Annotated in this window: 342 protein-coding genes, 1 tRNA gene, 3 rRNA genes, 13 pseudogenes and 1 riboswitch (2 of these 360 only partly in view); of the genes and pseudogenes, 242 read left to right on the plus strand and 117 right to left on the minus strand. The window is 71.1% G+C overall.

The features are described from left to right. The 9 genes from TPA0908_RS31815 to TPA0908_RS18750 form a co-directional block, all read left to right on the plus strand. Window positions 1-2,163: the 3' portion of a hypothetical protein gene (locus TPA0908_RS31815; RefSeq protein WP_281939698.1), read on the plus strand. The gene continues 87 nt to the left of window position 1, outside the view; only the last 2,163 of its 2,250 coding nucleotides appear in the window; its start codon lies off the left edge, out of view; its stop codon occupies window positions 2,161-2,163. A 158-nt stretch (window positions 2,164-2,321) separates the two neighbouring features. After that, window positions 2,322-2,783, plus strand: a complete 462-nt coding sequence (locus TPA0908_RS18715) for a DUF948 domain-containing protein (RefSeq protein WP_107160180.1) — start codon at window positions 2,322-2,324, stop codon at window positions 2,781-2,783. 31 nt (window positions 2,784-2,814) lie between these two features. Next, window positions 2,815-3,120, plus strand: coding sequence for a hypothetical protein (locus tag TPA0908_RS18720; protein ID WP_107160014.1), 306 nt, complete (start codon window positions 2,815-2,817; stop codon window positions 3,118-3,120). Further along, window positions 3,117-5,798, plus strand: coding sequence for an alanine--tRNA ligase (alaS, locus tag TPA0908_RS18725; RefSeq protein ID WP_281939702.1), 2,682 nt, complete (start codon window positions 3,117-3,119; stop codon window positions 5,796-5,798). The genes TPA0908_RS18720 and alaS overlap by 4 nt, the downstream gene beginning before the upstream one ends. Before the next feature lie 190 nt (window positions 5,799-5,988). Next, window positions 5,989-6,462 (plus strand): Holliday junction resolvase RuvX, encoded by a 474-nt coding sequence (gene ruvX / locus TPA0908_RS18730; RefSeq protein ID WP_281939704.1) that lies wholly within the window; start codon window positions 5,989-5,991, stop codon window positions 6,460-6,462. Next, window positions 6,446-7,645 (plus strand): endolytic transglycosylase MltG, encoded by a 1,200-nt coding sequence (mltG, locus tag TPA0908_RS18735; protein ID WP_281939706.1) that lies wholly within the window; start codon window positions 6,446-6,448, stop codon window positions 7,643-7,645. The genes ruvX and mltG overlap by 17 nt, the downstream gene beginning before the upstream one ends. Continuing rightward, window positions 7,645-8,457 (plus strand): shikimate dehydrogenase, encoded by an 813-nt coding sequence (locus TPA0908_RS18740; protein ID WP_281939708.1) that lies wholly within the window; start codon window positions 7,645-7,647, stop codon window positions 8,455-8,457. Before mltG ends, TPA0908_RS18740 begins: the two co-directional genes overlap by 1 nt. 250 nt (window positions 8,458-8,707) lie before the next feature. Next, window positions 8,708-9,886 carry a chorismate synthase gene (gene aroC, locus TPA0908_RS18745; protein WP_281939711.1) on the plus strand — a complete coding sequence of 393 codons (1,179 nt, stop codon included), beginning with the start codon at window positions 8,708-8,710 and terminating at the stop codon, window positions 9,884-9,886. Further along, on the plus strand, window positions 9,883-10,392 hold the full coding sequence (locus TPA0908_RS18750; RefSeq protein WP_281939713.1) for a shikimate kinase: 510 nt from the start codon (window positions 9,883-9,885) through the stop codon (window positions 10,390-10,392). Before aroC ends, TPA0908_RS18750 begins: the two co-directional genes overlap by 4 nt. Here TPA0908_RS18750 and TPA0908_RS18755 read toward each other — a convergent pair. Next, the gene (locus TPA0908_RS18755; RefSeq protein ID WP_281939715.1) at window positions 10,382-11,182 is read right to left on the minus strand and encodes a cytochrome c oxidase assembly protein; all 801 of its coding nucleotides are present in this window, start codon (window positions 11,180-11,182) and stop codon (window positions 10,382-10,384) included. The two genes, TPA0908_RS18750 and TPA0908_RS18755, sit on opposite strands and share 11 nt — an antisense overlap. Beyond that, window positions 11,161-11,661, minus strand: a complete 501-nt coding sequence (locus TPA0908_RS18760) for a DUF2243 domain-containing protein (protein ID WP_281939717.1) — start codon at window positions 11,659-11,661, stop codon at window positions 11,161-11,163. Before TPA0908_RS18760 ends, TPA0908_RS18755 begins: the two co-directional genes overlap by 22 nt. 92 nt (window positions 11,662-11,753) lie before the next feature. Here TPA0908_RS18760 and aroB point away from each other — a divergent pair, with 92 nt between their 5' ends. The 4 genes from aroB to nusB are packed head-to-tail and all read left to right on the plus strand — an operon-like array spanning window position 11,754 to window position 14,309. Then, a complete protein-coding gene (gene aroB, locus TPA0908_RS18765) occupies window positions 11,754-12,830 on the plus strand; it encodes a 3-dehydroquinate synthase (protein ID WP_281939718.1) in 1,077 nt (358 codons plus the stop codon). Further along, the gene (gene aroQ, locus TPA0908_RS18770; protein WP_281939720.1) at window positions 12,827-13,273 is read left to right on the plus strand and encodes a type II 3-dehydroquinate dehydratase; all 447 of its coding nucleotides are present in this window, start codon (window positions 12,827-12,829) and stop codon (window positions 13,271-13,273) included. Before aroB ends, aroQ begins: the two co-directional genes overlap by 4 nt. Before the next feature lie 44 nt (window positions 13,274-13,317). Further along, window positions 13,318-13,875 (plus strand): elongation factor P, encoded by a 558-nt coding sequence (gene efp, locus TPA0908_RS18775; protein WP_281939722.1) that lies wholly within the window; start codon window positions 13,318-13,320, stop codon window positions 13,873-13,875. A 23-nt stretch (window positions 13,876-13,898) separates the two neighbouring features. After that, entirely contained in the window at window positions 13,899-14,309 is a 411-nt protein-coding gene (gene nusB, locus TPA0908_RS18780; RefSeq protein WP_199199890.1) for a transcription antitermination factor NusB, read from the plus strand. Window positions 14,310-14,374: 65 nt separating this feature from the next. On the opposite strand, the gene bldD is transcribed toward nusB, so the two are convergent. Beyond that, on the minus strand, window positions 14,375-14,863 hold the full coding sequence (bldD, locus tag TPA0908_RS18785) for a transcriptional regulator BldD (protein WP_013285505.1): 489 nt from the start codon (window positions 14,861-14,863) through the stop codon (window positions 14,375-14,377). Window positions 14,864-15,149: 286 nt separating this feature from the next. Between bldD and pyrR the strand changes: the two genes are divergently transcribed. From pyrR to TPA0908_RS18885, 20 genes are all read left to right on the plus strand, one after another. Continuing rightward, window positions 15,150-15,734: a bifunctional pyr operon transcriptional regulator/uracil phosphoribosyltransferase PyrR gene (gene pyrR / locus TPA0908_RS18790; protein WP_281939725.1), complete on the plus strand. Its 585-nt coding sequence runs from the start codon at window positions 15,150-15,152 to the stop codon at window positions 15,732-15,734. A 55-nt stretch (window positions 15,735-15,789) separates the two neighbouring features. Beyond that, on the plus strand, window positions 15,790-16,716 hold the full coding sequence (locus tag TPA0908_RS18795; protein WP_281939726.1) for an aspartate carbamoyltransferase catalytic subunit: 927 nt from the start codon (window positions 15,790-15,792) through the stop codon (window positions 16,714-16,716). Next, the gene (locus TPA0908_RS18800; protein ID WP_281939727.1) at window positions 16,713-17,990 is read left to right on the plus strand and encodes a dihydroorotase; all 1,278 of its coding nucleotides are present in this window, start codon (window positions 16,713-16,715) and stop codon (window positions 17,988-17,990) included. The genes TPA0908_RS18795 and TPA0908_RS18800 overlap by 4 nt, the downstream gene beginning before the upstream one ends. A gap of 3 nt (window positions 17,991-17,993) precedes the next feature. Beyond that, window positions 17,994-19,136, plus strand: a complete 1,143-nt coding sequence (carA, locus tag TPA0908_RS18805; protein WP_281942612.1) for a glutamine-hydrolyzing carbamoyl-phosphate synthase small subunit — start codon at window positions 17,994-17,996, stop codon at window positions 19,134-19,136. Then, window positions 19,129-22,476 (plus strand): carbamoyl-phosphate synthase large subunit, encoded by a 3,348-nt coding sequence (gene carB, locus TPA0908_RS18810; protein ID WP_281939729.1) that lies wholly within the window; start codon window positions 19,129-19,131, stop codon window positions 22,474-22,476. Before carA ends, carB begins: the two co-directional genes overlap by 8 nt. A 94-nt stretch (window positions 22,477-22,570) precedes the next feature. Then, window positions 22,571-23,587, plus strand: coding sequence for a quinone-dependent dihydroorotate dehydrogenase (locus TPA0908_RS18815; RefSeq protein ID WP_281939731.1), 1,017 nt, complete (start codon window positions 22,571-22,573; stop codon window positions 23,585-23,587). 93 nt (window positions 23,588-23,680) lie between these two features. Continuing rightward, entirely contained in the window at window positions 23,681-24,955 is a 1,275-nt protein-coding gene (locus TPA0908_RS18820; protein ID WP_281939733.1) for an adenosylmethionine--8-amino-7-oxononanoate transaminase, read from the plus strand. Window positions 24,956-25,171: 216 nt separating this feature from the next. After that, a complete protein-coding gene (pyrF, locus tag TPA0908_RS18825; RefSeq protein ID WP_281939735.1) occupies window positions 25,172-26,038 on the plus strand; it encodes an orotidine-5'-phosphate decarboxylase in 867 nt (288 codons plus the stop codon). 147 nt (window positions 26,039-26,185) lie between these two features. Next, window positions 26,186-26,503 (plus strand): integration host factor, actinobacterial type, encoded by a 318-nt coding sequence (gene mihF, locus TPA0908_RS18830; protein WP_013285515.1) that lies wholly within the window; start codon window positions 26,186-26,188, stop codon window positions 26,501-26,503. A 25-nt stretch (window positions 26,504-26,528) separates the two neighbouring features. Beyond that, window positions 26,529-27,062 carry a nucleoside/nucleotide kinase family protein gene (locus tag TPA0908_RS18835; RefSeq protein WP_281939738.1) on the plus strand — a complete coding sequence of 178 codons (534 nt, stop codon included), beginning with the start codon at window positions 26,529-26,531 and terminating at the stop codon, window positions 27,060-27,062. A 39-nt stretch (window positions 27,063-27,101) separates the two neighbouring features. Continuing rightward, the gene (gene rpoZ, locus TPA0908_RS18840) at window positions 27,102-27,368 is read left to right on the plus strand and encodes a DNA-directed RNA polymerase subunit omega (RefSeq protein WP_025617742.1); all 267 of its coding nucleotides are present in this window, start codon (window positions 27,102-27,104) and stop codon (window positions 27,366-27,368) included. Between the two features lie 14 nt (window positions 27,369-27,382). Next, window positions 27,383-28,591 carry a bifunctional phosphopantothenoylcysteine decarboxylase/phosphopantothenate--cysteine ligase CoaBC gene (gene coaBC, locus TPA0908_RS18845; protein WP_281939742.1) on the plus strand — a complete coding sequence of 403 codons (1,209 nt, stop codon included), beginning with the start codon at window positions 27,383-27,385 and terminating at the stop codon, window positions 28,589-28,591. Window positions 28,592-28,671: 80 nt separating this feature from the next. Continuing rightward, entirely contained in the window at window positions 28,672-29,877 is a 1,206-nt protein-coding gene (gene metK, locus TPA0908_RS18850; RefSeq protein ID WP_281939744.1) for a methionine adenosyltransferase, read from the plus strand. A gap of 59 nt (window positions 29,878-29,936) precedes the next feature. Continuing rightward, window positions 29,937-31,973, plus strand: a complete 2,037-nt coding sequence (locus TPA0908_RS18855) for a primosomal protein N' (protein ID WP_281939746.1) — start codon at window positions 29,937-29,939, stop codon at window positions 31,971-31,973. 229 nt (window positions 31,974-32,202) lie between these two features. Then, complete coding sequence (locus TPA0908_RS18860) at window positions 32,203-33,186, plus strand: AAA family ATPase (protein WP_281939748.1); 984 nt, start codon at window positions 32,203-32,205, stop codon at window positions 33,184-33,186. 98 nt (window positions 33,187-33,284) lie between these two features. Beyond that, window positions 33,285-34,529: a cytochrome P450 gene (locus TPA0908_RS18865; protein WP_374709249.1), complete on the plus strand. Its 1,245-nt coding sequence runs from the start codon at window positions 33,285-33,287 to the stop codon at window positions 34,527-34,529. 42 nt (window positions 34,530-34,571) lie between these two features. Next, entirely contained in the window at window positions 34,572-35,132 is a 561-nt protein-coding gene (def, locus tag TPA0908_RS18870) for a peptide deformylase (protein WP_107160071.1), read from the plus strand. Window positions 35,133-35,137: 5 nt separating this feature from the next. Further along, the gene (fmt, locus tag TPA0908_RS18875; protein WP_281942614.1) at window positions 35,138-36,064 is read left to right on the plus strand and encodes a methionyl-tRNA formyltransferase; all 927 of its coding nucleotides are present in this window, start codon (window positions 35,138-35,140) and stop codon (window positions 36,062-36,064) included. Window positions 36,065-36,246: 182 nt separating this feature from the next. Next, a complete protein-coding gene (locus tag TPA0908_RS18880; RefSeq protein ID WP_281939752.1) occupies window positions 36,247-37,752 on the plus strand; it encodes an RsmB/NOP family class I SAM-dependent RNA methyltransferase in 1,506 nt (501 codons plus the stop codon). 143 nt (window positions 37,753-37,895) lie between these two features. After that, entirely contained in the window at window positions 37,896-39,647 is a 1,752-nt protein-coding gene (locus tag TPA0908_RS18885) for a M28 family metallopeptidase (protein ID WP_281939754.1), read from the plus strand. Between the two features lie 42 nt (window positions 39,648-39,689). Here TPA0908_RS18885 and TPA0908_RS18890 read toward each other — a convergent pair whose 3' ends face one another. Beyond that, window positions 39,690-40,580: a septum formation family protein gene (locus tag TPA0908_RS18890; RefSeq protein WP_281939756.1), complete on the minus strand. Its 891-nt coding sequence runs from the start codon at window positions 40,578-40,580 to the stop codon at window positions 39,690-39,692. A gap of 121 nt (window positions 40,581-40,701) precedes the next feature. After that, on the minus strand, window positions 40,702-41,589 hold the full coding sequence (locus TPA0908_RS18895) for a septum formation family protein (RefSeq protein WP_281939758.1): 888 nt from the start codon (window positions 41,587-41,589) through the stop codon (window positions 40,702-40,704). A gap of 260 nt (window positions 41,590-41,849) precedes the next feature. Here TPA0908_RS18895 and rpe point away from each other — a divergent pair, with 260 nt between their 5' ends. The 7 genes from rpe (at window position 41,850) to ribH (ending at window position 48,026) form a co-directional block, all read left to right on the plus strand. Next, window positions 41,850-42,530 (plus strand): ribulose-phosphate 3-epimerase, encoded by a 681-nt coding sequence (rpe, locus tag TPA0908_RS18900; RefSeq protein WP_107160083.1) that lies wholly within the window; start codon window positions 41,850-41,852, stop codon window positions 42,528-42,530. A 1-nt stretch (window position 42,531) separates the two neighbouring features. Continuing rightward, window positions 42,532-43,488, plus strand: a complete 957-nt coding sequence (locus tag TPA0908_RS18905; protein ID WP_281939761.1) for a GGDEF domain-containing response regulator — start codon at window positions 42,532-42,534, stop codon at window positions 43,486-43,488. Between the two features lie 80 nt (window positions 43,489-43,568). Next, a riboswitch (FMN riboswitch) is annotated at window positions 43,569-43,742 on the plus strand. A 171-nt stretch (window positions 43,743-43,913) separates the two neighbouring features. Beyond that, the gene (ribD, locus tag TPA0908_RS18910) at window positions 43,914-44,975 is read left to right on the plus strand and encodes a bifunctional diaminohydroxyphosphoribosylaminopyrimidine deaminase/5-amino-6-(5-phosphoribosylamino)uracil reductase RibD (protein WP_281939762.1); all 1,062 of its coding nucleotides are present in this window, start codon (window positions 43,914-43,916) and stop codon (window positions 44,973-44,975) included. Window position 44,976: 1 nt separating this feature from the next. After that, on the plus strand, window positions 44,977-45,573 hold the full coding sequence (locus tag TPA0908_RS18915; protein WP_281939764.1) for a riboflavin synthase: 597 nt from the start codon (window positions 44,977-44,979) through the stop codon (window positions 45,571-45,573). After that, a complete protein-coding gene (gene pnuC, locus TPA0908_RS18920) occupies window positions 45,570-46,262 on the plus strand; it encodes a nicotinamide riboside transporter PnuC (protein WP_281939766.1) in 693 nt (230 codons plus the stop codon). Before TPA0908_RS18915 ends, pnuC begins: the two co-directional genes overlap by 4 nt. Continuing rightward, a complete protein-coding gene (locus TPA0908_RS18925) occupies window positions 46,259-47,524 on the plus strand; it encodes a bifunctional 3,4-dihydroxy-2-butanone-4-phosphate synthase/GTP cyclohydrolase II (RefSeq protein WP_281939768.1) in 1,266 nt (421 codons plus the stop codon). The genes pnuC and TPA0908_RS18925 overlap by 4 nt, the downstream gene beginning before the upstream one ends. 4 nt (window positions 47,525-47,528) lie before the next feature. Continuing rightward, on the plus strand, window positions 47,529-48,026 hold the full coding sequence (gene ribH, locus TPA0908_RS18930; protein WP_281939770.1) for a 6,7-dimethyl-8-ribityllumazine synthase: 498 nt from the start codon (window positions 47,529-47,531) through the stop codon (window positions 48,024-48,026). Window positions 48,027-48,337: 311 nt separating this feature from the next. Here ribH and TPA0908_RS18935 read toward each other — a convergent pair whose 3' ends face one another. Next, window positions 48,338-48,463: a hypothetical protein gene (locus tag TPA0908_RS18935; protein WP_281939772.1), complete on the minus strand. Its 126-nt coding sequence runs from the start codon at window positions 48,461-48,463 to the stop codon at window positions 48,338-48,340. A gap of 27 nt (window positions 48,464-48,490) precedes the next feature. On the opposite strand from TPA0908_RS18935, the gene TPA0908_RS18940 reads away from it, so the two are divergent. The 10 genes from TPA0908_RS18940 (at window position 48,491) to pheT (ending at window position 57,458) form a co-directional block, all read left to right on the plus strand. Then, on the plus strand, window positions 48,491-48,754 hold the full coding sequence (locus TPA0908_RS18940) for a phosphoribosyl-ATP diphosphatase (RefSeq protein ID WP_043324932.1): 264 nt from the start codon (window positions 48,491-48,493) through the stop codon (window positions 48,752-48,754). A gap of 43 nt (window positions 48,755-48,797) precedes the next feature. After that, window positions 48,798-49,643, plus strand: coding sequence for an ATP phosphoribosyltransferase (gene hisG, locus TPA0908_RS18945; RefSeq protein WP_281939776.1), 846 nt, complete (start codon window positions 48,798-48,800; stop codon window positions 49,641-49,643). Continuing rightward, a complete protein-coding gene (locus TPA0908_RS18950; protein WP_281939778.1) occupies window positions 49,640-50,602 on the plus strand; it encodes a DMT family transporter in 963 nt (320 codons plus the stop codon). The genes hisG and TPA0908_RS18950 overlap by 4 nt, the downstream gene beginning before the upstream one ends. Next, window positions 50,599-51,072, plus strand: coding sequence for a PH domain-containing protein (locus TPA0908_RS18955; protein ID WP_199199889.1), 474 nt, complete (start codon window positions 50,599-50,601; stop codon window positions 51,070-51,072). The genes TPA0908_RS18950 and TPA0908_RS18955 overlap by 4 nt, the downstream gene beginning before the upstream one ends. A 326-nt stretch (window positions 51,073-51,398) precedes the next feature. Then, entirely contained in the window at window positions 51,399-52,049 is a 651-nt protein-coding gene (gene infC, locus TPA0908_RS18960; protein ID WP_091263828.1) for a translation initiation factor IF-3, read from the plus strand. Window positions 52,050-52,067: 18 nt separating this feature from the next. Then, window positions 52,068-52,262, plus strand: a complete 195-nt coding sequence (gene rpmI / locus TPA0908_RS18965) for a 50S ribosomal protein L35 (RefSeq protein ID WP_107160101.1) — start codon at window positions 52,068-52,070, stop codon at window positions 52,260-52,262. A gap of 32 nt (window positions 52,263-52,294) precedes the next feature. Further along, a complete protein-coding gene (gene rplT / locus TPA0908_RS18970) occupies window positions 52,295-52,687 on the plus strand; it encodes a 50S ribosomal protein L20 (protein ID WP_222957518.1) in 393 nt (130 codons plus the stop codon). Between the two features lie 61 nt (window positions 52,688-52,748). Beyond that, window positions 52,749-53,648: a TrmH family RNA methyltransferase gene (locus TPA0908_RS18975; RefSeq protein ID WP_281939786.1), complete on the plus strand. Its 900-nt coding sequence runs from the start codon at window positions 52,749-52,751 to the stop codon at window positions 53,646-53,648. Window positions 53,649-53,820: 172 nt separating this feature from the next. Next, window positions 53,821-54,882 carry a phenylalanine--tRNA ligase subunit alpha gene (gene pheS, locus TPA0908_RS18980; RefSeq protein ID WP_281939787.1) on the plus strand — a complete coding sequence of 354 codons (1,062 nt, stop codon included), beginning with the start codon at window positions 53,821-53,823 and terminating at the stop codon, window positions 54,880-54,882. A 26-nt stretch (window positions 54,883-54,908) separates the two neighbouring features. Continuing rightward, window positions 54,909-57,458: a phenylalanine--tRNA ligase subunit beta gene (gene pheT, locus TPA0908_RS18985; RefSeq protein WP_281939788.1), complete on the plus strand. Its 2,550-nt coding sequence runs from the start codon at window positions 54,909-54,911 to the stop codon at window positions 57,456-57,458. A gap of 74 nt (window positions 57,459-57,532) precedes the next feature. Here the strand turns inward: pheT and TPA0908_RS18990 are convergent, their stop codons facing one another. Further along, window positions 57,533-59,353, minus strand: a complete 1,821-nt coding sequence (locus TPA0908_RS18990) for a beta-1,3-glucanase family protein (RefSeq protein ID WP_281939790.1) — start codon at window positions 59,351-59,353, stop codon at window positions 57,533-57,535. 206 nt (window positions 59,354-59,559) lie between these two features. Between TPA0908_RS18990 and argC the strand changes: the two genes are divergently transcribed. From argC to argH, 8 genes are read left to right on the plus strand one after another with little or no spacing between them, the layout of a single operon-like run. Then, window positions 59,560-60,561, plus strand: a complete 1,002-nt coding sequence (gene argC / locus TPA0908_RS18995; protein WP_281939792.1) for an N-acetyl-gamma-glutamyl-phosphate reductase — start codon at window positions 59,560-59,562, stop codon at window positions 60,559-60,561. Window positions 60,562-60,616: 55 nt separating this feature from the next. Beyond that, complete coding sequence (gene argJ, locus TPA0908_RS19000) at window positions 60,617-61,786, plus strand: bifunctional glutamate N-acetyltransferase/amino-acid acetyltransferase ArgJ (RefSeq protein WP_281939794.1); 1,170 nt, start codon at window positions 60,617-60,619, stop codon at window positions 61,784-61,786. Further along, window positions 61,783-62,721: an acetylglutamate kinase gene (gene argB / locus TPA0908_RS19005; protein WP_281939796.1), complete on the plus strand. Its 939-nt coding sequence runs from the start codon at window positions 61,783-61,785 to the stop codon at window positions 62,719-62,721. Before argJ ends, argB begins: the two co-directional genes overlap by 4 nt. Then, window positions 62,718-63,983 carry an acetylornithine transaminase gene (locus TPA0908_RS19010; protein ID WP_281939798.1) on the plus strand — a complete coding sequence of 422 codons (1,266 nt, stop codon included), beginning with the start codon at window positions 62,718-62,720 and terminating at the stop codon, window positions 63,981-63,983. The genes argB and TPA0908_RS19010 overlap by 4 nt, the downstream gene beginning before the upstream one ends. Then, a complete protein-coding gene (argF, locus tag TPA0908_RS19015; protein ID WP_281939800.1) occupies window positions 63,980-64,906 on the plus strand; it encodes an ornithine carbamoyltransferase in 927 nt (308 codons plus the stop codon). The genes TPA0908_RS19010 and argF overlap by 4 nt, the downstream gene beginning before the upstream one ends. Continuing rightward, window positions 64,903-65,418 carry an arginine repressor gene (locus tag TPA0908_RS19020; RefSeq protein ID WP_281939801.1) on the plus strand — a complete coding sequence of 172 codons (516 nt, stop codon included), beginning with the start codon at window positions 64,903-64,905 and terminating at the stop codon, window positions 65,416-65,418. Before argF ends, TPA0908_RS19020 begins: the two co-directional genes overlap by 4 nt. After that, window positions 65,415-66,626 (plus strand): argininosuccinate synthase, encoded by a 1,212-nt coding sequence (locus TPA0908_RS19025; protein ID WP_281939802.1) that lies wholly within the window; start codon window positions 65,415-65,417, stop codon window positions 66,624-66,626. Before TPA0908_RS19020 ends, TPA0908_RS19025 begins: the two co-directional genes overlap by 4 nt. Before the next feature lie 8 nt (window positions 66,627-66,634). After that, a complete protein-coding gene (gene argH / locus TPA0908_RS19030; protein WP_281942616.1) occupies window positions 66,635-68,098 on the plus strand; it encodes an argininosuccinate lyase in 1,464 nt (487 codons plus the stop codon). Between the two features lie 40 nt (window positions 68,099-68,138). Here the strand turns inward: argH and TPA0908_RS19035 are convergent, their stop codons facing one another. From TPA0908_RS19035 to TPA0908_RS19055, 5 genes are all read right to left on the minus strand, one after another. Further along, window positions 68,139-68,492 (minus strand): MmcQ/YjbR family DNA-binding protein, encoded by a 354-nt coding sequence (locus tag TPA0908_RS19035; RefSeq protein WP_281939804.1) that lies wholly within the window; start codon window positions 68,490-68,492, stop codon window positions 68,139-68,141. Window positions 68,493-68,555: 63 nt separating this feature from the next. Then, window positions 68,556-68,990: a DNA-binding protein gene (locus TPA0908_RS19040; protein ID WP_233220091.1), complete on the minus strand. Its 435-nt coding sequence runs from the start codon at window positions 68,988-68,990 to the stop codon at window positions 68,556-68,558. Between the two features lie 254 nt (window positions 68,991-69,244). Further along, entirely contained in the window at window positions 69,245-69,862 is a 618-nt protein-coding gene (locus TPA0908_RS19045; protein WP_281939806.1) for a DNA-3-methyladenine glycosylase, read from the minus strand. Window positions 69,863-69,929: 67 nt separating this feature from the next. Then, window positions 69,930-70,124, minus strand: a complete 195-nt coding sequence (locus TPA0908_RS19050; protein ID WP_281939807.1) for a type II toxin-antitoxin system HicA family toxin — start codon at window positions 70,122-70,124, stop codon at window positions 69,930-69,932. Continuing rightward, the gene (locus tag TPA0908_RS19055) at window positions 70,121-70,333 is read right to left on the minus strand and encodes a type II toxin-antitoxin system HicB family antitoxin (protein ID WP_281939808.1); all 213 of its coding nucleotides are present in this window, start codon (window positions 70,331-70,333) and stop codon (window positions 70,121-70,123) included. Before TPA0908_RS19055 ends, TPA0908_RS19050 begins: the two co-directional genes overlap by 4 nt. Window positions 70,334-70,506: 173 nt before the next feature. On the opposite strand from TPA0908_RS19055, the gene TPA0908_RS19060 reads away from it, so the two are divergent. Both TPA0908_RS19060 and TPA0908_RS19065 read left to right on the plus strand, forming a co-directional pair. After that, window positions 70,507-71,607 carry an LLM class flavin-dependent oxidoreductase gene (locus TPA0908_RS19060; RefSeq protein ID WP_281939809.1) on the plus strand — a complete coding sequence of 367 codons (1,101 nt, stop codon included), beginning with the start codon at window positions 70,507-70,509 and terminating at the stop codon, window positions 71,605-71,607. Further along, complete coding sequence (locus TPA0908_RS19065; RefSeq protein ID WP_281939810.1) at window positions 71,604-72,230, plus strand: CE1759 family FMN reductase; 627 nt, start codon at window positions 71,604-71,606, stop codon at window positions 72,228-72,230. Before TPA0908_RS19060 ends, TPA0908_RS19065 begins: the two co-directional genes overlap by 4 nt. 15 nt (window positions 72,231-72,245) lie before the next feature. Here the strand turns inward: TPA0908_RS19065 and TPA0908_RS19070 are convergent, their stop codons facing one another. Beyond that, a complete protein-coding gene (locus tag TPA0908_RS19070; protein WP_281939811.1) occupies window positions 72,246-73,130 on the minus strand; it encodes a universal stress protein in 885 nt (294 codons plus the stop codon). A gap of 112 nt (window positions 73,131-73,242) precedes the next feature. Next, window positions 73,243-73,509, minus strand: coding sequence for a universal stress protein (locus tag TPA0908_RS19075; protein WP_281939812.1), 267 nt, complete (start codon window positions 73,507-73,509; stop codon window positions 73,243-73,245). 155 nt (window positions 73,510-73,664) lie between these two features. Here TPA0908_RS19075 and TPA0908_RS19080 point away from each other — a divergent pair, with 155 nt between their 5' ends. Beyond that, window positions 73,665-74,135, plus strand: coding sequence for a cyclic nucleotide-binding domain-containing protein (locus TPA0908_RS19080; protein ID WP_281939813.1), 471 nt, complete (start codon window positions 73,665-73,667; stop codon window positions 74,133-74,135). A gap of 505 nt (window positions 74,136-74,640) precedes the next feature. Here the strand turns inward: TPA0908_RS19080 and TPA0908_RS19085 are convergent. Beyond that, a pseudogene (locus TPA0908_RS19085) lies at window positions 74,641-74,937 on the minus strand (PEP/pyruvate-binding domain-containing protein); the annotation flags it as partial. A gap of 135 nt (window positions 74,938-75,072) precedes the next feature. Between TPA0908_RS19085 and TPA0908_RS19090 the strand changes: the two are divergent. Further along, window positions 75,073-75,576, plus strand: a complete 504-nt coding sequence (locus tag TPA0908_RS19090; RefSeq protein ID WP_281939814.1) for a GNAT family N-acetyltransferase — start codon at window positions 75,073-75,075, stop codon at window positions 75,574-75,576. 10 nt (window positions 75,577-75,586) lie between these two features. Beyond that, window positions 75,587-76,213: a hypothetical protein gene (locus tag TPA0908_RS19095; protein ID WP_281939815.1), complete on the plus strand. Its 627-nt coding sequence runs from the start codon at window positions 75,587-75,589 to the stop codon at window positions 76,211-76,213. A 6-nt stretch (window positions 76,214-76,219) separates the two neighbouring features. Here the strand turns inward: TPA0908_RS19095 and TPA0908_RS19100 are convergent, their stop codons facing one another. After that, complete coding sequence (locus TPA0908_RS19100) at window positions 76,220-77,758, minus strand: FAD-dependent monooxygenase (RefSeq protein ID WP_308447837.1); 1,539 nt, start codon at window positions 77,756-77,758, stop codon at window positions 76,220-76,222. Window positions 77,759-77,838: 80 nt separating this feature from the next. Beyond that, window positions 77,839-78,453 (minus strand): acyl-CoA-like ligand-binding transcription factor, encoded by a 615-nt coding sequence (locus TPA0908_RS19105; protein WP_281939817.1) that lies wholly within the window; start codon window positions 78,451-78,453, stop codon window positions 77,839-77,841. A 186-nt stretch (window positions 78,454-78,639) separates the two neighbouring features. Between TPA0908_RS19105 and TPA0908_RS19110 the strand changes: the two genes are divergently transcribed. Continuing rightward, window positions 78,640-80,007, plus strand: coding sequence for a hemolysin family protein (locus TPA0908_RS19110; RefSeq protein WP_281939818.1), 1,368 nt, complete (start codon window positions 78,640-78,642; stop codon window positions 80,005-80,007). Window positions 80,008-80,077: 70 nt separating this feature from the next. Here TPA0908_RS19110 and TPA0908_RS19115 read toward each other — a convergent pair whose 3' ends face one another. From TPA0908_RS19115 to TPA0908_RS19130, 4 genes are all read right to left on the minus strand, one after another. Next, complete coding sequence (locus TPA0908_RS19115) at window positions 80,078-80,395, minus strand: PRC-barrel domain containing protein (protein ID WP_281939819.1); 318 nt, start codon at window positions 80,393-80,395, stop codon at window positions 80,078-80,080. Further along, window positions 80,382-80,762 (minus strand): hypothetical protein, encoded by a 381-nt coding sequence (locus TPA0908_RS19120; RefSeq protein ID WP_281939820.1) that lies wholly within the window; start codon window positions 80,760-80,762, stop codon window positions 80,382-80,384. Before TPA0908_RS19120 ends, TPA0908_RS19115 begins: the two co-directional genes overlap by 14 nt. Further along, complete coding sequence (locus TPA0908_RS19125) at window positions 80,759-81,985, minus strand: NRAMP family divalent metal transporter (RefSeq protein ID WP_281939821.1); 1,227 nt, start codon at window positions 81,983-81,985, stop codon at window positions 80,759-80,761. The genes TPA0908_RS19120 and TPA0908_RS19125 overlap by 4 nt, the downstream gene beginning before the upstream one ends. An 83-nt stretch (window positions 81,986-82,068) precedes the next feature. After that, window positions 82,069-82,458 (minus strand): PaaI family thioesterase, encoded by a 390-nt coding sequence (locus tag TPA0908_RS19130; protein WP_281939822.1) that lies wholly within the window; start codon window positions 82,456-82,458, stop codon window positions 82,069-82,071. A gap of 102 nt (window positions 82,459-82,560) precedes the next feature. On the opposite strand from TPA0908_RS19130, the gene tyrS reads away from it, so the two are divergent. From tyrS to TPA0908_RS19165, 7 genes are all read left to right on the plus strand, one after another. Then, the gene (gene tyrS / locus TPA0908_RS19135) at window positions 82,561-83,844 is read left to right on the plus strand and encodes a tyrosine--tRNA ligase (protein WP_281942618.1); all 1,284 of its coding nucleotides are present in this window, start codon (window positions 82,561-82,563) and stop codon (window positions 83,842-83,844) included. A gap of 605 nt (window positions 83,845-84,449) precedes the next feature. Beyond that, window positions 84,450-85,964 (plus strand): 16S ribosomal RNA (locus TPA0908_RS19140). 374 nt (window positions 85,965-86,338) lie between these two features. Next, window positions 86,339-89,447 (plus strand): 23S ribosomal RNA (locus TPA0908_RS19145). A 79-nt stretch (window positions 89,448-89,526) separates the two neighbouring features. Continuing rightward, a 5S ribosomal RNA gene (rrf, locus tag TPA0908_RS19150) occupies window positions 89,527-89,643 on the plus strand. Together the 16S, 23S and 5S rRNA genes form the textbook arrangement of a ribosomal RNA operon. Before the next feature lie 146 nt (window positions 89,644-89,789). Beyond that, a complete protein-coding gene (locus TPA0908_RS19155; RefSeq protein ID WP_281939823.1) occupies window positions 89,790-91,481 on the plus strand; it encodes a hypothetical protein in 1,692 nt (563 codons plus the stop codon). Beyond that, entirely contained in the window at window positions 91,436-92,482 is a 1,047-nt protein-coding gene (locus tag TPA0908_RS19160; protein ID WP_374709250.1) for a tetratricopeptide repeat protein, read from the plus strand. The genes TPA0908_RS19155 and TPA0908_RS19160 overlap by 46 nt, the downstream gene beginning before the upstream one ends. A gap of 35 nt (window positions 92,483-92,517) precedes the next feature. After that, entirely contained in the window at window positions 92,518-93,564 is a 1,047-nt protein-coding gene (locus TPA0908_RS19165; protein ID WP_281942619.1) for an HAD-IIA family hydrolase, read from the plus strand. 50 nt (window positions 93,565-93,614) lie between these two features. Here the strand turns inward: TPA0908_RS19165 and TPA0908_RS19170 are convergent, their stop codons facing one another. Then, window positions 93,615-93,950 carry an SCP2 sterol-binding domain-containing protein gene (locus tag TPA0908_RS19170; protein WP_281939827.1) on the minus strand — a complete coding sequence of 112 codons (336 nt, stop codon included), beginning with the start codon at window positions 93,948-93,950 and terminating at the stop codon, window positions 93,615-93,617. Window positions 93,951-94,062: 112 nt separating this feature from the next. On the opposite strand from TPA0908_RS19170, the gene TPA0908_RS19175 reads away from it, so the two are divergent. The 13 genes from TPA0908_RS19175 to TPA0908_RS19235 all read left to right on the plus strand — a co-directional run bounded on the left by TPA0908_RS19175 (window position 94,063) and on the right by TPA0908_RS19235 (window position 109,621). Beyond that, window positions 94,063-94,671, plus strand: a complete 609-nt coding sequence (locus TPA0908_RS19175; RefSeq protein ID WP_281939829.1) for a phasin family protein — start codon at window positions 94,063-94,065, stop codon at window positions 94,669-94,671. Next, on the plus strand, window positions 94,668-94,898 hold the full coding sequence (locus TPA0908_RS19180; RefSeq protein ID WP_107160780.1) for a hypothetical protein: 231 nt from the start codon (window positions 94,668-94,670) through the stop codon (window positions 94,896-94,898). Before TPA0908_RS19175 ends, TPA0908_RS19180 begins: the two co-directional genes overlap by 4 nt. Window positions 94,899-94,921: 23 nt before the next feature. Beyond that, window positions 94,922-95,770 carry a TlyA family RNA methyltransferase gene (locus tag TPA0908_RS19185; RefSeq protein ID WP_281939832.1) on the plus strand — a complete coding sequence of 283 codons (849 nt, stop codon included), beginning with the start codon at window positions 94,922-94,924 and terminating at the stop codon, window positions 95,768-95,770. Then, the gene (locus tag TPA0908_RS19190) at window positions 95,767-96,651 is read left to right on the plus strand and encodes an NAD kinase (protein ID WP_281939834.1); all 885 of its coding nucleotides are present in this window, start codon (window positions 95,767-95,769) and stop codon (window positions 96,649-96,651) included. The genes TPA0908_RS19185 and TPA0908_RS19190 overlap by 4 nt, the downstream gene beginning before the upstream one ends. Before the next feature lie 468 nt (window positions 96,652-97,119). Further along, a complete protein-coding gene (gene recN / locus TPA0908_RS19195) occupies window positions 97,120-98,877 on the plus strand; it encodes a DNA repair protein RecN (protein WP_281939836.1) in 1,758 nt (585 codons plus the stop codon). A 118-nt stretch (window positions 98,878-98,995) separates the two neighbouring features. Next, the gene (gene steA / locus TPA0908_RS19200) at window positions 98,996-100,174 is read left to right on the plus strand and encodes a putative cytokinetic ring protein SteA (protein WP_281939838.1); all 1,179 of its coding nucleotides are present in this window, start codon (window positions 98,996-98,998) and stop codon (window positions 100,172-100,174) included. A gap of 27 nt (window positions 100,175-100,201) precedes the next feature. Further along, window positions 100,202-101,143, plus strand: a complete 942-nt coding sequence (locus TPA0908_RS19205) for a copper transporter (protein WP_281939840.1) — start codon at window positions 100,202-100,204, stop codon at window positions 101,141-101,143. A 61-nt stretch (window positions 101,144-101,204) separates the two neighbouring features. Then, complete coding sequence (locus TPA0908_RS19210) at window positions 101,205-102,068, plus strand: hypothetical protein (protein WP_107160792.1); 864 nt, start codon at window positions 101,205-101,207, stop codon at window positions 102,066-102,068. A gap of 1 nt (window position 102,069) precedes the next feature. Then, a complete protein-coding gene (murJ, locus tag TPA0908_RS19215; RefSeq protein WP_281939842.1) occupies window positions 102,070-103,758 on the plus strand; it encodes a murein biosynthesis integral membrane protein MurJ in 1,689 nt (562 codons plus the stop codon). Further along, window positions 103,755-104,888 carry a glycosyltransferase family 4 protein gene (locus TPA0908_RS19220; RefSeq protein ID WP_281939843.1) on the plus strand — a complete coding sequence of 378 codons (1,134 nt, stop codon included), beginning with the start codon at window positions 103,755-103,757 and terminating at the stop codon, window positions 104,886-104,888. Before murJ ends, TPA0908_RS19220 begins: the two co-directional genes overlap by 4 nt. Beyond that, window positions 104,888-107,119, plus strand: coding sequence for a hypothetical protein (locus tag TPA0908_RS19225; RefSeq protein ID WP_281939845.1), 2,232 nt, complete (start codon window positions 104,888-104,890; stop codon window positions 107,117-107,119). Before TPA0908_RS19220 ends, TPA0908_RS19225 begins: the two co-directional genes overlap by 1 nt. Window positions 107,120-107,273: 154 nt before the next feature. Further along, on the plus strand, window positions 107,274-109,019 hold the full coding sequence (locus tag TPA0908_RS19230; RefSeq protein WP_281939847.1) for a CTP synthase: 1,746 nt from the start codon (window positions 107,274-107,276) through the stop codon (window positions 109,017-109,019). Beyond that, complete coding sequence (locus tag TPA0908_RS19235) at window positions 109,016-109,621, plus strand: NUDIX domain-containing protein (protein ID WP_281939849.1); 606 nt, start codon at window positions 109,016-109,018, stop codon at window positions 109,619-109,621. Before TPA0908_RS19230 ends, TPA0908_RS19235 begins: the two co-directional genes overlap by 4 nt. Window positions 109,622-109,683: 62 nt before the next feature. On the opposite strand, the gene TPA0908_RS19240 is transcribed toward TPA0908_RS19235, so the two are convergent. Continuing rightward, window positions 109,684-110,055, minus strand: a complete 372-nt coding sequence (locus TPA0908_RS19240; protein ID WP_107160804.1) for a TM2 domain-containing protein — start codon at window positions 110,053-110,055, stop codon at window positions 109,684-109,686. 170 nt (window positions 110,056-110,225) lie between these two features. On the opposite strand from TPA0908_RS19240, the gene ald reads away from it, so the two are divergent. From ald to TPA0908_RS19300, 12 genes are all read left to right on the plus strand, one after another. Further along, window positions 110,226-111,341, plus strand: coding sequence for an alanine dehydrogenase (gene ald, locus TPA0908_RS19245; protein WP_281939851.1), 1,116 nt, complete (start codon window positions 110,226-110,228; stop codon window positions 111,339-111,341). Then, window positions 111,338-112,327: a site-specific tyrosine recombinase XerD gene (locus tag TPA0908_RS19250; protein ID WP_281942621.1), complete on the plus strand. Its 990-nt coding sequence runs from the start codon at window positions 111,338-111,340 to the stop codon at window positions 112,325-112,327. Before ald ends, TPA0908_RS19250 begins: the two co-directional genes overlap by 4 nt. 293 nt (window positions 112,328-112,620) lie before the next feature. Next, window positions 112,621-113,544 carry a ParA family protein gene (locus tag TPA0908_RS19255; RefSeq protein ID WP_091657002.1) on the plus strand — a complete coding sequence of 308 codons (924 nt, stop codon included), beginning with the start codon at window positions 112,621-112,623 and terminating at the stop codon, window positions 113,542-113,544. Between the two features lie 41 nt (window positions 113,545-113,585). Beyond that, on the plus strand, window positions 113,586-114,539 hold the full coding sequence (locus TPA0908_RS19260) for a segregation and condensation protein A (RefSeq protein ID WP_281939856.1): 954 nt from the start codon (window positions 113,586-113,588) through the stop codon (window positions 114,537-114,539). A gap of 25 nt (window positions 114,540-114,564) precedes the next feature. After that, window positions 114,565-115,560: an SMC-Scp complex subunit ScpB gene (gene scpB / locus TPA0908_RS19265; protein ID WP_281939858.1), complete on the plus strand. Its 996-nt coding sequence runs from the start codon at window positions 114,565-114,567 to the stop codon at window positions 115,558-115,560. Next, entirely contained in the window at window positions 115,547-116,317 is a 771-nt protein-coding gene (locus TPA0908_RS19270) for a pseudouridine synthase (protein ID WP_281939860.1), read from the plus strand. Before scpB ends, TPA0908_RS19270 begins: the two co-directional genes overlap by 14 nt. 173 nt (window positions 116,318-116,490) lie before the next feature. Continuing rightward, entirely contained in the window at window positions 116,491-117,171 is a 681-nt protein-coding gene (gene cmk, locus TPA0908_RS19275) for a (d)CMP kinase (RefSeq protein WP_281939862.1), read from the plus strand. A 46-nt stretch (window positions 117,172-117,217) separates the two neighbouring features. Further along, window positions 117,218-118,624 carry a ribosome biogenesis GTPase Der gene (gene der, locus TPA0908_RS19280; protein WP_281939864.1) on the plus strand — a complete coding sequence of 469 codons (1,407 nt, stop codon included), beginning with the start codon at window positions 117,218-117,220 and terminating at the stop codon, window positions 118,622-118,624. Window positions 118,625-118,792: 168 nt separating this feature from the next. Next, window positions 118,793-118,866 (plus strand) — tRNA-Pro (locus TPA0908_RS19285). A 572-nt stretch (window positions 118,867-119,438) separates the two neighbouring features. Continuing rightward, window positions 119,439-120,752 carry a M48 family metallopeptidase gene (locus tag TPA0908_RS19290; RefSeq protein ID WP_281939865.1) on the plus strand — a complete coding sequence of 438 codons (1,314 nt, stop codon included), beginning with the start codon at window positions 119,439-119,441 and terminating at the stop codon, window positions 120,750-120,752. An 838-nt stretch (window positions 120,753-121,590) separates the two neighbouring features. Then, window positions 121,591-130,680, plus strand: coding sequence for an RHS repeat-associated core domain-containing protein (locus tag TPA0908_RS19295; RefSeq protein ID WP_281939866.1), 9,090 nt, complete (start codon window positions 121,591-121,593; stop codon window positions 130,678-130,680). Continuing rightward, on the plus strand, window positions 130,677-131,201 hold the full coding sequence (locus TPA0908_RS19300) for a hypothetical protein (RefSeq protein ID WP_281939868.1): 525 nt from the start codon (window positions 130,677-130,679) through the stop codon (window positions 131,199-131,201). The genes TPA0908_RS19295 and TPA0908_RS19300 overlap by 4 nt, the downstream gene beginning before the upstream one ends. 24 nt (window positions 131,202-131,225) lie before the next feature. Here TPA0908_RS19300 and TPA0908_RS19305 read toward each other — a convergent pair whose 3' ends face one another. Beyond that, window positions 131,226-131,714, minus strand: a complete 489-nt coding sequence (locus TPA0908_RS19305) for a transposase (protein ID WP_281939870.1) — start codon at window positions 131,712-131,714, stop codon at window positions 131,226-131,228. 1,114 nt (window positions 131,715-132,828) lie between these two features. Between TPA0908_RS19305 and TPA0908_RS19310 the strand changes: the two genes are divergently transcribed. From TPA0908_RS19310 to TPA0908_RS19320, 3 genes are all read left to right on the plus strand, one after another. Further along, window positions 132,829-133,593, plus strand: coding sequence for a hypothetical protein (locus TPA0908_RS19310; protein WP_281939872.1), 765 nt, complete (start codon window positions 132,829-132,831; stop codon window positions 133,591-133,593). A gap of 32 nt (window positions 133,594-133,625) precedes the next feature. After that, window positions 133,626-134,597 (plus strand): hypothetical protein, encoded by a 972-nt coding sequence (locus TPA0908_RS19315; RefSeq protein WP_281939874.1) that lies wholly within the window; start codon window positions 133,626-133,628, stop codon window positions 134,595-134,597. A 553-nt stretch (window positions 134,598-135,150) separates the two neighbouring features. Further along, complete coding sequence (locus TPA0908_RS19320) at window positions 135,151-136,275, plus strand: hypothetical protein (RefSeq protein WP_281939875.1); 1,125 nt, start codon at window positions 135,151-135,153, stop codon at window positions 136,273-136,275. A 290-nt stretch (window positions 136,276-136,565) separates the two neighbouring features. On the opposite strand, the gene TPA0908_RS19325 is transcribed toward TPA0908_RS19320, so the two are convergent. Beyond that, window positions 136,566-138,056 (minus strand): nuclease-related domain-containing protein, encoded by a 1,491-nt coding sequence (locus TPA0908_RS19325; RefSeq protein ID WP_281939877.1) that lies wholly within the window; start codon window positions 138,054-138,056, stop codon window positions 136,566-136,568. A gap of 562 nt (window positions 138,057-138,618) precedes the next feature. Between TPA0908_RS19325 and TPA0908_RS19330 the strand changes: the two genes are divergently transcribed. Continuing rightward, entirely contained in the window at window positions 138,619-143,157 is a 4,539-nt protein-coding gene (locus tag TPA0908_RS19330; RefSeq protein ID WP_281939879.1) for a hypothetical protein, read from the plus strand. A 158-nt stretch (window positions 143,158-143,315) separates the two neighbouring features. Here TPA0908_RS19330 and TPA0908_RS19335 read toward each other — a convergent pair whose 3' ends face one another. From TPA0908_RS19335 to TPA0908_RS19350, 4 genes are all read right to left on the minus strand, one after another. Continuing rightward, entirely contained in the window at window positions 143,316-144,758 is a 1,443-nt protein-coding gene (locus TPA0908_RS19335) for a restriction endonuclease (RefSeq protein WP_281939881.1), read from the minus strand. A gap of 589 nt (window positions 144,759-145,347) precedes the next feature. After that, window positions 145,348-147,357, minus strand: a complete 2,010-nt coding sequence (locus TPA0908_RS19340; RefSeq protein ID WP_281939883.1) for a hypothetical protein — start codon at window positions 147,355-147,357, stop codon at window positions 145,348-145,350. Further along, window positions 147,354-148,505: a 5'-methylthioadenosine/S-adenosylhomocysteine nucleosidase family protein gene (locus TPA0908_RS19345; protein ID WP_281939885.1), complete on the minus strand. Its 1,152-nt coding sequence runs from the start codon at window positions 148,503-148,505 to the stop codon at window positions 147,354-147,356. Before TPA0908_RS19345 ends, TPA0908_RS19340 begins: the two co-directional genes overlap by 4 nt. Beyond that, a complete protein-coding gene (locus TPA0908_RS19350; RefSeq protein WP_281939887.1) occupies window positions 148,502-149,233 on the minus strand; it encodes an NUDIX hydrolase in 732 nt (243 codons plus the stop codon). Before TPA0908_RS19350 ends, TPA0908_RS19345 begins: the two co-directional genes overlap by 4 nt. Window positions 149,234-149,390: 157 nt before the next feature. Here TPA0908_RS19350 and TPA0908_RS19355 point away from each other — a divergent pair. Further along, a pseudogene (locus tag TPA0908_RS19355) lies at window positions 149,391-150,189 on the plus strand (IS5 family transposase). A 1,177-nt stretch (window positions 150,190-151,366) separates the two neighbouring features. Here the strand turns inward: TPA0908_RS19355 and TPA0908_RS19360 are convergent. The 3 genes from TPA0908_RS19360 to TPA0908_RS19370 form a co-directional block, all read right to left on the minus strand. Next, the gene (locus tag TPA0908_RS19360; protein ID WP_281939889.1) at window positions 151,367-151,657 is read right to left on the minus strand and encodes a hypothetical protein; all 291 of its coding nucleotides are present in this window, start codon (window positions 151,655-151,657) and stop codon (window positions 151,367-151,369) included. Beyond that, window positions 151,654-151,974, minus strand: a complete 321-nt coding sequence (locus TPA0908_RS19365) for a hypothetical protein (RefSeq protein WP_281939890.1) — start codon at window positions 151,972-151,974, stop codon at window positions 151,654-151,656. Before TPA0908_RS19365 ends, TPA0908_RS19360 begins: the two co-directional genes overlap by 4 nt. A gap of 558 nt (window positions 151,975-152,532) precedes the next feature. Further along, on the minus strand, window positions 152,533-153,558 hold the full coding sequence (locus TPA0908_RS19370) for a family 43 glycosylhydrolase (RefSeq protein WP_281939892.1): 1,026 nt from the start codon (window positions 153,556-153,558) through the stop codon (window positions 152,533-152,535). 220 nt (window positions 153,559-153,778) lie between these two features. Between TPA0908_RS19370 and TPA0908_RS19375 the strand changes: the two genes are divergently transcribed. Next, window positions 153,779-154,654 carry an endonuclease/exonuclease/phosphatase family protein gene (locus TPA0908_RS19375; protein ID WP_281939894.1) on the plus strand — a complete coding sequence of 292 codons (876 nt, stop codon included), beginning with the start codon at window positions 153,779-153,781 and terminating at the stop codon, window positions 154,652-154,654. Window positions 154,655-154,930: 276 nt separating this feature from the next. Here the strand turns inward: TPA0908_RS19375 and TPA0908_RS31820 are convergent. Continuing rightward, a pseudogene (locus TPA0908_RS31820) lies at window positions 154,931-155,113 on the minus strand (tyrosine-type recombinase/integrase); the annotation flags it as partial. Window positions 155,114-155,241: 128 nt separating this feature from the next. Between TPA0908_RS31820 and TPA0908_RS19380 the strand changes: the two are divergent. From TPA0908_RS19380 to TPA0908_RS19390, 3 genes and pseudogenes are all read left to right on the plus strand, one after another. Then, window positions 155,242-155,862, plus strand: a pseudogene (locus tag TPA0908_RS19380) (IS3 family transposase); the annotation flags it as partial. Between the two features lie 5 nt (window positions 155,863-155,867). Further along, window positions 155,868-156,113: a hypothetical protein gene (locus TPA0908_RS19385; protein WP_281939896.1), complete on the plus strand. Its 246-nt coding sequence runs from the start codon at window positions 155,868-155,870 to the stop codon at window positions 156,111-156,113. A 272-nt stretch (window positions 156,114-156,385) separates the two neighbouring features. Continuing rightward, window positions 156,386-156,763 carry a hypothetical protein gene (locus tag TPA0908_RS19390; protein WP_281939897.1) on the plus strand — a complete coding sequence of 126 codons (378 nt, stop codon included), beginning with the start codon at window positions 156,386-156,388 and terminating at the stop codon, window positions 156,761-156,763. Between the two features lie 185 nt (window positions 156,764-156,948). Here the strand turns inward: TPA0908_RS19390 and TPA0908_RS19395 are convergent, their stop codons facing one another. The 6 genes from TPA0908_RS19395 to TPA0908_RS19420 form a co-directional block, all read right to left on the minus strand. Then, window positions 156,949-157,938, minus strand: a complete 990-nt coding sequence (locus TPA0908_RS19395) for a LysR family transcriptional regulator (protein WP_281939899.1) — start codon at window positions 157,936-157,938, stop codon at window positions 156,949-156,951. A gap of 364 nt (window positions 157,939-158,302) precedes the next feature. Further along, the gene (locus TPA0908_RS19400; RefSeq protein WP_281939901.1) at window positions 158,303-159,271 is read right to left on the minus strand and encodes a LysR family transcriptional regulator; all 969 of its coding nucleotides are present in this window, start codon (window positions 159,269-159,271) and stop codon (window positions 158,303-158,305) included. Window positions 159,272-159,515: 244 nt separating this feature from the next. Continuing rightward, window positions 159,516-161,681 carry a peptidase domain-containing ABC transporter gene (locus TPA0908_RS19405; protein WP_281939903.1) on the minus strand — a complete coding sequence of 722 codons (2,166 nt, stop codon included), beginning with the start codon at window positions 161,679-161,681 and terminating at the stop codon, window positions 159,516-159,518. Beyond that, window positions 161,678-164,950, minus strand: a complete 3,273-nt coding sequence (locus TPA0908_RS19410) for a type 2 lanthipeptide synthetase LanM family protein (RefSeq protein ID WP_281939905.1) — start codon at window positions 164,948-164,950, stop codon at window positions 161,678-161,680. The genes TPA0908_RS19405 and TPA0908_RS19410 overlap by 4 nt, the downstream gene beginning before the upstream one ends. Window positions 164,951-165,090: 140 nt before the next feature. Further along, window positions 165,091-165,342, minus strand: a complete 252-nt coding sequence (locus tag TPA0908_RS19415; protein WP_281939907.1) for a mersacidin/lichenicidin family type 2 lantibiotic — start codon at window positions 165,340-165,342, stop codon at window positions 165,091-165,093. Window positions 165,343-165,530: 188 nt separating this feature from the next. Continuing rightward, window positions 165,531-166,301, minus strand: coding sequence for a helix-turn-helix domain-containing protein (locus TPA0908_RS19420; RefSeq protein ID WP_281939908.1), 771 nt, complete (start codon window positions 166,299-166,301; stop codon window positions 165,531-165,533). 348 nt (window positions 166,302-166,649) lie between these two features. Here TPA0908_RS19420 and TPA0908_RS19425 point away from each other — a divergent pair, with 348 nt between their 5' ends. The 3 genes from TPA0908_RS19425 (at window position 166,650) to TPA0908_RS19435 (ending at window position 168,546) form a co-directional block, all read left to right on the plus strand. Then, window positions 166,650-167,096, plus strand: a complete 447-nt coding sequence (locus TPA0908_RS19425) for a hypothetical protein (protein ID WP_281939909.1) — start codon at window positions 166,650-166,652, stop codon at window positions 167,094-167,096. Between the two features lie 35 nt (window positions 167,097-167,131). Then, window positions 167,132-167,485, plus strand: a complete 354-nt coding sequence (locus tag TPA0908_RS19430) for a hypothetical protein (protein ID WP_281939911.1) — start codon at window positions 167,132-167,134, stop codon at window positions 167,483-167,485. 140 nt (window positions 167,486-167,625) lie between these two features. Next, window positions 167,626-168,546, plus strand: coding sequence for a LysR family transcriptional regulator (locus TPA0908_RS19435; RefSeq protein WP_281939912.1), 921 nt, complete (start codon window positions 167,626-167,628; stop codon window positions 168,544-168,546). 547 nt (window positions 168,547-169,093) lie between these two features. Here TPA0908_RS19435 and TPA0908_RS19440 read toward each other — a convergent pair. Next, complete coding sequence (locus TPA0908_RS19440; protein ID WP_281939914.1) at window positions 169,094-169,315, minus strand: hypothetical protein; 222 nt, start codon at window positions 169,313-169,315, stop codon at window positions 169,094-169,096. 800 nt (window positions 169,316-170,115) lie between these two features. On the opposite strand from TPA0908_RS19440, the gene TPA0908_RS19445 reads away from it, so the two are divergent. The 15 genes and pseudogenes from TPA0908_RS19445 (at window position 170,116) to TPA0908_RS19515 (ending at window position 185,663) form a co-directional block, all read left to right on the plus strand. After that, window positions 170,116-171,276 (plus strand): glycoside hydrolase family 36 protein, encoded by a 1,161-nt coding sequence (locus tag TPA0908_RS19445; RefSeq protein WP_281939916.1) that lies wholly within the window; start codon window positions 170,116-170,118, stop codon window positions 171,274-171,276. Continuing rightward, window positions 171,273-172,436, plus strand: a complete 1,164-nt coding sequence (locus tag TPA0908_RS19450; RefSeq protein ID WP_281939918.1) for an aminotransferase class V-fold PLP-dependent enzyme — start codon at window positions 171,273-171,275, stop codon at window positions 172,434-172,436. Before TPA0908_RS19445 ends, TPA0908_RS19450 begins: the two co-directional genes overlap by 4 nt. Next, window positions 172,433-173,815, plus strand: coding sequence for a glycoside hydrolase family 36 protein (locus TPA0908_RS19455; protein WP_281939920.1), 1,383 nt, complete (start codon window positions 172,433-172,435; stop codon window positions 173,813-173,815). Before TPA0908_RS19450 ends, TPA0908_RS19455 begins: the two co-directional genes overlap by 4 nt. A 51-nt stretch (window positions 173,816-173,866) precedes the next feature. Beyond that, window positions 173,867-175,258 (plus strand): extracellular solute-binding protein, encoded by a 1,392-nt coding sequence (locus TPA0908_RS19460; RefSeq protein ID WP_281939922.1) that lies wholly within the window; start codon window positions 173,867-173,869, stop codon window positions 175,256-175,258. Beyond that, window positions 175,255-176,196 carry a carbohydrate ABC transporter permease gene (locus tag TPA0908_RS19465; protein ID WP_281939924.1) on the plus strand — a complete coding sequence of 314 codons (942 nt, stop codon included), beginning with the start codon at window positions 175,255-175,257 and terminating at the stop codon, window positions 176,194-176,196. The genes TPA0908_RS19460 and TPA0908_RS19465 overlap by 4 nt, the downstream gene beginning before the upstream one ends. After that, entirely contained in the window at window positions 176,189-177,052 is an 864-nt protein-coding gene (locus tag TPA0908_RS19470) for a carbohydrate ABC transporter permease (RefSeq protein WP_281939926.1), read from the plus strand. Before TPA0908_RS19465 ends, TPA0908_RS19470 begins: the two co-directional genes overlap by 8 nt. Further along, window positions 177,049-178,770: an IlvD/Edd family dehydratase gene (locus TPA0908_RS19475; protein ID WP_281939929.1), complete on the plus strand. Its 1,722-nt coding sequence runs from the start codon at window positions 177,049-177,051 to the stop codon at window positions 178,768-178,770. Before TPA0908_RS19470 ends, TPA0908_RS19475 begins: the two co-directional genes overlap by 4 nt. A gap of 7 nt (window positions 178,771-178,777) precedes the next feature. After that, on the plus strand, window positions 178,778-179,701 hold the full coding sequence (locus TPA0908_RS19480; protein WP_281939931.1) for a dihydrodipicolinate synthase family protein: 924 nt from the start codon (window positions 178,778-178,780) through the stop codon (window positions 179,699-179,701). Continuing rightward, window positions 179,698-180,630, plus strand: a complete 933-nt coding sequence (locus tag TPA0908_RS19485; protein WP_281939933.1) for a sugar kinase — start codon at window positions 179,698-179,700, stop codon at window positions 180,628-180,630. The genes TPA0908_RS19480 and TPA0908_RS19485 overlap by 4 nt, the downstream gene beginning before the upstream one ends. Window positions 180,631-180,638: 8 nt before the next feature. Beyond that, a complete protein-coding gene (locus TPA0908_RS19490; protein ID WP_281939935.1) occupies window positions 180,639-181,280 on the plus strand; it encodes a bifunctional 4-hydroxy-2-oxoglutarate aldolase/2-dehydro-3-deoxy-phosphogluconate aldolase in 642 nt (213 codons plus the stop codon). Beyond that, a complete protein-coding gene (locus tag TPA0908_RS19495) occupies window positions 181,273-182,049 on the plus strand; it encodes an SDR family NAD(P)-dependent oxidoreductase (RefSeq protein ID WP_281939936.1) in 777 nt (258 codons plus the stop codon). Before TPA0908_RS19490 ends, TPA0908_RS19495 begins: the two co-directional genes overlap by 8 nt. 88 nt (window positions 182,050-182,137) lie before the next feature. Then, window positions 182,138-182,860, plus strand: coding sequence for a FadR/GntR family transcriptional regulator (locus TPA0908_RS19500; protein ID WP_281939938.1), 723 nt, complete (start codon window positions 182,138-182,140; stop codon window positions 182,858-182,860). Between the two features lie 954 nt (window positions 182,861-183,814). Next, window positions 183,815-184,303, plus strand: a pseudogene (locus TPA0908_RS19505) (ABC transporter permease); the annotation flags it as partial. 192 nt (window positions 184,304-184,495) lie between these two features. Continuing rightward, window positions 184,496-185,062, plus strand: a complete 567-nt coding sequence (locus tag TPA0908_RS19510; protein ID WP_281939940.1) for a hypothetical protein — start codon at window positions 184,496-184,498, stop codon at window positions 185,060-185,062. A 61-nt stretch (window positions 185,063-185,123) separates the two neighbouring features. Beyond that, the gene (locus TPA0908_RS19515) at window positions 185,124-185,663 is read left to right on the plus strand and encodes a hypothetical protein (RefSeq protein WP_281939942.1); all 540 of its coding nucleotides are present in this window, start codon (window positions 185,124-185,126) and stop codon (window positions 185,661-185,663) included. Window positions 185,664-185,975: 312 nt separating this feature from the next. Here TPA0908_RS19515 and TPA0908_RS19520 read toward each other — a convergent pair whose 3' ends face one another. Together TPA0908_RS19520 and TPA0908_RS19525 are read right to left on the minus strand one after the other, a co-directional pair. Next, window positions 185,976-186,545: a TetR/AcrR family transcriptional regulator gene (locus tag TPA0908_RS19520; RefSeq protein ID WP_281939944.1), complete on the minus strand. Its 570-nt coding sequence runs from the start codon at window positions 186,543-186,545 to the stop codon at window positions 185,976-185,978. Next, window positions 186,535-187,035 (minus strand): SRPBCC family protein, encoded by a 501-nt coding sequence (locus TPA0908_RS19525; RefSeq protein WP_281939946.1) that lies wholly within the window; start codon window positions 187,033-187,035, stop codon window positions 186,535-186,537. The genes TPA0908_RS19520 and TPA0908_RS19525 overlap by 11 nt, the downstream gene beginning before the upstream one ends. 307 nt (window positions 187,036-187,342) lie before the next feature. Between TPA0908_RS19525 and TPA0908_RS19530 the strand changes: the two genes are divergently transcribed. The 6 genes from TPA0908_RS19530 to TPA0908_RS19555 all read left to right on the plus strand — a co-directional run bounded on the left by TPA0908_RS19530 (window position 187,343) and on the right by TPA0908_RS19555 (window position 195,484). Further along, window positions 187,343-188,056, plus strand: coding sequence for an MBL fold metallo-hydrolase (locus TPA0908_RS19530; RefSeq protein WP_281942622.1), 714 nt, complete (start codon window positions 187,343-187,345; stop codon window positions 188,054-188,056). A gap of 345 nt (window positions 188,057-188,401) precedes the next feature. Next, on the plus strand, window positions 188,402-188,563 hold the full coding sequence (locus tag TPA0908_RS19535; protein ID WP_281939948.1) for a hypothetical protein: 162 nt from the start codon (window positions 188,402-188,404) through the stop codon (window positions 188,561-188,563). Window positions 188,564-188,647: 84 nt separating this feature from the next. Further along, a complete protein-coding gene (locus TPA0908_RS19540; protein WP_281939950.1) occupies window positions 188,648-189,505 on the plus strand; it encodes a tetratricopeptide repeat protein in 858 nt (285 codons plus the stop codon). 65 nt (window positions 189,506-189,570) lie between these two features. Further along, window positions 189,571-191,217, plus strand: a complete 1,647-nt coding sequence (locus TPA0908_RS19545; RefSeq protein WP_281939952.1) for a PLL family lectin — start codon at window positions 189,571-189,573, stop codon at window positions 191,215-191,217. A 215-nt stretch (window positions 191,218-191,432) separates the two neighbouring features. Continuing rightward, window positions 191,433-193,613 (plus strand): right-handed parallel beta-helix repeat-containing protein, encoded by a 2,181-nt coding sequence (locus TPA0908_RS19550; protein ID WP_281939954.1) that lies wholly within the window; start codon window positions 191,433-191,435, stop codon window positions 193,611-193,613. A gap of 89 nt (window positions 193,614-193,702) precedes the next feature. After that, entirely contained in the window at window positions 193,703-195,484 is a 1,782-nt protein-coding gene (locus tag TPA0908_RS19555; protein WP_281939956.1) for a PLL family lectin, read from the plus strand. Between the two features lie 46 nt (window positions 195,485-195,530). Here the strand turns inward: TPA0908_RS19555 and TPA0908_RS19560 are convergent, their stop codons facing one another. Beyond that, window positions 195,531-198,524 (minus strand): TIGR03767 family metallophosphoesterase, encoded by a 2,994-nt coding sequence (locus tag TPA0908_RS19560; RefSeq protein ID WP_281939958.1) that lies wholly within the window; start codon window positions 198,522-198,524, stop codon window positions 195,531-195,533. 76 nt (window positions 198,525-198,600) lie between these two features. Next, complete coding sequence (locus TPA0908_RS19565; RefSeq protein ID WP_281939960.1) at window positions 198,601-199,035, minus strand: nuclear transport factor 2 family protein; 435 nt, start codon at window positions 199,033-199,035, stop codon at window positions 198,601-198,603. 640 nt (window positions 199,036-199,675) lie between these two features. On the opposite strand from TPA0908_RS19565, the gene TPA0908_RS19570 reads away from it, so the two are divergent. The 6 genes from TPA0908_RS19570 to TPA0908_RS19595 all read left to right on the plus strand — a co-directional run bounded on the left by TPA0908_RS19570 (window position 199,676) and on the right by TPA0908_RS19595 (window position 214,035). Then, window positions 199,676-201,691: an ATP-binding protein gene (locus TPA0908_RS19570; RefSeq protein WP_281939962.1), complete on the plus strand. Its 2,016-nt coding sequence runs from the start codon at window positions 199,676-199,678 to the stop codon at window positions 201,689-201,691. Window positions 201,692-201,979: 288 nt separating this feature from the next. Continuing rightward, window positions 201,980-202,465, plus strand: coding sequence for a hypothetical protein (locus TPA0908_RS19575; protein ID WP_281939964.1), 486 nt, complete (start codon window positions 201,980-201,982; stop codon window positions 202,463-202,465). Window positions 202,466-202,536: 71 nt separating this feature from the next. After that, the gene (locus TPA0908_RS19580; protein WP_281939965.1) at window positions 202,537-203,664 is read left to right on the plus strand and encodes an FKBP-type peptidyl-prolyl cis-trans isomerase; all 1,128 of its coding nucleotides are present in this window, start codon (window positions 202,537-202,539) and stop codon (window positions 203,662-203,664) included. 367 nt (window positions 203,665-204,031) lie between these two features. Continuing rightward, window positions 204,032-207,622, plus strand: coding sequence for a BTAD domain-containing putative transcriptional regulator (locus tag TPA0908_RS19585; RefSeq protein ID WP_281939966.1), 3,591 nt, complete (start codon window positions 204,032-204,034; stop codon window positions 207,620-207,622). Between the two features lie 70 nt (window positions 207,623-207,692). Continuing rightward, window positions 207,693-211,310, plus strand: coding sequence for a BTAD domain-containing putative transcriptional regulator (locus tag TPA0908_RS19590; protein ID WP_281939968.1), 3,618 nt, complete (start codon window positions 207,693-207,695; stop codon window positions 211,308-211,310). Between the two features lie 274 nt (window positions 211,311-211,584). Then, the gene (locus TPA0908_RS19595; RefSeq protein ID WP_281939969.1) at window positions 211,585-214,035 is read left to right on the plus strand and encodes a PLL family lectin; all 2,451 of its coding nucleotides are present in this window, start codon (window positions 211,585-211,587) and stop codon (window positions 214,033-214,035) included. Window positions 214,036-214,162: 127 nt separating this feature from the next. Here TPA0908_RS19595 and TPA0908_RS19600 read toward each other — a convergent pair. The 4 genes and pseudogenes from TPA0908_RS19600 to TPA0908_RS19615 form a co-directional block, all read right to left on the minus strand. Then, window positions 214,163-214,694 (minus strand): annotated as a pseudogene (locus TPA0908_RS19600) (amylo-alpha-1,6-glucosidase); the annotation flags it as partial. A 224-nt stretch (window positions 214,695-214,918) separates the two neighbouring features. Continuing rightward, a complete protein-coding gene (locus TPA0908_RS19605; RefSeq protein ID WP_308447838.1) occupies window positions 214,919-215,557 on the minus strand; it encodes a response regulator transcription factor in 639 nt (212 codons plus the stop codon). Between the two features lie 5 nt (window positions 215,558-215,562). After that, the gene (locus TPA0908_RS19610; RefSeq protein WP_281939973.1) at window positions 215,563-216,345 is read right to left on the minus strand and encodes a sensor histidine kinase; all 783 of its coding nucleotides are present in this window, start codon (window positions 216,343-216,345) and stop codon (window positions 215,563-215,565) included. After that, complete coding sequence (locus TPA0908_RS19615; RefSeq protein ID WP_281939975.1) at window positions 216,255-216,791, minus strand: hypothetical protein; 537 nt, start codon at window positions 216,789-216,791, stop codon at window positions 216,255-216,257. The genes TPA0908_RS19610 and TPA0908_RS19615 overlap by 91 nt, the downstream gene beginning before the upstream one ends. 17 nt (window positions 216,792-216,808) lie before the next feature. On the opposite strand from TPA0908_RS19615, the gene TPA0908_RS19620 reads away from it, so the two are divergent. Together TPA0908_RS19620 and TPA0908_RS19625 are read left to right on the plus strand one after the other, a co-directional pair. Next, complete coding sequence (locus tag TPA0908_RS19620) at window positions 216,809-217,402, plus strand: CDP-alcohol phosphatidyltransferase family protein (protein WP_281939976.1); 594 nt, start codon at window positions 216,809-216,811, stop codon at window positions 217,400-217,402. Further along, window positions 217,399-217,869 (plus strand): SNARE-associated domain-containing protein, encoded by a 471-nt coding sequence (locus TPA0908_RS19625; protein ID WP_281939978.1) that lies wholly within the window; start codon window positions 217,399-217,401, stop codon window positions 217,867-217,869. The genes TPA0908_RS19620 and TPA0908_RS19625 overlap by 4 nt, the downstream gene beginning before the upstream one ends. Here TPA0908_RS19625 and TPA0908_RS19630 read toward each other — a convergent pair. Next, the gene (locus TPA0908_RS19630; protein ID WP_281939980.1) at window positions 217,866-219,365 is read right to left on the minus strand and encodes an MFS transporter; all 1,500 of its coding nucleotides are present in this window, start codon (window positions 219,363-219,365) and stop codon (window positions 217,866-217,868) included. The two genes, TPA0908_RS19625 and TPA0908_RS19630, sit on opposite strands and share 4 nt — an antisense overlap. Before the next feature lie 477 nt (window positions 219,366-219,842). Here TPA0908_RS19630 and TPA0908_RS19635 point away from each other — a divergent pair, with 477 nt between their 5' ends. Continuing rightward, window positions 219,843-221,297 carry an alpha/beta hydrolase family protein gene (locus TPA0908_RS19635; protein WP_281939982.1) on the plus strand — a complete coding sequence of 485 codons (1,455 nt, stop codon included), beginning with the start codon at window positions 219,843-219,845 and terminating at the stop codon, window positions 221,295-221,297. A 554-nt stretch (window positions 221,298-221,851) separates the two neighbouring features. Here the strand turns inward: TPA0908_RS19635 and TPA0908_RS19640 are convergent. Next, window positions 221,852-222,178, minus strand: coding sequence for a rhodanese-like domain-containing protein (locus TPA0908_RS19640; protein WP_281939984.1), 327 nt, complete (start codon window positions 222,176-222,178; stop codon window positions 221,852-221,854). 38 nt (window positions 222,179-222,216) lie between these two features. Between TPA0908_RS19640 and TPA0908_RS19645 the strand changes: the two genes are divergently transcribed. Continuing rightward, the gene (locus TPA0908_RS19645) at window positions 222,217-222,843 is read left to right on the plus strand and encodes a TetR/AcrR family transcriptional regulator (protein WP_281939986.1); all 627 of its coding nucleotides are present in this window, start codon (window positions 222,217-222,219) and stop codon (window positions 222,841-222,843) included. Between the two features lie 165 nt (window positions 222,844-223,008). Then, entirely contained in the window at window positions 223,009-223,275 is a 267-nt protein-coding gene (locus TPA0908_RS19650) for a type 2 periplasmic-binding domain-containing protein (RefSeq protein ID WP_281939988.1), read from the plus strand. A gap of 191 nt (window positions 223,276-223,466) precedes the next feature. Here the strand turns inward: TPA0908_RS19650 and TPA0908_RS19655 are convergent, their stop codons facing one another. From TPA0908_RS19655 to TPA0908_RS19665, 3 genes are all read right to left on the minus strand, one after another. After that, the gene (locus tag TPA0908_RS19655) at window positions 223,467-223,685 is read right to left on the minus strand and encodes a histone-like nucleoid-structuring protein Lsr2 (RefSeq protein WP_281939990.1); all 219 of its coding nucleotides are present in this window, start codon (window positions 223,683-223,685) and stop codon (window positions 223,467-223,469) included. A gap of 427 nt (window positions 223,686-224,112) precedes the next feature. Next, the gene (locus TPA0908_RS19660) at window positions 224,113-224,643 is read right to left on the minus strand and encodes a hypothetical protein (protein WP_281939992.1); all 531 of its coding nucleotides are present in this window, start codon (window positions 224,641-224,643) and stop codon (window positions 224,113-224,115) included. Between the two features lie 23 nt (window positions 224,644-224,666). Then, window positions 224,667-224,891: a hypothetical protein gene (locus TPA0908_RS19665; protein ID WP_281939993.1), complete on the minus strand. Its 225-nt coding sequence runs from the start codon at window positions 224,889-224,891 to the stop codon at window positions 224,667-224,669. A gap of 47 nt (window positions 224,892-224,938) precedes the next feature. Here TPA0908_RS19665 and TPA0908_RS19670 point away from each other — a divergent pair, with 47 nt between their 5' ends. Next, window positions 224,939-225,403, plus strand: coding sequence for a DUF3237 family protein (locus TPA0908_RS19670; RefSeq protein WP_281939995.1), 465 nt, complete (start codon window positions 224,939-224,941; stop codon window positions 225,401-225,403). Between the two features lie 108 nt (window positions 225,404-225,511). Here TPA0908_RS19670 and TPA0908_RS19675 read toward each other — a convergent pair whose 3' ends face one another. Continuing rightward, window positions 225,512-225,883 carry a hypothetical protein gene (locus tag TPA0908_RS19675; protein WP_281939997.1) on the minus strand — a complete coding sequence of 124 codons (372 nt, stop codon included), beginning with the start codon at window positions 225,881-225,883 and terminating at the stop codon, window positions 225,512-225,514. Window positions 225,884-226,001: 118 nt separating this feature from the next. Between TPA0908_RS19675 and TPA0908_RS19680 the strand changes: the two genes are divergently transcribed. From TPA0908_RS19680 to TPA0908_RS19695, 4 genes are all read left to right on the plus strand, one after another. Further along, complete coding sequence (locus TPA0908_RS19680) at window positions 226,002-228,569, plus strand: ATP-binding protein (protein ID WP_281939999.1); 2,568 nt, start codon at window positions 226,002-226,004, stop codon at window positions 228,567-228,569. 212 nt (window positions 228,570-228,781) lie between these two features. Continuing rightward, complete coding sequence (locus tag TPA0908_RS19685) at window positions 228,782-229,345, plus strand: PEP-utilizing enzyme (RefSeq protein ID WP_281940000.1); 564 nt, start codon at window positions 228,782-228,784, stop codon at window positions 229,343-229,345. A 28-nt stretch (window positions 229,346-229,373) separates the two neighbouring features. Continuing rightward, on the plus strand, window positions 229,374-230,036 hold the full coding sequence (locus tag TPA0908_RS19690; RefSeq protein WP_281940002.1) for a hypothetical protein: 663 nt from the start codon (window positions 229,374-229,376) through the stop codon (window positions 230,034-230,036). 48 nt (window positions 230,037-230,084) lie between these two features. Beyond that, window positions 230,085-230,666: a TetR/AcrR family transcriptional regulator gene (locus tag TPA0908_RS19695; protein WP_281940003.1), complete on the plus strand. Its 582-nt coding sequence runs from the start codon at window positions 230,085-230,087 to the stop codon at window positions 230,664-230,666. Between the two features lie 55 nt (window positions 230,667-230,721). Here the strand turns inward: TPA0908_RS19695 and TPA0908_RS19700 are convergent, their stop codons facing one another. Then, the gene (locus tag TPA0908_RS19700; RefSeq protein ID WP_281940005.1) at window positions 230,722-231,363 is read right to left on the minus strand and encodes a response regulator; all 642 of its coding nucleotides are present in this window, start codon (window positions 231,361-231,363) and stop codon (window positions 230,722-230,724) included. Next, window positions 231,360-232,505, minus strand: a complete 1,146-nt coding sequence (locus TPA0908_RS19705; RefSeq protein ID WP_281940008.1) for a sensor histidine kinase — start codon at window positions 232,503-232,505, stop codon at window positions 231,360-231,362. The genes TPA0908_RS19700 and TPA0908_RS19705 overlap by 4 nt, the downstream gene beginning before the upstream one ends. A 145-nt stretch (window positions 232,506-232,650) precedes the next feature. Between TPA0908_RS19705 and TPA0908_RS19710 the strand changes: the two genes are divergently transcribed. After that, a complete protein-coding gene (locus tag TPA0908_RS19710; RefSeq protein WP_281940010.1) occupies window positions 232,651-233,724 on the plus strand; it encodes a DUF418 domain-containing protein in 1,074 nt (357 codons plus the stop codon). Between the two features lie 419 nt (window positions 233,725-234,143). On the opposite strand, the gene TPA0908_RS19715 is transcribed toward TPA0908_RS19710, so the two are convergent. Then, window positions 234,144-235,601, minus strand: coding sequence for an SDR family oxidoreductase (locus tag TPA0908_RS19715; protein ID WP_281940011.1), 1,458 nt, complete (start codon window positions 235,599-235,601; stop codon window positions 234,144-234,146). Between the two features lie 334 nt (window positions 235,602-235,935). Here TPA0908_RS19715 and TPA0908_RS19720 point away from each other — a divergent pair, with 334 nt between their 5' ends. Further along, window positions 235,936-236,571 (plus strand): TetR/AcrR family transcriptional regulator, encoded by a 636-nt coding sequence (locus TPA0908_RS19720; protein WP_281940013.1) that lies wholly within the window; start codon window positions 235,936-235,938, stop codon window positions 236,569-236,571. A 12-nt stretch (window positions 236,572-236,583) separates the two neighbouring features. On the opposite strand, the gene TPA0908_RS19725 is transcribed toward TPA0908_RS19720, so the two are convergent. Continuing rightward, window positions 236,584-237,732 (minus strand): acyl-CoA dehydrogenase family protein, encoded by a 1,149-nt coding sequence (locus TPA0908_RS19725; protein WP_281940015.1) that lies wholly within the window; start codon window positions 237,730-237,732, stop codon window positions 236,584-236,586. 122 nt (window positions 237,733-237,854) lie between these two features. Between TPA0908_RS19725 and TPA0908_RS19730 the strand changes: the two genes are divergently transcribed. Genes TPA0908_RS19730 through TPA0908_RS19760 form a run of 7 tightly spaced genes read left to right on the plus strand, consistent with a single transcriptional unit; the run spans window position 237,855 to window position 242,476 of the window. Beyond that, window positions 237,855-238,553: a nuclear transport factor 2 family protein gene (locus tag TPA0908_RS19730; protein WP_281940016.1), complete on the plus strand. Its 699-nt coding sequence runs from the start codon at window positions 237,855-237,857 to the stop codon at window positions 238,551-238,553. Beyond that, window positions 238,550-238,825: a nuclear transport factor 2 family protein gene (locus tag TPA0908_RS19735; RefSeq protein WP_281940018.1), complete on the plus strand. Its 276-nt coding sequence runs from the start codon at window positions 238,550-238,552 to the stop codon at window positions 238,823-238,825. The genes TPA0908_RS19730 and TPA0908_RS19735 overlap by 4 nt, the downstream gene beginning before the upstream one ends. Continuing rightward, window positions 238,822-239,571 (plus strand): nitroreductase family protein, encoded by a 750-nt coding sequence (locus tag TPA0908_RS19740; RefSeq protein ID WP_281940020.1) that lies wholly within the window; start codon window positions 238,822-238,824, stop codon window positions 239,569-239,571. Before TPA0908_RS19735 ends, TPA0908_RS19740 begins: the two co-directional genes overlap by 4 nt. After that, a complete protein-coding gene (locus TPA0908_RS19745; RefSeq protein ID WP_281940022.1) occupies window positions 239,568-240,278 on the plus strand; it encodes a nitroreductase family protein in 711 nt (236 codons plus the stop codon). The genes TPA0908_RS19740 and TPA0908_RS19745 overlap by 4 nt, the downstream gene beginning before the upstream one ends. Then, window positions 240,275-241,231 (plus strand): zinc-binding dehydrogenase, encoded by a 957-nt coding sequence (locus TPA0908_RS19750; protein WP_281940024.1) that lies wholly within the window; start codon window positions 240,275-240,277, stop codon window positions 241,229-241,231. The genes TPA0908_RS19745 and TPA0908_RS19750 overlap by 4 nt, the downstream gene beginning before the upstream one ends. Beyond that, window positions 241,228-241,950 carry an enoyl-CoA hydratase/isomerase family protein gene (locus tag TPA0908_RS19755; RefSeq protein ID WP_281940026.1) on the plus strand — a complete coding sequence of 241 codons (723 nt, stop codon included), beginning with the start codon at window positions 241,228-241,230 and terminating at the stop codon, window positions 241,948-241,950. Before TPA0908_RS19750 ends, TPA0908_RS19755 begins: the two co-directional genes overlap by 4 nt. 37 nt (window positions 241,951-241,987) lie before the next feature. Further along, the gene (locus TPA0908_RS19760) at window positions 241,988-242,476 is read left to right on the plus strand and encodes a MaoC family dehydratase (RefSeq protein ID WP_281940028.1); all 489 of its coding nucleotides are present in this window, start codon (window positions 241,988-241,990) and stop codon (window positions 242,474-242,476) included. 22 nt (window positions 242,477-242,498) lie between these two features. Here the strand turns inward: TPA0908_RS19760 and TPA0908_RS19765 are convergent, their stop codons facing one another. The 3 genes from TPA0908_RS19765 to TPA0908_RS19775 are packed head-to-tail and all read right to left on the minus strand — an operon-like array spanning window position 242,499 to window position 244,563. After that, window positions 242,499-243,014 carry a flavin reductase family protein gene (locus tag TPA0908_RS19765; RefSeq protein ID WP_281940030.1) on the minus strand — a complete coding sequence of 172 codons (516 nt, stop codon included), beginning with the start codon at window positions 243,012-243,014 and terminating at the stop codon, window positions 242,499-242,501. Continuing rightward, on the minus strand, window positions 243,011-243,829 hold the full coding sequence (locus tag TPA0908_RS19770; RefSeq protein ID WP_281940032.1) for a VOC family protein: 819 nt from the start codon (window positions 243,827-243,829) through the stop codon (window positions 243,011-243,013). Before TPA0908_RS19770 ends, TPA0908_RS19765 begins: the two co-directional genes overlap by 4 nt. After that, window positions 243,826-244,563 (minus strand): enoyl-CoA hydratase/isomerase family protein, encoded by a 738-nt coding sequence (locus tag TPA0908_RS19775; RefSeq protein WP_281940034.1) that lies wholly within the window; start codon window positions 244,561-244,563, stop codon window positions 243,826-243,828. Before TPA0908_RS19775 ends, TPA0908_RS19770 begins: the two co-directional genes overlap by 4 nt. 191 nt (window positions 244,564-244,754) lie before the next feature. Here TPA0908_RS19775 and TPA0908_RS19780 point away from each other — a divergent pair, with 191 nt between their 5' ends. The 11 genes from TPA0908_RS19780 to TPA0908_RS19830 are packed head-to-tail and all read left to right on the plus strand — an operon-like array spanning window position 244,755 to window position 256,914. Then, the gene (locus TPA0908_RS19780; RefSeq protein ID WP_281940036.1) at window positions 244,755-246,278 is read left to right on the plus strand and encodes an ABC transporter substrate-binding protein; all 1,524 of its coding nucleotides are present in this window, start codon (window positions 244,755-244,757) and stop codon (window positions 246,276-246,278) included. A gap of 2 nt (window positions 246,279-246,280) precedes the next feature. After that, a complete protein-coding gene (locus tag TPA0908_RS19785; protein ID WP_281940037.1) occupies window positions 246,281-247,126 on the plus strand; it encodes an ABC transporter ATP-binding protein in 846 nt (281 codons plus the stop codon). Then, window positions 247,123-248,046, plus strand: a complete 924-nt coding sequence (locus TPA0908_RS19790; RefSeq protein ID WP_281940038.1) for an ABC transporter permease — start codon at window positions 247,123-247,125, stop codon at window positions 248,044-248,046. The genes TPA0908_RS19785 and TPA0908_RS19790 overlap by 4 nt, the downstream gene beginning before the upstream one ends. A gap of 5 nt (window positions 248,047-248,051) precedes the next feature. Then, the gene (locus tag TPA0908_RS19795) at window positions 248,052-248,942 is read left to right on the plus strand and encodes an ABC transporter permease (protein ID WP_281940041.1); all 891 of its coding nucleotides are present in this window, start codon (window positions 248,052-248,054) and stop codon (window positions 248,940-248,942) included. Beyond that, window positions 248,939-249,730 (plus strand): ABC transporter ATP-binding protein, encoded by a 792-nt coding sequence (locus tag TPA0908_RS19800; protein WP_281940043.1) that lies wholly within the window; start codon window positions 248,939-248,941, stop codon window positions 249,728-249,730. Before TPA0908_RS19795 ends, TPA0908_RS19800 begins: the two co-directional genes overlap by 4 nt. 17 nt (window positions 249,731-249,747) lie before the next feature. Next, window positions 249,748-251,166, plus strand: a complete 1,419-nt coding sequence (locus TPA0908_RS19805; protein ID WP_281940044.1) for a zinc ribbon domain-containing protein — start codon at window positions 249,748-249,750, stop codon at window positions 251,164-251,166. Further along, window positions 251,156-252,340, plus strand: a complete 1,185-nt coding sequence (locus TPA0908_RS19810) for an acetyl-CoA acetyltransferase (protein ID WP_281940045.1) — start codon at window positions 251,156-251,158, stop codon at window positions 252,338-252,340. The genes TPA0908_RS19805 and TPA0908_RS19810 overlap by 11 nt, the downstream gene beginning before the upstream one ends. Then, entirely contained in the window at window positions 252,337-253,275 is a 939-nt protein-coding gene (locus tag TPA0908_RS19815) for an SDR family NAD(P)-dependent oxidoreductase (protein ID WP_281940046.1), read from the plus strand. The genes TPA0908_RS19810 and TPA0908_RS19815 overlap by 4 nt, the downstream gene beginning before the upstream one ends. Window positions 253,276-253,289: 14 nt before the next feature. Further along, on the plus strand, window positions 253,290-253,784 hold the full coding sequence (locus TPA0908_RS19820) for a VOC family protein (RefSeq protein ID WP_281940048.1): 495 nt from the start codon (window positions 253,290-253,292) through the stop codon (window positions 253,782-253,784). After that, the gene (locus TPA0908_RS19825; protein WP_281940050.1) at window positions 253,784-255,310 is read left to right on the plus strand and encodes a class I adenylate-forming enzyme family protein; all 1,527 of its coding nucleotides are present in this window, start codon (window positions 253,784-253,786) and stop codon (window positions 255,308-255,310) included. The genes TPA0908_RS19820 and TPA0908_RS19825 overlap by 1 nt, the downstream gene beginning before the upstream one ends. Then, window positions 255,307-256,914, plus strand: a complete 1,608-nt coding sequence (locus tag TPA0908_RS19830) for a class I adenylate-forming enzyme family protein (RefSeq protein WP_281940052.1) — start codon at window positions 255,307-255,309, stop codon at window positions 256,912-256,914. The genes TPA0908_RS19825 and TPA0908_RS19830 overlap by 4 nt, the downstream gene beginning before the upstream one ends. 9 nt (window positions 256,915-256,923) lie before the next feature. On the opposite strand, the gene TPA0908_RS19835 is transcribed toward TPA0908_RS19830, so the two are convergent. Beyond that, a complete protein-coding gene (locus tag TPA0908_RS19835; protein WP_281940053.1) occupies window positions 256,924-257,895 on the minus strand; it encodes an MBL fold metallo-hydrolase in 972 nt (323 codons plus the stop codon). A gap of 80 nt (window positions 257,896-257,975) precedes the next feature. Between TPA0908_RS19835 and TPA0908_RS19840 the strand changes: the two genes are divergently transcribed. The 12 genes from TPA0908_RS19840 to TPA0908_RS19895 all read left to right on the plus strand — a co-directional run bounded on the left by TPA0908_RS19840 (window position 257,976) and on the right by TPA0908_RS19895 (window position 269,704). Beyond that, the gene (locus TPA0908_RS19840) at window positions 257,976-259,523 is read left to right on the plus strand and encodes an AMP-binding protein (protein WP_281940055.1); all 1,548 of its coding nucleotides are present in this window, start codon (window positions 257,976-257,978) and stop codon (window positions 259,521-259,523) included. Between the two features lie 33 nt (window positions 259,524-259,556). Further along, window positions 259,557-260,708, plus strand: a complete 1,152-nt coding sequence (locus TPA0908_RS19845; protein ID WP_281940057.1) for an acyl-CoA dehydrogenase family protein — start codon at window positions 259,557-259,559, stop codon at window positions 260,706-260,708. A gap of 13 nt (window positions 260,709-260,721) precedes the next feature. Beyond that, window positions 260,722-261,753, plus strand: a complete 1,032-nt coding sequence (locus TPA0908_RS19850) for an acyl-CoA dehydrogenase (RefSeq protein ID WP_281940059.1) — start codon at window positions 260,722-260,724, stop codon at window positions 261,751-261,753. Between the two features lie 73 nt (window positions 261,754-261,826). Beyond that, entirely contained in the window at window positions 261,827-262,924 is a 1,098-nt protein-coding gene (locus TPA0908_RS19855) for an LLM class flavin-dependent oxidoreductase (protein WP_281940061.1), read from the plus strand. Next, window positions 262,921-263,928, plus strand: a complete 1,008-nt coding sequence (locus TPA0908_RS19860; RefSeq protein WP_281940063.1) for an LLM class flavin-dependent oxidoreductase — start codon at window positions 262,921-262,923, stop codon at window positions 263,926-263,928. The genes TPA0908_RS19855 and TPA0908_RS19860 overlap by 4 nt, the downstream gene beginning before the upstream one ends. Beyond that, a complete protein-coding gene (locus tag TPA0908_RS19865; RefSeq protein WP_281940065.1) occupies window positions 263,925-265,487 on the plus strand; it encodes a class I adenylate-forming enzyme family protein in 1,563 nt (520 codons plus the stop codon). The genes TPA0908_RS19860 and TPA0908_RS19865 overlap by 4 nt, the downstream gene beginning before the upstream one ends. Continuing rightward, window positions 265,484-266,494, plus strand: coding sequence for an LLM class flavin-dependent oxidoreductase (locus TPA0908_RS19870; protein ID WP_281940067.1), 1,011 nt, complete (start codon window positions 265,484-265,486; stop codon window positions 266,492-266,494). The genes TPA0908_RS19865 and TPA0908_RS19870 overlap by 4 nt, the downstream gene beginning before the upstream one ends. Continuing rightward, window positions 266,491-267,462, plus strand: a complete 972-nt coding sequence (locus TPA0908_RS19875; RefSeq protein WP_281940069.1) for an enoyl-CoA hydratase/isomerase family protein — start codon at window positions 266,491-266,493, stop codon at window positions 267,460-267,462. Before TPA0908_RS19870 ends, TPA0908_RS19875 begins: the two co-directional genes overlap by 4 nt. A 9-nt stretch (window positions 267,463-267,471) precedes the next feature. Further along, window positions 267,472-268,455, plus strand: a complete 984-nt coding sequence (locus TPA0908_RS19880) for an LLM class flavin-dependent oxidoreductase (protein ID WP_281940071.1) — start codon at window positions 267,472-267,474, stop codon at window positions 268,453-268,455. Next, window positions 268,452-268,787, plus strand: coding sequence for a VOC family protein (locus TPA0908_RS19885; protein WP_281940073.1), 336 nt, complete (start codon window positions 268,452-268,454; stop codon window positions 268,785-268,787). The genes TPA0908_RS19880 and TPA0908_RS19885 overlap by 4 nt, the downstream gene beginning before the upstream one ends. A gap of 72 nt (window positions 268,788-268,859) precedes the next feature. Then, window positions 268,860-269,522 (plus strand): NADPH-dependent F420 reductase, encoded by a 663-nt coding sequence (gene npdG, locus TPA0908_RS19890; protein ID WP_281940075.1) that lies wholly within the window; start codon window positions 268,860-268,862, stop codon window positions 269,520-269,522. Window positions 269,523-269,545: 23 nt separating this feature from the next. Continuing rightward, window positions 269,546-269,704: a hypothetical protein gene (locus TPA0908_RS19895; protein WP_281940077.1), complete on the plus strand. Its 159-nt coding sequence runs from the start codon at window positions 269,546-269,548 to the stop codon at window positions 269,702-269,704. A 64-nt stretch (window positions 269,705-269,768) separates the two neighbouring features. Here the strand turns inward: TPA0908_RS19895 and TPA0908_RS19900 are convergent, their stop codons facing one another. Then, on the minus strand, window positions 269,769-269,912 hold the full coding sequence (locus tag TPA0908_RS19900; protein WP_281940078.1) for a hypothetical protein: 144 nt from the start codon (window positions 269,910-269,912) through the stop codon (window positions 269,769-269,771). A gap of 296 nt (window positions 269,913-270,208) precedes the next feature. After that, the gene (locus tag TPA0908_RS19905) at window positions 270,209-270,892 is read right to left on the minus strand and encodes an HAD family hydrolase (protein WP_281940079.1); all 684 of its coding nucleotides are present in this window, start codon (window positions 270,890-270,892) and stop codon (window positions 270,209-270,211) included. 543 nt (window positions 270,893-271,435) lie between these two features. On the opposite strand from TPA0908_RS19905, the gene TPA0908_RS19910 reads away from it, so the two are divergent. The 7 genes from TPA0908_RS19910 (at window position 271,436) to mgtA (ending at window position 278,693) form a co-directional block, all read left to right on the plus strand. After that, window positions 271,436-271,909: a hypothetical protein gene (locus TPA0908_RS19910; RefSeq protein ID WP_281940081.1), complete on the plus strand. Its 474-nt coding sequence runs from the start codon at window positions 271,436-271,438 to the stop codon at window positions 271,907-271,909. A gap of 477 nt (window positions 271,910-272,386) precedes the next feature. Continuing rightward, window positions 272,387-272,689 (plus strand): site-specific integrase, encoded by a 303-nt coding sequence (locus TPA0908_RS19915; protein ID WP_281940083.1) that lies wholly within the window; start codon window positions 272,387-272,389, stop codon window positions 272,687-272,689. Between the two features lie 32 nt (window positions 272,690-272,721). Next, complete coding sequence (locus TPA0908_RS19920) at window positions 272,722-273,873, plus strand: MGDG synthase family glycosyltransferase (protein ID WP_374709252.1); 1,152 nt, start codon at window positions 272,722-272,724, stop codon at window positions 273,871-273,873. A gap of 40 nt (window positions 273,874-273,913) precedes the next feature. After that, entirely contained in the window at window positions 273,914-274,768 is an 855-nt protein-coding gene (locus TPA0908_RS19925) for a DMT family transporter (RefSeq protein WP_281940087.1), read from the plus strand. Between the two features lie 220 nt (window positions 274,769-274,988). Continuing rightward, on the plus strand, window positions 274,989-275,195 hold the full coding sequence (locus TPA0908_RS19930; protein WP_281940089.1) for a hypothetical protein: 207 nt from the start codon (window positions 274,989-274,991) through the stop codon (window positions 275,193-275,195). A gap of 242 nt (window positions 275,196-275,437) precedes the next feature. Beyond that, window positions 275,438-276,052 (plus strand): DedA family protein, encoded by a 615-nt coding sequence (locus tag TPA0908_RS19935; RefSeq protein ID WP_281940091.1) that lies wholly within the window; start codon window positions 275,438-275,440, stop codon window positions 276,050-276,052. Window positions 276,053-276,134: 82 nt separating this feature from the next. Continuing rightward, window positions 276,135-278,693 carry a magnesium-translocating P-type ATPase gene (gene mgtA / locus TPA0908_RS19940; protein WP_281940093.1) on the plus strand — a complete coding sequence of 853 codons (2,559 nt, stop codon included), beginning with the start codon at window positions 276,135-276,137 and terminating at the stop codon, window positions 278,691-278,693. A gap of 360 nt (window positions 278,694-279,053) precedes the next feature. Here the strand turns inward: mgtA and TPA0908_RS19945 are convergent, their stop codons facing one another. Continuing rightward, window positions 279,054-279,365, minus strand: a complete 312-nt coding sequence (locus TPA0908_RS19945; protein WP_281940095.1) for a hypothetical protein — start codon at window positions 279,363-279,365, stop codon at window positions 279,054-279,056. Between the two features lie 4 nt (window positions 279,366-279,369). Continuing rightward, window positions 279,370-279,651: pseudogene (locus TPA0908_RS19950) on the minus strand (ferrous iron transporter B); the annotation flags it as partial. A gap of 227 nt (window positions 279,652-279,878) precedes the next feature. Between TPA0908_RS19950 and TPA0908_RS19955 the strand changes: the two are divergent. The 5 genes from TPA0908_RS19955 (at window position 279,879) to TPA0908_RS19975 (ending at window position 284,080) form a co-directional block, all read left to right on the plus strand. Continuing rightward, window positions 279,879-280,556, plus strand: a complete 678-nt coding sequence (locus tag TPA0908_RS19955; RefSeq protein WP_281942623.1) for a response regulator transcription factor — start codon at window positions 279,879-279,881, stop codon at window positions 280,554-280,556. Window positions 280,557-280,558: 2 nt separating this feature from the next. Further along, complete coding sequence (locus TPA0908_RS19960) at window positions 280,559-281,941, plus strand: sensor histidine kinase (RefSeq protein ID WP_281940099.1); 1,383 nt, start codon at window positions 280,559-280,561, stop codon at window positions 281,939-281,941. A gap of 101 nt (window positions 281,942-282,042) precedes the next feature. After that, complete coding sequence (locus TPA0908_RS19965; RefSeq protein WP_281940100.1) at window positions 282,043-282,582, plus strand: phosphatase PAP2 family protein; 540 nt, start codon at window positions 282,043-282,045, stop codon at window positions 282,580-282,582. 34 nt (window positions 282,583-282,616) lie between these two features. Then, window positions 282,617-283,300: a DedA family protein gene (locus tag TPA0908_RS19970; RefSeq protein WP_281940102.1), complete on the plus strand. Its 684-nt coding sequence runs from the start codon at window positions 282,617-282,619 to the stop codon at window positions 283,298-283,300. Between the two features lie 33 nt (window positions 283,301-283,333). Next, window positions 283,334-284,080, plus strand: a complete 747-nt coding sequence (locus TPA0908_RS19975) for an ABC transporter permease (protein WP_281940104.1) — start codon at window positions 283,334-283,336, stop codon at window positions 284,078-284,080. Here TPA0908_RS19975 and TPA0908_RS19980 read toward each other — a convergent pair. Then, the gene (locus TPA0908_RS19980; RefSeq protein WP_281940107.1) at window positions 284,073-284,324 is read right to left on the minus strand and encodes a DUF2750 domain-containing protein; all 252 of its coding nucleotides are present in this window, start codon (window positions 284,322-284,324) and stop codon (window positions 284,073-284,075) included. The two genes, TPA0908_RS19975 and TPA0908_RS19980, sit on opposite strands and share 8 nt — an antisense overlap. Window positions 284,325-284,705: 381 nt before the next feature. Here TPA0908_RS19980 and TPA0908_RS19985 point away from each other — a divergent pair, with 381 nt between their 5' ends. Further along, window positions 284,706-285,089: a DUF6928 family protein gene (locus TPA0908_RS19985; protein ID WP_281940108.1), complete on the plus strand. Its 384-nt coding sequence runs from the start codon at window positions 284,706-284,708 to the stop codon at window positions 285,087-285,089. Window positions 285,090-285,665: 576 nt separating this feature from the next. On the opposite strand, the gene TPA0908_RS19990 is transcribed toward TPA0908_RS19985, so the two are convergent. The 5 genes from TPA0908_RS19990 to TPA0908_RS20010 all read right to left on the minus strand — a co-directional run bounded on the left by TPA0908_RS19990 (window position 285,666) and on the right by TPA0908_RS20010 (window position 291,230). Continuing rightward, entirely contained in the window at window positions 285,666-288,470 is a 2,805-nt protein-coding gene (locus TPA0908_RS19990) for an AfsR/SARP family transcriptional regulator (RefSeq protein ID WP_281940110.1), read from the minus strand. Window positions 288,471-288,697: 227 nt separating this feature from the next. Next, window positions 288,698-289,651 (minus strand): hypothetical protein, encoded by a 954-nt coding sequence (locus TPA0908_RS19995; protein ID WP_281940111.1) that lies wholly within the window; start codon window positions 289,649-289,651, stop codon window positions 288,698-288,700. Between the two features lie 32 nt (window positions 289,652-289,683). Next, entirely contained in the window at window positions 289,684-290,514 is an 831-nt protein-coding gene (locus tag TPA0908_RS20000; protein ID WP_281940112.1) for a peptidoglycan-binding domain-containing protein, read from the minus strand. Then, window positions 290,511-290,711, minus strand: coding sequence for a hypothetical protein (locus TPA0908_RS20005; RefSeq protein WP_281940113.1), 201 nt, complete (start codon window positions 290,709-290,711; stop codon window positions 290,511-290,513). The genes TPA0908_RS20000 and TPA0908_RS20005 overlap by 4 nt, the downstream gene beginning before the upstream one ends. A gap of 162 nt (window positions 290,712-290,873) precedes the next feature. After that, window positions 290,874-291,230: a hypothetical protein gene (locus TPA0908_RS20010; RefSeq protein ID WP_281940114.1), complete on the minus strand. Its 357-nt coding sequence runs from the start codon at window positions 291,228-291,230 to the stop codon at window positions 290,874-290,876. A 65-nt stretch (window positions 291,231-291,295) separates the two neighbouring features. Here TPA0908_RS20010 and TPA0908_RS20015 point away from each other — a divergent pair. Beyond that, window positions 291,296-291,802: pseudogene (locus tag TPA0908_RS20015) on the plus strand (glycoside hydrolase family 15 protein); the annotation flags it as partial. A gap of 230 nt (window positions 291,803-292,032) precedes the next feature. On the opposite strand, the gene TPA0908_RS20020 reads toward TPA0908_RS20015, so the two are convergent. Further along, window positions 292,033-292,566: a cupin domain-containing protein gene (locus tag TPA0908_RS20020; RefSeq protein ID WP_281940118.1), complete on the minus strand. Its 534-nt coding sequence runs from the start codon at window positions 292,564-292,566 to the stop codon at window positions 292,033-292,035. Between the two features lie 296 nt (window positions 292,567-292,862). On the opposite strand from TPA0908_RS20020, the gene TPA0908_RS20025 reads away from it, so the two are divergent. Continuing rightward, complete coding sequence (locus tag TPA0908_RS20025; protein ID WP_281940120.1) at window positions 292,863-293,810, plus strand: SDR family NAD(P)-dependent oxidoreductase; 948 nt, start codon at window positions 292,863-292,865, stop codon at window positions 293,808-293,810. Window positions 293,811-294,294: 484 nt separating this feature from the next. Here the strand turns inward: TPA0908_RS20025 and TPA0908_RS20030 are convergent, their stop codons facing one another. Together TPA0908_RS20030 and TPA0908_RS20035 are read right to left on the minus strand one after the other, a co-directional pair. Continuing rightward, window positions 294,295-295,221 (minus strand): alpha/beta fold hydrolase, encoded by a 927-nt coding sequence (locus TPA0908_RS20030; protein WP_281940121.1) that lies wholly within the window; start codon window positions 295,219-295,221, stop codon window positions 294,295-294,297. Window positions 295,222-295,615: 394 nt separating this feature from the next. After that, on the minus strand, window positions 295,616-296,530 hold the full coding sequence (locus TPA0908_RS20035; protein WP_281940122.1) for a hypothetical protein: 915 nt from the start codon (window positions 296,528-296,530) through the stop codon (window positions 295,616-295,618). A 1,945-nt stretch (window positions 296,531-298,475) separates the two neighbouring features. Here TPA0908_RS20035 and TPA0908_RS20040 point away from each other — a divergent pair. The 7 genes from TPA0908_RS20040 to TPA0908_RS20070 all read left to right on the plus strand — a co-directional run bounded on the left by TPA0908_RS20040 (window position 298,476) and on the right by TPA0908_RS20070 (window position 304,777). Next, entirely contained in the window at window positions 298,476-298,703 is a 228-nt protein-coding gene (locus TPA0908_RS20040; protein WP_281940123.1) for a hypothetical protein, read from the plus strand. Between the two features lie 39 nt (window positions 298,704-298,742). Further along, on the plus strand, window positions 298,743-299,645 hold the full coding sequence (locus TPA0908_RS20045; protein WP_281940125.1) for an alpha/beta hydrolase family protein: 903 nt from the start codon (window positions 298,743-298,745) through the stop codon (window positions 299,643-299,645). Between the two features lie 198 nt (window positions 299,646-299,843). Then, window positions 299,844-300,629, plus strand: coding sequence for an ABC transporter ATP-binding protein (locus tag TPA0908_RS20050; RefSeq protein WP_281940127.1), 786 nt, complete (start codon window positions 299,844-299,846; stop codon window positions 300,627-300,629). Continuing rightward, window positions 300,626-301,399 carry an ABC transporter ATP-binding protein gene (locus TPA0908_RS20055; RefSeq protein ID WP_281940129.1) on the plus strand — a complete coding sequence of 258 codons (774 nt, stop codon included), beginning with the start codon at window positions 300,626-300,628 and terminating at the stop codon, window positions 301,397-301,399. The genes TPA0908_RS20050 and TPA0908_RS20055 overlap by 4 nt, the downstream gene beginning before the upstream one ends. A 27-nt stretch (window positions 301,400-301,426) precedes the next feature. After that, window positions 301,427-302,305 carry a branched-chain amino acid ABC transporter permease gene (locus tag TPA0908_RS20060; RefSeq protein WP_281940131.1) on the plus strand — a complete coding sequence of 293 codons (879 nt, stop codon included), beginning with the start codon at window positions 301,427-301,429 and terminating at the stop codon, window positions 302,303-302,305. Further along, entirely contained in the window at window positions 302,302-303,405 is a 1,104-nt protein-coding gene (locus tag TPA0908_RS20065) for a branched-chain amino acid ABC transporter permease (protein WP_281940134.1), read from the plus strand. The genes TPA0908_RS20060 and TPA0908_RS20065 overlap by 4 nt, the downstream gene beginning before the upstream one ends. Before the next feature lie 82 nt (window positions 303,406-303,487). Further along, complete coding sequence (locus TPA0908_RS20070) at window positions 303,488-304,777, plus strand: ABC transporter substrate-binding protein (protein WP_281940136.1); 1,290 nt, start codon at window positions 303,488-303,490, stop codon at window positions 304,775-304,777. Between the two features lie 77 nt (window positions 304,778-304,854). On the opposite strand, the gene TPA0908_RS20075 is transcribed toward TPA0908_RS20070, so the two are convergent. Continuing rightward, window positions 304,855-306,075 (minus strand): acetyl-CoA C-acetyltransferase, encoded by a 1,221-nt coding sequence (locus TPA0908_RS20075; protein ID WP_281940138.1) that lies wholly within the window; start codon window positions 306,073-306,075, stop codon window positions 304,855-304,857. Window positions 306,076-306,272: 197 nt separating this feature from the next. Here TPA0908_RS20075 and TPA0908_RS20080 point away from each other — a divergent pair. The 3 genes and pseudogenes from TPA0908_RS20080 to TPA0908_RS20090 form a co-directional block, all read left to right on the plus strand. After that, window positions 306,273-306,809: pseudogene (locus TPA0908_RS20080) on the plus strand (acyl-CoA dehydrogenase family protein); the annotation flags it as partial. Window positions 306,810-306,855: 46 nt separating this feature from the next. Continuing rightward, window positions 306,856-307,464 carry a TetR/AcrR family transcriptional regulator gene (locus tag TPA0908_RS20085; protein ID WP_281940140.1) on the plus strand — a complete coding sequence of 203 codons (609 nt, stop codon included), beginning with the start codon at window positions 306,856-306,858 and terminating at the stop codon, window positions 307,462-307,464. A gap of 48 nt (window positions 307,465-307,512) precedes the next feature. Next, the gene (locus tag TPA0908_RS20090; RefSeq protein ID WP_281940141.1) at window positions 307,513-310,269 is read left to right on the plus strand and encodes a helix-turn-helix transcriptional regulator; all 2,757 of its coding nucleotides are present in this window, start codon (window positions 307,513-307,515) and stop codon (window positions 310,267-310,269) included. 29 nt (window positions 310,270-310,298) lie between these two features. Here TPA0908_RS20090 and TPA0908_RS20095 read toward each other — a convergent pair whose 3' ends face one another. The 3 genes from TPA0908_RS20095 to TPA0908_RS20105 are packed head-to-tail and all read right to left on the minus strand — an operon-like array spanning window position 310,299 to window position 313,498. Then, window positions 310,299-311,372, minus strand: coding sequence for an alcohol dehydrogenase catalytic domain-containing protein (locus TPA0908_RS20095; RefSeq protein WP_281940142.1), 1,074 nt, complete (start codon window positions 311,370-311,372; stop codon window positions 310,299-310,301). Next, on the minus strand, window positions 311,369-312,787 hold the full coding sequence (locus tag TPA0908_RS20100) for an aldehyde dehydrogenase family protein (RefSeq protein ID WP_281940143.1): 1,419 nt from the start codon (window positions 312,785-312,787) through the stop codon (window positions 311,369-311,371). Before TPA0908_RS20100 ends, TPA0908_RS20095 begins: the two co-directional genes overlap by 4 nt. Before the next feature lie 45 nt (window positions 312,788-312,832). After that, window positions 312,833-313,498, minus strand: coding sequence for a TetR/AcrR family transcriptional regulator (locus TPA0908_RS20105; protein WP_281940144.1), 666 nt, complete (start codon window positions 313,496-313,498; stop codon window positions 312,833-312,835). 91 nt (window positions 313,499-313,589) lie between these two features. Between TPA0908_RS20105 and TPA0908_RS20110 the strand changes: the two genes are divergently transcribed. The 6 genes from TPA0908_RS20110 (at window position 313,590) to TPA0908_RS20135 (ending at window position 320,485) form a co-directional block, all read left to right on the plus strand. Continuing rightward, window positions 313,590-314,738, plus strand: a complete 1,149-nt coding sequence (locus TPA0908_RS20110) for an acyl-CoA dehydrogenase family protein (protein WP_281940145.1) — start codon at window positions 313,590-313,592, stop codon at window positions 314,736-314,738. Between the two features lie 15 nt (window positions 314,739-314,753). Beyond that, window positions 314,754-315,512 (plus strand): SDR family NAD(P)-dependent oxidoreductase, encoded by a 759-nt coding sequence (locus tag TPA0908_RS20115; RefSeq protein WP_281940146.1) that lies wholly within the window; start codon window positions 314,754-314,756, stop codon window positions 315,510-315,512. Between the two features lie 32 nt (window positions 315,513-315,544). Beyond that, the gene (locus tag TPA0908_RS20120) at window positions 315,545-316,717 is read left to right on the plus strand and encodes an acyl-CoA dehydrogenase family protein (RefSeq protein ID WP_281940148.1); all 1,173 of its coding nucleotides are present in this window, start codon (window positions 315,545-315,547) and stop codon (window positions 316,715-316,717) included. Next, the gene (locus TPA0908_RS20125; RefSeq protein WP_281940150.1) at window positions 316,714-317,178 is read left to right on the plus strand and encodes a MaoC family dehydratase; all 465 of its coding nucleotides are present in this window, start codon (window positions 316,714-316,716) and stop codon (window positions 317,176-317,178) included. Before TPA0908_RS20120 ends, TPA0908_RS20125 begins: the two co-directional genes overlap by 4 nt. Further along, a complete protein-coding gene (locus tag TPA0908_RS20130) occupies window positions 317,175-318,719 on the plus strand; it encodes a long-chain-fatty-acid--CoA ligase (protein WP_281940152.1) in 1,545 nt (514 codons plus the stop codon). Before TPA0908_RS20125 ends, TPA0908_RS20130 begins: the two co-directional genes overlap by 4 nt. A gap of 131 nt (window positions 318,720-318,850) precedes the next feature. Further along, complete coding sequence (locus TPA0908_RS20135; protein WP_281940154.1) at window positions 318,851-320,485, plus strand: Ig-like domain-containing protein; 1,635 nt, start codon at window positions 318,851-318,853, stop codon at window positions 320,483-320,485. A gap of 244 nt (window positions 320,486-320,729) precedes the next feature. Here the strand turns inward: TPA0908_RS20135 and TPA0908_RS20140 are convergent, their stop codons facing one another. From TPA0908_RS20140 to TPA0908_RS20175, 8 genes are all read right to left on the minus strand, one after another. Continuing rightward, on the minus strand, window positions 320,730-321,557 hold the full coding sequence (locus TPA0908_RS20140; protein ID WP_281940155.1) for an SDR family oxidoreductase: 828 nt from the start codon (window positions 321,555-321,557) through the stop codon (window positions 320,730-320,732). 329 nt (window positions 321,558-321,886) lie between these two features. Beyond that, a complete protein-coding gene (locus tag TPA0908_RS20145; RefSeq protein ID WP_281940156.1) occupies window positions 321,887-323,047 on the minus strand; it encodes a JmjC domain-containing protein in 1,161 nt (386 codons plus the stop codon). Then, window positions 323,044-323,796 carry a class I SAM-dependent methyltransferase gene (locus TPA0908_RS20150; RefSeq protein WP_281940158.1) on the minus strand — a complete coding sequence of 251 codons (753 nt, stop codon included), beginning with the start codon at window positions 323,794-323,796 and terminating at the stop codon, window positions 323,044-323,046. The genes TPA0908_RS20145 and TPA0908_RS20150 overlap by 4 nt, the downstream gene beginning before the upstream one ends. Further along, window positions 323,793-324,782, minus strand: a complete 990-nt coding sequence (locus tag TPA0908_RS20155) for a hypothetical protein (RefSeq protein WP_281940160.1) — start codon at window positions 324,780-324,782, stop codon at window positions 323,793-323,795. Before TPA0908_RS20155 ends, TPA0908_RS20150 begins: the two co-directional genes overlap by 4 nt. Then, entirely contained in the window at window positions 324,783-325,586 is an 804-nt protein-coding gene (locus tag TPA0908_RS20160; protein ID WP_281940162.1) for a DUF5819 family protein, read from the minus strand. A gap of 25 nt (window positions 325,587-325,611) precedes the next feature. Next, the gene (locus TPA0908_RS20165; protein WP_281940164.1) at window positions 325,612-325,881 is read right to left on the minus strand and encodes a hypothetical protein; all 270 of its coding nucleotides are present in this window, start codon (window positions 325,879-325,881) and stop codon (window positions 325,612-325,614) included. Next, entirely contained in the window at window positions 325,878-326,729 is an 852-nt protein-coding gene (locus TPA0908_RS20170) for a JmjC domain-containing protein (protein ID WP_281940165.1), read from the minus strand. Before TPA0908_RS20170 ends, TPA0908_RS20165 begins: the two co-directional genes overlap by 4 nt. A 14-nt stretch (window positions 326,730-326,743) precedes the next feature. Continuing rightward, window positions 326,744-327,928 carry a cupin domain-containing protein gene (locus tag TPA0908_RS20175; protein ID WP_281940166.1) on the minus strand — a complete coding sequence of 395 codons (1,185 nt, stop codon included), beginning with the start codon at window positions 327,926-327,928 and terminating at the stop codon, window positions 326,744-326,746. A gap of 563 nt (window positions 327,929-328,491) precedes the next feature. Between TPA0908_RS20175 and TPA0908_RS20180 the strand changes: the two genes are divergently transcribed. After that, the gene (locus TPA0908_RS20180; protein ID WP_281940168.1) at window positions 328,492-329,178 is read left to right on the plus strand and encodes a helix-turn-helix domain-containing protein; all 687 of its coding nucleotides are present in this window, start codon (window positions 328,492-328,494) and stop codon (window positions 329,176-329,178) included. Here the strand turns inward: TPA0908_RS20180 and TPA0908_RS20185 are convergent. Beyond that, window positions 329,144-330,379 (minus strand): MFS transporter, encoded by a 1,236-nt coding sequence (locus TPA0908_RS20185; RefSeq protein ID WP_281940170.1) that lies wholly within the window; start codon window positions 330,377-330,379, stop codon window positions 329,144-329,146. The genes TPA0908_RS20180 and TPA0908_RS20185 overlap by 35 nt on opposite strands. A gap of 205 nt (window positions 330,380-330,584) precedes the next feature. Between TPA0908_RS20185 and TPA0908_RS20190 the strand changes: the two genes are divergently transcribed. Then, complete coding sequence (locus TPA0908_RS20190; RefSeq protein WP_281940173.1) at window positions 330,585-332,801, plus strand: S9 family peptidase; 2,217 nt, start codon at window positions 330,585-330,587, stop codon at window positions 332,799-332,801. Here the strand turns inward: TPA0908_RS20190 and TPA0908_RS20195 are convergent. The 5 genes from TPA0908_RS20195 to TPA0908_RS20215 form a co-directional block, all read right to left on the minus strand. Further along, window positions 332,766-333,407, minus strand: a complete 642-nt coding sequence (locus TPA0908_RS20195; RefSeq protein WP_281940175.1) for a DUF5825 family protein — start codon at window positions 333,405-333,407, stop codon at window positions 332,766-332,768. The genes TPA0908_RS20190 and TPA0908_RS20195 overlap by 36 nt on opposite strands. Window positions 333,408-333,448: 41 nt before the next feature. After that, complete coding sequence (locus TPA0908_RS20200; RefSeq protein WP_281940177.1) at window positions 333,449-335,374, minus strand: RiPP maturation radical SAM C-methyltransferase; 1,926 nt, start codon at window positions 335,372-335,374, stop codon at window positions 333,449-333,451. Between the two features lie 265 nt (window positions 335,375-335,639). Further along, complete coding sequence (locus TPA0908_RS20205) at window positions 335,640-337,445, minus strand: alpha/beta hydrolase family protein (RefSeq protein ID WP_281940179.1); 1,806 nt, start codon at window positions 337,443-337,445, stop codon at window positions 335,640-335,642. 3 nt (window positions 337,446-337,448) lie between these two features. Further along, window positions 337,449-338,690 (minus strand): MFS transporter, encoded by a 1,242-nt coding sequence (locus tag TPA0908_RS20210; RefSeq protein WP_281940181.1) that lies wholly within the window; start codon window positions 338,688-338,690, stop codon window positions 337,449-337,451. A 546-nt stretch (window positions 338,691-339,236) separates the two neighbouring features. Further along, window positions 339,237-339,650, minus strand: a complete 414-nt coding sequence (locus TPA0908_RS20215; RefSeq protein WP_281940182.1) for a hypothetical protein — start codon at window positions 339,648-339,650, stop codon at window positions 339,237-339,239. 126 nt (window positions 339,651-339,776) lie between these two features. On the opposite strand from TPA0908_RS20215, the pseudogene TPA0908_RS20220 reads away from it, so the two are divergent. Next, a pseudogene (locus TPA0908_RS20220) lies at window positions 339,777-339,949 on the plus strand (IS5/IS1182 family transposase); the annotation flags it as partial. A gap of 149 nt (window positions 339,950-340,098) precedes the next feature. Further along, a complete protein-coding gene (locus TPA0908_RS20225; RefSeq protein ID WP_281940183.1) occupies window positions 340,099-341,328 on the plus strand; it encodes a cytochrome P450 in 1,230 nt (409 codons plus the stop codon). 36 nt (window positions 341,329-341,364) lie between these two features. On the opposite strand, the pseudogene TPA0908_RS20230 reads toward TPA0908_RS20225, so the two are convergent. Continuing rightward, window positions 341,365-341,720, minus strand: a pseudogene (locus TPA0908_RS20230) (SDR family oxidoreductase); the annotation flags it as partial. A gap of 670 nt (window positions 341,721-342,390) precedes the next feature. On the opposite strand from TPA0908_RS20230, the gene TPA0908_RS20235 reads away from it, so the two are divergent. The 8 genes and pseudogenes from TPA0908_RS20235 (at window position 342,391) to TPA0908_RS20270 (ending at window position 411,681) form a co-directional block, all read left to right on the plus strand. Beyond that, window positions 342,391-342,951, plus strand: a complete 561-nt coding sequence (locus TPA0908_RS20235; protein WP_281940185.1) for a hypothetical protein — start codon at window positions 342,391-342,393, stop codon at window positions 342,949-342,951. A 46-nt stretch (window positions 342,952-342,997) separates the two neighbouring features. Further along, complete coding sequence (locus tag TPA0908_RS20240; RefSeq protein ID WP_281940187.1) at window positions 342,998-343,510, plus strand: hypothetical protein; 513 nt, start codon at window positions 342,998-343,000, stop codon at window positions 343,508-343,510. Between the two features lie 578 nt (window positions 343,511-344,088). Then, the gene (locus tag TPA0908_RS20245) at window positions 344,089-344,394 is read left to right on the plus strand and encodes a hypothetical protein (RefSeq protein ID WP_281940189.1); all 306 of its coding nucleotides are present in this window, start codon (window positions 344,089-344,091) and stop codon (window positions 344,392-344,394) included. 1,215 nt (window positions 344,395-345,609) lie between these two features. Further along, window positions 345,610-372,129, plus strand: coding sequence for a type I polyketide synthase (locus tag TPA0908_RS20250; RefSeq protein ID WP_281940191.1), 26,520 nt, complete (start codon window positions 345,610-345,612; stop codon window positions 372,127-372,129). Then, the gene (locus tag TPA0908_RS20255) at window positions 372,126-388,400 is read left to right on the plus strand and encodes a type I polyketide synthase (protein WP_281940193.1); all 16,275 of its coding nucleotides are present in this window, start codon (window positions 372,126-372,128) and stop codon (window positions 388,398-388,400) included. The genes TPA0908_RS20250 and TPA0908_RS20255 overlap by 4 nt, the downstream gene beginning before the upstream one ends. Window positions 388,401-388,438: 38 nt before the next feature. Then, window positions 388,439-409,333: pseudogene (locus TPA0908_RS20260) on the plus strand (type I polyketide synthase); the annotation flags it as partial. 809 nt (window positions 409,334-410,142) lie between these two features. Next, window positions 410,143-410,475, plus strand: a complete 333-nt coding sequence (locus TPA0908_RS20265) for a helix-turn-helix domain-containing protein (RefSeq protein WP_281940197.1) — start codon at window positions 410,143-410,145, stop codon at window positions 410,473-410,475. Window positions 410,476-410,943: 468 nt separating this feature from the next. Next, window positions 410,944-411,681 carry a DUF899 domain-containing protein gene (locus TPA0908_RS20270; RefSeq protein ID WP_281940199.1) on the plus strand — a complete coding sequence of 246 codons (738 nt, stop codon included), beginning with the start codon at window positions 410,944-410,946 and terminating at the stop codon, window positions 411,679-411,681. A 569-nt stretch (window positions 411,682-412,250) separates the two neighbouring features. Here TPA0908_RS20270 and TPA0908_RS20275 read toward each other — a convergent pair. Next, a complete protein-coding gene (locus tag TPA0908_RS20275; protein WP_281940200.1) occupies window positions 412,251-412,640 on the minus strand; it encodes a peptidase inhibitor family I36 protein in 390 nt (129 codons plus the stop codon). A gap of 406 nt (window positions 412,641-413,046) precedes the next feature. On the opposite strand from TPA0908_RS20275, the gene TPA0908_RS20280 reads away from it, so the two are divergent. Then, window positions 413,047-414,075 carry a hypothetical protein gene (locus TPA0908_RS20280; RefSeq protein ID WP_281940202.1) on the plus strand — a complete coding sequence of 343 codons (1,029 nt, stop codon included), beginning with the start codon at window positions 413,047-413,049 and terminating at the stop codon, window positions 414,073-414,075. A gap of 138 nt (window positions 414,076-414,213) precedes the next feature. On the opposite strand, the gene TPA0908_RS20285 is transcribed toward TPA0908_RS20280, so the two are convergent. From TPA0908_RS20285 to TPA0908_RS20295, 3 genes are all read right to left on the minus strand, one after another. After that, window positions 414,214-414,675: a hypothetical protein gene (locus TPA0908_RS20285; protein ID WP_281940204.1), complete on the minus strand. Its 462-nt coding sequence runs from the start codon at window positions 414,673-414,675 to the stop codon at window positions 414,214-414,216. Continuing rightward, on the minus strand, window positions 414,650-415,285 hold the full coding sequence (locus TPA0908_RS20290) for an RNA polymerase sigma factor (RefSeq protein ID WP_281940206.1): 636 nt from the start codon (window positions 415,283-415,285) through the stop codon (window positions 414,650-414,652). Before TPA0908_RS20290 ends, TPA0908_RS20285 begins: the two co-directional genes overlap by 26 nt. Window positions 415,286-415,418: 133 nt before the next feature. Further along, complete coding sequence (locus TPA0908_RS20295) at window positions 415,419-416,729, minus strand: S8 family peptidase (RefSeq protein ID WP_281940208.1); 1,311 nt, start codon at window positions 416,727-416,729, stop codon at window positions 415,419-415,421. Window positions 416,730-416,909: 180 nt separating this feature from the next. Here TPA0908_RS20295 and TPA0908_RS20300 point away from each other — a divergent pair, with 180 nt between their 5' ends. Next, window positions 416,910-419,525 (plus strand): CHAT domain-containing protein, encoded by a 2,616-nt coding sequence (locus tag TPA0908_RS20300; protein ID WP_281940210.1) that lies wholly within the window; start codon window positions 416,910-416,912, stop codon window positions 419,523-419,525. 81 nt (window positions 419,526-419,606) lie between these two features. On the opposite strand, the gene TPA0908_RS20305 is transcribed toward TPA0908_RS20300, so the two are convergent. The 3 genes from TPA0908_RS20305 to TPA0908_RS20315 all read right to left on the minus strand — a co-directional run bounded on the left by TPA0908_RS20305 (window position 419,607) and on the right by TPA0908_RS20315 (window position 422,772). Further along, complete coding sequence (locus TPA0908_RS20305) at window positions 419,607-422,045, minus strand: DUF4132 domain-containing protein (protein ID WP_281940211.1); 2,439 nt, start codon at window positions 422,043-422,045, stop codon at window positions 419,607-419,609. Continuing rightward, window positions 422,038-422,430 (minus strand): hypothetical protein, encoded by a 393-nt coding sequence (locus TPA0908_RS20310; protein ID WP_281940212.1) that lies wholly within the window; start codon window positions 422,428-422,430, stop codon window positions 422,038-422,040. Before TPA0908_RS20310 ends, TPA0908_RS20305 begins: the two co-directional genes overlap by 8 nt. A gap of 87 nt (window positions 422,431-422,517) precedes the next feature. Continuing rightward, window positions 422,518-422,772, minus strand: a complete 255-nt coding sequence (locus TPA0908_RS20315) for a hypothetical protein (RefSeq protein WP_281940213.1) — start codon at window positions 422,770-422,772, stop codon at window positions 422,518-422,520. Between the two features lie 97 nt (window positions 422,773-422,869). Between TPA0908_RS20315 and TPA0908_RS20320 the strand changes: the two genes are divergently transcribed. From TPA0908_RS20320 to TPA0908_RS20335, 4 genes and pseudogenes are all read left to right on the plus strand, one after another. Beyond that, the gene (locus TPA0908_RS20320; protein WP_281940214.1) at window positions 422,870-423,520 is read left to right on the plus strand and encodes a hypothetical protein; all 651 of its coding nucleotides are present in this window, start codon (window positions 422,870-422,872) and stop codon (window positions 423,518-423,520) included. 271 nt (window positions 423,521-423,791) lie between these two features. Then, window positions 423,792-424,229: a hypothetical protein gene (locus tag TPA0908_RS20325; protein ID WP_281940215.1), complete on the plus strand. Its 438-nt coding sequence runs from the start codon at window positions 423,792-423,794 to the stop codon at window positions 424,227-424,229. Window positions 424,230-424,232: 3 nt separating this feature from the next. Continuing rightward, a pseudogene (locus TPA0908_RS20330) lies at window positions 424,233-424,337 on the plus strand (IS5/IS1182 family transposase); the annotation flags it as partial. A gap of 206 nt (window positions 424,338-424,543) precedes the next feature. Beyond that, window positions 424,544-425,386 (plus strand): C1 family peptidase, encoded by an 843-nt coding sequence (locus TPA0908_RS20335; RefSeq protein WP_281940217.1) that lies wholly within the window; start codon window positions 424,544-424,546, stop codon window positions 425,384-425,386. 44 nt (window positions 425,387-425,430) lie between these two features. On the opposite strand, the gene TPA0908_RS20340 is transcribed toward TPA0908_RS20335, so the two are convergent. From TPA0908_RS20340 to TPA0908_RS20365, 6 genes are all read right to left on the minus strand, one after another. Next, the gene (locus TPA0908_RS20340; protein ID WP_281940218.1) at window positions 425,431-425,904 is read right to left on the minus strand and encodes a RidA family protein; all 474 of its coding nucleotides are present in this window, start codon (window positions 425,902-425,904) and stop codon (window positions 425,431-425,433) included. Window positions 425,905-425,915: 11 nt separating this feature from the next. Then, window positions 425,916-426,740: an ABC transporter permease gene (locus tag TPA0908_RS20345; protein ID WP_281940219.1), complete on the minus strand. Its 825-nt coding sequence runs from the start codon at window positions 426,738-426,740 to the stop codon at window positions 425,916-425,918. A 3-nt stretch (window positions 426,741-426,743) separates the two neighbouring features. Further along, on the minus strand, window positions 426,744-427,523 hold the full coding sequence (locus tag TPA0908_RS20350) for an ABC transporter ATP-binding protein (RefSeq protein WP_281940221.1): 780 nt from the start codon (window positions 427,521-427,523) through the stop codon (window positions 426,744-426,746). Continuing rightward, window positions 427,508-428,602, minus strand: a complete 1,095-nt coding sequence (locus TPA0908_RS20355) for an ABC transporter substrate-binding protein (RefSeq protein WP_281940222.1) — start codon at window positions 428,600-428,602, stop codon at window positions 427,508-427,510. The genes TPA0908_RS20350 and TPA0908_RS20355 overlap by 16 nt, the downstream gene beginning before the upstream one ends. 106 nt (window positions 428,603-428,708) lie before the next feature. Beyond that, window positions 428,709-429,677, minus strand: a complete 969-nt coding sequence (locus TPA0908_RS20360) for an LLM class flavin-dependent oxidoreductase (protein ID WP_281940224.1) — start codon at window positions 429,675-429,677, stop codon at window positions 428,709-428,711. Then, window positions 429,670-430,440: an N-acyl homoserine lactonase family protein gene (locus TPA0908_RS20365; protein WP_281940226.1), complete on the minus strand. Its 771-nt coding sequence runs from the start codon at window positions 430,438-430,440 to the stop codon at window positions 429,670-429,672. Before TPA0908_RS20365 ends, TPA0908_RS20360 begins: the two co-directional genes overlap by 8 nt. Window positions 430,441-430,657: 217 nt before the next feature. Between TPA0908_RS20365 and TPA0908_RS20370 the strand changes: the two genes are divergently transcribed. The 6 genes from TPA0908_RS20370 to TPA0908_RS20395 all read left to right on the plus strand — a co-directional run bounded on the left by TPA0908_RS20370 (window position 430,658) and on the right by TPA0908_RS20395 (window position 437,370). Continuing rightward, window positions 430,658-431,875, plus strand: coding sequence for a CaiB/BaiF CoA transferase family protein (locus TPA0908_RS20370; RefSeq protein WP_281940228.1), 1,218 nt, complete (start codon window positions 430,658-430,660; stop codon window positions 431,873-431,875). Then, the gene (locus TPA0908_RS20375; protein ID WP_281940230.1) at window positions 431,872-432,717 is read left to right on the plus strand and encodes a cyclase family protein; all 846 of its coding nucleotides are present in this window, start codon (window positions 431,872-431,874) and stop codon (window positions 432,715-432,717) included. Before TPA0908_RS20370 ends, TPA0908_RS20375 begins: the two co-directional genes overlap by 4 nt. Continuing rightward, window positions 432,714-434,156, plus strand: coding sequence for an MmgE/PrpD family protein (locus tag TPA0908_RS20380; RefSeq protein ID WP_281940232.1), 1,443 nt, complete (start codon window positions 432,714-432,716; stop codon window positions 434,154-434,156). Before TPA0908_RS20375 ends, TPA0908_RS20380 begins: the two co-directional genes overlap by 4 nt. 83 nt (window positions 434,157-434,239) lie before the next feature. After that, window positions 434,240-435,040, plus strand: coding sequence for an IclR family transcriptional regulator (locus TPA0908_RS20385; RefSeq protein WP_281940234.1), 801 nt, complete (start codon window positions 434,240-434,242; stop codon window positions 435,038-435,040). 46 nt (window positions 435,041-435,086) lie between these two features. Further along, complete coding sequence (locus tag TPA0908_RS20390) at window positions 435,087-436,472, plus strand: phenylacetate--CoA ligase family protein (RefSeq protein WP_281940236.1); 1,386 nt, start codon at window positions 435,087-435,089, stop codon at window positions 436,470-436,472. Window positions 436,473-436,512: 40 nt separating this feature from the next. Further along, window positions 436,513-437,370, plus strand: a complete 858-nt coding sequence (locus tag TPA0908_RS20395) for an amidohydrolase family protein (protein WP_281940238.1) — start codon at window positions 436,513-436,515, stop codon at window positions 437,368-437,370. A 24-nt stretch (window positions 437,371-437,394) separates the two neighbouring features. On the opposite strand, the gene TPA0908_RS20400 is transcribed toward TPA0908_RS20395, so the two are convergent. After that, a complete protein-coding gene (locus tag TPA0908_RS20400; protein WP_281940240.1) occupies window positions 437,395-438,570 on the minus strand; it encodes an MFS transporter in 1,176 nt (391 codons plus the stop codon). 172 nt (window positions 438,571-438,742) lie between these two features. Here TPA0908_RS20400 and TPA0908_RS20405 point away from each other — a divergent pair, with 172 nt between their 5' ends. The 5 genes from TPA0908_RS20405 to TPA0908_RS20425 are packed head-to-tail and all read left to right on the plus strand — an operon-like array spanning window position 438,743 to window position 444,655. After that, entirely contained in the window at window positions 438,743-440,344 is a 1,602-nt protein-coding gene (locus TPA0908_RS20405; RefSeq protein ID WP_281940242.1) for an ABC transporter substrate-binding protein, read from the plus strand. A gap of 13 nt (window positions 440,345-440,357) precedes the next feature. After that, window positions 440,358-441,287 (plus strand): ABC transporter permease, encoded by a 930-nt coding sequence (locus tag TPA0908_RS20410; RefSeq protein WP_281940244.1) that lies wholly within the window; start codon window positions 440,358-440,360, stop codon window positions 441,285-441,287. Further along, window positions 441,284-442,198, plus strand: coding sequence for an ABC transporter permease (locus TPA0908_RS20415; protein ID WP_281940246.1), 915 nt, complete (start codon window positions 441,284-441,286; stop codon window positions 442,196-442,198). The genes TPA0908_RS20410 and TPA0908_RS20415 overlap by 4 nt, the downstream gene beginning before the upstream one ends. After that, window positions 442,185-444,092 (plus strand): dipeptide ABC transporter ATP-binding protein, encoded by a 1,908-nt coding sequence (locus TPA0908_RS20420; RefSeq protein WP_281940248.1) that lies wholly within the window; start codon window positions 442,185-442,187, stop codon window positions 444,090-444,092. The genes TPA0908_RS20415 and TPA0908_RS20420 overlap by 14 nt, the downstream gene beginning before the upstream one ends. Continuing rightward, window positions 444,062-444,655: a cysteine hydrolase family protein gene (locus TPA0908_RS20425; protein ID WP_281940249.1), complete on the plus strand. Its 594-nt coding sequence runs from the start codon at window positions 444,062-444,064 to the stop codon at window positions 444,653-444,655. Before TPA0908_RS20420 ends, TPA0908_RS20425 begins: the two co-directional genes overlap by 31 nt. Window positions 444,656-444,731: 76 nt before the next feature. Here TPA0908_RS20425 and TPA0908_RS20430 read toward each other — a convergent pair whose 3' ends face one another. The 3 genes from TPA0908_RS20430 to TPA0908_RS20440 are packed head-to-tail and all read right to left on the minus strand — an operon-like array spanning window position 444,732 to window position 448,355. After that, window positions 444,732-445,715, minus strand: a complete 984-nt coding sequence (locus TPA0908_RS20430; RefSeq protein ID WP_281940252.1) for a D-2-hydroxyacid dehydrogenase — start codon at window positions 445,713-445,715, stop codon at window positions 444,732-444,734. Then, window positions 445,712-446,632: an isocitrate lyase/PEP mutase family protein gene (locus tag TPA0908_RS20435; RefSeq protein ID WP_281940254.1), complete on the minus strand. Its 921-nt coding sequence runs from the start codon at window positions 446,630-446,632 to the stop codon at window positions 445,712-445,714. The genes TPA0908_RS20430 and TPA0908_RS20435 overlap by 4 nt, the downstream gene beginning before the upstream one ends. Window positions 446,633-446,636: 4 nt before the next feature. Continuing rightward, on the minus strand, window positions 446,637-448,355 hold the full coding sequence (locus TPA0908_RS20440) for a thiamine pyrophosphate-binding protein (RefSeq protein ID WP_281940255.1): 1,719 nt from the start codon (window positions 448,353-448,355) through the stop codon (window positions 446,637-446,639). Between the two features lie 97 nt (window positions 448,356-448,452). On the opposite strand from TPA0908_RS20440, the gene TPA0908_RS20445 reads away from it, so the two are divergent. The 5 genes from TPA0908_RS20445 to TPA0908_RS20465 all read left to right on the plus strand — a co-directional run bounded on the left by TPA0908_RS20445 (window position 448,453) and on the right by TPA0908_RS20465 (window position 453,835). Next, window positions 448,453-449,493, plus strand: a complete 1,041-nt coding sequence (locus TPA0908_RS20445) for an amidohydrolase family protein (RefSeq protein WP_281940256.1) — start codon at window positions 448,453-448,455, stop codon at window positions 449,491-449,493. A gap of 118 nt (window positions 449,494-449,611) precedes the next feature. Further along, the gene (locus tag TPA0908_RS20450) at window positions 449,612-450,415 is read left to right on the plus strand and encodes an acetoacetate decarboxylase family protein (protein WP_281940257.1); all 804 of its coding nucleotides are present in this window, start codon (window positions 449,612-449,614) and stop codon (window positions 450,413-450,415) included. Continuing rightward, window positions 450,415-451,389 carry an aminopeptidase gene (locus TPA0908_RS20455; RefSeq protein WP_088643360.1) on the plus strand — a complete coding sequence of 325 codons (975 nt, stop codon included), beginning with the start codon at window positions 450,415-450,417 and terminating at the stop codon, window positions 451,387-451,389. The genes TPA0908_RS20450 and TPA0908_RS20455 overlap by 1 nt, the downstream gene beginning before the upstream one ends. Next, entirely contained in the window at window positions 451,386-452,483 is a 1,098-nt protein-coding gene (locus TPA0908_RS20460) for an amidohydrolase family protein (protein ID WP_281940260.1), read from the plus strand. Before TPA0908_RS20455 ends, TPA0908_RS20460 begins: the two co-directional genes overlap by 4 nt. Next, entirely contained in the window at window positions 452,480-453,835 is a 1,356-nt protein-coding gene (locus TPA0908_RS20465) for an FAD-dependent oxidoreductase (protein ID WP_281940262.1), read from the plus strand. Before TPA0908_RS20460 ends, TPA0908_RS20465 begins: the two co-directional genes overlap by 4 nt. Window positions 453,836-453,898: 63 nt before the next feature. On the opposite strand, the gene TPA0908_RS20470 is transcribed toward TPA0908_RS20465, so the two are convergent. The 6 genes from TPA0908_RS20470 to TPA0908_RS20495 form a co-directional block, all read right to left on the minus strand. Next, window positions 453,899-455,365 carry a dihydroorotase gene (locus TPA0908_RS20470; RefSeq protein ID WP_281940264.1) on the minus strand — a complete coding sequence of 489 codons (1,467 nt, stop codon included), beginning with the start codon at window positions 455,363-455,365 and terminating at the stop codon, window positions 453,899-453,901. An 87-nt stretch (window positions 455,366-455,452) separates the two neighbouring features. Continuing rightward, window positions 455,453-456,301, minus strand: a complete 849-nt coding sequence (locus TPA0908_RS20475; RefSeq protein ID WP_281940265.1) for an HpcH/HpaI aldolase/citrate lyase family protein — start codon at window positions 456,299-456,301, stop codon at window positions 455,453-455,455. Between the two features lie 328 nt (window positions 456,302-456,629). Beyond that, window positions 456,630-457,757 carry a cellulose binding domain-containing protein gene (locus TPA0908_RS20480; protein ID WP_281940267.1) on the minus strand — a complete coding sequence of 376 codons (1,128 nt, stop codon included), beginning with the start codon at window positions 457,755-457,757 and terminating at the stop codon, window positions 456,630-456,632. A 9-nt stretch (window positions 457,758-457,766) separates the two neighbouring features. After that, complete coding sequence (locus TPA0908_RS20485) at window positions 457,767-459,305, minus strand: cellulase family glycosylhydrolase (RefSeq protein WP_281940269.1); 1,539 nt, start codon at window positions 459,303-459,305, stop codon at window positions 457,767-457,769. A gap of 75 nt (window positions 459,306-459,380) precedes the next feature. Next, window positions 459,381-460,241 carry a LacI family DNA-binding transcriptional regulator gene (locus tag TPA0908_RS20490; protein ID WP_281940271.1) on the minus strand — a complete coding sequence of 287 codons (861 nt, stop codon included), beginning with the start codon at window positions 460,239-460,241 and terminating at the stop codon, window positions 459,381-459,383. A 20-nt stretch (window positions 460,242-460,261) separates the two neighbouring features. After that, a protein-coding gene (locus tag TPA0908_RS20495) for an ROK family transcriptional regulator (RefSeq protein WP_281940273.1) crosses the window boundary here: on the minus strand, window positions 460,262-461,373 show its 3' portion. 175 nt of this gene lie beyond the right edge of the window; the window shows 1,112 of its 1,287 coding nt (coding positions 176-1,287); its start codon lies off the right edge, out of view; it ends in the stop codon at window positions 460,262-460,264.

A 461,373-nucleotide genomic window follows, 5' to 3' on the forward strand; every position in this document is an offset into this window, starting at 1 on the left:
CCGGCCGGTCCTCCGGTCGCACCCCCGACCGGCCCGCCGACCGGACGAACCGGACCCGACCGTGCCGCGGCCGAGCAAGGTCCGGCATGGCCGTCCCCCGGGGACGGCGGCGCCTCCCGGACGGCGACGCCTCCCACCCCGCTCGGCCGGCACGGCGTCGAGACGCCCGGCTCCCACGCCGCGGGCCCGGACACCGGAACCCGGCCCGCCGCCACCGGTCGCCGCGCGTCGCCCGACGACCCGGGCGCGGTCCGGCCGGTCTCCGGCGCGGGCCGCCGGGGGCGACCCGACGACGAGCCGACCGGCGCGACGCCGGCCCCCGGCGGTGGACGACGCTCCCGCCACGAGGCGAACCCGCCCGCCGGTGGTCACCGCTCGCCGGAGGGCGCGGTCGACCCCGCCGCCCGACCGGTCTCGGGTGCCGGCCGGCGGGCCGCCGCCGAGCCGGACCGGCCGACCGCCGTGCCCCGCAGCGGGAACGCCCCGGAGCTTCCCGGTGCCACCGCGCCCGTCTCCGGCGCCCCGGCGGAGGGGGCGGGCCCGCCCGCTTCCCGCCGTGCCCCCGCCCGTGGCCGGCGGGCCGCTCCCGACGCTCCCGGTGCCGCCAACGCCGCCGGTCCCGCAGGTGCCGCCGCTCCGCCGGGCCGGGCGCCGCGTCCGGCGGCCGACGAGGCGGGTGAGCCGCGCGCGCAGCGCCCGGAGCGGCCCGCCGACTGGCTGCGCCAGGCCGGCCGTGCGTCGCACACCGACCCCGCCATGCCGGCCGCCCGTCGGCCGGCCGGCACGTCGGTCGACGAACCGGCCGGCGGCCCGGACCGCGCGCCGACCGGCCGCGCCGTGGCCGGGCCGCCCGTTCGACCTGAGCCGGCCGGCCGATCCCAGCCGCCGGGGCCGCCGGTTCGACCCGAGCCGGCCGGCCGATCCCAGCCGCCCGGGGCGCCCGCTCGACCCGAACATCCCGTCCGGTCCGAGCCGCCCGGCCCGGCCCGGGGCGCGGCCCGAGCCGGGGTACCGCCGGTGGCCGGAGAGCGCGGCGCGGCCGGTCCGGTCCGCGCGGGCGTACCGCCGAAGGGGCCGGGCGGTCCCGGCCCGCAGGGCGACCCCGAGCGCACCGGTGGCCTGACGGCGCGGGGAGGCCGTCCGGACGGGCGCGGTCCGGTCCGCCCCGACGACTCCGTCGCGCCGGGCGGCGCGCCCCGTCCGGCGGGAGCGCCCGAGCCACGACCGGCCGGCGGACCGACGGTGGCCCGGGCCGCCGCCGGGGTGGCCCGACCGGCCGGGCCGGACGAGCGGACCGCTGACCGTCCCGCCGGGCGGGCTGTCCCGCCCACCCCGGAACCGGTCCGGGCCGCTGCCGCCGCGCCCGTCGGCGGGGTCCCGGGAGCGCCGGCGGTGGCGCGGGCCGCTGCGGTCGTACCGCCGGGGGAGGCCGCGGGGCCGCGGCCCGGCGCGGGCGACGAGCCCGTGCCGCGACCGGCCGGCCCCGGTGCGGACGGGGCGGAGGCCGGTGGCCTGCGCGGCGCCCGTTCCGAACTGCGTCGACAGATGCGCGAACGGCGCCGGCTACGGATGGGCCTCCTCGCGCTGGTCAGTCTCGTGCTGCTGGGCGCGGTCCCGCTCTACTTCGGGATACGGACGCTCAGCCGGGACCCGGTCTTCGACACGCTCGACGCCCTCGACGTGCCGTCCTGGGCGGCGACGAAGACGGTCGACAACGTCAGCGGCAGCCGCTGGTGCCTCCAGGACTGCCGGCTGCGGGAACGCGCGGTCGAGTCCGACCAGGGGTGGAAGCAGACCGTGGCCGTCTACGAGCAGGCCCTGGCCAACGACGGTTGGCGGCGTTGGAAGGTGGACCGCTGCCCGGAGGAGCAGGTCGAGGGCAGCTACACCTGCTGGCGGCGGGACGAGCTCACGCTCGACCTGTGGGTCCGCGATCCCGCCTGCACGCCGCCGCCGGTGGACGGGGAGCCGGCGCCGTCCGCGCCGCCCGCGCCCGCAGCGGCGACGTGCACCGGCTCGTTGGTGTCGGTGAAGGTGCGCAACGCGATCGACGACGAGCGCACCGGCCCGACGCCGACCACCGATCCGTCACTCACCGGTGAGGATCCGTTCCCCACCCTCACCGACGACCCGCTCGGCGAGCCGACCCCCTCACCGTCGTGAGCCGACTTCCCTCACGGACGGTAGGGTCTGGGGCTGGCGCGCCCGCCCGCGCCCGGTGACCACCGGGCCGGCGGGGTGCGACGTGGGCAGGTTGGGCAGGTACGGTCGCGCGTTCCGGGGCGTCGGGTCCCGGGGCAATGCTTGAGGAGGACATGCGCGTGAGTGGTGGAGAGATCGCTGCGCTGATCGCGGCCGGTGCGTTCCTGATGCTGGTGCTCGTGCTGGCGGTGCCGATCCTGCGGCTGCGGCACACCGTCGACGCGACGACCCGCATGATCGGCGACCTGAACGAGCGCACCGGGCCGCTGCTGGGGGACGTGAACACCACGGTGAAGAACGTCAACGTGGCGCTGGAGCAGGTGCAGACCTCGCTGGACGGGGTGAACCTCCAGCTCGCCAAGGTGGACACCATGACCAGCCACGCGCAGAACGTCACCGCGAACGTGGCGAACCTGGCCACCGTGGTCTCCGCGGCGGCGGCCAACCCGCTGGTGAAGGTGGCCGCGTTCGGTTACGGCGTGCGCAAGGCCGCCTCCGCCCGCCGGCACGCCGAGACCGAGCGCGAGGTGCGCGACACCATCAAGCAGCAGCGTCGGGCCGCCAAGCGCGGCAACCGCTGACCCCACCGGCGTACGCGGGAAGGATGAGAGCATGAGGCGGTTGTTCTGGCTGGGCATCGGGCTGGCCGTGGGCGTCCTGGTGGTGCGTAAGGCCACCCGGACCGCGCAGGCGTACACCCCGGCGGGCATCGCCAACGGGCTGTCCGAGTCCGCCGGTGGCCTGGTCGAGTCGGTGCGCGCCTTCGTGGACGACGTCCGGGTCTCGATGGCCGAGCGCGAGCAGGAGATCCACGAGGCCTTCGCCCGCGGCGAGGCGTACGACGACGAGTTCGCCGAGCTGCGGGAGGACCCGCGGATCGGTGACCGGCAGATTTTCCCGGAGGAGCACCAGCGATGAAGACGGCGGAGATCAAGCGGCGGTTCCTCGCCCACTTCGAGGCGAACGGGCACGCCGTGGTGCCGTCCGCTCCGCTGCCCGCCATCAGCGACCCGAACCTGCTGTTCATCAACGCGGGCATGGTGCAGTTCGTGCCCTACTTCCTCGGGCAGCAGTCCCCGCCGTTCGACCGGGCGGCCAGCGTGCAGAAGTGCATCCGGACGCCGGACATCGACGAGGTCGGCAAGACCAGCCGGCACGGCACGTTCTTCCAGATGAACGGCAACTTCTCGTTCGGTGACTACTTCAAGGACGGGGCGATCCCGCTCGCCTGGGACCTGGCCACCAAGTCGGTCGAGGCGGGCGGCTTCGGGCTGGACCCGGAGCGGATCTGGGCGACGGTCTACCTCGACGACGACGAGGCGTACGACATCTGGCGCGCCACCGGCGTGCCGGCCGAGCGGATCGTGCGCCGCGGCAAGGCCGACAACTTCTGGTCGATGGGCATCCCCGGCCCGTGCGGCCCGTGCTCGGAGCTCTACTACGACCGTGGCCCGGAGTACGGCCGCGAGGGTGGCCCGGAGGTCGACGAGGACCGCTACCTGGAGTTCTGGAACCTCGTCTTCATGCAGTTCGAGCGCGGTCCGGGTGTCGGCAAGGAGGACTTCCCGATCCTCGGCGACCTGCCGGCGAAGAACATCGACACCGGCATGGGCCTGGAGCGGATGGCCTCGCTGTTGCAGGGCGTGGACAACCTCTACGAGATCGACGAGGTCAAGCCGATCCTGGACCGGGCGGCCGAGCTGACCGGCAAGCGGTACGGCGCGCACTCCGGGCACGCGGCCCACCAGTCGCACCCGGACGACGTGCGACTGCGGGTGATCGCCGACCACGTGCGCACCGCGCTGATGCTGATCGGCGACGGCGTCACCCCGTCGAACGAGGGCCGCGGCTACGTGCTGCGCCGGATCATGCGCCGGGCGATCCGCTCGGTGCGGCTGCTGGGCTACCAGGACCGGGCGCTGCCGGAGCTGCTGCCGGTGGCCCGGGACTGCATGGCCCCGTCGTACCCGGAGCTGGCCGAGGAGTTCGGCCGGATCTCCCAGTACGCGTACGCCGAGGAGGACGCGTTCCTCGCCACGCTGCGCGCCGGCACCACCATCCTGGACACCGCGATCGCGGAGACGAAGTCGGCCGGCAAGCCGGCGCTCTCCGGTGACAAGGCGTTCCAGTTGCACGACACGTACGGCTTCCCGATCGACCTGACCCTGGAGATCGCGGCGGAACAGGGCCTCCAGGTGGACGCCGACGGCTTCCGCCGGCTGATGGCCGACCAGCGCAGCCGCGCCAAGGCGGACGCGCAGGCCCGCAAGACCGGGCACACCGACGTGTCGGCGTACCGGTCGGTGCTCGACGGTGGCGGGCCGGTGGAGTTCACCGGCTACACCGAGCTGAACCGGGAGTCCCGGGTGCGCGCGCTGCTGGCCGGCGGCGCCTCGGTGGCCGCCGCGGCCGAGGGGGACACGATCGAGCTGGTGCTCGACACCACCCCGTTCTACGCCGAGGGCGGCGGGCAGCAGCCCGACCAGGGTCTGATCACGGTCGGCGGCGGGCAGGTCGAGGTCTTCGACGTGCAGCAGCCGGTGCCCGGCCTGATCGTGCACCGGGCCCGGGTGGTGCGCGGCGAGGTCCGCGCCGGGGAGACCGGGTACGCGGAGATCGACGCGTCCCGCCGGCGGGCCATCTCCCGTTCGCACACCGCGACGCACCTGGTGCACCAGACCATGCGGAACTTCCTCGGCGAGTCGGCGACCCAGGCGGGTTCGCTGAACGCGCCGGGCCGGCTGCGGTTCGACTTCAACACCCCGACCGGGGTGGCGCCGAGCGTGCTGCACGACGTGGAGCAGCAGGTCAACGAGGTGCTCCTGGCCGACCTGGAGGTGCACGCGTTCGTCACCAGCCAGGAGGAGGCCCGCCGGATCGGCGCGATGGCGTTGTTCGGCGAGAAGTACGGCGAGCGGGTCCGGGTGGTCGAGGTCGGTGACTACGCCCGGGAGCTGTGCGGTGGCACGCACGTGGCCCGCTCGGCCCAGCTCGGCCTGGTCAAGATCCTCTCCGAGGCGTCGGTCGGTTCCGGTGTGCGCCGGATCGAGGCGCTCGTCGGCATGGACGCGTTCGGTTTCCTGGCCCGCGAGCACCTGCTGGTGTCCCGGCTGGCCGAGCTGTTCCGGGTGCCGGGCGAGCAGGTCGCCGACCGGGTGGAGCAGACCGTCACCCAGTTGCGGGACGCGGAGAAGGAGCTGGAGAAGCTCCGCGCCCAGCTCGTGCTCGGCGGGGCGGGCGCGCTCGCGGCGCAGGCGAAGGACGTGCGCGGCGTCGCGTACGTGGGCACCGAGGCGCCCGAGGGCGCGGCGGCCAACGACGTGCGGACCCTCGCGCAGGAGATCCGGGGCAGGATCGACGCGGCCCGCCCGGCGGTGGTCGCGGTGGCGGCCCGGGCGAACGGCAAGGCGTCCCTGGTGGTGGCCGTCAACTCTGCCGCCCGGAGTCGAGGTCTGAGCGCGAAGGACCTGGTCAAGGCCGCGTTCTCCGGTCGGGGCGGCGGCAGCGACGACCTGGCCCAGGGCGGCGGCCTGCCCGCCACGGAGGCGCCGAGCCTGCTGGCCACCGTGGAGAAGGCGATCGCCGACGCGGCATGAGCGAACGCACCGAGCGAAGCGAGGGCCGTGAGCGCATGCCCCGGTGGTACGGCATGAGCGAACGCACCGAGCGAAGCGAGGGCCGTGAGCGCATGCCCGGCCGTGCCGCATGAGCGAACGCACCGATCGATGCCAGGGCGGACCGGATGGTCCGCCCTGGCCCGTACCGGCTGAAGGAGGTGCCCGGCAGATGCCTGAATTCGACCGTGGTGTCCGGTTGGGGGTGGACGTCGGCCAGGTCCGCGTCGGGGTGTCCCGGTCCGACCCGCACGGCATCCTCGCCACCCCGCTTGTCACGCTGGCCCGGGACCTGACCGCCGAACCGGACACGGTGCCCGCCGACATGGCCGCGCTGGTCCGGTTGGCGGCCGAGCACGAGGCGGTCGGGATCGTCGTCGGCCTCCCGGTCAACCTCGCCGGAAAGCACGGGCCGGCGGCGGCGAACGTATCGGCCTATGCCACCCGTTTGGCCGATGTAATGGGGCCGATTCCGGTGACGCTGACGGACGAGAGGATGTCGACCGTCGTCGCAAGTCGTAGGCTGGCCGAGCGGGGCGTCCGGGGAAAGCGTCAACGAGCGGTGGTCGACCAGGCCGCCGCGGTGGAGATTCTGCAGAGCTGGTTGGACGCACAGCGGAGGCGGACGGATGATCGACGATCTTGATCTGGGCTTCGACGAGCAGGACAGGGGGGAGAAGGGCCGGCACCGGCGCGGCGCGGTGCGCCGCCGTCAGGGCAAGTCCGGCGGCAGCCGGGGCAAGACCCTCCTCGCGCTCGCGCTCGCGCTGATCCTGCTCGGCGGCATCGGTGGGGGCGCCTACTACGGCTTCGACCGTATCCAGAACTACTTCGTCACCCCCGACTACGACGGCTCCGGCACCGGCGAGGCGATCGTCGAGATCAAGCAGGGCGCGCTGATCGCCGACATGGCCGACGCGCTGGTGGCCGCCGACGTGGTGAAGAGCACCAAGGCGTTCATCGAGGCCGCCGAGGGGAACGCGCGCAGCAAGAACATCCAGCCCGGCACGTACAAGCTGCGCAAGCAGATGAGCGGCGACGCTGCGGTCACGGCCATGCTGGACCTGAAGAACAAGATCGTCAACGGGCTCACCATCCCCGAGGGGCTGACCGCGAAGACGGTTTACAAGCGGCTCTCCGAGAAGACCGACATCCCGGTCAAGGACTTCGAGACCGCGGCGAAGGACCCGGAGGCGCTGGGCGTGCCGGACTGGTGGTTCAAGCGCTCCGACGGCAAGAAGATCAAGCCCTCGATCGAGGGCTTCCTCTACCCCGACACCTACGAGATTCCGCCGAAGGCCACCGCTGAGACCGTGCTCAAGCTGATGGTGGAGAACTTCCTCACGGTCACCGGCGAGATGAAGTTCGCCGACCGGGTGCAGGCGGAACGCGGCGGGGTCAGCCCGTACGAGGCGCTTGTCGTCGCGTCGCTGGCGCAGGCCGAGGCGGGCAACAAGGACGACCTGGGCAAGGTCGCCCGGGTCGCCTACAACCGGGTCTACGGCGAGTTCCCCTGCAACTGCCTGGAGATGGACGTCACGGTCAACTACTACCTGGAGCTGACCGGCCAGAAGACCAAGGCGTCCAAGGACATGACGCCGGCCGAGCTGGACAATCCGAAGAACCCGTACAACCGCAAGCTGCGTGGTCTGGTGCCCACGCCGATCAACAACCCCGGCAAGCAGGCCCTGGAGGGTGCGATGGCTCCCCCGCCGGGCAAGTGGCTCTTCTTCGTGGCGATCGACAAGGAAGGCCACTCGGCTTTCGCCGAGACCTACGAGGAGCAGCGCCGCAACGAGCAGAAGGCCAAGGAGGCCGGGATCATCTGATGGCCGCCCCACACCGCGCGGCGGTGGTCGGCCGGCCGATCGCCCACTCGCTCTCCCCGGCGATCCACCACGCCGGGTACGCGGCGGCCGGGTTGACCGGCTGGTCGTACACGACGATCGAGGCCGGCGCGGACGAGCTGCCCGGCCTGGTCGCGGGCCTCGGCCCGGAGTGGGCCGGGCTGTCGGTGACCATGCCCGGCAAGGAGGCGGCGCTCGCGCTGGCCGACGAGGTCTCGCCGGTCGCCGCCGCGGTCGGCGCCGCCAACACGCTGGTACGCCGACCCGACGGCACCTGGTACGCGGACAACACCGACGTGACCGGCATGGTCGAGGTGCTCACCGGCGCCGGCTGCGTGACCGGTGCGGTGGTGACCGTGCTCGGCGCCGGCGGCACCGCCCGGGCGGCGATCGCGGCGGCGGCGCGGATCGGGGCCGCCGAGGTGACAGTGGTGGCCCGCCGGCCCGAGGCGGTCGACGAGCTGCGCCCGGTGGCGGCGGCGGCCGGGGTGCCGCTGGCCGGCGCGGAGTGGGACGGCGCGCCCGCGCACGCCCGCGCCGACCTGGTGATCTCCACCGTGCCGAAGGGGGTCGCCGACCCGCTCGCCGACAACTTCGACTGGCGGCCGGAGACGGTGCTGTTCGACGCGTTGTACGACCCGTGGCCGACGCCCCTGGCCGCGGCGGCGCTGGCCGCCGGGTGCCGGGTGATCTCCGGCCTCGATCTGCTGCTGGCCCAGGCGGTCGGCCAGTTCGAGCACTTCACCGGCGTCACCGCCCCCCGTGCCGCGATGCGCGCCGCCCTGGAGCGGTAAGGAGGGGCCCCCGCCTAACGCCCGCGGTAGAGGCGGGGCCCCCGCTTGACAGCTCCGGGGAGAGCGGGAGCGGCGCCTGACCGGCCGGCTGCGACGTGCGGGTGTGCGGCGCGGGGCAGATGCGCGGGCCCGCGCGGGTCCGGCGGCGGCGCGGTGGGGAGTAGCCGGGCGTGCGGCGGGACGAGTCCGGAGGGCGGGACACCGGCGGCACCGCGTCGGGCCGAACCGGGGGCGTGACAGACTGTCCGCTGTGTTGCGCTGGCTGACTGCAGGTGAATCGCACGGACCCGCCCTCGTCGCGCTGATGGAGGGGGTGCCCGCCGGCATCGAGGTGACCACCACCGAGATCGGCGACGAGCTGGCCCGCCGCCGGCTCGGCTACGGCCGGGGTGCCCGGATGGCGTTCGAGCAGGACGAGATCGAGATCATCGGCGGGCTCCGGCACGGCGTGACGCTGGGCAGCCCGGTGGCGATCCGGGTGGGCAACTCCGAGTGGCCCAAGTGGCAGACGGTGATGGCCGCCGACCCGGTCGACCCGGAGGAGCTGGCCGCGCAGGCCCGCAACGCGCCGCTGACCCGCCCCCGGCCCGGCCACGCAGACCTGGCCGGCATGCAGAAGTACGGCCACACCGACGCCCGGCCGATCCTGGAGCGGGCCAGCGCCCGGGAGACCGCCGCCCGGGTCGCCGTGGGCACGGTCGCCAAGGCCCTCGTCCGGCAGGCGCTCGGCGTCGAGATCGTGTCGCACGTGGTGGAGCTGGGGCCGGTGGCGGCGAAGCCGGGCCTGCGCCCGACTCCGGAGGACGCGGCGCGGATCGACGCGGACCCGCTGCGCTGCCTCGACGCCGAGGCGAGCGCCCGGATGGTCGCCGAGGTCGACGCCGCGAAGAAGGACGCCGACACGCTCGGCGGCGTGGTCGAGGTGCTCGCGTACGGCGTGCCGCCGGGCCTGGGCAGTCACGTGCAGTGGGACCGCAAGCTCGACGCCCGGCTGGCCACCGCGCTGATGTCGATCCAGGCGATCAAGGGCGTCGAGATCGGCGACGGGTGGCAGCAGGCGCGTTCCCGTGGCTCGGAGGCGCACGACGAGATCATCCCCAGCGCCACCGGCGTGCGTCGGGTCACCGACCGGGCCGGCGGCCTGGAGGGCGGCATCACCACCGGCGAGCCGCTGCGGGTGAAGGCGGCGATGAAGCCGATCTCGTCGCTGAACCGCGCGCTCGCGACGATCGACGTGACCACCGGCGAGCCGGCCACCGCGATCAACCAGCGCTCCGACGTGTGCGCGGTGCCGGCGGCGGCGGTGGTCGCCGAGACCATGGTGGCGCTCGTGCTGGCCGAGGCCGCGGTGGAGAAGTTCGGCGGCGACTCGGTCGCCGAGATGCGCCGCAACCTGGCGAGCTACCTCGACAGCCTGGTCGTCAGATGAGCACGAGGCCGGTCTGCGTGCTGGTCGGGGCACCCGGCTCCGGCAAGACCACGGTGGGCACGGCGCTCGCCGCCGCGCTCGGCGTCGACTTCCGGGACACCGACACGGACATCGAGCGCCTGGCCGGCAAGCCGATCCCGGAGATCTTCGTCGACGAGGGCGAGGACCACTTCCGTACGCTGGAGCGGGCCGCCGTAGCGGCGGCGCTGGCCTCGCACGCCGGTGTGCTCGCGCTCGGCGGCGGCGCGGTCCTGGCCGAGGAGAACCGGGCCGCGCTGATCGGCCACACGGTGGTGCACCTGTCGGTGGAGTTGTCGGACGCGATCCGGCGGGTCGGGCTGGGCGCCGGCCGGCCACTGTTGGCGTTGAACCCCCGGGCCACCCTCAAGTACCTGCTGGACCAGCGCCGCCCGCTGTACGCCGAGGTGGCGACCGCGACCGTGGTGACCGACGGCCGCGCGCCGGAGGAACTGGCCGCCGAGATCGCCGCCCTGCTCAAGCCCTGACCGGCGCGGCGCCGGGCCGGGTGGCCGGGTGGCGGGCGGGGCGTTCCGGCCGCCAGGTGGCGAGCAACGCGAGCGCGAGGGCGATCTCGGCCAGGTCACCGAGGTAGTACATGAGCGTGGCGCCGGCCCGCAGCTCGGCGCCGGTGGCCGGCACGTCGAGCACGCCGGCGTAGAGCAGTTGGGCGAGCGTGGCGTGGGCGGCGACGCCGGCGCCGAGCACCACGAGGCGTACCGGCACCCGGGGGCGGTGCGGCCCGGGGTCCGGCCCGGCGACGGACCAGGCGAACAGGAAGCCGCTGAGCAGGAAGTGCGCCTGCACCAGCGTGTGCAGCAGCGGGTTGTCCAGCGTCGCCCGGTAGAGCGGGGTGAGGTAGAGCAGCCACAGCCCGCCGGCGGTGAGCAGCAGGCCGGTCACCGGGTGGCCGAGCACCCGCGCGGCCGGGTGCCGCAGCAGGTGGACCAGCCGGCGTGCGGTGCGCCGGTCCAGGGTGCGCAGCAGCAGGGTGACCGGCGCGCCGAGCACCAGCGCCAGCGGCGCCAGCATGCCGATCAGCAGGTGCTGCCACATGTGCCCGACGAGGTCGTCGCCGGGCGCGAGCAGCCCCGCCGCCACGAGCAGCGTGCCCAGCCCGAAGCTGACGGTCCGCCGGTGCGCCCAGCCGGGGCCGCCCGGGTCGCGCAGCCGCAGCGCGGCGGCCAGGTAGGCCCAGAACATGACCGCCGGGAGCAACGCGGTCGCCGGGAAGCCGCCGGCGTGCCCGGCGTGGCTCACCGCGTCCGCGGCGCGCACAGGTCGATCGCGTCGGCCCGCCGCTGGATCGCCCAGCCGACCGCGACCAGGAGTACGCCGAGCGCCAGGAAACCGAGATCCCACCAGGTCTGGTACGGGCCGGTGCGGACGTGGTGGATGCCGAGCAGGTGGTGGTCGACGACGCCCTCCACCAGGTTGAACAGGCCCCAGCCGACGAGCACCCAGCCCCAGAGCATTCCGGAGCGCCAGAGCCGGCCCCGGGAACGGGTCACCCGGGCGTAGAGCAGGGCCAGCCCGGTCAGCACCGCCACCCAGGTGACGACGTGGAACAGGCCGTCCCACAGCGTGTTCATCTGCAGGCCGGGCACGGTGTCGACCGGGTAGTCCCGGATCCCCACCCGGTCGGTCGCGGTGCTGCTGAGCATGTGGTGCCACTGGAGGACCTGGTGCAACGCGATGCCGTCGACGAAGCCACCGAGGCCGACGCCGAGGATCGTGGCGGGAAGACGGATGCTCATTCCGCCGCCCTACCCGGGGCGGGGCCGGACAAACGCCCCACGGAGTGGACAGTCGCCGCGCCGGGGGCGGGCGCTGGACTAGGCTGCCGGCGATGGACGAGGTGACCCGGATCCCGGTCGGCGGCGAACGGCCGTACGACGTGCTGGTGGGACGCGACCTGCTCGACCCGCCGCCCGAGCTGCTGCCCGGCGCGGAGCGGGTGGCCTACCTGTACGCTCCGCCGCTCAAGGCGCTGGCCGAGCGGCTCGCCGAGCGGGCCCGCGCCGACGGTGTCACGCCGCTGCTGGTGGAGGTGCCGGACGCCGAGGCGGGCAAGCACGTCGACGTGGCCGCCGCCTGCTGGGACCGGCTCGGCGCGGCCGGTTTCACCCGGACCGACGCGGTGGTCGGGGTGGGCGGCGGCGCGGTGACCGACCTGGCCGGCTTCGTCGCGGCCAGTTGGCTGCGCGGGGTGCGCTGGGTGCCGGTGGCGACCTCGCTGCTCGGCATGGTCGACGCGGCGGTCGGCGGCAAGACCGGGATCAACACGGCCGCCGGCAAGAACCTGGTCGGCGCGTTCCACCCGCCGGCCGGCGTGCTCTGCGACCTGGCGACGCTGGACGCGCTGCCCCCGGCCGACCTGGCCGCCGGGATGGCCGAGGTGGTCAAGTGCGGCTTCATCGCCGACCCGGTGATCCTCGACCTGGTCGAGCGGGACCCGACGGCAGCGCTGGACCCGGCCGGCCCGGTGGTCCGTGAGCTGGTCGAGCGGGCGGTGCGGGTCAAGGCCGACGTGGTCGGCGGTGACCTGCGCGAGTCCGGGGTCCGCGAGGTGCTCAACTACGGGCACACGCTCGCCCACGCGATCGAGAAGGTGGAAGGGTACCGCTGGCGGCACGGTCACGCGGTCGCCGTCGGGCTGGTCTACGCCGCCACCCTCGCGCGGCTCGCCGGCCGGCTCGACGACGCCACCGCGCGCCGGCACCGGGACGTGCTGACCGCGCTCGACCTGCCCACCGGCTACCGGGCGGACGCCTGGCCGGAGCTGCTCGCCGCGATGCGGGTGGACAAGAAGGCCCGGGGGAGCCGGCTGCGGTTCGTGGTGCTGGACGGCCTGGCCCGCCCGGCCATGCTGGAGGCCCCGCCGGACGAGCTGCTGGCCGCGGCCTACCGGGAGATCAGCTCGTGAGGGCGTACGTGCTCAACGGGCCGAACCTGGGCCGCCTCGGCACCCGCCAGGTCGACGTGTACGGCGTGACCAGCTACGCCGACCTGGTCGCCCTGTGCGAGCGGACCGGGCGGGAGCTGGGGCTGGACGTGGTGGTCCGGCAGACCGACGCCGAGCACGAGCTGCTGGGCTGGCTGCACCAGGCGGCGGACGAGGAGGCGGCGGTGGTGTTGAACCCGGCCGCCTGGTCGCACTATTCGATAGCGGTCCGGGACGCCTGCGCCATGCTGCGTGGCCCGCTGGTCGAGGTGCACATCTCCAACATCCACGCCCGGGAGGAGTTCCGGCACCACTCGGTGGTCTCGGCGGTGGCCACCGGCGTGATCTGCGGCCTGGGCGTGGACGGCTACCGCCTGGCCCTGCACCACCTCGCGCAGCGCGCGAGTCCGATTCGACACAGCTAGTAGACTTGGTGGGTCTGTCCGCCAATTGATGATCAAGGCAGGAAATGGCCACCACCAACGACCTGAAGAACGGCCTGGTACTCAACCTGGACGGCGAGCTGTGGGCCGTCGTCGAGTTCCAGCACGTCAAGCCCGGTAAGGGTGGTGCGTTCGTGCGTACCACGCTGAAGAACGTGCTGTCCGGCAAGGTGGTCGACAAGACCTTCAACGCGGGCACCAAGGTCGAGACCGCCACCGTCGACAAGCGCACCATGCAGTACCTGTACGCCGACGGCGAGGACTACGTCTTCATGGATCTGGAGACGTTCGACCAGATCACCGTGATGGGCGGCACCGTCGGCGAGGCCGCCAACTACCTCCTCCCGGAGGCCGAGGCGACCGTCGCCACCCACGAGGGCGTCCCGCTCTACATCGAGCTGCCGACCTCGGTCGTGCTCGAGGTCACCTACACCGAGCCGGGCCTGCAGGGTGACCGGTCCACCGGCGGCAACAAGCCGGCCACGGTCGAGACCGGCGCCACCGTCCAGGTGCCGCTGTTCATCACCACCGGCGAGAAGATCAAGGTCGACACCCGCGACGGCCGTTACCTCGGCCGAGCCTGATGGCTGAGGGTCCGAAGCAGCAGATGCCGGCGCGCCGCAAGGCGCGCAAGCGGGCGCTGGACGTGCTCTTCGAGGCCGACCTGCGGGACCGGCCGCCGGTCGAGGTGCTCGCCGGCTACCTGGAGCGGATCGAGCAGCCCCGCCCCGACCACCTCGGCTACGCGGTCGGGCTGGTCGAGGGCGTCGCGGCGCACCTCGACCGGATCGACGAGATCATCGCCAGCTACGCCGAGGGGTGGACGCTGGACCGGATGCCGGTGGTCGACCGCAACCTGGCCCGGATCGCCGTGTACGAGTTGCTCTACGTCGACGAGATCGACGACGCGGTGGCGATCAGCGAGGCCGTCGAGCTGGCCCGGCAGATGTCGACCGACGACTCGCCCCGCTTCCTCAACGGCATTCTCGGCCGGATCGCCGAGTACGCCAGCCGCTGAGGCTCCGCACCTGGTGACCACGAAGGGCCCGTGCCGGACGGCACGGGCCCTTCGTGGCGCGTGGCTCAGGAGGCGAAGAACGCCCGCGGGTCGGCGACCAGCACACCGTGCTCGGTGAGCCGCTCGATCAGGCCCGACGGTGAGGCGTCGTAGACGATCGCGAGGGCCCGCAGGTCGTCGGCGCGGATGGAGAGCACCCGGCCGTTGTAGTCGCCGCGCTGCTGCTGGATGGCGCGGGCGTACCGGGCGACGTAGGCCAGGTCCTCGGAGGCCTCGTCGTAGAGCCGCTCCAGGTCCAGCACGATCTTGCTGGTGGGCTCGTGACGCACCCCGCTGCCGTCGGGCAGCAGCTCCGAGACGGGAACGCGGTAGAAGTCGGCCAGCTCCGCCAGGCGGGACACGGTGACGGCGCGGTCGCCGCGCTCGTACGAGCCGACCACCACGGCCTTCCACCGCCCGTTCGACTTCTCCTCCACCCCCTGCAGGGACAGGCCCTGCTGCTGGCGGATGGAGCGCAGGCGGGCGCCCAGCGACTTGGCGTATTCAGAGGGCATTCGGACACTCCCAGTGCTGCTCGGGGTTCTCCCAGCTATCGCTACGGAGCGTGACGGTACGGGGATTGCGACAACTGGTCAAGTGGTGGTGTCGGGGACGTTCGACAGGCCGGTGTGGCTTGTCCGCATTTCGCCGGGCTGACCGGCAGGTCAGGACCGGCGGCAGCGGGGCCGGTGACCGCTGGTAACGTGGCGTGGAGCCCCGGTCCGGGCCCCGCGCGGGCCCGCCGGAGTCGATAGACGTCCTTTAACGACCCGTCCCGTGAGGCGGGGAAGGAGGTCCGCCGTGGCCTACCCACCGGCTGCCCATTCGTCGCCGCCGCGACAACCCTCGGTGAAGGTGATCCTCGCCGCCGCCGACGTCTCGCGGGTGGTCGACCGCATCGCCCACCAGATCCTGGAGAAGACCCAGGGCGCCGCCGACACCGTGCTGCTCGGCATCCCCACCCGGGGTGTGCCCCTGGCCCGCCGCCTCGCGGCCCGGATCAGCACGTTCGAGGACGTGACCGTTCCGGTGGGCGTGCTCGACATCACGCTCTACCGCGACGACCTGCGCCGGCACGCCACCCGCGCGGTCGGCCCGACCGACCTGCCGCCGGGCGGGATCGACGGCCGGCGGGTCGTGCTCGTCGACGACGTGCTCTTCTCCGGCCGTACCGTGCGGGCCGCGCTGGACGCGCTCAGCGACGTCGGCCGCCCGGCCTCCGTGCAACTCGCCGTCCTGGTCGACCGCGGCCACCGCCAACTGCCGATCCGCGCCGACTACGTGGGCAAGAACATCCCCACCGCGTTGGCCGAGAACGTCAAGGTCACCCTCGCCGAGACCGACGGCGCCGACGAGGTACGGCTGTACGGAGGGGATTCCCGGTGAGCGCGAGGAGTGCAGCGGAGCGGAGCCCCGCAGTCGCGAACGAAGGGCCAGTTCGATGATCCGGCACCTGCTCTCCGGCGCCGACCTGGACGCCGACACCGCCACCCTGGTCCTGGACACCGCCGCCGAGATGGCGACCGTGGCCGGCCGGGAGGTCAAGAAGCTGCCCGCGCTGCGCGGGCGCACCGTGGTCAACCTGTTCTACGAGGACTCCACCCGGACCCGGATCTCGTTCGAGGCCGCCGCCAAGCGGCTCAGCGCCGACGTGATCAACTTTTCCGCCAAGGGGTCCAGCGTGGCCAAGGGCGAGAGCCTGAAGGACACCGCGCTCACCCTCCAGGCGATGGGCGCCGACGCGGTGGTGGTCCGGCACCCAGCCTCCGGCGCGCCGCACCGGCTGGCCGACTGGGTGGACGGGTCGGTGGTCAACGCCGGCGACGGCACCCACGAGCACCCCACCCAGGCGCTGCTGGACGCGTACACGATGCGGTCCCGGCTGGGCCGGCTCGCCGGCCTGCACGTGGCGATCGTCGGCGACGTGCTGCACTCCCGGGTGGCCCGCTCCAACGTGCTGCTGCTCACCACGCTCGGCGCCAAGGTCACGCTGGTCGGCCCGCCGACGCTCATCCCGGTCGACATCGCGACCGCGCTCGCCCCCGGCATCGACGTCTCCTACGACCTCGACAGCGTTGCACCCGGTGTGGACGTGGTGATGATGCTGCGGGTGCAGCGGGAGCGGATGAGCGACTCCTACTTCCCGTCGGCCCGCGAGTACGCCCGGCGCTACGGGCTGGACGGGCCGCGCATGCGCCGGCTGCCCGAGCACGCGATCGTCATGCACCCCGGCCCGATGAACCGGGGGATGGAGATCACGCCCGAGGTCGCCGACTCACCCCGCTCCACCATCGTCGAACAGGTCGCCAACGGGGTCTCCGTGCGGATGGCCGTCCTCTACCTGCTGCTCGGAGGGAACAACCGGTGACCGCGTACCTCATCACCAACGTCAGCGTCGTCGGCGGCGAGCCGACCGACCTGCTCATCCGCGACGGCGTGGTGGCCGAGACGGGCCACGGGCTCGCCGCGGACGACGCCACCGTCATCGACGCGACCGGCCTGGTCGCGCTGCCCGGCCTGGTCGACCTGCACACCCACCTGCGCGAACCCGGCCGGGAGGACGCCGAGACGGTCGAGTCCGGCTCCCGGGCGGCGGCGCTCGGCGGCTACACGGCGGTCTGCGCGATGGCCAACACCTCGCCGGTCGCGGACACCGCCGGCGTGGTCGAGCAGGTCTGGCGGCTGGGCCGGGAGGCCGGCCTGGTCGACGTGCAGCCGATCGGCGCGGTCACCGTCGGGCTGGCCGGCGAGCGCCTGGCCGAGCTGGGCGCGATGGCCGACTCCGCGGCCCGGGTGCGGATCTTCTCCGACGACGGGCACTGCGTCGCCGACCCGCGGCTGATGCGTCGCGCGCTGGAGTACGTCAAGGCGTTCGACGGGGTGATCGCCCAGCACGCCGAGGAGCCCCGGCTCACCGAGGGCGCGCAGATGCACGAGGGTGAGGTCTCCACCCGCCTCGGCCTGACCGGATGGCCGGCCGTGGCCGAGGAGGCGATCATCGCCCGGGACGTGCTGCTCGCCGAGCACGTGGGTAGCCGGCTGCACGTCTGCCACGTCTCCACCGCCGGCAGCGTCGAGGTGCTGCGCCAGGCCAAGGCGCGCGGCGTGCGGGTGACCGCCGAGGTGACGCCGCACCACCTGCTGCTGACCGACGAACGTGCGGAGAGCTACGACCCGGTCTTCAAGGTCAACCCGCCGCTGCGCACCGCCGCCGACGTCGCCGCGCTGCGCACCGCGCTGGCCGAGGGCGTGATCGACATCATCGCCACCGACCACGCGCCGCACGCCGTGGAGGACAAGGAGTGCGAGTGGGCGTACGCCCGGCCGGGCATGCTCGGCCTGGAGACCGCGCTCTCCATCGCGCTGGACGTGCTCGGCCCGCGGTGGGACCTGATCGCCGAGCGCATGTCGCGGGTCCCGGCCCGGATCGCCGGGCTGGCCGGACACGGCCTCGACCCGGCCCCCGGCGTGCCGGCCAACCTGACCCTTGTCGACCCGGCGGCCCGGCGCGTGATCGAGCCGGCCGAGCTGGCCAGTCGCAGTCGCAACACCCCGTACGCCCGCATGACGCTGCCGGGTCGCATCGTGGCGACCTTCCTGCGCGGCGAGCCGACGGTCCTGGACGGAAAGGCTGTCAAGTAAATGGTGAAGCGTAGATCGGCGATTCTCGTCCTGGAGGACGGGCGCACGTTCCACGGCGAGGCGTACGGCAGCGTCGGGGAGACGTTCGGCGAGGCGGTCTTCAACACCGGCATGACCGGCTACCAGGAGACGCTCACCGACCCCTCCTACCACCGTCAGGTGGTGGTGCAGACCGCGCCGCACATCGGCAACACCGGCGTCAACGGCTCCGACGACGAGTCCGGCCGGATCTGGGTGGCCGGATACGTGGTGCGCGACCCGGCCCGGATCGGCTCGAACTGGCGCGCCACCGGCGGGCTGGAGGACCGGCTCGCGGCCGAGGGCGTGGTCGGCATCAGCGGGATCGACACCCGGGCGCTCACCCGGCACCTGCGCGAACGCGGCGCGATGCGGGTCGGTGTCTCAAGCGTCGACGACGACCCGGCCGCCCTGCTCGACCGGGTCCGCCGCGCGCCGTCGATGGTCGGCGCGGACCTGTCCGCCGAGGTGACCACCGCCAAGCCGTACGTGGTGGAGGCCGTCGGCGAGCACCGGTTCACGGTGGCCGCGCTGGACCTGGGCATCAAGCGCAACGTGCCGCGCCGGCTCGCCGCCCGCGGCGTCACCACCCACGTGCTGCCGGCCGGCTCGACGATCGAGGACCTGCTCGCCACCGGCGCGGACGCGGTGTTCCTCTCACCCGGCCCGGGTGACCCGGCGACCGCCGACGGGCCGGTGGCGCTGGCCCGCGAGGTGCTCACCCGCCGGATCCCGCTGTTCGGCATCTGCTTCGGCAGCCAGATCCTCGGCCGGGCGCTCGGCTTCGGCACCTACAAGCTGGGGTACGGCCACCGCGGCATCAACCAGCCGGTGCTGGACCGGGCCACCGGCAAGGTCGAGGTGACCAGCCACAACCACGGCTTCGCGGTCCAGGTGCCCGGGGTCTCCTCCGGCGCGGTGGTCCCCGACCAGGTGGTCGACACCGCGTTCGGTGGCGTCCGGGTTTCCCATGTCTGCCTCAATGACAACGTGGTCGAGGGGCTGCGGGCCGAGGACGTGCCCGCCTTCACCGTCCAGTACCACCCGGAGGCGGCGGCCGGCCCGCACGACGCGGACTACCTGTTCGACCGCTTCGCGGAACTCATCGAAGGCGGCAAGCATGCCTAAGCGGACCGACCTGAAGCACGTCCTGGTCATCGGCTCCGGGCCGATCGTGATCGGACAGGCCTGCGAGTTCGACTACTCCGGCACCCAGGCCTGCCGGGTGCTGCGCAGCGAGGGGATCCGGGTCAGCCTGGTCAACTCCAACCCGGCCACGATCATGACGGACCCGGAGTTCGCCGACGCCACGTACGTCGAGCCGATCACCCCGGAGTTCGTCGAGCTGGTCATCGCCAAGGAGCGCCCGGACGCGCTGCTGCCCACGCTGGGCGGGCAGACCGCGCTGAACACCGCGGTCGCGCTGCACGAGGCGGGTGTGCTGGAGAAGTACGGCGTCGAGCTGATCGGCGCCAACATCGACGCCATCAACCGGGGCGAGGACCGCCAGCTGTTCAAGGACATCGTGGCCAAGGCCGGCGTCCGCCTGGGTCTGGACGACCCGTCCACGCTGACCCCGCGCTCGCGGGTCTGCCACTCCATGGACGAGGTCCGCGACACCGTCGCCGACCTGGGCCTGCCGGTGGTCATCCGGCCGTCGTTCACCATGGGCGGTCTCGGCTCCGGGATGGCGCACACCGACGAGGACCTGGCGCGCATCGCCGGGGCGGGCCTGGCGGCCAGCCCGGTGCACGAGGTGCTCATCGAGGAGAGCGTGCTCGGCTGGAAGGAGTACGAGCTCGAACTGATGCGGGACCGGCACGACAACGTGGTGGTGGTCTGCTCGATCGAGAACGTCGACCCGATGGGCGTGCACACCGGCGACAGCGTCACCGTCGCCCCGTCGATGACGCTCACCGACCGGGAGTACCAGCGACTGCGCGACCTCGGCATCGCGGTGCTGCGCGAGGTCGGGGTGGACACCGGCGGCTGCAACATCCAGTTCGCGGTGAACCCGGCAGACGGCCGGATCGTCGTGATCGAGATGAACCCGCGGGTGTCCCGCTCCTCGGCGCTGGCGTCCAAGGCGACCGGCTTCCCGATCGCGAAGATCGCCGCGAAGCTCGCCATCGGCTACACGCTCGACGAGATCCCCAACGACATCACGCTCAAGACGCCGGCCGCGTTCGAGCCGACGCTCGACTACGTGGTGGTGAAGATCCCCCGGTTCGCGTTCGAGAAGTTCCCCGGCGCCGACCCGGAGCTGACCACCACCATGAAGTCGGTGGGCGAGGCGATGAGCCTGGGCCGCAACTTCACCGAGGCGCTGAACAAGGCGATGCGCTCGATGGAAACCAAGGCGGCCGGCTTCTGGACCGTCCCCGACCCGGTGGGCGCCACGAAGGAGAACACCCTCACGGCGCTGCGGATGCCGCACGACGGCCGGCTCTACACCGTCGAGCGGGCGCTGCGCCTCGGCGCGTCGATCGCCGAGGTGGCCGAGGCGTCCGGCGGCATGGACCCGTGGTTCCTGGACCAGATCGCCGCGCTTGTCGAACTGCGCGCCGAGATCGTCGACGCCCCGGTGCTCGACGCCGCGCTGCTGCGTCGCGCCAAGCGCGCCGGCCTGTCCGACCGGCAGCTCGCCGCGCTCCGCCCCGAGCTGGCCGCCGAGGACGGCGTCCGGACGCTGCGCCACCGGCTCGGGATCCGGCCGGTCTACAAGACGGTGGACACCTGCGCGGCCGAGTTCGAGGCGACCACGCCCTACCACTACTCGACGTACGACTCGGAGACCGAGGTGACGCCCTCGGCCCGGCCCAAGGTGCTCATCCTCGGCTCCGGGCCGAACCGGATCGGGCAGGGCATCGAGTTCGACTACTCGTGCGTGCACGCGGTCCAGGCGCTCCGGGGGGTGGACTACGAGACGGTCATGGTCAACTGCAACCCGGAGACCGTGTCCACCGACTACGACACCGCCGACCGGCTCTACTTCGAGCCGTTGACGTTCGAGGACGTGCTGGAGGCGTGGCACGCCGAGGACTCGTCCGGCAAGGCGGCCGGCGGCCCCGGCGTGGTCGGGGTGATCGTGCAGCTCGGCGGCCAGACCCCGCTCGGCCTCGCCCAGCGGCTCAAGGACGCCGGGGTGCCGATCGTGGGCACCTCGCCCGAGTCGATCCACCTGGCCGAGGAGCGGGGCGCGTTCGGCGCGGTGCTGGACCGGGCCGGGCTGCGCGCGCCCGCGCACGGCATGGCCACCTCGTACGACGAGGCGAAGGCGATCGCGGACGAGATCGGGTACCCGGTGCTGGTCCGCCCGTCGTACGTGCTCGGCGGCCGGGGCATGGAGATCGTCTACGACGACGCCACGCTGCGCGACTACATCGGCCGGGCCACCGACATCTCACCGGACCACCCGGTGCTGGTGGACCGTTTCCTAGACGACGCCATCGAGATCGACGTGGACGCGCTCGTCGACGCGGACGGCGACGTCTACCTGGGCGGCGTGATGGAGCACATCGAGGAGGCCGGCATCCACTCCGGCGACTCGTCCTGCGCGCTGCCGCCGATCACGTTGGCCGGCTCGCACCTGACCCAGGTGCGCCGCTACACCGAGGAGATCGCCCGCGGGGTGGGGGTGCGCGGCCTGCTCAACGTCCAGTACGCGTTGCAGGGCGACACGCTCTACGTGCTGGAGGCCAACCCGCGCGCCTCCCGGACCGTGCCGTTCGTGTCGAAGGCGACGGCGGTGCCGCTGGCCAAGGCGGCGGCCCGGATCGCGCTGGGCGCCACGATCGCGCAGTTGCGGGCCGAGGGGATGCTGCCGCCGACCGGGGACGGCGGCACCATGCCGCCGAACGCGCCGATCGCGGTGAAGGAGGCGGTGCTGCCGTTCAAGCGGTTCCGCACGCCGTCCGGCAAGGGCATCGACGTGCTGCTCGGCCCGGAGATGCGGTCCACCGGCGAGGTGATGGGCATCGACACCGGCTTCGGTCAGGCGTTCGCCAAGTCGCAGGCCGCCGCGTACGGGTCGCTGCCCACCGCCGGGAAGATCTTCGTCTCGGTGGCCAACCGGGACAAGCGCGGCATGATCTTCCCGATCAAGCGCCTGGCCGACCTGGGCTTCGAGATCGTCGCCACCACCGGCACGGCCGAGGTGCTGCGCCGGCACGGCATCGCCTGCGAGCAGATCCGCAAGCACTACGAGTCGGGTGAGGGGGAGGACGCGGTCTCGCTGATCCTCGGCGGCGACGTCGCGCTGGTGGTGAACACGCCGCAGGGCTCGGGCGCGAGCGCCCGCTCGGACGGCTACGAGATCCGCAGCGCCGCCGTGACGGCGGACATCCCGTGCGTCACCACGGTTCCGGGCGCGGCGGCGGCGGTGATGGGCATCGAGGCGCGCATCAACGGCGACCTCCAGGTCCGCCCGCTCCAGGACCTGCACGCCGCGCTCCGGGCCGACGAGTGACCACCCCGACACCCGCGTCGATCATGAGGTTGGCGGCGGCGGAGGAGAGCCACATCGCCGCCAACCTCCTGGTCACCGATTCGGAGGGCGAACGGTGATCTTCGAGAAGGTGGTGCGGCCCCGGCTGTTCGCGCTCGGGGGCGGGGACGCGGAGGCGGCGCACGAGTGGACGCTGGCGCGGCTCGCCGCGCTGTCGCGGCGGCCGGCGGCGCTGGCGGCGCTGCGTCGGGCGTACTTCCGGGCCGCGCCGCGCACCGTGTTCGGCGTGCGGTTCCCGAACCCGGTCGGGCTGGCGGCCGGGATGGACAAGAACGGCGTCGCGTTGCCGGCCTGGCCGGCGCTGGGCTTCGGCTTCGTCGAGGTCGGCACCGTGACCGCGCACGCCCAACCGGGCAATCCCCGGCCGCGACTGTTCCGGCTGCGCGACAGCGAGGCCGTGGTCAACCGGATGGGCTTCAACAACGCCGGCGCCGAGGCCCTCGCCGCCCGGCTGGCGGCGTTGCCGCGCCCGCTCGGCGTCCCGTTGGGCATCTCGCTGGGCAAGTCCAAGGTGACCCCGCTGGACGGGGCGGTCGAGGACTACCTCGCCTCCTACCGGGCGCTCAGGGGCCACGGCGACTACTTCGCGGTCAACGTGTCCTCGCCGAACACCCCGGGCCTGCGGTCGTTGCAGGACCGGTCCCACCTGGACGCGCTGCTCGCCGCGCTGGTCGGCGAGAAACCGGTGCTGGTGAAGATCGCCCCGGACCTGACCGAGCCGGCCGTGGCGGAGCTGCTGGAGGTGTGCCTCGATCGGGGCGCGGCCGGCGTCATCGCCACCAACACCACGCTCGGCCGGGACGGGCTCGCCCCGACCGACCGGGCGCGCGGCGCCGAGACCGGCGGCCTGTCCGGCCGCCCGCTGACCGCCCGCGCCCGCGAGGTGGTCGCCTTCGTGCACCGGGAGACCGGTGGACGGCTGCCGGTGATCGGCGTCGGCGGCATCCTCGACCCGGACGACGCGACCCGCATGTTCGACGCCGGAGCCGCCCTGGTGCAGCTCTACACCGGCTTCATCTACCGCGGCCCCGCCCTCACCCGAGCCATCACCACCCGCACCCCCTCCGCGTGATCTTGCATCTCCTGCCCCGGCATAACGCTCATTTCCGGCGCGCCGCGGGCCGAAAGCGCAAGATCGCGGGATGGGGACGAAGGAGGAGAATCCGTGACGCCCGAGGAGATCCTCGCCCTTGACCGGCGGCACGTGTGGCACCCGTACGCGGCGCTGCCGCCGGCCGGCCCGCCGCTCGTGGTGGAGAGCGCGTCGGGGGTGCGGCTGCGGCTGGCCGACGGCCGGGAGCTGGTCGACGGGATGTCGTCGTGGTGGGCGGCCATCCACGGCTACCGCCACCCGGTGCTGGACGCGGCCGTGACCGACCAGCTCGGCCGGATGAGCCACGTGATGTTCGGCGGGCTCACCCACGAGCCCGCGGCACGCCTGGCGCGCACCCTGGTCGAGCTGGCCCCGGACGGCCTGGAGCACGTCTTCCTGGCCGACTCCGGCTCGGTGAGCGTCGAGGTCGCGGTGAAGATGGCCCTCCAGTACCAGCGCGCGGTGGGGCGCCCGGAGCGCCGCCGGCTGGGCACCTGGCGGGGCGGCTACCACGGCGACACGTTCCATCCGATGAGCGTCTGCGACCCGGAGGGCGGCATGCACCACCTCTGGGGCGACGTGCTGCCCCGGCAGGTGTTCGCGCCGCTGCCGCCGGCCGGCTTCGACGCCCCGCCCGACCCGGCGTACGAGGCGGCGCTGGTGGACGCCGTCGAGCGGCACGCCGCCGAGCTGGCCGCGGTGATCGTGGAGCCGGTGGTCCAGGGCGCCGGCGGGATGCGGTTCCACCACCCGCACTACCTGCGGGTGCTGCGCGAGGTGACCCGGGAACACGGCATTCTGCTGATCTTCGACGAGATCGCCACCGGCTTCGGCCGGACCGGGCGGATGTTCGCCGCCGAGCACGCCGGCGTCACGCCCGACGTGCTCTGCGTCGGCAAGGCGCTCACCGGCGGCTACCTGACGCTGGCGGCGGCGCTCTGCACCCCGGCGGTGGCCGGTGCGATCTCGGCCGCCGGCGTGCTGGCGCACGGGCCGACGTTCATGGGCAACCCACTCGCCTGCGCGGTCGCGAACGCCTCACTGGGCCTGCTGCGCGCCGGCGACTGGGCCGGGCGGGTGGCGGGGATCGCCGCCGGGCTGCGGGACGGCCTGGCGCCGTTGCGCGGCACGCCCGGGGTGGCCGACGTGCGGGTGCTCGGCGCGATCGGGGTGGTGCAACTGGACCACGAGGTGGACCTGCCCTCGGCCACCGCCGCGGCGGTGGCCGAGGGGGTGTGGCTGCGCCCGTTCCGCGACCTGGTCTACACCATGCCCCCGTACGTCTGCGACGCCGCGGACGTGGCGAGGATCGCCGCCGGCGTGGCCGCGGCGGTCAAGGCCGGTTGAGCCCCGACCGGGGCTGACAGGGCCGGTTGAGCCCCGACCGGGGCTGACAGGGCCGGTTGAGCCCCGACCGGGGCGGTCAGGGGCCGATTGAGCCGTGACCGGAGGGGTTGGCCGACCGAGCGACCGGTCGGGGCCGGCCGGAGCGAGCTGCCGCGGCGGGAGGGCCGTCGCGGGACACCGAGGCGGCCCGGAGCCGTCGGGAGAGGGAGAGACGCGATGGAGACGTTCGGCGCGCGACTGCACCGGGCCGTGGCGGAGCGGGGACCGCTCTGCGTGGGAATCGATCCGCACCCGGGTCTGCTGGCCGACTGGGGGCTGCCCGACGACGTCGACGGGCTGGAGCGGTTCTGCCGGACCGTGGTGGAGGCGATCGGCGACCGGGTCGCGGTGGTCAAGCCGCAGTCGGCGTTCTTCGAGCGCTTCGGCTCGCGCGGCGTGGCGGTGCTTGAGTCAACTATCCGACAGTTGCGTAATGTGGGCGCGCTCGTTCTCCTCGACGTCAAGCGCGGAGACATCGGCTCGACGGTCCGCGCGTACGCCTCGGCGTACCTCGATCCATCCAGCCCGCTGTATGTCGACGCGATCACCGCGAGCCCCTACCTGGGAGTAGGTTCGCTCGCGCCGATGGTCGAGACGGCCGCCGCGCACGGGGGCGGGGTCTTCGTCCTGGCGCTCACCTCCAATCCGGAGGGGGCTGCCGTGCAGCGCGCGGTGGGGGCCGACGGACGCACCGTCGCGCAGGCCGTCATCGACGAGATTTCCCAGCTCAACCGGGGTGCGGAGCCGCTCGGCAGCTTCGGTCTGGTGGTCGGCGCGACGATCGGCGAGACCGGTCACGACCTCGGCGGGGTGAACGGTCCGCTGCTCGCGCCGGGGCTGGGCGCGCAGGGCGGCACGCCCGCCGGGCTGCGCGCCGTCTTCGGCGCCGCGCTGCCGTCGGTGCTGCCGTCGTACTCCCGGGAGGTGTTGGGCGCGGGGCCGGACCAGGCCGCCCTGCGGGCCGCCGCGGAGCGGGTGCTGGCCGAGTGCCGGGCCGCCCTGACCACCGCCGGACTGACTGACGGCTCGGTCACTTTACGTTGATCATCGCGCGTCCACGTTGCCGAAAGCTCCGTCGACCGCTAGTTTTCCCCGCGCTGGGAACCACGGACCCCTTTGGTTGCCAGCGACACCACGTTTCACAGCTGCGGTGGGGCTCCGCCCGCCGTACTAGGGACCTGAGGAGAACTGGTGCCGCTCCCGTCACTGACCCCCGAGCAGCGCGCTGCCGCGCTGGAGAAGGCTGCGGAGATCCGCAAGGCCCGCGCTGAGCTGAAGGAGCAGCTCAAGCAGGGCAAGACCACCCTCGCCACCGTCCTCGAGCGGGCCGAGTCCGACGACGTCGTGGGCAAGCTGAAGGTTTCGGCCGTGCTCCAGGCGATGCCGGGCATCGGCAAGATCCGGGCCACCCAGATCATGGAGAAGCTCAAGATCGCCGACAGCCGTCGCCTTCGCGGCCTCGGCGAGCAGCAGCGCAAGGCGCTGCTGGGAGAGTTCGCCGCCAACTGAACGGACCACCGTGTAGAAACAAGCGGTGAGCACGGATGACGAGGCGCGCTCGGCGGCTCGGCTCACTGTCCTGTCCGGTCCCTCCGGGGCCGGTCGGGGCAGTGTCGTCGAGCAGGTCCGGGCGCGCCTTGCGTCCGTGCGGGTGCCGGTGGTCGCCACCACCCGGCCCCCGCGACCGGGCGAGCGGGACGGCGTGGACCGGCTCTTCCTCGACCCGGTCGGCTTCGACCGGCTGATCGCCGCCGACGAGCTGCTGGAGTGGTGCCGGATCGGGCCGTACCGCCGGGGGGTGCCCCGGGCACACGTGCGGTCCCCCCTGGCGCAGGGCCGGCCGGTGCTGCTGCCGCTGGACCTGGCCGGCGCGCTCGCCGTCCGCGCCGTCGTGCCGGAGGCCCGGCTGGTGCTGCTCACGCCGCCGGCGTACCGGGCCGACCCGGTCGTGGCGGCCGCGTTCGCACACGCCGTGGCGCACGACCGGACCGAGCGTGCCGCGGCCGAGCTGGTAGGATTGCTCGGTTCGTCATTCCTGGCACCGGCCCGACCGCCACCGCGCGGTTGAGCGACGGCCGCCGCCGAGCGAGACGCAGAGGTCAAATTCGTGGGATCCATCGCCACCAACCCCGAGGGCATCACCAACCCGCCGATCGACGAGCTGCTCGAGAAGACCACCTCGAAGTACGCGCTGGTCATCTTCGCCGCCAAGCGCGCGCGTCAGGTCAACGCCTACTACAGCCAGCTCGGTGAGGGCCTCCTGGAGTACGTCGGCCCGCTGGTGGAGACCACTCCGCAGGAGAAGCCGCTCTCCATCGCCATGCGTGAGATCAACTCGGGCCTGCTCACCGCCGAGCCGACCGACCAGCCGTAACTCCGCCCGCGCCGATGCCCGCCGAGATCGTCCTCGGGGTCGGCGGCGGCATCGCCGCCTACAAGGCGTGTGAGCTGCTCCGGCTCTTCACCGAGTCGGGTCACCGGGTCCGGGTCGTGCCGACCGCGTCGGCGCTCCGCTTCGTCGGGGCGCCGACCTGGGCGGCGCTCTCCGGCCAGCCGGTCGCCGACGACGTCTGGTCCGACGTGCACGAGGTGCCGCACGTGCGCCTCGGGCAGCGCGCCGACCTGGTCGTGGTCGCGCCCGCCACCGCCGACCTGCTCGCCAAGGCCGCCCACGGCCTCGCCGACGACCTGCTCACCAACACGCTGCTGACCGCGCGGTGCCCGGTGCTGCTGGCACCGGCCATGCACACCGAGATGTGGGAGCACCCGGCCACCGTGGCCAACGTGGCCACGCTGCGGTCCCGGGGTGTGCGGGTGATCGAGCCGGCGGTCGGCCGGCTCACCGGTCGGGACACCGGCAAGGGCCGGCTGCCCGACCCGGCGGAGATCTTCGCGGTCGCCCGCCGGGCGCTGGCCCGCGGCGTCGCCGCCCCGGCCGACCTGGCCGGCCGGCACGTGGTGGTCACCGCCGGCGGCACCCGCGAGCCGCTCGACCCGGTCCGGTTCCTGGGCAACCGGTCCTCCGGCAAGCAGGGGTACGCGTTCGCCCGCGCCGCGGTCGCCCGGGGCGCCCGGGTGACGCTGGTCTCGGCCAACGTGGCGCTCGCCGACCCGGCCGGGGTGGACCTGGTGCGGGTCGGCACCACCGAGGAGCTGCGGGCGGCGACGCTGGCCGCCGCCGCCGACGCGGACGCCGTGGTGATGGCCGCCGCGCCGGCCGACTTCCGCCCGGCCAGCTACGCCACCGGCAAGATCAAGAAGTCCGAGGGCGACCCCGCGCCGACCATCGAACTGGTCACCAATCCGGACATCGCCGCCGAGTTGGGCCGGAACCGGCGACCCGGCCAGGTGCTGGTGGTGTTCGCCGCGGAGACCCACGACGCGGAGGCCAACGGCCGGGCCAAGCTGGCCCGCAAGCGCGCCGACCTGATCGTGGTCAATGAGGTCGGCGTCGACAAGGTGTTCGGCGCGGAGACCAACGCCGCCGTCGTGATCGGCGCCGACGGGGCCGTGCACCGGTTCCCCGAGCAGCCCAAGGAGGCCCTGGCCGACGCCGTCTGGGACCTCGTGGCGGTACGCCTGGACGGGCCGTCCTGACCCTTGGGCTCCGCACGTTTGCGAATGACGCCGGACACCCGGCGACTAAACTGTCGCGAGCGACCTTCAAACGTTTTTACATGCTTAGGAGTGCCGTGACACGTCTCTTCACGTCCGAATCGGTCACGGAAGGCCACCCGGACAAGATCGCCGACCAGATCAGCGACGGCATCCTCGACGCGTTGCTCGCACAGGACCCGCACAGCCGGGTCGCGGTGGAGACGCTGATCACCACTGGCCAGGTGCACGTCGCCGGCGAGGTGACCACCAAGGCGTACGCCGACATCCCGACCATCGTGCGGGAAACCATCCTCGGCATCGGCTACGACTCGTCGAAGAAGGGCTTCGACGGCGCGTCCTGCGGCGTGAGCGTCTCCATCGGCGCCCAGTCGCCGGACATCGCCCAGGGCGTGGACAACGCGTTCGAGCTGCGTACCGGCGGCTCGGAGAGCGCGCTCGACGCGCAGGGCGCGGGCGACCAGGGCATGATGTTCGGCTTCGCCTGCTCCGAGACGCCCGAGCTGATGCCGCTGCCGATCGCGCTGGCGCACCGGCTGGCCCGCCGGCTGGCGCAGGTCCGCAAGGACGGCACGATCCCCTACCTGCGGCCGGACGGCAAGACCCAGGTGACCATCGAGTACGACGGGCTGCGGCCGGTCCGCCTGAACACGGTGGTGGTGTCCAGCCAGCACGCGGCGGACATCTCGCTGGAGTCGCTGCTCACGCCGGACGTGCGCGAGCACGTCATCACCCCGGAGCTGGAGGGCCTCGAGCTGGACACCGAGGGGTACCGCCTCCTGGTGAACCCGACCGGGCGGTTCGAGATCGGTGGCCCGATGGGCGACGCCGGGCTGACCGGCCGGAAGATCATCGTGGACACCTACGGCGGCTACGCCCGCCACGGTGGCGGCGCGTTCTCCGGCAAGGACCCGTCGAAGGTCGACCGGTCGGCCGCGTACGCGATGCGGTGGGTGGCCAAGAACGTGGTCGCCGCCGGGCTGGCCGAGCGGTGCGAGGCGCAGGTCGCGTACGCGATCGGCAAGGCGCACCCGGTGAGCCTGTTCGTCGAGACCTTCGGCACCGAGACCGTGCCGGTGGCCGCGATCGAGAAGGCCGTCGCCGAGGTGTTCGACCTGCGCCCGGCCGCCATCATCAGGGACCTTAACCTGCTGCGCCCGATCTACCGGCAGACCGCCGCGTACGGCCACTTCGGCCGGGATCTGGCGGACCTGACCTGGGAGGGCACCGACCGGGCCGCCGACCTCAAGTCGGCCGCGGGAGCCTGACCGCCGACACGCGCCGCGACCGGCGACCCGCTGCGGGGTCGCCGGTCGCTCGCGTCTGCGTGGACGTGCCGCTGCCGCACCTCGACCGCCCGTTCGACTACCTGGTCCCGGATTCGCTGGACGCCGACGCCCGGCCCGGGGTGCGGGTGAAGGTCCGCTTCGCCGGCCAGCTCGTCGACGGCTGGCTGCTGGAGCGCGTCGCCGAGTCCGACCACCCGAAGCTGGCGTACCTGGAGAAGGTCGTCTCCCCGGTGCCGGTGCTCTCCCCGGAGGTGGCCCGGCTGGCGCGGGCGGTCGCCGACCGGTACGCCGGCAGCCTGGCCGACGTGCTCCGGCTCGCCGTGCCGCCCCGACACGCCCGCGCCGAGAAGACCGCGACCGCCGCCGAGGTCGCCGCAGCGCCCGCGACCGGCTCCGCGCCCGAGCCCGCCGCCGAGCCCGTGAGCGGGCCGCCGGTCACCGCCGGGCCCGTGAGCGGGCCGCCGTTCGGGACCGTCGGCGAGGGCGCCGACGCGGCCGTCGCCGGGGGCGCCGGCCTGTCGGTCGACCCGCGCGGCTGGCGGGACTACCCGGCCGGACCGGCGCTGCTGCGCGCGCTCGCCGAGGGCCGGCCGGCCCGCGCGGTCTGGTCGGCGCTGCCGGGGGAGGACTGGGCCGACCGGTACGCGGACGCGGTGGCCGCCACCGTGGCCGGCGGCCGGGGCGCCGTGGTGGTGGTCGCGGACGGCCGGGACCTGGACCGGCTCGACGCCGCCCTGACCGCCGTGCTGGGCCCGGGCCGGCACGTCCGCCTCACCGCCGCCGACGGGCCGGCGCGTCGCTACCGCGCGTTCCTGGCCGCCCGCCGGGGCGAGGCGCCGGTGGTGATCGGCACCCGCGCCGCCATGTTCGCCCCGGTGGACCGGCTCGGCCTGGTGGCGGTCTGGGACGACGGCGACGACCTGCACGCCGAGCCCCGGGCGCCCTACCCGCACGCCCGCGAGGTGCTGCTCACCCGGGCGCACCTCACCGACGCGGGCGCGCTGGTCGGCGGGTACGCGCGGACCGCCGAGGCGCAGTTGCTGGTGGAGACCGGCTGGGCGCGGGAGGTGGTCGCCGACCGGGCCACGGTGCGGGCGCGGATGCCGGCGATGGCGCCCACCGGCGACGACCCGCAGTTGGCCCGGGACCCGGGCGCGGCCTCCGCCCGGCTGCCCAGCCTGGCCTGGACCACCGCTCGGGACGCGCTCCGCGCCGACCTGCCGGTGCTGGTGCAGGTGCCCCGCCGCGGTTACCTGCCCTCGGTCGCCTGCGCCGAGTGCCGGGCCCCGGCCCGCTGCCCGCACTGCGCCGGCCCGCTCGCCCTGCCGTCGGCGCAGGGCACGCCCGCCTGTCGCTGGTGCGGCCGGGTCGCCGCCGCGTACGCCTGCCCGGAGTGCGGTGGGCGGCGGCTGCGCGCCTCGGTCACCGGCGCCCGGCGGACCGCCGAGGAGCTGGGCCGGGCGTTCCCGGGCGTGCCGGTGCGGACCTCCGGACGGGAGGAGGTGCTGGCCACGGTGCCCGGCGGCGCCGGCCTGGTGATCGCCACGCCGGGCGCCGAGCCGGTCGCCGAGGGCGGCTACGGCGCGGTGCTGCTGCTCGACTCGTGGGCGCTGCTCACCCGGGCCGACCTGCGGGCCGGGGAGGAGGCGCTGCGGCGCTGGCTGGCCGGCGCCGCGCTGGCCCGGGCCGGCGCGGCGGGCGGTCGGGTGGTGGTGGTCGCGGACGGCGCGCTGGCGCCGGTGCAGGCGTTGCTGCGGTGGGACGCGGCCTGGTTCGCCGCCCGCGAGCTGGCCGAGCGCCGGGAGTTGGGCTTCCCGCCGGCGGTGCGGATGGCCAGCGTCACCGGCGTGGCCGAGGCGGTGGCCGACCTGCTGGCCGGCGCCCGGCTGCCGGACGGCGCCGAGGTGCTCGGCCCGGTGCCGGCCGAGGAGGGCCGGGAGCGGATGCTGGTCCGTGTCCCGCGGTCCCGGGCGGGCGCGCTGGCCGGCGCGTTGCACGCCGCGGCCGGGCAGCGCAGTGCCCGCAAGGCCGCCGAACCGGTCCGGCTCCAGGTCGACCCGCTGAGCCTGTTCTGAGCGGGCCGCCGGGCGTGACGGAGCGCACCCGGCCCCTCGCGTACGGTCGTGACCTGGGGTTTGTCGCACACCTGGTCCGGCAATTGGATAGCGGGCGGTGATAGCATCGCCCGTCATGCCCAGGCGCGCGGGATTTCCGCGCGGTACGCGGCGCGGCGGCTGCTCCGAGCACGTCGGGCCATACGGATTCGATGTCGTCAGTCAGCCGGTGAGCAGGGGTGGACCAGTCGTGACCGTTCGTCAGTCGATCGTCTTCAACGGTGATCTCGGCAGCGGCAAGAGCACCGTTTCCGTCGAGATCGCCAAGCGGCTGGGGCTGCGCCGGGTCAGCGTCGGCGACCTCTACCGGCAGATGGCGCAGGAGCGACAGATGACCGCGCTCCAGCTCAACCTGCACGCCGAGCTGGACCAGGCGGTCGACGGCTACGTCGACCAGCTCCAGCGGGACATCGCCGCCTCCGGCGAGTCGCTGGTCATGGACTCCCGCCTGGCCTGGCACTTCTTCACCGACGCGCTCAAGGTGCACATGATCACCGAGCCGACCGAGGCGGCCCGGCGGGTGCTGGCCCGCCCGTCCGGCCCGGCGGAGAGCTACACCTCGCTGGAGGAGGCGCGGGCCAAGCTGCGGGAACGCAGCGAGAGCGAGCGCAACCGCTTCATCGTCCGGTACGGCGTCGACAAGGCCCGGCTACGCAACTACGACCTGGTCTGCGACACCACCCGGGCCACGCCGGAGCAGGTGATCGCGCACGTCGTCGACGTGTACGAGGGCCGGCTCGGCGCCGACGTGCTGCGCGCCGGCCAGCCGCTGCTGCTGCTCGACCCGACCCGGGTCTACCCGACCGAGGACGTCGCCACGCTGCGCGGTCTCTGGGACGCGGAGCCGGCCGGCGAGGCGGGCCGGGCCGGCGACGAGGCGGTGGAGCCACTGAGCATCGGCTACACCGGTGAGTACTTCTTCGTGGTCGACGGGCACCGGCGGCTCAGCGCCGCGGTGCGCGGCGGCCTCCCGATGGTCCCGGCCCGGCTGGTCGCCGAGGTCGACGAGCCGGTGGTCGGCGGGCTGAGCGCGGTCGACTTCTTCGCCGCCCAGGCCCGGCCGGCCCTGATCCACGACTGGGAGGACGCGCACGGCATCGCGCTGCCGCTGCCCGAGCACGCGCTGCTGGGCGGCGGCCCGGTGCTGGCCGGGGAGCCGGGCGCCGGCGCCTGACCGGCGGGGTCGCCCGAACCGGGCGAACCGGGGGATGATGGGGTCCTTCGATACCTGGGAGGCCGCCCGTGGATCCTGCCGACGCCCTCGCGCTGCTGATGTCCCCCGCGGGCCGGGTCGATCCCTACCCGACGTACGAACGGCTGCGGGCGCACGGCCCGGTGGTCCAGGCCGGCCCGGTCTTCTACGTGGTGACCGGGTACGCGGAGGCCGACGCGATCCTGCGGGACGCCCGGTTCGGGGTGATGGACGACGCCCTGCGGGACCAGTTCATGCCCGGCTGGCGGGAGAGCCCGGCGGTGCTGTCGATCTCCCGGTCGATGCTGCGCACCAACCCGCCCGACCACAGCCGGATGCGGCGGCTGGCCGCCGGCGCGTTCACCCCGCGGCGGATCGCCGCCATGCGCGGTGTGGTCGAGGCGCAGGCCGACGCGCTGGTCGACGCCATGCTGGCCGCCGGCCGGGGCGGGGCGCCCGTCGACTTCATGGCCGCGTTCGCGTACCCGCTGCCGGTGGGGGTGATCTGCGCGCTGCTCGGCGTGCCGGCGGCGGACCGGCCGCTGTTCCGGCGTTGGGCCACCGACCTGACCGGCGTGCTGGAGCCGGAGATCACCCCGGACGAGTTGGCCGTGGCCGACCGGGGCGCGGCGGAACTGCGCGCCTACTTCACCGACCTGGTCGCGGCCCGCCGCCGGGTCCCCACCGACGACCTGACCACGGCGCTGGTGCAGGCGCACGACGCCGACGGCGAGCGGCTGTCGGGCGACGAGCTGCTGGCCAACCTGATCGTGCTGCTGGTGGCCGGCTTCGAGACCACCACCAACCTGCTCGGCAACGGCCTGGTGGCGCTGCTGGGCCACCCGGCCGCGGCGGCGGCGCTGCGCGAGCACCCGGAGTTCGCCCCCGGTTACGTCGACGAGCTGCTGCGCTACGACTCGCCGGTGCAGCTCACCTCCCGGATGAGCACCGCGTCCTCCCGGCACGGCGGCGTCGACCTGCCGCCGGAGAGCTGGATCATCGTGATGCTCGGCGCGGCGAACCGGGACCCCGGCCGGTTCCCCGAGTCGGCCCGCTTCGACCCGTGGCGCCCGCAGGTCCATCCGCTGTCCTTCGGCGCCGGGCCGCACTACTGCCTCGGCGCGGCGCTGGCCCGGCTGGAGGCGCAGGTGGCGTTCCCGCTGCTGCTGCGCCGGCTGCCCGAGCTGGCGTTGGCCGGCCGGCCCGAACGGCGGGTCCGGCTCACCCTGCGCGGCTTCGCCACGCTGCCGGTCGCGCCGGGGCGGGAGGCGGCCCCGGTCACCGTTGCCGGTCCGCCGCCGGGGGCGGCCGGGCCGACTCCGTAGACTGGGGGCGCACCACCCGTCCCAGACAAGGAGCCCCGCCGCGTGACCGTTCAGCCCATCCGTCTGTTCGGCGATCCGGTGCTGCGCACGCCGGCCGACCCGGTGGTCGACTTCGACGCCGAGCTGCGCAAGCTGGTCGCCGACCTGACCGACACGATGCGTGAGCAGAACGGCGCCGGCCTGGCCGCGCCGCAGCTCGGAGTGAGCCTGCGGGTGTTCACCTTCGACGTCGACGACATGCTCGGCCACCTGGTCAATCCGGTGCTGGAGTTCCCCGACGAGGAGGAGCAGGACGGCCCGGAGGGCTGCCTCTCCATCCCCGGGCTCTACTTCGACACGAAGCGTCGGCAGAACGTGATCGCCAAGGGCTTCAGCGCCCACGGCGACCCGATGCAGATCGTCGGCACCGGCCTGATGGCCCGCTGCGTGCAGCACGAGACCGACCATCTCGACGGGGTGCTCTTCGTCGACCGGCTCGACGCGGCCGGCCGCAAGGAGGCCATGAAGGCGATCCGTCAGGCCGACTGGTACGACCAGGGCGCCCCGCCCACGGTCAAGCTCAGCCCGCACCCCGTCAGCAACCCGTTCGGCCTGGGGCGGTGACCGGGATGCGCCTGGTCTTCGCCGGCACGCCGGCGGTCGCCGTACCGGCCCTGGACGCGATCGCCGCCTCCGGCCACGAGCTGCTCGCCGTGGTCACCCGCCCCGACGCCCCGGCCGGCCGGGGTCGGGGGCTGCACCGCTCGCCGGTCGGCGCGTGGGCCGACGCGCACGGCGTGGAGGTGCTCACCCCGGCCCGGCCGCGCGAGCCGGAGTTCCTCGACCGGCTGCGCGCGCTCGCGCCGGACTGCGTGCCCGTGGTCGCCTACGGCGCGCTGGTGCCGCCGGTGGCGCTGGAGATCCCCCGGCACGGCTGGATCAACCTGCACTTCTCGCTGCTGCCCGCCTGGCGGGGCGCGGCTCCGGTGCAGCACGCCGTGCTGCACGGCGACGAGCTGACCGGGGCCAGCGTGTTCCAACTGGAGGCGGGGCTGGACACCGGGCCGGTCTTCGGCACGGTCACCGACGAGATCCGGCCCGTCGACACGTCCGGCGACCTGCTGGAACGGCTGGCCCGGTCCGGCGCGGGGCTGTTGGTCGCGGTGCTGGACGCGATCGGCGCCGGCACCGCCCGGGCCGAGCCGCAGCCGGCCGACGGGGTGTCACTGGCGCCGAAGCTGACCGTGGACGACGCCCGGGTCCGCTGGACCGACCCGGCGTTCGCGGTGGACCGGCGGGTGCGGGCCTGCACCCCGGCGCCCGGCCCCTGGACCACGTTCCGCGACGACCGGGTCAAGCTCGGTCCGGTCACCCCGCTGGCGAACGGCCCCGAGCTGAAGCCGGGTGAGCTGCTGGTGGAGAAGTCCCAGGTGCTGGTGGGCACCGCGACCGGGCCGGTGCGGCTCGGCGAGGTGCGCGCGGCCGGCAAGAAGGCCATGTCGGCCGGCGACTGGGCGCGCGGCGCCCGGGTCGCCACGGGTGAGGTTTTCGCGTGAGCGCGAGGAGTGAGCCGGTGTTGCGAGCCCCGCAGTCGCGAACGAAGGGTGGCTTCGCGTGAGCGCGAGGAGTGAGCCGGTGTTGCGAGCCCCGCAGTCGCGAACGAAGGGTGGCTTCGCGTGAGCGCGGGGAGTGAGCCGGTGTTGCGAGCCCCGCAGTCGCGAACGAAGGGTGGTTCCGCGTGAGCGGGTCGGAGCGGCCCGTCGAGGGTGAGCGCCCGCGGGGGTACGACCGCGGCGCCGGCGACCGGCCGCGTGGCGCGGGTCGCGGCGGTGACCGGCCGTACCGGGGCGGCGCCGACCGGCGGGGCGGGCAGCGTCCGGTCCGGCCGACCGTGGACCTGCCCCGGCACGTCGCGTACGAGGCGCTGGCAGCGGTGCACCGCGACGACGCGTACGCCAACCTGGTGCTCCCGGCGATGCTGCGCGAGGCGGGGCTGAGCGGGCGGGACGCCGCGTTCGCCACCGAGCTGACCTACGGCACGCTGCGGCACACCGGCACGTTGGACGCGATCGTCACCGACGCGGCCGGCCGGGACGTGCAGCGGATCGACCCGCCGGTGCGGGACGCGCTGCGGCTCGGGGCGTACCAGTTGCTGCACACCCGGGTGCCGGCGCACGCCGCGGTGTCGTCCACGGTGGACCTGGTCCGCATGGTGGGGCCGGGCGCGACCGGGTTCGCCAACGCGGTGCTGCGGGAGATCGCCGGCCGGGACGCCGACGGCTGGGTGGCGAAGCTCGCCCCGGCCGAGGGCGTCGATCCGATCGGTCATCTCGCGCTGGCGTACAGCCATCCGCAGTGGATCGTGCGGTCGTTCGCCGAGGCGCTCGGCGGTGACCTGGGGGAGACCACCCGGCTGCTGATCGAGGACAACGAGCGCCCGCCGGTGCACCTGTGCGCCCGGCCGGGGCGGGCCGACGCGGTGGCGCTGGCCGACGAGGTCGGCGGCGCGCCCGGCGCGTTCTCGCCGTACGCGGTCTACCTGCCCGGCGGCGCGCCGGGTGACCTGGCGGCGGTGGTCGACGGGCGGGCCCACGTGCAGGACGAGGGCTCCCAACTGGTGGCGGACGCCCTGGCGAACGCGCCGGTGGACGGCCCGGACGGCCGTTGGCTGGACCTGTGCGCCGGTCCGGGCGGCAAGTCCGGTCTGCTCGGCGCGCTGGCCGCGCAGCGCGGGGCGCGGCTGACCGCGGTCGAGGTGGCGGAGCACCGGGCCCGGCTGGTCGAGCAGGCGACCCGGGGTCTGCCGGTCACCGTGCTGCACCTCGACGGGCGGGACGTCGGCGGTGACCCGAAGCTGCCGGAGGGGCACTTCGACCGGGTGCTGGTGGACGCGCCGTGCACCGGCCTGGGTGCGTTGCGGCGCCGGCCGGAGTCCCGCTGGCGCCGGCAGCCGGCGGACCTGCCGCCGTTGACCCGGTTGCAGCGCGAGCTGCTCACCGCCGCGCTGCGCGCGGTCCGTCCGGGTGGCGTGGTGGCGTACGTGACCTGTTCGCCGCACGTGGTGGAGACGCACGTGACGGTGACCGAGGCGTCCCGGCGGTGCGGTTTCCCGGTCGACTTCGTGGACGCCCGCCCGCTGCTGCCGGCCGGCATGCCCGGCCTGGGTGACGGCCCGACGGTGCAGCTCTGGCCGCACCGGCACGGCACCGACGCCATGTTCCTGGCGGTGCTCCGCCGCGGCTGACCCCTCGTCGGGTGCATCCCGGGCGGGGGAGGGGGGTGGTGGGATGTGACGGGCCGTTGACTAAGTGATCGATGCATGTAACTGTTCCGATCACCGGTCCTCGGCCGTCACCCCCGCCCGCACGACCCCCACGAGGAGTCTCCATGAGACGCAGTACGCCGACCACGAGCCTCGCGCTCGCCCTCGTCGCGACCCTGACGACGGCGAGCCTGGCCGGCACCGCCTCCGCCTCCGCCGCGCCCGCTCCGGCCGCCCCCGCCCCGGCCGTCGCCGCGCTCGCCGCACCGGACGTCTCGCTGACCAACGTCCAGGCCCACCTCACCCAGCTCAACTCCATCGCCAGCAGCAACGGCGGCAACCGCCGGGCCGGCTCGGCCGGCTACGCCGCCTCGGTCAGCTACGTCAAGGGCAAGCTCCAGGCCGCCGGCTACACGGTCACCGAGCAGACCTGCACCACCTGCACGTACCCGGGCAGCAACCTGATCGCCGAGTGGCCGCAGGGCCCGGCCGACCAGGTCGTCATGTTCGGCGCGCACCTGGACAGCGTCTCCGCCGGCCCCGGCATCAACGACAACGGCTCCGGCTCGGCCACGCTGCTGGAGAACGCGCTGGTGCTGGCCGCGCAGAACCCGACCATGACCAAGCGGGTCCGGTTCGCCTGGTGGAACGGCGAGGAGCAGGGCCTCCAGGGCTCGAAGCACTACGTCAACCAGCTCAGCAGCACCCAGCGGGGCTACATCAAGGGCTACTACAACTTCGACATGGTGGGCTCGCCCAACGGCGGCTACTTCATCAACCGGATCACCTCGGCCACCGCGGCGCCGCTGAAGGCGTACTGGGACTCGTTCGGCATCCAGCCGGAGGAGAACACCGAGGGGCAGGGCCGCTCGGACGACTACTCGTTCGCCAACGCCGGCATCCAGACCTCCGGCTACGCGGCCGGCGCCAGCTACACCAAGACCGCCGCCCAGGCCGCGAAGTGGGGCGGCACCTCCGGCGCGGCGTACGACGGCTGCTACCACCGCTCCTGCGACACCACCAGCAACATCAACACGACGGTGCTCAACCGCAGCGCGGACGGCGTGGCGTACGCGATCTGGGCGCTCGCGGTCGGCGGCGGCACCCCGGCCAACGACTTCTCCGTCGCGGTCAACCCCACCTCCGGCAGCGTCGCCCGGGGCGGCTCCACCACCGCCACCGTCAGCACCGCCACCACCAGCGGCAGCGCCCAGACGGTGGCGTTGTCGGCCAGCGGCGCCCCGAGCGGCGTCACGGTCGGCTTCAGCCCGTCGTCGGTCACCTCCGGCGGCTCCGCCACCATGACGGTCAGCGCCTCGTCCACGGCGACCACCGGCACGTTCACGCTCACCGTCACCGGCACCGGCTCGGCCACCCGCACCGCCACCTACACGATCACGGTGACCGGCGGCAGCGGCGGCTGCACCGCCGGGCAGCTCATCGGCAACAGCAGCTTCGAGTCCGGCACCACGCCGTGGACGACCAGCTCCGGCGTGATCACCAACGACTCCGGCCAGGCGGCCCGGACCGGGTCGTACAAGGCGTGGCTGAACGGGTACGGCTCCTCGCGCACCGACACGCTCTCCCAGTCGGTGACGCTGCCGACCGGCTGCACCAGCTACACGCTGGCGTTCTGGCTGCACATCGACTCGGCCGAGACCACCACCTCGACCGCGTACGACAAGCTGACCGTGCAGGTCGGCTCCACCACGCTGGCGACCTACTCGAACCTGAACAAGGCCACCGGCTACACCCAGCGCAGCTTCAACCTCGCCGGGTACGCCGGCCAGACGGTGACGCTCAAGTGGACCGGCGTCGAGGACGCCTCGCTCCAGACCAGCTTCGTCGTCGACGACGTGACGCTCCAGGTCGGCTGAGCGCGTGGGGCGGGGTGGGCCGACGCCCGCCCCGCCCGCGGCTCAGGTGATCGGCAGTGCCGAACCGCCGGCGCCCCGCACCGAGCGGGTCAGCGTCCGGTCGGAGATCCAGAGGAAGCACTGCACACCCCGGTCGCCGTCGCGCCACTGCTGCTCGTACGGGTGGTAGACGATGGTGCCGGCCCGGTACTGCATCTTCCCGTCGTTCGGCACCTTGGCGTACTTCGCGATCACCCCCCGGCACGCCTTGTGCGCGCGCAGCGAGGTGCGCTGGAACTCGGCGTAGCTGATGTCGGGCGCCTGGTAGATCCCGACGAACTCGGCGTGGTGCTTCGAGGTGCAGGCCACCGGCCGCATGGCCTGCACCTCGTCCTTGCTCAGCCTGGGGTTGAAGCAGCCCAGCGCCAGCGGAGAGCCGGGCTTGAGCGCGCCGCGCAGGCTGCCGGTGCGGGCGGCCACGTTGCCCTCGTCCAGGTCGGTCACCTCGGCGACGTCGCAGCGGTACCAGCGGGCGCCGCCGGACCAGGCCAGCGCGGACGGGAAGACCACGGAGAGTTGCAACCGCCCGGACCGCCAGTCCGCGCCGACGGCCCGGGTGACCTGCCGGGCGCACTCGGCGTGCGCGGAGCGGACGCCGGCCGAGCCGGCGCGCGGCGGCGCGGAGCGACCGGCGTCCGGGCCGCCCAGCGTGCCGACGTGCAGCGTCTCGGCGCGGTGCGAGGCGGCGCAGTCGACCGGCTGGTAGCCGCTGAGGTAGCCGACGTCGGCGACGGTCGGGTGGCAGACGTCGGCCGCGGGCACGAAGCCGACCGGGGCGGCGAAGGCCGGCCACTCGTCGGTGAGGTCGCGGTCCACCCCGGCCGGCGCGCTGCACCCGCCGACCGCCAGCACCGCCACCGCGCCCGCGGCGACCGCCGCCCACCATCGCCGCATCGCGACCGACCTCCCGCCGTCCGGAGCCGCCCGGCCGACCGGTACGCCTCGGCGACGCAGCATACGGCAACCGGGCCGGCGGCCGGTCGCACGAGGCGACCGTCTCCTGGCGGAGCGGCGGTCAGATGACCGGCAGTCCCTCCGGGCCGGCGCCCCGCATGGAACGGGTCAGTTTGCGGTCGTCGCTCCACAGGAAACAGCGCACCCCCCGGTCGCCCTCCTCCCACTCCCGCTGCGACGGCGGGTAGAAGATGGACCCGGCCCGGTACGGCAGCTCGGCATTGTCCGGCACGTTGGCGAACGCGGCGATCAGCGTCATGCAGCGCCGGTGCGCGGACGGCGCGCGCCGGGCGAACTCGGCCCAGCCCATGTCGCGTTCGGAGTAGACGCCGACGAACTCGGCCCGGTGCGGCTCGGTGCACAGCACCGGGGCCATGTAGTTGAGGTTCGCGCCGATCAGCTTCGGGTCGAAGCAGCGGTGCACCAGCGGGTTGTCGCCGACCAGCGCGCCGCGCAGGCTGCCCACCCGGTTGACCGGCCGGGTGTTGTCGATGCTGTCGGTCTCGGCCAGGTCGCAGCGGAACCAGCGCGCGCCGGCCATCCAGGCGGTCGCCGGTGGCAGCGCGATGTTCAGGGTGAGCCGGGCGGCGTGCCAGTCCCCGCCGATCATCTCCCGGGCCCGCTGGTCGCACTCGGCCCGGGCGCCGCGCAGCTCCGGGGAGCCCGGCTCGGGGCGGGCGCCCTCGGCGGCCGAGCCGGTGAACGAGCCGACGTGCACCGCCTCGGCCAGGTGGCTGCCGGCGCAGTCCACCGTCTCGTACGTGGCCGCCTGCACCACGGCGGTGAGCCGCGGCAGGCACGCGTCGGTGGCCGGGACGAACAGTTGGGGCGCCGGCAGCGCCGCCCAGTCGTCGACGAGGTCCCCGTCGGCCCGGTGCGTCGGGGCGCAGCCGGCGAGCACCGCCGTCACGGCGCCGGCCAGCGTGAGGGCGTGGAGCCACCGTCGCATCGTCCGCTCCTTCGCCGGAGAGATGGCAACCGGTCGCCGCGGCCCGTGCGGCGTCCCCCGCGCCCGGGCGTGCAGCATATGTGACCGTCCCTGTAGGAGTTTCGTCATCTTTCAATCGGTCGGCCAGTCACCGGCGACTATTCGTGTCGATTTCCGCCCCGGACGACGGAATTCTGCACCGAAGGTGACGGGAGGGTCACAGTAGGTCCTTCGTGGTGCCGCGCCGCGGCCGGGGATGACCGCGTTCGTACACTGGCCCCGTGACCGTACCGCCGCCCGTCGTCGCGCCCAGCATCCTGGCCGCCGATTTCGCCCGCCTCGCCGACGAGGTCCGCGCCGTGGAGTCCGCCGCCGACTGGCTGCACGTGGACGTCATGGACAACCACTTCGTGCCCAACCTGACCATCGGCCTGCCGGTGGTGCAGAGCCTGCGCGCCGTCACCGAGATCCCGTTCGACGTGCACCTCATGATCGAGGATCCGCGCCGCTGGGCCCCCGGGTACGCCGACGCCGGCGCGTACAACGTCACGTTCCACGCCGAGGCGTGCGACGACCCGGTGGCGTTGGCCAAGGACCTGCGCTCGGCCGGGGCCAAGGCGGGGCTGGCGATCGACCGGGACACCCCGATCGAGCCGTACCTGGACCTGCTGCCCAGCTTCGACACGCTGCTGATCATGACGATCAAGGCCGGCTTCGGCGGCCAGCGGTTCCTGCCGGCGCTGCTGGACAAGGTGCGCGCCGCCCGCCGCCACGTCGACAGCGGCCACCTGGAGCTGCGCATCGAGGTCGACGGCGGCATCGCCGCGGACACCATCGAGCAGGCCGCCGCCGCCGGGGCCGACGCGTTCGTCGCCGGCACCGCGGTCTACGGCGCCGACGACCCGGCCGAGGCGGTACGCCGCCTGCGGGGCCTGGCGGAACGTGCGATGACCGGGGCCTGAGATGGACGCGGCCGGCGACCGACCCGACGTCATCCTGGTCGTCGACGACGACGAGGACATCGCCCGCTTCGTCGAGTTCAACCTGCGCCTGCACGGCTTCGAGGTGCTGCACGCCGCCGACGGCCAGGAGGCGCTGGAGGTGATCGAGCGGCAACGGCCGGACCTGGCCGTGGTCGACCTCATGATGCCCCGGGTGGACGGGCTGGAACTGACCCGCCGGCTGCGCGCCGACCCGATGACCTCGGCCCTGCCGGTGATCATGCTGACCGCCAAGGGCATGACCTCCGACAAGGTCAACGGCCTCAGCGCCGGCGCGGACGACTACCTGGTCAAGCCGTTCGACACCGCCGAGCTGGTCGCCCGGGTCAGCTCCACGCTGCGTCGCAACAAGGAGTTCCGGGAGGTCTCCCCGCTGACCGGCCTGCCCGGCAACAGCCGCATCCGGCGGGAGATCAGCGACCGGGTGCGCAGCGGCGTGGACTACGCCGTCGGTTACGTCGACATCGACCGGTTCAAGAGCGTCAACGACCGGTACGGCTTCGTCCGGGGCGACGAGTTCATCTCCGCGCTGGCCCGCAGCCTGCACCGCGCGGTGGTGTCGATCGGGCTGCCGCCGGCCTTCCTCGGCCACGTCGGCGGCGACGACTTCGTCATCGTCTGCGCCCCGACCCAGGTCCGGCCGCTGACCAGCCGCGCGGTGGTCGACTTCGAGAACGCCGCCGACACGCTCTACGACCCCACCGACGCCCAACGCGGCTTCGTCGAGCTGAAGGACCGGCGGGGCAACATCCGCCGGGCCGCGCTGGTCACGCTCTCCATCGGCGTGTCGCTGTCCGACAGCGGCAAGCGGTTCACCGACCCGCTGGAGGCCATCGCCGTGGCCTCGGAGATGAAGACGGTGGCCAAGAGCCAACCCGGGTCGTACGTCGCGGTCGACCGCCGCCGCGGAGTTACGTGATCGTGCGGTCCTGCTGTGAGGTAGCTCGCGCGGGTGGCGCGCGCCGCCGCGGAACGTGTAAGACTTCCGGAGTACCCACCACGCGCTGGCGGGGCTCGGTGAAATTCCGAACCGGCGGTGATCCACGGTCCGACCGTGGTAAGCCCGCGACCCGGACGGCTTCGGCCGGACGGTGGACCTGGTGAGAATCCGGGGCCGACGGTTGGGGTGCGGCTCGTCCGCTCCCCAGAAAGTCCGGATGGGAGACAGCGCGCGGAACGGGGGAGGCCCTGCCGGCCGCTGAGCACCCTCAGCCGCGCCTGTGGGCTCCCCGGGGTCGGCTGACGCCGTCCCCGGGTTCTCCGCCGCCGCGTGTCCGCGGCCCTCGTGCCGTCGCTCCCCACCCCGCCCGCGCGTGACCGGCGAGCGGAAGGGCAGGGCGGGCCATGGCGAGCGTCTCCGTCGACGAGGCGATGCGTCGCGCCGTCGCGCTGGCCGCCCGCGGCCTCGGCGCCACCAGCCCCAACCCGGTCGTCGGCTGCGTGCTGCTCGATCCCGACGGCGAGGTCGTCGGCGAGGGCTTCCACGCGTACGCCGGCGGACCGCACGCCGAGATCGTCGCGCTGGCGCAGGCCGGCACCCGGGCCCGCGGCGGCACCGCGGTGGTCACGCTGGAACCGTGCGACCACACCGGCCGCACCGGCCCCTGTAGCCACGCGCTCATCGCCGCCGGCGTCACCCGCGTGGTGATCGCCGTGCCCGACCCGAACCCGGTGGCCTCCGGCGGCGCGGCCACGTTGCGCGCCGCCGGGGTCCAGGTCGCGTTCGGGGTACGCGCCGAGGAGGCCGAGGCCGGCAACGTCGCCTGGCTCACCTCGATGCGCCGCGGTTGGCCGTACCTGATCTGGAAGTACGCGGCCACGCTCGACGGGCGCTCCGCCGCCGCCGACGGCACCAGCATGTGGATCACCTCGGAGGCGGCCCGCACCGACGTGCACGCGCTGCGCGGCACCGTCGACGCGGTGCTCGCCGGGGTCGGCACCGTGCTCACCGACGACCCCCGGCTCACCGCCCGCAACCTGCGCGACGGCACGCTCGCCATCCGGCAGCCGCTGCGGGTGGTGGTGGACAGCTCCGGGCGTACCCCGGTCGACGCCCGGGTCCGCGACGGCGCGGCCCGGACCTGGGTGGCCACCGCCGCGGAGGTCGGGGCCGGCCCGGACGGCCGGGTCGACCTGGCGGCGCTCCTGGCCGAGCTGCACCACCGCGGCGTGCGGGCCGCGCTGCTGGAGGGCGGTCCCACGCTGGCCGGCGCGTTCCTCGCCGCCGGCCTGATCGACAAGATCGTCGGCTACGTCGCGCCGAAGCTGCTCGGCGCCGGTCCGACCGCGCTGGGCCACGCCGGCGTGACGTCCATCGCCGACGCCGTCGACCTGGAGATCACCGACGTTACGCAGGTCGGTCCCGACCTGCGGATCACCGCGCTGCCCCGGAAGAGGGAGGCCTGACATGTTCACCGGCATCGTCGAGGAGCTGGGCGAGATCGTCCGGAGCACCGAGACCGGCGACGACTCGGCGCTGGTCGCCATCCGCGGTCCGCTCGTCACCTCGGACGCCCGGCACGGCGACTCCATCGCGGTCAACGGGGTCTGCCTGACCGTGGTCGACGTCGACGGCGGCGTCTTCACCGCCGACGTGATGGGTGAGACGCTGCGCCGCACCGCGCTCGGGGCGCTGCGCCCCGGCGACGCGGTCAACCTGGAACGGGCCGCGGCGCTGAACAGCCGGCTCGGCGGGCACCTCGTACAGGGGCACGTCGACGGCGTCGGCGAGGTCATCGGCCGGGAGCCGGCCGCGCAGTGGGAGACGGTCCGGTTCCGACTGCCCGCCGAGCTGGCCCGCTACGTGGTGGAGAAGGGCTCGATCACCGTCGACGGCGTGTCGCTGACCGTCGCGGAGGTGGGCGACGACTGGTTCTCCGTCGGTCTGATCCCCACCACGCTCAAGCTCACCGTGCTCGGCGGCAAACGGGTCGGTGACCCGGTCAACCTGGAGGTGGACGTGCTGGCCAAGTACGTCGAGCGACTGCTGGGCGGTGCCCGGTGACCGGCCCGCTCGGCTGGCTGCTCGACGCCCAGGTGCACGTCGTCGGCTCGCCGGTGCTGGTCCGGGAGATCGTCGGCAACGTCTTCGGGCTCGTCTCGGCGCTGCTCGGGCTGCGCCGGGTGGTCTGGGCCTGGCCGGTCGGCATGATCGGCAACGGGCTGCTGTTCACCGTGTTCCTCGGCGGCGTCTTCGCCACCCCGCAGGCGCACGACCTCTACGGCCAGGCCGGCCGGCAGGTCTTCTTCTTCGCGGTGAGCGTCTACGGCTGGTGGCGCTGGTCGCGCAACCGCCGGTCCGGCGACGGTGGGGAGCCGGCCGTGGTGCCGCGCTGGGCGACCGGCCGGGAACGGCTGGCCCTGCTCGTCGCCGCCGCCGTGGGCACCGCCGCCGCCTATCCGGTGCTGGCCGCGCTCGGCTCGTGGGGGCCGCTGCCGGACGCCTGGATCCTGGTCGGCAGCCTGCTCGCCACGTACGGCATGGCCCGCGGCTGGGTGGAGTTCTGGCTGGTCTGGATCGCCGTCGACGCGGTCGGCGTGCCGCTGCTGCTACGCGGCGGCTTCTACCCGTCGGCCGCCATGTACCTGGTCTACGGCGCGTTCTGCGCGGCCGGCTTCTACGCCTGGTGGCGCACGTCGCGGACCGCCACGCGGACCCGGATCCCGGCGACGTACTCGGAGGTCGTGGCATGAGCAGCTTCGGTTCGATCGAGCAGGCGGTGGCGGACGTCGCCGCCGGCCGGCCGGTGGTCGTGGTCGACGACGAGGGCCGGGAGAACGAGGGTGACCTGATCTTCGCGGCCGAACTGGCCACCCCGGAGCTTGTCGCGTTCATGGTCCGCCACACCTCGGGCTACGTCTGCGTGCCGTTGACCGAGGCCGAGTGCGACCGGCTGGACCTGCCGCCGATGCACCACACCAACCAGGACCGGCGCGGCACCGCGTACACGGTGACGGTGGACGCCCGCGAGGGCGTCAGCACGGGCATCTCGGCCGCCGACCGGTCGCACACCATCCGGCTGCTCGCCGACGCCGGCACCGACCCGACCGACCTGGCCCGCCCCGGCCACGTGGTGCCGCTGCGCGCCCGCGCGGGCGGGGTGCTGCGCCGGCCCGGGCACACCGAGGCGGCGGTGGACCTGACCCGGCTGGCCGGGTTGCGCCCGGCCGGGGTGCTCTGCGAACTGGTCAACGACGACGGCACCATGATGCGCGTGCCGGACCTGGAGAAGTTCTGCGCCGAGCACGGGCTGACGCTGATCACCATCGCCGACCTGATCGCGTACCGGCGAAGGACCGAGAAGCAGGTGGAGCTGGCCGCCGAGGCGCGGATGCCCACGCCGTACGGCGTCTTCACGGCGCTCGGCTACCGTGCCGAGCACGACCCGGCCGAGCACGTCGCGCTGGTCTTCGGCGACCTCGGCGACGGCCGGGACGTGCTGGTCCGGGTGCACTCCGAGTGCCTCACCGGGGACGTGTTCGGCTCGCTGCGCTGTGACTGCGGCCCGCAGTTGCAGGCCGCGCTGGCCCGGGTCGCCCGGGAGGGCCGCGGGGTGGTGCTCTACGTGCGCGGGCACGAGGGGCGCGGCATCGGCCTGCTGCACAAGCTCCAGGCGTACCAGTTGCAGGACCAGGGGCGCGACACCGTGGACGCGAACCTCGACCTGGGGCTGCCGGCCGACGCGCGGGACTACGGCACCGGCGCGCAGGTCCTCTACGACCTCGGCGTCCGGTCGATGCGGCTGCTGACCAACAACCCGGCCAAGCGGGCCGGCCTGGAGGGGTACGGCCTGACCGTGACCGGCCGGGAGGGGCTGCCCGTGTCGTCGAACCCGGAGAACGTGCGCTACCTGCGCACCAAGCGGGACCGGATGGGCCACCTGTTGGACGGGCTGGACGAGGTGACCGAGGCTCCGATGGGCCGCCCGGTCGCCGGTGACGAGATCGGAGCGTAGGACGATGGCGGGTTTCGGGGAGCCGGGCGTCACCGAGGTGGACGCCGCCGGGCTGACCGTCGGTGTGGTGGCCGCGCGCTGGCACGGCGAGTTGACCGATCACATGGTGGAGCGCGCGGTGGCCGCCGCGCAGGCGTGCGGCGCGCGGGCCGTGGTGGCCCGGGTGGCCGGTTCGGTGGAGCTGCCGGTGGTGGCGCAGGCGATGGCCCGCCGCCACGACGTGGTGGTCGCGCTCGGCGTGGTGGTACGCGGCGCGACCGCCCACTTCGACTACGTCTGCCGGTCGGTCACCGACGGGCTGACCCGGGTGGCGCTGGACGAGGGCAAGCCGGTGGCGCACGGCGTGCTCACGGTGGACACCATCGAGCAGGCCCGGGACCGGGCCGGGCTGCCCGGCTCGGCCGAGGACAAGGGCTGGGCCGCCACCGTGGCCGCGCTGGACGCCGCACTGGCCATCCGGGCCCTGGACGCCGCCGGCGCCCACCGCGTGGGCTTCGCCTGACCGCCTGACCGCCTGACCGCGCTCGTGGCGGGCCGGCGCCCGACATGCGTGCCGCTCAGGCTACGAACTTGATGGCGTGGACGAGTCGCCCGGGGCCGCCTGCGGGCTCGGGCCTTGGACCGGGACCCGGCCCCGCCGCCGGGTGGGCGCTTCGGCCGCTGCCGCTGTTCGCCGCGCCCGGGTGACTCGTCCGTGCCATCAAGTTCGTAGCAGACCATCCGCGACATCCGGCCCGCCACCGAGGCCCTCATGGGCCTGCCCCAGCACTGGCTCCGGCCCGATGTCGTCAGGAGCCGCGAACGCGTCGCCCGTCAGCCGTCCGGTCGGGACCCGGACATCAGCCCGGACGGGCCGGCGGGGTGGGCCACCGTCGGGTCCTGCCGGGCGGCCAGGGGTGAGAGCCAGGCGACGCGGGTGGACCCGGTGGGCACGCTCACCCGGGGCGGCTGGAAGAATCGCGTTTCGTGAAGACGTTCGAGGAGTTGTTCGCCGAGCTGCAGGCCAAGGCCGCCGCCGGCACCCCGGGCTCGGGCACGGTCGACGCGCTCGCCAAGGGCGTGCACTTCATCGGCAAGAAGGTCGTCGAGGAGGCGGCCGAGTCGTGGATGGCGGCCGAGCACGAGGGCCCGGAACGGGCCGCCGAGGAGATCTCCCAGCTGCTCTACCAGGCGCAGGTGCTGATGCTGGCCACCGGCCTGGAGCTGAAGGACGTCTACCGACATCTCTGAGTGCCCGTCCGCTGATCATCCGATCGAACGAAGGAGCACTCCCATGCTGCGTGTCGCCGTACCCAACAAGGGCGCCCTGGCCGAGTCGGCCGCCGGGATGCTGCGCGAGGCGGGCTACCGCCAGCGCACCGACCCGAAGGACCTGGTCTGCCGGGACGAGCCCAACGACATCGAGTTCTTCTACCTGCGCCCCAAGGACATCGCCACCTACGTCGGCTCCGGCGACCTGGACGTCGGCATCACCGGGCGGGACCTGCTGATCGACTCCGGCGCGCCGGCCGAGGAGGTGGTGGACCTCAACTTCGGGCGGGCCACCTTCCGGTTCGCCGCCCGCCCCGACGACGTCGCCTCCGTCCAGCAGCTCGGCGGGCACCGGATCGCCACCGCGTACCCGGGTCTGGTCGAGCGGCACCTGGCCGAGCTGGACGTCAAGGCCGAGGTGATCCGGCTCGACGGGGCGGTGGAGAACGCCATCCGCCTCGGCGTGGCCGACGTGGTCGCCGACGTGGTGGAAACCGGCGCCACGCTGCGTCAGGCCGGCCTGGTGGTCTTCGGCGAGCCGCTGCTGCGGTCCTCGGCGGTGCTGGTGCGGCGGGCCGGCGCGCCCGGCAGCGCCCAGCAGGAGCAGCTCGAACGCCGGCTGCACGGCGTGCTGGTCGCCCGCCGCTACGTGATGCTCGCCTACGACGTGCCGGCCGGGCTGCTCGACCGGGCCAGCTCGCTCACCCCGGGCATCGAGTCGCCGACCGTCTCGCCGCTGCACCGGGAGGGCTGGGTCGCGGTACAGGCGATGGTGCTCCGCGAGGACGTCCACCGGATCATGGACGAGCTGTACGAGTTGGGCGCCCGGGCGATCCTGGTCACCAACATCCACGCCTGCCGCCTGTGAGGCCGCTGCCGCTCCCGGCCGCGCTGGCCGTCGTCGTCCTGGCCGGCGTGGCCTCGGCCGCGCAGGGCGTGGTCAACGCCGAGCTGGGCGCGCGGACCGATGCCCCGGTCCTGGGCGCGGTGGCGAACAACGTGGTCGGCTGCCTGGTCGTGCTGGTCGGGCTGGCGGTGGTGCCGTCGATGCGGACCGGGCTGGCCGCGCTGCGCCGGGCCGGCCTGCCCTGGTGGTCGTACCTGGGCGGGGTGGGCGGCGCGGTGGTCGTGCTGACCGCGCCGGTGGTGGTGCCGGTGCTCGGGGTGGCCGTGTTCACCATCGCCCAGGTGGCCGGCGGCAGCCTCGGCGGCCTGGCCGTCGACCGGGCCGGGCTGGCCGCGGCCGGCCGGCTGCGGCTCACCGCGCCCCGGGTGGCCGGCGCGCTGCTCGGCATCGGCGCGGTGGCGCTCGCGCAGCTCGGCCGGCCGGTGGGTGACCTGGCGATCGGCCTGGTGTTGCTCTCCGTGGTGGGCGGGTTGGCGGTGGCGTTCCAGTCCGCGCTCAACGGGCGGGTCGCGGCCGGGGTCGGGCCGGCCGCCGGGCTCGCGGTCAACTTCGTGGTCAGCACGTCGGTGATCGGCGCGGTGGCGCTGCTGGCCGGCGCGTTCGCCGGCCCGCCGCGCTGGCCGACCGAGTGGTGGCTCTACACGGGCGGCCTGTTCGGCGTCGGCATCGTGCTCGCGCTGCTGGTCGGGGTGCGGGCCGCCGGGGTGCTGCGGACCGGCCTGGCGCTGGTGGCCGGGCAGCTCGGCGGCGCGCTGCTGCTGGACCTGGCGCTGCCCGACGGCCCCGGCGTCCGGCTGCCGGTGCTGGCCGGCGCCGTGCTCACGCTGCTGGCGCTGCTGGTGGCGGGCGTCCGGCGGCGCGGTCCGGCCCGTGTGGCGGCCGAACGCGAGCGCGAGCCGGATGGCAGACTGGTCGGGTGAGCGATTCCGTGGTGACCGTGCGGCCCCGCCGCGTCCGGGTGGTCTGCTGGGCAGCGGCCGTCACGCTGCTGGTGGTGTTCAGCCTCGTCGCGACGTCCCTGACCGGCGCGACCGGCGACGGTTACGGCTCGTTCCAGCGCGGCGACCAGTTCGCCATGATCGGCCTGGGCGTCTTCGGCGCGCTCGGCTTCCTGCTGTTCACCCGTCCCCGCGTGGTCGCCGACGCCAGGGGCGTCCGGGTGCGCAACGTGGTCGGCTCCTACGAGCTGCCGTGGGAGGTGATCCGCGGGGTCCGGTTCGACCGGGGCGCCCCGTGGGCCAGCCTGGAGCTGCACGACGACGACCTGCTGCCGATGGTGGCGCTCCAGGCCGCCGACAAGGAGAGCGCGGTCGAGGCGGTCCGCGCGTTGCGCCGCCTGCACCAGGCGCACCTGGCCACGCTGGCCGCCGGGCAGTCCGCGCCCCGCTGACCTGCGGGCCCGGTTTGGGTGGGCCTGGGTCGAGGGTGTAGTGTTGCGGGGTCGACCAGACTGCCCCCGTCCCTGACGTGCGGGCGGTCGCTGAAGCGGAGCGCCCGCTCCCACCCGAGTCGCCGTCCAGGTGTCCGGGTCCGGTCCCCGGTTTCGGGCACGTCCCGATCCCGGATGCGCGATCCTGTGATCGTGCCGACCGGTCGAGTGGGCCCTGGCATACGCCGGGGCCTTCTGCTATCCGGGTCGGCTCCCGCCCGGGAGCCCGCGGAGTCGGCACCGTAGGACACTCGACTCGAGGAGGCCCCATCAGCGTCGAACCACGCGTGAACGAGCAGATCCGGGCACGTGAGGTCCGACTGGTCGGCCCTGAGGGTGAGCAGGTGGGCATCGTCCCGCTGGAGCGCGCCCTGCAGCTGGCCGCGGACGTCGACCTGGACCTGGTCGAGGTTGCGCCGATGGCGCGCCCGCCGGTGTGCAAGCTCATGGACTTCGGCAAGTTCAAGTACGAGAGCGCACTCAAGGCGCGCGAAGCGCGGCGTAACCAGCAGCAGACCGTCATCAAGGAAATGAAGCTCCGGCCGAAGATCGACCCGCACGACTACGAGACCAAGAAGGGTCACGTGGTGCGGTTCCTCAAGGCGGGCGACAAGGTCAAGGTGACGATCATGTTCCGCGGTCGCGAGCAGAGCCGCCCGGAGCTGGGTTACCGGCTCCTGCGCCGGCTCGAGTCCGAGATCACGGACCTGGGATACGTCGAGGCCGCCCCGAAGCAGGACGGCCGAAACATGATCATGGTTCTCGCTCCGCACCGGGCCGTCAAGGCCTCCGCGGTCGCCGCCACGGCGTCCCGCGGTGGGCCCCGGGACCGGGCCGCGGAGGAGTCGGCAGCCCCGGCAGGTGGCGAGACCCCGGCGGCCGGCGAGACCGCAGCAGCCGGTGAGACCGGCCCGACCGCTGACACCAGCGGCCAGTAACAGGGAGAGACGTTCCACATGCCGAAGATGAAGAGCCACACGGGTACGGGCAAGCGGGTCAAGGTGACCGGCTCGGGCAAGATCGTTGCCCAGCAGGCCGGCCTCCGCCACAAGCTGGAGAAAAAGCCTTCCACCCAGACCCGCCGGCTGACCGGCACCGTCGAGCTGGCCAAGGCCGACGTGAAGCGCATCAAGAAGCTGCTCGGCCGCTGACGCGCGCCACCTGAACCGAAGAAGGAGTTGAGATGGCACGCGTCAAGCGGGCTGTGAACGCCCAGAAGAAGCGTCGTACCCTGCTGGAGACCGCGAGCGGTTACCGCGGTCAGCGCTCCCGGCTCTACCGCAAGGCCAAGGAGCAGGTGCTGCACTCGATGCAGTACTCCTACCGGGACCGCCGCGACCGCAAGGGCGACTTCCGGCAGCTCTGGATCCAGCGGATCAACGCCGGCGCCCGGGCCAACGGCCTGACCTACAACCGGCTGATCCAGGGCATGCGCCTGGCCGGCATCGAGGTCGACCGCAAGATCCTGGCCGACCTGGCCGTCAACGACGCCGCCGCGTTCGCGGCGATCGTCGAGCTGGCCCGCGCCGCCGTGGCGGCCGAGGGCACCGGTGGCGCCGCGGCCCAGGCCGCCTGACCCACCTGTACGCGGCCCCAGGCCGCCTGACCCACCCGTACGGCAGATCGAGGCGTCTCCCATGCAGTCACCGTCGCAGGGGAGACGCCTCGACGCCGTCTCCGGCCCGTTCACCCCGCGTACCCCGAGGGTCGTGGCGGCCCGCCGGCTGCACCGCCGGCGCGACCGCGAGCAGGCCGGCCGCTTCCTCGCCGAGGGGCCGCAGGCCGTCCGCGAGGCGCTCGCCCGCGCCGGCACGGTGGTCGAGCTGTTCGGCACCCCGACCGCGCTGGACCGGCACGCCGACCTCGCCGCCGTCGCCGCCCGCGCCGACGTGCCGGTCTCCGAGGTCACCGACGAGGCACTCGCCGCGCTCAGCGAGACCGTGGCCCCGCAGGGCCTGGTGGCGGTCTGCCGGCACCTCGACGTACCGCTGGCCGAGGCCGTGGCGCGCGGGCCGCGACTGGTCGCGGTGCTCGCCGGGATCCGCGACCCGGGCAACGCCGGGACGGTGCTGCGCACCGCCGACGCGGCCGGCGCGGGCGCGGTGGTCTTCGCCGGCGAGGCGGTCGACCCCTACAACGGCAAGTGCGTGCGGGCGTCCGCCGGCAGCCTGTTCCACGTCGACGTGGTGCGCGACGCCGACCCGCTCGCGGCCGTCGAGGCGCTGCGGGCCGCCGGTCTGACGATCCTGGCCACCACCGGGTACGGCGACAGCGACCTCGACGACCTCGCCGACGCCGGCCGGCTCGCCGCGCCCACCGCGTGGTTGTTCGGCGCGGAGGCGCACGGCCTGCCCGAGGAACTGACCGCGGTCGCCGACGCCCGGGTCCGGGTGCCGCTGCACGGTCGCGCCGAGAGTCTCAACCTGGCTGCGGCGGCGGCCGTCTGCCTGTATTCTTCGGCCAGAGCACTGCGTCGACCGACAGCCGCGGGTGGCACGACAGCCACGCGGCACACCGCAGGGGAGTCCACCTCGTGAGGAACGCGCCACGGCGTTCGTTTAGCCAGCCCGCCGGTGTCGGCGGGCGGCAGGTCTGACCCTCCCCCTGCACGACTCCCACCGGCGGGCTGCGGCGAAGCCGCGCGTCCGTAGACTCGCCTGGCCGCCTGTAGTCGGGCCGGCGCCGCCCTTGAGGGAGTGCCCGTTCACCATGAGTTACCGCAACGATCCGTACGACCCGAAGCAGGTCGCCCTGCTCGACCCGGACGCCCTGGCCGGGGCCGTGGCCGACGCCGAGAAGGCGTTCGCCGCCGCCACCGACCCGGACGCGCTGACCGCGCTGCGCCCGGCGCACCTGGGGGATCGTTCCCCGGTGTCGCTGGCGCGTCGGGAGATCGGCGCGCTGCCGCCGGCCGCGAAGTCCGACGCCGGCAAGCGGGTCAACGAGGCCCGCCGAGCCATCGAGTCCGCGTACGCCGCCCGCCAGGAGGTCCTGGACCGCGAGCAGGCCGAGCGGGTGCTGGTCGAGGAGCGGGTCGACGTGACCCTGCCCCACGACCGCCGGCCGCGCGGCGCCCGCCACCCGCTGACCGTGCTGATGGAGCAGATCAGCGACCTGTTCATCGGCATGGGCTACGAGGTGGCCGAGGGGCCCGAGGTCGAGTTGGAGTGGACCAACTTCGACGCGCTCAACATCCCGGCCGACCACCCGGCGCGCGGGCTGATGGACACGTTCCACATCGCCCCCCAGGGGTCGGGCCTGGTGCTGCGGACCCACACCTCGCCGGTGCAGGCACGCACCATGCTCAGCCGCAAGCCGCCGATCTACGTGGTGGTGCCCGGCCGGGTCTACCGCACCGACGAGCTGGACGCCACCCACGCGCCGGTCTTCCACCAGGTCGAGGGCCTGGTGGTGGACAAGGGCATCACCATGGCGCACCTGCGCGGCACGCTCGACCACTTCGCACGCGCCATGTTCGGCGAGGGCGCCAAGACGCGCTGGCGTCCGCACTACTTCCCGTTCACCGAGCCGTCGGCCGAGTTCGACGTCTGGTTCCCGGAGCACCGGGACGGGCCGCAGTGGGTCGAGTGGGGCGGCTGCGGCATGGTCAACCCGCGGGTGCTGCGCGCCTGCGGGATCGACCCGGAGGTCTACTCCGGATTCGCGTTCGGCATGGGCATCGACCGGACCGTGATGGTCCGGCACGGCGTCAGCGACATGCGGGACATGGCCGAGGGCGACGTGCGGTTCACCCGCGCGTTCGGCGCCTGAGCTACGGGAACGGTGGTAGAGGAATCATGCGAGTTTCAGTCAGTTGGCTGCGGGAGTACGTGGATCTCCCCGCCGACCTGCCCGCCGACGACCTGGAGCAGGCGCTCGTCGACCTCGGCATCGAGGTCGAGTCGATCGTGGACCTGCGGGCGACCGTCACCGGCCCGCTGGTCGTGGGCGAGGTCCTGGAGATCGAGGAGCTGACCGGCTTCAAGAAGCCGATCCGCTTCTGCCGGGTGGACGTCGGCGGCGCGAACGGCACCGGCGAGCCGCAGGAGATCGTCTGCGGGGCGCGCAACTTCGCCCCCGGCGACAAGGTCGTGGTGATCCTGCCGGGCGGCGTGCTGCCGGGCAACTTCGCCATCGGCGCGCGCAAGACGTACGGGCGCAACTCCCACGGGATGATCTGCTCGGCGCTGGAACTGGGCCTGGGCGACGACCACTCCGGCATCATCGTGCTGCCCGCGGACGTCAAGGCCCAGCCCGGCGACGACGCGCGCCCGGTCGTCGGCCTGGACGACGTGGTGGTCGAGATGGAGATCACCCCGGATCGCGGGTACGCGCTCAGCGTCCGCGGCATCGCCCGGGAGCTGTCGCACGCGCTCGGCGTGCCGTTCCGTGACCCGGCCGACGCGCCGGCGACGGGCGGGACCGCCGAGCCGGCGTACCCGGTGGAGGTCCGTGACCCGGTCGGCTGCGACCGGTTCGCGGCCCGGATGGTGCGCGGCGTCGACCCGACCGCGGCCACGCCCGGCTGGATGCGGCAGCGGCTCACCGCGGCCGGCGTGCGCAGCATCTCGCTGCCGGTCGACATCACCAACTACCTGATGCTCGAACTCGGCCAGCCGATGCACGCGTTCGACGCGGACCGGATCACCGGGCCGCTGGTGGTGCGCCGCGCCGAGCCGGGGGAGAAGCTGACCACCCTGGACGGGGTGAGCCGAGCCCTCGTACCCGAGGACATGGTGATCTGCGATGACAGCGGGCCGATCTCGCTGGCCGCGGTGATGGGCGGCGAGACCAGCGAGGTGCTCGCCTCCACCACGAACGTGCTGTTCGAGGCCGCGCACTGGGACCCGGCCATGGTGGGCCGCACCGCCCGGCGGCACAAGCTGTTCAGCGAGGCCGCGAAGCGCTGGGAGCGGGGCGTCGACCCGACGCTGCCGCTCGTCGCGCTGGAGAAGGCGGTCCGGTTGCTCACCGACCTGGCCGGCGGCACGCCCGGCGCGGAGGTGCTCGACCTCGACCACGTCCGCCCGCCGTCGCCGGTGACGCTGCCGGTGGACCTGCCGACCCGCCGGGTGGGTGTGTCGTACCCGGCGGACCGGGTGGTGGAGCTGCTGGAGCAGGTCGGCTGCGCGGTCAGCCGCGGCGCCGACCGGCTCGGCGAGGACCCGGGCACGGTCGGGGTGGCCACCGGCGGGGCCGCCGAGGTGCTGACCGTGACGCCGCCGAGCTGGCGGCCCGACCTGACCGACCCGGCCGACCTGGTGGAGGAGGTGGTCCGCCTCGACGGGTACGACCGGGTGCCGTCCGTGCTGCCCACCGCGCGCCCCGGCCGGGGCCTCACCCCGGCGCAGCAGCGCCGCCGCGCGGTGGCCCGCTCGCTCGCCGAGCGCGGCTGGGTCGAGGTGCTGGCGCAGCCGTTCGTCGCCCCGGAGTTGGCCGACCAGCTCGGCCTGCCGGCCGACGACCCGCGTCGCCCCGCGGTGCGGGTGGCCAATCCGCTGTCCGAGGAGGAGCCGCTGCTGCGCACCACGCTGCTCGGCCCGCTGCTCGGCATCGTCCGGCGCAACGTCGGCCGGGGCCAGCGGGACGTGGCGATCTACGAGATCGGCGCGGTCTTCCGTCCCCGTCCGGGCGTCGGCGCCCCGCCCGCGATGGGCGTGGACCGGCGGCCCACGGACGAGGAGTTCGCCGCCGCCGACGCGGTGGTGCCGGCGCAGCCGCGACACGTCGCGGTGGCGCTCTGCGGCGAGATCGAGCCGGCCGGCTGGTGGGGCGCGGGTCGCGCGGCAAGCTGGGCGGACGCCGTCGAGGCCGGCCGGGCGGTGCTCGCCGCCGCCGGCATCCCGGCCGACCGGGTGACCGTGCGGGCCGGTGAGTACGCCCCCTGGCACCCGGGCCGCTGCGCCGAGCTGCTCGTCGACGACACCGTGGTCGGGCACGCCGGCGAGCTGCACCCGGCCGTGGTGACGGCGCTGGAACTGCCCCGGCGCACCAGTGCCATGGAGCTGGACCTGGACGCGCTGCCCGCCGCGCCGCTGGTGGCCGGCCCGGCCATCTCCACGTTCCCGCCGGCGCTGATCGACGTGGCGCTGGTGGTGGACGAGGCGGTGCCGGCGGCCGAGGTCCGGGCGGCGCTCGTCGAGGGCGCCGGCGCGCTGCTGGAGGACGTCCGGCTCTTCGACGTCTACGCCTCGGCGCAGCTCGGCGCGGGACGGAAGTCGTTGGCGTACAAGCTGACGTTCCGGGCCCCGGACCGGACCCTCGCCGGTGAGGAGGCGGTGGCCGCCCGGGACGCCGCGGTGGCGCTCGCCGCGCAGCGCTTCGGCGCCACCCTCCGCGGCGCCTGACGTGCAAGGAAGGGCCCCCGCTTAACGCCTACGGTAGAGGCGGGGGCCCCTCTCAACACACGCACCACCGCGGCTTAGCCCGCGTACGGCAGCACGATCCGGGAGAGGTCGCCGGTCCCGAGGCTGGTCGAGGCCGCCCCGATGGCGTTCCAGACCTCGACGCGTACGCTGCCCCGCACCAGGTCGCCGGGCGTGCCCGAGGTGGTGCGCACGCCCTGGGCCGGGCGGTAGTGCTCCCAACCGGGCACCGGGTCGGTGGCGAAGTAGTGGTAGGTCTGCACCCAGTCGGCGTCGCCGTCGCCGGTCAGGTCGTACGAGATCCGCACCTGCACGCCGTTGCCGACCGCGGTCCCGGCGTCGACGAACAGGTCGAAGTCGGTGTTGCCGCCCTGGTAGCGGCCGTCGATCCCGCAGGCGGTGAGCACCAGCGCGGCGGTGGGAACGCCGTCGTGGTTGCCGCCGGCCGCCGCCAGCCGTACCGCGTCGGTCTGCCCGGCGCCGGCGGTGAGCGAGCCGTCGGAGCGCACCAGCCGGGCGGGCTGGGCGAGCCGCCCCTCGGGCTGGGCGCACCCCGGCCCGGGCGTCCCGGTCGGGCTCGTCGAGGGCTGCGGACCGGTCGGGCTGGTGGAGGGCTGCGGACCGGTCGGGCTCGTCGAGGGCTGCGGACCGGTCGGTGTCGGGCTCGGGCCCGGGCCGCCGCCCGGACCGAACGGGCTCAGGTCGATGCGCGCGGCGCGCGGGTCGCCGTCGTGCACCAGCGACTCCTGGTTGAGCACGTCGTCGAAGGCGAAGCCGTACGCCTTCCCGTCGACCATGGTGGCGTGCACGATCCGGGAGTAGTGGTTGGTGAGCGTGCCCCGGTAGAAGTCGGCCGGGCCGCCGGAGGGCTGCACGTCGCGGACGCCCAGGGTGGAGCGGTGCAGCGCGGCGCAGAGCGTCCGGGCGATCGGGCCGACCACGAGGTCGTTCGGGGCGGCGAGCGCGCCGTCGCAGTCCCACACGTCGGAACTGGTGGGCCTGGTGAAGCTGGCGACCCGCTGACCCGCGCCGTCGGTGAACGTCATGACGTCGCCGCTGGTGCGTCCGGTGTACCTGATCGCGGGCTGGTCGAGGAAGGGCGTCACGGTCAGCGCCCGGGTGGCGTACGCCTGCCAGGCCGAGGCGATGTACGGGTCGAGGTAGCCGGCGTCGAGAAGGCCGGCGTCGGCGGCCTTGCCGGGGGAGAGCACCCGCAGCACGGTGCCGTCGGCCCTGGTCTGCACCGTGCCGTCCCAGCCGGCCTGGGCGCGGATCGCCGCGACGACCCGGTCGCGGCCGTCGTCGACGAGTCGGCCGGTCTCCCGGGAGGCGCCGTCGGCGCCGGTCACGCCGACCACGTGCGGGACGGCGAACATGTCGACCTGTGAGCTGTTCAGCCAGAGCCCGGCGTCGTTGTAGGTGAACTCGGACCAGTCGAACAGGACGTCCCGGTTGGGGTCGCCGGGGGCCCAGGGCGCGGGCTGGACCAGGCCGTCCGGGGTGAGGCGGAACGTCAGTTTCGCGCCGAACGCGAAGTAGACCCGGCCGGAGATGTTGCGGGGGACCTGGAGCGTGGTGGCGCCGCCGTTGGCCGGGCCGGGGATGGCCACGTCGGGGGCGGGGGTGGGTGGCAGGCCGCCGGCCGGCCAGGGGGTGAACGTGCCGGCAGCGTCGACGTGACCGAGCCGGCCGGAGGTGAGGTCGGTGCCGAGCACGTAGAGCCAGGTGGCGTCGGCTCGGCCGGTGTGGTTGGTGACGGTGAGGGGCAGCAGGTTCGGGCCGGTGGCCCGGGCCAGCGAGGCGGCCGCGACGACCGAGCAGGCGGTGGTGACCAGGAGCGCGAGCAGGGCGCGCAGGATTTTCGTACGGGTGGGCAAGGACGACTCCGAGGGTGGTGGGGGCACGGTGCAGCGGTCGCGCGGCACGGCGGGACGGACCCGTGAGAGCGCTCTCTCAGCATCGGCGTGGAATGGGTGACTGTCAATGTGAAGCACGCCGATGCAGCTTCATGCGTCACACTGCATGACCTTGCAGGCGCCTGCATCGACTGCTAACCTTTCTGCATAGTCATGCGGAGGTTTGTATGGGCATTCGAGTAGCGGTGGCCGGCGCGAGTGGATACGCGGGCGGCGAACTGCTGCGCCTGCTCGCCGGCCACCCCGAGTTCGAGCTGGTCGCCGCCACCGCACACAGTCAGGCCGGCCAGCCCGTCGCCGCCGTACACCCGCAGCTCGCCGGCCTGGACCTGGTGTTCGGGGCGACCGAGGCGGAAACCCTGGCCGACGCGGACCTGGTCTTCCTGGCGTTGCCGCACGGCCAGTCGGCGACGCTCGCCGCGGCGCTGCCCGACGCGGTCATGGTGGTCGACCTCGGCGCCGACCACCGACTGCGCGACGCCGATGCCTGGGCCCGCTACTACGGTGGCGCGCACGCCGGCGCCTGGACCTACGGGCTGCCCGAGCTGCCCGGCCGGCGGGCCGAGATCGCCGCGGCGCGGCGGGTCGCCAGCACCGGCTGCTACGCGGTGGCCACCACGCTGGCGCTGGCCCCGCTGATCGCCGCCGGCGCGGTACGCCCCGACGACGTGGTGGTGGTCGCCGCCTCCGGCACCTCCGGCGCCGGCCGGGCCGCCAAGGCCCACCTGCTCGGCAGCGAGGTGATGGGCGACCTCTCCCCCTACAAGGTGGGCGCCCACCAGCACGTGCCGGAGATCAAGCAGGCCACCGGCGCGACCTCGCTGTCGTTCACGCCGGTGCTGGCCCCGATGCCCCGGGGCATCCTGGCCACCGTCACCGCGGTGCCGGCCGGCGACGCCGACCCCCGCGCGGTGCTGGCCGACGCCTACGCCGACGCGCCCTTCGTGCACCTGCTGCCCGAGGGGGCGTGGCCGCACACCGCCGCCACCGCCGGCGGGAACTCCTGTCACCTCCAGGCGACGGTGGACACCGACTCGGGCCGGGTCGTCGTGGTCAGCGCCATCGACAACCTGGGCAAGGGCGCGGCGGGTCAGGCCGTGCAGAACGCCAACCTGATGGCCGGGCTCCCCGAGGCCACCGGCCTGTCCGCCTACGGAGTCGCCCCGTGAGCGCGAGGAGTGCAGCGAAGCGGAGCCCCGCAGTCGCGAACGAAAGGAAAGCTCGGTGACCGTCACCACCCCCCGCGGCTTCCGCGCCGCCGGTGTCGCCGCCGGCCTCAAGACCTCCGGCGCCGACGTCGCCCTCGTCGTCAACGACGGACCGGACGCCGGCGTCGCCGGAGTCTTCACCGCCAATCGGGTGAAGGCCGCCCCGGTGCTCTGGACCCAGCGGGTCGTGCACGGCGGCGTGGTCCGGGCGGTGGTGCTCAACTCCGGTGGCGCGAACGCCTGCACCGGCCCGGCCGGCTTCCAGGACACCCACGCCACCGCCGAGCACACCGCCGCCGTGCTCACCGGCAGCAGCGCCCGGCTGATCGTCGGCGCCGGCGAGGTCGCGGTCTGCTCCACCGGCCTGATCGGCGAGCGGCTGCCGATGCCGAAGCTGCTGCCCGGCGTCCGAAACGCGGTGCGCGCCCTGTCCCGCGACGGCGGCCGGCCGGCCGCTGAGGCGATCATGACCACCGACACCCGGCCGAAGACCACGGTGGCCCCCGGCAGCGGCTGGACCGTCGGCGGGATGGCCAAGGGCGCCGGCATGCTGGCCCCGGCCATGGCCACCATGCTCTGCGTGCTCACCACCGACGCTGTGGCCGGGCCGGACGTGCTGGACGCCGCGCTGCGGGCCGCCACCCGGGTCACCTTCGACCGGGTCGACTCCGACGGCTGCATGTCCACCAACGACACCGTGCTGCTGCTGGCCAGCGGCGCCTCCGGCATCGAACCCAGCCTCGCCGAGCTGACCGACGCGGTGACCGCCGCCTGCCACGACCTGGCCCGGCAGTTGATCGCCGACGCCGAGGGCGCCACCAAGCAGGTCGCGATCGAGGTGGTCGGCGCGGCGAGCGAGGACGACGCGGTCGAGGTGGGGCGCGGGGTGGCCCGCAACAACCTGGTCAAGACCGCGCTGTTCGGCAACGACCCGAACTGGGGCCGGATCCTCGCCGCCGTCGGCACCACCGCCGCCGCGTTCGAACCGGACGAGGTCGCCGTGGCGGTCAACGGCGTCTGGGTGTGCCGGGGCGGCGCCGCCGCCGAGGACCGGGCCAAGGTGGACCTCGCCGGCCGCGACGTCGCCATCCGCATCGACCTGCACGCCGGCGACGCCGCCGCGACCATCTGGACCAACGACCTGTCGCACGGTTACGTGCACGAGAACTCGGCGTACTCCACATGATGAGTGACAACCTCACCCGCGCCCAGGCCAAGGCCGCCACGCTGATCGAGGCGCTGCCCTGGCTGGCCCGGTTCGCCGGCGCCACCGTGGTGGTCAAGTACGGCGGCCACGCGATGACCGATCCCGAGCTGCGGCGGGCGTTCGCCGCGGACATGGTCTTCCTCCGGTACGCCGGCCTCAAGCCGGTCGTGGTGCACGGCGGCGGCCCGCAGATCTCCGCCATGCTCGACCGGCTCGGCATCGCCAGCGAGTTCCGGGGCGGCCTGCGGGTCACCACCCCGGACGCCATGGACGTGGTGCGGATGGTGCTCGTCGGGCAGGTCGGCCGGGAACTGGTCGGGCTGGTCAACGCGCACGGCCCGTTCGCGGTCGGGCTCTCCGGCGAGGACGGCGGGCTGCTCACGGCGGTGCGCCGACCGGCGTACGTGGACGGGCAACCGGTCGACGTCGGGCAGGTCGGCGACGTGGCGTCGGTGGACGTCTCCGCGGTCACCGACCTGATCGCGGCCGGCCGGATCCCGGTCATCTCCACGGTCGCGCCGGACGTCGACGGGGTGCTGCACAACCTCAACGCGGACACCGCCGCCGCCGCGCTCGCGGTCGCGCTCCAGGCGCGCAAGCTGGTCGTCCTCACCGACGTCGCCGGCCTCTACGCGGACTGGCCGGACACGACGAGCCTGGTCAGCGAGATCACCGCGGACGACCTGGCGACGCTGCTGCCGTCCCTGGAGTCGGGCATGGTGCCGAAGATGGAGGCCTGCCTGCGGGCGGTGCGCGGGGGAGTGCCCGCCGCGCACGTCGTCGACGGGCGGGTCGCCCACTCCACGCTGCTGGAGGTCTTCACCTCGGAAGGGTTCGGAACGATGGTCGTGAGCGCGAGGAGCGAGCTTGCGAGCCCCGCAGTCGCGAACAGGGAAGGCACGGTCGGTTCATGAGCACGCTGGTGCGGCGCTGGGGCGCGACCATGATGGACAACTACGGCACGCCGCCGCTGGCGCTCGTCTCGGGCGCCGGCGCCGTCGTGGTCGACGAGACCGGCCGGGAGTACGTCGACCTGCTCGGCGGCATCGCGGTCAACGCGCTCGGCCACGCCCACCCGGCGGTGGTGGCCGCCGTGTCGAAGCAGGTCGCCACGCTCGGCCACGTGTCGAACCTGTTCGTCGCCGAGCCGCCGGTCGCGCTCGCCGAGCTGCTGCTGGCGCTGGCCGGCCGACCCGGCCGGGTGTTCCTCGCCAACTCCGGCGCGGAGGCGAACGAGGCCGCGTTCAAGCTCTCCCGGCTCACCGGGCGACGGCACGTGGTGGCCACCCACGGCGGTTTCCACGGCCGGACCATGGGCGCGCTGGCGCTCACCGGCCAGCCGGCCAAGGCCGACCCGTTCCGCCCGCTGCCCGGCGACGTCACCCACGTGCCGTACGGCGACGCCGACGCGCTCGCCGAGGCGGTCACCGACGCCACCGCCATGGTGATCGTCGAGCCGATCCAGGGCGAGAACGGCGTGGTCGTGCCGCCGCCCGGCTACCTCACCGCGGCCCGGCGGATCACCGCCGCACACGGCGCGCTGCTGGTGCTCGACGAGGTGCAGACCGGCGTCGGCCGTACCGGGCACTGGTTCGCCCACCAGGCCGAGGGCGTCGAGCCGGACGTGGTCACGCTGGCCAAGGGGCTCGGCGGCGGCCTGCCGCTCGGCGCCTGCCTGGCCTTCGGCCCGGCCGCCGACCTGCTCACCCCCGGCTCGCACGGCACCACGTTCGGCGGCAACCCGGTCAGTTGCGCCGCCGCGCTCGCGGTGATCGCCACGATCGCCAACGAAGGGCTGCTCGACCACGTCACGCGCATCGGTGAGCGGCTGCGGCGCGGCGTCGAGGCGCTCGGGCACCCGCTGGTACGCGAGGTGCGCGGCGCCGGCCTGCTGCTCGGCGTCGTGCTCGACCGGCCGGTGGCCGGCGCGGTGTCGACCGCGCTGCGGGAGGCCGGTTTCCTGGTCAACCCGGTGCAGCCGGGCGTGGTCCGGCTCGCCCCGCCGCTGATCCTCACCGTCGAGCAGGCCGCCGCGTTCCTCGCCGCGCTCCCCGCCGCGCTCGACGCCGCCCCCGCAGACACAACCGTTCCCGCCGGGGCGACCGCGACCGTTCCCGCCGAGGCGGCAACCGTCTCCGCGCCCACCCCCGCAAGCCGCACGGAGGCCCCCGCATGATCCGCCACTTCCTGCGCGACGACGACCTCACGCCGGCCGAGCAGGCCGCCGTGCTGGACCTCGCCGCCCGGATGAAGACCGACCGTTACACCCACCGGCCGTTGGCCGGCCCCCGATCGGTGGCGGTGCTGTTCGACAAGCAGAGCCTGCGCACCCGGATCTCGTTCGACGTCGGCATCGCCGAGCTGGGCGGTCATCCCCTCGTGGTGGACACCCAGGTCACCCACTTCGGCCGGGGCGAGACGCTCGGTGACGCCGGCCGGGTGCTGTCCCGCTACGTCGCCGCGATCGTGCTGCGTACCCACGGCGACGACCGGATCGCCGAGGTCGCGGCGCACGCCGCCGTGCCGGTGGTCAACGCGCTCACCGACACGTTCCACCCCTGCCAGTTGCTGGCCGACCTGCTCACCGTGCGGGAGCGGTTCGGCGCCACCGCCGGCCGGATCCTGGCGTACGTCGGTGACGCGGCGAACAACATGGCCCACTCGTACCTGCTGGCCGGCGCGACCGCCGGGATGCACGTCCGGGTCGCCGGCCCGGCCGGGTTCCAGCCGGACCCGGCGATCGTGGCCCGGGCGGAGAAGATCGCCGCCGGCACCGGCGGCTCGGTCGACGTGCACACCGACCCGGTCGAGGCGGTACGCGGGGCGCACGTGGTCGCCACCGACACCTGGACGTCGATGGGTCAGGAGGCCGACGGGCAGGACCGGGTCACCCCGTTCCGGCCGTACCAGGTGAGCGACGCCCTGCTCGACCACGCCGCGGCGGACGTGATCGTGCTGCACTGTCTGCCCGCCCACCGGGGCGAGGAGATCACCGACGAGGTGCTCGACGGGCCGCGCAGCGCGGTGTTCGACCAGGCGGAGAATCGCCTGCACGCCCAGAAGGCGCTGCTGACCTTTCTCCTGGAGGCATCCACATGACCGCCCCGCTGACCCGCGCCGCCCGCCACGCCCGCATCGTCGAGCTGATCCGCGACGGCGCCGTCCACTCGCAGACCGAGCTGGCCGACCTGCTCGCCGGCGACGGCATCCAGGTCACCCAGGCCACGCTCTCCCGTGACCTGAAGGAGTTGGGCGCGGTGACCGCGCGCGGCGGCGACGGGCGGGGGGTCTACCTGATCCCCGAGGACGGCCACCGGCCGCTGCGCGACGCCGAGGGGGCACCCGCCCGGCTGGTGCGGCTGCTGCGCGAGCTGCTCAACGGCGTCGACGCCAGCGGCAACATCGCCGTGCTGCGCACCCCGCCCGGCGCCGCGCACTACCTGGCCAGCGCGTTGGACCGGGCCGGCCTGTCCGAGATAGTCGGCACCATCGCCGGCGACGACACCATCCTCGTGGTGGCCCGCGAGGCCGACGGCGGCGCCGCGCTGGGCGACCGGCTCGCCGCGTGGGCCCGCCGGGACGAGACCGTGGAAGGGAACACCACACCATGACCGAGCGGGTCGTCCTGGCGTACTCCGGGGGTCTCGACACCTCCGTCGCCATCCCGTACCTGGCCGAGCAGACCGGCGCCGAGGTGATCGCGGTCGCGGTCGACGTCGGCCAGGGCGGCGAGGACATGGACGTCATCCGGCAGCGCGCGCTGGACTGCGGCGCCGCCGAGTCCGAGGTGATCGACGCGCGCGACGAGTTCGCCGCCGACCACTGCCTGCCGGCCGTGCGGGCCAACGCGCTCTACATGGACCGCTACCCGCTGGTCTCCGCGCTGTCCCGGCCGCTGATCGTCAGGCACCTGGTGGCCGCCGCGCGCCGGCACGGCGGCACGATCGTGTCGCACGGCTGCACCGGCAAGGGCAACGACCAGGTCCGGTTCGAGGTCGGCCTACAGGCGCTCGCGCCCGACCTGAAGGTCGTCGCGCCGGCCCGGGACTACGCCTGGACCCGGGACAAGGCGATCGCGTTCGCCGAGGAGAAGGGGCTGCCGATCGACGTCACGGCCCGGTCCCCGTACTCGATCGACCAGAACCTGTGGGGCCGGGCCGTGGAGACCGGCTTCCTGGAGGACATCTGGCACGCGCCGGTCGAGGACCTGTACGCGTACACCGCCGACCCGGCCGAGGACCGCGACGCCGACGAGGTGGTGATCACGTTCGACGCCGGCGTCCCGGTCGCCCTCGACGGCGAGACGGTCACCCCGTACCAGGCGATCCGGGAACTGAACCGCCGCGCGGGAGCGCAGGGCGTGGGGCGGCTCGACATGGTCGAGGACCGGCTGGTCGGCATCAAGAGCCGCGAGGTGTACGAGGCGCCCGGCGCGATCACCCTGATCACCGCGCACCAGGAGCTGGAGGCGGTCACCGTCGAACGGGACCTGGCCCGGTTCAAGCGCGGCGTCGACCAACGCTGGGGCGAGCTGGTCTACGACGGACTCTGGTTCTCCCCGCTCAGGCGGGCGCTGGACGCGTTCGTCGAGGAGACCCAGCGGCACGTCAGCGGCGAGGTGCGGCTGACGTTGCACGGCGGCCGGGCGGTGGTGACCGGCCGGCGCTCCGAGGTCGGCCTCTACGACTTCGGCCTGGCCACCTACGACACCGGCGACACGTTCGACCAGTCGCTCGCGACGGGCTTCGTGCGGCTCTGGGGGCTGCCCAGCGCGATGGCGGCCGCACGGGACGCCCGGTGGGACGGGGCGCGGTCGTGACCACCAGAATGGGAGGGGTGGACGACAAGAGCCTGACCGAGAACAGCGCCGCCGCCAACCGGACGAGCCTCTGGGGAGGCCGGTTCGCCGGCGGACCCGCCGAGGCGCTCGCGCGGCTGTCGGTGAGCGTCCAGTTCGACTGGCGCCTCGCCCCGTACGACATCGCCGGTTCCCGGGCGCACGCCCGGGTCCTCGCGGGCGCCGGGTTGCTCGACCCGGACGAGTTGGGGCGGATGCTGGCCGCGCTGGACGACCTGGAGGCGGCCTGCGCCTCCGGGGCGTTCCGCCCCACAGTGGACGACGAGGACGTGCACACCGCCCTGGAGCGCGGCCTGCTGGAGCGGCTGGGCAGCCTCGGCGGCAAGTTGCGCGCCGGCCGCTCCCGCAACGACCAGGTCGCCACCGACCTGCGGCTCTATCTGCGCGACCACGCCCGCGGGGTGGCCGCCCGGCTGGTCGAGTTGGCCGAGGCGCTGGTCGAGCAGGCGGAGCGGCACGTGGACACCGCCGCGCCCGGCATGACGCACCTCCAGCACGCCCAGCCGGTGACGTTCGGGCACTGGCTGCTCGCCCACGTGCAGCCGCTGCTGCGGGACCTGGACCGGCTGCGCGACTGGGACGAGCGGGCCGCGGTCAGCCCGCTCGGCGCCGGCGCGCTGGCCGGCTCCGGGCTGCCGCTGGACCCGATGGCGGTCGCCAAGGAGCTGGGTTTCCGCACCTCGTTCGCCAACTCGATGGACGCGGTCGGGGACCGGGACTTCGTGGCCGAGTTCCTCTTCGTCACCGCGATGGTCGGCGTGCACCTGTCCCGCCTGGGCGAGGAGGTGGTGCTCTGGACGTCGCAGGAGTTCGGCTGGGTCGAGCTGGACGACTCGTTCGCCACCGGCTCGTCGATCATGCCGCAGAAGAAGAACGCGGACATCGCCGAGCTGGCCCGGGGCAAGTCCGGCCGACTGGTCGGCGGCCTGATGAGCGTGCTCACCATGCTCAAGGGCCTGCCGATGACCTACGACCGGGACATGCAGGAGGACAAGGAGCCGGCGTTCGACGCGGTCGACACGCTGGAGCTGCTGCTGCCCGCGCTGGCCGGGATGATCTCCACGATGACGGTCCGGGTGGACCGGCTCGTGGCCACCGCGCCGTCGGGCTTCTCGCTGGCCACCGAGGTCGCCGACTGGCTGGTCCGCCGGCACGTGCCGTTCCGCGACGCGCACGAGATCACCGGGAGGCTGGTGGCGCTCTGCGCGGCCCGGGACTGCGCGCTGGACGAGGTCTCCGACGCCGACCTGACCGCGGTGAGCGAGCACCTGGACCCCTCGGTGCGCGACGTGCTCTCGGTGCGTTCGGCGCTCGCCGCCCGCACCACCCCCGGCTCCACCGGCCCCGGGCCGGTCGCCGACCAGCTCGCCAGCGCCGCCGACAAGCTGGCCGGCTGGCGCGACTGGGCGGCCGAGCAGGTCGTGCCCCGCTGACTGGGACGCCCCGCGTGGTGGTCCGGCCACCGCGCGGGGCTCAGGCCGTCGGCCGCTCCCGCTTCGGCAGCTTGGCCACCACCGCGTCGTACGATCCGTCGGCCGCCTCGATCAGCTCGTCGTCGGGGATGCCGCCGTCCAGCCGTAACGTGTTCCACCCGGACCGGCCGATGTAGGGCGAGGGCCGGGCGTCGGCCGGGAACCGGTGCAGCCACTCGTCGGCCACCTCCCGGGACGCCCCGCACTTCACCCCGAGCCGGGCCTCACCGTCGGGCGAGCCGAGGAACGCGAAGATCCGGCTGCCCACCTTCACCACCTCGTCGGCCTTCCACGGCCGGTCGAGCCAGGCTCCCGGCTTGGCCAGGCAGTAGGCCAGCATCTCCTCGCGCGTCATCGCGTCCTCCCGTGCCGTCGTCGTCCGGCACAGTCTCGCCCGAAGCTGTGACAGCGGGCGGAATCAGTCGCCGGTGCCGGTGCGGACGGTGAGCCGCTCGTAGCGCTGCCGGGCCGCCTGGGCGCTGCCCAGCCCCAGCCCGAACGCGATCGCCTGCCAGGTCATGCCACGCCCGCGGGCCACCTGCAACAGCCCGGCCTCCAACACGTCCACCTCGGCCCGCACGTGCGGGATCAGGGTCAGCGCGGCCATCAGGTCGGCCTGGTCGACCGGCTCCTCGCCGGCGTCCAGCTCCGCGCCGCCGGCCAGCGCCATCACCAGCGTGGCCGCCTCGTAGGCGTCGGGCACGTCGGGGTGGGCGTAGCGCCGGCGGCGGGCGTTCGTGCCGGCGTGCCGTTCGGCGATCCGCAACAGCGCCGCGTAGTTGCGGTGGGCCCGGGCCTGGGCAGCATCCGGGGCGGTGAACGGGTCGTTGTCCACGGTGACCATACCGTCCATCCCACACCCAAGAATGCTCTGTTGTCAACACCTCGTTGAAAGTCCTTCGTACGCAACATCATGCCCTCCCGGGTTCAGACGCGCCCGGAGCGCCACGGGTTGCGAAAACCGCCCCACCGGTCCCACCGGTCCCACCCGTCCCACCCGGACCGGTCGATCAAGGAGTTCGCGTCGCCCGTGCGGCGTCCCCCGGACACAAACTCCTTGATCAACCGGGGGGTGGGTGGGGTGGGGGCGGGGCGGGGTGGGTGCTGTTACGGGGTCGCCGGTTGGCGGCGGCGTGGGGTGTGCCGGCGGTAGACGCTCACGCTCGGCTCGTCGGCCAGCCAGAACCGCCACGGCAGGTCGTGTGCGGCGGCCACGCCGACCCGGGGGCCGGCGACGATCCGCGCCGGGTCGACCGGGCTCTCCGGCGGGGCCAGCAGCAGCGGGCCGGTGCCGTCGACCGCGTTGGTGCCGTTGGCGTCCCGGCCGAGGCCCAGCGCGGTCACCAGCCGGGCCGGGCCCCGGGCCAGGTCCCGGTCCGAGGCGCGGGGCCGCCGCTCGCGGGCCGTGTCGACGCCGTCGACCACCGCGCCGGCGCGCAGCAGCACGGCCGCCGCCTCGCCGTCGCGACCACAGACGATGTTGGCGCACCAGTGCATGCCGAACACGAAGTACACGTACACCTGCCCGGCCGGGCCGAACATGACCCGGTTGCGCGGGGTCGGCCCCCGGTGGGCGTGCGAGGCCGGATCCTCACCGGTGCCGGCGTACGCCTCCACCTCGGTCAGCCGCACGCGGACGCCGTTCGCCGACACGGTCCAGCCGAGCAGGGTCCGCGCGGTGTCCGCGATGTCCGCGGCCGGCGCGTCGAGCCAGGGGTACGTCATGGCCGGCAAGCGTATCGGCCCTCACCTGCCGCTGGTCAGCCGAGAAGGGCGAGGAACTCCGAGGGCGTCAGCCCGGCCTGGCGAAGGATGGAAGCGAGGGTGCCGCGCTTGACCGTGGCGTGTTGCGGGGGACGACGACGACCAGGCCGGCCGGGTTGCGATAAACCGCGTGGCTGCCCTTGGTGCGGACGTGCTCGAAGCCGGCCCTGCTCAGACCGTTGAGCACCTTGCGCAGCGGCAGGTCCGCCAGGGCTGGGCTCACGCCGCCCGTCCGGCCTGGAAGGACGTCACCAGCGGCGTGGTCTCGATCGCCGGGTTCTCGACCTCCTCCAGGTACGCCTCGACGGCTTCACGAAGGTTGGTCAGTGCCTCATCGACGGTCTCGCCCTGGCTGGCGACCTCGATCTCGAGGCACCGGGCGACGTACCAGTCGTCCTCCTGGTGCACGGCGGCGGTGAACGTGCGGGCCATCGATCTCCTCCAGGAGTGTCCCGGCAGTAGACAAATGCTACGTGGCGCGGGCGGTCGATACGTGACCCGGGCCACGCCGGAGCGCAGGCGCGTCGGAATAGTTGACTCGTCAAATAGGTTGTGCGGGACGATGCCGGGCCGGCCGGTCCGGATCTCACCCCGAGGAGCTGGTCATGCAGTTCGGAATCTTCACCGTCGGTGACGTCACCGTCGACCCGACCACCGGGCGGCTGCCGTCCGAGCGTGACCGGATCAAGGCCATGACCACCATCGCGCTCAAGGCCGAAGAGGTCGGTCTGGACGTCTTCGCCACCGGTGAGCACCACAACCCGCCGTTCGTGCCGTCGTCGCCGACCACCATGCTCGGCTGGATCGCGGCCCGCACCGAGCGGCTGATCCTGTCCACCTCCACCACGCTGATCACCACCAACGACCCGGTCAAGATCGCCGAGGACTACGCGATGCTCCAGCACCTGGCCGACGGCCGGGTGGACCTGATGATGGGTCGCGGCAACACCGGCCCGGTCTACCCGTGGTTCGGGCAGGACATCCGCAACGGCATCCCCCTCGCGATCGAGAACTACGACCTGCTGCACCGGCTGTGGCGCGAGGACGTGGTCGACTGGAAGGGCCGGTTCCGCACCCCGCTCCAGTCGTTCACCTCGACCCCGCGTCCGCTCGACGGCGTACCGCCGTTCGTCTGGCACGGCTCGATCCGCAGCCCGGAGATCGCCGAGCAGGCCGCCTACTACGGCGACGGCTTCTTCGCCAACCACATCTTCTGGCCCAAGGAGCACACCGAGCGGATGGTAGGCCTCTACCGGGAGCGGTTCGCGCACTACGGCCACGGCTCGCCGGACCAGGCGATCGTCGGACTCGGCGGGCAGGTCTTCATGCGCCGCAACTCGCAGGACGCGGTGCGCGAGTTCCGGCCGTACTTCGACAACGCCCCGGTCTACGGGCACGGCCCGTCGCTGGAGGAGTTCACCCGGGAGACGCCGCTGACCGTCGGCAGCCCGCAGCAGGTCATCGACCGCACGCTGGGCTTCCGCGAGTACGTCGGCGACTACCAGCGGCAGCTCTTCCTGATGGACCACGCCGGCCTGCCGCTGAAGACGGTGCTGGAGCAGCTCGACCTGCTGGGCGAGGAGGTCGTCCCGGTGCTGCGCAAGGAGTTCGACTCGATGCGTCCGGTGCACGTGCCGGAGGCGCCCACCCACGCCGCCCTGCTGGCCGCCCGGGACGCCGCGACGAGCCCGGAGGAGGCGCGATGACCCGGCGTACCCTCGCGGTCGTCTCGGCCGGTCTCGGCCAGCCCTCGTCCACCCGCCTGCTCGCCGACCAGCTCGCCGCGGCCGCCCGCGACGACCTGGTCGGCCGGGGGGCCGACGTGGAGCTGCGCCCGGTGGACCTGCGCGAGCACGCCCACGACGTGGTGAACCACCTGCTGACCGGCTTCGCGCCCACCGCCCTGCGCCGCACGCTGGGCGCCGTCGCGGCGGCGGACGGTCTGATCGCCGTCACCCCGATCTTCAACGCGTCCTACAACGGGTTGTTCAAGTCCTTCTTCGACGTGGTGGACCGCGACGCGCTGGCCGGCACGCCGGTGCTGGTCGGGGCGACCGGCGGCACCGCGCGGCACTCGCTCGCGCTGGAGCACGCGGTCCGGCCGATGTTCGCCTACCTGCGGGCGGTGGTGCTGCCGACAGCGGTCTTCGCCGCGCCCGAGGACTGGGCCGGTGACGACGGCGACAGCGCGTTGCGGGCCCGGATCCGGCGCGCCGCAGCCGAGCTGGCCGAGCAGGTGGACCGCCGCCCGGCCGCGTCCGGGCCGGCCGACCCGTTCGCCCTCACCACCGACTTCGCCGACCTGCTCGCCGGCCGCGACCCGTCCTGACCCGGCCGGTCGGCCTCAGTCACCGACCGGCTCCGGACGACGGGCGATCAGCACCGGGCAGTGGGCGTGCTGCACCAGGGCCTGGCTGACCGAGCCGAGCAGCAACCCGGTGAAGCCACCCCGGCCCCGGGAACCGACCACCACCAGCGACGCGTCGGCGCTCGCGTCCCGCAGCGCGGTCTCCGGGGAGGCGGCGACGACGGGGCGTTCGGTCACCCGCAGTTCCGGGTGGGCCACCCGGATCCGAGCGGCAGCGGCGCCGAGCAGCTCGGCCGTCTCGGCCCGCTCCGCGGTGGTCGCCTCGGCCGCGACCTCCGGGGCCGGCGCGCCGCGCTCCGGCGCGCGCACGTGCGTCAGCACCAGCTCCGCGTCCCGGCGGTCGGCTTCGTCCGCGGCGAGTTCGACGGCGTACGCCGCGGACTCGGAGCCGTCCACCCCGACCAGCACCGGACCGCCGACCGGGATCGGCTGCTCCGCCGGCCGCACGACGAGCACCGGACAGTGCCCGTGCTGGGCGAGCTGCGCGCCGACCGAGCCGAGCAGCAGCCCGGCGAAGCCGCCCACCCCCCGGCTGCCCACCACCACCAGTTCCGCCCGGCGGGACTCCTCGACCAGCGTCGCGCCGGGCCCGCCGGCGACCTGGCGCACCTCCACCCGCAGCCCGGGGTGCCGGTCGGCCAGCTCGGCGGCGACCCGTTCGAGCATCTTCTCCGCCTCCGCGGTGGGCGCCGGCACCCCGAGGTCGTACGGGTTGAGCGGCACGCCGTAGCCGAGCGGGTGCAGGTAGCCGTGCACCAGCAGCAGCGGCCGGGCGCGTGCGACGGCGGCCACGGCGGCCTGGTCGGCGGCGGTCAGGCTGGACGGGGACCCGTCCACCCCCGCCACGACGGGTCGGTTCATCGGATGATCCCTCCGGTCGACTCAGGCCATTGTGGCCGTCCCCCGTCCCACGAGCGGGCGCCGCCACGCCCGGCCCGGTCAGGCGGGGGCCCGCCGTCGGTCACCGTGCCGGTCACCGCGAGGTCCGCGCGTCGATCTTGCGGGCCTCCTCGACCGCCTCGGCGACCAGCTTCCCGGCCGCCCGCCGCACCTCGTCGTCGGGGAGCACGACGGCGACCGGGCCGAGCGGGGTACCGACCGGCTGCCAGCGGAACGCGTGCACCACCCGCAACGGCCGGTGCCGCGACGCCGCCTCCCGCGCGGCCAGCCGGACCGCGTCCAGCGCTGACGGGGAACCATCCACGCCCACCACGACGGGGACGCCGGATCTGTCGGTCATCACGTCCTCCTTCGCTCCACCTCCAGCCTGGACCGGGCCGTCGCGGCGGGGCAGAGGCGACCGCCCGCGCGGCGCGGGACCATCGGCCCTGCCGGATCGCGGCGCGGTGGGGTGCAATGGAGTTTCGGCTCCCACCTGTCGATCGTGGAGGCGCGATGACCCCGCTGGAGATGCTCCGCGTGCACCCGTTCCTGGCCGGGCTGCCGGACGAGTGGCTGCCGCCGCTCACCGGCTACGCCCGCCCGGTGGCCTGGCACCCGGGGCACCGGCTGTTCCGGGCCGGGCAGCCGGCCGAGCGGTTCTGGCTGGTCCGGGACGGCCAGGTGGCGCTGGACTTCCCGGTGCCCGGTCGCGGCGACGTGGGGATCGAGACGATCGGCGCGGGCGGGGTGCTCGGCTGGTCCTGGCTGTTCCCGCCCTACCGCTGGCAGTTCGGCGCGGTGGCCACCCGGCGCAGCACGGCGGTGGAGTTCTCCGCCGAGGGGGTACGCCGGCTGATGGGGTCCGACGACACGCTGGGCCGGCAGCTCACCGCCCGGTTCATGAGCGTCGTGGTGGACCGGCTCCAGGCGTCCCGGGTGCGCCTGCTCGACCTGTACGGCTATCCGACGTCCGCGGCGGGCTGACTCACCCCGCGGCGGAGTCGCGCCGGATCACCAGCTCGTCCACCTCGAGCCGACCGATGCGCAGCTCGCGGACCACCGCGCGGCGCACCACCAGCCGGCCGATCACGAGCGCGCCCACCGACACGGCGCCGAGCGCCAGCGCGCCCACCGCCAACGCGCCCACGGCCGTACCGCCGAGGGCCCGCGCCCCGGTCGCCTGGGCGCCGGTGGCCTGCGCGCCGGTGGTCCGCGCGCCGGTCGCGACCAGGTTCCGGAGACGCGAGGTGCGGTGTGCGGTCGACATGCCGCCATCGTAGTGCGGGCCGGGACCGTCGGGCGGCCCCGCGCCACCGGAGGTCAGGTGACGGTGAGCCCGCGCGCGGCGAACTGACCGCGGACCCGGGCCAGCAGCTCCGGGTCCGGCGGCGCGGTGTCGGCGAGCGGGAAGGCGAGGCCCAGCTCGGCGTACTTGTGCGCGCCGCGATGGTGGCGACCATCTCGTCCACCGTGCGCCGCCGGCCGCTGCCGGCATCGAGTACCGGCCGCCGGAGCGGACCGCCAGCAGCAGCGGGCCGCCCGGGTCGCCGAGCCGCCGGTCCAACCGCGCCTCGACCTGACGCAGGTGCGCGTTGATCTCCTCGTACAGCCCGTCCGGCGGCGTGCCGGTGGCCAGGTAGGCGCGGCACGCGTCGGTGGTCACGGTGAACCCGGGCGGCACCGGCAGCCCGAGCCGGGTCATCTCGGCCGGGTTGGCGCCCTTGCCGCCGAGCAGATCGGCCCGGCTCCGGTCACCCTCGATGAAGTCGTAGACGTACTTCCGCATGGTCCGGCCTCCTCGGCTGCGTGGTACCTCCTCCTTGGTATCGGTCCGGCCGGCCGCCCCGGCAGGGCCGGACGGGACCCGGGAGGGGCCGGAGGTCCCGAACGGTGTCGGTGGGTCCGCGTATCCTTCCCGGCCGTGAACCCCGCTGTGGAAATCCGTCCGGTCCGGGACGACGACCTGCCCGCGTTCTTCGCCCACGAGCAGGACGCGCAGGCCAACTGGATGGCCGCGTTCGGTCCGAAGGACCCGGCGGACCGGGCCGCGTTCGACGCGCACTGGGCGCGGATCCGCGCCGACGAGCGCATCGTCAACCGCACGATCGTCGCCGGCGGCGAGGTGGTCGGCCACGTGGCGGCGTTCCCGGTCGACGACCGGACCGAGGTCAGCTACTGGATCAACCCGGAGCGCTGGGGGCGCGGCCACGCCACCGCCGGGCTCACCGCGCTGCTGCGGGAGCTGCCGCAGCGGCCGGTGCGGGCCCGCGCCGCGAAGGACAACGCCGCCTCGCTCGCGGTGCTGCGCAAGTGCGGCTTCGTCGTGGTCGGCGAGGACGCGGGGTACGCTCCCGGCCGCGGCGTCGAGGTCGAGGAGTGGGTGCTGGAGCTGCCCGCCGAGGGGCCTGACCAGCGCGACCACTAGTGTCCCCGGGGTGAACTGGCTGGAACTCGTCGGCTGGGCCGGCTCCGCGCTGCTGGTCTGGTCCCTGCTGCAGACGCGCATCCTGCGGCTGCGCGCGCTCAACCTGGTCGGCTGCCTGATCCTGATCGGCTACAACGCCGCCCTGCACGTGTGGCCGATGGTCGGGCTGAACGTGGTGCTCACCGTGATCAACCTCTGGTACCTGCGCAAGTTGCTGGCCACCCGGCACGACGAGCAGACCTACCAGGTGGTGGAGGTGGGCACCGGCGACGCGTTCCTGGCCCACACGCTGCGGGTGCACGCCACCGACATCGCCCGGTTCAACCCGGCGTTCCGCTGGGACCCGGCCGCCGCCGACCGCTCGGCGTTCCTGGTGGTCCGCGCGGACGAGGTGGTCGGCGTGATGGTGTCGCACGCCGAGGCCGGCGGGGTGGCCCAGATCGACCTGGACTACGTGACCCCGCCGTTCCGCGACTTCACCCCCGGCGAGTTCGTCTACCGGCGCAGCCGGCTGTTCACCGACCGGGGTTTCCGCCGGGTGGTCAGTCCGCCGGGCATGGTCGCCCCCTACTACCACCGGCTCGGTTTCCGCCCGGAGGGCGGCGCGTACGTGCTGGACCTGCCCGCCCCGGCCTGAGCCGGGTCAGGCCGGTGTGCTCGCGTGGTCGCGGGGCCGGCCGAACCAGTGGGTGAGCGCGGCGCGCAGCCCGTCCCGGTCCGGTGCCGCCGCGTCGGAGGCCCAGGCCAGGTAGCAGTCCGGGCGCAGCAGCAGCGCGGTCGAGGCGGTGCCCGTCAGCCGGCCGTCGACCACGTCGACCCGGTCCCGCCACGGCTCGGCGGTCCCGCCCAGCGTGCCGGTGCCGTCGAGCAGCAGCGGGCGCGCGTCCCGGGTCAGCTCGGCCAGCCGCACCGGCCCGGTGTCGCGGTGCACCACCAGGTCCGGCGCCCAGGTGCCGACCGGCGGCCCGTCCGGTCCCCGGTCGTAGCGGATGTCCGCGCCGGCCATCAGCGCGGCCACGTGCCCGGCGTTCTCCGGCCGGGCGAGCAGCTCGCCGACGAGTTCGCGCAGCGCGGTGACCTCGGCGCCCGGCGCGATCAGGGCGGACTGGGCCTGGGTCGACATGGTCACCCGCCGGGCCGCCGGTCGGCGCTCGGCCTCGTACGTGTCGAGCAACCCGTCCGGGGCCCAGCCGTGCAGCCGCGCGGCCAGCTTCCAGCCGAGGTTCACCGCGTCCTGGAGGCCGAGGTTGAGCCCCGGCCCGCCGATCGCGGAGTGGACGTGGGCGGCGTCGCCGAGCAGCAGCACCCGGCCGGCCCGGTAGCGCTCGGCGAGCCGGGTGTTGCCGCCGGCCAGGCGGCGCAGCAGGTGCGGACCGGGCCCGGCCGGCGGGCCGAGCGGCACCTCGACCCCGAGCACCCGGGCCACGCTGGCCCGCATCCCGTCGAGCGTCAGCGGCGCGTCGGCCTCCGGCGCCGCCGGCCACTCGACGGTGCTGACCAGGGGCGCCCGGTCGGGAAACGGCGCCCAGACGATCAGCCCGTGCTCGGTGCGGGTGTGCTGGAACGGCGGCACGACCCCGTACCCGGGCGCGACGAGGCCGCCGGTGGTCGGGTCGACCAGCTCCGGCGGCACGCCCACCTGGGCGGTACGCGAGACGGACCGGTCCGTGGTGACGCCGGGGAAGCCGATCCCGGCCAGCTTCCGCACCGTGCTGCGTCCGCCGTCCGCGCCCACCAGGTAGCGGCAGTCGAGCGTGGTGCCGTCGGCGAGGCCGACCTCCACCGCGTCGGAGCGTTGCCGCAGCGCGGTCACCTCGCACCCGCGGCGGACCGGCACGCCCAGTTCCGCGACCCGTTCGGCGAGCACCCGCTCGACCTGCCGCTGGGGCACCGCCAGCCCGTACATCGGGTTGTCCGCGACGGCGGTCAGGTCCAGCGGCAACGCGCCGAAGACGAACCCGGGCGTCGGTCGTGGCGGCGCGGCGGAGCCGGCGAGGCGCTCGTGCAGGCCGCGCCGGTCGAGCATCCGGACGACTTGGCCGACCAGCCCGTTCGCCCGGTTCTCGGTGGTCGGCGCGGTCAGCCGGTCGCACACCACCGGACGGATCCCGGCCAGCGCCAACTCGACCGCGAGCATGAGCCCATTGGGCCCCGCCCCCACCACAAGCACATCAATCACCACAAACCTCCAAGGATGAAAGGCCGGGCCCCCTGTTAACGCCTGCGGTAGACAAGGGGCCCCTTCTCACGGGGCGGGGTGGGTCAGCGCGGCGGGGGCAGCCCGGCGGCGAGCTGGGCCAGCGCGTCGGAGAGCAGCCGCTCCATCGGCTCGGGGCGCTCGGCGCGCAGGTAGTGCCGCATGGCCGCGCCGACGCCCGCGTTGACCGCGGCGGCCACCAGGTGCGGATAGAGATCGCGGCCGGCGTCGGTGCCGGTGCGCTCCGCGACGACCTCGGCCAGTTCGGCGGCGGCGACCGCGCCGGCCCGCAGCATCTCGCCCTGCAACGCCGGCTCGGCGAGCATCACCCGCAGCCCGGCGACCCACTCCTCGTGGGCGCCCGGTGGTGACTGCTCGACCTCCGGACCGGGCGCCCACGAGGTGAGGAACGCCGCCTCGATCGCGCGCCAGAGCGGCTCGCCGGCCGGCCGGGCGCGGAGCGCGTCCACCACGCGGCGGCTGCGGTCCAGGTGTCGGGCGGAGATCGCCTCGGCCTTGCTGGCGAAATAGTTGTTGAACGTCCGTGGGGACACGCCGGCGGCCTGCGCGATGTCCTCCACCAGCACGGCGTCGTAGCCACGCGTCACGGTCAGGCGGATGGCCGCCCAGCTCAGCGCCGCTCTGGTCGCTGCCTTCTTGCGTTCCCGCAGCCCGCTCACCCACCGACCGTAGCAAAATATGCGTGGCACGCAAATATGCGGGACACGCAAAAATCTGTCCGGTCAGCAGAAGCACAGGATTCAGGCACGAGCCGGCGGGGCACAGAGGGGCCACGCCGACCGGGTCTGCCGGCCGGCGAGTCGGCCATCGGCCGACCCGGATCGGGTCGAGGGAGACAACCGGTCGTGCAGAGCTACTGGAGCCAGTTGGCCCTGGTCGGGGTACTGGTCATCGTCAACGCGGCCTTCGCCGGCAGCGAGATGGCCCTGGTGTCGCTACGGGACAGCCAACTGCAACGGCTGGAGCGCAGCAGCCGCGCCGGCCGCACCCTCGCCCGGCTGGCCAAGGACCCGAACCGGTTCCTCGCCACCATCCAGATCGGGATCACCCTCGCCGGCTTCCTCGCCTCCGCCGCCGCGGCCGTCTCCCTGGCCCGCCCGCTGGTGCCGCTGCTCGGCGCCTTCGGCGACGCCGCCGAGACGGTCGCCATCGTCGCGGTCACCCTGGTGCTCACGTTCGTCACGCTGGTCTTCGGCGAGCTGGCACCCAAGCGCATCGCCATGCAGTCCGCCGAGCGCTGGGCGCTGGTGGTGGCCCGACCGCTGGACGTGCTGGCCAGCCTCACCCGGCCGGCGGTCTGGCTGCTCGGCGCCACCAGCGACATGGTGGTCCGCCTGTTCGGCCTCGACCCGAAGCACGAGCCGGAGGAGATCGGCCCGGACGAACTGCGCGACATCGTGGCCGGCAACCACGGCTTCACCAAGGAGCAGCGCACCATCATCGCCGGCGCGGTGGAGATCGCCGACCGGCAGTTGCGGGCCGTCCTCGTACCCCGGTTGCAGGTCTTCACGCTCGACAGCGGGACCACCGCGGAGGCCGCGCGGCTGGTCCTGGCGGCGACCGGGCACTCCCGGGCGCCGGTGGTCCGGCACGGCGGCCTGGACGACGCGGTCGGCGTCATCCACCTGCGCGACCTGGTCGGCGTCCCCGACGACCGGCCGGTCGACGAGATCGCCCGCCCGCCGATGCTGCTGCCCGACTCGCTGCCCGTGGTCGACGCGCTGCGCCAGTTCAAGGCCGAACGCCAACACATCGCGCTGGTGGTGGACGAACGCGGCGCGGTCGACGGGATCGTGACGCTGGAGGACATCCTCGAAGAGATCGTCGGCGAGATCTACGACGAGACCGACCGCGACCTCCAGGCGGTCCACACCGAGGCGGACGGCACGCTGGTGCTGCCCGGCACCTTCCCGGTGCACGACCTCACCGATCTCGGGGTCGACCTGCCCAACCGGCCCGCCGGCGACTACACCACCATCGCCGGGCTGGTGCTGATCTGCCTCGGGCACATCCCGACCGTGGCGGGGGAGCAGGTCGCCGTGGACGGCTGGGAGCTGACCGTGGCCGGCGTGGACCAGCGCGCCATCGTCGAGGTGCGTCTCCGCCGCCGTCCCCGTCGCGAGCGGAACAACGGCGACGACGCGGACGGCGCCGAGCCGGCCGACGCCGCTGACCCGGCGGACACCCCGGAACTCGACGAGGCACGCCGCTGACGGTCCCGCCGCCCCGCGCCGGTCGCCCGGCGCGGGGATCAGCCCTACCGCGTCCGGCGCAGGGGTCGGCTCAGCGCCGGTCGGCGGGTGGGCCGAACGGGAAGCCGGGCACCGGCGGATGCAGCCGCACCGCGTCGGCCGGCACCTGGTGGGTGCTGCGCCCCACCAGCCGGGCGACCGCCCGCAGCAGCCACGGCCCGGCCGGATGCAGCTCCGGCCCGATCAGCCGACCGGTCACCCGGGTCCACCAGTGACCGGCCACGATCACGTCGGCGATCCGCAGCCGCTCCGGCGGCCAGCCCCCGCGCACCACCACGTCCACCACCCGGCCCAACCGCCGGCCGTGCAGGTCGTACGCGGTGCGCCCGAGCAGCTCACCCGCTCGCACGGTACGCCCCCGGGATCCGCTCGATCAGGTGGCGGCGCAGCCACGACTCCACCGGTGAGGACGGCAGCTCCGCCGCCCGGCAGCGCAGCCGGACCGCGCTGTCCACCCGGTCCACCACCGCCAGCGGCACCCGCAACGGCGGCACCGGCGGATCGTCGGTGAAGCGGTCGGCGACCGCCACCAGCAGCCGCCCGACCCGGCCGCCGATCCGCTCCCCGAGCGCGCCCTGGCCGGTGAGCAGGCTGTCCACGTACGGGTAGCCCGCCCCGTCCACCGCGAACGCGATGTCGTCCACGCGCCCCACCAGCCGGCCCTCGGCGTCGACGATCTGCCGGTCGAGCAGTTGCCTGGCGAGCTGGACCCTCATCGCCCCATCCCCGTCATGATCGCCAGTGGGATCGCCGCCACCGAGGCGGCGACGATGAGCAGCAGGAACACGGCGCCGAGCAGGTTCGCCCACCACCCGTTGACCCGGTCCCCGAGGTAGGTGCGGTCGTTGGCCACCACCAGGATCGGCAGGTAGGTCAGCGGCAGCACCACCGCGCTCAGCACCAGCATGTACTCGGTCAGCCGCACCGGGTCCACGGTCGTCATCAGCATCACCACACCGAGCAGCAGCCCGAGCAGCAGCACGCTGTGGAACCGGGCCGCCTCCCGCGGGCTGACCCGCTTGCCCCACTGCCAGCCGAAGTACTGCGCCGCCGCGTACGCCGCCGACAGGCCGGTCTCCAGCGCCGCGCCGAACGTCACCGCGAAGAACGCCAGCACCGCGGCGACCAGACCGGCGCCGCCGAGCGCGGTCGCCACCGGCCGCGCCACCTGGTCGAGCGAGGTCAGGGACGCATCGGACGGGTGGTAGGCCACCGTCGCCACGGCGATCAGCGACAACGCCAGGAAGCCGCCCACCGGGAAGCCGATCAGCACGTTCGACCGGGCGCGCGCCAGGTCGGCCGGGCTCCACCGTTCCTCCACCCCGCCGGAGGAGAAGAAGAAGACCTCGTACGGGCTGACCGTGGACGCGAACAGCGCCACCGCCACGAACCAGTACAGCGGCCAACCGTGACCGGCCGAGCTGACCCGCCACGCCCCCTGCCCGAGTTCCGCCCAGTCGGTCGGCAACGCCGCCAGCGCGACCGCGAAGACCAGCAGCGCCAGCCCGGCCAGGCCGAAGATCCGCTCCATCAGCTCGAAGCGCATCCGCCACAGCACCAGCCAGACCGCCAGCGCGGCCAGCGGCACCCAGAGCAGGTGGCTGAGCCCGGTGGCCAGCGTGAGCGCCAGCGCCACCCCGCCCAGCTCCGCGGCCAGCGTCACGACCGTGACCAGCCACGTCGCCACCAGGTTGAGCAACGCGACTCGGGGCCCGAGCCGCTCCCGGACCAGGTCGAACACCGCCCGGCCGCTCACCGCCGCGATCCGGCCCGCCATGTCCGCGTACGCGCAGATGCCCACCACCCCGACCAGCAGCACCCAGGCGTGGGCCATGCCGAAGAGCGCACCGGCCTGGCTGGCCGCCACCAGGTCGCCGATGTCGACGAAGCCGCCGATGGCCGAGAGCACGCCCAGCGTGGCGGCGAGCAGCTTCCTCACGTCGGGTCGGGGGCGGCTGGTCTCATCGACGCGACGATATCGGCGTCAGTGCCCCGTTATCGTGGGAATCGGGCAGCCCGACGTCAGTCGGCGGTCAGGTTCTGCAACCGCACCTGCCCGCGGGCGACCAGCCGGGCGTCGCTGTCGGTGATCTCCACCAGCCACAGTTGCTGACTGCGACCCCGGTGCACCGGCGTGCCGACCGCGGTCAGCTCGCCGTCACGGACGGCGCGCAGGAAGTCGGTCTGGTTCGACACCCCGACCACCCGGCCCCGGTCGCCCAGCCAGAGCGAGCCGCCGACGCTGGCCGCCGTCTCCACCACCGAGCAGTAGACCCCGCCGTGCTGGATCCCGTGCGGCTGGTGCAGCTCCGGGCGGACCCGCCAGCGGATCACCACCCGGTCGGCGCTGGCCTCGCCCAACTCAAGCCCCAGCAGGGCCACGTAGCCCCCGGTCAGGTCCGGTGTCTCCACCCTGGTTCCTCCTCGCGCTCGACGGCGCCGCCAGCCTAGTCGGCGCCGCCGTCGGCAAACCCGGTACGGCCCCGGGCCGGGGATGGGGGAGAATTGGTGACCGTGACCGACAGCAACCTCCCGCCGGGGCGGGACTCCCTGACCGAAGACCTGCTGTGGCGGGGCCTGATCCAGGACTCGACCGGCCCCGACGAGCTGCGTGCGCTGCTCGACGGCCCGAGCGCCACGTTCTATGTGGGCTTCGACCCGACCGCCCCCAGCCTGCACGTCGGCAACCTCATGCAGGTCGTCACCGCCCGCCGGCTCCAGCTCGCCGGGCACCGGCCGCTGCTGCTGGTCGGCGGCGCCACCGGTCAGATCGGTGACCCCAAGGAGAGCGCCGAACGGACGCTCAACCCGCCGGAGGTCATCGCCGGCTGGGTCCAGCGCATCCGGGACCAGCTCTCACCGTTCCTCACGTACACCGGCGACAACGCGGCCCGCATGGTCAACAACCTGGAGTGGACCGGCGAGATGTCGGTGGTGGAGTTCCTCCGGGACGTCGGCAAGCACTTCCCGGTGAACAAGATGCTGGCCCGGGAGGTGGTCAAGGCCCGGCTGGAGAGCGGCATCAGCTACACCGAGTTCAGCTACCAGCTCCTCCAGGCCAACGACTTCTTCGAACTGCACCGCCGGCACGGCTGCCAGCTCCAGTACGGCGGCTCGGACCAGTGGGGCAACATCACCGCCGGCGTGGACTACGTCCGCCGGCGCGGCGCCGGACCGGTGCAGGCGTTCACCACCCCGCTGGTCACCAAGTCGGACGGCACCAAGTTCGGCAAGAGCGAGACCGGCGCGGTCTGGCTCGACCCGGAGATGACCAGCCCGTACGCCTTCTACCAGTTCTGGCTCAACGCCGACGACCGCGACGTGTCCCGTTACCTGCGGTACTTCAGCTTCCGGTCCCGGTCGGAGCTGGAGGAGTTGGAGAAGGCCACCGCCGAACGCCCGCAGGCGCGGGCGGCCCAGCGGGCCCTGGCCGAGGAGCTGACCACGCTGGTGCACGGCGAGCGGGAGACGGCCCAGGCGATCGCCGCGAGTCAGGCGCTGTTCGGGCGGGGGGCGCTGGACGAACTCTCGCCGGAGACGCTGCGGGCCGCGCTCGCCGAGGCGGGGCTCGTGCCCGTCGACGAGCTGCCGGACGTCGCCGGCCTGCTCAAGGAGTCGGGCCTGGTCCCGAGCATGAAGGAGGCCCGGCGGGTGATCGCCGAGGGCGGCGCCTACGTCAACAACGTCCGGGTCGCCGAGGTCGACGCGACGGTCTCCGACGCCGACCTGCTGCACGGTCGCTACCTGGTGCTGCGCCGGGGGAAGCGCTCGTTCGCGGGTGTTGAGCTGCGGGGATAGTCAACCGTCGACGATGTGACGGGGGACGCGCCCGGCGGATTTGACGATCAATCCGTCGGGCGCGTAACTTTCTCTCTGCCAGCGCGGAACGGACGAACAGGGCGAAAGACCTGGGAGGCCGGAGCGCAGGACCTGGAAACCGGGTGGTGCCCCGGATCCGCCGGGAGGCGGATTTGGTGAGGCGGAACCGACCGGGTAAGGTTATCGGCCGGCAGGGAAACGGACGGGCCAGCGGGAGACCGCGAACGGCCGTCCTGCCGAATTCCTCGATGCGACCGACGCGAGTCGGCCGAATCGTGGTGCCCGGCAAATGGATGATGCACGACAAACTGGCAAACACCGGTTTGACACGGCGGAAACCACCGGGTAACGTAGTAAAAGTGCCCGGCGCGAGAGCGGCGGGGATGTGAACGAAATGCCCCGGGTCGGGGGCCTCCTGGTGGGGTTTCCGGTGTGGTGTGTGGTTGTTCTTTGAGAACTCAACAGGGTGCTTGATAAGCCAGTGCCAATTGTTTTATACCCCGGACTGGTCAGGCTTTGGTCTGTCTGGTTGGGATTCCTTTGGCAACACTTTTGTTGCCAGGACATTGTGTCCGACAAAGTTTTTGTTGGAGAGTTTGATCCTGGCTCAGGACGAACGCTGGCGGCGTGCTTAACACATGCAAGTCGAGCGGAAAGGCCCTTCGGGGTACTCGAGCGGCGAACGGGTGAGTAACACGTGAGCAACCTGCCCTAGGCTTTGGGATAACCCTCGGAAACGGGGGCTAATACCGAATATGACCTCGCATCGCATGGTGTGTGGTGGAAAGTTTTTCGGCCTGGGATGGGCTCGCGGCCTATCAGCTTGTTGGTGGGGTGATGGCCTACCAAGGCGACGACGGGTAGCCGGCCTGAGAGGGCGACCGGCCACACTGGGACTGAGACACGGCCCAGACTCCTACGGGAGGCAGCAGTGGGGAATATTGCACAATGGGCGGAAGCCTGATGCAGCGACGCCGCGTGAGGGATGACGGCCTTCGGGTTGTAAACCTCTTTCAGCAGGGACGAAGCGTAAGTGACGGTACCTGCAGAAGAAGCGCCGGCCAACTACGTGCCAGCAGCCGCGGTAAGACGTAGGGCGCGAGCGTTGTCCGGATTTATTGGGCGTAAAGAGCTCGTAGGCGGCTTGTCGCGTCGACCGTGAAAACCTGGGGCTCAACCCCAGGCCTGCGGTCGATACGGGCAGGCTAGAGTTCGGTAGGGGAGACTGGAATTCCTGGTGTAGCGGTGAAATGCGCAGATATCAGGAGGAACACCGGTGGCGAAGGCGGGTCTCTGGGCCGATACTGACGCTGAGGAGCGAAAGCGTGGGGAGCGAACAGGATTAGATACCCTGGTAGTCCACGCTGTAAACGTTGGGCGCTAGGTGTGGGGGGCCTCTCCGGTTCCCTGTGCCGCAGCTAACGCATTAAGCGCCCCGCCTGGGGAGTACGGCCGCAAGGCTAAAACTCAAAGGAATTGACGGGGGCCCGCACAAGCGGCGGAGCATGCGGATTAATTCGATGCAACGCGAAGAACCTTACCTGGGTTTGACATGGCCGCAAAACCTCCAGAGATGGGGGGTCCTTCGGGGGCGGTCACAGGTGGTGCATGGCTGTCGTCAGCTCGTGTCGTGAGATGTTGGGTTAAGTCCCGCAACGAGCGCAACCCTCGTTCGATGTTGCCAGCGCGTTATGGCGGGGACTCATCGAAGACTGCCGGGGTCAACTCGGAGGAAGGTGGGGATGACGTCAAGTCATCATGCCCCTTATGTCCAGGGCTTCACGCATGCTACAATGGCCGGTACAATGGGCTGCGATACCGTGAGGTGGAGCGAATCCCAAAAAGCCGGTCTCAGTTCGGATCGGGGTCTGCAACTCGACCCCGTGAAGTCGGAGTCGCTAGTAATCGCAGATCAGCAACGCTGCGGTGAATACGTTCCCGGGCCTTGTACACACCGCCCGTCACGTCACGAAAGTCGGCAACACCCGAAGCCGGTGGCCCAACCCTTGTGGAGGGAGCCGTCGAAGGTGGGGCTGGCGATTGGGACGAAGTCGTAACAAGGTAGCCGTACCGGAAGGTGCGGCTGGATCACCTCCTTTCTAAGGAGCACCATCCAGCGAAAGCTGGTATGGAGCCCGCGACCTGCGAATGTCGGGTCGGGGTGCTCAGATGGCGGAGACACTGGTGAGTTTTTCCTCGGCAACGGCCGGGATTCTTCTAGTACAGCTGCTCTTCGGGGTGGTGGGAACGGAGTCCTGGTGCGGCTGGGGGGAGGCGGAGAGCACCCTGTTGGGTCCTGAAGGAACAACCATGGGTTGTTTTCTTCGGAGCCTTGTGCGGGCGTGAGTCCGTGAAGGTTGCCAGGCATGGCCTGGTCTCGCATACCGCCGGCGGTTGTCGGGTTTGGTGTGGGGCTGTGGGTTGTGGGTTGGTTGTTTGTTGAGAATTGCACAGTGGACGCGAGCATCTTTGTGGTCAAGTTGTCAAGGGCGAACGGTGGATGCCTTGGCACCAGGAGCCGATGAAGGACGTGGGAGGCCGCGATAGGCCTGGGGGAGCTGTCAACCAAGCTGTGATCCCAGGGTGTCCGAATGGGGAAACCCGGCATCAGTCATGTGATGTCACCCGCACCTGAACACATAGGGTGTGTGGGGGGAACGCGGGGAAGTGAAACATCTCAGTACCCGTAGGAAGAGAAAACAAACAGTGATTCCGTGAGTAGTGGCGAGCGAAAGCGGATTGAGGCTAAACCGGATGCGTGTGATACCTGTCAGGGGTTGCGTGTTCGGGGTTGTGGGACCCTGCTCAACAGACTGACATCTGTTGGAGAAGTTACAAAGCTAGTGGTTAGTCGAACAGTCTGGAATGGCTGACCGTAGACGGTGATAGTCCGGTAGGTGAAAGCTGCTGGTCTTCTGTGGGTGTTCCCGAGTAGCGGCGGACTCCTGAAATCTGCCGTGAATCTGCCAGGACCACCTGGTAAGCCTAAATACTTCCTGGTGACCGATAGCGGACAAGTACCGTGAGGGAATGGTGAAAAGTACCCCGGGAGGGGAGTGAAATAGTACCTGAAACCGTTCGCCTACAATCCGTCGGAGCCTTACGGGGTGACGGCGTGCCTTTTGAAGAATGAGCCTGCGAGTTAGTGGCATGTGGCGAGGTTAACCCGTGTGGGGGAGCCGTAGCGAAAGCGAGTCTGAATAGGGCGTATTCAGTCGCATGCTCTAGACCCGAAGCGGAGTGATCTAGCCATGGGCAGGCTGAAGCGCGGGTAAGACCGCGTGGAGGGCCGAACCCACCAACGTTGAAAAGTTGGGGGATGACCTGTGGTTAGGGGTGAAAGGCCAATCAAACTCCGTGATAGCTGGTTCTCCCCGAAATGCATTTAGGTGCAGCGTCGCGTGTTTCTTGCCGGAGGTAGAGCACTGGATGGTCTAGGGGGCCCACAAGCTTACCGAAATCAGCCAAACTCCGAATGCCGGTAAGTGAGAGCGCGGCAGTGAGACTGCGGGGGATAAGCTTCGTAGTCGAGAGGGAAACAGCCCAGATCACCAGCTAAGGCCCCTAAGCGTGTGCTAAGTGGAAAAGGATGTGGGGTCGCATAGACAACCAGGAGGTTGGCTTAGAAGCAGCCACCCTTTAAAGAGTGCGTAATAGCTCACTGGTCAAGTGGTTCCGCGCCGACAATGTAGCGGGGCTCAAGCACACCGCCGAAGCTGTGGCATTCACATTTCAACTTCGCGGCGCCTTGATGTGCCGTGCAGGTGTGTGGATGGGTAGGGGAGCGTCGTGCCGGGGGTGAAGCGACGGGGTGACCCAGTCGTGGACGCGGCACGAGTGAGAATGCAGGCATGAGTAGCGAAAGAAGGGTGAGAAACCCTTCCGCCGGATGACCAAGGGTTCCAGGGCCAGGCTAATCCGCCCTGGGTGAGTCGGGACCTAAGGCGAGGCCGAGAGGCGTAGTCGATGGACAACGGGTTGATATTCCCGTACCCGCGAAAGAGCGTCCCTGATGAACCTCGTTGTGCTAACCACCCGAACCGGAGGAGGTCTTCGGACCGAGTTTGGGGAGCGTGGGAACCTGGCGGGTAGTAGTCAAGCGATGGGGTGACGCAGGAAGGTAGCTGATCCCGGCCGGTGGTTGTGCCGGGGTAAGCGTGTAGGCCGTGCCATAGGCAAATCCGTGGCGCATGTAGGCTGAGACGTGATGCCGAGCCGATTCAGGTGAAGTCAGTGATCCTATGCTGCCGAGAAAAGCCTCTAGCGAGTTCTTAGCGGCCCGTACCCCAAACCGACACAGGTGGTCAGGTAGAGAATACCGAGGCGATCGGGCGAACTGTGGTTAAGGAACTCGGCAAATTGCCCCCGTAACTTAGGGAGAAGGGGGGCCGGAGACGTGAAGCCCCGCGCGGGTGGAGCGTTGTATGGCCGCAGAGAGCAGGGGGAAGCGACTGTTTACTAAAAACACAGGTCCATGCGAAGAAGTAATTCGATGTATATGGACTGACGCCTGCCCGGTGCTGGAACGTTAAGGGGACCTGTTAGCTCTTCGGGGCGAAGCGGAGAACTTAAGCGCCAGTAAACGGCGGTGGTAACTATAACCATCCTAAGGTAGCGAAATTCCTTGTCGGGTAAGTTCCGACCTGCACGAATGGCGTAACGACTTCCCCACTGTCTCAACCACAGGCCCGGCGAAATTGCATTACGAGTAAAGATGCTCGTTACGCGCGGCAGGACGGAAAGACCCCGGGACCTTTACTATAGCTTGACATTGGTATCTGAATTAGCTTGTGTAGGATAGGTGGGAGCCGGTGAAGTCCATACGCCAGTATGGGTGGAGGCAATCTTGAAATACCACTCTGGTTGATTTGGGTATCTAACTTCGGACCGTTATCCGGTTCAGGGACAGTGTCTGGTGGGTAGTTTAACTGGGGCGGTTGCCTCCTAAAGGGTAACGGAGGCGCCCAAAGGTTCCCTCAGCCTGGTTGGCAATCAGGTGTTGAGTGCAAGTGCACAAGGGAGCTTGACTGTGAGACTGACAGGTCGAGCAGGGACGAAAGTCGGGACTAGTGATCCGGCACTGGCATGTGGAAGCGGTGTCGCTCAACGGATAAAAGGTACCCCGGGGATAACAGGCTGATCTTCCCCAAGAGTCCATATCGACGGGATGGTTTGGCACCTCGATGTCGGCTCGTCGCATCCTGGGGCTGTAGCAGGTCCCAAGGGTTGGGCTGTTCGCCCATTAAAGCGGTACGCGAGCTGGGTTTAGAACGTCGTGAGACAGTTCGGTCCCTATCCGCCGTGCGCGTAGGATACTTGAGAAGGGCTGTCCCTAGTACGAGAGGACCGGGACGGACGAACCTCTGGTGTGCCAGTTGTCCCGCCAGGGGCACGGCTGGTTAGCTACGTTCGGAAGGGATAACCGCTGAAAGCATCTAAGCGGGAAGCTCGCTTCAAGATGAGGTATCCCACCCACTTTGTGGGGTAAGGCCCCCAGCTAGACGACTGGGTTGATAGGCCGGAAATGTAAGCCCGGTAACGGGTTCAGTTGACCGGTACTAATAGGCCGAGGACTTGACTACTAAGCTGCTACGCGTCCACTGTGCAACTCTGAACAAACACCGAACCCGTGTGGGTTGTTGGTTGATATGTTCATAGAGTTACGGCGGTCATGGCGGAGGGGAAACGCCCGGTTACATTCCGAACCCGGAAGCTAAGCCCTCCAGCGCCGATGGTACTGCACTCGGGAGGGTGTGGGAGAGTAGGACACCGCCGGACAATCTTCCAGTCGAGGGCCGCCCCATGAGGGTCGGCCCTCGACTGCGTTAGCGTTTCTGGCGGAAACGCCATCAGGAAGGATGCACCTGTGAGCTCTGGACCCCAGGGCGGGGACCGCCCCCGTCGCTACGAGGATCGCGCCGACCGTGGCGAGGGGCGCGGCGACGCCCGCCGCGATGATCGCCCCTCGTACCGGGGCGGTCGCGACGACCGCGCCGGCGGCACCCGTGGTGGTGACCGTCGTGAGGGCGGTTTCCGGCGTGACGACCGTGCCGGTGGTGCGCCGAGCGGCGACCGCCGAGAGGGCGGTTTCCGGGGCGGCGAGCGCTCCGGTGGCTTCCGTGGCGGGGACCGTCGCGAGGGCGGTTTCCGGCGTGACGACCGTGCCGGTGGTGCGCCGAGCGGCGACCGTCGTGAGGGTGGCTTCCGTGGCGGTGAGCGCTCGGGTGGTTTCCGGGGCGGCGACCGTGACGGTGGCTTCCGCGGTGGGGACCGTCGTGAGGGTGGCTTCCGCGGTGGCGACCGTGACGGTGGTTTCCGGGGTGGGGACCGCCGCGAGGGCGGCTTCCGGCGCGATGATCGTTCCGGTGGTGCGCCGAGCGGGGACCGTCGTGACGGTGGTTTCCGGGGTGGGGACCGTCGCGAGGGTGGTTTCCGGGGCGGCGACCGTGACGGTGGCTTCCGCGGTGGGGACCGTCGTGAGGGTGGCTTCCGCGGTGGCGACCGTGACGGTGGTTTCCGGGGCGGGGAGCGCCGCGAGGGCGGTTTCCGCCGTGACGACCGTGCCGGTGGTGCGCCGAGCGGGGACCGTCGTGACGGCGGTTTCCGGGGTGGGGACCGTCGCGAGGGCGGTTTCCGTGGCGGTGAGCGCTCGGGTGGTTTCCGGGGCGGCGACCGTGACGGTGGCTTCCGCGGTGGGGACCGTCGTGAGGGTGGCTTCCGCCGTGACGACCGTGCCGGTGGTGCGCCGAGCGGCGACCGCCGTGACGGCGGCTTCCGAGGCGGCGAGCGTCGCGAGGGTGGCTTCCGAGGCGGTGACCGTGAGGGTGGTTTCCGGGGCGGCGAGCGTCGTGAGGGCGGCTTCCGCCGTGACGATCGTGCCGGCGGTACCTCCGGTGGCGACCGCCGCGAGAGCGGTTTCCGCGGTGGGGACCGTCGCGAGGGTGGCTTCCGTGGTGGTGACCGTGAGGGTGGTTTCCGGGGCGGCGAGCGTCGTGAGGGCGGCTTCCGCCGCGACGACCGTGCCGGCGGACCCACTGGTGACCGTCGTGAGGGTGGCTTCCGTGGCGGCGAGCGCTCGGGTGGCTTCCGTGGCGGTGACCGTGAGGGTGGTTTCCGGGGCGGCGAGCGCTCCGGTGGTTTCCGAGGTGGGGACCGTGACGGTGGTTTCCGGGGCGGGGACCGCCGTGAGGGCGGTTTCCGTCGAGACGACCGTTCCGGTGGTGCGCCGAGCGGCGAGCGTCGTGAGGGTGGCTTCCGCCGCGACGACCGTGCCGGCGGCTTCGGCGGTGGCGAGCGTCGCGAGGGTGGCTTCCGCCGTGACGACCGTGGGGGTGACCGCCGGGAGGGCGGTTACCGCGGTGGGCCTACCGAGCGGGACGGGGAGCGCCGTGGCTACGGCGACCGGCCGGACCGGGACGACCGTCGGCCGGGCAGCTTCGGCCCGCAGCGCGAGCGTCAGGACGAGCGGGGCGAGGGACGTACCGGAGAGGCGCCGGAGCTGCCGGACGACGTGGTCGCGAGCGACCTCGACTCGACCGTACGGGCGGAGCTTCTCTCGCTCGCCAAGCCGGTGGCGGAGACCGTCGCCCGGCACCTGGTCGCGACCGGCCTGCTGATCGACGAGGACCCGACGCTGGCGCTGGCGCACGCGATGGCGGCCCGACGGCTGGCCTCGCGGATCGCCGCGGTGCGTGAGGCGGTCGGGCTGGCCGCGTACCACTCGGGGGAGTGGCAGACGGCCATCGCCGAGCTGCGGACGTACCACCGGATGACCGGCCTGCAGAGCCACCTCGCGGTGCTGGCCGACTGTGAGCGGGCGCTGGGCCGGCCGGAGCGGGCGATCGACCTGTTCCGTGGGGCGGATCAGGCCAAGCTCGACCAGGCCGTCGCCATCGAGCTGCTGATCGTGGCCGCCGGCGCGCGTGGCGACCTGGGCCAGAAGGACGCGGCCGTGGCGATGCTCCAGGTCCGCGAGCTGACCGCCGAGTCGGCCGAGCCGTGGGCGGCCCGGCTGCGCTACGCGTACGCGGACGCGCTGCTCGCGGTGGGTCGGCGCGAGGAGGCGCGCGAGTGGTTCTCCCGCGCCTCCGACATCGACTCCGACGGTGAGACCGACGCCGCCGAGCGGCTGCTGGAGCTCGACGGCGTGGTCATCGAGGGCGACGACGAGGACGACGAGTCGGACGACGGTCCGACCGGCGCCGACTCCTCGGCCACGCACGGCGACTCCGACGACGAGGACGACCTCGACGAGGACGAAGACGAAGACGATGAGGACGTCCTCGACGAGGACGACGACGAAGACGGCGACGACCTCGACGAGGACGAAGAGGACGACGACGAAGACGACGACCTCGACCGGGACGGTGACGAGGACGACGACCTCGACGAGGACGCCGGCCCGAACGGCGACCGCGCCGACACGTCCGGTGCGGGCGACGCGGCTCGGGCCGGGTACCGGGACCGCGACGCCGCCGACCTGAACGACGACGAGCTGACCGACGACGAGGCCGGCTCGCTCGCCGCCACCGACGACGCCCCCGCCGACCAGGCGGAGAACCGGCCGACGGCCGGCGGGCACGCGCCGGGCGGGGACGAGGCGGCGGAGCGCCGGTGAGCGGGCACGCCGGGGACACCGACACCGGTGCCGGGGTGGAGTCGGCTCGTGCCGACCGCGCCGGGGCGGACGGGCGGCTGGTCGACGGGTACGCCCTGGTGGTCTTCGACCTGGACGGGGTCATCTACCTGATCGACCGGCCCATTCCCGGGGCAGTCGAGGCGGTCGGCCGGCTGCGGGCCGAGGGGCGGGCGGTCGCGTACGCGACGAACAACGCCTCGCGCCGGTCCAGCGAGGTGGCCGACCTGCTCACCGGCATGGGTGTGCCGGCCGAGCCGGTGGAGGTGCTGACCTCCGCGGCCGCCACCGCCGAGCTGCTCCGGGACCGGTTGCCGGCCGGCGCGCCGGTGCTGGTGGTCGGCGCGGAGGCGCTACGGGCGGAACTGCGTGCGGTGGGCCTGCGGCCGGTGTCGACGGTCGACGAGGAGCCGGCCGCCGTGGCCCAGGGCTACGGTCCGCAGGTCGGTTGGTCCGAGCTGGCCGAGGCGTCCCTGGCGGTGCGGGCGGGCGCGCCCTGGTACGCCACGAACACCGACCGCACGCTGCCCAGCCCGCGTGGGCCGTTGCCCGGGAACGGCTCCCTGGTGGCGGTGCTGCGTACCGCGCTGGGCCGGGATCCCGACGTGGTGGTGGGAAAGCCGGAACCGGCGCTGTTCGCCACCGCCGCGCGCCGCGCCGGATCCGGGCGCACGCTCGTGGTGGGCGACCGGCTGGACACCGACATCGAGGGGGCCCGCCGGGCCGGGCTGGACAGCCTGCTGGTGCTGACCGGGGTGAGCGACGCGGCCGAGTTGCTGGCGGCGCCCGAGTCGCGCCGGCCGGCGTACGTCTCCTTCGACCTGGCGGGGCTCTTCGACGCGGCGGCCGTGGTGACGGTGCCCGGCCGACCCGGGACCGGCGGCTGGTCGGTGACGGCGACCGACGGGGAGCTGGTTCTCGACGGCGCGGGACGGCCGTTGGACGCGCTCGCGGCGCTCTGCGCGGTGGCCTGGGCGACGGCGACCGACCCGCGGGTGCGGGCCGCGTCCCCGGCGGCGGCGGAGGCGCTCGCCGCGTTCGGGCTCGACCGCGTCGACGGCTGAGCCGGGCGACCGGGGCCCCGCTGCGGGCGAGCGCCCGGCGACGGCGTCGGTCAGAGCAGTTTGCGGAGTTTCATCAGGTCGAACGGGTTCGCCTTGACGGAGACCCGGCGGGACGCCACCGCCGACATGATGTCGAGCTTGCCGTGCACCAGGGCGATCAGGTCGTCGCCGGCGATGCTCAGCGCGATCTTGGCCTTCGGGTCGTCGCCGTCGGTCAGCCCGACCAGCCGGCCGCCTTCCAGCCGACCGTGGAACGCGGTGCCGAGGTCGGTGATCCGGCAGGCCAGGGTGCGGTCGAGATCGATCCTGCCCTGCGCCTCGGCGTGCCGGTCCAGCCGGTCGGCCAGGTCCTGCAACGCCTGGCGGCATTCGTCCACGCTGGCCACATCGTCTCCTCACCATGAGCCATGCCGTTCCCCGGCACCGTACCGCAATGGTTCGTCCCCGGTGCCCGGTAGCGTGGCACCTGCACACCTCGCCCCGTGGAAGGACTCAGGCATGCAGGACGCGTGGCGCGCCTACCTCTCGCTGGCCATGGGCCTGACGGAGGCGCCCCGGAAGAAGGCGCAGGACGCGGTGATGCGCGTCGTCGGTCAGGGCGGCGCGACGGCCGGTCAGCTCCAGTCGCTGGCCGAGGAGTTGGTCGCCACCGGCCTGGCGAACCGGGAGGCGCTGACCAAACTGGTCCGCTTCGAGGTCGACCGGGCGCTGGGCGCGGTCGGGCTGGCCACCGCCGACGAGGTCGCCGAGCTGACCCGGCGCGTGCACGACCTGGAACGGCAGTTGCGCGAGGCGCGCACGCCCGTCGAGCCGACGACCACGTCCACACCGGCTTCGCCCGCACCAGACTCGACCGCATCAGAGCCGACCGCTTCGGCGTCGAGCGGGACCGAGCCGGCCGCGGCCACGCCGACTGCGGCCACGCCTGCCGCGGCCGGGCCGGGCGGGACCACGGCGACCAAGGCGGTCGCGAAGAAGGCGGTGGCCAGGAAGGCGGTCGCGCGCAAGCCCGCGGCCACGGTGGCGCGCACACCGGCCGACGAGTCGCCGGCCGCGTCCGCCCGGCCGGCGCGGAAGGCCACCGGCCGTCGGGCGGACGGCTCGTGAGCGCGCCCTTCCGGCCCGGTCCGCCACCGGGTCCACGGCCCGGTCCGCCCCCGGGGGTACGCTCCGCGCCGGTCGAGGAGGTCGGCGAGGCGCGGCACCCGGCGGTGGACGCCGCGGTGCGCGGCATGGCGAACGCGGAGGCGCTCGCCCCGGCGGACCAGATCGCCCAGTACGAGGCGGCGTACGAGACGCTGCGCGAGACCCTGGCCGGCATCGACCAGGCCTGAGCAGAGGCGGAGAACGGACACCGATGGCTCGTCGTACCCGACTGGACGCCGAACTCGTCCGCCGCGGTCTGGCCCGCTCCCGTGAGCAGGCCGCCGCGCTGGTGGAGGCCGGTCGCGTCCAGTTGCGCGGGGTGCCGGCCCGCAAGCCCGCCGCCATGGTCGACCCGGCCGATCCGCTGCTTGTCACCGGCGAGGACCCGACCGAGGAGTACGTCTCCCGGGGCGGCCACAAGCTGGCCGGCGCGCTGGCCGCGTTCGCGCCGGGCGGGCTGGTGGTGACCGGCCGGCGCTGCCTGGACGCGGGCGCCTCCACCGGCGGCTTCACCGACGTGCTGCTGCGCGCCGGCGCGGCCGAGGTGGTGGCCGTGGACGTCGGCTACGGGCAGCTCGCCTGGCCGCTGCGCACCGACGAGCGGGTCCGGGTCCTCGAGCGCACCAATGTGCGTACCCTCACGCCGGAGACGATCGGCGGTCCGGTCGACCTGACGGTGGCCGACCTGTCGTTCATCTCGCTGCGTCTGGTGCTGCCCGCGCTGGCCGGCTGCACCGGGCCCGACGGCGACCTGGCGCTGATGGTCAAGCCGCAGTTCGAGGTGGGCAGGGAGCGGGTCGGCGCCGGCGGTGTGGTGCGGGACCCGGCGCTGCGTGCCGAGGCGGTGCTCGACGTGGCCGCCGCCGCCGCGCGGCTCGGTCTCGGCCTGGCCGACGTGGCGGCCAGCCCGCTGCCCGGGCCGAGCGGCAACGTCGAGTTCTTCGTATGGTTGCGCCGGGACGCGCCCGCCGCCGATTCCGACCGGGTACGCGCGGTGGTGGCCGCGGGTCCGCAGGGAGCCGCCGCGACGGCGGCCACGAGCGAGGAGGTGTCCGGGTGAGTCGCACCGCGCTGTTGGTGACGCACACCGGCCGTCGACGCAGCACCGAGCATGCCCGGGCGGTCGCCGCCGACCTGATCGCGAACGGGTTCGAGGTCCGGGTGGTGGCCGAGGAGGCCGACGACCTCGATCTGCCGGGCGTGGTGCCGGTGACGGGTCCGGAGGCGGCCGAGGGCGCGGAGATCGTGTTCGCGCTGGGCGGGGACGGCACGTTCCTGCGCGCCGCCGAGTTGGCCCGTCCGGCCAAGGCGCCGCTGCTCGGCATCAACCTCGGCAAGGTCGGCTTCCTGGCCGAGGCGGAGATGAACGACCTGGACGCCGCGGTGCGGGACGTGGTGGCGCGTAACTACACGGTGGACGAGCGGTTGACCCTCGACGTGACCGCCGAGTTCGACGGCGGGCCGACCATCGAGTCGTGGGCGCTCAACGAGATCAGCGTGGAGAAGGGCGAGCGGGCCCAGATGCTGGAGCTGCTCGTCGACGTCGACGGTCGGCCGCTGTCCCGGTACGGGTGCGACGGCGTGGTCTGTGCGACCCCGACCGGCTCCACCGCGTACGCGTTCTCCGGCGGCGGGCCGGTGGTCTGGCCCGAGGTGGAGGCGCTGTTGCTGGTGCCGATCAGCGCGCACGCGTTGTTCAGCCGCCCACTGGTCACGGCGCCGACCTCCACGTTCGTCATCACCGTCGATCCGTTCACCACGCTCGCGGTGCTCTGCTGCGACGGCCGGCGGGTCTACGACCTGCCACCCGGCGCCCGGGTCACGGTGCGTCGGGGCGCGTTGCCGGTGCGCATCGTGCGTCTGCGGGACCGCCCGTTCACCGATCGGCTGGTGGCCAAGTTCGACCTGCCCGTGCAGGGCTGGCGCGGCAACCGCCGCTGATCGACGGCTCAGCTTCGGTGCCCGGCACGCCGCGGCGCGTTACGGTGGGCGGGACGGGCCGCGTCGAGGTGAGTCCGGGCGCGGCGGTGAGGCCCGCCGACTCGGAGGTGGCGTGGCCCGACGGTCGCGGGTTCGGCCAGGGGGTGGTCGGAGCCGCGACGGTCGGGGCGCCGGAGCGCCGTGGCCGGCCGCGGCGGGCGGACCGGCACGTCCGGCCCGGTCGGGTGTCGACCCCGGTCGGGCCGACAGGTCGTTGAGCCGCCGCCGGAGGAAGCGGCGGCGCACGAGCTGGCCGACGCCCGGCGCCCCGACTCCACACCCACCCCCGGCTCCCGAGCGCGCTGTTTCCCGGGAAGAGTGGCTGTCCGCGGCGGACCAGCCACTCTTCCCGGGAAAGCGCAGAGCGACCGTCGCCGGCCACCGTGCCGGCTGGTCAACTGTCACCCGGCGGGGCTACTGTCGGGTGCTGTGCTGGAAGAGCTGCGCATCACCGGACTGGGCGTCATCGAGGACACCACGCTGCCGTTGGCCGGGGGGATGAACGTCATCACCGGCGAGACCGGCGCCGGCAAGACCATGGTGGTGACCGGCCTCGGCCTGCTCTTCGGCGGCCGGGCCGACGCGGGTCGGGTGCGGGCCCAGCCGGGCCGCGCGGTGGTGGAGGGGCGGCTGCGGCTGCGTGGCCGGGTGGCCGAGGCGGTGCACGCGCGGATCATCGACGCCGGCGGCGAGCCCGACGAGGACGGCTCACTGCTGCTCAGCCGCACCGTCACGATCGAGGGGCGCTCGCGAGCCCACCTGGGCGGGCGCAGCATGCCGGTGGCGACGCTCGGCGAGGTCGGCGAGCAGGCGCTGGCGGTGCACGGCCAGTCCGACCAGCTGCGCCTGCTGCGTCCGGCCGAGCAGCGGGCCGCGCTCGACCGGTTCGCCGGCGCCGAGCACGAGAAGCTGCTGGACGCGCTGCGCGAGACGTACGCGCGGTGGCGGGCGGTGGTCGACGACCTGGCCGACCGGCGGCGCAACGCCCGTGAGCGCAACCAGGAGGCCGACCTGCTCCGGCTCGGCCTCGACGAGATCACCCGGGTCGATCCGCAGCCGGGGGAGGACGACGAGCTGAAGGCGGAGGCGCAGCGGCTGGAGCACGCCGAGGGGCTGCGCACCGCGGCGCAGGTGGCGCAGCAGTGCGTGGCCGGCGGTGTGGAGGCGACCGACGACACGCCCGACGTGGCCGTGCTGCTCGGCACCGCCCGCCGCACGCTGGAGGCGCAGGCCGGCACCGACCCGGCGCTCGGTGAGTTGGCGGCCCGGCTGGAGGAGGTCGCCACGCTGGTCACCGACGTGGCCGCCGAGCTGTCCACCTACCTGACCGCGCTGGACGCCGATCCGGCCCGGCTGGAGACGATCTACGAGCGACGGGCCGCGCTGCGCGGGCTCACCCGCAAGTACGCCGACGACGTGGACGGTGTGGTGGCCTGGGCCGAGCGGGCCCGCGTCCGGCTGTCCGAACTGGACACCTCCGACGAGTTGCTGGACGAGTTGGACCGGGAGGCGGCCCGCCTCGCCGGTGAGGTGGCCGACCTCGCCGGTCGGGTCTCCGCCTCCCGGCAGGAGGCCGCCGGTCGCTTCGCCGAGCAGGTCACCGTCGAGCTGGCCGGGCTGGCCATGCCGCATGCCCGGATCGAGGTGGCGGTGCTGCCGCGGGCGGCCGGGCGGTCCGAGCCGAGCCTGCCGGTCAACGGCGTCGAGGCGGGCGTCGGCGCGGACGGCGCCGACGAGGTCGAGCTGCGGCTGTTGGCGCATCCCGGCGCGCCGTCGTTGCCGTTGCAGCGGGGTGCCTCCGGCGGTGAGCTGTCCCGGGTGATGCTCGCCATCGAGGTGGTCTTCGCCGGTTCCGGCGGTCCGCCCACGCTGGTCTTCGACGAGGTCGACGCCGGTGTCGGCGGGCAGGCCGCGGTGGAGATCGGCCGGCGGCTGGCCCGGTTGGCGCGCAGCCACCAGGTGCTCGTGGTGACCCACCTGCCCCAGGTGGCCGCGTTCGCGGACCGGCACCTGGTGGTGGCGAAGGACACCGGGGGCGCGGTGACCACCAGCGGCGTCCGCGTGGTGGAGGACACCGAGCGGGCCCGGGAGCTGGCCCGGATGCTCGCCGGTTTGCCGGACTCCGATCTGGGTATCGCTCACGCCGAGGAACTCCTGGCGGTGGCGGCCAAGGAACGGCGTCCGTGATACCCCGATTGTGAGCGCAAGCACACCGGGGCGCGTCCCGGTGTGCTTCCCTGGGTAGGCGGCCCTGCTCAGGCATGTCGCGACAGCAGAACCTGCCCCACATGCCAGGATGGTCACGATGCGTCTACCCACACTGCGCCGGACCCGGAACGCGGAACCGGGCTCGATCCTCGGCACCGCGCGCCTCGACCGCCGGACGAAACGGCTGGTCGGCCGCCTGCGTCCGGGTGACATCGCGGTCATCGACCACGTCGACCTGGACCGGGTGGCGGCCGACTCGCTCGTCGCGGTCGGCGTGGCCGCGGTGCTGAACGCCAAGCCGTCGGTGTCCGGGCGCTATCCCAACCTCGGCCCCGAGGTGCTGGTCTCGGCCGGCATCCCGCTCCTGGACGACCTCGGCGAGGGCGTCTTCGAGCAGGTCCGCGAGGGCGATCTGGTGCGCATCGAGGGCAACACCGTCTTCGTGGGCACGGAGCCGGTCGCGCACGGCGCGCTCCAGGACGCGGAGACGGTCGGCAAGTCGATGGCCGACGCCCGGGAGGGCCTGTCGGTGCAGTTGGAGGCGTTCGCCGCCAACACGATGGACTACCTCCGGCAGGAACGCGACCTGCTGCTCGACGGCGTCGGCGTGCCGGAGATCCAGACCCAGATGCAGGGCCGGCACTGCCTGATCGTGGTCCGGGGCTACGACTACAAGGCCGACCTGGACGTGCTGCGGCCCTACATCCGCGAGTTCAAGCCGGTGCTGATCGGCGTGGACGGCGGGGCCGACGCGCTGGTCGAGGCCGGCTACACCCCCGACATGATCATCGGCGACATGGACTCGGTCACCGACGACGTGCTGCGCTGCGGCGCCGAGGTGATCGTGCACGCCTACCCGGACGGGCGGGCCCCCGGTCTGGCCCGGGTCAACGGCCTGGGCGTGCCCGCGATCACGTTCCCGGCGGCGGCCACCAGCGAGGACCTGGCCATGCTGCTGGCCGACGAGAAGGGCGCCTCGCTGCTGGTGGCCGTCGGCACCCACGCCACCCTGGTGGAGTTCCTCGACAAGGGCCGCGGCGGCATGGCGTCGACGTTCCTCACCCGCCTGAAGGTGGGCGGCAAGCTGGTCGACGCCAAGGGTGTCAGCCGGCTCTACCGGCAGAGCATCTCCGGGTCCTCGCTGCTGCTGCTGGTCCTCTCGGCGCTCGCCGCGATGGCCTCCGCGGTGGCCGTCTCCACCGTCGGGAAGGCGTATTTGGGCGTGGTCTCCGAATGGTGGGACAATTTCGTGTTCCAGCTCGGCCAGCTCTTCTAGCCCCCCGACGATCAAGAGGCTGCAAGCGTGATCAACTTCCGCTACCACGTGGTGTCCCTGACCGCGGTCTTCCTCGCGCTGGCGATCGGCCTGGTGGTCGGCACAGCCGCCCTCAACGGTCCGGTCGCCGACTCGCTCCGGGAAACCGTCGACGGCCTGCGCAAGGACAACTCGCTGATGCGCCAGTCGGTCAACGACATGCAGAAGCAGCTGAAGACCGAGGAGGACTTCGTCGGCGAGATGGCGCCGCTGGTCCTGACCGGCAAGCTGGCCGGCCGGCGGGTGGTGGTGCTCACGCTGCCCAGCGGCCGGGACCAGACCGAGGGCGTGATCGAGATGCTCCGCACCGCCGGCGCGGACGTCACCGGCCGGATCACCGTGCAGGACAAGTTCGCCAACCCGGACAGCAACAACAACCTGCTGGAGCTGGCCGTCACCGCCGTCCGCCCGAACAGCGCCGCCACCGCCAACCTGCCCGGCAACGGGCACGGCGTGGAGACCTCCAGCGCGTTGCTGGCCAACGTCCTGCTGGAGCGCCCCGCGGGCAGCCCGGCGGTCAGCGAGGCCGACCGGCGCAGCGTGCTCCAGAAGTACGCGGAGGCCGGCTACCTCACCCCGGAGGACCGGATCACCGGCCCCGCCGAGGCGGTGGTGCTGGTCACCGGCCAGCCGTACGTGGACAAGGACTCGGCGAAGAAGGACGAGTCGGTGGTGAAGGTCGCCGAGCAGTTCGACCGGGCCGGCGCGGTCGTGGTCGCCGGCATGGGCTCGACCGGCGGCAACCTGGTGGCCGTGGTCCGTGGCGACCCGGTGCTGTCGCAGACCATCTCCACCGTCGACAACGCCAACACCGTGCAGGGACAGCTGGTCACCAGCCTCGCCCTGGCCGAGCAGCTCACCGGGAAGAAGGCCGGCCAGTACGGCGTGGGCGACAACGCCGCCTCCCGGCTGCCTAAACTGCCCGAGTGATCGCGCCCGGGCCGTCCGGTCCGTGCCGCGCCGCGTGGGAGATCCGGATCGGAGGGGTCGCGTGAGACTGGGTCGGCTGCTGACCGTGGGCGCGGGGGTGCTGGCCGCCCGCTACGCGCTTCGGGAGGTGCGCACGTCACCGAGCGCGCCGGCGCTGGAGCGCACCAACTACCGGGGCCGCACGGTGACCCTGGCCGCCGGCCCGGCCCTGGCCGTGGGCGCCGCCACCGCGGGCGCGCTCGGCGCCGGCAGCGCCCCGGCCGGCGCCGCCGCGCTGCTGGCCGGCGTGGGTGCGGGCGCGGTCGGGCTCTACGACGACGTGGTCGGCGCGCGCCCGGAGCAGAAGGCCGCCAAGGGCTTCGCCGGTCACCTCGCCGCGCTGCGCGAGGGCCGGGTCACCGCCGGGCTGGTCAAGGTCGCCGGGGTGGGCGCCGCCGGGCTCGGCGCCGCGGCGCTGCTCGCCGCCGACCGGCGGGTCGCCGCCCATCCGCGCCGCCAGCGGGCCGGCGCGTTCGGCCGCGGGGTCGACGTGCTGCTCGGCGCCGGCGTGGTGGCCGGCACCGCCAACCTGGTCAACCTGCTCGACCTGCGCCCCGGCCGGGCGTTGAAGTCCGGCCTGCTGCTCGGCGCGCCGCTGTCCACCGGCCCGCACGGCGGCATCGCGGCCGGCGCGGTCGGCGCCGCCGCCGGCCTGCTGCGCGACGACCTGGGTGAGCGGGTGATGGTCGGCGACAGCGGCGCCAACGCGCTCGGCGCGCTGCTCGGCGTGAGCCTCGCCGCGCGTACCGGGCCGCTCGGGCGGGCCGGGGTGCTGGCCGTGCTCGCCGCGCTCACGGCCGCCAGCGAGAAGGTCAGCTTCACCCAGGTCATCCACCGGACCCCGGGGTTGCGGCACCTCGACGAGCTGGGCCGGCTCGCCGACTGACGTGACGAAACCGGCACCCCTCGCCGCCGTCGGCCGTGTCGCCGGGGCGGCTGCCCTCATCGCCGTGCTCACCGTGGTCAGCCGGCTCGTCGGCTTCGGTCGCACCGCGGTGTTCACCTGGACGCTCGCCCCCACCGACCTCGGTGGCGCCTACCTGGTGGCGAACTACGTCCCGAACGTCATCTTCGAGATCGTCGCCGGTGGGGCGCTGGCCAGTCTGGTCGTACCGCTGCTGGCCGGCGCCGTCGCCGCGGGTGACCGGCGGGCGGTGGCCGCCACCACCGGGGCGCTGCTGACCTGGACGCTGAGCCTGCTGGTCCCGCTGGCGGTGCTGGTGGCGCTGCTCGCCGAGCCGCTGACCGGCCTGCTCGGGCACGGCCTGGACCCGGCCCAGCAGGCGGCCGGGGCGCGGATGCTGCGGGTCTTCGCGCCCCAGTTGCCGCTCTACGGCGTCGGCATCGTGCTCACCGGGGTGCTCCAGGCACACCGCCGGTTCGCCTGGCCGGTGCTCGCGCCGCTGCTGTCCAGCGTCACCGTCATCGCGGTCTACCTCGCCTTCACCGCCGCCGAGGGGCGGCGGGCCGGCATCGGCGAGGTGGGCCGCGGCGGGGAACTGCTGCTCTCCGGCGGCACCACGCTCGGCGTGGTGGTGCTCTCGCTGTCCCTGCTGATCCCGCTGCGCCGGCTGCGGCTGCGACCCCGCTGGGGCTACCGCTTCCCGGTCGACGCCCGGGCCCGGGTCGGTGGCCTGGTGGCCGCCGGGGTGGTCACCGTGACCGCCCAGCAGATCGCCCTGGTCGTCACGCTCAACCAGGTCACCTACGGCCGGGTCGCCGACGTCGGGGTCTACAACCTGGCCCAGACCGTCTACTTCCTGCCCTGGTCGGTGCTGGCGGTGCCGCTCGCGGTGGCCGCGTACCCGACGTTGGTGGCGGCCCGGGCCGGCGGCGACGAACGCGCCTACCGGGACACCCTCGCCCCGGCCGCGCGCGGGGTGGTGCTGTTCAGCCTGCTCGGCGCCGCCGCGCTCGCCGGCACCGCGATCCCGGTCGGGCACTTCTTCTTCCCCGACCCGGTGGACGCGCGGACCGCCGCGGCCGGCATCGCCGGCTTCGCCCCCGGCCTGCTCGGCTACGGCCTGTTCGCGGTGCTCACCCGGGCGCTCTACGCGCGCGGCGAGACCCGCTCGGCCACGGTCGCCACCGCGCTCGGCTGGCTGAGTGTGCCCGCCCTGGCGGTCCTGGCCGGCCAGGCGTTGCCGCTGGCCGACCGGGTGCCGGCGGTGACGCTTGCCACTTCCGCCGGCATGCTGCTGCTCGGCGCGCTGCTGGTCGCCGCCGTACGGCGCGCCGCCGGCCCGCAGGCGCTGGCCGGCATCGGCCGGGCCGGCGTGGCCGGGCTGCTGGCCGCCGCGGTCGCCGCGGCGGGCGGGGTGGCCACCGCCCGCTGGCTGGAGCGGCTGGGGGACGGGACCCCGACGACGCTCGCGGCCCTCGCGCAGGGCATGCTGTCCGGGGTCGTGGTGGGCGTCCTGTTCCTCGCCGTCGCCTGGCTGACCGACGCCCGCGACCTGCGGCCGCTGCTCGCGGCCGTGACCCGCCGGCTGCGTCGCCGGCGACCGGCCGGCGACCCGCCGGCGGACCAGCACCCCGGCGAGCGGGGCGACGGAAAGGAGATCGTTTCCTCATGACGGACGCCTCGCCGGCACCGCGCTGGCCCGGGTCGGTCGCGCTGGTGCTCGCCTCCAGCACCGGCGGGGTGGGGCAGCACGTCCGCTCGGTCGCCCGCGGGCTGACCGGGGCCGGCGCGTCGGTGCTGGTCTGCGGACCGGCCGCCACCCAACAGCAGTTCGACTTCACTCAGACAGGCGCCCGGTTCACGCCGGTGGAGATCCCGGCCAGCCCCACCCCCGGGGACGCGCGCGCGGTCGGCGCGCTGCGCCGGGCGCTGGCGGAGACGCCCGTCGACGTGGTGCACGCGCACGGCCTGCGCGCCGGGCTGGTGGCCGCGCTCGCCCGGCCCACCGTCCCGCTGGTGGTCACCTGGCACAACGCGGTGCTCGCCGGCGGGTTGCGCGGCGCGGCGTCCCGGCTGGTGGAGCGCGTCGTCGCCCGTTCCGTACGGGTCGCGCTGGGCGCCTCCGCCGACCTGGTCGAGCGGGCCGCCGCGCTGGGCGCCGCCGACGCCCGGCTGGCGCCGGTCGCCGCGCCGACGCTGCCCCCGCCGGGACGCCGCCGCGCCGCGGTGCGGGCCGAGTTCGGCGTCACCGCCGACCGCCCGCTGATCCTGTCGGTGGGCCGGCTGCACCCGCAGAAGCGGTACGACGTGCTGATCGACGCCGCCGCCCGGTGGCGGACCCGGGTCCCCGCCCCGGTGGTGGTGATCGCCGGCAGCGGACCCGCCTACCTGCCGCTGGCGGCGCGGATCTCGGCCGCCCGGGCACCGGTGACCCTGCTCGGGCACCGCACGGACGTGGCGGACCTGCTGGCCGGCGCCGACCTGGCGGTGGTCACCAGCGACTGGGAGGCCCGCCAACTGTTCGCGCAGGAGGCGCTGCGTGCCGGTGTGCCGCTGGTGGCGACCGCGGTCGGTGGCCTGCCGGAGCTGGTCGGCGACGCGGCGGTGCTGGTCCCGGCCGGCGACGTGGACGCGGTCGACGCGGCGGTGCGGGAACTGCTCGACGACGCGGCCCGCCGCGCCGACCTGGGCCGCCGGGGCGCGGCCCGCGCCGCGACCTGGCCCACCGAGGCGGACACCGTGGCCGCGCTCGCCGACCTGTACGCCGAGCTGACTCCGCAGCATTCCCCGGAGAACCGCTGATGCTGCGCAGACTGACCCCGGTGCTGCTGACTTTGGTGGTGGTGGCCCTGGGCATCACCGCGTTGGCCGCCCGACCGGACGACGGCGGGCCCCGGCGCAGCGCCGACTTCGTGGTGCTGGTCGGCGCGGCGGGCCTGCGCTGGGACGACGTGGATCCGCGGAACACGCCGACGCTGTGGCGGATGGCCGAGCAGGGCGCGATCGGTTCCCTCTCGGTGCGTTCCGCGCACCGCCCCACCTGCCCGGTGGACGGCTGGTTGACGCTCGGCGCGGGCAACTTCGCGGCCTGGAACGGCAGCCGCCCCGGCGGCTGCCCGGCCACCGGGGTGACCGTCGAGCAGCCCGACGGGATCGGCGCGAACCTGCCCGACCAGCCGGGCGTCGTCGCCCACAACCAGGAGAAGCTCGCCTGGGGCGCGGTGCCGGGCGCGCTTGCCGAGTCGGTGCGCTGTTCGGTGGCGGTCGGGCCGGGCGCGGCGGTGGCCGCCGCCCGCCCGTTCGGCCGCGTCGACAGGTACGAGCCGGCGCTGCCCGACGACCCGGCGGAGCTGCTCGGCTCCTGCGTGCTGAGCATCGTCGACGTGGGCACGGTCGACGACGACGACCCGGCCGTCCGGGCCGCGCAGGCGCGCCAGGCCGACGCCCGGCTCGCCCGGGTGCTCGCCGCCCGGCCGCCGCGCTCGCTGGTGCTGGTGGCCGGCGTCTCCGACACCGACACGCCGGCGCGGCTGCACGTCGCCGTCGCGGACGGTCCCGGCTGGGACGGTGGCTGGCTGACGTCGCCGAGCACCGCCCGGGCCGGCTACCTGCAACTGGTCGACCTGGCCCCGACCGCGCTCGCCGCGCTCGGCCGCCCGATGCCGGAGCGGTTGTTCCTCGGCCGGCCCGCGGTGACCGTCGACGATCGGCCGGACGACCTGCCGGAGGCGATCACGGCGCCGGCCGACGCCGACCGGGAGGCGGCGGCCCAACGCCGGGTCGCCGGCTGGTTCTTCACGCTGCTCGCCGCCGCCCAGATGGCTCTCGCGGTGGCGGTGCTGCCGCTGCTGCGGCGGGCCCGCCGCCTCGCCGGGCCGCACGGGCCGGAGCCGGTGTCCCGGCGGGTGGTCGCGGTGGTGGAGCTGCTGCTGGTCGCCGCCGCGTTGGCGGTGCCGGCGGCGCTGCTGGCCGACGCGGTGCCCTGGTGGCGCGGCACCCACGCGGGCTGGTGGTTCGCCTCGGTGACCGCCCTGCTCATCGTCGGCGGCACGGCGCTGGTCCGGTTCGCTCCCGGGCACGACCGCACGCTCGGGCCGCTCGGCGCGGTGGCCGGGCTGGCCACGCTGGTGGTCGGCGTGGACGTGCTGACCGGTTCCCGGCTGCAACTCAACGGCGTGGTGGGTTACTCCGCGCTGGAGGGCGGCCGGTACGCCGGCCTGGGCACGGTCGGTCTGGGCGTGTTCGTCGCCGGGTCGCTGCTCTGCGGGGGCTGGCTGGCCCAGCGGGTCCGCCGTACCTGGCGGCCGACCGTGATGGTGGCCGTGGCCGGCACCGCGGTGGTGATCGTGGGCAGCCCCTACCTGGGCGCGGACTCGATCGGCGCGATCGCGCTCACCGCCGGGGTGAGCGTGGCCGCGGCGATCTGCGGCGGTGGCTGGCTGACCGTCAGCCGCCTCGCCTGGGCCACCATGGCCGGGCTGGCCGTCACCATCGGCTTCGCGCTCGTCGACCTGGGCCGGCCGGCGGCCGAGCGGGGCAGCCTGGGTCGTTTCCTGGCGGCGCTCGGGGACGGCACCGGCGGCCTGACCGTGCACCGGTCCAGCACCTCGAACTTCCAGACGCTTGTGAACAGCCCGCTGACCGTGCTGGCCCTGGCCGGGGCCGCGCTGGTCTGGCTGGCGCTGCTCCAGCCGTGGGGCGGGCTGATGCGGCTGTTCGGCATCTATCCGGCGATCCGGGCGGCGATGGCCGGCACCGGGGTGGCCGCCGGGCTCGGCGGCGTGCTGGGCGGCTCCGCGCTGGACGTGGCCGGCGCGGCCGGCGCGCTGGTGGTGCCGATGGCGGCGTTGGCCGCGCTGCGGGTGCTCGACCACTCCACCGACCGCACGCTGCCGGACAGCGGCCGGCCCGGGGGAGAGGGCGGCGCGGCGTCGTCGGACGGATCCGGTCCGGGTGGCGTGGGCCCGGCGGGTCCGGGGGCGACCGCGGTGGCCACGGCGCCGGGGGCAGCCACCCCCGCACACCGGAGTTGATCACGGGCGACGGGGCCCCACGTGCGCCGACAGCGGGTGCGACGCCGGCTCACGGTCCGGATGGTGTTACCGTGGAATCCCGTGGATCGCGTGATCACTTGTCTGATCGGCACGGCGGTTCGCACGACCGCTACGGACGACACGGGAGCAGGCCTTGGCCCCTTCAGCACGGACGACCAGGCACATTTTCGTCACCGGGGGAGTCGCCTCCTCGCTGGGCAAGGGCCTCACCGCCTCCAGCCTCGGCAACCTGCTGACCGCGCGCGGGCTGCGCGTGGTGATGCAGAAGCTCGACCCGTACCTGAACGTCGATCCCGGCACGATGAACCCGTTCCAGCACGGCGAGGTGTTCATCACCGAGGACGGGGCGGAGACCGACCTCGACGTCGGCCACTACGAGCGGTTCCTCGACCGTGACCTCTCCGGCAAGGCGAACGTCACCACCGGGCAGATCTACTCGGCGGTGATCGCCAAGGAACGGCGCGGGGAATACCTCGGCGACACGGTCCAGGTCATCCCGCACATCACCAACGAGATCAAGGCCCGGATCCTCGGCATGGCCGACCCGGACGCCGACGGTCAGGTCCCCGACGTGGTGATCACCGAGGTCGGCGGCACGGTCGGCGACATCGAGTCGTTGCCGTTCCTGGAGTCGATCCGCCAGATCCGGCACGACCTGGGCCGGGACAACTGCTTCTACCTGCACGTGTCGCTGGTGCCCTACCTGGCGCCGTCGGGCGAGCTGAAGACCAAGCCGACCCAGCACTCGGTGGCGCAACTGCGCAGCATCGGCATCCAGCCCGACGCGCTGGTGCTGCGCTGCGACCGGGAGATCCCGGACAAGGTCAAGGAGAAGCTCTCGCTCTACTGCGACGTGGACCGGGAGGCGGTCACCGCCGCCCCGGACGCGCCGAGCATCTACGACATCCCGAAGGTGCTGCACCGCGAGGGCCTGGACGCGTACGTGGTGCGCCGGCTCGGCCTGTCGTTCCGCGACGTCGACTGGACCCGCTGGGACGACCTGCTGGAGCGGGTGCACCAGCCGCGCCACACCATCACCGTGGCGCTCGTCGGCAAGTACGTCGACCTGCCCGACGCGTACCTGTCGGTGAGCGAGGCGATCCGGGCGGCCGGGTTCGGCCACCGCGCCCGGGTGCAGCTCAAGTGGGTGCCGAGCGACGAGTGCGTCACCCCGGCCGGCGCCGCCGCCGCGCTGGCCGGCGTGGACGGCATCGTGATCCCCGGCGGGTTCGGGGTGCGTGGCATCGAGGGCAAGGTGGGCACCGCCCGGTACGCCCGGGAGAACGGCGTCCCGCTGCTCGGCCTCTGCCTCGGCCTCCAGTGCATGACCATCGAGGTGGCCCGCCACCTGGCCGGTCTGGACGGGGCGAACTCGCTGGAGTTCGACGAGGAGGCCGTACACCCGGTCATCGCCACCATGGCCGACCAGGAGGACATCGTGGCCGGCCGCGGCGACCTGGGCGGCACCATGCGGCTCGGAGCGTACCCGGCGACGCTGGCCGAGGGGTCGATCGTCGCCCAGGCGTACGGCAGCACCGAGGTCAGCGAGCGGCACCGGCACCGGTACGAGGTGAACAACGCCTACCGCGACCAGCTCACCAAGGCGGGCCTGACCATCTCCGGCACCTCGCCGGACGGCCGGCTGGTCGAGTTCGTCGAGCTGGACCGGGACCTGCACCCGTTCTTCGTGGCCACCCAGGCGCACCCGGAGCTGAAGAGCCGCCCGACCCGCCCGCACCCGCTGTTCGCGGCGTTCGTGGACGCCGCGGTCGCGTACTCCGAGTCCGACCAGCTCCCGGTCGACCTGGACGGCCCGGCGGACGCCGCCGCGGCGAAGAAGGCCGGCCGCAACGGTGGCACGAAGGCGGCGGCGAAGTGAGCGGCGTCGAGCACCGGTACGAGGTGACCGCGCGCCGGGACGTCTGGTCCGGCCGGATCTTCTCGGTGTTCAGCGACGACGTGACCATGCCCGGCGGCGGCACCGCGGCCCGCGACTACGTCCGGCACGTGGGCGCGGTGGCGGTGGTGGCGCTCGACGACGCCGGTCAGGTGGTGCTGATCCGCCAGTACCGGCACCCGGTCGGCCGGCACCTGTGGGAGCTGCCCGCCGGGCTGATGGACGTCAGCGGCGAGGATCTGGCCGCCGCGGCGGCGCGGGAGCTGGCCGAGGAGGCCGACCTGACCGCGGGGCGCGTCGACGTGCTCGTGGACCTGCACAGCTCGCCCGGTTTCTCGGACGAGGTGGTGCGCGTCTTCCTGGCCCGTGACCTCGCCGACGTGCCGGCGGCACAGCGGCACGACCGCCGCGAGGAGGAGGCCGACCTCCAGGTGGTCCGGGTCGACCTCGACGAGGCGGTCCGGATGGTCCTGGCCGGGGAGATCACCAACGCGGCCTGCGTGGCCGGGCTGCTGGCCGCCGCCCGGGCCCGGGAGACCGGCTTCACCGAGCTGCGTCGCCCGCAGGCGCCGCTGCCGCGCTGATCGGAACTGACGACGAAGGGGCCGCGCGGCAGACGCCGCACGGCCCCTTTCCGGTTCGCCGCTCAGTCGCGCAGCGGGCGGCCCTGGCCGTCGACGCCGCCGTTGACCAGGATCAGGATGCCGTCGACGAGGCCCCAGATCGCGCCGAAGCCACAGGTCACGAGTGTGACCACGAGCTGGATGACGCCGGTCTTGGTGTCGCCCATGTAGAACCGGCCGATGCCGAAGCCGCCGAGGAGGATCTGGAGGATGCCCGCGACGACCTTGCTCTTGTCCGAGACGCCGTACGGGTGCTGCTGGTAAGGAGTGGTCATGAGCGGACACCATAGTGATCCACTCGCGTTCCGCGCGCGCCGGCACCCCACCGGTGGGAAGATATTTACCGAAGTCTGTCCTGTCGGCTGATGGCGTCTCCACCGGCCAGCCCGGTCCATGCCTGACACTCCGTCAGCACCACCGGGCACCAGATGTCACAGTGTCGGCGTCCCCGCGCCGTCCGCGCGCCTAGACTGCCGCCGGCGGGACCTGACCGCGTCGGCAACGGAGCCGTCGCGGCGCCGCGCTGTCGGGGGTGAGCCGCGCCCCGGAGGAAGGTGTCTGCATCGTGAAGGTCGGAATCCCCCGCGAGGTCAAGAACCACGAGTACCGGGTGGCGATCACGCCGGCGGGCGTCAACGAGTTCACCCGCCACGGTCACGAGGTCTTCGTCGAGGCGGGCGCCGGGGTCGGCTCCAGCATCACCGACGAGGAGTTCGCCGCCGCCGGCGCGAAGATCCTGGCCACCGCCGACGAGGTCTGGGACACCGCCGAGCTGGTACTCAAGGTCAAGGAGCCGATCGCCGAGGAGTACCCCCGCATGCGCGAGGGGCAGGTGCTCTTCACCTACCTGCACCTGGCCGCCTCCCGTGAGTGCACCGACGCGCTCGTGGACCGCAAGGTCACCGGCATCGCGTACGAGACGGTCGAGCTGCCGGACCGGTCGCTGCCGCTGCTCGCCCCGATGTCCGAGGTGGCCGGCCGGCTCGCCCCGCAGGTCGGCGCGTTCTACATGATGCGTACCGGCGGCGGTCGGGGCGTGCTGCCCGGCGGCGTCTCCGGTGTGTACGCGGCCAAGACCGTGGTCATCGGCGCCGGCGTGTCCGGCCTGAACGCCGCCGCCATCGCGCTGGGCCTCCAGTCCGAGGTGCTGCTGCTGGACAAGAACGTGGCCCGGCTGCGTTCCGCCGACGCCATCTACCGGGGCCACCTGCAGACCGTGGCCTCCAACGCGTACGAGATCGAGCGGGCCGTGCTCGACGCGGACCTGGTCATCGGCGCGGTGCTGGTGCCCGGCGCGAAGGCCCCGAAGCTGATCTCCAACGAGCTGGTCTCCCGGATGAAGCCGGGCAGCGTGCTCGTCGACATCGCCATCGACCAGGGTGGCTGCTTCGAGGACTCGCGCCCCACCACGCACGCCGACCCGGTCTACAAGGTGCACGACTCGATCTTCTACTGCGTGGCGAACATGCCCGGCGCGGTGCCGAACACCAGCACCTACGCGCTGACCAACGTCACCCTGCCGTACGCGCTCGAACTGGCCAACCAGGGCTGGCGCAAGGCGCTGCGCGGCGACCCGGCGCTGGCGCTGGGCCTGAACACCCACGACGGCCGGGTCGTCTACGGCCCGGTCGCCGAGGCGCACGGCATGGACGTGCTGCCGCTGGCCGAGGTGCTGAGCTGACCGACCCCGAGGCGCACCGGGCCGGCGCGACACCCGCGCCGGCCCTGCGCCGCGCGGTCCGGAGCTACCTGGACCACCTCACCGTCGAGCGTGGCCTGTCCGGGAACACGCTCGCCTCGTACCGCCGGGACCTGGACCGCTACCTCGACACGCTGGCCGCCGCCGGGGTGACCGACCTGGCCGCCGCCGGTCCGGGCGAGGTCGAGTCCCACCTGGCCCGGCTGCGGGCCGGCGACGACGACCACCCGCCGCTCGCCGTCTCGTCCACCGCCCGCGCCGCCAGCGCGGTACGCGGCCTGCACCGCTTCGCGCTGCGCGAGGGCCTGGCCGGCGCCGACCCCGGCCGCGACGTCCGCCCGCCGACCCCGCCGCGCCGGCTGCCCCGGGCGCTGCCGCTCGACGCCGTGCTCCGGCTGATCGACGCCGCCGGCCCGGCGACCGCCACCGGCGACGACGCGCCCCGCGCGCTGCGCGACCGGGCGCTGCTGGAATTCCTGTACGGCACCGGCGCGCGCGTCTCCGAGGCGGTCGGCGCGGTCGTCGACGACCTCGACCTGGACGCCGGCGCCGTGCTGCTGCGCGGCAAGGGCGGCAAGGCGCGCCTCGTGCCGGTCGGCGGGTACGCCGCCGACGCGGTGCGCGCCTGGCTGACCCGGGGCCGACCGGCGCTGCTCGCCGCCGGGCGGGGCACCCCGGCGCTGTTCGTCAACGCCCGGGGCGGGCCGCTCACCCGGCAGGGCGCCTGGGGTGTGCTGCGCGCCGCCGCCGACCGGGCCGGCCTGCCGGTCGACGGGCCGGACGCGGTCTCCCCGCACACGCTGCGCCACTCGTACGCCACCCACCTGCTCGACGGCGGCGCGGACGTGCGCGTGGTGCAGGAACTGCTCGGCCACGCGTCGGTGACCACCACCCAGGTGTACACGTTGGTCACCGTGGAACGGCTGCGCGAGGTGTACGCCACCGCGCATCCGCGCGCCATCGGGTGAGCGCGAGGAGTGAGCCGGGGTTGCGAGCCCCGCAGTCGCGAACGGAAGGTGGCTCCGCGTGAGCGCGAGGAGTGAGCCGGGGTTGCGAGCCCCGCAGTCGCGAACAGAAGGTGGCTCAGCCTGACGGCCGGCCGACACGCCGACCCGCTGCCGAACGTGCTGCTCGCCCGTGGCGTACAGTCGGCATCGGCGCGGGCCTCCAGGTGCGACGGACCGGGGGTGCGCAGCGGCGCCGCGAGGGACGTCGGACGGCTCCGACGCCGGGTTGGTCGTCGGGAGGGGGCAACGAGGACATGGCAGGAAACGGTGACCGTGCCGAGACCTGGACGTCGGAGCTCCGTGAGCAGCAGGCGACGCTCGGCGCCGACCTCGGCCCCGCCGACCCGGCCGCGTACACGATGCGCAAGCCGATCCCGGAACCGATGCCGACCGACCGGCACGGCCCGGCGCGGATCATCGCGATGGCCAACCAGAAGGGTGGCGTCGGCAAGACCACGACCACCATCAACCTGGGCGCCGCGCTCGCCGAGTACGGCCGCAAGGTGCTGCTCGTCGACTTCGACCCGCAGGGCGCGCTCTCCGTCGGCCTGGGCGTCAACCCGCACAACCTCGACCTCTCGGTCTACAACCTGCTCATGCAGGACGACGTCACCGCCGAGGACGTCCTGATCAAGACCGACGTGGCCGGGCTGCACCTGCTCCCGGCCAACATCGACCTCTCCGCCGCCGAGATCCAGCTGGTCAACGAGGTCGCCCGGGAGATGGCCCTGGCCCGGGTGCTGCGCACCATCCGCAAGGAGTACGACTTCATCCTGATCGACTGCCAGCCCTCGCTGGGCCTGCTGGCGATCAACGCGTTGACCGTGGCGCACGGCGTGCTCATCCCGCTGGAGTGCGAGTTCTTCAGCCTGCGCGGCGTCGCGCTGCTGCTGGACACCATCGACAAGGTGCGCGAGCGGCTCAACTTCGACCTCGAACTCGAAGGCATCCTCGCCACCATGTACGACAGCCGCACCACCCACTGCCGTCAGGTGCTGCAACGGGTGGTCGAGGCGTTCGGCGACAAGGTCTACCAGACCGTCATCACCAAGACGGTGAAGTTCCCCGAGTCGACGGTGGCCGGCGCGCCGATCACCACGCTCGACCCGGCCTCCTCCGGCGCGCGCAACTACCGGCAGCTCGCCCGAGAGGTGATCGCCGCCGAGACGGACCGGTAGGGCGTCCGCCACCCGCCCACCGCGTCGACTACGGTTTCCCGGTGACCGCGCCGCCCCTCGACCCGCCGCACGGCGCCGGCGACCCCGCCGAGGTCGACACCGGGCCCGCCGAGACCAGCGGTTTCACGGTCCGGCTGGACAACTTCACCGGCCCGTTCGACCTGCTGCTCCAGCTGATCAGCAAGCACAAGCTGGACGTCACCGAGGTCGCGCTGCACAAGGTCACCGACGAGTTCATCGCATACCTGCGCGCCATGGGCGACCAGTGGGACCTGGACGAGACAAGCGAGTTCCTGCTGGTCGCCGCCACCCTGCTCGACCTGAAGGCGGCCCGGCTGCTGCCCTCGGCCGAGGTGGAGGACGAGGCGGACCTGGCGCTGCTGGAGGCACGGGACCTGCTTTTCGCCCGACTGTTGCAGTACAAGGCGTACAAGGAGGCGGCGGCGCACATCGCCGGGTTGGAGGCGGTCGGCGGCCGGCGGTATCCCCGGGCGGTCACCCTGGAACCCCGGTACGCCGAGGCGCTGCCCGACCTGGTGCTCGGCATCGGCCCGCAGCGGCTGCTCCGGCTCGCGGTCAAGGCGATGAGCCCGAAGCCGGTGCCCGAGGTGTCCATCGCGCACGTGCACATGGTCCGGGTCAGCGTCCGGGAACACGCCGGCATCATCGCCGAGCGGCTGCGCCGGGCCGGTGTCGCCACCTTCTCGCAGCTCTGCGCCGACTGCGAGATCACGCTGGAGGTGGTCGCCCGGTTCCTGGCGCTGCTGGAGCTGTACCGGCAGGGCCTCGTCGCGTTCGTGCAGGAGCAGGCGCTGGAGGAGTTGACGGTCCGCTGGACCGGCACGGCCGAAGGCGACGCCGAGTTGACCGTCGACGAGTACGCGGGCGCCCCCGAACCCACCAACACCCCCGAACCCGCCGACGTCGCCCAGAACAGCGGCGACGGACCGGCTGACGTCGCACCATCCGCTGCCGCCGCTGAGCCCGCGGGCTAGTCCGCACCGACGCAGGAGTGACCTGATGAGCGACGAGGAACGCCGGGACTCCCTGGCCGACCAGGCTGCCGCCTGGGTGCCTCCGTGGGCGCGCCCCACCCCGCCCGATCCCGCCCCGGACGACGCCTCCGTCGCCGAGCAGGAGACCCCCGAAGCGGATCTTGGAAGCAACGGGCCCCCAGAGGGGCCGAATTCTTCCAAGATCGCCGCGACTGGGTCGGATCTTGGTACGGGGGCGCCCTCTGAGGGGCGCGAGCGTACCAAGATCTCGGGCTTGGGCGGGACGGACGACGGTGATCTCTCCCCCGGAGCCGGCGCCGACGCGGCTGTCGACTGCGGCGTTCATGCGGCTGCCGGCGCAGGCGTCGGGCCGGCTGTCGACCGCGGTGTCGGCCCTGGCGGCGACGGGGGCGGCGTACCCCCGAGGCGGGGGCGGCGGCGGGCGGCGCCGGAGCCGGCGCCCGCGCCCGTCCTGGACGACGCGGAGCTGCGTGGCGCGCTGGAGGCGATCCTGCTGGTGGTGGACCAGCCGGTCAGCGAGCTGGTCCTGGCCGAGGTGCTGGAGCAGGCCCCGGAACGGGTCGGCGCGATGCTCGACGAGATCGCCGCCGGCTACACCTCGGCCGGGCACGGGTTCGAGCTGCGCCGTGCCGCGGGTGGCTGGCGTCTCTACACCCGGCCGGAATACGCCACCTACGTCGAGCGGTTCGTGCTGGACGGGCAGTCGGTCCGGCTGACCCAGGCCGCGCTGGAGACACTCGCCGTGGTCGCCTACCGCCAGCCGGTGACCCGGTCGCGCATCTCGGCCATCCGGGGTGTCAACTGCGACGGGGTGCTCCGTACCCTGGTGGGTCGCGGCCTGGTCGAGGAGTGCGGCACCGAAGCGGACAGCGGTGCGTTCCTCTACCGGACCACCACCATGTTCCTGGAGAAGCTGGGGCTCAACTCGGTGGACGACCTGCCGCCCCTGGCCCCGTTCCTGCCCGACGACGTAGAAGAGCTTGCCGATGCGACGCGATGACCGTGCCCCGAAGCCCGACGCCCCCGTGTACGAGAGCGCCGAGCGCCTCCAGAAGGTGCTCGCCGCCGCGGGGGTGGGCTCGCGGCGGGCCTGCGAGGACCTGATCTTCCGGCGGCGGGTCACGGTCAACGGCCGGGTCGCGCAGCTCGGTGACAAGGCCGACCCGCAACGCGACGTGATCCACGTCGACGGCGAGCGGCTCCAGGCCGACGTCCGCCTGGTCTACGTGGCGATGAACAAGCCGCGCGGGGTGGTCACCACCATGGCTGACGAGAAGGGCCGCACCGAGCTCGCCGACTTCATCGGCGCGCGGCTGGAGCAGCGGGTCTACCACGTCGGGCGACTGGACGCCGACAGTGAGGGCCTGCTCCTGCTCACCAACGACGGCACCCTCGCCCACAAGCTCATGCACCCGTCGTACGAGGTGCTCAAGACCTACCTCGCCGAGGTGGCCGGCCCGATCCCGCGCAACCTGGGCAAGCGGCTGACCGGCGGCGTCGAGCTGGAGGACGGGCCGGTGAAGGTCGACGGGTTCAAGGTGGTCGACACGCTGGGCAAAACCGCTCAGGTGGAGCTGACCCTGCACGAGGGACGCAAGCACATCGTCCGACGCCTGATGGCCGAGGTGGGACATCCGGTGTCCCGGCTGATCCGTACCTCGATCGGTCCGGTCAAGCTTGGCGACCTGCGCACCGGGCGGCTGCGGCGGCTGACCAACGCGGAGGTCGCCGCCCTGTTCAAGGCCGTGGGTGACTGACCGGAGACGACCGGGGTAGGGCGACCGGTAGGCTTCGACGCGGTCCGCGGGCCGGCGCGCACGCGCCCCCGACGGTCGCCCGCGCGGCGCGGGCATGATTGACGACGAGAAACCATCCGCTCAACGGCGTCGCTCCGTGACGACCTGCGAGGTACGGGCTGAGGAGGACAACGGTGGAGGAAAAGGTACCGGCCGGGCGTTGCGTGGTCGCGGTGGACGGGCCGTCCGGTTCGGGCAAGTCCACCGTGTCGCGGCGACTGGCGGTGAGCCTCGGCGCCCGCTACCTCGACACCGGCGCCATGTACCGGGCGCTGACCTGGGCGGTCCTGCGCTCCGGCGTCGAGCTGACCGACACCGAGTCGGTGGCCAAGGTCGCCGGCGAGGCCGACCTGCGCATCGGCACCGACCCCCAGGGGTACGCGGTCACCGTCGACGGCACCGACGTGTCCACCGACATCCGCGGCCCGGAGGTGACCGGTGCGGTCTCCGCGGTGGCCGCCGTGGGCGCGGTCCGGGAGCTGCTGGTGGACCGGCAGCGGCGGCTGGTCGCCGAGGCGGGCCGGATCGTGGTGGAGGGCCGCGACATCGGCTCGGTGGTGACGCCCGACGCCGACCTGAAGGTCTACCTGACCGCCTCCGAGTCGGCGCGTGCCCAACGGCGCAGCGCCGAGGACGCCGCCGACGTCTCGGCGACCGCCGCCGACCTGGCCCGCCGGGACCGGCTCGACTCGACCCGCACCGTCAACCCGCTCCAGCAGGCTCCCGACGCCGTGGTGCTGGACACCACCGAACTGGGCATCGACGAGGTCGTCGCCCGCCTGCGTGACCTGCTCACCGAGCGGGGTGTGGCATGAACGGGTTCTCGCGGGCGCCGCAGGCGCGCACGAAGGGTGACTCGGCATGACCGACGACTTCGGTGGCTGGGTGGAGTTGCATGAGCCGGAGGTCGAGGCCGACGAGCCGACCGGCCCGCAGCCCGTGGTGGCCGTGGTCGGCCGCCCCAACGTGGGCAAGTCCACGCTGGTGAACCGCATCATCGGCCGCCGCCAGGCGGTCGTCGAGGACATCCCCGGCGTGACCCGGGACCGGGTGCCGTACGACGCGCAGTGGAACGGTCGGGCGTTCACCGTGGTGGACACCGGCGGCTGGGAGCCCGACGCCAAGGACCGGGCCGCCGCCATCGCGGCCCAGGCCGAGGCGGCCGTGGCCACCGCCGACGTGGTGCTGTTCGTGGTGGACGCCATGGTCGGCTCGACCGACGTGGACGAGGCCGCGGTGAAGATGCTGCGGCGCAGCGCCAAGCCGGTGATCCTGGTGGGCAACAAGGCCGACAACACCACCATCGAGATGGAGGCGACCGCGCTGTGGTCGCTCGGCCTCGGTGAGCCGTTCCCGGTGTCGGCGCTGCACGGCCGCGGCTCCGGCGAACTGCTCGACGCCATCATGGCCGCGCTGCCCGAGGCGCCGCCGATCGTGGAGAACCGGCCGCGCGGGCCGCGTCGGGTGGCCCTGGTCGGCCGGCCCAACGTCGGCAAGTCCAGCCTGCTCAACCGGTTCTCCGGCGAGGAGCGGGCGGTGGTCGACTCGGTCGCCGGCACCACCGTCGACCCGGTGGACAGCCTGGTCGAGATCGGCGGCGAGACCTGGCAGCTGGTGGACACCGCCGGCCTGCGCAAGCGGGTCGGCAAGGCCAGCGGCACGGAATACTACGCCAGCCTGCGTACCGCCTCGGCGATCGAGGCGGCCGAGGTGGCGGTGGTGCTGCTGGACTCCAGCGAGGTGATCAGCGAGCAGGACCAGCGGATCCTCACCATGGTGGTGGAGGCCGGCCGGGCCCTGGTCATCGCGTTCAACAAGTGGGACCTGGTCGACGCCGACCGCCGCTACTACCTGGACAAGGAGATCGACCGGGAGCTGCGGCGGATCCCGTGGGCGATCCGGCTGAACCTGTCCGCGCAGACCGGCCGGGCGGTGGACAAGCTCGCCCCGGCGTTGCGCAAGGCGCTCGCGAGCTGGGAGACGCGGATCCCCACCGCGCAGCTCAACCAGTGGCTCACCGCGCTGGTCCAGGCCACCCCGCACCCGGTACGTGGCGGGCGCGCCCCGCGCATCCTGTTCGCCACCCAGGCCGGGGTGGCGCCGCCGCGGTTCGTGCTGTTCACCACCGGCCCGCTGGACGCCGGCTACCAGCGGTTCGTGGAGCGCAAGCTGCGCGAGGAGTTCGGCTTCGAGGGCAGCCCGATCGACATCTCGGTGCGCCCGCGCAAGAAGTTGGGCCCGGGCGGTCGCGGCAAGGCGCACGGCTGAGCGGTTCCCTGGAGAAGCCGCCGGGGCCCCGCCCCGGCGGCTTCTTTCCTAGGACGCTTTAGGGGGAGTGACGCCGGCCCGTGCGTCGCCGAGGGGCCCTGTGCGTACGGTGCGAAGATCTTGCGCTAAGCTGTACCGGCTGCCGCGGGGAACGACGCGCGGGGGCATCGGGACGTGGCGCAGCTTGGTAGCGCACTTGACTGGGGGTCAAGGGGTCGTCGGTTCGAATCCGGCCGTCCCGACAGCGAGAGGGTTTCCACAGGTCAGCGACTTGCGGGAGCCCTCTTTTCGTTGGTCTGGCGCAACCTGTCGCCGTTTGAGGCGCTGCTGGAACCCTTGACTCGGGTAGTTTTGCGAGCCGATTTTGGCTGTCTCTCTGTACACCGGCTGGTAGGCGCGTTGCATCGGCGTGGCGTAGTCGCTGCTGGATCACTAAACGGTAGGCGATTTCGGACAGAAGGGGCGTTGTTTCCCGCGGCCGGGAAGCTGGCTGAGGGAGCGAGCAACGTCCGCTCATGCAGAGTTGAGTGCGCTGATTTAGCCAAGATCTACGCGCAAAGGCGCACCGCGGCGACGGGGATCTATTCGGTGAAGGCGCGGGCCCGCCAGATGCGGCAGCAACGCTGGATGATCTCCATCCCGACACCCGACCCGAATGACCGACGAGCGCGGCTCACAGAATGTGTGCCAGAGCCCCGTTTGAGGCGGCGTTGACATTCGTCGATGACGGCGCTGATCCTACGGTTGGCGCGCGCTCGACGGTGCGCCAGCCGGGGGCACGCACGCCTGTCACTGAGACCTACACTCCACCTTCGTGCCGATCAAGACGACGACGCCGAGTAAGTGTCCGGTCTGTGCCGACGACCTGGTCCTGCCGGAGGCGGGGGCTCTTCCCTGGTGTCCTGCGTGCCGGTGGAACCTGGATGTGTACGACCCAGCGTTGGCCCCGTGGCGCGGCACCCGGATGATCGGCCGGTGGGGGTTCCGGCGAGGACTGGAGGTCGACCGGGCGACGCATGAGCAGCTGTTGGCCGACCCGGAGGCGCCGCCGGCCGGGACGTCGTCGGGCGAGACCTGGCTGTTCGTGGTCTCCGTGGTGCTGGCCATGCTGGGGGTGGCGGCGGTGGGCTACCTGGTCTGGCTTTTGGTGGCCAGCGACCTGCCGCCGGGGATCCGGCTGGCGCTGGCGATCCCCGCTGTGCTCGTCCTGCTGTTGGTCAAGCCGTCGTTTGAGCGGGTGCCGAAGTACGGTGTGCTTACCGACCGCGAGGCACCGCAGCTGCACCGTCTGGTGCGGGAGGTCGCCGAAGCCGTCGGCACACCGGTTCCGGACGTGATCTGTGCAGATCTGAGTCTGAACGCTGGTGTCGCCCGGCTGGGTTGGCGGCAGCGGTCGGTGCTCGTCATCGGAGTTCCCCTGTGGGTGATGCTGCCGCGGCCGGCCCGGGTCTCGCTCCTGGCCCACGAACTGGGGCATCTGGCCAACGGCGATCCGCTTCGGGCGCGGAGGACCGTGCTGGCGAGGACGTTCGGCACCCGGGCGGTAGCGGCCACCGGTGGGCGGAACCCGTGGCGACGCGCCGTTCGCTCGGCCGACGCGTTGGCCGAGCAGGCGACGGGGACGATCGTGCTCCTCGGAGTGATCGTGCACGGAATCGTTGCTCTGGCCAATGTCGCCGCCGCGACCGGGCAGCTGCTCGTCGACAGTGCGGCGATGCCCGACAGCCGCCGCGCCGAGTACCGGGCGGACCTCGTCGCCCGCAGGGTCGCCGGCAGCGCGGCCTTCCTTCAGTCCTCCGAGACGGTCCTGCTCGCCGGTCGGATCTGGCAGGACTTGTGGCATATGGCGCCGCGTATCGACGGCGATCAGTTGGAGGCGATGGCTGCTGAAGCCCGGGAACGGCTGGCTGCTCGTCTGCCACTGGCTCGTCAGTTCAGCCGGCGCACCACCGACCTGTGGAGTACCCACCCGAGTGAAGACCAGCGTATGAGGCTGGTCGAGGCACTGCCTGGCTTCGACGGAGCTCTCCGCGTCGACGACAACCGTTGGGCCGGGATCGACACCGAGCTCGCGCCGTGGCGCCGTGCAGCACACAACGCCCTCTTGGGAACCCGGGACCGGTTCTGAGGAACTCGCGCAACCCGGGTGGCCCCGCAGTGCTCGGTCCTTGCCTCCTGCGGCCAGCGGGTAGCTATGGGTAGGGCGCGTCGTTCCGTCCGTTGGTAAGGGGTGTTCTGCTGACGGGGAGCGGGACGCAGTGGACTGGCGACGCCCTGTCGGCCCCCGTTTACCCCCCGAAAAACCCCCGCGCGTGGTTGACAACCAATGACAAGGCCTGGGAGGGATCGACAAGAGGTTCTCTTGGGTTCAAGACCCTCGTTCCTTTCGAGAGGGGTCGGGTGCTGAGCCGGGCGACGCGGGATCGTGCTGCCGGAGCGGAGCGCGGCGAGCGGCAGCGCTTGCTCGCGACAAAGTGCGTCGTTGGGCTGAGGGTCACTCATGCACCCACTCGTTGGTCATGCCCGCCGCCGACTGAGTCCGCCTTCCGGTTGGCATCGAGACTACCCGTCCGCGCGGCGCCCGCTGTCCGAGTCAGATTCCGTCCTGCCGCTCGCAGCATCAGATGACCATCGATGCTCTGTCACCCAGACGTTCCTGTCACGAACCGTCTGAATGATGTTGTTTGACTAGCAATGCATCACCTTTTTGGTGGTTGAACGGCTGTTTGCGAGTGACGCTGTGTAGATCGTCGTGCCCGGTTTGGTTGATCTTGACAGGGTCGTCCTTGCAGTTTGTGCTGCCCCTTGCTCTGGTCCGTTAGTGATCTTTACTGTCAGCGCACTCTGCTGACCTTGAGGAGACTGCGGTGGCCGGTGCGTTTCGTGGATCCGCCATGGGTGTTGCGGCTGTGGGCCGTTGGGCTCGACGCAGGTCCTCCCTCGCAGGCTTGTTGACGTTCAGCCTGGTGGCGTCGCTGCTGTCGGCGGTGCCCCCACAGCCGGTGATGGCATCGCCGGCGGCGCCGGCGGGTGCCAGTGCGGTGAAGCCTTCTCAACGCGTCGCGTCGGCGGCGTTGCCATCGCATGAGGCGACGACAGCGCGGACGTCGTTTGCCGGTTCGGGCGGGGTCAGTGCGGCTCGGCCGCCGGTACCCGGCTCGGTCGGCGCCGAGAAGACGTTCCCTGCGGTGAAGGTTCCCGGGCCGGGCAAGTCTGGGCAGCAGGCGTCGTCTCTTCGAGAGGTGGGAGGCGCCAGCGGTGGTGTCGTTACCGGCCGGTCGGTGGAACGTGCGGATGCCCGTACGGAGCGTACGACCGAGTTCGCCAATCCAGACGGTACGAAGACGCTGCGGGTCTACGACGGTCCGGCGTTCATCCGAGACCGGGCTGGAGCATGGAAGCCCATCGACAACCGGTTGTCTCGACGGGCCGATGGACGGTACGCGCCCGCGTCCGCTGCGGATGTGACTGTCGCATCGCGTAGCGACGATCCGCAGGTGGCGACGTTGTCGTTCGGCGATGACGCTTCGGTGTCCTTCGCGCTCGCCGATGCCACCCGGGTGTCGTCCTCCGTCGAGGAGTCGACAGCCACGTTCGTTGGTGTGCGTGCGGCGTCGGACGTGAAGCTGACGCCGATGGAGTGGGGCCTCAAGGAAGAAATCGTCCTGCACTCCGCTGACGCACCCACGACGTGGACCTTCCCCCTGACCGTCAGTGGCGTCACTCCGGCGCTCAACGACGCCACTGGTGAGGTGGAGTTCACCGACATCAGCGGCGCGGTGCGAGGTGTCATTCCTCCCGGTTTCATGGTTGATTCGAACGTTCACCCGCGTCGGGGTACGGGGGAGCGGACGGACAACGTTCGATACTCGCTGCAGCGTCAGGTCACCGGGTGGACGTTGCAGGTCGACCTGGATGCCCAGTGGTTGCGGGATCCAGCGCGGGTGTTCCCGGTCATCGTCGACCCGTCGTTCACCGACAACGCGGAGACCGACGACACGTACGTGTCGAAGCGCGACCATGCCAACCGCAACAACTCCGCCGAGGGTGACCTGTTGGTGGGTACCTACAACGGTGGCACTGAGCGGGCCGCGTCGTACCTGCACTTCAACGACCTGAAGGCGTCGAGGCCGAACCGGTACGTCCTGGGCGCGACGTTGCAGCTGTGGAACTTCTGGTCCTACTCCTGCAAGGCTCGCAGCGTCAACGTGTACGCGGTGACGAAGTCATGGTCGGGATCGACGACGAAGACGTGGGCTGGGCCGTCGTACGACTCGGCGAGTCGGGTCGGTACCGGCTCGTTCGCCTACGGCTACTACGACTGCCCGAGCGGCAACTGGGCTGGCTTCTCACTCCCGCCGGACCGGGTGATGAAGTGGCTGCACGGCACCGAGTCGTTCTACGGGCTGACGGTGCGGGCGTCGGAGACTGATAGCTACGCCTGGAAGCGGTTCGCGTCGGCGAACTTCACGAACTCCACGGCTCGCCCGTACATCGACTTGAACTATTCCGATCAGGGCGCCAAGTACTCCCTGCCTTCACCGAGCTTCAACCCGCCGGTCACTGCCGCGTCGGCCGGGAAGATCACCGCGCGGGTGACGAACTGGGGCACGACGACCTGGACGCCGACCAACGGCTACCGGCTGACGTACAAGATCCTCAACGCCGGTGGGACCGTCCTGCGCAACGGGCCGCTCTACACGATGCCGAAGAACGTCGGCTCGCACCAGTACGCCGACGTGCCCATCCAGGTCGAGGCGCTAGGGTTGGGCACCTACACCCTCCGCCTCGACATGGTGAACCCGTCCGGCGCGTCCTTCAACAGCACCTACGGCATCCCGTTCGGCCAAAGCACCTTCACCGTCAGCAACGGCGCACCGACCATCGGCGACGGCGGAGTGTTCCCGCCGCACAACGGCTTCACCGACTCCCTCACCCCGAGCCTGTGGGTGGACTACCTCGACCCCGACAACATCCCGGCCGGCGGCCGGCAGGTGAAGTTCCGCATCTGCAAGGGCACCCCCGCGGCCCCATCCGGCTGCCAGAGCACGGCGTGGCGGTCATCGACGGCGTGGGCGGTGCCCACCGGGATGCTGACATGGCAGCAGCCCGCCCACTGGTACGTCACCCTGTCCGACACGCAGGCCTCCACCCCGGAACTCGGGCCGTACGTGTTCACACCGACAGTGGCGCAGCCAGAGGTGTCTAGCCATCTCGCCTCCGCCGGCAACGACCCGGAGGTGGCCGGCCTCAACCCGTACGTCGGCAACTACTCCACCACGGTGACCGACGCCGCCGTGCCGGTCGCCGGACCCGCATTGACGATGACCAGGACTTACAACTCGCAGGATCTGCGGGCATCCGGGGCGTTCGGCACGGGTTGGAGCAGCCCGATCGACCAGCGGCTGAGCACCGACTCCGACGGCTCGAACAACGTGCTGGTGACGCTCGCCTCGGGCGGACAATTGCGCTTCGGCCGCAACCCGGACGGCACCTACGCCTCACCACAGGGATCAACCCTGACCCTGGTCGCCGCCGGCAGCCCGACCGTCTGGACCCTGCGCGACTCCACCGGGACCCGGAGGATCTTCGACGCCGGCGGCAGGCTCACATCCGTCGCGGACGCCGACGGCCGTGCCCAGACCTACACCTACAACAGCAACAACGAGCTGACCACGATCACCGACAACGGAAGCAACCGGGCGCTGCACCTGACCTGGACCGCAGGGCACGTCACCTCCGTCGCGACCGACGCCCCCGCCAACGGCCAGCCCGCGCCGACGTGGACCTACACCTACACCGGCGACAGCCTGACCCAGGCCTGCACCCCCCTGTCGGCACAAGCGTGCACCACCTACACCTACACCACGTCGTCGCACTACCGCTCCGTCGTCACCGACGACAACCCGGCCGCCTACTGGCCCCTCGGAGAGCCCGCCGACACCCCCGACGCCACCAACGTCGTTGCCACCAAAGCCGGCGACCGCGACGGCTCCTACCAGGACGTCACCCTCGGCGCGGCCGGGGCACTGGCCGGCTCTCCGGACACCGCCGCCGACTTCGGCGCCACCAGCACCACCGCCGTTGAACTACCGAAGAACCTGACGAACACCTCCATGGGTGTGGCCGTGGAACTGTGGTTCAAGGCCGGCACCGGCGAGAACGGCGTGCTGTTCGGTATGCAGAACACCGACCTCAGCCACACCCCCTCGCAGACACTGCCCATGCTCTACGTCGACACCAACGGCGTCCTGCGAGCCAAGATCTGGACCACCACCCAAAGCCAGACCCAGATGACGTCCGCGGCCCGCGTGGACGACGGGCAATGGCACCACGTCGTGCTCTCCGGCGCCGTCGACGCCCAGCAGCTCTACCTCGACGGCGTCAAGATCGGCCAACTGACCGGCCAGCTGATCGACTACCGCGACATGGCCCACGCCTCCATCGGCAACGGCCGCGGCGGCAGCGGCTGGACCGGCACCCCCACCGGGAACTTCCCCTTCACCGGCCTCATCGACGAAGCCGCCTACTACAAGCACCCCCTCGGCGCCAACCAGATCTCCGCGCACTGGGCCGCCCGCACCCCGACCCAACGGCTCACCACCGTCACCGATCCCGGCGGCCACACGGCCCTCACCGTCGCCTACGACGGGCCAAGCGGCCGCGTCAGCGCCCTGACCGACCGCAACGGCGCCACCTGGGACCTCGGCAACCCCACACCCGACAACGGCAACCGCGTAGTCGTCCTCGCACCGGACAACGCCGAACCCATCACCTACCGCCACGACATCGACCACGGCGGTCGCCTCGTCAGCCGTGAGGACACGTTCGGCGAACAGAAGTGGACCTACAACGCCCGCGGATTCGTCTCCAAATACACCGACGCCAACAACAACACCACCACCTACGACACCGACACCCGCGGCAACGTCCTCGGCCGCACCACCTGCAGAACCAGCACCGAATGCAACACCAGCTACGCCGGCTACTACCTCAACGCCACGAACCCACTCGACCCGCGAAACGACGTACGGACCTGGACGGCAGACGCCCGCTCCGCCTCCGCCACCGACACCACCTACCGGCTCACTCACACCCTCGACGCCATCGGCCACATCACCACCGTCAGCTACCCCGCACCCGCCGGCTACACCACCTCGCCCACGGAGTCCTACACCTACTCCACGGGCACCGAGGCCGCCGAACCCGCCGGCACCGGCACCATCCCGGCCGGACTGCAACTGACCGCGACCGCCCGCAACGGCAAGACCACCAACAGCTACTACAACTCCGCCGGCGACCTCGTCCGCACCGTCGACCCGGTCGGCTTAACCACCACCTACACCCGCGACGCACTCGGTCGCATCACCACCATGACCATCGGCCCCGCCACCGGGAACGCCTTCAGCACCACCAGCTACACCTACAACCCCCTGTCCCAGGTCGCCACCACCACCGGCCCACCCGTCACCAACGCGGTCACCGGCACCACGCACCAGGCCAAGACGACCTACACCTACAACGACCTCGGCCTACGCACCCAACAAGTCATCGACGACATCACCGGCGACGACCCCGACCGCACCTGGACCTGGACCTACGACCCCGCCGCCCGCCCCGACCTCACCACCACCCCCGACGCCAAAACCGTCGACCAGGACTACGACAGCAGGGGAGACCTGACCAAGGTCACCCAACCCAGCGGCCTGGCCTACGAGTACACCTACGACGAAGCGCACCGCCGCACCGAAACTGCTGCTGTCGGCGCCGGCGTCGACCCGATGGACCCCAACGCCACCCGCCTCGTCACCGACTCCCGCGCCTACGACCCCGGCGGCCGCCTCGCCTCCGTCATCGACGCCATGGGCCGCGAAACCGCCTACACCTACTACGGCGACAACCTGCCCGCCACCAGCAGCAGAGTCCGCCGCAACGCGGGCGGCGACATCACCAGCGAAACCCAGCTCAGCAAGAGCGACTACAACGCCGCCGGACAACCCAACCTGCAGATCGCCATGGGCGGCACCAGCACCACGACGATCTATGACAAGGCCGGCTACATCAAGGAAGAACACCTCGACCCCACCGGTCTGAACCGCGCGGTCACCTACAGCCGCAACCTCGACGGCACCATCGCCACACTCACCCGCACCGGCGCCGCCTCACCAGGTCGAGCCGAATCCACCAGCTACACCTACGACGACATCGGCCGGGTCCTGACCGAGACCGTCGCCAACACCGGCGGCACCCCCGCCACCCTCACCACCGCATACCAACGCGACGCCCGCGGCCTCGTCACCCAGACTACTGACCCTGCCGGCGTCACCACCACCTTTACCTACGACCCGCTCGGCAACCCTGTCACCACCACCGGTGCCACCCGCACCGTCTGGAACGACGGTGCCAGCACCAACGCCGCACCCGTCACCACCATCGGCTACAACACCTTCGGCGACACCACCCACACCCGCGACGCCAACGGCAACATCACCACCACCAGCGTCGATCCCGCCGGACGTCCTACCACGGTCAGCCTGCCCACCTACACCACACCAGGCGGCGTCGCCCTCACCGGCGCACACCACACCGCCTACAACAACCAAGGTCTGGTCGACCACACCACCGACCCCCTCGGCCGGATCACCGCCTACACCTACAACCCCTACGGGCAGCCGCTCACCCGCACCCTGCCGGACCCCGACGACGACGGACCCAAAACCACACCAGTCTGGACCTACGGCTACGACCGCGTTGGAGAGCTGCTGTCCGCGGTCGACCCCACCGGCGGATCGACCTCGGCAACCTACAACGACCTCGGCCAACAGATCACCTCCACGATCAGCGACCGCACCACCGGCAACACGCTCTACCTGACCACCAACCTCGGCTACGACCCGGCCGGAAACCTCACCACCGTTACCACCCCGCTGACCTACGTCACCACGACCGCATACAACGCCGCCAGCGAGCCACTCAAAGTCACCGACCCTACCGGCCGGTTCACCCAGTACACCTACGACATGGCCGGCCGGCCACTCACCTCGGTCAAGGGCAAAGACACCACCTACGTCGACCCGGTCACCACCCAGGCCTACGACCTCGCCGGCCGCCTCACCGCCACCACCGACTGCACTGCAACCACGACCGGCGCCTGCGCCACTACCCTGCGAACCGCCACCGCCTCCTACAACGGCGCCAGTCAGCCGCTCACCGTTACCAGCGGCGAAGGACGCATCAACCAGTACGGCTACGACACCGCCGGTCAACTCACCGCCATCACCCAACGCGTCAACCCGACCGACGCGGCCACGGCCGTCACCGTCGAACTCGGCTACGACCTCGTCGGCCAACGCACCCGCATGGTCGACGGCAACACCAACGCCACCACCTACACCTACACCCCATGGGGCCAGACCGCCTCCGTCATCGAACCCGCCACCACCGCACACCCCGACCTCGCCGACCGCACCTGGACCACCACCTACGACGCTGCCGGGCAACCCGTCACCTACCGACTCCCCGGCGACGTCAGCCGAATCCTCACCTACGACAAACTCGGCAACCTCACCCAGGAAACCGGCACCGGAGCCGAAGCCACCACCGCCACCCGCCAACTCGGCTACGACCAGAGCGGCCGCATCACCAGCGTCGGCGGACCCAACGGCACCACCAACTACACCTGGAACGACCGCAACCAACTCACCAGCGCCACCGGCCCAGCAGGTGACGCCACTTACACCTACGACGGCGAAGGCAACCTCACCAACCGCACGGACGCCGCCGGCACCGCGACCTTCACCTACAACACCGCCGGCGCCCTCGCCACCGTCGCCGACCCCCTCACCGGAGTCACCGCCACCAACGTCTACAAGAACAGCGGCCAACTCGGCCAAACCACCTACGGCACCGGTGGCCCAACCCGCGCCTACTCCTACGACAACCTCGGTCGCCTCGCCACCGACATCTACAAGAAACCCAACGGCACCACCACCGCCTCCACCACGTACACCTACGACAAAGACGACCTGGCCCTCACCAAGACCACCACCGGCGTCGCCGGCGCAGGCACCAACACCTACGGCTACGACGGCCTCGCCCGACTCAGCAGCTGGAAATCACCAACCAACCAACAGACGACCTACGGCTACGACAACGCCTCCAACCGCACCACCGTCACCAACGCCGCAGGCACCCGAACCACCACCTACGACGCCCGCAACCGCACCAGCACCGCCGACGGCGCCGGCCAACCTGCAGAATCGTGGACCTGGACCTCACGAGGCACCCTGTCCACCCACACCACCGGCACCACGGTCGACACCAACGCCTTCGACGCCTTCGAACGTCTCACCCAAGCCAGCAGCACCGGCTACACCGTCAACTACACCTACGACTCCCTCGACCGCCTCGCCCAACGCAACACCCTGCCCTTCCTCTACAACGACCTCACCAACCAACCCACCCGCACACCCGACAACCTCAGTCAGAACACCGCCGTACTCCGCGGTCCTGACGGCCAACCTCTATCCGACAAGGCCGGCGCATCCGCGGCACGCAACCTCATCACTGACGGGCTGCATGACGACCTCGCCGCAGCCACCAACCCCACCACCGGCGATCTCAACGCCTCACGCACCTACCAGCCCTACGGCCAACTCAATGCAGCCACAGGCACCCTGCCGCTCGGCTACCAAGGCGGCTGGACCGACCCCGACACCAACCAAACCAACGCACACGCCCGCTGGTACAACCCCACCTCCGGAACGTTCACCAGCCGCGATACCTGGACCCTCGACCCCAACCCCACAACCCAAGCAAACCGGTACACCTACGCCAGCTCCAACCCAATCTCCGGCAGCGACCCAAGCGGACACTTCGACGTCGGTCCTGGAATTGGTATAGCCCGAGCCCTCGCCGGCATCGGAGGCGGTGTAGTCGGTGGTGCCGCAGCGTGCGCGATCGGCTGCTCCGCACTAATCGCAGCCGCCACTGTGGCCTGGTTCGGCGTAGGCATGTACGTCGGCTGGAACACCGGATACAGCATCGGCAGCAAGATCCGAGAGTCATACGAGATCAGATCGGCCGGCAGTAGCTTTGGCAACCTAGTCAACGGAATACCAGGCATCACGCCGCCAGACACGAACTACTGCACCAGCCATCCAGGCGCATGTACATCAGCGATAAATGTTCTTCAGGTCGGCGGTGGATACGCTCCCGGCTGGGGTGGGCCTTGTGGTCGGGGATGCAACACTCCACCGCCCACCCCGCCCTGCGTTCTGAAATCTGTCGCGGCAGGCTTGAGTAACGGTCAACTTTGCCGCACACCATGGCTCCTCGACATCGCACCGCGACCGAGAGCTATCGAAACTGATCGCCCCGTCTCTGAGTCAATGCTCGGTGGGGGTGTCCAGATCGGCAACAAGCCGAACAGCTCGTCTGCTCCCAATATTCCATCGGATCAGACCAGCGAGTCCGCGCCCACCGATACCGGGCCGGCAGGAGGGGCTCCCCGAGTCGAGGGCCAGCAAAGTCCATGCTTCAGTGGGAGTTGGCAACGTGGCGACGGTAGTCGCTTCTCCGGTCCTCAATGGCTAGAATACTGCGCCAACCTTGGCGTTGGTAGCGGTGCCCGCTCAGATCTAGCTGCAGAAGAGGTTACAGTTTCCTGGCGGCCCGGAATGCCCAAGTCCGACTTCAGGCGTAAGGCGGCGCAGCTTCAGGCGCTCAGTGATGCCGGTTTGCTCTTCAAAGCGCCAAACCCGGTGAAGCGAGATAAATCGATCACGGGTAAGTATAAAGCGGACTTGATCCGTCGAGTGTATGATCAGTACGGTGCAGCCAACCCTGAATTCGCAGATTCCCTGAAGAGTAGAATCCTCACTAGGATGGATCCCGATCATGTCTGGGAGCTGCAGCTCGGCGGACCCGACGCCGCCTATAACCTCAGAATGCTCGATAGATTCACCAACCAAGAGATCGGAAGCCGCCAGATCTGGCCACAGATTCGAAGCCTCCCGGACTTTACCCCCATCAAGATTAGGATCGAGGGACCGTGACTAGTGTTGAGGCGGGTGATTTGGTCGAACGTATTCGGCCCCTGCTGACAACTGAATCAGAGTGGCGAATGATGAATTCCCTACCTCTGCCCAAGTCGGATGGTGGAGCTGTGCTTCCTGGGGTTCCCTCATCCTACTTGGAGATGCTAAAGATAGCCGACGGCTTTATATGCGGGCCTGTAGTGATGTTTGATTCAAGCACTGTCATCAGCATGCAGTTCTATGCAGAGAATCCTGAAGGCTCATCGGCTCGGTTGACTAAGGAAGAGTGGTTCTGTGCGGGAGTTGTGAGTGATGAGCCATGGTTCATCAATCGCCTTGACGAGTCTATCTGGCTCTTTCCTGACACAGGCGTTGAGTGGTGGATGAGTGAGCAATTCGAAGAGGCTGCGCCCAGCCTGAAGGAATTCCTCGTCGACGTAGTCTGTGGTCCCCGCTATGTATCTTTGACTGGAGCTCAGGAGGGGGATCAATGGTGGCGGCTGCTTGAACGAGTCGGGCGAATCCAAGAGGGCGTCTGATCTCGCTTGGTGAGTTTGGTCCGTTTAGGTGGTTTCGTTTCGCCGGGTTGGGGTGGATTCTCCGGTGAGGTAGCGGCTCATTGTGTTAGCCATGGCCAGTGGATCATCCGCCCGGGTGCGTTGCGGGAGGGTTTCGTAGTCGCGGACGAGTCGTCGGTGCTGCATGAGCCAGCCGTAGGTTCGTTCGACGACCCACCGTCGTGGCTGGACGCGGAAGCCCTTGCCTGCCGGGCGGGGCACCACCTCGACGTCGACGCCCAGCCGAACGCCGTGCGCCCGGACCGCAGTGTTGTAGCCGCCGTCAACCCACGCCTTGGAAACGGTCGGATGGTCGGCCGAAACGGTGTCGAGCAGATGTCGGCCGCCGGCGGAGTCCTGGACCGACGCGGCGGTGACGATCACCGCCAGGAGCAGACCGAGAGTGTCGGTGGCGATGTGCCGCTTGCGTCCCTTGATCTTCTTCGCCGCGTCAATGCCTTGGCTGGACTCAGCGACGTTGCTGGAGGTCTTCACGCTCGGCGAAACCGACGGGCGACTACGGGAGACTCTTCGACCGGAAAAGAGGTGTCAGTCGGCGGCACCGGCGCGAGCTCGGTCGTCGCAGGGCTGTTCTTGACTGCCGGTGCCGGTGCCGGTGCCGGTGCCGGTGCCGGTGCCGGGGTCGCGGTCGAAGCGACGCGTGTCATGCTCCGCAAGGCCCAAGCAGTAGCTGAGACTACGGCACCAACTGCCAGAGCCGTCCTCAACCTATGCCTTGTTCACTGCACCGCGTGACTATAGTCCGGCGCCGATCGCGCCGCCGCTCCCCGCGGCGGCAGTTTATGGGGACTCCTCAACCTTCGACCGCGACCGCCGCCACCGCGCGAGGTCCCATTGACGAGTTGACCGAGGACGGGCTGCCGCAGGTCTGGCCGTACTCGATCTATGAGATGTGCAGGGCCCGGCCGGTAGACGGTCAGGCGTGGCGGACGTTCAACCCTGGACCCCCCGTTTACCTTCCGAAAACCCCGGCCAGATGTTGGCGAAGAGTGACAAGGGACGGTAAAGGGCTAGCGATGTCGTTGCAGCTCAGCGACCATCTCAGGCAAGTAACGACAAGCCTGCTTCGGCTACGTTCCGTTACAAGGGGTTTTGACAACCATTGACAAGTCCTGAGGGGACTCGACAAGAGGCTGTCCTGGGTTCAAGTCTCCTCGTTCCTACGAGGGCTGCTTCGCTGACTCTTCCACAGTTGCGTAGTCAGTGCATGCAGGGGGCCGGCGAGGGGAGTCGGGCTGGCACGGGAACCTCGGTCCCTGGCTCGACTCCATGCCGACGCCGGCAACGGGTTCAATCCCTCCTTCACCACAGACGCCACCAGGAGGGAGCCCATCGAGACGGGGCAGTTGCTCGATCCGTCGTCGTCACGGTCTCGCGCCGGGGACAAGATGCGGGTAGACAGGTTCGTGGGTATCGCCCACCGGAGTGTGATGGCCAGACCTGACGGTCCATCTGCGGGAGTGGCAGGCCCGGGAGCCCGCTGATCGGTCACTTCTCGTTGGCCGAATCCGGAGCGCCGCACCCGAGTGGGCGCTGTCGCTGGTGGGTGTATGGCCTATGCCGGACGGCAAGCCATGAGAATACCTTGATGTCTCTGGATGCTTGTCCGTACGGTGAGCCCTCGCACGTCGCGATGGGCCGGGCCACCCGGTCCGTCGCTATGGAAGGCTTTCCCGGCGTCGGCTTGGCGTTGCAGGACAGAGGGGCGAGAATGCGGATCGCGGGGAGCGTCGATGTCGATGCGGCGATGAAGGGACTCCGCGAGGCGCGGGCGGTCTTCCACTCCGAAGCGGACTTTCAACACGCCTTTGCCTGGGCGGTGCACCGCCTCGACAGCGCTGTCCAGGTCCGACTCGAGGTGAGGCAGGACGCGCGCGAGTACCTCGACCTGCTCTGTTTCGGTCCCCAGGGGCGGACCGCCATCGAGTTCAAGTACTTTACAGCCCGCTGGGAGGGCGTCGACCCCGACACCGGGGAGGAGTTCCGGCTGCGCACTCATGCCGCCTCCGACGTGGCACGCCGTGACTTCGTATTCGACATTGTCCGGCTGGAGCAGTTCTGTCATGCCAGCCAGGTGCCGATGGATGGCCTGGCGCTGATGCTCACCAACTATCGCGGCCTGTGGGAGCCGCCGGTCCGGAGCCGACGGACTCGGGACCACGAGTTCCGCATCCACGAGGGTCGACGGCTGACGGGCACACTTCGCTGGGGCATGGAGGACGACCACCACCTGCCGAACCAGCGCGAACTGGTCGGCCACTACCCCCTGATCTGGCGGGACTTCGCCCGGCTCGACGGCCGCAACGGCTTTCTTCGCTGGCTGCCCGTGCCCGTGTGGGCACCCGGAACCTGACTTATGGCCACGGCACGACAGAAGGCGGCCCAATGCCCCACCGGAAACCGTTCACGGCTAGGTGCCACACCCATCAGTTTCCCGCCGGAGTGATTTCGCCGCGCGCGGTATTGACGTTCACCACCGATGACCTCGTGCACGCGCTGTTCACCACCGGCCGCGCACCCGGTGACAGGTTCTCCCACGGCCTGGCCTCGGTTTGGGAGCTGATCCACCGGGCATCGCTCATCCCTGCGTACGTCCGCCGTACCGATGGGGGAGGGCTGGTTAGGTCCGCCCTGGCGCGGGAGTTGGACCGGTCGGAGAAGGGATCTCTGTCGTACGCCCTTGGACAGGCGATGACCGGCATCTTCTGTCGACACAAGCTGGACGTCGTCCACCTGCTGCACACCGACCGGTACGCCAGCCGGTGGGGCGTGACATTCGGTGTCACCAGGAAGCGTCCCGATCTCTTCGGCTGGAGTCACCAGGGGTGGGTAATCGCCGAGGCCAAAGGGCGCTCCAACACGATGGAAGCGAGCCTGGCCACTGACCTGGGGGCGCAGAAGCGTGCTATCAAATCCATTCAGGGGCAACGACCGTGGCTTGCCCTGGGCTGCGTGGCCTCCTTTCCGCCCCACCGCCACGAACTGGCCGTTGACGCGGTCGACCCGTCCGAGGATGGAGCGGCGTCGGTCGACATGGACCTGGACCTCGACCGATACCTGCTGGCGTACTATGAGCCGTTCCTGGCGGCCATCGACGCCGGGACACCCGACATTCGGGACCAGCGCTACCTCGCCGCCCGCTTCGACCTCCTCGGCCTGCGGATCGGCCTGCGTCGCGACATCGCCGCCCGGGTCCGGGCGGCTGTGCAAGGAAACGTGGCGGGCCTTCACGCATCGATGCTCGATCTGCTGGGCGCAGACTTTCAGACGAACGAGGCGGCGACGGTGTTCTCCGACGGCACGCTGGTCGGCACAAACTGGGAAGAGGCCCTCACCCTCAACGACTGGTACTTCTGACCGGGGGGGCGACGGGGTGCCGGTATTTGACCGGCTGGCGCAGCGATGAGTGCTGAGGCGGGCGCCGGCTTGTAGGCGGCGGCCAGGTCCTCGTCAATGTGCCAGCCTCCTCCGCATCGTCGGTCCGGCACGGATTGGGGAGACGGGGTTGATCGATATGGGGGTACCCGGACCGCGTAGAGCCGTCCGGGTCCGCGGTACAGCGGCGTCAGCATCGGGGTTACCGCTTGCGGTAGACGCTGCTCGGCTTGCAGGCTCGTGGTTATCCGAGCGGTTGGACGGGTGAAGCCGACCAACAGCCGGTCGTCGCTGTAGTTGCAAATGGTGTAGACGGCATCACGGCTGATCGTGCCGCCTTGGCGGGCGGCCTCGAGAATGACCTCGGCCAGATCGGGTCGCCAACGCTGAGAGCGGTGCCAGGGCCAGCTTCGACGGATTCGCCGTTGGGGTCCGGTACAGGTTCAGGATGTCTGCCTACCGATAGCGGCAGGGGGCGTCGCCATCGGACGCGGTGTCCGTCCATACGAGCCCAGGAGGGGGCAGAGTTGTTGCCGTGACGACGACGGTCGACTTGGCGGCCTTGCCGAAGGGCGTGTACAGCGACGGCACCTATCTGTGGCGCGCAAAGTCTGGGGCCACCTCTACGTTTGAGGACAGCGTCGCGGCCCGGGAGCTCTTCATCGACCTGCACGCAGACGAGTTCTGGAATCCGTGGCGTATGGAGGAGCAGGCGGCCGAGCTCGAGCGGGCCCAGCGGATCATGCGGGAATGGGAGCGGGCCGAGCCTGGCTTTCGACGCAAGACCAAGCGCCAGCTCGAAGCCGAGATGGCCCGGTGGGACCGAGAGTTCGAGCGGAAGCGCGCGAAGCGCGAGCAGCAGCGCCAGGACAACCTCAAGCGCTACGAGCCCGAACGGGAGCAGGCACGTCTTGCCATGCTTGAGCATCAGTGCGCCTTGGCGTATGGGACAGAAGAGCTGGCAAAGATGCGCTCTGGCGAGGCGTTCCCCGCCATGGACCCGAAGCGCCGAGCACATCGGGTCGCCGAGCTCAAGGCGGCGGTGGCAGGACACCAGTCTGCCATCGAGCAGCTGGCCCCCGTCGTGGACGACCCAGAGAACGTCGTTGACGCGAACGGATACCTTCCCCGCGACCGGCGCCACTCCACGCTGTTCCGCTATCGAGAGCGGCGTATCGCCGAGGTCCGTCAGACGCGTGACGAGCTGCCCAAGTTGCAGGCGCAGATTAAGACGACCGAGGACAGGCAGGAACGGTCCAAGCTCAAGGTCCGCCACGACATCATGAAGTGGCGACTGGACAAGCTGCTCGCCGTGCCGCGGCTGGAAGCCGAGGACATGTGTGCCGACTGTCCGACGCCCGCCAACAAGCACGGGTACGTCACCCCTCCGTCCGACGGCCCCTGTCCGGCGTGGCCAGCCTGGAATGCGCGCATGAAGGAGGTACGGGCGATGCTCGCGCGCATGGCGGAGGCCAACCGGGCGCGTCACGCCATCCCGGCACCCCCGAAGCCCGAGCCGCTGGCGGTGATGCCGTCCGGGTTGCCGATAGCGCAGGTCGTGCAGCGCCTTCAGGAACTGCAGCAGCAGTACCCAGACGCTGAGGTTCGCCGCGGCCGAGCAAATCGGTGGGAACTGTGGCCTGCCAGCGGCAAGTCGTGAGCCGCCATGGCAGCGGCATGGATCAAACCCGGGCCGAGATGCTGCGCGGTGCACATCGTGCTCGGGCGGCCCGGTCGCTATCGCGGGTCGTCGAGCAGCTGGGCCGGGTCGGCATGGTGCCGATGCTGATTCCGTCGACGCCAGCGGCTGCGGGGGTGGTGCGGCGGTTCCCACACCTCGTTCCACATTGCCGTAGCTTGGGTCATCTCGCCGACCTGGCTCAGCCTCGCCGCTGAGTCCGGCCCGCTGGACGTGGCCATCGAACGGCGGCCCTCGTAACCGCAGGGCCGTCAGGGGTGGTCCTCCAACGCGGCGGCGTCGAGACGTCCCCAGGCTCGCTTGTAGGCGTCATCGAGTAGCGGATTCCGGGCCTTCGTAACGCCAAGAGACCGCTCATGCGCCGAGATTGCCTCCGCCACGTCGTAGCCACCTCCTGGGCGCGCTGTGGTCAACGCGGTGAACAGTCCGATGGAGTCGCCGACGTGGGCGGCAGCAACTGCGTGCTCCAGTTCGCCGAGTGAAAGGATCACGGCCTGATACTCGGGATCGAAGATCTCATCACGGTAGATCTGGCTGTTGAGCAGGTAGTGCGGTTCGGCGGTCACAACGATGCCCCGAATTTCCTGAGTAGGATCTACGGTCCCGAACGCTGGGTGCCCATTGCGGATCATGTCCCCAGTACGCTTGATCTGCTTTAGCGCCTTGCCGACATCCCGGTTAAGATCGTCGAGGTAGCCCTGCTGGTCCAAGCGCCCCGGCGGCGAAACGCGTGCCGATTTTACCTCGATCACCACGGTCAAGCCGGGCAGTACCACGATATAGTCCGCAGCGTGCTGGCCCTTGGCATACTCTACGTCATGCAAAATCGCCACAGCATTCACAAGGGCGAGCTGCTCACCGACGTACGCCTCTATGACTACTCCGAGGTCTTCGGCAAAAGATCTGCCGAGTGAATCCCACCCCAGATAGTACAAGGCGGCCGGGCTCAGACGCTGGGCCACGAAGTAGACGTTCGGAGCCAGGTAGCGGCCGTCCGACATCAAGAGGAACGGCTTATCCACCAGCGGGTTGAACTCATATCGGTGCAGGCGCGAGTCGCTCTTGCGTTCCTCGAGCACCCGTCGCTGGACCGTCTCGATGTCAGTGCCGAAGATCCGGCGGAAGATGTCCATCACCTGAGGACCGGTGACATCCAGCGCGTCCAACGCCGGCCGAAGATGAGATTGGTCTAGCCAGCGAGGGTCGAACCACCCGGCGTTGACTCGGGCGCCAACCGTGATGAAGAACGCGGCTCGCATGAACGCATCCACGGGAAGCCCCAGCAGCCCGGTCCAGGTAGCCGACGACAGGACCCGGCAGCCCAGCCCTGTGTAGTCGCGGTCGAACAGCAGCAGTATCCGCGACATGTCTTCATAACGAGAATGCTGATAGGGGAACTGCTCAAATGCGGTCCTGACCAAGAACGATTCTAACGCGTCTGGTTGCCCCACCGAGTCGAGGAACGGCTCGTCCAGGTTCACGAAGAGATTCGTCAGGCGGCGCAGGTCCTTCTGCGTGACCGGCGCGGTCAACCGGTGCTCGTTGCCGAAGGCGATGTTCTCCCGGGCTGCAGCCGCAATCACCCACGGGAAAATAACCTCGCCGGGGCGGCGCTCGTACGCGCCACCGTCGAACTGGCTAGCCGAGACCGCCGCGAGCGCCGGCAGAAGCGTGCTGGGCGTGTGGCGGCGCGCCGCAGCAATGAAATCGCGGTATCGAGTGGTAGGTACGGCGCGTGTCACTTGCCCATCGTGTGAACATTGCGGGCTATCGTCAACCGGGTTCGGTCTCGTGCCGAATTCCGGCAGAGCCTGACCCAGGCCAAGGGCCAGGTCTTGAAGGGTCTGGCGGGAGCTATGAGCGTGCCCCGCTCCGGCACAGAAGGTTGATCTGGTCTGTGGAGGTGTCCGGCTTGGTGCTTCACCGCGGGCGAGGGCTCGCAGCTTGCGGGTGGCGCTGAGTCCGGGCGTGCCCGGCGGTACGACGAACGTGGCCCGATTCTCCCGAGCATCATGCTGCTGCTGGTTCCGGTTTAGTCAGTTGCACCGGGGTGCGTCGCCACGTCTTGCGGCAGTGCTCGGGTACTTGAGGACGCGGGCTTGTGGGTCATCGAGGGCCGGCACGGACAGGTGCGGCACCGGGTGGAGGAACGCGATGTCGCCGGCGCCGCGGTCGGTCGTCCACACCGCCCCGTCGCCGACTTTGCGGAGCGCCCGCTGCCGCCCGGATTGTCCGTGGAGTCTCTAGGTTACGGACAAGCCTTCTGGGCAGGTGCTTACAGTCGCCGTCCGGCAGAATCATGCGGTGCCGATTGATGTCGATTTTGCTGCCATCCGCCCCTGGGGGCGCGGGCAAGACACCGGGTTCGAGGAGTTGTGCTGCCAGATCGCCCGGGCGGAGGCGCTCCATAAAGGGCGAACCTTCATGCGTCTGGGTACCCCGGATGGCGGCGTCGAGGGCTATTCGATCGACGCCAGCGGCGCCGAGCACGGACTGCAGGCCAAGTTCTTCCTGGGTAGTCCCAGCACCGACCAGTGGTCGAAGATCACAGGCAGTGTGAAAACGGCCATCGAGAAGCACCCGAACCTGACCGCCATGACCATCGCCCTGCCCAGCGACCGTGCCGATCCCAGGAAGCCAGACGAGCAGTGGTTCATGGACAAGTGGAACCACTACGTCGAGCAGTGGAAGAAGCATGTCAGGGCCCTGGGGCGGACCGTCGAGTTCCATTACATGGGCAAGTCCGAGATCCTCGAAGCATTATCGCGCGAGGAACACGCCGGCCGGTTCCGCTGGTGGTTCGAGCGACCGCTGCTGAGCCGTACGTGGCTGGCCGAGCGTCTGGACGAGGTCGTCGAGCAGGTCGGGCCCCGCTACAACCGCAACCTGACGGTCAGCGTGTCGGCCGGCCGCAAGGTCGCCAACTTCGCCCGGCTTCCACAGCTGCTCGTCGACCTTGAGCAGGACGCCGCGTCCGCCGTCGGCCTCATCGAGCGACTCGATCCGGCCATCGACCCCGCCGCGAGCGCCCAACTGCACCAACTCGCCGCAGCCCTGCCGATGCCCCTGACCTCCGGCGAGACGCCGACACCCGACAAGCAGCTGCCGATCGACCCTTGGCGGCGGGCTTGGCAGGACCTGCAGGCCGCGGTGCGGACGCTGACCCCGCATCCGGACGCCGAACAGGCCGGCGAGGCCGGCCGGATGCACCGAACGTTCAACGAGCTCGCCGACGTGAGCGCCAAGGTCATCGCAGCGTTCGACGAGGACTGTCCGGCCTACACAGCACAGGCCATGCTGCTGTGGGGTAACGCCGGCAGCGGAAAGACCCACCTGCTGTGCGACACCGCACGGCTCGCCCTCGAACGAGGCCAGCCGGCGGTGGTGGTCCTCGGCCAGCAGCTCGGCGTCGGCAATCCCTGGTCCGAAGTCATGAAAGCACTGCGGTTCGACGGCCAGGCTGAGACCTTCCTACAGGCGCTCAGCGCCCGCGCCGAGGCCAGCCAGCAACGCGCGCTGCTGATCATCGATGCCATCAACGAGAACAACGGCCTTCAGCTGTGGCCCAACCATCTCGCCGCTTTCCTCACAGTGGCCCGGCGGTACCCGTGGATCGGCGTCATCTTGAGCGTCCGCACGGTCGCCAAGGAAATGATCCTTCCCGACCACCTCGACGAAACGCGGCTGATCCAGGTAGAGCACAAGGGATTCGCCGAGGAGCCTGTAACGGCGGTCCGGGCATTCTTCGAGCACTACCGGCTCCCGCTGCCAGCAGCACCGCCCTCGTTGTTTCGCGAGCTGTCCAACCCGCTGATGCTGCGACTGTTCTGCCAGGCCGCCCGCCACAATGCCGGGCTGCTCGCGCAGCCGATCCCGGGGCTGTCGCGGATCATCGAAGCGATCTTCCAAGACGTTGACGCGCGCGCCCGGCACCAGCTGGGGACCGGCCCCTATCAGGCGATCGCACGGCCGTGCTGTGAATCGGTGGCTGCAGCGATGTCCAAGCGCCCGAGCCCGGTGCTTCCGTACGTGGAGGCGGTCGCGGCGCTTCACGCCGTTGTGTCCACGGCACCCGGCACGCCCTATGACAGAACACCGCTCGGCGTTCTGGTCAGCGAGGGACTGCTCGCCGAAGACTTCGTCCTAGAGGGGGCCGGCCGAACGCCGTCGCGGGTGGTTCGCTTCGCCTTCGAGCGCATCAGCGATCATCTCGCTGCGGAAGTGTTGCTGGGCGACGGCTCCGAGACGGCTGGTCGGTCCACGGCCGACAGAGCCGCCGAGATCGCCCGTCGACTCCCAGCCACTGATCCCGGCAAAAGTTCACCGGAGGCCTACCGACTGCGAACGCTTCTGGAAGCCTTGGCCGTTGCCGCGCCAGAGCGCGTAGGTGTCGAGCTGCCGGAGATCGCCGAGGCCATGAAGCGGGCCGGTGTCACGCTTGAAGGCCGATCGGTCGAGTGGGTCATCACCGAACCCTGGCTACGAGGTCTGCTACAGCGCGAGTCGTCCAGCTTCACCGACCGCACCCGCCAGCACCTCGCGGACCTGATCCTCGGCCCGGACCCCGATGCTCCGGCCGCTCTGCCGGATCCGCTGCGCCGTGAGGCGATTAGCCGAGCACTACTCCTCACCATCCATCCCGACCGGCCGCTTGGTCACTGCTGGCTGCACGATCTACTCGCTCCGATGTCGATGGCGGAACGGGATCGGCGATGGACTGCCCAGGTCCGCGGGCGCCACGAGACGAGGCGGCGGCCGAGCCCGTACCAACTCCTGCTGGATTGGGCGAGGTCTGCGCCACCGGAAGTTCTGAGCCTCGGCGTCGACGGCACGACCACGGTGGCCCGGCTCACCGCGGAGGCCCTGCTGTGGGCCTTGCCCTCCCCAGACCGGTTCCTGCGGGACACCGCGACCCGGGCCTTGGTGGCGATTACGCCCCACGACCCGCAGATCATTCCCGCTCTGCTGCAACTGGCGACCGGAGTTGACGACGGGTACGTCACGGAGCGAGTGCTTGCGGTCGCGTACGCAGCGATCACTATGCGATCGGTCGAACCCGAACCTGCAGCGGCGGCCCTGCGAGCGTTCATTGAGCAGGCGGGCGTTCCCGTACATGTGATCGCGCGCGATTATCTTGCGTTAGCAGTCAGTAACCTCACCGAGACGTCTCCTGGAAGCGCGGACGTCGCGTACCTCCGCGAGACCTCAATGCCGCGGTACCCGGCCAATTGGCCGGGCCAGTTGGGGCTACCGGACTTCGAGCAGCTAAAGGCCGAGTATCCGCGCTTCCGGCCAGACGCGGACCCGATTTCGGCCGGGTCCGGTCTCGATGATGAGCGGAGGAAGGAGGCGGTCACCACCGGGTGGGGGCAGTTGATCGGATCACTCGACAAGATGGGTGACTTCCACTCGTACGTCATGCACGTCGATCGCCCATACTGGTACAGGCTCGCCGCCCAGCGCATCGACGACACCACGGAAACGCCGTTAACCGGATTTGACCCGAGCGTGCTGCCGGGATGGATATTCGCCCGGGTCCTGGAACTCGGCTGGACGCCGCAGGCCTTCGGCGAGGTCGACGCCGACATCAGCCGCTCCGACCGCGGACGAACGTCCCACAAGGAGGAGCGATTCGGCAAGAAGTACCAGTGGCTCGCCTGGCATGAAGCACTGGCGCGGCTGTCCGGCACCCACAAGCTACGCGACCGTGACCACGACGAACGCGAAGCAGCATACGAAGGCGCCTGGCAGCTCGACGCCCGCGACTTTGACCCGACCCACCTTCTCGACCGACCGAGACCCATTGACGTTCGCTGGTGGCGGGAACTCTGGCAGATCGCTCCGCTGACTGCCGAAGCCACTGTCGCCCCAGACAAGGCGGCGGACGACGGGCCTGTATCGGCAACCGCGGCAGAATACGCGACCGAGCAGCGTGTGTGGTGGCTGCCGATACCTCAGGTCGCCCACCCTGCTGTGCCGCTGGACCAGGATCCCGTCGTCCACCTGTCCCTCTGGGCCACCGACACGGCAGACCTGCCCGACCTGAGCGACTTCCTCGTGGTCGACGCCGACCTCAGCCACTGGCCTACCACCCAAAGCGCCCCGCGACGGCCCGGCCGCCGCTACCGCATCCTCAACGCGTACCGACACCTCATCCCGCAGCGAACTGAACGCAACACCACGCACGCCGACCTGACGGCCAGCATCGACGGCGTTCTCATCCGCCGCGAGGACCTACCCGCGCTGCAAGCCTGGACCGGCGACGAGGATCTGGACGTTTTCTCCCTCGACGTCCGCTTCACCGACGAGATGTACCTCGGCGAATGGCCGACCGGAGCGGTCTACCGCGCCAACACGGTCGCCGACTTCCGGCCCGAACGCTGGACCGACGCGATCGGCACCGACTCGCTCGGGCTCGGGGTGCCCGCGATCGTCATGACTGAACGCTACTGCTGGGAAGGCAGCATCCTCGACTGCTCGCTACCCGCCACGCTCAACGTTCACCTCCTCACCTCAGCACCCGCCGCTCTCTTCCCAGGACTGCATCACCGCAACGGTGCCGGCATCACCGTCGACCGGCAGCTCTTGCACCTCGATCCCGAACCCTGGCCCGGTAGCGATGGAGGACTACTCATCGACGAAGCATTCCTCGCTAGTGCACTCGAACGCGAGGGACTCGTCCTGCTTCAGATCATTAGGCAGTCCAAACACGTCAATACACTCGACGGCGACCACCGCTTCGCGGGCGGGGTCACCCAGACCCGCCTTATTGGCTCTGTCGGCACGGAGCGGCTATGTGACCTCACCCTGACTCATCTTCTCCCGCCCCGGCTCGACGACTAGCCCGTCGCCAGCCTTGAACAGCCAGCGAGCGGGCTTGGGGGAGCGGTCGTTGGGCTGCCGCGACCGGTTCGGCAGCGACGGCCCGCCGTGGCCGCCGCTGCTCGGCCGCCAGCGGCCCGACCTGCGGCGGTTCGACGGTTGACAGGATGGCAGCGAATTCAGTCAGGGCTGATGTCTCTTGCCTCTTCGTCATGGGCGAAGTCCCAGCGAGCGACAGGTCGGTAGACACTGCCCTCGGAGGTTCGTGTTTTCTCGATGCGCTGGAGCCGGTACGTGTAGTTTCTGCCGTCTCCGGCGGGGTGAAAATCGCCGAGGTGACAGATCAGCGACTCTGGTACCTCCAAGTCGTAGAGGTCGGCCTCGGATCGAAGGGGATCGCCTTTCCAGCGAGACTGGCGTAGCGGGTTGGGCAAGACGACTCCGGTCACCCATTCAGGGTGGGGATCGATGTCGGTTCCGGGAGTGACGATGTGGGCGTCAGGCTCGACAACTGTCGTCATCCAGTCCGGTAGGTGGACTATGCGGGTTGATCTGGCGGTCAGGGGGCGGAAGTACAGATTGTCATGAATGCCGATGGATCTGCAGAGTTGTAGCAGTGGCGCGACGTCCAAAGGGATTCCTTGCAGCTGGAAACTCAGCACGGTCTGCGTCGCCCACCTGGTGCGCTCAGCCGAGATGTTTGAAGTCAGGGTGTAGAAGCCTCCGGTGCAGCTGTCGAGATAGCAGAATTCTTCACTGTGGTGGCTGTTGGGCCGGTCGGCACGCTGCTTCCACTGGGCCAGTTCGGCGGCGAACGCCGCGGCCCCGAATCCATGCCAGCTGGTCGCGGATTGATGGATGCTCCACCGAGCGTCCGACGATGCCCAGCCGAGGCTGGCGAGTCTGTCGAGCAGGTCGAGTACGCCGCGTTCGCTGATCGCTGGCACTGGGACGTCCAAGGTGACGCCGCTGCCGGAGGCCGCAACCCAGTCGATGTCGACCAGATCGTGAGTGAAGGTGAGCTGACCGAAGCCACCGCCAGTCTCCGTCACCGGCGTTGGCTGGTGTGCGGTGCTGACGAATCTGGTGGATGAATCTGGGAGAGCCAGGCGTTTACGTCGGGGTTGCGTGCGAGCGGGTTCGTCCACGAGCGCCTGCCCGTCAACGCGTAGCGACTCACGCTTACGCCACAGCAGATCGAGCAGCGCCGTGGGTCGGCCGGTTACTCGGCGGAGTTCGTCTCCCGAGAGCAGCAGGACCGGCTGCTCTCGGTGGTCAGCAACCTCGGAGATCGCGGTACCGGAGAATCCTGCCATGCCGATCAGCAGCCCGATAGCGCCGCTTGTACGCCTTAGTCGGGCCCGGAGGCTGTCGATCGCGTCGATGTCTGCCCTGGCCGAGCGCCACTTGCATTCAATGAGGTAGACCTCGGACATCCTGGTAGCAAGCAGGTCAGTCTGCCGGGGACGGGCGGCACCCGCGTTCAGGCGCACGTCGAAGTGGTTGGCACGGAACAGGTCCGCTACGAGATTCTCGAAGAGCCGGCCTCGCTTGGCCTTATCGGTCATACCCTCCAGTGCGTGAAGTGCCTTTTGCAGGTCCGAATCGATGTTGAGCCCCACCGCCACCTCCTGCTCTGACCGTAGTCCGGCCGCAGGTGCGGCCGATGGCAAGGTCCAGGCTTCCGCCCCGGGCCGTCCAGTGGTCTGGGTCGAGGTCCGCTTTCCTCAGTGGCCTGAGCTCGGGATAACTCACTGGCCACGCTTTTGCCGGCGGTCAGGACATCTCATGGCGTCCCGCAGCTCGAGCGACCGGCCACTCCTGATCCACGATCAGACGCACCAGGTGAAGGCTGCACGGTGTGGTCAGTTCGCGAGCGGTAAAACCCGGCCGGTACCGGCGGTTAAGGGCAGCCGGGCGTCGAGGTCACCGTAGAGCAGCGCGTCGGTCGCCGACGGGCCGACGCATACTACCGATTCCTCCGCCGACAACCTGCGCCCGATCGACACCATGCCAGGCCGCGGTCCTCTTTCCTGTCGGCGGCGCGTGGCCCCGCGTTCAAAGGTCGGTAGAGCAGACCTTGCCGCAACCCGGCTGCATGTACCAGCGCGGCTGGATCGACGGCGTCCGTGTCACCGAGTACCACCCCGCAGGATCCCAAACCGCGGTGCTGCCCGACCCTGACCCCCACGCCGAGCAGCACCGCATTTGTCAGCCCTCCATCGCTGCGACGAGCCGCCGGAGGCCGGCGCGCTCTCGGCGGTTCTCGTGGGTGATCCACTCCTTACCTTCGGCAGCGATGCCCTCTAGCACGTGCAGGGTGCGGTCGAGGCCCGAGGCATCGAGCGAGACCTGGGAGGCGATGCGGTCGTCGTCGCCGAGTTCCGGCATGCCTGGCCACTCACCGGTGATCGTCAGCTCGTCCCGGGGGTTGTTCGTCAGGGTAAGGGAGAGTCTCTTCTCGCCATTGCGGGCATCGACGACGTGCGCCGCCACGACCGAGTTGTACTGGTAGGTGAGACGCTGCTGATCGCCGAATTCCATGGTTTCGAAGTCGAGAGTGACCGTGACCTGGCGGACGCCGTCCTTGGTGAGCAGGAAGAGGAGAAGTTTGTATCGCGAGTAGCGCCAGGGTCCCTTGCTGACCCGGGCCCGCTTGCACCCGGGCACGGGCGCCTCGATGAAGGCGTGCGCTATCACGTCCTGCGCGGCCACGCGGTAGTGCCGCAGTGTGTCCTCGACCAGGATCTTGCGATCGCAGTCGAGCCAGTGCGCCATCTCCGCGTCGGTCGGCTTCGATTCCAACTTGCGCACCCACCTGTCGTACGCCGCGCGCCGGTCCTCGTAGTCGCGCTGGACCCGGTCTACGTCGTCCCGGTAGCGGTGGCCCTCGAGAAGGATCGCGAGCCAGCCCTGGATGGCGAGCCGAGCCCCGGCCACGATTCCGGCCGTCGCGATCACCGTCGTGGACGGCGCCTCGACGAGGGCCTGCCACAGCAGCGGCGGCCCGGCAACCACCAGGGCGAACACTGCGGTGCCAAAGGCGGCCCGCGTCGAGGATGGCACTCGGGAGTCCTCGGGATCCGCGGTCAGCTCACCGCTGAGCCACTGCCGCTTGACGTCGCTGGCGAGGAATCTCACTAGCCAGGCGACACGCTTGGCGTCGACCGGTTGTTCCCGGTACAGCTCGACCAGCTCGTTACGGAGGGTCTGCCGGATGCCCGCCGTCTCAGCCAGCCATATCTCCCGGGCTATGTCCGGCGGCAGGTAACGCCCGAAGTAGCGGTCGAACAAGGAGTCCATCGCTGAGGCGAACCGGTTGGACTGTGTGGGAGCACGCTGGGGCGTGAAGGTGAGGCGCTGACGGGCCGCCCGGCGTCGATGCCGAGCCAGCTTGATCGTGAATCCGGCCCGGACCGCGACGACGACGGCTCCAAGAGCCACCATCAGATAGGCGGCTGAGCGAAGCCATGAGTGGGCCCAGGCGTACTGGACCACCGCGAGGCCCGTGACGAGAAGCAGTGCCGAGCCACCGAGGGCGCGCAGGTAATCCGCCGCGTCGGCACGGATCGGGTGCGGCGGAACCGGCCGGGGAGGGATCGGCTTGGGCTGGAAGAACATCCAGACCCGCTCCACCCGGTCGTTGGCCGTCCTGTCCCGCCGGGCGATCGCGAACGTCTTCTGCCAGGTCCAGTCCTGATGCGGGCCGGCCAAGAAAACCTCGAGGTGGTTGAGGATGCTTTCCTGCAGGGGCGGGTTGAGTGATTCGAACTCCTTGACCACCAGACCGATCGCGGCCGGGTCGGGAGTCTCTGCCGTGGTCTGCGGCAGCGAGTCCAGCAGCGAGCCGACGGCGTTGATGCCACGGGCCCAGGGACCTTCGGAGCGCTGCGCCGCCCAGCGGCGGACGTGTGCCAGCTGCGCGAGTTCCTGGTCCGTCAGGCTCTGCAGGGTACGGCCGCTCAACAGTGCGAGCGCCAGATAGAAGTAGGCGCGGGAGTTCCTGTAGCCCCGGGCGATCGCTTTCATGATCAGCTCTCTCGCCTCGGGTGGGGCGCTGATCTCCAGGTAGCGGAGGCCGACCTCGAACTGCCGCTCCGGCGGGTCGTCGTCGTTGACGTGGTATCCGCCCTCGATGTGGACCTCCTGGGCCTGGAAGCCCACGTGGGCGTCGCCGTCCGCGACGTTGGTGAACGTCTTCTCCTGCGGTCCGGCGCTCATGACAGAGCCCGCAGAGCCGCCATGAGCCCCGCGACCCGTGTTGCGAGGTCCGTCCAGTCCAGCAGCAGGCCGCGCAGCTTCCGCAGAGCCGTGGTCGCGCGGCTTCGTGCCTCGTCGTCGGTCGGGGGCACGTCGGCGGCGGCGGCGTCCAGCTCCTGCTCCGCCGCGCGGTAGGTGACCGCGTCCACGTCACCCGCCTCATGGAACTTACGGAGCGAGGCGCGCAAGTCCGCGAGCTGATCGTGGAATGTCTCCCCGCCCGCATTGCCCGTCGCGCCGTAGACGGTCGCGTGGTGAACGGTGTGTGCTTGAAATCCAACATGAGCGTTGCCCTTGGCGACGTTACTGACCGAGCCGGACATCGACGCATCACCTGCTTTTTTCCGAGGACGGCGAGGGGAAGAGCCATACTGCGCCCCGAGTTCCTGGGCGAGCGCGAGGGCGAAGGCCGCCGCGTTGGCGGCGGCACGCGGCTGCCAGTTCTCGCCGTCGGTGTGGACCTTGGTCCCGTCGGCGCGGTCGCTGATCCCGCGGACGACGACGGCCGGCAGAGAGCGGTTCAGGTGGGCGGCCTGGGCGACCCCGGCCGACTCCATCTCTACCGCCAACGCGTCGTTGTAGTGATCACGGATGCGCGCCGCCTCAGGCGAGGACGCCGAGTCGAGGATGACCTCTCCGGCAGCGATTGGGCCGAACCGCACCTTGGGCACTGCTCCGGCGAGGCTGCGCGCCCAGCCTCGCTCCCGCTCAAGATGGCGTGCGAGCTGATCACAGGCATGGGGGATCTCCCACACGCGAGGCCGGGTGCGGAACGCGTCGCTCTCGCTAGTGCCGCCGTGATAGGCGTACACGTGGGTGGCCACGACGACGTCGCCGAGGCCGATGGAGGGCCAGAGCGCCCCGGCCACGCCGGCGAAGATGACCGCTTCCGGGTCGAACTCGGTCATGGCGCGCTCGGCGATCACGGCGGAGGGGTGGTTGCCCTTGCCGACAAGGCCGAGAATGATCTCACAAGAGCCTCCGGTCACGGTGCCACGTTCGAAGCGCGTGCCCATCGGGTGTATGTGCGGTTCGACTTTCGTGAGACGTTCGCGGACTGCGTTGTACTCGAGGTCCAGTGCGGTGAGCACGACCACGGGTCTGGTCATCTCTCGTCTCCTCCGGCTGCGAGGGTCGGAACCGTGCGGATCATGGGTGGGTAGAGGTTCCGGCGCGGACCGGCGCGGTAGACGCGGGCCGGCCGGCCGGTGCCCGCGGCGCGGGGCGGACCGGCGGGGACCACGAAGCCCTTCGTGCTCTGGACCTTGCGGTAGAAGTTGCGGGGATCGAGCGGTGTGCCCCAGACGGCCTCGTAGACCTGCTGCAGCTCCGTGAGGGTGAAGACCTCCGGGCAGAAGGCGGTCGCCAAGCCCGTGTGCTCCAGCTTGGAGCGGGCACGCTCCACCCCGTCGACGACGATGCGCAAGTGGTCGAAGGCGAGCGGTACCCGCGCGGCCAGTACATCGTCGACCGGCGTCCACTCAGCGGCCGCGGCGTCGGTTCCCGAGACGGGCTCGGGAAGGCGCGGCACGACGGCGAGGTGGGCGACGGAGACCACGCGTCCACGAGGGTCTCGGTCGGGGTCGCCGTATGTACCGAGCTGCTCCAGGTGCGGGATGTCCGTGAGTCCCGCCTCCTCCCGCAGCTCCCGGCGGGCGGCGCTGAGGATGTCCTCGCGCTCATCGGCGAGGAACCCCCCAGGCAGCGCTGCCCGCCCGACGAACGGCTCGATACCGCGCCGCACGAGAAGCAGGCACAGGCGACCACCGCGCAGGGTGAGAATCACGAGATCGACAGCGAGCAGGATCAGGGGTGGTTCCCAGTTGTCATCGGGCACTGCTCGACCATAGCTTTTTGTCGATCCGACAAAAAGGCTCGGAGTTGTCGCAAGGCCGACACTTCTTAGAGGTCCTAACTTAATGATGTTGGGCGTAACCGACTGGATGTGAGGGTCGTTTCGTCTGCACGTGAGGAGGGGTGAGCAGCCGCCGTGGATCGTCTCGGACGAGTTGTGGGCCGAGATCGCACCGCTGCTGCCACCCCGCCCACCACGGCGGAGCCGCTATCCAGGGCGTAAACCGCTGGATGACCGCAGGGTGTTCTGTGGGATCTTGTTCGTGCTCTACACCGCGATCCCGTGGGAGTTCCTGCCCCAAGAACTCGGGTTCGGGTCGGGGATGACCTGCTGGCGCAGGTTGCGGGACTGGAATGACGCCGGGGTGTGGCAGCGGTTGCACGAGATTCTGCTGGCCCGCCTACGCGGCGCGGGGCAGTTGGACCTGTCGAGGGCGGTGATCGACGGCTCCCACATCAGGGCGCTCAAGGGCGGCCCAAAACTGGTCCGAGCCCGGTCGACCGCCGCAAGCCGGGCTCGAAACACCACGTCATCACCGACGCCGGCGGGATCCCCCTCGCCGTCACGCTGACCGGCGGCAACCGTCACGACTCCACCCAGACCACCGTCCTGCTCGACGCCATCCCACCCATCGGCGGACGCCCAGGCCCACCACGGCGGCGCCCCGACCGGCTGTACGCCGATCGAGGCTACGACTACGACAGCCACCGCCAACAGATCCAGGCCCGCGGCGTCCCCCCGTCATCGCCCGACGCGGCACACCCCACGGCTCCGGCCTCGGCACCACACGCTGGGTCGTGGAACGCACCATCGCCTGGCTGCACTGGTTCCGCCGCCTACGCATCCGCTGGGAAATCCGCGACGACATCCACGAAGCCTTCCTCAGCCTCGCCTGCTCCCTCATCTGCTGGCGCCAACTCCAACGCCCCCAGAGTTAGGAGTTCTTAGTAGCGTCTAGATCACGAAGAGATGCCACAAATGGGGTGGCGACGCTATGCGTCGTGGCGGTGATGCTGAGAAAGACGGTGTTGGTCGTCTTAAAGGATCGACGCGCTGGCCGTCTCTCATCTACGCAACACGCCTATCACGGGCAAGTCGTGCGCCACTCCAGCGGACGCAACCCCCGGGCGTCGATCTTCGCGTTGCTCGGATGCAGTTCGGCGATGTGGCCCCATCGCCAGGCAGGGCAGACGGGCCACCTAATGACCAGCAGTACGGGTCACCCGCGATCGGCAGGGCGCCGATCGCGGCCGGGTGGTCGACCGCCACCAGCACCCGGCCGTGGCGGATGTGGCCGGCGACGCGGTGGCCGGCAGGAAATCGCCCCCCGTTTACCCCCCGAAAACCCCGCCGACGGTTGACAATCAGTGACAAGGCGCGCCCAGTGGCTGGTTGTGTCTGTGCAGCTCAACGCCCACTTCTGGCAGTCAACGACAAGTTGGATTCAGGCACGGAGGGTAACAAGGGGTCGTCGGTTCGAATCCGGCCGTCCCGACAGCGAGAGGGTTTCCACAGGTCAGCGACTTGCGGGAGCCCTCTTCTCGTTGGTCTGGCGCAACCTGTCGCCGTTTGAGGCGCTGCTGGAACCCTTGACTCGGGTAGTTTTGCGAGCCGATTTTGGCTGTCTCTCTGTACACCGGCTGGTAGGCGCGTTGCATCGGCGTGGCGTAGTCGCTGCTGGATCACTAAACGGCAGGCGATTTCGGACAGAAGGGGCGCGATTTTCTGTGCCACTCTTGTGGGTCATGTGGTCGCGACCCGCGGCAACGACGACATGATCACCACGCGATGGTCATCGTCCGGGTCGACGATCTGATCGCTCCTGTGCCGGCTCGGGCATGGCGCCGGCGCCCACGGTCCCCGTGAGTACTGGCGGGCGCGGGTGCCGGTGCGTATCGGCTGGCAGCCCGGCTGCGAGCTCTGGCTGCTCGCCTCTCGCAGCATCAGCACCGGCGAGATCGCCTACTACGTCTGCTGCGGGCAGCTATCCGGCCGACACCGGGATGGCGTCAACCATGGCGATGAACTGCGGAGACTTCAGATCAGGCAGGTGCGGCCGGAGTACTAGGCCGTCACGGCCCGATCAGGACACCCCTGTCCCGCCACTAGGCACGGTCAGCAGAACCAGCCGTCCTGCACCCAGCCGCGCCGGTTGATGTGACCGTAGGCAAACCCGTAGACGTAGCCGCCGCTGCGGGGACCCTCGACCAGGAACGTCTGACCCTGATAGAGGGTGCCCATCCAGGCGCCGACGGGCTGAGTGCGGACGAACAGGTCACTCGCGCACACCGTTTCCCGCTCCCCGATCGTGCCGTTGGCGGCCTGCACCGGGGTTGGCATGGCGAGTGTCGCGGCGACGCCTGCGACCAGCAGGCCGGCGGTCACCCGGGTGCTACGCCGGCTCACCACGAGTCGTACCCACCGATACACTCGACGCGCAGGTAGCCCCAGTCGGTGGGGCCGAAGTCGAAGGAAGCCGCCCACCCGTTGTAGACCGGGTGCGCCCCCGGCGTGTGGCCGATCTTGTTGCCGTAGGCCAGGGTGCGCTTCAGGCCGGTCGGACCGCTGGCGGAGTCGTAGTTGGCGTAGAAGCTGGCGCTTTGGCAGATCACGATGGCGTGCCGTGGCACCACCGGGTCGGCCTGGGCCGGCGTGGCGCCCAGGGCGATCGTTGTCGCTCCGATGGCCAACGCGGCGGCCCTCGCGCGCTTTCGTCGGGGCATGCCCACCTCCCGTACGGCGAAACTTTCCTACCGGAAACCCTACCGAAGGGGTTGATAAATGTCGATGGGGAGTGGTGGTCGAGCGGGCTCCCGAGGTGCCTTCGGTGGCCATCCGGGCGTGGACGGGAGCCGACCTCACGCTGAGGGTCACTGACCGTCGGTGGCATGGCCTCAAACAGGTCCGAGGCCATCTAAGGTCGCACGCGGCTCGGCCCGCACGAAGCGGTCAGTGACACGCGCCACCGCCTCGTCCAGGATGACCCGCCACCTGCTGGGGTTTACGCTGTGGCACGCGGCCACCGCACGATCTTCGATTGTCCTCACAAACCATCGATGATCGACGCGGTGGCCGGCTCCGTGCCCACGCCACGCCCAACGCCAAACCCACTGGGTACTGCCGCGCTCAGCCTCGCCGCGGTCGTGGTTGCCCGTCCGGGCCGCCGGTCGGGCCGGCCGGGCGACGAGTGACACCGGTCGGGTCGCCGGCGGCCGTCAAGGGGGCCGGCCCCGGCGGCCCGATCACCGCGACGTGCCGACGCCTGGCGTCGGGCCGGGCTGTCACAGGAACGCGCCGACGCGCGGCGTCGCGCCGTCCCAGCGGAAGATCGCGGCGTACAGCGCGCGGCGGGCGGTGCTGGGCAGCGAGCCGTCGGCCTGCTGTCGGCACGGCGCGGTGCCGGCGCAGATCCAACCGTGCAGGAAGATCCGCTGCTCGTCGTCGACCAACGCGGGGACGAGGTCGGCGCCGCCCGGGCCGCAGATCCCGGTGCCGCCGGTGGTGAGCAGCGGGCGCTCCGTCCTGCCGTGGAAGTCCCACCGGTCGGTGGAGGTGAGATAGACGGTGGCGTAGCTGCAGTTCTGGTAGCCGTACCGGGAGGCGAACAGCACGAATGTGGAGCCGCGTTGGCGCAGCACCGGGTTCTCGATGATCCCGTCGCTGCGGACCAGTTCGCGGCTGACGGTGCCGACCCCGCGGGTGCCGGTGTCGTCGACCCGCAGCATCCGGATCGACGAGGGTGTCTGCTGCGTCTTGTAGAGCACGAACCGGTGGCCGTCGGCGTCCTCGAAGGGCGACGGGTCGATCACGCCGGCGGCGGCGACCGGCCGTCCGGGCACCGCGTCGTCGGCGTCGTGCGCGCCACCCGGGCAGATCAGGGGCGCGGCGCCGACCGGGGTGTACGACCCGGTGGCGGTGTCGGCGGTAGCGGCGCCGTGGCACCGCTGCCCGTCCTTGCCCTTGGCCGGCGCCGAGTAGTAGAGCACCCACCCGGTGGCGGTATGGACCGCGTCCGGCGCCCACACCGCGCCGCTCTCGGCCCAGTCGGGCACCGAACCGAGCACCGCGCCCAGGTCGGTCCACGGTCCCGACGCGGTGTCAGCCCGGTACGCCGGGGCCCGGCCGCCGGTGGCGAACACGACGAAGGCGTCGCCCTGTCTGACCACTCCGGGATCGGCGATCCCGCCGGCTGGCGCGTACACCGGTTGCGGGGTGGCGGCTGCGGCGGGCGCGGCGGCGATGCCTACCGCGACCACCGCCGCCAGGACGGCGGCCAGGAACGGGCGTCGGGTCCCTCGTGGACGCATGGGTCTCCTCAGCGCGACAGCGGTGCGGCGGGTGGTGTCGGTGGGCACCGCCGAGCGTGCCGGTAGCACCGCCCGGCTGTCAACAATCGCCATTCAGTTCGGTCAATGTGGTGCTAATGTGCAGCTGCGGTAGCCGAGCTGCCCGGCCGGCGGCGATCCGGGCGATTCCCCTTCCGAGCCGCGACGCGCCGGTCCGCACCCCTCGGGAAGGGATTGCCCCATGCAACACAGAAGACGGTGGTCGGCACGCAGCGCGGGCGCCCTCGTCGGCACGGCCGTGCTGCTGGTGAGCCTGGTGCCGGCGGCTCCCGCCGCCGCCGCGAACGCCACCTTCAGGGCGGCGACGCTGAACATCCTCTACGAGCTCAACCAGGCCCAGTTCACCCAGGACCTGCAACTGATCACGTCCCGGGCGGACCTGGTCGGCCTCAACGAGGTGGGCAACCGCCGGGCGTTCCTGCAGGACTGGGCCGCCGCGAACGGCTGGTGGCTGTACGCGCCCGAGCCGACCCAGGCGGCCAACGAGGCGCTGCTGGCCCGCAAGAGCATGTTCGACGTGCTCGACAAGGGGTCAGACTTCGTGTGCGACACCAACGGACCGGGCGAGGTGCCACCGGCCCGGTACAACAACTGGGTCCGCTACCGGCACAAGCCGACCGGGCGCAGCGTCTTCCACCTCAACGCGCACGCCAACGCCAGCATCGAGAGCGGCGGGCGGCCCGAGGACCTGCCGCGTACCCGCTGCGCCGAACAGCAGTTCCAGGCCCTCAAGGACCTGGCGGCCAGCAAGAAGGACGCCGGCCAGGTCATCGTCAGCGGTGACCTCAACGTCGACTTCAGCGCCGACCGCGCCTACGGGTACGCGAAGTTCCCGTGGCAGGTCTTCGAGGCCAACGAACTGCCCAACCTGCGGTCCTGCTACAACCTCTACGGCGAAAAGGGGACCGGGACGCACGGCAACCGGCACATCGACTACGTCTACTTCTGGAAGCGTGTCGAGGAATACCGCGAGATGTGGATGACCGACTATGCCATCGTGGGCGGCACCAATTCCGACCACAACGGGGTGGTCGCCACCTTCAGCATCACGCCGTGATCCCCGGGGGCGGTGTCCCGACGAGCCCGCGGTCGTGACCGGGACCGGCTTCGTGGTCGCCGACCCGGCTGACGGCCGGGCGGTCAGCCCAGCGCGAGCGGCAGTCGTCCGGCCAGCCGGCCGAGTGCGGCGTGCTCCGCGTCGGTCGACGGTGGCCACGGGCCGGGTCGGCTTGCGGTCGGCGAGGAACACCGGTCCGCGAGCGCGGCCGGCGAGTAGCCGGGGCGGCAGCATGGCGGCGCCGGTCTGCCAGAACGCCCACTCGGTCTTGCCGCCCTTGGACACCACGCGTGCGCGTTTGCTGGCCAGGTCGAGGTCGCCCACGTCGAGGGTGAGGATCTCCTCGGCCCGGGCGGCGGTCTCGTAGAGCAGCCTCCACAGCGTCTTGTCGCGCAGGCCGACGTCGAGGCGCCACAGCGCGGCGACCTGGTCGCGAGTCAACGCCCGGGTGGTGTCCACGGCTACCTTCGGCCGGACCCAGCCCGCGGTGGGGTCGCCGGTGATCCAGCCGGCCGACCCGCGCCACCAGGTCAGCGCCGAACGCAGTGTGGACAGGTGCCGGACCCGGGTGCATCGCTCGTCAGCCCCGGTGGCTTGCCCACCGTGTCACCGACGCTGACCTGGCTGCGGCGTATCGGGCGGACGCGTTGTTCGACGCCCATCGCGACGACCCGGAGTTCGGCTACCGGTTCCTGGCCGATGAGGCCCGCGCCGCCGGCCAGCCGATGGTCGAGCGCATCGCCTGGAGAATCTGCTCTGGCATGGGCTGGTGGAGCGCGTTCAGCAAAAAGAAGCGCCGGGGCAAGGGCGGCAAGGTCGGTCCGCCGGTGCACGACGATCTGGTACGCCGCGACTTCACCGCGAACGGCCCGAACCGGATGTGGCTGACCGACATCACCGAGCACCGCACCGGTGAGGGCAAGCTCTGGCTGTGCGCGATCAAGGACGTGTGGTCCAACCGGATCGTCGGCTACTCCATCGACTCACGGATGAAGTCGAGGCTTGCCGTCAACGCCCTGCACAACGCCGTAGCCCGCCGCGGTGACGTGGCCGGATGCGTGCTGCACACCGACCGCGGGTCGCAATTTCGCAGCCGGAAGTTCGTCCATGCCCTCAACCAGCACCACATGACCGGGTCGATGGGCAGAGTCGGCGCCGCCGGCCACAACGCTGCCATGGAGTCATTCTTCGGCCTGCTGCAGAACAACTATCGGTGGAGCAGACCCCCTGGCTGAGCGGACCGCTTGTTGTCGGTACGCCCGCCGGGGTGCGGTTTCGTGTGGCTGTCGTCGGGTTGGTGGCTGGCTTCGACCGTTACGTGCGGCAGGGTGCGGTCGGGCCAGCGGGGGAGCCGCCAGGTGGCTCGTCCGGTCAGGTGAATGAGCGCGGGTACGACGATCATGCGGATGACGAATGCGTCGAGGAGGACGGCGGCGGCCATGCCGAGGCCCAGGAGTGACCGGGATGAATGGTTCGATCGGGCCGGCCTTGCCGAGGCCGATGAGTCCGCTGCCCCAGCCCCACTGGAAGACGGCGGTGACCACGCCGAACGCGGCGGCTGCGGAGACCAGGTTGAGGACGGCGCCGACGGCGGGGACGAGCAGGCTGCGGAAGACGAACATGAGCAGCCGGAACGACAGGCCGATGACGACCGTGAAGAACAGCGGCAGTGTCCATTGGGGCTGCCCAGGTGTCGTCCTCCGGTGAGCCGTTGCGCACGTCGATCGGGTGGTGGGTGACCAGCAGATCGCCGCGCTCGGCCACGACCAGCCGGGCGTCGAGCACCTCGGCCGATGGGAGGCAGGCACCGTACACGGTGCCACCCCGCGAGTGGCCGCGTCGCATCAGGCCGTTGAACCGCTGAGTGAACTGCGGCTCAACGAACGCGCGCCAGTCGGTGCCGACCTCCTCAAAGACCCGGGGCAGGTGCCGATTCACCGCGATGTCGGGAGCGGCCGTGTCGAGGGCGAACAGCTCATCCAGGGCGTTGACGAGGCGATCGAGATCCATAAACATCCCCGCACCCTACGAGGTCATCGGTCGTGGGTCGGCTGCAATCCATTAGGCGTGGACTGGACGGAATTCGATGTCGAGTTGAGCGGGCCGTAACCGGGCGGTCGTCAAGCGTGTCAGAGCTCTGGGGAACAGGCGGGGACCACACGGCGTGCGCGTGGTGCTCGGCCGAACTGAGGGAAGTGGCGCTGATTCCGGCTCGCGCGAATCGTGACATCGTTCGCCGCGTCTACAAATTTCTGATACTGCGGCTCGTTGATGTGCCTTCGTTGACGGCGGCTTCAACTGCGCTGCGCCGGCATGAGTGGAAGAAAGTAGCGGGGATTCCGGTCCGCGTAGTCGCGATATTGCGCGCTGCCGTCGATAAAGGTCCGATACCATGACTTGACCGCTTCGAGGACGTGGGCGGGATCCGTCTGTTTTGCGAGGCGAGACCCGCAGATGACGTAAATTGTTCTTGTCGGTGGACTGGCCAGCGGCCGCATCCGGATTGCCTCCATGTGCCTCCCGGGTGGCGATCCGAGCGCAATCCCTGTGCCGTGTGCGACCGCTGTTTTGATCTCCTCGTTCAGGTCGGTCTCAAGGACAATTTTCGGGGTGAAGCCGGCTGCTTCCACGGCGCTGTCGAACAGAACGCGCAGGGCTCCTTGCGTTCGGACCAGCCATGGCTCGTCACGCACCTGCGCCCAGTCCACGGGATTCTTGCCTCCTGCCAGTGGATGATGTGCCGCGACGGCCAACCAAACCGGCTCCGCCAGCACCTGCTGGAGGATCGCTCCGCAGTCCAACTTCTCGTACCCCGGAGGGCCCACCGGGGTGGCCCGGTAACCAAGAACGAGGTCCACCTCTCCGGTGTGGAGTTTTGCCTCGCTCTCTCCTTCGACGAAGGGCTCAGTAGTCCATTCGGCCGTCGGTAGACAGGTGGCAAGGTGTCGGATCAGGGGCGGGATGAGTAGGTTGTACGTGGCGACGACGTAGCGTTGCGACCTCGGCGACGACTGCGTCAATCGGGTCGCGGCGCGGTAGGCATCCCGCCAGGTAGCGGCCATTTGCGTGAAGGCGGAGGTGAGAATTTCTCCCTGCGGGGTGAGTCTGGTGCTCCTTGTCGTACGCTGCACCAGTGGCAGTCCGAGTTGTTCCTCTAGCTGCTGCACCCTTTTGCTGACCAGTGGGCGGGAGACTCCGAGCCTGTGGGCGGCCCCCGTGAAGCTGCCAGTCTCCGCAATCGCGTTGAGGGTTTCCAGCTCACTCCAGCGCACACGCGCCTCCAAACACGCACGGTTTCGACGCGGCCAGGATTGTCGCGTCGATGGCCCGGCCCTACTGTGAAATCGTTGTCAGGAATCAGCAGGACTGCGCGATTCGATGCGGCCGTGTGGCCGCCGCCAGGGCGCCGGGCGCCGAGTTGAGTCAATGTGTCGCGTCGGTTTTGTCGCTTAGCGGTCCCAGGCGTGGGTTTTTTGTTGGGTCGGTGCGTCGGCTCGTCTTTTTCCGTCGTCAATGGCCCCATTGTTGCTGCCGCTACTACTACTGTCAAGTGAGCTGACATTCGATTCCTTTATGGGACGGCCCGTCTCATGCCAATCGGTTATAAGTCAGGTCGGCCGCCGATCCCGGCGGCGGGTCTACCTCAACTCAGTTGCCGTCGGTGTCGGGATAGACGCCGGGGAAGCGGCCTGGGTGGCGAGCAATCCATTCCCAGTAGCCCGGGTGTCTCTGGGCCTGCCGCTGGTGGAAGCCCAGGAGAGCGACGAACAGGGCGTCGGCCACGTCGGCGGACTTCACAGCCTCCGGTCGCCACAGCAGGTGGTGTCTCCACGTCGCCAGCGGGGTGAGCGGGAGCAGGACAAGCAGTTCATTGGGCTTGTTCTGCGGGCTGGCCATCGCTGCGCCTTTGCCCGCAGCGATGCGTCTTAGGCTCGAGTCTGTGGCGTCGAGGAGTTCGGCGGCCGGGTCGTGGGATCGAAGGAAGGTCCGTTCCCACCTGCTGACCGGGTGACCTGCCGGGCTGACGAACCACGGCGTGCCGCAGGAACTGACCGCTGGCACCTCCACCTGGGCGTCGCCCGCGAGAGGGTGGCAGCGGCCAAGGACGATCCATTGTGGCTCGATCACGACGGTGCGCATGTGCACGTCGGCCACCGTCGGTAGCGGATCATCGGGCAGTTCATAGACGATCGCAGCGTCCACTGCCCCCTCCGCCAGGAGAGTCAGCGCTTCAGCCGGATGGGCCTGTGACAGGGTGATGTCGGCGGAGGGCAGGGCGCCGGTCAGATGCTCCGCGAGTCGACCGTCGAAGTGCTCAAAGGCGGCGAGCCTGACCTCTGGCCGGGAGGCGAGCGGATGCGACAAGGCCCGAGCCTGCTCCAGGGTCTCCGACCATGCCGACATTAAGCGCGCCGACGCGGCCAGTAGCCGGGCGCCGGCCGGGGTCAGGGTCATCCCCGCGGTCGAGCGGTCAAACAGAACGAACCCCAACATCTGCTCCAGGCGGCGGATTCGTTTGGACAGCGCGGGTTGGGACACATGTAGCTCTCTGGCAGCCCGCGTGAACGACAACTCACGGGCTATGGTCTGCAGGGACACCAGATCATCAAGGTCCACGCTCGCCGTTATACGGCCATCTATTGCCCGCAGCAACCTGCGGAGACCCCACCATGCGACGTCAGCAACCCCTGACTACGCTCCGTGGCGCATGGCGTCCCGCCTGACTGTCCTCTGACCACGTCCGTCGGTCTCGTGTGCTGCCGGCACCTGTGTGAGTGTCCGGCTCTCTTCAGCGACAAGACCGGGCCGACACCGCGGGGGCCGGGAGCGCACCCGAGCGAGGGCGCCGGACAAGCACCGCTCAGGCGACCGCCGATTCCGGCACTAGCTGCCCGATGATCAGGCGCGCGTAGTAGCCGTCCTGTCGTAGCAGTTCAGTGTGGTTGCCACGTTCTACCACCCGGCCCTGGTCGAGCACGAGTATCTGGTCCGCGGTGCGGACCGTGCTGAGGCGGTGGGCGATGATGATCCTGGTGCAGCGCAGCGCGTCCAGGCTGGCGTCCACCCGTCGCTCGGTCTCCGCGTCCAGGTGGCTGGTGGCCTCGTCGAGCAGCAGCACGGCGGGGCGCCCCGCCAGGGCACGGGCCAGGGCGAGCCGTTGCCGCTGCCCTCCGGAGAGCGCGTTGCCGGCCTCCCCCACGAAGGTGCGGTATCCCATCGGCATGCCGGCGATGTCGTCCTCCAGGCAGGCGAGCCGCGCCGCCTCCTGGATCGCCTCCGACGGAAGCTCCGGGTCGTTGAACGCGATGTTGCTGTGGACGGTCCCGCTGAAGATGAACGACTCCTGGAGCACGACCCCGAACCGGCGACGCAGCGCACTCAGGTCGTACTCGTCCAGTGGATGCCCGTCGAAGAGGATCCGGCCGTCGGTGGGCGGATAGAGGCCAAGAACAAGTTTGCCCAAGGTGCTCTTGCCCGCTCCGGTGCGGCCCACCAGGGCCACCTTCTGTCCCTGCTCGATGACCAGATCGACGCTGTCGACGGCCGGTGGTGATCCCGGTCCGTATCGGAACGACACATCGTGCAGGGCGATGGTGGTGCCGGCGCCGACAGTGCGTCGGGTCGCCTCCGGCCGCTGCTCGGGGGCAGCGTCCACGACGTCCTGCACCCGGCCGAACTCGGCCTGCAGGGACTGCAGCTGCTCGACGCTGTCGACCAGTGAGCTGGCCGGCGCGAGGAACGCACCAGCGACCGAGACCAGGGCGAGCGCCGTGCCGACCGTCATGCTGCCGGCGAGCACCTGCCACCCCGCCAGCCACAACAGGCCTAGGGACGTCAACGTCGACAGGAACGACACGCCGGCGTCGACGACCGCCCGCAACTTGCCGTGACGGACCGAAAGCCGCAGTTGCCGTCCGAAGAGCAGCCGCCAGTGGTCGAAGACGCTTTGTTCCGCGCCCTGCGCCTTGACCGTGGCGATGCCGTTGATCGTCTGGGCGACCTGACCCTGCGTCTCGCCCCGGGCCATCAGCTCCCGGCTCAACAGCTCCCGCAGCGGTCGGAAGGTGCGGGCGAGGAAGAGGATCCTCAACAGCGTCGCCGCGACTGTGATCAGCGCGAACACCGGTGAGATCGCGAGCAGGACGATCAGGTAGACCACGACGAGGCCGCCATCGAGCACCGTGGAGAGCAGCCGGTTGGTGACGATCTCCCGGATGGCGAGGTTGCTGCTGAGCCGGGCCAGCAGGTCACCAGAGAGCCGCTGCTGGAAGAACGCGTACGGCAGGGAGAGCATGTGCCGTACGAAAGCGGCCACCAGCCCTTCATCGATCCGTGCCTGCAGGACGGTGACCGCTGTGCCACGTAGCCAGAGCACCACACCCTGGGTCACCGCGATCGTGACGAGACCGACCAGCAGGATCGGCATCACCCCGGACAGGTGGTGGGGTAGCACCACGTCCAGGATCAGCTTGGTCATGGCAGCCGGGACGAGTCCAGCCACCTGGAGCAGCAGGGTGGCGGCGAGTACCAGGGCCAGCAGCCGGGGTGCCGCTCCGAGCAGACCACGGACGTAGCCGGTCAGGGTGGCGGTGGGGACCGCCGGCTGGTCAGCCGCCGTCGGATCGGGGGCAAGCTCGATGAAGGCCCCCTGATAGCTGTCGGCGAACTCCGATTCGGTGAGCCGTCGTCGACCCGCCGCCGGGTCGACGATGGACACGCTGCCGCGGCGTACCCGCTCGACGACGACGAAGTGGTTGTCCCGCCAGTGGGCGATGAGCGGCATCGCCTCATCCCGCAGCTCCGCCGCCGGACGGCGCCGGTGCTGCGCGGTGAGCCCGAAGAACCTGGCCGCCGCGCGCAGGTCGCGGGCGCTGATGCCGTCCCGGCCCGTGTCGCAATGCCGGCGGACCTCGGACTGCGAGCGCCGCTGACCGTGGTAGCGCAGCACCATCGTCAGGCAGGTCGGCCCGCAGTCCGTCGCCGAGACCTGGTTGAGCGCCGGCACCTGCCTGCTGCGCAGCCTCACCGAGCACCTGCCCGGGCCGGTGGCGCCAACGTGAGCACCGAGGGCACCAGGGACGGTTCCGCCAGCCGGAGCAGTTGGTAGCCGGTGCCGGACAGGCCGATCATGAACCCGGGCGTGCTCACGCCGTTCGGGGTCGCCGACGGCCAGTCCAGGGTGGTGCCCGCCTCGATGACCTCCGCGGCGAGAGCTGACAAGGGGGTCGGCATCGCAGCCGGTCCCAGCACACGTTCGGCCTCCAGAAGTAGCTCCAGGTTACCGAGATCCCCGTGGCAGGCCGAGAAGGTCATGCCGAAGCCATCCGCGACGGTGGTGGTCAGCGCCTGGGCTGCCTCCCCGGGCAGCGCCGGGTCGTCGGCGGCCAGCACGTCCAGGCAGGCCAGCCGCGCGAGTCCGATACCGGGAGCGCCGTGACACCAGGTCGTCATCGGGCCGAGCGGCTCCAGGCCGCTGGTCCGGCCCGGGGCCACGATGTCCGGGTCCCGGAGGTCTCGCCAGTTGCCCGCCGTCGGGTCCCAGGTGCTGCGCTCGTGGCGGATGGCCGCCAGCGCGGCGTCCCGGTGGGTGCTGCGTCCGGTGCGCGCGGCGAGTCGGGCGAAAGCCAGCGCGAAGCCGGAGCTGCCGTGCGACATGCCTGACAGCGGCGTACGAGGGCTGAGCGCGTTGCACCAGCCGATGCCGTCGCCGGCGGGGACGGAACGCTCGATGAGGTGTGCGGCGGCCCGCTCCACGGTTTCCAGGACGTCGTCGCGGCCGGTGAGCTCGTGTGCCGTGAGCCCGCAGAGTACGAAGCCGGCGGAGCCGCTGAGCAGGTCCAGTTGGTCGTCTGCCCGGATGTGTCGGCCCGCTCCGACAACCAGGTCGGCGGCGAGGTCGGCGAGTTCCGTATCGTCCCAGACGGCAGCGAGGTGGGCGAAGGTGTAGATCAGGCCACCCAGTCCGCTGAAGGCGCCGAGTCGCACGTTCTCGCCATCCGTTGCCCCGGCGGTCATGGCCCTCAGTGATCGGGTCGCGGCCTGGGCGGTGGAACGGTAGCGCTCGACGCCGGTGAGCTGCCCGAGCCGGGCCAGGAAGAGGGCGATGCCGGGTAGACCACCGTACAGGTCGATCATCGCGGGCAACGCCGCCCAGTTCTGGCTCTGCCCAGCTTCCAGCGTCACCCAGGACACGCCGTTGTCGCGTTCGGCGACCGCGTCGTCGCACAGCCGGTCGCCGATACCGCGGGCCGCGGTGAGCGGATCCGTCTCCCGTCGGGCGGGTTGGCGGGTCGGTCGTTCCCGGGTCGTCCGTGTCGCACCGGCCCGGGATGCGGTCAGGTCGGCAACCGATGCCCGCAGGAACCACAGCTGTCGCGCGAGATCCGACTCGCCCATCCGGGCCACCTGGGCTCGAACCATCTCTCCAGCCGATCGGCCGAGCACCGCCGGGATCAGCGTTCCCGTGCTGTCGACGACGTCGCGGGACGAGACGTCGGCGACGAAGACCGGAATGTCGCCCCGCCTCAGGTCGTGCTGTTCGCTGGCAATCAACGGCACCAGCGCTTCGTCTCCCGCCCACAGCCAGTCGAGGTGCCGCTCCAGGTCGAGGGCGTCGCGTAGCAGCCACGGGTGGGTGGCCTCGAAGAGCAGGGTGGCGTAGGTCTGGGTGGCCCGTGCGATGACCCGGATCTCATCTGCGTCGAAGACGTCGACCAGTTCCTCGACCAGCGAGTCCCGATGTTGAAGTAGGTGGCGGTACACCGCGACGAATCCCCGCTCCACCCGGTCGAGGTGATCGAGCGGGTCGATGACCGCGTCGGGGCTGGCGAGTTGAGGAAGGTGTTCGCCGATCGGCACCTCGCCGTGTTCGAGCACCAGCCGGATCGCGTCGGTACCGGCGGCGGCGACGCTCGGCACCTTCATCGGAGTCCGTTGGCCGGCGCGCGCGGCAAGTCCGCTCAGATCGATGCCCGGCGAGTCCTCGGTTGCCCAGACCGGGACCGGTAGCAGGCCCACCCGCAGCACCGAGGTCGCCAACAGCTCAGACGTCTGACGCATCGGCCCGTCCGGGATCGGCACGATCTCCGGCTGCAGGACCGACTCCAGGTCGACCAGGACCGGGTGGCCACCAGAGGCGATCAGGTTCTCGGAGTGGAAGTCAGTAGCCTGGAGCAGGTGCAACACGGCGAGTAGCGCGCCGTGACGTTCGTAGAAGTCGCCCACCTCGGCCACGTCCCGGCAGGGGTCGTTGCCGACATGCTCCTGCCAGCCGTGGTCACCGCAATCGACGGAGCGGGGGATCCGCAGCGGCGGCACCACTGCGGCCTGGTTGATTCGATCGAGGAACTCGGCCAGGTGCTGATCGACAGACATCGGACGGGGTTTGTAGACCACTCGGGCGCCTGAGGAGAGGACGAGCACCGAGACGCGTTGACCTCCCCGATGCGAGTCACCGGTGGGGAGCACCGCCTCGATCCGGTCCTGCGCCGCAAGGTCGAACGCCTCGACCACCCGTGGCCAGTCTTCGACCAGGTGGCGGAGGAACGTGGCGTTGGCAGCAAGCCAGATGTCGACGTGTTCGGCCATCCGGCGGGCCAGGACCGGGTACGTGTCAAAGAACTCCTGGAGGCGGGGCCCGGTGAGCCCGTCAAGGAACTCCCGGTAGCGCGACTGGGGGTCGCCGGCAACCAGGTGGCCTTCCACTCGGGCGATGTTGATGTCGACGATCAGTGCCCGCTGGGCGCCAGCGACGAGGGCGGCGCAGAGTTCGCTGGCCAGCGAGCGCAGCAGGGCCGCACGGTCGACCATCGCCTCGGTGATGGTCAAGTCGTCCAGGATCCCCGCGAGCCGTTCGGTCGCGTCGGCGACGAACGGTGTGAAGGGTTTCAACATGTACGCGCGAATGTCGATGTCGTCGCTGTTGAGATCGGGGCCGGGCAGGGCCGACTCGGCGGACGCACGCTCGGTGATCCTGCCGAACTCGGCGAACCACCGGGGCGGCCCGTCCACCGGTGGCGGGGCCGCGAGCGGTCGTAGCAGCGCGCGGAAGCGGTCGTCGTCGAGGTGACCGAGAGCCAGTCGGCGCTGCCAGATCCCTTCGTCGGTGAAGGGACGCTGGGCTCGCCACTCGCGGTAGATGGCCGCTGCACGCTCTTCGGCGTTCGTGTCGGGCACCGCGATGTCACTCCACAGTGCTCGTCGCTCATCCAGCGTGGCGGCTCGCCACCAGGACAGGTCCGCCGCGCCCTGCGGCGCCGGGTCGCGAGTCGGGTCAATGGTTACCTGCTCCGTCACGGTGTCACACCTCTTGTCGGGGGCGATGGGTCCGCCGTGGCCGGCGGGTTACCCACCGGGTTGGCACTGCGAGGTACGGCCGTCGTGGCCTGAGGTGGGGCCGACCCGACGACCGGGTCGGCCCCACCGAGTTGGGTTGATCAGCAGTACAGGCAGAGGTAGTAGGTCCGCACCAGGTAGCTGTAGTAGAACGGCGTGCAGATCGCGCCGGTCGGGCAACCGATGGTGCAGGGCGAGGTCGGGATGACGTTGGCCCGTCCGCCGACGAACAGGTCGTCGAGGGACGGGTCCAGCTCGCCCGCCGGGTTCGGCGGGACGGACTGCCGGTCGGCCTCGCTCAGCGAGTTCAGATAGTTCGGGTCACGCCATGCCTGAGCGATGTGACTGGACATTGGTCGCTCCTCATCTCGGGAATTGGCCCAGACCGGAGACCTCGGACTCGTTGGCTTTCGCCGCGGCGGGCCGCGGGGTCCGGCACCGGTCGTTGTCCGATCGAGCGGTCGGTCCGCGGTGCCGCCGTCGTCGGATCACCAGAAGTCAAACAGTTGCCACAGTCGGAGGAAATCCGCGATCTCCGGAATCACGGAGGTAGCCCGGCGGGCATCCGTTCGAGGCACTCGACGACCAACATGCCAGCCAGGAACTGGATTCCCTGCACCGTATTCACATCGACGTCGGTCAGCGCATTGACCCTTTTGAGGCGGTACTCCAGAGTGCTTCGATGGATATGCAACGCGGCGGCCGTGGCGGCGGCGTTCAGATTGTGGGCGAAGTAGGCGCGCAGGGTGCTCAGCAGGTCCGGCCCGGCCGACAGACGCTCCGCGGCCTCGGCGAGGCGGGCGCACGCCGCGGTATCGGCCAGCACGGCGAGATCCACGAGATGGTCCTGAGCGGTGATCAGGACGCCGGCGGGCTGCGTTCGTAGGGAGGTTGTCAGGGCGATCAGCAGGCCGGCCTGCGCCGCGGCCGGCCAAATCCCGTCGGGGGTTCGTGATGACACGGCGGCCGCGGTGACAGGGGCTGGGGCCTGCGCGAGCGCTTTCACGCACCCCTGGACGTCCGGGCCGGGCGCCGCCAGGATCAGCGCCGTGCGGCTGTCGGCGAAGCAGCGGGCCGAGGTCGACGCGCGGATCAGATCGCACGTCGAATCCAGGGTCGTGTCGGCGTCGTGCCGGGTGGTCGACCGCACATGAAGCACCAGGACCTCGACCGGCCCGATGGGCCCTTCGGCGTCGCCCCCGGCGCGGGTGCAGCGTTGAGAGGCGAAGCGATGCCATCGGGCTGCCCTGTCCAGCATGAACTCGTCGACCCTCCGCGCTCGCACCGAGTCGACGTTCCGGACCGTTCGCATTCTGCCATGCTGCCCACCGGCGGGTTCTTGCCTCAGTGCAGATGCAAGATCGGCACACACCGTTGACATGGCATTCCCCCAGGTGTATCGAAAGCGGCTTGCATCTATCGCCGGGCTTCTGCCGTCCTATCAAATCCGGTGTGGTCACTTCCACTCACCAATGGTCCTTCATTGTTTTCCAAAAGTGTCGATTGTGAACAAAGATTGACCGTGATAGCTTTCATCCGATCGGCCGACTGACCACCGTCAAAGAGGTGGATACAGATTCCCGCCGCGTGCCCCGAAAACAAACCGACGGGTCCGCGCGGCGGGCGGCCAGCCCAATCCCCCTTGCGAGAAGGAGCGATCATGCGTCTTCGCCGTCTGTTCGTGGTGCTCGCGGCGAGCATCGCCGCGTTGCTTGTGGGCGCGACCAGCGCGTCGGCGGCGTCGGGTACGGCGGCCCGCGACCTGCCCAGCTTCCTGGGTTGCCCCACGCTGAACCAGTCGCTGTCGGTCTACGGGGACTCGATCAGCGGCACGTCGCAGGCGCCGCTGGTGTGGAACAACAACGTGTGTGACGGCATCAACATCATTCAGGCGCTCTACGTGGTGGACACGGCTACGAACTCCGTCGTCTACAACTCCGGCCCACGTCAGGCGTACGGCACCCAGGTGCAGACGAACCTCAACTTCACCCTCTCGCCGACGCAGTACGTGCAACTGAACTCCGTGTTCTCCCGTGGCGGGTCGAGCACTCCCACGTACGTGGCCTACGTGTACGCCAACGGCAGCGTCGGCTACGCCACCGCCTGACGTTCGGACCATCACAACTACGACAGGAGCCAAGAATGCGACTCAGGAAGAAGCTGGTAGGTGCCCTCCTGGCCCTCGGCGTCACCGGCGCTATGGCCGTGGGAACCGGCGCGCCGGCGCAGGCCGCCTACACGCCGCCGTTCCTCGGCGCGGGCGAGACGATCGAGGGGACCTTCGAGGGCGTGGCCGTCTGCTCAATGCCGACGATCTGCACCGCGAGCGACGCCCAGCGGGCGACGAACATGGCATACCCGCCGGCGTACGACCTGAAGGTCCGCAAGGAGCGGGAGGGCATGACCTGCCGGCTGTACTGGTCCACCGATGGCACCCGTAACACCAGTGGGCCGAACTTCGTCTACGTCAAGTACTGGGTCATCTGCCGGCTCTGAGGGCGTCTCACCGTGACTGGCGTGCCGCCCCGCCCTCGGCGGGGCGGCACGCCACCATCTGCGGGCTCGGCGACCCATCACCGGCAGTCATGGGTGGGACCGTTCGGACAGGCTGTGCCGCACGTCGATGGGGGAGCGCTATGGAGATCGACGCCGTGCTGCTGACGACCCTCCGCACCGTGGAGCGAGAGCGGTCGGTGCCTCGCGCCGCCGCGTCGCTGCACGTTCACCGGACAGTCGTCGGTCGCCGTCTGTCCCTGCTTGAGAGCCGGCTGGGGATCGAACTCGTTCACCGAGGCACCGGCGAGCTCACCTTGACCCCCGCAGCGCAGATCCTGGTGTCCGAGGCCGAGCGTATGCACGAGCACAGCGCCCGGGCGCTCCACCGCGCCCGCCGTGCCGCCACCCGATTCACCAGGATGCCGAGAACCCTGGGGATCGCCATTCTGGACGACCGGATCTCGCACGAGCTGACGGCTCTGGGTGCTGCCCTCACCATGCCCGGTCTGGCTGACCGGGTCGCGTTCCGCCGCTATCCGTACGCCGACCTGCTGGAGACCGTTCGCGACGGTCGGTGTGAATTGGCGGTGGGGTGGTCACCTACCCGCCGTTCCGCCCTGCGTGGCCTGCGAGCCGTGGCGTGGGGGCGCTTTCCCCGCATGGTCCTGGCGCCCAGCGGTCACTCCATCATCGCCGGGGCGAGCTGCCTGATCTCCCAGCTGAAGGACCAGCCGCTGCTCGGGTTCGACGCGAAGGTGGGTGACCGGGCGGCCCACTATTGGACGCTTGGCCGGCAACGACGCAGAACGACACGCTCGGGCGCGGAGCTGCTGCGTTGTCGCAGTCGGCACCTTGACGAGCATTACGAGTTGGTCGGGGCGGGCGTCGCCCTCGCCGTCGCCCCCGCACCGTTGGCCGACTCGGGGGACGCGCGCCACGCCGCCGTCCCCATCCGGGATCTCACCCCCGCCACGCGGATGCTCGTCTGGAACGCCGCTCACGAGAACACCCTCGGGCTCACGGTGCGACGGTTTCTGACCGACCAGCAGTCGCCCCCGTGACGAGCTTCAACACATCGGAGGCCATCCGACACGTGACCGTGGGACCAGGAGCGACCTGCCGGCGGCTGGGAGCAACGTACGTAGCAGCCTGACCGGTCGCCAAGCGGTACGGCAGTGCGCTGCGAGCGGTCATTGCGACCGTGCGCGCGAACAGGGTCGCCACCCCGCGGATGCCAGCGGCGGTTACGGTCGCCGGTACGGCGGGACCGCCTCCCGGTCGCGCGGGGCCCTGGACCCGGCCGACGTATCGCCAACCGCCGCGCTGCCAGGGAGATATGGGCGAGCTTGTCGAAGACCGATGTGGGAAAACCGGTCCACCCGACGACAGCTCAGCACCGCACGCACGACGAAAAACGGCCCTCTGATCCAGATATCAGAGGCGCCAGTCGAAGACGCGTACGAGGAGTCCGAAACACGAATTCCTCGGAAAGCGGGCTGTCGCACCACCGGACCTGATCATCGCAGGAGGCACGTAGCCCGGCATTGCTCAGGGCCCCGACCCGGTCGAGCCCTGAGCAATGCCGAAACCCCGGTAGCGCGGGGAGCGCTACCGGTACTTGTAGGAAATGAGTGCCCAGAAGTTGCCGTACGCATTGGTGCAGGTCGAGTAGTTCCAGTACGCGGTGTACTGAGGGCGAGACGCGAAGTCACGCATCTCGCTCAGGCACACCCCGGACTCGAAGTAGGTGCCCAACGTGTACCAGCCGGGGCGGGAGTTGTTGGACGGCACCGAGTAGGCGGAGGCGGGCGCGGCAATCGCGAGGGACATGGCACCGGCAGCCAGGCTGGCAATGCCAATCCGGCCCGCTCGGCGCAGTCGGTTGCGGGGCATGGTGGACTCCTCGATCTGGTGAGCACGAAACGAGCGTTCCTGCAAATGCGGGCGTGCGCCGCCGAGTGCCTAGATACGCCGTTCCTGCTCGCTTCCAACGTTTGTGACCCCAAATTTACCAAGCTTCATCGCCGCCGGGCAACGAAACAATTCGTCAACAGTTAATTGTAATTGGACATTGTCGTTTACCAGTACGCTGGACCGTTCGACGGTGCGGCTGCCGGCCGGGTCGGCGATGAGCCGGTTGGGCGTGGCCGTTCACCTCGGTGGACGTGGTGGCATGCGTGCTCGACCCCGTGCCGCAAGGGGTCGGCTACCCGCTGTCGGTGGCGCCCTTCGGGGCTCGGGTTCTGCTCGCGGTTGCTCACGGGCGGGGCGGCGAGCTGGATGGCGCTGACCTGCGTCGACGCGTAACGCGGAGGGGCCGTTTGGTCATCGGCGTCTCCCCCGAACGGCCCATCCCACCTCAATAGTCATACAGTACGGTTCTTGTGGCACGAGCTGCCCGTCCTGTGGGCCCAACGAAGGTGGTGACCGCTGTGCTCGACGGCTTCGGAACGTTCGACGAGCTTGCTCGAATTCCCGTCGATCCCGGCAGCGCCCGGGTGTTCGAGAATGGCTGGAGCTCCTTCAGCCCATCCGGTTTCTACGCTGCGTCAGACACCTCTCCCAGGGCCAAGACAGCCCTGTGGCAGATGACCTCCTACCGGCCTGGGCGGCCGGGCCCGGAGCGCGGCATGCAGGGGGAGGGCCTGCTCGCCGTCGCGCCGCACCCCGACGGGCCGGTGCACATCTTCTCCGCCGGCGACCTGACCACGATGCCGTCGATCCGGGCCGAGCTGGACGGCGCCGCCGTGCGGGTCACCGCCGACGGTCCCGTCGAGCACACCGTGGACGCCGGCGTGGGCGGCATCGAGCCTGCCCTCGCTCGCTGGGCGCAGACCTACGCCGCCCGCCACGGCGCTGCCTTCCAGCCGGAGTACCCGACCGTCTGGTGCCCCTGGTACCAGTACTTCACCAAGCTCACCGAAGCTGACATGTACGAGAACATCGACGCGATCGACGAGCTCGACCTGGCGGTCGACGTGGTCGCCGTCGACGATGCCTTCCAGAAGGAGATCGGCGACTGGCTCGCCCTGTCGGACCGGTTCAGTTCCCTGCCCCGTCTGGTCGACCGCATCCACGCCAGCGGTCGCCGTGCCGGGGTGTGGATCGCCCCGCTGTGGGTGGGGGCTCGCTCCGACCTCTACCGCGACCACCGGGACTGGTTGGTCCAGGGTGCCGACGGCGAACCGCTCTGGTGCGGCAACAACTGGGATCAGGATCTCTACGCCCTCGACGTGACGCATCCCGGTGCCGCCGCCTACCTGACGGAGGTCTTCGAGACCTGGCGCGGCTACGGCTTCGACTACTTCAAGGCGGATTTCCTCTTCGCGGGCGCGGTGGGCGGTCGACGGCACGCCGAGATCGGCGCGCTCGAGCACTACCGGCTGGCGCTGCGGATGATCCGCGAGGCGGTCGGCGCGGACGCCACCCTGCTCGGCTGCGGCGCGCCGCTGCTGCCCAGCATCGGACTGGTGGACGCCATGCGGGTCAGCTGCGACGTGGACAGCCACTACGCGCCGGCCAGTGGGGACATCAGCCAGCCGTCCCAGGCCGGCGCGCTGCTGTCCGGCCGGTCCCGGGCGTTCATGCACGGCCGGTTCTGGCACAACGACCCCGACTGCATCATCGTCCGGCCGGAGGTGGAGCGCCGGGAGGAGTGGGCGGAGCACATCCGTCGCCACAGCGGCGTACGGGCGGCCAGCGACCGCCTGCGCGGCCTCGACGACTGGGGCCTGCGGACCACCCGGGAGCTGCTCGTCCGCTCGACGGCCACCCCGCTGGTCCCGGCGTGACCGTCGGCGATCACGCGACGCCCGCCGTCACCGGTGGTGACCCGCTGGCTGGCTGGCTCGCCGAGTGCGACGAGCCGACCGGCTACCTGGACTTCGCCCGGATCGGGCCGCCGCTGGTCGCCGTCCGGGCGGCACGCGCGCGAGCGTTGACGGACGCCGCCCGGGCCGTGCCCGGCTGGCTGGAGCGCCTCGACGCCACCGCGGTCGAGACCCGTCACCGGGCGGGCGCACTGTGTGGCGTGCCGGCGTCAGCGGTCGCGTTGGTCCCGTCCACCACGGCGGGGCTCTTCGCCGTCGCCTTCGGTCTGCCGGGAAACGGCACCATGCTCGTGCCCGAGGGGGAGTTCCCGGCCAACGTGGTGCCGTGGCTGCGGGCCGCCGACCGGGGCGGTCCCCGGGTGCGGCGGGTTCCTCGGTCGGGCGACGGCCGGCTGGTCCCGGCGGCGGTCCGGGAGCGGCTCGACGGCGGGGTCGTGGGGCTCACCGTCAGTGCCGTCGACTACGCCACCGGGCACCGCCGTGACCTGGCCGCGCTGCGGGCGCTCCTGGGCCCCGAGCGGCTGCTGGTGGTCGACGCGATCCAGGGGTACGGCGTCGACGAACTGGACCTCGCCGTGGCGGACGTCGTGGTGTCCGGCGGCCAGAAGTGGCTCCGCGCCGGCTGGGGGGCGGCGGTGCTGGCCGTCCGACCCGAGGCGGCCGACCGGGTGTCGGCAGTCCTGGGCGGTTGGCCGGGGCTGATCGACCCGTACGGCGAGCACTGGCCCGCCGAGACGACCGACGAGACGGGCCGTCTGCTCATGAGCAACACCGATCCCGAGGCGGTGGCCGGGTTGGGCGCCGCTCTGGCGTTGGCGTCCCGGGCCGGGCTGTCGGCGCTGACCAGCCGGCTCACGGCGGTGGTCGACGAGGTCCGTACCCTTCTGCTCGCGGCCGGCGCCGAGGTCCGCGGCGCCTCGTGGCCGCGCGTCGAGCGAGGTCCGATCGTGGCGTTCCGGATGCCGGGCGAGACGCCCGAGGTGACGCAGGCGCGGTTGACGGCCGCCGGACTCACTGTCGCGGTGCGCGGTGACGCCGTCCGGCTCTCGCCGCACGTCTCCACCACCTCGGCCACACTGACCGTCCTGTCGCGCGCGCTGCGGTACGGGGCGGACCGGTGAACCGGTTCGCGGTGGTGACCGAGGTGCCCGCCGATCTGCGTCGGGCCCGGGTCTACGAGTTCGGCTGGCAGTCGTGGAGCCCCACCGGGGTGTATCCGGCGTCGGCCCGCTCGCCCCGTCCGCCGCAGGCGTGGCGGCAGACCAGCGGCTACCGGCCGGGTCGGCCCGCACCGCCGGCGGGTTTCCAGGGCGAGGGTCTGCTCGCCGTGCAGGCGGACCCGGACGCTCCGGTGCATCTCGTGGCTCTGCCCGACCACGGCGGAGCCGTGCCGACCATCCGTGCCGAGGCCACCGGGGACCGGCTGCTGGTCAGCGCCGACGGCCCGGTGGAGGTGACGGTGGACCCCGGGCCCGGTGGGCTGTACGGGGCGTTGTCCCGCTTCGCCGACCGGTACGCCGTGCGGGCCGGGGTAGGGCAGATCCGGCCCTGTCCGCCCGCCTGGGCGAGCTGGTACCACTACTTCACCGAGTTCACCCATGCGGACCTGGTGGAGAACCTGCGGGCGATGGACGACCTGGCGTTGCCCATCGAGGTGGTCCGGGTGGACGACGCCTTCCAGGCCGGTATCGGGGACTGGCTCGAGCTCTCCGACGGATTCGACTCGCTGCCGGGGTTCGTGGGACGGATCCGGGACACCGGCCGGCGAGCCGGTCTGTGGATCGCACCGCTGCTGGTGGGCGCGGAGAGCAGGTTGTTCCATGATCATCCGGACTGGGTGGTCCGGGCGCCCGACGGCAGTCCGTTGGTCGCCCTGCACAACTGGGGTCAGGACTGCTTTCCGCTGGATGTCACCCATCCGGCCGCCGCGGCGTACCTGCGGACCGTACTGGAGACCTGGGTCGCCCACGGCGCCTCGTACCTCATGGTGGACTTCATGTTCGCCGGGGCGCTCGACGGGCGGCGACACCGTGCGGACGTCGACGGACTGCAGGCGTACCGGGACGGGCTGCGGCTGATCCGCGACGCGATCGGGCCGGAGACGTACCTCCAGGGCTGTGGGGCTCCGATGTTCCCCTCGGTGGGTCTGGTGGACTCGATGCGGGTCGGCCCCGACGTGGCGCTGGACTGGGAGCCGGCCGGTGGGGACATGTCCCGTCCGGGGCTGGCCCCGGCCGCGGCGACCAGCATCGGTCGTGCCTTCACCCAGGGTCGGTTCTGGGTCAACGACGCCGATTGTCTGATCGTGCGTCCGGAGATCCCACGCCGACGCGAATGGGCGGCGGTGGTGGCGGCGGTCAGTGGCGCCCGGATCTCGTCCGATCGGCTGACCGCCCTGGACGGGCCAGGCGTGGAACTGACCCGTGAGCTGCTGTCGGGGGCGACCGACCGACCGTTCGTCGGCCAATCCGTTACCGGCCAGCTGTTGACTCACCCCTAATAGTCATACTGTAATTTCGTAAGTCTGATGCCCTTCCCCCAAGGAGCACCCATGAGGCACCTCACCCCCACCCGGCTGCGGCTGACAGCCGTCGGCGCGATCCTCGCCCTCGCCGCCGGTGGTTGCGCCAACGGCGGTGGCCCGGGCGGCAGCTCGGCCGGCACCAAGGCCAAAGCCGCCTCCTTCTGCGACAAGCAGCAGGCCGACCCCACCGGCGCGGCAACGCTGACCCCCGACCCCAACCTGAAGGCCGACCTCACCTTCTGGGGCTGGTACAACATCGTGCCCAAGTCCGTGCTGGACGACTTCAACAAGATCTACCCGAACGTGCGCATCACGTTCACCGACTTCTCCACCTCCGACACCCACACCAAGCTGGCCACCGCGCTGGCTGGTGGCGCCGGGGCGCCGGACATGTCGATGATCCAGGACCGGGACGCACCACGGTTCCACAGCCTGCCGCTCTACGACCTGACCAACTGCCTGAAGCCCTACGAGAAGTCCTTCCCCAGCTTCAAGTGGGACAAGATCAAGCGCCCCAGCGGTCAACTCCAGGCCGTGCCCTGGGAGGCCGACGCCGCCATCGTCGCCTACCGCACCGACCTGTTCGCCAAGTACGGCATCGACGCTGCCGCGATCAGCACCTGGGACGACTACATCGCCGCCGGCAAGAAGATCGACCAGGCCTCCGGCGGCAAGACCAAGATGGTGATGTCCCTGCCGGTCGCCAACGACAACGGCATCGCCGGGCACATCATGAGCGACTTCAACATGCTGCTCAACGAGGAAAGCGGCCAGTACTTCGGCACCGACGGCACGGTCGAGGTCAACTCCGACAAGGGTCTCGCCGCACTGCAAATGATCAAGCGGTTCCGTGACGAGAACATCACCCTCAACGACCTCTCCTCGGGCAAAGCGGAGCAGCAGGCGTTCCAGGGCGACAAGGTGGCCACCATCCTCCAGCAGGCCTCGGTCTCCTTCGCCCTCAACGGCGCACTCAAGGACCAGTCCGGCAAGTGGGGCGTCATGCAACTGCCGGCGTTCACCGCCGGCGGCAACCGGGGCGCCATCCGCGGCGGCACCAGCCTCGCCATCACCACCCAGTCCAAGAACCCCGAGGCGGCGTGGAAGTTCCTCCAGTTCTGGCTGATGCGTGTGGACTCCCGCTGGGAGAGTTACCAGGTCGGCAAGCTGGTCGAGAACCTGTTCCTGCCCGCCGCGCAGGACCAGCGGTTCAACCAGGGCGACCCCTACTTCACCAACCAGCCGTTCCTCAAGACGGTCATCACCTCCGCCGAGGCGGCACCGGTCTTCAACGAGAACCTGAAGACCAACCAGCTCGAATCGGCGTTCAAGACCCGGCTGCGGGACTTCCTCGCCGGCAAGGTGGACGCGAAGACGATGCTCGATCAGGTCGCCGACGACACGAAGAAGGCACAGTGACCGCTCCGGTCACGGTGAAGAGGACCCCGCAGCGCGGCGGGGTCCCCCTCCCCGTCTCGGACCGACGCCGTGGCCCCGGACGCCGCCAACGCGTCGCGTACCTGTTCATCGCCCCGTTCTTCGTCGTTTTCGTGGCCTTCCAGCTGGCCGCCATGGTCGTCTCCCTGGGCATGAGCCTGACCGACTGGAAGGGCGCGATCGGCGGGCAGTTCGTCGGCCTGGGCAACTACGCCGCGCTGTTCGGTGACCCCGCGTTCCTCAAGGCTCTGTGGCACACCCTGGTCATCTGGGTCCTGACCGTGCCGGTGCTCACCTTCGGTGGGCTGTTCCTGGCCCACCTGCTCAACGGCGCCATGGTGAAGGCCAAGCCTTTGCTGCGGGTGCTGCTCTTCCTGCCGGTCCTGCCGTCGCTGGTCGTCGTCGGCGTGGTCTTCCTGCTGCTGCTCGACCCGGTGTTCGGCCTGCCGAACATCATCCTCGCGCGGCTCGGCCTGCCCATCGTCGACCTCCGCAACGACCCGTCGACGGCGCTACCGGTGCTGTCGCTCGTGGTCATCTGGCGATGGCTCGGCTACAACGTGACCATTCACCTCGCCGGCCTCCAGGCGCTACCCCGCGACGTCTTCGAATCGGCCCGCGTCGACGGCGCCAACGCCTGGCAGACCTTCTGGCGGGTGCTCGTGCCGATGAGCAAGCCCACCCTCGTCTTCGTCACGATCATGTCCACGATCGGCATCTTCAACCTGTTCGACGAGCCGTACGTGCTGTTCGGCTCAGAGGCCGGACCGGCGCAGGCCGGGCTCACCCTCGGCGTCTACATGTACAAGCAGGGCTTTGAGTTCTTCAACCTCGGCTACGCCTCGGCCATCTCGTACTCCATCGCGGCGCTGGTCTTCGTCGCGTCGCTCATCCAGCTGAAAGCGAGCCGTGATGACTAGCGTCACCGCGCCGGCCCGACGACCCACCGGACGCCGCCGGGCCGGCGCCGCCGCCGTGTTGGCCAACGGGTGGCTCTGGCTGCTCGCCCTGCTCAGCGTCTTCCCGATCTACTGGCTGGTCAGTACGTCGTTCCTGCCGAAGGACGACATCCTGCAGAACGAGCAGCGTTTCGTCCCGGACAAGCTGACCCTGGAGAACTACCGCCTCCTGCTGGCCAACCCCGACTTCTGGCCGGCCGTGAACAACAGCCTGATCGTGTCCGTCGTGGTCACGGTCGGCGGCGCGTACCTGGCCACGATGGCCGGATACGCCTTCGCCAAGCTGCGGTTCCGCGGCCGGGACGGACTGTTCCGGCTGCTGCTGGTCACCATGATGATCCCGCTCATGGTGTCGCTCACCACCAACTACGTGGTGATGAGCAAGCTCGGACTGCTCAACTCGCTGTGGGCGGTGATCCTGCCGCAGTTGACCCCCGCCTTCGGCATCTTCTGGATGCGCCAGTACGTCATCAGCGCCGTCCCCGAGGAGATCCTCGAAGCCGCCCGCATCGACGGCGCCGGCGAGATCGTCACCTTCCGCAAGGTGGTGCTGCCCATCCTGCGGCCCGGCGTGGCCGGGCTGATGATCTGGCTGTTCCTGTCGAGCTGGACCCAACTGCTGCTGCCCCTGACCTACCTGCAGGACCAGCGCACCTACCCGGTGTTCATCAACGCACTGCGCACCTTCCCGGCGATCCCCGTGACGCACCTGCTGATCGCCGCGTCGGTGCTGTCCATGGTGCCGGTCGTCGCGCTGTTCGTCTTCGCGCAACGCTCGTTCGTGGCCGGCATGTCCGCCGGGGCGGTGAAGGGATGACCGACACCCGACAGGCCCGCAGCCGTACCTGGCTCGGAGACGCCGGCAAGAACGGCTTCATCGCCCGACACCACCTGCGGGCCATGGGCCTGACCAGCCGGCAGCTCACCGGAAAACCGGTGATCGGCATCGCGAACAGCTGGAGCGAGCTGACCCCCTGCAACGCCCACCTGCGGCAACTCGCCGAGGCCGTCCGTCGTGGCGTGGTCGCCGCCGGCGGCGTCGCGCTCGAATTCCCGATCATGTCGCTCGGCGAGCCGTTCATGCGGCCCAGCACCATGGCCTACCGCAACCTGATGGCCATGGAAACCGAGGAACTCATTCGGGCGAACCCGCTCGATGCCGTGGTCCTGCTCACCGGCTGCGACAAGACCACGCCGGCGGCGCTGATGGGCGCGGCCAGCGTCGACCTGCCGGCGATCATGCTGACCGGCGGGCCGATGCTCAACGGCAAGTTCCAGGGCCGCGACGTCGGCTCCGGCACCGACATCTGGCGGATGACCGAGGGCCTACGCGGCGGCGTCGTCACGCAGAGCGAGTTCCTGGAGTTCGAGCAGTGCCTGAACCGGTCGGCCGGACACTGCATGACGATGGGCACCGCCTCCACCATGGCCTGCCTCGTCGAGACGCTCGGCATGCAGCTACCCGGGGCCGCCGCACTGCCGGCGGTCGACTCCCGCCGGGCGGCGCTCGCGGAGGAGACCGGTGAGCGCGCCGTAGCCCTGGCTGTCGCCGGGCTGCGACCCTCACACATCCTCACCCCCGCCGCCTTCGCCAACGCGATCAAGGTGAACGCCGCGATCGGCGGGTCCACCAACGCCGTCCTGCATCTGCTCGCCATCGCCGGCAGGGTCGGAGTGCCGCTGACCCTCGACGACTTCGACACCCTCGCCCGGGACATCCCGCTGCTGGTCGACCTGATGCCCAGCGGCCGGTTCCTGATGGAGGAATTCGCGTACGCCGGAGGCGTGCCAGCGCTCCTGGCCGAACTCGCCGACGTGCTCGACCTGACAACCACCACCGTCACCGGCCAACCACTCGGCGACGGCTGCGCCGACGTGCGGTCCCACGACCGGGAGGTCATCCGCACGCCGGACAAGCCGGTGCTGCCCCCCGGCGCCGGCATCGCCGTGCTCCGCGGCAACCTGGCGCCCTCCGGGGCGGTCCTCAAGGTCGCCGCCGCCGACCCTCGGCTGCTGCGACACACCGGACCGGCGCTGGTCTTCGACTCCATCGAGGAGTACCTCGCCGTCGTCGACACCGACCTGCCGGTCACCCCCGACACGGTGCTCGTGGTCCGCGGCGCCGGCCCCCGCGGCTACCCCGGGATGCCCGAGGTCGGCAACCTGCCGCTGCCCAAGACCATGCTGACCGCCGGTGTGCTCGACATGGTCCGCATCTCCGACGCCCGCATGAGCGGCACCGCGTACGGCACCTGCGTGCTGCACGTGGCACCGGAGGCAGCCGTCGGGGGCCCGCTCGCGCTGGTGCGCACCGGCGACCTGATCCAGCTCGACGTGCCGGCCCGCCGGCTGGAACTCCTCGTCCCCGACCAGGAACTGGTCGCCCGCCGCCACGCCTGGCAGTCGCCACCGCCACCGACCGGCCGCGGCTGGCTGCGCCTCTACGTCGACCACGTGCAGCAGGCCGACACCGGCGCCGACCTCGACTTCCTCGTCGGGGGCAGCGGCGACGAGCCCGGCCGGGCACCCTTCTAGGAGTCCCATGACCGACAACTCACCCCGCCTCACCGGCGTCAGCCCCGTGCTCGAAGTGCCCTTCGACCCCGCCGGACGCGTCGACGTCGACAGCTTCCACCGGGTCGTCGCCCACGTCCTGGGCACCGGAGTGGACAGCGTCATGTTCCCCGGCTACGCCTCCGAGTTCCACAAACTCACCGACGACGAACGCGTCGACCTGCGGGACGTGCTGCTCGCCACGACCAGCGCCCACGGCGTACCCGCGATCATCTCGGTCCCGGACCACGCCACTGTCGTGGCCGTGCGACGGGCGGTGGACGCGGCTCACGCCGGCGCAGCCGCGATCAACCTGCTTCCACCGCACCTGCTCGGCCCCGCGCCGGACGCCGTGCGCGCCCACATCGGCGCGGTCGCCGACGCCGTCGCGCCGCTACCGGTCGTGCTGCAGGTCGCCCCGGCGCAGACCGGCACCAGCCTCGATCCCGCCGTGGTGGCCGCCCTGGCCCGCCGCCACCCGAACCTGCGCTACGTCAAGGTCGAGGCGGTGCCACCCGGACCGTTCATCACCGCCCTCGGCGCCACCGACCCGGCGCTGCCCGCCTTCGTCGGTTACGCCGGCCTGCACCTGCCCGACGCGCTGCGCCGCGGCGCGGCCGGCGTCCAGCCCGGCTGCTCGTTCACCGAGCTCTACGTCGCGATCTGGCGGCACTGGCACGGCGGGGCCGTCGACGAGGCGCTCGCGCTGCACACCCGGATGCTGCCGTACGTGTCGTACTGGATGCAGGGGGTGGAACTCATCGTCGCCGCCGAGAAACTCATCTCCGCCCGCCGAGGCCTGATCGACCACCCCACCTGCCGCGACCCCGCCCGCCGCCTGGACGCCGAGGAGGTGACAACGGTGGACCGGTTCCTCGCGGAGTTCGCGGACCTGCTGCCGCCGGTCCGGTGAAGGCCGTCGTCACCCTCGGCGAGGTGATGGCCCTGTTCCTCGCCGAACCACAGGTGCCGCTCGCCGACGCGGTGCGCTTCCACCGGCACGTCGCCGGCAGCGAGGGCAACGTCGCCGTCGGGCTGGCCCGGCTCGGTCACCCGGTGACCCTGTTCGGCCGCGTCGGCGCCGACGCCCCCGGCAGGTGGGTGACCACCACCCTGCGCGGCGAGGGCGTCGACGTCAGCGCGCTACGCACCGACCACGACCGCCCCACCGGCCTACTGGTGCGCGACGCCCCCACCGGCCGGCCGGTGACCGTCTCCTACCACCGCGCGGGCAGCGCCGGCGCCGCGCTGCGCCCCGCCGACGTCGACGCCGCCCTCGTTCGCGCCGCCGGCATGCTCTTCGTCACCGCACTGACCGCGGCGCTCTCCCCGGACGCGCGCGCGGCCGTGGAGAAGGCCGTCGACATCGCTCACGCCCACGGTGTGCCGGTCGTGCTGGACCCCAACGTCCGCTTGCGTCTCGCTCCGGCACCGGTGTGGCGTGACCTGGTCACCCAACTCGTACCCCGGGCGGACACCGTGCTGGCCGGCGAAGAGGAACTGCACGACATCGGCCTCGACGCCGACTGGCTACGTGCAGCCGCCCCCCGCCTCGTGGTGATTAAGGAAGGCGTCAGGGGTGCCCGCGTCACGGACGGCGCCCGATGGCGGCACGCGCCGGCGCGTGCCGTGGCCGCCGTCGACCCGGTCGGCGCCGGTGACGCCTTCGCCGCCGGCTGGATCTCCGCGACCCTGCGCGGCCGGTCCCCGGAGCAGAGCCTCACCTACGCCAACACCGTCGCCTCCTGCGTGGTCGCCGCGCACGGCGACCTGCCCGGGCTGCCCGACCCCGCCACCGTGGAACGGCTGCTCGCCGACCCGACCAGCACCGTGAACCGATAGGAGCGCCCGTGCCGTACACCTGGCAGTTGTTGTCCCGCGTCGCCGACGAACGGGTGATCGCCATCGTCCGCGACAGCGACCCGGACTCCGCGCTCGCGGCAGCCCGGACCATCCTGGACGCCGGCCTGGGCGTGCTGGAGGTCTCGCTGACCACGCCCGGTGCGCTGGAGGTCATCGCCCGGCTGCGTGCCGCGTACCCTGACCGGCTGATCGGTGCCGGCACCGTGCTCGACGCGGCGGGCGCCCGGTCCGCCGTGGCAGCCGGCGCCCAACTCCTGGTCAGTCCCGCTCTGGCCGACGACGTGGTGGCGACCGCCCGCCGGCACGGGGTGCTCGCCGTTCCCGGCTGTTCGACGCCCACCGAGATGCTGACCGCGCTGACCGCCGGAGCCGACCTCATCAAGGTCTTCCCGGCGTCGCGGTGGCGTCCCGAGGACATCTCCCAACTGCGGGTCGCCCTGCCGCACCTGCCGCTCGTCCCCACCGGTGGGATCGCGCCGGTCGACGCCGCCGCCTGGGTTCGCGCCGGTGCGGTCGCCGTCGGTGTCGGCTCCGCGCTGACCACCGGCGGCGCCGAGCAGGCGAAGAACCGGGTCGCCACCCTGCGCACCGCGCTCCGTGCCGCACAGGAAGGCAGCCACGATGCGTGAGGGACGACTGGCCGGGCAGGTGGTGATCGTGACCGGCGCGGCCCGCGGCATCGGCCGCGCCATCACCGAGGTGGTGCTGGACGAAGGTGGAGCCGTCGGCCTGGTCGACGTGTCCACCGACGAACTGGCCGACACCACCGCCGTCCTTGCCGGACGTCACCCGGACCTCGTCCACGCGGTGACGGCCGACATCACCGACGAGAAGGCCGTCGCCCGGGCGGTCGACGCGGTCACCGATGCCCTCGGACCGGTCACCGGTCTGGTCAACAACGCCGGCCGTAACTCCTACGCCGACGCTGTCGCCATGACCGTCGCCGACTGGGACGGGGTGTTCGACGTCGATCTCAAGGGTGCGTGGCTGATGTCCCGGGCCGTGCTGCCGAGCCTGCTCACCGCCGGCGGCGGATCCATCGTGAACATCGCCTCGCTGCACGCCGAACTCACCTGCGCGGGCATGTTCCCGTACGCGGCCGCGAAGGCGGGCCTGGTCGGCATGACCCGCAGCCTCGCGCTCGACGTGGCGGCGCGAGGGGTACGGGTCAACGCCGTGTCACCCGGCTACATCCGCACCGCCCTCGTCGACGAGTACTTCGCCCAGCACGCCGATCCGCAGGCCGAGGAGAAGGCGCTCGCCGTGCAACCCCTCGGGCGGCTGGGCACGCCGCACGACGTCGCGACGGTGGTGGCGTTCCTGCTCTCCCCGGAGGCCGCGTTCGTCACCGGCGCGAACTGGGCGGTCGACGGCGGTCTCGGGGTGAGGTTCGCGTGAGGTTCGTCGACGGGCCACGGCGGGGCCGCTGCCAACGCCGGCGAGTGATGCCGGACGATGGACGTACAACCACCCAGGGGAGTGACTGATGTCGGTGGAACCAGCGGTTCCGCGTGGCCTGCACGGACAGGTCGTGCACACGATCGGGTTGAGCATCGTCTCCGGCGACCTGGCCGCGGGCGAGCAGATCGTTCCCGAGGAGATCGGTGCCCGCTACGGGGTGTCCCGCCCGGTCGTCCGGGAGGCCCTCCGCGTGCTCGAGTCCAAGGGCATGGTGGCGGCCCGCCCCAAGACCGGGACGCGGGTGCTGCCGGTCGAGCGCTGGAACCTGCTCGACCACGATGTCATCCTCTGGCGGGTACAGGGCCCGGGCTGGGAGTCGCAACTGCGGGACCTGCTCGACCTGCGGGCGGCGGTCGAGCCGATGGCCGCCCGCCGCTGCGCCGAGAGCAGCGACGACACGCGGGCGAAGGGACTTGCCGACCGCTGCGACGAGATGGAGCAGGCCGTCCGGAGCAACGATTCGGAAGCTTTCACCCGAGCCGACATCGAGTTTCACACCCTGCTGCTGGCCGGCGCCGGTAACCGGGTGCTGGCCCAGATCAGCGGAGCCATCGAAGCCGCGCTGAAGGCCCGCGAGTCGTTGCATCTCATGCCGGACCATCTCGGTCACGAGGCCGTCTCCTCCCACCGGCTCATCGTCGACGCCATCGCCGGTGCGGACCCGGACCGCGCGGAGGCGGCTGCGCGAGCCCTCATCCAGGTCGCTGGCGCCGAGATAACCGAGCGGTTGACCCACATCGCCATCTGAGCTCATGGGGTATCCACACCCGGCGGTGCCCGGGAACGGGAATGACGGCGTGTACGGCGGGAGTGTGGATCCGGCACCGGGTGCCGGGCTCCGTGCGTCGGCGAGGCTGAGGACGGGCGGAGAGCAGCACGTCTCCTTGACGTCAAGGGATCAGAGCAGCAGGGTCCTGAATACGGGTCTGCTGCACACGCCAACGATCCCTGTCCCGGTTGACCCCTATCGAGTACGAGACCATCATGAACCCGCCGGCCAGTCAGGCCGCGTGACTACGACTGTCACCCATCGGTGCAGCAGACCCGAAGGCAAACGTGGTGGGAGCGCTACGACGGCTCCTTTACTCGGCTGTTTTATGCTTGCAGCGACCTGGACAAACGTGAGTGAGCAAGCCGCTGGGCCACCGGACTACTGGGGGTCAAGGGGTCGTCGGTTCGAATCCGGCCGTCCCGACAGCGAGAGGGTTTCCACAGGTCAGCGACCTGCGGTAACCCTCGTTTTGTTGCTCGGCATGGATCCTGGACTTCGGGACTGTCCCGGGCCTGGGCCGGGTTCCTCCGCGACCGGGACCGGTCGCTGCGGGCCGGGAACTACCCGGAGACCACTCGCTACGACTACCTCCTCGCTGCCGCGCACGCGGGCGCAGGTGGAGGCGTTTCCAGGGGGTGGATGATCGAGGCCGGGATCCGCGTCGACCGTGTTGAACAAGCACAAGGGATCACAGCGGTTCTTCAAGTGGATGCTGGTCGACGAGCGGGCTATCGACCGGTCACCGCCCTTCGCCAGCCGTACGGGCTCACCGCCTTCCGGGCCGGCACCTGCCTTGGGCCCCCCAGGGTGGGGTGGTGTGGAAATACAGATCTGAGGGCGGCCGACGAACCCACCGGCAATCTGGACACTGCGGCGGGCGAAGGGATCGCCTCTCTGCTGCGGGAACTGAACACCGCCGGGACCACCGCGGTGCGCGATGTGCTCGCCGTGACCGCCAACCCGGCCGCACCGTACGAGGTCGTCGTCTCCCGACCGTCCGATGCCCTCACCGCGAAACGTGCCACCGAACGAGCCTTCAACGGGCTCCTGCTCGGCCTCGGCGCGGTGGCACTGCTCGTCGGCGGCGTTGGCATCGCGAACATCATGATCATCTCTGTGCTCGAACGACGGGCCGAGATCGGCCTACGCCGCGCGCTGGGTGCCACCCGCGGCCAGATCCGCCTCCAGTTCCTGACGGAGTCTCTGCTGCTGTCCACCCTCAGTGGCAGCGCCGGCGCCGTGCTCGGAGCCGCCATCACCATCACCTACGCCTCCCTCCAGCAGTGGCCTCCCGTCACACCCGGGTGGGCGATCGTCGCGGGCATCGGCTCGACGATCACCATCGGTGCGGTCGCCGGCATCTACCCAGCGGTCCGAGCAGCCCGCATGCCTCCCACCGAGGCACTTGGCAGCGGGTGAGGAAACCTCCGGCGGGGTGTCCGTCTGATCGGCAGGACGACCTCGGGTGCGGGGTCGGCGGCGGCGATTCTCGAGCCCGGTCGGCCGTTCTCGGCGCAGCGGTGTCGATGAGGACCACCGGGCGCGTCACGGAACGGTCTGGAACGTCCTCGGAGCAGGGTGACGAAACCTTGAAAGGATCTTATGAGAAGAATGCGACTGGGCTTGGCCGCGGCTGTTGCAGTGGTCCTGCTCGCGGTGACGCAGCCGGCAGCCACGGCAGCCGAAGCGCCAGTGGTCGGGCCGGCCTGGACGGCCTCGGACCTGGACTACCACTGGCGCGGCCTTCCCACCTGGAGCCAGGGCTACGGGCCGATGAGAAACCTTGCCCGACAGGCATACAAGAACGACGACTCTCTGCACTATGAGACCCGTAGATACGGGATCAACATCGGGTGGACCGACTGGCCGAGGTCGCAGATCTATGTGTACGGCGAGGGGCTTGCCCGTGATGCGCCGATCACGCCGACGACCAGGGTCGCCCTGTACTTCCCCGGCGGCGGATATCTGAAGCACGGCGCCCGGGAGTGGGGCATCGGGCTGGTCTGGTCCAGCACCCCCGTGTACGAGTGGCTGATCGAGCCGGCCGGATCGTCCGGCGATCAACTGGTTCACAACATCGGTACGCCTGATGCGTCCATTGATGCGTATCTGGCGATGGGTCCGGACACCGGCGAGGGGCCGATGCTGCGGTGGGGTCCCGGGCCCGTCCGGTACTAGGAGCGGCGTGTTTGTCCACCGGCAGCTCGTCGGATGGTGACGGAACTATAGGAGCGAAAGCGTGATGATGGCGCTGAAGCGGTGGGGTGCCGTGGCGGTGGTTGCCGTGATCGCCGCACTGCCCGCCGTGCCTGCGAAGGCGGCCGGCAGCTACGGCCCCGGTTATTGCGAGGCGGCAGATGGCAAGTACTGGCACGGCCTTCCCACCTGGAGTGGGGGCTACGGGCCCATGAGAATAAGCGAGGGACCCGGCGACAACGCCTACAAGTACGGCAGCCAGCCCAAGGGAATCAACATCATCCCGACCGAGTGGCCTCAGTCGCGGGTAACCGTGCTCGGCCAGGGCCTGCCTGATGACGGCTGGGTCACCCCGGAGACGAATGCCGCGATCTACATGCCGGGGGGAGGCTACCTGAAGTACGGCGTGCGCGAGTGGGGCATCAATCTGGTGTGGTCGGCCACGCCTGTGTATGAGTGGCGGATCGTGCCCCACGAGTGTGGTCAGCGGATTCTCAACCTGACGAGGGGTGCCTACCTGGTCGGTCAGATGCAGTACGGCGTCGACTGGGGCTGGGGACAATTCGAGGAGTGGGAGGGCTGACCACGGCCGTCTGTGCCGTGCGGCTCCCTGTGTACTGCCTGGCCGCATCGTCGTTCGGCTAGCGCTCTGGCTGCCCTCGATCGCCAGGATGGTCAGGCAACTGCGGTGGATGGGCGTCCGCCCCGGCGGATGCCCATCTCGCGGGTCAGGCTGTAGCGGTGGCAGAACCTGTACGCGGGCAGCCGCTGAGGGCACGATTCGGCAGGTCATCCATCGGCAACGAGATGGGGATGAAGCACCGGTCGGAGTGCCGCGGCTCGCGGCGCCGTAACCGGCACGGGCGTGAGCGGACGCTCACCGGAACCTGCGGGCTCACGCCCCGGTCGGCGGCCGGGCCGTGATGAGCTCGGCGAACAGTTCGGCGGCGGCATCCAGGACGTCTCGGTCGCCGGTGATCAGCAGATCCAACAACAGGCCACGTGTCGCGGCGAGACTCAACCGGGCCCGCCGCCTGGCCTCCGGGCCGGCCCAGCCGAAGTGGGTGAACAACTCCTCGACGGGGCCCGCCCAGGCGGCGATGACCGAGGCGCGGAATGAGTCGGTCCAGGACTTCTCGAACAGGGCGTGCGCATAGATCTCGAAGAACAGCCGTTCCGCCGGCGCCAGGGCCGGGTCGGCCAGGCGCCGCCAAAAGCGGTGGCTCACCTCGACCGGGTCGTCAAGCTCCGCGGCGAGGGCCGCCAGCGCGGCGCGCTGCTCCGCCTCGACCCGTCGGACGACTTCGGTGAGCAGGCCCTCCCGGCTGCCGAAGTGATAGAGCAGCATGCGATGGCTCGTGCCCGCGCCGGAAGCGATCTCGCGGAGGCTGAGCTGGCTGAACCCGCCCTCCTTCAGAAGATTGACGCAGCGGTCGAGCAGCGACTCCCGGGCATCACCAGCCACCGGCGCGGCGCACCCCTTCGGTCATGGTGTCCCCGGCGGCCTCGTCGGTAGGGGCGGGCGACGGGATGGTCCCTGACTCCGCGGCCGCCTTCAGCGCGGCCGCCTCCATCCGCAGGTACCGTCGCGTCCGCGACGCGGTCAGCAGGGCGACCAGCCAGGCGAGGGCCCCGCTCTGCTCGATGCCGATGCTGATCCGGGTCGTTCCGTCGGGCTGGGCCTCCACCCGGTGATAGGCGAAGGTGTGCACCCCCGGCGCGTGCGTCTCCCAGGCGAACGACACACCCGGTTGCAGGTCGTAGACCCGCCACACGGTCGTGGGGAAGCCGGGTTGGCGGATGCGGAACCGGCTGCCCAGGCCCAGTGTCGGCCGGTCGAGCGGCACCACCTCCGTCATGGAGGCCGTCCATTCGGGCCAGCCCGTCACGTCCGCCACCGCCGCCCAGGCGGCCGCGGTCGTCGCCGTGGTGATGATCGTCTCTCCATAATTCATGTACCAGATGGTACATGCGATTCCGATAATGGCAAGACGGGGAGCCGGGCAATTTCGCGTATCGCGGGGATGACCGCAGTCCACTGATTGTCGTCGGGCGCCCGCCCACAACGGGGGCCGACGCATCATCCCGATCGCAATGATCGACACGAGCCCTGTCCTTGCCGCGTTCCATCCTGTTCCACGCCGTTCCGTCCGACGGGTTCGGCTACCGCCGATCGATGCTTTCGTTCGCTGTAATCCGAGAAAGGGTACTCGCATTTGTCGGTAAGGGTCCGTATAGATATCGTCGCCGGTTGTGGACGTCATGCAACTGCTACCGAATCTCTACCTGTTCCGCTTTCCCGTGGGTCACGCGTACCTGTGGCGTGGTGCGGACGGGCTGACGCTGATCGACTCCGGGGTTCCGGGGTCGGCACCCGCCATCGCGGCGGGGATCGGGAGCCTCGGTCACCGACCTGCCGACGTGCGGCGCCTCCTACTGACGCATCATCACGTCGACCACGCCGGCTCGGCGGCGGAGATCACGACGTGGACGGACGTGACGGTCTACGCACATCAGGCGGACACCCCGGTGCTCGAGGGTCATGAGCAGGTCCGGCCGCCGCTGTTGACCGACTGGGAACAGCGCCTCTGGGACGAGGTCCACGGCGGGAAGCCCCCGCAACCCGCCGCCCCGGTGGTGGTTGACCACCGGCTTCACGACGGTGACGTCATCGATCTCGGTGGGGAGCCGGCCGTCGCGGTGGCGGTGCCCGGGCACACCGCGGGCAGCGTCTCCTTCCATCTGCCCCGGTCAAGGGTCCTGTTCACCGGCGACACGATCGCGCGACTACCCGACGGGACGGTGATCCTCGGGGTGTTCAACGTCGATCCGGAGCAGGCGGCCGAGTCCATGAGGCGGCAGGCCGACCTGGATGTCGAGATCGCCTGCTTCGGGCATGGGGAGCCGCTGACCCACGGGGCGTCCGCTCCGCTGCGCGCTGCTGTGACGCAGCTCGGCGATCGCCGCTCGGGATGACCGGGGCCGGGCCGTAGCGCATCCGCGCACCGGCGGACCGGACGCTGGTGGGAACCAGCTGGAACGGACCGGCACGGCATACCCGCGAGACGCAACGTGCCTGGAAGGAGCCGTTAGTGAAGACGCCACCGCACTCCGCCGAAGACAGGGTGAGGCGGTTCCCCCGCCTCCTGATTCTCGCGGCGCTGCTCGGAGCGAGCGCAGTCGCGGCCTATGTGGGTGACACCTCTCCCGTCGAGGCGGGGACGCAGGCCCTCCGAGACTCGTGCCCGGATTGGGCGTGCGGTCAGAACCACAACCAGGTCCTGCTGTAACCGATTCCGACAGCAGAGGAGAGGTGAAGTCATGACGAGGATGTACCTGGCGGTGCTGACCGGCGTCGCCGCCCTGGCCCTGGCGATCGGCGCGGTAGCCGTATCCGCCGGCGATGCCACCGAAGCCGTGCCGACCGCCGCCGGTGGGCTCTATATCGGCCCGCACCCGGCCGGGCCACCCGGACAGGCCTAGCGGCCCAAGCACCGTGAACGTCGACGTGCCGGTGGACCTGGTCCGCCGGCACGTCGTCATACGCGGCCTGCCGAGGAGACAGCAGTGGACCAGAAGGCAGACAACGCGCTGCGCGCCGTCCGTCGCCAGGCGGCCGAGGGCGACTACGCCTCGGCGGCCTCGACGGCGTCCGCCGCGATCGAGGCACTCGAGGCCGGTTCCGGTGACCGCGACATGCTTGTGGTGCTGCTCAACGAGCTGGGCATGCTCTTCAAGTATCTCGGTCGTCTGGACGAGGCGGAGCACCTCTACGACCGGTCGCTCGCACTCCTGTCCAGGACGCCGACGAGGGCGGGTGACCTCGCCGCGGTGCTGCACAATCAGGCCGGAGTGGCGCACGCCAGAGGGGACCTGGGACGCGCCGAGCGGCTGGCGCGGCTGGGCATCGCCGTCCGGACCGGCCAGACGCAGGTCGACAGGCGGGCGTTGGCCGCGGACGACGCGGCACTGGCGGCGATCCTCATCGATCGCGGCTCGTGGAACGAGGCGAGACGGCTGCTCGAAAGCTGCCTCGACCACCACCGCCGCGAGTACGGTCCCGCGCATCACGAGGTTGCCGTCACGCTGCACAACCTGGGGTCCCTGATGTTCCGCGAGGGCGACGTGGCGGCGGCGAGCAACGCTCTGCAGGAGTCGCTGAGCATCAAGGTGACCTGCCTGGGTGAAGACCATCCTGACCTCGCTCCCACCCTCTACAACCTTGCCCTCTGTCGTGAGGCGATGGGCGACCTCGCCGGCGTGCGTCCCCTGCTCACCTGGGCCGTGTCGATCCTGCGACCCCAGGTGCAGTCGTCGCAGGCGACCTACGTCGCATGCGTGCGGAAACTGGCCCAGCTGCCAGCCGAGGTCCCGGCAGAAGAGGAACGCCATGGAACGCGTCGTACACGACCGAACACCGCGTGACGGACGTCAGTCACCGGCATCACCCATGCAGAAACCATGGAAAGGTACACGTGAAATCGTCGGAAGTGCGAAGAGGCGCACGTCGCGTCACCACGGCGGTGGTCGCCACGATGGTGGCGCTCACGGTGGCTCAGCCCGCCCGGGCGGACACCCTCGACAAGCTTGAGGAGTACGGCAAGTACGCCGGCTACGCGAAGACCGCGTACGACGTCTACAAGACCCTGCTGGGCAACGAGATGACGCTCGAGCAGGCGGTCAACGAGCTGCAGGCATCGATCGCCCAGGTCGGCGAGCAGGTGGCCGAGGTGCTCGACGAGATCGGTGAGATCGCGGCGGCAGACGTGGAGACCTGCACCCGCAACGCGGTGATCACGTTCGCCGACCTCGAGGCGCTCAGCCCCGACAACGCCCAGGCGTTCGCTGTCCAGGCGACCGACTGTGTGGCCAAGGCCAGGGCGTACATCAACGTGGTGGACAACCGGGCCGCTGTCGATGTCATGGGATTCGCGGTGAACACGGTCGGACCGATCGCCCTGTTCGCCCGGGCGAACGCCGGCTTCAGCACCAACCTGCTCAAGGACGAACTCATCGCGGCGAACCAGCGCAACATGGAGCGGCTGGAACCGACGTGCGGGGCGACGCCGCTGTGGGGTGACCGGCCCGTCGACCCGAATCCGCAGCCGGTGGAGGTGCAACTGCGCTGCACCGCCTTCAACCACGACGGCTACGACTTCGTCACCACGGAGTTGCGACGCGGCGACCCGCTTCCGGCGTTCGACTACAGCAAGGCACGGGACCGCGCCATCGAGGTCAGCAGCTACCCGACCTCGCGTGCGGCGTTGGCCTCGCTGCGGGGCCCCGGCCCGGCCAACGGATCCTCGATCGCGGCGGCGGCCGGCGGCGACGGCCTCGTCCGGCTGTGCGGCGCCTCGATCCACGACTCGGTGCACTGCCGCGCGCAGCAGCAGCCCGGATCGGCGACCTGGAACGCCTGGTCTCAGCTCGACGGGCAGCTCAGGTCCATGGCCGTGGAGAAGAACGACGACGGGCGGCTCGAACTGTTCGGCGTGAACAAGGAGGGCACCCTCTGGCACCGCTGGCAGACCGCGAGCGGATGGTCGGCCTGGGCGTCGCTGGGTGGTCCGTTCACGTCCGTCGCCGTGGCACGCAACGGCGCGGGTCGCCTCGAGCTGTTCGCCACGAACCAGGACAGCCAGGTCAGCCACCGCTGGCAGAACACCAAGAACACGACCAGCGACTGGTCCAACTGGTCGACCCTGGGGATGACCGCTCGCTTCGTGGCCGCCGAGGCGAACGGCGACGGCCGCGTGGAGGTCTTCGCGCTCAACGCGGCGGGCGAAGTCTGGCACCGCTGGCAGATGCTTCCCAGCGGCTGGTCGAACTGGGACCGGCTCGACGGCACACTGAAGACCGTCGCGGTGGCTCGCAACGCGCAGCAGCGGTTGGAGATCTTCGGCACCAATGCGCAGGGGATGCTGTGGACCAGGGCGCAGCGCGCCGATGGCAACGGCTGGTCGTCCTGGAGCCAGCTGAACGGGACCTACTACGGCGTCGCGGCCGGGTCCAACGCCGACGGCCGGATGGAACTGTTCGTGGTGGACGCTGCGGGCAAGGTGTCCGGTAGCCACCAGACCGCCTCCGGTTGGAGTGGCTGGGCCGCGCTGGACAACGGTCTCAAGATCAGGCCTTAGGTCGGGCCCGACCGCCTGACCTTCCTCGACGGGCGACGCCCGACGCCCGTCTGGGCACCCGCCGCCGAGGAACGCGATGGAACGTCGGTTGGGTGAGCGAGGACAACCGTGACGAGGCCCTCGGAACAGTGTTCCGAGGGCCTCGTCACGCCGTCCCTGAGACAGGCACAACAGCCGGGGGCGCGTGGACGCCCGCCGGGCTCAAGGAGGCAATGATGACAAGTCTGCGGGCAAGGGTCCGTGGCTCGGCACGTTCGGCAAAACGGTGTACGGGCTGGGCCGCGGTTGCGGTGATGGTGGTGGCGACCGCCGTGTCGGTGGTCGCCGCGCCCGCCTCGCCGGCCCTCGCCGAGCCGATCAGCTTCGACCTCGGTACGCCGGCGCTGACCAGGAACGCGTTGGGCGCCATGGAGCTGTTCGCCACCGACGGTGCCGACCGGGTGTGGCACCGCTGGCAGTCCGGGCCCAGTTCGGCCTGGAGCGGCTGGAGCCAGCTCGACGGGTCACTGCGCTCGGTCGCTGCCCAGAGCAACGGCGCCAACCGCGTCGAGTTGTTCGGCATCAACGACCAGGGCCTGATCTGGCACCGGTGGCAGCTTCCCGCGGGCGGCTGGTCGCCCTGGACCTCGATCGAGGGCGAGCTGACGTCCCTGGCCGTGGCCCGCAACCAGGACAACCGGATGGAACTCTTCGGCACCAACAACCTGGGCCAGGTCTGGCATCGGGCCGAGACGACCGCCGGGTCGCACACGTTCGGACCGTGGGCGCTGTTCAACGACGGCCTGATGCGGACCGTCGCAGCGGAGACCAACGAGGACGGCCGGGTCGAGCTGTTCGCCCTGAACGACGCGGGTGAAATCTTCCACCGCGCGCAGACCCGCCCCGCCGGCTGGTCGGCGTGGGCCAAGCTCGACGGCACGCTGAAGTCGCTGGCCGTGGCGAAGGCGGCGGACGGCCGCCTGGAGCTGTTCGGGGCCAACGCGGCCGAGCAGATGTGGCACCGCCGGCAGATCGACAGGGGCGGCGCCGGATGGACGGGCTGGGATTCGGTGCCCGGCCAGGCGCGCGCCATGGCGGCGGAGGCGGACGCGAACGGGCGGATCGCGCACGTCGTCATGAACGGCGCGGGCGAGAGCCTGGTGCGCGTGCAGCAGCAGGACGGTTGGTCGGACTTCACCACGCTCGGGGGTGACCTCGCCCCGCTGTACTGGATCACCCACAACACCCAGGCCGAGCTGTTCGCGAACGCGGTGACCGTTCCCCATGCGATCATCAAGATCGTCGGCGACGTGAACCTGGACCTCAGCGGCCGCGAGTTCATCCGTATCGCGGCCGGCGTGCAGATCCTCGGTGACACCTCGGTGCACCCACGCGGTCCCCGCCTGTTCACCACGTCCTTCCCCCGGGTGCTGTTCCAACTGGGGCACGACCCGGCCCAGGTGACCTCCGACAACGTCCGCATCAGCGGCATCCGCCTCGACGGCGGGCAGGGTGAGGAGCCCGCGGAGACCGAGGAGGAGGACAGCGACGCCATCCGGATCTTCTCCAGCCGCAATGTGCAGATCGACCACAGCGAGCTGTACGGCTGGCGCGGCTCGACCGTCCTGGTCGACGACGGCCAGGGGCGGCTCGGCAAGGACGACGACCCCGCCAGCATGGTCCGTGTGGTGGACAACTACATGCATCACAACCAGCACCAGACCGGCGACATTCTTGGCGGCGGTCACGGGGGCGGGTACGGCGTCGCGGTGCGCAATGGCGGGTTCGCCCTCATCGAACGCAACGTGTTCGACTGGAACCGGCACGCGGTGGCCGGCGACGGCCGCGAGGGCAGCGGCTACCGCATGTACAACAACCTGGTCCTGCCCAACGGCGGCTGGAACACCGACGTCTACCACACCCACATGATCGACATGCACGCCCGGGACTCGTGCGGCCTGAGTAGCTACAACTGCGGACTCGCCGGTGAGTTCATGGACATCAGGTACAACACGATCCTCTACAGCGCGGGCACCGGCATCAAGCTGCGCGGTACGCCGAGCATCGGCATGTACGTGTCGAACAACGTCTTCACGCACCGGCAGGAGTTCGGCAACGCGCTCGACGACGCGGCGATGGTGCAGAACGAAACCGGACTGCAGGCTTCGGCCAACACCTTCGGGTTCAGCGCGACGACCGGCACCAGGTCCAATGTCTGCGACTTCGACGGCGACGGCACCAACGACACCTTCCTGGCGTCCGGCGCGAACTGGTGGTACCAGTCCGCGACCCTCGGCTGGCACCACCTGCGCCAGTCCACCATCACGGCCGACAAGGTGACGGCATTCGGTGACCGCAACGGTGACGGCCGTTGCGACGTGACGGCGAACGGAACCGTGCACCCCACCGTGGGCTGACCACTTTCCGGGCTGGCCCGGAGCCGCGCCGGAACCGCCGGGGGTGGCTCCGGGTCAGCTCTCCATGCGTTTCTAGAAAGGGAGACAGGGTGAGGAAGTCCATCCGAGGGTCGTGTCGCCTCGGGTCGCTGGTCCTGGGCGCGGTAACCGTCCTGGCCGCTGCGGTGACCATGGTGCCGGCTGCCACGCACGCCGCTACCGACCGGGTTCTCGGGCACGGCACGCTGGCCGTGGCCCGGGACGCGAGCGGCCGGCTGACGTTGTTCGGGAGGGACGGCGCCGACCACCTCAGCGTGCGCACGCAGTCCGCCTCGGACGCGCAGACCTGGACCGCGTGGTCGTCGCTGGACGGCACACTGCGTTCGATGGCGGCGGAGGCGAACCAGGACGGCAGCGTCGAGCTGTTCGGTGTCAACGCCGAGGGCCGGGTCTGGCACCGGCGGCAGGCGGGCAACGGCTGGTCGGGGTGGTCCGGGCTCGACGGCACGTACCGCTCGCTGGCCCTGGGTCGCAACGCCGACGGCCGCCTGGAGTTGTTCGGCACCGACACCAACGACCAGGTGTGGCACCGGTGGCAGACCGCGGCTGGGTCGACGACGTGGTCGCCCTGGGCCCGGTTGGACGGTGGGCTGCGGTCCGTGGCGGTGGAGGCCAACGCGGACGGCCGCCTGGAGCTGTTCGGCCTGAACGCCGAGGGCCAGATCTGGCACCGCTGGCAGCAGGCCGCCGGCTGGTCGGCCTGGGCCTCACTCGATGGCACGCTGGCGTCGCTGGCGGTCGCGCGCGACCGCGCCGGCTCGCTGGTGCTGATCGGCACCAACAGCCGCGACGAGCTGTGGCAGCGCAGGCAGACGACCGCCGGGGCGAACAACTGGTCGGCGTGGGCGACGCTCGACGGAAGCCTGCAGTCGGTGGCCGCCGATCGCCGCGACGACGGTCGCATCGAGCTGATCGGGGTCAACGCCCAGGGCGACGTCTGGCACCGATGGCAGAGCGATGCCGGCGGTTGGTCGGCGTGGGCTGCCCTGGAGGGCGACCTGCCGCCGTCGCCGCCGGCGCCGCCGATGTCGAACCCGTCGAACTGGCGCGCGACCACGACGGTGGACTTCAGCAACGAGGACTGGACCGAGGAGGCGCAGGGCCTGACCACGGACGGTGTGAACTGGTACGTCGGCAGCAACGACTCCGATCACCGCCGGCTCTACAAGTTCGGGCCGGGTTTCCCCCAGGGTGACGATCGGGTCGTCGGCTACCTGGCGCTGCCCGCCAACGGCGGTAACCACCTGGGTCCCCCGGTCTGGGATCCCGTGCGACGGCGGATCGTGGTGGCCGTGGAACCGGCGAACGTGTGGGTGGTCGATCCGGAGACGATGCGTACGGACTTCATCGGCCCGCTCGGCGCGGACGGGTACCGGCCGCAGGGCACCTCGATTCCCTGGGTCGCGATCAATCCACGGGACGGTCTGCTCTACAGCTCGGCGTTCGGGCGCAGCGACCAGCCCATCAAGGCCGTCGACCGGATCAACGTGTACGACCCGGCCAACGGATACCGCTGGCTGCGGTCGATCCCGCTGTCTCGGGAGATCAAGGAGGTGCAGGGCGGCCACATCTCCGCCGGCGGCCACCTGTACCTGACGTCGAACGCGACCTTCGACATCAGCGCCTACGACCTGGCCAACGGCGCGTACGGCGGACGTCGCGTGGTCGACTTCGACCCGTCCGACGACGACGAGATCGAAGGTCTGACGCTGGGCCGCTACGAGTGGGACAGCGGAGCCGAATCGGACGTCGCCGTGCTGGTGCTCGATAACGACATCGTGAGTGAGGACGACGTCGAGGTCAGGTTCTACAACTCCGGCAGCGGCCTGTAGCAGCTGAGGATCCGAGGGCGGTGGGGCCGAGAGGACCCCACCGCCCTCATCTCGGTTTCACGCACCGCGGGCCGCTTCCCCGGAGGGGAGCGGCCCGCGGTCGGACTTGCGTGAGGTCTAGCGGCTTCCGCCCGCGTACTCGCCGTAGACGACGCTCACCGCCGTGCCGCCCGGGACCTGCTCGCCGGCCCTCGGGTTCTGGGACAGCACCCGACCGCTGTCGTACCGGTCCGGCACCGACGACGGCGCCTGCGCCCAACAGCAGGCCTGCGCTCAGCAGGGCGTTCTTCCCGTCGATGAGCATCTTTCCGACGATGTTCGGCACCGTGACCGACTGTCCCACCGGCTCGGCCATCCGGGTCCAGGCGGACCACCCCGAGCCGGTCTGGTAACGCCGCCACAGCGTCCCGAGTTGGCCGGTGCCCTCCACTCGGGTGCGTTCCGTCGCGTACACCTCCATCATCCCGGCCGTCGTGGTCGTCGCGGCCAGGTGACTCATGGTGCCGATCACACCGCCGAAGGGCTCCCAGCTCGTCCAGGTCGGGTTGGTGGCGCTGGTGTGGTAGCGGTGGAGGATGGCGCCCGTCCGGTCGACGCCGAACAGTTCGAGACGTCCGTCGACGTTGGTGGCGGCGGCGACCGAGGCCACCGGGGTGCCCAGACTCAGATCCATCCAGCTCGACCACCCGCCGGTCGGCTGCTGCCAGCGGTGCCACACCTTGCCCGCCGCGTTCACGCCGAACAGTGCCAGCCGCTTGTCCTTGAGCCGGGTCATGGTGACCTGACGCAGTTCGCCGTCGAACCGGACCCACGGCTTCCAGGTGGTGTCGGTGGGACTCGTGTGGGTGGTCTGCCAGATCTGGCCGTCGGCGTCGGTGGCGATGAGTTCGAGCCGACCGTCGCCGTTGCAGCCTGCGGCGACCGAGGTCAGCGGCGCGCTGTCGATCTTCACCCAGCCGTTCCAGCCGCCGGTCGTGCGTTGGGCGCGGCTGAACAGCTCACCGCCTCGGTTGATGCCGAAGATCTGGGTGGTGAGCGCGGCTGTCTGCACGGCGGTGACCGAGCGGAGCGCCCCGTCGAACTGAGCCCACGGGGACCACCCGCCGGGGGTCTGGGTGGCGCGCACGACCTCGTCCCGCCGGTTGACCGCGACCAGTTCCAGCACGCCGGAGGTGTTGGGCGCGGCCGCCAGTGGGGATCCGTAGGCGGGAGTCATCGGGAACGGTGCCTTCACCAGCAGCTCGGTGTTGCGGTCCGCGGGCGTGCCCTCCCGGGCGAGCTTGCCGTCTTCCAGCTTGGCCTGCGGGTCGTTGGCGGCCAGCTCCCGACCCAGCGAGGCCAGACCGGCCGGGCTGCTGAGATCGCCACCGTTCTGCAGCGGCGCGTCGATGTCGATCATCGTGGTGAAGATCGAGATGGTGCCGGTCTGTTCGGCGACCTCGATGAGGCGGCTCTGGATGGGCCAGTCGATGTGGGAGGCGGTGGTCACCTCCCAGAAGCCACCTCGCCAACTGCTGTCCGGGCGAGCCGCCTGCGGCCGGGAGTGGGCGAGGATGCGGTTCGTGTGCGTGTGCCCGTCCACCATCAGGATGACGTTCGGGTAACACAGGAGCAGACTTCGCAGCTGGTCGCCGTTCATGAACGGGGTGCCGGTCGGATAGTCGAAGTCGTTGGAGATGGTGTCCAGCGTGTGGTGGCAGTAGACGACGATCAGTTTGTCGTCCACGTTCGGGCGCGTCTGCACCGTGATCCGCTGGCCGGGACCGTCGATGGGCTGGAAGGGGAGCCACAACTTCAGATTGCGCGAGCTGTAGGACTCCAGCTTCGAGACGAGCCACTGCCACTGGTCGCCGTCGATAGCGCCGTCCGGGCCGGGCCACTGGGTCCGGCTGGTGTCCAGGCACAGGAATCGCAGTCGGTCGTCGGCGAGGGCTGGAATTTCGTAGTACGTCAGGTCGCTGCCCTGCGTGAAGCCGTGTCCGATAGGTAGGCCGGTGGTGTGGAAGTGCTCCTGCACGAACTGTGCCCGCTCCAGGAGACGCCGGTCGGGATCAGGCGTCACCCCCTCGCTCTCGAGGCCGTCCCACAGGAGTTGGACGCCGAACCCGATACTGGGTTCGCTCGGCAGCGGTGCACGGGGCTTGGTCGGCTTCCGGTCACCGACCGCCATGGCGCTCAGGAAGCCGAGACCCGGGGCGTCCTTCGGCGCGTTGCCCTGGACCAGGGCATCGTGGTTGCCGTAGGCGGCGTACCACGGCATGCGTATGCCATGCGCCTGGAACTCCCGACGCGCGTTGGCGAAGAGGCTGGGCAGGCTGGGAAAAACGCGCGTGTAGCCGGGAGCGTGACCCATGTAGTAGCGGTCGAGCGTGCCGTTGGCATCCTCGTACTCGCGCATGGTGGGGTGCCAGTAGTCGAGCAGCGGCGGCCACTGGTCGCCGGAGACGCCCTCCTCCTTGGTGGGGGAGCCCGAGTTCGCACGGACGGGGTTGCCGTCCATCAGGTCGATGTACCAGCGGAGCTCGTTGTACTGGGAGTTGTCGATCGAGTCGCCCGTGACGACGGTGAAGGCCAACGGCAGGTTCGTCACCGGACCCATGCCGAACTTCTGCACCGCACGGATCGCGGCGTCGCTCATGTGTGCCGAGAGCATCTCCTGCGGCCGGTACGCGCTGGCGGTGCCCCACTGGTGACCGTCGTCGGGGGCGTCCAGGAACTCGACCCGCACCGGCGACTTGTCGTCGATGATGTGCATGTCGCTCATCTGCGCGAACGCGATGAGTGGTCGCTTGTAGCCGGGCTGCGGGTAGAGGGCGAGATCGTCGCGGACGACGTGAGGTTCTCCGGGACCTTCGGCGACAGGGTGGTAATCCTCGGTGACGAGGTACGAGACGGTCCGGGTGAGGGTCGAGACGACCTCGTGGGTGCTCGCGGCGGTAGCCGGGGCGCCATTGTGGCGCAGGATTCCCAGGGGGTCCAGCGCGGCCGCGATCACCCCCAGGCCGCCAGCGGCGAGCAGATTCCGACGGGACAGGGGCACGTTTTCCTCCGAGTGTTGCCGATGCGTCGGCTCGGAGTGCGTTCCAACCTGTTCCGCTGAGCGGGGCGGCGGGTGATCAGTCGGTGCGCAGCGCTTCGAGAATCGGCTCGGTTTCGACGTACATGTCCAGGCTGATCACGAGGCCGTCGCGGATCTGCCAGACGTGCACCTCACGCGCCTCGAACGGCTTGCCGGTCGCTCGCACCACACCGCGAGCCCGACCGCTCTGCACGACGCGGTCGCCCGCCTGGTAGAGCTCCTCGATCTCCACGCGGCTGTCGAGCGCGCTGCCCAGAGCCTGCGCGAAGCGCTGGAAGCCCTCGCGGCCGGTGTAGCGGCCGCCCCACGGCAACTGCTCGGACTGGTACACGCTGATGTCCGGGTGGGCTGTCGTCGCGCCCGCGGCCGCGGCCCCCGCCGAGCCGAGCATGGCGTAGATCCGGCGTACGAGGTCGAGGTCGAGGTCGGTCGGACCGGACGGATCGGGCTGCGGCGATACGTGGGGAGTCATGTCGATCCTCCGGTCTGACGGGCACTGCCCGGGATTGTAGGGCGGTGGCGGATGGGGTGTCCGAGGTTGCGGCCGGAACGAGTCGGAACGCCCAGAGCTCATCGGTTCCAGGTCGCCCCCTGTCTCGGGCGGGGCGGCACGGCGCGCTGCCCCGACTTCGGGACAGCCGGACATGAAGCGCCCATCAGGGTCGAATTCCCCTGAGCGGTACGTCAGCGCGACTTCAGCGTGCTGAGCAAGGGTGCATTGAAATAATGATCGTGGGCCGGCCCGGGAAGATCCCTTCCTCTGGGATTTCGTGAGGGCGGCCGCGACTCCACCGCTGGAGAAGATCCTCATGGCACCACCGCAGACGTACCATCATCTCGGCCTCAGCCCGGCGCGCGCACACGTCATGACTGCCAGCGGCCAACAACCGTGAGCGCAAGAGCTGTTTGACGTCGATCTGGCCGGCGCGACGGTTGCCGCGTCTCCGGCCCGGTGACCCGCGCGGGCCGGGTCCCCGCGGCTGCGCCCTGAAGCGGTTGTCCGCAGCCTCCTCATTGGCCCCCGGGTTGGGCTTTCGCTCCGCGTCTGCCGATCGCCCGCACCATCCGAACGGACTGTTGATGTATCACCCTCACTTGCAGGAGGACCTCCGGTGATCGCCCGTCTGCCGTCGTCCCAGCTGGCCGACCGCAGCCGTCTGGCCCTCGCCGCGGCGCCCGGCCATCTCCCGACACAACCCCGTCCCGTCGTTGATGAGCTGCACGCGACGCTTGTCAACGGGACTCGTGCCCTGTACCACGACGGCAACCTCCAGGCCAGCCGGGAATGGTTCGACCGGGCGTTCACCGCGGCCGAACGCGAGCAGGACGGTCCGAGTCAGGCGTTGGCCGCCGTGGGTTACGGGGGCCTCTGGGTGCACGAGCACCGCGGCGCGGCCACGGCGGCGCTGACCGAGCTGCGCCTGCGCCGCGCACTGAACCTGGTGGACGACGACTCGCCGCTCGCGGTTCGGCTGCGCGCCCGGCTGGCCGCCGAAGCCGACTACCGCGCAGGAGCGCACGAGCGGGTGTTCGCTGCGGTGGAGCATGCGAGACGGTTGCAGGATCCGGTGGCGCTGGCGGAGGCGCTGAGCCTTGCCCATCACTGTGTGATGGGTCCCCATGAGGCCCACCTGCGCATGCGGCTCGTCGAGGAACTGATCGAGACGAGCCTGCGCACCGGGCGACGCGGCGACCTGCTGATCGGCCTGCTGTGGCGTACGTCGAACCTGCTGCTCGCTGCCGACAGCCACGCCGAGCGCTCGCTGCGGGAGTTGCAGGGCATGCTGCAGGAGAGGCCACATGCGGCGGTCGGGTTCATCGTGCAGGCCATGGAGGTGATGCGAACGATTCGCTCCGGCGACCTCGCGGCCGCGGAGGAACACGCCAACGCCTGCGCGAAAGCCGGGCAGGCGGTGGGCGACATCGACTCGATCGGCTGGTTCGGAGCCCACATGATCGCGATCAACTGGTATCGGGGCAACCTGGCGGAGCTGATCCCCACTCTGCGCGAACTGGTCAACTCGCCGCTGCTGAGCACCGTCGACAATTCACACCTGGCGGCGCTCGCCGTCGCGGCTGCCAGCGCCGGCGACGAGCGGCTCGCCCGTGGCTCGCTGGCCCGGCTCGCGGGCGCCTCGTGGAGCCAGCTACCGATGACCAGCAGTTGGCTCGCCACCATGTACGGCGTCATCGAGGCGGCGAATCTGCTCGGCGACACGAAGACGGCAGCCGCCGCCTACGACCAGCTACGGCCGTTCGCGCATCTGCCGATCATGGCGAGCATGGGGATCGCGTGCTTCGGATCGGCCGAACACGCGCTCGGCGTCGCGTCACTGACGATGGGGCGCGACGATCAGGCCGTCGCACACCTCGAGGCCGCCGTGCACGCCAACCACGCGCTTCAGCACTGGCCTGCAGTGCTGCTGTCGCGCGCCCGGCTGGCCGAGGTGCTATGGCGACAGAGCGAGCACACGCGGGCCCATGAGCTGCTCACCCTGGCCCGTGAGGAGGCTGAGCGGCTGGCGATGGCGCTGCCTCGATCGGTGGAGCACATAGCGCAGCGACCGGTGACAGCCGTCGGGAGAGCAGCCGGAGTGCTCAGCTGTGAGCGGCGCGGACTGCGCTGGCATCTGCGGCTCGGCGACCACCTCGCCGTGCTGGACGGCAGCAAGGGGATGATCTACCTCGCCAGTCTGATCGCCAACCCGGGGTTCGAGATCTCGGCGGTGGAGCTGGCCGCCGGCCCGGGCACCGCAGCAGAGTCGGTCAACGGCAGCCTGACGGCCGGCTCGTCGCAGCCTGTCCTGGACGAGGCCGCGAAGCGCGCCTACAAGGCCAGGTTGTCCCAACTCGACGATGCCATCGAGGAACACGAGGCGAACAACGACCTCGTCCGAGCCGAGCGGGCCAGGGCGGAGCGTAGCTGGCTCATCGACGAACTTGCGGCCGTGACCGGGTTGGGCGGGCGTACCCGTAACTTCGCCGATGCCGCCGAGCGTGCGCGCATCTCGGTCGGCAAGGCGATCAGGCGTGCGGTCGCGCAGGCGACCGCCGTGGATCCGGTGATCGGTGACCATCTTCGTTCCTATGTGCGGACCGGCATGCGCTGTTGCTACATGCCGAGGTGACAGGTCGCCAGGAGCGTGAGGGTCGAATATGCCGTCGTCCGGCGTCTCACGCTCCTGGCGGAAACGGCGAGAACACGGGGGGAGTTGCTCGCCGTTCGCCATCTCCCGGTCGAGACGCCGTCGCGCAACCGTCATCGACCGCTGCGCCGCGTTCTTGCGGGTTGCAAGAACGGTCCCAGAGCCCGCTGAAGTTCAGCTGACGGGTCGCTGAGGCCCCACACACCCCTACGACGACCCGTGCGCGCAGATGACCGTCGTCCGTCCAGGACTCTTTTGTGAGGAGCAACAATGCAGACGCACGAATCACCAACAGTTCGACTGAACTGGATCACCGAGCAGCGCTGTTCGCCCGTGGGACCGCCGCGCGAGAGCCGCATCGGGTCGTGGTATCCGCTCGCCAGCACCTCCGGCTCAATGCACGAGGGTCTGCTGGTCAGCGGGGTGCCGCCGGCCGGCCCGACCTTCGCCCTTCGCGTCCCGGGACTGGTCAAGGTTGTCGACTGCCTGTACGACGAGCAGCAGATGTGGCTGGTCACGGACACGCCACCCCACCCGACTCTCGCGCGGGTGGCGACGGCGGCCGGTGGAACCCCCGGACCGGCTGCGATCGCCGTCGCGGCTGCCTCGGGTGAGGTGATGCTGCTCGAGGTCGGTCTCGCCCGCGCTTTCGCCGGCACCGGCGTTGTCACCGCGATTCTCATCATCCTCGGGCTCCTCCACGGGATCCGAGCCGGCGGACAGCGCCCGAGATCGTGCCTCCGCGATGGAACGTGAGGGAACGCGTCCACTGAGGCGACGCGCAAACGGCACAGCGTCGACGGATCTCACGAGAGGACGTGTCTTCCATGAGCACCATCGAATGGCTCTCCGCGAGGGCGATCCGGGTCGTGGTGCCCTGCTCCGATCCCGAAGCGATCCGCGCTCACCTGAGCGACCTGCTCGGCACCCATCGCCTCACGTTGTGCCGTCCGCCCGACATCCACGTGCACGAGGCCGGGCAGGGCGCCGTGACGGCCGAGGTTCGGATGGCCGTCACGGTGACTGAACTGACGGGGCTCGAGGTCACCGTCGATGCGGTACCCGACGACAGGACCGTCGAGGGGTATCTGGCCCATCTTCGCGAGCACGCGGCGATCCTGACGCCGCTGGACCGAGCGGCCCGCAGTGGCGACTTCGTGACCGTCGACCTCCGCGCCACCGTGGGTGGGCGCGACATCGAGCGGGGTGAGTGGCGTGGTGTGGTGCACGAGGTCGGTGCGGGGCATGCGCTCGAAGGGCTGGACGACACGCTGCTGGGCATGAGTGCCGGTGAGGCCACCACCTTCACGACGACGCTTGTCGGTGGCCGGCACCGCGGGCAGGCTGCCGAGCTGGCCGTCACGGTCACGCAGGTGTCCAGCCGGACCCTGCCGGAGCTGAACGACGCCTTCGCCGGCGTGATGGGTGACTTTCAGACCCTCGACGAGCTGCGCTCGGCGCTGGCGCGGCGGCTGGCGGCGCGGGCCGCCGCCCGGCACCGGGCGGCAACCTACGACAAGGCGGTGGCGTTGGTGGCCGCGAGGACTGGCATCACGGCACCGGACGACCTCGTGCAGCGGCTGCTGGACGAACAGAAGCGGCACATCTCGCACTCGCTGGGTGCCCTCGGGGTGGCCCTCGAGGACTACCTGGCAGCCGAGGACATTGCGGAGGACGACGTCGATGCGGTGCTGCGGGCGGCGATCGCCAGACGAACCGAGGCCGAGATGCTGCTCGATGTCATCGCCGCAGAACAGGGCTTCGACGGACCGTTCGGCGAGTCCGCGGAGTCCGGTCCGGAGGCGCCGTCGGCGGCCTCCGCCGAGGCGGGTTCGGCGCGGCGGGGCAGGGCACTGGCCCATCTCATGAACATGGTCGTGCTGAAGGATGGCAGGGGTGACGTGCTGTCGGCCGAACAGTTGGCCGACGCCGGTAGGTATGCGGTCGCTGGCTGACGGCAGCACCTGACGAGGCCTTTCGTGGCCGGGCGGTGTTCGATGGGCTTTTGATTCTTGTTCGACCCTTTGAATACTATCCGACACGGTCTGCGTCGAATGGGCAGGCGCAGATCGGCGTAGAATTTCCACGGCGTCAACGCCGGGACGGCGGGGCTAAGTGGTATTGATCTCCTCCAGACGCAAGCGGGTTCGGCGGTTTGACTGATGGATACGAGCCGGATGATGTCGCCCTCGACGGGGTCGGTCTGTCGGCGCGGCGAGGTCGCGCACCGCAGTTGTCGGCGTCAGGGCAGATGGGGCATGGAGAGGCGCGAACCGACCGCGTGGCCGTGGCCGCGGTTGGCGGCCGAAGCCGAGGACGGACATGCGCGCTGACGTCCGGGTCCGGCTGTTGGGCCCGATCGAGGTGGTTGCGGCCGGGCTGCACCGGCCTGTCGCCGGGCTACGCAAACGTGCGGTCTTGGCGGCGTTGGCGCTGCAGGTCCGGCAGGTCGTCTCCGCGGACGACCTCATCGATGTCGTCTGGAACGGCGGCGGTCCCGTCACCGCCCTGAACGCACTGCAGAGTCACGTCTCGTCGTTGCGTCGCGAGCCGGGTCTACGGGAGGCGATCCTGGCCCGTGCTCCGGGTTACCTGTTCGACCTGGGCGCCGGATGTACGGACGTGGAGGTGATGGAAGAGCTGCTTCGACGCGCCGCGGAGGAGGCGGATCCGGCGCGCCGGGCCGGGTTGCTGAGGTCGGCACTGGGCTGGTGGCGTGGTCCCGCCCTGGCCGGGCTGGCGGATCTGACCTGGTTCGCGGATCAGGCGGCGCGGCTGGACGGGGTGAGGCGGGGGGCTCTGTCGTCGTTGACGGAGGCGCGTCTGGTGCTGGGCGAGCACGGCGCTCTGGTGGGAGAACTGGAGCACCTCGCGGAACGCTATCCCTTCGACGAGGAACTGCATCGACAGCTGATGGTGGCGTTGTACCGGTGCGGTCGGCCCGGTGACGCGCTCACCGTGTTCGGCAGGCTGCGACGTCGGCTGGCCGACGAGTTGGGAGTGGATCCCGGGCCGGTGCTACGTGGGCTGCAGTCGTCGATCCTTCGTCATGACGAGGCGTTGACTCTTCCGGGGACGACCGAGCCTGGCGGTGCGGGGCGCGTAGTGGCGCGACCCGCGGCGCGGGAAGGGGCGTTGGTGGAGCGCGCGGCGGAGATGAGCCTGCTGGAGCGGGCGCTCGCGGAGGCGCGCGCGGGAACCGGTTCGGTCGTGTTGTTCGAGGGTCCAGCCGGTATCGGCAAGTCGGCGCTGCTGGGACACGCGCGGGCTCGGGCCCGAGAGCTGGGGTTCAACCTCGCCGCCGCCGTCGGTCGGCAGTTGGAGACAACCTATGACTGGGGATGCGCGCGTCAACTGTTCGAAGGCCCGCTGTTCGGCCCCCTCAGCTTCTCCGCGGAAACACCTGCTTCCGATGCGCACGGCGAGCTGCCGACACCGCCGGGACGTCAGCCCGAGTCGGACCTGGAACGCTCGGAAATCCATGCGCTCTATCGGCTGATGGTCAAGTCGTGTGAGCGGGGGCCGTTGTTGGTGACCCTTGACGACCTGCAGTGGTGCGACATTCCTTCGGTGCGGTTGATGGCCTACCTCGCCGCGCGGGCCTGCGGCCTGCCGATGGTCTTGCTGGGGACATCGCGGCCGGGCGCGGCGGAGATCGATCATGCCCTGACTGGGCTTGCCCGGTTCACGCGGGTCTTGGCGCCCCTGTCGGTGAATGGTTGTGCTGCTGTGCTGGGCCATGGAGGTGAAGAGTTGGCGCAGCAGTGTCATGAGTTGACAGGCGGTAGCCCGCTTCTGGTCCGGGAGTTCGGCCGTCACCTCGGTGACGAACGTGGGGTGGAGCGGGGCGCAGCGAGCGTACGACGCCTGGTTCAGGCGCAGGTGCGCCAGTTGCCGCCGGGAGCAGCCGGTGTGGCGCAGGCCCTGGCGGTGTGGCGGGGCCCGGCCGGGGCCGAGGCGGTGGCGGCGACGGCTCGGATCGATGTCGCGGAGGCGATGCACCACCTGGCTGCGCTGCGAGCGAATCAGCTGGTGGCTGCCAGCGACGGTGGTCGGCGGTTCGCGCTGGCGCGTCCGTTGATTTGTGAGGCGGTGTATGAGGGGGTGGGGTCGGGGGTGCGGGCGGGGTTGCATGTGCGTGCGGCGGGGGTGGCGTTGCGGGTGGGGGATGTGGTGGGTGCGGGTTCGCAGTTGTTGCGGGTGCCGGCGGGGTGGGGGGGTGAGGTGGATGCGGTGGGGGTGTTGGGTGAGGCGGCGCGGGTGTGTCTGGTGCGGGGTGCGGTGGATTCTGCGGTGGCGTTTTTGCGGCGGTTGTTGGAGGAGGATCTGGGTGAGGGTCGGGGTGGTGTGCTGACGCGGTTGGGGATGGCGGAGTTTCTGGTGGATACGGGTGCGGCGGTGGGGCATTTGGCTGCCGGGTTGGCGTTGGAGACCGATCCCGAGACACGAGCGCGAACCGCCCTGACACTGGCTGCGGCGCTGCACGCCGACGGTCAGCCCGCCGAGGCGATGCACGTGGCACAGGACGCCCTGCCCCACAGCCCTGACCCGCTCAGCAGCACACACCGCGCACTACAGGCCATGATCGTCGACACCGCCATCGCCGCTCGTCACCTTCCGCACATCCAGCCGCTTGTGCAGGAGTGGCGGGACCGTCCGCCGGGCTCGACGGCCGGCGACCTGATGTTGCAGGCCGCGCTGGCTGTCCACGCTGCCCTTCGAAACGACCGCGTCTCGGCCCTGAGGCGGGCGAGCGCGGTGGCGACGGCAGCCGATCTGGGCCGACAGCCCTTCGCCGTGCACGCTGCCGCGCGAGCCTGGCAGGTACTCACGACGTGCGACGCCCCGGAGGCTCTACCCGCCATCGACGCGTTCCTCACCCACGTCGAGACGATCGGCTCCCGGTGGGGGCAGACGCTGGCCAGGTGCCATCGGGGCGCCGTCCTGCTGGCCCATGGCGACGTACGCGAGGCTGTCGACGACCTGCGCCTCAGTTGGGCACAGGCAGTGCGGCACGAACTGCGACTCGGCAAGATCCTCGCCGGCAGCCATCTGATGATCGCCCTCCTGCGGCGAGGTGATGTGGACGCCGCCGACACCATCCGATCCCAGCTGGAGGATGGCCCGGCGCTTGATGTCACGAACGGACTGAGGACGTACGCGGAGGCAAGCCTGCTGCTTGCGCAGGGCAGGACGACCCTCGCCCTGGCCAGGGCCATCGCCCTGCGGGACCAGTGCCGCGTCAGCGGCATCACCAACGCGGTGGATCCGGACTGGCGTACTTTGATGATCCGCTGCCTCACCGATCTCGGCCGGGGAGACGAGGCGTTGGAGACGGCCCAGGAGTTCATCGGTTCGGCTACCACCTGGGGCACCGCCCGGGCCATCGGGCGGTCCTTGGCGGCCATGGCTGACGTGGAGCACGCGCGGCGGCGTACGGAACTCCTGCACGAGGCGGCGAAGCATTTCCAGGCTGCTGAAGCCCGATGGGAACTGGCCCAGTCCCTCCACCGGCTGGGTGAGTCGATGCGCCAGACGGGGTCGCCGATGGAGGCGCGTGAGCACCTGCGCCGAGCACACGAGATCGCCGTCGCGTGCGGCGCCGAAGCGTTGGCTCGCGATGCCGCGGGCAGTCTGCGCCTGCTGGGCACCCGCGTTCGTACGGAGCAGGGAGGCCGCTCGGAGCGCCTGACGCCGGCCGAGAGGCGTGTCGTCGAACTGGCGACGGCGGGCCACAGCAACCGCGAGATCGCACACAGCCTGTTCATCAGGCTGAAGACGGTCGAGACGCACCTCACGAGTGCATACCGGAAGCTCGGCGTCTCCGGCCGTGGGCAACTGGCCCAGGTATCACGCGCGTCGGACTCGGAAACCTCGGCTCCTGCCGGAATTGACGACAGGCGATACCAGTAGGCCTGATGTGGACCCGCATATCACCGACGCCGAGGCGAGCCATCATTCCCGACGCCGCGACAGCTGTGAGGTGGTGGAGGTGCTCAAACCACCGGTAAGTCGAGTCAGACTTCTCGGCACCCTGGAGGTAGTCGTCGACGGCGCGCCTCGTCCCGTCGGTGGCCTACGGCGACGCGCCCTGCTGGCGGCGCTCGCCCTGCAACCCGGTGACGTCGTCAGCTCACGGCGGCTGTTGAAAATCGCCTGGCCGGGTCGGACCACCGCGACCAGGATGAACACGCTGCAGAGCCACCTGACGCATCTGCGCCGGGAGTACGCGCTACGCGGTCTGATCCTCGCGAGAGACTCCGGATACGTACTCCAGCTCGGCGATGAGTTCACCGACCTGCAACTCGCCGAGCGGCGGATCCACGACGCGATGCTCGCCGATGATCCCGCGAAGGTCGTCGGCGAGCTGCGGGACGCGCTCGCCGCCTGGCGCGGCCCCTCCCTCAGTGATCTGCGGGACCTCACCTGGTTCAACGACCAGGCCGTACGCCTCGACGGCATCCGCCGGGCCGCCACCAACGCTCTCGTCGAGGCCCGGCTCGCACTGGGCGAGCACCATCAACTCGTGGCCGAGCTGGCACACGCGATCGAGCAGCAGCCGCTCGACGAGGAACTGCACCGGCAGTTCATGACCGCCCTCTACCGCAGCGGACGGCAGAGCGACGCGCTGTCGGTCTACCAGCGCCTCAAACGAACTCTCGCGGCGGACCTGGATACCGGGCCGCAGGTGGCGACGAACGAGCTGTACACGGCGATACTCCGGCACGCACCCGAACTCGACCTCACCGCCGCGGGCACCACAGCCTCCCTCAGTGGGAAGCTGGCAGCCGCACCGGACGCAGGCGGGGAGGGCCGGGACGAACTCGTCGACCGTGATCATGAGACTGGTCTGATCGATGAGGCGATGCGGGCCGCGGCTGCCTCTGCCGGCACTGTTCTGCTCTTCGAGGGGCCCCCGGGAATGGGGAAGACCTCTCTGCTGGAGTACGCCGAGGGGCGGGCCCGGCAGCGCGGTTTCACCGTCATGAGTGTCGGTGGATGGCCGGGGGAGAGCGACGCCGCCTGGGCCGGGGTCCGGCACCTACTCCACGGCGAGACGCGTGCCTCTCGCGAGTCTGGCCGTTCCGCATCGGCCGGCAGCGCGCTGGCGCGCGAGGCGCTGCTGGGCTGGGACCAGGTAGGTGGAGAGCGCGCCGTCGGCGAGTACGCCCTGCTCGACTCGCTCTACTGGCTGGTCACCGACGTGGCAGAACACGCTCCGGTCGCGCTCATCGTGGATGATCTCCAATGGCTGGATGTGCCGTCGGTGCGTTTCCTGGCCTATCTGAGCGCCCGGTTGGAAGCGCTACCGATTATCTTGGTCATGGGCCTCCGCAAGGGCGACGACCATCGGGTTCAGCCTCTGCTGTCGGCTTTCGCCTCGGTCACCCACATTCTCGCGCCGCTGACCGCCCCTGGCTCGGCGCGCCTTCTGAACGCGCTGACGGGCATGCCTCCCGACGATCCCGTGACAGCCCAATGCCGTCGGCTCAGCAGCGGAAACCCGCTGTTGCTGCGGCAGCTCGCCAAACGTATCAACGGCGCCGTGGCCAGCGGACAGGACCCGGCGTCGGCACTGGAGGCCGGCTTGCCGGTCATCTCGATGCTGGTCAGGACCCAGTTGGACTACTTCCCGTCCGCTGCCGCGGTAGCGGCCCAGGCCCTGTCGGTGGTGGGCGACGGCGCCTCGGTCGACGCCCTGGCCCAGGTCGCGCAGGCCCGGCCGCAGGAGGTCGTGGAAGGGCTGAGCATCCTTCGCGACAGCGCCTACGTCACTGAGACGGCAGGCGGCTTCGGGTTCGCTCACCCGTTGATTTGTGAGGCGGTGTATGAGGGGGTGGGGTCGGGGGTGCGGGCGGGGTTGCATGTGCGTGCGGCGGGGGTGGCGTTGCGGGTGGGGGATGTGGTGGGTGCGGGTTCGCAGTTGTTGCGGGTGCCGGCGGGGTGGGGGGGTGAGGTGGATGCGGTGGGGGTGTTGGGTGAGGCGGCGCGGGTGTGTCTGGTGCGGGGTGCGGTGGATTCTGCGGTGGCGTTTTTGCGGCGGTTGTTGGAGGAGGATCTGGGTGAGGGTCGGGGTGGTGTGCTGACGCGGTTGGGGATGGCGGAGTTTCTGGTGGATACGGGTGCGGCGGTGGGGCATTTGGCTGCCGGGTTGGCGTTGGAGACCGATCCCGAGACACGAGCGCGAACCGCCCTGGCATTGGCCGGAGCCCAGTTCTTCGCGGGCCACGCGGCGCAGGCGGTCACCGTCTGCCGGGAGGCGCTGGCAGACGGCAGCATCTCGACGTCCGCGCGGCAGGGGCTGGAATCCTGCATGATCGACGCCGCCTACCCGGCCCGCGATGCTCTCGGCCTGGCGCAGATGATCGAAGCGCAACGTCACCTGTCCGGTGACGACAGCGACGGCGGGCTGATGCGCGACGCCGCACTGTCGGTCTGGGATGCCTGCCGCAACGACCGTCGGTCGGCTCAGCGACGCGCCGAGCGGGCCGTTGCCGGCGATGTGCTCATCCGCCATCCGCTGGCGGAGAGCACCCTGGCCTGCGCGTGGCAGGTGCTGGACGTGTGTGACGCACCGCAGGCGCTGCCCAGCGTGGATGCCGCCATCGCGCACGCCCGGCGCTCCGGTTCACTGCGCGCCCTCGCACCGGCCATGTGCTTCCGCTCGGCCCTGATGCTCAGCCGAGGCCACCTCGCCGAGGCCGTCTCCGATGGCCGGGCCGGCTGGGAAGCCGTGACCACCTCGTCGATTCATGTCGGTCTTCCCTACATCGGGAACTATCTCGCCCTTGCCCTGCTGCACAGCGGCGACGTCACCGGCGCGCGGGTGGTCCTCGCCGAGGTCCAGGACGGCTGCCCCGCGGACATCAGCACCCGGCTGTTCGGTGAGGCACTGATCGCCCTGGCGCTGGCCGAGGACGACATCCCCGAGGCGTACCGCCTCGCCGGCGCCCTGCGGGACGAGTGTGACAACCTCGCCATCGAGAACCCGATCCTTGCCGACTGGCGCTCGCCGATGATCATCACCCTGGGTGCCCTCGGCAGGCGGCGTGCGGCGGAGGATGTCTCCGCGCAGTTCATCGACGTGGCGCGAGCGTGGGGTACGCCCCGGGCCGTCGCACGCAGCCTGCGTCTGAGCGCCACCGTGGCGCCCCTCCGGAAGCGACCAGAACTCCTGTCGGAAGCAGCGGAGCTGCTCGGCAGTACGGAAGCCCGCCTCGACCGCGCTCAGACGTTGTCCGCACTCGGCAGCGCGCTGTTGCATCTGGGGTACACGGATGACGCCCGCGAACGACTTCAGCAGGGTCACCGGCTCGCTGCCGGATGCGGGGCGATCCCACTGCGTGACGCACTCGCGGAACGGTTGCACGAGGTGGGCGTCCGCCCCCGTAAGGGCGACGTCACGGGCAGACGTGGTCTCACTCCGAGTGAGGCGAGAGTGGCCGACCTGGCGGTGCACGGCCTCACCGACAAGGAGATCGCGCAGAAGCTGTACGTGACGACCAGGACGGTCGAACTTCACCTCACTTCTGCCTTTCGCAAGCTGGGCGTCACCACGCGGACCGAGCTGGCAAGGGTGCTGACGCAAGAGCGTCCCTGAGAGCGGTTTGCGCGACGTGAAGTGGCTCCCGGGTGAGCGGTGAGAGCGCGCACACTCGCCGAACCTCTGCCGCGACCCGCGCCTGCCTCGTGCTTTCCCCACCAGCCGGCCAGCGGACGGGCCCGTCTGCGGCGTCTCACCGGCGGACCGGGCAGTCCCACACCGCGTGGTAGTGGAACGTCACCGGAACCAGGCGGAACGCGAGACCGCATGACAGACCCTGAGAGATTGGGAAAGCATGAAAAGAGGAAACGTCAGCGGGGACCGCTGGCGAATGCCCAAGTGGCGCAGCGTCGTCGCCGCCGCCGTCGGCATTCTGGCGGCGGTTCCGGCACTGTCGCTGCTCCCGCCGTCGCAGGCCGGCGCGGTGAGCGGTGACCTGTCGACCAGCTTTGCGTCGAGGACACCCGCCTTGGCGGCCAACTCCGACAGCCGGATGGAGTTCTTCCTCACCGACGCCTACGACACCGCGCTGAACCGCTGGCAGTCCACCCCGGGCAATAGCCAGTGGACCGGCTGGAACGCCTTCAACGGGCAGGTTCGATCCCTGGCGGTGGAGGCCCGTCAGGACAAGGCGCTGGAACTGTTCGGCCTGAACAAGGACGGTGACATCTGGCACCGGTGGCAGCGAGACGGCGGGTGGACCAACTGGGCCCAGTTGGATGGCAACCTGAACTCGATCGCGGTCGCGCGCGCCGGCAACGGGCTCCTCGAGGTGTTCGGCACCAACGCGTCAGGCACGGTGTTCCACCGCTCGCAGGAGAGGCTGAACGCGAACGAGTGGGCCCCGTGGGAGACGTTCGACGGCCAACTCGTCTCGGTCGCCGCCGAGACCAACGCCGACGGACGCCTCGAGGTGTTCGGCGTCAACAAGCAGGGCATGGTGTACCACCAGTGGAAGCAGACCGACGGCAGGTGGTCGGGCTGGGCGTTGTTCGACGGGAACATGAGTTCCGTCGCCGTGGCCCGCAACGGGGCGGGACGGCTGGAGCTGTTCGCGACCTCGGTGCAGGGCGACGTCTTCCACCGCTACCAGATTGACGGCGGCTGGTCACGCTGGGCCAACATCAGTCACTCCACCCGGTTGCGGTCCGTCGGCGCGGACGCCAGCATCGACGGTCGGGTGATGGTCGTCGGCGTGAGCACGAACGGCGACGCGTTCTACCGGCAGCAGTTGACCGGTGGGGGATGGTCGACGTGGACCCAGATGCCCGCAGGCGTGACCCCGCCCTTCCGCGCCGGGGGCAGCGTCCGCGCCGTCGACTCGCCGCAGACCGTGTCGAGGGTCGCCAGCACCATCGGTTTCGACGGCCTGCCACTGACCGTGCAGAATGCCAGTAGCGCCCTCCGTGCCACGCATTGCAACGATGCCGCCTGTACCACGAGCACCAGCACCGCTGTCGGGGGTGTGACCGGTCTGCGGTGGCTGGCGGTGAAGACCGGCTGGGACGGGCTGCCCGTCATCGCCTTCACGCAGTGGCTCAGCAGCACGCAGCCGGTGGTGCTCAAGGTCGCCAAGTGCCACAACGTGGCCTGCACCGCCAGCACGATCTCGGTGATCGACGACAGCGAACCGTTGGCGGAGGAGGTCGGCCTCACCATTAGCGGCGACGGCTTGCCGGTCGTGGTGTACACCAACGCCCCCGGCAGCGGTGACAAGCTTCTCAAGGTTGCGCGGTGCAACAACGCCTCCTGCACCGGCGCGACGGTCACCAACACCGGGCTTGCCAGCGGTTACATTCCGTCGCTGAAGGTCGAGAACGGTGTCGACGGGCTCCCGAACTTCTTCTACAAGGGCAAGTTCAACCTCATTCTCGCGCGATGCAAGACTGTCGCGTGCAACACCTTCGAGAACATCCAGGCGGAAGCGGGCCCGACCGGCGGTGTGGACAATGTCGCCGTCGCCCGGGACAACGCGAGTGACCTCACCTATGTCGCGTGGACGCAGCGCGGAGCCGGTGGCTTGTCGGAACTCGTCATCCGCCGCTGCAACTTCCGATTCTGCGTCAGCGGTGACCGCAAGGTGCTCGTGCCCAGCGGCGAGGTCACCGGGGAGATCGGCCTTGCGTTCGGCGACGACCGGACGGTCATCGCCTCGTTCAAGGCTCCCGGGAACGACCTGAAGGTCGTCAAGTGCGCCGACCAGGGATGCACCTCGGCCAACACCTACACGGTGGAGAACGGCGGAGACCAGGGCAGTCTCAACTCGATCCTCATCGGGGCGGACGGACTGCCGATCATCAGTTACCAGGACGGCGACACCGATCGCCCGAAGCTCGCCCACTGCGACAACCTGAGCTGCTCCGGCTTTCCGAGCACCGGTGAGCCCACGCCGACGCCGAACCCGACGCCGACGCCGACGCCGACCCCGACCCCGACCCCCGGCGCCGGCTACAAGTCGGTGGTGCTCTACAACTGCACGCCGTCGGAGTGGACCGTCAGCATCTGGACCCGCGACCTCACCACGGGTGGCGCGTGGCAGAGAAAGACGAGCCTCGACCCGCAATGGACCTCCGGCGGGACGTGCGGACCCAACGGCTACACGGGCACGCCCTACACGTTCACCATGGAGACCAACCACTACTACGACATCAAGGCGGTGACGATCGAGGCCGCCGGCTGCCCGGACATCCCCGACGGCAACTCCTCGTGCTCGGCACTGGACAAGAGGTACGTGCTCGGCAACATCAGCGGCCCCGTAGGCCACCAGATCATCGGAGGCTGAGGCTCACCTCTGCCGGGCGACGCGGTACCTGACGACGTGTCGGGTGCCGCGGCGCCTGTCGCCCGCACTGAGACGACCACGTGTCGCGGGAGGAAGCTACGCCAACGCCAATACGGCGCGGACTGCATCACGCCCGGACATCAACTCGGCCCCATCTGCCCGGGACTCCACCGAGTTCCAGGCTGCCGAAGCCCAATGGCAGCACGGGATCAACCGTCAGGACCTCACCATCCGGTTCCATGCCGAGAATCGCGCGGATCAGGAGCAGTGGGGCTCCTGCTGACCATGCCTGACGGCTGCATGCCGTCGGGTATTCAACGGGATAGGTGGTGAGGCTACGTTCGTAACCGGCGAACGCTTCAGGAAGCCGACCTTTGAAGAAGGGGTGCCGCATCAATTATTGCCTTCGCGATCTCCGCCGCCTCATGCTTGAACCCATATCGTCTGAGCCCCCACGCGATGATGGAGTTGTCGAACGGCCAGACCGTGCCGACGTGGTACCCGATCGGGTTGTAGGACTGATGCCCGGTCGCGAGTGTACGAACACCCCATCCAGAGAAGAGTCGAGTACCCATGAGGTGTCGTGCGACAGAAGGGGCGCGGTCTTCGTCTACGATTCCGCTCCAGAGGAGGTGCCCGATGTTGGACGAAAGCAGCCGCGCCCACCTCGAGTCCTGAGTCTCGGTGACTCGGCTTGAGACTCGTCAGTCCGCGGTGGCCGGATCGGCGGCGTTTGCAGTTGCCAGTTCGGCGAACCGGTGCGCTCCGAGGTCGAGCCACGATGCCGATAGCGGGGTGAGAAGGCGGTAGAAGCGGAGCGGCGTGGCCAGCCAGCGACGAACGGCCGGGGCGTTGTGGCGCCGAGCGGGGCCGCTGCTGGTTCTCAGGGCAAGAGGCCGGCCTGGATCGCCAGGATGGCGGCTCGTACGCGATCGCGGCTGCCGGTTTTGGCCAGCACGTTGGTGACGTGGGTCTTGACGGTGCTCATGGAGAGGTGTAGGCGTTCGGCGATCTCGGTGTTGTTGAGTCCGGCACCGATCAGGGCGAGCACGTCGGTCTCCCGGGCGGTCAGGTGGTAGGCCGCCAGTTCCACTCGGGTGGCCGGCCCGGTCGTGCGTACCCGGTCGAGGACCGCGCCGGTGACCTCGGCGGAGAGGATCGCCTCCCCGGCCGCGACGGTGCGCACCGCGGCGATGAGGTCGCGGGCGCTGCCCCGCTTGAGCAGGAAGCCCCGCGCGCCGGCGGCGATGGCGTCCAGGACATAGGCGTCGTCGTCGAAGGTGGTGACGACGATCACGGCCGGGGCGTGCGGGATCGTGGCCAGCTCGCGGGTGGCTTGCAGACCGTCGAGCACGGGCATGCGGATGTCGACCAGGGCGACGTCGATGCGGGAGTCGCGGCGTACGGCGTCGAGGAACTGCCGGCCGTCGGCGGCCTCGGCGGCCACCTGGATGTCGGGTTGGGAACGCAGGATAAGGCTGAAGCCGTCCCGGATCAGCTGCTGGTCGTCGGCGATCGCCACCCGGATCACGGTTTCGCCACCGGCAGGGTGGCCTCAACGATGGTGCCGCCGCCCGGTCGTCGGCCCAGCTCCCAGCTCCCACCGCGGGCTCGCACGCGCTCCTCGATGCCGAGTAGGCCCGAGCCGCGCGTGGGCGCAGGGGGCGGCCCGATGCCGTCGTCGCTGACCCGCAGGCGGGCGCGGTCGCCGATGCGGACCAACTCGACGCAGGCGGTCGTGGCCTTCGCGTGGCGGACGATATTGGTGAGGGCCTCCTGGGCGATGCGGTAGATGGTCAGCACGCCGAGCTCGTCCAGTCCTGGCTCGGGATCCAGACGTACCCGCACCGTCACGCCCTGCTGACGCAGCGGCTGCGCGAGCAGCTCGTCGATGTCGGACAGGCGTGGCGGCGCGCTCACCGCGATCGCCGCGTCCGGATCGCGCAGGTGCACGACGAGCGTGTCGAGCTCGCTCAGTGCGGTACGGCCACTGTCCGCGATCGCCCGCAGCGCCGCCCCCGGGTCGGCACCGAACTGGCCCGCCTCGGCTTGCACCACCATCGCGGTGACGTGATGGCCGACCACGTCGTGCAACTCGCGGGCCAGGTTCGTCCGCTGCTCGAGCCAGGCTGCCTGGCCGCGTAGCTCGCCCGCCTCCCGGGTCAGGGTATAGCCGCGTGACCACGACCGGAACAGAATCGCCAGGAGGTATCCGGCCGTCACGAAGCCGATCGGTTGCTCGTACAGCCCACGCTGGTCAAGCAGCGCGACAGCCAGGGCGCCGAAGGCGCCGGCCAGGCCCCCGCCCACCCCAGCCACGGACGCCGGGCCGGGTCCTCACAGGTCGAGACGAACACGAGGCCGGCGGCCGCGAGGCCCAACTGCACCGACTCCCCGGTGCTCACCACCACCACGAACGCGGCGCAGACCGCGAACACCAGGGCCCGGTACCGGGGCCGCAGCGCCATGGCCACAAGGCCGATGGGCAGCACCAGCCGCGCCCAACCCGCCGGCACGGCCAAGCCCCCCTCGACGGTGGTGACCACGACGGCGATGATCGAGCCCGCCGCGCCGTACGCGAGCCAGCGTACTCGTCCAGGGTCGCGCAAGCCTTCCCGATTCCTGGTCCTCACCTGCATAGTTTCGACGATCCGGCCCGAATCCGACCAGGTACCCCGGTACCAGACCGGCCGGTACCCCGGTGCCGCTCCCGCGGCCGGATCGGCACCGCGGCACGTTCCGTCCGGAACGCTCACCGTACGACGCTGCGGAGGTGACGCTTGTCGAGCCCCGCACCGCTGTCACCGTCGGCCCGCTCCGTACGGTTCCCAACTACATCACGGCCATCCGCACGGTCGTCTCTGTCGCCGTCGGTGTCGCCGCCGTCGTCGCCGGCTCCGCCGTCCTGCTGTCGGTGGCGTACGGCATCTACTGGTTCGGCGACGTGCTCGACGGTTGGGCCGCACGCAGGCTCGGGCAGGAGACCCGGGCGGGGGCGGTCCTGGACATCGTGAGCGACCGCGCCTGCGCCGCCGTGCTCGGCGCGGGCCTGGTCTCACTCGTGCCCGATGTCGCGGTCGTGGCCGTGGTGTTTCTGCTCTCGTTCCTGGTGCTGGACACCATGCTGTCGCTGGCGTTTCTGTGCTGGCCCGTGCTCAGCCCCAACTACTTCCACCTGATCGACCGGCGGGTGTGGGCGGTGAACTGGTCGCCCGTGGCGAAGGCCGCCAACACCGCCGGGGTCATCGGCGCCGTCGCGTTCGGGCAGTACCGGCTCGCGCTGGCGGTCGCCGTCGCCGTCGTCGCGGTCAAGCTGTGGTCGGCCGCGGCGATGGTCCGGCTGCTCGACCGGGACGGCCGGTCATGAGCGTCCTCGTCGAGGCGGTGCTGGCGCTCGGGTACGGTCTCGCCTCGGCCCTCGTCCCGGTCGTCAACGCCGAGGCCTACGCCGTCGTCGCCGGACACCGTGGCAGCCACGCCCTGGTCGCCGTTCTCGCCCTGGCGCTCGGGCAGACCGCCGGCAAGCTACTCCTGTTCGAAGCCGTGCGTCGCGGAACAGGACGGCTCGCCCAGAAACTCGCACATCGGAGCCGATCAGGTCGCGCGGCGGCCGGGAGCGCCCGTTGGGCCGGGCGGATCCAGCGCTGGCTCTCCCGCCGACGCACCGCCCTACCGACGGTGCTCGCCTCCGCCACGGTCGGCGTCCCACCGCTGGCCGTCGTCAGCCTCGCCGCCGGCACCGCGGGCCTCCGGCGCCGCGAGTTCGCCGCCGCATGCCTGGCCGGGCGAGTGATCCGGTTCGCCCTCCTCGTCCTACCGGCGGCGTTGACCTAACCTCGGTCGTCGTCGAGCACCGCGACGGGCTGTCGCCGAGGTGCCGGACCGCGGAGACCTGTCGAGCGTCCGGGAGAGGTATAGATCGCGACGGCGCAGGCGAGCCCGGCGAGCACGGCGGCCAGTACGAACCCACGGGCGAAGCCCGACATCACCGCATCCTGGATCACTGCCGTAGAGGGAAGGCCCAGGGCGGTGGCATCAGCGACCTGGTCCTCGGTGACCCTGGCCGCCACGGACGCCAGCACCGCGACTCCGACCGTGCCGCCGACCGCCTGGAACGTGCTCAGCAGCCCTGACGCGATGCCCGTCTCGTGTTCGGGCACGTCGGTCATCGCGGCAGCGGCGTTGGCCACGAAGGTCGTGCCCACCCCGGCGCCCAGCCCGACGAGACAGGGCAGCAGCATGGTCACGTAGGCGTCGCCCGCATCCAGCTGGGCGAGCCACAGCGCGGCGAGCATGGCGGCTGCCGTACCGCCGACGACCATCCGGCGCGCGCCGTAGACCGGCACGAAACGGCGAGTGGCCACGGCGAAGATGAGCACGCCCACCCCAATGGGGAGGAATTGGAGTCCGGTTTCCATGGGCCGTCGCGCGAAGACGTCCTGCAGCGCGCGGGTGAGGAAGAAGAAGGAAGGGTAGAGGCAGGCGAAGAGCAGCATGGCGATCAGGTAGGCGCCGAGGCGTGTGCGGTGTCGTAGCAGGCTCAGCGGGAGCATCGGCTCTGCGACTGCTCGCTCGACCTTCACGAACACGCCGACCAGCAGGACCGACAGCACGAGCGCGGCGTGCGCGGCGCGGTCGTCCCAGCCTTCGCCACCGGCCCGGATCACTCCGTACACCAGCGAGGTCAAGGCGGCGGTGCCCGACAGAGCGCCGAGGAGGTCGAGTCGCCGCCGGCGTCCCGCGGTGTCGGGCAGCACCTTCGGTGCGGCGACGGCGAGAAGCAGGCCGATCGGCACGTTGACCAGGAAGACCCAACGCCACGACGCCGCCTCCGTGAGGATGCCGCCAAGGACGAGCCCGAGCGTGATGCCGAGTCCCGCCATCGCACCGTACGCGATCATCGCCTTGTTCCGACGCGGCCCGGGCGGATGGAGCGTGGTTATCAACGACAGCGTCGTCGGCGTCGCGAGGGCGGCGCCGAGGCCCTGGATCGCGCGCGCCGCCAGCAGCACCGACTCGTCCCGCGCCAGGCCGCCGAGCAGAGACGACGCGGTGAACAGCAGCACCCCGACGACCAGAGTCCGCCGGTGCCCGAAGAGGTCACCGGCGCGGCCACCGAGCAGCAGCAGCCCGCCGTAGGTGAGCGTGTAGGCGTCGATGACCCAGGCGAGCGACGCGTTGGACAAGGCGAATTCGGTCTGCACGGCCGGCAGGGCCAGGTTGACGATCGTGACGTCCAGCGTCGCCATGAGCTGCGCCAGGCAGATCAACGGCAGCGCGAGGGCGCTCAAACGCGAGGTCGTCACTGAATGGTGGGTGGGCACGGTCACTCCCGAGTCTGATAGCGGGCGGCTGAACTGCCGGTATGGCGTTCCGTGATGTTCCGGTCGGCCGTCTCGTCCAACCGGCAGCACCGGGAGGACGCCTGACCAGGCCGCACGCTGCCGCTTCGTGAGGGAGGCAAGCCGGCGTGGCGTTTCGGTTTCCAGGTCTCGCCGACCTGTGCTGCTCACGCACGCAGGGCAGTTGCCCTACGGAAACGCGCTTGGCTCGACTGCCCGGACCCATAACGGGCCGGTACGTCCGTCACGCCGCGCCGGGCCCCGCAGCCTCCTCACGATCCCGTTGGCACCCGTCGGTCATCGGCCCGAGGCTTGCCCAGTGAGACAGCCCTCGGGGCCCAGCCGAGCCGGGCTCAGGTGTGACCTCTGAACGACGGTCCCCGGTCGGGGTGCGACCTGAGTCGTACGCGGACCGGTGACCTGAGACGGATGTGGCCGCCGGGCCGTTGGGCCGAAGGTTGCGGGGTGACCGAATCGATCCAGGGCCCCGGAATGTCGCTGCCGGAAATCATCGCGGTGCTCGGTGCTGTCGGGCTGGTGCTTGCCCGCTGGCTGCCGCCCGCTTGCCGCCGCCCGACCACGATCGGTGCCGCGGCGGTGGTGGCGGCGTCCACCGTGGTGCTCGTCGTCGTCGGGGTGCGGTGGCAACTGGTGCCGGTTCTTGTTTGTGCGGCCGTGATGCTGTCGCTCGCCGTGCCCGCGCTGGTGCGAGGGCGTGACGGACGGCCGGCGTGGCGGGCTCGCTGGTGGCTGGCGCTACCGGGAACGGTGGTGTGTCTGGGGCTCATCGCCACGGGGCCAGCTGCGGTGTGGGCGCTGCCCGTGCCGGTTTTCCCGCGACCGTCGGGGCAGCTCGCGGTCGGCACCACGGTGCTGCAGTGGACCGACCCGGACCGCCCGGAGACCGCCACACCCGCGCCAGACGACCGCCGCGCTGTCGTGGTGCAGCTGTGGTATCCGGCGCGCCCGAGCGCCGTGGGCGCTGAGCGGGCCCGGTACGGCGGTCGCACCGCGCACGAGGCGCACGTCGTGTTCGGTGCCCTGGCGGACTATCTCGGCGCGCCCGGCTTCCTGCTCGATGGTGCCGCGGGCGCCCGCACCTGGTCGGTGCCCGAAGCGGCCGTGGCCGACACCGGCGGGCGGTTCCCCGTCGTGCTGTTCTCGCCAGGGCTCGGCGGTGTGCGCACCCAGAACACCGCGTGGGCCGAGGAACTGGCCAGCCGGGGCTATGTCGTCGTGGGCGTCGACCATCCGTACGACTCCGCCGCTGTCGTCCTCGCCGACGGCACGACCGTCCGTACCCGGGTCGGTGCCACCGGCGACGATGCCGTGGACCGACGGAGCGTGGACGATTGGACGGCAATCCGCGCCGCCGACCTGCGCTTCGTGCTGACCCAACTGGGCCGCCTCGACCGCGGCGAGATCCGGGGGCCGTTCACCGACCGCCTCGACACCGACCGGGCCGCGGTGACCGGCCACTCCGTCGGCGGAGCCGCCGCCCTGCTGGCCGCCCGGCACGATGCCCGGTTCGCAGCCGTCATCGACATCGACGGCGCCCCCCACGATCCCCACCCGCAGCCGTTCCACCAGCCCGTACTGGCGCTTGCCCACCCGGTCGACCCGGCGGTGAACCCCACCTACCTTCCCCAATTGACACACGTGCTGAACCTCGGCACCTCGACTGGCTACCTGCTCGTCGTTCCCGGATCGGCGCACTTGACGTTCACCGACGCGCCACTCTTCCTGCCGCCGGTCCCCTCGCTCGTGGGCACCCAGAGTCGCACCGGCGCGCTGCGCATGACCCTCGCCACCACGGTCGCCTTCCTGGACGCCACGCTGCGCAACGCGCCGGGCGACCTCGCCGCGCGACTCAAGGCGTACGGCGAGCTCACCGTGCACCGACCCGACGGCCGACGTTGAGCCCTGCCCAGCCGATCTGGCCCGTCCGTAGTTCCAGACCACGAGCAGCACCAGGGAGTTGATCTAGGACCGTACCTGGGCGGCTGCCGCACGGGAGCGGGTTGCAGGGGCGCCACTTCGTCGTTTCTCGTGGTCTCCCGGTAGGTGGGAGGCGAGGTCAACGGCGGTGCCGCCGGTGGCGGGATCTGGCTTGTCGTTCGGCGGCGCTGCGGCCCTTGGCCCCGTGCCGGTGTGCGCCCGGCGGCGGGTGCGCGCCTGTCGGCGAGGGACACCGGCCCGGCGGTGCGCCCGGCCGGCAGTCGGGCGGTCGAGGTCTCCCAATGGACGTAGGGCGCGGTCGCCGACTTTCTCGATGACGAGGCCGCCGCGGAACTCCATGTCGAGGTCGGGAACGTCGAGGCCGCGGATCCGTGGCCTGCCGCGGCGGGGCGGGCTCGCCATCCGTGCGGTTCGTGCCCCTGAGTGCCTGACGGGCTTCGTGCGACCGACGATGCGCGTGTGCGTGACTGCCGAGGGAGGGCAGGCGCTCGACCTTGCTCCTCCCTCGGCAGAGCTCAGGCGGACTCGGTGGGGAGCCCGGCCTCCACCCAATCCTGGATGCCCTCGCGGTACTTCCGCACGTTGGTGTAACCGAAAGCGGTGAGGCGGTCGGCGACCTGTCCGCTATTGGGGCAGGCCGGGTTGGAGCAGTAGGTGACGACCGCGGCGCCGCGGTCGGGAAGCAGGGTGGCCGCCTCGGCTTCCACGTCGGCCAGGACCAGCTCGATGGCGCCGGGCAGGTGCTGCTTGGCGTAGTACTCGCCGCCCAACGTGTCCAGCACAGTCACGGAGCCGGCGTCGATCGCCGCCTTCAGTTCGTCGCGGGTGATGAGTGCGGTCATGTCGCTACCTTCCGAGAGATATGGACTATAGTCCGGTTGTGCCTCACCACGATAGCGGACCGCAGTCCGTTTCCGCAACGCCCCTGGAGCTCCTGCGCACCCCACCAGCCAAGGAGCGCGCGGACGCGGCACGTAACCGCGCCGCCGTGCTGAAGGCCGCGGGCAGGTTGTTCGCCCAACACGGCGTCGAAGCGGTGTCCATGGACCAGGTGGCGGCAGCCGCCGGTGTCGGCAAGGGCACCTTGTTCCGCCGCTTCGGCGACAAGTCAGGGCTGGCCGCGGCGCTGCTGGACTCCCGGGAGTCCGTGCTGCAGGAGACGATCCTGCACGGGCCGCCACCCCTCGGCCCCGGCGCGCCGGCCGAGGAACGCCTGACCGCCTTCATCGAGGCCTACCTCGATTACCTGCTGGAACACCTGGCCCTGGTCCGAATGTCAGAGACCTCGACACCCGGTGCGCGGTACCGGATTGGCGCCTACCGGTTCTGGCACCGCCACATGTCAATCTTGCTCGGCCACACACCCGACCCCGAACACACCGCCCACGCCCTGCTCGCCGCCATGGCCGCCGAACACGTAGGCACACTCCTGCCGGAACTCGGCGAACAACGGATACGAGCTGGCCTCACCCGCGTCGCCCACGCGGCGATGCGATCCAGCCCGTAAGAATCCGGCCGTGCCCCTGGGTGCCCGCTTCGCCGTACGCGTCAGCGTGCAGGATCGCCGCTGTCTCTTGCCTGGTCGGAGTCACCTGTGGCGGCGACCACCTGAGCCAAGCAAGCCCAACTTCACCTGCCTCGGGGAACTTCGACCGACGAGCCCGCTGTGGCGGTGCTCTGGAGGACCCATTCGCTGGCCCGGCGGAAGCAGGTCAGCCTCTGCGAGCTCTGCGCGCACCCGTGGATCTCCCGTCCGCCAGGCATCAGCGCCCGCCGACACCCGGAGCTGATCTGCGGGCAGGCCGCGGGTCACCCGCTGATCCACTACGTCGGACTCAGCCGGGAGGCGTACGACGTCTGCCTGCGCGAGTTCCACGCAGTCACCCTTGGCGCTCCTGCCGGACTGGCCAACCAGGACCTCCTGACGATCCCCTGGTGAACCCGATCAGCCAGCCGGTGCTGGTGGCGTGGCACCCGCATCGGGTACCCGTCGATGTCGGACGCCGCTTCGCCTGGCTGGTCGCGGAGGGACCCGGACCAACCTCGCCCGGATCTCCGCACTGCCGCCGGCGCCCTGACGCGCCCACGCCGTCGCACATGATCGCTTCGCACCGGCGTCCGGGCGCAGGCTCATCGACGACCTCCGCCGGCGCGCCGGGCCGTGCGGCTGTTCCGGCCGGTCCTCCTGCCGCACGCGACGTACGGTGCCAGGGTTTCGCGGAACCTCCGGGCGTTGTCCGCGGAGAGGTCGATCTCGTACCTGGCGTTGTCCAAGGCGAAACGCACGGTCTCGTCAGCGTCGTCACCGGTCAGGTCGTCGATGAGTTTGTGCAGTATCCGCTTCGCCATTCGGTCGTCCTCTGGTCGGATCCTCTCGGGGAGGGTCTGCGGATGGTTGAGGTCGTTGATCTTCTTTGGCCTGTGCCGTGGGGATGACGACGGGATGACCCGCAGGTTCGGCGGTACCAGGTGGAAGGGAGAAGATTTACGATAACGTATACGCGAAACAAAAAGCAAGTAATCTGCTTCGTATATGGCAGCGGTTGAGTCCAAGGGTGCCCAGGACGACGCCGTCGATGATTCGGGGGAGCGCGGCGCCGCTGGCGCCGGCGAACCCGGTTGACGTCCGCCACCGCGGGAAGCGCCTCGATGCCGTCGACGAGGACGACGTCGCCGGTGGTGTAGGCGCGCAACGCGGTGTCGTAGACATGCTGAGCCAGCGATGGGATTTTCCCGGCCCGCCCGCCGCATGCTCAGTTCGGCTGCGGCCGGGAGGTCACGGGGCCATGAGCCAGCCCTCGGTGGGGTGGCCCGCGCGGCGGGGCACCTGATCCGCCCACCAGCGAGTGGACGCGCGTACGACCTGGGCCGGGTCCGTCACCGGGAAGGTGGGCTCGAACGGTCGGCGCATCGCGGTGTACGCCTCGAACTGTTCGAGCAGGTCGGTGGCGCGCATCTGCATGGGTGAGAGGTGCTCGCGTACCAGTGGGAGATGCAGGCGCTTCCAGCGGTCGGGCGCGACGATGGGAGGGAACGGCACGGGGTCGCGTTCGCGCTGGTGCCGCCACTCGTTGATCTCGTCGAGGAAGGCCGACAGGAACGCGCCCATGGTCAGGCAGTCCTTCCCGGCGGCGATCACCTCGGTCCGTCCGCCGCGGGGCCGGAGGCAGCACGTTTCGAGCGCCGCGGCCACCTCGTCGACCGGAGCCACCTCGACATAGCCGTCGCCCGCGCCGACGACGGCCGGCGCCAGGCCCGACACGAGGGCCTGGAAGAGCGTGTACGGGCCGGTGAACGCCGAGATCACCCCGGTGGACCGTCGACCCAGGATCAGCGGCGGGCGGCAACGGTCTCGTCGAGCGTCGCCCCCGCCCTGGCAACCACCGCCACGTCGACGTCCTCGCCACCGCGAAGGCCCTCGACCTGTTCGACCGCTTCGACCTCGCGAGCGGAGACCTGATCGCCCGCGCCGCGGAGACCCTGCCGGCGGCGGACCGCGCGGCCCTCGCCGCCGCGGTGCCCGCGCTGGAACGCCTCCGCGACGCCCTCGCGCACGCCAAGGACACTCCAGGAGTACGCGCCGAGCCGCCGGTCGGGACGCCGTGACCGCCCCGCCGATTCCTGGCCTGGAGGCCGCGTTCGAGGTGGAGGTGCGGCTGGGCGCGCTGGAGGACCACGGGGTGACCCGTGCCGGCCACCGTCGCGTGGTGCCTGTTGTCGGCGGCCGGGTCATCGGTCTCTTCGAGGCCGACATCCTGCCCGGCGGCGCCGACTGGAAGGTGGTCCGCCCTGACGGCGCGATCGAGATCGACACGCGCGACTCGGCGCGTACCGCCGACGACGGTCACGTCTACCTGCGTACGTTCGGCGTCCGCAGCGGCCGCGCGGAGGTTCTTCAGGCGTTGCTGCGCGGCGACGCCGTCGACCCGTCCGAGTACTACTTCCTCCTGGGCGTACGACTGGAGACGTCGGTGCCCGCGCTCACCGTCCTGGAGCGGTCCGTCTTCGTGGCGTCGGCGATCCGCGAGGCCTACCTGGTGCGCTACACCGCCTACCGCGTCACGTAGCCGTCCCCGCCCAGGGCTGCGGCAGGGCGCGCCCACGACAGCCCTTCCCGCACGCATCGAGCGAGGCCGGGCCGGCAACGGTAACGCTGTCGTTGCCGGCCCGAACGCCTATCCACAATTGAAGATTCGCGCCGAGTCGAAGTTGGTCCGCCACTCGGTGGGCGCAGTGGTCACGCAGTGGTACGTGTAGACGAGCGTGGGGCCGCCGGAGATGGCGGCCACCAGCACCCCGTTGCGCCACACGTTGAGCGAGACCGAGCCGACGCCGCAGGAGGCATCCTCCGGAGTGGCAACCTCGGCGACGACGGTGGCGACCGGCTGCACATAGAGCGCGTGGGCGATGCGGCAACTGGGTGGGATGGAGCCCGCCGACGCGTGCGCGGGCGGCACCGCGGCGCCCAGCATCAGGCCGGTCGCTGCGGCAACCCAAAGGCAGCCCCGGCCGGTGGTCTTGAGTCGCTGTGCGGTACGTGGAGTCATCATGTGTCCTTCTGTAGTCCGGTTTCGGCCTGCCTTCAGATTTGCCGAGCGCTCACGCGGCTGGGGAAAATCCGACCGATCCCGACCGTTGGACATCGACGGGTTTACTGTTCTGACTGTGGCTGTACTCCCCGACCCGCCCGACCCGGGTGGTGCCGCCTCGCTCGACGAGCTGATCCAGCGGCTGCGGTCGCTCAAGGTGCGGTCTGGTAACCCGTCCTACGAGACGATCACCGCTCGTGTCAACGCGGCGTGGAAGGCGCAGGGGCGCCCGACAAGCGAGTGGGCCGGGCGCACAACCGTCGTGGATTGCTTCCGCCCGGGCCGTCGGCGGCTGAACGCTGACCTTGTGACCGCTGTGGTGGAGGCGATGCATCCAGACGCGGGCTACGTAACCCAGTGGCGGCAGGCGCTGCAGGTCCTCGCCGAAGCAGGGCAGGCCGGTGCGCAGGTGCGGGTCCAGGGCGAGCTGCCACCACAGCAGCCCGGGTTCGTCGGCCGCACCGCCGAGCTGCGCTGGATCGGGCAGGCCCTCCGCCGTGGCGCGGCCGGCGACGGCGCCGCGGGGATCTGCACGATCGCCGGGATGGCCGGCATCGGCAAGACCCAGCTCGCCCTGCGGGCTGGGCACCGACTGGTCAAAAAGGGCGGCGTCGAGCGGGTGCTGTCGGTCAACCTGCGTGGTTTTCATCCCGAGTCGGCGCAGCCGCCAGCCGATCCAGCCGCCGTGCTCGACGGCTTCCTGCGGCTGCTCGGCCTGCCCAGCCAGCGGATACCGCACGGGCTCGGCGCGCGTGCCGACGCCTATCGGCGCCTGCTGGCCGGCACCCGGACGCTGGTGCTGCTGGACAACGCCGCCGACGACGACCAGGTCGTCCCGCTGCTGCCGGCGACCCCGGGCTGCCCGGTGTTGATCACCAGCCGCAGCCGCCTCACCGCGCTGCGGCCGAGTCTGGAGCTGGATCTTGAGGTGTTGAGCGAGGACGAGTCGATCGCGTTGCTCACCGGCGCCGCGCCGCGGGTCGCCGTCGGTCCGGACCCCGACGCCGCAGCCCGGATCGCTCGGCGCTGCGGGCACCTGCCCCTCGCCCTCGGTCTAGTCGGTGCCCAGCTCCGCGAGACGTCGGGCTGGACGCTGACGGACCACGCGGACCGGCTCGACGAGCACCGCCACCACCGGCGCCCGGACCTCGCCGTGGCGCTTGCCCTCGACGTGTCCTACGAACGTCTGCCGGCGGATGCGCGTCGGCTGCTGCGGTTCGCGGCACTGCACCCGGGGCAGGACGTCGACGCCTACGCCGGTGCCGCGCTGACCAGCAGCGATCTGGGCGCCGCGCAGGCGCGCCTGCAACTGCTCGCCCGCGACCATCTGCTCGAGCCGGGCGTTCGCGGCGCGTACACCATGCACGACCTCGTCCGGGCCTACGCCGCCGAGCGAGCCGGCGACGTGGACCCGCCCGGCGCTCGGCGGGCCGCGCTGACCCGCCTCTTCGATTTCTACCTGGCAGTGGCCGCGGCTGCGATGGACATCCTGAGCCCGGCCGAGAAGTACCGCCGGCCGGCCGTCGACCCGCCGGGCACGCCGATGCCGGACCTCGCCGATCCGGACCGCGCCCGCGCCTGGCTCGACGCCGAGCGCCCCAACCTCGTCGCCGTCTGCCGCCACGCCGCCGCCCACGGCTGGCCGGCCCACAGCAGCCGGCTGGCGTCCACCCTGTTTCAGTATCTGGCCGGTGGATATCTCGAAGACGCCCTGATCGTGCACGGGCAGGCGCATCGTGCTACCCACCGCACCGGCGACCGCGCCGCGGTCGCCGGTGCACTGACCAACCTCGGTGTCACCCACTTCCAGCGCGGTGACGCCCCCGCGGCCAGCAGGGCGCTGATGCGGGCTCTGCGGGGGTACCGGCATCTCGCCGACCCGGCCGGTGAGGCTCGGGTGTTGGTGAACCTCGGTGCCATCAAGGCACTCCAGGGCCGCAACCTGCCGGCTGTCCGGCACTACACCCGGGCGCTCGCCCTCTTCGAGCAGGCAGGGCATCGGCCGGGCACAGCGCACGCGTTGACCTCGCTCGGCACGGTCGAGAGCACGACCGGCCGTGGTGCCTCGGCCGTGACGCACGTCAGACGGGCTTTGAGTCTGTATCGCGAGATCGGCGACCGCATCGGTGAGGCGTGGGCGTTGAGCACCCTCGGCGAGGTGGAAGGCCGCGCCGGGCAGATCGAGCGGGCAGTCTCGCACCTCAAGCAGGCCCTGGAGTCTTACCAACGGCTCAGCGACCGCACCGGTACGGGGTGGGCACTGTACTACCTCGGCGAATACGAAAAGGGCACCTCGCACTATCGACGGGCGCTCGAAGCGTTTCGCGCCGAGGGCGATCGCCGCGGTGAGGCATGCGTGCTCAACGGCCTCGGGGAGGCCGCGCTCGCCGTCGAGGATGTCCGGGCCGCACTGCGTCACCACAGCGTCGCCCTCGCCATCACGATGGACACAGGCGACCGCGCCCAGCGTGCTCGAGCACACCTGGGCCTCGGCCGGGCCAACCAGGCGCTCGGCGACACGGTCCCCGCTCGGGAGCACATCGAGCAGGCCCTGATCCTGTTCACCGACCTGCAGATGCCCGAAGCCCGCGAGATCCGCACGGCCCTCGGTAGCGCCTCCTCGGCAGCGTCACACACCTCATGAGGCGGGGCCGGCGCACGCGGCACACTGGCCGTCGCGCTCAGCGAAGGCGGCGGCCCGGGCGAGCCCACCGCCTCATGCACCACCGCACCAGTGCCGCGTCTCTCGCCAGGATACGGAATGACCCTGGCGCCACCTGGTTACATTGCGATCGCATTGTGAACCGGGTACGGTCGATGCAATGCAGTCGCATTGCATCGAGGAGTGAGGCCCGCATGCACGTGATCCCGCTGTCCGAGACCGCCGCCAACATGGTGGACCTGCTGGAGCAGCCCGACGACGTCATGTTCCTGACGCTCGACGAGTTGCCCGGCGCGGTGCACGGGAGCATCGATCACCGGCCGACGGTCGCCTCCCGCAGGGCGGTGCGCCGCAGGGAACTGCGTCGTCGGGCGGTGCCGGTGGCGCTGCTCTCCGACGGCACCGACCTCGAGACCGTACTTCCGGCGGCACCCGTTCTCGACGGCGCCCGGATCGGCGTCGGCGCGTCCGCGGGCCGCGCGACCGGCCCCGCCCGGGTCGTACACGATCCGGGCACCGCCCACGTCGAGCCCGGTGAAGTCCTGGTCGCCGCGACCACCGACCCCGGTTGGACGCCGCTGTTCCTCACCGCGGCGGCGCTGGTCACCGAGACCGGCGCGATCATGGCCCACGGTCCGACGGTCGCCAGGGAGTACGGCATCCCCGCCGTCATCTGCGTGCCCGACGCCACCCGAACGATCTCGAGCGGTCAGCTCGTCACCGTCGACGGGGCCGCGGGGACCGTCACCGTTCACTGAATGCCGCACCACTACCGCGAGGACGACCATGACTGACATGAAGGCCGCTGCCGGGGGCACGGCGGGCACGCTGCGGCGGGTGGCCGCGATGGAAGCCGCGATGTGGCGCAGCCTGTACGTGTGGGTACGGCGCCGGCCGCCGGCGCTGGTGCCGGGCGACGAGCCGTTCGGCTACCTGGGCGTGGTGAAGCCGATCCTGGGCATCTTCATCTGCCTGTCGGCCGTGGAAATCCCGATCTTCGACTTGATCGTCGCCAACGTGGTGCCCTGGAAGCCAGCCCGCTGGATAGTGCTCGCCCTCGGGATCTGGGGCCTGCTCTGGATGATCGGCCTCTACGCGAGCATGCGGATCAACCCACACGTCGTCGGTGACAGGGGCCTTCGGGTCCGGCTGAATTCGAGCATCGACATCTGGATCCCGTGGACGGATGTCGAGGCCCTGCGCAAACGTCACCGCTCGCTGCCCTCCAGCAGGTCGGTCCAGGTGGAGCAGGAAGGGGACCGCCGCGTGCTGAACATTTCCGTCGGCAGCCAGACGAGCATCGACGTCCTGCTGCGCCAACCGACGGTATTCGACCTGCCCAAGGGTCGGTCCGAGCCGATGGACGAGTTGCGGCTGTACGCCGACGACCCCGACGGGCTTCTGCGCAGCGCACGAGGCACGCCCGCGACCGGAGGCGTCACCCGGTGACCGCCCGGGCGGGCTGCCCGAGTAACCCTTTGTGAAACGATCGAGGCCATGCCCAAGAAGGTCGACCACCGTCAGCGGCGCACCCTGATCGCTGACGCGTTGATGCGAGTCGCTGCCGAGCGGGGCCTGGAGGCCGTGAGCCTCCGTCACGTCGCGGCGCAGGCGGGCGTGTCCGCCGGGATGGTCCAGCACTACTTCCGCACCAAGGACGAGATGATGACGTTCGCCCTGGCGGTGGTCCGCGAGCGCAGCCAGGTCCGGGTGACCGAGGCGATGGCCCGCCTGGGCGAGAACCCCTCCGCTCGGCAGGTCCTTCGTACGACGATCGTCGCCCTGCTACCGCTCGACGAGCGGACCCGCGACGACGGACGGGTGGCACTGGCCTTCCTCGCCTACTCCGCGGTGCGGCCACAGGCCGCGATTGGACTGCGCGAGGGCACCGAGCAGCTGACCGGGTTCATCGCCAGCATGCTGCCGGTCAGCAACGCCGCCGATGTCGCGGCCGGCCTGCTGGCGCTGATGGAAGGATTGGGCGTCTACCTCCTCGGTGGGCAGTACACCAGCGAGCAGGCGGTGGTGGCGCTGGATGCTCACCTCGACCTGATCTTCGGCTCCCCGGTGCACGCCTGACCGGCTGTCCGCCGGCCGGTCATCGCGGCGAAGAGGAGTGATGCGTCGTCCGGTCTCAGCGGCGCGGGCCCAGACCCGCCTCTCGGGCCAGCAGCGCCGCCTGGGTGCGGTTGTCGCGGCGGAGCTTGACCAACAGCCGCGAGACGTAGCCCTTGACGGTGGCCTCGGACAGATGCAGCCCGCGGGCGATCTCCTGGTTGGACCGCCCGGCACCCAGGCCCTCCAGCACCTCGAGCTCCCGGTCGGTGAGCGAGCCGACCAGGTCCCGCGCCTGCCGTCCGCGCCCGCCGTGTGCGACGAGGCGGCTGGTCGCCGCCGGCGACAGCACCGTGTGACCTGCCGCGGCCACCCGGACCAGGTCGAGCAGGTCCTCGGGCGGGGTGGACTTGAGCAGGAACCCGGTCGCGCCGGCCCGGAGCGCCCCCAGCACGTACTCGTCGAGGTCGAACGTGGTGAGTGCGAGCACCCGGGGCGGGGTGGGCAATGCTCCGATCCGTTCGATGGCCCGCATCCCGTCGACACCGGGCATCCGCAGGTCCATCAGCACCACGTCGGGACGTAGCCGCACGGTGGCCTCCACTCCGTCGGCGCCGTCGTACGCCTCGCCCACGACCATGAGATCCGGCGCGGACGTGAGGATGGTCCGCAGGTGGGCGCAGACCATCCGTTCGTCGTCGACGACCAGCACTCGGATCACCGCTGCGCCCCGGTCGGCACGCTTGCCGGAAGGACGGCACCCACGCAGAACCCACCGTCCGCCGTGGTGCCCGTGGTCATCGTGCCACCCAGCACCTCCACCCGGTGACGCAACCCGGCCAGGCCACTCCCGCCGCCGGCGAGCGCCAGGTCGGCGTCGGGCGGCCGGTTCGGCCGGGCGTTCGACACGCGCACCCGGACCTCCTGCCGGCCGTATCGCACCGACACGGTGGTGGCCGCACCAGGGGAGTGCTTGTGCACGTTGGTGAGGGATTCCTGCACCACCCGACGGAGCGTGCGGCGTACGGGCGCCACGACCGAACCGCCGTCGCCCTCCTCCACCAGCCGCACCGGCAGGCCCACCGAACGGGACTCCTCGACCAGGTCCGCCAGCCCGGACGCGCCGCCCGGCGCCGCCTCCGCCTCCGCCGAGCGGCCCTCGCCGCACAGCACACGGACCAGGTCGCGCAGCTCCGCCAACGCCTGGCAGCCGGTCACCCGCAGTTCCTCGGCCGCCGTCCGCACGGTCGGATCGGTGCTGCTCACCCGTAGCGCGCCGGCCTGCAACACCATCAGGTTGAGGCGGTGGGAGAGCACGTCGTGCATCTCACCGGCCAGCCGGATCCGCTCGTCGACCCGAGCCTGTTCGGCCAGCAGCAGCCGTTCCCGTTCCGCGCGCTCCGCCCGGTCGGTCAGCTCGGCCAGCAGGCTCCGTCGGGCCCGCAGGTACATGCCCAGTAACGCCGCGAAGACGATGACGATCGGTGCGGTGAAGGGGTCGTCGATGGCCCAGGCCCGCGCTCCCACCAGGAACGCTGCGGTGAGCAGGCCGATCGTCGCCCACTGCCGCCAGCGCCCGCCCCCGCCGTGGGCGGTCACCGCGGCCGGCACCAGGACGGCGGCCCAGGCAGGCGCGAACAGGCTGATCGCCGCGATGACCGACGCGGCACGATAGGGGTGCCGGCGACGGACGAGGAGCATCGCCGCGGCGGCAACCTGGGCGACCACGTACCAGGCCGTCGGCGCCGCGATCAGTTTTGTGTCGACGTCCGGGTCGGCCAGTTCCAGACCTCCGCCGGCCACCGCCGCCACGACCGCCAAGGCCACGTCGGCGGCGACGGCAAGGCCCCGGTCACGACCCATGGCAGTAGGGTAGCCGCCCGCTCCGGAAAGGGCTCGGCAAGCGATCGCGGTCCCGACCATCGACGGTGGTCCTACGACGAAGGTCGGTCGGGGCGGCGACCTTTCCCGCTGACGCGACCGGTCGCCGCTGCGCTCGAATCAACCTGTGACGCAACCGACCTGGACCCCGGACTCGGCACCGACGCGGACTCCGCCGTCGGCGGACGTGTCCACCGCCGGCCCGCGCATCCGCGCCTTGGACACGCTGCGCGGCTTCGCGCTCTGCGGGATCCTGATCATCAACATCTACCAGCAGGTCGTGTTCCGCGGTGCGGCCGCCGGCACGTCGTCGCGGCTGCCTGAGGTCGTCCAACTGTTCTTCTACGAGCGCTTCTATCCGATCTTCTCGATCCTGTTCGGCATCGGCTTCGGCATCTTCCTGCGCCGGGCCGCGACCCGGACCGCCCAGCCCCGGGTGGTGCTGGCCCGCCGATTGGTGGTGCTGCTGTTCATCGGCATCGCGCACTTCGTCGTCCACCCCGGCGAGGCCCTGACCGCGTACGCCCTGGCGGGCCTGATCGTCCTGCTCCCGTTGAGCTACCTCGGCGGGCGGGCCGCGCTGGTAGTGGCGGTCCTGCTGCTGCTCGTCGGCGCGCAGGTCGTGGTCGGCTACGGACCGATCCCCGGGCTCCTCGCACTCGGCTACGCCCTGGCGAAGCTGGACGTGCCGGCCGCGCTCGACCGCCGCACCGGCCGGGTGGCGGTCGCGTTCGTCGTGTTCACCGCGCTGGCCGCGGGATGGGTCGCGCTCACGCTACGCGGGATCGAACCGCCGTTCGTCAGTGTCGTGGGCGGCCCCGGCGGCGGGGTCAGCCTCCTGCCGCCGCTCGCCGGCATCGCCACCGGTCTGGCCTACTGCTGTGGGCTGCTGCTGGCGCTGCGTACCCCGGTGGGGCCGGCGCTGTCGGCGGTGCTGTCCCCGATGGGCCGGATGGCGCTGACGAACTACCTGAGCGCCACCGTGCTGTTCCTGCTCGCCGGACCGCTGCTCGGGATCGACGGCACCGACGACCTCCCCCGGATCGTGGGCCTGACCGTCGGCATCCTTGTCGTGCAGGCGGTGTGGAGCAGGCTGTGGCTGCGGTCGTTCCGTTACGGGCCGGCGGAGTGGGTCTGGCGGTGCCTGACGTGGTGGCGGCGGGCACCGATCCGGGGGCGGGCAGTCGGGTCGTCCACCTGAGCACCTTCTCCATGTCACTTCATCAAATCTGCTTGATACATCACGGCGGACTGGTCACGGCCACCCGCAGCAGCTTCGACGGCCGCGACAGCTATTACCACCTGGATCTTGACCGCTGCGCGGAGACACTCGTCGACACCGGTACGGCTCTGCACCCGACGTTGGCCAGGGGGCACGTCGCGCCGGCTGGCCCGCCACGCGCGCCCCGCGCACCGCAGCAGCGACGCACATCTCACCAGCGCCGAGATACGAGACGTCCCTCAGTCGGCGCCGTGGAAGGCGTGGCGCGACGCGCGGTCCGTGTCGAACGCTTCAACTGTCCGTCAGTCGGCCGGTCTCGCAGTTGAGCCGATCCGAGCCTACGCCGTGGTTGCCTTCCCCGGCGCCGGCAGGCCTGGGTGGTCGTGGGCGCGCACTGATCACCAGGCGCAGGGCGCGTAGTCCTTCAGGAAGCAGCCATAGAGGTCTTCGCCCTGTTCGCCGCGGACGATCGGGTCGTAGACCCGGGCCGCGCCGTCGACCAGGTCCAGCGGGGCGTGGAAGCCGGCGTCCGCCAGCCGCATCTTCGTCGGGTGGGGCCGCTCGTCGGTGATCCAGCCGGTGTCGACGCTGGTCATGAGGATGCCGTCGGTCAGCATCTCCTGGGCGCTGGTCCGGGTGAGCATGTTCAACGCGGCCTTGGCCATGTTGGTGTGCGGGTGCCCCGGCCCCTTGTAGCCGCGGGCGAACTGGCCCTCCATCGCCGACACGTTCACCACGTACTTCCGGCGGGCGGTTGCTGCGGCCATCGCCGGTCGAAGTCGGCTGACCAGCACGAACGGCGCGGTCACGTTGCACAGCTGCACTTCGAGCAGCTCGACCGGGTCCACCTCGTCCACCCGCTGCACCCAGCTGTTGACCGGGTCGAGGTCCGGCACCAGACCGCCGGCGTCGATGGCGGTGGCTGCCGCGATCCGTTCCGGCGAGGCGGAACCGCTGGTCAGCGCCAGCGCGGTGAGCGCCTGCGGGGTGACCGTGGCCGACTGCGGCGGGGCGATACGGCCCGCAGGGTCGCCCTGGCCGGCAGGTTTGGCGAACGTGATCAGCTCCGGCAGGGGGCCGTCCGGCAGGGCGGCAGCCTCCGCGGCGACGAGCTGCGCGTATGCCCCGGGCGTGCGGCGGACGGTCTGCGCCGCATTGTTGATCAGGATGTCGAGTGGTCCCTGGGCGCTGACCGAGTCAGCGAGGGCGATCACCTGGGCGGGGTCGCGCAGGTCGATCCCGACGATCCGCAGGCGGTGCAGCCAGTCCCCGCTGTCCGGCATCGCGGCGAATCGGCGGACCGCGTCGTGCGGGAACCGCGTGGTTACCGTGGTGTGCGCGCCGTCGCGCAGCAGCCGCAGCGCGATGTACATGCCGATCTTGGCTCGGCCGCCGGTGAGCAGCGCGCGCCGGCCAGTCAGGTCGGTGCGGGCGTTCCGGCGCTCCCGGTTGAGCGCGGCGCAGGGCGGGCAGAGCTGATGGTAGAAGGCGTCCACCTCGCGGTAGCGCTGCTTGCAGACGTAGCAGCCGCGCGGATTGTGCAGGAAACCGGCCGTGGCGCCGACGGTGGGGGAGGCGAGCGGGATGCCCTGGGTCTCGTCGTCGATCCGGCCCGGGGCGCCGGTGGCGGTGGCCGCCGTCACCGCGCGGTCGGCCGCCGCGATGGCATCCCGCCGTTCCTCGCGTCGCCGCTGCTTGATCACCTTGTAGAGCTTCGCGGTGGCCCGTTGCACCCGCACCACGTCGGGGTGATCGGGAGGCAGGTCCGCCAACGCCTCGAAGACGCTCAGGCAGGTCTCCAGCTGCCCGCGGTCAATGCCGTTTTGACCGGTTTCGGTAATGTTGTCCGCCGTCATGCGTCGCTGTCTCGTCCCGTTCCCTGCGCCGGATCTACCCGGCCCACCCCACGTCCGACCCGGAACTGTACGCACCGCACGGCCTCAGACGCATCCGCGCCTGTTCAACAGCCCAAGGATCGTGGAGGCCAGCTTCCAAGCCGTCCTCACCATCGCGATCATCAGCGAGTGGCTCGGACCGGCGTATGTGACACGCCTCAGGGCGCCGGGCGTCGCGTGCGGCAGGTGCCCGAAGGTGGGCGGGGCCGCCCCGGATCGACCGGCGTGGCTGCCCTTCCTTCCTTCCGACCGGACGGTAGCATTGTGTGGCTGCACAGGGGATAGGGGGCCACCAATGGCGCGTACGACATCGCGGACGGAGCCGACCCGGCGCCGGCAACGCTGGCCGGACGGCTACGACCCGGAGAACACCCGCAAGTCGTTGATCACGAGTGCGCTGACGCTGATCGAGCAGCGGGGGTTCGATCGCACCTCGGTGCAGGAGATTGCCGACCAGGCCAAGCTCACAAAAGGCGCTTTCTATCACCATTTCACCAGCAAGGACGACCTGCTCCGGCACATTCAGGAGGAGTACCTGGAGGCCCAACTGGCCGCGATCCAGCGGATCGAGGTGGACAGCGACGACCCGAGGGACCGGGTACGCGAGCTGATCCGGTTCAGCCTCACCAGCGTGGCCGAGTACCGGGCGCACGTGACAATCTTCTACCAGGAGCGGCGCTATCTCACCGGCGACATGTTCGCCGAGGTGACCCGCAAGCGTGGCCTGGTGGAGGCGGCCTTCGCCGGGATGATCGCCGACGGGGTCGCCCGTGGGGTGTTCCGCGCGGACGTGGACCCACGCATCGCCACGTTCGGCCTGGTCGGCATGTGCGCCTGGGCGTACCAGTGGCTCAACGTCGGCGGTCCGCTCAGCGTCGACGAGGTGGCCCGCCAGTTCAGCGCGATGGTGCTCGACGGCCTCTGTGCCTGAGCCGGTGGCCGGTCAGTCCTTGAGGAGCTGGCGGGCCATGACGATGCGCTGCACCTGGTTGGTGCCCTCGTAGATCTGGGTGATCTTGGCGTCGCGCATCATCCGCTCGAGCGGGTAGTCGCGGGTGTAGCCGTAGCCACCGAGCAACTGGACCGCGTCGGTGGTGATCTCCATGGCGGCGTCCGAGGCGAAGCACTTGGCCGCCGCGCCGAAGTAGGTCAGGTCCGCGTCGCCCCGCTCGGACTTGCCGGCGGCGGCGTACGTGAGCTGCCGGGCCGCCTCCAGCTTCATGCCCATGTCGGCGAGCATGAACTGGATGCCCTGGAACTCGGCGATCGCCTTGCCGAACTGCTTGCGCTCCTGGATGTAGCCCTTGGCGTAGTCCAGCGCGCCCTGGGCGATGCCGATCGCCTGGGCGGCGATGGTGACCCGGGTGTGGTCCAGCGTCTTCATCGCGGTGGCGAAGCCGGTGCCCTCGGCGCCGATCATCCGGTCGGCCGGGATCCGGACGTTGTCGAAGTAGACCTCGCGGGTCGGCGAGCCCTTGATGCCGAGCTTCTTCTCCGGGGCGCCGAAGCTCACCCCCGGGTCGGACTTCTCCACCACGAACGCCGAGATGCCCCGCGACCGGGCCGTGGCGTCGGTCACCGCGAAGACGGTGTAGTACTCGGAGACGCCCGCGTTGGTGATCCACCGCTTCACGCCGTTGAGCACCCAGTGGTCACCGTCACGCACCGCCCGCGTGGTCATCGACGCCGCGTCACTGCCCGCCTCCGGCTCGGAGAGGCAGTAGGAGAACATCGCGTCACCCGAGGCCACCGGCGTCAGGTACCGGCGCTTCAGCTCCTCGGAGCCGGCCAACAGCAGCGGCATGGTGCCCAGCTTGTTGCCGGCCGGGATCAGTGACGACGAGGCGCATGCGCGTGCGATCTCCTCGATGACGATCGCGGTGGCGAGGGCGTCGGCGCCGGCGCCACCGTACTCGACCGGGATGTGTGGCGCGTGGAAGTCGGCGGCGCGCAGCGCGTCGTAGGCGTTCTGCGGGAACTGGGCGGTCTCGTCGGCGATGGCGGCGTGCGGTGCGACCTTGTCGTCGCACACGTCCCGCACCGCCTCCCGTACCGCCGCGTGCTCCTCGGGCAGTTGGTACGCCTCGAACACCGCAAAGATCCCCTCGTCGCTGACCTGGCTCCGAGAATACCATCCGGTCGGTATGTATTTCTCCTTGAGTTACCCGCTCGGAGAGTGTTAGATACCCACCAGTCGGAATGTTGGAGGCCGGGATGACACGTGCCGTCCAGGCGGGCATGGACTTCGTCTCCGCGCTCGACCGGGGGAGCCTCGGCGGCCTCGCTCGCCTGTGCGCCCCGGACGCGACCTGGTGGGTCGACACCGGTCCGGACCGGCGCGGTGGCGACCCGGGCCTCGCCCCACACGGAAGTGGACGCTTCCCGCTGCACGGGATCATGCGGATGGACGACAAGCTCGCGCTGATGCGCTCGCTCGGTCCCCGGGCGTTCCCCACCGGCTGCCGCCAGATCCCGCGTCGCGTCGTCGCCGGGGACGACACCTGCGTCATCGAGGTCGAGGGGTACGGCGTGCACGCCGGTGGGCTGGAGTACGCCAACCGCTACGGCTTCGTCTTCGACGTCGACCCGGCCGGCGCCGTGGTCGCGGTGCGCGAGTACCTCGACACCAGCCACGCGCAACACGTGGTGGGCGGCGGCGCGGCCGTCCCCCGTAGCAGCCTCGACCGCCGCCCGGCCCGCGCCGCGCCCGGTCCCGCCGACGCGCCCCGGCCCCTGCGGGCCGCGCTGGCCATGTGGCCGGCCCTGGCCCGGGGCGACCTCGACGCGTTCGGCGCCCTCTTCACCGCCGACGCCACCTGGTGGACCGACTCCGGCCGGCACCGTGACCGGGGCCGGCCGCACGGGTGGGGCGATCTCGACGCCAACGGCCGTTCCACGGCCGGGTGCCGATGACCGCGAAGCTCGCCGCGATGCGGGCACGTCTCGCCGGCGGCGCGTACCGGTCGGCCGCGGTCGAGGTGACCGCCGACCGGTGGGTCGTCGACGACACGCTCGTCGCCGTCGAGGCCCACGGCGACGCCACGCTCGGCGACGGGTCCCGCTACCAGAACCGCTACCTCTGGATCGTCGACGTGCGTGCCGGTGGCATCGCCGAGGTCCGGGAGTACTGCGACACCCTGCACATCGCTGACCTGATGGGCTTCGACGCGGAGGTCGGCCGATGACGCTGCCGTTCACCGACCTCAACCACGTGCTGACCACCACCCGGTCGGTGCGCCTGCGCCTGGACTACGACCGCCCGGTGCCGATCGGCCTGATCGGCGAGTGCCTGCAACTCGCCCTGCAGGCGCCCACCGGCGGCGGTGCCGAGGACTGGCGCTGGCTCGTCGTCGGCGACCCGGCGCTCAAGGCCGAGCTGGCGACGCTCTACCACGCCGCCTACCTCACGTACGTGCACGAGCCGCTGCACAGCGAGGCGGGCGCGGAGAGCGAGACCGTCCGGGGACGCCTCGGTGGTGTCGACGGGCACGGCACGGTCAGCGCCCGGACCGCGCGGATCCTCCGGGGCGCCGAGCACCTGGCGCGCACCATCGGCCGAGCGCCCTACCTCGTCATCCCGTGCGCGACCCGGCCCAACCCGGCCACCGGCGGACCCGGCACGAACTCCGCCGTCTACGGGTCGCTCTATCCGGCGATCTGGCAGTTCAACCTGGCCCTGCGGGCACGCGGGCTGGGCACGGTCATCACCACCCTGCACCTGCACCACGCGGCGTCCGCCGCCGCGCTGCTCGGCATCCCCGACGACGCGCTGCAGATCACCATGCTGCCGGTCGCCCACACCCGCGGCACCGACTTCAGGGTCGCGGCCCGCCGGCCGGTGAGCAGCGTCAGCTACCTCGACCGGTGGGGAGTGCCGTTGCCCTACCGGGACAAGCCCGTCGACCGCCTCACCGGGGAGGACCACGTATGAGTACCGCTGTGATCACCGACATCGACGAGGTGCTGACGACCACCCGGGCGGTGCGACACCGGATGGACTTCGACCGGCCAGTGGGCCGCGCCGTCGTCGAGGAGTGCCTGCGCTTGGCGCAGCAGGCGCCGATGGGCTCCAACCTGGAGGACTGGCGCGCCGTGGCGGTCGACGACCCGGCGCTGCGGCGGAAGCTGTCCGAGCTCTACACCGAGATCTGGTACGAGACGGTCGAGCGTCCGCTGGCCGGCGGCGAGGCGGCCACCACCACCCGGCTGTCGCCGGCGGTCCGTGGCGACCCGTCGGCCCAGGCCCGGCAGCACCGGGTCCTCGCCGCGGTGAAGCACCTCGTCGACCACCTGGCCGAGGTGCCCGTCCTGGTCGTCCTGTGCAGCACCAAGCCGATCCCCGAGCGGCCGGTCGGCGGCGCCGCGTCCGGGTACTACGGCTCGATCTTCCCGTTCGCCTGGTCGTTCCAGCTCGCGCTGCGGTCCCGGGGCCTCGGCTCGGTGCTTGCCACCGCCATGGCGCACCGGGCCACCCGGGTACGGGCGGTGCTCGGCCTGCCCGACGGATGGCGACCGGTCACGCTCATCCCGGTCGCGTACACCAAGGGTCTGGCCTTCCGCCCCGCGGCCCGGGCCGACCTCGCCGACGTGGCGTTCTGGAACGGGCCCACCGAGCGGGCCGCAACGGCGTCGGCATGAGAGCCGCCTACGTCGTCGAGCCCTCCGCCGACCACCCGGTCGACGCGCTGCGCGTCGGCGACCTCGACGCCCCGCCGGCGCCCGCCGGCTGGGTGAGCGTCGACGTGCGGGCCGGCGCGCTGAACATGCACGACATCTGGAGCCTGCGCGGTGTCGGCGTCCCACCCCCCGACGGTCCCCGCGTCCTCGGCAGCGACGCGGCAGGCGTGGCCGGGGACCGCGAGGTGATCGTCTATCCCGTGCTGCCCACCGCGCCGACCGGCCGGACCGTCACCCACGCGACTCTGCTGCCGGACGCCGGCCACGGCGTCCTCGCCGAGCGCGTCGTGGTACCGGCGGCGCACCTGGTGCCCAAGCCCGCCGGGCTGAGTTGGGCCGAGGCGGCGAGCCTGCCCACGGCCTGGCTGACCGCGTACCGCATGTTGTTCACCCGGGCGGCGCTCTCGCCCGGGCAGGTGGTGCTCGTCCAGGGCGCGGGTGGCGGCGTCGCGACCGCCGCGACCTGCCTCGCCGTGGCCGCCGGCGCCATCGTCATGGTCACCTCCCGCTCCCCGGCCAAACGGGAGCGGGCGCTGGCCCTCGGCGCGGCCGTCGCTCTGGACAGCGGCGAGCGGACACCGGAGTTGGCCGACGTCGTCGTCGAGACCGTCGGCCCGGCGACGTTCGCGCACTCGGTCCGCTCGACCCGGGCCGGCGGCGCCGTCGTGGTGTGCGGCGGCACGAGCGGCTTCACCGCCCACCTGGACCTGCCCCGCCTGTTCGCCCGGGAGATCACCGTCCACGGCTCGACCATGGGCACGCTCGACGAACTCCGGTCCCTGGTCGAGTTCGTCGACACCCACCACGTCCGGCCGGTCGTGGACAGCGTCGTCGACCTCGCCGACATCCACCGCCAGGCCGGCCGGATGCTCGCCGGCGCCGGCTTCGGCAAGCTCTGCGTGAGCCTGTCGTGACCTCCGTCGTGGTGACCCGCCGCGGGCCCGCCCTGTGGGCGCGGATCGACCGCGCCGGCGCCGGCAACGCCTGCGACAGCACGGTGCTGGCCGGTCTCGAAGGGTGGCTCGCCGGTGCGACCGATCCGGACGTGCGGGTGCTCGTGCTCACCGGGACCGGCCGGAGCTTCTGCGCCGGGGCCGACCTCGCCGAGACCACCGGCCTGCTCGGGGACCTGCCCGCGCTGCTGGCCCTCCTCGACCGGGGCCGCCGCCTGGTACGCCGGATGCGGGCAGCGGAGCTGCCCACCGTCGCGGCGGTCAACGGGGCGGCCTTCGGCGGCGGTCTGGAACTGCTGCTCGCCTGCGACATCGCGGTCGCCGCCGACAGCGCCCGGATCGGCGACCGGCACCTCGCCGTCGGCCAGGTGCCGGGCTGGGGATCCAGTGTGCTGCTGCCGCTCGCCGTCGGTCCGGCGCTCGCCCGGCGGCTGCTGGTCACCGGCGAGACCTGGTCGGCCGAGGATTCCGCGCGCCGCGGCCTGGTCAGTGGGACTGTCGCCGACGACCAACTGGTCGCGCACGTCGACGCGCTGGCGGCGGCCGTCGCGGCCCTCGACCCGACGGCGGTCCGGCGGATGCTGCGCATCGCCCGGCCCGTCGTCGCGGACGCGGCCTGGGAGCGCGAGTGGGAGACGCTCACCGCGCACGTCACGGCCCAGGCGACCGGCGTTGAGTGACGCTTCCGGACCGACCATGCGAAACGGAGTCCCGCAGATGCGAGCCACCAGACGAACCACCGTACGCACGCCGGACGACCTGCTGGAGCTGGTCGGCGCGGAGTTGGGCGTCAGCGCGCCTCAGGTGGTGACCCAGGGGCAGGTCGACCAGTTCGCCGACGTCACCGGCGACCACCAGTGGATCCACGTCGACGTCGAGCGGGCGCGGTCCGGGCCGTTCGGTGGCACGGTCGTGCACGGCTTCCTGACCCTGTCCCTCGTGCCCCGGCTGCTGGCCGACATCCTCGAGGTGCGGACGTTCTCGATGGGGGTCAACTACGGGCTGGACCGGGTCCGGTTCGTCAAGCCGCTGCCGCCGGGCGTCGAGATCCAGGGCGTCGCCACGCTCGTCTCGGCCGCGCCGATCCCCGCCCCGGCGGCCGGAGGGGCCGCCGGGGTGCAGGCCAAGGCGTCGGTGACGGTGGAGTTCGTCGACGGGTCGCAGCCCTGCTGCGTGGCCGAGATCCTGTTCCGCTACTACGACTGAGCCGGCGCCGGTGGGCCGGCGCTCACTCGGTCGCCGCGCGCGACGGCGTGACGAACCGACCCCGGTAGAACGACAGCGCCGGCACGTCCGTCGGCTTCAGGTGGACCCGGTCGACGTCGAGCAGGAAGATCACGTGATCGCCGCTGGTGATCACCTCGTCGCGCACCCCGGCGAGGATCGCCGGGGTGCCGGGGAGCAGCGGTACGCCGTCCGGGCCGGGCACCCAGGACACACCGCTGAGCCGTTCGGCGCCGGACAGGCCCGAGGTGGCGAACCGTCGGGCCACGTCCTCCTGGTCCTGGCCGAGGATGTGGATGGCGATCCGGTCGGACCCCATCAGCACGGGGAAGCTCGACGAGTGGCTGGTGACGCAGAAGAGCACCTTCGCCGGTTCGAGCGAGACCGAGGTGAACGAGTTGACGGTCAGCGCGGCGACGGCGCCGTCCGCGGCCACCGCGGTCACCGCGGTGACGCCGGTGGGGAAGTGTCCGCACACCTGGCGGAACTCGGCGGAGTCGAACAGGGGCTCGGCCATCATCGGTTCACCGCCGGGTCGAGGGAGTCGTGGTCGGGCCGCAGCCCGTCTTCGAGCTGGATGAGGCAGAGCGTGTGTCCACCGGGGTCCTTCACCAGGTGCAGCCGCCCGTGCGGGCTGTCCACCGGTCCGACCGTCGGTTGCCCGCCCAGGGCGGCGACCCGGGCCACCGCGTCGTCGAGGGACGCGACCGCGAAGTATGTGATCCACTTCGACGGGATCGGGTTGGGCCAGTCGTTGTCGAGTTCGAGGACGCCGGCGACCGGGACGTCGCCGAGCATCAGCAGGGTGTAGGGCCGCGTGGTGGGTGAGTCGCCGCGCTGCCGGGTGGTGTAGCCGAACAGGGAGCGGTAGTAGGCCACCGAAGCGGCGGGCTCCCCGGTGTCCAACTCGTTCCAGCACAACGCGCCGACCGAGTTCAGTGCCTGGACGCCGGCGCGGGATTCGCCCTGGTAGAGACCGAAGGCCGCGCCGAAGGGGTCGACGACTGCCGCGCCGGTGCCGGCCGCCGGCAGGTACCGGGGTGGCGTGACCAGTTCACCGCCGAGCGCCACCGCCTGGCGGGTGGACCGGGTGATGTCGTCGACGGCGAAGTAGGTGATCCAGCCCCGGGGGCGGTCGCCGTGCAGCGCGGCGGCGTCGGAGATCCCGGCGACGTCGCGGCCGTCGACGCCGCACATCCGGTAGGTCGTGGCGCCCAGCCGTTCGGCGCGGATCGTCCAGCCGAGCAGCGAGCGGTAGAACGTCTCGACCCGCTCCGGGTCGGGGGTGCACAGCTCCACCCAGACCGCCTCGCCGGGCTCGAATCGATGGCTCATCCGGCGGCTCCCCACCTGGTCGGGCCCGCGACGACGGTGCGGGCCGAGATGTCGTACGCCTGGTCGGCGGTGCCGGTGGCCAGGCTCGACTCGACGACGGCGACCACCGCCCGCAGTGTCGGTCCGGGCACGGCCAGCAGCGTGTCGACGAGGTCGTCCACCGCGTGGTCGAGGTCGTCGTCGTCGACCACCTCGACGACCAGTCCCCAGGCGAGCAGTTGCCGGGCGGTCGCGGTCGCCGCGCCGGTCAGCAGATGGTAGGCGTGCTGGCGGGGTATCGACCGGGCGATCGTGTGGCCGACGCCGGCGGGGGCGAAGCCGTACCGGGCCTCCGGGAGGGACAGCCGGGCGTCGGCCGCGGCGATCGGCAGGTGCACGGCGCTGAGCAGGCCGGCGCCGAAACCGATGATCCGCCCTCGGACGGCGGCGACGACGGGCACCGGGAGTCGCCGGATCCGGTGCAGCGCCGCGTCGCTGGCGCGTAGGTCGGCGGCGACCGTCTCCGTGGTGGCGCCGGCCAGCGCGGCGAAGGCGGTGGTGTCCCAGCCGCCGCAGAAGTGTCGACCGGCCATGTCGAGCCGGATCACCACGCAGCGCTCGTCGGCGGCGGCGGACTCCAGCGTGTCGGCGAGGTCGTGCAGGCGAGCGAGGTCGAAGCAGTTGCCGCGTGCCGCGTTGTCGTAGCGGACCCGCGCGAGGCGGCCGTCGTGCCCATGGGTGAGGGTGATGGTCACGACAGGATCATACATACCGGTCGGTATGAAGACAACGTCGCTGGTTGGCCCGGCTCTGTCACACGAATGTCATGGGCGAGACACCCGTGCGACCCGTTGACTTGATACCGGCTGGTCGGTACTTTGTGGCGAACGTCACCGCCGCCTCACGCGGAAGACATGACGGGTCCATCGCTGTGAAGGACACCACGATGATCATGAAGTCCTTGCGTTCCCGGCGCTTCCTGGCAGTCGCCACCGCCCTGACCCTCGCGAGCGCCGGCCTGACCGGATGCGGCGGCTCCGACTCCGACGACGCCGGCGCGTCCGGCACGGCCACCATCCGGGCTCTGCTCGCCGCCCAACCGGCGACGCTCGACCCGATCGTGGGCGCACGCTCCGCCCAGATCGTCTGGGCGACGATGCTCGAACCCCTGATCGACACCGGCGACGACCTGACGCCCACCGACACCGGCCTGGTGACGAGCTGGACCCGCACCGACGCCACCACCTGGACCTTCAAGGTCCGGCCGGACATCAGCTTCAGCAACGGCGAGAAGGCCGACGCGGCAGCGGTCGCCAACACCATCACGCTCACCCGGGACAGCGCCGCGTCGCAGCTCAAGTCCTACTTCGGCAACGTCACCGCGATCGAGGCGCCGGACGCCACCACCGTCGTGGTCAAGACGAAGACCCCGCAGTACGACATCCCCGACCTGCTCACCACCGTCTACCTGGTGCCGCCGAAGTACTACCAGGAGAAGGGCTCGGAGGGCTTCGCCGCCGCGCCGGTCGGCACCGGCCCGTACGTCTGGGGCGGCGCGAACGCCGGCCGCGACATCTCGGTCAAGCGCAACCCCGACTACTGGGGCACCAAGGCGACGAACGAGGGCGTCACCTTCACCTGGGCGAACGAGGCCGCCCAGCGGCTCGCGTTGATCCAGAGCAAGAGCGTCGACGTCTCCTTCGACCTGCCGCCGGCGCAGGCGAGCGCGGCCAAGGCGGCGGGCGTGAACGTGGTGAGCACCGAGACCGCCATGAAGATCATCGCGTTCCTCGACTCGACGAAGGCGCCGTTCGACGACCCGAAGTTGCGCGAGGCGGCGGCGCTGGCCGTCGACCGCGACGCGATCGTCAAGGGCATCTTCGACGGCCAGGCGGTGCCCGACGCCGGCCTGCTCAACGTCCGACCCGGTCAGCAGCCGACGCAGCGCGTGACCGCCGACCCCGCCAAGGCCAAGGAACTCGTCGGCGGCGCGACCCCGAGCGTGCAGATCAGCTACCCGGCGGCGCAGTACACCAACATCGAGGAGGTCTCGCAGGCCGTCGGTGGCAGTCTGGAGAAGGCCGGCTTCAAGGTGACCTACGTGCCGCTCGACTACGGCACGCTGGTCAAGCGGATCATCGGCCGCCAGGTCCCCGGCATCGCGATCTTCGCCGGCGTCCCGAACGTCGCCGTGCCGGACTACTTCGTCAGCGGCTTCATGAAGACGAAGTCGATCACCGGCAACTGCCCCGACCCGCAGATCGACGCGCTCGCCCAGCAGGCGTTGGAGCAGGACGGCGCCGAGCAGGCCACCCCGATCTACGAGCAGCTCAACACGATCGGCGTGGTCCAGAAGCACTGCTACGTCCCGCTCTACCGGCAGGTGTTCAACTACGCCACCGGCCCGGGTGTCGCCGGCGTGGTGTTCGGCCCGCTGAACACCGTGGACTTCACGAAGACGACCCGCTGACGATGGCCGAGGTAGTCAAGACGGGGGCGCCGGGCGACACCGGCCGGCGCCCCCGCACCCCGGCGGCGGACACCCCCGTACTGGTGGTCGACGACCTCGTCGTCGAGCACCGCAACGACCGCACCGGTGAGGTCTTCCGGGCCGTCGACCGGGTGTCGCTGCGCATCGAGGCCGGCGAGAGCGTCGCCGTCGTCGGTGAGTCCGGCTCCGGCAAGACCACGCTCGCGATGGCCGCCACCGGCCTGGGCCCGCGCGGCGCGGGCCAGATCCGGCTGCTCGGCCACCCGCTGCACGCGACCAGCCGCAGCCAACTGCGTCGGCTTCGCCCCGACGTTCAGGTGGTGTTCCAGGATCCGCACGGTTCGCTGGACCCCCGCCAGTCGGTCCGGTCCGGGCTGCGGGAGCTGCGCTCGCTGCAACCCGAGCGGACCTCCTGGATCGGCGACGCCGACCTGCTCGGCCGGGTCCGGCTCGCCCCGGACCTGCTCGACCGCTACCCCCACCAACTCTCCGGCGGTCAGGCGCAACGGGTCTGCATCGCCCGCGCCCTGCTCATGCGCCCGCGCCTGATCGTGGCCGACGAGCCGACCTCCGGCCTCGACGTCTCCGTCCAGGCCGACGTCCTGGCCCTGCTCCGGCAGATCCGGGCGACCACCGGCGCGGCACTGCTGATGATCAGCCACGACCTGGCCGTGGTCCGCTCCGTCTGCGACTCGGTGCACGTGATGTACCGGGGCCGGGTCGTCGAGGCCGGGCCCTGCGAGACGGTCTTCGGCACACCCGAGCACGACTACACCCGCGAACTGCTCGCCGCGATGCCCGGCGCGCGATGGAGGTCCCGCCGATGAAGGCCCGCACCGTACGCCGCGTCGGCGGCCGGCTCGCCTCGCTGTTCGCCTCCCTGCTCATCGCGCTCAGCCTGGCGTTCCTGCTCGGCCGCCTCTCCGGCGACCCGACCGCCACCATCCTCGGCCCGATGGCCCCGCCCGAGCAGCGCGAGGCGCTGCGCCACCAGCTCGGCCTGGACCTGCCCGTCGCCGCCCAGTACCTCGACTACCTCAAGGGCGTCTTCACCGGCGACCTCGGCCAGTCGCTGCAGTTCTACCAGTCGAACGTCTCGATGATCGCCGATCGGTTGCCGTACACCCTCCAGCTCGTCGGCGCCGGCATGGCGCTGGCGCTGCTCGTCGGTGTCCCGCTCGGGGTGCTCGCGGCGACCCGGGAGGGCACCTGGTGGGACCGGGGAGCCTCCACGCTCGCGCTGCTCGGGCAGTCGGTGCCGGTCTTCTGGTTCGGCATGATGCTCGTGGTGCTGTTCGCCGTGCAGCTCGGCTGGCTGCCCGCCGGGCAGTCGGGCAGCCCGAAGCACCTGGTCCTACCCGCCCTCACCATGTCGGTCTACCCGATGGCGCACATCGCCCGACTCACCCGGGCGTCGATGAGCGACGCGCTGGCCGAGCCCTACATCGACTCCGCTCGCGCCCGGGGCATCAGCGCCGGCCGGGTGGTGTGGCGGCACGCCTTCAAGAACGCCATGATGCCGATCCTGACGATCGTCGTGCTGCAGACCGGGATCCTGCTCTCCGGCGCGGTCGCGGTCGAGTACGTCTACTCCTGGCCGGGGCTCGGGCAGCTCGCGTTGCAGGCCATCCAGTTCCGCGACTTCCCGCTGGTGCAGGCGATCGTCGTCTTCGGCGCGCTGGTCTTCGTGCTGTTGAACCTGCTCGTCGACGTGCTGCACTCGGTCGTCGACCCGAGGGTGCGGTGACCACCGTGAGCCAACTCGAACTCGACCCCGTCGCCGCCACCGTGTCGCCGCCCCGGCGGGCCGGCCGCCGCGGGCGTACCTCGGTCTTCTGGCTGGCGGTGCCGCTGGTGGTGGCCGCCGTCGCGGTGTTCGTGCTGCCGCTGACCGGCCTGCTGCCTGAGGCCGGTCAGGACCTGGCCGCGACCCGCCGGCCGCCGGCCTTCCTCGACGGCGGCACCTGGGCGCATCCGCTCGGCACCGACAAGCTCGGCCAGGACCTGCTCACCCAGTTCGTCTCGGCCGGCCGGCTGACCATCGTGATCGGCCTGGTCGGCGCGCTCGTCGCGATCGGCCCCGGCACGCTGCTCGGTCTGCTGGCCGGCTACTTCCGGGGCGGCGTCGACCGGGTCATCTCGATCCTCATCGACGCGCAGCTGGCCCTGCCGTTCATCCTGGTCGCCCTCGCCATCATCGCGAACCGGGGCAGCTCGCTGCCGGTGCTGTTCCTGGTGCTGGCGCTCACCGGCTGGGCGGTGTGCGCCCGGGTCACCCGCGCGGCGACGCTGGCGATCCGGGAACGCCAGTTCGTCATCGGCCTGCGCGCCGCCGGCGCCTCGGAAGCACGGATCGTGTTCCGGCACATCCTGCCCAACCTGGCCGGCACCATCGTCGCGCTCGGCACGCTCCAGGTCGGCACCGCGATCCTGGTCGAGAGCGCGCTGAGCTTCCTCGGCCTGGGCGTGGTCCCCCCGATGAACAGCTGGGGCTCGATGCTGGCCTCCGGCCAGGACGAGCTGAGCCAGGCCTGGTGGATCGCGTTCTTCCCCGGGCTCGCCATCACCCTGCTGGTGCTCCTGGTGAACCTGCTCGGCGACGCGCTGCTCACCCACCACGACCCGCGGAAGAGGCGCCGATGACCGCGCTGCTGGAGTTGTCCGGACTGTCCGTCACCGTCCGCCTCGCCGACGGCGAGCTGCGCCTGCTGGACGACGTCGACCTGCGGATCCGCCAGGGCCAGATCGTCGGCGTGGTCGGCGAGTCCGGCAGCGGCAAGACCACCCTGGCCCGCGCCGTGGTCGGCCTGCTCGACCGCAACGTACGGGTCGAGCGGGGCAGCGTCGCGCTCGCCGGTGACGTGGTGGTCGCCCCCGGCGTCGACCGGACCGACCGGGTCCGGGGCAGCGCCGTGGGCATGGTCTTCCAGGACGCGTCCCGGTCGTTGAACCCGCTGATGAAGGTCCGCACCCAGCTCGCCGAGGTGCTGCGTCGCCACGTCCGCGACATCACCCGGGCCGAGGTCGAGCGGCGCTCGGTGGAGGTGCTGGCGCAGATGCGCATCACCGACCCCCCGCGCGTCCTGGACAGCTATCCCCACCAGCTCTCCGGCGGGCTCCGGCAACGGGTCGCCATCGGCCTCGCCGTCGTCACCCGCCCCGCGCTGGTGATCGCCGACGAGTGCACCACCGCCCTGGACGTGACCACCCAGACCAAGGTCGTCGACCTGTTCCGCACCCTGGTCGACGAGCTCGGCATCGGCCTGCTGTTCGTCACCCACGACCTGATGCTGGCCAGCGACCTCTGCCATCGGATCGCGGTGATGAGCGGCGGCCGGGTCGTCGAGCAGGGCGACGCGACGGACGTGCTGGACCACCCGCGGCAGGACTACACCCGGCGCCTGCTCGCCGCCATTCCCTCGTGGAGCTGAAGGAGAACGCGCGCCCCATGTCCGAACAGCCCGGCATCGACGCCTACGCGGCCTACCTACCGGCGTACGCGCTCGACGACAACAGACTGGACGTGACCGGGCCGCCGCGTGCCGGCGGCCCGGCGCGCGGCGTCGCCGCGTACGACGAGGACGCCGTCACCATGGCCGTCGAGGCGTTGCGGCACATCGCCGCCGACACCCCGGCGGGCCGGCAGCTGCTGCTCGCCACCACCAGCGCGCCGTACGAGGCGAAGACCTCGGCCGGGGTGGTGCACGAGGCGCTGGGGCTCGACCCCGGCGTGACCGCGCTCGACCTGCGCGGCCACCGCGCCGGCGCGTCCGCCCTCGACCTGGTGCTGCGGGCCGGCGCGACGGCGGCGCTGGCCGACGTGCGGACCACCCGGCCCGGCGCGCCCGACGAACTGGCCCAGGGGGACGCCGCCGCGGCGTTCGTCGGTGGCCTTCGGGCCGCCGTGCTCCTCGCGCGCGTCGGCCGGACCGCCGAGGTGCTGGACCGGTGGCGGCTGCCCGGGGAGCGGCACGACCGGGTCTGGGACGAACGGTTCACCGCCGAGATCCTCGTCGCCGCCGGCCTCGACGCCGCCCGCCGGGCCCTGGCCGAGGCGTCCCTCGACACGGTCGACCAGGTGGTCGTGTCGTCGTCGAACCCGCGGGCCGCGACGGCGCTGCGCCGGGCGCTCGGCGGCTCGGGGCAGGACGCGGCCATCGAGCGGGCCACCGGCTTCACCGGCGCCGCCCACCCCGGGCTGCTGCTCGCCGCCGCGCTCGACGAGGCACCGCCCGGTCAGAGCATCCTGCTGCTGTCCGCCACCGAGGGCGCCGATGCGTTCGTGCTGCGGGTCGGTGCCGGGGTACGCGCGGCGCGCGGCGGGCCGTCGGTACGCGCCCAGCTCGCCGCGCGGCAGCGCCTCGGCTACGGCCGCTACCTGCGCTGGCGCGGGTTGCTCGACGTCCAGGGACCGGCCCGGCCGGCGGCGCCGGCGCCGGCCGCCCCGCCGATGCACCGGCGGGCCGGCTGGAAGTACCGGCTGGAGGGCAGCCGGTGCGACGCCTGCGGCCGGGTCACCACGCCGCCCGGTCGGGTCTGCGCGTCCTGCGGCGTCGACGGGTCGGGCGCCGCGACCGCGAAGGTCTCGCTGCGCGACCGCACCGCCCGGGTGGTCTCGGCCACCCGGGACCACCTGACGACCATGCCGGAGCCGGAGGTCGCCATCGTCGTCGCCGACGTGGACGGCGGCGGCCGGCTCAGCGCGTACGCCACCGACGTCCCGCCCGGCGACGTCGTGGTGGGCATGCCGATGACACCCACCTTCCGGCGGCTCTGGACCACCGACTCGATCCACAACTACTTCTGGAAGCTCCGCCCGGCCCGTCCGGAAACCGCGCCAGGGAAGGACACCGCTGATGGCCAGTAGGCGTACCGCGCAGGACGTCGCGATCGTCGCGATGGGCTGCACCCCGTTCCGGGACCACTGGGACCGCTCCGCCGACGACCTGCTCGTCGACGCCGTGCGGGAGTGCGTCGGGTCGCTGCCCGACGTCACGCTCGACGACGTCGACGCGTTCTGGGTCGGCACCCAGGGCTCGGGCATGTCCGGGCAGACCCTGGCCCGCCCGCTGCGGCTGGTGGGCAAGCCGGTCACCCGGGTCGAGAACTACTGCGCCACCGGGTCGGAGGCGTTCCGCAACGCGGCGTTCGCGGTGGCATCCGGGGCGTACGACATGGTGATGGCGACCGGCGTGGAGAAGCTGAAGGACTCCTCGTACTCCGGCCTGTCGGCGGTGTTCCCGCCGGCCGACGGCACCGACGTGGACTGGACCGCGCCGGCCGGGTTCTCCCTGCTCGCCCCGGCCTACCAGGAGGCGTACGGGGTGGACGCCGGGCAGATGCGCGGCGCGCTGACGAAGGTCGCCATGAAGAACCACGCCAACGGCGCCCGCAACGAGCGCGCCCAGTTCCGCAGGGCGGTCTCCGCCGAGACCGTGGAGAACTCGCCGCGGATCGCCGGGCCGCTCGGGGTGATGGACTGCTCGGGCGTCTCCGACGGCGCGGCGGCGGCGATCCTGGTCCGGGCCGAGGACGCCCACCGGTACACCGACAAGCCGGTCTACCTGCGGGGGATGAGCTTCGTCGCCGGCTCGGGGGCCGGGCTGGCCGCCGACGGCTACGACTTCACCACCTTCCCCGAGGTGGTCGCCGCGGCCGGCGAGGCGTACGAGCAGGCGGGCGTCACCGACCCGGCGTCGGAGATCTCGCTGGCCGAGGTGCACGACTGCTTCACCCCGACCGAGGTGGTGCTGATGGAGGATCTCGGCTTCTCCGCGCGCGGCAAGGCGTGGCGCGACATCCTCGACGGCCGGTACGACCTCGACGGGGCGCTCCCGGTCAACACCGACGGCGGCCTCAAGTCGTTCGGCCACCCGATCGGCGCGACCGGACTGCGGATGATGTTCGAGTGCTTCACCCAACTGCGGGGCGAGGCCGGCGCGCGGCAGGTGCCCGACGCCCGGCTGGCGGTCGCGCAGAACCTCGGCGGGCAGCCGGGCTCCTGCGTCGCGTTCGTCGCGGTCCTGGGGCACCAGCGATGAGCGGCCGGGTCACCCTCGACGGCCGGGTCGTGATCGTCACCGGCGCCGGCAACGGCATCGGCCGGGCGCACGCGCTGGCCCTCGCCGAGCGGGGCGCCTCGGTGGTCGTCAACGACCTCGGCGGCACGGTCGACGGCTCGGGTTCCTCCGGCGCGGCCGAGCGGGTCGTCGCGGAGATCCGCGCGGCCGGCGGCGTCGCCGTCGCGTCGACCGACTCGGTGGCCACCGCCGCCGGGGGCGCCGACCTCGTCGGCCGGGCGATCGACGGGTTCGGCCGGATCGACGCGGTCATCCACAACGCCGGCATCCTGCGTGACCGGACGCTGGCCAAGATGGCCGACGAGGACGTACGCGCGGTGCTCGACGTGCACCTGGCCGGCGCGTTCCACGTGCTGCGCCCCGCCTGGCCGCACCTGGTCGAGCGGGGGTACGGCCGGATCGTGCTGACCAGTTCGTCGTCCGGCCTGTTCGGCAACTTCGGCCAGGCCAACTACGGTGCCGCCAAGGCCGGCCTGATCGGTCTGATGAACGTGCTCGCGTTGGAGGGCGCCCGCCGGGGCATCCTGGTCAACGCGATCGCGCCCACCGCGGCGACCCGGATGACCGAGAACCTCCTCGGTGAGCTGACCGACCGGTTCGACCCGCGGCACGTCGCCGCGGTGGCCACCTTCCTCGCCTCCGAGCAGTGCCGGCTCAACCGGCACATCCTCACCGTCGGGGGCGGCCGGGTGGGGCGGATCTTCCTGGGCGTCACCCCCGGCTGGTACGGCGGGACCGAGCCGGCCTCGCCCGACGACATCCTCGACGCCGTCGACGACATCTGCCGGCTCGACGACTTCATCGTCCCCGACAGCGGCGCCGACGAGGTCACGCTGATCCAGCGCGTCCTCGGCGGGCCGTCCGGACCGTCCGCCCGAGCCGTCGCGAATCAGTGAGAAAGCGAGTCATCATGCCGGTCAGCGAAGTGCACCACGTGGCCATGACCGTCTCCGACGTCGACCGCGCCGCGGACTTCTACGAGCGGGCGCTGGGTTACCGCCGGACGTTGCGTACCGAGGTCGGCGGCCCCGGGATCGAGGTGTCGCTGGGACTGCCGGCCGGCACCACCGGCCGGGTCCAGTACCTCCAGGGGCCCAGCCGGATCGGGCAGCTCGAACTCATCGAGTGGAACGGCGTCAAGACCCGCACGGCCACCGCCGGGCACCTGGAGCTGGGCACGTTCCTGCTCAGCTTCGAGGTGCCGCGCGACGAGCTGGACGAGCTGCACCAGCGGCTGGTCGACCTGGGCGCGGAGTGCCTGTCCGCGCCGAACCGGGTGCTGCTGGAGAACTACGGCCACATCACCGCCTTCGCCGCCCGCGACCTCGACGGCAACCTGCTCGAGTTCGTGTCCCTGCCGTCCCGGGAGGAGATCCTGGCCCGGCGGCGGGGGAGCGACGACTGATGGCCGGCAGCAACGTCACCGAGACTCTGCGCCGCCAGGCGTTGCGCCGCGCCGACTCCGAGGCCCTGGTCGACGGCGACGCCCGCTGGACGTACGCCGAGCTGGACGCGGACGTCGACCGGCACGCGGCGGCGCTGCGGGACGCCGGCCTCGGCGACGGTGACCTGGTCGGGGTGCTGGGACGCAACACCGCCACCTACGTCATCGAGCTGCTGGCGCTGAGCCGGCTCGGCGCGATCTCGGTGCCGCTGAACTGGCGGCTGCACGTCGACGAGCAGGCGTACGTCATCACGCAGGCCGGCATCACCGGCCTGCTCTACGACGACGCCTTCGCCGACGACGTGGCCCGGTTGGCGGCCGCGACCGGGTTGCGGGCGCTCGTCGCCAACGGCGATCGGGTGGTCGCCGGCGCCCGGCGGCTGGCCGACCTGCGGGACCGGCAGCCGCCGGGGGTGCGGGTCGCCGACGCGGAGAAGGGGCCCGCCGACATCCACCGGCTGCTCTACACCTCGGGCACCACGGCGCGGCCCAAGGGCGTCATCCACACCTGCGGGAACCTCACCGCGAACCACTTCGCGCAGATCCTGGAGCTGGAACTCACCGCCGACGACCGGATCCTCGTCTCCGCGCCGCTGTTCCACGTCAGCGGTCTGGAGGCGCCCGGCCTGGCGACGTTCGTGGCCGGCGCGACGATGGTGCTCACGCCGACGTTCACGCCGGCGGACATCGCCCGGATCGCGGCCGGGGAACGCGTCACCGGCATGGTCCTGGCCGCGCAGATCCTGTTCGGACTGCTCGACCTCGACGAGCCGCCGGACCTGTCGTCGCTGCGCTACCTGCTCTTCGCCGGGGTCGCGCCGGGCGTGCGGCGCGAGGTGAAGCGCCGGCTGCCGCACGTGCGCCTGGTCGACACGTTCGGCATGACCGAGCTGTGCAACGGGGTCTGCTACCTGGACGCCGCCCACGAGGAGTCCAAGCTGGGCGCGCTGGGGGCGCCGTTCCCCGGGGTGCACATCCGGATCGTCGACGAGCACTTCCGGCCGGTCGGCCCCGACGTCGAGGGGGAGATCATCGTGCGGGGGGAGAAGGTCTCTCCCGGCTACTGGAAAGACGACGAGGCCAACCGGCGTACCCGGCGTGACGGTTGGTTCCTCACCGGCGACATCGGGCGGATCGACGCCGACGGCTACCTGTGGTTCGTCGACCGCCGCGCCGACCTGATCAAGTCCGGCGGGGAGAACATCGCCGGGGCCGAGATCGAGCGGGTCCTCGCCCAGCACCCCGGCGTCGCCGAGGTCGCCGTGATCGGGGTGCCGGACCCGCGGTGGGACGAGGTCCCCAAGGCGTTCGTCATCCTCACCGACGGGGCGGTCACCACCGTCGAGGAACTGCGCGAGCACTGCCGGGCCAGCCTGGCCCGGTACAAGGTGCCGAAGTACGTGCAGATCGTGGCGTCGTTGCCGCGCAACGACTCCGGCAAGGTCCTGAAGAAGGGCCTGCGCGAGGCCGAGGCGGCCCGGGCGTGAGTGAACGCACCGAGCGCAGCGAGGGCCGTGAGCGCATGCCCGGTCGGCACGGCGTGAGCACCGCGAACCTCGCCGCGATGCTGGCCGGCAACGCCCGCCGGTTCGCCGATGCCGACGCGCTCGTCTTCGAGGGCCGCCGGTGGACCCACCGGCAGCTCGACGACGACGTCAACGCCCTGGCCGCCGGCCTGTCGGCCGAGGGCGTACGCCGGGACAGCCGGGTGGCGATCGTGGCGAACAACGTGCCCGAGTTCCTGCTCCTGTCGCTGGCGCTGGCGAAGCTCGGCGCGGTCTTCGTGCCGCTGAACTACCGGCTCACGCCCGCCGAGTTGGCCCAGCTTCTGGGGCACGCGCGGGTCGAGGCGGTCGCGACGGTGCCGGAGTACGCCGGGCTCACCGGCGCCGCCACCGCCGACCTGCCGGACGTACGCCGGTTCGCGCTGGAGCCGATCGACGGCGGCTGGCTCGACCTGCGGGCCCTCGTCGAGGCGAACCGGGGCGCCCGGGTCGCCGACGCCGACCTCGACGACGCGGCGCTGCAACGGATCGTCTACACCTCCGGCACGACCAGCCTGCCCAAGGGCGTCCTGCTCACCCACGGCAACGTGAACATGAACATGCACGCCCAGATCGTCGAGCTCGGGCTGCGGCCGACCGACCGGATCCTGAACGTCGCGCCGCTCTACCACGTCGGCGGCACCGACCTGCCCGGCTACGGCATCTGGCACGTCGGCGGCTGCATGGTGCTGCACCGGCGGTTCGAGCCGGCGGCGGTGCTGCGGGCGATCGAGACGGAACGGATCACCGGCATGGTGCTGGCGGCGACCATGCTCGACATGGTGCGCCGGGAGGCGGGCGCCGGGACGGACCTGTCGTCGGTGCGGTGGCTCATCTACTCCCAGGTCACGTCCGCGTTGTTCGGCGTGGCGCGGGGGCTGTTCCCGAACGCCCGGCTGATCGAGGGCTACGGCCTCACCGAGACGTGCAGCGGGCTGACCTATCTCGACGCGGCGCACCAGGAGGCCAAGCAGGGCTCGGTCGGCATCCCGGTGCCGTGGGTGCAGGTCCGGGTGGTCGACCCGGACGGCGACGACGTGCCGGTCGGCGTGGACGGCGAGGTGGTCGCGCGGGGACCGAAGGTGAGCCCCGGCTACCTCGACGACCCGGAGGCGACCCGCGACGCGTTTCGGGACGGCTGGTTCCACACCGGTGACATCGGCTGCTTCGACGCCGACGGCTATCTCTACATCCGCGACCGGCTCAAGGACATGATCCGCAGCGGCGGGGAGAACATGTCCAGCGCCGAGATCGAGAACGTGCTCGCCGACCATCCGCTCGTGCTGGCCGCGTCCGTGGTGGCGGCGCCGCATCCGGTGTGGCTGGAGGTCCCGGCCGCGTTCGTGATCGGCCGGCCGGGGTTGAGCCCGGAGGCGCTGATGGCGCACGCGCGGCAGCGGCTCGGCCGGTTCAAGCTCCCGAAGGAGGTCTACCTGGTGCCGGAGTTCCCGACCAACCCGTCGGGCAAGGTGCTCAAGCGGGCGCTTCGGGAGCTGCGGTCCTCGTTGCGGCCGGACTGGACGTACGACGAGGCCCGGCGGGACTGAGCGGTCCGGTCACCGGGCGGTGTTCGCGGCGTGGCGCAGCAGCGCGAGCGTGTGCACGAGCGCGAACCGCCGGGTGCCGCGACCCAGGTCGTCCCACGGCTTCTTCCAGGTCGTCCGCCGCGCGAGGTCCCAGGCGGTGGCGCCGTCGCCGATCAGGCCGCGCAGGGCCTCGACCTCGTCGCGGTGGAAGGCCGCGAGCGCGTCGGCGCGGGCGGCGACGTCCCGGTACGGGAACTGGTGCGCGGGGCAGGCGATCTCGGCGCCGAGGTCCCGGATGCGTCGGAGCGACCGGAACAGGTCCGCGGCCGGGTCGTCCTCGGGGCGGCTCACGATGGCGAGCTGGGTGGGTCCCTCGGCCATCATGGTGTCGCCGGTGAAGACCAGGCCGCGGGTGTCGAAGTAGACCGTGTGCCCGTAGGTGTGCCCGGGGGTGGGCACGGCGTGGATGGTCACGTCGCCGAAGCGGAGCTCCGTCCGGCCGGTCAGGCCGACGTCGAGGCGCAGGCTCTCGTGGTGCACGGCGACCTCGACCGCGTCGGCGTACATGCCGTCGACGACGTCGGGTGGGGCGCCGGTGAGGCCGAGCGCGGTCCGGAGCTGCTGGAGGAAGCTGCCGCGGCGCCGGTGCATGGTGGCGAAGTCGTCGGCGCCGCCCATGACGATCCGCGCGCCGGAGACGGCCCGCAGCCGGTCGGCGAAGCCGACGTGGTCCGGGTGGTTGTGGGTGAGCAGGACGGTGGAGATGGCGTCGACCCGGTGCCCGATGGACGCGAGCGACCGCTGGAAGGACGCCCAGCAGCTCGGGTGGTCGTAGCCGGCGTCCACGAGGACCGGGCCGTCGCTCGTTTCGACCAGGAAGACGGTGATGGACCGCAGGGCGCTGCCGTGCAGGGGGACGGGGACGGCCCAGACGCCGTCGACGACCTCGGTGGGGGCGGGCACCTGGCGGGCTCGCCAGCTGGCGGCGTGTACGTCGCTCACGGGTATGGACATCGTCCGGGTGCTCCCTTACTGTGAGGCATCAACATACCGGATGGTCGGAATCTAATTCAAGGAGTCCGATGAGCGAGGAGCGGACCGGGTTTCGGTTGTGGGCGACCGCGGAACCGGACCTGTGCGCGATCGTGACCGCCGATGACCGGCGCATCTCCTACCGGGAGCTGTACGCCGAGGTGAACCGGATCTCGCACGGCCTGCGTACCCGGGCGGGCCTGCGGCCCGGCGACACGGTCGCGGCGGTGATGACGAACAGCGTCGGCCTCGTCGCGCTGTACCTGGCCGCGATGCAGTCGGGGCTCTACCTGGTGACGCTCAACTACCACCTCACCGAGCCCGAGGTGGCCTACATCCTCACCGACAGCGCCGCCAGGGTGGTGGTGGGCTCCGAGCGGGTCGAGGACGTCGTGGTGGCCGCCGCCGCGGCCGTGCCCGGCATCCAGGTCTACCTCGACGGCACGCCCGCCGGTGACCGGGCCCGACCGCTGTCGGCGCTCACCGAGGGCATGCCCGCGACGAGCCCGCCGGACACGCCGGCCGGTTCGCTGATGATGTACACCTCGGGCACCACCGGCCGGCCGAAGGGCGTCAAGCGCCCGCTCAGCGGCGTCGACGCGGACACCGGCGCGCTCACCTACGTCTGGCTGTTCCGGGAGTTCGGCATGGAGCGCGGCGCGTTCGCGTCCTGGCTGGTCTCGGCGCCGATGTACCACTCGGCGAACATCACCCCGGCGATGGGCGCGCTGCACGCCGGCGGCACCATGGTCCTGATGGACGGCTGGACGCCGGAGGGCTTCCTGCGGCGGGTCCAGCAGCAGCGGGTGACCGGGACCAGCATGGTGCCGACCCACTTCTACCGGCTGCTGCAACTGCCCCAGCCGGTACGCGACGGCTACGACCTCTCCTCGCTGCGCTACGTGCTGCACGGCGCCGCGCCCTGCCCGCGCGAGGTCAAGCAGCGGATCCTCGACTGGTTCGGCCCGGTGGTCTACGAGTACTACGGCTCCACCGAGGTGGGCACCACCGTCGCGCGCCCGCACGAGTGGCTGGCCCACCCGGGCACGGTCGGGCGTCCGGCCTCCATCTCGACCCTGCGGATCCTCGACGAGCTGGGCGACGAGGTGCCTGTCGGGCAGACCGGCATCGTCTACATGCGCCAGGGCGACGACCGGGTCGAGTACCACAACGACCCGGGCAAGACCGACGGCGCGCGCCGCGACGGCCTGATGACCGTCTGGGACGTCGGCCACGTCGACGCCGACGGCTTCCTCTACATCACCGGGCGGGCGGCCGAGCTGATCCTGGTCGGTGGCGTCAACGTCTACCCGGCCGAGATCGAGGCGGCGCTGATGGGCCACGACTGGGTCGCCGACGCCGGCGTGGTCGGCGTGCCCGATCCGGAGTTCGGCGAGGTGCCCCAGGCCCACGTCGTGCTGCGGGACACCGCGCCGGATCCGGACGCGGCCGTCGAGGAGCTGCGCCACTACCTGACGGGCCGGTTGGCGAAGCCGAAGCGCCCGGCCTCCTACGTCCTGCGCGACGCCCTGCCGCGGGACCCGAACGGCAAGCTCTACAAGGCCCGGCTCACGCGCGTCGAGGAGCCCAGCGCGTGACCGGCGTGACCGACGACCCGCTGGGAGGTGGGCATGGACTTCGCTGACAGCGACACCGACCTGGCGTTCCGGCGCGAGGTCGGCAGGTGGCTCGACGAGGCGCTGGCGGACGTGCCCGACCAGGAGGAGCTGTCCCAGGAGGAGCGCGAGCACTGGTCGCGGGTGTGGCAGGACCGGCTGTGCGCCGGCAACTGGGCCGGCCTGTCCTGGCCGGTCGCGCACGGCGGCCGGGGGCTGGACGCGCTCGCGCAGGCCATCTTCAACGAGGAGGCCGCGGTACGCGGCGCGCCGTACCCGCTCAACGGCGTCGGCATGATGCTGGCCGGGCCGACGATCATCGCGCACGGCACCGAGGAGCAGCAGGCCCGGCACCTGCCCGGGATCCTGCGCGGCGACGAGTACTGGTGCCAGGGCTTCAGCGAGCCCGGCTCCGGTTCCGACTTGGCCAGCCTGAGCACGGCGGCGACCCGGGTCGAGGGCGGCTGGCGGATCAACGGCGCCAAGATCTGGACGTCCAACGCGCACAACGCGTCGAAGTGCCTGCTGCTGGCGCGTACCGACACCGACGCGCCGAAGCACCGGGGCATCACCTACTTCCTCGCCCCGATGGACGGGTTCACCGTGCGGTCGCTCGTGATGATCAACGGGGACACGGAGTTCAACGAGATGTTCCTCGACGACGTGTTCGTCGCCGACGCCGACGTGCTCGGCGGCGTCGGCAACGGTTGGCCGGTCGCGCTCACCACGCTCGCGTTCGAACGCGGCAGCATGGCGTTGAACCTCTGGGTGTGGGCCCGCCAGGCGGTCGACCGGGTGGTCGACGTCGCGCTCGCGCGGGGCACGGCCGACGACAGCGCGTTCGTCGACGCGGTGGGCGCGTTGCAGTGCGACGCCGAGGCGGTCCGGATCGGCTCGATGCGGATGCTCGGGGAGAGCCGCGCCGGCGGGGTCCCCGGGCCGGAGACCTCGGCGTTGAAGAGCCTGTGGGCCGGCGTGGTGCAGCACGCCAACCGGCTCGCCGTGCAGCTCGACGACGCCGGCGGGGTGCTCGTCGACGGCGACGGCGCCGCCGCCCGGATCCGCCGCTACCTGCGGGCCCGCGCCCACACGATCGAGGGCGGCACGGAGGAAGTCCAGAAGTCGATCCTCGCGGAGCGGGTGCTGCACCTGCCCCGCTCACGCTGAGCGGAGTCGCCGGATGCGCGCAACATTCACCCAGGAGCAGCAGGAGATCGGCAAGACCGTGGGCTCGCTCGCGGACGGTGCCGGCGGCACGGCCCGCGACGCGCTGTCCGGCCCGTGGCGGGCCCCGGCGTGCGACGGACCGCTGCTGCGGGACTTCGCGCTGCTCGGGGTGCCCGAGTCGGCCGGGGGCGTCGGGTCGAGCCTGATCGACCTGCTGGTCGCCGTCGAGGCACTCGGCGAGCGGCTGGCACCGAGCCGGTTCCCGGCGCACGCGGCGGCCGTCCAACTGCTGTGCGGCGACGAGCGGCGTACCGACGCGCTCCCCGACGGGGTGCTGGACGGCAGCCGGGTGCTCACCCCGGCGATCGACGTGCCGGGTGGTTCCGGTTGGGCGGACCGGTCGTCACCGGACCGGCTGGCCCGGACCCTGGTGCCGTACGCGGCGCAGGCGGACGGTGTGGTCGCCCTCGGTGCCGACGGGGTCTGGGCCGCGGATCCGGCCCGGGTGACCGCGCGGCAGTCGCTCGACCCGTCGATGCCGTTGTCGGACGTCGCGCTGGCCGCGCCCGAGCGGACGCAGCCGGTCGGGACGGGCGCGTGGCGGGCCACGCTCGTGGTGGCCGCGCAGTTGTGCGGGGTGGCCCAGGGCGCCATCGACCTGGCCGCCGAGCAGGCGCGGACACGCCGGCAGTTCGGGCACGTGATCGGGTCGTTCCAGGGGGTGGCGTTCCCGCTCGCCGAGGCGGCCACCGCGCGCAAGGCGGCGTGGGACCTGACGCTGTACGCCGGGTGGGCGGTCGACAACGGCCGTCCGGACGCCGAGATCCAGGTGCACGCCGCGAAGGCGGCGGCGGGGCGGGCGGCGATCTTCGCGGCGGAGCGGTGCATCCAGGTGCATGGCGGGATGGGCATCACCATGGAGGCGGACCCGCACCTGTTCCTGCGTCGCGCGTTCGTGTTGGACGCCTGGTGCGGACGGGGCTCGTGGCATCGGCGGCGGACCGGGGAGCTGCGCATCCGGGCGCGCCGGGCAGATCGCGCCTGACCTGCGGAACCCTTGCCCGGCTTCGGCCGGAGCAGTAACATACCGGCTGGTCGGAATAAATGAGGAGAAGGCCGTGAAGTTCGGAATCATGAACCTGTTCCCGGTGGCCGACGGCGCATCGGACCACCAGGTGCTTCGAGAGACCCTCGAGGAGATCCAGCTGGCCGACGAACTCGGCTTCGACTCGATCTGGCTCGCCGAGCACCACTTCTCGAAGTACGGCATCCTCGGCAGCCCGCTGAACTTCGGCATGGCGGTCGCGGAGCGGACCACGCGGATCACCATCGGCACCGCCGTCCTCGTGCTGCCGCTGCACCACCCGCTGCGGCTGGCCGAGGACATCGCGGCCCTCGACGTGCTCAGCGGCGGCCGTGTCTCGATCGGCGTCGGCCGTGGCTACCAGCCCGCCGAGTTCGCCGGCTTCGGCGTCCCGCTGGCCGAGTCGAAGCAGCGTTACCAGGAAACCCTGGAGATCCTGCGGCTCGCACTGTCGCAGGAGAACTTCTCCTACCACGGCGAGATCTTCCACTACGACGGCGTCACGACCTATCCGCGGCCGTTCACCCCGGGCGGCCCGCCGATCCTGCAGGGCACGGTCTCGCCGGAGAGCTTCCGGGAGCGCGGCGCGGTGGGCGAGTCGATCATCACCTCGCCGAACTTCACACCGTTGGGCATCATGCAGAAGAACTTCGACCTCTACCGGCGGAGCATGGGGGAGAACGGCTTCGACATCTCCACCTACGACCTGCCGTTCATGCAGCAGGTCTGGTGCGGTGACAGCCGGGAGGGCCTCCGCGAGGCCGCCCAGGCGGCGATGACCTACTACAAGTCCGTCGGCAAGGTCATCCCGGGCTCGGCGGAGGCCGTCGAGAAGGAGCGGTCCTACTACGCGGCGGTCGCCAAGAACATCGAGCTGCTGACGCTGGAGCAGACGCTCACCCACGGCGGCAACTTCGGCTCCGCCCAGCGCGTCATCGAGACCATCGAGATGCTGCGCGAGCAGCTTGGCATCAACCACTACATCGGCTGGCTGCGTATCCCGTCGCTGGACCGCCGGGAGGCGCTGCGCTCGATGGAGGAGTTCGCCGACAAGGTCATCCCGCACTTCCGGGCCCAGGACGCCGACCGTGCCGCGGTGAGCGCGCCCGCCGCCGAGGCGGTCCTCGGGTGAAGGTCAGCTGCTTCCTGAGCGCCCAGTTCGACCCGTCGGCCTCCGCCACCGAGGGCATCGACGGCGTGCTGGCCCAGGCGGTCGCCGCCGAGGCGGCCGGCTTCCACGCCGTCTACCTCGGACACCACTTCCTGGCCCGGTCGGCGTTCGTCCAGCCCGTCCCGTTGGCCGGCTACCTGGCCCACGCCACCGGCCGGGTCCGGATCGGGTTCGGGGTCCTGCTGGCGCCGCTGCTGAACCCGGTAGCGCTCGCCGAGGACCTGGCCTCGCTCGACGTGCTCTCCGGCGGCCGGCTCACCGTCGGCATCGGCGCCGGCTACCGCCGCCGCGAGACCACCGCGTTCGGGGTGGCCTGGGAGGACCGGCTGCGGCGCCTGCGGGAGTACGTCCCGATCCTGCGATCGCTGTGGAACGGCGAGACGATCGACATCGCGGGTAGCTGGGGCGAGGTGCCCGGCGCGCACCTGGCGCTGCGCCCGGCGCAGGCCGGCGGTCCACCGCTGTGGATCGGCGCGTTCGCCGAACCCGCGGTGCGCCGCGCCGCACGACTGGACGCCCCGTGGCTGGTCGGCCCGAAGGGCAACGACGACGAACTGGCCCGGCTGCTCGCCCTCTACCGGGCCGAGCTGACCGAGCGTGGCTTTCCCCTGGAACGGGAGTACCCGATGAGCCGCGAGGCGTACCTCGGCGACAGCTATCCGGCGGCCGTCGCGGCCGTCCGTCCGCACCTGCAACGCCAGTACGCGGGCTACAAGTCGTGGGACGACGCCCAGTCCCTCGACCTCGACCGGTATCTGGCCGAGGACTGCCTGGTCGGGTCCGCCGACGAGATCGTCGCCAAGTTGCGCCGCTGGGAGACCGAGCTGGGCATCACCGAGGTCTCGCTGCGGCACCAGTTCGTCGGCGCCGGGCAGGACGAGGCGATGGAGCAGCTCGCCCGCTTCGGTGCGGAGGTCATCCCGCGGGTCAGCAGCCCCGCCACCGCGCCCGAGGTGCTCCGGTGACCGCCGCCAACCTGGCCCGGGTGCTGGAGAACCGGCACGCCGACCGGGGCGACCGGCCCGGCCTGTACGGCGAGGACGGCCGGTCGTGGACGTTCGACCAGATCGACCTGCTCGCCGGCGGTGTCGCCACCGCGCTGCGGGCCGAGGGCGTCGTCGCCGGCGACCGGGTCGCCTGCTACCTCACCAACGGGCCCGAAATCGTGTTCTTCCTCTTCGGGGCGTGGAAGATCGGCGCGGTGCCGGTCACCGTCAGCAGCCTGTACAACGCCGCCGAGCTGGCCGAGTCGACCGCGAAGACCGCGCCCCGGCTGCTGCTCGTCGACGACCGTCGCCCGGACGTGGTCGCCGACCTGCTCGGTGCCGCGCCGGACGGCGTACCGTTCCCGGTCCGGTCCGTCGCCGGCGGGCTGCCCGGCGCCCCGGCGTTGCCCTGGCGGCGGGAGGTCCGGGTCCCCGGCGTCGACGTCGCACCCGAGGCGGAGGCCTGCATCCTGTTCACCGGCGGCACGACCGGCCGGCCGAAGGCGGTCAGCGTCACCCACGGCGGCACGCGTGAGTCGCTGACGCGGCTCGCCCGGGTGACCACCGGCACCGACGCGGAGGGCACCGCGGCCCCGGAGTCCAAGCCCAACCTCATCGCGCTGCCGCTGTTCCACAGCGGCGGCCAGCACGCGTTGCTGTTCGCCTTCTTCGTCGGCCGGCCGGCGGTGGTCTGGGAACGCTTCGGCGTGGACCGGCTCGCCGACCTGATGGCACGGTTCGCGTTCGACAACTTCTTCTTCCTGCCCACGATGGTCTTCGACATCGTCCACGCCGGGCGGGACCTGCCGTTCCAGGGCGTCAAGTCCGTCCTGGTGGCCGGGCAGGCGATCGCGTGGCCGGTGCGGCGCGCGTTCGAGGAGCGCTATCGGGTGCCCATCCTGGTCAACTACGGCTCCACCGAGGCCGGTCACATCGCCGGCTGGAACGGGCGGGACATGAAGGCCGGCCGGTGGAAGCCGGGCTCCGCCGGCCGGGTCTACCCGGGCGTCGAGCTGGAGATCCGCGACGACGCGGGCGCCGCGCTGCCGACCGGCGCGGAGGGCGAGGTGGTGGTCCGGTCCGCGCTGACCCGGGGCTACGTCGACGACGCCGAGGCGTCGGCCGAGCTGGTCCGCGACGGCTGGGTGCACACCGGCGACATGGGCTACGTCGACGACGACGGCGTGCTCTTCCTGGTCGGTCGCAAGCGAGACATGATCAAGTGTGGCGGCTTCCAGGTGTGGCCCGAGGAGATCGAGGACGAGCTGCGCGGGCATCCGCTGGTGCGGGACGTCCGGGTGCTCGGCCGGCCGGACGACCGGCTCGGCGAGATCCCGGTGGCGCTGGTGGTGCGCGAGGACGACGACGCGGTCGGCGACGACGCGCTCGCCGGCCGGCTCGTCGCCTTCGCCCGGGACCGGTTGGCCCACTTCAAGACGCCCCGGCGGATCGAGTTCGTGCCCGCACTGGAACGCAGCACGACCGGGAAGATCAGCCGCGTGTCGGCTGCCGTGCCGGAAGGAGGCGTGAGCCGATGAGGTTCGGCATCATGGCGTCGCACCAGTACCCGCACGGCGACGACCTCGGCAGGCACCTGAACGACCTGTTCGGCACCGTCGAGCTGGCCGCGGAGCTGGGCTACGACTCGGTGTGGACGATCAACCACTTCCAGTCCAACCTGGCCACCCCGCAGCCGATCTCGATGATGGCGAGCCTGATCCCGCGTTCGGGCGACATGGTGCTCGGCACCGGGATCCTGCTGCTGCCGATGTTTCATCCGGTGCACATCGCCGAGGAGTTCGCCACACTGGACCATCTCTCCGGCGGGCGGGTGGTCCTCGGCGTCGGCGCGGGATACCGGGAGAACGAGTTCGCCGCCTTCGGCGTCGACCCGGAGACCCGGTTCCGCCGCTTCGACGAGAGCCTGCGGCTCATCCGCGCGCTCTGGACCGGGGCGCCGGTCACCCACGAGGGCGAGTTCTATCCGCAGGTCGACGCCACGATCGGGGTGCGGCCGCTGACCCCGGGCGGCCCACCGATCTGGATCGGCGCCGGCGGCAAGAAGGCGGTCCGCCGGGCCGCCCGCCTCGGCGACGCCTGGTACGCGCCGGGCAACTCGCCGAGCCGCCGGTTCCTCCCCGAGCACCTCGCCGTCTACGACGAGGCGCTGGCCGAGTACGGCCGCGACCCGGCGACGGTGCAACGGCCCGTCGGCGTCGAGCTGTACTGCGCGCCGAGCACCGAGCGGGCCGTCGCGGAGGCGTTGCCGCACGCCCGGGTCGAGTACTCGACGTACGCCGAGTATCCGGCGCTGCGGTGGCAGCGGGACCGGTTCGACGAGCTGGTCCGCAACACGCTGCTGCTCGGCTCGCCGGAGTTCCTCATCGAGCGGATCTCCGCCCTGCGGGACCTGGGCTTCGACCACCTCATCTTCCGCCCCGGCTGGCTGGGCATGCCGACCGAGAAGCTCCGCGCCTCGCTGCGGTTGTTCGCCGCCGAGGTGATCCCCGCCTTCCGCTCCACCCGAGAAAAGGAATCGCCGTGAAGAAGACCGAAGCCGAGCTGCTGGAGAACCAGTGGGACGTGGCGAACATGGAGGTCGACCCCGAGGTTCTCGCGACGTACGTGCGCTACGACGTCGACGAGCAGCGGGCCGTCGCCACCATCACCTTCGACCGTCCCGACCGGCTCAACGCCATCCCGGTCGCCGCCTTCGAGCGGGTCGGTGACCTGGTCCGGGAGGCCGAGACCGACGACCGGGTCAAGGTCATCGTGTTCAAGGGGGAGGGGGAGCACTTCGGGACCGGCGCCGACGCCGCCGAACTCGGCCACTACATCGGCTACAAGACCGGCACCGACAAGGCGTCCCGGCGCCGGCCGGCGCAGCGCCAGCGCATCCTGCCCGACCGCAACGTGCTCAGCTCCGGCTTCACCCGCCCGATCATCGAGTCGCTCAAGGCGACCATCTGCCAGGTGCAGGGCTACTGCTACGGCGGCCACTTCCAGATCGCGCTCTCCGCCGACATCGTGATCGCCTCCCCGGACGCCCGGTTCACCCACCCGGCGTTCCGCTACCTCGGACCCGCGCCGCAGGACATGTACCACTGGATCGAGAAGGTCGGCCTGACCACGATGAAGGACGTCATGCTCACCATGCGGGCGATCGGCGCCGAGGAGGGTGAACGCAAGGGCCTGGTCACCAAGGTCGTCGAGCGCGTCGAGCTGCAACGGTGGGTCGACGACTACGCCGACGCGATCGCGGTCATGCCGCTCGACTCACTGATGATGGGCAAGTCGATGATGCAGGTGGTGATGGAGGCCCGGGGCAAGGGCCTCGGGGCGATGACCGGCTGGGTCGGGCACGGCTGGGCCACCAACGTCAGCTTCGCCGACGGCGACTGGAACTTCCTCAAGGAGCGGCGGGAGAAGGGCATCGCCCAGGCGCTGGCCGACCGGGACCGGCTGGTCGCGCCGTACTTCCGGCTCAGCGACGCCCGGTCGCGGGAAGAGTAGGCGACCGACGTGAAGTTCGGCATCCTGCTCGACCACCAGTACGCCCCCGGCGACGACCTGCGCCGGCGGGTCGACGAGACCGTCGAGTACGTCCAGCACGTCCGCGACCTGGGCTACGACTCGGTGTTCGGCATCCACCACTACCTGTCGTCACTGAGCACCCCGCAACCGCTGCCGCTGCTGAGCCGGCTCGTCGACCACTCCGGGACGATGCAGCTCGGCACCGGGATCCTGATCCTGCCGCTGGGCCACCCGGTGCACTGGGCCGAGGAGATCGCCACCATCGACCAGATGTCCGGCGGCCGGTTCGTGCTCGGCATCGGCTCCGGCTACCGCGACGTCGAGTTCGCGTCGTTCGGCATCGAGCGGCGTACCCGGGTCTCGCGGATGACCGAGGCCCTCACGGTGATGCAGCGGTTGTGGACCGGCGAGACGATCCACCACGAGGGCCGGCACTTCCGGCTCGACGGGGTGCGGTGCAGCGTGCTGCCCGCGCAGCGCCCGCACCCGCCGGTCTGGGTGGGCGCCAACGGCCCGGCGGGGATCGCCCGGATCGCCCGGCAGGGGCTGCCCTGGCTGGCCCCGTCGAACGTGCGGCGCAACTGGGCGGTCGGCAACCTGACCGACTACCGCGAGCAGCGCCGGGCCGCCGGCTTCGACGAGGAGGGGGCGGTCTTCCCGATCCACCGCGACCTGTGCGTCGCGGATTCGTTCCACGACGCGTACGCGACGGCCGGGGACGCGGTCCGCCGCTCCTACGGCGAGTACGTCCAGTACGGCATGGACTTCTTCGAGTCACAGTGGGACGCGATCAAGGAGAAGGCGTTGTTCTTCGGCTCGCCCGACGACATCGCGGCGAAGATCCAGGACTTCGCGGACGCTGGCTACAACCACTTCGTCTTCCGGGCCCAGTGGCTCGGCCTGCCGATCGAGCGGTCGATCGAGATCGTCGAGCGGTTCGCCCGCGAGGTCATGCCGAGGTTCCGCCGATGAGGGTCGGACACGTGATCGTTCCCGCCGACGACCTGGACGCCCAACTCGACTTCTACACCCGTCTCGGGCTGACGGTGCGGTTCCGCGACGGCGACCGGTACGCCGCGGTCACCGACGGCACCGTGACCATCGGCCTGGCCGATGCCTCCCAACAGCCAGTCGCCGGCCGGACCCTGCTCAGTGTCCAGATCGACGACCTGGACGCCTGCGTGACGCGGCTGGTCGCGGCCGGCGCCACCGTCACGGCGCCGGTGGCCGGACCGCACGAGCGGCGGGCGCTGGTCGTCGACCCCGGCGGCAATCCGCTTGTCATCTACGAGCGGCTGACCTGACCATCGCCGTGGCCGGGCCGGCCGGCGACGCCACCACGTCCCACCCGCCACCGGGTGAGGAAAGGACATCACATGACCGTCAGCGAGGCGCTCCGTGGCCGCACCGTCGCCGTGCTCGGCGGCACCGGCCCGCAGGGGCGTGGCCTGGCCCGGCGCTTCGCCGCGGCCGGACTCGACGTGGTGCTCGGCTCGCGTGCCGCCGACCGTGCGGCGGAGGCGGCCGCAGCGTTGCCCGGCCGCGTGCGGGGGTTGTCGAACGCCGACGCGGCGGACGCCGGCGACATCGTCGTGGTCGCCGTGCCGTGGGCGGGCCACGCCGAACTGCTCACCGAACTCGCCCCGGCGCTGGCCGGGAAGATCGTGGTCGACTGCGTGAATCCGCTGGGCTTCGACAGGCAGGGCGCCTACGCCCTCGACGTGCCGGAGGGCTCCGCGGCCCAGCAAGCCGCCACGATCCTGACCGAATCACGGGTCGTCGGCGCGTTCCACCACGTCTCCGCCGTGATCCTGGAGGATCCCGCCCTCGACACCGTCGACACCGACGTCCTCGTGCTCGGTGACGACCGCGAGGCCACCGACCTGGTCCAGGATCTCGCCGCCGCGATCCCCGGCGTCCGCGGCGTCTACGGCGGCCGGCTGCGCAACGCGTGTCAGGTCGAGGCGTTCACCGCCAACCTCATCTCGGTCAACCGGCGCTACCGGGCCCACGCGGGCCTGCGTGTCACCGACGTGTGACCCCGGCACAAGGAGCACGCCTGATGGAGTTCGCCTGTACCGCCGCGATCGTCACCGGCGCCGCGTCCGGCCTGGGCGCGGCCACGGCCGCCGCGTTGGTCGCCGCCGGCGCCACCGTGCGCGGCGTCGACCTCGGACCGGCGATCGCCGCCGCCCGCGACGCGCCGGCCGGCGTGCGGTAGGACGCAGCTTCACGGCCCGACAGTCCGCAGGCACGTCGGCGAAAGCCGTCACACCGTGCGGCCGTTAGGCGTTGAGGTCGGCCCACTGTGCGGAGGTCAACAGTTGCCCATGCTCCAGCCGGTAAGCGATCGTGGCTTTGGCGGCCTGGTTCAGGGTGTCGGGTATCTCGTCGAAGGACGGCGGCCAGACATCCAGCAGGGAGAACACCTGATGACCGTCACGCATCGCCAAAAGGAGCATGCACCGCCAGTGCGGAGAGCGCGGTCCCGTCGTCGTAGTCGACCTGCAAACGTTCGCTGAGCTCACCGGCCATAGCGACGGCCTCGCACTCGGCTTGGCTCAACCCGACACCGGCAGGGGCGGCGCCGAACAGGTCGGGTTCGGGGCGCCGAGTCATGCCCGAGCGGCATGCACCGGTCGACTCCCGCCGCTAGCCGAGCCCGCACCGGCGATCTCGCTCGCCTGGCCGGCCGTTGACGGAGGACCGGGCGTCCGACGGCGCGCTAGCCAGTAGACGTCGGCAGTGAATGCTGGTCGAGCTGCTCGACCGCGTCGACGATGTCGGGAAAAGCGTCAATGAAGGCATCGACGTAGCGGGGATCGAAGTCCGTAGGTTTCCGGACCCCGCTCTGCAGGCAGCCGACGAAGTGCATGCCGGCGCCCCCGGCGGCTAGTGCGTCACCCGGTGAATCCCCGACGTAAACGCACTGCCCGGGTGGTATGTCAGTCGCTGCCAGCAATTCATCGAAGGCGCGCGGATCCGGTTTGCGGAAACGCGTGTTGCCGGCGTGGTAGATGCCGCTGACCCGCTCGGCCAAGACATGATCCGGCTCCAGCATGTGCCGAACCTCGTCCTCGGTCCGCGACGTCAACAGGAACACCGACCGGCCGGTCATCACGAATTCGTCCAGCGCACGCAGGTTCTCAGGGGGAATCAGATCCAGACGACCGTCGGCGATGTACGCTTCCAGCGCGCTCTGATAGAGCGTCGAGAACTGCGCCAGGTCCAGACCTGGTGAACGTCGGGGCATGGCGTCCAGAAGCGGCTCGCCCCAGGTGGATAGATGCACCTCCCGTCGCATGGGGGGTCGGCCCATCTCCGCCAGGATTTCATTCTCCAGAGCGAACGAGGCGGCCTGAGTGAGGCACAGGGTGTCGTCGACGTCCACGATCACAGCGCGAATCACGAGCCGAGCCTAACTGCCCCGGCGGTTGCACACACTCATCGGGAAGCGGAGTTTCACGGTCCGTCTGCCGCGTCAGGACGGCGGCGAGCCGAGGCTCCTGCGGCAGCTACCGGGACGCGATGCCGCTGTGCCTGGGGAGCGTCATGTCGACAAAGGTACGTGCCAGCGACCGATGGCCGCACCCCTGCCGGGTACGAGATCCGCCTCGGTCGACGATCGCCGCACCGATTGTCGCCGGCGGCAGATTCCCGATCTTGTACGTGTGGCGGCACCTCCTGCCCGGATTCGGGCTGTCGAGGGCCACCGCGCACCGCCAGCCACCTGCTTCTGCTTGACGGCGGCAAGACCCGCCTGCGCGCCGACCGGATCGCCGCTGACCTACCCGCCACAAGCCATCCTCGTCCTGCACCACGTCGAAACCAACCGCTAAGCAGGATGAAGATGGCTGAATTACGACGGCGCTCGGGAATGGCCGCGACATACAATCGCGGTAAGGTGGAGCCAAGGCCGAGATTCCGGCACCGGTGTGAGGGAGGGGTCAGGATGTTCGGCAGGATGTTCGGTGCGATGATCGGCAGGATGATTGAGTCGACGAACAACGTCAGCGATCTGAGGGACCAGCTCAGACCCGACCTGAGTCGGGAATCGCTCGGCGTCGGGCCCGGATTCCCCGGGATCGCCCCGAACCCGCTGCTGAGCAGTGACGCGCGGAAGCGCAATGCGGAATTGCGTACGGGGGCGCTTGCGCTCGGCGTTCTCGTCGACTGGCGGGAGGTGAACAGCAACCCTCGCGTGGTCCTGATGTTCGACGTGGAGACCGCCGACGGCATCTCGTTCCGCGGTATCGCAGACGAAGGCCTCACGATCACCGAGCTCACCCGACTCGCCCCAGGGCAGACGTTGCCCGTGCGCTACCGGCCGGCGGTCATGGACCACTACGTCGCCCTTGCCCGGGACGCGGACCCCGCCCACGTGCAGCAGCTCTCTGACGAGATCGCGAGCCGCAAGCGGACCTGATCCGAAGCCATTGAGCGTCTTCAACTGGCTTCGGGCTGGTGGGGAATGGGTTCGGGTGCCCCGGTAGCGGGTTGAGGTGAGGCTCCCGGTAGGACAGCGATGGCGGCGACTCCTTCACTCGGCTGGTTTATGCTCTCAGCGACCTGGACAGACGTGCGTGAGCATGCCGCTGGGCCACCGGACCACTGGGGGTCAAGGGGTCGTCGGTTCGAATCCGCCGCCCCGACAGCGAGAGGGTTTCCGCAGGTCAGCGAACTGCGGAAACCCTCGTTTTGTTGCTCGGCATGGATCCACGGTCTGGCGCGTCGCTGTTGGACTTCCAGACTCGGGCAGGTTGTCGCGCCACTACTGGATCTCCAAAGGCTTAACTCGGGACTGTCCCGGATCTGGGCCGGGTTCCTCCGCGACTGGGCCCGGTCGCTGCGGGCCGGGAACTACCCGGAGACCACCCGCTACAACTACCTGCTGGTCGCTGACGTGGATCTGAACACGGAGTCGGTGCGTTTCCGCGGTAAGGGTGCGAAGGATCGGCGGGCGCGGTTCGGGCCGAAGACGGCTCGGGCGCTGTCGCGGTATCTGCGGGCCCGGGACAAGCACAAGGGCGTTGCCCTGCCGTACTTGCGGCTGGCCGGACGAGGCGCCGCGGCGTTGAGTCCGAACGGCATCAAGGTTCTGTTGAAACGGTTGGGAGCGGTGGCCGGGGTGGCGGACGTACACCAGGGCGGAGTGTCCACGCCGGTGGTGTGTGACGACGGTGACAGCGGGTACCCGCGCCCATGAGCAACGGGAGGGGGGAGCGCCCTCAGGCTCGGATCCCGCCCGGGGCGCGGCCGGCGGCGGCCGGCACGTGCGGCGAGGCGCCGCGGCCGGATCGTCGACGCGATGGCGAAAGGATCGTCGTGGTTTCGGCCGACATCGGCGCGGGCCATGACGCTGCCGCCGCTGAACTGGCCGCCCGGCTCGCCCTCGACGGCGTCGAGGTACACCACCTCAACTTCTTCACGTCCCTGCCCAAGCCCCTGCACCGGGTGATCCGCGAGGGCTATCGGGCGCTGTTGCGCTGGTGCCCGCTCAGCTACGACGCCCTGTTCACCGTCACCGACCGTTCGCCACCGCTGGTGGCGACGATCAGGGCCGCGTTACGGCCGGCCCGCCGGCGGATGCTGATGCAGATGCCTCCGGATATCGGCCTGGTCGTGTCGACGTTCCCGTTCGCCAACCAGGTCCTCGGGCCGCTGCGCCACAGCGGGCGCCTGGGCGCGCCGGTCGTCACCTATGTCACCGACTTCGTCATCCACCCGACCTGGCTGGCGACCGGCGTGGACACCTACTGCGTGATCCACGAGGCCACCCGGCAGCAGGCCGCGGTTCGTGGCGCACCGAACGTCCAACTCGTCGACCCGCTGGTACCCGCCCGCTATCAGCCACCGACGGATGCCACCAGACACGCCGCCCGCGCCCAGTTCGCGCTGCCCGAACAGGGAAGGCTGGCGCTCATTGTCGCCGGGTCCTGGGGGGCTGGCGACGTGGCCCGCACCGCCAGGGAAGTGCTGGCCGCCGGTTGTGTCACGCCGGTGGTGGTGTGCGGACGCAACGGCAGCCTGCGGCGGCGGCTGGCCGGCCTTCCCGGCCACGTCATGGGATGGGTCGACGACATGCCCACCCTCATGCAGGCAGTGGACCTGGTCGTGGAGAACGCCGGTGGCCTGACCTGCCAGCAGGCCCTGGCCGCTGGACTGCCCACCATCACCTACCGCCCGATTCCCGGCCACGGCCGAGCCAACGCACAGGTGCTCGCCGGCGCCGGCCTGACCACCTATGTCCGAGACCCCGCGGACCTGTGCCAGGAGCTGACCCGCGCCGCAGTTCCCACGGCGCCGGCGTTCACCAGCGCCGCCGACGTGGCCGCGATCGTGTCCGCGACCCTGCGGGCCGGGGTCGGACCGGACGGGAACCCGCAGTGACGTCCCGGCGCTCACCCGCGGACCACTCCCATGCCCGACCATGATCTTTTACGCGTTGGCTGGGGCGTTCAGCTTCGCGTTGTCCGCCGCGTTGCACCAGCGCGCCGCGACCCGACAGCCCCGCTTCGCCGCGCTCGACCCGCGGCTGCTGCTGCGGCTGTTCCGCGACCGCCTGTGGCTCTCCGGCTGGATTCCCGACACGGCTGGAGTCGTCTTCCAGGTGCTCGCGTTGCGTGCCGGCGCGCTCGCGGTGGTGCAACCCGTCATGGCCAGCGGGCTGTTCATGGCAGTGCTGATCGAGGCCGTCATCGTTGGCCGGCGCATCGCGCGCCGGGACCTGATCGCGGTCGCGGTGGGCGTGGCGGGACTGACCGCGTTCCTGCTCCTCGCCGACGTCCGCGCAGGCGTGCCCCGCCCTCCGCCGAAGGCCTGGACGGTCGCCATGAGCTGCGCGACAGCGGTCATCGCGGCCTGCGTCCTGGCCGCGCGTCGTCGCCAAGGCGCCGCGCGGGGCGCGCTGCTGGGCGTGGCGAGCGGCGTCGCGTACAGCTTCGCGGCGGCGCTGGTCAAGGATCTCACCGGCGGGCCACCGGGTTCCCTGCTGACCGCCGTGGTCAGCTGGCGATCCGTGGCGTTGGTGGTGGCCGTCGCCCTCGGGCTGATGCTGAATCAGGCCGCGTTCCAGCACGGCCGCCTCGCCGCGCCCCTGACCGCTCTCACGCTCACCGACCCGGTGGTGAGCGTTCTCGTCGCCGTCACCGTGTTTCGGGAAACACTCTCCGCCGAGCCCATGCGCGTCGTCGGTCTCGTCCTGGCGGCCGTTACGGTCGGTGGCGGGGTGTGGCTCGCCGCTTCCGCCTGCTCAACTGGACCACATGAACACCGTCGACGGTGACCGTCGTCCGGAGGGCGCGGCGGGGGAGTACCAGCCCTTGCGCATGCGCGGGGCCTTGAGACCCGCCGGTTCCCGGTGTCCGGCGATCGGAATGCCGCTTGTCCGCGACGGGAACGCTGACATCCAGGCCAGCGTCGGGCTGTCCGGGTCGGGGAGAGCCACGTCGACGTACCGCGGCGGCGGCCCGGCTGAGTAGTGCCCCAACTCCGGAGAGGTGGCGATGAGCGCACCCGAGCAGCGCGATACCTCCTTCGCCCGGCGGCTGCCGGTGCGCATGTACCTGCTTCTGGTCCTCGCCTACCTCGCGGTCGGCCAGGGGTTGGGCCACGTGCTCACCCGCGGGCGGCACCTGAGCCACCCGACCCCGCCGGACGTCGACGCGATGCGGCGGATGATCACGGTGCCCGTGACCGCCACGCTGCTGTGATCACCGCCCTGCGATGGTGGCGGCCCGTGTGGCACGACGACCGGCCGGTGCGGTCGTGGGTGATCGTCGTGCCGGTCGTGATGGGTCGTGAGCATCATCCTGGCCACCGACTACGGCGGCCTGGCGGACATGGGCGGAGTGTTCGCCCTGCTCCTGCTGCTGTCCAGCATGCCTACGGATCGCCCGCACCTCGGATGGCCTTCTCCGTCACCGGTCAACCCGATGGGGGTGACAATCAGCCGGTGGACAGAGTCGTGGCGACGCTAGTCGGGTTGCCGCCGCTGCTCGTCCTGACCCTGGTGATCGTCCTGCCGGCCCTGGAGTCGTCGACCCTGCTCGGGCTGGTCGTGCCCGGAGAGACGGCGATCCTGATCGGCGGGCTGGTGGCCCACGGTGGCGCGCTGCCGCTGTGGGCGGTGGTCGCCGGCGGCGCCGCCGGGGCGTGCCTCGGCGACCAGGTCGGCTATGCCCTGGGCCGGCGGTACGGCCCAGGCGTGCTCGCCCACGCCCCGCGGGTGCTGCGCCGACGCGTCAACCTCGCGCGGGCCCGCCACCTGGTCGCCCGCCGCGGGGCGTGGGCGGTGGTCACCGGACGCTGGGTGGCGGTGCTGCGGACGGTGGTTCCCCTGATCGCCGGCGCGGGTGGGATGCGCTGGTCGTTGTTCCTGCGGGCAAACCTGCTCGGCGGGCTCGCGTGGGCCACAGCCGTGGCGACGCTGGGCTACCTGGGCGCCGCCTCCTACCGCTACCTGGAGCGGGAACTGGGCATCGGCGAGTGGGCTCTGCTGGTCCTGATCGGCGTCGTCGTGGCGCTGCGGGTGTGGCGGCGTGCCCGCCGGAGGTCGGCCGACCGGTGAACGGCGCGGCCAATCGCCCGCGCGCCGTGGGACGGGCTCGGTAGCGTCACCCGCGGGGAGGCCGAGGACCGCGGAGTGCGCAGTGGGGCGAGCAGACGACGGGCGTGCGGCGTTCTGGGCGGGGCCGCTGCCGGAGGCCATGGCCGCCGTCGGGGCGTCCACGGCCGGGCTCACCGGCGAACGCGCCGCCGCCCTGCTGCGCGAACACGGACCCAACCGGGTCGACGCGGGCGCCAGGCGGGGCTGGCGGCTCCTGCTGTCGCAGTTCACCAGCCCGATCATCCTGATCCTGATCGCCGCGACCGCGCTGTCGATGGCCGTCGGGGACCTGATCGACGGCGCGATCATCCTGGCCATCGTCGCCGCCAGCGGCGGCCTCGGCTTCTGGCAGGAACACGCCGCCGGGCGGGCCGTCGACGCGTTGCAGGCCCGGGTGCGGGTGGACACCGAGGTGGTCCGCGACGGGCGTGAGGTGTCCGTACCGGTCGAGGATGTCGTCGTCGGTGACCTCGTGGTGCTGCGCGCGGGGGACGTCGTCCCCGCGGACTGCCGGATCGTTCAGGCCGGTCGACTTCAGGTCGACCAGGCGGTGCTCACCGGAGAGTCGTTCCCGGCGGCGAAGTCGAGCGACCCGTCGCCGCCGGACGCGGCGCTGACCGCACGCGGCAACGCGCTCTGGATGGGCACGCACGTTGCCAGCGGCACCGCACGGGCGGTGGTGATGCGCACCGGCCGCGACAGCACCTTCGGAGCGGTGTCCCGCCGGGTCGCCTCCCGCCCCGCCAGCACCGGCTTCCAGCGCGGGCTGACCCGCTTCGGGCTGCTGCTCGTACGGATCATGGTGGTCCTGCTGGCCGGCATCTTCGTCGCCAACCTGCTGATGCACCGACCAGTCATCGACTCCCTGCTGTTCTCGCTGGCCCTGGCCGTCGGGTTGACCCCGCAGATGCTGCCGGCGATCGTCGCGGTCAGCCTCTCCGCCGGCGCCCGCGCGATGGCCGCGCACCGGGTCATCATCAAACGCCTCGACGTCATCGAGGACTTCGGCGCCATGACCGTGCTCCTGACCGACAAGACCGGCACCCTCACCGCCGGAACCGTCACCCTGACCGGCTGCCTCTCGGTCGACGGCGAACCCGACGCCGACGTGAGCCGTCTCGCCCGGCTCAACGCCGGCCTCCAGCACGGATTCCCCAACCCCATCGACACCGCGATCATGACCGGGCAACCACCGGCAGACCCGGGCGTGCGCATCGCCGAGGCACCCTACGACTTCACCCGCCAACGCCTGTCCCTGCTGGTGCGCGACAGCGACGGGCCGCTCCTGGTCACCAAGGGCGCGCTGCGCGCGGTGCTCGACGTCTGCGCTACCGCGCGGACCGCCGCCGGCACGGTACCGCTGCACGAGGTACGCGACCGGGTCCTGCACCGGTTCACCACGCTCAGCGACCAGGGCAGCCGGGTGCTCGGCCTCGCCGTGCGGCCCATGCCCGGCGCCACCGCCGTCACCGTCGCCGACGAACGGGAGATGACGCTCGTCGGGCTGCTCGCCTTCCAGGACCCACCCCGCGCCGACGCCGACGCCGCGATCCGCCGGCTCGCCGACATGGGCATCACAGTCCGTCTGGTCACCGGCGACAACCGGCACGCCGCCCGCCACGTCGCCGCCAGCGTCGGCCTCGCCGGTGAACCGCTCGTCGGCGCCGACCTTGCTGCCTGCCCCGACGACCAGCTACCGGCGCGGATCGCCGACGTCGCCGTGTTCGCCGAGGTCGACCCGCTGCAGAAGGAACGCATCCTGGCCGCGCTGCGACACCGCGGCGACGTCGTCGGGTTCCTCGGCGACGGCATCAACGACGCCCCCGCGCTGCACGCCGCCGACGTCGGCATCTCCGTCGACACCGCCGTCGACGTCGCCAAACAGGCCGCGGCGATCGTGCTGCTCGACAAGAACCTCGACGTGATCGCCGACGGTGTCCGCCTCGGCCGCCGCACGTTCACCAACACCCTGAAATATATCCGGGTCAACACCAGCGCGTCCTTCGGCAACGTCGTCAGCATGAGCGTCGCCACGCTCCTGCTGCCCTTCCTGCCGCTGCTTCCCCGTCAGGTCCTGCTGCTCAACTTCCTCTCCGACATCCCCTACACCACCCTGTCCACCGACCACGCCGACCCCGAGCAACTCCAGCACCCCCGAACCGTCGACGTCCGCACCATCGGCAGGTTCATGCTGGTGTACGGGTCGATCAGCATCGCCGTGGACCTCCTTGTGCTCGTCTCCCTGCACTGGTGGTGGCACGTGCCCACCGACGTCTTCCGCGCCGCCTGGTTCGTCCAGTTCACCGCCACCGAGATCATCGTGCTGTTGGTGCTGCGCTCCAACCGCAGTTTCCTGCGCAGCCGCCCCTCCGTGGCGCTGGCCGGCACCGGGCTGTTGCTCATCGCGGTCACCGTCGCGCTGCCGTTCAGCCCACTCGCCGTGCCCCTCGGACTCGCCCCGCTCCCACCGGTGGTGCTGGCGACCCTCGCCGCGCTCACACTTGTCAACGTCGCCGCCAACGAGACCGCCAAACACCTCGTCCCGCCCGACCCGACCGGCCCGCCACAGGTGCCCCGCCGTCATCGGATGAGTGGTCCGTGAGGCGAACTGCTCAGGCCGCACCACGGGGCGCGGCCGAACGTTCTTCGGCAACCCATCGCGCTGCGCTAACCGCACGCAACACGCCATTCGTGGTTTTCGTCAGGTGTGTTCGGTAACGCCACCTTCACGGCAGTGCGCAGCCGGTCCCGTTGACGCAGGAGCCGACGCGCAGCGACGGCTGCCGTGGTGACGGTGGCAGCCGCTCATGCCTGTCGAGAGGTGGCCAGGCCCGGATGAACGGTTGCTGATGATGCGGTGGAACGCTGCCACGGAACAGGCCGGTCGCCTCGACTCGTCGCGGAACGCACCGTACGGGCTGGCCTTCTGCCGGCGAGGCCGTCGAGCAGCTCCTGGGCGGCGTCACGTGGTGGCCCGTCGTCCGGCTGGCCGGCGGGGTCCGCTGGGGCCCACCCGGCCGGTCTTCGAGGGCGGCGTGCAGAGCCGTACGGACGCGGGCGCCGTCTCGCGGGACCACCGTGGACCGGGATGCAGCGTGGTGACGATCGCGGCGGGCTCGACGCGGACCTCAGCGAGGGTGCCGTCGTCGCGCAGGGCGGCGAGCGGGGCGGGCAGGGTGGCGGCGACACCGGTGAACGGCAGCACCCCGGCCGGGGCGATCCAGCGCAGCTGCTCGGGGTGACCCGCGACGGGCTGGGGGTGAATGGGAATCATGACCTCAGCCCGCCAGGAGCGCGGTGATGGTCCTGGCGACGTACGCCATGATCCAGGCCAGCGCGGTCAGGTAGCCGACCGCGATCAGGGGCCACCTCCAGCCGCCGGCCTCCCGGCGGATGATGCCGACCGTGGCCATGCACTGCAACGCGAAGGCGACATGGACCAGCAGCGCCGCGACGGTCGGGGCGGTGAACAGTGGCTGCCCGGCGTGCGGCCCGTCGGTGTAGGTCATCGCCTTGAGCGCCTTGGACGGTTCCTCGGGATTTTCCGCGGCGGCGACCTCAAGGCTCGCCTCACCTGCCAGGACGTGTGACGAACTTCGGCGGGCGGTACCCGTCCGACCACGACCACGTACCGTTCGGTTGTACTGGCCGCGGCCGTGGTCGGCCTCGCTTCGGTCGGATCCGTGGCGGTGCCCGGCTCACCCGTCCCGCGTCCCCGCGGATGGTCGGGGCGTTCCGCGGTGATGCCAGGGTGCGGGTGTCGACGTTCCGGAAGGGGGTGGGCGGGGTGCGGGTGCTGGTCGTCGAGGACGAGACCGCCCTGGCGCAGGTGCTGCGTGCCGGCCTGACGGATGAGGGTTTCGCCGTGGATGTGCAGCACACCGGGACCGACGGGCTGTGGGCGGCCACCGAGAATCCGTACGACGTGGTCGTGCTGGACATCATGCTGCCCGGTCTGAACGGTTACGAGGTGTGCCGGCGGCTGCGGTCGCGGGGTGTGTGGACGCCGGTGTTGATGTTGACCGCGAAGGACGGGGAGTACGACCAGGCGGACGCCTTCGACCTCGGGGCCGATGACTATCTGGTCAAGCCGTTCTCGTTCGTGGTGCTGGTGGCCCGGCTGCGGGCCCTGGTGCGCCGGGGCGCGCCCGCCCGGCCGGTCGTGCTGACCGCCGGGGACCTGACCGTGGACCCGGCCCGGCGGCAGGTCAGCCGGGCCGGCCAGGCCGTCCGGGTCACCGCGCGGGAGTTCGCGCTGCTGGAGTTCCTGATGCGTCACCGCGGTGACGTGGTGTCCAAACGGCAGATCATCGACAACGTCTGGGACGCCCACTTCGAGGGCGATCCCAACATCGTCGAGGTGTACGTCGGCTACCTCCGCCGCAAGATCGACCAGCCGTTCGGGCGCCGGGCGATCCAGACCGAGCGGGGCATGGGCTACCGCCTGGCAGCCGACGGCGGCTGAGCATGGCCATCGGGTGGATCCGCCGGCACCTGGGGGTACGGCTACGCTCGGCGCTGGCCGCCGCCACTGTCGTGGGGGCAGCCTTCGCCATCGGCGCGGCGGCGTTCGTCCTCATCGCCCGAGCGGATCTCGCCGGCAACGTGGACGCCGCCGCTCGGCAGCGGGCGGCCGAGGTGGTCGCGGCGGTGGCCGCCGGCGATCAGGACGCGCTCGCCCAGACGCTGAAGCCCAGCCCGGGAGAACAGACGTTGGTGCAGGTCGTCGACCCGTCAGGGCGGGTCGAGGCAGCCTCGGCCGCGCTCGGCGACGCCGCGCCGCTGTCCCCGCTGCGGCCCCGGCCCGGTGAGGCGCTGCGTGAGCAGCGGCTGCTGCCGTTCGCCGACGAGGACCCCTTCCGGATCGCGGCAGTTGGGGTGGCCACCGGCGCCGGCACCCGCACGGTCCTGGTCGCGCAGTCGCTACGACCGGTCAACGAGAGCACCGAGGCGGTCGCGGCGATCCTGGCCGCCGGGCTGGCACCCATGCTGCTGGTGGTCGGCGCGGCGGTGTTCTGGTTCGTCGGGCGGTCCCTGCGCCCGGTCGAGGCGATCCGCCGGCGGGTCGCCGGCATCACCGCCCGTGACCTGCACGCCCGCGTGCCGGTGCCGCCCGCCCGAGACGAGGTCGCGGCGCTCGCCGAGACCATGAACCGGATGCTCGAGCGGCTGGAGACCGCCGCGGCGAGCCAGCGGCGGTTCGTCGCCGACGCCAGCCACGAACTGCGCAGCCCCCTGGCCACCCTGCGCGCCGGCCTCGACCGCTTGGCGCTGGCACCCGTGGAGGGGCACGGCGAGCTGGTCGAGTTGCTGCGCCGCGAGACCAGCCGGCTCGGTGATCTCGTCGCGGACCTGCTGCTGCTCGCGCGCATCGACGAGCGCGGCGCCACCGGGCGCCGTGACGACGTCGACCTCGATGATCTCGCCTACACCGAGCGGGAGCGCCTCGCCGGGCAGCACCCGGACCTCACCGTCCGGGCTGACCTCACCCCGGTGCGGGTGACCGGAGACGCCCACGACCTGGGCCGGGCGTTGCGGAATCTGGCCGACAACGCCGCCCGCCACGCCCGCACCCAGGTCACCCTGCGCGTGTCGGCGCGCGACGGGTGGGGGTGCGTCGAGGTCACCGACGACGGACCCGGTGTCCCCCCTGCCGACCGCGAGCGCATCTTCGACCGGTTCGTCCGTCTCGACGACAGCCGCACCCGCCCGCAAGGCGGCACCGGCTTGGGCCTCGCCATCACCCGCCAGGTCGTCGCGGTGCACGGCGGGCACGTGCAGGTGCTGCCCGGTCCGGGCATGACCGTCCGAATCCGGCTGCCCCACCACGTCGACTCCGAAGATCACTGAACCCCGACCTCGGCGATTTCAGGCTCCTCTCAGGTGACCGGCGGCACCCTTGGCGTGCCGGGCGCCTGCATGAACCGGAACCCATCAGTCACGGGGGAGCGATGAACTACCACCTGTTCCAGATTGTGAACGACACAGCCGGCCGCAGCGACCTCGTCGACGATCTCTTCGAGTGGTCGGCGGTGTGGCTGATCTACGTCCTCGCCGCCGCGGCGACCATACCTGTCCTGGCTCACCTGCGGCAGGGGCGCGCCGCCCTGGCGCGCGTCGTTGTCTCCCTCGGGCTGGCCTTCGCCGTCGGGCAGGCCGTCGCCGCGCTCAGCACCGAGGTACGGCCATTCCAGACCCACCCCGTGCACCAACTGATCCCGCACGCCGCCGGAGCGTCGCTGCCCAGCGACCACGCCATCGCGGCCTTCGCGGTGGCCTTCGCCGTCGGGGCGTTTCTGTCCCGCCGATGGGGGGTAGCGCTGAGCGTGCTCGCCACCATCATCGGCTTCGCCCGCGTCTGGACTGGCGTGCACTACCCCGGGGACATCCTCGCCGGCGGGCTCATCGCCGCCGGGGCAGTCGCCACCACCGGCGTCGTCGGCCGCGCCTACGACCGCCGTGCCAGCCGCCGCCTCGACGCCACCGCCTGAGGACCACCCCGCCCCTCGTACCGGAGGTCATGCCATGTCGCCTCAAGCGCTCGTCGCCGCGGGCCCCCGCTTCATCGACCCGGAATGGCTGATCTCCACCTTCGGGCTGATCGGGATCCTCGCGATCATCTTCGCCGAGTCCGGGGTGCTCATCGGGTTGTTCCTGCCCGGCGACTCGCTGTTGTTCACCGCCGGACTCCTCGTCGCCGACGGCCGCTACCTGCACCAGCCGCTCTGGCTGGTCTGCCTGCTCGTCGCCGTCGCCGCGATCGCCGGTGACCAGGTCGGCTACCTGTTCGGCAAGCGGGTCGGCCCGAGCCTGTTCCGTCGCCCCAACTCCCGGCTGTTCAAGCAGGAGAACGTGCACCGGGCCAACGCCTTCTTCGCCCGCTACGGCGCCCGCTCGATCGTGCTGGCCCGCTTCGTACCGGTCGTGCGCACCTTCACCCCTGTCGTCGCCGGCGTCAGCCGGATGCACTACCGCACCTTCGTCACCTACAACGTCCTCGGCGGCCTGCTGTGGGGAACCGGCGTCACCGTGCTCGGCTACTTCCTCGGGCAGATCGCCTTCGTCAAGGCGAACATCGAGTTCATTCTGATCGCCATCGTGCTGGTCTCCGTCCTACCGATCGGCATCCAGTTCCTGCACTCCCGCCGCCGCTCGGCAACCCCGGCCCCCGAGGCGACCATGACCGGAAACGCCTCCCGCACCGACTGAACGCCGCATCGGCGCCGAGGCGACACTGGCCGGGTGAACTCGACGATGCTGGTGCTCGGGCCGAGACTCGCCGTCGCACTGGTGCTGCTGACCGCAGCCGCAGCCGCCATCGCCGCCGTCGGACGGCTCGGGCACGGCAGACAGATCGCCGTCGCCGCCGTCCGCGCCGCGCTGCAACTGACCGCCGTGTCCCTGGTGATCACCGCGATCGTCGGCTCGCTGTGGGCCACCGGTGCGTTCGTGCTGCTCATGTGCGCGGTCGCCGCCGGCACCTCCGGCCGGCGGATCACCGGCGGGCCGTACGGCTGGTGGGCGGGAGTCCCGATCGCCACCGCCAGCCTGACCGTCGTCGCCGCGCTGCTGATGGCCGGGCTGGTGCCCCTGCGCGGCATCGCGATCATCCCGATCGCCGGCATCCTGACCGGCGGCGCCATGACCGCCACCAGCCTCGCCGGGCGACGCTTCAACGACGATCTGCACAACCGGCGCGGCGAGGTCGAAGCCGCGCTCGCGCTGGGCCTGCTCCCCCGCGACGCCCGACTGCTCGTCTGCCGGCCCGCCGCCAGCCAGGCACTCATCCCCGCCCTCGACCAGACCCGCACCGTCGGCCTCGTCACCCTCCCCGGCGCCTTCGTCGGCGTCCTCCTCGGCGGCGCCAGCCCGCTGACCGCGGGCATCACCCAACTGTTCGTCCTCGTCGGCCTCCTCGCCGTCGAAGCCGCCGCCACAGTCCTCACCATCGAGGTGATGGCCCGGGGGCGGCTCCGTCCGGTCAGTTGACGCCGTCGAACTGATTGAAGGTCGCCAGCAGGGGCCCGGTCCAGTTGAGGCCTATCCGGTAAGCCTCATTGGCGAGTTCCGGGAGCTCGTCCTTGCGCCACGCCTCCAGGGAGATGGGGACAGGCCGCAGGTCGTTGCCCCAGACGTCGGCCGCTCGCTGAGCACCAGCCTGGGACGACCAGTACGGCATGGCTCGGGTGCCGCTGGAGGTCTTGGGAGCGGGACTTCCCTGGGCGTCACGCACGCGGTTTGGTGACCAGCAACCTCACGGAAGAACGCCGCTGCCTGGCTACCGCTCTGGCTCACGAGCGGTGAGGCTAGCAGCACAGATCCCCAGACTGTCAGCGGTAGAAACCACTGAACCGTTGTCGCCGCAGCATCAGCGCAACGGCTCTGGCCGGAGGTGACGTCGACCGGGGGTGTCGCGGGGCAGCCCGGAGGCGACTTCCCGGCGCATGGATCTGCCGCGCATGGCGCCGCGTGGAGCAGTGATGCTCCCCGCGTACCGCGCCTGCCGGTGTTCGGCTGGGAGCCGTCATCTCGGAACTGGATCAAGGGTCGGGGCCCAGGTGGCCAAATCATGATCATGGCCGGTTGTAGTATGTGGATTCGCTCAGTGTGGGGGATGGTCGACTTCGAGCGGCCGTACTGGGCTGGTGAACATCCGGTCGAACCGGTCCCGGGATGGTCCGACGAGGGTCCTTGTCCGCTGCCGTTCCATCCGCTGGAGTTGGGCGAAGAAGCCCTGCGCGCCTTGTTCGGTTTCGTCATCGAGGGTTTCCCGGAGCCGGACGACACCGAGGCGCACGCCGTTCGCATGTACGAGTTTCGCGTCGTTGACCCGTCCGCTGACGAACAGGCGGCACGCGAGGCGGCCTACCAGCAGGCGCTGCGTGGCATGGGGCCGCCCCGGTTGTTCCGGCTGGGCTCGGACGGGACGATGCGCGAGATCAGCTGGGATGAGTTCTCGGGCCGTCCAGCTCAGGAGGACTCGCACACTCCACAGTGATGTCCGGGCACGCATGAGGTAGGCGGCGTGGATGCCCGCGATGGCGCCCAGGCGGTTCGCTTGGCGCTGCAGCACGACAGCACTGGCATGGACATCTTCGTCATCGCCAACGCCGACACCGTCATGAACCGCCCCAGCAGCGAACTGGCCGCACAGTTCTTCCGGCGTCCCCTACTGTCCTTCGACAGGGCCCGCCGCGTCCTGGGCTACGAACCCCGCCACTCCCGGCGGGCCGTCACCGCGTTCTTCCCGCCAGTCGCCGCCGCAGACCTGCCGAACGCCGATGGGCTCAGTCGACTCCCGGAAGGTCGGGCGATTCGCTCGGACGGCCCGGCGGCCCGTGACGCGCCCCGTGCTTCGAGGCCAACTGACACCATCGATCGGGTGGAACTCCCGCTCGCACGCCGATGCGTGAGAGCGGGAGTTCCATCCGTAGGGGGCGTACGAACCCGCCGGGCCGGCCAGCGGTGGGACCCGGATGGTTACGCGGCTGCCAGGAAGCAACGGTGTCCGCGCAGCGTGACCCAGTGTCGCGGTCACGGCTGGGCCTACTGCTGCCGACTTCCCTTCGCGTCTTCAGCGCTGGCCGGCCGCTCGCCGGGGCGTGGCGGGAACGCGGAGCGCGGTCAGCGCGCGGCGTACCTCGTCGGCGCCGATGGCGTCGCCGGTCTGCTCGGAGATGGCGAGCGCGTGGTGCAGGTCGTCGCGGGCCGTCAGCTGCTGGCCCGTGTCGCGGTGCACCTTCGCCCGCACGGTGAGCACCCGCCATTCCGCCTCACGGTTGCCGGTGTCCCGGGCGGCGGTGAGGGCCCGGTCGAGCCATCCGTACGCCTGCCGGTACCGGCCGCTGCGGGCGTACGCCTGGCCGATGGTCAGGATGGTGATGCCGAGGCCCAGTTCGTCGCCGATCTCCTGGCGCAGCCGCAGACTCTCCTGGAGGTGGACGAGCGCCGCGTCGGACTGGTCGAGTTGCAGCAGCACGTCGGCGAGATTGTTGAGGGTTACGCCTGTCCGCCGCCGGTCGGCGCGGCGGCGGTGGAGGTCGAGGGCTCGCAGGAAGGCCGCCCGGGCCTCGTCGAGGCGGCCGGCGGCGGCGAGTAGGACGCCGAGGTGGTCGAGGGTCACCGCCACCGCCTGCGTGTCGTCGTCCGCCTCCCGCAGGGCGAGCGCGATCCGGAGGTTGTTGACCGCCCGGTCGGTCTCGCCCAGCCGGGACTGGGCCACCGCGAAGTAGGTGAGCGCGGTCGCCTCGTCCGGGCGGCTGCCCAGTCGTCGGGCGCACCGCAGCGCCCCCTGGGCCACCTCGCGCAGTTCGCGGTAGTACCCCCGCATGGGGAGGAACGGGTACAGCTCCGCGCACAGTCGGACCGCGAACAGGTCGCCCTCGGCGGTGCCGTCGCGGGCCGCCGCGCGCGCGGCGGCGACCAGGTTCTCCCGCTCCCGGTCCAGCCAGCGCAGGGCCTCCCGCTGGTCGGTGAAGGTCACGATGGGCCGCGCCTCGACGAACCCGTCGGCCGGTCGGTCGGGAACGCGCCGAAGGTGGTCGCCGGCCCGTCGCGTGGTGCCGAGCCAGTGGCACCGGGCGGCGTGGATTGCCGTCGCGCGGGTCGTCGGGTCGCGCCGGCCGCGCTCCATCGCGTAGAGCCGGACGAGATCGTGCAGGCGGTAGCGGTCCGTTCCGCACGCCTCGACGAGGCCGGCGGCGGCCAGCCGGTCCAGCAGCGCGCGCACCTCACGGGCGTCGGCTCCGGTGAGCACCTGGGCCAGTTCGAGACCGACCGCCGGGGGGCAGACCATGCCCCAACGGTCGAACAGGTCCATCGCCTCGGGCCCGCCGGGCCGTTCGGTGAGGACGTCCGCGGTGACCGCGAGGCTGGCGCGGACGGCCAGGTCGTCGCAGCTCAGCTCGTCCAGCCGGAACTGCTCGTCGGTGAGCCGGGCGACCATGTCGGCGAGGGTCCACTCCGGGCGGCTGGACAGCCGGGCTCCGACGATCCGCAGCGCGAGCGGAAGGTGGTCACACAGGTCGGCCAGCACCCTCGCCTCCTCCGGGGCCGCGATGATCCGTTCGGGCCCCGCATGCCGGGCGAGCAGCACCACCGACTCGTCGGGGGCGAGCGCGCCGACGGCGAGGTGGGCCACATCCAGCGTCGGCAGCGCCGTGCGGCTGGTCACGATGACGGTGGCGGTGCCGAGCACCGACAGCAGCCGGCGCACCTGGCCGGCGTCGAGCACGTTGTCCAGGACCAGGAGCATCCGCCCGTCGCCGACCCGCGCCTGCAACTCGGCCGCCTCCGCGGCCGCGGTGCCGCCCGAGCGTTCGCCGCCGAGCGCGCGGAGCAGGCTGCCGGTGGCTTCCTCGACCTTCATCGGGGTCAGCCCGGGGCTGCTGCCGCAAAAGTCGAGGTAGAGCTGGCCCCGCGGGAAGGACGGGGCGAGCCGGGCGGCGGCGGCGCCGGCCAGCGCCGACTTGCCGACCCCGGCCGGGCCGTGCAGCACGATCGCGCCGGCCCTGCCGAGGGTCGCCTCGATCTGGTTCAGCAGGCACTCCCGGCCGATGAGGACGACCGCAGGGGGGAGACTGGACGGCGCGGTGCGCGGTGACGCGTCGCCGGGGGCGGCATCGGGACGGCCGGGCGCCACCGGCGCGCGCTCGAGCAGACCCCGCTCGATCTCCCGCAGAACCATCCCCGGGCCGCGGCCGGCACCGGCGCGTAGCGCTGCGTCCGCGGCGGCCAGGGCGGTCATGGCCTCGGCCCGCTCGCCCAGCCGGACGAGGGCCTGAGCCAGAGCCTCCCACGCGGACTCACGGGCCGGCCGGTCGGCGAGCAGCGATCGCAGCGCGGCGACCGCAGCGCGGTGCTGGCCGGCCTCGGCGCAGGCGGCGGCGTGTCGCTCCACCGACACCCATCGACTCTCGTCGAGCGCGTCGAGGCTGTGGCCGAGCGCCCCGAAGCGGGGCAGCCCCTCGGCCGCCTCGCCCCGCCAGCGCCGCAGCCCGGCGGCGAGGGCCTGCGCGGACTGCTCGGGGCGTCCGCGACCGACCGCGTCCAGGGCGTCGCGAATGTCGACCTCGAACCCGTCGAGGTCCAGCTCACCCGCCTCGACGGCCAGCGCGTAGCCGGCGTTCACCCAGACCAGCCGGTCCCGGTGGGGACCCAGCAGGCCGCGCAGCCGCGTCACGTACGTCCTGAGGTTGCCCGGCGCCGACGGCGGCGGCTCGTCCCACAGGTCGCCCAGCAGCCGCTTGGTGGAGACCCGCCGCCCACGGTTCAGCAGCAGCGCGGCCAGCAGGAGCTGTGTCCGGCCGGCCGGCAGCGCGACCGCGTTCCCGTCCAGGTGCATGGTCACCGGCCCCAGCAGGCCGAATGCGACTGTCATAACCCGCGACCCCCCATACCCTCGGAGATCCGATTGCCGGCCGTGCGAGCCTAGCTTGATCTTCGGGCTGTTCGGGATGGGAGGGGATTCAAAGTCTTGGTTTCCTGGTGCCTGTCGGGTGGGGGCGCGACGCACCGCCGGGTGCCGCCGGCGATGCTCGTAGGGAGCATCGCCGGCGACACCCGGCGGGTGGCGGTCGACAGGTCCTCTCGGGTGGACCGGTCGCCTCAGTAGTTGACGTAGGCGGTGATGGCGATGTGCTCGGAGTACGCGCCACCGGTCGCCGTCGGGCTGATGTGGGCGGCGTTGCTGAAGCCGCCGCCGCTCTTGGCCAGCATGAAGTCGATCCGCCGGGCGCCGTTGGTGTCGTACGCCGAGGAGCAGTCGCGGCTACCGCACTTCTCGGCGATCGGGTCCCGGTAGCCGAGCGCCTTGGCGTCGTCCCACCAACCCTTCGTCTTTGCCTCGGTGTTCATGTCCCCTGCGACGATCTTGAGGTCCCCACCGAGGCGGCCCATCGCCTCCTCGGCCTCGGACATGTTCTCGTCGGCGCAGTCGGGGCCGTTCCAGGTGTTGGTGGGCCAGTGGATCGAGGCGACCGAGACGTCCTCGTTGCGGACGTTGTCGTGCAGTCGGACGGCGACGTTGTGCACCCGGTCCTGGCTGCTCGAGGTCGGCTCCAGGTTCTTGCACCCGCCGGTCTTGTTCTCGGGGGCGTCGGAGCGCCAGCGGGTGGCATCCTTGAGGGTGAACCGGTCCGAGCGGTAGATCACCGCGTTGGTCTGCTGGTTCTTCAGCTTGCCGCAGGTGCTGGTGTAGCCCATGGAGCCCGGGCTCGCGATGGCGATCTGCCCGGCATAGGTGCCCGGCAGGTCGTCGGAGAGCCGCTGGAGGAGGGTGTTGAGCTGCGTCTGGTTCGAGATCTGCTGGACGGTGAAGATGTCCGGGCTCAGCGGCCGGCCCTTGAGGTAGGTGAGCAGCCGGTCCCAGATGTAGCCGTCGGCGCACGAGGCCGGCAGCCAGTTCTCGATGTTGTTGTTGTAGACCACCAGGTAGTTCGGCGACGTGTTGACGGCGGCCTGGGCGGCGGTGGCGCCGGTGAGGCCGACCGCCGCGGTCATCAGGGCCGTGCCGAGCACGGCGACGGCGCCGCGTGCGAGGCGACTGTTGCGAATGGACATTGTTCCTCCTGGTCATGCTGGTGCGATGGCGGTCAGAGCGACCGCTGGTATTCCTCCCAGGTCCGCTTGGCGACCACCGGGCCGTCGTCGGGGCCCCGGTTGGCCAGGCCGTTGCGGCCGAGGTAGTAGTCGCCGGCCTGGTTCTGCGCGCCGGTCGACTGGTCGGTGTCGGCAAGCGCGACGGCGTGGATGTGGTAGCCCCAGTCCCCCTGGGCGGGGGTGCGCAGCCAGGCGGCGAAGCCCACCGTGCGCAGCCGGCGCAGCACGTCCGTCCGCGTGGCCGAGGAGAGGTCACTGACCGACAGGTCGAGCGCGCCGCCGCCGTCGTGGGTGCCCGCGGACGCGTCGACACCCGAGTTGTACGAGCCCTGGGTGATGCCGAGCTGGCGACCGAGTAGGCGCTCGGCCTCCAGCAGCATGGCCCTGGTCCGCGTGTTGATCTGCACGCCGCGCGGGGTCACGACGCTTCCGGGCGAGAGGGCCCGGACGACGGTGAAGCGCCCGTCGCCGAGCGCCCGAAGCGACGACGTGCCGGGCAGGCCGGTGGCGTCGAGGCCGGTGTAGCCGAGCGAGCGCTGGTACGCCGCGTACGCGGCGACGGTGCTGGTGCCGAAGTGCCCGTCCACGTAGGGGGTCGACAGCAGTCCCTTGGCCTGGAGCGCGCGCTCGACCAGCAGCACGCTGTCCTTGGCGCCCTCGGTGAGGGCGGTGTCCGCGCGTCGGGGGTCGATCTGGGCCGCCTTGATGAGCGCCTCCATGTCGACCTCGGGCAGGGCGGCGGATGCCGGGCCGACGGCCGCCGGTCCGGTGGTCGCCAGGGCGAGGACGGCGGCGCCGGCGAGCAGCTTCCTTCTGGTGATCATGCGTGCTCCGTCGAGGCGGTGGGGGCGGTTGTCCGGTCAGCAGCGCGGCACGCCGGGCTGTGGTTGGTGCGTGTCTGCCCGGACCAGCTCTGTTCGCAGGGAAACGGCACCATGAGCACCGGGGCCGCCAGCGCCGGCATGCTCACGGCCACGGCGAGCAGCCCCATCGCGAGCAGGCGCACCAGACGTCGCTTCATCCGACCCGCCCGGCGGGGCGAGCGTTAGTAGATAGATGTGGGCGCATGCCGCACGACTCTTGGTGGGCGTCTGATCGGAGTCAAGGCGGCTGCCCACGATGAGCGCGGAATGTGCCGGGAATGTGCGGGGGCGGCGACCGCCCCGGCAACGCGATGACCGGATCAGAGTTTGTCGATGCCGGCATGTTCGGGACTCGACAGCAAGCTGCTGCTGCTGTCGATCGGCGCCGGCACGGGCACGATGCTGTGGCGGTTGTTGCCGGACCGGTTCGTCGGGGTGGAGCTGTCACCGGTGGCGCCGTTGGGCACGTGCTCCGCGCTGGGTCCGGTGGACCAGCATCGGGTATTTACTATGCCGGCATGGCGATCGGGCTGCGGGCCCAGGGCGGGCGGCCAGAGCGTCGACCTCGGCGATGGCGGGTGACTACCTGGACCCAGCAGCTTCGCGGCGACGCGAAAGAACGCTGCTTTGTTTCCTGCCTGGCGACCGAAAGCTCCGCTGCTCTGGTCGAGCAACACGCGTAGTTCCAGGCGGCAGGCCCTGAGGGCCGGATGCGAAGCACCGCACCGTCACCCGCTGGGCCTCCGCCCGCGACGGCGTCCGCAAGGCGATCCTGGCGTACGGGTGGAACGACTCGATCGGCGCCTACACCGGCACGCTGGACGGCGCGGAACTCGACGCCTCGGTGCTGCTCATGCCGCTGGTCGGCTTCCTGCCCGCACACGCGCCGCGGATGCGCGCGACGATCATCCTGATTCAGCAGCAGCTCTCCCACAATGGGTTGGTGCGTCGCTGGGACGGCGACCCCGCCGGATTTCTCATCTGCTCCTTCTGGCTGGTCGGCTGCCTCACGCTGGCTGGCGATCGCGACCAGGCCAGGCGGCTGTTCGAGGACCTGGTCGCCCGTGGCGACGACCTCGGCCTGTTCGCTGAACAGGTCGACCCGTTCAGCGGCGAGCAACTGGGCAACTTCCCGCAGGCCTTTTCGCACATCGGCCTGATCAACGCTGCTGCCGGGTTGGGTGAGTCCGCTGAAGGTCCCGGCGGTGTCGGCGCAGCCGCCGAACACCTGCTACCCCACAAGCCCTGAGCCCGGGTCGAGACGGTGAAGGCGGCCTTCGCAGATCCGTGCAGCAGCTCGAGGCCGCATCGACGAGGGACCTCGGCCACGACCGTGCCACGACGCGGCGGCCCGCCAAGTCAGTCGGTGATCGGGGTCGGGTGACCACGGCGAGGGCGTCGCTGGCGACCGCGGTGCCGGGCTTGGACCCGCCCGGCCGCGAATCGGCGGCGATCCCCTGTCCGGTCAGCGTGGGCCGGCTACCGGCACTGCGTCACCAAGGGCTCGTCTTCGTCAACGAAGTAGGTGGACAGCATCTTCGTGGTGACATCGGGAGTGATGTTGCGGGCGTTGTGCACCACCCCGGGCGGGATCAGAAAGGGCTGCCCCGCGTGGATCGTCAGCGTGGGCCGGTCGTCGAACTCCATGGCGACGCTGCCATGGATGAGGAAGCCCACCTCCTCACCGGGATGCCGGTGTCGCCCCGATGCCATGCCCACAGGGATCTCGAACAGCGTCTGCACGATGAGCCTGCCCGGCACGGAGGCCGGATGCCGCTGCAGCTCGGTTCGCCGAATAGTCGGTGGTTCCGCCACGCCGGGACTGTGCGCCATGGTGCCCTCCTGCCGGATCAGCGCGAAGGCCGATGGAAGCGACGTTAGCGCTCCCTCCGAGATCTGACAGGGAGAACGCCCGAAGCGATGAACCGATCTGGCCGACCTCACCGTCGCCCGGAACCGTTCGCTGCCGGCGGACAACTGCTCGACCAGTTCGGTGAGCCGCGGCTTGTCCACCCCGATGCCCGACCAGCGTGCCTGGGCCGGACACCGCGTTCGCCGCGACCGCCTTGGCGGCCGGACAGAGCGCCGCGGACCACCCGGGCCCAGAGGATCGCACGTAACGGGTTCACCACACCGCGTGGATCGGAGCCAGCACGGTCGGGCCACGCTAGTCCCGGTCAGCAATGCCAGTTTCTCGCGCCGCAGACCGGGCATCCGCCCTCGGCCGTGGTCGGTCAGCCCGGTGTCGCCACCGACTGATCAGATCGTGCCGGCGGGCAGGAATTTGCGTTTAACTGACGGGAGCAGCCATGGCAGAGCGAATCGCCACCCCCTTCGGTTTCGCCTCGACCGCGAACGACGTCATCGCCGGGGTCGACCTGACCGGCAAGCGGGCCGTCATCACCGGCGGCGCCGCCGGCATCGGCCTGGAGACCGCCCGTTCACTGGCCGCCGCCGGCGCCGAGGTGGTCCTCGGGGTCCGCCGGGTCGCAGCAGGCGAGCAGGCCGCCGCCGACATCGCGGCCGGCATCGGCGCGGACCGGGTCACCGCCCGCGAGCTGGACCTGGCCGACCAGGATTCGGTACGGCGGTTCGTCACCGGCTGGGACCAGCCGCTGCACATCCTGATCAACAACGCGGGGATCATGGCGCTCCCCGAGTTGGAACGCACCGCCGAGGGCTGGGAGATGCAGTTCGCCACCAACTTCATGGGCCACTTCGCGCTGACCGTCGGCCTGCACGACGCGCTCGCCGCAGCCGGTGACGCACGGGTGGTCTCGGTCAGCTCCAGCGGTCACCTCTTCTCCCCAGTGATCTTCGACGACCTGCACTTCGCCTTCCGGCCGTACGACCCGCTGCTGGCGTACGGGCAGTCCAAGAGCGCCGAGGCGCTGCTCGCCGTCGAGGTGACCCGCCGGTGGTCCGGTGAGGGCATCTACTCCAACGCGTTGAACCCGGGTGCGATCGCCACCGGCCTGCAGAAGCACACCGGTGGGCTGAAGTCCCCGAGGGAGCTGCACAAGACTCCGCAGCAAGGCGCCGCCACCTCGGTGCTGCTCGCCGCATCCCCGCTGCTCGACGGTGTGGGTGGCAGGTATTTCGAGGACTGCACCGAGGCGCCTGTGGTGACCGCGCGCCCCGCCGACTACACCGGTGTAGCGGCTTACGCGGTCGACCCGAGCAATGCCGAGCGGCTCTGGAGCACAGCGTCGGACCTGCTTGTGGCCGGCGCGACGAAGGTGGGCGGGACCCGATGAGCGCTGTCGGTTCTCGCCGGCCCCGGCGATCAGAGCGCGCCGATGGCACGGGCGGTGGGCGACGGATACGAACTGCACGTCCGAGCCCGCCGCCCGGAATCACCGGACGCCCGGTTACGGCCCGCTGAAACCCACCGCGGGGTGCCGCTACAAGGAGGCACTCGGGACCATCCGGCAGCACCGGCGCGGACACGGGGCGCGGCCGGCGTCCCGTACCCGAAGGGCTCGGGAGTACGTGCCGAGGTGGCGGAGGGATCCGGGCGGCTCGGCAACAACGCGTAGCGCAATTCCAAAACGACCCGCAGGATGCCCACCGCTCACGCCGACATCATCGATGCCGACCTGCTGGAGCTCCTCCGCTCCTGACGCGTGGCCGGCCGCCTCCGACGCCGCCCGGACGATGGAGTCGATCTGGTGCGAGGCGCCGCCGAGCTGGGTCGGAGCCACCGGGGGCGGGATCAGAATGGTTGCCCCGTGTGGATCGTCAGCGTGGACCGCTGACTTGGAGCACCGCGTCGGCGAATTGCTGGGGCGCTTCCTGCGGCAGGTTGTGCCCGACGCCACCGGCCACCGTCCGATGCTCGTAGCGGCCGGTGAACCGCTTCGCGTAAACGGACGGGTCGAGGTGCGGGGCACCATTGGCGTCCCCCTCCATGGTGACGGTGGGCACGCCGATGCCGGGGTTCCTGGCGAGCTTCTCCTCCCATTCGTCGTACCGGGGCTCGCCGGATGCGAGGCCGAGCCGCCACCGGTAGTTGTGGATCACCACGTCGACGTGATCGGGGTTGTCCAGGGCGGCGGCGCTCTGCGCGAACGTCTCCTCGTCGAACGCCCACCTGGGGGACGCGGTGCGCCAGATCAGCCGCGCGAAGTCGTGGCGATCGCGCGCGTACCCGTCGCGGCCCCGGTCGGTGGCGAAGTAGAACTGGTACCACCAGGTCAGTTCCGCCGCCGGGGGCAGCGGGGTACGGCCGGATGCCTGGCTTGCGATGAGGTAGCCGCTCACCGACACCAGTCCGGTGCAGCGCTCGGGCCAGAGGGCGGCGATGACGTTGGCCGTACGGGCACCCCAGTCGAAACCGGCCAGTGTCGCCGACTGGACACCGAGGGCGTCCAGGAACGCGATGGTGTCGTGGGCGAGCGCCGCCGGCTGGCCGTTGCGGATCGTGTCGCCGGAGCGGATCCGGGTGGTTCCGTGACCCCGCAGATATGGCACGAGCACCCGCCGGCCGACTGCGGTCAGACGCGGCACGACCTCGGCGAAGCTGTGGATGTCGTACGGCCAGCCGTGCAGGAGGACCACCACCGGGCCGTCCGGGGGCCCGGCGTCGACGTACCCGACGTCCAGCGCTCCCGCGTCGACCTGTCGCAGGTCGGTGGCGAAGCTCGCCAGGTTGGTGGCCTCGTTCATCCCCGCTGCTCCTCGTGCTCGCCCGCGCTGACTGCACGGTAGGGCGGTGCGTCGGGCGCCGGTGAGGTTTCGGAGGAAGCCACTGCGTCGGTCCGGCGTGGTGGCTAGGATCCCGCGTCCCGTTGACGCTGTAGACGATGTCGCGTCCGGTCACCTGGAGAACACGGGTCTGCGACCTGACCATCGTCTGGCACACCGACGCGGCGCTGGCCGACCTCGACCCGATCGATTGGTTCCGTTGAACCACCGTCGCCAGCGCCAGCGCCCGTGCCTGCTCGTTCGGGTCGGTGAGGGAACGGGCGAGGCCTCGGCCGGTCGGTGGGCTGCAGAGCCAGGCCGGGGGACGTCGCCGAACGCGCCGGCAGCGCCGACGACCAGCGCCCGGCACCGCGGGTCAGCAGAACGGGGTCCCGAGCTCGAAGCGGCCCGGGTTCCGCACATCGTCGATTGCTCCCGAGGCGCCGGTTCGCGCCAGGATCTTCTGGTAGCTGGCGTGCCCCTGAGAGATCAGCGTCCCATCGGCGTCCAACGTGCTGCGGTCGGCACACCTCATCGGACTGACCGAGAACGGATGACCGCCGTCGTCTATGACGATGTGCCTGGCCTCGTCCCCGATGTGGTAGTCGATCTGGATCTCGAAGGACACCGCTGATCGGGTGGTCATCGACCGGATGATCACGACGTCCTGGGCGGCGTCTTTGATCGTGAGGGTCTTCTTCAGGAAGTAGGGCTCGCCCGGTTTGTAGTCTCCATTGTCGTCGTCGAGCGCGATCCGTGCCTGCGGTTCGAGGTCGTCGAAGTTGAACACCATCTCGGCGGTGTTGCCGCCCTCCTGCGGGGGGACCAGCAGCAGCGTGCCGTCGTACGGCTTCCGGTGGCGGATGTTGACGGGCTTGATGCTGTCCACTCGGATTGGCTGGTTGCGGCGCCCTACGACAGCCAGCCGCAGCGTCTGCTTCGGAACCTCGGCGCCGCCGACCGCCCGTAGCTCACCGGCGAGCCGGTCCAGGGTGTACCCGTCGACCTCCGGAACGGTGTACGACGACTTCGCCAGGAAGCTCTTCTGCGCGGGGGTCAAAGCGACTCCCGCGGGCAGTGCGATGATCCAGCCTTCATTCTCATGGGTGATGGTGTAGCGGACATCGTCCTTCGCCCGGGTGACCTCACGGATCCAGTCCTTGGCGGCCGGCCCGTCGACAACCTCGCGTCCCACCCACACCACGAGCGTGCCGAGGACGCCGGTGACCACCACGGTTGCCACACCGGCGATCCAGGCGGCCGACTTGCTGAGGCGCCGCCACCACGGCACGGGAGGCTGCTTCTCCGGTTGCCTGTTCGGCGGGACCGCCTTCGTCGTACGCGCCGTTGCCTTCCGCCTCTTCCGCGACATCCTGCCCTCTCCTTGGAACCTGCATCCCGCCCCACATCGGGGCGCCCCCGACCGCCGGGCGACATCCCGACAGCGCAGAGTACAGAGGCGATCACGCAGTTCGAAGCAAGGCGGCTCTTGTCCGCTATGAGCGTTTCGCATTGCCCCCGTTCATCGGCTGGATCGACTGGTGCAACAACCAGCGCCTGCACTCCGCCCTCGGGCATGTCCCACCGCGCGCCTGGTGGCGACAGCGCTCGCCTGGTCTACGCCACTCGGGTCAGCAAGGATCAAGGGTCGGGCCGGGTAGCGCCAGCCGCAGCGGGGACCAACCGTCGGACATGACGTCCACATCGGCTGCTGCCGTGGCCATCGCCGCCACGACTGCGGGCGACGAGTGCTGGGCCGCGACGTGCCGGGCCGAGTCATGCCCGAGCGGCATGCAGGGGTCGACTCCCGCTGCCAGACGAGCCCGCACCTCATCCTCGCAACCGCCAGCCCGCAACGGCACTCCATCCCACCCCGTCATGACCAGCCCTCCCGTCGCCTGGCCACGACGCGACGCTGCGGAGCGTAGCGCCGGCCGGACGGTCGCCACCCGCTCCACGACGGCGATCCGGTGGCGGGGCCTGCCGCCGCCACGAGCCGCTCGACGGACGGCGCCCCGCTGGAGCCGCTCCGGGGAGCCCGCTCACGATGAGCGGGCTCCCGGCGGCTGGCCGGTGCTGCCATCCCCGGGTCAGGTGACGTGCGGTACCCGCGCCGCAGGCCGGGCAGGACGGACGTCACCGGTGGGTCCGGGCTCTGGCGCCGACATGTGCCATTACCTGGGGTGGCGCGACTGCAGGGATGAGTGGGGACCCGGGAGATGCGAGCGCGCAGCAGGCGGGCAGTGGTTGCCGTACCTGCATCCTGGTCGCGCCGGCCGGCAGTCCGGTCGGGCGATCACCTCCGTCGCCGGTATCGGGTAGGCCCTGGCCCTTGTCCGCGGCTGGAGTTGAGCGATCGTGCGCGGAGTGCCGCGTGATGCGGTCCGGGGCGGGGCCACCTCGCCTCCCGCCTCGGTTCGGGTCCACGGCGGCCCACCGCGGGACGCACGAGATGCTCCCGTGAGTCCTGCGGCTCGGCGGGCGGGACGAGCGGTTCGCACCATGGCTCCCGCACCAGGGTGGACCGGCTGCGCCGGGCGATCAGGGGCTCGAGAAGGATGCCGGCGGCGAGGCTGGACGAGTTGTCGAGGAGCTCGCGGGTTGTACTGACGTGGAACGTGCCGTCGCCGAGGCCGGGATTGCAGCGGCCCACGAGCAGAAAAGGGTTCGTGCGCCGAAGGATCCGGGACAGCACGGCATGCGGATGCGTAGACATGGTCTGATCTCTCTGAGGACGTGACAGACGGCATGGGAAAGAGCCGACGGCGACGTCGGCGGCCGATGCATCGGGAAGGCGTCAGGTCTAGAGAGCAGGCGGCGTCACGCGGGGTGAAGTCCTCTCGTGGGCGGGTGGAGAAGATCCAGTTACAAGCTAGGCCGGGACGAACTGGCGAGGCTACCCATTTTGGGGTACGGACAGCGGAGTCTTCGCTGACCGTCCGGGGCCGGCGAAGTGGCCAGGGTGGGAGGCCGAGCACCACCTGCTCGACATCCGCCGCGCTGCCGAGCCGCGGACGGCAGCCAGGGCCTGACGCCTCTCGGCGTCAGGCTTGCGGCGGCGAAGGTAACCGGGACCGGCCGCCGCGACGGCACCTCGCCGACTGGTCGCAGGGTCGGTGGATCGGCGGGAGTCGGGCACTGCGCCTTGTGCGTCCGGCCGTCGAGCAGGTGGGACGGTTGCGCCGGCGCGGCAGCAGGGCGGCCGGGTGCCGGTGGGCAGTATCAGCCCGGAGCCCGTGCAGATGGTGGTGACGAAGGTGCCGACGACGAAGTCGAGCCCGCGCTCGATGAGCGATGGCGGCATCGGGACGTACCGGCCGGAGCCGAAGACGGTGAGTTTGTCAGTCAGCGGCTTGAGTCAGATCAGCCGGTTGATCCGTTCGCCGGCGGGCAGTGCCAGCGGCACCAGCAGCGGTACCGGCGATTTTGCCGATGCGGACGAGGGCGGGCAGGGCAAAGGATGACATCTGTCGATGTAAGCCCACCCGTAGGGAGTGCCCGGCATGTCATCACCAACCACCACCCATCCCCGTTCCCTCGCTGCTCGTGCCGTCGGGATGGCGCTGGCCGCCGTTCTGGCCGCCGGCGGCGTGCTCGGCGCGTCGTCCGGCGCCGCGCAGGCCGCGGAAAACCCGTACGAGCGCGGCCCCGACCCCACCGTGGCGATCCTGGAAGCCAGCCGTGGCCCGTTCGCCGTCGCCACGGAGAACGTCTCCTCCCTCAGCGTCACCGGCTTCGGCGGGGGAGTCATCTACTACCCGACCAGCACGAGCGCGGGCACCTTCGGCGCCATCGCCATCTCGCCCGGCTACACCGCCGCCTGGTCCAGCATCGACTGGCTCGGGCCCCGGATCGCCTCACACGGCTTCGTGGTGATCGGCATCGAGACGATCACCCGTCTGGACCAGCCGGACAGCCGGGGCCGGCAGCTGCTGGCGGCGCTGGACTACCTGACCCAGCGCAGCTCGGTGCGTGGCCGGATCGACGCCACCCGGCTCGCGGTCGCCGGCCACTCGATGGGCGGCGGCGGGACGCTGGAGGCCGCCGCGTCGCGCCCGTCGCTGCAGGCCGCCGTGCCGCTGGCGCCGTGGAACCTGGACAAGACCTGGTCCGGGATCCAGGTGCCGACCCTGATCGTCGGTGGCGAGGCGGACACCGTCGCCCCGGTCGCAACGCACTCCGAGCCCTTCTACAACAGCATCCCGGCCTCGGCCGAGAAGGCGTACCTGGAGTTGAACGGGGCCAGCCACTTCTTCCCGCAGGCGGTGAACACGCCCACCGCCCGGCAGATGGTGGCCTGGCTGAAGCGGTTCGTCGACAACGACACCCGGTACGAGCAGTTCCTCTGCCCGGGGCCGACCGGTCTGGCGATCGAGGAGTATCGCAACACCTGCCCGAGCGCCTGACCCCGTCAGGCGGCCTGACCGCCCCGCCGTCGCCCCGCGCGACGGCGGGCCGGCTGCCGTCCGGTCCCGGTGCACCGTGCCCGGTCGGGTCCGGGCTCGCCGCCGACGCGGGCGCCGGGCGGAGGTATTGACGCCGGAGGCGAGAAACGTACACTCCGAGTGTAAATATCGCGCCCCGCCGGACCGAGGGATGGGCCAATGGAGCAAGGGCTCGCGCTGCACCACATCGGGGTGCGCTTCGGTGGTCTCACCGCCCTCGACGACGTCTCGCTGCGGGTGCCCGCCGGCCGGGTGGTCGGCGTGATCGGCCCCAACGGCGCGGGGAAGACCACCCTGTTCAACGTCATCTGCGGCTTCGTCGCCCCGGACGCGGGCACCCTCACCCTCGACGGCCGCCCACTGCGGCCCCGGCCGCACCGGCTGACCCGGCTGGGCATCGCCCGGACGCTGCAGGGCACCGGGCTCTTCGCCGGGCTCACCGTGCTGGAGAACGTGATGGCCGGCGCCACCCACACCGCCCGTGCCGGCTTCCTGCCGGCGCTGCTCGGCCTGCCCGCCAGCGACCGCGACGAGCACCGGCTGCGCCGGGACGCCCTCGACGTGCTCGACCGGCTGGGCATCGCCGGGCACGCCGCCGCCGCGCCGGGCACGCTGCCCTTCGCCGTACGGCAGCGGGCCGCCCTGGCCCGCGCCCTGGTGGCCCGGCCCCGGCTGCTCCTGCTCGACGAGCCCGCCGGCGGCCTCGGCGCCGAGGACATCGCCGAGCTCGCGGAGCTGATCCGCGAGCTGCCCGGTCGTGACCCGGACCCCTGCGCGGTGCTGCTCGTCGAGCATCACATGGATCTGGTGATGTCCGTCTGCGACGACATCGTGGTGCTCGACTTCGGGCGGGTGATCGCCGCCGGCACGCCGGACGAGGTGCGCGACGACCCGGCGGTCGCCGACGCCTACCTGGGCGCGGCCGTGGACGAGGCCGCCGCATGAGCGGGCGAATCAGCCGGCTCGACGCGCCGGCCCCGCACGGCGGTGGCGCGAGCGGCGGGGACCTGCTCACCGTGCGGGGGCTGGTGGCCGGCTACGGCGCCGCGCCGGTGCTGCGCGAGGTCGACCTCGCCGTCCCCGCCGGTACCATCGCGGCGGTGGTCGGGGCGAACGGCGCCGGCAAGACCACTCTGCTGCGCGCCCTGTCCGGCATGCTGCGCCCGCTGGCCGGCCAGGTCGTGCTCGCCGGGGAGGACCTGCGCGGCACTCCGGTGGAGCAACTGGTGCGCCGGGGGATGGCGCACGTCCCGGAGGGGCGTGGGGTGATCGGCGAGCTCACCGTGGACGAGAACCTGCGGCTGGGCGGGCTGTGGCGCCGCGACAAGGCCGACTCCGCCCGCGCCCGGGACGAGGTGTACCAGCTTTTCGAGCCGCTGGCCCGGCGTCGTGGCCACCTCGGCCACCAGCTCTCCGGCGGCGAACGGCAGATGCTCGCCCTCGGCCGGGCCCTGGTCGGCCGGCCCCGCCTGCTGCTGCTCGACGAGCCGTCGCTCGGCCTGGCGCCGCGGGTGGTCGCCCAGATCATGGCCCTGCTGCGCCAGCTGCGCGACGGCACCGGGCTGACCGTGCTGCTGGTCGAGCAGAACGTCCGCAGCGCTCTCTCCGTCGCCGACCAGGGGATCGTGATGTCCCTCGGCCGGGTGGTCCGCGCCGCCCCGGCGCAGCGGCTGCGCGACGACGTCGACCTGCGGCACGCGTATCTCGGTTTCTGAACCCCTCGTCTCCTCCGAAGGAGGACTGTGGAGCGCTTCGTCTTCCTCACCTTCGACGGCTTCTCCCGGGGCGCCGTCTACGCGGCGTTCGCGCTGGCACTGGTGCTCATCTGGCGGGCCGCGCGGATCGTCAACTTCGCCCAGGGCGCGATGGCCGTCGCGGCCGCGTACGTCGCCTACAGCGTGTCCGAGTCGACCGGCTCCTACTGGCTGGGCTTCCTGGCCGCGCTCGCCGCCGGTCTGCTGCTCGGCGCGGTCGTGGACCGGGCGGTGATGCGCTTCGTCGACCACGCCTCACCGCTCAACCCGGTGATCGTCGCGCTCGGGCTGGTCCTGTTGATCCAGGCCGTCCTCGGCATGCTCTACGGCAACGAGTTCCGCCCCGCCGGGACGCCGTTCAGCCGCGCCGCGCTCACCGTCGGCGGGTTCGCCGTCGGCTCACCGTACGACCTGTTCGTCTTCGCCACGGTGGGGGTGACCATGGTCGCGCTCGCCTGGATCTTCGCGCGTACCCCGGTCGGCCTGCGGATGCGCGCGGCGGCCTTCGCCCCGGAGGTCTCCCGCCTGCTGGGGGTCAACGTGGGCGGCATGCTCGCCCTCGGCTGGGCCCTCGCCTCGGGGGTGGGTGCCCTGGCCGCCATGCTGGTGATCCCCACCGAACTGGGCCTGCACCCGAACGCCATGGACCTGGTCTTCGTCTCGGCGTTCACCGCGGCGGTGGTCGGCGGACTGGACAGCCCGCCGGGGGCGGTGGTCGGCGGGCTGGTGGTGGGCCTGCTGCTCTCCTACGTCAGCGGATACGCCGGCAGCGACCTCACCCCGCTCGCGGTACTGGTCCTGCTGCTGGCCGTGCTGCTGGTCCGGCCCGGCGGACTGTTCGCCTCGGTCGCCGCGAGGCGGGTGTGAGCGCCACCCGGGCGGCGGCGTCGCCGCAGCGGGCGGCCACCGGCATGCGCGCCGACGACCGCCGCGGGTCCACTCTGCTGCGGCACCTGGCGGTGGCGGCCATCGCGGCCCTGCTGGTGCTGGCGGCGAGCTACGGCCTGGCGCCGTTCCGCAACTTCCAGCTCGCCACGGTGGCCGCCTACCTCTGCGCGACCGCCGGACTGACCGTCCTGACCGGACTCAACGGTCAGCTCTCGCTCGGGCACGGCGCACTGATGGCGATCGGCGCCTACACGGTGGCGCTCTGCCAGGGCGCGTTCGCCGACCACGGGATGACCGACGGCTGGCTGCTCCCGCTGTCGCTGGTCGCGGCGGTGCTGGTCACGGTGGGCGTCGGTGCGGTGGTCGGGGCGGCCGCCGCCCGCCTGCGCGGTCCGTACCTTGCCGGCGTGACGCTGGCCGTCGCGGTCGTGGTGCCCGCCCTCACGGTCACCTTCGACGACGTCTTCAACGGCGACCAGGGGCTCTCCGTGCCGGTCGAGCCGCCGCCGCTGGCGCTCGGCGCCTACTTCCCCTACGAGCGGTGGCAGCTCTGGATCGCCACGGCGGCCACCCTGGTCGCCCTGGTGCTGCTGGCCAACCTGGTCCGCAGCCGGTACGGCCGCACCTTCCGGGCGGTCCGGGACGACGAGGTGGCGGCCCGCCTCGCCGGCATCCACGTGGCCCGTACCCAGGTGCTCGCCTTCGTGGTCAGCGCGGCCGGCGCCGGGCTCGGCGGCGCGCTGCTCGCGGTGCTCGCGCAGAGCGTCTCGCCCGGGGGGTTCTCGCTGACCCTGTCGCTCTTCCTGCTCATGGCCGTGGTGATCGGCGGTCTCGGCCGCCTCGTCGGGGCGCTCTGGGGAGCCGTCCTGCTGGTCGCCCTGCCCGACCTGACGCACTCCGTGACCGACCTGTTCACCGTCTCACCCGCGGTGGCGCAGCGGCTGGAGGGCAACCTGCCGTTGGCGATCTTCGGGATCACCCTGGTCGTCGTCATGATCGCCGCGCCCGGCGGCGTGCAGGGACTGCTGTCCCGGCTCGGCCGGGAGCTACTGGCCCGGTGGCCGGAGCGGCGGTCCTAGCAAGCCCCGGCGGCGCACCCGCCGGCACCCAACCCACCACCCGATTCAGGAGAACCGGACCGAAGAAAGGTCGGTGTTCCACATGCACCGTACGACACGACGTGGTCTCGCGGTCGTCAGCACCATCGCCCTGCTCGTCGCCGCCGCGGGTTGCGGTGGCGACGAGGGCCCGGGCGGCGCCGGGCGCGGGACGGTGCCCGGCGTCACCGACACCGAGATCGTGGTCGGCACCCACATGCCGCTGACCGGGCCGGCCTCGGCCGGTTACTCGAAGATCGCCCCGGCCACCAAGGCGTACTTCGACTACGTCAACGCCAACGGCGGGGTGCACGGCCGGAAGATCACCTACAAGATCATGGACGACGGCTACAACCCGGCGAACACCCAGCAGGTGGTCCGCCAACTGGTGTTGCAGGACAAGGTCTTCGCCGTGCTCAACGGGCTCGGCACGCCGACCCACACCGGCGTGCTCGACTTTCTCAAGAGCAACCGCGTCCCGGACCTCTTCATCGCCTCCGGCAGCCGCAGTTGGGACCAGCCGGACAAGTATCCCGGCTCGTTCGGCTTCAACCCCGACTACACAGTGGAGGGCAAGATCCTGGCCAACCACGTGAAGACCGCGCTGCCCGGCCAGAAGGTCTGCTTCCTCGGCCAGGACGACGACTTCGGCCGGGACAGCCTGGCCGGGGTGGAACAGGTGCTCGGCGCGGGCGCGGTGGCGGTCAAGCAGACGTACGTCACCAGCAACACGAACGTGGCGCCGCAGATCGGCGCGTTCAAGGCCGCCAACTGCCAGGTGGTCGTCCTGGCCACCGTGCCCGGCTTCACCGCGCTGTCGATCGGCACCGCCGCCCGGCTCGGCTTCAAGCCGCAGTGGCTGGTCTCCAACGTGGGCGCCGACCACCCCACGCTGGCCAAACAGCTCGGCGCGGCGGCCGGCCTGCTGGAGGGCATGGTCGGCGCCAACTACCTGCCGATGCAGAACGACGCGGCCAACCCGTGGATCCAGCTCTTCACCAAGGTGAACAAGGCGCACAACGGGGACGCGCCGTTCGACGGCAACACCGTCTACGGGATGGCGGTCGGCTACCTCTTCGTGCAGGCGCTCCAGGCCGCTGGTCAGGACCTCACCCGGGAGTCCCTGCTCAAGGCGGTCGCCAAGGGCGGCTTCCAGGGCCCCGGGCTCGCGCCGCTGCGCTACTCCGACAGCGACCACTCCGGCTATGGCGGGGAGCGGCTGACCCGGGTCAGCGGGGGCGTGCAGGCCTACTTCGGGCCGACGTACGAGACGGACGAGCACGACGGGCCGGTGCGTGAGTACACCGCCCAGCCGGTGACCCCGCCGGCCAACGGGATCCCGACCGCGTCCTGAGCCACCGCGCCGGGCGGGCGGGGTCACCCACGACCCCGTCCGCCCGGCACCGTGGCCGCGCCGGCCGGGCGGTCCGGTCAGCTCAGCCGCTCGACGATCATCGCCATGCCCTGGCCGCCGCCGACGCACATGGTCGCCAGCCCGACCTGCCGGTCGTGCCAGTGCAGCGAGTTGAGCAGGGTCGTGGTGATCCGGGCGCCGGTCATCCCGAACGGGTGCCCGATCGCGATCGCGCCACCGTTGACGTTGAGCCGGTCCCAGTTGATGCCCAGCTCGTGCGCGCTGGGCACCACCTGCGCGGCGAACGCCTCGTTGATCTCGACCAGGTCGACGTCGGCGACGGACATCCCGGCGCGGCGCAGCGCCTGCCGGGACGCCTCGACCGGGCCGAGCCCCATCACCTCGGGGGAGAGCGCGCTCAGCCCGGTGGCCACGATCCGGGCCAGCGGGGTGACCCCGAGCTCCCGGGCCCGCACGTCGGACATCACCACCAGCGCGGCGGCCCCGTCGTTGAGCGGGCAGCAGTTTCCCGCGGTCACCGTGCCGTCGGGCCGGAACACCGGTGCCAGCGCGCGCACCGCCGCCAGGGTCACCCCGGGACGTGGCCCGTCGTCGGCGGTGACCACCCCGCCGCCGGGCACGGTGACCGGGGTGATCTCCCGGGCCCAGAAGCCGTCGGCGATGGCCTTCTCGGCGAGGTGCTGCGACCGTACGGCGAACTCGTCCTGACTGTCGCGGGAGACCCCGCGCAGCTGGGCCACGTTCTCCGCGGTCTGTCCCATGGCGACGTAGACGTCCGGCAGTTGGCCGTCGTCGCGGGGGTCGTGCCAGCGGGGCACCCCACCGGCGGCCCGGTCGGCGGTCCGGGTCACCGCGTCGGCGAACCGCGGGTTGGCGCTGCCCGGGTGCCCGTCGCTGCGGCCCCGGTCGTACCGGGAGACGCACTCCACCCCGGCGGAGACGAAGGCGTGGCCCTCGCCGGCCCGGATGGCGTGCAGCGCCATCCGGGTGGTCTGCAGCGACGACGAGCAGTACCGGTTCACGGTGGTGCCGGGCAGGTGGTCCAGTCCGAGCAGGACCGCCACCACCCGGGCGAGGTTGTGGCCCTGCTCGCCGGCGGGCTGGCCGCAGCCGAGCATCAGGTCGTCGAGTTCCCGGGGGTCGAGCTGCGGCACCTGGTCGAGGGCGGCCCGGACGATGGTGGCGGCCAGGTCGTCCGCGCGCAGATCGCGCAGGGAACCCTTGTTGGCGCGGCCGATCGGGGATCGGGCGGCGGCGACGATGACGGCTTCCGGCATGACGGTGTCCTCTCCGGACTGCACATTATATTTGCACTGACGGTGCGGTTATGGCCGAGCCCGTGTCAACGGAATGTGAGATACTGGGCGAGATTCGTCGTTGACGTTCACCGAAGTGCCTCATACTGTCTGCATCGTGAATGCATATTCAGGCCGGCTCGACGGCCGGGTCGCCCTCGTCGCCGGCGCCAGCCGCGGGATCGGCCTGGCAGCGGGAGCGCTGGCTGGTCCCGCTGCTGGACGGCCGGATCCGTTCGGCGTTCGCGATGACCGAGCCGCACCCGGATCGAGCGGGACGGCGACGAGTACGTGGTCAGCGGCCGCAAGTGGTTCGTCACCGGTGCGCTCGACCCGACCTGCGCGGTCTTCGTGGTGATGGGCCGGACCGACCCGGACGGACCCCGGCAGCGGCGGCAGAGCCAGCTCCTGGTGCCCCGCGACACCCCGGGTGTCACCGTGCGCCGCGGGCTGCGCACCTTCGGGTGCGACGACAGCGACCACGGCGGCCACGCCGAGATCCAGGCCATCAAGATCGCGGTGCCGAGGACCGTCGAGTCGGGCCATCCAGGCGCACGGGGCGGCCGGCCTCAGTCAGGACACCCCCGCTGGCCCGGCTCTGGGTGCGAGCCCGCGCGCTGCGCCTGGCCGACGGCCCGGACGAGGTGCACCGGCAGTCGCTGGCCCGTCGCGAGCTGCGCCGACACCGCTCCGACGCGCCGACGGCGCACGTCTAGACTCGGCGGGCAGTGAGGCGTGACAGCGTCGAGGAGGGCAGCGCGGATGGGTGGGGTGCAGGCGCCCGGCCGGGTGGACGGGCGGACGGCCCGGGCCGCGCGGACCCGGGCGGCGATCGTGGAGGCCCACCTCGCGCTCATCTCCGAGGGGGACCTGCGGCCGACCGGCGAGCGCATCGCGGAGCGGGCCGGCATCTCGCTGCGTACGCTCTGGACGAACTTCAAGGACATGGAGACGCTCTTCGAGGCCAGCGGGGCGGAGGTGCTCCGCCAGCAGGACGCCGCGTACCGGCCGATCTCGCCGACGCTGCCGTTGGCCAAGCGGGTCGACGCGTACTGCCGGCAGCGGGCGCGGCTGCTGCAGCTCATCGCGCCCTCCGCGCGGGCGGCGCAGATGCGGGAGCCGGTCTCCGACCAGCTGCACCGCAACCGGCTGGTGCACATCTCGCGGGTCCGCGAGGAGGTCGAGCAGCTCTTCGCGGCCGAGCTGGCACAGGCCGGGTCCGGTCGGGAGCAGGTGCTGCACGCGGTGGTCGCGGCGAGCATGTGGCCGGCCTGGTCGATGCTGCGCGACGGGCTGGGGCTGGGCGTGGACCAGGCGCGGGCGGTGATGGCCCGGACGGTGGGCGCCCTGCTGGCCGGCGCTCCCCGCTGACCGGTCCGAACTCTTTCCATCCGGTTTCCGATAGGTAACACTCGATGCATGGTTGCTGCATCGTCAGTGCAAATAACTGGGCTGCCGGGTCGGGACACCGAGTGCGGGGCCGTCCGGCGGCTGGTCGACGGCCTGCCGGACGCCGGGGGAGCGCTGCTGGTGTGGGGCGAACCCGGCGCTGGCCGTAGCGTCCTCGTCGGCTACGCCCACCGGTACGCCACCCGCTGTCACTGGCTGGCCGGCGCTGGCCTGGCGGACGAGGCCGCGCTGCCGTACGCGGGCCTGCAACGCCTGCTCGACCCGCTGCTCGACCGGGCCGACGCCCTGCCCGAGCCGCAGCGCGGGGTGCTGCGGCGGACGCTGGCCGGCGCGGGCTGCCCGGCCGACCACCGGCTCGCCCTGTCGATGGCCGTGCTGGGACTGCTCGCCGCCGCCGCCCGGGAGCGCCCACTGCTCTGCACGGTCGACGACGTCGATCGCGGCGACCCGCCGACCACGGAGGTGCTCGGCTTCGTGGCCCGCCGGCTGCGTCACCTGCCGGTTGCCATGCTGCTCACCGCCGGCACCGACGCGGTCGCCGCCGGCGTACCCCGGCACCGGCTGCGCCCCCTCGACGACCGGGCCGGCGCCGCGCTGCTCACCGACCGGCTGCCCGGGCTGGCCCCCCGGGTGGCCCGGGAACTGACCGCGGTCGCCGGCGGCAACCCACAGGCCTTGGCCGACCTCGCCGAGGTGCTCACCCCGGGCCAGTGCCGCGGTGAGGAGCCGCTGCCCGACGGGCCGCCCCTCGACGGCGCGCTGGGTCGCGGGTACCGGGGCCGGCTGGCCGGGCTGCCCGCCGACACCCGGCGCGTGCTGCTGCTCGCCGCGCTCGACGAGCACGGCGATCCGGTCACCCTGGTCCGGGCCGCCCGCGCCGACGGCACGGCGATCGAGGCGCTCGCCCCGGCCGAGGCAGCCGGGCTGGTCCGGGTCGGCCCGGAGCGGGTGGCCCTGGCGCAACCGCTGGCCCGGGCCGTCGTCGCGGCGGACGCGCCGCTGGCCGAGCGGCGTGCCGCCCACCTGCTGCTCGCCGGCGTGCTCGACGGCCCCGGACAGCACCTGCGCCGGACGCTGCACCGCGCCGCCGCGGCGGAGGGCCCGGACCCGGTGCTGGCGGCGGAACTGGAGGCCGCGGCCGGTGGGGCCGGCGGGGACGACGGGGTGGCCGCCCTGCACCGGGCCGCCGAACTCAGCGGCGAGCCGCGGCAGGCCAGCGCCCGGCTGGTCGCCGCCGCCGGTCGCGCCTGGGCGGCGGGGCAGCCGCGGCGTGCCGCGCGGCTGCTCGCCGAGGCCGCAGAGGCCGCCGCGGCCGGACCGGTCGACCCTGTCGTGGCCGGCCGGGCCGAGCTGCTCCGCGGCGAGCTGGAACTGCGCTGCGGCTCGCCGTCGACGGCCTCGACCACCCTGCTCGCCGCCGCCCGGGCGGTGTCCGGGGTCGACCGCATCGCGGCCCTCGGCGCGCTTGTCCGGGCCGGTGAGGCGGCCTGCCACACCGGCGACCAGTTCCGCTACGCCGAGGTGGCGCGCCGAGTGGCGGTCCTGCGCCGGCCCGAGGACCCGCCCGACGCGGAGTTGCTGACCGCGCTGGCCGCCGGGGTGGCGGCGACGCTGCGCGGTGACCACGAGCGGGGCGGCCCGGCCCTGCGCCGGGCGGTCGTGCTCGGCAACCGGCTGACCGGGCCGGCGCTCACCCCCGCCGCGCTGACCGGCGCGGCGGTCGCGGGCCTGCTGGTCGCGGTCGACAGCGCCGCCCACCGGCTCGCCCAGCGGGCCGTCGAGCTGGCGCGTGCCCGCGGCGAGGTGTCGGCGCTGCCCCGGGCGCTGGAGCTGCGCGCGATCGCGGAGTACTGGCTGGGCCGGCACGAGGCGGCGGCGGATACCTCCCGGGAGGGGTTGCGGGTCGCCCGGGACACCGGCCAGGTCAACTCCGCCGGGGTGCACCTGGGCATGCTGGCGGTGCTGGCGGCGGTACGGGCCGACCGGGAAACCAGCCTGTGCCGGATCCGCGAGATCGGCGAGGCACCCGCCCCGCACAGCCGCCCGCGCGCGCTCGCCCAGTGGGCGCTCGCGGTGCTCGACCTGGTCGACGGGCGGCACGAGGCAGCCGCCGCCCGACTGGCCGCGCTGGCCCGCCCCGGCACCGGCCGAGGGCAGGTGCTGATCCAGGTGATGGCCACCCCGTACCTGGTCGAGGCCGCCGCCGGCGCGGGCCGGCGACCGGCCGCCACCGCCGCGCTCGCCGTCTTCGACAGGTGGGCCAGCAGCACCGCCAGCCCGTCCCGGCGGGCGCTCTCCGCGCGCTGCCACGCGCTGCTGGCCGCGCGCGGCAGCGCCGACGCCGAACGCGGCTTCCGCACCGCGCTACGGCTGCACCCGGCGGATGCGGGGGCGTTCGAACGGGCCCGCACCGAGCTGCTGCTCGGCCGGGAACTGCGCCGCAGCCGCCGCCCCCGGGACGCCCGGGAGCACCTGCACGCCGCCCGGGAAACCTTCGGCCTGCTCGGGCTGACCGTCTGGGCCGAGCAGGCCACCACCGAGCTGCGGGCGGCCGGCGAGTCGGTCGGCACACCGGAGCTGCCGGCCGCCCGGCTGCTCACCGGGCAGCAGCTACGGATCGCGCAGCTGGTCGCCGAGGGAGCCACCAACCGCGAGATCGCCACCCGGATGTTCCTCTCCACCCGGACCGTCGACCACCACCTGCGCAACATCTTCCACCGGCTCGGCATCCGGTCCCGCACGGAGCTCGCCCGCGCGCTGCACTGAACCCGGCGCGCGGCGGCGGGCGGCGACGGTCAGGGCAGCACGACGGTACGGGCGCCCTCGCCGCGGGCCATCCGGTCGAACGCCGCCGCCGCGCCGTCCAGGTCGGTCCGGTGGGTGATCAGGGCGGCCGGGTCCAGGGTGCCGTCGAGCACGGCACGGGCCAGCTCGGGCACGTCCCGGTCCGGGTCGGACGAGCCGTACACCGAGGAACGCAGTGTCCGCCCGGAGTGGAAGATGTCCAGCGCGCTCAGGCTGACCACGTCGTCCCGTGCGCCCATCCCCACGACGGTGACCTGGCCGCCGCGCCGGGCGGCCCGCCAGGCGGCGCGGATGGTCACGCCGCGGCCGACGCACTCCAGGGCGTGGTCGACGCCACGCCCGTGGGTGCGCTCCCGGACCGCCCGGCTCAGCGCGTCGTCGGCGACGAGGAAGTCGGTGGCCCCGGCGGCGGCGGCCAGTTCGGCCTTGGCGGGCGACACGTCGACGGCGAGGACCGGGTCGGCGCCGGCGGCCCGGGCGGCGGAGACCACCGACAGGCCCACCCCGCCGAGACCGATCACCGCCACCGACTCGCCGGGCGCCACCCGGGCGGTCCGGCGTACCGCGCCGACCCCGGTGAGGACGGCGCAGCCCAGCAGGGCCGCGGTGGCGAACGGTAGCTGCGCCGGAACGTCGATCACCGCCTCCTGCGGCACCACCACCTCCTCGGCCAGCGCGCCGAGGCCGAGGGCGACGTGCAGCGGCGCGCCGGCCGAGGTCCGGCCCCGGGCGGTCGCGGGGGAGCCCGTCCGCTCGCAGAACCACGGCTCGCCGCGACCGCAGTACCAGCACCTCCGGCAGGGCGGCGCCCAGTTCAGCACCACGTGCGCGCCGGGCCGGACGCGGTCGACGCTGGGGCCGACCTCGACCACCTCGCCCGCCGCCTCGTGTCCGAGCACCAGCGGGTACGGCGGCGCGACGGTGCCGTTGACCATGGACAGGTCCGAGTGGCAGACCCCGGCGGCCCGTACCCGCACCCGTACCTCGCCCGGCCCGGGTGCCGGCAGCTCCACCTCTTCCACCGTCAGCGGCTGGTCCACGCCTCGGGCGAGCAGCGCCCTCACCGCTGGATCGCCTTGGTCTGGAGGAACTCGTCGAGCCCGTAGCGACCCAGTTCCCGGCCGAGGCCGGACTGCTTGTAGCCGCCGAACGGGGCGAGCGGGTTGAACGGCGCGCCGTTGATGTCGACGGCTCCGGTGCGGATCCGCCGGGCGACCCGCACCGCCCGCTCCTCGTCGGCGGACCAGACGGCGCCCGCCAGGCCGTACCGGGAGTTGTTGGCGACGGCCACCGCCGCCTCCTCGTCGTCGACCGGGATGACGGCGAGCACCGGTCCGAAGACCTCCTCCTGGGCCAGCGCGCTGCCCGGGTCGACGTCGGCGAGCACGGTCGGGGCGACGAACCAGCCCCGCTCGGGCAGCACCGCGTCCGGGCCGCCGGCGATCAGCCGGGCGCCGTCGGTGAGCGCCCGGGTCACGTGGCCGGTCACCCGGTCCCGCTGGGCCGCGGAGACCAGCGGGCCGAGCCGGGTGTCCGGCGCGAACGGGTCGCCGGTCCGGTAGCTGTCGGCGGCCTTGGCGACCAGGCTCAACGCCTCGTCGTAGCGGTCCCGGTGCACCAGCATCCGGGTCCAGGCGGTGCAGGTCTGGCCGGAGTTGAGGAAGGCGTTGCCCACGCCGACCTGCACCGCGGTGGCCAGGTCGGCGTCGTCGAGGATCACGTTGGCGGACTTGCCGCCGAGCTCCAGCGCCACCCGGGCGATCCGGTCGGCGGCCAGGTGCGAGATCCGCCGGCCGGTGGCGGTCGAGCCGGTGAAGGAGACCATGTCGACGTCCGGGTGGGCGGCAATGGCCTCGCCCACCTCGACGCCCGTGCCGGGCACCAGGTTGACCACCCCCGGCGGGAAGCCGGCCTCGTGGATCGCGTCGAAGAGCAGGTACGCGGTCAGCGGGGTCAGCTCGCTGGGCTTGAGCACCACCGTGCACCCGGCGGCCAGCGCGGGCGCCACCTTCGCCATCACCTGGTGCAGCGGGTAGTTCCACGGGGTGATCGCCCCGACCACGCCGACCGGTTCGCGGACCACGAGCGAGTTGCCGACGGTCTCCTCGGCGGGCGGCCGGGCGGCCAGGTCGACGTAGCTGCGCAGCACGGTCAGCGGCAGGCCGACCTGTACCCGGGTGGCCACCCTGAGCGGGGTGCCCAGCTCCAGCACGACCGTCTCGGCGGCGATCGCGGCCCGGCTGGCCAGCGCCGCGTGCAGGCGGTCCAGGGTGGCGGACCGCTGCGCCGAGGTGGTGGCGGCCCAGCGGGGGAAGGCGGCCCGGGCGGCCGCGACGGCCCGGTCGACGTCGGCGGCCGTGCCGGCCGGCACCCGGGCCAGGAGCTCCTCGGTCGCCGGGTTGTGCACCGCAATGGTGTGCCCGGAGGAGGGGGCGACCCAGGCTCCGTCGAGATAGATGTCGGTTCGTGCGAGATCCATCGCGCCCCTCACCGTGGTCAAAAACTAGCGCTGCAAGTTTTGACTCTAGCGCCCCAGGTCGGCCGCTGGGAGGGGTGGCAGCGGCCCGATGTGCTCCTCGTAGGTGCGGGAGAGCCCGTGGATGAGCGCGTCGAGGCCGAGCGCGAAGGCGCCCTCGTCCACCCGTTGCTGATGCTCGGCGAGCCGGTGCGCCTGGGTCAGGTGCGGATACCGCTCGTCGTACAACCCCGGGTCCTCGACGAAGCCACGGGCGAACGATCCGAGCGCGGAGCCCGCCACGAAGTAGCGCATCAGCGCGCCGATGTGCGTCGCGCGCGCGGGCGGCCAGCCGGCAGCGACGAGTCCACCGTAGACCGCGTCGGCCATCGCCAGCGCCGCCGGTCGCCGGCCCGGCCCGCGGGCCAGGTGCGGCACGATGTTCGGGTGCGCGGCCAGTGCCGCCCGGTACGAGTGCCCCCACCGGCGTAGCGCCTCGCGCCAGTCGAGGCGGCCGAAGAAGGAGACGTCGACCTGCGCCGTGACGCTGTCGGCCACCGCGTCGAGGATCTCGTCCTTGGTGGCGAAGTGGTTGTACAGCGAGGGCCCGCGCACCCCGAGTTCGGCCGCGAGCCGGCGGGTGGAGAACCCCTCCAGGCCGTCCGCGTCGATCAGCGCCGCGGCGGCCTCGACGATCCGCTGCCGGCTGAGCAGCGCCTGCCTCGGCCGGGGCATCCGTGCCTCCCTCGTTCGCTCGTGGGTTCGCCGCAACTCTGCCACAACGAGGTCTGGACGGAATTAAACTTGCAGCGCTAGTTTATTCCTCATGGACCTTCAGCTCTCCCCGGAGCAGGCGGCCGTCCGGCGACTGGCCGCCGAGTTCGTCGACCGGGAGGTGGCCCCGTACGCGGCGGCCTGGGACCGGCGCGAGTCGGTCGACCCGGAGATCGTGGGAAAGCTCGGCCGGCTGGGCTTCCTCGGGCTGACCATCCCCGAGGAGAACGGCGGGTCCGGCGGCGACCACCTCTCCTACTGTCTGGTGCTGGAGGAGCTCGGCCGGGGCGACTCCGCCGTCCGGGGCATCGTCTCGGTGTCGCTCGGGCTGGTCGCCAAGGCCATCGCCGCGCACGGGTCCGCCGCGCAGCGGGCCGAGTGGCTGCCCCGGCTCTGCGCCGGCACCGCGCTCGGCTGCTTCGCCCTGACCGAACCGGACAGCGGCTCGGACGCGGCCGCGCTGACCACCCGGGCGACCCGCGACGGCGGCGACTGGCTGATCACCGGCGCGAAGACGTTCATCACCAACGGCACGTTGGCCGATGTGGTCCTGCTCTTCGCCCGCACCGGCGGGGCCGGACACCGGGGCATCACCGCGTTCCTGGTGCCCACCACCGTCGCCGGGCTCACCCGGAAAGAGATCCACGGCAAGCTCGGGCTGCGCGGCCAGGCAACCGGTGAGCTGCGCTTCGACGCCGTCCGGGTGCCCGACTCGGCGCGCCTCGGCCCGGCCGGCGGCGGGTTCCGGCTGGCCCTGGCCACCCTGGCCAAGGGCCGGATGTCGGTGGCCGCCGGCTGCGTCGGCATCGCCCAGGGCTGCCTCGACGCGGCGGTGGGCTACGCCGGGCAGCGCACCCAGTTCGGCAAGCCGATCGCCGGGCACCAACTGGTGCAGCAGTTGCTCGCCGCCATCGCCGTGGACACCGCCGCCGCCCGGCTGCTGGTGTGGCGGGTGGCCGACCTCGTCGACCGGGGCGAGCCGTTCGCCACCGAGGCGTCGATGGCCAAGCTCTTCGCCAGCGAGGCCGCGGTCCGGGCGGCCAACAACGCCGTCCAGGTCTTCGGCGGGTACGGCTACATCGACGAGTACCCGGTCGGCAAGTACCTGCGCGACGCCCGGGTCGCCACCCTCTACGAGGGCACCAGCCAGATCCAGCAGCTGCTCATCGGGCGCGCGCTCACCGGCGTCAACGCCTTCTAGCAAAGGGGAGAACCCGTGACCAGATTCGCCGACCGGGTGGCCGTCGTCACCGGCGCCGGGCAGGGCATCGGCGCGGCGACCGCGCACCGGCTGGCCGCCGAGGGCGCCGCCGTCGCCGTGGTCGACCTCGACGAGGAGCGCAGCCAGGCGGTCGCCGACGAGATCACCGCGGCCGGCGGCCGGGCCGTCGGCATCGGCTGCGACGTGACCGATCCCGCGGCGGTCGCCGCGATGACCGACCGGGTGGTGCAGGCGTACGGCGGGCTGCACGTGCTGGTGAACAACGCCGGCATCACCCGCGACGACCTGCTGTTCAAGATGCCCCTGCCACATTGGGAGGCGGTGCTGACCACCAACCTGACCAGCATGTTCCTCTGCTGCCAGGCCGCCCAACAGCACATGGTCGCGGCCCGCTACGGCCGGATCGTCAACCTCAGCAGCCGCTCCGCCCTCGGCAACCGGGGCCAGGTCAACTATGCGGCGGCCAAGGCCGGGGTGCAGGGCCTGACGGCCACCCTCGCCATCGAGCTCGGCCCGTACAACGTCACGGTCAACGCCGTCGCCCCGGGCTACGTGGCCACCGCGATGACCGCCGCCACCGCGCAGCGGGTCGGCAGCAGCCCGGAGGAGCATCAGCGGATGGTCGCCGAGCACACCCCGCTGCGCCGGGTCGCCCAGCCGACCGAGATCGCTTCGGTGATCGCCTTCCTGTCCAGCGACGACGCGTCGTACGTCAGCGGCCAGACCCTGTACGTCAACGGCGGCGCGCGCTGAGGCGCGCCGGCGGACCAGCACCCGGAGGAAACATGGACTTCGCGCTTTCCGACACCGAGCGGGCGATCCGCGACACCGCCCGCGACTTCATCGCCAGGGAGGTCATGCCGCTGGAGCAGGAACTGCTGCGGCGGGAGCGGGCGCACCGGCCCGGACTGGAGCACAGCGAGCTGCGCGAGCTGCAGCTCAAGGCGCGCAAGTTCGGGTTCTGGGGGCTGGCCACCCCCGAGGAGTACGGCGGCATGGACCTGCCGGCCGTCACCCAGTCCCTGATCTGGACCGAACTCGGCCGCTCGTTCGTGCCGTTCCGGTTCGGCGGTGAGGCCGACAACATCCTGTTCCACGCCAACGACGAGCAGAAGCGCGAGTACCTGGTCCCGACCATCGAGGGGGAGCGGCGCAGCTGCTTCGCGATCACCGAGCCCGGCGCCGGCTCCGACGCGGCCAACATCAAGCTCAGCGCCCGCCGCGACGGCGACGACTGGATCCTCAACGGCGAGAAGACCTTCATCACCGGCGGTCACGATGCCGACTTCGCCATCGTGATCGCGGTGACCGACCGGGAGAAGGGCGCCCGCCACGGCGGCGCCACCGCGTTCCTGGTGGACCGGTCGATGGGCTGGCGCTCGGAGTTCATCCAGACGATGGGCGAGGGTGGCCCCGCCTCGCTGGTCTTCGACGACGTCCGGGTGCCCGGGCGCAACATCCTCGGCGAGCCCGGGCAGGGCTTCAGCCTCGGCATGGAGTGGATCGGCAAGGGCCGCTACACCATCCCGTCGCACGCCGTCGGCATCGCCGAGCGGGCGTTGTCGATGGCCATCGACTACGCCAACACCAGGGAGACCTTCGGCGCGAAGATCGGCACCAACCAGGCCATCCAGTGGATGATCGCCGACTCGGAGACCGAGCTGGAGGCGGCCCGCTGGCTCATCCTGCGCGCCGCCTGGACCGTCGACCAGGGGATGGACCCGCGGCACGCCTCCTCGATGGCGAAGCTTTACGGCGCGGGCATGGTCAATCGGGTGGTCGACCGCGTCCTGCAGATCCACGGCGGCATGGGCTACACCCGCGAGCTGCCGATCGAGCGCTGGTACCGGCAGGTCCGGCTGTACCGGATCTTCGAGGGCACCGACGAGATGCAGCGACTGATCATCTCCCGCGACCTGCTACGCGGCTACACGAAGCTGGGAGGGCACCTGGCATGAGGGTCTTCGCGTCCATCGAGGAGTTGGCCGAGGCGACCGGCGAGACCCTGGGCCCCGGCCCCTGGTTCCGGATCGACCAACAACGGGTCGACCGGTTCGCCGACGCCACCGACGACCGCCAGTGGATCCACATCGACCCGCGACGGGCCGCGGCCGGCCCGTTCGGCGGCACCATCGCGCACGGCTACCTCACGTTGTCCCTGCTGCCGGCGCTGGCCGGTGGCCTGTACCGGGTCGAGGGGGTGGCCCTGGGGGTCAACTACGGCCTCAACCGGGTGCGCTTCCCGGCCCCGCTCCGGGTCGGCAGCGCGGTCCGCGCCACCGCGACCCTGGCCGAGGTGTCACCGGTGGACGGCGGTGTGCAGGTGGTCACCGCGCTCACCGTGGAGAGCGACGCCGGCGGCAAGCCGGTCTGCGTCGCCGAGACGGTCAGCCGCCTGGTGCGGGGCGTGGCCCGATGACCGCGCTGTCGCTGGCCATGGTGCTGGCCGAGTCCGCCCGCCGGCACGCCGACACCGTCGCCGTGGTCGACGGCGACACCCGGGTGACGTACGCCGAGCTGTGGCTGGAGGCGCGCAGCTACGCCGCCGGGCTGCGGGAGCTGGGGGTCGGCCCCGGCGACAAGGTGGCCCTGCTGGCCCCGAACGTGGTGGACTTCCCCCGGGTCTACTACGGGGCCCTTGCCGCCGGCGCGGTGCTCGTCCCGGTGCACCTGCTGCTGACCGTGGACGAGGCGGCGCACGTGCTGACCGACAGCGGCACGAAGCTGCTGGTGTGCCACAGCTCCCAGCTCGCCCTGGGCGCCGCCGCCGCGGCGGCGTCCGGCGTGCCGCTGGTGACCGTCGGGCCGGCGGCCGCCGGCGCGGTCGCGCCCCGCCTGGAGGAGCTGAGCCACCCGCTGCCACCGCTGCCGTCGTACGTCACCCGGTCGGCGGAGGACCCGGCGGTGGTGCTCTACACCAGCGGCACCACCGGGGTGCCCAAGGGCGCCCTGCTCACCCACCTCAACCTGGTCATGAACGCCACCGTGAACGTCTTCGACGCCAACGACGCGCGCGGCACGGACGTCGTGCTCGGCTGCCTGCCGCTGTTCCACAGCTTCGGCCAGACGGTGGCGATGAACGGCACCTTCCGGATCGGCGCGACGCTGGTGCTGCTGAGCCGGTTCACCGGGCCGGCCGCCATCGACCTGATGCTGCGCGAGGGGGTGGACGTCTTCCACGGCGTGCCCACGATGTACGTGGCGCTGCTCGACGCCGCCCGGGACCGGGACGACCTGCCCCGGCTGCGGCTCTGCGTCTCCGGTGGGGCGTCGCTGCCGGTGGCCGTGCTGGAACGGTTCCACGTCGCCTTCCAGACGACGGTCTTCGAAGGGTACGGGCTCTCCGAGACCTCACCCACCGCCACCACCAACCAGCCGCACCTCGGCACCCGCGCCGGGACCATCGGGCACCCGGTCTGGGGCGTGGAGGTGGAGATCGCCCGCGCGGAGGTGGACGAGCGGATCGAGCTGCTACCGACCGGAGAGCTCGGCGAGATCGTCATTCGGGGGCACAACGTCTTCGCCGGTTACCTGGGGCGGCCCGAGGCGACCGCGGAGGCGGTGGTGGACGGCTGGTTCCGTAGCGGTGACCTGGGACGCAAGGACGCCGACGGGTTCATCACCATCATCGACCGGAAGAAGGACATGATCATCCGGGGTGGCTTCAACGTCTACCCACGCGAGGTGGAGGAGGTCCTTGCCGGGCACCCGGCGGTCGGCCAGGTGGCGGTGATCGGGGTGCCCGACCCGCACCACGGCGAGGAGGTCTGCGCGGTGGTGGTGGCGGACCCGGCCGGCCCGGGCCTGCCCGACCAGCAGGAGATGATCGACTGGTCGCGGGAGCATCTGGGCCGGCACAAGTACCCGCGGCAGGTCCGGTACGTCGACGAGCTGCCGCTCGGGCCGAGTCACAAGGTGCTCAAGCGGGAACTGCGTCGCCGCATGGCCCCGCCCGACTGACCACCGCCCGCCGTCCGCTGCCCACCCGCCCAGGCCGCGGCCCTCGTCGGTGACGTGCACCACGGTATTGACAGACAGAGTCCCGACCGCCGAGGCTTTATTGAGCGATGCCTGTCGATGAATGCGGGGGCATGATGCGACGCAGGATCTTCGCGCTGGCCACGGCCGCTGCGGTCGTCGTCGGTGGGGCCATGACGATGGTGCTGCCGCCGGCGTACGCCGCGACGGCGTGCACGGTGGACTACACCATCACCCGAGAGTGGTCCAACGGCTTCTGGGCCGAGCTCACCGTCACCAACCTGGGCTCCCCCGTCACCGACTGGTGGCTGCGGTTCCGTCAGGTCAGCGGCCAGACGATCACCATGGGCCTCGACCGGCTGCCGGACGGATACACGCTCGGCAGCGGCGAGTTGTACCCGATCACCATGCTCCGCCCACCGGCGGGGTCCACGCTGCCGACCGGCGCCTCGGTGACGGTGCGCTTCGGCGGCAACTACCGGGACGCGGAGCCCGAGCCGACCGACTGGGTGTTGAGCGGCCAGCCGTGCAACGGGGACGTCGGCAGCCCGACCGGCTCGTCGCAGCCGACGGCTTCGGGGAGCCCGCAGCCCAGCCCACAGCCGGGCGGCCCGTCGGTGTCGCTCACCTCGCCCCTGCCCAACGACTTCTTCGCCGCGCCGGGCGTCATCCCGATCCGTGCCGAGGCCACGGCGGCGGCCGGCCGGCGGATCGAGCGGGTCGAGTTCCGGGAGCGCGGCACGTTGCTCGCCGTGGACACCACCGCGCCGTACGCGTTCGACTGGCGCGGCGCGCCGCCGAACAGCGGCACCCGCGTCACCGCCACCGCCTACGACAGCGACGGCGCCCAGGCCACCGCCGAGGTCCGCGGCATCCGGGTGCTCCCGCCGCCGGCACCCGGTGCCGCCCCCGCGCTGAAGGCGATCGGCAACCGCATCCGTACGGTCACCACCGACCCGAGGCCGTACCGGCCACGCGGAATCATCCGGTCGGACGCGCCCGGCGAGTGCGCGTGGGGACCGATCCGCTGGGACGGCCCGGTCGACGACGCGTCCGTAGGTGCGCTGCGGGCCCGCGGCGTCGACGCGGTGCGGGTCGTGCTGAGCGACGCCTGCTTCGTCTACACCGGCAGCCCCACCGACAGACAGAACCGCGTCGGCTACGTCGACGAGGCGGCCCGGTACGTCGACCGGCTCGTCCGGGCCGGCATCACACCCATCGTGTCGCTGCGCCAGAGCGACCTTCTCGCCACGCGCTCCTTCTGGAGCGCGGCGGCGGAGGTGTTCGGCGCCGACAACGCGGTGATCTTCGACATCTCGCCCTACGACTTCCCGGCGGCCGGTGGCACCGGTCCCGCGGTGGTCTGGACCTGCTGGCGCGACGGCGGCGTCGCGTGCGCGGGCACCAGCCTGCCGAATTTCGGCGTGCAGGAGCAGATCCGCCTGCTTCGCGTGCAGGGCTCGTTCAACCTGGTCCTCGCCGCCGGGATCGACGGCGGCAACGACCTGCGCCGGTGGCTGGAATACCGTCCGGCCGACCCGGACGGCCGCAACGTGGCCGCCGCCTGGCGCGTCGACGACCGCTCGGCCTGCGCCACGCCGGCCTGCTGGCAGTCCACCCTGCTCCCGGTCGCCGCCCAGGTACCGCTGGTCGCCACCGACGTCAGCGCCGGCTCGGCGGCGCCGACGTTCGTGGTGCGGACGGTCACCTGGCTCGACCAGCACGGCATCGGCCACCTGCGCCGGTGACCGGGAAAGAGGTAAGCCTGAGGTTCCCCGATTGGCCGGAACCGTCGTGGCGTCCGTCAACCTGGGTGCGGCCCGGGCCTGTTGCGACGAAGAGGCGGCTCCTTCGCGGCCGGCCAGTCCGGTGACCGTGTCTGGTCCAGCTTGGACTGCGCCTGGTCCGCTGCGATCCCGGCCAGCACCAGGCGGACTTGCTCATGCGGAAGAACGTCGACGATCTTGGCTCGATCGTTCCTCGCGCGCCTGCTCACGGGGCGATGTGATGGCCCGCCTTGACCACCTGGTCGTACTCTCGGCGTCGGGCGTCGTAGGCGCGCGTCAGGACTACCTCCGAGTCGGATCCCACCGGCAGTCGAAGCGGCGGCGAGTCCATCTGACCGAGCCGCCAGACCACGTCGGCGAAGAGCTCGGGGGAGTTGATCTCCGCGTAGGTGTTCATCTCGTGCAGCGCGCGGAACATGCCCTCGCTGACCGGCGTGTAGTCCGCGATACCGTGCTCCGGTCTCCGCAGGTTGGCGCTGTAACCGGTGGCGAAGCCGCCCGGCTGCAGGATGGTCACCTTGACCCCGAGGTGCCCGGCCTCGGCGGCAAGCGATTCGGCCGCTCCCTCCAGCGCATACTTGCTTGCGTTGTACGCGGCGAGCCCTGGGATGGGAACCACGTTGGAGACCGAGCTGACGAAGACGGCGTGCCCGTGGCGCTGCTCCCGCCACAGCGGCAGCACGGCGCGGGTGAGCCGCCACGGCCCGAAGACGTTTGTGGCGAACTGCGCGGCGAGCTCCGCGTCGGAGATCTCCTCGAAGGTGCCGAACTGGCCGTAGGCCGCGTTGTTGACCAGAACGTCGACGCCGCCGAAGGCGTCCACCGCACGCGCGACCGCTGCTGCGCACTGCTCCGGATCCCGTACGTCCAGGGCGGCGGCCACCACGTTGTTCGGATGCCGGGCGACCAACTCGTCCAGGGTCTCCGGCTGCCTGGCGGTCGCCACCACCTGGTCGCCCTCGGCGGCGAGCCGGGCCGCGAGAGCCTGACCGAGTCCGCTCGAACATCCCGTGACCAGCCAACGCTTTGTCATCGCCCTCGACCCGCCTATCCACTGGGTTGTGCCGCGAATGCAGGGTGTCAGAGGTGGCGCAAAAGGTGAAGAGGCGTCGACCTTCGTCAGACTGATTCGTCGGGTATCCGGCATCGGGGCCGGCCCGTCCTCATCCGGTGCATCAGGAACGTGGCGCGGTGGTTGAGGGGCTCCGGCCCTGTCGAGGGCCACGTCGACCCCATCAAGACGATCGAGGCTGTGACCAGCGAAAAATGGGGCACGGCCTCGATCGCTTGACTGTCGGGTGTCCTCGTAGGGCCGGCCGTGCCGACGGTCCCCATGCACTACGCAGAAAGGGCTTGTCGGACTCACGCGGCCTGGCGGAGGACGCCGGCCCGTACCAGCGCGCGAATCACGCGGTGCGGATCGGCGGAGACGACGGCCGCCACCTTGCCGGCCGGCCACCGGCCCCCGGTGTCGCGCAGTTGGCGCAAGGTGTCGACCAGCTTTGCGTCCAGGCGATACGTGGTCGCGCCGACGGTCACTGCGCCGTCGGCAACGGTGCAGGACGGGCCGATCTCGATGTCGTCGTCCAGACCGATCCGGTCGGCGTCGGCCAACTGCGCGAACCGGCCCGGCTCACCTGACGATCGCGCGTCGGGAAGGACGCCCAGCGACGGTGTGGCGTCCGGGGCGGTGCGCAGTCGTGCGGCGAGGTCGTCGAGTTCGAGCGCCGACAATCGGCGCAGCAGTTCGTCGCGCCGGGCCGGCAGACCCGGCCCGAAGGCGTCGACCGGCAGCGGCCGCTCCAGGAAGGCGTCGTCCAGGAGCAGCTCGGCCACCAGGTCCGTCATCAGGTTCCGCCAGGTGGGCTGGCGGAACGTCACGCTCACGTGCAGCGACAGGTTGCCGCCGTAGTCACCCACGTACGGCGAGTGGGAGGGTACGTAGAGGACGTCGCCGGGTTCCAGAGTGGCGTCCACGGCCGGCTCACCCGATGCGCCGACACGGCTGGTGTCGGCGTGCTGCGGCTTCGTCGGCCAGACCCGCCACCGGCGGGTACCGGTGAGCTGGACGATGGCGATCTCCACCGGCCGGTCGTGGACGACCAGATCCATCCGTCCTGCGGGGGTGAGGCAGCCGTCGACCCAGGTCGGGGTTCCCACGGCAGCCGCCACGTCGCGAGCCAGGTCGAACAGAGCCGGCACGAAGCGCTGCAGGTGCGGCCAGATCAGCGTGGCACCGGCCTCGAAGTAGCGGTACACCCGCTCGGCCACCGCGTATTCGGCGTGCACACCGCCCGAGGACTCGGCGACGGCGGTGTACTCGACCGGGACGATGATGTTGTTCTCGGCGGCGATCCGGATGTCCGCTGCGCGGATGGTGCGGGACCGCAGCAGGCGATCCAGGTCGCGCACGGTGAGCAGGTCACCCGGTGGGCACCGCATGGCCTGCCTGCGCACGACGGCCTCGCGGGCCAGCACGGTGGCGAACTCGGTCGGCGACCCGAAGATGTCGGCGAACGTCACTGTAGATCACTCCCGTGCTGGTAGATCGAGATGCAGACGCCGGTTCCGGTGAAGGGCTCCCGTGACCAGCCGCCGAATCGGCCGGTGCGGCGCAGTCCGGCCAGGCGCGCCATCAGGTCCAGCTCGGCGGGCCAGACGTAGCGCATCCGCAACGGCGCGAGGTGCACGCCGTCGGCACGGAAGTTCACCGTCTGCCGCACCAGGGTCTGTTCCGCCGGATCGTGCAGGATCATGACAAGCTCGGTGCGGTCGGGCCGGATCTGCGTGGGTGCGATGATCTTGTTGTTGACGAAGTCGGACAGCCCGATCATCTGTGTCTCCAGCACCAGGCGGCCGTCGTCGGCGAGATGACGCGCGGCGTTGCGCAGGAAGGCGACCTGCGTGTCCTGGTCGGGCAGCGCATAGATGGTGTTGAACACGCAGTACACGAGATCGAAGCGTTCGTCGAGCCGGACGTCGACCATGTCCGCGTGGCGCGTCCGGATCACGCCGGCCGGGTCCTTGGTGCCCAGCACGGCGAGCATGTCCGCGGAGTTGTCCACGCCGGTGACGTTCAGGCCCGAGCCGGACCCGAGCGGCAGGGCGATACGGCCGGTGCCGACACCGAACTCCAGGACCCGGCTGCCGGCACCGACGACGTCCTTGAGGAACCGGACCGCCGGCCCGGTGGGCCAGCCGGCACCGATCTCGTCGTCGTAGTGCCCGGCCTCGTTGCGCAGGTACTGCGCGGAGGACGACCAGTCACTCATCGTGCACCACCGACCAGGTCGGGCTCGGGGGCCGGTACCGCCGGTGAGACCGGAGCGTTCCGGCGGTACGCCGACGCGAAGCGCCGCCTGAGCCAGTCGCGGGTCGCGCGGTAGTCGTCGTCGGACAGCAGCGCACAGTCAGCGGCGATCATGTAGAACGCGAAGCTGACGAGGCCCATGGTGGCCCCGATGCCGAGGTGCATGCCGATCACCAGCAGCAGCGCGATCTCGCGGAGCCGCCGGTTGCGGCCGGGCACCAGCAGCACCACCGCCAGCTGCACCGTGATGGTCAGGTAGCAGGCGAGCGTCACCAGCGCCGCGTTGTGCATGAGCGCGGTGGCGGTGTCGCTGTACTGGAACTGGTGCAGTTGGCTGATGTAGTAGAGCGCGTTGCCCTCGCGCCAGCGGGTGTCGACGATCTTCCAGAAGCTGGACATGGCGTAGACGACACAGATCTGGAAGACAACCAGCACCCCGGCGGCGTTGTGCACACTGTTGAGCAGCGTCGGCTTGTCGCTTGTCGCTGTCAGCCGGGCGCGGGTTCGCGCGGCGAGCGGGCTGAGGTACGCGTTGGTGGTGGCGAACACCAGCAGCAGCAACAGGATCCGGGCCAGGTTGTCGCCGCCGTCAAGCACGTTGGGATTGCGCTGGTCAAGTGACCAGATGAAAATCGCGTTCACCAGGGTCAGTGCCCTTCCGCCCAGGACGGTCCAGACCAAGGCAGCCACCAGGCCGGAAAGGTAGACCAGGTTGAACCATGTTTCACCGTCGCTGAGGCGATAGAGGGAGAACACGCTCCCGGAGGAGTGCTGCGAGGCGCTGAAGCTGGCGAAGCTGGTGGTCCCGTTCGGCCCGTAGAGGGCGTCGCGGTACGGGAAGTTGGCCAGATAGATGAGGGCGGTGGTGGCGCCGAGCCCGATTCTGAGCAGGGACAGACCGACCAGTCGTCGGCGGCCGGTGGCGAAACGGTCGAGGAAGGTGGACATTCACCGCTCCGGGGGTTGGTAGGACATCCAGCCGGTGTCGGCGATGCGGATGGGCGGGTCCTGTTCGGGGTCCGCCTCGTGCCGCTCGGAGAAGCGCAGGATCGCGGTCCAGGTGTAGAAGACCCGCACCCGCACCGGTTCGCCGTCGAGTTGGACGCCGGGCACCATCATCGAGGCGAGCCGGCCGATCTGGCCGCTCACCTGCTTGCGGGCACCGGCCAGGCTCTCTCGGGCCGCGGCGAGGTACTCGGTGTCACTCATCTGCCCGGCGCCCTCCAACTCCTGCCAGCCGGCTGGCAGGATGCTGGCCTCCTGCGCGCTGATCGGGTGGCTGGGATCGGCGGGGTCGGTCAGCGGCTGCCCGTTCTGTCGACTCGTGATGAGCCGCTCGAGTTTGGTCTCCGAGGTCGCGATGTCGGAGAGCGAATAGCCCAGGTTCAGCACGGTGCGGTCGACCCGGGGCGGGAAGAGCCGGTGCGCCTTGGCCTCGGCGATCAGCGGCTGCGTGAGCGACAGCACCGGGCTGGTCGTCGTGGTGCCGCCGGTGCGGTACTCGACCTGGAGCCAGCCGTCGTAGTTGCCGTTGGGCGGGTTGGGTGCGAAGAGCCGCCACCGCTGCGTCAGGTAGGGGTCGACGACGGCGTCGAGGGTCGACTGCAACCGCACCTTCAGCGGCGACGGCGGCAGGTTGTACCCGATGACGGACACCGCGTACGCCGTGACGACGAGCAGGGGCAGGATGCGGACGACCCGTTGCGCGACGCGGGCCGGTCCGGACTGCGTCCAGCCGGGGGGTCTGATCACCAACCGCGGCATTCGTGTGCTCCCTTCAGTTGAACTGGCGGTCGGAGTTGGCCGAATCGGGTTGCCGGCGTGGATTGACCTGTCCGATCGCACTCTCGATGGCCTGGTCAGCGGGCAGCATGGTGTTGGCCCCGTCCGCGTCGTGCGACTCGAAGATCACGCCGGTTCGGCTGTCGAGCACGTCGGCGGGGGCGGGCACCTTGATGGTCGGCGTGGGATGGGCGGGTACCGCGAAGGCGGTCAGCCATGCGGCGACCAACGCGCCCAGCGCGCCGATCAGGACCTTGCGGATCACGGGAGCTCCCTGGAGTCGATCAGGCGGCGCAGTTCCGCGGCCGCGTCGAGCTGGTCCAGCCGGGCAGCGAAGCGGGCCAGTGCCGCTTCGTCGGGACGAGCGGCGTCGCAGTACTCCCCGCTGTCGAGGAGCCGCCGTACGCTCGCCGCCAGGACGTCGCGCCACAACCGTGGCTGGACGCTCACCGACAGGTGCAGCGACACCCGGTCCTCGGCCACCGCCACGTGGGGCGTGTTGTACGGCATGTACAGGACGTCGCCCGGCTCCAGCACCGCCTCGAACGCCGGCTCGCCCAGTTCGTCGATCCGGTAGTGACCGAAGGTCTCCTTGCGCGGCGCCAGCGTCTCCCACAGCTTCCAGTGCTTGGTGCCTTCGACCTGGATGACGAACACGTCGATCGGGTCGTGGTGCGGAGAGAAGCCCTGCCGCCCGGCCGGGGTGAGGAAGGCGGTCACGCTGCTGCGGGCCGAGAACCTCTCGGCGAGCACCGCCGTGAGCGCCCGGAGCGACGGGCTGAGCTGCTCGGCCGAGCTCCAGGTCACCGTCGCGCCGGTGCGGAACAGTTCGTACACCCGCTCCGGCACGACGACGTCGGTCACCATGGCGCCCTGCACGCGGACCGGCGCGGTGTACGCCGCCAGTGGCGTCGCCTGACCGTCGACGGTCACGCCGAGATACGGCGGCCGGAGCGCTTCGAGGTGCAGCAGGACGTCCAGGTCGGCGATCGAGAGGACGGACCGAGGATCGTCGGACAGCGCTACGCGGCGCAGCAGCGGCGCCTGGTTGAAGTGGTGTGCGAAGAACTGTGTCTCGTCGCCCGCGAGTTCGGCGAACGTCGGGGTGTACATCGGAGTCGGCCCGATCAGCGCGCGACGGTGAGGACGCCGAGTCGCGCGAGCGCCTGGGCGATGCCGACCGAACGCGCCGTCTCGACATCGGGATTGATCTCCCGGGCTGGGACCGGCTCGCCGCTGGTCATCCGTGCGAGGGTCGCCGCAACCGCGCTGGGAATCGCGATGGTGTGGCCGTTGACCTTGGTCTTGGTCCGGCCGTCCTGGCTCTCCTGGAACGTCACGGCGACGTCGGTACGTCGCAGCAGCGTGCTCCCGCCGATGGCGTCCAGTGCCGCGATGGTCTGGAACTCGTTGCCCTGGGCGGTGCCCTCGGAGTGTTGTCCGAGCATCATCAACCGGCGCAGCTCGGCCTCGACGTCGATCTCCCGTAGCCGCTCGGCCAGCAACGCCGCGTGGTCGGTGAAGGCCGGGACGAGGTCGGTGACGGTGCTTTCGTGCAGGTAGGGGAACTGCCAGAACCCCTCGGTGTCCAGCAGCCGTTCGACGGCCAGCCCGAGCAGATCGCGCCACATCCTCGGCCGGACCATCACCGACAGGTGCAGCGAGACCTGGTCCTCGGCCGCCGCCACGTGCGGCGTGTTGTAGGGCAGGTAGAGCACGTCGCCGGCCCGCAGAGTCGTCTCGATCACCGGGGTGCCGAGCTCTTCGAGCTTGTAGTGTCCGATGTCGCCGCGGCGCGTCGCCGGCGGCTCCCACAGCTTCCAGTGCTTGGTGCCTTCGAGCTGGATGATGAACAGGTCGACCGGGTCGTGGTGTGGTGAGAAGCCCTGCCGGCCCGCCGGCGTCAGAAAGGCCACCACGTCGCTGCGGGCCGCGAACTTGGTGGCGAGCATCCGGGTCAGCGCCCGCACCGAGGGCAGCACGTGGTTGAGGGAACTCCAGGTGAGGGTGGCCCCGGTGCGGAACAGCTCGTAGACGCGTTCCGCCACGACCGTGTCGGTGACCGTGGTGCCCTGGACGCGGGTCAGGGTGGTGTATGCCCGTTCCGGGACACCGTCGCCGTCCTTGGTGATGGCGAGGTACGGCGGGCGGATGGCTTCGAGATGCAGGAGTTCGTCGAGGTCCGCGACGGACAGGACGTCGCGGGAGTCTCCGGACAGCGCGGCCCGCCGCAGCAGCGGGGTCTGGTTGAAGTGATTCGCGAAGAACTCAGCCTCGTCGCCGGCGAGCTCCTCGAATGTCGGAGTACGCATCTTCATCCATTCTCAAGAACTGTAACAAGCGAGGTGGTGCTGGTGGAGCGATTCGCTCCACCAGCACCACGGTTCAGTCACGCGATCGCGTTGAAGTACGAGAGAGCCCGCAGGTCGGCGGAGGTCTCGATGAATTCGAGGTCCATTTTCCACACCTCCAATCAGTGATCGACGGAACATTTGCCTCGCGATATCGACGAGCTGGCTGACCAAATGCATCAGTGGGCCAACCGAGAGCAAGCCTGGCACAGGAGAAGAGTGCCGGACATCGCGGAAAGCCGAGATGGGCAGCAGTTGCCAGTGGGCGGGGTCTCTGATATGAGAGGCGCCTGCGGCTCACCGAGCGTCATGCCGCATGGCGGTCAGATAGGCAATGTTGCTGGTCAATGTCCTGATAGCAAATCATGGACGTTTACGATGCGTGTTTATGGAACTCGGGTCCTTGTTGGGAACTCGGGGTCGAGGTAAGTTCGGCGAAGCTGGCCCGGGCTCGGGTCGCACTCCATGGCAGCTCGTGAGACATATCACTGTGAACTGTGAGTCTAGCCAGTGGAACGGGGACAATGAAAAAGATCATTATTCAGGGCCCCACGTACCCCGGGGTCCAGCCAAGCCAGGTCACCCTGACGTCAGGTCAAAGTGCGACTATTGGCGTCTGCCAATGCAGTCGATGCCCCTTCGATCTGCCGGTGTTGGCTGCGGGCGCGCCACCGCTGAGCTGGCGGATCACCGCCCGGGAGAGTTTCTGGCTGCTCAGCAATCTGTCCGATCGGCATCCGGTCACCGTGCAGAACATGGATGACTGGTACCAGTACGTCATCGTCGACCCGGAGCGGCTGGACGTGCCGGTGCCGTTCGAGCTCGCACATATCGACCTGACCGCTGCGTCTTCCGGACCGAAGGTCTCCGTGTTCGGCCACGAACCGCGATACATCCGCGCGTCGCCCAGGCCGTGCTCCGTTTGCCAGAAGGTGGCGGCCCGCAGGCCGCTGCTCGACCAACGGTCCACGTACTTCGCGGTGCTCGGGGAACTGTGCGTGGAACGGCTGCGCGGCGAGATGGACGCGGTGCTGCCCACGTCGGCCGAGATGGCCCGCCGGCTGTCCAGCAGGGGACACCCGATCAGTGCGGGAGCGGTGGACGCCCACATCAAGTATGTCGCCGAAAAACTCGGCCTTCCCAAGGGGGTCGATCGGGCGACGCTGGTCGCCGTCGTCATCCGTTCCGGCCTGCTGCACCAACCAGCGTGAGGGAATCGTCTGCCGCGTGCCGTTGCCGGCGACTCATCGTCAGGACCGGCACCGCACTTGCGAGCACCAGGGCCAGTGCGGACGCACCGGACCAGATGAGCACCAGACGCGGTGAGATGACCTCGAGGAGTCCACCGGCGATCAGGAATCCGGCTACCATCGCTCCATTGATCACCGCGCCGAGGGTGGCGAACCCCATCCCCCGCGCCTCCTCCGGGGTGCGACGCGCGACGAGCGTTCCGGCCGCGGAGCCCAGCATGCCGTTGCCGATCCCGCCGATCACGAACGCCGGTATCACCCAGCCTGCCTCGCTGACGGTGCCGCCGGCCAGGATGCCAGCGCTGACCAGCGCAAGACCGGTGACCAGCCTGATCAGGTAACCATGGTCGTCGGTCCGGCCACGCGCCGCCGCCCATGCCCCGAACACCAGGCCGAGCATCCAGCTACCCATGACGATGCCGTACATCGACGCGGAGGCATGCAACGTGCCGCGGACGAAGAAGACGACCGCGACATCCATCAGGTTCGCCGCCGCGACGACCGCTGCCACCATGACCAGCGCGACGAGCAGCACGCGGTCGTCGCGCACCCGGTAGGCCACGACCGGCGGGCGGTGCGGTGCGGACGGCGCCGGCTGCCGGCGGGCACGGCTGGTGCGGATCACCAGACCCACCAGCGCGACGGCGAGGAAGCTGGCCGCGTCGAGCACCAGCGGCAACCTCGGTCCGTCGATCGAGACGAGGACGCCGGCGAGCACGGGCCCGGCGAACATCCCCGCGGACGTGAACGTCTGGGTGATCGCGCTTGCCCGTGGGACGTTGTCCACGCCCACCATCGCGGGCGCGAGCGCGGCGAACACCGGTTGGGTGACGGCGACCCCGCATGCCAGCAGCGCGTTGAGGGCGATGAGCATCCCCGGGGCCGACGTGGTGAGCATCGCCAGGCAGCACAACGCCTGGACCGGCGCGACCGCCATGATGATCCGCCGGCTGTCGAGCCGGTCGGCGATCCGTCCGGTCAACCGGGCCAGTAGCACCGGCGGCAGGGCCGCACTGAGCAGCAACGCGGCCACGGTGTATCCGCCGGCACCCTGCTGCTGTAGCACGATAGCCAGCGCCGTCGCGGCGAGAAGGTCACCGCACACCGAGATCCCACGCGCGCTCGCGATCAGATAGACCTCGTTCCAGCGTGGCTGGTCCATCTCCACTCCAATCAACGCCATCGATGCGCCAATAGACCTGGTCACGCAATGGATTGCAGTGCGAAAGAATCAGTCCTCAAGATGGGAGCCCACCTGGACGAATGTCGGGGACCACGTCAACCCGATACGGCAACCGTACTATAAAAGGCTCGGCGTGCCCAGACATTATTGTCGTCCGCGACCGGCACCGCCCTAGCGTGGTCGCATGAAGCGTCCGGTGCCCCCACGAGCCAAGCAGATCGCGACCCAGCGCACCTACCACGGCGACACGGTCATCGACGAGTATGCGTGGCTGCAGCAGCGTGACAACCCCGACACGATCGCCTATCTCCGTGCGGAGGCCGACCACACGGCGACGGCTACGGCGCACCTGGCCAGTCTGAGGGACCTGCTGCTGGACGAGTTCCGGTCCCGTACGGCGCCGGCCGAACTGACCGTGCCGGTGCTCAAGGACGGCTACTGGTACTACAACCGCACCGAGGCGGGTCGGCCCTACATCCTGCATTGCCGCGTCCCGGCGTCGGCGGGTGCGACAGCCCCGCCCGAGGTCGGCGGTGCCGCCGGGGCCGGCGGCCCCTTGCCCGGTGAGGAATTGCTGCTGGACCGCAACATCCTCGCGGGTGACTCGCCATACTTCAATCTCGGCATCTTCGACGTCAGCCCGGACGGTCGGCTGCTGGCGCACGGTGTCGACCACACCGGAGACGAGCGGTTCACCCTGCAGGTCAAGGATCTGTGCAGCGGCACCCTGCTGCCCGACCGGATGCCCGACGTCAGCTACGGATCGGCCTGGTCCGCCGACGGAACCAGGCTGTTCTACGTCACCGCCGACGACACCGGCCGCCCGTATCGGGTCTGGCGGCACACGATCGGCTCATCGGCCGGCGACCGGCTGGTCCACGAGGAGCCCGACCGTCAGTTCCGGCTCGGGGTCATCCTCAGCCGCTCGCGTGGATTCATCGTCATCACCTCACGTAGTCGAACCACCAGCGAGGTGCACGTGATCGCCGCGGACGGAGCCGACGGCCCGCCGGTCGTCGTCGCACCCCGACGCCCCGGCGTCGACTACACGGTCGACCACCAAGGAGAACGGTTCCTGGTCCTGCACAACGCTGGCGCCCCCGACTTCGCGCTCGCCTGGACCCCGGCCGCCGCCCCGGGCACCTGGCATTCCCTGGTGGAGCACGTCCCCGGTGTCCGACTCACCCAGGTGTACGCGTTCGCTCAGCACACGGTGCTGGCGCTGCGCCGCAACGGCCTGACCGGGTTGCGCATCCTGTCCCCGGACGGCACCGGAAACCGTGACGTCGTGTTCCCCGAGCCGATCCACACCGTCCGGCCCGATCGGAACCTGGAATACTCCACCACGCTGTTCCGGCTTCGATACGCGTCGCTCGTCACGCCCGAATCGGTCTACGACTGCGACCTCGGTTCGGGCGAGTTGCTGCTGCGCCGGCAGACCAGGGTGGGGGGCGGATTCCGGCCCGAACACTACGAGCAGCACCGGGAGTGGGCGACGGCTCCGGATGGCGTACGGGTGCCGGTCTCCATCCTGGCCCGCCGTGGCGCTCCCCGTATCGGCGGCGTTCTCTATGCCTACGGCGCCTACCAGGTGCCGGCTGACCCGTGGTTCTCTCCGACGTTGCTGTCCCTGGTGGACCGAGGGGTCGTCTTCGCCGTCGCGCATCCGCGTGGCGGCGGGGAACTCGGCCGTTCCTGGTGGGACGGCGGCCGACTGCTGGCGAAGAAGAACACCTTCACGGATTTCCTGGCGACCGCCGAGCACCTGACGGCCGCGGGGTGGGTCGCCTCCGGCCGTCTCGTGGCGCGGGGTGCGTCGGCGGGCGGACTGCTCGTCGGCGCCGTCGCCAACCTCGCGCCGGATCGATTCGCCGGGATCGTGGCGGAGGTGCCGTTCGTGGATCCCCTCACCACGATGTTGGACCCGGACCGGCCGCTGACCGTGCAGGACCGGGATGAGTGGGGCGACCCGGTCGCCGACCCGGACGTCTATGCATACCTCAAGTCGTACGCTCCCTACGACAACGTCGGCGAGCACCGGTACCCTCCGATCCTCGCGACGGCCGGCCTGCACGACACTCGGGTCGCCTGTCACGAGCCGGCGAAGTGGGTGGCCCGCATCCGGTCGCTGTCACCGGCCACAGCGGTGCTGCTGCGCACCGAGATGCACGGCGGGCACAGCGGACCGAGTGGACGGGAGCGGTCGTGGCGAGCGGAGGCGCTCATCACCGCATGGATACTCGACCGGCTGGCCGCGCCCGTCGCCCGGCCGGCTCCGGGTGAGGACGGCGCGGGAAATTCGGACCGTCGGCCGGCGGGCCAGGCAGGCGCCGTCATCACCGGAGCCGGCCCCACGCCCGCCGTACTAGATGATCATGGAAGGCAGCGGCCAGCGACGTAGCCGATACGGCAGCCAGACCAGCATGGTGCCCACCTGCACGACCAGGCCCTCGGCCGCGAAGTCGCGGGCGATGTCCAGGTCGATGTCGGCGATCGGGGCGCCCTCCATGACCTGTGCCAGCATCGCCAGATATGCCGGGTCGTCGATGGTCAGCAGATTGAGCCGGCTGGACCGCCGGTCGCGGACCTGCACGAACCCCGGGCCACGCCGGAAGGTGCACTTGTCGATGTAGTAGGACCGTCGCCACGCGTCGAGCGGCTCCATCTCGTCCCCGGCCGCCGGGGAGAGCTCGGCGGGCGGATAGAGGTGGCAGAAGACCCGCCAGTCCGCCCCGCCGTCGACCGGCAGCAGCAGCCGCCATTCGACGCCGATCCCGTGACTGGTCAGCTCCCGAACCAGCACCAGGCGGCGGACCGCGTCGCGGGACGCGGTGTCGTCCTCGACGGCCAAGTTCACCGGGTCGATCAGGGTGACGTGGCGGATGCCCGCGTCGAACCAGCCGGCGACGGCCTCGCCGGGAGGCCCCTGCAGCTCGGTGACACCGAGGTCGATCCCGGGTACGTCGCCGACCTCGCGGTCGTGGTCGTGGGCGAGACGGACGGGCACGGGGGCCAGGGTGGGTCCGGCGATGGCCACGGTGGTTCTCCTCAGACGGTGGTCAGGGTGGCCGGCTCGGCCGACCGGATCTCGGAGTTGTCGGCCCCCGGCCGCGCGCCGACCCGTTCCGGGTGCAGGTGGTCGATGCGCAGCAGGTGCTGGTTCATCGAGCGGGGCGCGACGTGCACGAACTGCCCGCCGTCGGTGAAGACGACCCCCAGCTCCCGCCAGCGTTGCAGGAGGACCGCCAGTTCCGGTTCGGGCCGGGACAGCCGGCGGGCCAGGGAGCCCAGGCTGTGTGGCTGGTCGAGCAGCCGGAAGGCGGCGACCTCCCCTGCGTCGGTCAGCCGGACGACGCGCCAGTCGAAGTGGCGACGGCGGCTGACCAGGACGATCTCGTGCCCGAGGTCGAGGTGGGTGAGGCGGCTGCGGGCGTACTCGTCCTGCCATTCGGTGACCGCCGCGTCGAGCCGGGCGGCCAGGTCGGTGCCGATGCCCCGCTGGGGTACGTCGAAGATGTACGCCAGGTTCATCAGTTCCGACTCGGGCAGGTCATAGTTCAGGAGGTACTGCGCGGCCGGTCGCAGCTCGCCGAAACCCAGCTCCGGCCGGTTGAAGTAGGGGCTGAACCGCTCGATGGCGATCCGGCTGCTGCCACCCGCCGGGGACAGGTGGTGCAGGGCCGGGAACTGCGCCAGGATGCTCTCGTAGTCCTCCCCGGTCTCGCCCGGGAAGCCGTAGAGGTAGTTCCAGGCGACGGTGATGCCGCTGGTCTCGGCGTCCCGCAGCATCCGCACGTTCAGACAGCCGGTCACGCCCTTGTCCATGATCTTGAGTACCCGGGCGCTGAGGCTCTCGATGCCGGGCTGCACGCTCACCAGGCCGGCGTCGGCCAGCGCCTGCACCTGTGCGCCCTTCATGTTCGACTTGATCTCGTACTGCAACCGCAGGTCGTATCCGGACTCGGCAAGCCGAGGGAGGAGTGTCGACACATAGCTCATGTCGAGGATGTTGTCGACCACGAACATGTCGAGCACCTGATGCCGCTCGGCAAGCCCGATGATCTCGTCGTAGAACGCGCCCGGGTGCTTGCTGCGAAACTCCATGAACGATCCGTTCAGCCCGCAGAACGTGCAGTGGTGCTTCTCGCCCCACCAGCAGCCCCGCGCCCCCTCCACGACCAGTTTCGGCTCGACCCAGTTGCGGGCCCGGGACGCGGCGAGCCGCTCGAAGTAGCCGGTGTAGTCGGGGGAGACGATCTCGGCCGGCGGCAGTGGCTTCGTGCTCATCGGGTTCGCGGTCCGCCGGCCGTCGCGGTCCGTCCAGCACAGGCCCTCGACGGAAGCCAGGGCCCGGTCGTCGCCGGTCAGCGCCGCGAGCAGGCCGGGAAACGCCGCCTCGCCCTCGCCCCGCACGACCAGGTCGACGAAGGGGAAGTTGCGGTGCAGGGCCGCGCCCTGCTCGCCGTCGCAGTTGGCGCCGCCGAAGACGGTACGGATCGTCGGATCGAGTCGCTTGACGTGCTTGGCCGCCGCCAGCGCGGCGGTGTTCTGCTGGAAGGTGGACGTGAAGCCCACCAGGTCCGGTCCCCGTTCGACGATCCTGGCCGCGAGGTCGCCGATGAACTCGGGGGCGCAACGGTGCAGTTCGACGTTGAGCGCCAACTCCCGCTCGGACATCTGGTCGCGGACCCGGCTGGTGAACTCCTCCACCCGCCACTCCGGGTCGTCGTAGAGGGCCGAGGAGAAGACCCAGTCACCGCAGCCGGCGAAGTAGGTGAACAACGAGTAGTACTGGTAGTCGCGTAACCCGAACTCGGTCCGGTCGACCACCCAGTCGACGTAGTCGAGGTTGGCGTGCAGGACCTCCACCTCGGCGTCCGGATACCTCCGGCGGACGCTGTTGGTGAGGATCCCCAACGCCAGGGACGGGACATCGATGGACGCCCACGGCATGTTGACCAGCAGAATCCGCACGTCGTCTCTCCTTGCTCACCATGCCCCGGGCAGGACGGTGGGGGTGGGGGTGGAGTGGGACCGCAGGTCGCCGGCCGAGAGCCCGGACCGTCGGTCCCACTCCACCGTGCTGCGTCAGAAACTGACAGAGACCGTCACCGTCACGGAGACGTCGGAACGGCCCTGGTCGCGGTTACCGCTGATCGGGTCGTTCTCGATGATGTTCTTACGCATGCTCTTCACCTCCCCTCGTCGTGGGTAGACCGTCAGGCCGCCGCCCGGTACGTCAGTCCCTCGGCCGCGCCATGGCGAGCGCGACCGGTGTCCCCTCGTTCCGTGCGCCGTCGAAGTGCTGCTGCATGAACATCAGCACCGCCTGCATCAGGGCGACGTGACCTCGAGCGTCGAAGTCCTCGTGCCCGGCTCGCGTCCGCAGCAGTTTCACGGGAACCCGGCGCCGCATCAGCGCTCCGGCGTACCGCTCCACCGGTGCTGGCGGGCACCGAACGTCGTCGGTGGCGACCGCGAGGAAGGTGGGCGCGCGTACCTGGTCGACGTAGCTGGCCGGGGACGATTCGGCGTACCGCTGGGGGACCTCGCCCGGGGTGCCGCCGAACAGCGCCGTGTCGAGCGCGCGGATCGCCGGGGTGGCCGCCTCGAAGGCTGCCGCATAGTCGGCGATCGGGTTGATCGCCACCCCGAGCCGCCACAGCTCCGGCTGTCGGCCGAGGGCGAGCAGGGTCAGGTAGCCGCCCCACGAGCTTCCCCACAGCGCCACCCGGTGCGGGATGATCACACTCCGGTCGCTCAGGTGGGATCGGACCGCCGCGAGATCCTCGAGTTGGGTGAGCCCCACCCCGGCCCGGAAGTCGTTACGCCAGGCGGCACCGTAGCCACTGGACCCGCGGTAGTTGACCCGCACGACCGCGCAGCCGGCGCGGACCAGGACCTCGACCAGCGGTTCGTAGGCGTCCCGGGCATGTTGGAAGGGCCCGCCGTGAACCAGGAAGACCGCGGGCATCGGCCCGGTCCGGTCGGCGGGCGCGGCCACCAGCGCGTGGATCGGGCCCGCGGCTCCCGCCGCCCAGACCTCGCTCCGCCGGCAGAACTCGGCCAGCGACACCGCCTCGTCAGCCGGCCCGTCGTCCGGTCCCCGCGGCAACTCCAGCCCGGCGACCGAGCGGATCTGTGGTGGAGTGGTGGAGTCCGTCCAGACGTACGCCACGTCGTCGTCGGGCCAGACCGCCGCGTCCAGAATGCTGCCGGCCGGCGTGGGAACTCCCGTCAGCGTGCCGGCGGTCAGGTCGGCGCAGTGCAGGCGGCTGCCGGCGTGCCGGTCCTGCCGGACGAGAACCCGGTTCCCGTCCGGGTACCAACTCGCCGTGATCTCGGTGTCGAACCGCCACCGGTGCCGGCTCAGCCCGTCGGCCCGGGCCCACGTGGCGATCGCGTACTCGTCGTCCTCCTCGACGACCAGCAGCAGCCGGGCGGGGCCGGAACCGGGCGCGAAGCCCAGCGGCCAGATCCGCCGGCCCGCACCCCCCGACAGCACCGCCACCGGTCCGCCGCGGGAGTCGAGGACCGTCGTCCCCTCCGGCGACGCGGCGTCCCGGCCGACCACGAGCAGGTCGCCGGTCGGATCCACGTCGACCAGATGGGCGTATCCGGACATCCGGGTGACCGGCGTGACCCTGCCGTCGGTGGTCCACCGGTACAGCGTCATGCCTTCCTCGTCGGAGAGGCCGACCATGGCCGTGCCGTCGGCGGTCATGGCGAGGCCGGCGTGCCGTGCCGGCGCGATCCCCGGCAGCGCCTCGGACGAGCGTTCCGGATGGTCGAAGTCGCTGATCCGCCACGTTCCGGTCCCGGTCAGGTCGTCGTCGAACCACCAGACAGCGGTGCCGGCGGGATCGACGGCCGCGCGGTTGGTGCCAGCCGTGCGGGCGGTGACCTGGTGGGCCGAACCGGCCGCCCGGTCCCAGGCGAAGACCTGGCAGCGGCCGTCCGCGTCGCCGATGTAGGTGGCCCGGTGCGGTGCGTGCTCGGCCACCAGTGGCAGTGCCGGGTAGTAGACCCGGAAGGGGCGGGCCATCTTTCAGTCCTCCCTGACGGTCGGAGCGCTGGTGCGCAGCCGTCGGACATTGACTGTCGCGTATGCGGCGAGCAGGGCCGTGAGCACCGCGAGGGACAGGGCCGCGATGCCCGGGGCGAACCGGGCGACCAGGGCGCCCGCGACGACCGGCGCGAACACCCGCAGGACATCACCGGTGGTGCCGATCACCGTCGCCACCCGCCCCTGGAGATGGTCGGGCGTGACGGTGATGGCGCGGGACTGGAAGACGATGGCCACGATGGGTGTGAGTAGGAAGATCAGTCCGAAGATGAGTCCGTAGCTCCAGGGTTGTCGGGCCACGGCCAGGAGGGCTACCAGGCCCACCGTCACCCAGGACACGACCGGGATGGCCACCACCGGGCGGACCCGACGCAGCACCCCGGGCGCGGCCAGTGCGCCGATCAGGCCGCCCACGCTGGCGATCGCCAGGATCAGGCCGATCGACACCGGCAGGTCGCCACGACGGCCGGTGACCAGGATGGTGTGGTAGACGAGCGCCCCGAGCACGAAATTGATTCCGGCGGCCCAGAACGTGACGAACCGCAGGAATTTTCGTCTCCACACGAAGCGGAGACCGGCCCGGAGATCGGTGAGGAACGAATGACGTGCCGTCCGTTGTGGGGACAGATCCGTCCGGATGGCGGCGACACAGGAAGCGGCGATTAAATAGGTCATCACGTCGGCTAGGAACGGCATCCAGCGCGCCACCTGGAAAAGCGCGCCCCCGAGCATTGGCCCGGCGATCCGCATGGCGTGGTTGCGCGCTTCGAGCCGGGCCAGTGCCTGCTTGTCGTCGGCGGGCAGCACTCGACGGATGGCACCCGCGCCGGCCGATTCGTAGCCGGCCTGGGCCACCCCCTCGACGAACGCGGCACCGGTCAGGACGGCGAGGGTCGCCGCGCCCGCCGCCAGCGTGGCGGTGACCATGCCGATCGCCCCGGCCGCCACCAGCAGTGCGGTGACCATCATGGCCTTGCGGGGCAACCGGTCCGCCAGGACTCCCGCCACCGGCGCGGTGACCAGCCGTCCGGCCAGACCGACGCCGCCGACCAGGCCGGCGGCGGTGGGCGAGCCGCTGATCGCCAGCGCCACCAGCGGGAGCACCAGGCCAGAGGCCTGGGAACCGAGCAGGTTGACTCCGCCGGCGAGCCAGTACAGGCGAAAGTCGCGGGACCGGGAGGAATCGAGTGTAAATGGCGATTCACGAGCCGAGGTGGCGGTCATCCTCGCGGTCGCTTTGATTGCACACGAATCTCCTACGGGCGAGCATGAAGTGAGCGTTCAGGGCAATTTGTGGCGTTGGTGGAAGCCAATGTCCTGATTGGTGCCCGAAGGGGGATCGAGCTGTATCCGAACGCTAACACTCGGTAGCGTGGCTGACAAGACAGTCTCTCTGCCAGTGCCAGGTTGCATCGGTTTAGCTCGATTGTGCATTGGTGGCGAAATAGTCCTGAGTCGAATGGGTGCCTCGCCCGGCCGGCGGGGCGCTGCGCCGTCGGCATGGTCCTGGGGTCCGCCGCCGCCGGAATGCCCGCCGACGTCGCCGGGATGGCCGGGACGGCCAGCTTGCCCGGGGCGGTCGGCGTCCGGACGGCGCAACTCGTCGAAGATGGTGCTCGGACGACCGGGGCGAGCAGCCGGCGTCCTCGGCCGACTGCCGCATCCCGGCCAGCACGGCCTGCTCGCTGTCCTCCACCACCCGAGCAGATTCACCTCTGGCGCCGGCTGCTCGGGCGGGGTCGGCCGGCGAAGGCCACCTCGCGCGCCTGCTCACGGGGCGATGTGATGGCCCGCCTCGACCACCTGGTCGTACTCTCGGCGCCGGGCGTCGTAGGCGCGCGTCAGGACTACCTCCGAGTCGGATCCCACCGGCAGTCGAAGCGGCGGCGAGTCCATCTGACCGAGCCGCCAGACCACGTCGGCGAAGAGCTCGGGGGAGTTGATCTCCGCGTAGGTGTTCATCTCGTGCAGCGCGCGGAACATGCCCTCGCTGACCGGCGTGTAGTCCGCGATACCGTGCTCCGGTCTCCGCAGGTTGGCGCTGTAACCGGTGGCGAAGCCGCCCGGCTGCAGGATGGTCACCTTGACCCCGAGGTGCCCGGCCTCGGCGGCAAGCGATTCGGCCGCTCCCTCCAGCGCGCACTTGCTCTCCCTGGTGAGTGTGGCGACGGTCCTGTGGATCAAGTCAAATATTGGCTAAGAGTTACAGCGGTCGATGCAAGCTGAGCGGCCTAATTGCAGCTCAGTGACCATCTCGCGCAAGTAATGACAAGTCCGATCCGGCTACGTTCCGTAAAAGGAGATGTGCACGCCGGTGGCCGGCCACCCACCTCCGACAAGACGACCTGCCGCAAGCGCACCGTCGTGGAACGCTGCTTCAGCCGCCTCAAGCGGCGGCGTGACCTGGCCACTCGCTACGCCAGATGCACATCCGCTACCCGGCCGGCCTCGTCCTGATCGCCGCCATCATCGGGCTTCCATGATCGGCGGACAGGCCCTGGTCGAAACCCGCCCCGACCTGGTTCCCGCCAATTTCCTGCGCTTTGCTGGGAACTTTTCCGGCCGGTCGAGCGACAGGTGCCCGCAGTTGGCGGGCATGGCGCCGGCGTACGTCCCACGTCATAATCACCGGATGGAGGATATGAACGGGCCGATCCGGCAGGACAGATTGTTCACCCTCAAGGCGCTGGAAAACCCGACCCGCCTGTTCCACCGAATTCGGGCGGAAACCCCGGTGACCTGGGTTCCGGAGCTCAACGCGTACCTCGTCACCCGGCACGCGGACATCGTCGCCGGGTTGAAGGACCGCCGCCTGGCCAACGCGAACATGTCCCAGGGGCTCCGGCGGTTGAGTCCCGCCGAGCAGGACGAGCTGCTGCCGCTGCGCGCCTCGATCGACATGTGGATGGGGCACACCAACACCGCTGACCACGTCCGCTTCCAGCAGCTGTTGAAGCGGTACTTCACGCGCCCCACAGTGGACGCGCTGCGCCCGCGGGTACGGGAGTTGACCCACGAGCTGCTCGACGCCGTGGCGCCGCAGGGCCGGATGGACGTGGTCAAGGACCTGGCGTTCCCGCTGCCGGCGAACGTCATCGCCGAGATGCTCGGCATGCCGATCCGCGACCGCGAGCTGCTCCAGGCCTGGTCGCGGGACATCCTCACGGTCTTCAAGATCGCCAACCTGCCCCAGCTGCGCCGGTGCCAGCGCAGCATCCTGGAGATGCAGGACTACCTGCGGCCACTGCTGGCGGAGCGCCGGCAACGGCCGCGCGAGGACGTGCTGAGCACGTTCGCGGCCGCCGAGAAGGACGGCCTGGTCACCGAGGACGAGATCGTCGCCAACTGCGTGCTGCTGCTGTTCGCCGGCCACGAGACGACGGCCCACCTCATCGCGAACGGGCTGCTCCTGCTGTTCCAGAACCCCGAGCAGCTCGACCTGCTCAAGGAGAAGCCGGAGCTGACCCCGTCAGCCGTGGAAGAGATGCTGCGCTGCGACGGCCCGGGCGGGGGCGTCGTGCGGATGACCACCGAACCGGTGGTGATCGGCGACGTGCCCATTGCGGCGCACCAGACCATCTACCTCGCCATGGTGGCCGGCAACCGCGACCCCGAGGTGTTCGACGAACCCGACCGCTTCGACATCACCCGTACCCCCAACCGGCACACCGCGTTCGGCATGGGCGCGTCCTACTGCCTGGGCGCCGCGCTGGCCCGGATGGAAACGGACGAGTGTTTCCGCATCCTGCTTGATCGTTTCCCGGACCTGCGCCCGGTCGACGCGACACCGGACTGGCATGCCAGCTCGCCGTTCCAGCATCACCTGAACACGCTGCGGGTCAAGCTGACCGCCCGCCACTGACCCGGCCGCCCACCCTCCGGCCGCCCGTCCGGCGGTTCAGCCCGTCCGGTGGCAGGCGCCAGCGATCCAGCGGTCCCGGTCGGCGGCCTTGTACTGCACATACCGGGACACCTCGGGGCGCGGCAGGACGAGGAACCGTTCGGCCGCCAACCCCTCGGCCACCACGCCGCGACGTTGTCCGGCTCAAGCGGCTCGCCGGCCGCGGTGACGGCCTTCGCCGCGGCCGACCCAGCCTCGAGGCCGGCCACCAACAAGGGGGTACGCACGCCCTGCGGGCACAGCGCGCTGACCCGAAGGCCGGCGTCGCCGTAGGCCACCGCCAGCCATTCGGCGTACGCCACCGCGGCGTGCTTCGTCGCGGTGTACGGCGCGTCGTCCGGGGCCACCAGCACGGGTCGGTCGGCCCGAGCTGCCGCTCGACGGCGTCGATCAGCGCGACGACCTCGTACTCGACACCGCCACGCCGGTGCGCGTCGCCAGCGCGGGAACGTCCGCCTACCGGTTTTCGACAGCCGCGCCGTCGCGATCCGCGACTCAGACGCCGGCCGCGCCTCAGCGGCGAACCGGCGCGCCATCGCGGCGCCGATCCCGCTGGTGCCGCTGCGGGTGCCGGAAACCGTCCGGATGCCGGTGAGGACGACCATCAGCCCTGCCGGTGAAAATCGTGTCAACCAGCGCCGGGCATCTGCCGTCCCGATCGCGGAACGGGAGGCGGGCCTGGCAGCGTGTCGTGGAGGTCCATGCCGAGATTGCGGACCGCTCGGGTGACCCGGGCAGCGATCAGGTCACGGTGCCAGCGAAGCACGATCCCGGGACGCACCAACAAACCGGAGCCGGCGCAGCACGTCGCGGGGGAGTCGGTGCAGCATCCGCAGCATCGCCAAGGCGCGAGGTACGCCAAGCGTAGGGGCCCGACCAGGCATCCTCGCCCAGTGGTGGCCACCGATACGAGCAGCCTGGACAGGTCGAGGAGCACAAGTTCCCCTCCTTGCCGTCAAACCTGTCATGACCAGGGCGGACGTCACTGCCGGCACCGGCAGGGCGAAGGACTAGCATGTCGGGATGACTGCATTCCGTGTCGCCATATCAACGGATGACGATGAAACTGCCGGTGCGTTTCAACTCCTGATCAGGGTTGAAGCCAGCGGCGGCGTGCACCGGATCGCTGAGATAACGATGCGCAGCAACGGCCCGGCCGGCTTGACCGTCAGCTCGCTGCCTGAGATAGATCTTGAGGCGATCGGGCGGGCACTCATCGGGGGCGCGGGAGCCTCGCGTGCCGGTGGTTCGGCAGTGGGGGCCGGCGCGGTGACTGGAGTCGTCGGTCCCGGCGCGCCCGCTGGCGGTCGGGTTTCGACCCGCAGGCGGTCCGACACTCAGCAGTCGGTAGACGACGCGGCGGATCATGGCCGACTTGCCGCGGTGCAACCCGCAGAGGCGACGCGCCATCAGGGGACGGGGTCGGGCCGCGCCTACCGGCGCATGCCTGACGCGGAAGAGGTCAGGGCCGTGTACGAGGCCGCTGGTACCGTCACCGGCGTCGCCGAACACTACGGGGTTCCGCGGCACACCGCGAAGGGTTGGATAGGCCGGCTGCGGAAGCTGGACGGTGGACCGTCGTAGCAGTCTGCTGCCCATGGTCGAGCCCACCGCATGGAGGAGAGCTTTGATGAGCGAGTACCTCATCACAGTTGAGCAGGTTGGCGGCAGCGGGCAGATAAAGGTCGTTGTGGACCTGGCCTCAGCCGGCCCTGCCGTCCGGGAGATTTCGGTACGGCCTGACCGCGGTGGCTCCACCGTGCCGCAGACGCTGGCCGAGCTGGACTTTCGACAGATTGTCGAGATTGCGTCTCGGCTGTCCGGAGAGGCGGAAACCCCTGGCTCGGTGCCGGACATCGTTGACGGACATGACATGGAACGAGACGAACCTGCGCAGCCGATCGACGGAGGGCGGACGTCGGCGCCTGCGGACAAGGTACCGCCCGGGCGCGTCGGTAAGCACGTCAGCGACATGCCGCCCGACTTCCCCGTCAGGTACTGGAAGATGGGGAGTGCGGCGAGGGTCGCCGAGCACTACTCGGTTCCCCGGCAGATCGCCAACGGCTGGATCAAGGAGCTGCGACGAACCGGTAAGGCGCCGGATCCATGGCGCCAGGGACGGGCGCGCGGGCGGCCACTCTGAGCCAGGCCATGTCGCACGCCTCCCGCACAGGGGTTCAGGCCGCTGCGGGCAGAACGTGAGTGCGAATGACCTTGCCGACGTCGGCTTCGAGGCCGAGAACCGTACGAATCCGTTCCAGGCGTTCCCGCACCGGGACGACGCTCGGCACTGGCGGTCCTGCACCCGATTGAACGCGGCCCGTCGGCCCCGGCAGCGGCGGTATTGATCGTCTCCACGTGCCGGCGTTCCTCAACGGCGAGTTCTCCGTGCCGCCTGATGACCGGACTCGCAGGCGTGGCAGTCGCCCGGACCGACTGCCACGTGTGGTGCATCGACCCGGCCGACGCCCCCGACTGGTGCGAAGCCTGCTCAGCGAATCTCGGAGCGGGCCCGCGCCGGTGTTCGCTCCGCCGGGTCGCGGCGCGATGGCGGCTCACGTCGGCCACCGCGCTCCTCAAGGTCGCGGTTGCCGAGTCGGCCGATGACGGTACGCGGAAGGTCAAGCCTCGCCGCGAGTGCCCGGAGTGCCGAGGGCCGCACGGGCGCCTGAGGTCGTCGGAAGCACGCTCAACGTCTCCCTCAGGCACACCGGCGACCGGATGGCGGTTGCGGCCGGCCCGGACCCGGGCATTCCTCCCCTGTTGGGCGCGCAAGGAGTCGGTGCTGAAGGCGACCGGCGGTGGGCTGCGGATCCCGATGTCGAACCTGACAGTCTGGACGCCGCAGGCCCGGCCCGGCTGACCGGCTTCATCGACCGCCCGAACCTCGTCGGGACGGCGCAGCTCGTCGATCTGGATCCCGGACCGGGTTACCTCGGGCGGTCACAGTGCTGTCGGCCCGGTCCTGCGCGGGTCCGCGAACCCGACGACGCGGAGGTGTTTGCCACCACCGGCTTTGTCCGCTGACCCGGACCGGCGGCAGAGCCGGCCGAACTCGCCGGTGTCGCCGAACGACACGACCAGCCGGGCCGCTTCATCGCGCCCCTTCTTCGTGATTGCGGTCGTTGCGCCGGACGCTTGACAGGATGCGCGGATATTGAGAATCGTGTATGGACGGGTCGTTCCGTTGAAGAAAACTTCTACGGGGGAAGGATCATTGATGCCTCGTCCACGTTTGCCCGTTCGGCCGTGGATCGGCGTTGATCGCCGGGCGGCTCATCACGCTGCCTCGATCGCCGCCGCTCAGGCATCGGTTCCTAGGCCCAGCGACTTAGCTCGGTCATGCGAGCTGCATCGTTCACCTCGAAGTGTCTTTCCGGTCAGGTCGGACAGTCGGATGCGCCAAGGCGGGCCTGGCCTCAGGTAGACGCTTCCTGGGGGAGGTAAGCGGTTCATGTGAACGACTGCGTAGGCAATCGGCGGGTCTGCCGCACCTCATGGATCGCCTCACAAGACAATCTGGGATCACCAGTCTTCTGTAGACGGCGGCCCATAGTGGATTTGCCATGTGAAAGGGCCACCAGCTGCTATGGACGATTCTGGACGGTTTCTGGGACTAGATCGGGCTGCTGTCGCCCGGCGCGCGCAGTGGTGCCGCCCGCTGGGATCGAAATGGTGACACGAGGCCGAGTGGTGCGAGGCGGGAGCCCGGCAAGTCCTGCACGAGGTGCTGCCGGCCGATCCGCATGCTCCGGACATACTCGACTGACTGTAGGCGCTGTTCGACAATTCGTCCGTGTGGGATCAGAAGGACGACCCAGGGTAGGTCGGCAGCGTCGAGACCGGCTCGAAACGTCATGTCATCGTCGAAGGCGCGAGTATCCCGCTCGATGTCAGTCTGACCGTCGAAAACCAGCTCGACGTCTCCAGTTCACGCCGCTAATCAATGTCGTCCCAATAGCACGAGCACTGCGGCGGCTCTGCCGCCTGCCGGATGGGTTCGATTCCGATCGAGGTCATGGCGACGAGATCCACCACGATCAGGGCGTCGCGCACCAGATTTTCGCTCAACTCGCTACAAAGCGCAGCCGATTGGCGCTGATCGAAAATTACGTGTAGGCCAGGTGACTGTGTGAGCGCAGCCGGGGCGTCACCGGCCTGGCTCACTTCCAGGCCGCTGGTTCGTGTTTCCGCAGGGTGAATGAGAATATCTGAGGATGGCGATGTCTGAGACCTTCAGCGATGTCTGAGATCTCCCGAGACCAGGATAGTGCGATTGCCGTTATTGGTGTGTCGTGCCGTCTGCCACGCGCCGCTGGTCCGGCAGCATTCTGGACCCTGTTACGCGATGGACTGGATGCGATCACGTCCACTCCTGCTGATCGGTGGGGCGTCGCTGCGTTCGATCCGGGTGGTCCGGCCCTGGGTGCGGGGTATGGGGGCTTCCTTGACGGGGTTGATCAGTTTGATGCGGGTTTTTTCGGGATTTCGCCGCGGGAGGCTGCTGCTGTTGATCCGCAGCAGCGGTTGGCGCTTGAGTTGGGTTGGGAGGCGCTTGAGGACGCCGGCGTGGTGCCGGAGCGTGTCAGGGGTGCCCGTGTCGGGGTGTTCATCGGTGCGAATAAGGATGACTACGCCACTCTGTCGCGTCGGTACGGGGTGGAGGCGATAACTGAGCACAGTACTACTGGTCTGCAGCGTGGCATGATCGCTAACCGGGTGTCGTATGCGTTCGGGTTGACGGGGCCGAGCATCACGGTCGATACCGCTCAGTCGTCGTCGCTTGTCGCTGTTCATCTGGCGTGTGAGAGTCTGCGTCGCGGCGAGTGTTCCAGCGCGATTGTCGGCGGGGTTCTTCTGAATCTCAGCGCGGAGGCTGCTGTTGAGTTGTCGAGGTTCGGGGCGTTGTCGCCGGATGGCCGCTGTTTCACGTTTGATGCGCGGGCCAACGGGTTCGTGCGCGGTGAGGGTGGCGGGGTCGTTGTCCTGAAGCCGTTGCGGCAGGCGATGGCCGATGGTGACCACGTGTATTGCGTGATTCGCGGCAGTGCTGTCAACCACGATGGGGTGAGCGAGGGTCTGACGGTTCCTAGTGCCTCCGCGCAGGAGGAGGTCATTCGGTTCGCGCATGAACGCGCAGGCGTACGGGCGGCGGATGTTCAGTATGTCGAGCTGCACGGCACCGGCACGAGGGTTGGTGATCCGATCGAGGCGGCCGCGTTGGGTGCGGCCGTTGGCAGGCCCCGCCGTGCACGCGGTCCACTGTGGGTGGGCTCGGTCAAGACGAACATCGGCCATCTTGAGGGTGCTGCGGGTATCGCCGGACTCCTCAAGGTGATCTTGGCGATTCGTCATCGTCAGATTCCGGCCAGCTTGAACTTCCGGCAGGCGAGTCCGGGGGTTCGGCTGGAGGAACAGAACCTGCACGTGCAGACGCAGACCGCGGGATGGCCGGACCCTGGCCGGCTGCTGGTCGCGGGCGTCAGTTCGTTCGGCATGGGCGGCGCCAACTGCCACGTCGTCGTCAGCGAGGTCGCCGACGGTGAGGCTGGGCAAAGCGTCACGCTCGACGGACCGGCGGGGTCGGCGCCGTTGGCACTGCCGCTGTCGGCGAGAACGGCCCGTGCGTTGGGTGAGCAGGCGGTCAGGTTACGGGCGTTCGTGACCGAGCAGCCGGAGATCCCGGTCCGGGATGTGGCCTGGACTCTGGCCACCGCCCGGTCGGTGTTCGCGCACCGGGCGGTGGTGGTGGCCGCGGATGTGGACGGCCTCCTGACCGGGTTGCAGGACCTGGCCGGCTTGCAGGACCCGGCCGGGTTGCGGGATGTGGATGTTTCGTCTGCGGTGGTGCGTGGTGTGGCGGCGGGTGTGGGTGGGTCGGGTGCGGTGTTTGTGTTTCCGGGGCAGGGGGCGCAGTGGGTGGGTATGGGGGTGGCGCTGTGGGATGCCGAGCCGGTGTTCGCGGAGGCGATGGTGCGGTGTGGGGAGGTGTTGGCGCCGTTGGTGGGTTGGTCGTTGCGGGAGGTGTTGGCTGATCCGGTGTTGTTGGGTCGGGTGGATGTGGTGCAGCCGGTGTCGTGGGCGGTGATGGTGTCGTTGGCGCAGTTGTGGCGTTCGGTGGGTGTGGTTCCGGCGGCGGTGGTGGGTCACAGTCAGGGTGAGATCGCTGCGGCGTGTGTGGCTGGTGGCTTGTCTCTGGCTGATGGGGCGCGGGTGGTGGTGTTGCGGAGTCGGGCGATTGCGGCGTTGTCGGGGTCGGGGGGCATGGTGTCGGTGCCGGCGCCGTTGGACGAGGTGCGGGAGTTGATCGGCGGGTGGGGTGGGGACCTGTCGGTGGCGGCGGTCAATGGTCCGGCGCAGGTGGTGGTGTCTGGTACCACGGCTGCGTGTGAGGAGTTCGTGCGGGCGCATGCGGGGTTGGGGGTTCGTCGGATCGCGGTGGATTATGCGTCGCATTCGCCGCAGGTGGAGGCGATCCAGGACCGGCTGCGCACCGATCTGGCCGATCTACAACCCTCCAGTGGGCAGGTGCCGTTCTATTCGACTCTGGAGGCGGGGCGGGTCGATACCGCTGGTCTTGATGGGGAGTACTGGTATCGCAATCTGCGGCACCCGGTCCGGTTCGCTGAGGTGATCGGGACGCTGACCGAAGCCGGCTACCGCACGTTTGTGGAGGTCAGTTCGCATCCGGTGTTGGCGATGGCGGTGGAGCAGGCCGGTGAGGGCCTGGTGGTGGCGGGCACGCTGCGTCGTGACGACGGTGGACGCGAGCGTTGGCTACGGTCGATGGCCGCTCTGCACGTGGCTGGTGTCACCATCGACTGGACCCCGACTTTTGCTGGTGACGTGCCCCGGCGCGTGCCGCTGCCCACGTACCCGTTTCAGCGTCAGCGCCACTGGTTTGCGGACACGCTGGCTGAGCCTCTTGGTTCCAGTGTCGCCTCGATCGGCCAAGCCCAGGACGCGGTCGAGCGCCGTGACATCAGCGCGGCTGCGTTTGGCCCTGCCGAGACCGAACGTTCCGCGAGGCGGGACGGTCCTGGCGAAGCCGGTGTGAGAGTCGAGCCGGTGGCCGGCGGCGGGTGGCAGCTGCTTGACCTGATCCGTATTCATGCGGCCGCCGTGCTTGGTCATGCGGGGCCGCAGGATGTCGACGCTGACCGGAGCTTCAGGGAGCAGGGCTTCGACTCGTACGCCGCCATCAAGATGTGTGACCGACTCGCCGCGGTGACAGGGCTGCGGCTGCCGACCACCCTGCTGTTCAACTATCCCACCCCCGTGAAGCTGCGGGAGTACCTCCAGCGTCGGTTGGATGGGCTGTCTGAGCCGGCAACCGAACCGGTCGCTGTGGACACCGCGCTCGACGAGCCGGTAGCGATCGTGGGGATGGGATGTCGGTATCCGGGTGGGGTGGATGACCCGGACGGGTTCTGGCAGTTGCTGGTCGAGGGCGTCGACGCGGTGGGTGAGTTCCCCACGGACCGGGGTTGGGACCTGACAGCGCTGCACGACTCCGGCCGGCAACGCTCGCAGACCCGGTACGGAACGTTCCTCCCCGAGGCCGGCATGTTCGACGCGGGATTCTTCGGGATCAGTCCGCGGGAAGCCATGGCGATGGATCCGCAGCAGCGGTTGTTGTTGGAGGTTTCCTGGGAGGCGTTGGAGCGGGCCGGGATCGACCCGTCCGGGCTACGTGGGTCGGACACCGGCGTGTACGTGGGCCTCATGTACCACGACTACGCCATGCAGTTGGCGGCGAGCCCGGCCGAGACCGAGGGATACACGCTGACCGGGACCAGCGCAAGTGTGGCATCAGGGCGGGTGGCGTACACGCTGGGGTTGGAGGGCCCGGCGGTGTCGGTGGACACGGCGTGTTCGTCGTCCCTGGTCGCGGTGCATTTGGCGGCGCAGGCGTTGCGGTCGGGTGAGTGTTCGATGGCCCTGGCCGGCGGCGTGACAGTGATGGCCACACCGGGCGCGTTCGTGGAGTTTTCCCGGCAGGGCGGGTTGGCTGCCGACGGGCGGTGCAAACCGTTCGCGGACGCCGCCGACGGCACAGGTTGGGGTGAGGGTGTCGGAATCCTGGTGCTGGAACGACTGTCCGATGCCCGCAGGCGGGGGCATCAGGTGTTGGCGGTGGTGCGCGGCAGCGCGGTCAACCAGGACGGCGCCTCCAACGGGTTGAGCGCCCCGAACGGGCCGTCGCAGCAGCGGGTGATCCGTCAGGCTTTGGCGAACGCGCGGTTGTCGCCGGGCGAGGTGGATGTGGTGGAGGCGCACGGCACAGGCACCACGCTGGGTGACCCGATCGAGGCGCAGGCGCTGATCGCCGCCTACGGCCAGGACCGGCCGGCGGGGCAGCCGTTGCGCCTGGGGTCGGTGAAGTCGAACATCGGCCACACCCAGGCAGCCGCCGGCGTCGCCGGGATCATCAAGATGGTCCTCGCCATGCGGCACGGGCTGATGCCCAAGACACTGCACGTGGACACCCCGTCCACACATGTGGACTGGTCGGCTGGCTCGGTGCAACTACTGACCGAGGCCACATCGTGGCCAGGTAACGGCCGGCCACGACGAGCTGGGGTGTCGTCGTTCGGGATCAGCGGCACCAACGCCCACCTCATCCTGCAAGAACCCGAACCGCTCGAAATCCCGGACGAGACCGAACCGTTCGAGTCGCCGCGGGACACACCGGCTGACCCGGCGGCCTCGGACCAGGAATCGGGTCATGAACCGGTCCCGCTGCCCGGTGGGGTGGTGCCGTGGCTGCTGTCGGCTAAGTCCGAGGTCGCGTTGCGGGCGCAGGCGCAGCGGCTGGCCGGGTTCCTGACCGACCGGCCCGAGGCCGAGCCGGTCGCGGTGGGGCGCGGGTTGGCGGGCCGGTCGGTGTTCACGCACCGGGCGGTGGTCCTCGGTCAGCAGCGGTCGGTGTTGATGGATGGGTTGCGGGCGCTTGCCTCCGGTGGTCAGGCGTCGGGGGTGGTGACCGGAGTCGCTGGGGCCGGTCGGCTGGCGGTGGTGTTTTCCGGGCAGGGTAGCCAGCGCCTCGGGATGGGCCTGGGCCTGTACGAGGCGTATCCGGTGTTCGCTGAAGTGTTCGATCAGGTTTGCGCGTCCTTTGACCAGCATCTCGAGCGGTCGTTGCGGGACGTGGTCGCGGGTGAGCCGCAGCTGCTGGACCAGACGATGTACACCCAGGCAGGGCTGTTCGCGGTACAGGTGGCCCTGTACCGGTTGCTCGGCTCGTGGGGGGTGGTTCCGCAGTGTCTGGCGGGGCATTCGATTGGTGAGTTGAGCGCGGCGCATGTGGCCGGGGTGTGGGATCTTGCCGATGCGGTGGCGGTGGTGGCCGCGCGGGGCCGGTTAATGCAGGCGCTTCCTGCTGGTGGCGCCATGGTGGCGTTGACCGCCAGTGACACTGAAGCGCAGGAGTTGATTGCCGGGCACACCGATCTGGTGGGGGTGGCGGCGGTCAACGGTCCCCGCTCCACGGTGATCTCCGGTGACCAGACCGTGGTGTTGGACCTGGCACAACAGTGGCGAGACGCCGGCGGCAAGGCCCGGCAGCTGCGGGTCAGTCACGCGTTCCACTCGCCGTTGATGGAACCGATGCTGGCCGACTTCGCCCACGTGCTGACCGAGGTGGCCTGGCGGGAGCCGACCATCCCGGTGGTCTCCGGCACCCCCGACGCAGACGTGACCCAACCCGAATACTGGCTGACACACACCCGCCAAACGGTGCGGTACCACGACGCGGTGACCGCGCTACGCGAGCACGGCGTGGATGTCTTCCTCGAACTCGGCCCGGACGGCACCCTGACCTCGATGGCAGACACCGATACCCCGGATGCAGGGGTGTGGCTGCCAGCGATGCGCGCCGAACGGGACGAGCCGCAGACACTACTGACCGCGGTCGCTGGTATCCACGCGCACGGCGCGGCGGTGGACTGGCCGACACTACTTGTCACGAGTGCCGGTCCGGCTGAGGCCACGGGCGTGGGCGTGGCGGTGGGCGGGGCCATCGCGCTGCGGGCTGAGTTGCCTACCTACCCGTTTCAGCATCAGCGGTTCTGGCCGGCGTTGCGGGGTGTGTCGGTGCGGGGTGGCGATGGTGGGTTTGATGCGGAGTTTTGGCAGGTGGTGCAGCGGGGTGATGTGGCGGCTTTGGCTTCTGCTTGGGGGGTGGATGAGCAGGGTGTGGCTATGGTTTTGCCGGGGTTGGTGGCGTGGCAGCGGGCTCGTCAGGATCGGCGGCTGATTGACACGTGGCGGTATCGGGTTGTGTGGGAGCCGTTGACCGGTGGTCCTGAAGCGGCGCTGAACGGTAGCTGGCTTGTGGTGTATGGCGCGGATCTGGCGGCTGATGAGGTCGGGTCGGGGTGGGTCGGGCGGGTCGAGCAGGTCTTGGTCGGGCATGGCGCGCGGGTGGTGCGGGTAGCTGTTGACGGCACCCGGGTGGGGGTGGCTGCGGCGTTGCGGGCGGTGGTGGCCGGGCCCGACAGGGCCGGGTGGGGTGGGGTGGTGTTCCTACCCGGTCGGGCGCCGGTGCAGGAGCTGTTGGCGTTGCTGCAGGGTCTACACGACATCGACACGGGTAGCGACGCGGGGCGGGTGTGGGTCCTCACTCGTGGCGCGGTGGGCACGGGTCGGTTCGACGCTCCTGCTGATCCGGTGCAGGCTCAGGCGTGGGGTTTGGGTGTGGTCGCGGCGTTGGAGTATCCCCGCCGGTGGGGTGGTCTGGTGGATCTGCCGGTGGTGTGGCCTGAGGCGTCGCGAGACGCGGCTGCGGTGGCGCGTCGTTGTGCCGCGGTGCTGGCCGGGTGGAGTGGTCAGGATCAGGTCGCGGTGCGTGCGAGTGGTGTGTATGGGCGCAGGTTGGTGCGTGCCCGGGCGGAGGAGTCACCGCGGGTGTGGCAGCCTCAGGGCACGGTGCTGGTCACTGGTGGTACCGGTGGATTGGGCGCGCACGTGGCTCGCTGGGTGGCCCGCAATGGCGCAGAACATGTGGTGTTGACGTCCCGCCGGGGCGTGGACGGGCCGGGTGTGGTCGAGCTGGTTGATGAGCTGACCGCTGGAGATCGGGTCCGGGTCAGTGTGCGGGGTTGTGATGTGGCGGATCGTGACGGGTTGGCCGCGGCCCTGAGCGGAGTGGGGCCGGTGGATGCGGTGGTCCATGCCGCCGGGATCGGTCAGCTCGCGTCCATCGACGACACCGACCCGGGGGTGGCGGAGCAGATCTTGGCGGCGAAGGTCGCGGGTATCCGTAACCTGCACGAGTTGTTGGTCGAGGGGTCTGAGCACCGGTTGGACGCGATGGTGTTGTTCTCCTCGAACGCCGGTGTGTGGGGTAGCGGCGGGCAGGGGGTGTACGCGGCCGCGAACGCGTTCCTGGACGCCTACGCCGCTCAGCAGCGTGCCCTGGGACGGCCGGTGACCAGTGTGGCGTGGGGCTTGTGGGCCGGCGAGGGAATGGCCGAGCAGGCTGACACCACACAGTTGCAGCGGCGTGGAGTACGCGGCATGGATCCGCAGCGGGCGGTGCAGGCCCTGGCCGAGGCGGTCGGTCAGGGTGAAGGCTTCCTCGCCGTCGCTGACGTGGACTGGACCCAGTTCACCCGAGCGTTCACCTCCGCACGCCCGAGTGCGCTACTAGCCGGCCTACCCGAGGCACAGACCGCCATCACCGACGCTGAACCCGGGCCATCCGACGATTCAGCACTGGCCACCGAACTGCGGACGTTGACCGGCCCGCAACGCCAGCAGAAGATCCTCGAACTGGTACGCGCCCACGCGGCCACCGCCCTCGGCCACGACAGCGCCCAAGCAATCCCACCCGACCGGGCATTCCGCGAACTCGGCTTCGACTCACTCACCGCGGTAGAACTACGCAACCGGTTGGCCACCGCCACCGGACTGCCGCTACCAACCACACTGGTCCTCGACTACCCCAGTGCCCAGGTGTTGACCGACCATCTGACGGACCTGCTGCTGGGCAACAACACTGCCGCAGCCGCCACGCCAGTAGCGGCCCGCGCGGATATCGACGAACCGGTGGCGATTGTCGGGATCGGGTGTCGATACCCGGGTGGAGTGGACGACCCGGACGGGTTCTGGCAGTTGCTGGTCGAGGGCGTCGACGCGGTGGGTGGCTTCCCCATCGATCGGGGTTGGGATGCGGGGTATGACCCGGATCCGGCTCGGTCGGGAACCAGTTACGTCCGGGAGGGTGGGTTCCTGGCTGGTGCGGCGTTGTTCGATGCGGGGTTCTTCGGGATCAGTCCGCGGGAGGCTGTGGCGATGGATCCGCAGCAGCGGTTGTTGTTGGAGGTTTCCTGGGAGGCGTTGGAGCGGGCCGGGATCGACCCGTCCGGGCTACGCGGCTCGGACACCGGCGTGTATGTGGGCACGAACGGTCAGGACTACGTCTCGATGATTGGTGACGCGCAGACCGGCAGTGAGGGGCATCTCCTGACCGGTAACGCGGCGAGTGTCATGTCGGGGCGGGTGGCGTACACCCTGGGCTTGGAGGGCCCGGCGGTGTCGGTGGATACGGCGTGTTCGTCGTCCCTGGTGGCGGTGCATTTGGCGGCGCAGGCGTTGCGGTCGGGTGAGTGTTCGATGGCCCTGGCCGGCGGCGTGACGGTGATGGCTACCCCGGGCGCGTTTGTGGAGTTTTCCCGGCAGGGTGGGTTGGCTGCCGATGGGCGGTGCAAACCGTTCGCGGATGCGGCTGACGGTACGGGTTGGGGTGAGGGTGTCGGAATTGTGGTGCTGGAACGACTGTCCGATGCCCGCCGGCGGGGGCATCAGGTGTTGGCGGTGGTGCGGGGCAGCGCGGTCAATCAGGATGGCGCGTCGAATGGGTTGAGTGCGCCGAATGGTCCGTCGCAGCAGCGGGTGATCCGTCAGGCGTTGGCGAATGCGCGGTTGTCGCCGGGCGAGGTGGATGTGGTGGAGGCGCACGGCACAGGCACCACGCTGGGTGACCCGATCGAGGCGCAGGCGCTGATCGCCGCGTACGGCCAGGACCGGCCGGCGGATCAGCCGCTGCGGCTGGGGTCGGTGAAGTCGAACATCGGCCACACCCAGGCAGCCGCGGGCGTCGCCGGGATCATCAAGATGGTCCTGGCGATGCGGCACGGCTTGATGCCCAGGACGCTGCACGTGGACCCCCCGTCGACACATGTGGACTGGTCGGCTGGCTCGGTGCAGCTGCTGACCGAGGCCACGCCGTGGCCGGTCAACGGGCGGCCACGACGGGCTGGGGTGTCGTCGTTCGGTATCAGCGGCACCAACGCCCACCTCATCCTCGAAGAACCCGAACCGCTCGAGATCCCGGAAGACGCCGAACCGTTCGAACCGCCGCAGGACACACCGGCCGAACTGGGCCAACAGTCGCCGGCGGTCCCGCTGTCGGGTGGGGTGGTGCCGTGGTTGTTGTCGGCTAAGTCTGAGGTGGCGTTGCGGGCGCAGGCGCAGCGGTTGGCGGGGTTCGTGGCCGACCGGTCCGAGGTCGGGTCGATTGCGGTGGGGCGGGCGTTGGTGGACAGCCGGGCGACCGAGTTCCCCTACCGGGGTGTGGTGCTCGGCCAGCACCGGTCGGCGTTCATGGACGGGCTACAGGCGCTGGCCTCCGGTGTCGAGGCGCCGGGGGTGGTTGCCGGGATCGCTGGGTCTGGTCGGTTGGCGGTGGTGTTTTCGGGGCAGGGTAGCCAGCGGGTTGGGATGGGTCTGGGTCTGTATGAGGCGTATCCGGTGTTCGCTGAGGCGTTCGATGAGGTCTGCGCGTTCTTCGACCAGCATTTGGAGCGGTCGTTGCGGGAGGTGGTTGCGGGCGAGGCGCGGTTGTTGGATCAGACGGTGTATGCGCAGGCGGGGTTGTTCGCGGTGCAGGTGGCGTTGTTCCGGTTGGTTGGTTCGTGGGGGGTGGTGCCGCAGTGTGTGGCGGGGCATTCGATTGGTGAGTTGAGTGCGGCTCATGTGGCGGGGGTGTGGGATTTGGCTGATGCGGTGGCGGTGGTGGCTGCGCGGGGTCGTCTGATGCAGGCGCTTCCTGCTGGTGGGGCCATGGTGGCGTTGACCGCCAGCGACGCCGAAGCCCACGACCTGATCGCGGGGCACACCGATCTGGTGGGGGTGGCGGCGGTCAACGGCCCCCGCTCGACGGTGATCTCCGGTGACCGGGACGTGGTGTTGGACCTGGCGCAGCGGTGGCGAGACGCCGGTGGTAAGGCGCGGCGGTTGCGGGTCAGTCACGCGTTCCATTCGCCGTTGATGGAGCCGATGTTGGCCGAGTTCGCCGACGTGTTGGGCGGGGTGGTGTGGCGGGAGCCGACCATTCCGGTGGTGTCGGGCACGCCGGGTGCGGACGTGACCGAGCCGGGATATTGGCTGGCGCATGTCCGCCAGACGGTGCGCTACGACGACGCGGTGAACGCGCTGCGTGAGCAGGGCGTGGGTGTCTTCCTCGAGCTGGGACCGGACGGCACGCTGACCTCGATGGCCGACCCCGACACGGACGTGTGGCTGCCCGCGCTGCGAGCTGAGCGGGACGAGCCGGAGACACTACTGACCGCGGTCGCCGGTGTCCACGTACACGGCGGGACCGTGAACTGGCCGACACTACTCGACACGACCGCCGGTCGGCGGGCTGTGGAACTGCCGACCTACCCGTTCCAGCATCAGCGATTCTGGCCACAGTCGGCGGTGGCCGGTGTAGGGGACGCTCGGGTCTTGGGGCAGGGTTCGGCTGATCATCCGTTGTTACGTGCGGCGGTGTCGTTGGCTGATGGGGACGGGGTGGTGTTGACCGGCCGGTTGTCGTTGTCGGCGCAGCCGTGGTTGGCCGATCATGCGGTGTTGGGTTCGGTGTTGTTGGCGGGCACGGCGTATGTGGAGTTGGTGATGTACGCCGGCGACCAGGTGGGCTGTGCCCTGGTCGAGGAGTTGACGCTCCAGAGCCCGTTGGTGCTGCCCGAGCAGGGCGCAGTGCAGGTGCAGGTGTGGGTCGGTGATCCCGGCCAGGATGGTCGACGGCCGGTCAACGTGTACTCCCGACCAGAAGGCGCGGAAGGTTCGTGGATTCGGCATGCCACGGGTGTGTTGAGCCCGCAGGCTGGTCGGGTGCCGTCCGGGTTGGGGCAGTGGCCGCCGGCCGGTGCGCGGCCGGTGGCGGTGGAGGGCGTGTACGAGCGGTTGGCTGACGGCGGGTACGTGTATGGGCCGGTGTTTCAGGGTTTGCGGGCGGTGTGGCGTTCCGAGCGGGATGTGTATGCCGAGGTGACCCTGCCCGAGCAGGTCGAGACTGGCGGGTTCGGGTTGCATCCGGCGGTGTTGGACGCGGCGTTGCATCCGATCGGGTTGACCGGACTTCTCGGTGATGAGGCGGTGTTGCCGTTCGCGTGGAGCGGGGTGCGGCTGCACGCGACTGGAGCTACCACGCTACGAGTCCGGCTGACACCCACCGACGACGGCGGTATCGCGGTGGCGGTGTTCGACACCACCGGCCAGCCGGTGCTGACCGCGGACTCGCTGGTGTTGCGGCCGGTGACCACCGACCAGTTGGGTGCCGGGATGCCGGATGCGGCGCAGTCGCTGTTCGCGGTGGAGTGGGTGCCGCTGCCGGACGCGGAATCTGGCACCACGGCGGCGGCTACCGAACTGGTCTGGGGATGGCATGGGCAGGTTGCTGGTGAGCTGCCCCCGGTGGTGGTGGCCGAGCTACCGGCTGCGGGCGACGCGGTGGGTGTTGTCGAGGCCACGCACGCGGCGAGCGCGTTGGTGTTGGGTTGGATCCAGGAGTGGCTGGCGGATGCGGCCACGGAGGGTTCCCGGTTGGTGGTGCTCACTCGTGGCGCCACTGATGGTAGTGACTTGGCTGCGGCTGCGGTGTGGGGTCTGGTCCGCTCCGCGCAGTCCGAGCACCCCAATCGGTTCATCCTGCTGGACCTCGACGATCACACCGACCCCGGCAGCGGACTAGGCAGGATCCTGACGGCGGTGCTCGACAGTGACGAGCCGGAGATCGCGGTACGCGCCGGTGACCTGTATGCCCGGCGGTTGACCCGAGCCGGTGGTACTGGCCGGCTATCCCTGCCCGGCGCTGAGCGATTGTCGTGGCGTCTTGATGTGTTGGAGCCGGGCAGTTTGGACAACCTGGCGGTGGTGGATTGTCCGGGGGTGGTGGCGCCGTTGGGGGTTGGGCAGGTGCGGGTTGGGGTGCGGGCGGCGGGGTTGAATTTCCGGGATGTGTTGGTCGGGTTGGGGATGTATCCGGATTCGGCTGCGGTGATGGGTAGTGAGGCGGCCGGGGTGGTGCTTGAGGTCGGCGCGGGTGTGTCGGGGGTGGTGGTTGGGGATCGGGTGTTCGGGATGTTCAACGGTGCGTTGGGGCCGGTGGCGGTCACCGATCATCGTCTCTTGGCGCGGGTTCCGCGGGGCTGGTCGTTTACTCGGGCGGCGTCGGTGCCGATTGTGTTTCTGACCGCGTTCTATGCGTTGCGGGATCTGGCCGAGGTGCGGGCGGGGCAGCGGATCCTGATTCATGCTGCGGCTGGTGGGGTGGGTATGGCTGCGGTGCAGTTGGCCCAGGCGTGGGGGTTGCAGGTGTACGCCACTGCCAGTGCCGGTAAGTGGGACATCTTGCGGGGGATGGGTGTGGACGATGCGCAGCTGGCGTCGTCCCGGGATTTGGAGTTCCGTCGCAGCTTCCTGGCCGTGACCGGTGGGGAGGGGGTGGATGTGGTGCTCAACGCCTTGGCCGGGGAGTTCGTGGACGCGTCGCTGGACCTGTTGCCTCGTGGTGGCCGGTTCGTGGAGATGGGTAAGACCGATGTGCGGGACCCGGCCCGGGTCGTCGCGGATCACCCGGGGGTGGTGTATCAGGCGTTTGACCTGTCCGAGGCCGGCGCTGACCGGATCGGGCAGATGCTGGGCGAGATCCTGGACATGTTCGCCGCGGACATCCTCCAACCACTGCCGGTGAGCGTGTTCGAATCAGTCCAGGCCGTGCAGGCCTTGCGTTATCTGCAGGCGGCCCGTCATGTGGGCAAGGTGGTGCTGCGGCTACCGGCCGGTCTGGACGCGGGTGGCACGGTGGTGATCACTGGTGGGACCGGGGTGTTGGGTGGGTTGGTGGCCCGGCATCTGGTCACCGCGCACGGAGTCAGGCACCTGTTGCTGTTGTCCCGGCGCGGCCCGGCCGCGGCCGGGGCGGCGGAACTGGTCGGTGAGCTGACCGGGTTGGGCGCACGGGTGCAGGTGGCGGCGTGTGATGTCGCTGACCGGAACGCTCTGGCTGAGGTGTTGGCGGGGGTGCCGGTCGAGCATCCGGTGGTCGGGGTGGTGCACACCGCCGCAGTCCTCGACGACGGGGTGATTGAGGCGTTGACGCCGCAGCGGCTGGAGACCGTGCTGCGGGCCAAAGCCGACGCGGCATGGTGGCTGCACGAACTGACCCGGGATGCGGATCTCGGGTTGTTCGTGGTGTATTCGTCGGCGGCGGCCACGCTCGGGTCACCGGGGCAGGGAAACTACGCCGCGGCCAACGCGGTCCTGGATGCCTTGGCGCTGCGGCGGCAGACCGCAGGTCTGGTCGGGCAGTCGTTGGCGTGGGGGCTGTGGGCCCAGCAGTCGGCGATGACCGGGCATCTCGACGAGGTCGACCTGGACCGGATGCGACGCGCCGGCATCCTTCCCCTCTCCTCCGAGCAGGGCTTGGCGCTGTTCGACACGGCAGTACGTACTGACCAGCCGCAGCTGGTGCCGATGCGGGTAGACCTGCCTGCGCTGCGTCGTACCGGGGCCGGTGGCGTGCCGCCGTTGTGGCGGGCGTTGGCCGGCGGCCCGGCCCGTCGGGCGGCGACCACCGCCGATATGCGGGTGGATCTGGCCGCCAGGTTGGCCGCTATGGGGGGCGAGGAACGCCAGCGGACAGTCTTGGAGCTGGTGCGGGCACAAGCCGCGGTCGTGCTCGGCCATGCCGACCCCGCGGCGATTGATCCGGACAGCGCGTTCCGTGAACTCGGGCTCGATTCGTTGACCGCGGTGGAGTTGCGTAACCGGTTGGCTGCCGCGACCGGGTTGTCGTTGCCGGCCACGCTGGTCTTCGACTATCCGACACCGGTGGTGTTGACCGGGTTCGTGTTGACGGAACTGCTTGGTGAGCAGACCGATGTCCTTACGCCGGTGGCGGTCGGTGCGGGTGTCGACGAGCCGGTGGCGATCGTGGGGATGGGGTGTCGGTATCCGGGCGGAGTGGACGACCCGGACGGGTTCTGGCAGCTGCTGGTCGAGGGCGTCGACGCGGTGGAGGGATTCCCCGCGGACCGGGGTTGGGACCTGACAGCGCTGCACGACTCCGGCCGGCAACGATCGCAGACCCGGTACGGAACATTCCTGTCCGGGGCCGCGATGTTCGACGCGGGGTTCTTCGGGATCAGTCCGCGGGAGGCCGTGGCGATGGATCCGCAGCAGCGGCTGTTGTTGGAGGTTTCCTGGGAGGCGTTGGAGCGGGCCGGGATCGACCCGTCCGGGCTACGCGGCTCGGACACCGGCGTGTACGTCGGCACCAGCGGCCAGGACTACATCTCCATGATCGGCGACGTGCAGACCGGCAGCGAGGGACACCTCCTGACCGGTAACGCGGCCAGTGTCATGTCGGGGCGGGTGGCGTACACCCTGGGTCTGGAGGGCCCGGCCGTGTCGGTGGACACGGCGTGTTCGTCATCAGCGGTCGCGGTGCATCTGGCGGCGCAGGCGTTGCGCTCGGGTGAGTGTTCGATGGCCCTGGCCGGCGGTGTGACGGTGATGGCCACGCCGGGCGCGTTTGTGGAGTTTTCCCGGCAGGGCGGGTTGGCTGCCGACGGGCGGTGTAAGCCGTTCGCGGACGCCGCCGACGGCACGGGTTGGGGTGAGGGTGTCGGGGTGTTGGTGTTGGAGCGGTTGTCGGATGCTCGTCGGCGGGGGCATCGGGTGTTGGCGGTGGTGCGGGGCAGCGCGGTCAATCAGGATGGCGCGTCGAATGGGTTGAGTGCGCCGAATGGTCCGTCGCAGCAGCGGGTGATCCGTCAGGCTTTGGCGAATGCGCGGTTGTCGCCGGGCGAGGTGGATGTGGTGGAGGCGCACGGCACGGGCACCACGTTGGGTGATCCGATCGAGGCGCAGGCGCTGATCGCCGCGTACGGCCAGGACCGGCCGGCGGGGCAGCCGTTGCGGCTGGGGTCGGTGAAGTCGAACATCGGCCACACCCAGGCGGCCGCGGGTGTTGCTGGGATCATCAAGATGGTCCTGGCGATGTGGCACGGTTTGATGCCCAGGACGCTGCACGTGGACGAGCCGTCGTCGCATGTGGATTGGTCGGCTGGGTCGGTGCGTCTGCTGACCGAGGCCATGCCGTGGCCGGTCAATGGGCGGCCCCGGCGGGCTGGGGTGTCGTCGTTCGGGATCAGTGGCACCAACGCCCACCTCATCCTGGAGGAGGCCGATCCCGTACCGGACCCGGCGTTGGGTCATGAGCCGGCCCCGCTACCGGGGGGCGGGGTGGTGCCGTGGTTGTTGTCGGCTAAGTCTGAGGTGGCGTTGCGGGCGCAGGCGCAGCGGTTGGCGGGGTTTGTGGCGGACCGGCCTGGGGTGGATCCGGTGGTGGTGGGGCGGGCGTTGGCGGGCCGGTCGGTGTTTGCGTATCGGGCGGTGGTGGTGGCTGGGGAGGTGGACGGGTTCCTGGCTGGGTTGCGGGATGTGGATGTTTCGTCTGCGGTGGTGCGGGGTGTGGCGGCGGGTGCGAGCGGTGGGTCGGGTGCGGTGTTTGTGTTTCCGGGGCAGGGGGCGCAGTGGGTGGGTATGGGGGTGGAGTTGTGGGATGCCGAGCCGGTGTTCGCGGAGGCGATGGTGCGGTGTGGGGAGGTGTTGGCGCCGTTGGTGGGTTGGTCGTTGCGGGAGGTGTTGGCTGATCCGGTGTTGTTGGGTCGGGTGGATGTGGTGCAGCCGGTGTCGTGGGCGGTGATGGTGTCGTTGGCGCAGTTGTGGCGTTCGGTGGGTGTGGTTCCGGCGGCGGTGGTGGGTCACAGTCAGGGTGAGATCGCTGCGGCGTGTGTGGCTGGTGGCCTGTCGTTGGCGGATGGGGCCAGGGTGGTGGTGTTGCGGAGTCGGGCGATTGCGGCTCTGTCGGGGTCGGGGGGCATGGTGTCGGTGCCGGCGCCGTTGGACGAGGTGCGGGAGTTGATTGCCGGGTGGGGTGGGGATTTGTCGGTGGCGGCGGTTAATGGTCCGGCGCAGGTGGTGGTGTCTGGTACCACGGCTGCGTGTGAGGAGTTCGTGCGGGCGCATGCGGGGTTGGGGGTTCGTCGGATCGCGGTGGATTATGCGTCGCATTCGCCGCAGGTGGAGGCGATCCAGGACCGGTTGTACACGGATTTGGCTGGTTTGCGGCCCTCCAGTGGGCAGGTGCCGTTCTATTCGACTCTGGAGGCGGGGCGGGTCGATACCGCTGGTCTTGATGGGGAGTACTGGTATCGCAATCTGCGGCACCCGGTCCGGTTCGCTGAGGTGATCGGGACGCTGACCGAAGCCGGCTACCGCACGTTTGTGGAGGTCAGTTCGCATCCGGTGTTGGCGATGGCGGTGGAGCAGGCTGGTGAGGGCCTGGTGGTGGCGGGCACGCTGCGTCGTGACGACGGTGGACGCGAGCGTTGGCTGCGGTCAATGGCCGCTCTGCACGTCGCCGGGATCGCCATCGACTGGACCCCGGCACTGGGCACCGGCCCGACCCACACGGTTGCCCTGCCGACCTACCCGTTCCAGCATCAGCGGTTCTGGCCGCAGACCGTGGCTGGCGGTGTGGGGGATGTTCGGGTGTTGGGGTTGGGTTCGGTTGGTCATCCGTTGTTGCGTGCGGCGGTGTCGTTGGCTGATGGGGATGGGGTGGTGTTGACCGGCCGGTTGTCGTTGTCGGCGCAGCCGTGGTTGGCCGATCATGCGGTGTTGGGTTCGGTGTTGTTGGCGGGCACGGCGTATGTCGAGTTGGTGATGTACGCCGGCGACCAGGTCGGGTGTGCCCTGGTCGAGGAGTTGACGCTGCAGACCCCGCTGCTGCTGCCGGAGCAGGGTGGGGTGCAGGTGCAGGTGTGGGTCGGTGATCCCGGCCAGGATGGTCGACGGCCGGTCAACGTGTACTCCCGACCAGAAGGCGCGGAGGGTGTGGGGGGTTCGTGGATTCGGCATGCCACGGGTGTGTTGAGCCCGGAGGCTGGTCGGGTGCCGTCCGGTTTGGGGCAGTGGCCGCCGGCCGGTGCGCGGCCGGTGGCGGTGGACGGCGTGTACGAGCGGTTGGCCGACGACGGGTACGTGTACGGGCCGGTGTTCCAAGGTTTGCGGGCGGTGTGGCGTCACGAGCGGGATGTGTATGCCGAGGTGACCCTGCCTGAGCAGGTCGAGACTGGCGGGTTCGGGTTGCATCCGGCGGTGTTGGACGCGGCGTTGCATCCGATCGGGTTGACCGGGCTGCTCGGCGGCGACGATGGCGGGGCGGTGTTGCCGTTCACGTGGAGTGGGGTGCGGTTGCACGCGACCGGGGCGACCACGCTGCGGGTTCGGCTGGCACCGGCCGACGATGGGGCTGTTGCGGTGGCGGTGTTCGACACCACCGGCCAGCCGGTGTTGACCGCGGACTCGCTGGTGTTGCGGCCGGTGACCACCGATCAACTCGCCGTCGGGATGCCGGATGCGGCGCAGTCGTTGTTCGCGGTGGAGTGGGTGCCGCTGCCGGACGCGGAATCTGGCACCACGGCGGCGGCTGCCGAACCGGTCTGGGGATGGCATGGGCAGGTTGCTGGTGAGCTGCCCCCCGTCGTGGTGGCCGAGCTGCCAACTCCAGACGATGCGGTGGGTGTTGTCGAGGCCACGCACGCGGCGAGCGCGTTGGTGTTGGGTTGGGTCCAGGAATGGCTGGCCGATGCGGCCACGGAGGGTTCCCGGTTGGTGGTGCTCACTCGTGGCGCCACTGATGGTAGTGACTTGGCTGCGGCTGCGGTGTGGGGTTTGGTCCGTTCCGCGCAGTCCGAGCATCCCAATCGGTTCGTCCTGCTGGACCTCGACGATGACACCCACTACGACAGCGACCAGGGTAGCGACCTGGGCAGGCTCCTGACGGCGGTGCTCGACAGCGGCGAACCCGAGATCGCGGTACGCGCTGGTGGGCTGTACATCCGGCGGTTGGTCCGGGCCGGTACTGGCCGTCTGCTCCTGCCTGGTCCTGAGCGGTTGTCGTGGCGTCTTGATGTGTTGGAGCCGGGCAGTTTGGACAACCTGGCGGTGGTGGATTGTCCGGGGGTGGTGGCGCCGTTGGGGGTTGGGCAGGTGCGGGTTGGGGTGCGGGCGGCGGGGTTGAATTTCCGGGATGTGTTGGTCGGGTTGGGGATGTATCCGGATTCGGCTGCGGTGATGGGTAGTGAGGCGGCCGGGGTGGTGCTTGAGGTCGGCGCGGGTGTGTCGGGGGTGGTGGTTGGGGATCGGGTGTTCGGGATGTTCAACGGTGCGTTGGGGCCGGTGGCGGTCACCGATCATCGTCTCTTGGCGCGGGTTCCGCGGGGCTGGTCGTTTACTCGGGCGGCGTCGGTGCCGATTGTGTTTCTGACCGCGTTCTATGCGTTGCGGGATCTGGCCGAGGTGCGGGCGGGGCAGCGGATCCTGATTCATGCTGCGGCTGGTGGGGTGGGTATGGCTGCGGTGCAGTTGGCCCAGGCGTGGGGGTTGCAGGTGTACGCCACTGCCAGTGCCGGTAAGTGGGACATCTTGCGGGGGATGGGTGTGGACGATGCGCACCTGGCGTCGTCCCGGGATTTGGAGTTCCGTCGCAGCTTCCTGGCCGTGACCGGTGGGGAGGGGGTGGATGTGGTGCTCAACGCCTTGGCCGGGGAGTTCGTGGACGCGTCGCTGGACCTGTTGCCTCGTGGTGGCCGGTTCGTGGAGATGGGTAAGACCGATGTGCGGGACCCGGCCCGGGTCGTCGCGGATCACCCGGGGGTGGTGTATCAGGCGTTTGACCTGTCCGAGGCCGGCGCTGACCGGATCGGGCAGATGCTGGCCGAGATCCTGGACATGTTCGCCGCGGACATCCTCCAACCACTGCCGGTGAGCGTGTTCGAATCAGTCCAGGCCGTGCAGGCCCTGCGTTACCTGCAGGCGGCCCGTCATGTGGGCAAGGTGGTGCTGCGGCTACCGGCCGGTCTGGACGCGGGTGGCACGGTGGTGATCACTGGTGGGACCGGGGTGTTGGGTGGGTTGGTGGCCCGGCATCTGGTCACCGCGCACGGAGTCAGGCACCTGTTGCTGTTGTCCCGGCGCGGCCCGGCCGCGGCCGGGGCGGCGGAACTGGTCGGTGAGCTGACCGGGTTGGGCGCACGGGTGCAGGTGGCGGCGTGTGATGTCGCTGACCGGAACGCTCTGGCTGAGGTGTTGGCGGGGGTGCCGGTCGAGCATCCGGTGGTCGGGGTGGTGCACACCGCCGCAGTCCTCGACGACGGGGTGATCGGGGCGTTGACGCCGCAGCGGCTGGAGACCGTGCTGCGGGCCAAAGCCGACGCGGCATGGTGGCTGCACGAACTGACCCGGGATGCGGATCTCGGGTTGTTCGTGGTGTATTCGTCGGCGGCGGCCACGCTCGGGTCACCGGGGCAGGGAAACTACGCCGCGGCCAACGCGGTCCTGGATGCCTTGGCGCTGCGGCGGCAGACCGCAGGTCTGGTCGGGCAGTCGTTGGCGTGGGGGCTGTGGGCCCAGCAGTCGGCGATGACCGGGCATCTCGACGAGGTCGACCTGGACCGGATGCGACGCGCCGGCATCCTTCCCCTCTCCTCCGAGCAGGGCTTGGCGCTGTTCGACACGGCAGTACGTACTGACCAGCCGCAGCTGGTGCCGATGCGGGTAGACCTGCCTGCGCTGCGTCGTACCGGGGCCGGTGGCGTGCCGCCGTTGTGGCGGGCGTTGGCCGGCGGCCCGGCCCGTCGGGCGGCGACCACCGCCGATATGCGGGTGGATCTGGCCGCCAGGTTGGCCGCTATGGGGGGCGAGGAACGCCAGCGGACAGTCTTGGAGCTGGTGCGGGCACAAGCCGCGGTCGTGCTCGGCCATGCCGACCCCGCGGCGATTGATCCGGACAGCGCGTTCCGTGAACTCGGCTTCGACTCGTTGACCGCGGTGGAGTTGCGTAACCGGTTGGCTGCCGCGACCGGGTTGTCGCTGCCGGCCACGCTGGTCTTCGACTACCCCAGTGCGGAGGTGTTGACCGACCATCTGACGGACCTGCTGCTTGGTAAGAACGCTGCCGTGGCTGTCGCGCCGGTGGTGGTCGGTGTGGGTGTCGATGAGCCGGTGGCGATTGTGGGAATGGGGTGTCGGTATCCGGGTGGGGTGGGTGACCCGGACGGGTTCTGGCAGTTGCTGGTCGAGGGTGTTGACGCGGTGGGTGGGTTCCCCGTGGATCGGGGTTGGGATGTCGGCTCGTGGGATGACCCGGACCCGGATCCGGCGCGGTCGGGGACCAGCTATGCCCGGGAGGGTGGTTTCCTGACTGACGCGGCGTTGTTCGATGCGGGGTTTTTCGGGATCAGTCCGCGGGAGGCTGTGGCGATGGATCCGCAGCAGCGTTTGTTGTTGGAGGTTTCCTGGGAGGCGTTGGAGCGGGCGGGGATCGATCCGTTCGGGCTGCGTGGGTCGGACACCGGTGTGTATGTCGGTACCCATGGGCAGGACTATCCGACGTTGTTGAGTGTGGCCGATTCTGCGGGGGATGGATTCTCCGGTACCGGTAACGCGGCGAGTGTCATGTCGGGGCGGGTGGCGTACACGCTGGGCTTGGAGGGCCCGGCCGTGTCGGTGGATACGGCGTGTTCGTCGTCGTTGGTGGCGGTGCATTTGGCGGCGCAGGCGTTGCGGTCGGGTGAGTGTTCGATGGCCCTGGCCGGTGGCGTAGCGGTGATGGCCACTCCAGGGACGTTTGTGGAGTTTTCCCGGCAGGGTGGGTTGGCTGCTGATGGGCGGTGTAAGCCGTTCGCGGATGCGGCTGATGGTACGGGTTGGGGTGAGGGTGTCGGGGTGTTGGTGTTGGAGCGGTTGTCGGATGCTCGTCGGCGGGGGCATCAGGTGTTGGCGGTGGTGCGGGGCAGCGCGGTCAATCAGGATGGCGCGTCGAATGGGTTGAGTGCGCCGAATGGTCCGTCGCAGCAGCGGGTGATCCGTCAGGCTTTGGCGAATGCGCGGTTGTCGCCGGGCGAGGTGGATGTGGTGGAGGCGCACGGCACAGGCACTACGCTGGGTGATCCGATCGAGGCGCAAGCGCTGATCGCCGCCTACGGCCAGGACCGGCCGGCGGGGCAGCCGTTGCGGTTGGGGTCGGTGAAGTCGAACATCGGCCACACCATGGCAGCCGCGGGCGTCGCCGGGATCATCAAGATGGTCCTCGCCATGCGGCACGGGCTGATGCCCAGGACACTGCACGTGGATACCCCGTCGTCACATGTGGACTGGTCGACCGGATCGGTGCAGCTGCTGACCGAGGCCACGCCATGGCCGGACGGTGGCCGGCCGCGACGGGCCGGGGTGTCGTCGTTCGGGATCAGTGGCACCAACGCCCACCTCATCCTCGAAGAAGCCGATCCGTTCGAGTCGCTGCAGGGCACACCGGCTGACCCGGCGGGCTCTGGCCAGGAGTCGCCGGCCCCGCTATCGGGCGGCGGGGTGGTGCCGTGGTTGTTGTCGGCTAAGTCTGAGGTGGCGTTGCGGGCGCAGGCGCAGCGGTTGGCGGGGTTTGTGGTCGACCGGCCTGGGGTGGAGCCGGTGGTGGTGGGGCGGGGGTTGGCGGCCCGGTCGGTGTTCGCGCATCGGGCGGTGGTGGTGGCTGGGGAGGTGGACGGGTTCCTGGCTGGGTTGCAGGATCTGGCTGGGTTGCGGGATGTGGATGTTTCGTCTGCGGTGGTGCGTGGTGTGGCGGCGGGTGTGGGTGGGTCGGGTGCGGTGTTTGTGTTTCCGGGGCAGGGGGCGCAGTGGGTGGGTATGGGGGTGGAGTTGTGGGATGCCGAGCCGGTGTTCGCGGAGGCGATGGTGCGGTGTGGGGAGGTGTTGGCGCCGTTGGTGGGTTGGTCGTTGCGGGAGGTGTTGGCTGATCCGGTGTTGTTGGGTCGGGTGGATGTGGTGCAGCCGGTGTCGTGGGCGGTGATGGTGTCGTTGGCGCAGTTGTGGCGTTCGGTGGGTGTGGTTCCGGCGGCGGTGGTGGGTCACAGTCAGGGTGAGATCGCTGCGGCGTGTGTGGCTGGTGGCTTGTCGTTGGCGGATGGGGCCAGGGTGGTGGTGTTGCGGAGTCGGGCGATTGCGGCTCTGTCGGGGTCGGGGGGCATGGTGTCGGTGCCGGCGCCGTTGGACGAGGTGCGGGAGTTGATTGCCGGGTGGGGTGGGGATTTGTCGGTGGCGGCGGTTAATGGTCCGGCGCAGGTGGTGGTGTCTGGTACCACGGCTGCGTGTGAGGAGTTCGTGCGGGCGCATGCGGGGTTGGGGGTTCGTCGGATCGCGGTGGATTACGCGTCGCATTCGCCGCAGGTGGAGGCGATCCAGGACCGGTTGTACACGGATTTGGCTGGTTTGCGGCCCTCCAGTGGGCAGGTGCCGTTCTATTCGACTCTGGAGGCGGGGCGGGTCGATACCGCTGGTCTCGATGGGGAGTACTGGTATCGCAATCTGCGGCACCCGGTCCGGTTCGCTGAGGTGATCGGGACGCTGACCGAAGCCGGCTACCGCACGTTTGTGGAGGTCAGTTCGCATCCGGTGTTGGCGATGGCGGTGGAGCAGGCTGGTGAGGGCCTGGTGGTGGCGGGCACGCTGCGTCGTGACGACGGTGGACGCGAGCGTTGGCTGCGGTCAATGGCCGCTCTGCACGTCGCCGGGATCGCCATCGACTGGACCCCGGCACTGGGCACCGGCCCGACCCACACGGTTGCCCTGCCGACCTACCCGTTCCAGCATCAGCGGTTCTGGCCGCAGACCGTGGCTGGCGGTGTGGGGGATGTTCGGGTGTTGGGGTTGGGTTCGGTTGGTCATCCGTTGTTGCGTGCGGCGGTGTCGTTGGCTGATGGGGATGGGGTGGTGTTGACCGGCCGGTTGTCGTTGTCGGCGCAGCCGTGGTTGGCCGATCATGCGGTGTTGGGTTCGGTGTTGTTGGCGGGCACGGCGTATGTCGAGTTGGTGATGTACGCCGGCGACCAGGTCGGGTGTGCCCTGGTCGAGGAGTTGACGCTGCAGACCCCGCTGCTGCTGCCGGAGCAGGGTGGGGTGCAGGTGCAGGTGTGGGTCGGTGATCCCGGCCAGGATGGTCGACGGCCGGTCAACGTGTACTCCCGACCAGAAGGCGCGGAGGGTGTGGGGGGTTCGTGGATTCGGCATGCCACGGGTGTGTTGAGCCCGGAGGCTGGTCGGGTGCCGTCCGGTTTGGGGCAGTGGCCGCCGGCCGGTGCGCGGCCGGTGGCGGTGGACGGCGTGTACGAGCGGTTGGCCGACGGCGGGTACGTGTACGGGCCGGTGTTCCAGGGTTTGCGGGCGGTGTGGCGTTCCGAGCGGGATGTGTATGCCGAGGTGACCCTGCCCGAGCAGGACGAGACCGGCGGGTTCGGGTTGCATCCGGCGGTGTTGGACGCGGCGTTGCATCCGATCGGGTTGACCGGGCTGCTCGGCGGCGACGATGGCGGGGCGGTGTTGCCGTTCACGTGGAGTGGGGTGCGGTTGCACGCGACTGGGGCGACCACGCTACGAGTCCGGCTGACACCCACCGACGACGGCGGTATCGCGGTGGCGGTGTTTGACACCGCCGGCCAGCCGGTGCTGACCGCGGACTCGCTGGTGTTGCGGCCGGTGACCACCGACCAGTTGGGCGCCGGGGTACCGGATGCGGCGCAGTCGCTGTTCGCGGTGGAGTGGGTGCCGCTGCCGGACGCGGAGCTCGACACCACGCCGGCGGCTACCGAACCGGTCTGGGGATGGCATGGGCAGGTTGCTGGTGAGCTGCCCCCCGTCGTGGTGGCCGAGCTACCAACTCCAGACGATGCGGTGGGTGTTGTCGAGGCCACGCACGCGGCGAGCACGTTGGTGTTGGGTTGGGTTCAGGAATGGCTGGCCGATCCGGGCACGGAGGGTTCCCGGTTGGTGGTGGTCACCCGCGGCGCTACCGATGGCAGTGACTTGGCCGCGGCTGCGGTGTGGGGTTTGGTCCGTTCCGCGCAGTCCGAACATCCCAATCGGTTCATCCTGCTCGACCTCGACGATGACACCGACCCCGGCAGCGAGCTGGGCAGAATCCTGACGGCGGTGCTCGACAGTGACGAGCCGGAGATCGCGGTACGCGCCGGTGACCTGTACACCCGGCGGTTGACCCGAGCCGGTGGTACTGGCCGGCTATCCCTGCCTGGTCCTGAGCGATTGTCGTGGCGTCTTGATGTGTCGGAGCCGGGCAGTCTGGACAACCTGGCGGTGCTGGATTGTCCGGAGGCGGTGGCGCCGTTGGCGGCTGGGCAGGTGCGGGTTGCGGTCCGGGCGGCGGGGTTGAACTTCCGCGACGTGTGGCTCGGGTTGGGTATGTCCCCGGATCCGACTGCGGTGATGGGTAGCGAGGCAGCCGGAGTGGTGCTCGAGACTGCTCCGGATGTGTCGGGGGTGGTGGTTGGGGATCGGGTGTTCGGGATGTTCAACGGTGCGTTGGGGCCGGTGGCGGTCACCGATCATCGTCTCCTGGCCCGGGTTCCGGAGGGCTGGTCGTTTACTCGGGCGGCGTCGGTGCCGATTGTGTTTCTGACCGCGTTCTATGCGTTGCGGGATCTGGCCGAGGTGCGGGCGGGACAAAGAATCCTGATCCATGCTGCGGCTGGTGGGGTGGGTATGGCTGCGGTGCAGTTGGCCCAGGCGTGGGGATTGCAGGTGTACGCCACCGCCAGCGCCGGCAAGTGGAACACCATACGCGGGATGGGTGTGGACGATACGCACCTGGCCTCCTCCCGGGATCTGGACTTCCGCCGCAGCTTCCTGACGGCGACCGGGGGAGAGGGGGTGGACGTGGTACTCAACGCCCTGACCGGGGAGTTCGTGGACGCGTCGCTGGACCTGCTGCCCCGCGGCGGCCGGTTCGTGGAGATGGGCAAAACCGATGTGCGGGACCCGGTGCGGATCGCCGCGGACCACCCCGGGGTGGTGTACCAGGCGTTCAACCTGCCCGACGTCGGTGCTGACCGGATCGGCCAGATGCTGGCCGAGATCCTGGACATGTTCGCCGCGGACATCCTCCAGCCACTACCCGTGAGCGTATTCGAATCAGCCCAAGCACTGCAGGCCCTGCGCTACCTGCAGGCGGCCCGCCACGTGGGCAAGGTGGTGCTGCGGCTACCGGCCGGTCTGGACTCCCGTGGCACGGTGGTGGTCACTGGCGGGACCGGTGTGTTGGGTGGTTTGGTGGCCCGGCATCTGGTCACCACGCACGGAGTCAGGCACCTGTTGCTGTTGTCCCGGCGTGGCCCGGCTGCGGCCGGGGCGGCGGAGCTGGTCGGTGAGCTGACCGGGTTGGGTGCGCGGGTGCGGGTGGTGGCGTGTGATGTCGCTGACCGGAACGCTCTGGCTGGGGTGTTGGCGGGGGTGCCGGTCGAGCATCCGGTGGTCGGGGTGGTGCACACCGCCGCAGTCCTCGACGACGGGGTGATCGGGGCGTTGACGCCACAGCGGCTGGAGACGGTGCTGCGGGCCAAGGCGGATGCGGCATGGTGGCTGCACGAACTGACCCGGGACATGGATCTCGGGTTGTTCGTGGTGTATTCGTCGGCGGCGGCCACACTCGGGTCACCGGGACAAGGAAACTATGCCGCGGCCAACGCCGTCCTGGACGCCCTAGCACTACGGCGGCAGGCCGAGGGACTGGTCGGGCAATCACTGGCGTGGGGACTGTGGGCCCAGCAGTCAGCCATGACCGGGCATCTCGACGAGGCCGACCTGGACCGGATGCGACGCAGCGGCATCCTTTCCCTCTCCTCCGAGCAGGGCCTGGCACTGTTCGACACGGCAGTACGTACCCACCAGCCGCAGCTCGTGCCGATCCGGGTGGACCTGCCCGCGCTACGTCGTACCGGGGCCGGTGGTGTGCCGCCGTTGTGGCGGACATTGGCCGGCGGCCCGGCCCGCCGGACGGCGACCACAACCGACACCCGGATGGACCTGACCACCAGGCTGGCCGCTATGGGAGTCGAGGAACGCCAGCGAACAGTCCTGGAACTGGTACGAATACAAGCCGCCGTCGTACTCGGCCATCCCGACCCAACGACGATCAACCCGGACAGCGCATTCCGCGAACTCGGCTTCGACTCGCTGACCGCCGTGGAACTACGTAACCGACTGACCACGGCGACCGGCCTGTCGCTGCCGGCCACGCTGGTCTTCGACTACCCCACCCCCGCCGAACTCAGCCGCGAGCTGTGGACGCGAGTTGCGCCTGAGGAGAAGGCGCCCGCAAATACTCTGGAGTCCGACTTGGACCGGATCGAGCAGGCTATACGCACGTTGGCCCCGGGAGATGGCAGAGATCCGACGAAGCTGGCGGACCGCCTGCGTGAGCTGGTGCGCAGGCTCGAGGCCCAGACGGGCGGCCACGGGGCAACCCCGGTGATCGACACCTATGCAGCCTCAGATGACGAGCTGTTCGACGTTCTCGACAAGATCGCAAGCTCCGAGGGAGGGCGAACGGCGTGAGCAACGATGAGAAGCTGCGGACATATCTGCGACAGGCCACGGACAACCTGCTGGAGACCCGGCGACGCCTGCAGGAGATTCAGGATCGGGGGACTGAGCCCATCGCGGTGGTCTCAATGGCCTGCCGGTTCTCGGCCGGCATAGATACCCCGGAACAGCTCTGGGATCTCATTGCCACGGGCGGCGACGCCATCGGGCCATGGCCGATGGATCGGGGTTGGGATGTCGGGTCGTTGTATGACCCGGATCCGGCACGGTCGGGGACCAGTTATGCCCGGGAGGGTGGGTTCCTGACTGGTGTGGCGTTGTTTGACGCGGGGTTTTTCGGGATCAGTCCGCGGGAGGCTGTGGCGATGGATCCGCAGCAGCGTTTGTTGTTGGAGGTTTCGTGGGAGGCGTTGGAGCGGGCGGGGATCGATCCGTCGGGGCTGCGTGGGTCGGATACCGGTGTGTATGTGGGTACCACCGGGCAGGACTACGTCTCGGTGATTGGTGACGCGCAGACCGGTAGTGAGGGGCATCTGCTGACGGGTAACGCGGCGAGTGTCATGTCGGGGCGGGTGGCGTACACCCTGGGTCTGGAGGGCCCGGCGGTGTCGGTGGATACGGCGTGTTCGTCGTCGTTGGTGGCGGTGCATTTGGCGGCGCAGGCGTTGCGGTCGGGTGAGTGTTCGATGGCCCTGGCCGGCGGCGTAGCGGTGATGGCCACTCCAGGCGCGTTTGTGGAGTTTTCCCGGCAGGGTGGGTTGGCCGCTGACGGGCGGTGTAAGCCGTTCGCGGACGCCGCCGACGGCACGGGTTGGGGTGAGGGCATCGGCATTCTGGTGCTGGAGCGGTTGTCGGATGCTCGTCGGCGGGGACATCAGGTGTTGGCGGTCGTGCGGGGCAGCGCGGTCAATCAGGACGGCGCCTCCAACGGGTTGAGCGCCCCGAACGGGCCGTCGCAGCAGCGGGTGATCCGTCAGGCTTTGGCGAACGCGCGGTTGTCGCCGGGCGACGTCGATGTGGTGGAGGCGCACGGCACGGGCACCACGTTGGGTGATCCGATCGAGGCGCAGGCGCTGATCGCCGCGTATGGCCAGGACCGGCCGGCGGAGCAACCGCTTCGCCTGGGGTCGGTGAAGTCGAACATCGGCCACACCCAGGCAGCCGCCGGCGTCGCCGGGATCATCAAGATGGTCCTCGCGATGCGGCACGGGTTGATGCCCAAGACGCTGCACGTGGACGAGCCGTCCACACATGTGGACTGGTCGACCGGCTCGGTGCGACTGCTGACCGAGGCCACGCCATGGCCGGTCAACGGGCGGCCACGACGGGCCGGGGTGTCCTCGTTCGGGATCAGCGGTACCAACGCCCACCTCATCCTGGAGGAGGCCGATCCCGTACCGGACCCGGCGTTGGGTCATGAGCCGGCCCCGCTACCGGGCGGCGGGGTGGTGCCCTGGCTGTTGTCGGCCAAGACTGAGGTGGCGCTGCGGGCGCAGGCGCAGCGGTTGGCGGGGTTCGTGACCGACCGGCCCGAGGTGGAGCCGGTGGTGGTGGGGCGGGCGTTGGCGGCCCGGTCGGTGTTCGCGCATCGGGCGGTGGTGGTGGCTGGGGAGGTGGACGGGTTCCTGGCTGGGTTGCAGGATCTGGCTGGGTTGCGGGATGTGGATGTTTCGTCTGCGGTGGTGCGGGGTGTGGCGGCGGGTGCGAGCGGTGGGTTGGGTGCGGTGTTTGTGTTTCCGGGGCAGGGGGCGCAGTGGGTGGGTATGGGGGTGGAGTTGTGGGATGCCGAGCCGGTGTTCGGGGAGGCGATGGTGCGGTGTGGGGAGGTGTTGGCGCCGTTGGTGGGTTGGTCGTTGCGGGAGGTGTTGGCTGATCCGGTGTTGTTGGGTCGGGTGGATGTGGTGCAGCCGGTGTCGTGGGCGGTGATGGTGTCGTTGGCGCAGTTGTGGCGTTCGGTGGGTGTGGTTCCGGCGGCGGTGGTGGGTCACAGTCAGGGTGAGATCGCTGCGGCGTGTGTGGCTGGTGGCCTGTCGTTGGCGGATGGGGCCAGGGTGGTGGTGTTGCGGAGTCGGGCGATTGCGGCTCTGTCGGGGTCGGGGGGCATGGTGTCGGTGCCGGCGCCGTTGGACGAGGTGCGGGAGTTGATCGGCGGGTGGGGTGGGGATTTGTCGGTGGCGGCGGTCAATGGTCCGGCGCAGGTGGTGATCTCTGGTACCACGGCTGCGTGTGAGGAGTTCGTGCGGGCGCATGCGGGGTTGGGGGTTCGTCGGATCGCGGTGGATTATGCGTCGCATTCGCCGCAGGTGGAGGCGATCCAGGACCGGTTGCGCACGGATCTGGCCGATCTGCAACCCTCCAGTGGGCAGGTGCCGTTCTATTCGACTCTGGAGGCGGGGCGGGTCGATACCGCTGGTCTTGATGGGGAGTACTGGTATCGCAATCTGCGGCATCCGGTCCGGTTCGCTGAGGTGATCGGGACGCTGACCGAAGCCGGCTACCGCACGTTTGTGGAGGTCAGTTCGCATCCGGTGTTGGCGATGGCGGTGGAGCAGGCTGGTGAGGGCCTGGTGGTGGCGGGCACGCTGCGTCGTGACGACGGTGGACGCGAGCGTTGGCTACGGTCGATGGCCGCTCTGCACGTGGCTGGTGTCGCCGTCGACTGGACTCCGGCGTTGGGCGCCGGCGCGACCCACACGGTTGCTCTGCCGACTTATCCGTTTCAGCATCAGCGGTTCTGGCCAGAGACGGTAGCGGCTGGTGTGGGGGATGTTCGGGTGTTGGGGTTGGGTTCGGTTGGTCATCCGTTGTTGCGTGCGGCGGTGTCGTTGGCTGATGGGGATGGGGTGGTGTTGACCGGCCGGTTGTCGTTGTCGGCGCAGCCGTGGTTGGCCGATCATGCGGTGTTGGGTTCGGTGTTGTTGGCGGGCACGGCGTATGTGGAGTTGGTGATGTACGCCGGGGACCAGGTGGGTTGTGCCTCCGTGGAGGAGTTGACGCTGCAGACCCCGTTGGTGCTGCCGGAGCAGGGTGGGGTGCAGGTGCAGGTGTGGGTCGGTGATCCCGGCCAGGATGGTCGACGGCCGGTCAACGTGTACTCCCGACCAGAAGGCGCGGAGGGTTCGTGGACTCGGCATGCCACGGGTGTGTTGAGCCCGGAGGCTGGTCGGGTGCCGTCCGGGTTGGGGCAGTGGCCGCCGGCCGGTGCGCGGCCGGTGGCGGTGGACGGCGTGTACGAGCGGTTGGCTGACGGTGGGTACGTGTACGGGCCGGTGTTTCAGGGTTTGCGGGCGGTGTGGCGTTCCGAGCGGGATGTGTATGCCGAGGTGACCCTGCCTGAGCAGGCCGCAGCCGATGGGTTCGGGTTGCATCCGGCGGTGTTGGACGCGGCGTTGCACCCGATCGGGTTGACCGGCCTGGTCAACGACGATGGCGGGGCGGTGTTGCCGTTCGCGTGGAGCGGGGTGCGGCTGCACGCGACTGGGGCGACCACGCTGCGGGTTCGGCTGGCACCGGTCGACGATGGGGCTGTTGCGGTGGCGGTGTTCGACACCGCCGGCCAGCCGGTGCTGACCGCGGACTCGCTGGTGTTGCGGCCGGTGACCACCGATCAACTCGCCGTCGGGATGCCGGATGCGGCGCAGTCGCTGTTCGCGGTGGAGTGGGTGCCGCTGCCGGACGCGGAGCTCGACACCACGGCGGCGGCTACCGAACTGGTCTGGGGATGGCATGGGCAGGTTGCTGGTGAGCTGCCCCCGGTGGTGGTGGCCGAGCTGCCAACTCCAGACGATGCGGTGGGTGTTGTCGAGGCCACGCACGCGGCGAGCGCGTTGGTGTTGGGTTGGGTTCAGGAGTGGCTGGCGGATGCGGCCACGGAGGGTTCCCGGTTGGTGGTGGTCACTCGTGGCGCTACCGATGGTAGTGACTTGGCCGCGGCTGCGGTGTGGGGTCTGGTCCGTTCCGCGCAGTCCGAACATCCCAATCGGTTCATCCTGCTGGACCTCGACGATGACACCCACTACGACAGCGACCAGGGTAGCGACCTGGGCAGGCTCCTGACGGCGGTGCTCGACAGCGGCGAGTCGGAGATCGCGGTACGCGCTGGTGGGTTGTATGTGCGGCGGTTGGTCCGGGCCGGTACTGGTCGTTTGTCGCTGTCCGGTTCTGACGGGTTGTCGGCGGGGTTGGATGCGGGTGGCACGGTGGTGGTCACTGGTGGGACGGGGGTGTTGGGTGGGTTGGTGGCCCGGCATCTGGTCGCCGCGCATGGGGTTGGGCATCTGTTGTTGTTGTCGCGGCAGGGCTTGGCCGCGGCGGGGGCGGCGGAGTTGGTCGGTGAGCTGACCGGGTTGGGTGCGCGGGTGCGGGTGGTGGCGTGTGATGTCGCTGACCGGGATGCGTTGGCTGGGGTGTTGGCGGGGGTGCCGGCTGAGCATCCGGTGGTGGGGGTGGTGCACACCGCGGGTGTGCTTGATGACGGGGTGGTTGAGGCGTTGACGCCGCGGCGGTTGGAGACGGTGTTGCGGGCGAAGGCTGATGCGGCGTGGTGGTTGCATGAGTTGACCCGGGATGCGGATCTGGGTTTGTTCGTGGTGTATTCGTCGGCGGCGGCCACGCTCGGGTCACCGGGGCAGGGTAACTATGCCGCGGCGAACGCGGTCCTGGATGCCTTGGCGCTGCGGCGGCAGGCCGCGGGTCTGGTCGGGCAGTCGTTGGCGTGGGGGCTGTGGGCCCAGCAGTCGGCGATGACCGGGCATCTTGACGAGGTGGACCTGAGTCGGATGCGACGTAGCAGCGGCGTCCTTGCCATGTCCTCCGAGGAGGGCTTGGCGTTGTTCGACGCGGCAGTACGTACCCACCGGCCGCAGCTCGTGCCGATGCGGGTGGACCTTGCCGTGCTGCGTCGCGCCGGCGCCGGTGGTCTGCCGCCGTTGTGGCAGGCGTTGGCCGGCGGTTCGACCCGCCGGGCCGCGTCCACCGCCGATACGCGGGTGGATCTGGCCGCCAGGTTGGCGGCTATGGGGGTTGAGGGGCGCCAGCGGGCGGTTCTGGAGTTGGTGCGGGCACAGGCTGCGGTTGTGCTCGGCCATGCCGGCCCCGCGGCGGTTGATCCGGGCAGCGCGTTCCGTGAGCTCGGTTTCGACTCGTTGACTGCAGTGGAGTTGCGTAACCGGTTGGCTGCCGCGACTGGGTTGTCGTTGCCGGCCACGCTGGTCTTCGACTATCCGACACCGGTGGTGTTGGCCGGGTTCGTGTTGACGGAACTGCTCGGTGAGCAGACCGATGTCCTTACGCCGGTGGCGGTGGGTGCGGGTGTTGATGAGCCGGTGGCGATTGTGGGGATGGGGTGTCGGTATCCGGGTGGGGTGGGTGACCCGGAGGAGTTCTGGCGGTTGCTGGTCGAGGGTGTTGACGCGGTGGGTGATTTTCCCGTGGATCGGGGTTGGGATGTCGGGTCGTCAGATGACCCGGATCCGGCGGGGTCGGGGACCAGTTATGCCCGGGAGGGTGGGTTCCTGACTGACGCGGCGTTGTTCGACGCGGGGTTCTTCGGGATCAGTCCGCGGGAGGCTGTGGCGATGGATCCGCAGCAGCGGTTGTTGTTGGAGGTTTCCTGGGAGGCGTTGGAGCGGGCCGGGATCGACCCGTCCGGGCTGCGTGGGTCGGACACCGGCGTGTATGTCGGCCTCATGTACCACGACTACGCCATGCAGTTGGCGGCGAGCCCGGCCGAGACCGAGGGATATGGCACCGGGACCAGCGGAAGTGTGGCGTCGGGGCGGGTGGCGTACACCCTGGGCTTGGAGGGCCCGGCGGTGTCGGTGGATACGGCGTGTTCGTCGTCCCTGGTCGCGGTGCATTTGGCGGCGCAGGCGTTGCGCTCGGGTGAGTGTTCCATGGCCCTGGCCGGCGGCGTGACAGTGATGGCCACTCCAGGGACGTTTGTGGAGTTCTCTCGGCAGGGTGGGTTGGCCGCTGACGGGCGGTGCAAACCGTTCGCGGACGCCGCCGACGGCACGGGTTGGGGTGAGGGTGTCGGAATCCTGGTGCTGGAACGACTGTCCGATGCCCGCAGGCGGGGGCATCAGGTGTTGGCGGTGGTGCGGGGCAGCGCGGTCAATCAGGATGGCGCGTCGAATGGGTTGAGTGCGCCGAACGGGCCGTCGCAGCAGCGGGTGATCCGTCAGGCTTTGGCGAACGCGCGGTTGTCGCCGGGCGAGGTGGATGTGGTGGAGGCGCACGGCACAGGCACCACCCTGGGTGACCCGATCGAGGCGCAAGCGCTCATCGCCGCGTACGGCCAGGACCGGCCGGCGGATCAGCCTCTTCGCCTGGGGTCGGTGAAGTCGAACATCGGCCACACCCAGGCAGCCGCGGGTGTCGCGGGGATCATCAAGATGGTCCTGGCGATGCGGCACGGCTTGATGCCCAAGACGCTGCACGTGGACGAGCCGTCCACACATGTGGATTGGTCGGCTGGCTCGGTGCGTCTGCTGACCGAGGCCACGCCGTGGCCGGTCAACGGGCGGCCACGACGGGCCGGGGTGTCCTCGTTCGGAGTCAGCGGCACCAACGCCCACCTCATCTTGGAGGAGGCCGAACCGCTCAAGATCCTAGAGGAGGCCGATCCGTTCGAGTCGCTGCAGGGCACACCGGCTGACCCGGCGGGCTCTGGCCAGGAGTCGCCGGCCCCGCTATCGGGCGGCGGGGTGGTGCCGTGGTTGTTGTCGGCTAAGTCTGAGGTGGCGTTGCGGGCGCAGGCGCAGCGGTTGGCGGGGTTTGTGGCGGACCGGCCTGGGGTGGATCCGGTGGTGGTGGGGCGGGCGTTGGCGGGCCGGTCGGTGTTTGCGTATCGGGCGGTGGTGGTGGCTGGGGAGGTGGACGGGTTCCTGGCTGGGTTGCGGGATGTGGATGTTTCGTCTGCGGTGGTGCGGGGTGTGGCGGCGGGTGCGAGCGGTGGGTCGGGTGCGGTGTTTGTGTTTCCGGGGCAGGGGGCGCAGTGGGTGGGTATGGGGGTGGAGTTGTGGGATGCCGAGCCGGTGTTCGCGGAGGCGATGGTGCGGTGTGGGGAGGTGTTGGCGCCGTTGGTGGGTTGGTCGTTGCGGGAGGTGTTGGCTGATCCGGTGTTGTTGGGTCGGGTGGATGTGGTGCAGCCGGTGTCGTGGGCGGTGATGGTGTCGTTGGCGCAGTTGTGGCGTTCGGTGGGTGTGGTTCCGGCGGCGGTGGTGGGTCACAGTCAGGGTGAGATCGCTGCGGCGTGTGTGGCTGGTGGCCTGTCGTTGGCGGATGGGGCCAGGGTGGTGGTGTTGCGGAGTCGGGCGATTGCGGCTCTGTCGGGGTCGGGGGGCATGGTGTCGGTGCCGGCGCCGTTGGACGAGGTGCGGGAGTTGATTGCCGGGTGGGGTGGGGATTTGTCGGTGGCGGCGGTTAATGGTCCGGCGCAGGTGGTGGTGTCTGGTACCACGGCTGCGTGTGAGGAGTTCGTGCGGGCGCATGCGGGGTTGGGGGTTCGTCGGATCGCGGTGGATTATGCGTCGCATTCGCCGCAGGTGGAGGCGATCCAGGACCGGTTGTACACGGATTTGGCTGGTTTGCGGCCCTCCAGTGGGCAGGTGCCGTTCTATTCGACTCTGGAGGCGGGGCGGGTCGATACCGCTGGTCTTGATGGGGAGTACTGGTATCGCAATCTGCGGCACCCGGTCCGGTTCGCTGAGGTGATCGGGACGCTGACCGAAGCCGGCTACCGCACGTTTGTGGAGGTCAGTTCGCATCCGGTGTTGGCGATGGCGGTGGAGCAGGCTGGTGAGGGCCTGGTGGTGGCGGGCACGCTGCGTCGTGACGACGGTGGACGCGAGCGTTGGCTGCGGTCGATGGCCGCTCTGCACGTCGCCGGGATCGCCATCGACTGGACTCCGGCGTTGGGCACCGGCCCGACCCACACGGTTGCCCTGCCGACTTATCCGTTTCAGCATCAGCGGTTCTGGCCAGAGACGGTAGCGGCTGGTGTGGGGGATGTTCGGGTGTTGGGGCTGGGTTCGGTTGGTCATCCGTTGTTGCGTGCGGCGGTGTCGTTGGCTGATGGGGACGGGGTGGTGTTGACCGGCCGGTTGTCGTTGTCGGCGCAGCCGTGGTTGGCCGATCATGCGGTGTTGGGTTCGGTGTTGTTGGCGGGCACGGCGTATGTGGAGTTGGTGATGTACGCCGGGGACCAGGTGGGTTGTGCCTCCGTGGAGGAGTTGACGCTGCAGACCCCGTTGCTGTTGCCGGAGCAGGGTGGGGTGCAGGTGCAGGTGTGGGTCGGTGATCCCGGCCAGGATGGTCGACGGCCGGTCAACGTGTACTCCCGACCAGAAGGCGCGGAGGGTTCGTGGACTCGGCATGCCACGGGTGTGTTGAGCCCGGAGGCTGGTCGGGTGCCGTCCGGGTTGGGGCAGTGGCCGCCGGCCGGTGCGCGGCCGGTGGCGGTGGACGGCGTGTACGAGCGGTTGGCTGACGGTGGGTACGTGTACGGGCCGGTGTTTCAGGGTTTGCGGGCGGTGTGGCGTTCCGAGCGGGATGTGTATGCCGAGGTGACCCTGCCTGAGCAGGCCGCAGCCGATGGGTTCGGGTTGCATCCGGCGGTGTTGGACGCGGCGTTGCACCCGATCGGGTTGACCGGCCTGGTCAACGACGATGGCGGGGCGGTGTTGCCGTTCGCGTGGAGCGGGGTGCGGCTGCACGCGACCGGGGCGACCACGCTGCGGGTTCGGCTGGCACCGGTCGACGATGGGGCTGTTGCGGTGGCGGTGTTCGACACCGCCGGCCAGCCGGTGCTGACCGCGGACTCGCTGGTGTTGCGGCCGGTGACCACCGATCAACTCGCCGTCGGGATGCCGGATGCGGCGCAGTCGCTGTTCGCGGTGGAGTGGGTGCCGCTGCCGGACGCGGAGCTCGACACCACGGCGGCGGCTACCGAACTGGTCTGGGGATGGCATGGGCAGGTTGCTGGTGAGCTGCCCCCCGTCGTGGTGGCCGAGCTGCCAACTCCAGACGATGCGGTGGGTGTTGTCGAGGCCACGCACGCGGCGAGCACGTTGGTGTTGGGTTGGATCCAGGAATGGCTGGCCGATGCGGCCACGGAGGGTTCCCGGTTGGTGGTGCTCACTCGTGGCGCTACCGATGGTAGTGACTTGGCCGCGGCTGCGGTGTGGGGTCTGGTCCGTTCCGCGCAGTCCGAGCATCCCAATCGGTTCGTCCTGCTGGACCTCGACGATGACACCCACTACGACAGCGACCAGGGTAGCGACCTGGGCAGGCTCCTGACGGCGGTGCTCGACAGCGGCGAACCCGAGATCGCGGTACGCGCTGGTGGGTTGTATGTGCGGCGGTTGGTCCGGGCCGGTAGTGGCCGTCTGCTCCTGCCTGGCGCTGAGCGGTTGTCGTGGCGTCTTGATGTGTTGGAGCCGGGCAGTTTGGACAACCTGGCGGTGGTGGATTGTCCGGGGGTGGTGGCGCCGTTGGGGGTTGGGCAGGTGCGGGTTGGGGTGCGGGCGGCGGGGTTGAATTTCCGGGATGTGTTGGTCGGGTTGGGGATGTATCCGGATTCGGCTGCGGTGATGGGTAGTGAGGCGGCCGGGGTGGTGCTTGAGGTCGGCGCGGGTGTGTCGGGGGTGGTGGTTGGGGATCGGGTGTTCGGGATGTTCAACGGTGCGTTGGGGCCGGTGGCGGTCACCGATCATCGTCTCTTGGCGCGGGTTCCGCGGGGCTGGTCGTTTACTCGGGCGGCGTCGGTGCCGATTGTGTTTCTGACCGCGTTCTATGCGTTGCGGGATCTGGCCGAGGTGCGGGCGGGGCAGCGGATCCTGATTCATGCTGCGGCTGGTGGGGTGGGTATGGCTGCGGTGCAGTTGGCCCAGGCGTGGGGGTTGCAGGTGTACGCCACTGCCAGTGCCGGTAAGTGGGACATCTTGCGGGGGATGGGTGTGGACGATGCGCACCTGGCGTCGTCCCGGGATTTGGAGTTCCGTCGCAGCTTCCTGGCCGTGACCGGTGGGGAGGGGGTGGATGTGGTGCTCAACGCCTTGGCCGGGGAGTTCGTGGACGCGTCGCTGGACCTGTTGCCTCGTGGTGGCCGGTTCGTGGAGATGGGTAAGACCGATGTGCGGGACCCGGCCCGGGTCGTCGCGGATCACCCGGGGGTGGTGTATCAGGCGTTTGACCTGTCCGAGGCCGGCGCTGACCGGATCGGGCAGATGCTGGCCGAGATCCTGGACATGTTCGCCGCGGACATCCTCCAACCACTGCCGGTGAGCGTGTTCGAATCAGTCCAGGCCGTGCAGGCCCTGCGTTACCTGCAGGCGGCCCGTCATGTGGGCAAGGTGGTGCTGCGGCTACCGGCCGGTCTGGACGCGGGTGGCACGGTGGTGGTCACTGGTGGGACCGGGGTGTTGGGTGGGTTGGTGGCCCGGCATCTGGTCACCGCGCACGGAGTCAGGCACCTGTTGCTGTTGTCCCGGCGCGGCCCGGCCGCGGCCGGGGCGGCGGAACTGGTCGGTGAGCTGACCGGGTTGGGCGCACGGGTGCAGGTGGCGGCGTGTGATGTCGCTGACCGGAACGCTCTGGCTGAGGTGTTGGCGGGGGTGCCGGTCGAGCATCCGGTGGTCGGGGTGGTGCACACCGCCGCAGTCCTCGACGACGGGGTGATCGGGGCGTTGACGCCGCAGCGGCTGGAGACCGTGCTGCGGGCCAAAGCCGACGCGGCATGGTGGCTGCACGAACTGACCCGGGATGCGGATCTCGGGTTGTTCGTGGTGTATTCGTCGGCGGCGGCCACGCTCGGGTCACCGGGGCAGGGAAACTACGCCGCGGCCAACGCGGTCCTGGACGGCTTGGCGCTGCGGCGGCAGGCCGCGGGTCTGGTCGGGCAGTCGTTGGCGTGGGGGCTGTGGGCCCAGCAGTCGGCGATGACCGGGCATCTCGACGAGGTCGACCTGGACCGGATGCGACGCGCCGGCATCCTTCCCCTCTCCTCCGAGCAGGGCTTGGCGCTGTTCGACACGGCGATACGTAGCAACCAGCCGCAGCTGGTGCCGATGCGGGTGGACCTGCCTGCGCTGCGTCGTACCGGGGCCGGTGGCGTGCACCCGTTGTGGCGGACGTTGGCCGGCGGTTCCGCCCGCAGGGCCGTGTCCACCGCTGACGCGCCGGTGGACCTGGCCGCCAGGTTGGCGGCTATGGGGGTTGAGGGGCGCCAGCGGGCGGTTCTGGAGTTGGTGCGGGCACAGGCCGCGGTTGTGCTCGGCCATGCCGACCCCGCGGCGGTTGATCCGGGCAGCGCGTTCCGTGAGCTTGGCTTCGACTCGTTGACTGCGGTGGAGTTGCGTAACCGGTTGGCTGCCGCGACTGGGTTGTCGTTGCCGGCCACGCTGGTCTTCGACTATCCGACACCGGTGGTGTTGGCCGGGTTCGTGTTGACGGAACTGCTTGGTGAGCAGTCCGATGTTCTTACGCCGGTGGCGGTGGGTGTGGGTGTTGATGAGCCGGTGGCGATTGTGGGGATGGGGTGTCGGTATCCGGGTGGGGTGGGTGACCCGGACGGGTTTTGGCGGTTGCTGGTCGAGGGTGTTGACGCGGTGGGTGGGTTTCCCGTGGATCGGGGTTGGGATGTCGGGTCGTCAGATGACCCGGATCCGGCGGGGTCGGGGACCAGTTATGTCCGCGAGGGTGGGTTCCTGACTGACGCGGCGTTGTTCGACGCGGGGTTCTTCGGGATCAGTCCGCGGGAGGCTGTGGCGATGGATCCGCAGCAGCGGTTGTTGTTGGAGGTTTCCTGGGAGGCGTTGGAGCGGGCGGGGATCGATCCGTTCGGGCTGCGTGGGTCGGACACCGGTGTGTATGTCGGTACCCATGGGCAGGACTATCCGACGTTGTTGAGTGTGGCCGATTCTGCGGGGGATGGATTCTCCGGTACCGGTAACGCGGCGAGTGTCATGTCGGGGCGGGTGGCGTACACGCTGGGCTTGGAGGGCCCGGCGGTGTCGGTGGACACGGCGTGTTCGTCGTCGTTGGTGGCGGTGCATTTGGCGGCGCAGGCGTTGCGGTCGGGTGAGTGTTCGATGGCCCTGGCCGGGGGCGTAGCGGTGATGGCCACTCCAGGAGCGTTCGTGGGGTTCTCTCGGCAGGGTGGGTTGGCTGCTGATGGGCGGTGTAAGCCGTTCGCGGACGCCGCCGACGGCACGGGTTGGGGTGAGGGTGTCGGGGTGTTGGTGTTGGAGCGGTTGTCGGATGCTCGTCGGCGGGGGCATCAGGTGTTGGCGGTGGTGCGGGGCAGCGCGGTCAATCAGGATGGCGCGTCGAATGGGTTGAGTGCGCCGAATGGTCCGTCGCAGCAGCGGGTGATCCGTCAGGCTTTGGCGAATGCGCGGTTGTCGCCGGGCGAGGTGGATGTGGTGGAGGCGCACGGCACGGGCACCACGTTGGGTGATCCGATCGAGGCGCAGGCACTGATCGCCGCGTACGGCCAGGACCGGCCGGCGGGGCAGCCGTTGCGCCTGGGGTCGGTGAAGTCGAACATCGGCCACACCATGGCAGCCGCGGGGATTGCCGGGATCATCAAGATGGTCCTGGCGATGCGGCACGGGTTGATGCCCAGGACGCTGCATGTGGACGAGCCGTCGTCGCATGTGGATTGGTCGGCTGGGTCGGTGCGTCTGCTGACCGAGGCCATGCCGTGGCCGGTCAATGGGCGGCCCCGGCGGGCTGGGGTGTCGTCGTTCGGGATCAGTGGCACCAACGCCCACCTCATCCTGGAGGAGGCCGATCCCGTACCGGACCCGGCGTTGGGTCATGAGCCGGCCCCGCTACCGGGGGGCGGGGTGGTGCCGTGGTTGTTGTCGGCTAAGTCTGAGGTGGCGTTGCGGGCGCAGGCGCAGCGGTTGGCGGGGTTTGTGGCGGACCGGCCTGGGGTGGATCCGGTGGTGGTGGGGCGGGCGTTGGCGGGCCGGTCGGTGTTTGCGTATCGGGCGGTGGTGGTGGCTGGGGAGGTGGACGGGTTCCTGGCTGGGTTGCGGGATGTGGATGTTTCGTCTGCGGTGGTGCGTGGTGTGGCGGCGGGTGCGAGCGGTGGGTCGGGTGCGGTGTTTGTGTTTCCGGGGCAGGGGGCGCAGTGGGTGGGTATGGGGGTGGAGTTGTGGGATGCCGAGCCGGTGTTCGCGGAGGCGATGGTGCGGTGTGGGGAGGTGTTGGCGCCGTTGGTGGGTTGGTCGTTGCGGGAGGTGTTGGCTGATCCGGTGTTGTTGGGTCGGGTGGATGTGGTGCAGCCGGTGTCGTGGGCGGTGATGGTGTCGTTGGCGCAGTTGTGGCGTTCGGTGGGTGTGGTTCCGGCGGCGGTGGTGGGTCACAGTCAGGGTGAGATCGCTGCGGCGTGTGTGGCTGGTGGCCTGTCGTTGGCGGATGGGGCGCGGGTGGTGGTGTTGCGGAGTCGGGCGATTGCGGCTCTGTCGGGGTCGGGGGGCATGGTGTCGGTGCCGGCGCCGTTGGACGAGGTGCGGGAGTTGATTGCCGGGTGGGGTGGGGATTTGTCGGTGGCGGCGGTCAATGGTCCGGCGCAGGTGGTGATCTCTGGTACCACGGCTGCGTGTGAGGAGTTCGTGCGGGCGCATGCGGGGTTGGGGGTTCGTCGGATCGCGGTGGATTATGCGTCGCATTCGCCGCAGGTGGAGGCGATCCAGGATCGGTTGTACACGGATCTGGCTGGTTTGCGGCCCTCCAGTGGGCAGGTGCCGTTCTATTCGACTCTGGAGGCGGGGCGGGTCGATACCGCTGGTCTCGATGGGGAGTACTGGTATCGCAATCTGCGGCATCCGGTTCGGTTCGCTGAGGTGATCGGGACGCTGATCGAGGCTGGTCATCGGGCGTTTGTGGAGGTCAGTTCGCATCCGGTGTTGGCGATGGCGGTGGAGCAGGCTGGTGAGGGCCTGGTGGTGGCGGGCACGCTGCGTCGTGACGACGGTGGACGCGAGCGTTGGCTACGGTCGATGGCCGCTCTGCACGTCGCCGGGATCGCCATCGACTGGACTCCGGCGTTGGGCACCGGCCCGACCCACACGGTTGCCCTGCCGACTTATCCGTTTGAGCGTCAGCGGTTCTGGCCGGTGGTGCGGGGTGTGTCGGTGGGGGGTGGGGATGGTGGGTTTGATGCGGAGTTTTGGGAGGTGGTGCAGCGTGGTGATGTGGGGGCTTTGGCTTCTGCTTGGGGGGTGGATGAGCAGGGTGTGGCGGGGGTTTTGCCGGGGTTGGTGGCGTGGCAGCGGGCTCGTGAGGATCGGCGGTTGGTTGACGCGTGGCGGTATCGGGTGGTGTGGGAGCCGTTGACCGGTGGTCCTGAGGCGGTGCTGGATGGTACGTGGCTTGTGGTGTATGGCGCGGATCTGGTGGCTGATGAGGGTGGGTTGGGGTGGGTCGGGCTGGTTGAGCAGATCTTGGTGGGTCATGGTGCGCGGGTGGTGCGGGTAGCTGTTGACGGCACCCGGGTGGGGGCGGCTGCGGCGTTGCGGGCGGGGTTGGACGTGTCTGGGTTGGGTGGGGTGGTGTTCCTGCCGGGTGGGGCGCCGGTGCAGGGGTTGTTGGCGTTGTTGCAGGGTCTGCATGACGCTGACATGGGTGGCGATGGGGGCTTGTGGGGGCGGGTGTGGGTGCTCACTCGTGGCGCGGTGGGTACTGGTCGGTTCGATGTTCCTGCTGATCCGGTGCAGGCTTTGGCGTGGGGTTTGGGTGTGGTCGCGGCGTTGGAGTATCCGCGTCTGTGGGGTGGTCTGGTGGATCTGCCCCTGTCGTGGCCTGAGGCGTCGCGGGACGCGGCTGCGGTGGCGCGTCGTTGTGCCGGCGTGCTGGCCGGGTGGGACGGGCAGGATCAGGTCGCGGTGCGCGCGAGTGGTGTGTATGGGCGCAGGTTGGTGCGTGCCCGGGTGGAGGAGTCGCCGCAGGTGTGGCAGCCGCGGGGCACGGTGTTGATCACTGGTGGCACTGGTGGGTTGGGTGCGCATGTGGCCCGTTGGGTGGCCGGGCGTGGTGCGGAACATGTGGTGTTGGTGTCTCGTCGGGGCGTGGACGGGGCGGGTGTGGCCGAGTTGGTCGGTGAGCTGAGCGCTGATGGCCGGGTCCGGGTGAGTGTGCGGGGTTGTGATGTGGCAGATCGTGATGGGTTGGCCGCGGTCCTGTCCGAGGTAGGGCCGGTTGATGCGGTGGTGCATGCGGCGGGGGTGGGTCAGCTCGCGCCCATTGACGACACCGACCCGGGGGTGGCGGAGCAGATCTTGGCGGCGAAGGTCGCGGGTACTCGTAATCTGCATGAGTTGTTGGTCGAGGGGTCTGAGCACCGGTTGGACGCGATGGTGTTGTTTTCCTCGAACGCCGGTGTGTGGGGTGGTGGTGGGCAGGGGGTGTACGCGGCTGCGAACGCGTTCCTGGACGCGTACGCCGTTCAGCAGCGTGCTGCGGGGCGGTCGGTGACCAGTGTGGCGTGGGGTTTGTGGGCCGGCGAGGGAATGGCCGGGCAGGCCGACACCGGGCAGTTGCAGCGGCGTGGGGTGCGGGCCATGGATCCGCAGCGGGCGGTGCAGGCCCTGGCCGAGGCGGTCGGTCAGGGTGAAGGCTTCCTCGCCGTCGCTGACGTGGACTGGGCCCAGTTCACCCGAGCGTTCACCTCCGCACGCCCGAGTGCGCTACTAGCCAGACTGCCCGAGGCGCAAGCCGTCGTCGCCGACGTCGAACCCGGGTCACTCGACGATTCGACACTGGCCGCCGAGCTACGCGCGTTGACCGGCCCGCAACGCCAGCAGAAGATCCTTGAACTGGTACGCGCCCACGCGGCCACCGCCCTCGGCCACGACAGCGCCCAGGCGATCCCACCCGACCGGGCATTCCGCGAACTCGGCTTCGACTCACTCACCGCGGTAGAACTACGCAACCGACTGGCCACCGCCACCGGACTGCCGCTACCAGCCACGCTGGTCTTCGACCACCCGACACCGACCGCTCTGGCCGACCATCTCCGGGTCCAGCTGTGGCCGGACGAGCAGGCCGAGGCGCCGGTCGTCGCCGAGCTCGATCGGTTGGAGCGCGCGCTCGCCGGACCGGCCGTGGACGCGGATACGCGCGCCCAGCTCGCCCGGCGCCTCCAGGCGTTGGTCGTCCGGCTCACCACGCCGCTGCCCGCAGAGTCGGCCGCTGGGCCCGACACCGACCTGGACGAGGTCACCGACGACGAGCTGTTCGAACTTGTCGACAACGAGCTCGGCTCGGCCTGAACGCCCGTACCCGCTCCGGAGGGACACCCGTGACCAACGACGACAAGCTGCGCGAGTACCTCAAGCGGACCGTAGCCGAGCTGCGCCAGGCCAACCGCCGGGTACAGGCTCTGGAGGCCGCCAGCGTCGAGCCGGTGGCGATCGTGGGGATGGGGTGTCGGTATCCGGGTGGGGTGGGTGACCCGGAGGAGTTCTGGCAGCTGCTGGTCGATGGCGTTGACGCGGTGGGTGGGTTCCCCACGGATCGGGGTTGGGATGTCGGGTCGTCAGATGACCCGGATCCGGCGGGGTCGGGGACCAGTTATGCCCGGGAGGGTGGCTTCCTGGCTGGTGCGGCGTTGTTCGACGCGGGGTTCTTCGGGATCAGTCCGCGGGAGGCTGTGGCGATGGATCCGCAGCAGCGGTTGTTGTTGGAGGTTTCCTGGGAGGCGTTGGAGCGGGCCGGGATCGACCCGTCGGGGCTACGCGGCTCGGACACCGGTGTGTACATCGGTGCCGCCGGGCAGGACTACATCTCGGTGATCGGTGACGCGCAGACCGGTAGCGAGGGGCATCTCCTGACTGGCAACGTGGCGAGTGTCATGTCGGGGCGGGTGGCGTACACCTTGGGCTTGGAGGGCCCGGCGGTGTCGGTGGATACGGCGTGTTCGTCGTCGTTGGTGGCGGTGCATTTGGCGGCGCAGGCGTTGCGGTCGGGTGAGTGTTCGATGGCCCTGGCCGGCGGCGTAGCGGTGATGGCCAAGCCGGGGGCGTTTGTGGAGTTTTCCCGGCAGGGTGGGTTGGCTGCTGATGGGCGGTGCAAGCCGTTCGCGGATGCGGCTGACGGTACGGGTTGGGGTGAGGGTGTCGGAATTGTGGTGTTGGAGCGGTTGTCGGATGCTCGTCGGCGGGGGCATCGGGTGTTGGCGGTGGTGCGGGGCAGCGCGGTCAATCAGGACGGTGCGTCGAATGGGTTGAGTGCGCCGAATGGTCCGTCGCAGCAGCGGGTGATCCGTCAGGCTTTGGCGAATGCGCGGTTGTCGCCGGGCGAGGTGGATGTGGTGGAGGCGCACGGCACGGGCACCACGTTGGGTGATCCGATCGAGGCGCAGGCGCTGATCGCCGCGTACGGCCAGGACCGGCCGGCGGGGCAGCCGTTGCGGTTGGGGTCGGTGAAGTCGAACATCGGCCACACCCAGGCGGCCGCGGGTGTCGCCGGGATCATCAAGATGGTCCTCGCGATGCGACACGGGTTGATGCCCAAGACGCTGCACGTGGACGAGCCGTCCACACATGTGGACTGGTCGGGCGGATCGGTGCGACTGCTGACCGAGGCCACGCCGTGGCCGGTCAACGGGCGGCCACGACGGGCCGGGGTGTCCTCGTTCGGACTCAGCGGCACCAACGCCCACCTCATCCTGGAAGAAGCCGAATCGAGCGAGTCGCTGCAGGTCGCACCGGCTGACCCGGCGGCCTCGGGCGAGGAGTCGCCGGCGCTGCCGGGTGGGGTGGTGCCGTGGTTGTTGTCGGCCAAGTCTGAGGTGGCGTTGCGGGTGCAGGCGCAGCGGTTGGCGGGGTTTGTGGTCGACCGGCCTGAGGTGGATCCGGTGGTGGTGGGGCGGGCGTTGGTGGACGGCCGGGCGACTGGGTTCGCGCATCGGGGTGTGGTGCTCGGCCGGGATCGGTCGGTGTTGGTGGATGGGTTGCAGGCGCTGGCCGGGGGTGGTCAGGCGTCGGGGGTGGTGAGCGGGGTTGCGGGGTCTGGTCGGTTGGCGGTGGTGTTTTCGGGGCAGGGTAGCCAGCGGGTTGGGATGGGTCTGGGTTTGTATGAGGCGTATCCGGTGTTCGCTGAGGTGTTCGATGAGGTCTGTGCGTTCTTCGACCAGCATTTGGAGCGGTCGTTGCGGGAGGTGGTTGCGGGCGAGGCGCGGTTGTTGGATCAGACGGTGTATGCGCAGGCGGGGTTGTTCGCGGTGCAGGTGGCGTTGTTCCGGTTGGTTGGTTCGTGGGGGGTGGTGCCGGAGTGTGTGGCGGGGCATTCGATTGGTGAGTTGAGTGCGGCTCATGTGGCGGGGGTGTGGGATCTGGCTGATGCGGTGGCGGTGGTGGCTGCGCGGGGTCGTCTGATGCAGGCGCTTCCTGCTGGTGGGGCCATGGTGGCGTTGACCGCCAGCGACGCCGAAGCCCACGACCTGATCGCGGGGCACACCGATCTGGTGGGGGTGGCGGCGGTCAACGGTCCTCGTTCGACGGTGATTTCCGGTGACCGGGACGTGGTGTTGGATTTGGCGCAGCGGTGGCGAGACGCCGGTGGTAAGGCGCGGCAGCTGCGGGTCAGTCACGCGTTCCATTCGCCGTTGATGGAGCCGATGTTGGCCGAGTTCGCCGACGTGTTGGGCGGGGTGGTGTGGCGGGAGCCGACCATCCCGGTGGTCTCGGGCACCCCGGGTGCGGACGTGACCGAACCCGGATACTGGCTGGCGCATGTCCGCCAGACGGTGCGCTACGACGACGCGGTGAACGCGCTGCGCGAGCGAGACGTGGATGTCTTCCTCGAGCTGGGACCGGACGGCACGCTGACCTCGATGGCCGACCCCGATGCAGGCGTGTGGCTGCCCGCGCTGCGAGCTGAGCGCGACGAGCCGGAGACACTACTGACCGCGGTCGCCGGTGTCCACGTACACGGCGGGACCGTGAACTGGCCGACACTACTCGGCACGAGCGCCGGTCCGGCAGAGGTCATGGGTGTGGGCAGGGCGATGGGCGGGACCATCCCGCTGCGAGCTGAGTTGCCTACCTACCCGTTCCAGCATCAGCGGTACTGGCCGCAGACTGTGGTCGCCGGTGTGGGCGATGCTCGGGTGTTGGGGCAGGGTTCGGCTGATCATCCGTTGTTGCGTGCGGCGGTGTCGTTGGCTGATGGGGATGGGGTGGTGTTGACCGGCCGGTTGTCGTTGTCGGCGCAGCCGTGGTTGGCCGATTACGTGGTGTTGGGTTCGGTGTTGTTGGCGGGCACGGCGTATGTGGAGTTGGTGATGTACGCCGGCGACCAGGTGGGTTGTGCCTCCGTGAAGGAGTTGACGCTGCAGACCCCGCTGCTGCTGCCGGAGCAGGGTGGGGTGCAGGTGCAGGTGCAGGTGTGGGTCGGCGACCCTGACCAGGGCGGTCGACGGCCGGTCAACGTGTACTCCCGACCAGAAGGCGCGGAGGGTTCGTGGACTCGGCATGCCACGGGTGTGTTGAGCCCGGAGGCTGGCCGGGTGCCGTCCGGGTTGGGGCAGTGGCCGCCGGCCGGTGCGCGGCCGGTGGCTGTTGACGGCGTGTACGAGCGGTTGGCTGACGGCGGGTACGTGTACGGGCCGGTGTTCCAAGGTTTGCGGGCGGTGTGGCGTTCCGAGCGGGATGTGTATGCCGAGGTGACACTGCCCGAGCAGGCCGCAGCGGACGGGTTCGGGTTGCATCCGGCGGTGTTGGACGCGGCGTTGCATCCGATCGGGTTGACCGGACTTCTCGGTGATGAGGCGGTGTTGCCGTTCGCGTGGAGTGGGGTGCGGTTGCACGCGACCGGGGCGACCACGCTGCGGGTCCGGCTGACACCGGCCGACGATGGGGCTGTCGCGGTGGCGGTGTTCGACACCACCGGCCAGCCGGTGTTGACCGCGACCTCGCTGGCGCTGCGACCAGTGACCACCGACCAGTTGGGCGCCGGCGTACCGGATGCGGCGCAGTCACTGTTCGCGGTGGAGTGGGTACCGCTGCCGGACGCGGAGCTCGACACCGCGCCGGCGGCTACCGAACCGGTCTGGGCATGGCATGGGCAGGTTGATGGTGAGCTGCCCCCCGTCGTGGTGGCCGAGCTACCGGCTGCGGGCGATGCGGTGGGTGTTGTCGAGGCTACGCATGCGGCGAGCGCGTTGGTGTTGGGTTGGGTCCAGGACTGGTTGGCTGATCCGGGCATGGAGGGTTGCCGGTTGGTGGTGGTCACTCGTGGCGCTACCGATGGTAGTGACTTGGCTGCGGCTGCGGTGTGGGGTCTGGTCCGTTCCGCGCAGTCTGAACATCCCAATCGGTTCGTCCTGCTGGACCTCGACGATGACACCGACCGCGGCAGCGAACTGGGCAGAATCCTGTCGGCGGTGCTCGACAGCGGCGAGCCGGAGATCGCGGTACGCGCTGGTGGGCTGTATGTGCGGCGGTTGACCCGGGCCGGTACTGGCCGTCTGTCGCTGTCCAGCTCTGACGGGTTGTCGGCGGGGTTGGATGCGGGTGGCACGGTGGTGGTCACTGGTGGAACCGGGGTGTTGGGTGGGTTGGTGGCCCGGCATCTGGTCACCACGCACGGAGTCAGGCACCTGTTGTTGCTGTCCCGGCGTGGCCCGGCCGCGGCGGGCGCGGCGGAGCTGGTCGGTGAGCTGACCGGGTTGGGTGCGCGGGTGCGGGTGGTGGCGTGTGATGTCGCTGACCGGGATGCGCTGGCTGGGGTGTTGGCGGGGGTGCCGGTCGAGCATCCGGTGGTCGGGGTGGTGCACACCGCCGGAGTCCTCGACGACGGGGTGGTCGAGGCGTTGACGCCGCGGCGGTTGGAGACGGTGTTGCGGGCGAAGGCTGATGCGGCGTGGTGGTTGCATGAGTTGACCCGGGATGCGGATCTGGGTTTGTTCGTGGTGTATTCGTCGGCGGCGGCCACGCTCGGGTCACCGGGGCAGGGTAACTATGCCGCGGCGAACGCGGTCCTGGATGCCTTGGCGCTGCGGCGGCAGGCCGCGGGTCTGGTCGGGCAGTCGTTGGCGTGGGGGCTGTGGGCCCAGCAGTCGGCGATGACCGGGCATCTCGACGAGGTGGACCTGGACCGGATGCGACGCAGCGGCATCCTTCCCCTCTCCTCCGAGCAGGGCCTGGCACTGTTCGACGCGGCAGTACGTACCGACCGGCCGCAACTGGTGCCGATGCGGGTGGACCTTGCCGTGCTGCGTCGAGCCGCCGCCGGTGGCTTGCCACCGTTGTGGCGGACGTTGGCCGGCGGTTCCGCCCGCAGGGCCGTGTCCACCGCTGACGCGCCGGTGGACCTGGCCGCCAGGTTGGCGGCTATGGGGGTTGAGGGGCGCCAGCGGGCGGTTCTGGAGTTGGTGCGGGCACAGGCCGCGGTTGTGCTCGGCCATGCCGGCCCCGCGGCGGTTGATCCGGGCAGCGCGTTCCGCGAGCTCGGTTTCGACTCGTTGACCGCGGTGGAGTTGCGTAACCGGTTGGCCGCCGCGACTGGGTTGTCGTTGCCGGCCACGCTGGTCTTCGACTATCCGACACCGGTGGTGTTGGCCGGGTTCGTGTTGACGGAACTGCTCGGCGAGCAAACCGATGTCCTTACGCCGGTGGCGGTGGGTGCGGGTGTCGATGAGCCGGTGGCGATCGTGGGGATGGGGTGTCGGTATCCGGGTGGGGTGGGTGACCCGGACGGGTTTTGGCGGTTGCTGGTTGAGGGTGTCGACGCGGTGGATGGGTTCCCCGTGGATCGGGGTTGGGATCTGACGGCGCTGTACGACCCCGATCGGCAGCGGTCGGGGACCAGTTATGCCCGGGAGGGTGGGTTCCTGACTGACGTGGCGTTGTTCGATGCGGGGTTTTTCGGGATCAGTCCGCGGGAGGCTGTGGCGATGGATCCGCAGCAGCGTTTGTTGTTGGAGGTTTCCTGGGAGGCGTTGGAGCGGGCGGGGATCGATCCGTCGGGGCTGCGTGGGTCGGATACCGGTGTGTATGTGGGTACCACCGGGCAGGACTACGTCTCGGTGATTGGTGACGCGCAGACCGGTAGTGAGGGGCACCTGCTGACGGGTAACGCGGCGAGTGTCATGTCGGGGCGGGTGGCGTACACCCTGGGTCTGGAGGGCCCGGCGGTGTCGGTGGATACGGCGTGTTCGTCGTCGTTGGTGGCGGTGCATTTGGCGGCGCAGGCGTTGCGGTCGGGTGAGTGTTCCATGGCCCTGGCCGGCGGCGTGACAGTGATGGCTACCCCGGGGGCGTTTGTGGAGTTTTCCCGGCAGGGTGGGTTGGCCGCCGATGGGCGGTGCAAACCGTTCGCGGACGCCGCCGACGGCACGGGTTGGGGTGAGGGTGTCGGAATTGTGGTGCTGGAACGACTGTCCGATGCCCGCCGGCGGGGGCATCAGGTGTTGGCGGTGGTGCGGGGCAGCGCGGTCAATCAGGATGGCGCGTCGAATGGGTTGAGTGCGCCGAATGGTCCGTCGCAGCAGCGGGTGATCCGTCAGGCTTTGGCGAATGCGCGGTTGTCGCCGGGCGAGGTGGATGTGGTGGAGGCGCACGGCACGGGCACCACGCTGGGTGACCCGATCGAGGCGCAGGCGCTGATCGCCGCGTACGGTCAGGACCGGCCGGCGGATCAGCCTCTTCGCCTGGGGTCGGTGAAGTCGAACATCGGCCACACCATGGCGGCCGCGGGTGTCGCCGGGATCATCAAGATGGTCCTGGCGATGCGGCACGGGTTGATGCCCAAGACGCTGCATGTAGACGCCCCGTCGTCGCATGTGGATTGGTCGGCTGGCTCGGTGCGTCTGCTGACCGAGGCCACGCCGTGGCCGGTCAACGGGCGGCCACGGCGGGCTGGGGTGTCCTCGTTCGGGATCAGTGGTACCAACGCCCACCTCATCCTGGAGGAGGCTGAACCGGCACCGGACCCGGCGTTGGGTCATGAGCCGGCCCCGGTCCCGGGCGGCGGGGTGGTGCCGTGGTTGTTGTCGGCCAAGTCTGAGGTGGCGTTGCGGGCGCAGGCGCAGCGGTTGGCGGGGTTTGTGGTCGACCGGCCTGAGGTGGATCCGGTGGTGGTGGGGCGGGCGTTGGTGGACGGCCGGGCGACTGGGTTCGCGCATCGGGGTGTGGTGCTCGGCCGGGATCGGTCGGTGTTGGTGGATGGGTTGCAGGCGCTGGCCGGGGGTGGTCAGGCGTCGGGGGTGGTGAGCGGGGTTGCGGGGTCTGGTCGGTTGGCGGTGGTGTTTTCGGGGCAGGGTAGCCAGCGGGTTGGGATGGGTCTGGGTTTGTATGAGGCGTATCCGGTGTTCGCTGAGGTGTTCGATGAGGTCTGTGCGTTCTTCGACCAGCATTTGGAGCGGTCGTTGCGGGAGGTGGTTGCGGGCGAGGCGCGGTTGTTGGATCAGACGGTGTATGCGCAGGCGGGGTTGTTCGCGGTGCAGGTGGCGTTGTTCCGGTTGGTCGGTTCGTGGGGGGTGGTGCCGGAGTGTGTGGCGGGGCATTCGATTGGTGAGTTGAGTGCGGCTCATGTGGCGGGGGTGTGGGATTTGGCTGATGCGGTGGCGGTGGTGGCTGCGCGGGGTCGTCTGATGCAGGCGCTTCCTGCTGGTGGGGCCATGGTGGCGTTGACCGCCAGCGACGCCGAAGCCCACGACCTGATCGCGGGGCACACCGATCTGGTGGGGGTGGCGGCGGTCAACGGTCCTCGTTCGACGGTGATTTCCGGTGACCGGGATGTGGTGTTGGATTTGGCGCAGCGGTGGCGAGACGCCGGTGGTAAGGCGCGGCGGTTGCGGGTCAGTCACGCGTTTCATTCGCCGTTGATGGAGCCGATGTTGGCCGAGTTCGCCGACGTGTTGGGCGGGGTGGTGTGGCGGGAGCCGACCATCCCGGTGGTGTCGGGCACCCCGGGTGCGGACGTGACCGAACCCGGATACTGGCTGGCGCATGTCCGCCAGACGGTGCGGTACCACGACGCGGTGAACGCGCTACGCGAGCAAGGCGTGGATGTCTTCCTCGAGCTGGGACCGGACGGCACGCTGACCTCGATGGCCGACCCCGATGCAGGCGTGTGGCTGCCCGCGCTGCGAGCTGAGCGGGACGAGCCGGAGACACTGCTGACCGCGGTCGCCGGTGTCCACGTACACGGCGGGACCGTGAACTGGCCGACACTGCTCGGCGTGAGTACCGGCCCGGCCGAGGGCGTGGGCAGGGCGATGGGCGGAACCATCTCGTTGAGGGCTGAGTTGCCGACTTATCCGTTTGAGCGTCAGCGGTTCTGGCCGGTGGTGCGGGGTGTGTCGGTGGGGGGTGGGGATGGTGGGTTTGATGCGGAGTTTTGGGAGGTGGTGCAGCGGGGTGATGTGGGGGCTTTGGCTTCTGCTTTGGGGGTGGATGAGCAGGGTGTGGCGGGGGTTTTGCCGGGGTTGGTGGCGTGGCAGCGGGCTCGTGAGGATCGGCGGTTGGTTGACGCGTGGCGGTATCGGGTGGTGTGGGAGCCGTTGACCGGTGGTCCTGAGGCGGTGCTGGATGGTACGTGGCTTGTGGTGTATGGCGCGGATCTGGTGGCTGATGATGATGGTGGGTTGGGGTGGGTCGGGCTGGTTGAGCAGGTCCTGGTTGGGCATGGTGCGCGGGTGGTGCGGGTAGCTGTTGACGGCACTCGGGTGGGGGTGGCTGCGGCGTTGCGGGCGGTGGTGGCCGGGCTGGACGGGGCGGGGTGGGGTGGGGTGGTGTTCCTGCCGGGTGGGGCGCCGGTGCAGGGGTTGTTGGCGTTGCTGCAGGGTCTGCACGACATCGACACGGGTAGCGACGCGGGGCGGGTGTGGGTGCTCACTCGTGGCGCGGTGGGTACTGGTCGGTTCGATGTTCCTGCTGATCCGGTGCAGGCTTTGGCGTGGGGTTTGGGTGTGGTCGCGGCGTTGGAGTATCCGCGTCTGTGGGGTGGTCTGGTGGATCTGCCCCTGTCGTGGCCTGAGGCGTCGCGGGACGCGGCTGCGGTGGCGCGTCGTTGTGCCGGCGTGCTGGCCGGGTGGGACGGGCAGGATCAGGTCGCGGTGCGCGCGAGTGGTGTGTATGGGCGCAGGTTGGTGCGTGCCCGGGTGGAGGAGTCGCCGCGGGTGTGGCAGCCTCGGGGCACGGTGTTGATCACTGGTGGTACTGGTGGTTTGGGTGCGCATGTGGCCCGTTGGGTGGCCGGGCGTGGTGCGGAACATGTGGTGTTGGTGTCTCGTCGGGGCGTGGACGGGGCGGGTGTGGCCGAGTTGGTCGGTGAGCTGAGCGCTGATGGCCGGGTCCGGGTGAGTGTGCGGGGTTGTGATGTGGCAGATCGTGATGGGTTGGCCGCGGTCCTGTCCGAGGTAGGGCCGGTTGATGCGGTGGTGCATGCGGCGGGGGTGGGTCAGCTCGCGCCCATTGACGACACCGACCCGGGGGTGGCGGAGCAGATCTTGGCGGCGAAGGTCGCGGGTACTCGTAATCTGCATGAGTTGTTGGTCGAGGGGTCTGAGCACCGGTTGGACGCGATGGTGTTGTTTTCCTCGAACGCCGGTGTGTGGGGTGGTGGTGGGCAGGGGGTGTACGCGGCTGCGAACGCGTTCCTGGACGCGTACGCCGTTCAGCAGCGTGCTGCGGGGCGGTCGGTGACCAGTGTGGCGTGGGGTTTGTGGGCCGGCGAGGGAATGGCCGGGCAGGCCGACACCGGGCAGTTGCAGCGGCGTGGGGTGCGGGCCATGGATCCGCAGCGGGCGGTGCAGGCCCTGGCCGAGGCGGTCGGTCAGGGTGAAGGCTTCCTCGCCGTCGCTGACGTGGACTGGGCCCAGTTCACCCGAGCGTTCACCTCCGCACGCCCGAGTGCGCTACTAGCCAGACTGCCCGAGGCGCAAGCCGTCGTCGCCGACGTCGAACCCGGGTCACTCGACGATTCGACACTGGCCGCCGAGCTACGCGCGTTGACCGGCCCGCAACGCCAGCAGAAGATCCTTGAACTGGTACGCGCCCACGCGGCCACCGCCCTCGGCCACGACAGCGCCCAGGCGATCCCACCCGACCGGGCATTCCGCGAACTCGGCTTCGACTCACTCACCGCGGTAGAACTACGCAACCGACTGGCCGCCGCCACCGGACTGCCGCTACCAGCCACGCTGGTCTTCGACCACCCGACACCGGTGGTGTTGGCCGGGTATGTGGTGACGGAACTGCTTGGTGAGCAGTCCGATGTCCTTACGCCGGTGGCGGTGGGTGTGGGTGTTGATGAGCCGGTGGCGATTGTGGGGATGGGGTGTCGGTATCCGGGTGGGGTGGGTGACCCGGACGGGTTTTGGCGGTTGCTGGTTGAGGGTGTCGACGCGGTGGATGGGTTCCCCGTGGATCGGGGTTGGGATCTGACGGCGCTGTACGACCCCGATCGGCAGCGGTCGGGGACCAGTTATGCCCGGGAGGGTGGGTTCCTGACTGACGTGGCGTTGTTCGATGCGGGGTTTTTCGGGATCAGTCCGCGGGAGGCTGTGGCGATGGATCCGCAGCAGCGTTTGTTGTTGGAGGTTTCCTGGGAGGCGTTGGAGCGGGCGGGGATCGACCCGTCGGGGCTGCGTGGGTCGGACACCGGTGTGTATGTGGGTACCACCGGGCAGGACTACGTCTCGGTGATCGGTGACGCGCAGACCGGTAGTGAGGGGCATCTGCTGACGGGTAACGCGGCGAGTGTCATGTCGGGGCGGGTGGCGTACACCCTGGGCTTGGAGGGCCCGGCGGTCTCGGTGGACACGGCGTGTTCGTCGTCCCTGGTGGCGGTGCATCTGGCGGCGCAGGCGTTGCGGTCGGGTGAGTGTTCCATGGCCCTGGCCGGCGGCGTGACGGTGATGGCTACCCCGGGCGCGTTCGTGGAGTTCTCCCGGCAGGGTGGGTTGGCTGCCGATGGGCGGTGCAAACCGTTCGCGGACGCCGCCGACGGCACGGGTTGGGGTGAGGGCGTCGGAATTGTGGTGTTGGAGCGGTTGTCGGATGCCCGCAGGCGGGGGCATCAGGTGTTGGCGGTGCTGCGAGGCAGCGCGGTCAACCAGGACGGCGCCTCCAACGGGTTGAGTGCGCCGAACGGGCCGTCGCAGCAGCGGGTGATCCGTCAGGCTTTGGCGAACGCGCGGTTGTCGCCGGGCGAGGTGGATGTGGTGGAGGCGCACGGCACGGGCACCACGCTGGGTGACCCGATCGAGGCGCAGGCGCTGATCGCCGCGTACGGTCAGGACCGGCCGGCGGGGCAGCCGTTGCGGTTGGGGTCGGTGAAGTCGAACATCGGCCACACCCAAGCGGCCGCGGGCGTCGCCGGGATCATCAAGATGGTCCTGGCGATGCGGCACGGCTTGATGCCCAAGACGCTGCACGTGGACGCCCCGTCGACACATGTGGATTGGTCGGCTGGCTCGGTGCAGCTGCTGACCGAGGCCACGCCGTGGCCGGTCAACGGGCGGCCGCGGCGGGCCGGGGTGTCGTCGTTCGGGATCAGCGGCACCAACGCCCACCTCATCTTGGAGGAGACCGAACCGCTCGAGATCCGGCAGGAGGCCGAACCGTTTGAGCCGCCGCGGGACACACTGGCTGACCCGGCGGCCTCGGGCGAGGAGTCGCCGGCGCTGCCGGGTGGGGTGGTGCCGTGGTTGTTGTCGGCCAAGTCTGAGGTGGCGTTGCGGGCGCAGGCGCAGCGGTTCGCGGGGTTTGTGGTCGACCGGCCTGAGGTGGATCCGGTGGTGGTGGGGCGGGCGTTGGTGGACGGCCGGGCGACCGGGTTCGCGCATCGGGGTGTGGTGCTCGGCCAGCACCGGTCGGCGTTCATGGACGGGCTACAGGCGCTGGCCTCGGGTGTCGAGGCGCCGGGGGTGGTTGCCGGGATCGCTGGGGCCGGTCGGTTGGCGGTGGTGTTTTCCGGGCAGGGTAGCCAGCGCCTCGGGATGGGTCTGGGCTTGTATGAGGCGTATCCGGTGTTCGCTGAGGTGTTCGATGAGGTCTGCGCGTTCTTCGACCAGCATTTGGAGCGGTCGTTGCGGGAGGTGGTTGCGGGCGAGGCGCGGTTGTTGGATCAGACGGTGTATGCGCAGGCGGGGTTGTTCGCGGTGCAGGTGGCGTTGTTCCGGTTGGTTGGTTCGTGGGGGGTGGTGCCGCAGTGTGTGGCGGGGCATTCGATTGGTGAGTTGAGTGCGGCTCATGTGGCGGGGGTGTGGGATTTGGCTGATGCGGTGGCGGTGGTGGCTGCGCGGGGTCGTCTGATGCAGGCGCTTCCTGCTGGTGGGGCCATGGTGGCGTTGACCGCCAGCGACGCCGAAGCCCACGACCTGATCGCGGGGCACACCGATCTGGTGGGGGTGGCGGCGGTCAACGGTCCTCGTTCGACGGTGATTTCCGGTGACCGGGACGTGGTGTTGGATTTGGCGCAGCGGTGGCGAGACGCCGGTGGTAAGGCGCGGCGGTTGCGGGTCAGTCACGCGTTCCATTCGCCGTTGATGGAGCCGATGTTGGCCGAGTTCGCCGACGTGTTGGGCGGGGTGGTGTGGCGGGAGCCGACCATTCCGGTGGTGTCGGGCACGCCGGGTGCGGACGTGACCGAGCCGGGATATTGGCTGGCGCATGTCCGCCAGACGGTGCGCTACGACGACGCGGTGAACGCGCTGCGCGAGCGAGACGTGGATGTCTTCCTCGAGCTGGGACCGGACGGCACGCTGACCTCGATGGCCGACCCCGATGCAGGCGTGTGGCTGCCCGCGCTGCGAGCTGAGCGGGACGAGCCGGAGACACTACTGACCGCGGTCGCCGGTGTCCACGTACACGGCGGGACCGTGAACTGGCCGACACTGCTCGACACGAATACCGGCCCGACCCGGCCGGTTGCCCTGCCGACCTACCCGTTCCAGCATCAGCGGTTCTGGCCAGAGACGGTGGCGGCTGGTGTGGGGGATGTTCGGGTGTTGGGGCTGGGTTCGGTTGGTCATCCGTTGTTGCGTGCGGCGGTGTCGTTGGCTGATGGGGACGGGGTGGTGTTGACCGGCCGGTTGTCGTTGTCGGCGCAGCCGTGGTTGGCCGATCATGCGGTGTTGGGTTCGGTGTTGTTGGCGGGCACGGCGTATGTGGAGTTGGTGATGTACGCCGGCGACCAGGTGGGCTGTGCCCTGGTCGAGGAGTTGACGCTCCAGAGCCCGTTGGTGCTGCCCGAGCAGGGCGCAGTGCAGGTGCAGGTGTGGGTCGGTGATCCCGGCCAGGATGGTCGACGGCCGGTCAACGTGTACTCCCGACCAGAAGGCGCGGAGGGTTCGTGGACTCGGCATGCCACGGGTGTGCTGAGCCCGCAAGCCGGCCGGGTGCCGTCCGGGTTGGGGCAGTGGCCGCCGGCCGACGCGCGGCCGGTGGCTGTTGATGGTCTGTATGAACGGTTGGCTGGTGGCGGGTACGTGTACGGGCCGGTGTTCCAAGGTCTGCGGGCGGTGTGGCGTTCCGACCGGGATGTGTATGCCGAGGTGACCCTGCCCGAGCACGTCGAGACCGGCGGGTTCGGGTTGCATCCGGCGGTGTTGGACGCGGCGTTGCATCCGATCGGGTTGACCGGACTGCTCGGCGGCGACGATGGCGGGGCGGTGTTGCCGTTCGCGTGGAACGGGGTGCGGCTGCACGCGACCGGAGCGACCACGCTGCGGGTCCGGCTGACACCAGCCGACGATGGGGCTGTTGCGGTGGCGGTGTTCGACACCACCGGCCAGCCGGTGTTGACCGCGACCTCGCTGGCGCTGCGACCAGTGACCACCGACCAGTTGGGCGCCGGCGTACCGGACGCGGCGCAGTCACTGTTCACGGTGGAATGGGTACCGCTACCGGACGCAGAACCCGACACCGCGTCGGTGATTGGCGAACTGGTCTGGGCATGGCACGGGCAGCACCCGCAACCTCTGCTGGTGCCCCACTCGCCAGGCGGGCTTGATGGCGAGCTGCCCCCGGTCGTGGTGGCCGAGCTACCAACTCCAGACGATGCGGTGGGTGTTGTCGAGGCTACGCACGCGGCGAGCGCGTTGGTGTTGGGTTGGGTCCAGGACTGGTTGGCTGATCCGGGCATGGAGGGTTCCCGGTTGGTGGTGGTCACTCGTGGCGCCACTGATGGCAGTGACCTTGCTGCGGCTGCGGTGTGGGGTCTGGTCCGCTCCGCGCAGTCCGAGCACCCCAATCGGTTCATCCTGCTGGACCTCGACGATGACACCGACCCCGGCAGCGACTTGGGCAGGCTCCTGACGGCGGTGCTCGACAGCGGCGAGTCGGAGATCGCGGTACGCGCTGGTGGGTTGTATGTGCGGCGGTTGGTCCGGGCCGGTACTGGTCGTTTGTCGCTGTCCGGTTCTGACGGGTTGTCGGCGGGGTTGGATGCGGGTGGCACGGTGGTGGTCACTGGTGGGACGGGGGTGTTGGGTGGGTTGGTGGCCCGGCATCTGGTCGCCGCGCATGGGGTTGGGCATCTGTTGTTGTTGTCGCGGCAGGGCCTGGCCGCGGCGGGGGCGGCGGAGTTGGTCGGTGAGCTGACCGGGTTGGGTGCGCGGGTGCGGGTGGTGGCGTGTGATGTCGCTGACCGGGATGCGCTGGCTGGGGTGTTGGCTGGGGTGCCGGTCGAGCATCCGGTGGTCGGGGTGGTGCACACCGCCGGAGTCCTCGACGACGGGGTGGTCGAGGCGTTGACGCCGCGGCGGTTGGAGACGGTGTTGCGGGCGAAGGCGGATGCGGCGTGGTGGTTGCATGAGTTGACCCGGGATGCGGATCTGGGTTTGTTCGTGGTGTATTCGTCGGCGGCGGCCACGCTCGGGTCACCGGGGCAGGGTAACTATGCCGCGGCGAACGCGGTCCTGGATGCCTTGGCGCTGCGGCGGCAGGCCGCGGGTCTGGTCGGGCAGTCGTTGGCGTGGGGGCTGTGGGCCCAGCAGTCGGCGATGACCGGGCATCTCGACGAGGCGGACCTGGACCGGATGCGACGCGCCGGCATCCTTCCCCTCTCCTCCGAGCAGGGCCTGGCGTTGTTCGACGCGGCAGTACGTACCCACCAGCCGCAGCTCGTGCCGATGCGGGTGGACCTTGCCGTGCTGCGTCGCGCCGGCGCCGGTGGTCTGCCGCCGTTGTGGCAGGCGTTGGCCGGCGGTTCGACCCGCCGGGCCGCGTCCACCGCCGACACGCCGGTGGACCTGACCACCAGGCTGGCCGCTATGGGCGTCGAGGAACGCCAGCGGACAGTCCTGGAACTGGTGCGTACCCACGCGGCCACAGCCCTTGGTCACGACAGCGCTCAGGCAGTCGCACCTGATCGGGCGTTCCGTGAGCTCGGTTTCGACTCGTTGACTGCGGTGGAGTTGCGTAACCGGTTGGCTGCCGCGACTGGGTTGTCGTTGCCGGCCACGCTGGTCTTCGACTATCCGACACCGGTGGTGTTGGCCGGGTTCGTGTTGACGGAACTGCTTGGTGAGCAGTCCGATGTTCTTACGCCGGTGGCGGTGGGTGCGGGTGTTGATGAGCCGGTGGCGATTGTGGGGATGGGGTGTCGGTATCCGGGTGGGGTGGGTGACCCGGAGGAGTTCTGGCGGTTGCTGGTCGAGGGTGTTGACGCGGTGGGTGATTTTCCCGTGGATCGGGGTTGGGATGTCGGGTCGTCAGATGACCCGGATCCGGCGGGGTCGGAGACCAGTTATGCCCGGGAGGGTGGGTTCCTGACTGACGCGGCGTTGTTCGACGCGGGGTTCTTCGGGATCAGTCCGCGGGAGGCTGTGGCGATGGATCCGCAGCAGCGGTTGTTGTTGGAGGTTTCCTGGGAGGCGTTGGAGCGGGCGGGGATCGACCCGTCCGGGCTGCGTGGGTCGGACACCGGCGTGTATGTCGGCCTCATGTACCACGACTACGCCATGCAGTTGGCGGCGAGCCCGGCCGAGACCGAGGGATATGGCACCGGGACCAGCGGAAGTGTGGCGTCGGGGCGGGTGGCGTACACCCTGGGCTTGGAGGGCCCGGCGGTGTCGGTGGATACGGCGTGTTCGTCGTCCCTGGTCGCGGTGCATTTGGCGGCGCAGGCGTTGCGGTCGGGTGAGTGTTCCATGGCCCTGGCCGGTGGCGTGACGGTGATGGCCACGCCGGGAGCGTTCGTGGAGTTCTCCCGGCAGGGTGGGTTGGCCGCTGATGGGCGGTGCAAATCGTTCGCGGACGCGGCCGACGGCACGGGCTGGGGTGAAGGCATCGGAATTGTGGTGTTGGAGCGGTTGTCGGATGCCCGCAGGCGGGGGCATCAGGTGTTGGCGGTGCTGCGGGGCAGCGCGGTCAACCAGGACGGCGCCTCCAACGGGTTGAGTGCGCCGAACGGGCCGTCGCAGCAGAGGGTGATCCGTCAGGCGTTGGCGAACGCGCGGTTGTCGCCGGGCGAGGTGGATGTGGTGGAGGCGCACGGCACGGGCACCACCCTGGGTGACCCGATCGAGGCGCAGGCGCTGATCGCCGCCTACGGCCAAGACCGGCCGGCGGGGCAGCCGTTGCGCCTGGGGTCGGTGAAGTCGAACATCGGCCACACCCAGGCAGCCGCCGGCGTCGCCGGAATCATCAAGATGGTCCTCGCCATGCGGCACGGCTTGATGCCCAAGACACTGCACGTGGACGAGCCGTCCACACACGTCGACTGGTCGACCGGATCGGTGCAGCTACTCACCGAGGCCACACCATGGCCGGACGGCGGCCGGCCACGACGGGCCGGGGTGTCCTCGTTCGGGATCAGCGGCACCAACGCCCACCTCATCCTGGAGGAGGCTGAACCGGCACCGGACCCGGCGTTGGGTCATGAGCCGGCCCCGGTCCCGGGCGGCGGGGTGGTGCCGTGGTTGTTGTCGGCCAAGTCTGAGGTGGCGCTGCGGGCGCAGGCGCAGCGGCTGGCCCGGTTCGTGGCCGACCGGCCCGAGGTAGAGCCGGCCGTGGTGGGGCGCGGGTTGGCGGCTCGATCGGTGTTCGCACATCGGGCGGTGGTCCTCGGTCAGCAGCGGCCAGCGTTGATGGACGGGCTACACACACTGGCCGGGGGTGGTCAGGCGTCGGGGGTGGTGAGCGGGGTTGCGGGGTCCGGTCGGTTGGCGGTGGTGTTTTCGGGGCAGGGTAGCCAGCGGGTTGGGATGGGTCTGGGTCTGTATGAGGCGTATCCGGTGTTCGCTGAGGCGTTCGATGAGGTCTGCGCGTTCTTCGACCAGCATTTGGAGCGGTCGTTGCGGGAGGTGGTTGCGGGCGAGGCGCAGCTGTTGGATCAGACGGTGTATGCCCAGGCGGGGTTGTTCGCGGTGCAGGTGGCGTTGTACCGGCTGGTTGGTTCGTGGGGGGTGGTTCCGCAGTGTGTGGCGGGGCATTCGATTGGTGAGTTGAGTGCGGCTCATGTGGCGGGGGTGTGGGATCTGGCTGATGCGGTGGCGGTGGTGGCCGCGCGGGGCCGTCTGATGCAGGCGCTTCCTGCTGGTGGCGCCATGGTGGCGTTGACCGCCAGTGACGCCGAAGCCCACGCGCTGATCGCGGGGCACACCGATCTGGTAGGGGTGGCGGCGGTCAACGGCCCTCGCTCGACGGTGATTTCCGGTGACCGGGATGTGGTGTTGGACTTGGCGCGGCAGTGGCGAGACGCCGGTGGTAGGGCGCGGCGGTTGCGGGTCAGTCACGCGTTCCATTCGCCGTTGGTGGAGCCGATGCTGGCCGAGTTCGCCCAGGTGTTGGACGGGGTGGTGTGGCGGGAGCCGACCATCCCGGTGGTGTCGGGCACCCCGGGTGCGGACGTGACCGAGCCGGGATATTGGCTGGCGCATGTCCGCCAGACGGTGCGGTACCACGGCGCGGTGAACGCGCTACGCGAGCAAGGCGTGGGTGTCTTCCTCGAACTGGGACCGGACGGCACGCTGACCTCGATGGCCGACACCCCCGATGCAGGGGTGTGGCTGCCCGCGCTGCGAGCTGAGCGGGACGAGCCGGAGACACTGCTGACCGCGGTCGCTGGTGTCCACGTACACGGCGGGACCGTGAACTGGCCGACACTACTCGACACGACCGCCGGTCGGCGGGCTGTGGAACTGCCGACCTACCCGTTCCAGCATCAGCGGTTCTGGCCACAGTCGGCGGTGGCCGGTGTGGGGGACGCTCGGGTCTTGGGGCAGGGTTCGGCTGATCATCCGTTGCTACGTGCGGCGGTGTCGTTGGCTGATGGGGACGGGGTGGTGTTGACCGGCCGGTTGTCGTTGTCGGCGCAGCCGTGGTTGGCCGATCATGCGGTGTTGGGTTCGGTGTTGTTGGCGGGCACGGCGTATGTGGAGTTGGTGATGTACGCCGGTGACCAGGTCGGTTGTGCCTCCGTGGAGGAGTTGACGCTGCAGACCCCGTTGCTGCTGCCGGAGCAGGGTGGGGTGCAGGTGCAGGTGTGGGTCGGTGATCCCGGCCAGGATGGTCGACGGCCGGTCAACGTGTACTCCCGACCAGAAGGCGCGGAGGGTTCGTGGACTCGGCATGCCACGGGTGTGTTGAGCCCGGAGGCTGGCCGGGTGCCGTCCGGGTTGGGGCAGTGGCCGCCGGCCGACGCGCGGCCGGTGGCTGTTGATGGTCTGTATGAACGGTTGGCTGGTGGCGGGTACGTGTACGGGCCGGTGTTCCAAGGTCTGCGGGCGGTGTGGCGTTCCGAGCGGGATGTGTATGCCGAGGTGACACTGCCCGAGCAGGCCGCAGCGGATGGGTTCGGGTTGCATCCGGCGGTGTTGGACGCGGCGTTGCACGCGATCGGGTTGACCGGACTGCTCGGCGGCGACGATGGCGGGGCGGTGTTGCCGTTCGCGTGGAACGGGGTGCGGCTGCACGCGACTGGGGCGATCACGCTGCGGGTCCGGCTGACACCGGCCGACGACGGGGCTATCGCGGTGGCGGTGTTCGACACCGCCGACCAGCCGGTGCTGACCGTGGAATCGTTGGTGTTGCGGCCGGTGACCGCCGACCAGTTGGGCGCCGGGGTACCGGATGCGGCGCAGTCACTGTTCGCCGTGGAGTGGGTGCCGCTGCCGGACGCGGAACCGGTGGCTGCCGAGCCGGTCTGGGGATGGCATGGGCAGGTTGATGGTGAGCTGCCCCCGGTCGTGGTGGCCGAGCTACCGGCTGCGGGCGATGCGGTGGGTGTTGTCGAGGCTACGCATGCGGCGAGCGCGTTGGTGTTGGGTTGGGTCCAGGACTGGTTGGCCGATCCGGGCACGGAGGGTTCCCGGTTGGTGGTGCTCACTCGTGGCGCTACCGATGGCAGTGACCTTGCTGCGGCTGCGGTGTGGGGCCTGGTCCGCTCCGCGCAGTCCGAACACCCCCACCGGTTCATCCTGCTCGACCTCGACGATCACACCGACCACGGCAGCGAACTGGGCAGGATCCTGACGGCGGTGCTCGACAGCGGCGAGCCGGAGATCGCGGTACGCGCTGGTGGCCTGTATGCCCGGCGGTTGACCCGAGCCGTTGGCACTGGCCGGCTGTCCCTGTCCAGCTCTGACGGGTTGTCGGCGGGGTTGGATGCGGGTGGCACGGTGGTGGTCACTGGTGGAACCGGGGTGTTGGGTGGGTTGGTGGCCCGGCATCTGGTCACCACGCACGGAGTCAGGCACCTGTTGTTGCTGTCCCGGCGTGGCCCGGCCGCGGCGGGCGCGGCGGAGCTGGTCGGTGAGCTGACCGGGTTGGGTGCGCGGGTGCGGGTGGTGGCGTGTGATGTCGCTGACCGGGATGCGCTGGCTGGGGTGTTGGCTGGGGTGCCGGTCGAGCATCCGGTGGTCGGGGTGGTGCACACCGCCGGAGTCCTCGACGACGGGGTGGTCGAGGCGTTGACGCCGCGGCGGTTGGAGACGGTGTTGCGGGCGAAGGCGGATGCGGCGTGGTGGTTGCATGAGTTGACCCGGGATGCGGATCTGGGTTTGTTCGTGGTGTATTCGTCGGCGGCGGCCACGCTCGGGTCACCGGGGCAGGGTAACTATGCCGCGGCGAACGCGGTCCTGGATGCCTTGGCGCTGCGGCGGCAGGCCGCGGGTCTGGTCGGGCAGTCGTTGGCGTGGGGGCTGTGGGCCCAGCAGTCGGCGATGACCGGGCATCTCGACGAGGTGGACCTGGACCGGATGCGACGCAGCGGCATCCTTCCCCTCTCCTCCGAGCAGGGCCTGGCACTGTTCGACGCGGCAGTACGTACCGACCGGCCGCAACTGGTGCCGATGCGGGTGGACCTTGCCGTGCTGCGTCGCGCCGGCGCCGGTGGTCTGCCGCCGTTGTGGCAGGCGTTGGCCGGCGGTTCGACCCGCCGGGCCGCGTCCACCGCCGACACGCCGGTGGACCTGACCACCAGGCTGACGGCTATGGGCGTCGAGGAACGCCAGCGGACAGTCCTGGAACTGGTACGGACACAGACCGCCGCCGTGCTCGGCCATCCCGACCCATCGACGATCGACCCGGACAGCGCGTTCCGAGACCTCGGCTTCGACTCGTTGACCGCGGTGGAACTACGTAACCAGCTGGCCACCGCGACCGGACTGTCGCTGCCGGCCACGCTGGTCTTCGACCATTCCAGCACCGGCGCCTTGACCGATCATCTGCTGAGCAAGCTGGCCTCCGCCGTGAGTGCCGGCAGCCAGCCCAGGGCCGGAGCCGATTCGGCCGGCCCGGGACCTGTGCGGGTGTCGAACCTCGCGGAGATGTACATGCGGGCCGAGGTCGACGGCAGACACGACGAGTTCTCCGACGTGGTCGGGCGATTGGCGAAGCTCCGCCAGACGTTCGGTGTGGACACGGCCGACGAGGCGGTCCGGCCCCCCACCCGGGTCGCCACGGGCGACGGCAGGCCCAAGTTGTACCTCTTCAACCCATACGTAGCCCCGGTCAATTTCCCGTATGCGCGGCTGGCATCGGCCTTCCAGGGCACCCGCGACGTGTCGGTGTTGCACTCGCCAGGCTTCCATGCCGGTGAGAAGCTGCCGGAGAACATCGAGGCGATGACGCTTGCGTTCGTCGAGACAATCATCCGAGACAACGCGAACGGCGAAGAATTCGTACTGGGCGGCACCTCCAGCGGTGGGCTGATCGCCCACCGGGTTGCTGCCGGGCTGGCCCGGATGGGCATGGCGCCGGCCGGCGTCATTCTGCTCGACGCACCCTCGCAGGAGGCCCATCAAACCGTGTCGGAGGACGGGCCGCTGTGGCAGAAGCAGATCTTTGAAAGAATCAGGCGGACTGGCGACGACGGCGACGACAGTTGGGTCTTCGCGATGGTCCATTACCTCTCCTTCCCGTGGTGGCCCGCCGAGCACATCGAGATACCGACGCTCCAGGTCCGGGCATCCGAACGGATCAGCGGACCGGCAGACAATGACGACTGGATGTTCACCTGGAACTACGCCACCACAGTCACGTTGGCAGATGTGCCAGGGAATCATCTAGAAATAACCGACGAGTACGCTTCGGTGAGTGCGCTGGCGGTCAATGACTGGCTCTCCCGCTCGCCCGAGGAGCGCCCAGCGTTCGTGGACTACCGGGGGTCGAAGTAGATGCGACCTTCCCGAACTCGTGGGCTCAGCCTTGCTGAGCCCACGAATCGCGACTCGGGTGGGGGACCACCAACCTGCTCCACCGGTGGGTGGAGTCGTGCCTGTTACCGCCGGTCAGCGTGACCGCGAGGCGGACCCCCTCCGGCGGCAGGTGCTCCCACGAAACCGCGGTGTACGGCACGAACACCACCCCACCCAGCACCTTCCGGTCGTCCAGCGGCTTACGCCCCGGATACCGACTCCGCCTCGGAGGCGGGGTGGCAACAGCGGCGCGAGCCCGGCCCGCAACTCGTCCGAGGCCATCCACGGCGGCTGCTCACCTCTCCTCACGTACGGCTGGTGAAGGCGTTCCTTCCGCCACGGGACCTGGGCCGCGCGCACGCGGACGACGGCGCCGGTCCGTCCGGGCGCCGCGTACATCGAGGTGTTGACTCTTTCTCATGGGCTGGCAGGATCTGCGCGCGCTGCGGGCGGCGGTGCGGCACGGGTCGATCACCGCGGCGGCAGCCGTGCTCGACCGGACCCGGCCCGCCCTGTCCCGACGGATCGCCCGCCTGGAGCGACAGCTCGGCACACCGCTGCTGGTGCGGACCCCGCGGAGCTGCGTGCCGACCGACGCCGGCCGGCTCCTGGTGGACTCCGCCGCCCACCCCGGACTCGGTCACCTGGTCGGACCTGGCGGTGCTGATGCCCGGCGACGACTACGTGGTGGTGCGTCCGTCGGACGCGCCCCTCGGGCGGTGCAGACCCAGCCACACGTCCACAGCGGGTGAAAGCACAGATCGCCAGCACCGGCCACTCCGACATTGACGAACAGTCGGCGGTTGTCGTCCAGTAGCTGACGGCATTCCTGGCTGATCTGCGAGAACGGGAGCCCACGTCCGCGCGGTTCCCGTTCGGCGGAGGTCGGATTGAGCAATGCAGAAGAAGATGAGGGTACCGGCCCGTACTATCTTTCCCCGGTGAGCATTGATCGGCATGAAACGACGCCTTGTCGCGGGCCGCGTTCCGTGGTGAGCCCGAGGGGTCGGCGTACCGGGCCAGAAGGGCGAGCCTGAACGCCCTCGGCCGGTCGCTGGTGATCGTGCCTGCGTCGTACCGGATCGCGCTCCCGGCCGTGGCGCCCAGGTTCACGGCGGCGCCGATGGCCCGGGAGCGATTCGACGCGCCGAGCGGCGATGCGATCCGGGCACAGAGCCCGTTCGGCCGGGTCACCGACCCGCATGGGAGGAGAAGACCGGATGAGTGGTCCGCAGATCGTGTCCCGTGAGGACTGGCTGCGCGCGCGAATCGAGTTGCTCGCCAAGGAGAAGGCGCTCACCGACGCACGGGATGAAGTCTCGGCAGCTCGGCGGGCCCTGCCGATGACGCCGGTCGAGAAGGACTACCGGTTTCGGTCCGCGTCGGGTGAGAAGAGCCTGCTCGACCTGTTCGAAGGGCGCCGGCAGCTCATCACGTACCACTTCATGTTCGATCCGAGCTGGGACGAGGGCTGCGTGAGCTGTTCGTTCCTCGTCGACAACGTGGCGCACCTCGGGCATCTGCACTCCCGCGACACGTCGTTCGCGGCCGTTTCCCGGGCGCCGGTGGAGAAGATCGAGAAGTTCAAGGCGCGAATGGGCTGGACGATCCCGTGGGTGTCCTCCTTCGGAACCGACTTCAACTACGACTTCAAGGTCACCGTGGACGAGTCCGTCGCCCCGGTCGAGTACAACTACAAAGACAAGGCGACGCTGGAGCGCGAGGGCCTGACCCACCACATGAGCGGTGAGCAGCACGGGCTGAGCGTCTTCTTCCGGGACGACTCGAACGTCTTCCACACCTATTCCACGTACGGGCGAGGGCCGGACATCGTGCTCGGCACGTACAACTACCTCGACTTCACGCCGCTGGGCCGGCAGGAGGTCGGCACCGGAATCATGTTGTTCAAGCACCATGACAGGTACGAGTCAGCGGCGGACGGGCCCAGCTGCCACTGACCGGCTCGCTGCCGAACGGTTCGGGCGGGCTGATCCCGCCCGAACCCTCGATGCTCAGCACGTCCGCTGGTACGCGTGCGGCCGTGTCCAGCCGCGTGTGCGCCATCTCGACCGCGGCGTCGGCGACCAACAGCCCTGGGCGGGCCTCCGTCCGGGTCCGGCAGTTCGGCAGTGTCGGCCGGCCCGCATCGGCCAATCCGTACCCGTCACGCCGTCGACCTTCCACGTTCAGCGCGCGATCCTCGTCCGAGCCCGGTGGCGGCCGGTACACGAAACCGGACCAGGTGAGCCCGGCAGCGCGTACGCAGCGCTGCGTCGCCCGCTCGTCGGCCAGTTCGACGACGTAGTTCCGGTCGGGGTAGGCGCCGGAGTTGGTTGGCCAGGTCGATCGCGGCGGTCCCCAGTTCGGGTCCCGCGTCCGGAGGTTCGGTCACGGCCGCGGTGGTGGGGATGGTCTCCGGCTGCCCCTCGCAGCCGGTGAGCACCCCCACCAGCAGGGCCGACAATGCCAGGAGCCGCATTCGGCGTGCCTCGCGCATCACCAGCCAGCCTTCCTCTTCAGCGTGCGGTCAGCGCGGCGAGCACCAGTGGACCGAGGAGACGATGTCCTCCCAGGAGCCGACCGGGCTCGGGCCGGGATCGGTGTTCATGTAGGCCCGGTAGGCCCCGAGCGCCATGGGCAGGTAGGTGCCCGCGTAGCCGGGGTCCGTCCAGAGGTAGACCCAGCAGGTCCTGCCGTTGTTGTACGCCGAGGACGCCTTGTCGTTCGCGGTGCCGATACTGCTGTTGTCGTACTTCCCCTGCCAGCGCAGGCCGGTGAAGTTCCGGTCCCACCACAGGCAGACATGCTCGTCCGGGCAGTCTCCGCGGCCGTCCGCCTGGGCCGGCGCGGCGAACGTGGTTGCCGCCGCCGCGACGACGCCCAACATGACCGCCACACGTCGCACGCTCTTCCTCATGGCTCTCCTCCGATCGATGCGGTTCGTCCGTCCGGCGGCTGCGGCTGCGGTCCCGCACCGTCGGCGGACACCAGCGTCGACGACCGGAGTCAACCGATTCCTTCAGAGCGCTCAAATGCCCGGGTCACCGGCTGTCCCAGGCCGCTGCCCGGCGGCCTTCGGCCGCCCTCGGCCGCCCGTCCACACCGGCCCTTATCCCCACCCGCGAAAGCCCGCCCACGACGCTGTGCGGGCCGGCAAGCGTTCGACATTCGTCTGATCCGTCGGTCTTCGCTCCATCTGACGGTGACCGGCCCCGCTGGACGTATCAATCGCGCCACCCCGCGCTCCTGAACAACGTCACCGCGTCGGCCGGGTAGGCGACAACGCCGGGTCGGCGGTCCCTCGACGATGGGAGAAGCCTGTCATGGGCAACGTAGGAAGACGTGTCCGCCGCTCGGCGCTGGCCGTGCTCACCGGCACGGCGCTGGCCGCCCTGCTGGCGGTCACCACGGCCGCCGCCGCGCCGATCGAGGCGCGGCAGGACAAGGCGGCAGCGGCCCGCACCGACGTCTACATCCGGGACGTCGCCGCCGACGTCGGCGTCCAGCCCCACTCGTACAACCCGCTGTGGGCCAGCCCCGACATCAAGGTCTGCCCGACCGCCGTCGAGTGTGCCGTCAGCCAGAACCCGATCGTCGGCGTCACCAACTACATCTTCATCAAGCTGCGTAACCCCGGCCCGTACGGCACCGGCACCGGCAGCGGCGTGCTGCGGGTCTACCGGACGACGCCGGGTGGCGGTGCCGTCTGGCCGACGCACTGGACCCAGATCGGCGCGATGAGCGTGACCGCCTTCGCCGGCACCACGACCGTGACGATCCCGTGGACCGGAGTGCCCGGGCCGGGCCACTTCTGCCTGCTGGCCAGGTGGGTGTCCGCCACCGATCCGATGACCTTCGAAGGGCCGGACATCAGCACCAACACCCGGAACAACAACAACATCGCCTGGCGCAACGTCGACTCGGTGCGGCTCGTCGCCGGCGGGACGCCGGTCGTGCGGCCGTTCGCCATCGGCAACTCGCTCCGGGTGGCGACCAAGAACGACCTGGTCTTCACGCAGCCGGGGGAGCCGATCCAGAACGTGGGCGGCCGGGTCGTCGTCGACCTCGGGCCGACTCTGTTCGAGCGGTGGCAGGCCGGCGGCAAGGTCGGCACCGGCGTACGCGAGGTCGGTAAGAACCAACTGGAGGTCGTCGAACCGGCGAAGGCCAGCCTCGGCAACCTGCTGCTGGAGCCGGGTGAGCGGGTCGAGTTCTCCCTCACCTTCGCCGCCGCGGTCGCCTCGGACAAGGAGTTCGCGCTCGACGTGACCCAGTTCGGCCCGGACACGAGCGGGGCGGAACGGACCGACCTCGGTGGTGTGGAGTACCTGATCGGCGTCGGGCGGCAGTAGCCCGGCCACCAGCGGGGGTCGTGGGCCTGGGCACCCGCGGCCCCCGCGCGCTCGCCGGGACGGTCCGGCGTCCCGGCGAGCGCCGCCGCCCCCGGGGGACGGGCCGGTCGCGGAGCCGTCGCGGGTGCTGGCGGTGGGTCAGCGCAGCGAGACCCAGGTGGTGGCCACCACGTGGCCGTCGGTGTGGGCGCGCAGCCGGACCGGGCCGGGCGGGGGAGCGCCCAGCGAGAAGAAGCCGACCGCGTCGACCGGCGCCTCCGCGTACGTGCCGGAGGCGGTCTGCGCGGACACCCGCCCACCCCGGGGCGGGGAGAGTTGACCGACGATGCCGGCGTCGGACACCTCGATCTCCAGCGCCACCACGGCACTGCGGAACGACAGCGTGCGCGTCGACCCGGCCGACCGGGTCAGCGCCGGGGCCGTGTCGCACGCCGAGTCGAACATCAGCTCGGCGAGCGCCACCTCCTGGTCGACGTTTCGCCAGGCGAACGCCGCCCGCGCGGCGGTCAGGAACTCCTCCGGGACCGACCCGGACTCCCGCAGCGCCGCACCCAGCTCGGCGGTCAGGGCCGCGTCATCGGCCGGCGGCAACGGCTCCATCGCGTTCACCTCCGTTCGTCCGGGTCGCGGTCGTGCCGAGGAACGGGGCGAGCGCCGGGCAGTCCCGTAGCCGCCGCAGGCATCGGGCCTGGGTCGGCCCGATGCTGCCGACCGGCACGCTCAGTCGCTCGGCGACCTCCCGGTAGCTGGCCGGCGGGTCGGCGGTCAACAGGGCCAGCAGCTGCTGGCAGCGCGGCGACAGCTGCGCGAAGCCCTCCCGCAGTGCCTGCCGCCGCTCCGCGCGGAGCAGTTCCTCGTCGGGGGCCGCCACGTCCGTCGTGCGGGAGAAGCCATGGTACGCGTCCAGCGCGTCGTCGTACGGGTCGAAGAGTTGGGTGCGCCGGCCGAGGCGGGACAGCCGGTAGCACTCGCGCCGGGTCGTGGTCGCCAACCAGGAGGCGAGGGCCTGCGGATCGCGTACCCGGCTCAGCTGCTCGACGAGACGCAGCCAGACGGTCTGGTTGACGTCGGCGGCGTCGGCGCGGCTCAGGTCGTAGGACCGGATCACCGAGTAGACGAGCGGGGTGTACCGGCGGACCAGCTCCACCCACGCCGACTCGTCGCCGCCCGCCGCGGCGGTCACCAGGGCGGTCGTGCTCGGGTCGGTCACGGCGACGCCGTCCGTCGGCTGGTGCGGCACTGCTCCGCCGCCCGCGACCGCTCGTTCCCGCCGCCGCCCCGCTGCGCCCGACGCCGGCCGGGACCACCGCACGGTGCTGCTGGTTCGTTCGCACCCCGCTCGCTCATCCGACGAGCACGCCGTAGTCGGGGTGCCAGCGCGGCGCGGCGAGCAGCGTCAGCCGGGCCGCGTCGGCGCTCAGGCCGCCGGCGGTCATCAGCGCGGCGAGCCGACCGGAGACGTGCGCCGTGGCGAACGAGGTGCCCGCCCAGGCGGCGAAGCCGTGGAACACCTGGGTCGGCCGGCCCGGCAGCGGCAACTGCCCCTCGACGTACGTGCTGTGGCGCTCGCCGACCGCGCAGACGTCGACCCATGGCCCGTACCCGCTGTAGGTGGCCGGCACCACGCCACCGGCGCCCTGGCTGACGGCCGCCACCGCGACGACCCGGCCCAGCGCGGCGGGCCAGAGCGGCCGGCTGGTGCCGGCGTTGCCCGCCGCCGCGACCACGGCGCTCGTCGCGGGTAGCGCGGCCACCGCGTTGGCCAGGGGCAGCGACGGCTGGTCGTCCTGGGTGAACCCGCCCAGGGACAGGTTGACCACGGACACCGCCGGCGCGAGTCGGGCCGTCGCGGCCACCACCGACGCCTCGTCGCCGACGCCGGTGGCGGTCAGCGCCTGCTCCGGGTCGACCCGGACCCCCGGCGCGGCCTGCCGCACCACCCCGGCGACGAAGGTGCCGTGCCCGCCCTGCGGGGCGAGCACGTCGGTGTGCACGTAGAGCGGGTCCTCGTCGTCGACCTCCGGCAGGTACGCCCCGCCGAGCCACTGCGGGTGGTAGCCGCCGGCCTGCCGCCAGATGCCGGTGTCGCAGATTCCGACGGTCACCCCGGCGCCCTCACCCAGCCGGGCCGGGTCCGGCGGCGACAGCGCGGCGACCGTCGTGGGCGGGCCGCCCGGGTTGCCCATGATGTTGCCGAGGCCCAGCAGCACGTGGTGCGGCTGCACCTTCGGCGCCGGCTGCCCCGGCCACTGCTGGGGGTCGCGCAGCTTGGTCACGAGCGTGGGAACGTCGGTCTCCCGGTCGAAGAGCAACCGGGTGACCCCGGCGAAGCCGTCGCCCACGACCACCACGTGGCCGAGGGCACGCAGCCGGGCGGTGACCCGCTGGGCGTCGGCGTCGGCGGCGAGCAGCTGCCGTGGCCGGTAGAGGAACTCCCGGCCCGGCGTGGTGTGCCGGCGGACGTTCTTGTCGGCGGCCAGCGCCTCGTCGAAGGCGCGCTGGTAGGCGGCGTCGTCCGCGCCGTCCGCGCGGGCCGGGGCGGCACGGGACCCGGCGGTGACCGACGCCGCGGCGGCCAGCGCGGACGCGGCCAGTAGCCGCCGGCGGGACAGGTGGCCGGCCGGGCGCGGCGCGGCGGGATGGTCAGGCGACACGGGTCCTCCATGCGGTCGGCAGAAGCGTCCGCCAGTGGCCGGCGTGAGCCACGTTTCCCGGGTGCCGTCGATTCTTCCAAAGCATAGTCGGATGTCAATGACGTAAAGGTTTGGTGCGGATTTCCGACAGGCCCGCACAGACATTGACGGCCGGGCATTGGTTCGGGGACTCTTTGGGGCATGCCCGACAGCACCGGTTCCGGTGCCGGCACGGCCCAGGCGGCGCTCGACGCCGTCCAGCGCTACCCGCGCGAGGCGATCGCGATCGCCCAGCGGGTGCTGGCCGCCGGGCCCGCGGCCGGGGCCGACGAGCGCTCCACCGCCGAGCGGGCCGTCGGTCTGGCCCTGCGGGAGCTCAACGACCTGCCCGGCGCGTTGCACCACCTGCGCCGCGCGGTCCGGGCCGCCGGCACGCCCCGGACCCGGGCGCTGGCCCGGATGAGCCTGGGTTACGTGTTGGCCAACGCCGGTCACACCGCCGCGGCGCTGCGCGCGGTGACCGCCGCGCTGCCGCAGCTCGTCGGCGCCGACGCGGGACGGGCCCGGATGCAGCGGGGTGTGGTGCTCCACTATCGCGGTCGCTACGACGAGGCGGTACGCGACTACGGCCTGGCCGTCGACATCGCCCTGCGCGAGGGTGACCTGTTGCTGGAGGCGCGGGCGCGCAACAACCGGGGGCTGCTCAACGCCCACCGGGGCGCCGCCGGCGGCACCGACGACGACCTGTCCCGCGCGGCAGCCGCCTTCCAACGGCTGGGCCTGGACCTCGCCGCGGCCGACGCCCGGTGGAACCGCGGCATCGCGGCCGGCCAGCGTGGCGACATCGCCGGCGCGCTGCGCTGCTTCGCCACCGTCGACGAGGAGTACCGGCGGCTCGCCGTACCCCGGCCGGCGCTGCTGCTGGACCGCGTCGAGCTGCTGCTGTCGGTGCCGCTGGTCGACGAGGCGGTGGTGGTCGCGACAGCGGCCGTCCGGGAACTGGGGCGCCGGGGCATGGCCTCCGACCTGGCCGAGGCACTGCTGGCCCGGGCCCGCGCGGCGCTGCTCGCCGCGGACCTGGACACCGCGACCGAGGCCGCCGCCGCGGCCCGGGCCCGGTTCCGTCGCCAGGGCCGGCCCACCTGGGCCGCCCTCGCCCGGCACGTCGAGCTACGCGCCGAGTACCGTCGCGGCACCCGCTCGGCGCGCCTGCTCACCGCCATGGCGCGTACCGCCGAGCAGCTCGACGGCACCGGGTGGCCGGGCCCGGCGCTGACCACCCGGATCGAGGCCGGCCTGGTGGCCGCCGCGCTGGGGCGGCCGGGCCGGGCCCGGAACCTGCTGGCGGTGGCCGCCCGGGCCCGCCGTCGCGGCACCGCCGACCGGCGGGCACAGGGCTGGTACGCCCTGGCCCTGTCGCGCCGGCTCGGCGGGGACGAGCCCGGGGCCGCCCGGGCGCTGCGCCGCGGGCTGGCCGTGCTCGACCGGCACCGGGTGTCGCTCGGCGCCACGGAGCTGCGTGCTCACAGCGGAGCGTACGGTCAGGAACTGGCGGCCGAGGGCCTCGACATCGCGGTCCGGGCGGGCGCACCGGCGCGGGTCCTGGCGTGGGCGGAGCGGTGGCGGGCCAATGCGCTGCGGGCCCGGCCGGCCCGGCCCCCGGCCGACCCCGACCTGGTGGCGGCGCTCGCCGAGCTCCGACTGGTCAGCGGCCTGCTCGAGGACGAGGTGCTGGCCGGCCGCCCGGCAACCGCCCTACGCGGCCGGCAGGCCCGGCTGGAGCAGCGCATCCGGGACCTGGCCCGGCGGGTGCCCGGTGGGGGCGTCGTGCTGGCCCCGCCCGGGGTGGGCGCGCTGGCCGCGCGGCTCGGCTCCCGGGTGCTGGTCGAGCTGGTGGCCCACGGCGACCGGATCCGGGCGGTGCTGGTCCGCGACGGTCGGGCCAGCCTGCACGACCTCGGTCCGCTCGCCGCCGCGGTGGACCTGGCCCGCCGGCACCGGTTCGCCCTGCGCCGGCTGGTCACCACCGGCGACGAGCCCGCCGCGCGGGCAGGGGCCGCCCACGCCGCGACCGCCCTGGACCGGCTGCTGTTCGCCCCGCTGCGGTCGCGGCTGGCCGACCGGGCCCTGGTGATCGTCCCGGTCGGGGCGCTGCACGCGGTGCCCTGGTCGGCGCTGCCCACCTGCGCGGGGCGTCCGGTGACCGTCGCCCCCTCGGCCACCGCCTGGCTCGGGGCGGACCGGCGGAAGCTGCCGACCGGGCCGCCGGTCCTGGCCGCCGGCCCGCGCCTGCCGGCCGGACACCTCGAGGTACGCCGGCTCGCCCAGGTCCTGCCCGGGGCGCGGCGGCTCACCGGGTCCGACGCCACCACCGCGGCGTTGACCACCGCGCTGGACGGGGCGGGGCTGGTGCACATCGCCGCCCACGGCGCGTTCCGCGCGGACAACCCGCAGTTCTCCACCCTGGAGCTGGCCGACGGGCCGCTGTTCGCCCACGAGTGGGAGGCGGTCGCCCGGCCGCCCGGCTGCGTGGTGCTCTCCGCCTGCGACTCCGGCCTGACCGGGCTGCGCCCCGGCGACGAGGTCATGGGGTTCACCGCGGTCCTCCTGGCGCTCGGCACCCGGTGCCTGATCGCGACCGTGCTGCCGGTGCCGGCCGAGCCCACCACGGCACTGATGCTGGACCTGCACGCGCGGATGCGGGCGGGTGCCGGCCCGGCGCGAGCCCTCGCCGACGCGCAGTGGGCGTTCGGTGCGGCGGGCGACGGTCCGGCCCGGGCCACCGCGGCGGCGTTCGTCTGCTTCGGGGCCGGCTGACCGGAGCGGGAACGGTCGCTCTACCGGCCGTCGGGCCGTGGTCAGCCGTCGGCGATCCAGCGAAGCGGCTCCAGTCGGTCATCAGACGAGCTGCCGCAGCACGGTGGGGTCGGTGATGGTGTCGTCGGCGGCGAGCATGATCGCTTTCGACAGGATCGTCGAGAGCATCGGGTCGTCCTCGAACGGCAGGTGCAGCCGCCCGGCGCCGCCGCGTGCCGGGACGATGCACAGGTAGGCGTCGTTCGGCTCCATCATGATGTTGCCCGAGCCGAGGTGGATCCGGTAGCCGCGCACGTTCCCGCGTACGTGCAGGTACCGATCCGTGAGGGTGACCCGGTCGGCGATGGCCATGCGGGGGAGCAGCCGGGCCAGGGCGTCGCGGCGTACCTGCCCCGACGGGGCCAGCGGCCCGACGGCGGTGCGGTGCCAGTAGTCCCGGAACCGGTCCTCGCCGCGGTCGGCCCACTGCGGGTCGGTGGCGATCGAGGTGACGCCGACGAACAGGTCCACGTCCCGCATCGCCTCGGTGAACACCAGCGGCGGTACGTCCGCGACCGGTGCGGGTTGCCAGGTCGCGCCGTCGGATCGGGCGAAGCGCACCTGGTCGGTGGCGCAGTGGTGGACGTCGTAGTCGCCCGGGTCGTCGGTGTCGACGAGTTGGTGGTGGAAGGACGCCCGCCAGGCGCCACCGCCGAAGAGCTTCGTGGCTTCGCTGTCGTCACCGCCGTCCCACGTGCCCAGGTAGCCGGCCTGCCAGCCGCGGGCGCGCATGAGCGCGTTCGCCTGGCGGTAGCGCAGGATGTGCGCGGCGAACCGGTTGGAGTAGGAACCGGTCCGCTCCTCGGCCGGCGTGAGCAGGTAGATCTCACGGAACGCCTGCTTGAACGGTTGCGTCAGGCCGGCGGCGAGCACCCGTTCCCGCCAGGCGAGGGTCTCGTCCACCCGAGCGCGGACGGGATGCCACAGCCGGACCCGATCGCCGGGTGCCGGTCGCCCGTCGAGACCGACGATCGTCCACCCGTCGCCGTCCCCGCGGGGCAGGCCCGCCGACCAGTGCAGCCCGTCGGTGCTGGTCTCCCAGAGCAGCCGCCGCCCGTAGGTCCCGGTGATCGGATGGTCCAGGAAGCGCGACACCCAGTCCGCATACGTCCAGGTGCGTTCCTCGGACAGCAGCGCCTCCACCCGCTGGCGTTCGGAGGTCAGCGTCGCGTTGACGCTCTTCACCAGGCCACGGAGCTGCCTCAGCTCGTCGGCGTGCGCCTCCTTGACCGCCGCCGGGACACCCTTGAGCGCGGTGCCGCCGCGCGCGAAGGTCAGGCGCGCCTTCTCGCCCTCGACCCGCACCGTCGCCTCGTACGGGCCGACCGGGGTCCGCCGGCTGCCGGTGGAGTCGAGCCCGTGGTCGTCGACGGCGAGTTCCATCACCTCGCTGAGCGACCACCCGCGCAGGGCGCCGAGGTGCGCCAACGCGGTCTGCACCCGACTGCGTACCGCCTTGTTCTTCACCGTCACCGCGAGCCGCGCCAGGGTCCGCACCGGCGCCTCACCGGCGCGCTCCGCGAGCAGTCGCACGGCCGCGATCGCGGTGCGCTGGGCGTGCGGGAAACCGGACGCCTGGCGGGGCGCGGCCGAGGCGACGGCGGCGACCTCGGCCAGCAGCTCGGTCGCCGTCTCGTCCGACTCCCGCGACAGCGCCCATGCCAGGCCACGCAGGAGACGGTCGGTGTCGTCGTGCACGGACCGCCGGTGGGCGACGAACGCCGCCAGGACCGCGCGGACCGCCGCCCTCCCGTCGGCGGCGCTCGTGAGGTGCCCGTCGAGGACGCGCAGCCACCGCGCCGGCGCCGCCGGCTTGTCGAGCGAGGCGCAGTGCGTCAGCAACTCGGCCACCCCCGGGGCGGCCAGGACGTCACCCAGGCCGGCGCGGACGAGCGGCCCGAACTCGTCCCCGTGGTGCAGCAACCAGGACGGCACGCGGCGACCCGTGGCGCGGTCGAGCGCCTCCCCGATCAGCGTGACGACCCGGCGCCGGGGGCCGGCCGCCGGGACGTGCCGCGTGGTGAGTTCGGCGAACAGGGCGGACAGCGCCGGCGCCAGATCGGCCAGGTCGGCGGGGGGCAGGTGCCCGGCGATCGTCGCCGGCAACTCCAGATGGGCGCCGTCGTCGTAGCCGTGCCCGCGCCCGGCCACCTCCAGGCACCACAGCAGATCCGCCCGGGTCCAGTCGTGCCCGCCGTCCGCGAGATTCCGCAGGACGTCGTTCAGGGCGGTCGGACTCGAACTGGTCGCCGCCTCCAGGTGCATGGCCAGTGCGGCGCGGCGGCGATGCTCGGCCGACCACGACTCGGTGACGGTCCACTCCGGCGTGCGGGTCACCGACGCGCCCCGGTAGTAGGTGATCGTTCTCCCGATCACCGCCCGAATCCGGGCGTCCGCGTCGACCAGACCGGTCTCCACCCTCCGGCGGTCCGCCGCGCCCAGCGTGGGAAGCAGCCGCGCCCAGCCCCGCACGTCAGCCACCCACCAGGGGAACGAGCCGCACGAAGGCCACCTCGGGATCCGCGAGCAGGTCGATCTCCTCGTCCAGATCCTCGACTTGGTGGTCACCCACCAGCAACACGAAGCCGTTGCGGGCGAAGGCGGCACACGCCGCGTCCGCCTGACGCTCCCAGTCCAGCCGCCGGCCCCGGCCCACCCGGTAGCCGTTCAACGTCGCCTCCGCGTCGGTCGGCCGCACCAGGCCCCGGAAGAGGTCCGCCTGGTCGGCGTTGAACCGCGCCACCTCCTCGCGTACCCGCAACCGGACCAGCTCCCGCGCGCGGATGCGCTCGGGCAAGCCGGTCAACGGCCACTGATCGATCGCCCTGCCCGTCGCTGTCTCGTCCCGAACCGTCACCGTGGCCATCGCGTCGTGCTCCTTGCCTTGAGGTGAGCGGCATCATGGCACGACGGTCCGACGGAACGATTCGTTCAGTCGCCCGGACAGCGGGTGTCACCGCCACTGTGTTGAACGCAGTGCTCGGGTCCGGACCAGCCGCAGCCGGTACGCGACGAGCGCGATGACGGTCGGCCCGGCGACCGCCACCACCGCGGCGACCAGCAGGGCCAAGCTCACCCGATGTTCAAGGTCCGCGAACTCGCCGGGCTGGTAGCCGTAGCTGACGCTCCACTGCTCCAAGCCGATACCCACCCACCACACCGCCGCCGCGACCAGCCCGCAGAACCAGACCAGGACCAGGAATCCCACGATCGGGCCACCCCACCGACCCGTGCTGACTGCCTCAGACGTCATGCAGCCCGTGGACGGCTCAACCCGACCAAGCTCGATCAGCTATGTTGCCGGCGTGGAGATCCAGGTGTTGGAGGGTGCGCTGGTTGAGGTGTCCACGGCCGATGTCAGTGGCATGGACCGGCGTGCGTTCGGCGAGTTCGTGGGACCGCGTGGCGAGCTGGCCTCGTACGCGTTCGGTTGGACCACCGGCTCAGACCCGCATATCGCCCGTCTGTCCATCGGGATTGGCGCCGGCAATCCTGGCGGGGGCACGTTCCACGCCGTCATTTTCGCGCACGAGGACGGTCACGCGTTCTCTCTCGTCGATGAGCCGTTCGAGCAGGTCCCGCAGGGCGGCCCGGATCTGAGCGCGGATCAGTCGCGCGCCCACGAGGACCTGCCGTTCGTCTGGTGGGTGGCCGACCACGTCATGCGGCACGATCGGCGAGCCGGTTGGATGCGGCACTGGTTGCTCGGCACCACCTGTATCCAGACCCCTGAGGTCTTCGAACGCCACGAGCCTGTCCTGTTCGTCAGTCACGACGCGGACGACGGCGTCTGGCAGTTGATCGGAGCCTCTGACGCGAGCGGCGGCACCGGCAAGGTCGGACACCTGCACCATGCCGTCGACGAGGACCCCACCCTGATCGACGTTCTTGACCTACCGCCCGGGAGCACCGCGGTACGCGCGGGCGTCGGAGAACCCTGGACCCCTGACGCCTGACCGCAATCGAGGCGTCTCCTACCGACTTTCAGCCAGCTGCTGGCGAACGGCGAACGGGGTGTCCGGATCTGCCGCCGAGAGGAAGCGGTGCCTCCAGGGATCCTGCGATGACCAGCGTCGTCTCCACCAGTGCCTCGCACCGGTTGCCCTCCCAAGCATGGAGCCCTTTCCACAGTGGTGGCGCTGTGGGGGCAAGGTCACCAGGCCCGCGATGCGCCACGGCGTTCCTCCCGAACAAGCAAGGATCTTGCCACTCTGTAGCATGCCGCGCATGTATGCGCTCTACGCCTGGGGAAACTTCATCAGCGAGGTCGGACTCGACCGGCGGCCGGCCTGGCTCGACCCGGCGGTACTCCGCGGTGAACAACAGGTCATCGACGAAAGCCTGATGATCGGCGACACGGATACGCTGCTGGTCGACGGTCCCGGCACTCTCTTCGAGATCGATGGCGACGACGAGAATCTCGTGCCCGGGAGTGAGCTCATCGGCCGCGACCTCAGCGGCGTCGAGTGGCGGGTCTCCCGCATCCGGGCAGCCACCGACGGCACCCGCGAGGACGCCCTGCGCATCGTCGCGGTGATCGAGGAGGATGGCGACTACTACGAGGAAGATGAGCGGCACGAGTACAACTCGGTCCCGGTCGGCGAGGTCGTCACCCTCTGGGAAGACGGTCACGGCCAGTGGACGTTGGCCCTGGTCGAGCTCTGAAACTGGAAGATCCTCGCCGAGCTGCGCTGCTGCCCCCGCCGCGCCACCGCGATCGGGCAAGCCATCCTCGTTCTTCAAGCCGCCGAGGACGCCCGCTACCCACGATGAAAGTGGCTCATTGTCGACAACCGACCGTTCTTCTGGTTTGCATGGCGTAGACCATCCGAATCCGGTAGTGGACTGCCGATCCCGAGCCCACCGGGCCAGCGGATTTTGGGCCGGCAGTCGGTAACCGGACTGTGCCGGCCGCCGGCCGGGGCGCATCGTGGGAGTGGGACACCCCTGCTGGAGGTTGCTCGGAGAGGGAGGCCGTCATGGAGCTGAACCGGCGGTTGGCGCAGGACCCACCGGAACGCAGCGCGAGCCAGGTGATCGGCCCCCATCTGCTGGGCAGGGTGTACCGGCCGGACCCGCGGGACTGGTCGCTGCCGCGGCTCATGGAGATCGCCGAGCCGCCGGAGGAGATCCGGCAGCGGACCATCGAGCAGGTGCTGAGCGAGACCACCTACTTCACCGACTGGCGGGCGTACCTGGTCTTCTGGCGCTGGCTCAAGAAGCAGGCCGGCGGGACCCCACCCGCGCCGGGCCCGACGCCGGCCGGTGACGCGGCCCCGGCCTGGCAGCTGCCGATCCAACTGGACCAGGGCGACACCGGGCACTGCGTGGGCTTCGGCTGGACGGGCTGGGTGGACGCCACGCCGGTCCCGGGGGAGTTCCAGAACGCCGACGCGCACGCGCTGTACTACGAGTGCAAGGTGATCGACGGCGAGCCGCGTGCGGAGAACGGCTCGACCGTCCGGTCCGGGGCGCTGGCGCTGCGCGACCGGGGTCGGCTCGCGGCGTTCGCGTTCGCCGGCTCGCTGGCCGAGATCGACCAGTGGATCAACACCCAGGGCTCGGTGGTGGTCGGCACCAACTGGACGGACGACATGTTCCACCCGGACGCCGACGGCTACGTGAAGCCGACCGGCAGGGTGGCCGGCGGGCACTGCTACGTGATGCTGGACCGGCTGGACTCCGAGCAGGCGTACCTGTTCCAGAACTCGTGGGGGAGCGGCTGGGGCCAGCACGGCCGCTTCAAGATCAAGTGGGCGGACTTCGCGGGCCTGCTCGCTGCCGACGGTGAGGCGTGCTGCGCCGCCGAGCTGCCGCACTGACCCCGATGTCCGCCACGGACCGGGCTCCTTCCCCTCGACCATGGTCAGGACCGCGGCGGGCGCACCTCGACGATCATCTCCGTCTCGCAGCAGATGTCCAGCGTCAGCGCGGCGACGGTGACCGCCGACCGGGCGTGCCGTCCGCGCTCGCCGTACAGGTCCATGAGCAGGTCCGAGCAGCCCTCGGCGACCACCGACGGTTTGTTGAAGCCGGGCTCGCCGTAGACGTACGCGTTGATCTTGACGATCCGGACCACGTCGTCCAGGTCACCGATCTCCTGACGCAGCGAGGAGAGCAGCGCGAGCGCGTTGTAGCGGGTCGCCGCCCGCGCCTCGGCGACGCCGATGGCCACGCCGACCGGGCCCTTGAAGGGGTAGCCCCCCTCGTGGAACGGACCGTGGCCGGCGAGGTACACGAGGTTGCCGGTGCGGACCGCGCGGACCCGGCGGGTGCCCGGCTTCTCCGGCAGCACCGGCAGCGCCAGGCCGAGCTCCGCGATCTTCTTCTCGATCTCCATGTGGCTGCTCCTCAGTTCCCGTCCCAGAAGACGATGCGTTTGCGGGCCAGTTCGATCAGCTTCGTCATGCCGATGCCCATCAGCCCGAGCAGGATGAGGATCGCGAAGACGGTGGCGATGTCGAGCCGGAAGTTGGCCTGGAGGATCAGCACGCCCAGCCCCATCTGGCCGCTGACGAACTCGCTGACGATCGCGGCGATGACCGCGTAGACCGCGGCGATCTCCAGGCCGGCGAAGATGAACGGCAGGGCGCTGGGCACGATCACCAGGCGGATGGTGAGCGCCCGGCCCGCGCGCAGCGAGCGCATGAGTTCGAGCCGCTCGGCCGGCACCGAACGCATCCCCGACACGGTGTTCACGAAGATCGGGAAGAACGTGACGAGGACCGCCAGCGCGACCTTCGACTCGATGCCGAAGCCCAGCCAGACCACCATCAGCGGGGCGATCGCGATCTTCGGTACCGCCTCGATCATGACGATGTACGGGCGGATGATCGCCTGCGCGGTGGGGGAGATGGCGACCAGGCCGCCCAGCAGGAGGCCGATGACCACGCCGCCGCCGAACCCGAGCAGGACCTCCTGGAGCGTGCGCCAGAAGTGCGGGTAGAAGCTGGCCGGGCCGGTCTGCGCGAGCCCGCGCCAGAGCGACTGCACGACGCTGACCGGGGTGGGGACGAGCACCGAGTTGACCTGGGTGACCCGGACCGCGACCTCCCAGCCGACGATGATCAGCACCAGGGAGACCGGGAACCAGAGTCGCGCGGTGAGGCGTCGCTCGGCGGGCTCCGCGCCGCCGGGGAGTTTGCGGGCGGACAGGACTTTCTCCGACACTGCCATGCGTCACTCCGGTCGGTCGAGAAGCTGACGGATCTGGTTGGTGTACGCGCCGAAGTCCGCCGAGCCGGTGACCTCGAGTTCGCGCGGCCGGGGCAGGGTGACGTCGACGATCTCGCGGATCGTGCCGGGGCGTCCGGTCATCACGATGATCCGGTCGGAGAGGAACACCGCCTCGGCGATGCTGTGCGTGACCAGCAGGATGGTCTTGCCGGTCTGCTGCCGGACGCGCTCCACCTCGAGGTTCATCTGGTCCCGGGTCATCGCGTCCAGGGCCCCGAACGGCTCGTCGAGCAGCAGCAGCCGGGGATCCTGCAACAGTGAGCGGGCCAGCGCGGCACGTTGCTGCATGCCGCCGGAGAGTTCGCCGGGGTACTTCTCGGCGAACCCGTCCAGCCCGACCATCTCGATCAGGGCCCGGGCCCGGGGCCGTACGTCCCGGAACCGGCGGCCGGCCACGATCCCGGGCAGGGCGACGTTCTGCTCGACGGTCCGCCACGGCAGCAGCACCGCCTGCTGGAACATCAGGCCCACGTCGGTGCCCGGTCCGGCTCCGGCGGCGTTGATGTCCACCGTGCCCCCGGTCTCGCCGGTCAGGCCGGCGACGATGCGCAGCAGGGTCGACTTGCCGCACCCGGACGGGCCGAGGATGGAGACGAACTCCCCCTCGGCCACGTCGAACGACACGTCCGTCAGGGCGACGACCGGGGTGCCGGTCCGGGTGCCGTACACCTTGGACAGGCCCCGGGCCGACACCACCGGCGTCCGGGTCACGAGGTCGGCCACGAGGTCGCCTTCGCCTGGACCGCCGCCGCGTCGATCGTGCCGATCTTGGCGGCCACGTCGTTGGTGTAGAACGCCGAGACGTCCTTGACCTTGTCCTGGACGCCGAGGAACTGGACGTACGCCTGCCACGACTCCGCGGTGAACTGGCCGTACGGCTTCTCCGCCGAACCGTCGTCCTCGATCACGTCGATCCGGCGTTTGAGCACCGGCAGCGCGGCCTGCATGGCCTTGGCCCGGTCGCCGGTGGGGGCGAACTGCGGGTACTGCTCCCAGTGGATGCGGATGGCCGCCTCCGGGTTGGCCTTGGCGAACAGCACGGATTTGGTGTAGGCGCGGGCGTATCCCGCCGCCGCCTCGGGGTTCTCGGTCAGCCAGGCGTTGCGGGCCAGCAGCCCGGCGCCGAAGAGGTTCGCGGTCACGCCGGGCTTGTCGAGGTAGCGGAACTGGTATCCGGCGGCCTCCAGCGCGGCGTACCGGACGTCGTTGATGATCAGCGCGTCGATGTCGCCCTTCTTGAGCGACTCGGCCGCCGCCGCCTCGGTGCCGACGGCGACGAAGTCGACCGAGGCCGGGTCGACGCCGGCGGCGCGCAGGCCGGCCTTGGCGAAGAGTTCGAAACTGCCGCCCAGCGAGGCCAGGCCGATGGTGGCGTCCTTCAGGTCGGCGAACGACCGGACCGGGCTGTCCGGCAGGACCGTCGCGTCGAAGAGGAACTTCGGCGCGACCTCGTAGAAGTACCGCAGGTCCAGGTTGCGTCCGTCCGCGGCGGCCTGCACCAGCACGTCCGGGCTGGGCGCGGAGATGTCGGCCTGGCCGGCGGCGAGCAGTTGCAGGCAGGCGCCGGTGCCGCCGGCGACGGGCAGCATCTCGAGGGAGATCTTCTCCTCGGCGAAGTAGCCGAGCTTCTCGCCGATCCAGAACGGCGCGCCGCTGGCGGCGAGCGTCTCGGCGCAGTAGACGTAGCGGACCTTGCTGACTCCGTTCGCGTCGGCGCCGCCGCCCGCGCCGTCGTCGCCGCACCCGGTGGCGGAGAGCGCCACGGCGAGCACTCCGGCGAGGAACAACCGCTTTCTGATCATCCGACTACCTCCACGACCGTTCCGGATGGGCCCCCGAGTGTCATGTTCCGTTTGGCGGAACATCGTTTCTATAGACGATGAAGCTAGGGAGTGGTCGGGATCGCTGTCAAGACATCGCCCGGACGGCGGTGGCAAAGTCGGCCATCTGTGCCAGCGCGTCGTCGCCGCTGATCCGACCGGCGAACTTGACCACCAGATCGGTCACCCCGACCTCGGTCTCCAGTCGTCGCACCCAGTCGACGCAGGTGGCGAGGTCACCCACCACGTACCGGTCGGCCAGCCGGCTCGCGAAGTCGCCGACGCTGGCCTGGGTCACCATGGGATTGCCGCGCAGCAGGTGCAGTTCGTGCGAGACGCGCAGGTACTCCTCGGCGTCCCGCCGGGCCCGCGCGTCCGTCTCGCCCAGCACCACGTGCCGGACCAGGGGCCGGAACGCGGCCGGTGGCCGGCCCGAGGCGGCCCGGTGCTGGTCCACGGTCGCGAAGCCCCGGACGACCTCGTCCACGGTGAGCGCCGCGTCCGGGAACCAGGCCTCGCCGTGGCGGGCCGCCCTGCGCATCGCGGCGACCGACCGGCCGCCGACCCAGACCGGGACCGGCCAGGCGGGGCGGGGGGAGAGCGTGAAGTCGGCCAGGGTGCGGTCGTCGTCCCGGTAGGAGACCGACTCCTGGTGCCAGAGCCGGTCCATCAGGGCCAGGTGACGGTCGGTGACGGCGCCCCGCCGGCGGGCGTTGGCGCCCAGCGCGGCGAACTCCGGCTCGTCCCAGCCGATCCCCGCGCCGAGCACCGCCCGGCCCTCGCTGAGGTTGCTCAGCAACGCGAACTCCCCGGCCAGTCGGACCGGGTCGGCCAGCGGCAGGATCAGGATGTTCGTGCCCAGGCGGACCCGGTCGGTCCGGGCCGCGACCGCTGCGAGCACCAGCTGCGGCGAGGGCCAGTAGGTGGGGTAGCCGTGGTGCTCGCCGAGCCAGACCGAGTCGTACCCCATCGCCTCGGCGGCGACCGCCTGGGCGACGGTACGGCGCACGTCCGACCCGCCCTCGGGCAGCCGGACTCCCAGCCGGAGCCTAGCCACGGTCCACCGCCGGGTAGCTGGCCTGGTCGAACACCCGCATGTCGTGGCCGGGGAGCACCACGTCGGCGTGTTCGGCCAACCGGTCGAAGGACCGGTAGTAGTCCGCCAGGTTCACGTGGGTCCGGGACGGGACCACCCGGTAGGGCCCGGCGCCCCGCCAGTTCTCGAACTGGGCGCAGTGGTCCCCGGCGAGGGCGTACCGGCCGGCGGCGGTGTCCACCACCAGGGCGGTCATGCCGGGCGTGTGCCCCGGGATGTGCAGCAACCGCAGACCGGGACGGAGCGTGACGTCGCCCTCGATCAGCCGGGTCCGGTCCATGGTGGCCAGCCAGCGGGGGGTGAAGCCGAGCGCCGGCGCCTCGTAGGCGGCCTGGTGCACCGGGTACGGCGCGACGGCGTACGCGACCTCGCTGCGCTGCACCACGAACTCCGCGTTCGGGAACAGGTGGTTGTTGCCACAGTGGTCGTAGTGCAGGTGGCTGAGCACGACCGTCCGGACCGCGGCCGGGTCCACGCCGGCGGCGGCGAGCGCGGCGGCCGGTTCCTCCTCGGCGGTGCGCTCGAACGGCCGGTGGTGCCGGGTCACCCACTCCGCGTCCGGCGAGCCGGTGTCCAGGATCGTCACGTCGCCACGGTCGTCCCGGACCACCCAGATGACGTGCGGGCTCTCCACCGTCTCCCCGGGATGCTGCCCCCAGAGCAGGTCGGCCCGCCGGATGCCGGGGGCGCGGCCCACCCGTACCGGCACGATCTGCGATGTCATCGTCCTCCCGCCCCGACGGACCACCCGTCGATTGCTCAACGCTGGACCGGCTGGTGGAACACCATTCCGTAGAGCGGTACCGTAACAGCGCGTGAGAGCGAAGCCCAGGGCTGACGGATCGCCGTTTCCTTTCCTTGACCAGCGGGTCCGGCACTCGGTACGGTTTGAGGAACGACGTTCCCGCTAACGGAACGCCTCAACGACGGGAGTGGGCCGGGTGGGTGGTCAGGAGTCGCGGAGCCGGCGGGCGCTGGACGGTGTCCGGGTGCTCGACGTGTCGACGATCCTGGCGGGTCCGTTGACCTGTCAGATCCTCGGCGACTTCGGCGCCGACGTGATCAAGATCGAACACCCGCGGCACGGGGACGGCATGCGGGGCCACGGCCTCAGCAAGGACGGCGTCGGCCTCTGGTGGAAGATGATCGGCCGCAACAAGCGGACCGTCGGGCTCTACCTGGGCGACCCGGAGGGTCAGGAGATCTTCCGGGAGCTGGTCCGCACCGCCGACGTGGTGGTCGAGAACTTCCGCCCCGGCACGCTGGAACGCTGGGGCCTGGGCTGGGCGGACCTGCGGGCGCTCAACCCCGCGCTGGTGCTGCTGCGGGTCACCGGCTTCGGGCAGACCGGCCCGTACGCCGCCCGCCCCGGCTTCGGCACCCTCGCCGAGTCGATGAGCGGCTTCGCCCACCTGACCGGGTCGCCGGACGGACCGCCGATGCTGCCCGCCTTCGGGCTGGCCGACTCCATCGCCGGGATCACCGGCGCGGCGGCGGTGCTGACCGCCCTCTACGCGCGGGCCACCGGCGACGGCACCGGCCAGGAGATCGACCTCGACATCCTGGAACCGATCATGACGGCGGTCGGCCCGAGCGTCATCTACGTCGACCAGCTCGGCGTGGTCCAGCAACGGACCGGCAACCGGTCGCTGAACAACGCCCCGCGCAACACGTACCGGACCGCCGACGGGCACTGGGTGGCCATCTCCACCTCGGCGAACTCCATCGCCGAGCGGGTGCTGACCCTGGTCGGGCACGCCGAGGTGATCAGCGAGGAGTGGTTCGCCACCGGCGCCGGCCGGGCGCGGCACGCCGACCTGCTCGACGGGTACGTGGCCGACTGGATCGGCGCGCGGAGCCGGGCCGAGGTGATCGATTCGTTCACCGCCGCCGGGGCCGCCGTCGCGCCGGTGTACGCGCCTGACGAACTCCTGGCCGACCCGCAGGTCAGGGCGCTGGACATGATCACCCAGGTGCCCGATCCGGACCTGGGCCAGATCCGGATGCAGAACGTGCTGTTCCGGATGAGCGCCACCCCCGGTGAGATCCGCTTCACCGGGCGGGGCGTGGGGGCCGACACCGACGAGGTGCTCGGCGACGAACTGGGCATCGGCGCGGAACGACTCGCCGAGCTGCGAGACCGGGGAGTGCTGCGATGACCGTGGAGACCATCCCGAGCGAGCGGCGCGGCGACGTCCTGCTCGCCGCCGTCGAGGCGGGCGTCCGGGTCTTCGACCTGGGCCGGCCGTTGCGTATCGGCATGCCCCAGTCGCCGAACCACCCGCCGTTCTGGCACACCCTGCCCCGTCGCCACGGCGACAGCTACCGGGCCGACGGGATGTCCGCCGCCAACGACCTCATCTCGCTGGGCACCCACGTCGGCACACACATCGACGCCCTCGCGCACGTCTCCGTCGACGGCCGGCTGCACGACGGCGCCGACGCGATGCGGGCGCAGACCGGCGGCGGCTTCACCACCGGGGCGATCGACGAACTGCCCCCGCTGGTCGGCCGCGGGGTGCTGCTCGACGTGCCGGCCGCGCTCGGGGTGCCCGTCCTCGACCCGGCGTACGAGATCACGCCCGCCGACCTGGACGCCACCGTCGCCCGGCAGGGCACCCCGGTCGGACCGGGCGACGTGGTCCTGGTGCGCAGCGGCTGGGGGCGCCGCTACGACGACCGCGAGGCATACATCGGACACGCGACCGGGGTGCCCGGCGTCGGCGAGGCCGGGGCCCGGTGGATCGCCGCCCGCAACGTGCGGCTGGCCGGTGCGGACACCATCGCCTTCGAACGCCTCGCCGCCGGGTCCGGGCACGCCCTGCTGCCCGCGCACCGGGTGCTGCTCGCCGAACACGGCATCAACCTCATCGAGGCGATGGCCCTGGAGGAACTGGCCGAGTCCGGGGTGCGGGAGTTCACAGTCGTCCTGGCGCACCTGAACATCGTCGGCGCGACCGGCAGCCCGGTCCGCCCGCTCGCCCTGGTCGTGTCCGGATGACCGCCACGTCGCCGGCGGCCACCCTGGGCGGGCAGCTCGCCGCGTTCGCCGCGGCCCACGGCCCGGCCGGCGTTCCCCTGCCCCCGCCGGTGGTGCGCAGTGTCGCCCAACGGGTGCTGGACGTGCTGGGTATCGCGGTCGCCGCCACCACGCTGCCCACCAGCGTGGCCGTGCTCGACCTGGTCGCCGAGCGGGGCGGCCGGCCGGACGCCCGGGTGGTCGGGCTGCGCCAGCGGGTGCCGGCCAGCGAGGCGGCGTTCGCCCACGGTGTGCTCGCCCACTCGCTCGACTACGACGACACCCACCTGCCGTCGGTGCTGCACCCCAGCGCCAGCGTGGTCCCGGCGGCGCTGGCCGTCGCCGAGCCGACCCGGGCCACCGGCGCGGAGGTGGTCGCCGCCATCGCGGTCGGCCTGGAGATCTGCGTACGGGTGGGGATGGCCGGTTACGACGCCGCCACCGGGGCGAACCGGTACTTCGACCGGGGACAGCACGCCACCTCGATGTGCGGGGCGGTGGGCTCGGCCGCCGCCGCCGCGAAACTGCTCGGTCTCTCCGCCGACGGCGTGCTGCACGCCATGGGCATCGCGGCCAGCATGGCGTCCGGGATCATCGAGAGCAACCGCACCGGCGGCACCGTCAAACGGATGCACTGCGGCTGGGCCGCGCACGCCGGCGTGTACGCCGCGCAGCTCGCCCAACGCGGGATCACCGGCCCGGCGACCCTGCTGGAGGGGCGCTTCGGCTTCTTCCAGGCGTTCCTCGGCGGCGAGTTCGACGCCGGGGCGGTCACCGACGGGCTCGGCCAGCGGTGGGAGGTGCCGGGGATCTTCTTCAAGCCGTACCCGGCGAACCACTTCACGCACGCCGGCATCGACGCCGCGCTGGCGCTGCGGGACGCCGGCCTGCGCCCGGCCGACGTGGCCAGCGTCGAACTGGCCGTGCCGACCGCCACCGTCCGCACCATCGGCGAGCCCCTCGACGTCAAGCAGGCCCCGGAGACCGGTTACCAGGCGCAGTTCTCCGGCCCGTACACCGTCGCGGCCGCGCTGCTCGGCGGCGGCGGTCTGGGTCTGGGGCTGGACGACTTCACCGACGACCTGGCCCGTGACCCGGCCCGGCGGCGCCTGATGAGCCGGGTCACCGTGGTCGCCGACCCGCGCTGCGACGAGATCTTCCCGCACCAGTTCCCGGCCGTGCTGCGGGTGCGCACCACCGACGGCCGGCTGCTCGAGGAGGCCGTGCTCGCCAACCGGGGCGGCTCGCACCGCCCGCTCACCGACGACGAGGTCGCCGGCAAGTTCCGCGACAACGCCGGTCGGGTGTTGCCGCCGGAGCGGGTGACCGCGATCGCCCGGGCCGCCCTGGCGCTGCCGGACGCGGCCTCGGTGGATGACCTGCTCAGCCCGCTGATGTTCGAGAACGGTATTCCGCTGTGAGGAACTACGTCGCCCCCGGCGTACAATCTCGTTCGCCGCGTCACGGACCGAAGTGGTCCGACGCCGCAGCGGAGGGACTCTCAGTGACCGAGACCAGCAAGACGATTCTCACCGTGGGCCGCGCGATGGAGGTGCTCACCCTCTTCACCGAACGGAGGGAGTCCACCCTCGGGGTCACCGAGATCTCCAAGGCGCTCGGGCTGTCGAAGGCCGTCGTGCACCGGATCCTGTCGACCCTGCTGGAGAAGGACTACATCCAGATCGAGCCGCAGACCCGCCGGTACGCGCTCGGCCACGCGGCCCTCAAGCTCGGCCTGACCTACTTCGAAGGCATCGACGTGCGTCGAATGGCTCAGCCGATCCTGCACGAGCTGGTCACGGCCACCCAGGAAACCTCCACCCTCTCCATCCGCAGCGGCTGGACCCGGATCTACATCGACCAGGAGACCCCGCCCACCGACATCCGCATGTCGGTGCGGCTCGGCCACCCGTACCCGCTGCACGCCGGTTCGTCGTCGAAGGCGCTGCTGGCCTTCCTCGACCCCGAGGAGCAGGACGCCTACCTCGCCACCGGCCCGTTCGAGCGGCTGACCGACACCACCATCACCACGCCCGAGCAGCTCCGCGCCGACCTGGACCGCATCCGCAGGCGCGGGTACGCCCGGTCGCTGGGGGAGCGTCAGGCCGACGCCGCCTCGGTGGCCGCCCCGGTCTTCGACCACCGGGGCAAGCCGACCGCGGCGATCAGCGTGTGCGGCCCACTGCGCCGCTTCGAACCGAAGATCGACGAGGCGGCCGACGCGCTGCTGGACGCCGTACGGCGACTCTCGGCCCTGATGGGCCACCGGGAGTCGGAGATCATCGGGCAACGCTCCACGGAGTGATGCCCGCCAGTGGTGGGGCCGGGCTGCCCCGCGGGAGGGAACAGCGGTGTCGGTGCCATCCGCGCTCGACCCATCGGGCGACTCGGTGCTCTACGCGGACCCCGGCGAGGTGGAGCGGCTACGCGACCCGCTGATCGCGGCGCAGGTCCAGCTGCTGGCTCGGCACCACCCCCACTACCGTCGACTCTTCGCGCGCACCGGCGTCGACCCGGACCGGGTACGCGGGGTCGCGGACCTGCGCCGGCTTCCGGTCACCGGCAAGCAGGACTTCCTCGGTGACCCCGAGTCCTTCCGGTTGACCGCCCCGGCCGACCTGCCGGTCGCCGAACGCACCCTCGCGTACGTCATCTACACCACCGGCACCACCAGCGGCGCGCCCGCCCCGCTCTACGTCACCACCAGCGACGACTGGGCCTACCTGCTGCACGCCCGGCGCTGCGCCCGGCTGCTCGGTCTCGGCGCCGACGAGGTGATCGCGAACCTCTTCCCGCTCACCCCGTTCCCGATGGGCGCCCGGATCCGCGCCGACCGGACGGCGGCGGCGATCGGGGCGACCATCTTCCAGGGGCACACCGGCCGCCCCTCGCCGGACTGGCTGGTGCACCGCCGGCTCGACGAGGCGATCGACCTGGTGGCGGCACACGGCGCGACGGTGCTGTGGGGGGTCGCCGGGTTCGTCCGCCGGGTGCTGATCCGGGCCGCCGAACGCGGGCTGCGGCTGCCCACGGTCCGCTGGTGCTTCGTCACCGGCGAGGCGACGAGCGCCGCCGGCGTCGAGGACCTGCGCGCCCGGCTGCGCGCGGTGGGCGCGGAGACGGCCCGGGTCGCGAACCGCTACGGCTCGACCGAGGGCTGGTCGATGATCGAGTGCGGGGCGGGAACGGGCTGGCACAATCCCACCCCGGGCCTGATCCACCTGGAGACCGTCGACGCGGCCAGCGGCGAGCCGGTGCCCGACGGGGAACCCGGCCTGCTGCTCATCACCCACCTGCGGGCCCGGGGCACCGCCTTCCTCCGGTACGCCGTCGGCGACATCGTCCGGCTGACCCGGGAACGGTGTGCCTGCGGGCGGACCGCCGAGCGGATCGTCTCCCAGCCGGTCCGCACCAAGGACCTGGTCAAGGTCAACGGCACGCTTGTCAACCTGACCGTGCTCGGCGACGCCCTGGTCGACCTGGCCGGCGTCGCCGAGTACCGGGTGGTCCTCGACCACCTGCACCCCGGCGACGCGCTCTCCGGCGACGGCGTGGTGGTCGAGGTCGCCCCGGTCGCGGGCCGCGACGCCGACGCGCTGGTCTCGGCCGTGCGGTCGCGGATCCGCGACCTGACCCACCTCACGCCCGAGGTGCGGGTGGTCGGCGTGGACGACATCTACGACCCGCTGGCCGACGCCAAACCCCGTCGTCTCGTCGACCGCCGCCACGTCGGCTGACGTCGTCGACACGTAGCTCTCAGAAAGGTCGTGACTGACCGTGTACACCGGTGCCATCGACGTGGTCGTCAATCCGTACACACCCGAGATCGTGGCCGCGCGGCCGGCCTGGTCGAAGGACTTCCTCGGCCGCAAGATCGGCGCTGGGGACCGGCTGCCCGGGACGACGATCGAGGAGTACCTGGCCAAGATGGACCGGGCCGGGATCGCCCGGTCCTTCCTGATCGCCGCGAAGCTCGGCCCGGCCGGTGACGTCAACAGCTTCGCGCTCCAGGTCGAGACCGTCGCCGAGCTGGTCGCCGCGCACCCGGACCGGTTCAGCGGCCTGGTCGGGTTGGACCCGACCGCCGGCATGGCCGAGCTGCGGCACCTGGAACGGGCGGTCACCGAGTACGGCTTCGTCGGCGCGCACTCGTACCCGCACTGGTTCGGGCTGCCCCCGGACCACCGGCGCTACTACCCGATCTATGCCAAGTGCGCCGAGCTGGACGTGCCGATCCAGCTCCAGGTGGGCCACTGCCTGCGCTACGACGACGCCCGGCCGCTGCGCAGCGTCGGCCGGCCGATCACCCTCGACACGGTCGCCTGCGAGTTCCCCGAGCTGAAGCTGGTCGGCATCCACACCGGGTGGCCGTGGACCGAGGAGATGATCGCGGTCGCGTACAAGCACCCCAACGTGTACATCGGGGTGGACGCGTACGCGCCGAAGCACTGGCCGGCCGCGCTGGTGCACTACATGAACACCTTCGGCCGGGAGAAGGTGATCTTCGGCACCGACTACCCGGTGATCGACCCGGAGCGCGCCATGACGGAGTTCGCCGAGCTGGGCCTGCGGCCGGAGTCGGCCACGGCGGTGCTGCGCGACAACGCCCTGCGCCTCTACGGTCTGACCGACTGATCCACCCCGCCGTCGGGGCGTGCGTCACCGACGCCGGCCGGCCGCGGTGAGTGCGACGAGCGCGACCGCGGCGGCGGCGCCACCGACTGAGAACGCGGCCATCGGGCCGACCACGCCGACCAGCAGCGCGCCCAGGGCCGGGCCGGTGGACTGGCCGAGCCGCGACGACGCCGACCACGCGCCGATGAGCATGCCCCGGCCGTCGACCGGCTGCCGGGAGACGGCGTGCACGGAGGCGTTGTACGCGCAGCCCACCCCGACGCCGAGGAGCACCACGGCGACCGCCACCACCCACACCGCCGGGGCGGCGGCGGTGAGCAGCAGGGAGACCGCGCACAACCCGAGCCCGATCCGGGCGACGTGCCGGTCGGCGGTCCGCCCGGCGAGCAGGGCCAGGGCCGCCGAGGCGGCGAGACTGCCCACGTTGCCGAGCCCGACGAGCAGACCCCGGGCCGCCAGGGGCACCTCGAAGACCCGGTCCAGGGCCAGCGGCAGCATCGCCGCGGTGGCCGCGGTCATCAGGCCGATGACGACGGTGGTCAGGGTCAGCGCGCCGACCACGGTACGCAGCTCGCCGGCGCGTCGCAGGTCGGCCAGGAGCCGGGCGGAGCGGTGGTCCCGGCTCGGCCGCCGGCCGGGGCCGAGCCCGAGCACCCGGACGGTTCCGGGTACCAGCAGCGCGCCCAGCGCGTAGAGCCAGAACGCGGCGCGTGGGTCGCCGAGGCTCGCCACCGCGCCGCCGGCCATCGGTCCGACGGTGGAGGCGGTGGTCAGCACGAAGGTGTTGACCGCCAGGCCGCGCTGCCGGGCCGCGCCGGTCAGCGTCTCGCCGATCACGGTCGGGGGGATGGTGAGCAGGCCGGCGAAGCCGATCCCCTGGACCGCCCGGAGCACGACGGCCGTGCCGAACGAGTCGACGAGCGCGCAGGCGGTGCCGGCGACGGAGAACAGCAGCAGGCAGCCGAGCGCCACCCGGCCGCGGCCGAGCCGGTCGGAGAGACCGCCCAGCGCCACGGTCAGCACGATGCCGGGCACCGCGATCACGCCCTGGAGGAGCCCGACGGCGGCCTCCGAGACCTGGTACGCGGCGGCGAGTTCCGCCATCGCCGGGGCGAGCGTTCCGTAGCCGGTGGCGCCGACCGCGGACAGGGCGGTGACGGTCAGGATCCCGCCGGTACCGAGCGGTAGGGAAGGGGCCACAAGCGGTCCATTCAGCGGAACGATGTTTCGCTGAACGTACCGCAAACCTGAGCACGGGTCCATAACGGCACGTCAGGCCGTTGACACTGCCGAGAAGCCGGACCTAGTGTGTAGAAACGCTGTTCCGCTAAGCGGATCGAATGTGCGAATCGCATGGGAGAGGGGTGCCGGGATGAGTCCGAAGACGGGAGTTCTCGGCCGGTTCAGAGCCCTGAAGGTTTCTGCTCTGGTCGGGGTGGTGGCCCTCCTGGCCACGGCCTGTAGTTCGTCCAACGGGGACAGTGCGGCGGAGGCGGACTCCTCCCCGGGAGCAGCCGGGGCGGACATCGTGGTCGGGGTCGGGGTGATCAACCCCGACCTGGACGCATTCTCCGCCACGTCCCCGCCGCGTTCCTTCTACGCCTACCCGGTCTGGTCCCTGCTGACCCGGGTCGACACCCTCGGCGAGGGCGCCAAGGTGGTCCCCGGCGTCGCCGAGTCGTGGACCCGCGTCAACGACCTGACCTGGCAGTTCGTCCTCCGCAAGGACCTGAAGTTCGCCAACGGCGAGCCGGTCGACGCCGACGCCGTCGTCTACTCCACCAAGTTCATGCTCGACCCGAAGAACGAGGCGAGCATCCGCGGCAAGCTCGGCATCATCAAGCAGGTCGAAGCGGTCGACGCCACCACCATCCGGTTCACCATGAGCGCCCCGGAGGCGATCCTGCCCCGGCTGCTCGGCGCGATGCCGATCGTCCCACCCAAGGAGCACGCGCGGGTGGGCGCGAAGGCGTTCAACGCCAAGCCCATCGGCACCGGCGCGTTCATGGTCGAGAAGTTCGTCCCCGGCAAGGAACTCGTGCTGGTGCCGAACCCCAACTCCGGACAGGGCAAGGCGCTGCCGGCCTCGATCACCTTCAAGGCGATCCCGGAGGACGCGGCCCGGGTGGCCGCCCTGCGCGCAGGTGACGTCGACATCATCACCAAGGTCCCGATCGACGGGATCAAGTCGCTGGAGTCCGGCGCGTTCACGGTCTACGACGCGGTCGAGCCCCGCACGTACGTGGTGGACCTGTTCACCGACTCCGGACCGCTGACCGACGTGCGGGTCCGGCGGGCCATCGCCCAGTCCCTCGACCTGGACGCGCTGGTCCAGGGCGTGATGGGCGGCAAGGGACAGGTCGGCCAGGGCCAGTTGGCGCCGAGCTTCATGTCCGGCTACTGCAAGGACGTCACCCGGTACCCGTACGACCTGGCCGCGGCCAACAAGCTGATGGCCGAGGCCGGCGTCTCCGGGCTCAAGCTGAAGTTCCAGACCTCGCAGGGGTTCATCCTGAACGACACGCTGCTCGCCCAGGCGATCGGCGAGATGGTCAACAAGCTGGACGCGGTCGAGTCGGTGGAGATCGCCCCGATGGAGTTCTCCAACTACCTCGACGTCTACTACAACCGCACCGAGCGGGCCGACTTCTTCGCCTGGGGCATGAGCAGCTCACCGTTCGTGGACGCCTCCGTGCAGCTCGAACGCCTGGTCACCGGCTACCCCCAGCACAACATCGGCTACTCCAACCCGAAGTACGACGAGTGGTTCGGCAAGCTGCGCTCGGCCGAGGAGGGCACCCCGGAGCGGCAGCAGGCGTTTTGCGAGCTGTCGAAGATCTACAAGGAGGACGTCCCGTCGGTGGCGGTGATGACCATGCCGGACGTCTGGGCCAGCTCCGACAAGATCCGGGGATTCAAGGTGGACCAGGCGGGCAACCCGGCCTGGGAGCTGATCACCAAGGTGACGGGCTAGACGGGGTCCGACCGTGGCGAAGCTTCTGCGACAGCGGCTCCTGCAGCTGGTCCTGGTCATCCTCGGACTGTCCAGCCTGGTGTTCTTCCTGGTCCGGATCTCCGGCGACCCGGCTTCGGCCATCGCCGGGGCGGACGCGGACCCGGAGACCCTGGCGGCCATCCGCAGCAACCTCGGGCTGAACGAACCGGTGCTCGTCCAGTACGTGAGGTTCCTCGGTGACCTGCTGGTGCTCGACTTCGGCGACTCGTACCAGTACCGCAGCGACGCGATGGCGTTGGTGCTGGACCGGTTCCCGGCGTCGGCGCTGCTGACCATCCTCGCGATGCTCATCGCGGTCGGACTCGGCGTACCGGCCGGGGTGCTCGGTGCCGTGCACCGGGACGGGCTCCTCGGCCGGGCCGTCAACGGCCTCGCCATCCTCGGGCAGAGCGTGCCGAACTTCGTGCTCGGTCTGGTGCTCATCATGATCTTCGCGGTCAGCCTGGGCTGGCTGCCCAGCTTCGGCGGGGAGGGGGTGATGAGCCTGATCCTGCCGGCCGTCACCCTCGCCGCCTTCATCTGCGCCCGGCAGATGCGGCTGGTGCAGGCGTACACCCTGGAGGAACTCAGCAAGGGGTACGTGCGGACGGCGAACTCGCTCGGCTACAGCACCCGGCGGATCCGCTACCGGCACATCCTGCGCAACGTCAGCGTGCCCATGCTCTCGCTCGTCGGGCTGGAACTCGGCCAGTTCATCGCCGGGTCGGTGGTGGTCGAGTCGGTGTTCTCCTGGCCCGGCCTGGGCCGGTTGATGGTCGAGTCGGTCACCGCCCGCGACTACCCGGTGCTCCAGGCGGGCGTGTTCGTCATCGGCGTGCTCGTCGTGCTGATCAACTTCATCGTCGACCTGCTCTACCAGGTGGTCGACCCCCGACTCAAGGCGCAGTTGGTGACCCGATGAGCACAGTGCTGACCGTTCCCGAGCCCGGCGGGGCCGAACCCGTGGCCGAGGTCGTCCCCGCGCCCCGCCGGCCCCGCCGACGCCTCCTGCCGAGACACTTCGGCGCCCGGCTCGCGCTCGGCTTCCTGGTCGTCGGCGTCCTGGCCGCGATCTTCGCCCCGGCCGTCTCGCCGTACGACCCCAACGAGCAGTCCCTGCTCAACCGGCTCGCCGCGCCGTCGCTGTTCGGCGGCGAGGGCGCGCACCTGCTCGGCACCGACGAACTCGGCCGGGACCTGCTCAGCCGCGCCATCTACGGCGGCCGGGTCAGCTTCACCGTCGGGTTCGTCGCGGCCACCTTCGCCGGCCTGCTCGGCACCGTCCTCGGCGTCGTCGCCGGCTACTACCGGGGCATCGTGGAGTCGGTGATCATGCGGACGGTCGACATCCTCACCGCGTTCCCGTTCCTCATCGTCGCCCTCGCCGTGGTGGCCGTCTTCGGCGCCAAACTGTCGGTGCTGATCATCGTGCTGGTGCTCTGGGAATGGGTGCCGTTCACCCGGCTCGCCCACGCCAAGACGCTGAACGTGGTCTCCACCGACTACTTCCGGGCCGCCGTCGCCATCGGCCGTCGGGGCGCCGGCATCCTCGCCCGGCACGTGCTGCCCAACATCGCCGGTCCGCTCATCGTCGTCTGGACGTTCGTGGTGGCCCGGTCCATCGTCATCGAGAGTTCGCTCAGCTTCCTCGGGCTCGGCGTGCCGCCGCCCACCGCCACCTGGGGCGGGATGCTGAGCGCCAGCCGCGGCTACCTCGACACCGCCTGGTGGATCCCGCTGGTTCCCGGCGTGGCCATCACCCTGGTCGTGTTGAGCGTCAACGTCGTCGGTGACTGGCTGAGTGAGAGGTGGGATCCGCATGGCCGGCGCTGACGCCGTACCGCTGCTCGAGGTCGACGGGCTGGACGTCACCTTCGACACCCTCCGGGGGCCGGTGCACGCCGTCCGGGGCGCCACCTGGTCGGTGCGGCAGGGCGAGACCCTGGTGGTGCTCGGCGAGTCCGGCTCCGGCAAGAGCGTCTCGTTGCACGCCGTCGCCGGGCTGCTGCCGGCCAACGGCCACACCGCCGGCCGGGTCCGCTTCCAGGGCCGGGACGTGCTCGGGCTGCGCGGCGCGAAGCTGCGCCGGTTCTGCGCCGAGAACTACGGCATGGTGTTCCAGGACCCGATGAGTTCGCTGGACCCCAGCTTCACCGTCGGCGACCAGATCGCCGAGATCCTGCGGGTGCACCGGGGGGCGTCGGCGAAGGACGCCTGGGAACGGGCGGTCGAGCTGCTGGGCGTGGTCCGGATCGACGACCCGGGCCGGCGGGCGAAGCAGTACCCGCACGAACTCTCCGGCGGTATGCGCCAACGGGTCATGATCGCCATGGCGATCGCCCTGGACCCGCCGCTCTTCCTCGCCGACGAGCCGACCACCGCGCTGGACACCAGCGTCCGGGGCGCGGTGCTGGAGACCATGATCGAGCTGCGGGACCGCCTGTCGATGGGCGTCGTCCTGATCACCCACGACATCGGCGTGGCGGCGGCCGTCGCCGACCGGGTCGCCGTCATGTACGCCGGCCGCGTCGTCGAGTACGGCACCGCGGAGCAGGTGCTGCACGAACCCGGCCACCCGTACACCGCCGCGCTGCTCGGGTCGCTGCCCCGGTTGCGGCGGCTCCGGTCCACGCTGACCGCCATTCCCGGCGCGCCACCGAACGCGGCCCGGCTGCCGGCCGGGTGCTCCTTCCACCCCCGGTGCCGGTTCGCCACCGACCGCTGCGCCGAGGAACTGCCGGTCCTGCAACCGAGCGGCGCCGGCCAGGTCGCGGCCTGCCACTGGACCGGCCGGCTGACCGCCGACGGCGACCTCGGCTACTGGCGCGAGGGCGGCGAACCGCTCGTCGACGCCCGGCCCGGCGACGCGGAACAACCGTTCGTGGTGGTCGAGAACCTGGTCAAGGAGTATCCCCTCGGCTCCGGCCGGAAGGCCCGGGTGCTGCGGGCGGTGGACGACGTCTCCTTCACCATCCCGAAGGGCACCACGCTCGGCCTGGTGGGGGAGTCCGGGTCCGGCAAGTCCACCACCGCCATGATCATGTCCGGGCTGCTCGCCCCCACCTCCGGACGGGTGGTCATCGGCGGCGTCGACATCGCCCGGCTCTCCGGCAAGGCCATGCGGGACGTCCGCCGTGACCTCCAGGTGGTCTTCCAGGACCCGTACTCCTCGATGGACCCCCGGATGACCATCGGGCAGATCGTCGACGAGCCGCTGCTGGTGCACAGACGCGGGTCGAAGGCCCAGCGGCGGGACCGGGTCACCGAACTGCTCGACCTGGTCGGGCTGGACGGCGACTACGCCGCACGCTTCCCGCACCAGCTCTCGGGCGGGCAGGCCCAGCGGGTCGCCATCGCCCGCGCGCTCGCGCTGGAACCCGCGCTGATGGTGCTGGACGAGCCGGTCGCCGCGTTGGACCTCTCCATCCAGGCGCAGATCCTCAACCTGCTGCGCGACCTCCAGGCCCGGCTCGGCCTGACGTACCTGTTCATCGGGCACGACCTGGCGGCGGTGGCCTACATCTCCGACCGGGTGGCGGTCATGTCCACCGGGAAGATCGTCGAACTGGACCGGGTCGACGCGATCTACCAGCGGCCGGCGGCGGCGTACACCCGGCAACTCCTCGACGCGGTGCTCGACCCCGAGGCCGACCTCGGCCGGTACCGGGACCGCCCGACGATCCGGAGGGAGGAGCCGTGCGTCCCCTCGGCCCCGGCGACGCCCTGATCGTCATCGACGTCCAACGCAAGTACGTCACCGGCCCGCTGGCCGTCCCGGACGCCGCCGGGCTGGTGGACCGGATCGCCCGGTTCGCCGACGCGGCCCGCGCCCGGGACGTGCCGCTGGTCTGGGTGACCCGCGAGCTGCGCCCCGGCGTGTCGATGGGCGCCGCCACCACCGCCGGGTACGGCGCGGCGGTCGACGAGCTGTTCCGGAGCCCGGCCGCCGACCTGCATCCCGGCCTCGGCGCCCGCGACGACGAGATCCGGGTGGTCAAGCCCCGCCAGTCGGCGTTCTACGGCACCGACCTGGAGGTGGTGCTGCGCACGCTCGGCGCGGACCGGGTGGTGCTCACCGGCGTCACCACCAACATCTGTGTCCAGGCCACGGCCCAGGACGCCCGCGCCCGCGACCTCGACGTGCTGGTGGTCGCCGACCTGACCGCCGCGCTGCCGGTCACCGCCGCCGGCTTCGACCTGCCGGCGGAGCAGGTGCAGCGGGCCACGCTGGCCACCCTCGCGCACGCCGTCGGCGCCGTCCGCTCCGCCGCCGCCGTGCTGTCCGCCTGAACCCGCCCGGGCGGCACGCCGTACCGGCCCCGGGACCGCCCGCGCGACGACGGGGTCGGCGGGCGGCCCGGGGATCTCAGTAGCCTCGGTCGCGGTCGAACTCGCCGAGCAGGGGTTCACCGGCGTGCCAGCGACGCAGGTTCGCGCAGAACTGGTCGACCACCCGTTCGGCCCGGCGCGGCGACCCGCCGGCGATGTGCGGGGTGACCACCACGTTGGGCAGTCGCCACAGCGGGTCGTCGGCGGCGAGCGGCTCCCGGGCCACCACGTCCAGCCCGGCCCCGCCGAGCCGTCCGCCGGTGAGCGCGGCGCGCAGCGCCGACTCGTCGACCAGGTCGCCCCGGCTGACGTTGACCAGGATCGCGCCGGGTTTCATCGCGGCGATCCGGGTGGCGTCCAGCAGGTGGCGGGTGGCCGGGGTGAGCGGCACGGTGAGCACCACCACGTCGGCGGCGGGCAGCACCTCGTCCAGCCGGTCCGGGGTGACCAGCAGGTCCACGTCGGGGCCGGGCGCGACGGGTTCCGGCTCGACCGCGACGATCCGCGCGAACTCGAAGCCCCGGGCCCGCCGGGCCACCGCCCGGCCGGCCCCGCCGAGGCCGACCACCAGCATGGTCCGGTCGGTGAACTCCCACTGGGTGGCCCGCACCGCGATCCGGTACGCGTCGGTCCAGTCGGGCGCGCGCAGCACCGTCGCCACGCCCCGGGTGAGCGCGAGCAGCAGCGCGAACGCGTGCTCGGCCAGGTGCGCGCCGACGATCCCGCCCTTGGCCGAGACCAGACGGACGTCCCGGCCGGCGAGGTGGGCGGCGATCCGGTCCACGCCGGCGCCGACCGACTGCACCCAGCGCAGGTTCGGCGCGGCGTCGAGGGCCGCCGGCTGGATGTCACCGAAGAGGACGGCCGCGCCGGGGGCGTGCCGCAGCACGGTGGCGGGGTCCCGGGCGACCACCACCGGGTCGGGTGCGGCGGCGGCGCGGATCGCGTCCACCTGTGCCTCGGTCAGCGGGGCGATCAGCGCGTGCGCGGCGGCCAGGACGGTGCCGCTCGACCCGGTCATGTGTCGCCCCGCCCGGCGTCGGCGCTGCCCGGCCGGGGCGGGACACCACCGGCGCCCAGGTAGCGGTCGCGGAGCCGGGTGACCTCGTCGTAGCCGATGAGCCGGGTGAACTCGCGCAGCGGTACGCCCCGGGCGGCGACCACGCCGGGCTCCGGGCCGAGCAGGTCGGTGTACGCCGCGGTGAGCGCGCGGGCGGTGGCGAGCAGGCCCTGGAGACCGTAGATGACCACGGCGATGCCGAGTTCCCGGGCGATGGCGGGGGTGAGTTCGCGTTCCAGCCAACTGCCGGGGGCGACCGCGGCGGCCAGTGGTCGGCCGCAGGCGTCCCGGGTGGCCTGCCACGCCTCGAACGGGAACGTCTCGTCGTGGCGCATCGGGAAGACCACGTCCGCCCCGGCCGCCGCGTACGCCTCGGCCCGCCGCAGCACCTCGTCGACCGTGTCGGCGTTGGTCCGGGCGACCACGGCGGCCCGGTCCCGGGCGTCGACGCAGGCGCGGACCTTCGCCGCCGCCTCGGCCCGGGGCACCAGACTCACCCCGGCCTGCTCGCTCAGCGGCCCCGGCTTGGGGGAGATCTGGTCCTCCAGCATCAGCGCCGCCGCGCCGGCCTGCTCGAAGTCCCGGGCGGCGTGGTACGCGTTGACCGCGTTGCCCCAGCCGGTGTCCAGGTCGGCGATGACCGGCAGGCCGCCGGCCCGGGCGGCGACGCCGACCGCGCGGGTCATGTCGGTGCGGGTGTAGAGGTCGGCGTCGGGCAGGCCGAGCGAGGCGGACACGGCGAAACCGGAGACGAAGAGGCAGCGGAAACCGGCCGCGGCGGCCAGGGTGGCGCTGAGCCCGTCCCAGACGCCGGCGGCGTACACGGGCGGTTCGGCGGCGAGGACGTCGGCGAAGCCGACCGGGGCGTGCACCGGCATCGGATCACACCTCCGGCAGGTCGACGACCACGTCGACCAGGACGGGACGACCCTCGCGGACGCCCTTGACCGCCTCGGTGAGGGTGGACGTCAGGGCGTCGCGGTCGGTCACGGTGAAGGCCTCGACGCCCTGGGCGCGGGCCATCCCGGCGTGGTCGACGTCCGGCCCGGTCAGGTCCATGCCGTGCCGGGCCCGGTCCAGGTCGCCGCCGCGCGTCTGCACCACCCGACGTTGGTGCAGCCAGTCCGCGCCGTAGCTGCGGTTGTTGACCACCACGGCCAGCAGCGGGAGCCGGTGGTGGGCGGCGGTCCAGAGCGCCTGCGGGGTGTAGAGCAGGTCGCCGTCGGGTTGCAGGTCGACCACCACGGTGTCGTCGTCGCGGTGGTGCAGCGCCGCGCCGATCGAACCGCCGATGCCGAAGCCGAGGCCACCGGCGCCGGAGCCGCCCAGGTGGCAGTTGTAGTCGACCAGGTCCCAGGTGCGCCGGGGCCAGCCCCGGAACATGGTGAAGCCGATCTGCCAGGGGCCGTCGCGTACCGCGTCGTAGGTGGCGGCGGCGAGGACGCCCTCGGTGATCCCGCCGTGCGGCGACTCGGGCGGCGGACCCTCGGCGGCGCGCAGCGTGGCGGTGTGGCCGGTCAGCCACTCGCGTCGGGCGGCGACGGCGTCGGCGCGGCGGGCGACCCGCTCGGCGACCAGGTCGGCGAGGACGGGCAGGGCGACGGCGGTGTCGGCGACCAGGTACTCGTCGGCCCGGATCGGCGGTTCCAGGTCGAGGAAGCCGTTGTGTTTCAGGTCGTTGAGGGTGATCACGGCGAGTTTCGTGCCGGGCCGGGTGAGCATCCGGTAACCGCGCCGGTCGTTGTCCACCTGGGACGTGGCCCAGCGGACGTCCCGGCAGTCCAGCGCCAGGACGAGGTCGGCGTCGGCGAGCCGGCCGGCCCGGTCGGCGGTGCAGTCGGCCCAGTGCCCGGTGGGGAAGTTGTGCCGGCTGCCGAGGTCCACCACGGGTACGGCGAGGGTCTCGGCGAGCCGGCGCAGCGCGTCGAAGCCGGCCCGGCTCCGGCCGACGAAGTCGGCGAGGAGGACCGGGGACTCGGCGGCGACGAGCAGGTCGGCGACGGCTTCGAGGCGGTCCAGCGGGGCGGTCGGCGGGGCGAGCGGGGCCGGCCCCCAGTCGCCGAGGTCCACCGCGGGCGCGGGGGACTCCTGCATCAGCGCGTCGAGGGCCACGTAGGTGGGGCCGGGCGGTTGGGCCACGGCGAGCTGGTGGGCGCGGAGCATCAGGTCGGGCAGGGCGGCGACGGACGTGGGTTCGGTGTCCCACTTGACCACGTCCCGGACGGCCTGACCCTGCTGGTTCGCGGTGTGCACCCAGTCGATCCACGGGCGGCGGCGGGCCTGGTCGGCCGGGCCGGAGCCGCCGAGCAGGAGCACCGGCGCGTGGTCGGCGTACGCGTTGAAGGTCGCCATCACGGCCTGCTGGAGGCCGACCAGGTTGTGCACGGCGGCGGCCATCACCTCGCCGGACGCCTTGGCGTAGCCGTGGGCGACGGCCACGGCGACGCCCTCGTGCAGCGCCGAGATCACCTCGGGGCTGCCGCTTGTGGTGAGGGAGTCGTGCAGGCCCCGGAACGAGGCGCCGGGGTTGGCTGCCACGTACCGGATGCCGAGGCGCTGGAGGAGCGCCACCATCACGTCGCTTCCGTATGTCAGATCCATGTGTCACGTCCTGAGTCGGTCGGCCTGTCCCGCCCCCGTCGGCTGCGCTACTTTATGAAACACCGTTTCATCAACCGGAACAAGAGGGGTGCGCATCATGCATCGACCTGGTCAGGCCGTGGATCTGCACAGTCACTGGTGGCCCCGGGAGTTCGCGTCGGCCGTCCGGGCCGGCCGGCGCTGGCACGCCTGGGACGCCGACCTCACCGCCGACACCCCCCGGATCGTGGCCGGCGACCGGGACGCCCCCGCCCCGGTCGACCTCTACTCCACCGACCTGACCGCCCGCCGGGAACGCCGGGCCGCCGAGGGCATCGTCCGCGAGGCGGCGATGGTCCCGGTCTTCCTCTGGGGGTACGAACTCCCGGCCGCCGAGGCCGAGGCGTACTGCCGGGACGTCAACGCGGACCTGGCCGACGCGCAGGCCGCCTCCGACGGCACCTTCACCGGTCTGGGACTGCTGCCGCTCCAGGACCACGACGCGTCCCTGCGGGTGCTCGACCACGCCGTCAAGGACCTCGGCCTGTACGCGTTCAGCATCGGCACCAACGTCGAGGACGCCAACCTGGACGACCCGAAGGTGGTCGCCGTCCTCGACCAGGTGCTGGCCGCCGGGGCGGCGATCGTCATCCACGCCAACTGGTACACCCGGGCCGGGCGCGAGCGCACCTGCCGGCACATGTTCGACAACTCGGTGGGCGTGCCCCTGGAAGCCGGGCTGGCGTTGGCCTCGCTGATCTACTCGGGCCTGCTGGACCGGCACCCGGGCGCCCGGATCTGCTGCTCGCACGGGGGCGGCTGGCTGCCGTACGGCATCGGCCGGCTCAACCTGCGCTACCTCCAGGGGCGGGACAGCGGCCTGCTGGCCGAGGCGCCGGACCGGTACCTGCGCCGGTTCCACTACGACTGCCTGGTGCACGACGAGCGGGCCCTGCGACTGCTTGTCGAGCGGGTCGGCGCGGACCGGGTGGTGATCGGCACCGACCACCCGTACGGCGGGGACATCCCCGAGGTCGGCGCGGTGCGCTGGATCGCCGACCAGCCGTTCCTGACCAGCCGGGAGAAGGACATGGTGGTCCGGGAGAACGCGACCCTCTTCCTCGACGGCGCGCGGCGGGCGGTCGGCGGCGCCGGCTGACGTCCCGTCGCGCCCGACGGCGGATTCGCTGGTCACGGCGTCCGTCCGGCCCTTGACACGGTTCGACGGACCCCCCTACGTTTTGTGGAACGCCGTTTCGCTGAGTGGAAGGAATCTGATGGCCACGCTCCGAGGGTTCGGCAATCCCCTCTCCCCGTCCGGCCGGGCCGCGCTCGTCGACGACCCCCCGCACCACATCAGCGCCGACGCCATCCAGGTGATCTACCGGGTCGACCCGGACAAGGCCCGCGCCTACCTGCCCGACGGCCTCGACCTGCACCCGGAGGCCCTGGCCTACGCCTACGTCGCCGACATGGTCAAGGTCAGCGACAGCCACCCCGACCAGGCATGGACCGAACCGCAGTGGTCGCAGTACCAGGAGGGCATCCTCGGCCTCTACTGCACCTACCAGGGCCAGCCCGGCCGGTTCAGCGCCTACATCTACGTCAGCGAGGACTGGTCGGTGGTCTTCGGCCACTTCATGGGCTTCGCCAAGAAGCAGGGCGTCATCCACAAGACCAAGATCCAGCCGGCCAACCCGGCGTTCGGGCCGATCGGCCCCGGCAGCCGGATGCGGGGGACCGTGGACCGGTTCGGCCGGCGGATCTTCAACGTGGACATCCAGCTCACCGAGAAGATCGACGACGACGCGGTGCCCTCGCACGGGCACCGCGTCTACACCTACCGGCACATTCCCTCGCCCAGCCCGCAGGTGCCCGACCAGCGGCAGCTCTTCGCCCTCGACCTGGACCGGGCCACCACCATCGACGCCTGGAAGGGCGCCGGCGGCGTGGAGATCTTCACCGACGTGATCAACGAGGACCTCGACGGCTTCCAGCCCCTGGAGATCGTCGAGGCGTACAGCTTCCAGCGCGGCTGGACCACCAAGGCCGGCGCCACCCTGCTGCGAGAGGACCATTGATGACCGACTGGGCCGCGATCCAGGTTGCCAAGGCCGCCGACAACATCGTCAACACCTCCCTGGCCGTCCGGCCCGGGGAACTGGTCGCCGTCGCCGCCGACCACAACTCCGACCACGCGGTCGTCGACGCGCTCCTCGCGGCGGTCGCCGCCGCCGGCGCCGAGGGCACCCTGCTGGTCCAGCCCGCCCGCGCCCGGGCCGGCGAACCGGCGAACCGGATCGTCGCCGCCGCACTGGCCGGCGCGGACGTGATCATTTCACCGACCTCGACCGCGTTGAGCTTCACCCCCGAACTCAAGCAGGCGCTCAACCGGGGCGCCCGGGCGATCGTGATGACCGGGGTGACCCGGGCCGAGCTGACCGGCGGCGCGGGCATCGCCGACTACGAGGAGGTCCACCGGATCACCAAACCGCTTGCCGACGCCATCACCGCCGGCTCCCGGATCCGGGTCACCTCGCAGCAGGGCTCCGACCTCACCGCCAGCCTGGAGGGGGTCACCTGCGGAGTGGGCGCGTCCTTCGCCCGCGAGCCCGGCCAGATCTCCAGCTACCCCAGCGGCGAGGCGTGGAGCGCCCCGGCCACCGGCACCGGGCAGGGGGTCCTGGTCGCCGACGGTTCCGCGCACCAGCTCGGCAAGCTGCGCGAACCGATCCGGGTCCACTTCGACCAGGGGCGGGCGGTCCGGATCGAGGGCGGTGACCAGGCCGGCGAGCTGCGCCGCATGATCGACGGGGTGGAGAACGGCGACAACCTCGGCGAGATCTCCATCGGCACCAACCCGGCGGCCCGCTTCCTCGGCAACATCACCGAGGACAAGAAGCAGGTCGGCACCGTCCACTTCGCCCTCGGCAACAGCGTGGTCGGCGGGACGGTCAAGGCCCCGATCCACGTCGACCTGCTGCTGCTCACCCCGACCGTGGAGGTGGACGGGGAGATCCTGGTCCAGGACGGGAAGATCGTGAAGGTGGCATGACCGCCGCATCCGCGCCGGCCTCCGGAGACGCCGTCTCCGGGGCGCCGGCCATCGACACGCACACCCACTTCTGGCCCCGCGGGCTGCTCGCCGCCGGGCGGGAAGGACGGGACTGGTACGGCTGGCGGCCGGTCACCGAGGCCGACGGCCGGCGGGCGTTCGCGCTGGGGCGCACCGTGCTGGCCTTCGCCCCGCCCGAGGTGGACCTGGCCGACCCGACGGCCCGGCTCGCCGCCCGCGCCGCGCAGCAGGGGATCGGCTTCGAGGCCGTCCAGGTGGCCGGGTTCCTGTTCAACTACCACCTGGACGCGGCCCGGGGCGCGGCCTTCTGCCGGGAACTCAACACCGAGCTGGCCGAACTGGAGGCCGCCGCTCCGGGCACCTACCGGGGGCTGGCGCAACTGCCGCTCCAGGACCGGGACGCCGCGCTGGCCGTGCTCGACCACGCCGTGACGGAGCTGGGGTTGCGACACTTCGTGCTCACCCCGGCGGTCAACGGGCGCAACCTCGACGACCCGCAGATCCTGCCGGTGCTGGAGGCGATGGCCGAGGCCGGGGTGACCGCCAACGTGCACCCGGCGTTCTTCGACAAGCTCGGCGCCGGCGACCGGCTCGGCCGGTACTACTTCGAGAGCTCGTTCGCCGCGCCGGTCGAGGCGAGCATCGGGCTGATGACGGTGATCCACTCCGGGCTGCTGGACCGGCACCCGGACTTCCGGATGTGCTTCACTCACGGCGGCGGCATCGCGATCCACTCGCTGGGCCGGTTCGACCACCGCTGGCACATCATCTCCCCGGCGCAGCGCACCATGGCCCGCCCGCCCAGCGAGTACCTCGCCGCCGGCAACCTCTTCTACGACGTGCTGGTGCACGACGAGCGCGCACTCGAACTGGTGATCGAGCGCGTCGGGGTGGACCAGCTCACCATCGGCACCGACCATCCGTTCGCCTGGGACCACCCCGGCGGCGCCGCGAACTGGATCCGTACCGCAGGCTTCCTGGACACCGCGGCCCGGGAGAAGATCCTCTGGCGCAACGCGGCCCGCTTCTACGGCCTCAACCCCGACAACCCGCCCGGGACGGCCGGCTCATGACCGACTGCGACGTCCTGGTCGCCGGCGCCGGCGCGGCCGGCCTGGCCGCCGCGCTGGCCGCCGCCCGGCCCGGCCGCACCGTCGTGCTCGCCGAGGCGCGGGAGACGTTCCGGCAGGGCAGCAACACCGCGATGAGCACCTCGATGATCCCGGCCGCCGGCAGTCGCTGGCAGCGGGCGGCCGGCGTCGAGGACTCACCGGGTCGGTTCCTCGCCGACATCCGGGCCAAGACCCACGACCGGGCCGACCCGGTGGTGGCCGCCGCGCTCACCGCGGTCGCCCCCGAGCTGGTCGAGTGGCTGGCCGACGACTGCGGGGTGCCGCTCGAACTGGTCACCGACTTCCGCTACCCGGGCCACTCGGCGCTGCGCTGCCACAGCGTGCCGGACCGCTCCGGGGCGGCCCTGCACCGCGCCCTGCTCGACGCCGCCGCGGACCGGGACGACCTGCACCTGGTCGTGCCGGCCCGGCTGGTCGACGTGCGCACCGACGACACCGGCGCGGTCCGGGGCGCGGTGCTGGCCCGCCCCGACGGCACCCGGGAGGAGTTGAGCTGCCCGGTGGTGGTGCTCGCCACCAACGGGTTCGCCGCCGACCCCGAGCTGGTCCGGCGCCACCTGCCCGAGATCGCCCACGGCGTCTACCACGGCGGCGAGGCGTCCCGGGGGGACGCGTTGCGGCTGGCCGAACGGCTCGGCCTGGACACCGGCCACCTCGACGCCTACCAGGGGCACGGCTCGCTTGCCGTACCGGACGCCATCCTGCTCACCTGGGCGACGGTCATGCACGGCGGCTTCCTCGTGGACTCCACCGGGCGACGCTTCGGCGACGAGACGGTCGGCTACTCCGAGTACGCCGTACCGGTGCTGTCCCGTCCGGGTGGCCGGGCCTGGGTGGTCTACGACGAACGCGTCCACGACGCCTGTCTGGCGTTCAAGGACTACCGGGACGTGGTGGCCGCCGGGGCGGTCCGCCGGGCCGACGACGTCGACGCGCTCGCCTCCGTGGTGGGCGCCCCGGTCGACGCGCTGGCGGCCACCGTGGCCGACGCCGAGGCGGCGGCCGCCGGGACCGCGTCCGACGCGTTCGGCCGGCGCGCCTGGGGCGCGCCGCTGCGTCCGCCGTACGCGGCCGTCCGGGTCACCGGGGCGCTCTTCCACACCCAGGGCGGCCTGCGGGTGGACCGGCACGCCCGGGCGTTGCGCGCCGGGCAGCCGGTGCCGGGACTGTACGCGGCCGGCGGCGCGGCGGTCGGCATCTCCGGCCACGGGGCGGACGGGTACCTGGCCGGAAACGGCCTGCTCGCGGCCCTCGGCCTCGGATACCTCGCCGGTCGGCACGCCTCCGCCTGAGCCGTACCGCTCCGCGACCGCGCCCCTCACCCACCGGGTGAGGGGCGCGGTCGCCGGTGCGACCTAGCGGCCGACCGGGCGGCGCAGGTACTCGCCGCGCGGGGTGCCGACCACCGCGCCGTCGCGGAGGATGCGGTGCCCGCGCAGCCACACGTCGTCCACCCGGGCGGTCAGCTCGAACCCCTCGAACGGGGTGTACTCCTGGGTGGACTCGCTGGCCTCGGCGGTCACCGTCCAGGTGCGGTCCGGGTCGACCAGGACGATGTCCGCGTCGAAGCCCACCGCCAGGTCCCCCTTTCGCGGCCACAGTCCGTAGCGCTTCGCCGGATTCGCGCAGACCAGCTCGGCGACCCGGCCCAACGGCAGCCCCTGCCGTCGGCCCTCGGTGATCAGGGCCGGGAGCAGGTACTCGGCCCCGCCGAACCCGGACTTCGCCACGAAGACGTCGTCCCGGTCGGTGCCGAACTTCGTCTCGTCCCGGCAGCAGGCGTGGTCGGAGACCACCCAGTCGACCTGCCCGGCGAGCACCGCCCGCCACAGCGCCTGCCGGTCGTCCTCGGCACGCAGCGGAGGGTTCACCTTGCCGCCAAGGCCGGCGGCGGTGTCGTAGGTGGCGATCAGGTGCCCGATGGTGACCTCGCGGCGGAAGTCCACGTGCGGGAAGGCGGCGGCCATCCGCAGCGCGGACTCCATCGCCTTCTCGCCGGACAGGTGCAGCAGGTTGATCGCCGGCAGGCCGGTCTCGTGGGCCAGGTAGGAGGCGATGGTGATGGCGAGCCCCTCCGAGTGCGCCGGCCGGGACGCGCTGTAGGCGGCCAGCCCTTTCAGCTCCCCGGCCTCCTCCACCAGCTTCGAGTAGGCCGCCATGATCTCGGCGGTCTCGCAGTGCAGCGACAGGCTGATGCCGTCGGCCAGCTCGGGCCGCTCCTCCCGGATCCGCTGGACGCCGCGCATGACGAACTCGAAGTGCGCCAGGTCGTACCGCTCACCGGGCGGGGTCATCAGGAACGACGACTGGTCGGTGGAGCGCCCGTGCAGGCCGTGCGATCCGTAGAACATGAAGATCTTGAACGAGCTGACCCCGAACTCGTCGACCAGCATGCCGAGTTCGTCGATGTGGCCGGCCTGCATGGGGGCGAGGTGGAAGGCGTAGTCGACGAAGGCCCGGCCCTCGGCCAGGCGCAGCACCTCGGGGAAGAACTCGGCGTAGCTGCCGCCCCGGTTCAGGTAGTACTGCCCGGTCCGCATGTAGGTCAGCCCGGTGGTGACGCCGCCCTGCGCCGACGCCCGCGACTCGCTGGCGGTGTCGACGTCGAGCGGGTTGTAGATGCCCCAGTGCTGGTGTCCGTCGACCGCGCCGGGAAAGGCCAGTCGGCCGCCGGCGTCGACCACCTCGTGCGCGTCGGCCGGGGAGAGGTCCGGCCCGATGGCCGCGATCCGGCCCGACCGGACCGCGATGGATGCTGGTACGGGCTCGTCCTCGCCCGGGCGTACCGCCCGCGCATTGGCGATGAGCAGGTCATAAGCCATGGGGCTACCTCCTTGCCGGTGGCCACAGGCTAAGCCCGGCGGACCGCTCAGCGCAACAGTGATCCGTCCAGCGGAACGAAATGGTGGTTACTGTCGGCGCGCGCGGACCAGCACCGCCCGGGCCGAACGGGCGACCGCCTCGTCCACCATCGTTCCGGTGCCGTCCACCGCCGCCGCCCCGCCGCCCCCCTCGGCGTACGCGGCGATGACCCGCTCAGCCTCGGCCACCTCCTCGGCGGTCGGCGTGAAGACCTCGTTGATCACCGGCACCTGGTGGGGATGGATCGCCGTCCGCCCGGAGAAGCCGAGCCGGCGCAGGGCCTCGGTGCCGGCTCGCAGCTTCTCGGTGTCCCGGTAGTTCACGGTGGCCGGGCCGACCGGTGCGGCCAGCCCGGCGGCGGCCGAGGCGACGACCGCCTCGAACCGGGCCGGGAGCAGTTCCCACCCGTCCGGGCCGGGACGCAGGCCCAGGTCGGCGCTGAGATCCGCCTCGCCGAGACCGAGCAGCAGCACCCGGGGCGCGGCGGCGACGGCGTCGATCTGTCGGAGCCCGCGCGCGGACTCCAGCCGGGGTGAGACGGCGATCCGTCCGGCCGGCAGACCGCGCTCGCTCTCCAGGGCGGTGAGCAGGGCGTCGAGGCGGGTCAGCAGCGACGGCCCGTCCACCTTCGCCACCACCACGCCGGTGAGGCCGGGGCGGACCGCCGCCCTCAGATCCTCTTCGAGGGCGTCCGGCGAGACCCGCACCCAGGCGTCGGCGTCGCCGGCGGCGCCGGAGTCGAGCCAGTCGGCGACCACCGAACGGGCGGTCGGCCGCTGCGCCGCCGGCACCGCGTCCTCCAGGTCCGCGATGATCGCGTCGGCCCCGACGCCGGCGGCCTTGTCGAGCATCCGGCGGGAGTGGCCGGGGACGTAGAGCCAGGACCGGGACACCATGATGCCTCCTCAATTGGAACGATGTTCCAATCTAGCCCGGTCCGGACGAGGCGCAGCGCGCGGCCTGCTCCTTGCTGGCCTGCTCCAAGAGCTGACCCCGCACTGGTGGTGGGTAACGGAGCTCAGGGCAGAGCGGCATGGGCCCCGGCGAGGTCGCCTGCCCGACTGGTTCGGAGGGTTTCCGTCGGGCGCGACTGTCGACGTCGATCGTGTCGACGAGGATCGTCACCGGGCCCTCGTCGGCGCGCCCAGCACGGCGACCGCGCCAACCGGTGTCGGGCCGGGTGTGGGCGCGGCCGTCGTCGCCGCGCCCACACCCGGTGGCAGATCAGCCGACCGTGCAGCCGACCACCGGCGCCGGATTGTCACCGGTCGAGGACGCCAGGAAGCCGAAGCTGGTCGAGCCACCCGGTGCCAGGCCGCCGTTCCAGCCCAGATTCCGCGCGGTGGCGGTCGCGCCCGACTGCGTGACCGTGGCGTTCCAGGACTGCGTGACCTGCCGGCCGCTGCCGAGGCTCACCGTCGCGGTCCACGCCGTCGTGGCCGCCGCCGTGTCGTTGCGGACGCTCACCTCGCCCTGGAAGCCGCCGGCCCACTGGGAGACCGTCCGGTACGTCGCCGTGCACCGCCCGATGCCGGGCGGCGGGGTCGACGGTGACGGAGCCGGGGTGACCGAGAGGGTCGGGCCCGGCGTCGGGGTGGGCGGGACGGTGCCGCCGAGCACCCGCGCGAGCGCGGGCTGGAAGCGGTCGGCCATCTTCCGGAAACCCGAGTCGTTCGGGTGTACCCCGTCGCCGGTGTCCGTGGCCGCGTCGAAGCCGGTCCACTGGTCCACCACGACGATGGGTGACTGGGCGGTGGTGAGACCGGCGGCCCAACCGGGGATCCGGTTGTTGAGCGTGACGGTGTCGGCGGGGCAGGTGTCGCAGCCGTGGTGCGGGATGATCTGCGACACGACGATCCTCATGCTCGGGTTGTTCGCCCGCATCTGGCCGACCAGCTTGGTGAACGCGGCGAGGATCGTGTCCATCGACTGCCAGCCGCCCCAGAGGTCGTTCGTGCCGAGGTGCATCACGACGACGTCCGGCCGGGCCGCGTTCAGCCAGGGCGGGAGCTGGTTGTTGTCGGCGATGCCGACCGCGGAGAAACCGCCGTGACCCTCGTGGTCGGCGTCGTAGGAGAAGCCGTAGTTGCAGCTTCCGCCGTCCGAGGTGCTGCCGACGAAATCGATGTTGGAGTAGCCGGCGGTCCGCAACTGGTTCCAGAGCAGGGCGCGCCAGCAGCCGGGGCCCGCGGTGATCGAGTCACCGAGCGGCATGATCCTGATCGCCGCCGCCGCCGCCGCCGACGACCGGTGCGGTGCGGACCGTACCGGGGAGCCGGGGAACGCCACCGTGAACGCCAGGACCGTGGTGATCGCGGCGAGCACGGCGTACCGAAGGGATTGTCGCGACATCGGGGTTCCCTACGGCGTCACGGTGAGCAGGTGGGCGCGGTAGCCCTCGCCGTAGCTGCGGGTCGGCGTGCCGTTGTAGTCCTCGATGAGCACGTTTCCGCCGCTGCATCCCCACGGGTTCCAGGTCCATGCGGTGTAGCCCAGTCGGTTGCGGTCCAGCCAGGTCATCAGCCGGTCGATGTAGTCGTGGGCGCAGGTGTCCTGACCGATCTCGCCGGCGTGCACCGGCACCTGCGCGGCCACCGGGGCGATCTGGGTGTCCCAGCAGGTCTCGGTGACACAGGCGTTGAAGTTGTACGAGTGCCACGAGGCGACGATGTTGCCGCGCGGGTCCGTCGGCTTGTGGGTCAGCCACTGGGTCAGGTCGTTGGTCCAGGTCAGGCCCGGCACCAGCAGCACGTTGGTGGCGCCGGTGGCGCGTACCGCGTCGACCAGGTCCTGCATGCCGGCCACCGGGTAGCCGATGCCGGTGCAGGCGCCGCCGTCGCGCAGGCACCGCCACGCGGCCGCCATGTCCGACCAGTTGTTGGCGGCGTCCGGGTAGGGCTCGTTGAACAGGTCGAACAGCACCGCGTCGTTGCCCTTGAACGCGTTGGCCACCCCGGTCCAGAACTGCGGCGTGTACTGCCGGCTGGGCATGGGCTTCTGACAGGTGGCGTTCACGTCGGCGCAGGCCGAGATGTTGCCGGTGTACTGCCCGTGGGTCCAGTGCAGGTCGAGGATCGGGTTGATCCCGTTGGCGACCAGCAGGTTCGCGTAGTCCTTGACGGCCTGCTGGTAGGCGGGTCCGCTGGGTGAGCCGGAGAGGCCCAGCCAGCAGTCCTCGTTGAGCGGGATCCGGACCGCCCGGATGTGCCAGGCCTTCATCGCGTCGACCGAGGCCTGGTCGACCGGGCCGCTGTCCCACATGCCCTTGCCCTGCACGCAGGCGAACTCCCCGCTGGCCCGGTTGACGCCGAGCAGGCGGTAGGTGGCGCCGCCCGCCGTCACCAGTTTGTTGCCGGAGACCCGGAGGCTGGGCGCGGCGCCGCCCGGCGGCGGCGTGGTCGGCGGCGGTGTGCTGGTCGGTGGCGTGGTGGTCGGTGGCGTGCTGGTCGGTGGGCCGGTGGGCGTCGTCGGGGACGGCGTCGTGACCGCGCCGGTGCAGGTCGTGCCGTTGAGCGCGAACGAGGTGGGTACGGGGTTCGCGCCGCTCCACGACCCGTTGAAGCCGATCGTGGTCGACCCGCCGGTGCCCAGCGAGCCGTTCCAGCTCAGACTGGCCGCCGACACCCGCGCGCCGGACTGCGACCAGGTGGCGCTCCAGCCCTGGGTGACCCGCTGATTGGCGTTGGGGAAGTCGAACGTCAGATTCCAGCTCGTGAGCGCGGAACCGAGATTGGTGATGGCGACGTTGCCGCTGAACCCGCCGGTCCACTGGCTCTGCACGGTGTAGGTGACCGCGCAGCCGGTCGTGGCGGCCGAGGCGGGCAGCGTGACCGCCAGCAGGCTGGTGGCCATCAGGGTGCCGGCTGCCGCCGACGCCAGCAGGGCATGAGGACGTGTCATGGATGCTCTCCTAGGCAATAGAGGGGAGCGTCGATGGGAGCGCGTCTCGGAGCTTTGTTTATTAGCCTCACTAAGTCAAGCTGATCGATGTAATCCACTCGGCGCGGCCGTCGTCTCCCGGGCGACCACGGTCTCGGTCGCGCACCACCGTTCCGGCACCGGTTCGCCGTTGACCAGCCGCAGCACGGACTCGCCGACCAGTTCGCCGAACGTGTGCACATCGAGGCTCATCGTGGTGAGTGCGGGGGAGGCCAGACGGCAGAGGCTGGAGTCGTCCCAGGCGATCAGGCTGACGTCGCCGGGAACCCGGCGGCCCGACTCTTTGATCGCGTGCAGGCCGGCGACCGCCATCAGGTCGTTGTCGTAGATGATCGCGGTGGGCGGCTCGACCCCGGCCAGCAGCTCGGCGGTGAGCTTGGCCCCGGCCTCCTCCGAGTAGTCGCCCTCCACGACGACGGCCTCGACGGCGGCGTCGGCCGCGGCCGCCAGCATGGCGGCCGTGCGGGCCCGGGTGTGCAGGAGCGCACCCGGGCCGCTGATCCGGGCGATCCGGCGATGCCCGAGATCGACCAGGTGCGCCAATGCCGCTTGCATCGATCCGACGTCGTCCCGGCGCACCGCCAGGGCCCCCCGGGTCGGCTCGCCAGTCACCACGACGGGCAGGCGAAGCTCCCGCAGCACCGCTGGCCGGCCGTCGTCGACCGACGGGTTCACCAGCACGACCGCGTCGACCAGCCGCTGCCGCGCCCACCGACGGTACGCGGCGATCTCGGCCGCCTGGTCGGCGACGACGTGCAGCAGCACCGACCGACCGTGTGCGGCGAGCCGCTCCTCGATGCCCGCGATGAACTCCATGAAGAACGGCTCGGTGCCGAGCAGGCGGGGCGGCCGGGCGAGTACCAGGCCCACCGCGCTCGTCCCCCACGCATCGTCCATCTCGCACGCCCCCGGTTTCGTCAACTGGCCGATTCGGTGAGCCGTGCCCGCTCGTCGGCCACCTGCTCGAGTGGGCGTGGACCGTGACTCAACGGGACCAACTCGGATTCGAGGACCAGTGCGGCGGCCCCGACGGCCGATGCCGTGGCGGCGGACCGGGAGAGCCGTACGTCGACGGTGTGCGTGCCGCGGGAGAAGGACGCGCGCAGTTCGTGCCGGACGATCGGGAGGTAGACCGAGCCGGCGGCGGCCAGACTCGGCCCGGTGAGCACGAGCACCTCGAGGTCCATGAGGTTCGCCAGCGTCCGGGCGGCCACGCCCACCTGCCGGGCCGAACGCTCCAGCAACACCAGTGCGTGCGGTTCCCCCCTGCGGGCGGCGCGACTGATCGCGGCGAAGTCGGCGATCACCGACGGTCGTCCGGCGCTCGCGGTGAGACCCACCGCCCGGGCCGCGGCCGGGTCCGATCGGGCGGCGGCGACCACCGCGGCCGGCCCGGCCAGCGCCTCCACGCACCCGCGGGCGCCGCACCAGCAACGGGGACCGTCGGCGGACACGCACACGTGTCCGAGCTCGCCGACGTTGCCGCTCGGACCCCGGTAGGTGACGCCGCCGATGACCAGGCCGGCGCCGATGCCGGTGCCCATGTAGAGCGCGGCGGCCGACGTCGCGGCGCCGAATCCGCCCGTCCAGTGCTCACCGAGCGCCGCCGCCGTCGAATCGTTGTCCAGCACCACCGGCAGCGCCGTGACCCGCTCCAGCGCGGCGCCCAGCGGGAAGCCGGTCCACTGCCGCATCACGGGGGCGAGCCCCGCGTCCGGTGGACCACCGATGCCCCGGGCCGGGCCGACCGGGCCGGGGAAGACCAGACCGACGCCGAGGACCCGGGCCCGCTCCACCCCGACGCCGTCGATCAGCGCGGCTATCGCGGTGGCGATCCGCGCCACGACGGTCGCCGGCTCGTCCGCGCCGGCGCCCGGCCGGGAGATCCGGGCTACCACCGTTCCGCCGAGGTTGGTCAGGGCGTACGTGATGACGCCGTGGTCCAGGTGCACGCCGACGGCGTACCGGGAGGTGTGGTCGAGCTGGAGCAGCACCCGCCGCTTGCCCCCGGTCGACTTGGCGTGCCCGG

Origin of the sequence: Micromonospora sp. AKA38, from assembly GCF_027925725.1 — a bacterium.
Classification (GTDB): domain Bacteria; phylum Actinomycetota; class Actinomycetes; order Mycobacteriales; family Micromonosporaceae; genus Micromonospora.

What these genes read in the sequence shown, in the direction of transcription:
- TPA0908_RS18720 (WP_107160014.1), top strand. Translation starts at nt 2,815, where the DNA reads ATGAGGCGGTTGTTCTGGCTGGGCATCGGGCTGGCCGTGGGCGTCCTG.
- alaS (WP_281939702.1), top strand. Translation starts at nt 3,117, where the DNA reads ATGAAGACGGCGGAGATCAAGCGGCGGTTCCTCGCCCACTTCGAGGCG.
- ruvX (WP_281939704.1), top strand. Translation starts at nt 5,989, where the DNA reads ATGCCTGAATTCGACCGTGGTGTCCGGTTGGGGGTGGACGTCGGCCAG.
- mltG (WP_281939706.1), top strand. Translation starts at nt 6,446, where the DNA reads ATGATCGACGATCTTGATCTGGGCTTCGACGAGCAGGACAGGGGGGAG.
- TPA0908_RS18740 (WP_281939708.1), top strand. Translation starts at nt 7,645, where the DNA reads ATGGCCGCCCCACACCGCGCGGCGGTGGTCGGCCGGCCGATCGCCCAC.
- TPA0908_RS18750 (WP_281939713.1), top strand. Translation starts at nt 9,883, where the DNA reads ATGAGCACGAGGCCGGTCTGCGTGCTGGTCGGGGCACCCGGCTCCGGC.
- TPA0908_RS18760 (WP_281939717.1), bottom strand. Translation starts at nt 11,661, where the DNA reads ATGAGCATCCGTCTTCCCGCCACGATCCTCGGCGTCGGCCTCGGTGGC.
- aroB (WP_281939718.1), top strand. Translation starts at nt 11,754, where the DNA reads ATGGACGAGGTGACCCGGATCCCGGTCGGCGGCGAACGGCCGTACGAC.
- efp (WP_281939722.1), top strand. Translation starts at nt 13,318, where the DNA reads ATGGCCACCACCAACGACCTGAAGAACGGCCTGGTACTCAACCTGGAC.
- nusB (WP_199199890.1), top strand. Translation starts at nt 13,899, where the DNA reads ATGCCGGCGCGCCGCAAGGCGCGCAAGCGGGCGCTGGACGTGCTCTTC.
- bldD (WP_013285505.1), bottom strand. Translation starts at nt 14,863, where the DNA reads ATGCCCTCTGAATACGCCAAGTCGCTGGGCGCCCGCCTGCGCTCCATC.
- TPA0908_RS18795 (WP_281939726.1), top strand. Translation starts at nt 15,790, where the DNA reads ATGATCCGGCACCTGCTCTCCGGCGCCGACCTGGACGCCGACACCGCC.
- carB (WP_281939729.1), top strand. Translation starts at nt 19,129, where the DNA reads ATGCCTAAGCGGACCGACCTGAAGCACGTCCTGGTCATCGGCTCCGGG.
- pyrF (WP_281939735.1), top strand. Translation starts at nt 25,172, where the DNA reads ATGGAGACGTTCGGCGCGCGACTGCACCGGGCCGTGGCGGAGCGGGGA.
- coaBC (WP_281939742.1), top strand. Translation starts at nt 27,383, where the DNA reads ATGCCCGCCGAGATCGTCCTCGGGGTCGGCGGCGGCATCGCCGCCTAC.
- metK (WP_281939744.1), top strand. Translation starts at nt 28,672, where the DNA reads ATGCTTAGGAGTGCCGTGACACGTCTCTTCACGTCCGAATCGGTCACG.
- TPA0908_RS18865 (WP_374709249.1), top strand. Translation starts at nt 33,285, where the DNA reads ATGTCCCCCGCGGGCCGGGTCGATCCCTACCCGACGTACGAACGGCTG.
- fmt (WP_281942614.1), top strand. Translation starts at nt 35,138, where the DNA reads ATGCGCCTGGTCTTCGCCGGCACGCCGGCGGTCGCCGTACCGGCCCTG.
- TPA0908_RS18885 (WP_281939754.1), top strand. Translation starts at nt 37,896, where the DNA reads ATGAGACGCAGTACGCCGACCACGAGCCTCGCGCTCGCCCTCGTCGCG.
- TPA0908_RS18890 (WP_281939756.1), bottom strand. Translation starts at nt 40,580, where the DNA reads ATGCGGCGATGGTGGGCGGCGGTCGCCGCGGGCGCGGTGGCGGTGCTG.
- TPA0908_RS18895 (WP_281939758.1), bottom strand. Translation starts at nt 41,589, where the DNA reads ATGCGACGGTGGCTCCACGCCCTCACGCTGGCCGGCGCCGTGACGGCG.
- TPA0908_RS18905 (WP_281939761.1), top strand. Translation starts at nt 42,532, where the DNA reads ATGGACGCGGCCGGCGACCGACCCGACGTCATCCTGGTCGTCGACGAC.
- ribD (WP_281939762.1), top strand. Translation starts at nt 43,914, where the DNA reads ATGGCGAGCGTCTCCGTCGACGAGGCGATGCGTCGCGCCGTCGCGCTG.
- TPA0908_RS18915 (WP_281939764.1), top strand. Translation starts at nt 44,977, where the DNA reads ATGTTCACCGGCATCGTCGAGGAGCTGGGCGAGATCGTCCGGAGCACC.
- TPA0908_RS18925 (WP_281939768.1), top strand. Translation starts at nt 46,259, where the DNA reads ATGAGCAGCTTCGGTTCGATCGAGCAGGCGGTGGCGGACGTCGCCGCC.
- ribH (WP_281939770.1), top strand. Translation starts at nt 47,529, where the DNA reads ATGGCGGGTTTCGGGGAGCCGGGCGTCACCGAGGTGGACGCCGCCGGG.
- hisG (WP_281939776.1), top strand. Translation starts at nt 48,798, where the DNA reads ATGCTGCGTGTCGCCGTACCCAACAAGGGCGCCCTGGCCGAGTCGGCC.
- rpmI (WP_107160101.1), top strand. Translation starts at nt 52,068, where the DNA reads ATGCCGAAGATGAAGAGCCACACGGGTACGGGCAAGCGGGTCAAGGTG.
- rplT (WP_222957518.1), top strand. Translation starts at nt 52,295, where the DNA reads ATGGCACGCGTCAAGCGGGCTGTGAACGCCCAGAAGAAGCGTCGTACC.
- TPA0908_RS18975 (WP_281939786.1), top strand. Translation starts at nt 52,749, where the DNA reads ATGCAGTCACCGTCGCAGGGGAGACGCCTCGACGCCGTCTCCGGCCCG.
- pheS (WP_281939787.1), top strand. Translation starts at nt 53,821, where the DNA reads ATGAGTTACCGCAACGATCCGTACGACCCGAAGCAGGTCGCCCTGCTC.
- pheT (WP_281939788.1), top strand. Translation starts at nt 54,909, where the DNA reads ATGCGAGTTTCAGTCAGTTGGCTGCGGGAGTACGTGGATCTCCCCGCC.
- argC (WP_281939792.1), top strand. Translation starts at nt 59,560, where the DNA reads ATGGGCATTCGAGTAGCGGTGGCCGGCGCGAGTGGATACGCGGGCGGC.
- argB (WP_281939796.1), top strand. Translation starts at nt 61,783, where the DNA reads ATGATGAGTGACAACCTCACCCGCGCCCAGGCCAAGGCCGCCACGCTG.
- TPA0908_RS19010 (WP_281939798.1), top strand. Translation starts at nt 62,718, where the DNA reads ATGAGCACGCTGGTGCGGCGCTGGGGCGCGACCATGATGGACAACTAC.
- argF (WP_281939800.1), top strand. Translation starts at nt 63,980, where the DNA reads ATGATCCGCCACTTCCTGCGCGACGACGACCTCACGCCGGCCGAGCAG.
- TPA0908_RS19020 (WP_281939801.1), top strand. Translation starts at nt 64,903, where the DNA reads ATGACCGCCCCGCTGACCCGCGCCGCCCGCCACGCCCGCATCGTCGAG.
- TPA0908_RS19025 (WP_281939802.1), top strand. Translation starts at nt 65,415, where the DNA reads ATGACCGAGCGGGTCGTCCTGGCGTACTCCGGGGGTCTCGACACCTCC.
- argH (WP_281942616.1), top strand. Translation starts at nt 66,635, where the DNA reads ATGGGAGGGGTGGACGACAAGAGCCTGACCGAGAACAGCGCCGCCGCC.
- TPA0908_RS19035 (WP_281939804.1), bottom strand. Translation starts at nt 68,492, where the DNA reads ATGACGCGCGAGGAGATGCTGGCCTACTGCCTGGCCAAGCCGGGAGCC.
- TPA0908_RS19040 (WP_233220091.1), bottom strand. Translation starts at nt 68,990, where the DNA reads ATGGACGGTATGGTCACCGTGGACAACGACCCGTTCACCGCCCCGGAT.
- TPA0908_RS19045 (WP_281939806.1), bottom strand. Translation starts at nt 69,862, where the DNA reads ATGACGTACCCCTGGCTCGACGCGCCGGCCGCGGACATCGCGGACACC.
- TPA0908_RS19055 (WP_281939808.1), bottom strand. Translation starts at nt 70,333, where the DNA reads ATGGCCCGCACGTTCACCGCCGCCGTGCACCAGGAGGACGACTGGTAC.
- TPA0908_RS19060 (WP_281939809.1), top strand. Translation starts at nt 70,507, where the DNA reads ATGCAGTTCGGAATCTTCACCGTCGGTGACGTCACCGTCGACCCGACC.
- TPA0908_RS19065 (WP_281939810.1), top strand. Translation starts at nt 71,604, where the DNA reads ATGACCCGGCGTACCCTCGCGGTCGTCTCGGCCGGTCTCGGCCAGCCC.
- TPA0908_RS19070 (WP_281939811.1), bottom strand. Translation starts at nt 73,130, where the DNA reads ATGAACCGACCCGTCGTGGCGGGGGTGGACGGGTCCCCGTCCAGCCTG.
- TPA0908_RS19075 (WP_281939812.1), bottom strand. Translation starts at nt 73,509, where the DNA reads ATGACCGACAGATCCGGCGTCCCCGTCGTGGTGGGCGTGGATGGTTCC.
- TPA0908_RS19080 (WP_281939813.1), top strand. Translation starts at nt 73,665, where the DNA reads ATGACCCCGCTGGAGATGCTCCGCGTGCACCCGTTCCTGGCCGGGCTG.
- TPA0908_RS19120 (WP_281939820.1), bottom strand. Translation starts at nt 80,762, where the DNA reads ATGAGGGTCCAGCTCGCCAGGCAACTGCTCGACCGGCAGATCGTCGAC.
- TPA0908_RS19175 (WP_281939829.1), top strand. Translation starts at nt 94,063, where the DNA reads ATGCAGGACGCGTGGCGCGCCTACCTCTCGCTGGCCATGGGCCTGACG.
- TPA0908_RS19185 (WP_281939832.1), top strand. Translation starts at nt 94,922, where the DNA reads ATGGCTCGTCGTACCCGACTGGACGCCGAACTCGTCCGCCGCGGTCTG.
- steA (WP_281939838.1), top strand. Translation starts at nt 98,996, where the DNA reads ATGCGTCTACCCACACTGCGCCGGACCCGGAACGCGGAACCGGGCTCG.
- TPA0908_RS19220 (WP_281939843.1), top strand. Translation starts at nt 103,755, where the DNA reads ATGACGGACGCCTCGCCGGCACCGCGCTGGCCCGGGTCGGTCGCGCTG.
- TPA0908_RS19225 (WP_281939845.1), top strand. Translation starts at nt 104,888, where the DNA reads ATGCTGCGCAGACTGACCCCGGTGCTGCTGACTTTGGTGGTGGTGGCC.
- TPA0908_RS19240 (WP_107160804.1), bottom strand. Translation starts at nt 110,055, where the DNA reads ATGGACCGGGCTGGCCGGTGGAGACGCCATCAGCCGACAGGACAGACT.
- TPA0908_RS19255 (WP_091657002.1), top strand. Translation starts at nt 112,621, where the DNA reads ATGGCAGGAAACGGTGACCGTGCCGAGACCTGGACGTCGGAGCTCCGT.
- scpB (WP_281939858.1), top strand. Translation starts at nt 114,565, where the DNA reads ATGAGCGACGAGGAACGCCGGGACTCCCTGGCCGACCAGGCTGCCGCC.
- TPA0908_RS19270 (WP_281939860.1), top strand. Translation starts at nt 115,547, where the DNA reads ATGCGACGCGATGACCGTGCCCCGAAGCCCGACGCCCCCGTGTACGAG.
- der (WP_281939864.1), top strand. Translation starts at nt 117,218, where the DNA reads ATGACCGACGACTTCGGTGGCTGGGTGGAGTTGCATGAGCCGGAGGTC.
- TPA0908_RS19310 (WP_281939872.1), top strand. Translation starts at nt 132,829, where the DNA reads ATGTCTCTGGATGCTTGTCCGTACGGTGAGCCCTCGCACGTCGCGATG.
- TPA0908_RS19315 (WP_281939874.1), top strand. Translation starts at nt 133,626, where the DNA reads ATGCCCCACCGGAAACCGTTCACGGCTAGGTGCCACACCCATCAGTTT.
- TPA0908_RS19340 (WP_281939883.1), bottom strand. Translation starts at nt 147,357, where the DNA reads ATGAGCGCCGGACCGCAGGAGAAGACGTTCACCAACGTCGCGGACGGC.
- TPA0908_RS19345 (WP_281939885.1), bottom strand. Translation starts at nt 148,505, where the DNA reads ATGACCAGACCCGTGGTCGTGCTCACCGCACTGGACCTCGAGTACAAC.
- TPA0908_RS19365 (WP_281939890.1), bottom strand. Translation starts at nt 151,974, where the DNA reads ATGCCCCGACGAAAGCGCGCGAGGGCCGCCGCGTTGGCCATCGGAGCG.
- TPA0908_RS19370 (WP_281939892.1), bottom strand. Translation starts at nt 153,558, where the DNA reads ATGCGTCCACGAGGGACCCGACGCCCGTTCCTGGCCGCCGTCCTGGCG.
- TPA0908_RS19375 (WP_281939894.1), top strand. Translation starts at nt 153,779, where the DNA reads ATGCAACACAGAAGACGGTGGTCGGCACGCAGCGCGGGCGCCCTCGTC.
- TPA0908_RS19415 (WP_281939907.1), bottom strand. Translation starts at nt 165,342, where the DNA reads ATGTCCAGTCACATCGCTCAGGCATGGCGTGACCCGAACTATCTGAAC.
- TPA0908_RS19420 (WP_281939908.1), bottom strand. Translation starts at nt 166,301, where the DNA reads ATGCGAACGGTCCGGAACGTCGACTCGGTGCGAGCGCGGAGGGTCGAC.
- TPA0908_RS19425 (WP_281939909.1), top strand. Translation starts at nt 166,650, where the DNA reads ATGCGTCTTCGCCGTCTGTTCGTGGTGCTCGCGGCGAGCATCGCCGCG.
- TPA0908_RS19430 (WP_281939911.1), top strand. Translation starts at nt 167,132, where the DNA reads ATGCGACTCAGGAAGAAGCTGGTAGGTGCCCTCCTGGCCCTCGGCGTC.
- TPA0908_RS19435 (WP_281939912.1), top strand. Translation starts at nt 167,626, where the DNA reads ATGGAGATCGACGCCGTGCTGCTGACGACCCTCCGCACCGTGGAGCGA.
- TPA0908_RS19440 (WP_281939914.1), bottom strand. Translation starts at nt 169,315, where the DNA reads ATGTCCCTCGCGATTGCCGCGCCCGCCTCCGCCTACTCGGTGCCGTCC.
- TPA0908_RS19445 (WP_281939916.1), top strand. Translation starts at nt 170,116, where the DNA reads ATGCAGGGGGAGGGCCTGCTCGCCGTCGCGCCGCACCCCGACGGGCCG.
- TPA0908_RS19460 (WP_281939922.1), top strand. Translation starts at nt 173,867, where the DNA reads ATGAGGCACCTCACCCCCACCCGGCTGCGGCTGACAGCCGTCGGCGCG.
- TPA0908_RS19470 (WP_281939926.1), top strand. Translation starts at nt 176,189, where the DNA reads ATGACTAGCGTCACCGCGCCGGCCCGACGACCCACCGGACGCCGCCGG.
- TPA0908_RS19475 (WP_281939929.1), top strand. Translation starts at nt 177,049, where the DNA reads ATGACCGACACCCGACAGGCCCGCAGCCGTACCTGGCTCGGAGACGCC.
- TPA0908_RS19480 (WP_281939931.1), top strand. Translation starts at nt 178,778, where the DNA reads ATGACCGACAACTCACCCCGCCTCACCGGCGTCAGCCCCGTGCTCGAA.
- TPA0908_RS19495 (WP_281939936.1), top strand. Translation starts at nt 181,273, where the DNA reads ATGCGTGAGGGACGACTGGCCGGGCAGGTGGTGATCGTGACCGGCGCG.
- TPA0908_RS19500 (WP_281939938.1), top strand. Translation starts at nt 182,138, where the DNA reads ATGTCGGTGGAACCAGCGGTTCCGCGTGGCCTGCACGGACAGGTCGTG.
- TPA0908_RS19510 (WP_281939940.1), top strand. Translation starts at nt 184,496, where the DNA reads ATGCGACTGGGCTTGGCCGCGGCTGTTGCAGTGGTCCTGCTCGCGGTG.
- TPA0908_RS19525 (WP_281939946.1), bottom strand. Translation starts at nt 187,035, where the DNA reads ATGAATTATGGAGAGACGATCATCACCACGGCGACGACCGCGGCCGCC.
- TPA0908_RS19530 (WP_281942622.1), top strand. Translation starts at nt 187,343, where the DNA reads ATGCAACTGCTACCGAATCTCTACCTGTTCCGCTTTCCCGTGGGTCAC.
- TPA0908_RS19535 (WP_281939948.1), top strand. Translation starts at nt 188,402, where the DNA reads ATGACGAGGATGTACCTGGCGGTGCTGACCGGCGTCGCCGCCCTGGCC.
- TPA0908_RS19550 (WP_281939954.1), top strand. Translation starts at nt 191,433, where the DNA reads ATGACAAGTCTGCGGGCAAGGGTCCGTGGCTCGGCACGTTCGGCAAAA.
- TPA0908_RS19565 (WP_281939960.1), bottom strand. Translation starts at nt 199,035, where the DNA reads ATGACTCCCCACGTATCGCCGCAGCCCGATCCGTCCGGTCCGACCGAC.
- TPA0908_RS19575 (WP_281939964.1), top strand. Translation starts at nt 201,980, where the DNA reads ATGCAGACGCACGAATCACCAACAGTTCGACTGAACTGGATCACCGAG.
- TPA0908_RS19580 (WP_281939965.1), top strand. Translation starts at nt 202,537, where the DNA reads ATGAGCACCATCGAATGGCTCTCCGCGAGGGCGATCCGGGTCGTGGTG.
- TPA0908_RS19585 (WP_281939966.1), top strand. Translation starts at nt 204,032, where the DNA reads ATGCGCGCTGACGTCCGGGTCCGGCTGTTGGGCCCGATCGAGGTGGTT.
- TPA0908_RS19595 (WP_281939969.1), top strand. Translation starts at nt 211,585, where the DNA reads ATGCCCAAGTGGCGCAGCGTCGTCGCCGCCGCCGTCGGCATTCTGGCG.
- TPA0908_RS19625 (WP_281939978.1), top strand. Translation starts at nt 217,399, where the DNA reads ATGAGCGTCCTCGTCGAGGCGGTGCTGGCGCTCGGGTACGGTCTCGCC.
- TPA0908_RS19640 (WP_281939984.1), bottom strand. Translation starts at nt 222,178, where the DNA reads ATGACCGCACTCATCACCCGCGACGAACTGAAGGCGGCGATCGACGCC.
- TPA0908_RS19655 (WP_281939990.1), bottom strand. Translation starts at nt 223,685, where the DNA reads ATGGCGAAGCGGATACTGCACAAACTCATCGACGACCTGACCGGTGAC.
- TPA0908_RS19675 (WP_281939997.1), bottom strand. Translation starts at nt 225,883, where the DNA reads ATGACTCCACGTACCGCACAGCGACTCAAGACCACCGGCCGGGGCTGC.
- TPA0908_RS19685 (WP_281940000.1), top strand. Translation starts at nt 228,782, where the DNA reads ATGCACGTGATCCCGCTGTCCGAGACCGCCGCCAACATGGTGGACCTG.
- TPA0908_RS19690 (WP_281940002.1), top strand. Translation starts at nt 229,374, where the DNA reads ATGACTGACATGAAGGCCGCTGCCGGGGGCACGGCGGGCACGCTGCGG.
- TPA0908_RS19695 (WP_281940003.1), top strand. Translation starts at nt 230,085, where the DNA reads ATGCCCAAGAAGGTCGACCACCGTCAGCGGCGCACCCTGATCGCTGAC.
- TPA0908_RS19705 (WP_281940008.1), bottom strand. Translation starts at nt 232,505, where the DNA reads ATGGGTCGTGACCGGGGCCTTGCCGTCGCCGCCGACGTGGCCTTGGCG.
- TPA0908_RS19715 (WP_281940011.1), bottom strand. Translation starts at nt 235,601, where the DNA reads ATGACGGCGGACAACATTACCGAAACCGGTCAAAACGGCATTGACCGC.
- TPA0908_RS19720 (WP_281940013.1), top strand. Translation starts at nt 235,936, where the DNA reads ATGGCGCGTACGACATCGCGGACGGAGCCGACCCGGCGCCGGCAACGC.
- TPA0908_RS19730 (WP_281940016.1), top strand. Translation starts at nt 237,855, where the DNA reads ATGACACGTGCCGTCCAGGCGGGCATGGACTTCGTCTCCGCGCTCGAC.
- TPA0908_RS19735 (WP_281940018.1), top strand. Translation starts at nt 238,550, where the DNA reads ATGACCGCGAAGCTCGCCGCGATGCGGGCACGTCTCGCCGGCGGCGCG.
- TPA0908_RS19740 (WP_281940020.1), top strand. Translation starts at nt 238,822, where the DNA reads ATGACGCTGCCGTTCACCGACCTCAACCACGTGCTGACCACCACCCGG.
- TPA0908_RS19745 (WP_281940022.1), top strand. Translation starts at nt 239,568, where the DNA reads ATGAGTACCGCTGTGATCACCGACATCGACGAGGTGCTGACGACCACC.
- TPA0908_RS19750 (WP_281940024.1), top strand. Translation starts at nt 240,275, where the DNA reads ATGAGAGCCGCCTACGTCGTCGAGCCCTCCGCCGACCACCCGGTCGAC.
- TPA0908_RS19760 (WP_281940028.1), top strand. Translation starts at nt 241,988, where the DNA reads ATGCGAGCCACCAGACGAACCACCGTACGCACGCCGGACGACCTGCTG.
- TPA0908_RS19765 (WP_281940030.1), bottom strand. Translation starts at nt 243,014, where the DNA reads ATGATGGCCGAGCCCCTGTTCGACTCCGCCGAGTTCCGCCAGGTGTGC.
- TPA0908_RS19770 (WP_281940032.1), bottom strand. Translation starts at nt 243,829, where the DNA reads ATGAGCCATCGATTCGAGCCCGGCGAGGCGGTCTGGGTGGAGCTGTGC.
- TPA0908_RS19780 (WP_281940036.1), top strand. Translation starts at nt 244,755, where the DNA reads ATGATCATGAAGTCCTTGCGTTCCCGGCGCTTCCTGGCAGTCGCCACC.
- TPA0908_RS19785 (WP_281940037.1), top strand. Translation starts at nt 246,281, where the DNA reads ATGGCCGAGGTAGTCAAGACGGGGGCGCCGGGCGACACCGGCCGGCGC.
- TPA0908_RS19790 (WP_281940038.1), top strand. Translation starts at nt 247,123, where the DNA reads ATGAAGGCCCGCACCGTACGCCGCGTCGGCGGCCGGCTCGCCTCGCTG.
- TPA0908_RS19800 (WP_281940043.1), top strand. Translation starts at nt 248,939, where the DNA reads ATGACCGCGCTGCTGGAGTTGTCCGGACTGTCCGTCACCGTCCGCCTC.
- TPA0908_RS19805 (WP_281940044.1), top strand. Translation starts at nt 249,748, where the DNA reads ATGTCCGAACAGCCCGGCATCGACGCCTACGCGGCCTACCTACCGGCG.
- TPA0908_RS19810 (WP_281940045.1), top strand. Translation starts at nt 251,156, where the DNA reads ATGGCCAGTAGGCGTACCGCGCAGGACGTCGCGATCGTCGCGATGGGC.
- TPA0908_RS19815 (WP_281940046.1), top strand. Translation starts at nt 252,337, where the DNA reads ATGAGCGGCCGGGTCACCCTCGACGGCCGGGTCGTGATCGTCACCGGC.
- TPA0908_RS19820 (WP_281940048.1), top strand. Translation starts at nt 253,290, where the DNA reads ATGCCGGTCAGCGAAGTGCACCACGTGGCCATGACCGTCTCCGACGTC.
- TPA0908_RS19825 (WP_281940050.1), top strand. Translation starts at nt 253,784, where the DNA reads ATGGCCGGCAGCAACGTCACCGAGACTCTGCGCCGCCAGGCGTTGCGC.
- TPA0908_RS19840 (WP_281940055.1), top strand. Translation starts at nt 257,976, where the DNA reads ATGAGCGAGGAGCGGACCGGGTTTCGGTTGTGGGCGACCGCGGAACCG.
- TPA0908_RS19845 (WP_281940057.1), top strand. Translation starts at nt 259,557, where the DNA reads ATGGACTTCGCTGACAGCGACACCGACCTGGCGTTCCGGCGCGAGGTC.
- TPA0908_RS19850 (WP_281940059.1), top strand. Translation starts at nt 260,722, where the DNA reads ATGCGCGCAACATTCACCCAGGAGCAGCAGGAGATCGGCAAGACCGTG.
- TPA0908_RS19870 (WP_281940067.1), top strand. Translation starts at nt 265,484, where the DNA reads ATGAGGTTCGGCATCATGGCGTCGCACCAGTACCCGCACGGCGACGAC.
- TPA0908_RS19885 (WP_281940073.1), top strand. Translation starts at nt 268,452, where the DNA reads ATGAGGGTCGGACACGTGATCGTTCCCGCCGACGACCTGGACGCCCAA.
- npdG (WP_281940075.1), top strand. Translation starts at nt 268,860, where the DNA reads ATGACCGTCAGCGAGGCGCTCCGTGGCCGCACCGTCGCCGTGCTCGGC.
- TPA0908_RS19895 (WP_281940077.1), top strand. Translation starts at nt 269,546, where the DNA reads ATGGAGTTCGCCTGTACCGCCGCGATCGTCACCGGCGCCGCGTCCGGC.
- TPA0908_RS19910 (WP_281940081.1), top strand. Translation starts at nt 271,436, where the DNA reads ATGTTCGGCAGGATGTTCGGTGCGATGATCGGCAGGATGATTGAGTCG.
- TPA0908_RS19925 (WP_281940087.1), top strand. Translation starts at nt 273,914, where the DNA reads ATGATCTTTTACGCGTTGGCTGGGGCGTTCAGCTTCGCGTTGTCCGCC.
- TPA0908_RS19930 (WP_281940089.1), top strand. Translation starts at nt 274,989, where the DNA reads ATGAGCGCACCCGAGCAGCGCGATACCTCCTTCGCCCGGCGGCTGCCG.
- TPA0908_RS19945 (WP_281940095.1), bottom strand. Translation starts at nt 279,365, where the DNA reads ATGATTCCCATTCACCCCCAGCCCGTCGCGGGTCACCCCGAGCAGCTG.
- TPA0908_RS19960 (WP_281940099.1), top strand. Translation starts at nt 280,559, where the DNA reads ATGGCCATCGGGTGGATCCGCCGGCACCTGGGGGTACGGCTACGCTCG.
- TPA0908_RS19965 (WP_281940100.1), top strand. Translation starts at nt 282,043, where the DNA reads ATGAACTACCACCTGTTCCAGATTGTGAACGACACAGCCGGCCGCAGC.
- TPA0908_RS19970 (WP_281940102.1), top strand. Translation starts at nt 282,617, where the DNA reads ATGTCGCCTCAAGCGCTCGTCGCCGCGGGCCCCCGCTTCATCGACCCG.
- TPA0908_RS19985 (WP_281940108.1), top strand. Translation starts at nt 284,706, where the DNA reads ATGGTCGACTTCGAGCGGCCGTACTGGGCTGGTGAACATCCGGTCGAA.
- TPA0908_RS19990 (WP_281940110.1), bottom strand. Translation starts at nt 288,470, where the DNA reads ATGACAGTCGCATTCGGCCTGCTGGGGCCGGTGACCATGCACCTGGAC.
- TPA0908_RS19995 (WP_281940111.1), bottom strand. Translation starts at nt 289,651, where the DNA reads ATGTCCATTCGCAACAGTCGCCTCGCACGCGGCGCCGTCGCCGTGCTC.
- TPA0908_RS20000 (WP_281940112.1), bottom strand. Translation starts at nt 290,514, where the DNA reads ATGATCACCAGAAGGAAGCTGCTCGCCGGCGCCGCCGTCCTCGCCCTG.
- TPA0908_RS20005 (WP_281940113.1), bottom strand. Translation starts at nt 290,711, where the DNA reads ATGAAGCGACGTCTGGTGCGCCTGCTCGCGATGGGGCTGCTCGCCGTG.
- TPA0908_RS20025 (WP_281940120.1), top strand. Translation starts at nt 292,863, where the DNA reads ATGGCAGAGCGAATCGCCACCCCCTTCGGTTTCGCCTCGACCGCGAAC.
- TPA0908_RS20030 (WP_281940121.1), bottom strand. Translation starts at nt 295,221, where the DNA reads ATGAACGAGGCCACCAACCTGGCGAGCTTCGCCACCGACCTGCGACAG.
- TPA0908_RS20045 (WP_281940125.1), top strand. Translation starts at nt 298,743, where the DNA reads ATGTCATCACCAACCACCACCCATCCCCGTTCCCTCGCTGCTCGTGCC.
- TPA0908_RS20050 (WP_281940127.1), top strand. Translation starts at nt 299,844, where the DNA reads ATGGAGCAAGGGCTCGCGCTGCACCACATCGGGGTGCGCTTCGGTGGT.
- TPA0908_RS20055 (WP_281940129.1), top strand. Translation starts at nt 300,626, where the DNA reads ATGAGCGGGCGAATCAGCCGGCTCGACGCGCCGGCCCCGCACGGCGGT.
- TPA0908_RS20070 (WP_281940136.1), top strand. Translation starts at nt 303,488, where the DNA reads ATGCACCGTACGACACGACGTGGTCTCGCGGTCGTCAGCACCATCGCC.
- TPA0908_RS20075 (WP_281940138.1), bottom strand. Translation starts at nt 306,075, where the DNA reads ATGCCGGAAGCCGTCATCGTCGCCGCCGCCCGATCCCCGATCGGCCGC.
- TPA0908_RS20085 (WP_281940140.1), top strand. Translation starts at nt 306,856, where the DNA reads ATGGGTGGGGTGCAGGCGCCCGGCCGGGTGGACGGGCGGACGGCCCGG.
- TPA0908_RS20090 (WP_281940141.1), top strand. Translation starts at nt 307,513, where the DNA reads ATGGTTGCTGCATCGTCAGTGCAAATAACTGGGCTGCCGGGTCGGGAC.
- TPA0908_RS20100 (WP_281940143.1), bottom strand. Translation starts at nt 312,787, where the DNA reads ATGGATCTCGCACGAACCGACATCTATCTCGACGGAGCCTGGGTCGCC.
- TPA0908_RS20105 (WP_281940144.1), bottom strand. Translation starts at nt 313,498, where the DNA reads ATGCCCCGGCCGAGGCAGGCGCTGCTCAGCCGGCAGCGGATCGTCGAG.
- TPA0908_RS20110 (WP_281940145.1), top strand. Translation starts at nt 313,590, where the DNA reads ATGGACCTTCAGCTCTCCCCGGAGCAGGCGGCCGTCCGGCGACTGGCC.
- TPA0908_RS20120 (WP_281940148.1), top strand. Translation starts at nt 315,545, where the DNA reads ATGGACTTCGCGCTTTCCGACACCGAGCGGGCGATCCGCGACACCGCC.
- TPA0908_RS20125 (WP_281940150.1), top strand. Translation starts at nt 316,714, where the DNA reads ATGAGGGTCTTCGCGTCCATCGAGGAGTTGGCCGAGGCGACCGGCGAG.
- TPA0908_RS20130 (WP_281940152.1), top strand. Translation starts at nt 317,175, where the DNA reads ATGACCGCGCTGTCGCTGGCCATGGTGCTGGCCGAGTCCGCCCGCCGG.
- TPA0908_RS20135 (WP_281940154.1), top strand. Translation starts at nt 318,851, where the DNA reads ATGATGCGACGCAGGATCTTCGCGCTGGCCACGGCCGCTGCGGTCGTC.
- TPA0908_RS20140 (WP_281940155.1), bottom strand. Translation starts at nt 321,557, where the DNA reads ATGACAAAGCGTTGGCTGGTCACGGGATGTTCGAGCGGACTCGGTCAG.
- TPA0908_RS20150 (WP_281940158.1), bottom strand. Translation starts at nt 323,796, where the DNA reads ATGAGTGACTGGTCGTCCTCCGCGCAGTACCTGCGCAACGAGGCCGGG.
- TPA0908_RS20155 (WP_281940160.1), bottom strand. Translation starts at nt 324,782, where the DNA reads ATGTCCACCTTCCTCGACCGTTTCGCCACCGGCCGCCGACGACTGGTC.
- TPA0908_RS20170 (WP_281940165.1), bottom strand. Translation starts at nt 326,729, where the DNA reads ATGTACACCCCGACGTTCGCCGAACTCGCGGGCGACGAGACACAGTTC.
- TPA0908_RS20175 (WP_281940166.1), bottom strand. Translation starts at nt 327,928, where the DNA reads ATGCGTACTCCGACATTCGAGGAGCTCGCCGGCGACGAGGCTGAGTTC.
- TPA0908_RS20180 (WP_281940168.1), top strand. Translation starts at nt 328,492, where the DNA reads ATGAAAAAGATCATTATTCAGGGCCCCACGTACCCCGGGGTCCAGCCA.
- TPA0908_RS20185 (WP_281940170.1), bottom strand. Translation starts at nt 330,379, where the DNA reads ATGGACCAGCCACGCTGGAACGAGGTCTATCTGATCGCGAGCGCGCGT.
- TPA0908_RS20190 (WP_281940173.1), top strand. Translation starts at nt 330,585, where the DNA reads ATGAAGCGTCCGGTGCCCCCACGAGCCAAGCAGATCGCGACCCAGCGC.
- TPA0908_RS20205 (WP_281940179.1), bottom strand. Translation starts at nt 337,445, where the DNA reads ATGGCCCGCCCCTTCCGGGTCTACTACCCGGCACTGCCACTGGTGGCC.
- TPA0908_RS20210 (WP_281940181.1), bottom strand. Translation starts at nt 338,690, where the DNA reads ATGACCGCCACCTCGGCTCGTGAATCGCCATTTACACTCGATTCCTCC.
- TPA0908_RS20225 (WP_281940183.1), top strand. Translation starts at nt 340,099, where the DNA reads ATGGAGGATATGAACGGGCCGATCCGGCAGGACAGATTGTTCACCCTC.
- TPA0908_RS20235 (WP_281940185.1), top strand. Translation starts at nt 342,391, where the DNA reads ATGACTGCATTCCGTGTCGCCATATCAACGGATGACGATGAAACTGCC.
- TPA0908_RS20240 (WP_281940187.1), top strand. Translation starts at nt 342,998, where the DNA reads ATGAGCGAGTACCTCATCACAGTTGAGCAGGTTGGCGGCAGCGGGCAG.
- TPA0908_RS20245 (WP_281940189.1), top strand. Translation starts at nt 344,089, where the DNA reads ATGGCGGTTGCGGCCGGCCCGGACCCGGGCATTCCTCCCCTGTTGGGC.
- TPA0908_RS20250 (WP_281940191.1), top strand. Translation starts at nt 345,610, where the DNA reads ATGTCTGAGATCTCCCGAGACCAGGATAGTGCGATTGCCGTTATTGGT.
- TPA0908_RS20265 (WP_281940197.1), top strand. Translation starts at nt 410,143, where the DNA reads ATGGGCTGGCAGGATCTGCGCGCGCTGCGGGCGGCGGTGCGGCACGGG.
- TPA0908_RS20270 (WP_281940199.1), top strand. Translation starts at nt 410,944, where the DNA reads ATGAGTGGTCCGCAGATCGTGTCCCGTGAGGACTGGCTGCGCGCGCGA.
- TPA0908_RS20275 (WP_281940200.1), bottom strand. Translation starts at nt 412,640, where the DNA reads ATGAGGAAGAGCGTGCGACGTGTGGCGGTCATGTTGGGCGTCGTCGCG.
- TPA0908_RS20280 (WP_281940202.1), top strand. Translation starts at nt 413,047, where the DNA reads ATGGGCAACGTAGGAAGACGTGTCCGCCGCTCGGCGCTGGCCGTGCTC.
- TPA0908_RS20285 (WP_281940204.1), bottom strand. Translation starts at nt 414,675, where the DNA reads ATGGAGCCGTTGCCGCCGGCCGATGACGCGGCCCTGACCGCCGAGCTG.
- TPA0908_RS20300 (WP_281940210.1), top strand. Translation starts at nt 416,910, where the DNA reads ATGCCCGACAGCACCGGTTCCGGTGCCGGCACGGCCCAGGCGGCGCTC.
- TPA0908_RS20310 (WP_281940212.1), bottom strand. Translation starts at nt 422,430, where the DNA reads ATGGCCACGGTGACGGTTCGGGACGAGACAGCGACGGGCAGGGCGATC.
- TPA0908_RS20325 (WP_281940215.1), top strand. Translation starts at nt 423,792, where the DNA reads ATGTATGCGCTCTACGCCTGGGGAAACTTCATCAGCGAGGTCGGACTC.
- TPA0908_RS20335 (WP_281940217.1), top strand. Translation starts at nt 424,544, where the DNA reads ATGGAGCTGAACCGGCGGTTGGCGCAGGACCCACCGGAACGCAGCGCG.
- TPA0908_RS20340 (WP_281940218.1), bottom strand. Translation starts at nt 425,904, where the DNA reads ATGGAGATCGAGAAGAAGATCGCGGAGCTCGGCCTGGCGCTGCCGGTG.
- TPA0908_RS20345 (WP_281940219.1), bottom strand. Translation starts at nt 426,740, where the DNA reads ATGGCAGTGTCGGAGAAAGTCCTGTCCGCCCGCAAACTCCCCGGCGGC.
- TPA0908_RS20355 (WP_281940222.1), bottom strand. Translation starts at nt 428,602, where the DNA reads ATGATCAGAAAGCGGTTGTTCCTCGCCGGAGTGCTCGCCGTGGCGCTC.
- TPA0908_RS20365 (WP_281940226.1), bottom strand. Translation starts at nt 430,440, where the DNA reads ATGACATCGCAGATCGTGCCGGTACGGGTGGGCCGCGCCCCCGGCATC.
- TPA0908_RS20375 (WP_281940230.1), top strand. Translation starts at nt 431,872, where the DNA reads ATGACCGTGGAGACCATCCCGAGCGAGCGGCGCGGCGACGTCCTGCTC.
- TPA0908_RS20380 (WP_281940232.1), top strand. Translation starts at nt 432,714, where the DNA reads ATGACCGCCACGTCGCCGGCGGCCACCCTGGGCGGGCAGCTCGCCGCG.
- TPA0908_RS20405 (WP_281940242.1), top strand. Translation starts at nt 438,743, where the DNA reads ATGAGTCCGAAGACGGGAGTTCTCGGCCGGTTCAGAGCCCTGAAGGTT.
- TPA0908_RS20415 (WP_281940246.1), top strand. Translation starts at nt 441,284, where the DNA reads ATGAGCACAGTGCTGACCGTTCCCGAGCCCGGCGGGGCCGAACCCGTG.
- TPA0908_RS20420 (WP_281940248.1), top strand. Translation starts at nt 442,185, where the DNA reads ATGGCCGGCGCTGACGCCGTACCGCTGCTCGAGGTCGACGGGCTGGAC.
- TPA0908_RS20430 (WP_281940252.1), bottom strand. Translation starts at nt 445,715, where the DNA reads ATGACCGGGTCGAGCGGCACCGTCCTGGCCGCCGCGCACGCGCTGATC.
- TPA0908_RS20435 (WP_281940254.1), bottom strand. Translation starts at nt 446,632, where the DNA reads ATGCCGGTGCACGCCCCGGTCGGCTTCGCCGACGTCCTCGCCGCCGAA.
- TPA0908_RS20440 (WP_281940255.1), bottom strand. Translation starts at nt 448,355, where the DNA reads ATGGATCTGACATACGGAAGCGACGTGATGGTGGCGCTCCTCCAGCGC.
- TPA0908_RS20445 (WP_281940256.1), top strand. Translation starts at nt 448,453, where the DNA reads ATGCATCGACCTGGTCAGGCCGTGGATCTGCACAGTCACTGGTGGCCC.
- TPA0908_RS20450 (WP_281940257.1), top strand. Translation starts at nt 449,612, where the DNA reads ATGGCCACGCTCCGAGGGTTCGGCAATCCCCTCTCCCCGTCCGGCCGG.
- TPA0908_RS20455 (WP_088643360.1), top strand. Translation starts at nt 450,415, where the DNA reads ATGACCGACTGGGCCGCGATCCAGGTTGCCAAGGCCGCCGACAACATC.
- TPA0908_RS20460 (WP_281940260.1), top strand. Translation starts at nt 451,386, where the DNA reads ATGACCGCCGCATCCGCGCCGGCCTCCGGAGACGCCGTCTCCGGGGCG.
- TPA0908_RS20465 (WP_281940262.1), top strand. Translation starts at nt 452,480, where the DNA reads ATGACCGACTGCGACGTCCTGGTCGCCGGCGCCGGCGCGGCCGGCCTG.
- TPA0908_RS20470 (WP_281940264.1), bottom strand. Translation starts at nt 455,365, where the DNA reads ATGGCTTATGACCTGCTCATCGCCAATGCGCGGGCGGTACGCCCGGGC.
- TPA0908_RS20475 (WP_281940265.1), bottom strand. Translation starts at nt 456,301, where the DNA reads ATGGTGTCCCGGTCCTGGCTCTACGTCCCCGGCCACTCCCGCCGGATG.
- TPA0908_RS20480 (WP_281940267.1), bottom strand. Translation starts at nt 457,757, where the DNA reads ATGTCGCGACAATCCCTTCGGTACGCCGTGCTCGCCGCGATCACCACG.
- TPA0908_RS20485 (WP_281940269.1), bottom strand. Translation starts at nt 459,305, where the DNA reads ATGACACGTCCTCATGCCCTGCTGGCGTCGGCGGCAGCCGGCACCCTG.
- TPA0908_RS20490 (WP_281940271.1), bottom strand. Translation starts at nt 460,241, where the DNA reads ATGGACGATGCGTGGGGGACGAGCGCGGTGGGCCTGGTACTCGCCCGG.